Here is a 461,373-nt window from a genome sequence, read left to right on the forward strand (position 1 = left end):
GATCACCCTCAATCTCGCCTTGCCTGGCTTCACGCGTTGTCGCCGAAATAGACAGCCAGATCTCAGGATGGAGCTCTAGGAGTTGCTTCACTAACGAACCCTTGCCAACGCCACTTGGCCCAGTAATCACCGTGAGCTTTCCTTCAGCGGCGGATGGAGCCATTGATTGCATTGCATTGCATTGAATCGGATCGCAGAGTAGGAAGGCTGCGTGCAATCCAGGTCCCGACTGAATCGATGGCCCCTGCTGCCCTCCAGGTCATGGACCTCTCAAGCTTGCGCGCTGTACTTAGCGAGCTCCGCAAGGAGGTGCTGCCAAGCCGCTTCGAAAAGGTCCAACAACCAGAACCTAATACCCTCCAGCTTGGGCTGCGCACACTCAAAGGTCTTGTGTGGCTGGAACTCAGCTGGCGTGCTGATTGTCCACGATTGGTCAAGATCACCCCTCCTCCCCGCCTAGGCAGCGGGAGCACTTTGGCCCAGCAGATTCAACATGGCCTTCGACAGATGGCGCTCATTGAACTGAAACAGAAAGGATTTGATCGCGTGGTGGAGTGCGGCCTCGCCCACCGCCCCGGCGAACCTATCGAGCGCACTCTGGTGCTGGAACTGATGGGACGCCACAGCAACCTGCTTCTGCTTGATCGTCAACGCCAGGTGATCACCCTTGGACGCCAGGTACGCAACCATCAATCAAGAGTGAGGCCAATCGGAACCGGAGACATCTATGTACTTCCACCGCCGATGCAAGGCAGAGAACCAAGCTCAAAGGAATCCCTAAAACGCTGGAAAGACATTCTCTGCCTTGTGCCAACCAAGCTGCGTAGCGCTCTGCAGCAGTGTTACCAAGGCATCAGTCCTGCACTCGCTTTGCAGCTGGTTAACGACGATGCAAAAAAAGCACATGCCCTGCTGGAGCTTTCAGTACTTGAGATCACCGACGAGCAATGGCAACACCTTTACCACCGCTGGAGTCGATGGCTGGACTGCCTTGAGAAAGAGCGCTTCACGATGAGGTTTGACGGTCCAAGCAGCTACCGCGTCTGGGACTGTGACAACCCAACCACCTCCTCCTCCTTCACAGATGGGCTCAGCCTCACTCTTGGGAGTTATTACCGAAAGCATCTTGAAACCCAATCTCTCAATCAACTAGCCGAAGACCTCCAGAAAAGACTTTGTCAGTGGCGACAACGAGAGGAGCAGGCCCTTGGCGAACAACAGGGTCGACTCAACGAAACCAGTCAAAGCAATTCTCTTCAACAACAAGCCGACGCCATGCTTTGCCTGCCTTCGCCGAGCAAGGATCTGATCAACCAAACCCAAAAGCTTTACCGAAAAGCTCAAAAATTCCGCCGCTCAGTGCCCGTACTGAAAACACGGATTGAACATCACCAGCAAAGGCTGCAGCTGATCCAAGGCAGTGAAATGTTTCTGGAAGATCTGCTTGGAACCAGCTGGGAAGGACGGCGAGAACGGTCGATAAGGCTGCAGGAGTTGCGGCAGGAGCTGGACGAGTTGCTGATCTCTCAATCCCGCAATCGCCAGAAGCGAGGCCGTCGCAATCAACAACCCCCAAGCCCCCTCGAACTAACCAGTCCTGGTGGACTCATCGTTCAGGTTGGTCGCAACCACCGCCAAAACGATTGGATCAGCCTTCGCCAAGCCCGCCCTGGTGATCTGTGGTTTCATGCCCAGGAATGTCCAGGCAGCCATGTCGTTCTCAAGGCCTCCAATGGCCATGCTGAGGAGAACGACCTGCAACTAGCTGCAGACCTGGCCGCTCACTTCAGTCGTGCGAGAGGTAATCAACGTGTACCCGTGGTGATGGTGCCCACAAGCAACCTGCAGCGAATCCCAGGAGCAGGCCCAGGGACCGTGCGATACCGGGACGGAAACCTTTGCTGGGCTGAACCAGATCGAGGGCTTCAACACCTCTCTGCCTCAGAACTCTTAGTCTGATTAAAATCAAGCGGCGCCTGTTCTGACCAGTCCCGATCAGCCCACAGGTTCGGTTCTTCCACCCCCTGCCCCGATTCACGTCGAGCAGGGAATCAAGCACACCGAACCACCCCACGACGTGGAAATGCCTCTGGTTGATCACCTGGAGGAATTACGGCAACGGGTGCTGCGCAGTCTGCTTGCTGTTGTTTTAGCGGCAGGTGCCTGCCTGCTCATGGTGAAGCCGCTCGTACGGCTGTTGGAAGCTCCGGCTGGATCCATTCACTTTCTTCAGCTGGCCCCAGGAGAGTTTCTATTCGTCTCAATCAAAGTGGCAGGCTACGCAGGCTTAACACTTGCACTGCCCTATGTGCTCTACCAAGGGCTTGGATTTGTATTGCCTGGCCTCACTCAACGGGAACGACGTCTGATCGCTCCAGCAGTAGCTGGATCAGCGATCTTGTTTCTAGCCGGCCTTGCCTTCGCCTGGTGGGCACTAGCACCAGCAGCTCTGAAGTTTCTGGTGAGTTATGGCGCCGATGTAGTCGAACCACTTTGGTCAATTGAGCGGTATCTCGATTTTGTGCTTCTGCTGATGCTGGCTACCGGCCTGGCCTTTCAGCTACCTGTGCTCCAGTTGATATTAGGAATTCTGGGGTTATTGCACTGGCAACCAATGTTGAGTGCCTGGCGATGGGTCGTGCTTGGTGCCGCCTTGGCAGGAGCTGTATTGACCCCATCCACTGATCCAATCACCATGCTGCTGCTGGCTGGAGCCATTACAGCCCTTTTCCTGATTGGAGTAGGCCTAGTGGCGCTAACTGATCAATTCAGGCCAGACATGTCTGCAAGCGTCAGCGACCAGCCTCCTAAAGCCACAAATTGAAAAGCTTGATCTTTTGGTTGTGCGAGCCAGCAATTCCCAGACGACATCTACCAAGCCCAGTCAAATGACCGCTTAAAGCACCTCGCCGAGATGATTGCGATACGCCTGTTGATCCAGAACATAAAGATTGCTGCTCAAATACGCCCAGATCACCTGCAAGTGCAGACTCTGGCGGCACACCAGCAAGTCATGGCTTAGGAAGCTTGCCGACAATTCCTTAAGCAAGCAATTCCCTCTCCTAGCTCTAGAAGCAACAGAGCATCGTCAAGGATTAGCCAAAGCACAGAATGATGCGACGATTGCACTGAAAAGCCCAGTCTTTGCAAAGCGTGACGGGCCCTTCACAGTCCATAATGGTCTCCATTCTGCGCAGATCGAACATCCGTCATGACACAAATGACCTCGAGTGATGTGCCCGGGATGGGTCGTCGGCAGTTCATGAACCTGCTCACTTTCGGGTCAGTGACTGGCGTTGCGCTTGGATCCCTCTATCCAGTGGTGAAGTACTTCATTCCACCTCGTGCCTCCGGGAGCGGAGGTGGCACGAGCGCCAAGGATGAACTTGGCAATTCGGTCACAGCAAGCGGCTGGCTTGCGAACCATTCAGATGGTGACCGCAGCCTTGTCCAAGGGCTGAAAGGTGATCCCACCTACCTGATTGTTGAAGGTGATGATGCCATTGGCAGTTACGGAATCAACGCGATCTGCACCCACCTCGGCTGCGTGGTGCCTTGGAACAGCGGGGTCAATAAATTCGTCTGCCCGTGTCATGGCAGCCAATACAACTCCACTGGAAAGGTCGTAAGAGGGCCGGCACCCCTCTCTCTCGCATTGGCCAACATCGCTGTCGAGAACGACAACGTCTTTGTAAGCCAATGGACCGAGACAGACTTCCGCACGGGCGAGAAGCCCTGGTGGACCTGAATCTGACAACCAAACGCACCATCGTCGTTCCAGCTCTCCTATCCCCTCGCATCATGCGTCGCCTCATCCCCATCCTTCTCGGCTCACTGGTTCTTAGTTTGTCGATTCTTGTTGCTCCAGCTGCCAGCTGGGCCTATCCCTTCTGGGCTCAACAGAACTACGACAACCCCCGAGAAGCTACTGGCAAGATCGTCTGTGCGAACTGTCATCTGGCCCAAAAAACCACTCAGGCAGAAGTACCTCAATCAGTACTACCCGACAGCGTCTTCAAAGCAGTGGTGAAAATCCCCTACAAGAAAGACACAACAGAGATCAGCTCCGATGGCAGTGATGTGCCCCTCCAGGTGGGTGCCGTTGTCATGCTTCCTGATGGATTCAAGCTGGCCCCACAGGAACGCTGGAGCGAAGAGATAAAAGAAGAAACCAAAGGAGTCTTTTTCACTCAATACAGCGAAGAAAAGGAGAACATCCTCCTTGTGGGCCCCCTCCCTGGTGACAACAACAAAGAGATTGTTTTCCCAATACTTTCACCTGATCCTGCGACTGACAGCAGTATTCAATTCGGCAAATATTCCATCCACGTTGGAGGCAACCGTGGACGAGGCCAAATATTACCTACTGGTGAAAAAACAAATAACAACGCTTTCACAGCAACTGAAGCTGGCACGATTACATCTATTAAGGCTGGTAAAAATGGGGAAAGCGACATCAAGCTCAAAACTGACAGCGGAAAAGTTATCAGTGAAACCATTCCAGCTGGTCCAAGCCTGTTGGTAAAAGTAGATGACAAAGTAGAGGCTGGCGCCCCCTTAACTAGCGACCCAAATAGTGGTGGCTTCGGCCAACTCGATACCGAGGTTGTACTCCAGAATCCAGTTCGAATCTATGGACTGTTGGCATTCTTTGTAGCAGTTTCTCTGGCTCAGATCTTACTTGTATTGAAGAAGAAGCAAGTCGAAAAAGTTCAGGCAGCTGAGGGGATCTGATCCCCATTCATCTCAACTCAATGGACGCATTCATCGCGACCTTTACCTCTCCAGGGCCCGAGCTCTTTCAGCTCGGGCCCTTTGCCTTGCGGTGGTATGGATTGCTGATTGCCATCGCCGTACTGATCGGCCTCAATCTGTCCAGCAGCCTGGCCCGTAAACGAGGCCTTGAGCAGGGCTTGATCAGTGATCTGCTGCCCATTCTCGTATTAACTTCCATTGTTGGAGCACGCATCTACTACGTCGCCTTTGAGTGGAGGAACTACAGCGGAGACAATTTTTGGAGCTCGATCAATATCTTTGGAATCGCCATACCAATCCCAAGTGCCGTGGAAATTTGGGGTGGAGGAATCGCTATTCATGGTGCACTTCTTGCTGGCACCCTTGCAGTGTTGATCTTCTGCCGTTGGCGTCGCCAAGCCTTCTGGGATGTTCTTGATGTGCTTGTACCATCCATTGCCCTTGGCCAGGCAATCGGACGCTGGGGAAATTTTTTCAATAACGAAGCTTTCGGTGTTCCAATCAAGGGCGACCTTGCGTGGAAATTGTTCATCCCATTCGTGAATCGTCCACTTAATTATGCGAATAACGAGTTTTTCCATCCCACATTTCTCTACGAATCAATTTGGAATCTTCTAGTCTTCACACTGCTAATTGTTCTTTTTCAACGCAGCAACAAAGGGCTACTGAAGCTTCCCGCCGGTGCGTTGAGCTGCATCTACCTGATCACTTACAGCCTCGGCAGAGTCTGGATCGAAGCACTTCGAACTGATCCCCTCTGCCTAGGCTCCTTACCACCTTCCTGTGAAGGGGGCCTGCGTATTGCCCAGCTGATGAGTTTGGCGATGATGGCAGTTGGAGGTTTTGGCCTCTGGTGGCTCTATGGTCGCAAACGAAAGCTACCGGACCCTGGTAGGCCTAGGTCATTCGCTTGATGAGCAGAATCTCCATCGTTGGTGCAGGTCCAGGCGCTACTGATCTGCTAACCCTGCGTGCCGCAGAACATCTCAAGCAGGCCGAGGTCCTTGTATGGACCGATTCACTGGTTTCACCAGATATTGCCGCATTGGCACCTGAATCCTGTGAACGAATCCGCACCAGCTCAATGACCCTCGAGGAAGTTCTTCCGCTTCTGGTGAACAGGGCGCAAGCAGGAAAGCGGGTGGTCCGTCTTCACGACGGAGACCCCTGCCTTTATGGGGCCCTGTCGGAACAGATCTGTGGCCTTGCTGACGCAGGCATTGAAGTAGAGGTTGTGCCTGGTCTGAGTGCTTACCAAGCGACGGCCGCAGCCCTAAAAGCTGAACTCACCATCCCTGGCCTTGTCCAAACCATTGTTCTCAGCAGAGCAGGAGGACGCACGGGTGTTCCCGAGCGCGAAAACCTCCAACATCTGGCATCACTTGGAGCCTCTCTATGCCTCTACCTCAGTGCACGCCATGTGGAGGAAGTACAAGCCACACTGCTGCAGCACTATTCAGCTGAAACACCAGTAGCTATCGGCTACAGGGTGAGCTGGCCCGATCAATGGTTAAGCGTGGTGCCTTTGAAGCAAATGGCTACGACCTCCCGTGAACACGAGCTGATTCGCACCACCCTTTATGTCGTCAGTCCGGCCCTAGCGGCAGGACGCCAACGTTCGAAGCTGTATTCTCCAGACCACAAGCATCTCTTTCGCCAAAAGGGCTAAAGAGAGTGTTTTAAAATCCAGTAGTGCGGGCGATTAGCACAGTGGTAGCGCACTTCCTTCACACGGAAGGGGTCGTGGGTTCGAATCCCGCATCGCCCATAAGTTTTAATGCCAATCATTTGCTTGATCTGCTCATCATCAAAACCAGGTGATCCCATATACATGGGAACAAATGATGCCTGACAAGCTCAGTGCTTCCAACTAAGGTCAAATGCATGCAGGTCAACACTCCTCTTCCTTAATGCCGGAGCACCCTCAGGACTTCTTGAGTGACCAATCCCACTCAGAGCAAATCTCCACACCATTGATTCAAGTTGGCGCGTTGCTTAGAGAAGCCCGCGAAAAACGGGGGTTGTCAATAGCAGAAATCGCAGGAAGTCTTCGAATAGGCAAAGAACAACTAATAGCCCTGGAGAATGGAAACAAAGACCTACTACCTGAGCCGGTTTTTATTAGAGCCATGGTGCGCCGGGTCGCCGAGCGACTCAACCTCGATGCGACTGCCCTTGTGCAGCAAATTCAGGTCATCATTCCATCAAGCTCCGAAGCCCTACGCCAATCAAAGAGCAAAGCGCCTCGTCCAAACCTAAAAGTGATACCTGCATTGGCCTTTTTGGGAGGATTGATTGGATTAACTGCAGCCGGACTAGCCATCACCTATTTCAGCAACCCCAACACCTTTACCCGCATCCAAAGAAGCATCAACAACGCAATCATTTCAGTCAACAACACTGCCGAAGGCATGATCTTTGGATCTTCAACTCGTTCAAATAATGTAAAAGATGAGCCTAAGGACACCAAGCTAACCTCTCAGCCTGCAGATGCAACACCTACCAAAAATTTGCCATCAACATCTCCATCAGGGCTAAAAAAACCAAATAATAATAATCAACCAGCTTCAACTGAACAGCAAAAAGCACAGCCAGGCACCAACCCCAACCCCCAAAAGTGAAGCTGAGATTATTTTTGAAGGCACCCTTTGCGAGCCGCTTATCTATCCACTAGAGGAAGACCTAGAAATCTATACAGGGCATCCTCATCTGATTCATGTAACTCATAATCGAAAACCGCCTACTGCTCTGGGCACAATCAGAAAGATCCGCTGGCATCAATTAACCAACAACAACAATCTAATACTGAACTAAGTTCATTCCTCAACGACAACTTTCATGGTTACGCCGCTTGCTTCTTTCACAACCGAAGCACAGCTCTTCAAGCTCCATTGTTCAAGGCTGAGGTTCTGATTCAATCCTTCCGGCACTAGTTCAAAGACAACCTGATCATCATCAGCGGACTCCACTCTGATTGCAGCCACCACTGGCTCAGGACGGCGATCAATGGCTGCTGCTAATCGCAGCAACAAAGCCATCTCGGCAACGAGACGACGATGCTCCCGGGTGGCTAAAGCCTGCCATTCCAGATGACGCTTCTTGGGAAGACTGCGGCGGTGATAGCGCGCAATAGCCGCAACCATCAAATGCTCCGCTTCCGAATAGCCGAGCAACTCGCCATGACGAATGAGATACCAGGAATGCTTGTGATAAGCACTGAGATTGATGTGCTGACCACAGGCATGCAACATTGCCGATGCCCAAAGCAGATCCCGACCACCTCCATCATCGTGATGAAGAACACCATGTGTGTGGTCGTAAAGGCTGAGTGCATGTCTGGCTACACGCTCTGCACGGCGGTGATTCACTGCAAAACGCTGCACCTGATGAATCACGGTGCGCTGACGAATACTGCTCTGAAAACTAAAGCGATCCTCCAGCAGGCCATGTCGCAGCATCCAGTCAACGATCAAACCCTCCCTCAGAGCCCTTTCACTCAGCACCAGCTCATCAGCAGCGAGCATCTGCATGGCGGTTTGAAGAATCAGCGCACCCGGAACGATGATTTCGGAACGGCGATCATTAATCGGCGTCTGGATGCGACGCTGCTCAGGCGTCATCGCTATCAGCTTCTCAACCAGGCCATCAAGCCGCTGCCGTGAGAATCGATAGCCATGCAATCTCAACGGGGGGCGATCGTCTTCGCTAGCCAACAAAGCACCGATGGCCATGGCGGTTCCACTAGTGGCAACCATCACAGGGATCTCCCCAGGCTTGATGCGACGGCAGACCTTATCAACAGCTGGCTCTAAAGAACCCTGAATAAATGTCTGCAAAAAGGAACGCCGCTGAGGGGGGATTGGTTCATGCTTGACAAAATCCCTCTGTAGCCTCACCGCACCAACCCGCGTGCTTGTCAGGGCCCGAGCATCGCGACCATCCGCGAGGATGAGCTCTGTGGAACCGCCACCGATATCGCACAAAAGATGGGGACACTCCCCAAAAGGCATGCCAGACAAAACACCCAAATAAATCAGTCGTGCTTCCTCAGCACCGCTCAACAGATCCACCTCAAGGCCGAGCTGATCCTGAATCCGTTGCAAAAAATCCCGCCCATTTGAAGCTTCACGTACTGCGCTAGTCGCCGACGCAACCACCTGCTCCACCTGATGGCTGGCGGCTAGCTCCTTAAAACGTTTGAGTGTTTCAAATACCCGCTCCATAGCAGGACCCGTGAGCTCTCCAGAATCAGGGTCTCGCTCACCCAGTCTTGTGGTTGATTTCTCTGCAAGATCAACGCTGAAGGTGTGCAGGGAAGGATCAACCGACGCCACCAAGAGATGGGTGGAATTGGTTCCAATGTCAATCGCGGCAACGTTGCGGAGCTCTCGCTCAGAAAGGAGCTGACCAGCACTGGCGTACCTGGCCTCCTCCTGCTCGACATCAACCACACCGAAAGGCAATGGCTCGACACCTGGCATGAAGTACAGGAGCCTGGAACGAGACCACTTTGCCATCAGCCAACGATGCCTGGAGATCCCTCCCTAGGGTTCTTCAAACCCAGAAACCCGTGACCAGCAGATCCGTCTCCAATGGCTTAAGGCAATGGCTAGAGCTGCTGCGATGGCACAAGCCAAGTGGTCGGCTCATCCTTCTCGTGCCAGCAGGTTGGAGCCTTTGGCTCACTCCGGATGCACCTCCTTTCGCAGGGCTTGTGAGTCTGATCGTCGTTGGAGGTCTGATGGTGAGCGGCGCCGGTTGCATTGCCAATGATCTCTGGGATCGACGCATTGATCGCCAGGTGGAGCGCACGAGGGAACGGCCACTAGCGCGGGGCAGCATTCGAATTTCCACTGCTGTGGGCTTATTGATTTTTTTGTTGCTGCTCAGTCTTTTGGTCGTGGTCTCCCTGCCAACGCCAAACCGGGGCCTATGCCTTGCTCTAGCCATCCTGGCCTTGCCACCGATCCTGATCTACCCCTCCGCCAAGCGCTGGTTTGCCTATCCACAAGCTGTGCTTGCCCTCTGCTGGGGGTTTGCCGTACTGATCCCCTGGGCAGCAAGCCAGGCCAATCTCAACGGGGGCTGGCCACTGCTGGGCTGCTGGTTGGCCACTCTGATGTGGACGTTCGGCTTTGACACGGTTTACGCCATGGCGGATCGTCGTGACGACGCCAACCTGGCCTTAAAAAGCAGTGCATTGAGCTTGGGGAGCCATGCACTTAAAACTGTCGCGTTTAGTTATGCACTGGCCTGCACCTTTTTAGCTAGTGCAGCAATGAGCGCAGGAGTGGGCTGGGCCTTTTGGCCCTTCTGGCTCATCGCCAGCATCGGCATGCAAAAAGAAACGTGGACCCTGCGAGGTTCCAATCAACCAATGACAACCTACGGGCAGCACTTTCAACATCAAGTTCTGCTCGGCGCAATGTTGCTGCTCGGCTTAATCCTGGGGCGCATCAGCTGAATTATGGTGCAGCTCCGATCTGACCTGCTCACACCAGCGCTTCAACGTGGCGACGAGGTGGTCACAGTGGCTGCGAGTTCAGCGCTGGAGGATGAACAATCACTGCTCGAAGGCCTCAAAGTCCTTGAAGAGTGGGGATTAGTCTGCCGACCTCAGCAAGTGAGTGAACGCCGCTGGGGCTACCTAGCGGGCAAAGATGCCAGCCGCCAGCGCGATCTAAATCCTGAGTCCCCTGCTGCTCTGCTGGCTTGTGCTCGTGGCGGCTGGGGAGCTGCACGTTTACTGGAACACAACCAAACCTGGAAACCAGGCTGGCTAATGGGGTTTTCAGATGTCACCGCCCTGCTCTGGGCACGCTTGGCGGCCGGGTTCGACGGCTGCGTGCATGGCCCCTTGCTCACCACACTTGCCAAGGAACCAGCCTGGAGCCAAGCCCGGCTGCATGATCTTCTCTTCGGCAAACACATCCCAGACCTTGAAGGGCAGCCCTGGATGGGTGGAGTAGCTAGCGGGCCCTTGGTGGTCGCCAATCTCACTGTGGCCTCCCATTTGCTAGGCAGCAGCCATGTGCCCGATCTCAAGGGTGCAATCTTGATCCTGGAAGATGTTGAGGAAGCGCCCTATCGCATCGACCGCATGCTGACCCACTGGCGCCTCACAGGCCTACTACAAAGACTGGCCGGCCTCGGATTCGGCAGCTTTGAGGGCTGTGAAGCACCTGAACAGATGCCTGGGGATCAAACCTTCCAGCTTGAGGAAGTCCTCCAAGAACGCAGTGTTGACCTCGGAATTCCTGTCGTCGGCAAACTCCCAGTTGGTCATTGCTGCGGCAATGCTGCCTTACCACTTGGACGACAAGCCCAACTTGACGGCAATCATGGCCGACTAATGATTCTGCACTGATTCTAAGTATTTCGATGCTCAATTTCAAAATATAGACGACTTCTCTGAGACTCAAATCCTAGGGACCGCCATTAAGGTCTGCCCCTCTCGAAGGATTTTGCATTTCCCAGTTACTAACTGGCCCCTTATTGCGCAAGATTTACAATATGCACCGGGACTTTGAACCTTGATATCTAAATATAGATCCAAGATGTCCTTGGACATTTGGTCGCCTTGATAACTCCTGTCGAGACAAATATCCTTGCATTTATGCTCATAATCTTTCCTTGATTCAATATAACTCAAATTATATCTATCTATCCGATAGGCGACTTCTGCATCATTAGAATCCTTGAATTCAATTAAAGCTGGAGTAATTTTGACCACCTTGTAAGGTGCCGGAACTCGCAGCAGACGATTACTAGAAACATCTGTTACTTCCCTCTGTTTCACATTAATTATAAGTCTCCGTTCAGGCTTTCTTGAGGAGTAAGAAGAGGAATAGTGATGAGGGACATTGCTTGAATTAGAGCAACTCATCAAGACATCATTACTTAAAGTGCCTGCTGGAAAAAATATTCCACTTATAAGAAGAGAAATAGGGGTCAGTTCCTTGAGCAATTTCTCATGCTTCACTGCTTCTAATTTATAGCTCACTTTCTAGAGACCTATCTGCCTTTTTGCCCTAAGCGCAAGCACTGCTTCAGCCACCGTGAGGTCAAACGGTGTAGTTACCTTGATGTTGGCAGGGCTGGCCTCCAACACCTGCACCGGCCATCCCAGGCGTTCATAAAGCGAGGCATCGTCAGTCACTGTCCAACCCTTGGCCTGAGCCTCAGCATGACCTTGCTTGAGCTGCTCCACAGCAAAGCCCTGCGGAGTCTGAGCCGCCCAAAGTTCCGCACGATCTGGTGTGCCCGTAATGATCCCTTGACCATCAACGCGCTTGATCGTGTCGGTAACCGGAGTTGCCGCAATCACAGCTTCGCCAGCCACCACCGCCTCAGCGCAGCGATTGATCAAAGCCGCTTCAGCTAAACATCTAGCCCCATCATGAATAAGAACATGCTGCGCAACTGAAGGCAACGCCTGTAATCCACGCTCTACGGATTCCTGCCTTGTGCTGCCCCCCTCAATCCAAACAACGGGTTTGGCTGCCTCAGCCAACAACTCCATGATCATTGCTCGGTCCACAGGTTGGCCAACAATGCCAACCCAAGTGATCGAATCAGCTTCCATCACCGCATCAATCGTCCAAGCAAGAACAGGGCGTCCTGCCAGAGGCAAAAGCAATTTGTTGCGATCCGCTCCCATACGGCTTCCGCTTCCTGCAGCGACAATCAACAGATGCATATGCGCCTCCTGCCGCAAGCAGGCTGAAACCTCCTCCATACAATCAGCTCGCAACGCCTCTGCCTCTGGATCGATGCGTGTTCTCGCCCTCAGTCCGGGTCCTTTAATCCAACAGCTTCAGAGGCTTCCAGCCCTAGCAGCCGCAGCCAACCAGCTGCAAGGCCAACTGCAGCTGGCCTGCGATCCCACCCATCAAGCTTTGTGGAGTCTGTTGCCAGCGATAGAAAAGGTAATCCCAATCGCCTTTGACTCCAGCCCATCCCTCGCCGACTGGACCAATCTGCTCGGATCTGTAAGAGAAGGCGATTTTCAAGTTTGCTTCAACTTCGCCCAAGGGCAACAAGTGAATTTGATGCTCTCAATGAGCCACATCCCCATCAGGATTGCGGAACAAGGCTTTGCACGCACAGCCCTCGTTGAACCCAGCAAAGGTTGGCCTGCCCAACAATTGGACTGCTACCTCCAAGCGATTGGCCTCACTCTTGACGCCGACAGCTTCCGGCTGTTCCTTCCAGACGACAGCCTTCAGAAGGTTCGTGATCAACACCCCACTGGAGAGGGCCCCCTCCTACTGCTGGCTCCAAATGGCAACGATGGAGACTGGCCAACTCAGCAATGGTTAACCCTTCCAAATGCAATCAAAGGCAAATTACCCAATCTCAGAAGCATCACGCTGCCTTTAAAAGCACCCCTAATCCATCGCGCTGCCGAAGTGGCCTGCGCTGATGTCGTACTCAGCAGCTGTCCAATCACCCAACTGCTTGCCGTTTATAGAGGCGTTCCCTTAGTTGCCCTAGGCACTCCAGCCGACGCCTTACCTAAACGAGATGAAATCCGTTGCCTGGGGGCCAGTCATGCAGACATCAGCTCAATCAACCAGCAGGAGGTTCTCAACGCACTGGGCTTCCAATGAAAAGTTGGTGGTACCCATTCAAGCGAGGTCCGCTTGCAAGCCTGCCGTTGCGAGTGCTCACCAAACCCTGGCTAGGGCCAATCCTGGCCCTAGCCGTGGTGATCTTGGTAGGAGCCTTGGGCTATCGCCTCACCGAAGGATGGGACTGGGGAGATTGTCTCTGGATGGTGCTCATCACCATCAGCACCATTGGTTATGGGGAGGTGGAGCCGCTCTCGCAAGCTGGGCGACTGGTCACTGTGCTGATCATTGCCGGGGGGGTAGTCGTGGTTCAGCTCACGATTCAACGGGCACTACGGCTGACAGAATCCGGCTACTTCCGCCAGCTGCGGGAGCTGAGGTTTCGCAGGGTCTTGCGGCGTATGCGTGATCACGTCATCGTCTGCGGTTACGGCCGCATCGGCCAAGAAATCGCCTCAAAACTGCAACTCGAGCAGGTCCCAGTGCTTGTCGTGGAAATAGATCCAGCCAACAAACAAGCAGCAGAAGAACAAGGCCTAAACGTTTTACAAGCTGATGCCACCTTGGATGAGACGTTGCTTGAAGCTGGCTTAGACCATTGCCGCAGCCTGGTAGCTGCTTTACCCAGCAATGCAGCAAACCTCTATGTGGTCTTAAGTGCCAAAAGCATGCAACCCCACTGTCGACTGATCTCACGGGCCGATAGTGAAGAAGCTGCCGTCAAGCTGAAACTGGCAGGTGCCAGCGTGGTGGTGAGCCCCTATGTCGCCGCAGGCCGCACCATGGCTGCCACAGCGCTGCGCCCCCTAGCTGTGGACTTCATGGATCTGTTGGCTGGATCGGATTATGAAATCGAAGAATTCCAACTCAGCCAAGACCCACTCAAGTTCAACAAACTGAGCCGCCGCAGCCTGGCAAAACTTCAACTGGGCCGACGCAGTGGCGCAATGGTGCTGGCCATCCGAGACGGCTCTTCCCTGATGGCCAACCCCAGTAGCGAAGTCGAACTGGCCCCAGGTCAGTTACTTGTCGTCCTAGGCAGCAAAGCTCAACTCATCCGCTTACGTGAATTACTCGGCGAAGCATTGGACACCATCGAAAGGATGGCTAGTTGAGAAGAACTGCAATGGGTCCGTACGATCCTGCGAGAACGAATCACGCCATGACCTCTTCTCCTCCCCTAACTGGCCAAACCGCCCTGATCACAGGAGCCAGTCGCGGGATCGGTCGTGCTGTAGCCCTTGCCCTCGCAGAGGCAGGCGCAGAAGTAGTCGTGAACTACTCAAGCTCAGCTGATGCAGCAGAAGAAGTTGTTCAAGCGATCACCAGCAACGGTGGCTCTGCCTATGCCATCAAAGCCAATGTGGCAGAAGAAGATGCCGTAGACCAACTGATCAAAACCGTGCTTGAACGCAGCAGCAGCCTGGATATTTTGATCAACAATGCAGGCATAACTCGCGATGGCCTGTTGATGCGAATGAAAACAGAAGACTGGCAAGCCGTCGTCAATCTCAACCTCACAGGTGTGTTTCTATGCACTCGGGCTGTTGCTCGCACGATGCTTAAGCAAAAAAGCGGCAGAATTATCAATATCACCTCCGTGGTGGGCCTGATGGGCAATGCAGGCCAAGCCAATTACGCAGCAGCTAAAGCAGGAGTGGTGGGCCTCACGAAAAGTACAGCCAAGGAAGTTGCCAGCCGGGGAATCACTGTCAATGCAGTAGCCCCAGGTTTCATCACAACAGACATGACAAAAGAGTTGGATTCAGAACCGATTCTTGCCGCTATCCCCTTGGGATCCTTTGGCACCCCAGAGCAAGTAGCTGGAGCTGTGCGCTTCTTGGCAGCCGACCCTGCAGCGTCTTACATCACTGGACAAGTGCTACAAGTTGATGGCGGCATGCTGATGGGCTGAGAAGCTACTGCTGGATCAGACGTTCAGGATTCCAGCGTCTGTCCCAGTTCATCTCGCAAGCGCCGGATGCGCTGAAGAAGTCTTAACCGTCTGCTCCTGGCAGTGGCTGTCAGGAAGAGACGCAAGGGCACATACACCAAAGCCATGATTCCGGCCAGGCCGGCCATGATCACAAAAAACAGCGCCCCAGTGTCATTCATAGCTGGACCATACCCAGCCAATCCCCTGCAAGCACACCCATAACAGCAAGGATTCGGCTTTCCCCACTTATGCCCCCTCGCCCGCAGTGAACGTCCTATGGGACATTGACGAGCGGGTACCAGCAGACCATGGCCAAACTCCTCAGTTTTTCGGATGACTCCCGCAGTGCGCTTGAGCGCGGTGTTAATTCCCTAGCCGATGCCGTGCGCGTCACCATCGGCCCCCGAGGCCGCAACGTGGTGCTTGAGAAAAAATTTGGCGCCCCAGACATCGTTAATGACGGCGTCACCATCGCCAAAGAGATCGAACTTGACGATCCATTTGAAAACCTTGGTGCCAAGCTGATTCAACAGGTTGCATCCAAGACAAAAGACAAGGCAGGGGATGGCACCACAACCGCCACCGTGCTTGCCCAAGCGATGGTGCATGAAGGCTTACGCAATGTGGCCGCTGGCGCGAGTCCAATCGAACTGCGGCGTGGCATGGAAAAGGCCGTGGCCCAATTGGTAGAAGAGCTTGCCCAGCTCAGTCAAGCTGTTGGAGGTAATGCCATCCATCAGGTCGCCACCGTTAGCTCAGGGGGAGACCAGGAAGTGGGCCGGATGGTGTCTGAAGCCATGGACAAAGTAAGCGCCGATGGTGTGATCACCGTTGAGGAATCCAAATCTCTCGCCACCGAGCTAGAAGTCACTGAAGGCATGGCCTTCGACCGCGGTTACAGCTCCCCTTACTTTGTTACCGATGCAGACCGTCAGATCTGCGAATTTGAGAATGCCCTGCTGTTGCTAACAGACCGCAAGATCAGTTCAGTTTCCGATCTTGTGCCCATCTTGGAAAGCCTGCAGAAAAGTGGCTCCCCTCTAGTCATCATTGCGGAGGAGGTAGAGGGTGAGGCCCTTGCCACCCTGGTCGTCAACAAAAACCGAGGTGTCTTGCAGGTAGCAGCTGTTCGTGCACCATCCTTCGGAGATCGCCGCAAAGCTGCCCTGGCCGACATCGCAGTTCTAACTGGGGGAACTGTCATTAGTGAAGACCGCGCCATGACCCTTGAGAAAGTCAGCCAAGACGATCTAGGGCAGGTCCGACGAATCACAATCAGCAAAGACAACACAACCATTGTCGCCAAGGATGAGAACCGCGATGCCGTTAACGCTCGCGTGGCCTCTATCAAAAGAGAATTAGATGAAACTGACTCCGAATACGACCGCGAGAAACTCAATGAACGCATTGCCAAGCTGGCCGGTGGTGTAGCCGTCATCAAGGTTGGGGCCCCTACCGAAACGGAACTCAAAAACCGCAAGCTGCGTATTGAGGATGCGCTCAACGCCACCCGTGCTGCAGTTGAAGAGGGGATTGTGGCCGGTGGTGGCACCACGCTCCTGCACTTAAGCAAAGGGCTGAGCAAACTGGCCGAACAGCTCAACGGCGATCAACGCACCGGCGTCGAAATTGTGCAGCGAGCACTCTCAGCACCTGCACGCCAGATTGCCATCAATGCTGGCGAGAATGGTGATGTAGTGATCTCTGAGATGCAACGCCTTAACAAGGGCTTTAACGCCATCTCCAGCACCTACGAAGACCTTTTGGAAGCAGGCATTCTCGATGCCGCCAAGGTGGTTCGCCTGGCACTTCAGGACGCAGTCTCAATCGCTTCGATGATGGTGACCACAGAGCTCGTGATTGCAGACAAACCCGAGCCTCCTGCTCCCGCCGGCGATGGCGGTGGAGACCCGATGGGTGGCATGGGTGGCATGGGTGGCATGGGTGGCATGGGTGGCATGGGTGGCATGGGAATGCCAGGCATGATGTAGTACGGCCCCAAAGCTTTCCCTAGGGCTAGAAAAAGAACGCCGCCACAACGCATGGAAAAGTCTCATGCGTTGTGGCTGTGCCTGGACAAGTCACGTCCCACAATTCGGTTGATGCCAAAAAGCTTTGGAAGTTAAGCCGCCAATGTTCGGCAATAGTTTTCCACCTGCAGGTCGACACCAGTAATCGCCGTACCGACTACCACCATGTCTGCACCTGAAGAAAGTGCTTCTAGTGCTATCTGAGGAGAATCAAGCCCACCTTCGCAGATGAGCTTGACATCTGAATCAAGTTGCTGCCGCAACGGCCCCAACAAACACAAACCTGGAGGCCGCTTAACAGCAGTCACTTCGGTATAGCCATAAAGAGTGGTGCCCACCAGGCTGCAGCCAAGCTCTGCTGCACGTAAACCATTCTCGATCGTATCGACATCTGCCATCAGAGGGGCTCCTAAATCTTCCCGAACCCGACTCACAAGCTGCTCAAGAGTGATCCCCCCTGGCCGATGACGCTGCGTAGCATCGAGAGCCACGATATCTGCTCCCGCCGACCAGACAGCCTGAACCTCCTCCCATCCTGGCGTGATGTAGACAGCACTATCAGAGAAGGAACGCTTCCAAAGCCCAATAATCAAGGCATCCGGACAACGGCGTCGAACGGCACCAATGTGTTCCGGACTTTCCAAACGCACCCCAACCGCGCCCTTGCAAAGACTGGCTTCAGCCATGGCCGCAATTACCTGAGAATGACGCATAGGTGAACCCTCTGGCGCCTGAACCGAGACAATTAACCCCCGTCTGAGAGTTTCAAAAGCAGGAAAAGACATGCTCAGGATGCCTTCGCCAGCTCTTCATTCGTGATTAGCGAGCAATGATGCGGCAAATGGTTTAGAGCAAAAGCAGGCGAAGGTAGTACTGACAAAGAGTTCAGGACCGTCGGGGCTTGCTCCGACAGAGGCTCCTGCCCTTGAACGAAAACCTCTAAACAGTTCTGAAATTCAAATAACCATTGCATCTGCAAAAGGCTAAGTAATGTCGTGACGCAATAGCGATACACCTGCTGGACGTCAAGCATGGCAAGCAGTGGAGTGGTGCACTAAATCAGGCGAGTTTGCGGTTCAACAAAGGGCGAATCATCAGGAACAAGCCAACGGTGACCACCATCAACACGGTCAAACATCCATAACCACTCACAGTCCCGTAAGGAGCATCAAGCAGAACGGCACCAAGATCAAGCGGACCGGCATAGGCAGCTCGTATGGGCTCAATCGCAAAAGTAAGAGGATTTAGGGCCGCAAGCCAGCCAAGCCAATCAGGCATAAAAGAAAGCGGCGCCAGAGCCGTGCTCGCAAACAACAAAGGCAAATTGGCCACAAAGATCACCGCAATCAATTCAATGTGACCTGGCAGAGCAAAAGCCAGGCCAAGACTCAAGGCAGTGAAGGCAAAAACCAGCAGCAACAAGGTGAACAACACCAAGACCAGTCCCGAAACACCTGGCCAGCCGTAACCCAGCAAGGCAGCCGTTGCCATGATCGCCAGGCTCTGAAGAAGACTTAGAGATGTGATGTAGATCACAGAAGCAAGCACGATCGAGCTGCGACTGCGCAGCGGAGCCACCAGAAGACGGTTTAAAAACCCAAATTCACGATCAAACATCACTGGCAATCCAGCATTGAGTGCACCACTGAACGCGGTGAACACAATCACACCAGCCCCTAAGAACCTCCCGTAGCTCATGCCTCCTGGCAACAAACCATCCGGAGCATTAGAGAACAAAGCACCAAACAACACCAACCAGATCAAGGGCTGAAGGATGCCAGCAATCAAGGTCGAAGGGCGTCGCAACAGCTGCAAGAAAAGTCTGCGAGTGAGGGCCAAAGTTTCCTGCACAAGATCAGCCAATGGCCCCTGCTCTGCAGCACGGGTAGTAACAGCGGCAACAGGGCTAGTCATGGAGTGACTGTCAACAGAACGAATGAGAAAAGGGCGGATCAAAGCAGATCCAACTCAATAAAACGAACGAAAGGGATCAACGCATCGCTTTTTTGCGCTCCAGCTTTGAGTCTCGTTGACCAGCTACAGCTAACTCAGCGTCCATCAGGGTTCGGCCAGTGGCCTGCAAATAAACATCATCCAAACTCGGGCGACTATGAGCGAGGGCAAAGACAGGCAACTGAGCCCCATCCAGTTGCTCACGCAAACGAGGCACAACCTCTTCATTCTCTACAACAAGGTTGAGGGAAAAACCCTGTGCCCGATTGACCACCACCTGGCGCACACCATCCACACCTTGGAGAAGCTGCCTGACCTGCTCAGCCTCACGATCATCGCTGAATTCCTTCACGCGCAGAGTCACCCGATCACCTCCAAGTTGCTGCTTGAGCTGATCAGGAGTGCCCTCTGCGATCACTCGCCCGTCATCAATGATCGCCATCCGATCAGCAAGGGCCTCAACCTCCTCAAGGTAATGACTACTAAGGAGCACGGTGGTGCCTTGGGCCCTCAACTCACGCAACAATTGCCAAATCGCTGAACGACTCTCGATGTCCAAACCAACGGTGGGCTCATCCAACACCACCAACTGTGGTTGATGCAACAAACCTGAGGCCAGGTCTATCCGGCGACGCATCCCGCCCGAATAGGTGCCGCAACGTCGATCAATCCAATCCTGCATGCCAAGGCAATCAATCAATTCAGCAATGCGTCCATCCCTATCGCTAGAGCGCAAGTGATACAAATCCCCCTGCAACTGCAACAACTCCCGACCTGTGAGGATCTTGTCGATAGCAACCTCTTGTGCCACATAGCCCAATTCGAACCGCACAGCACGAGGATCACTTAAAGCATCGAGGCCAGCCACGCTGACCGTGCCTGAATCAGGAGCCAGAAGGGTGCAAAGAATCCTGAGAGTGGTTGTTTTGCCTGCACCATTTGGACCAAGCAAACCATAAAGACATCCCCGAGGCACCTTGAGGCTGAGACCTTTTAGGGCTTGAACCGTTCCATAGGACTTCTCAAGCTGCTTCAGTTCAATCATCGGCATCAAGAGGGAACGTAGTACAAGTCTTAAAAATCTAGGCAGCTCTATAGGGCTCCCAGACCCTCCTGGGGGTCTCTAGTGACTTCTGTTTAGATGAACTGCCCGCTGCTCGCCATCTGCTGAAGCAAAGACCAGGCCTGAAGATCAAAATTAGCCGCCATGGGCAAACGACTCACCACCAGAAGAAGGCAGATACCAAACATATAGAAGATCGACCAACGGAAGAGCCCCTTGGCTCGATCAACATTCTCCGGAGCAGCACCTAGCTGATGAACCATTTGCAGCAGACGAGCATTGAAAGGGATCAACAAAAGTCCGTAGAGCAAGCCCCCCTCCGGCAAGGCCCAGACACCAAAACCGCTGAGTAGAACCGTGGCCCAGCCATAACGAGAAATGGCTCTGACTGTGACCACAGGGCCCTTAACAACAGGAAGCATAGGGATCCCCACAGCTCTGTAGTCGTCTCGCAGCAACAGGGCCAGTGCCCAAAAATGCGCTGGGGTCCAAAGCATTACCAGGGAGAACAACCACCATCCACTAAGGCCCACATGCCCGCTGGCCGCAGCCGCACCCACGAGAGGGGGGATCGCTCCAGCAACCCCTCCGATAACAATGTTTTGGGGCGTGCGGGGCTTCAAGATCGCCGTGTAAAGCAGCACGTAACTGCACAGACCCAGCAAAGACAGGCCAGCCGCAAGACAGTTCACACCACTCACCAACAGAGCCGCTGCCGCCAAGGTGCAAGAGATGGCACCGATGAACGCCGCAGTTGAAGACAAGCGTCCTGAAGGCAAAGCCCTACCACTTGTGCGTTGCATGCGCCCATCAAGATCCTGTTCCCAAATGCAGTTGAGAACACCAGCAGCAGCAGCAGCCAGAGCCCCTCCTCCTAGGGTGCAGGCCAGCCTGAGAGAAGGTAGGGGCCAACCTTCAGATAGCGCCATCCCACCAAGGGTTGTTGCCAAAAGCAGTGGAATTAAGCGTGGTTTGGCAATCTCCAACCAAGCTGGCAGCTTGATCCGCTTGCGAGAAGGCACGATCTGCTCCCGGGTCACCCCCCCCTGGAGCATCTCTGGCGTTGAACTAACCATGAGAATGGTCTATCGAGGATGCATCACCAACGGCAGACACCGCCAAAGGAGATCCTTCCGGATTACGGAAGGTAAGGGCTGCAAGCAAGGCCACAAGCAGAGTTGCAACTAGCTGATGGCAAACCGTCACTGCGGGCTGGGATAGTCCAAGCTGCAAGGTAAGAAATCCAAGGCCTACCTGGGTCACAACAAGTCCTAAAGCAGATATCAAAAAAGGCCACTGGCGTCGAGGCCAGCCACCGACCAAGAGAGCAGTGCCAACAAAGATCACTACGCATGCTGCAACGGGTGTGGCAGAACTACGGTGCCAATCCAGCCATTGACAGGCCTGTCCGCCATTCAGGCAACGCTGGGCCGCCCAGGCAGTGGCCATACGACCACCAAGAAGACACTGACCTATCACTGCCAACAAGGAGGCTCCACCCATCAAGCGCCACCACAAAGGCGGTGACTCAACAGAAGAGGACAACAAGCCCTGAGCTAGAGCACTCACCGCCGCCACAAGTGTGAGAGCAAATGCCAGATGCGCCGTCACCACACCAGAAGGCAAAAGCTGCAAGACAGTCAGGGCTCCAAGAGCTCCCTGGACTAAAACTAAAGCCACCAGGCCGCCGCAGACCCAGGGAAGCCAAGCGGGCAACTGAGAACGCCAAAAAAAAGCAGCCCCTAATTGCGCTAACAGGGCAAGGCCCACCACAAAGGCATCAAGGCGATGAAACCACTCAAGAAAAACCTGGACATTCATCTGACGCCCAGGCAGAAGAGAGCCGTAACAGAGAGGCCAATCCGGACAAGCCAACCCTGCCTCCATCACACGCGTTGCGCCTCCGATCACAACCAGCGCAATCAAGGCAACGACAAGATGAACAGCCAGCTGAGCAAGACGCCAGCGAACCCGAGGCAGAGACGACATCATGCTACTATGCTAGAATGAAAGGCTGTAAATCGATGGAGCAGCTTTAATCCCAAAGATCAGGCTTGTTATCTCTGAGAATGTAGCGATTGAATCATCAGATTCACCTTGTCTAGACGACTGCAACATCAACACTGGTCGCCAAATCACCCATCCCTGACAGAAGCGCTCAAGCAAAAAAACCTAACTTCATCAGACACCTTGCAAAATAAGGATTTCTTGCAAAATTTGCGACGACTTAATAATCACTGCATGTTGCCTTGGAGCGATCTCCATAGCCTTAAAAGATCCAAATAGATTCCGTGCGGACTCCCTTTGCCATCCTGACGCTGGCGTTGGTCATTGCCCTTGTACTTGGAGGCCTATGGATTGGCCAGAACGTCAATCTGCTCCCTGTTGATGCAAGTGCGAATGCACCCGTATACGACGAACTCTTCCGAGTCCTTTTCAGCATCGGGGCAATCCTTTTTCTCGGCATTGTCGGGCTGATTGTATTCAGCCTGATTAAGTTCCGCAGACGTCCTGGCCAATTGGATGACGGCCTGGCGATTGAAGGCAATCTCCCTCTTGAAATCTTTTGGACAGCTGTACCTGCTGTAGTCGTCTTGTTTGTTGGGCTTTACAGCTTCGACATCTACGACCGCATGGGCGGAATGGTTCCATTAGCCCATGACGCCCATGACCATCAGATGATGGACATGAAGGAACAAATCTGGGGAGGGATCGGTTCTGTCGCCGATGCCTCCAGTGCTGACAACAGCCTTACCGCATTAGCGGTGGAAGTCACCGCAATGCAGTATGCCTTCCTGTTCCACTATCCCCAAGGCGACATCATTTCAGGTGAGTTGCACGTGCCTCTAGGCCAACCTGTGACATTGCGCATGGAATCCAAGGATGTCATCCATGCCTTCTGGGTTCCCGAATTCCGCATCAAGCAAGACATCATTCCTGGTCAGCCCACTCTCTTGAACTTCACAGCAACCAAGCCAGGCCGCTATCCAATCATCTGCGCCGAACTCTGCGGTCCATACCACGGGAACATGCATACGAAAGTGATTGTCGAAGCGCCCGGTGACTACGACACCTGGTTCAGCAACAACTCCAAAACAACGGTTTCAGAAGCATGACGGTTGCTATCTCTCCTCCTAGCAAACAGCAATCAGATGGTCTTCAACCAACTGGCTGGTTGCGTTACTTCAGCTTCAGCCTTGACCACAAGGTCATCGGTCTGCAGTACTTGGTTTGCGGATTCATCTTCTACCTAATCGGCGGAGTGCTTGGTGGCGCCATCCGCATCGAACTAGCCAGCCCCATTGCCGACTTCATGGCCAGGGATGTCTACAACCAGGTGCTAACGCTGCACGGCACGGTGATGATCTTCCTGTGGATCGTGCCGGTCGTGAACGGTGCCTTCGGCAACTATCTTATTCCGTTTTACGTGGGAGCCCGTGATATGGCCTTCCCTCGACTCAATGCCGTGGCCTTCTGGATGATCCCTCCAGCTGGCCTGTTGCTGATCAGTAGCTACTTCATTACTGGTGCTGCTCAATCCGGCTGGACGGCCTATCCACCGCTGAGTATCACCACCCCGGCCGCAGGACAGATCTTATGGATTCTCAGTGTTCTCTTGCTTGGCGGTAGCTCAATCTTTGGTGGCATCAACTTCATCGCCACCATCCTCAAGCTGCGGCAGCCCGGGCTCAAGCTGATGCAACTACCCATGTACTGCTGGGCGATGCTCGGCACAAGCATCCTGGTGGTGCTCTCCACGCCAGTACTAGCTGGAACACTGGTTCTTTTAAGTTTCGACATCGTTGCCCATACAGGATTCTTCAACCCCAGCCTGGGCGGAAACGCAGTCGTCTACCAACATCTTTTCTGGTTTTATTCCCACCCAGCTGTATACATCATGGTGCTGCCAGCCTTCGGATTGGTCAGCGAAATCCTTCCTGTTCACTGCCGCAAACCACTTTTTGGCTACACCTCAATGGTGTATTCAATCATGACCATCGTGATCCTTGGCCTCGTGGTTTGGGCACATCACATGTTCACCAGTGGAACACCTCCTTGGATGCGCCTCTTTTTCACCATTGCCACATCCTTCATTGCCGTACCTACAGGAATTAAGTTCTTCAACTGGCTGGCAACACTCTGGGGAGGTCGCATCTCTCTAAACAGTGCTGTGCTTTTCTCCTGTGGCTTCATTGTCAACTTTGTGCTTGGCGGCATTACTGGCGTAGCACTTGCACAAGTTCCATTCGACATTCACGTGCATGATACCTACTTTGTTGTTGCCCATTTTCACTACATCGTCTATGGAGGTTCGGTGTTTGTGATCTTTGCCTCTATTTATCACTGGTATCCAAAATTCACTGGGCGCATGCTCAATGAGTCTCTGGGGCGGTTTCATTTTTTAATCACTTTCATCGGCTTCAATCTTTGCTTTGCCCCACAGCATTGGCTAGGCCTCAACGGCATGCCCCGCCGTGTTGCGGAATACGACCCGCAATTCACCGTAATCAATCAAATCAGCAGTGTTGGGGCCTTGCTAATGGCCATCAGCACGCTGCCCTTTCTCTGGAACGTCGTGCAGAGTGCATTAAGCGGCCCCATTGCCGGAGACAATCCCTGGAGGGCGCTTACTCCTGAATGGCTCACCAGCTCCCCACCACCAGTGGAAAACTGGAGAGGCAAAGCCCCTCTGGTAACAGAGCCCTATGGCTATGGCGTACCTGAAGAGCAGCTCAACTTAGAAAAAACCAGCAACATTGATAGTGATCTAGGAAGCAAAAGCCAATGACATCCCTTCCAACGATCGACCATGACTATGAGGAGCAGGCTGATCTAGCAGATGAACATGCTGAGCTTGGAGAGGAACATGCTGATCACCGCATGTTCGGCCTAGCCACCTTCCTAGTGGCTGATGGCATGACCTTCGCGGGCTTTTTTGTCGCCTATCTCACATTTCGGGCTGTCAATCCCCTGCTACCTGATGCGGTTTATGAATTAGAGCTGCCCCTCCCCACCTTGAATACGGTGTTACTCCTCGTGAGCAGCGCCACTTTCCATCGAGCTGGCCAAGCTCTGAAGCGCAATCAATCAGGCCAGTGTCAACGTTGGCTGTTCATCACTGCTGGCCTTGGGCTGGCCTTTCTAGCCAGCCAAATGGTCGAGTACTTCACACTGCCATTTGGCCTCACAGACAACCTTTACGCCAGCACCTTCTATGCCGTTACAGGCTTTCACGGGCTACACGTCACCCTAGGGACGATCATGATATTGATCGTGTGGTGGCAGGCGCGTTCACCAGGCGGTCGTGTCACCAGTGAAAACCATTTCCCCCTCGAAGCCGCTGAGCTCTATTGGCACTTCGTAGACGGCATCTGGGTGATCTTATTCATCATCTTCTACCTTCTCTAAAGCCAAGGCCCTACATCTCAATCAAGAGAAGTTCGAAAAATAACTTGCCACAGTCGGAAGAATTCGTCAGAATCAACACGAATAAACCTGGCGAAATGCTCGTCGGAAAAGAACTTCTAGACAAGGCCAGGTCACTCAGCAACCGTCCTGAGGATGAGATTGCTCGTGGCTGCGGATACGTGGGGCCAAGTGGACGTGTCTTGCGCAAGAGTTTCTATCGAGCTCTCGTGGAAGCCAAGGGTTACAAGCTTCCCTCCAGCAGTGGAGGGCCAGCGGCTTCCCGCGGTCGGCAGGCCGAGTTTCGCACTCGAGTCCACGGAAATGGCAACCTGCTTATTGGGCACGCCTATACACGCAGACTCGGCCTAGAACCTGGTCAAGAGTTCCGAATCGAAATCCACCGAGAATCAGGTGCTATCTGGTTGCTACCACTAGAAAATGAGGGTGACAAGAAGTAATTTGCCCCCTCCTTAATGCTTTGGTCTCTCCATCATCAACATCGCCTTAGAGACACCCGAAAATTAGCAATTGGCACAACTGAATAGATCTTTTTTAGCTATTTCAGGTGAGTGCAGGGGGCTGGTTGTCGTCGTGCAGGGTTGAGCTAAAGGCAATCAAGTCAATGCCACTAAACAGAAAGCTGATTCCCACCAATACTCCGAGTACCCACGACAGCTGCCAAAACTTCATAGTCACAATCAACAAGCCAAGAATAAAAGTAATCACCCCATTGGCAATTGCCCAGCCAGACCCAGTGCGTTTTGCGTGAGCCAGTCCAGTACAGAAAGCCACGACACCCTCTGCCAAAAACACGATGCCAATCGCCAAGGCAAATGTCGCCACCTGAACAGCTGCTTCAGCAGGGTTCTTCATATTGGAGATCATCGATGCGCCTGCTACCAAGAACAGTGTTGATACCACTAGACGCCAAAAACAAACCCAACGGGCCATACGGGAAGAGCGAGCAAGGTTGCTAATCCAGCCAACGATGCCGCCCACCAGAAACAACACAGCAATCAACCCGGTCGTCCAACTTGCAGCGACCACCGGAAAGATCAAAGCCAACACACCAAGCACGATCAACACAATGCCTTCAGCAATCGCAAAGGCCTTGAAAGTGACCAAAGAATCCTGACTTTCATCAACGATCATGAAATGTTCAAAATGAACAGCATCTGAACGCTATTGAGGGTCTCCTGATCCGGCCATGCTTTCTAAGATCCATGTGGAAAAGGCTTAGCGACTCAGCTCCACCCATGGCTGGCCAGCCACTCCGTTGAGATCTCTTGAGTGTTCCGGTTACTTGCCATTGGCAAATGAGGCGCCCCTGCCAAAAGACGCTCGGTGTATTTGGCCAACAGATCGGCCTCCAGATTCACCACAGATCCAACCTCCAACTGTTGCAAAGACGTGCTCGTCCAGGTATGAGCTATCACCGCTATCCAAAACCGGCTGCCGTCTTCAACGCATCCCGCAACAGTGAGACTGATGCCATCTAAAGCAATGCTGGCTTTTTCGCAGACATAGCGTCCGAAGGCAGGATCTTGCCAGCAGACCTCCAGATACCAGGACGTTGAGAGAGCATCCAGAGCCACCACCTCTCCAGATCCATCAACATGGCCACTGACCAGATGGCCTCCGAGACGGTCGCAGAGGCGCAGGGCTGGTTCAAGGTTCACAACCCCACCGCGATCCGCCTTGGCCCCAAGGCTGGTTCGACAAAGCGTCTCCTCACTGACATCAGCACGAAAACCATCTGCGATCAATTCAGCCACCGTCAGGCAGACCCCATCAACAGCCACACTGTCTCCCTCTGCCAGAGGTGCTAATGGGGAACAGCCTTGCACCAACAAGCCCGTCGCTCGACGCTGCACCCGTCCCACCGCCTGAACTAGCCCCGTAAACATGGCAGGCCGTATGTGGCAACATCACTGGCCATAATCGGACAAAAGGGGGATGGGGGGTCAGTGGTCGAGATGAGCGTTGCCGGTCTCGCACTAGACGCGTCCAGCCGCAGCCCAATCGTGCTGCTCAGGGATCCATCCGGACGAAGACAGGTGCCGATCTGGATCGATCAAGCCCAGGCGCACAACATCATGGCCGGAATTCAGAACTCACCTATACCAAGACCACTGAGCCACGACCTCATGGTGGCCCTGCTCAAAGCAGGAAATCTTCAACTTGAGAGGGTCATCATCCACGCGATTGAAGACAACACATTCCAGGCTGTACTCAAACTTCGTCTCAAGGCATCAGAGGAAGAACCGAAGGAAGAGAAGACTCCTGAGGAATCAACACTGCTGCTTGATATTGATGCTCGTCCTAGTGATGCCATCGCCCTTGCAGTCCGCACCAAAAGCAGCATCTGGATGCTCGAGGAGGTCGTAGCAGAAGCCTCAATTCCTGTAGATGCCGAGGCTGACGCAGAAGATCAGAACGAATTCCGCCGCTTCCTTGATGAAGTGAGTCCTGCGGCTCTGGTCCGTCACCTCCAAACCCGTGAAAGTGAAACAGACGAACCCTTCAATTCTCCCGATCCCGATCCCGATCCCGATCCCGACCACCAGGAATGATGCCAATACGACGCCCCTTTGGTCGGGGACCGGCAGTGAGCATATTCACCCTTGGGACGATGAGGGCAATCGGCTCAGTCGAGCAAATGTATGGGGTTGTTAAAGCTGCCCAGGCCGCAGGCATTAACCACATCGAAACCTCCCCGGCCTATGGCCCGGCAGAAAGTTTTCTTGGCACTGCTCTGCGACAGCTGCAACACAACCAAGCTGAACCTTCTGGAGGCTGGGTCATCACCAGCAAACTTCTGCCAGGGCTAAGCCTGAAAGAAGGGCAGTGCGAATTGCACAACCTTTTGGCGCGACTTGGACGACCCAAGCTTGAAAACCTTGCAGTTCATGGCCTCAATCGCCCTGAGCACCTGGAGTGGGCCCTAAGGGGAGACGGCGCAGCGCTACTGCGTTGGGCTGAGGAAGAGGGTCTTGTTGTCCAAGTGGGATTCACTAGCCATGGCTCATTTCCCCTCATCAAGGAAGCCTTAGCAAGCGGTCGTTTTCAATTCTGCAGCCTGCACCTGCACCTCCTAGATCCCGAACGTATTCCCCTGGCACAGGAGGCCCTTGCATCAGGCATGGGTGTGATGGCCATCTCCCCTGCTGATAAAGGAGGACGGCTTCAAGACCCAAGCCCAACCCTGGTTGAGGACTGCAGCCCACTCTCGCCTCTCCAACTTGCCTATCGCTTCCTGCTGGCTGCAAAGATCAGCACCCTCAGCCTTGGTGCTGCTCAGCCAGAGGACCTGACACTTGCTGCGCAGTTGGCCAACGCCGATGGGCCACTCAATCAACGCGAGCAAAGAGCCCTCAACCAACTTCGCCGACAAGGTGAGCGCCGCCTAGGCAAAAATCGCTGCGGCCAGTGCAAAGCCTGCCTGCCCTGCCCAAATTCTGTACCCATACCAGATCTACTACGTCTACGAAATCTGGCCGTAGGCCATAACCTTCAAGCCTTTACAGAAGAGCGTTACAACCTGATCGGACGAGCAGGACACTGGTGGGAAGGTATTGATGGCAGCGCCTGCGAGCGCTGTGGCGAATGCCTACCCCGCTGTCCCCATCACCTGCCGATCCCGGATCTCCTCGCTGACACGCACCAACGCCTAGCGGCAGCTCCCAGGCGCAGGCTATGGGGTTGATTGGCTCCAACGCTGATCGAGCTCAATCTGCTGAACAGCTGTAAGCACTGGTAAGGACCAACAACGCGACCAGACCTCCTTGGATGGCAACACAATGGAGCGATAGGCCTTAGGAATCGCTCTTAAAGCAAGACGCAACTCTGCACGTGGCAAGGGAGGGATCCAACCACCGGCAAGCAATTGTCCCAGCAGAGGCTCCTGCCAAGACTGCTCGACCCATTGCTGTGGCAATGGCTCCCGAGTCAAGGCAGACCGCACAAGAACAGTCCAATTCAATGGAGCTCCACTGTTGGGGAGTACCACGCTGAGCCTTGGGTCCCGACGCAAGCTCGGCAAACAGCGCTGTAGCGGCAATACCGCGACCCGAGCTTTCCCTTGAATTAACCAGTTGAGGCCCTGCCGATCATCAAAGGTGTAGGCCTGAGCACGCAGCTGCCGCAATCCATCAGCAACCTGCATCCTCTCAGCCAGAGACATCACAAGACGGGGGCTCTGGGGTAACACCACCCGCCCCTTAAGAGCCGGGTCTAACAAAACCCGCCAGCCAGACCTTGCCTGTAATGCCCAAGGATCACCCTGACGAAAGAGCAACACCCAGGGGCTGACCCCAACAGGCAGCACTCGAGACTGAAGGGCTGGTCCCAGGCTGGCTTCAAAAGCCCTCGCCTGATCATCGAGCCGGTCTTGAAGCCCAGGCGCTTCGATCCGCTGCAAGGCTTTTTCGGGCAAGCTCGTCAGCCAGCCATCACCAAGAGCCAAAAGGTCATTGCCCTGCTCGAGTGCGGCGATGAAAGGGTTTCTACCTGCATCAACTTCAATCGGTTGATAGCTCCAAGGCACGGGCAAACTGCGCCGCCATTTCTTTGGCAACGTTTCCGGAGTTGCTCTCAACAAAGGGATTGCTGAGGCACGTCCACAGCTCGCTAAGCCCATCAGCCCAGCCATCAAGCCCAGTTTTAGCAGCTCTCTTCGTCCAAGCTGCCTTTGTTCAAGCATGGCGCCACTCATCGATCAGACCCTACGGGGCAGAGAAAAGCTCATGAGCAAGACGTCCCCAACAATTTGTTCATAGCTTGATCACACGCCTCCAACAGCTGCTCACAAGAAGCCCCTTGAAGCTGAGCCAATAGCGCCAGGGCTCCAGCACCAACACCTTCTTTGACATATCCAAGCTCATAATCCTGAAGAGCCCGATGCTGACTGTTATGGAAACGCAGCCCTGTGGCCAAGCCCAAAAGGCGAACACCGAAAGACTCCCCTACGCAATCGATCAGACACTCAAGTGCACCTTGCCGGCCATCTGAACGCTTAGCCTCCTCTGCCAGCCAAGACGTGGTACCCAGCACAATCCCATCAACCATGTCCTGGCGATGGAATGGTTCCATAGCTGCCAAGGCCAGAGCCAGCACGGCCACCATCTGACTGCCACCGCCAAGCATGACAGGCTGACCAGCCTCTCTTGCACCAAGTAGCAGCCCAACAGCTACGGGCTGAAAAGGATCACCTAAGGCCGCAATCACTCGCTGAGGTGGAGGGTTAAACCCCAAGGCCGCTTTACTCAATCCACGATCAACCAACTCCTGTTTCAAGACCATCGGTACCTGACGAGCACTACCACTGATCAGATCAGCAACCTGCAAGCCAAGCCCGGTGAGTACAGCCTGAGCCGTGGTCGTTCCTCCAGGGACACATTCGGCCAATACCAAAGGACGACGAAGACCTCGCCCAAGGCAAAAGCCACGCTGCCAGAGAGCATGCACACGCGACAGACTCATCGCCTCCCCAGTACTCAAACAAGTAGCCGGACCCATTCCCGGCGCCTCCAGGCGCAGATGGGGGAATGGTGGCGACAGGGTTAAGCCCACCGCCGCCACCAACGGGTCTACGCCAATCCAACGAGCGGCAACATAACTAATCAGGGCCGGTGAGATCCCTGCAGGAAGAGGTGGAAGCGAGCACAGCCTTGGCCTATCAGGGCCCTTAAGCAGCAATTCCGCATCTGCCACAGCTGTGTAGCGACGGGCAGCTGAGGTAGCACCTGCCGCCGAAATGCCCTCCACCTCGGCAGTACGCGTGCCAGCCAACACCAACAGCAAAGAAAACCCCAGACCCCCATCCCGCCAGGGCCTTAACCATCTCTCCTGCGCGGCTGGAGACGCACCTGCACCAAAGGCTTTACAACCTAAAGGTAGACCTCTGGGAGGCGAACCCAGCTTGAGATTAGAGGGGATCCAGGGCAACGAGGCCATGCAGAAGTCTGGGGGGCTCAGGAATTGGTCCCTGCAGCCGAGGAAAAATCCAGAAGGCCAGCGCATGAAGAACAAGCACGTAGACCAACTCTTGAAAAACAACCAAAGCAAAGGCCATCAGCTGCACATGATTGAGATCTGGGGCCAAAGGCAGATTGAGCAGGTCCACCAATCGATCAAGCAAACCTGATCCTGCTCGGGTGATCACCACCCAAAGGTTCTCACCCACCAAAAGCGACAGCACCACAACCCTTACCAGAAAACCCGCTGTTCCAATCACAACTCCACACCCCCAACTCACCCACCAGCTCAGCCCACGATGCCAACTCCAGCCAAGCCAGAACGATAGAAGGCCATAAGGGAACAGCACCAAGGGACCACGAACAGGCCCCATCAAGGCAATCAACAAAAGCACCGCCAGGGCAACGCCCTCTAGCCCTGCCTTAGAACCGCGACGCACATGCAGCAGGGCTAAAGGCAACGGCAACGCCAGCCGAAATAGGGCTCCACCAACAGGGAGGTAATAGAGCGCCACCCAGATCAGAGCTGAAGCAGCCGCAAGGTAAGAAGTCTCCATCATTCTCAGGGCCTGGCGACGGCTTATGGGTTGAGAAGCTCTCGAACCCTTGCGCAAGCCACCAAACCAGATCAAGGCTGCGCTCCGATACCGGAAGGCGGCACTCTGATCAAAGACTGATCCTTGACCCGTTCAATCGTCTCAACCTCAAAAGTCACTCCAGCCATTCGTAATGCCTGAGTGACGGCTTCTGCGGGCGCCGAAGGATCGGCACCGGACAACTTGATGGTGATGCGATAAGGCTGCGGGGTAACAGGGTTACTAGCCAACTCTGGCTTCTGCTCAACCTGTCTCGATGTCTGAGGATTAGCAGCTTCCGGGTTGCTCACGTCCTGATCAGGAGCTCTTGAGTCAGATGAAGAGTTCGTGGGTTCTGGATCACTGGAAACAGGTGCGACAGGCACAGGCTCCTGCGTGGGAGCATCAAAACTGTTCGCAAGTTCCTGACCAAACGGCGTATTGGCGCAGGACTGCAACATCAACATAAGCAGCGGAACACACAGGCTTAACCCATCAGCAAGTAATCCCCTTGCACTCACCTTGAGCATCAAACCTCACCAGGCTTGATGACCCGAACAGCACTGGCTCGCAACCGACCTGTCTTGGTAGTAGCAGGAGGTTTACGAGTTTTTGGTTTGCTTGCGGCGGGTTTTTTGCTGGTTGTTGAAGTGCTCTTTTTGCGTCGACTTGTCTTCTTACTTAAAGCCTTGGCAGCCAATAGCTCCACTGCTACATCAAGAGAAATGTCGTCGACGCCCTTCCCTTCAGGTAACGAGGCATTGAGCTTGCCCTGCTTGACATACAAGCCATAGGGACCGTCAAAAACCTGCACCGTCTCCTCACTCCCCTCCGGGATGCCAAGGTCTTTCAACGCAGTCCGGCCGCCCCTGCCACGCTTGGGCATCGCCAAAAGCTCGAGTGCACGGCTCAGCCCCACCGCCAGCACGTCATCCTCCCCCTTAAGGGAGCGATAGTCCTTCTCTCCCTTGCTCTTATCCCAGACCACATAGGGTCCGAAGCGACCCAAACCCGCCTGAATTCGTCCACCATCAGGATGCTCTCCCAGTAAGCGCGGCAAACGCAGTAAGCCCAGTGCCTCATCAAGGCTGAGCTCATCAGGCTTCTTACCTTTGGGCAAGGATGCCCGCTTCGGCTTGGGGTTGTCCTCACCCACCTGGCCTCGTTGCACATAAGGCCCGTACTGACCAAAAAGGAGGTAAACCTGATCACCGGTTTCCGGGTCTTCCCCAATCGATTCCGGGCCATCAGCTTTCTGCTTGAGAATCAGCTCGGCTTTCTCTGCATCAAGATCAGCAGGGGTGATCTCTTGAGGGAGGGAGGCCTTAAGCGATTCCTCCTCGCCGTCATCACCCACTCGCTTGGCTTCCAGATAGGCCCCAAAACGACCGATGCGCACCACACAGGGCAATCCCTCCAGATCCACAGTGCGAGACAAGCTGGAGTCGATGTCACCTTCACGCTGCTGAACCTGACTCTCAAGGCCCTTTTCGCCCTTGTAGAAGCCTTCGAGATAAGGCAACCACTGCACCTTGCCCGTGGAAATCTCATCAAGCGTGAATTCCATCCGAGCCGTAAAGCTGGTATCGACAAGATCGGGGAAATGCTCCTCTAGAAGAGCGGTTACAGCAAAAGCAGTGAAGCTGGGAGTAAGGGAGTTGTTTTGCAATGCTGCATAACCCCGATCAACGATGGTGCCGATGATGCTGGCGTAGGTGGAAGGCCTGCCAATGCCCTCCTTCTCGAGCATCTTCACCAGTGAAGCCTCGCTATAGCGAGCCGGCGGCTGAGTCTGGTGACCGAGGGCCTCCACATCCTGCAGCGTGGGCGAATCGTCAACCGCTAAATCAGGCAGCAAAACTTCCTGGCCTTCCAAGGCAGCGTCTGGATCATCACTGCCCTCCACGTAAGCGCGAAAGAAACCTGGGAAATCAATGCGCTTTCCCGTGGCCCGAAATTTGGCATCAGCCACACGAAGATCAACCGCCAGCATGGTGAGTCGAGCCTCGGCCATCTGGCTGGCCACTGTTCGCTTCCAAATCAATTCATATAGGGCCATGTCGCGCCCTTCAAGTCCAGATTCACTTGGGGAACGGAAGCTTTCACCCGCTGGTCGTATCGCTTCGTGAGCCTCCTGGGCATTGCGTGACTTAGTGCTGAACTGACGTGGAGTTTTGCTCAGATAATCATCGCCATAGCGTGACCCCACGCAGCTCCGAGCAGCCTGAATAGCCTGCTGGGATAGATGCACAGAGTCAGTTCTCATATAGGTGATGAAGCCACGCTCATAAAGCCCCTGAGCACACCGCATCGTTTCCCTGGCCGAAAACCGCAACTTGCGATTTGCCTCCTGCTGCAAAGTGCTTGTAGTAAAAGGAGGCACCGGTTTACGGACCGTTGGCTTCTCTTCCACCGCCTCAACCCGCCACTGACTGCTGCGCACGGACTCGGAAAGAGTGAGCGCATCTGATTCGCCAAGCAGTCGAACATTTCTGCCAGCCTTTAAAGTGCCTGTCGTTTCATCGAAATCACTGCCGGTAGCAATCTTCTGGCCGTCCAGACTGGTGAGCTTTGCCTCAAATTGACCACCACCCTTATCAAGTTTGGCCTTTAGGTCCCAGTAGCTGCCGCTACGGAAAGCCCTACGGGCACGTTCACGCTGCACAAGCAACCGCACTGCTACGGACTGCACCCGACCGGCGGAGAGTCCCCATGCCACCTTCTTCCACAACAGAGGCGAAAGCGTGTAGCCCACCAAACGATCAAGAATCCGTCGCGTCTCCTGGGCATGGACCAGCTCCATGTCGAGATCTCTGGGCTGATCAAGAGCCTTAGCAATGGCTTCTTTGGTGATCTCGTGAAACACCATCCTCTTGACAGGCACTTTGGGAGCCAACAGCTGCAGCAAATGCCAGCTGATGCTTTCGCCCTCTCGATCTTCGTCAGTTGCCAACAACAGCTGATCAGCCTCCTTCAAAGCTGCCTTCAGCTCCTTGACCACCTTCTTTTTGTCCTTCGGAACCACATAAAGAGGTTCGAAATCCGCGGTGGTGTTCACGCCAAGGTTGGCCCATTTCTGCCCCTTCTGGGCCGCAGGGATCTCACTGGCGTTGTTGGGCAAGTCGCGCACATGGCCCATGGAGGCCTCCACACGGAAGTCCTTGGGCAGAAACCCTCGAATGGTTCTCGCCTTGGTAGGGCTTTCGACAATGACCAGAGTGTTCGCCACAGACGATATGTAACCGTTCCAATCTTTATCGCACCGGCAAGCGAGCTGCATGATGCGATGTTCTCAATAAGGTATAGCAAGGCAGCACAGCTAAAGTCACGGAAATTGGTCTGATCGTGCACGCGTCATGCCCGAAATGGGTATATTTCTTCTCGCCACCCAGGCCATGGCAGCTCCAGGGGAGCTGCTCAACCTTGCACTCAATGCTGGTGCGATTGCCCCTGAAGGGGCTGTTCTCGTCGCAATGCTGGCGACCCTACTTGTGGACTTGGCCGGTGAGCAGGCTGCAGCCCGCTGGGTCCCCCCCATTTGTTATGCCGGCCTTGGCACAGCACTCGTGCTCCTCGCCCAGCAATGGAATGCCCCTCTGGAGCCCTCGTTCCTTGGAGCTTTTCTGGCTGACAACCTGGCCATTGCCTTTCGGGCCGTGGTGGCGCTCTCTACCTTGCTGTCACTACTGATCAGCTGGCGCTACGCGGAACAGAGCGGCACGCCAATTGGTGAATATGCCGCCATCCTTCTGGCCGCAACCCTCGGGGCAATGCTCCTTTGCGGCTCAACTGATCTTGTGAGCGTGTTCGTCTCCCTCGAGACCCTCTCCGTGGCGAGCTACCTACTGGCTGGCTACATGAAACGAGATGCCCGTAGTTCCGAAGCAGCACTCAAATATCTGCTGGTGGGCTCCGCCGCAGCAGCAGTCTTTCTCTACGGCGCCTCTCTTCTCTACGGGCTCAGCGGCACCACGAGCTTGCAGGCTATTGGCATTGCTTTACTCACCAGCCCTACTCCACTGGCCGCACTATCACTGGTCTTCGTACTTGCCACGGTGGCCTTCAAAATTGCTGCGGTGCCTTTCCACCAATGGACCCCGGATGTCTATGAAGGATCGCCAACTCCAGTGGTCGCATTCCTCTCAGTGGGGTCTAAAGCTGCTGGCTTTGCTCTTGCACTGAGGTTGTTGGTTGGTTGCTTCGGTGCCTTCGACAACCAATGGAAATTGCTTTTCACCGTGCTGGCTGTGTTGAGCATGACCCTGGGCAACGTCGTCGCGCTGGCGCAGACTTCAATGAAGCGAATGCTGGCTTACAGCTCCATCGGCCAGGCAGGATTCGTGATGATCGGCCTGGTGTGCGGAACCGAAGACGGCTTCGCTGCAATGGTTCTCTATATGGCGGCCTATCTATTCATGAACCTGGGAGCCTTTGCCTGCATCATCCTCTTCTCGATCCGCACGGGAAGTGATCGAATTTCTGACTATGCAGGTCTCTATCAGAAGGATCCCTTGATAACGCTGGGACTCAGCCTCTGCCTTCTTTCCTTGGGTGGCATCCCTCCGATGCTCGGATTTTTTGGCAAGATCTATCTTTTCTTTGCTGGCTGGGCCGACCATCAATACCTCCTCGTCGTTGTTGGCCTAGTGACCTCCGTAGTGTCGATTTATTACTACATCTCTGTCATCAAAATGATGGTGGTCAAAGAACCAAAAGAAGCGTCCGATGTCGTGAAGTCCTATCCATCAATCCAGTGGTCAACGATTGGCATGCCTCCACTGCGAATAGCACTAGTGGGTTGCGTTGTTGTAACAGCCGTTGGGGGGATTCTTTCAAATCCTCTCTTTCAATGGGCGAATAATGCCGTGGCCGGCACGCCGCTTCTCCAGGAAGCCATCGCTCTAGGCAGCCAACGATCCATTGGCTAATCCAACGGCAAGCAGCACACCCGTCGCCGTGCTGAGCGATGTCAGCAAGCTCTACGGACAAGGTGCTGGAACAGTAAAAGCTCTAGACCATCTCAATTTGATCGTGTATCAAGGCGATTATTTAGCCGTGATGGGTGCCAGCGGCTCGGGCAAGAGCACAGCCATGAACATTCTCGGTTGCCTGGATCGTCCCACCAGCGGCAGCTATCGGCTCAACGGGGTAGCAGTCGAAGATCTCGATGATGACGCTCTGGCGAATCTGCGCAATCAAGAACTGGGCTTTGTTTTTCAGCAGTTTCACCTACTCCCTCAGGCCACAGCCCTGGAGAATGTAATGCTGCCAATGATCTATGCCGGGGTGCCTGCTGTCCAGCGAAGAGAACAAGCTGAACAAGCTCTCGAGCGAGTAGGTCTCAGCAAACAAATGGGGAACCGCCCCAATCAACTCTCGGGAGGTCAGCAGCAGCGTGTTGCAATTGCCCGAGCAATTATCAACCAACCAGCTCTACTGCTAGCTGATGAACCCACGGGTGCTCTCGACTCAAGAACCACAGAAGATGTTCTCAACCTTTTCGATGAGTTGCATCATCAGGGGATCACTCTGGTCTTGGTCACCCACGAAAACGATGTTTCCGAAAGGGCCGACCGAATGGCGCGCTTCCACGATGGTCAAGTCGTTCGGGACTAGAGCGCTGAGCTAGCTGCTACTGATATCAGATCAATCAAAGAATGAACCAAACCGATTCCCCTAATCGCATCGAAATATCTGGTAAAACCCAGCCTCTTACCGTGGCCATAGTGGATGACGACTCCAGAGTTCGTGAGTTGCTCAAGGAGGAAATTCAAGAAGAAGGTCATCACGTCTTGAGCTTTGAATCGGCCGAAACCTTTCTTGAAAACAGCTCTTTGGAGAGCATTGATTTAGTTCTGCTGGACCTGATGATGCCAGGCATGAATGGGCTGGAATGCCTGCAGCAACTGCATCGACAAGCTTGTCCTGACAAATTGCCGAGGATTGTTGTTGTATCCGCCCTCAGTGACGCAAACAAGCAGCGCCAGGTCCTTGAGGCCGGTGCTGAAAGCTATGTCATCAAACCAGACCTCTTCGAGAGACTTCCCACCCTCCTAAATGGATCCACACCCTGAAGAAGGGGCCCACGCATAACCATTGATTGCAGAAGGTCTGGATCCAGACAAACTGCTTAAGTAGACACCAGGTTGATTGCATGAATGACTAACGCATCATCACCGAGAACCAGAGTCCTATTGGTGGATGATGAACCGAAGCTGACAGAACTTCTACGCCTAGAGCTTGATGTTGAGGGTTATGAGGTCAGCGTGGCGGACGATGGCGCCTCAGGGTTGATCAAAGCTCGAAGTGATCCATCACCAAACCTAATCATTCTTGATTGGAACCTTCCTGATTTCACAGGTGTCGATATCTGTCAACGTATTCGGTCTAGTGGCATGAAGACACCGATCTTGATGCTCACAGGTCATGACGATGTCACCGATCGCGTCAAGGCACTGGATGCTGGAGTTGATGACTATCTAACCAAACCCTTCTCTATTGAAGAGCTCATGGCCAGATTACGAGCCATGCAACGCAGAGCAGAGCAGTTCTCAAGAGGCTCTGGCATCGAGCATCAACCAGAGACCATGCAAGTGGCGGACTTAAAGATGAACACCAGCACAAGGGATGTAACACGTGACAATCGCACGATTCAACTTTCCGTAAAAGAATATGAGTTACTACATTTCCTAATGGTTGGCGCAGGAAAAGTTCACGAGCGTGGCGCCATTATGAAAGCTGTATGGGGAGAAGACTTCTTCGGAGATGACAATCTTCTAGACGTTTACATCCGCTATCTGCGCCAAAAGATTGAACAAAAAGGTGCTGCTACTTTGATTCAAACAGTTCGCGGGGTTGGCTTCATCCTTCGAGAAGAATAAAATACGTACAAATTACCTTAGGCTTTTACAATGAAAAGGCCTGAAGCTATATTCTCATGAAGAAGGACTTCGTTCCCCCAGCGCATTTCCACAAAGGTGTTTTTCTTTATAGACGACTTCGAAACTGTATCCGCAGAATAAATCTTCCTGCTTCTAGACAGTATTCTCTGAGACTGGCTGACATGGATAACTTTCAATCGGTTGCATTACAATGCACATCTTAAGAGGTGCATAAAGATCAATTTTATTCTTTATTAAAGCGTGTTGAATGTCAAATTATCGAGCTTCATTTAGAGACGGAAGCGAAGGCCAGCCTCAACTCCAAACGCACCCGAAGTATCAGTATTAACATTATCAATTGCTTGGGGCGGAGCCCAACCGTAAATAACTTGCCCAAACACATCAACTTCTCCAGAAACTGCGTAAGTAACACCAATACCTCCACCATAAACCCACGCTGCGTCGTTAGTCTTATCTCCCCAAACGGGACCGGCGCCAGCATGAAGGAAGGCAAGGCGTCCAATTCGAATTAGTGGGAATATCTAGGGCCAAACCTAAGTCGACTCTCCAAAATAGTTATTCTCATCAGAATCATATTTATGACCAGTTACAATAAAGCTATGTATATCATGCCATCTATGCGCAGATATATCAGCCCGGATAGACCCAAAATCGCATCCAATGTCTATGCCGCCAGCCAAGACAGTACGCTCATCAGCAGATACACTTTGACCGCGAAGATCTCCATCTACCGTTTTACTTAAGCATGCTCCAATCCCTATCTGGATGCAAGGACCCAATCGAGATTCACTTGCCTGTTTTTCCTGCGCACCAGCAGGCTGAACTGAGCCTATTAGAAGAGAGAGTAAAATTGCCGATGATGGCATTGAAGCTTTGATTATGTTTTTCAATTTAGAATAAATGAATTTTAAATTACAAGCGCTTATATTGCGCTTATCTCATTTTTACAATTTATCGCATAAAAGTGAGGATTAGCGATCTTGAATCGCTATTTAACCGTGAGGATTTGCGCAAATTGTATTCTCAATATTCAGAATTCATCCATTGGGAGAGATCAAAAGATTTCTTTTCCCTTCGCGAAGCAAGGTTTTAATTGATCAAGGCCGCTCGAGACTCTCGATCAACTGACCGACCAACAGCGAAACCGGGTCGACACCTGAAGCCATGAGTGGATTTAGATCCAACTCACCGGGATCCATCGCAACCCAACCGCCACCCTGAGGGCGTCTCAATTCGAAATGGAGATGTGGACCAGTGCTTAAGCCGGTACTACCAACCCGACCAATCACCTCCCCTTGACGAACCCGCTGACCCGGCCGCAGATAAATCTCTGAAAGATGGCCATAAAGCGTGCGCCTGCGAGGAGCATCATGTTCCAGTTCAACAGCGATGCCATAGCCCCCAGCCAGACCGCTACTGATAACAGTTCCCGTTAATGCCGCCACCACAGGAGTGCCTTCTGGTGCGGCTAGGTCTTTACCCGCATGCATCAACCAACTGCCAATCACAGGATGCAAACGCATGCCGAATTCACTACTGGTAAAAGCCCCACCAATGATCGGGAAAAGAAGCTGACGATCTCCATTCCCTCGCAGGGGCTTGGGCCTCGGAGTCACCGCAAACACTGAAGACAAGCTGAAGCCACTCCCAGAGCCTGCCAACAATGCCGAAACCGGAACCGTAAGCGGCGGCAATAGCCGACCGCCAGGGCCACGGCGCAGCAAGCTGAACTGGGAACGACCTCGACGGCCCCTGGACCGCAGAGCAACGCCACTGGCACATTCCTTGGCTGACAGAGCACCACGACGACAGGCCTGCTGCATCCGAGGCACATCGATCGTCAAACCCACCCCATGCCCCTCCAACTGTCGGCGTTCCGCTGAAGTGATCACCTTGTTGCGCTCCAGCTCTTCAAGAGATTGATCAAACCTTTGCGGCCGCTCAAGTTGACTAGCCTCACGCGCAGGCAACAACGGTGCTTGCCGAACCGCTTGAGCAACAGGATCCATTGGCTTGGCAAGGACAGGCACTGAAAGCAGCCATGCAGCAGCGAACCAGCGAAACGGCACCCGATCGGATCCCCAGACAAGAAAAACTATAGGAAAAGTCCAACTCAGTTATCACCAACGTGTCCAGCGCATGGTCCGAGAACCCTGGCTCAGCAAAAGCGACCCATCCAGTCCCAGTCCGATCACGTCCAAGAGTTCACCACCCTTCGGATCACGAACCTGCTTTGTCCAGAGGCGTCGCTCAGCTTCGGCGCAAACCCAATCGGCTCGACCAGCCAGATCCATGGTTCGATCAAGAGCGCATAGCACTTCTGCCATCCAGACCAGAGGCTGACACTGGCCGGATCGAAGCAACTCATCTAAGGCAATCCCTTCTCTGGGCACACGGTTGCAAACATTCAAGCCAAGACCAATGCGGGCCAGCCTGACGCGACTGCCACGGTGCACCAATCGCGGCAAGAGACCAGCCAATTTACGGTCCCCCACCATCAAATCGTTAGGCCACTTGATACTCACGGGCACTCCACGCCGCTCGAGCCTTTCAGCCAGCGCCACAGCCACCGCTACTCCAAAAATACCGGCAGAGCACTGAGCATCAAACCAGGGCAAAGCGGCACTGATCCAAACCCCACCGATCGGTGACTGCCAGACCCGACCACGCTGTCCCCTCCCATGGGTCTGGCGATCAGCAAACAAGGCCCGAGGCTGCTGAGCTGAACAAGGCTGCTGCTTCAGCCAACCAGACAACATCAACTCAGTACTCGCACAGACCGGCTGCCATCGCAACTGCCATGGCCTAGCTCCACAAGACTGCTTACGCCACAAACGGGCAACCGCAGCAGCACCAGTCCATGACTCAGATGTGCGCATGCCACCAAGGCCACATCCGGGCAACTGCCGCCTCCAAATCATCCACCGGATGGACCAGGGCCAGGCGCAGCCAACCATCCCCGCCAGAACCAAAACCTGATCCAGGCGTCAAGGCAACTCCAGTCTGATCCAAAAGATCTGCTGCCAAAGTCTCATCGTTGTAGTTCTGCTGCTTTGCCCAGGCTGGAATCGGCAACCAAAGATAAAGCGCCATTGATGGACAAGGAGCATGCCAACCCAATGCATGGAGAGCTGCCAGGGTTCTGTCTCTGCGCTCCCGGTAAACCCCAAGAATCTCTTGAGGCCAATCTTGGGCATCGGTAAGGGCCGCTATGGCGCCTCTCTGTAAAGCCAAGGATTGGTTGAAATCCACAACACCCTTGAGCTCACGTAGGGATGTAATCAAATGCTCAGCACCAATCGCAAAGGCCAATCGGAACCCACCCAAGCACCAGGCCTTGGAGAAGGAGAAAAACTCAATCCCGCATTCCCTCCAACCAGGACAACGCAACAGAGCTGGCGCCTCACCGTCCAGTGCCAAATCCACATAAGGATTGTCGTGAGCAACCACCACTTGATGACGGATGCCCCGATCCATGGCTTCCGCCAACCAGCTCTGTTCTCCTACCTGGGCTGTGGGGTTATGAGGAAACCCAAAAACCATCATCCGCAACTGGTCCCACTGACTGTTGCTTAAAGCCTTGAAGTCAGGTCGCCATTCCTGCTCCGGTCGTAGCAGCAGTCGTTCAATACGGGCATCGGCCAAGATCAAGCCACCCCGATGTGAAGGATAAGCAGGATCCAAAATCAAGGCAGAATCCCCAGGATCCAAAACTGCCAAAGGCAGGTGGGCCGTTCCCTCCTGTGAACCGACCAACAACAACACTTCCCGGTCTGGATCAACGCTGACACCGAAGCGCCTCTGACTCCACGCAGCGACCGCCTCCCGAAAGGGCCTCGTCGAAGCATGCAAGCAATAGGAAGAGCTCTCAGGTGCCCTTAGAGCAACTTCAATAGCCTCAAGTGCCACCGCTGGAGGTGATAAGTCTGTGGACCCCAGTGACAAATCCAGCAGAGGCAAACGTTGAGGGCCTGAGTTAGCCAGGCGATAAGCCTGCTTACGGCGGTCATTGCGGTCAAAAACGCCACGACCCAATCTGCCTAGACGCCTTGAAGTCACCATCAACGGAAAGCTAAAACTGTGTTTTGGTGATCGGTTACTACATCAAATAAGCAGCCGTTAAGAACTCCGCAAATGAGGCAAGAAATCTTGCAGCGCAATGCTCTGCCGATGAAATCCATCCCCTTTCAGAGCTTGTCGATGGCGCGCTTCAGTTCCTCCAACTCAGCATCCACCTCAGCCACCTTGACAGCCTCCACCTCTGGGCCATTGGCATCCTTACTCTCCTCAAGTGAAGACGTCTCCGCGGCGGGCAAGGCCACTGCCTCAGCCCCCCCCTCAAGACGCTGACGAAGAGCAGATAGTTCATCATCAACATCGTTCCCACCTTCAAGAGCAGCAAACTGACTCTCAAGATCAGCACCTGCGAGCTCCGCGGCAGCCTGACTACTGGCTTCCAAGGCCTGGACCTTGTCTTCCATGCGATCAAAGGCCGCCATTGCAGAGTTAGTGCCGAGATTGCCAACAGCGCTCTGTAATTGCTGCTGGGCCTTTGCCGCCTGTGCTCGGGCCTTGAGCATGTCCTTCTTAGTTCTGGCCTCGGCGATCTTGCCCTCAAGAGCCACTAGGCTGCGCTTGAGAGTCTCCACCTGCCCTTCCTGCCCCTTGAGCTGGTTGGTGAGCGCCGTAGAAGATTCCTGGAAACCCTTACGACGAGTAAGGGCTTCCTTCGCGAGATCCTCCTCACCCTTCTTAAGAGCCAGTTCAGCACGTTCGTACCAGGTTCTAACTTGACCCTCAGCCTGATCAGCCTGATTGCGAAGCCGCTTCTGACTGGCGATGGCCATAGCAACAGCCTGTCGCAACTTGACCAAATCGGCTTGCATGTCTGCAACCGATTGATCAAGGATCTTGACGGGATCCTCAGCCTTACTCACAAGATCGTTGAGATTGGCACGTAATAAGCGGCTTAACCGGTCAAAGAAGCCCATCGAGGCATTGAAAAGACCTCTCGGAGGCTAGCGAGCTGGAGCCAAGACTCCACTTAGGCTTTTGAGATGGCCATAGCTCCTGATCAGCAACGCAAACGGCTTGGTCGAGGAGAAGTGCTGCAAGAAGCGCCTCCTGCCCCCGTCACAGCCCTCTGCAACTGCCTTGAATCCATTAAGCGTGACTGGAAGCGACAAGGCTCCATGGCTGGTCTCTGGCAAGAATGGCCCCGACTAGCAGGCCCCCTGCTTGCTCCTCACTGCCGCCCACTCAACATTCGCCAAGGGGTTTTGATCATCGGCGCCAGCCATCCTCAGTGGAGGCAGGCCCTGCTCTATAACCGCCCCCAACTCTTGGCAGCCCTGCGTGCCGCGGGCCATGACATCAAAGATCTACGCATTCAACAACACCACCCCGGAAGCACCCCAAAGCTGGAAAGTGAAGCCAGCATCTGGGCACGACATCCAAGCAGAATTGATGTTCATGGCATGGCCGCATGTCAGGCCTGCGGGAGTCCTGCCCCAGCTGGAGAAATGGCCCTCTGGGGACGCTGTGGTTTCTGTAGAAGACTGCAACTTGCTGACCCGCCCCAATCGGAGAGCAACGCTTAAATCCTGCTCACGCACCAGGCAAGACGTCTTGCTCGCATGGTGGTCCAAAAGCAAATGACAAGAGCAGGGCGAAGCAGCCACTTCATCCTGCAATTAAGACGACCAAAACATCAGAAACGCTCAGGTCGTGGTTGCCGCCAATCAGTTTGGAAACCTTCAGCTTTGAGCTGATTCGCTCGCTTCTCAAGAGTCCGGCGATCCAACCGCCAAACCCTATAAATCCCGAACTTGCCAAGCAGCTCAGGCTGAAGGTCCTGCCAATGCCTCCTCTGCGTTGTGCCCTGATCAATCACCACGAGAGCGGTTGAAGATCCCATGGGCCCCTCAATAGGCAGACCTGACCATCCCCTGCGCTCTTCGTCTCGTAATCGATCATCCAGGTTCACTAACGCCCCCGCAGAGCGCCCCTCATAAACCACCACCTGATCGGTATAGAAGTGAAGGGAAGGTTTGATTGCCCCAACCATCACCAAGGGTTCGCGAGACTTCTGAGAATCGACCAACAGTTGAGCAACTTGCCTTACAGGCAACTGGCGCACCTTGTCCCCCAACGCCCACATCGGTAAGAACGAAAACAATTGGAAAGCAACCAATGGCCCTTGAAGGGCCAGCAATCGCCCAGGCCGTGGCCGCCAAGCCAACCAGATCCCAAGTAGCACCGAAAGGCTGAAAAAAACTGCTGCCCTGAGTACAAGACGACTGGCCAGCAGTTCTGCCGCAAGGGTGGGCATCTCCGGGTCATAAATCCATTCAACCCAGAACGGTGAAGCCCAAAGCCCTGCCGCTAACAATCCCGCCAAAACAACTGATCCGCCCCATGCCAAAACAAGACCGGGTCGCTGTTGAGGGGAAACACTTGCGGCCAATCCAATCAACAACGCGGCCGCCGGTGTCGCAGGCAACCAATAACTTGGCAATTTTGTGGCAGCGCAAGTGAATAGCAGCAACACAGCTAGCAGCCAAGAGGCTGCAAAACTCTGCAGAGATCCCTCAGGCTCTGTCTGGCAAAGTGCACCTCCCTTCCTGACTGGAACAAAGGCCTGCAACAGCCCAAGGATCAGCAAGGGGGTAAATGGCAGGGACGCAACCACCAAGACAGGCCCGAAAAACCACCAGGGCTGCAGGTGACTATTGACTACTGATGTGAAGCGTTGAAGGTTGTGATAGCCGAAGAAGCTATCCCAAAAAGGTTGTCCCTCCACAAGCAATTCCGCCAAATACCAAGGCAGGCTGATCAGGGCAGTAATCAACAAACCAGGCAGAGGGCGCAACCGCTGCCAAAGGCTGGCCAGATTCCATTGCAGCAAAGCAAATAGAACAAGCACCATGCCAGTCAGCACGACAGCCACTGGTCCTTTGGTCAGCACTGCTAAACCCAAAACAAGCCAGGCCAACCACCATGGCTGGGTACTCGGGGCAGCAAAGCGGCGCCACTGCAGAAGCAAACTCACCCCCAAGGTGCTGCAAAACAAGGCATCGCTAACAGCAACCCGACTCCAGACCATGACCAGTGGCGAAAGAGCAAAGGCCAAGGCCACCGCAACACCTGTTCGGCGTGGACAAGCGTCATTCTTCTGGGGCCAACACATCACAGTGTCGCCAAGGGCCAGCATCATCAAGACAGATGCAAGCGCAGAAGGAAGACGTGCCGCCCATGTCCCTAATGGGTCCCAAACCTCATGGCCGGGCAAGGCATAAATCAACCCCATTAGCCAATAAACCAGAGGAGGCTTGTCGAAGCGAGGCAGACCATTAACCCTCGGCGTCAGCCAATCTCCTGTCGTACTCATGGCACGACCTGCCGCGGCAAAGAGAGGCGGGGTTTCATCAACCAAACCAGAGTCTCCTAACTGCCAAAGGCAGAGAGCTACCCCAAAAGCCAGGATCAGCAGCAGACCTCGACGCCGTTGAAGAGGAGACAGCAACACCGTCGCAGCAAACGTCAGCACCATCTAGTGATGGTGGCATCCCTGACTATGTTCCTGAGCAGACTCAATATCTTCTGAAGTGCCATAGGGGCAGGCCAGCAGAGTGGACCATCTCCATCCAAGCGCAAGGAAAGAAATAACATCAGCTGATTTCCCTCGGCAACACATCCGAGTCAACTTCAACTGGTTCCCATAGTCGACGACGCTGACTCACAACAAGCACCGAAAGGAGGACCAAAGCCACCCCGAACCATTGCAGAGGCTGAAGCCGTTCTCCTAGCCAAACGCCACCAGCAGCAAGGGCAAACACCGGTGTAAGGAATGCCAGGGTGCTAAAGCTTGTGAGCTCCTCACGATTGACGAGCCAAAAGAACAATCCATAGGCCAGGGCACTGCCAAACAAGCTGGCGTAGGCCATCAATCCCCAATCAAAGCCAGTCCAATCAGGCCACAAAGGCCATGTGCGATCAAAACTGTGCCAGAGCAGTAATGGCAAGCTGCCTAAGACCATGTGCCAACCAGTGACCGCAACGGGATCACTGCTCCGGCAGGCATACCTGCTCAACACTGTGCCTAAGGCCATGGCGATGGCTGCTGCGAGCATCCAGCCTTCCCCTTGCTCCAACAAACTGGAACCAGACGCCTGTTCGCCTAGCAACCACCAATGGCGCAACAAATCCGGCGGGGCCCCAAGGCAGATAATCCCGACCAAACCGAACATCAAACCCATCCAGCCAACTGGGTTAATGGACTCTCCAAAGAGGCTGCGTGCCAGCAGAGCTACCAGCAATGGCTGGGAGTCAATCAGCACCGATCCCATCCCTGCTCCGGTGTAGGCCAAGCCCTTGACCAGGAACATTTGGAAAAGACATGCATCAACAACCGTAAAGACCAGGAACCAAATCCTGTCAGTTGAGGCGATAGCCCAGTGACGTCCCAACGACGGCAAGGCCAGCAGGATGACAACTCCTGCTGGCAAAAGGCGCAGACAAGCGACGAGAAGCGGTCCGCCCGAAATCACCAGAGGTGTCATCGCAGCCATGGCCGTACCCCAAAGGGCGAAGGGCAGGACCATCAACAGCCAGTGCCGTATTGACAACATGAAGGCAACAAGCAGGTTCCTTTTTAAGATCCAATCCTCTACGAAGAAATTGAATGGGCTGGCTCTGGCGACGCAAATCTCGCCGAAGGATCGCACACATCACCATTGACGGAGCAATCAGCGGTGCAACGCGCGAGCGGGTGCTGAAAGCGATCAAGGAAGTTGAAGATAGAGAGTTTCCCGCTCTTCTGCTGCGCATCGACAGCCCAGGAGGAACTGTTGGTGACAGTCAGGAAATCCATGCGGCCCTGCTCAGGCTTAGAGAAAAGGGTTGTCATGTCGTAGCGAGCTTCGGCAATGTATCCGCCTCCGGCGGCGTTTATATCGGGGTAGCTGCAGAAAAAATTGTTGCCAATCCCGGCACAATCACTGGGTCAATCGGGGTCATCTTGCGGGGCAACAACCTCTCCAAATTGCTGGAGCGAATCGGCATCCGCTTCGAGACAGTAAAAAGCGGCACCTACAAGGACATTCTCTCGCCTGATCGCGCACTCACAGCAGAGGAGCGTCAGCTCCTGCAATCACTGATCGATAGCAGCTATGAGCAATTTGTGAACGCGGTAGCAGAAGGCCGCCATCTCAGTGCCGAAGAGGTTCGCAACTTCGCCGACGGCCGCGTGTTCAGCGGAGCTCAGGCCCATGAACTAGGACTCGTCGATGAGCTAGGAGATGAAGAACATGCTCGAAAACTTGCGGCCAAGCTGGCGGACCTTGATGAAGCCAACACCCAAACGCTCAAACTTGGGCGCCCCAAAAAACGGCTAGCGGGATTTCTGCCAGGCAGCAAACTCCTATCCAAACTTGCTGAGCTTCTCAACCTTGAGCTTGGCAACAATGGTCAGGTGCTCTGGCTCTTTCTGCCATGACCACTGCCATCCCTTATGGAGGCCTCCACTTACACGGGCTCAGAGGTGCCACAACAAGCTCTGCCAACACGACCCAAGCCATCGAGGCAGCCGTCAGCGAGCTCGTGGAAGCGCTAATGCAACGCAATCAACTCAACCCTGCAGAAATCGTGTCCATCACGTTCTCTGTCACAGCAGACCTAAACGCCTGTTTCCCTGCAGCGATCGCGCGCCGACAAGCAGGATGGGAGTCGATAGCACTGCTGGACTGCCAACAAATGTATGTCGAGGGGGATCTCAAACGCTGCATCCGCATGCTTGCCCATGCCTGGCTGCCCTCAGATCAGCCTCCTCAACATCCCTACCTTGGCGAAACCTCGTTACTGCGTCCAGATCGATGCTGAATCACTTGCCCCACCAAAAGCTGCCAACTACTAGGCCGTCCTAGTCTTTTTGATTGATAGATGAGAGCAAAGGAGAATCCATGTACTTTTCAGTGCTGGTGGTTACCAACACACCCGCTTAGATCTCATGGTTAAGCAGCTCTTCAGGTTTTGTATTCCAGGCACCCTTGCCTTAGGAGGCCTCACTGCCGGTTTGGTCGGTTCAAGTGTGATGCTTTCAAGCATCACACCACCAAAGGCCCGAGCCCAGGCAACACCAGCGCTACTTGAATTTCGCTGGGAGAACTCTAAAGACTATAAAAAGCTCTATTACTGGCAAAGCTCAACCATCAGGCGTGATCGAGCAACCTATTACCTGATGCTGAAACCTAAAGACCGCAAAACTGCGATCCTCAAGCTAAGCATCTCTGTCCCAGACTATTTCGATGCAAAGATCAAACCGAACAAGCTGAGCCTTTGCCTTGTCCATCTAGGGGGAATGCTCTCACGCACCCGCTGCAAAGAAGAGGTTCCTGCAATTTTCGAAATCTCTGAAGACCAAACAAGCATTGAAGTCTTCCCGGACACCCCCATCCCTACAGAAGGCACCTATGCGGTGGTCATGAAAATCTTTAACCCCGACCAACGTGGGATGTTCCAGTTCAATGCCCTTGCCCAAGCTCCTGGAGATGTACCAATGGGCGGCTACCTTGGCAGCTGGCTCATTGACATCAACTGAACTGATAACTTGGTTGACTGAAAAAAGGCTGTACGCCGTTCTCCTTCAATGACAAAAAGAACCTTTGGTGGAACCAGCCGCAAGCGAAAACGCGTCTCAGGATTTCGTGTGCGCATGCGAACTCACACTGGGCGAAGAGTGATCCGCAGTCGCCGAAAACGTGGCCGCACCCGTCTGGCTGTCTAATCCATAACACTGCAGGTCAATCACTCAAATCACGCCACTTCCTCAGGAAGCCAACCTCCAATGGTGCTGCCAGCATCAATGCGATTAAGGGGAAGTCGATGTTTTGAGCGCCTTCAGAAGTGGGGCTATCGCTTTTATGGAACTTCAATGGTGCTCCGTGTCATCGAAGCAGATCCCCAACTGCTCAAAGCACCCCATCGGCACCACAACTCCACGGCATGCCGTTGTGCCGTTGTGATCAGCAGCAAAGTGAGTAAACGGGCCGTCATTCGCAACCGTCTGCGTCGACTTCTGCACGATCACCTAAGAAGCAGGCTTGAGGTTGCACCCGAGCATTGCAATAACTGGGTGCTGATCAGCCTCAAGCCAGTCGCCTCCGCAATAGAGGCGTCTCCATTGCTAGAAGAATGCGACAGATTGCTCCATCAAGCAGGTTTGTTGTCATGATCACAACCTCAGAAGAGGTCTTCTATGAAGGAGGCCCCGCTCAAAGCGATCTCATCATCAACCTATTGATGGGGCTAACATTGATTGGCCTTCCTTTCACCATTGGGGCGGTGATTCGAGCGTTGTGGCTGCGCTTTCGCATTACCAATCGACGCGTTTCGGTGACTGGGGGATGGCTGGGACGCGATAAGACCCAAGTCGTGTATAGCCAAATCAAGGAGGTGCGCTCAGTGCCTCGTGGCCTGGGCTCCTGGGGCGACATGGTACTGGTACTCAACGATGGTTCAAGACTTGAGATGCGCTCTTTACCTAGCTTCAGAGAAACCGAGAAATACATCAATGCACGGATTAGCGCCCGCAGGGCCAAAGGTTCACCCCAGGATCTAAAGGGCTTTGCGGCTTAAATAGCTCCCAGCGTGTAACCCAGCCATATAGGTGCTGATGCACACTGGCATCACAGTTCCATCCACCCTCAGCAATCGATCGTGATCGGGTACATCTCCGACAACATTCTGCTCCCGATCCTGGATTTCTTCTACGGATTAGTGCCGAGCTATGGCCTCGCCATCGTCGCCCTCACAGTGGTCATCCGATTAGCACTGTTCCCCTTAAGTGCTGGATCCATTCGTAGCGCTCGTCGCATGCGGATCGCCCAGCCGGCCATGAAGAAGCGCCAGGATGAAATCAAGAGCCGTTATGCCAAAGACCCTCAGAGGCAACAGGAGGAACTAGGGAAAGTCATGAAGGAGTTCGGCAACCCCCTCTCAGGGTGCCTACCCCTATTGGTACAGATGCCAATTCTCTTTGCCCTGTTTGCAACCCTTAGAGGATCACCTTTTGCTGATGTGCCCTACTTGGTGAACCTCAAGGTGCTGCCTAGCGACCAAATTGCAGCCATTGAGCCCAAGCCATTTACCAGTAGCAAGCATTCGATTTTCATCAGTGAAACCAAACATTTCCCAGTCATTGCCTCTCTGCCAAGCGGCACAAAATTAGGAGTTGGAGACAAGGCCCAAATCAAGCTGCAAACACTCACTGGCGAAAGCTTCACAAGCAGGCTTTCTGGCGTAGAAGGTGGAACCAAGTTCACGCCAACCTGGAGCGTCACCAAGGGGGATGATCTTGTCAAGGTATCTGCGGATGGCACTGTCCAGGCTTTGGCTGAAGGCGATGCCACTGTTCAAGGCAAAATTCCTGGCCTTGCTGCCCAAAGTGGCTTTCTATTCATTAAGGCCCTTGGTCAAGTTGGTTTCTACGTTGATGGGGAAATCAACTGGGATATCGCAATTCTGGTTGGTGGTTTCGGCTTGACGCTTTTGGTCTCGCAAGTCCTTTCCGGCAGAGGGCTACCTGCGAACCCTCAACAATCAACAGCCAACAAGATCACGCCAGTGATGATCACGGGCATGTTTTTGTTCTTTCCACTACCAGCAGGTGTATTGCTGTATATGGTGATCGCAAACATCTTTCAAGCAGGTCAGACTTTTCTGCTTAGTCGTGAAGCCCTACCTGAGAACCTGCAGAAAATCCTCAATGACCAGCTGTCCAAACCTGCGTTAGCAACAGAAGCAATCGGTGGATCAGATCGTCTTCCCTTTGAACCTAAAAAACGTAGTAAATGATCCCAGGGCTCCAACCCATTTCATTGCAAGACCTAAAAGCCTTGGCTGCTCCTCGGCACTGGTCGATCGAGGGACATCTGGACGAGATGCCTTCTCTCACCCCATTGAGAGGCCGCATCAGCGCCGAGCATCAAGGCAGCATTCTTGAAGTGAAAGGAAAATTCCAAACCATCGTCACCCTCTGCTGTGATCGATGCCTAAGCCAATTCAATCAAACCCTCGCCTGCAACACCGAAGAACTGATCTGGCTGAAGGGGAATGGTCCAAACCCAAACGAACTCCATGGCGCGAGCCATTCCGAGGATATGGATGCACTGATGGAGTGCCTTGACCCTCTTGGCAGCTTTGACCCAGAACGTTGGGTTTTCGAACAACTGAGTCTGCGGATGCCTTTAGTCAAGCGTTGTGGGGCCGATTGTCCCGGTCCAGCTCAACTGCAGCCCTCAGCCCAAACCACTGCCGTGAAACCTGAGGGAACTGATCTCGATCCACGCTGGGCAGCATTACACAGGCTCACCTCGCCATGACGAGCTGGGATAACCAACTGGATCTACTAATCAGAGCCAGAACACCTCTCCTTTGGATTCGCAGCAGCGAAGAGGAGCGTGTTGAAGTGCTGCTTGAGCAAGCCGCAAAACGACTACAACCCCGTCGCCTTGCCAGCTGGGATTTTATTGGCGGCCTTAAAGGTGTGCTTAACGAAGAAGGGCTTGGGGCACGTCAACCGATGGCCGTCCTGCAATGGCTGCAACAACTTGATGCCAGTAGTCCAACCCTATTACTAGTCAAAGATTTTTATCACTTCTGCGAAGACGCTGGTATCGCACGCATGTTGCGCAACTTGTCGGTTCACTTGCGCCATCAACCCCACACTGTGGTGCTCTGCTCAGGGCCATGGACTCCGCCCAGCGATCTTGATGATTCCCTGACCATTCTCGATCTACCTCTGCCGCAGGAACCAGAACTGCGAACACTGCTGGAGAACATCGCCCAAGCAAGTGGCTCCCCCCTTTCAGCCGACGTTTTAGAAGAGCTCACCCACGCTTGCAGCGGCCTCAGCGAAATGAGGGTGCGTCAGGTAGCAGCCCGAGCCCTAGCACAGCGGGGCAAACTAGGTTGGGCAGATCTCGCCGAGGTGCTTGAGGAAAAGCGTCAGACCGTAGCCCGCAGTGAGGTTCTGGAGTACTGCGTTACAGATGCATCGCTGGCCGACATAGGCGGCCTAGATAGCCTTAAGGGTTGGCTCGAGCAACGCCATCAGGCATTCTCCGACGAAGCTCGTCACTTTGGCTTGCCACTGCCCCGCGGCGTTCTACTGATCGGCCCCCAAGGCACAGGCAAATCGCTCACCGCCAAGGCCATCGCCCACAACTGGTCGATGCCACTGCTTCGCCTCGATGTAGGCCGCCTATTTGCCGGGCTAGTGGGTGCTAGCGAGGCACGTACCAGAGAGACGATCCAGCGGGCAGAAGCCATGTCTCCTTGCGTTCTCTGGATCGATGAGATCGACAAAGGCTTTGGTGGTGATGCCCGAAGTGATGGCGGCACCAGTCAACGTGTCCTTGCCAACGTGCTCACCTGGATGGCGGAGAAAACCTCCGCGGTATTTGTCGTCGCTACGGCTAATGGCGTAGAACGCCTACCTGGAGAGCTCCTGCGCAAAGGTCGTTTCGACGAAATCTTTTTGCTTGACCTGCCATTCAGTGAGGAACGGCGCAACATCCTTGAGCTCCATATTCAGCGACGAAGACCGAACTTAAACCTGCCCCTGGCTGCGGTCATCGATCGAAGCGAAGGCTTCTCAGGTGCCGAACTCGAACAGACTGTGATTGAGGCCATGCACTTGGCCTTCGCCGAACGCCGAGAACTTGGAGAGACCGACCTAATTCTTGCTGCCAGCCAACTGGTGCCGCTCTCCCGCACAGCCCGAGAACAACTCAACGCTCTAAAGGAATGGGCCGCTAGCGGAAGAGCCCGAGCAGCATCTTCTGTTGCTTCCAATCTCCAGGCTGAATAAGCGTAACCAAACAGAATTCATTTGCAGGGCCAACAACACTTAGGCTGCCCGCGCTGACTTGAAAACCCTCGTGCTTGACCAGCGCCTGGTGCGGGACAACCCCGACCTGATTGCCAACGAACTGGGCCGAAGGGGCATGACGTTAGATCTAACGGGCCTACAACTGATCGCCCAGCAACAAAGAAATCTCGAGGAACAGCGCAGCAGCCTCCAGGCAGAAGGGAATCGGATCGGCAAGGAAGTCGGTCAACGGATCCAGCAGGGAAGCGACCCAAAAGCCAACGACGTGGCAGAACTACGACAACAAGGCAACCTAATCAAGCAAAAGGTGGCCGTTTTAGAAGAGGAGGAAAAACAACTATCAGCGCGATTGCGAGAACAACTGCTGAGCTTGCCAAACCTGCCCTCCCCTGATTGTCCTGAAGGACGCGACGAGAACGACAACCAAGAAAGACACTGTTGGGGCAAGCCACGTGAAGGGAAAGACCTTCTGGAGCACTGGTCAATTGCCGAGCGGCTCAAACTTTTCGAAACAGAACGCTCTGTAAGGATTGCCCAAAGTCGCTTCGTCACCCTGATGGGTCAGGGTGCGCGACTGGAACGAGCACTCATCAACTTCATGCTCGACCTTCACACCTCAAAGGGATATCGAGAAGTGATGCCTCCGGTCCTGGTGAATACCGCCAGCCTTACGGGCTCTGGTCAGCTGCCAAAATTCGCCGAAGAAAGCTTCCGCTGCGCTGAAGACGACCTCTGGCTAACACCAACTGCAGAGGTGCCGGTGACATCTCTGCACCGCGATGAAATCATCCCCGCTGATCAACTTCCACTGCGATACGCCGCTTACAGTCCATGCTTTCGCCGCGAAGCTGGCAGCTATGGACGAGACACCCGTGGCCTGATCCGGCTGCATCAATTCAACAAGGTGGAGCTCTATTGGTTCGTCCATCCAGACCATTCGCAGGCTGCACACGCTCAGATCACAGCCGATGCCGAAGCCGTGCTGCAGGCCTTGGAATTGCCCTACCGCGTCATTGAACTTTGCACAGGTGATCTAGGGTTTTCTTCCTCACGCACCTACGACCTCGAAGTCTGGCTACCAGGAGCAGGCGCCTTCAGGGAAATTTCAAGTTGCAGTATCTGTGGAGACTTCCAAGCACGGCGATCTGCTATTCGCACCAAAGACGAAAAAGGTACCCGACTCATCCACACCCTCAATGGCAGTGGCCTAGCGGTAGGACGCACCATGGCTGCCCTTCTCGAAACAGGCCAGCAATCTGATGGGAGTGTCCTCCTCCCCAAGGCACTTGTGCCTTATTTCGGCAACGATCGACTAGAGCCAGAATGAACCCATTACTAGAAGCTGAATGAACGTTTTTGCGGCGCTGACGGTTCTAGCCCTGCTGATCATCATTCATGAAGCTGGGCACTTTCTGGCTGCCACTGCTCAGGGAATCCGTGTGAATGGATTTTCGATCGGGTTTGGACCGGCGCTGATCAAACGACAACGAAGGGGTGTCACATATGCGCTGCGAGTTCTGCCTTTAGGGGGCTTCGTTTCATTTCCGGATGACGACGAAAACAGCGAAATCCCCCCTGATGATCCCGACCTACTCCGCAACCGGCCGATCAGACAACGAGCCCTGGTGATCTGTGCAGGGGTCATGGCCAATCTGCTGCTGGCATGGCTGGTGCTAATGGGCCAAGCGGTCATGATCGGGCTGCCAAGCCAACCTGATCCAGGTGTCATCGTTGTAGCCGTTCAACCCGGAGAAGCCGCTGCTGCTGCAGGGCTAGCCGCTGGCGATCGAATCCTCAGCGTGGATGGCAACGAGCTAGGGCGAGGTCAAGAAGCGATCCAGGCCCTGGTGAGTCAAATCAAAGAGTCACCAGGCAGCAAAATTCACCTGGACAGAGTCCGTTCGGGTCAACGCAGCAAGATTGTGCTCATCCCCGCTGAGCAACAAGGCAATGGCAGGGTGGGCGCCCAATTGCAGGCCAACGTCACAGGCAAAACCCGTCGGGCCCACGGCCCCGGAGAGGTTCTGAACCATGTTGACAGCCAATTCATTTCCCTACTCAGTCGAACCGTTAAGGGCTATTCAGGACTCATCACCGATTTCGCAACCACAGCCCAACAAGTCAGTGGCCCTGTGAAGATTGTCGAAATGGGCGCCCAGCTAACCAGCCAAGGTAGTTCTGGCCTAGTGCTTTTCGCGGCATTGCTTTCGATCAATCTCGCCGTACTCAATGCCATTCCGCTACCCCTCCTTGATGGCGGCCAACTGCTGCTACTGCTATTAGAAGGCTTGCGTGGGCGACCAATTCCGGAGCGCATCCAGATGGCTTTCATGCAATCAGGCTTTTTTTTATTGGTAGGTCTTAGTGTGGTGCTGATCGTTCGCGACACCACGCAACTATCGGTGGTGCAACAACTGATCGGTCACTGATCTGGCCTATTTGCAAGAGCCTGAGCAGCTGAAAACTGGGCAAGCAAAACAATTACAGCAGTTGGAAGGTAAAGTTCGTTATCGACCCTCGTGCTTCAAAACTGCCGCATGGCTAAAAAGTCAATGATCGCCCGTGATGTAAAGCGCAAGAAGATTGTTGAGCGCTACGCAGCCAAGAGAGCGGCTCTAATGGCAGCATTCAATGCAGCCAAGGATCCAATGCAACGTCTTGAGATCCACCGCAAGATTCAAGCTCTCCCGCGCAACAGTGCTCCAAACCGCATCCGCAATCGTTGCTGGGCCACAGGAAAGCCAAGAGGCGTTTATCGCGACTTCGGGCTATGCCGCAACCAGCTGAGAGAACGAGCTCACAAAGGCGAACTTCCTGGAGTCGTCAAGTCCAGCTGGTAACTCTCAAACCATTTCTGCATCTATCTGCATCTATAGACGTGGAGAGCTCTTACTCATTCGCAAGAGGGATTGAAGTCATCCATCCCTCTTTTTTATTGCTTAGCAACTGAACCAACAGGAATCAATTCCAAAATTCCACGAAAGTTGACTCGGCAAAGTGCCAGTATGGTGCTTGACAAAAAAACATAAGAGAACGTGCAAGGTCAGACACAGTCGATCTCCTTTGATGGTCGGGAGATTCGGCTGACCACAGGGCGATATGCCCCCCAGGCCGGTAGTTCCGTGATGATGGAATGCGGCGACACCGCCGTCCTGGTAACCGCCACCAGATCGACAGGCCGCGAAGGCATCGATTTTCTTCCCCTTATTTGCGACTACGAGGAGCGGCTCTATGCAGCTGGCCGCATTCCTGGCAGTTTCATGCGACGTGAAGGACGCCCGCCAGAGAGAGCCACACTGATCGCTCGTCTAATCGATCGCCCCATGAGGCCCTTATTCCCTAGCTGGATGAGGGACGACCTTCAGATCGTGGCAACATGCCTCTCTCTCGATGAACGGGTTCCAGCAGATGTGCTGGCCGTTACGGGAGCTTCCATGGCCACCTTACTCGCAGGCATCCCCTTCCAGGGGCCAATGGCTGCAGTAAGGGTAGGGCTTCTCGGTGATGATTTCGTTCTGAATCCCAGCTATCGAGAAATCGAACGTGGCGATCTCGATCTCGTGGTGGCTGGCACCCCAGATGGGGTTGTCATGGTTGAAGCCGGTGCAAACCAGCTGCCAGAAGGGGATGTCATCGAAGCCATCAATTTTGGCTATGAAGCCGTTTGCGAATTAATCAAGGCACAGCAATCCATCCTCAAGGATGCAGGGATTCAGCAGGTAAAGCCGGAACCCCCCACTCAAGACCAAGACACCAAGCTGTCTTCTTATCTTGAAAAAAATTGCAGCAAGAGCATCGGGGAAGTGCTTAAGCAATTTGAGCAGACCAAAGCTGAACGCGATAGCAAATTGGATGCCATCAAAGCGAAAACAGCTGAAGCCATTGACAGCCTCAAAGAAGACGATGCCGTTCGCAAGTCAGTGAATGCCAACAGCAAAGTCTTGAGCAACAACTTCAAGGCGCTCACCAAAAAATTGATGCGTGAGCAAATCATCAAACAAGGCAAACGCGTCGATGGTCGCAAGCTCGATGAGGTCCGCACCATCACTTCCGCCGCAGGCGTGCTGCCAAAACGCGTGCACGGATCCGGACTCTTCCAACGCGGACTCACCCAGGTGCTGTCCACCGCCACCCTGGGCACACCCAGCGATGCCCAGGAGATGGATGACCTCAACCCTGGACCTGAGAAGACCTATCTACACCACTACAACTTCCCCCCCTATTCCGTTGGCGAGACACGTCCAATGCGATCGCCCGGGCGCCGTGAGGTAGGCCATGGTTCCCTCGCTGAACGCGCCATCATTCCAGTACTGCCTCCCAAGGACACCTTCCCTTACGTGCTCAGGGTGGTGAGCGAAGTCCTCAGCTCCAATGGCTCCACCTCAATGGGCTCGGTCTGCGGCAGCACCCTGGCACTCATGGATGCAGGTGTGCCACTGAAGGCTCCAGTCAGCGGAGCCGCCATGGGCTTGATCAAGGAAGATGCTGAGATTCGCATCCTCACTGACATCCAGGGAATCGAGGACTTCCTCGGTGATATGGACTTCAAGGTGGCTGGAACAAAAGATGGCATCACGGCCCTGCAGATGGACATGAAGATCACCGGCCTTCCTGTCAAAACCATTGCAGAAGCTGTCAATCAGGCCCGCCCTGCCAGGATCCATATCCTCGAGAAGATGCTGGAAGCCATTGACGCTCCCAGGACTAGCCTCTCTCCCCATGCCCCGCGCCTGCTGAGCTTCAGAATCGATCCAGAACTGATCGGCACAGTGATTGGCCCGGGTGGTCGCACAATCAAGGGCATCACAGAACGCACGAACACCAAGATCGACATTGAAGACGGTGGCATCGTCACGATTGCTTCTCATGACGGGGCTGCTGCAGAGGCCGCCCAACGCATCATCGAAGGACTCACCCGCAAAGTAAACGAGGGGGAGGTTTTCACCGGAACCATCACAAGGATCATTCCGATCGGGGCTTTCGTAGAGATCCTGCCCGGCAAAGAGGGCATGATCCACATCTCCCAGCTGTCAGAGGCTCGCGTGGAGAAGGTCGACGACGTCGTGAAAGTAGGTGATGAGGTGACAGTACGGATACGAGAGATTGACAATCGTGGGCGTATCAACCTCACACTCAGAGGCGTCCCTCAGTACGGCGAAGAGACTCAATCAGAGCCAGCTCCAACTCCTGTAACCCCTCTCAACTGATGGGCTGGCTTTCAGGTCAATTCAAACCTGAAAGCCTGGGTCGATCTCTTCGATAGCCCGCGCCGCTGCTTCACAAAGCTGGGCGTGGGCAAGGCCATGGCTGGCGATCAAACAGCCGGCCTGACGCACATCACCGCTGTTGTAAGCAAGCTGGCGTCCATCAGCATGAGTGAAACATCCCCCTGCAGCCATCAGCACCGCCTCTGGAGCCGCCATATCCCAATCTTTTGGAGCACTACGACCTGAAAGAGAGACATAGAGATCTGTTTCTCCGCGCAGAATCGTGGTTACCTTGCAACCCACACTGCCCACAGCCTTGCTACCACCAAGAGCAAGGCTCTCTAGCAGCTGTTCAAGCCTGTTGTCGCGGTGGTTGCGACTCGCTACCAGCATCAACTCACCAAAAGCCTTGCGCTGACTAAAACGCACCGGCGCACGTTGTCCCTGCCGGTCTTCGCACCAGGCACCAGAACCGATCACACCGAACCAAAGCTCCTCGGCTTCTGGCAGGAGTACCACGCCAAGCACTGGTCGTTGACCATGCACCAAGGCAAGATGCACGGCGTATTCACCTGTGCCCTGCAAGAAGTCCTTTGTGCCATCCAAAGGGTCAAGGATCCACAACCATTCCGCCGCTAAGGGTTCGCCTGCAGTGAGTTGCTCCTTTGCCGTCTCCTCACTCAATAGAGTCCAATCTGCCAAAGGGAAATTCGCTGCTAAGCCATCCAGAAGCCAACGGTTCACCGCAAGGTCAGCTGCAGAGACAGGCCCCTCACCACCATCTTCAACACTCAGAGCCTTAGAAAATCCATGCGGTGGCTGTTCTCCCCGGGCATAGGCCAGCAGGATGTCTGCAGCACCCCAGCTCAATCGCCTCAAGTGCTGCAACAAAACCTCCAGGTCCACACCAACAGGGAGAAGAGGTCCGTTCGGCATCATGAATAGACACGTGCAAGCCTCATTTTGAGCCAGCGAGAGGAACCAGCACCAGGGGTGCTTTATGTGGTTGGGACGCCCATTGGTCACCTCGGAGATCTCTCCCCCAGAGCACGCTCTGTGCTCACGAATGTCTCGGCCATCGCCTGTGAAGACACACGTCATAGCGGCCATCTACTCAACGGCCTGGGCGCGCAGAGTCAACGTTTCAGCTTCCACCAACACAACACCAAAGCTCGCCTCCCCCAACTGCTTCAACTGCTCAACGAAGGGCAAAGCCTGGCTTTAATCAGTGATGCCGGGCTGCCGGGCATCAGCGATCCCGGCGAACAACTCGTCGCAGCCGCTAGGGCAGCTGGGCACCAGGTGATCTGTATTCCCGGCCCCTGTGCAGCAACAACAGCCTTAGTGAGCAGCGGACTTCCATCTGGCCGCTTTTGTTTTGAAGGTTTTCTAGCCTCTAGAGGCAAGGAACGGCGGCAGCAGCTGGCAGCGGTCGCCAGCGAGACCCGAACAACCATTCTTTATGAAGCACCACACCGGCTGGTGCAACTACTGAAAGAATTGGCGGAACTTTGTGGGGATGAGCGGCCCTTACAGGTGGCCAGGGAACTCACCAAACGCCATGAACAACAAGTAGGGCCAACGATCGCAGCAGCCCTACAGCATTTTCTTGAACACAAGCCTCTAGGGGAATGCACTCTTGTTCTAGGAGGTGCTTCAATTTCAGGACCAGATCAGCAAAGTGACGCACATTGGCGAGCGGAATTGGCAGCGTTGATGGCCAGTGGAGCAAGTGCAAGCGATGCCGCTCGACAACTCGCTCAACAATCAGGGCAATCCAGAAGGGCTCTTTATGCCCTGGTACACCAAATGGTAGAAAACGAGAGCGAGTGAACTCCTAGAGAGGGCAAACTAAGGGAACCATCGAAAACACATCATGCTGCTGCGGCTGCGGCTGCTAACAACCAGTCTTGTCAGCGGCGGATTGCTCCTAGTCGTGCTATGCCTGGGAGCCCAAAATCTCAGTGATCGTCACAGTCTCAGGCTGGGTGAGGCCAAAAGCGCAGAGCTCCCCACAGGTTTTCTGGTAGGGATGTCAATCGTCGCAGGTGTCATTAGTGGCGGCAGTACAGCCGCTCTGCTGCTGCCCAAGCCAAGAGCCTGAAAGACTCTGACTCTGAAGCGACGAATCAAGAACCGTTCAGATCGATGGGGCTTGAGAATCAAGGGCAATCAGTGAACCCTCCAGCACCAAACGAGTGATTCCGCGAGCCAACAGATAGGAGGTGGTGAGCTCAAAAACGCTTGTATCAGGTACCTTGATCACCCTTTGACTACGTCCACACTGACGTTTGGCAGAACGGGGATTCGCAAACAAACAAAGAGCCCGTCTGTCTTGATCATCATCGGCTAGCGAGCCCAACTCTGAGAACTCCTTCAGCGGGCGTGCATCAAGTTCAACTGTCTTGTCGACAAGCATATAAACACTGCTAGGTAACAAGCCAGGCAAGAGAGGCTGACATTGAACCGTTGGACGATCATTGAAAGCAACAGAATCTGCGACTAAAGGAACCAGCTCGCGAAACACCTCGGACTCAGGGAGATCCCCCATGTCCGCCTCGAGAGGATCATCTTCGCTCGAGTCCTCTTCCGGATCATCACCAAAGTCATCGGCATCATCGAGAGCAAGAACACCTGCAGCTTCGTCGTCCAACGCGAGCTGCTCCACTTGCCGCTCTTCAAGCTGATCCTCTGCAAGCTTCACCTCTTCAGGGGGAGTCAGCGTCGATAAGCTCGACGCTGATTGATCCTTAACGCTTGCAGCTTCAACAGTAGAGAGAGGCTTAGAGATGGCACCACGCTGGGCACGAGAAGCCTTCACAGCGGCATAGTCCTTCTCTGAAAGCAGCGTTTTAACGGTGCGCGTGACAGTATTAGGGCTGCAGCCGTAAGCCTTGGCAAGGCTTGCTGTGGCATCACCTGCCCTGTAACGCTCCACAAGCTCAGATTTCTGACTATCGCTGAGCCGGCTGGCCGCCATCGGATGCAAGTTCGCAGCCTCTAACCATAGGAGGCCAACTCGATGTTGACTGCCAAAATGATGGAGTGCTCCCTTAGCTCAGCTGGATAGAGCAACTGCCTTCTAAGCAGTCGGTCGATGGTTCGAATCCATCAGGGGGCGTCAATTACACCAAGGGGTTTCAGTGAAAGCCGAGCCCCTTTTTTCATGCCTAAAGCCCACTGCTCTCACTTTGCTCTCACCTGTGCTAGCAATGACCGACTTCTCGCGGGAAAACATGGTTTTCTTCCTAGGTACTTAAACTTGTATGGGTGTATTGAAAGATTTCGGAGAAGCTAATACGCTGATTACCACCAAAAACTCTCATGAGATAATAGACAAATGAAAGACAGGGAGGCTTTGGCATGCTTGCTAACAAAGCCCTTGAGCCAACCCTGGCCGAACATAAGTACTTAAAAACAAAGTGGCTTGATATAGAGGATATTAATTGGCGGTCCAATCTGCTGAGTTTAATAGAAAACTTTAATAGATACGCTTGCAATCAATTCAGAATTAATACCCTGCCTAAATCTAGCTGTCTTGCTATCTGTATTGATAGCAAGAATAAAATTAGCGATAGCAATCAATTGGCTGCAATAAGTAGCCGGAAGGGTGTTATCTCTTGACCAGCACCTATCCCAAAGGGTTGCAACCTCAACATGAGTGGACAAGTTACCTTGATTATGAAGGGTATCTTCAAAATACTGCTATTGGTAGCGATGGATCTACTTATATTTCGAGTACGGATTATGTTGAGGAAACAACAGGAAATGCATACGGTACGCCGATTGTTAGCTATAGAAGTGTTCCTTATCTGACTAAATACAATTCAGACGGGACCAAAGCTTGGGAACTTTCTGAAAATGCTCAGGGCATCGGAATCTATGGAGGCAGTGGCCCTCTTTTTGTAACGACTGACAAAGATGGTTCCGTATTTATTGCACGGACATTTGCCAACAACACCAACTATTTAAGTGATCAAAGTAGCGCAGGAATTCAAGTCACAAAATATCTTCCTGAAACTGATTACAATTGGCTTGGACAACCCATTCCAATGACATACGATTGGGATGTAAGTATAGAAGCAACAACTAATAGGACTTGGAATGGTTACGGTGGTTATTATACTTATCAGACTCCTGTACCCACAGTTAAAGGAATAACATCTAGTAGCGATGGATCTGTCTACATTACAGGATCAATAGATGGGAGGTTAAATAGATCAAATTATGGAGTGTCTCACCACGGAAATCATGATGTTTTTATTAGCAAGATTTCATCAAGTGGAGCAACGCAATGGACAAGGCAATTAGGATCTGAAGAATATGAATCTCCTAATTCAATTGCCACTGATAGCAATGGTTCCGTTTATATCGGAGGCACAACTTTTGGGCATTTTGATGGAGAACATAATCCCAGTTCCAGTAACGGATACGGATCATCATTAAAAGATAGTGGTTTTGTTAGCAAGTACAACTCTAGTGGTACTAAAGAGTGGTCCAAAGTGTTGGGTACTAGTGGATACGATTCGGTAGATTCGATCGAGATAGACAGCGATGACTCTGCATATTTGATCGGATTAACAACTATAAATAACGGAGTTCCTTTACAGTCTTTTCTTAGTAGGTATAGCAGTGATGGCTCAAGAGAATGGACAGAATTACCAAATCAACCTCATTACGAGATTTCGTTCGATGCAGTAGCAGAAGATATCGATGGGTCGATGCTCATTGCTGGCAAAGCAGGTGGTGGGTACTACACACCAAAGGATCTTTTTGTTAACAAGCTAAATGCTAATGACTCTTTTGATTGGAGCAAGACACTTGGCTCTGTTGGCGCTGGAGGAAGAGTAGAGGATATTAGTGTAGGCAGTAAAGGAGAAATCTATATCATTGGCCAGGATTACGATTCTGCAAATAACAATGTGAGTCATTTTTTGAGCAAGTATATATACAAAGCACCCGACTATGCAGTAACAACAACTCAAACCTCAATAGGCGAAGGAGAATGGATAACGACAACAGTTAGCACAGAAAATGTTGATCAAGGCACCGAGATTTACTGGGAAGTTGAAGGAGTGCAAGGAGATATTACTTTGTCAGACTTCTCTCAAGGTGAATTAAAGGGATTTAGTCAAATTGATGGCAGCTTTGCTGATGGTGGGTTCACTATTTCCCACCTCATTGCAAAAGACCTCACAACAGAAGGTCTTGAGAGCATGGTTGTCAAGCTCTTCTCTGATGGCGCAGGCAACGAACTACTCGCTCAATCAGCAACAGTAGAGATCAATGACACATCAACAACACCACCAACGTATGCATTAGAGCCATCAGCATCAACGCTCAATGAAGGCCAAAGCTTAGATACAACGGTTAAGACCACAGATGTGGCTCAAGGAACAGAACTGTTTTGGGCTCTACAAGGAGAGAACATCACAGCGGATGATTTATCTAGTGGTGAACTCAGCGGCTCCAATCAAGTTGATGCTGATGGCAACTTCTCCTTCTCTCAGACCTTCGCAGAAGATCTCACAACAGAAGGCCTTGAAAGTCTGATCGTCAAGCTCTTCTCTGATCAATCAAATTCTCAACTCCTTGCTGAATCATCCACTATTCAGATCAACGATACCTCAACAAAAGCAGCTCCTCCTTCAACACCAGATCTGATCGCCGCTTCAGATAGCGGCATCTCGAATTCAGACAATCTGACCAACGTCAACACACCCTCATTCTCCGGCACGGCAAAAATAGGTTCCAGCGTTGAACTCTTTGCTGATGGAATATCTCTTGGCAGCTCGAAAACCGATAACAACAGCAATTGGTCTTTCACCGTCGCGAATGACTCCCCCCTGGCTGATGGATCAATCGCCATCACCGCAACTTCAACAGAAACTACAAAAATTGATTTACAACGCACGGCGATACCTGTTGCTGCACCAGGCCGATCTACCCATGAGTATCGCAACGAGTTCGCCTTCGCGGCATTAAAAGACGACGGCTCCGTTATTACTTGGGGAGACTCTCGCTACGGCGGAGATAGCAGCAGCGTTGATCTTGAGCTTAGCTCTGGTGTTAACCAGATCTTCTCTACTTCTAGTGCCTTCGCGGCATTAAAAGACGACGGCTCTGTTGTTACTTGGGGGGGCTCCAACTCCGGCGGTGATAGCAGCAGCGTTGATGTTGAGCTCAGCTCTGGTGTCAAACAGATCTTCTCTTCTTTTGATGCCTTCGCGGCAGTTAAAGACGACGGCTCTGTTGCTACTTGGGGGAACTCCGACTACGGCGGAGATAGCAGCAGCGTTGATCTTGAGCTTAGCTCTGGTGTTAACCAGATCTTCTCTACTTCTAGTGCCTTCGCGGCATTAAAAGACGACGGCTCTGTTGTTACTTGGGGGGGCTCCAACTCCGGCGGTGATAGCAGCAGCGTTGATGTTGAGCTCAGCTCTGGTGTTAACCAGATCTTCTCTACTTCTAGTGCCTTCGCGGCATTAAAAGACGACGGCTCTGTTGTTACTTGGGGGGTCTCCGGCTACGGCGGTGATAACAGCAGCGTCGATCTTGAGCTCAGCTCTGGTGTTAACCAGATCTTCTCTACTTCTAGTGCCTTCGCGGCATTAAAAGACGACGGCTCTGTTGTTACTTGGGGTAACTCAACTAAAGGCGGTGATAGCAGCAAATCCACCTACTACAAAGCTGTTGATGTTGATCTCAGCTCTGGTGTTAGCCAAATCTTCTCTACTTCTGAAGCCTTCGCGGCATTAAAAGCTGACGGTTCTGTTGTTACCTGGGGGTTCGACGGAATACCGTCCCAACATATAAACTTTGGTGGAGCAAGCTGGGGATATGGCTCTGGTAATAGCAACAAGGTCGCTGCTCAGCTCAGTGGTGGTGTTAACAAGATCTTTTCTACTGAGTACGCCTTCGCGGCATTAAAAGACAACGGCTCCGTTGTGTCTTGGGGTAACCACTTCTTCGGCGGTGATAGCAGCAACGCTGCTGTAGGAGCTCCTGTTGATCTTGAGCTCAGCTCTGGTGTCAGCGAAATCTTCTCTACTAATGGCGCCTTCGCGGCATTAAAAGACGACGGCTCCGTTGTGTCTTGGGGGAGCTCCAGCTGGGGCGGTAATAGCAGCAGCGTTGCTGATCAGCTCAGTTCTGGTGTTAGCCAAATCTTCTCTACTTATAGTGCCTTCGCAGCAGTTAAAGACGACGGCTCCGTAGTTACTTGGGGGGCCTCAAACGCTGGCGGGGATAGCAGCAACGTTGATCTTGAGCTCAGCTCTGGTGTGGTCTCCTTTGCGGACCCCTTCCACGATGATCGCCTGACCGTTACTTCCACCACCTCTGATCCATCAGATCCCCTCAATCTCACGATTGATGCCACTGCTCCTGCCTTCTCCTCTGGCGACACAGCTACCCCCATCGCAGAAAACAGTGGTGCTGCTCAAGTTATCTATACCGCTGCCACAGATGATGCATCAGAGGTCTCCTACAGCCTCAAACAAAGCAATAGCGACGATGCAGAATCCTTCTCTATTGCTGCATCAACAGGACAGGTAAGCCTCAAAGACGATCCAGATTATGAAACCAATCCATCCTATTCATTCTCCGTATTTGCCACTGATGTAGCTGGAAATAACAGTGAGCAGAAGGTTAGCCTTAGCATCAATAATATCTATGAAACATACATACTCAATACATCGACCAACTGGCTGAATGAAGGAGAGAGCCTAACTACAAATATCACGACAGATGCTGATCTCGGCACTGAACTGTTTTGGGCTCTACAAGGAGAGAACATCACAGCGGATGATTTATCTAGTGGACAACTGAGTGGATCGAATCAAGTCGGTGCTGATGGCAACTTCTCCTTCTCTCAGACCTTCGCAGAAGATCTCACCACAGAGGGCCTTGAGAGCCTGATCGTCAAGCTTTTCTCTGATCAAACAAATTCTCAACTCCTTGCTGAATCATCCACTGTTCAGATCAAAGATACCTCAACAAAACCAGCTCCTCCTTCAACTCCAGATCTCATCGCTACGTCTGATAGCGGCATCTCGAATTCAGACGACATCACAAGTGACAACACACCCACGTTCTCCGGCACTGCAAAAGCAGGTTCCAGCGTTGAACTCTTTGCTGACGGAGTATCTCTTGGCAGCTCAATAACCGATAAAAACACCAATTGGTCTTACACGGTCGCGAATAACAACCCTTTGGCTGATGGCTCGATCGTCATCACCGCAACTTCAACAGAAACTTCAAGTGATTTACAACGCACTGCGATACCTGTTGCTTCACCAGGCCGGTCGACGCATGAGCATCGCAACAACTCCGCCTTCGCGGCATTAAAAGACGACGGTTCTGTTGTTACATGGGGCCGCTCCGACTACGGCGGAGACAGCAGCAGCGTTGCTGATCAACTCAGCTCTGGTGTGAACCAGATCTTCTCTTCTAGAGAGGCCTTCGCGGCATTAAAAGACAATGGCTCCGTTGTTACTTGGGGTCACGAACACAACGGAGATAGCAGCAGCGTTTCTGATCAGCTCAGCTCTGGTGTCAACCAGATCTTCTCTACTGCTAGCTCCTTCGCGGCATTAAAAGACGACGGCTCCGTTGTGTCTTGGGGGAGTTCCTCCGCAGGCGGTGATAGCAGCAGCGTCGCTGCTGATCTCAGCTCTGGTGTCAACCAGATCTTCTCTACTGCTAGCTCCTTCGCGGCATTAAAAGACGACGGCTCCGTTGTGTCTTGGGGGAGTTCCTCCGCAGGCGGTGATAGCAGCAGTGTCTCTGCTGATCTCAGCTCTGGTGTCAACCAGATCTTCTCTACGGGATCTGCCTTCGCAGCAGTTAAAGACGATGGCTCCGTTGTCACTTGGGGGAACACCAACTCTGGCGGAGATAGCAGCAGCGTTGATCTTGAACTCAGCTCTGGTGTCAGCCAGATCTTCTCTACTGATTCCGCCTTCGCGGCAGTTAAAGACGACGGCTCAGTTGTTACTTGGGGAGAGTCAGTTCACGGCGGTGATAGCAGCAGCGTTGCTGATCAGCTCAGCTCTGGTGTGAACCAGATCTTCTCTACTGAGAGCGGATTTGCGGCCTTAAAAGGCGACAGCTCCGTAGTTTCCTGGGGGCTCTACGTCGGTGATAGCAGCAAGGTTGCTGATCAGCTCAGCTCTGGTGTTAGCAAGATCTCCTCTACAGATTACGCCTTCGCGGCAATAAAAGACGACGGCTCCGTAGTTGCCTGGGGGGTCAACATGAGGGGCGGTAATAGCAGCAGCGTTGCTGATCAGCTCAGCTCTGGTGTGAAACAGATCTTTGCCAATAAGAGGGCTTTTGCAGCTTTAAAGGATGACGGCTCCGTTATTACTTGGGGGCGCTCTGACAGGGGAGGAGATAGCAGCAACGTTGCTGATCAGCTCAGCTCTGGTGTGAACCAGATCTTCTCTACTGATGACGCCTTCGCGGCAGTTAAAGACGATGGCTCCGTTGTCACTTGGGGTATCTCCGACTGCGGCGGTGATAGCAGCAGCGTCGCTGCTGATCTCAGCTCTGGTGTGGTCTCTTTCGCGGACCCCTTCGATGATCGCCTGACCGTTACTACCAGCACTTCTGATCTATCGGATCCCCTCAACCTCACCATTGATACCACTGCTCCTGCCTTCTTTTCGGGAGACACAGCTACCGCCATCGCAGAAAATAGTGGCGCAGACCAAGTTATCTATACCGCGTCCACAGATGATGCATTAGATATCTCCTACAGCCTCAAACAAAGCAATAGCGTCGATGCAGAATCCTTCTCCATTAATGCATCAACAGGAAAGGTAATCCTTAAAGACGATCCAGATTATGAGACCAAGCCCTCCTATTCATTCTCCATCTCTGCCACCGATTTAGCTGGAAACAAGAGTGAGCAGGAGGTCAGCCTCAGCATCAATAATATCTTTGAAACATACAGACTCAATACATCAACCAATGACCTCAATGAAGGAGAAAGCCTAACTACAAATATAATCACAGATGCTGATCTCGGTACAGAACTGTTCTGGGCACTACAAGGAGAGAACATCACAGCGGATGATTTATCTAGTGGTGAACTCAGCGGATCGAATCAAGTCGGTGCTGATGGGAAGTTCTCCTTCTCTCAGACTTTCGCAGAAGATCTCACCACAGAAGGCCTTGAAAGCCTGATCGTCAAGCTCTTCTCTGATCAATCAGGAAATGATCTTCTTGCTCAATCAGCAACAGTAGAAATCAATGACACATCAACAACACCACCAACATATTCATTAGAGACATCAGCATTAAAGCTCAATGAAGGTAAAAGTTTAGATACAACGGTTAAGACCACAGATGTGGCACAAGGAACAGAACTGTTCTGGTCATTGGCTGGAGACAATATAACAACTAAGGATTTAGTAGATGGTCAACTGAGTGGTTCCAATCATGTTAACGGGCAAGGCGAATTTGCCATATCAAACACATTTGCAGAAGACTGGAGACGGGAAGGCACGGAGAATGTGCTGATCAAGTTGTTTTCTGATTCAGCACGCTTGAGTCAGGTTGCGGAAACAGGCTCTATTGAAATTACTGACACCTCAGTTTCTATTTCTGAAACTTGGCCAGCGAAAGTAGGTGTCACAGAATTAACAGATCTAAAGCTTGCCTATAAACTCAATTCTACAGAAGAAACTAACCATAGCCAACTTGCTGTACTTGGAGATAACGTTGACTTTTCAAAACGCTATACCCTTGAGATTAGTGGTGAAGTTACAGGTGAAACGAAGGATAATAATTACAACTTAGAAGCAGCAGAAATCATAGTTAAGCTTGATCCCTTTCTGTTTAATACAGTCAAGGCCTCTGATATTCGTATTAGTAATGATCTCCCCATCGCCAATGCAGTTCATATCGATGAAGACACCGGTAACATTCGTATTGCAGCAGCTGGCCTGAGTGCCCTTTCTGTCGGTAATGCGATTTCATCTGAAACTGTACTTGCGTCAATAGATCTTGATATCAAAGAATCCTATCTACAGCTGACTGATCAAGCAGCAGGTGATCTTAACAGAAAGTTCAGTGATCCATTGTTATTCTCCTTGGCTGCTAATCAAGACCACACGATATTTTCTCGTGACTTTGATGATGGCACGACTCATAGCAACCGCGAGATCAAAAGTCTACGTGAACTTGGAGGTGATCTTGCCGTAGAAGGAAATGATATTACGCTCTTTAGTGGAAACCTAAACTTAGAAGAACAAGCTGATGGGCTAGTTCTTGGCACGGATCGAGTCATTGGTGTGAAGACAGAACAATTTACCAACCTGGTGCGTTATGGGGATACGATTCAGGCAAGTAGCGTATGGACTAATACCGGTAATATCAAAGCGAATGATATCCAAGTCACAGGTGTATCTAATAGCAATGCTGAACTCACGAGTTATTATTTTGATACGGGTGTAAGCAGTGTTGATCTAAACAGTGGTCGATTTGATAATGGGATCTTTGATACAGCAGAGCGTCAATCAACTCAACTCAATGCAGAGATCAAGATCACTGGATCGGCAGGTAATGTAGTTGACCTTAGCTCTGGAATAGTCAACCTCAAGGCGAGAGAAGTTGCTAAGACATTTGAAAATACTAAGGGCTCAAAAAATCTGATTACTTTCCAAGGAGATCTTAATTATGATGGAAGTGTGACAATGAAAGACCTTGCATATCTCAATGCAGGGGCAAGACGTCAACAACTAGAAGATAGAACAGGTGATGTAGATGGAATGATCAAGGATAATGCCGGTAAAGCAATCGCAGAAGGCGAAACAAAAAGCCAAGCAAGCAAAGAAACCTATGCGGCAGATGTAGACGCAGATTTCAACGGAAAAATCGACATTAAAGACCTGGCTGTACTAGATCAAGACTGGGGTAAAACACTGCATATTGGTGATAATGATTTTCAAGGTAAAGGAACGAATTTTACTTGGGCAGAACTCAATACTCAGACTGGTATTAGTCAACAATGGAATAATAAATCCTTTGAAGATCAGAATGCCTTAGAAGCCAAGGCTTCTATAGGTGGATATGATGCACCACTTGAGCAAATACTTAGTGTTAATACAGCAGATTCAAATAAAGATGCAGATGCCGTAACTCAATCTGAAATAGTGACTGGCAGCGGCAGCTCACCTAGCATAAGTGATATTCAGGGTGAGGGATTACAAGATGATGTAATCGGTGGAAGTAGTCAATAATGGCCTCTACTAATCCAAGCAACTGAGGTTGATGCCAATAACGATCGTGTTGTTGATGCCATCTTTGGTGGCCAAATCACAATGGCATATCTGGCTGTGATTGATGCTGATTGGGGCCTAAGCCTGCATCAACCATCAACAGCAACGGCCAATGGCAGCCAATCAAGCTTTAATGGTTCCAGTCAAATCGCCTTTGCTGAGCTCGAACGTCAGGGCAGCAAAGGGTAAAGGAAAGGAATACAACATAAATTTCATTTAGTCATGTGTTCTTAACCTTAGAGATTGATGCTGTGGCAATGAGCCACAAGAAAGGAGTTGGCGATGGGACTCTCAATTGTTTCTATCAAAGGTTGATGCTGCTAATGGCTTCTTTGTCTACAAGTGGAGCTATTGGGAGCTGATGCTTGTTACGTAGATAATCAATCGTAGCAAAGTGCACTTTTTTATTGGCCAAATGTCTACGTAACATAGATGATTCTCGAACACGATATTCAAATGCGGGCTCAGGCGCATAGCAACTTTTCATACCTATTTTTAACCCTGACAGCAAAAGATCCCAATCTTCTAATGCAGTAAGAGTCTCGTCATAACCGCCACATTTTTCCCATAGATTACGCCGAATAATTGCACAGGCGTCAATTCTATTTGCCTTAATAAGCTCGTCAGCAGTTAGAGCCCCCGGGCGAAAACGTGCACGCACGGCTCCAAAATCGATTCGGTCTCCATAAAAAAAGTCTACTTCTAAATTTTTAGACATATACTCGAGGCCATCATTTAAATATATCCCCAACAAACGGTTATCATCATCCAAGGGGAGGATGAGTTCGGCCGTTGAAGCCTTGATCCCAGCATTTCGAGCAGCAGCAAGACCAGATTTATTTAGGCTAATGATTTGATAGCCCACCAACTTAAGTTTATCGAGAAGTTCAATCGAGCCGGCGAAGGTAGATCCATCATCAACGATGATGATTTCTATTTGTATGTTTTTTGGCCTATATCTCTCTATACTAGCAAGTGCTTCTAGTAGATAATGGCAAGGATTATATGTTGGTATGATAATACATAGCTCAGGCTTCTCTGGCTTCATTATATTGATTAATTTCATATAATTATTGTTGTCAGATGCCTCTAAATCACTTAGGTCGGCTTTGTCCTGTAATCTTTCCCATATTTCTACAAGATCTGGAAAAACCAGCTTGTATAGTGTTTCAATCGGGTCGGGCAATTTTATACTTTGCAAACGATTTGGACGAATCAATGAACCAAGTTCATTGCTGCTTTTTTCCGTATCTAAAGGCCAGTCCCAGCGGTCTTGAATAATGGATGCTAGATTGTCACTTTTAGCAGCTAGAGTTTCAGCGTGTAATAGTACACTACGTTCAGGTTCTGCCTCAACATACTCAACCAGTCGTTTATTGTAGAGTTTCCATATCGGAAGAATCATTTCAGGATTTGTTCGAAACTGATGATAATTCAAGCGTTGAAGGGCATCACTAATATCCCAAGGGGCACGATAAATAGCTATCAGTTTTAAACCCGGCCTAAGTTGCCTCCAAAAAGGCAAAATCAAGGTTGTGCGGGGATCCTTCCACCCCCATCTCAAATCACCTAAGGAGATTTGTCGTTGATTCAGTAGATTCTCTGCTTGAATTTTCCAGTTCGCTTGACCAAGACTGCTGATCGATTGTATTGGATTCCAGCCCCAATCATTCCAACCATTTGCATTTTCATTTAGTGAGCTAATAAACCACTTTCTTTGCAACTCTAGGAATTCCCTGTCTTCATAATACCCATCAGGATTATCAGCATCTGCAACATCATGATCAAGGCCATATGCAACACCTAGCTTGTTCAACATCCTTGCTAATAAGGATGTTCCACTACGGTGCATCCCCGCAATGACTATAGGATGGTTAGTCTTTTTAGTAATGCTTATACTTTCTGTTTTTAATGAATGAATTAAAGTATATTCATCCTGTAGACCTCGACGTTTTAATGCTGACCTGGCTGCCTTAATGGCTTCTTGATGTGTTGCTTTTCTTTTTAGTTGAGATTCACTTTCTGAATGTAAGCGATAACTATATAGAGGCTCTGCGATGTGCTGCGGTTCCGCAAGCTCACTGAGCTTTAAGCTTAGGTCATAGTCGCCAGCAAAACGAAAATTACTGTCGTAGCCACCAACTTTCAAATATGCAGATCTTCTCACTAACCGCATGTGAAATGTCATAAACTGTACAAGGTCCAGGTTCTTCTTCCATGGCCTCAATGCTCGCTGATCAACCCCAATCGTTTTGCCTGTCTTATCTATTAAATTGCATTGAGAATATAAGAATGGGCAGTTTAGGTTTTCATCAAGATATTGAACAGCCTTTTCAAGAGCTTGGTTGTGTAGCATGTCATCTGCATCAAGTTGTACCAAATAAGTTGCTTTGGTTTGACTAAAAATATGACGGTAGCTTCCAAACGTCCCAAGCTGTTTACCTTCAGGCATGACATGCAACCGAGGCTCATTAGACTCCAGTTCCGTAAGCCAAGTAAGATTTTCATTTGATATTGCATTGGGTCCATCTGGTCGGATTAGAATTTGCCAGTTTCTATATTTCTGTGCAAGTACTGATTCAACAGCATTTTTGATCCAGGCCAGAGGCTGGCGATACGTTGATATCCCTACGCAAACGTTGGCTTGATCTGTCTGGCTACTCTTGTCAGACTTCGTTGACATATAAACTTGCCTATTTTCGAATGCTAGAACTATAGCAACAGTATGCAACTGGCTCTGTGATGAATTAAGTTATTTTTTCAGCGTAAAGAAAATTGATTTCCTTTCATCTTTTGTTTTAGACATTCTTTAATGTCAAGCTCTTTCGCTCTATACACATGATTCAGCATTAGCTATGTCTAATCACTGGAACAATAGCTAATGTTGATGTGATCGCTGATGATGGTAATAGCGCCAGCAGTGATCACGATATTGCTGGCAAGTATTTCCAAGATCGGCTTACCGCTTAATAGATCAAAGCAGCCTTCAATAAAATTCAGGAATCAAAAGTGCTCATCTTTAATGGAGGAATGACGATGCCATTCGATTGACTCGGCTTGGGTGCTGAATAATGGCTAATTGAAGAGTCCTCAAAGCTGTGTCCATAGTTCAGCAGCTAGAGGTGGTCGCAAAGACTGACTTGCAAATGAACCAATATTCAGCGACAAAATAGCAATTCAGCTAATTTCATCCCTGACGAGGTTTCGCCCCATGCCTACTGATGAGATCAACACTCTCCAGCGGGATAAGGGTCTTATCACGGTGATGACCGAAGGGCCATTGGCCTTTCATCGCATCAGCAAGCCCCTGCAGCAACTCATCGAGCAAAACGGTTACAGGGAGGGTGCTCTGTTGCTGACCGGACTGCACACCACCACTGCCCTGATCGTGAATGAATGGGAAGAACGCCTGCTTGAAGACATCAAGCATTGGCTCAATCAATTGGCTCCAGCGGATCAGACCTGGAAACACAACGACCTTCATCTTCGCCCCAATATCCCTGAGGATGAACCGCGAAATGCGCATGCACACTTACAGGCGTTACTGCTCGGGAATCACCTCACGGTTTCTGTCCAGGATGCCCAACTCGTGCTAGGTCGATATCAAGACGTCATCCTGGTGGAGTTAGACGGTCCACGACGACGACAGGTTGGCGTGCGCTTTCTGGGTGCTTAAAAGTTTAAAACAATCCCTCACAATCAACCAGCCCCCCCCCAAAGTCTTTACACCACCCTGATTAACATCAACGCGATGAGTTAAGAGCCAAGAGTTGCTCCTGACCAGTGCATAACAAATGCGAGGGAAAGATTCTAAAAATAGGTACTTAAGAAGTATTTCCCCCTACCCAAGGCGTCACCTATTCACCTATATTCCCATGACAAATGGGTTTCAATTGTTTCACTCCTACCATGAAGAATTTCATGTGTACGTAATATTGATTATCTAGGTCGCCATCTGATTGGGAGCAGCCTTGCTAACTAAACCCAGGAAAATAAACACAACTGAGCTGTATCCAAGAGGATATTTGCTCTAATGTCTTTTTACTGTCAACACTCATGATGAACTTGCTCGCCACTGCAGGGCCTTTCGGCATCTCGCCTTCAGCTGATCAGCTCATGGTGATCAACCTTTCCGCAATCCTGGTGGGCACCACATTCAATGCTCCCCAGAAGGTCATCAAATGGGGCGGGCTGGTCGTCGCTGTCGTGACTGCAACCTGTGCACTCTGGTGCGGACACTAAGAACTCGGCAGCTTTTCAGCTTGAGGTCAGCATTGACTTCTCGGCGAAACTCAGCCATCAGGCAAGGCACCAAGCTCATGAAGGGCCTCAAGGTGCTCGTCCATCACGCTGACCCATCGCAGCAGCGACGATGGATGGCAAGAAGAAAAACTGCTTTGTGTGACCACCTCAATACCACCCTGTTTAACAAGAGCGGACAAGACTGTGAATGCTCTTGGTTGATCCCTTGAAGAGGCAAGAATCTGTCAAAAGCGGTGGATCACGAAAACAAAAAGTCGACACCGCTATAGGGGAAAAACAATAAAAAAAGCCCCGCTTTAAAAGCGGAGCTTTTGAGTGATATCAAGGCTAATTAAATCCAGTAATGATACTTCTGAGAGATTGATTGATCCAATCAGTCCCAATGAAAAGTGGCAATCAACTTAGATCTAACTGCTCATGCGAGCAACCAAGAAGAAAATTGGCGAGCAATCAACCAATCAACCACCAGACCTAGAGAGTTGCCGACCCAACTGGTCTAGGACGAGCAATCCAAGGATGAGCATAAATAGGCCAACAGCCAAGGAGGGGCCAACCAGGCCGCGAGCTACCTCTACCACCGTCACAACGCTAGCCAGCAGCACAATGCCCACCAGCCATGGAGTGCCTGTGCCCCAACCTCTCAGAGAGCCATACACCCCTGAAGAGGGCAAGATATAACCAGTGAGGATAAGGCCAACGATCACGAAGACACATACCAAATAGAACTGCCAACCGAGAGTCCCGGTAAGGACGATGACAGGGGAGCCGAAACTGCCAAGAACTGGAGGCATAATTTTTTAGCAGCCTTTACTTGAAGACGCCGAACCTTACCACATTTAGAAAAAATGAAGCTGGACTCCGCTAAAAATTACAACAGTCGCCATTCCTGCCGGAATTCCTGATCAGACAATCTGACCAGTTTGATGTGATAGCAATAGATCTACACAGATTTTCTTTCGCCATCTCTACCTCAAAGCAAAAGCCTGCGAAGGCTTGGCTTCGAATTTAGCATGCACTTTATATCATCATATCACAAGCTTCGCAGGTCAAAAGATATCCCTAAATGACCAAGAGAATGAGGCTGGACGTGCGGGATTCCAGGGAGAATAGATGAATTGAACAAGAGCAGTAAGTCAAACAATCATCACAATCCCAAGCCAATCTCTACTGGCTTATTATTACTTTTTCTTTCTACAGTCACGTCAAAAAGGCTCTTAATAAGTCGCCTAAATATTCGACCTCCGAAGCAGATTTTCGCCAATCGATTAAATTAGGAAAGTCGTCTTGACTTGTGAAGGCAGGCGTTCTTAATGGATGGAAGTCCATTGAGAAAGAGACCTACACCAAAATTTGATTGCTCTAAGGCAGAGCTCGCAGGCCTAGCTCTATCAACGACAGATCACGACTCAACACCATGCGACTTGGACATGATCGCCATGCAGAGCATGATCTCTTTCAAAGGAGATGGCAGCTGCCAGTTAAAAGAATTCCTACCTGCAAGACGGGTGCATCCAGCAATCGATACCAGATCCCCGATAGGGTCAGATCTCAGAGCCTGATCAGATCATGAACCTGGCAGCGACCTATTTTGGTGCCAACGGTTGGTTGCTGGAGTTTGGTGCCTGCAGGGTATTAGTGGATCCCTGGCTCACCGGCCAACTCTCCTTCCCACCAGGCCCCTGGTTGCTGAATGGCCGGCTGCCCCGCGACTGGGCTGTGCCTGACAACCTTGATCTGCTGCTTTTAAGCCAAGGTTTACCAGATCATGCCCACCCAGAAACACTGCAGCTTCTTCCCAGGGATCTCAAGATCGTTGGCTCCCCCTCGGCCGCAAAACTAGTTGGGCGCTTGGGGTTTACACAAGTAACGCCATTGCATCCTGGAGAGAGCACCAACATCGCTGGACTCACCATCCGCGCGACCGCTGGAGCCATGGTGCCCTCGATCGAAAACGGTTATTTCATCAGCCATGCTGACGGCAAGATCTACCTTGAACCTCATGGTTTTCTCGACAGCAAAATCGAATCACAATCCGTTGATGCGGTGATCACCCCGGTGGTTGATCTTGGTCTGCCTCTTGCAGGGGCTTTTGTGAAAGGCCGTCAAGTTCTTCCTGAATTGCTCAAAAGATTTGAGCCAAGCACCGTCCTTGCTAGCACTGCTGGAGGGAATGTTCGCTTCGAGGGGCTGCTGAGCAGCTTTATGCAGATGGAGGGATCAGCAAAAGATGTTGCCGAAATGCTGCCCGCTCAGGTCAAGTTCATTGACCCAGAACCCGGCAAACGCTACGCCCTTACCTCCAAGCAATTTCTGACTTAACCACCTAGCTCATGAGCCCCGTCAGCAAGCTCAAGAGAATCTCAAGCTGAAAGATTGAAGCCATGACTAAGACAGAAGAAGTTGATGTTGGCAATCAATCTTTCTTTCAGGCCAGAGGCTTCTGAAAGGTGTCTCGACTCTAGATAAGCAAAGCAGGAATCTCTGGAGCATGTCCTGAAAACGAGGGAGTTATTTAGATCTGAGCTTTAACGCTGCGAAAACTGGCTGAAGCGGATGCTGAGCCTCGGCACAGGGATAGACATGATTCATCTCATTCAAGTTTCCTTGCTCTGAAGAGCACAATCCACATCAGGATTATGGTGTTAATAGCAAACTATTTTCTAAAAGGATCATCTGCTGTTTCTTGAACGTCAACGCAATTTTGATAGCCCATTTTGATTTTTTTGCCCGCACAAAAAAAGACCCGGATCAAAAATGCGGGTCTTTGAATACAAATTGATTATTCAAACTAGAGACTCAGCCACCGTGGCAGGAGAAGGCACCCATCAAGAAGTTGTGAACGCCTGGCACTGTGCGATCCAAGCCATAAATGAAGAGAGTCGAAGCAAAAAGCGTGGCCAATGTCTTCTGAGCCCAGTTGAGGCCTGAACTTCTTGAGAGTGCAGAATTCATTGATCGCAAAAGCAAGCTTGCATCAAGAATAGCGCCTTTTCATGCTTTCGCTGTTGCAAACATGAATTGAAGTACAAGCCTCATTGATGAGCCCAGCCCCGCAAAGCGCCAAGAAACCACAAGGGAACAGAACAGCTCGACTCAAGCCAGGCAAAGCATGGTTGGCGCGGTTAGCAAGCAGCGAAGGATCACAAGGCTTAAACGGCGACACACTCAGCACTTGCATGGAAATACAACAGCTGTGGCTTATTCATTCAGATTTAAACATCAGTGTTTTCTCCACAAGACTGGTATCCATAAGAGGGATTGGGCTGCTTGCTATTCCGAAAAATTCCAGGTAATCAGCCCAATCGCTGTCAAGAACCAAAGCGCTACCACAAATGCCCCAAAAGCCCAACTCCCTCCTCTGCCAACGGCCCACAGCCAAACAAAGAGGCCGATAAACGCCAACACAATTTGAATCAAAATGTCTTGCTCAACAGGCAACGCAAGGAGCAGATCTTTGAACATGGATCAACAAGTAGATCACAGCTTCCATCATTAACAAGTGTCGACGGTGGAAGGAGGCAGGAAAAGAGTTTTAACCCTTAAAAATCATTATAGCATCAGCTCACCAGACTTGAAAGGGAAGATCATTAAGGGGGCCCATGATTATCAGCGAACCGAGTATGCAAATACCCTGTATTTTGCAGGCATGCTGTAAGTCATTAATCAACAAAATTATAGTTTTTCATAGAGCTAATCGCGGGCAAGAGGCTCAATACTGAAAGTCAATAGACAAGCGGGAAAGGTTCTTTAGAGCCATTGGCAAATTAGACTAGACGCTGCGAACCATTGCATTGCCTTGATACAGATCTATTACAATTCACAAACTTAGAGATTAGTCAAGCAGCAACAAAAGATGTGATTACTCCAAAAGCTGTGTATGAACTGCTTCCTATCTGCAACGAAATAAAAAACAAAGTCTTCTCAGCTATAGCTCAAAGAATAGGAACCCTAATGTTTCTATGGCCAGCTTTGCCAAGCCCTGCTGCAAGGATCAGTGAGCAAGGCTTCTGCTGCATCCACCCTGGGCTACCAAGAAGCGCACGAGGGTCAAGACAATATTTACGCTGACGGTCAGGGTTAACTGGGTAACAATAAAGACGATTAAAAGCAATTCAAGAGATCACTAGTTCTGCTCTCTTAGATCACAGGCCTCGACAACTGTTGCTGACCTCCTCCAGCATGATCACAGCATCATCACCACGTCCAGCTCGAAGTTGACTCATGATCACATCGGCTTGCAAGCCAAGCAGCAAGGTCTGACAGGGATAGTTGCTCTGAGCGCCTGCACGTCTCTGCAGGGCTTCCGCCCGCAGCAACGCGGCTTGGCATGCGTTGAGCTGACCAGACTGAAAGCATGCGAGTGCTAGCGGCCTGAGGCCTGGAAGCTCAGCCGCTCTTACAGGAATCATCCCTAGGAGTGGAAGAAAGCCACAGAGCACAAGCTGCAGCAAGAGGCAGCATCTCTGCGACTCCTGCCCTGAAAGCGACATGATTACTTCGCAAGAACGGTGCTTATTTCAACGCAAATGCATGGGTCAATCACAAATTCTCAAAAGTAATTTGCATGCCGCTCATCAAGAAAGTTCCTTTTCCTGCAGTTGATTTGGCCTAATTGCAGCAGCTGTTCAACACCATCAAAATGATTAATCAATTGGTTTTTAGATCCCAGTGCAGCCTTCCATTCGCCTCTCCTTATCGTTCACTGGTTTTGCTGCACTCGCTCTAGCCAATACTCCTCTACGACCTGCTGCTGCTCAGGACGCAGGCAATGCAGCAGATCTGGGGGTGATGGAGATCAACCTCAAAGACGCTGTGCAGTTCAACTGGGGTTTTCAAGGTGCATTGCATCGAAGCGTTGTCTGCAACACCAGCCAATCGGGATGCAATCGGTAGGCATTGCTGATGTGACTACTTAAGCCAACATCCTTAATGCCTCGAATGAGCAGTGGCGTTTTAGTCCTGTAATTACCGCACTAATGGCTTTAAACAACATCCGATTCCTGGCAACTGCTTGCCAATTAGATACTTAGACTGCCATGCAGTTAATCGCAACCAACTCTAGTATCATTGTCTTGAAACCATAAAACTAGTTATCAACTTCTCAGCTCTAACCAATATTCTTACCCTCTCAACAGATCATCAGAAGCTGATCTGAATATAACTATCTCTGATTCCATTAATCCTAGGGGAAGGAACTTCTCGGGAACCTGTGACCAAGTTCTCAGCCTGAACAGACAACAGAGCGGTATTGAGCTATAGAAAATTTAGCAGTCAAAATATGATGACAGAAAAACGAACACTCTTCATACAATCTATTTCTCATTGATTAAGGCCCCAATAGAGGAGTAGCATCGAGACACGACACTCCTCACACAAGTTTGTCGTTATAGGGCGCTGCTCGATGAGGGCGCCTTTTTCATGGTTTTGACGTGCCTAGCAATGAGCCTCAGAGGATGGAGTGACGTCAGCTGTGTGTTTAGTCTTGCTCTTCCTCTACAGCATCAAGTACACGCGATGCCCATATCGCATCAATGATCGCTAGCAGGGAACCGGATGCATAGAACACACGCCAGAATTGTTCATCAGACATGACCGAGAGGATGAGCATGAGCACGCACAGCACAACATCGATCACAACCGCACGCCAGATCATCCTTGGTTCCCAAAAGGGCTTTTTGTCCACTTAGTTCCTGTATTTGTTATCTGGGCTTACGGGGTTAACCACCTTGGTATCACAGGTGAAACCTCCATCTGCGTTGGCAGTGCAGTTCTCTGCATCAATGCTGGTCTGTTCATTCACCAGCGGCTGGTTGCTCTTGCGCCGGAAGTACACCTCACTCTCTTGAGACTGTGAAACCAATTGCTCAGACTGATTGCTGCATGCCATCGCAGGGGTGCACATCAGAACTGCAGCCGCTGCAGCGGTTGTCAACGAGCGAACCATGTCTTGGTGATTGCGTCAGGCGCAGCCTAGTGACGATTCAACGGAGACGGAAAGCGGTCACAGTGTCAATTTTGGTCAGACAAAAGAACCAGAATCCTGTTAAAGGTCGTGAGCAAACCGGCTGCCCCTTTGTTAACGGTGGAGTGCACCCCCCTAATCGCTACGCATCTCAGGGAAACAGCTGGTAATTCGGATCAGTTCCCTTACTTCCTCTTGATCGTATGAAGACAAGGTTCTCCCAGGTACCCCACTGCCTTCTACTAGCCCTGCCGCTTTCATTTTTTTCCTGATCAGAGCTTTCCTCTCAGAACTCGTCATCGCTTTGAAGCGTGCTCTTCTCTCTTGTTGACCCATAGGGTGTAGACCTCAGCAGTGACGGGAGACAGGTCTTCTCTCTGTATACGGTGGCATTCAAATCAAAAGGCTTCTCCTTCAGGCATCCCACACCAAACCAATACCCCCGATAACGAATCGAGCGGGTAAGGGCTGGATTCAGCAGCCAGGATGGCATTGCATTGCTATATCTAGAAGTGCTGTTTAAGCATGGGTGAGCTGGATGATTCTCCACTACCTTCTTTTTGATATCCCTCCTTTCTTTTGGAACGTTCTTCTTGCAGGCTCAATAGTGTTATTTGGTGCAACGTGTTCCCGCATCCTGTATGTGAAGACAGCACACCTCTACCCACCAAAAAAGCAAAGGGCTTAAAGCCATTAGAAGAGTAATCATTGAATACTAAGGTGGGTTGATGCCTAGATCAGGCTTAGCAGCCCACTGCAGCAAAACGAATTTCAAGAAAACACACTAGAGAAGTTCCTTAGACTCAACGTTTTTGCTTATACGCTGGTGTTCAAAACACATAGAGGACCGTTGGCGGACCTCCTAAGTCACTTTTAACAAGAATGTCGCATCCATCTGAATCATCTGCTTCTCGCTGGGTAACAACAGTCGATGAGTTTGAGAAGCTGGCGGATTATTCTCTGATGGATAGCTTAAATGCTGACCCTGATTCCACGGTAGATGGTGATGATCACCTTGCCCGACAAGTTTTTTCTGGTCATTTCGTACCTGTAACACCAACGCCGCTTAAAAACCCAGAATATGTAACTCATAGCAGCACATTTTTTAATGAACTTGGCTTGAGCAACGAGCTGGCATTTAATGAAAATTTTTGCAAGTTATTTTCAGGTGATCTCTCTGCTACGCGTGAGCCTATGCGACAGGTTGGCTGGGCAACTGGTTATGCACTATCAATTTATGGCAGAGAATACACCCAACAATGTCCATTTGGCACTGGTAATGGATATGGCGATGGCCGAGCGATATCTGTATTTGAAGGAATCATTAATGGCAAACGCTGGGAAATGCAATTAAAAGGTGGTGGTCCAACGCCTTACTGCCGTGGTGCCGACGGACGCGCAGTACTACGTTCAAGTGTGCGTGAATTTCTAGCGCAAGAATATATGCAGGCTTTAGGTGTTCCAACATCGCGTTCGTTAACACTCTATGTTTCTAAATCTGAGACAATCACCCGCCCTTGGTATTCTCAACACTCCCAATCCACCGACCCTGATATTTTGGTGGAGAATCCTGTAGCAATTTCAACTCGCGTCGCACCATCCTTTTTGCGAGTTGGTCAACTAGAATTATTTGCGCGTCGCGCTCGCAGCAATACTCATCCAAGAGCATTAGAAGAGTTGCGCATGATTGTGTCGCATTTAATTGAACGAGAATACAAAAATGACATTAATCAAACCCTTTCTTTTACAGTTCAATTGGTGGAGTTGGCGCGGCTATTTCGTGATCGCCTTACTTTATTGGTAGCAAATTGGCTCCGCATTGGCTATTGCCAAGGCAATTTCAACAGTGACAATTGCGCCGCGGGTGGCTTCACCCTCGACTATGGACCATTTGGATTTTGTGAAATCTTTGATCCTAAATTTCAGCCTTGGACTGGCGGCGGCAAACACTTTTCATACTTCAATCAACCAATCGCGGCGGAAGCAAATTATCATATGTTTTGGAAAGCTTTAAGGCCGCTACTTGAAGAAGATGCTAAAGCCATAAAAGAGTTTGACCAAGTTCGTGATGGCTTTGAACAAGCCATGGATAAACAAATCCAAAAAATGTGGGCAGCCAAGCTTGGCTTAACAAAATATAACTCCAAGCTCTTAGAGAAATTATCGCAGTTAATGCTCGAGTCACAGGTAGATTACACGATCTTCTTTCGCGAGCTATCTCATATACCAAATGATTTATCAGCATTAAAAAAGAGCTTCTACATCCAAACTTCACAACAAATCGATGAGCAATGGCAATCTTGGCTGCAAAGCTGGCGCGAGCACGTCATCAACAATGGCAATTCAACAGAGACATCAAAAATCATGAAACTGACCAATCCAAAATATACATGGCGAGAGTGGTTAATTGCCCCTGCCTATCAGCAGGCCGAAGAGAGCGACTATTCCTTAGTGAAAGAGTTACAAGAAGTGCTAAGCCATCCATATGATGAGCAATCAAAAGAAATAGAAGATAAATACTATCGCCTAAAACCTAAGGCATTCTTTAATGCTGGTGGCATATCGCACTATAGCTGTTCATCTTGAGGTCGAAAAAAGCTGAAGCATTGGAATAATAAATATTAGCCAAAAAGCTTTAGTCATTGACTCACAAAAAGCAGTGACTTCATTATCAGTGCGCTGATGGATCTCGGCCCAGAATTGAAAGTCTATTCAAGTCATTGATAGGTAGCCGCCCAAGCAGAAAATGAAATCTCCTGATCAGTTGAATCATCTAGCAGTAATGGGGCCAATCACATTGCTATTAGTTCGATTCACATTCCCATCACTTGTAGAAACAGTCAGGACGGCCATCAGAGAACGTCCTAGATCGTTGCTTCCAAGCTGATAGGTGGTTTCAGAAGCGTTCGCTACAAGCTGCCAATGTCCGTTACCTTTGCGGCGATACCAGTTAATGTGAACCGATTCAATGGCGTCACCATCCAGTATGAGGTCCGCCTTCAGCAGTTCTCCTTCAAGAGCATCTCCTTCCAAAACAAAACGACTTAAACCCTCGATGTTTTGTTCGACCTGCTCTTCAGACTTTTGATCCTCTGAAATGCGGCCTTCTAAAACATGAATCTGTTCCTGAGGGGAAGCAGTTAGCCCAGGAACGCACTGAAGACTGCCATTCTCAAGTCGGCATCCGGGCAGCATGCCCTGTGCCTGAGCTCCCTGCCATCCCAGGCTTAAAGCCACCAAAGACATAAGGGAAACGCACTTTGTGCGAGAGGTGGGGCTCATTGATTCCAACTGAATGTCACTTCACGTTGGCAGCCCCAAGCCGATGGTCAATGCCTTCTCATCAACTGATGCCAGATGATTGCCCCGTAAGCACATCACACCAACCAGCGCCCTCTGATTGAGCGAAGATCGAGAATCCAATGCCATCGCGACTCACCTGGCGAGGCACTCTTCTTCTTGCTTCTAGTTCTTTCTTGCAGTTGCTCACAAGCGTTTTGAAAATCCGGCCAACCTAGTGGCAATTAGAAACACCCTTGGCGTGCATAGAGATACCACTGGCTAAAGCGTTTAAAGCGCTTGATCGCTCCACTGAGCGTTGCCAATAACATCAAGAAACTAGAGCTCAATTGACTGAAGCTCTCAGCTCATACTTGTCTTAATGCACAACATTGATGTTTTGATCAACCTTCCCCTTTCTTAAGGGAGCTGCATAGTCTTAATCGCTTGCAAAAGCTTAAATAATCTCGATCAGCTCACCACAGGAGCAGCAATAGGAGTCTTGATCGTCTGTTCTGCTTGAAGATCTCCACCTGGAGACTGCAGCGCGTAACCAGTGTTCAGCTCTTCTATGACGCTCCCCTGGCCAAGACAGTCTAAGCAGGTACGAAACCTCAGGTGACTGATGCGTTGAATGCCACTACCTCCGCAGTTAGGGCAGATCGACATTGATTGCTTGCATTAAGTGGCTGTTTATTTTCATACATTTATGCGCTTGTGATCCCGAAGGCTTCGTTAAGAATTAGAGCCGTTGTGCCTTTAAGGTTTCAGCACGCTTTTCAAAACCCCCTCCTTCTTCTTCAACTCACTCAATAACTCCCCTGCCGTGAGTTCAGCACCAAAAGGGACAAGGCTCTGGCTAGCAGCAAGCAAGCCCACCACATGAGAAGGCCCCAGTCCCTCGGAACGCAGGCTGTCCAAACCAGCATGTCCCTCTCGCTTGGCCAACTTTCGGCCTTGCTCATCACACAACAAGGGCACGTGGCGATAGATCACAGGCCGCTCTGAAATCGCATTAATCAAAGCAAGCTGAGCATTCATGGCGTCAAGCAAGTCTTCACCGCGTACCACCTCGCTAATCCCGAGAGTCAGTTCATCAACAACCGTCGCCAAGTGATAAGCGATAAAACCATCAGCGCGCCGCAAAATCACGTCTCCACTGGTATGGGAGAACTCTTTGCTCACCCTTAAACGCCAACTGGGCAGCCTGCCCTCATGCCACCCCCAAAACAGCTCCAAATCTCGACACGTGCCTGGGTAAACCAAGTGCCGCCCAGCTGGTGCTGAGATGTCAGCCAACATTCGCCGGCTACATCGACAGGCATACAACTTCCCCTGGCGCCGCAGAGCCGAGAGGAAAGAGTTGTAAAGCCCACGGCGGCGGCTCTGAAACACCACGGGGCCATCCCAATCAAGGCCTAGCCAGTGCAAATCCTGCTGCAGGCTCTCAACCGCTCCCACACGATTGCGAGGCTGATCCAGGTCATCCACCCGCAAAAGCCAAGCCCCATTAGCCAAACGCGCTTGCAACCAAGACACCAGAGCAGTGCACAGATTGCCCAGGTGTAATGGTCCCGTCGGAGACGGGGCAAACCGGCCGCGATAGCCCTGATTCCTAAGGTGCTGCCCAGCTTCCATCTGCTCATACAGATGATCAGGCAGTTCAGAGGATGTGGCCATTGAATCAATGGAAGGAGCCCTGACTCAGTAGGCCCACAAATAAAAGGCGGCCGTGACGACCGCCCGTCTGCAAGCAAGGGCTAAAAAATCAGCCCTGAACGCGATCTTTGAACATCTTGCCTGCAGTAAAGGCAGGAACACGCTTGGCAGGGATCTTGATCTTCTGCCCTGTCTTGGGGTTCAGACCCTGACGAGCGGAACGATCACGAGGCTCGAAGGATCCGAAGCCAAGGATAGAGACCTTCTTCCCCTCCACTACGGAATCGATGATGGTATCGATGGCAGCATCCACCACCAAGGAGACATCTGTTTTCGTTAGCTCAGTGCGGGCTGCGACGAGGTTGACCAGGTCAGCTTTGTTCATAGGAAAGGGGTGATGGTACGGAAACTGTTCAGTGACAGAGCAGAAGACGAAATCCGTCCCTGCTATCCCGATTCGCGCTAATCGTATGGACTCAAGCCGCTGCCGGCAACCGAAAGGGACCGTGGCGCAACGCTTTATACGAAAATTGAACAATTTGATTCACTGATTTACCTGCAATTTCCAGGCATCCCATGGGGCCAATTTCTCTCCTCGGAGGGCCCCAAGGGGAGCACCAGAAGCCAGTGCAGGCCTTGAATCTGAAGGAATCCATTGGCGCAATTTTCGCAAGCTTCTGAGCTGGCGAGGCCAATGAAAAGTCCGCCTATGTGGCAATGGAGCCAATTGAACAAACTCGACAGGAATCAACAAACGTCCACAGAAAAGTACGTTCCAAGGATCAGGAGCAAAAACCACGCAGCTCCCTGGTGTTGGCCCAGGCGTCCAAAGCAGCCGCAGCCCCGCAGCGGTGGTGTGTTGATCAGCAAAGCTGTCCAGCGAAGTCAGCCCGGGCAGGAGATAAGCCTCCTGCTCCTGCACCAAGACAGGCCATCCGAGTGCATCCTGAAACGCACGCACCCTGCCATGCCCCTCTCGACTGGTCAGCAAGATCCGGGCCGTGCGCCCCGAGGCGAGCTGTTTTAGAGCCTCAAGAGTGGTTGTCGTTAAAGGCGGACAGTCGATTAAGACGGGTTCGGGGTCACATCCCAGCCACCATGCTGTCCCCCCGTCACAGTCTCGATTGGGTGGGAAAACCCAGAGGGGCCCGCTCAGCTGCTCTGGAGGATTGCCCGACTCCAATGATTGGGACAACGTCATGACATTGTGAAACGGGCTGAACTTCTTCGCTTGTGCCCAATGCTTTCTGCCTCGCCGCAGACACAGCTGTAAGCAAGATGCATCTCGGCACTCCTTGGCCCCTGGGCAGCACGATCACAACACGAGGCGTCAATTTCTCTGTGGCTGCCCCAACTGCAAAGCGCGTGGAGCTGCTGCTGTTTGCCGATGCAAATGCCACACAGCCAGAACACATCCTCGAGCTCCAGCCTTTCCATCGATCCGGCGACTACTGGCATGTTGAGGTGGAAGGATTGCAAACTGGCTGCTGTTATGGCTATCGGATCTTCGGCCCCCACAACCCTGGCAGCGATAGCTTTCACCCCTCCAAGGTGCTGCTTGACCCCTGCACAAGAGCCATCAGTGGCTGGGACATCTATCAAAGAGAACAGGCCAAAGGATCGTCGGCCAATATCCAAGCCTGCCTAAAGGGAGTGGTGTGCGAACGAGAACATTTTGACTTCGCATCCCATCCACGCCCCAGGACCCCATGGAACCGCAGCGTGATCTACGAACTGCATGTAGGGGGGTTCAGCAGCGGCCCGAAGTCAGAGGTAACACCTCAGCGCCAAGGCACCTTCCTAGGACTCATTGACAAACTTCCCTATCTGCGACAACTGGGTATCACGGCCATAGAGCTGCTACCTATTTTTGCTTTCGATCCCTCTGATGCGCCAACGGGGCGAGACAACTACTGGGGCTACAGCCCTCTGAACTGGTTCACTCCCCATCCCAAATATGTTCATGGTGACGATCCATTGCAGGCTCGCCAACAAGTCCGCGAGCTGGTTGCGGCCTGTCATGACGAGGGCATTGAAGTCATCCTTGACGTGGTCTACAACCACACCACAGAAGGCAGCCTTGATGGCCCCACACTCAGCTGGCGAGGCTTCAGCGATGCTCTCTATTACCACCAAAACGACAGTGGCGAATACCTGGATGTAAGTGGTTGCGGCAACAGCATCGCCGCCAATCGTCCAATCGTGAGGCAGCTGATTCTCGAGTCGATGCGTTGCTGGGCCATCGAACTAGGAGTCGATGGCTTCCGCTTCGATCTAGGGATCGCCCTGAGCCGAGGCGAAGGCCTAAAGCCGCTCGAACACCCTCCCCTATTTGAAGAGATTGAAGCTGATCCAGAGCTCAGCGATTTAAAACTGTTTAGCGAACCATGGGATTGCGGTGGCCTCTATCGACTCAGCGATTTCCCAGCACAACGAATCGGAACATGGAATGGCCATTACCGAGATGACCTACGTGCCTTCTGGAAAGGAGACGAAGACAGCGCCTGGAGGATGGGACAACGCCTAAGCGGAAGTGCTGATCTCTACAAAGGTGAACCAGCTCCGCTGGGACGTTCCCTGAACTTCATCACTGCACACGATGGCTTCACCCTCAATGACCTGGTGAGTTTCAACTGCAAACACAACCTCGCCAATGGAGAGAGCAACCGCGACGGTGAAAATCACAACAACAGCTGGAACAACGGCATTGAAGGCCCCTGCAGTGACCATGCCGTGCAGGCCCTCCGCCATCGCCAGATGCGCAATCTGATCGCCACCCTGTTGCTTTCAAGAGGAGTGCCAATGCTGTTGATGGGAGATGAAGTGGGCCGCAGCCAGGGGGGGAACAACAACAGCTGGTGTCAGGACAACCCGCTCGGCTGGATGCTCTGGAACCCTGAACAATGCGATATGGATTTGCACCTCTTCGTCAGCAGGCTGCTCATGATTCGCCGCCAACTTTCGGAACTCTTCTCTCCCATCAATCACCCCCCTGAGGAGAGGCCCGTACGTCTTCAGCAGAGTCCAGACGATCTCTGGCTGCAATGGCATGGTGTTGAGATCGACAAGCCCGATTGGGGCAGCTGGTCCCATACCATCTGCTACAGCCTGAATCGAGGCTCCAGCGGTGCGGTGATGTGGATGGGCTTCAACGCCTACAGCAAAGCCATGCACTTTGATCTGCCTGAACCGACTTCTGCGTGGCACCGCATCCTGGACACAGCATGTCCTAGCCCCGATGATCTACCCGCAAGACCTAATACATGGACTTCAGAGGACATTGATCTGCAGAACCGCAGCATGTTGATCTTGCTGGCAGAGGAATACGCCTCAAAACTCAAGCTCTAAAAGGGAAAAATCAAAAAAGCGGGCGGCGGGAATCGAACCCGCGTCATCAGCTTGGAAGGCTGAGGTCTTACCACTACACAACGCCCGCGCTAGTACAGCAGAACCATCGCGATAGACGAAATGGATCTGCGTTTCAGCGCCCCTGCATTATGACCTTGCGCATCCCCCTTTTTGCAGCTTGACGAAATCCACAGCGCTTCAAGAGGGATCACGCCGCCGGCTGATGATCTCTTATGGCCTTGGCGATGCAGGCACCGGGCTGGCAGCAACTCTGCTCGGCTTCTACCTCTTCGTGTTTTTTACCGGGACCGCCGGGCTGCCTGCCATTGTTGCCGGCTCACTGCTGATGGTGATCAAGCTCTGGGATGGGATCAATGACCCAATGATCGGCTGGCTGAGCGATCACACCCAAACTCGTTGGGGCCCAAGGATTCCCTGGATGCTTGGCGCAGCACTCCCCCTCGGCATCAGCCTGGCTGCCATGTGGTGGGTTCCTCCCGGAGACGTTGCCCAGAAAACGATGTATTACATCGTGATGGCGATTCTGCTAATGACCGCCTACACCAGCGTCAATCTGCCTTACTCAGCCCTCTCCACAGAGCTCACAGAAGACACATCTGTGCGCAACCGTCTCAACGCCGCCAGATTCACCGGATCAATCATCGCTGGTGCAAGCGGCTTGATTGTGACGCCTTTACTGCTGGTCAACGGTGCCAACGGTTACTTGGCCATGGGCCGCATCACCGGCACAATCGCAGCTTTAGCCACCCTCGCCTGCTGCTGGGGGCTGGCCCCTTTCACAAAAACCGCCAGGCGCCCCCGTTGCCATCACGAGCCCCTACGTCGACAGCTTGTGAGGATCATCAGCAACAGACGCTTCCTCAAAGTTCTGGGGCTTTACCTGTTGCTCTGGTGCGCTTTGCAGTTAATGCAGCCAGTTGCTCTGATCTACCTGGTTCAGTTGATGCGCGTACCCGCAGAACTGGCCACCTGGATGTTGCTGCCCTTCCAGCTCTGCGCCCTGATCGGCCTTCAGGTCTGGAGCATGTATGCCAATCGCCATGGGCGTATCCGGGCCCTTCTCTGGGGTGGCTGTCTATGGATCGCTGCTTGTTTTGTTTCGATGCTGCTCCCCCCTCTCTCCGCTGATGCATCCCTCGCCAACCTCTGGCCTACAGCCGGCACTGATGGTCTGAGATTGATGGTTTTGTTGGCCACCATTGGCACGGTGGGGTTTGGAGCCGCAAATGCTTATCTGATCCCTTGGTGTCTGCTACCAGATGCAATTGATGCTGACCCTGACAAACCAGCAGGCCTCTACACCGCCTGGATGGTGCTAGTTCAGAAAATCGGTATTGGTGTGAGCATCCAACTGCTCGGCATCCTGCTTTCACTGTCTGGCTATCGCTCAGTGGTAGAAGCAGGCGGAGCACTGAGCTACGCGGATCAACCCGAATCCGCTCTGATCACCATTCGCATGTGCATGGGATTCATTCCCGCCGTGCTTGTGGCGTTGGGTCTTGTGGTGATGCGAGGCTGGCCCGAAAGGAACTCTCACAACCAGGCAGCCATGTCATGACGACTCCTCGCTGGCTGAAGCGACTGGGCAGCAGCCTCATCATCGGAGGCCAGGCAGTGGCAGCCACCGCCCGAGGTCGTATCAACAGGGTCGACCTGTTTGATCAGCTGATGGAGGCCGGCCCAGGCAGCTTCCTGATTGTGCTGATCACAGGCTTAGCCGCAGGAACGGTCTTCAACATCCAGGTCGCCGCAGAGCTGAGCAGACAAGGTGCTGGATCCACGGTAGGAGGGATTCTCGCCATTGGGATGGCAAGGGAAATCGCCCCTCTTCTCACCGCCACGTTGCTCACTGGCAAGGTAGCCACGGCCTATGCAGCTCAGCTGGGCACCATGAAGGTCACTGAACAGATCGATGCCATCACCATGTTGCGAACCGAACCGGTTGAGTACTTGGTGGTTCCAAGAGTGATCGCCATGGTGGTCATGGCACCAGTGCAATGCATTCTGTTCTTCGGCATAGCCCTCTGGAGCGGCCAGGTCAGCAGCACCAATCTTTATCAAATTCCACCAGAGGTCTTCTGGAATTCCGTGCGCACCTGGCTGACTCCGGATGATTTGCCATTCATGCTGATCAAATCATTGGTGTTCGGCCTTCAGATTGCTGTTCTGGCTTGCGGGTGGGGCCTCACAACGCGTGGTGGTCCAAAAGAAGTTGGCACCAGCACCACTGGCGCCGTTGTGATGACCCTGGTCACAGTGTCTTTGATGGATGTGTTGCTCACCCAGATTCTTTTCAGCTGATGTCATCAAGGCCCACCAGCAAACGCACAGCTATTGACAAATCCTGCTTGCCCCCATATCAACCCCAAATCAGTGATGGGTCCAGATCGGTCCTCTCTCATTAACTCCCCAAACAGACCCAACATCTCTCCTGAGAGCAAGACCACCACTGCCTGCCTGGTTCATGCCTGAAGCCGACCTCCCCCTCCGCAAACAGCCTCCCCCTGGGCAGACTTCTCCTGAAGAGCTATCGCCTCAACAGCCTTCTCCTGAACAACTTGCGCCTGAAAAGCCCCCACAGAACTCAGCGGACTCTCAATCCGATCTCCTAGCTGCTCCTCAAGACAAACCAGATCTTGCTCCACTCCTACAAGTGGCCTTGACGGAGCTGCAGCAACATCGCGATCAACTCGAAGCAGAAATCAAAAACCTCTCCAACCGCAAATCCCAACTGGAAAAGGAGCTCAGCAGTTCCTTCGCTGGCCAGTCCGATGCTATTGCCAGGCGGGTCAAAGGCTTCCAGGACTACCTCACAGGCGCTCTGCAAGACCTGGCCCAATCAGTGGAGCAACTTGAACTGGTTGTGCAGCCTGTTGTGGTCCAACCTTCTCCCCTAGACCAACCCAATTCAACGCCCGAGGCCGCCGCTCAGGACAACGCCCTAGCTGTTGCTGACACCTTTAAACCAGACGAAAGCCTGATCCGTGAATGTCTGGAGCAATTTCTAAGTCAACCAGACTTCTACGCCGATCCTTGGAAATTGCGACGCAGCCTTGATCCCAAAGACAAAGAACTTCTAGAAGACTGGTTTTTCAATCAGGGTGGGCGAGGAGCACAGCCAAGCAGGAACAGCCGAACACGCAACATCCTTGTGGCTGCAGCACTGATTGCCATCCTCGGTGAACTCTATGGCGACCGATTCCAAAGCCTGGTGCTTGCCGGTGAACCAGAGCGGCTTGGCGAATGGCGACGTGGCCTTCAAGATGCTCTAGGCCTCGCTCGAGAAGACTTCGGCCCTAGCAGCGGCATTGTTCTTTTTGAACGCGGCGAAGCTCTTGTAGAACGCGCCGACCGACTTGAGGAACGAGGGGAAGTCCCCCTCATCCTGATTGATGCAGCCCAACGCAGTGTAGAGATCCCCGTGCTTCAATTCCCGCTCTGGCTAGCCTTTGCAGCTGGGCCGCAAGAACGGTTCGAAGACGAAGAACTGCTCTAATGATGTTCAACTCTCTATTTGGGAGTCTTCTCTCCCTAATCATGGGATATCTGCTCGGTTCACTGCCCAGCGGATATCTTGCAGCCCAATGGCTGGCAGGAATCGACCTGCGTGAGAAGGGTTCTGGATCAACCGGGGCCACCAATGTGCTGCGCCAGGTGGGTAAAGGTCCTGCCCTGGCCGTTTTCCTTATCGATGTTGGCAAAGGCACAATCGCCGTACTTGTTGCTAGGGCACTTGAGCTGGATGATGGATGGCAAGTTGCCGCAGGTCTAGCAGCCTTGGCAGGTCACATCTGGCCTGTGTGGCTGGGATGGAAAGGTGGCAAAGCTGTCGCAACAGGTCTGGGGATGCTGCTAGGCATCTCCTGGCCTGTAGGGCTGGCCTGTTTCGGCATCTTCCTCACTGTGCTGAGCTTCAGCAGGATCGTGTCGTTATCGAGCATCATCGCCGCCCTCAGCTTGCCGTTGCTGATGATCTTGCGCTTTCAAGGCAACTCACCGCCGGCTTACCTGGCGGTAGCCTTTGCCGCCATGGCAATGGTGGTGTGGCGACACCGCTCCAATCTGCAACGCTTGCTGGCAGGCACCGAACCTCGCCTCGGTCAGTCCAGCTGACGCTGTTCAATCTCAAAGCAGCAGCGTGCAAACGCCTCTGCCGGATCAACAGCACGGGTAATCGGCCGGCCAATCACCAAACGTGAAGCTCCTGCATTCAGCGCCGCTGCAGGACTCATGACCCTGACCTGATCCGCCAATTCAGCCCCCGAGGGGCGAATACCAGGAGTCACCAACTCAAAGGGCGAGGGATGAAGTCGGCGTAAGCCGCTGACTTCCCAGGGAGAACACACGCAGCCGCCCAACCCTGACTCCGCTGCCAACTCAGCCAACCACTCCACCCTGGCCTGAAGAGACTGAGGAATGCACAGCTCATTCGCCAGACGCTTCTGATCCCAACTGGTGAGCACAGTGACGGCCAACAGCCGGGGTGCTGACAAGCCAACCTCCGCAGCCCCCTCGAAAGCAGCCCTCTGAGCTTCAGCAAGGGCAGCACGGCCAGCACAGGCATGCACCGTGATCAACTCAGCGCCAAAGCTCGCCGCTCGGCGACAAGCTCCTGCCATGGTGGCAGGGATATCGTGAAACTTGAGATCAAGAAAAATCCGCAACCCTTGCTCCCGTAGATCAGCCAAAACCTCTGGCCCCGCACTAACAAACAGTTCCAGGCCCACCTTGACCCAACTGACCTCTGGCAACTTTGAGCTGAATGCAAGGGCCTCAGCCCGATCCATGCCATCAAGAGCAATGATCAGTTGATCGGCAGGAGTCAATGGCAAGGTCATCGCAGCAGGGGTTGGTCCTTCACTCAACGCGTCAAACGACGAAAGGTTTTCTTGCCCACTTGCAGCACCTTGCCCATCAGCAGGCTGGAGTCAGTGAACTCCAAATTGGGATCGGTAATTTTTTCGCCATCCAGGCGTACCGCACCACCCTTGATTTGACGCCGAGCCTCGCTACTGCTCGCACAAAGGCCAATCGCACTGAGCAGATAAAAGGCCTTGGCCGGAAAATTCACATCCGAAAGCATCGCTTCTGGCACAGATGCAGCGTCATCTTGAGAGCCGGAAACCAATCTGGCTGCATCATTCTGGGCTGCTTCAGCCGCCGCGATGCCATGACGGCTGGCCGTGACTGCAAGAGCCATGGCCTTCTGCCGTTCACGCGGATTGACAGGTAAAGCTTCAGGGTCGAGATCGGTAAGCAAAACCACGTAACTGCTGACAAGGGCATCAGGAACCTTCTCCAACTTGGAATACATGGAAAGGGGGTCCTCATTCAGTCCCACAGTGTTAGAGAGACTCTTGCTCATCTTCTGCACCCCATCCAGGCCAGCCAAGATTGGGAGTAGGAGCCCAAACTGAGGGCGCTGATCGAAATGACGCTGAAGATCCCGCCCCATGGCGACATTGAATTTCTGATCAGTCCCCCCAAGTTCAACATCTGCCTGCACCGCTACCGAGTCGTAACCCTGCAAGAGGGGATACAGAAACTCATGCAGAGCTATCGGAACACCTGAGCCATACCGATTGCCAAAGTCTTCTTTAGCCAGCATTTGCCCAACCGTGGCAGTGCCCAACAAACCAATCACTTCGGGCAAATCCAAGTCAGCCAACCACTCGGTATTACGTCGCACTTCCAGGCGCCCAGGGGTTGTGAAATCGAGCAGCGCTCTTTCCGCTGACTGCCCCTGACCCAGCTGGGAAAGATAGGTTGTCGCATTGGCCTCAATCTGCTCAGAGGTGAGCTGCACTCTGGTGCTGCTCTTGCCGGTTGGGTCACCGATTCGTGCAGTGAAATCGCCAATAATCAACACTGCTGTATGCCCCGCATCCTGGAAAGCTCTGAGTTTGCGAAACAGGATGCTGTGTCCCAGATGGATATCACGACCAGTGGGATCAATACCAAGCTTGACCCTTAGGGGTCGGTTTTGTTCTCGAGCCTCATCAAGACGAGTCGCAAGTTGCTGATCAGCATCGCCCCATTGGCCTGAAGGGAACAAGTCAACCATGCCCCGCTCCAACCAGGCCGGCATGGTGATCGGAGTCTCCGGCATGGTTAGAGGATCTCTAGCTGAGCGGATCGTACGGGTAGCAAGTCAGCCAGTCATCACTTTCATCGAGAGTCCTGCTCAAGCTCTCTCTTCATCCGGGTCAAGGTTTGATTCATCTGCTCAAACATCTGTTCAGGCGTAATCCCGAACTGGCCCAACTGAGTACGCAGCTGTTCAACAGTCATCTTTGCTTGAAAATCCTCGGAGAGCTCAAAACGCTTCATAAACACGCGATAGCGCTGCATCAACTCCTCCATGGTGTCGATGAACTTTTTTTTACCCTCCCGATCAAACTTTCCATATTCAGAACCGAGCTGCATCAGCTGTTGATAGTCGGTGAACAGCCGCTTGGCCTCCTCCTGAACAATCTCCGATTCAAAGAAGGCCATGAACGCCCTGGGCTTGTTGGTTGGAATTGTGCAAAATTCTCGCCGTCAGAAACAGTGCGGATCAACGTAATCTCCACAATGAGGCTCTAACCGCTCCTGTTACCTGGTTGCAACCAGTGGACATCACTCCCCGGATCTCTTCTCTCAAGAAAACAAGTCAACAAAGCCATCCCCTACTACGCCGGAGTCGCACTGTTGTCGCCACAGCCGATCGCGTCTTAATCACAAGTTGGGTGGGCTGGTTTGATTGTCTGGGCCCCCTAGTGGGGGCTGCAACCGGTGAGGACGAGACCCTCAGTTGCCTAAAAAGCTCTAATGCAGATCTCCTGATCTGCACCGATCTACTGGAGAGCGGGAATGGCCCAAGCCTGGTCCGTAAAGCAAAACAGCTCAAGCCTGATCTCAAGGCCCTGATGCTGATTCAACGACCTGTCTTACGCACCCTGCTGGATGCAATCGAAGCCCATTGCGATGGCCTCTGTGCCCATGAGCTCGTCGGCAGTGGCACCCTGCTAGCAGCTCTAAGCGCAATCGAAAGCGATGGAACCTACTTAGACAGCGTGGTTGCAGGAGTTTTACGTCATGGTCGTCTCGGCAATGGCAAGACCAGCAGCCAAATCGACAGCCTCAGCTTGCGCGAGGGAGATGTACTTCGAGGAATCTGTAAAGGGATGAGCAATCAGAACATTGCCGATGAGCTCTATCTCTCGATCGATACGGTCAAGAGCCATGTGCACAACCTGCTGCAAAAATTGCCAGCACGAGATCGCACCCATGCTGTGGTGGTGGCTTTTCGTGATGGGCTGGTGGAGTTACCTCAAAGACTGCCACGTTGGCAATAACGCTGCCTTCACTGACTCGGTAACGTTCGCCTGAATGAGCGATCCCCAAAGGGTGATTGGCATCTTGCACTTTGAGCCCACAAGCACAGCTCCAAAGCTTCCGCAAAGGTGATCAATCGATGCAAACCGCGCGTGGTCAGGGCCACCTATTCCCAAACCAAGTTCCAGCCGCAGGGCTCGCCCCCCGCCAGGAGCTCATTCTTAGCCGCGACCTTTTACAAAGCTGGCAGAGGCGCATTCAAGGCCATCAAGCCGATCTATTCCAAGGAGAGCCAGACATCGCTCGGCAGAGCTCGCTGTTTGGTAGCGATCACGAAACAGTCATCGACCAATTGAAGCCCCTGCAGCTCACCCCGCTCCCCGTGAGCTTCTGGCGCTGGCCTAACAGCCCTCACCATGGCCCAGCCGTTTATCTGGTGATGGACCGCCCAGCAGACCTCAACACTCCTTTATTGCTTTATGTGGGCGAAACGATTGCTGCAGATCGCCGCTGGAAGGGTGAGCATGATTGCAAGGCCTACCTGGCGGCCTATGCCGAAGCCCTTGCCAAGGCAGGACTAACAAGCCAGCTCAGCATCCGTTTTTGGAGCGATGTTCCCGAGAGCACCAAAGCCCGTCGACAGCTCGAGCAACAACTGATCCAGCGCTGGCTGCCACCGTTCAACAAAGAAACAAGAGCTCGCTGGAGCACCCCGTTCACAGCTGAATGCAGCTAAAGGGCACGGCTAACATCGCGCCACCTCATCAACATCCCATGGAGATTTGCCTTTTTCCAGCAACCTTGCAGAGCTGGACTGGCGATGTGCTCATGGTGGGCATGCTTGAGGGAAAGATGGAGGAACGTTTAAACGAGCTGGAAACACTCTGCAAAGGATCTCTGACGCAGAGCCTTGAGAAGCAGATTTTCAAAGGCAAATCCGGAGAAATCGCCACCGTTCAACTGCTCCAAAACAAGCCAAACCTGCTGGTGCTCGTAGGGCTCGGAGAACCCCAGAACATGAGGCTTGACGACCTTCGCAAGGCGGCTGCCCTGGGAGCGAAAGCAAGCCTCGGATGCAGTGGAACCCTGGGGATGATGCTCCCCTGGGAGCCCTTGGATGCGGCATCTGCCGCAAGGGCCGTCGCAGAAGCCGTTCGCCTTTCCCTCTATAAAGACCTCCGCTTTCGCAGTGCTCCTGAGCCCCGCTCTACGCCAACAAAACTGGAGCTCATTGGTCTGCCCGACTCAGCCAGCAAAGATCTTCAAGCCGTTCACCCCACCTGTGCGGGAGTGGAGCTAGCAAGGCAGCTGGTTGCGGCTCCTGCCAACAGTCTTACCCCTGCGGCACTCGCCCAAACAGCGATTCAACTTGCCCACGAACACGGCCTCGAGTGCACTGTGCTGGAGCGATCTGAATGCGCCGAACGGGAAATGGGTGCCTACCTAGCAGTCTCTCAAGGTTCTGATCTGGAGCCAAAATTCATTCACCTCACCTATCGCCCTCAAGGACCAGTTCAACGACGACTGGCCCTTGTAGGCAAGGGACTGACCTTCGATTCCGGTGGATACAACCTCAAAGTTGGAGCTGCCCAGATTGATCTGATGAAGTTCGACATGGGCGGCAGCGCAGCTGTACTTGGAGCCGCCCGAGCGATTGCAGAACTGCGACCCAAGGGAGTGGAAGTGCATGTGATCGTGGCCGCCTGCGAAAATATGGTGAATGGATCCGCTGTCCATCCAGGAGACATCGTGCGGGCCTCTAACGGCACCACCATCGAGATCAACAACACCGATGCCGAAGGCCGTCTGACCCTTGCCGATGCACTGGTATACACCTGCGGACTCGAACCAGACGCAATCGTGGATTTAGCAACCCTTACAGGGGCTTGCGTTATCGCACTTGGCGAAGAGATCGCTGGCCTTTGGACAGCTAATGATCCCCTGGCTGAGGGCCTAACCGCTGCCGCCGAGGCGGCTGGCGAAGGCCTGTGGCGCATGCCATTGCCAAGTTCCTATCGAGAGGGTCTCAAATCCAACCTCGCTGACCTCAAGAACACAGGACCTCGTCCTGGCGGATCAATTACCGCGGCCCTTTTCCTCAAAGAGTTTGTTGAGGCCTCCATCCCATGGGCCCACATCGACATCGCCGGAACGGTCTGGTCTGAAAAGGGCCAAGGCCTCAATCCATCTGGTGCCACCGGCTACGGGGTTCGCACTTTGGTGAATTGGATTTGTAGTCAGTCTTGAGTCAAGAAGCTTTGCATTCAACTCAGCAAAAAACGAGCTGAAGAAGGAATCACAACATGAATACAACGTTGATCGCTCAAGGTCGCGCAGGGTTGGCAATGCTCATACCTAGAGCTAGCAACCTATCCAGAAAATTGATCAGCAAAGAGTTTTCGCTTGCTTGATCAGAATCGGGGCCCTAAATTTTGATGCGGGATATTGAGCTGGCTTGAATGACGACAGTCCTTGACCTGGTATTCCATAGCGATCTGATCAAAGAAGCTTTGAGCATCAAAGCCAGAGGGAGAAGGAAAGACCGCCTAACTCATGAGGCTGCAACATTCATCGCCCCATTCCTGGCATGAATCCGCTCTGAAAGCGAAAGGGTCTTGGGGGATTCCAACGCATGAATCTGCCAACGTGCTCGTTCAGAAAAAGATTCCAAAACCCTTTCCAAGTCATCGGAAGCCTGCTTCGGAGAAGGATACGGGCCAACATGGCGAGTCACTAGTCCATCCTTAACGGTCAGCAGATACATACATCTCCTACTTAAATCTCCAGTAGATGTTAAGCAGCTTTTTCAGCAGAAGGGATGGGTGGAAACCCGCATCTTCACTGCGAACTGCACGATTCCAAAGGTCATCCTGATTTTATTTTTTCCTTAGATTTGCTTGATCTGGGCGCTGCCATGGCAAGCCGGTTCGTGCGTTGTCACCCCATAGCTGATCTAGCCGGCGGTCGCGGCCACAGCTGTATCGATAGAAGTTGTATTTGATGCTATTGAGCTCAGCGTAATTCTGGTGGTAATCCTCAGCCAGCCAGAATTCGCTTAAAGGTTTGATCTCAACTCTCAGATTGCTCATGGGCTGGGCCAGCTCCAAAGCCACAGCATCAGCACTCTCACGAGCCTCGCTGGCCTGCTGATCATCTCGGGTGAAGATCACAGGTCGATAGGAGTCACCTTGATCACAAAATTGGCCATCACCATCAAGAGGGTCAACATTGCGCCAATAGCTGCGTAGTAGCTCTGCATAGCTGATTTGAGCTGCATCAAATCGCACCTTTACGGCCTCTTGATGACCTGTGGTCTTAGAGCTCACCTGGCGGTACGTAGGGCGAGGCAAATCACCACCTGTGTATCCACTCTCAGCAGAAATCACACCGGTTAATCCCTCCAGATCATGCTCAAGACACCAGAAGCAGCCCCCAGCAAAAACGGCTTCCTCGACTGACGCCAAAACTTGAAGCGGCAAGCCAAGTAAGGCAACACAGAGAAAGATGGCAATCCACCATCTCCTCAAAGGTCGAAACGTTGTCTTCATGTCTTGGTTAAATCAAGGATTTCCTTGGCTGCCCTATCGGTAACACCTGGAACGCCAAGCGTCTGCCGCAATCGCCGATAGCCCTCGAGCATCTCATTGCGCTGGGCAGGATCCTCCAATAAAGGGATAGCTGCCTGCACAAGTGCTTCTGCAGTCAACTCATCCTGTAGTAATTCCGGCACAAGCCGTTCCTTTAGCAACAGATTCACCGGCGAGATATGGTCCACCCGAAAGCGCAAAAAGTGTCGAGCCACAAATGCTGTAATCCGACTCACCTTGTAGCCCACCACCTGGGGAACGCCACGTAAGGCCAGCTCCATATTGACAGTGCCTGATTTGCCGAGGGCAAGATCAGCCGCCGCATAAAGCATTGGTTTGAGTTCATCGGCCTGCTGAGCCGAAAGGACTCGCCCTCGAACTGCCGCTGCCTCAAGAGCCTCCTTCAAAGACTTCTCAAAACTTGCTAATCCTGCAGGAACAATCACCTCAAGGGATGGGTCACGCTGCTGAAGCAAAGCTGCTGCCTTGGAGAGAGTGGGCATCAAGTAACGAAGTTCCTGTTGCCGGGAAGCCGGTAAAAGCAACAACAATCTTTGGCCAGGCTTCAAGCCAAGCCGCTCACGCGCCAGCTGACGATCAGGCAGCACACTCACCGTATCGAGCAATGGATGACCGACCCAAGTCACCTTGGCCCCCCGCTGGGAATAGAACTCAGCTTCAACGGGAAAGATCGCCAAGATTCTGTCGGTGAAACTCAGCAGCTGAGTGGTGCCGCCATCGCCAAAACGCCAAGCCCATTCCTGAGGAGCGATGTAGTAAATGATCGGCACCTTGGGAAACCAGCGCCGCAACTTGTGCCCCAAACGCACGTTGGCCCCCATGTAATCGATCAGCACCACGGCATCGGGTGGTCGCTGCTTGAGCACGTGATCCACCCGAGACTGAAGTCGCAAAGTGGGGAGCACCAGAGGCAGGGCCTCCCAAAGTCCAATTGCACCCATCGGAGCCGTATCAGCAAGCAGTTCTGCACCAGAAGCCTGCATGCGGGGACCTCCAAGGGCCATCAACTCAAGCGGCCAGGAACGCCGTTCAACCTCCCTTTGGAGAGCTTGAATCAAGAGACTTCCCTGCAAATCACCAGAGACCTCGCCAGTGCTGATCAGCAGGCGCACCATCAGCGACTCAAAGACATCGCAGGCGCAGGCATAGGACCGCGACGTCCCTTCTCAATCGAGGCCTCTAGAAAGGCACAGAGGTGTTCAGCCGCTGGCATCAACTGCTCTTGTCGAGCAAGCCGCAACCCCTCAACAAAGACATGGTCAGATCGAAACAGCAGATTCCAAATCTCCTGCAACTGGCCAAGCTCTCCTCCCTCTTGAGTCTTCAGACCACTGCGCCGCAGGCCCACGCGATTAAGACCCCTCAATCGACCTGGATGCCCTTCGGCGAGGCAGTACGGGGGTACATCGCGATCAACCCTTGTCATACCTCCAACCATGGCAAGACTGCCAATGTGAACGAATTGGTGAATTCCCAAGCAGCCGCCGATCACGGCCCGGTCTTCGACCACGACATGACCAGCCACTTGAATTCCATTCGACATCACAATCCCATTGCCCAGCTCACAGTTGTGACCAAGGTGGCAATAGGCCATCAACAAGTTGTGATCACCGATCTTGGTCTGCTCACCTTCCTCCGTGGCCCGGTTGATGGTGACGTATTCCCTAATTGTGTTGGCATCGCCAATCACCACCTCTGTGGGTGCGCCGCGATACTTGAGGTCCTGTGGCTCAAGACCAAGGCAAGCACCGGGGAAAACCCGGTTTTTGGCGCCAAGGGTCAAACGGCCATCAAGCACCACATGGGGACCAATCCAGGTATCAGGACCAATCTTCACGTCAGGTCCAATCACTGCTCCCGGCCCAACAATGACACCGGAAGCGAGCTCAGCACGAGGATCCACCACAGCCGCAGGGTGAACCTGAGCCTTTTTTTCTGCAGTGATCTCTGAGAGTTTGCCCACCTCGCTCATGATCCTCAGTCCACCAAGGAAAACATCAACTCACCAGAGCAAACCAGCTGGCCCTCCACCCTGGCTTCCCCCCTGACCTTGCCAAAGCGCTGCCGCTTCAAGCTAAGCAGCTCGCAGCTAATCATAAGCTGATCTCCTGGCACCACTGGACGGCGAAAACGAACTGCATCGATACCTGCAAACACGAATAACCCCTTTGGCAGATCTGGCATCTGGGCCACGATCAAACCACCCACCTGGGCCATCGCCTCAACAATCAAGACCCCAGGCATCAAAGGACGACCAGGAAAATGACCTTGGAACTGAGGTTCATTGAGGGTCACATTTTTGATCGCAACTGCCCGCTGGCCAGGCTCATGGAGCACAACACGGTCAACCAGAGCAAACGGATAACGATGAGGCAGCAGCCCCATGATCTGCTCACTTGTCAAAACAGCAGCATTAGGAGAGGGATCGGTCAAGAGACAGTCACAGGACAGACGGCAAGGAGAGCATTCGCTAGATCGTTATGGAGTCCATGGGACCCCCGATAGACGAGAACCTGAGCCTGAGGGAATCCCACAAGAGCAAGGTCTCCTATCAAGTCCAAGAGCTTATGGCGCACTGGTTCATCAGCAAATCGCAGTGGAGGATTCAACCAGTGATCACCATCACAAACCAAGGCATTGTCGAGGGCACCCCCCTGGATGAGGCCCGCCGCCAAGAGCTGATCCACCTGTTCGCGAAACCCAAATGTTCTCGCCGGAGCAATCTGTTCAGTAAACCCCTCTGGAGTGAGCTCAATCGCCAGCATCTGATGACCAATAGCAGCTTGTGGGAAATCAATCACACCAACAACATTGAAGCGCTCGGCAGGTGTCGCTGTGATCACACTGCTACCGCGATGACACACCAAAGCACGCTCAAGCACGAGCGGATCGGCACGAGGGGTTGCAGCAGGAGTAAGGCCTACCTCTGCTATCGCCTCCACCCAGCCCAGAGCTGAACCATCAAGAAGCGGTATTTCCTCACCACCAACCTGGATCTCCACATGAGTCAAGCCACAGCCCGCTAAGGCCGCAAGTAGATGTTCCACCGTGCCTAAATGGCGGTCGCCCAGTTCCAAAGTGGTGCAAAGCTGACTATCGCGAACCTGATGTGGCCCCAAAGTGACTGGTGGGTCGCTGTTGTCCAGCCAGGAGACATGGAAGCCAACTTGCTCCGAAGGCTGTAAACGCACTTCGGCGACCTCCCCACCATGAAGCCCAATCCCTCGTCTGGAGACGGCTCCGCCTAGGGTCCAAGCATGGTCATAACTCGTGGGCCAAAAAGCCACTAGAACTTCCAGCCAACCCCGAGATTAAAGCGCCACTCATCGGTGAAATCCTGTGTTGCCACCTCAAGGCGCAATGGCCCTACTGGAGTGGTAACAATCAGACCAGAACCTATCGAAAAACCCGAACCAGGCTTGTCGAGAAGTTTGCCTGGTTTACCAGGAACATTGTCTTGGGAACCTAAATCAGTACCGCCATCAACGAAAACCTCACCAGAGACGATATTCCAAATCGGGAATCGATATTCAATCGTCGCTTCAACAAAGCTTCGTCCCACAGATAAATCACAATCACTCCAACCTCTTACGGAATTAGATCCACCAAGACAGAAAGCTTCATAAGGAGGCAGATCGCCTAAAACCGTGCCTGCCTTAACCTGAAAAGCAAGGGCCTGAGGACAATTTTCCGGTTCCCCTGGCTTAGGACGGCAGCCCTTGGCAAGTTTCAACCAATTAACTGGAATGAAATGTGTATAGCTCGTTCGAAGACGGTTAAAGGTCGGCGAATGCTCCCCAACAGATACAAATTGCTCAGTGCCGAAACTAAAGAAGTTGCCAGAAGTTGGATTACGAGGATCATTCAAATTATTATAAGTAGCCGCAACTCTTACACCAAGAAGATTGTTTTCATCTGCACAATCAAAGGCGATACAAATCACATCATCATCAGGAGCACCATTACTCTCTCTATCGTCAGAGCTAACACCGTATGGACGGCTATCTCCAGAAAAATTAATCGGCCTGACCTTCTGAATGTTTAAGCCAGCCAAGACATTCCATGGCGCTTTCTTGTATGGATCACCACCATTTAGAGGTCTTGCAAAGATTATGTTTCCACCAATTCTTTGCAAAGCAACAGAATTCCCTTCATAGTCAAACCAACTAGTATTTGAGTCTGCATTCTCTGCATCAGAAACAGAATCAAACTTCCTTCCCGCAGGGTTATTGCTGTTATCTATATCATATGCGTAACTAGAACCACCATCATAGTAATCTTCAAGGGTGCGAATATTGCCATTATTTTGGCTCTGAAAAACTTGCGGAACCTCACGACTGAGGAATACAGAGGTACGGAATGATGTGCGGTGAGCATCACCCTTAATCCATGGATCGGTAAATGAAATGCTTCCCAAGCCTCCATACTGACCATAGGTAATGTTTAATGCCATATTCCAGGCACGACCAAGGAGATTGCTGTCCTGAAGTTGTATCTGGCCAAAAACACCCTGACTCTGGCTATAACCCAGACCACCTGACAACGAACCGGTGGACTGCTCAACAATGCCAAGAATGATCATCACATTGCCAGGTTCACCAGCAACCGGTTTCAGGGTGACTTTGACATCACTGAAAAGAGATGTGCCATAGAGACGCTTAATATCACCCTCAAGCTGATTTCGATTAAACGCCTCGCCAGGCTTGATTGATATCTCTCGTGTAATCACCCAGGGCTTGGTCTTGCCATTAATCGGCTCACCCTTCTCATCGGTGGAATCACCTTCCTTATTAAGGAACTGCACTTCCACCCCTGCCACCGTGCCCTGGATCACCTTGAGCTGCACCACTCCCTCTGGAGAAACGCGCGTGGGCCCGGTGACCCGAGCCAGGGAATAGCCCTCGTTTGCGTACCACTGCTGCAACTCCTTCATACGAGCCTGCAGTTCATTGAGATTGAGAGTCCTGCCGAAGTCGGGGCTGAATGTTTCCTCAATCACAGATTCAGAAAGCTCAACATCAGGTGAATCAAATTCCACTTTGGTGAGCAATGGATTGGGCTGCACCTGCACCACAAGCTGAACCCCTAAAGGGCCGTCACTCGGCTCAATGCGCACATCAGAAAACCAGCCCGTGGCGTAAATCGCATCGAGATCACGTTTGAGCTCATCTCTAGTCACACGACTACCGGGACGCACAACCATGGCGTCATAAGCGGCGAGTTCTACACGCTCTTGCTCCGGATGGCCTGCAATCCCTTCGATGATCACCTCGGTGATCAAGACACGAGGCTCCTCAGGAAGCTGTTCAGATGCGTTGAGAGGCAGCTCTTGCTGCTCAGCAGGGGTGACCTGAATCTGCTCGACCTCCAGGCTTTCCTCGACGACGCCTTCAGGAGTGGTCACCTCCTCCACCTGCACATCATTGTCAACCAAGATCTCCGTGGCTGAGGGCTGAGTATCCTGCTCGGGTGTCTGAGCGCTCGCAGGAGCAGCAAGAAGCGGCAAGGCCAGAACCAGACCAAATGCACCTCGCCGCAAGGCATCCGAGGGTCCGCTAGATAGGAAGCTGGCCATGGGTGATAGGAATCCGGCTACAAAGCCGCCAAATGTGCGCTGACATTACCTGCAGTTGAAGGGATTAGCTCACACCCCTTGGACCCGTTTGAGGATCTCCCCGTAGGCTTCAATCACTCCACCAAGGTCCTGGCGGAAGCGATCCTTATCCAGGATGCGGGCCTGGGGATCACTATTTCGATGGTCCCAAAGCCTGCAGGTATCAGGACTGATTTCATCCGCCACCAGCAGAGTGCCTGCACTGTTGAGTCCAAGTTCGAGCTTGAAGTCCACCAACAACAGGTCCAAGCTCTCAAAAAATGACAGCAACAGCTGATTCACCCGACGTGCCAACTGTTCGATCTCTAACCGCTGCTGCGAACTGATCAATCCAAGCAGCTGCAGCCTTGATTCGCTTAGCAGGGGATCTCCCAAATTGTCGTCCTTGTAGTAGAGGTCCAACAAAGCGGGCGAAAGCTCAGTACCGGCCGCAATCGGCGTTTGTTGACAAAGCGATCCAGTCGCCACGTTGCGAATCACAACCTCCAGGGGAATCACATCAACATGTTGAACAAGCATCCAGGTTTCGGCGGCCAGGCCGAGGTAGTGGGTGGGCACACCCTCGCGCTCAAGCATCTCGAACAGTCGTGCCGAGATCTGACAGTTCAGTCGCCCCTTGCCCTCGAGTTCAGCCCGTTTGAGTGCATTAAACGCCGTGGCGTCATTCTTGAACTCCACCAACACACGATCGGGCTGATCCGCAGCGAAGACCCTTTTGGCCTTGCCCTCATAGAGCAGAGGGCCGTGATCTGGCGTCATTTGAATTCTGATGGAACTGAAACAGGAGGCGCACTTTGATGCGCTTCAACAGCAGCATGGCCGCCAGGCTGACGCGGCGAGCGCAGCTCCTGCTCTAGCAGAGTTGCAGCATCCTGCTGATCTAGATCCCCCCGAACCAACTCCCACAGGGTGTAGCGGTCATCGAGGCGATTCGCGAGACGCTCTAGACGCTGTCGGGGCCTTAAGCCATCACCACCCGCTGCTAAATCGAACTTCAATTGCAATCGCAACAAGTCTTCTGCCAGCCCCCAAGCTTGATCTGCAGCCGCCTGATCAAGGGCTGATTCCAACAGTGTTGAGTGCTGATCGTTGCCTAGACCTTCAAGCAACTCAGCGGCCAGAGCAAGACGGCGGGCCCCCAATGCGCCACGCTCACGACCAGCCAACAGCACCATGACCGCCTCAGCCGAACGATCCATGGAAAGCTCATGCTCCACCAAGAGATCAAGAGCAGCGCGGGTCAGCGGCATGCCATCATCTCCATAGCCAACGGTGAGCTGCTCAAAATTCAAGGCCGTGAGATTGCCATTTGCCAGGCGTCGCAGAGCAAGAGCCGCCTGGGCATGATCCAAAGATGCGTTGGCCGCCTGCCAGGAGAGCAGCAACCAAGCGCGGCGCTGACTGCCTGGCGCTGGGCTGATACGACTGAGCACCGTCTGCGTGCTTGCTGGAGCCTTGCAGACCATCAGTGCTTCAGCATTAGCAATCACAACCTCAAAGGGTTGAGGTGCAGGAGCAATATCGATCAGGCGATTACGAAGTTCCTGCAGACGCAAGTTGAAGCCAAACAAGGCTGCGTCAGCACAAGCTGTTTTGAGCTCTGGTATCGCCCCATCGAGCAACACTTGCCGATAGACCAGTTCAGACATGGGCTCCCTAGCAGGAGCACGGGGGTCAGTCGCAGAATTAAGAGGCGCAGCCTGACTAACGGCAGCCAGCAGCAGCACAGTCAGCGGCAGCGAATGAATCCCCATGGAGTTGAGTCGTTCAACAAAGATGGAAGAGGGCAACGGATTCCTCTGACGAGATCCGGCCTGCTCAAACCTAGGGGTCTTCCCCGTCCCTGCTTGTTCCTATGGCCATGTCCAGCACCCGTCCCCATCCCCTCCCCCCTTTAGAACGGCTGCTTGTTGTTGGCAGTGGTGGGCGTGAAAATGCCCTTGCATGGGCACTACGACGCTGTTCCGGCATAGAAGACGTCTGGGTCACTCCAGGGAATGGGGGCACAAAAGAGCACCAGGGCTGTGGGTGCCTGGCGATCGCAGAAACCGATGTCAATGGCCTGATTGATGCCTGCCAATCGCTTCAGATCGATCTAGTGGTAATAGGGCCGGAAGCTCCACTGGCCGCTGGCGTGGCTGACAGACTGCGCGAGGCTGGGCTAGCCGTATTTGGGCCAGGAGCTGAGGGTGCCCAGCTGGAAGCCAGCAAAGCCTGGTCCAAAACCCTGATGGTTGAAGCCGGCGTGCCAACGGCAAAACACTGGACAATGAGCACAGCAGCAGAAGCTCTAAGCGTGCTGCATCAAGTGCAAGAACCATTGGTTGTTAAGGCCGATGGTTTAGCAGCAGGGAAAGGGGTCTGCGTGGCCGACAGCATCGAAGCAACCGCTGAAGCGATCCAGGAGGTCTTCAGCGGCCGATTCGGAGCGGCCGGTTGCCAATTGGTGCTTGAAGAGCGACTAGAAGGCCCAGAAGTATCCGTCTTCGCACTCTGCGATGGCGAGCGCTTCTTATTGCTGCCCCCTGCTCAGGATCACAAACGTCTAGAAGACGGCGACAGGGGGCCTAACACCGGGGGCATGGGGGCTTACGCCCCTGCTCCCCTGCTCGATGCAGACGGACTCGACCTTGTGCGCAGGGTTGTCCTTGAGCCAACCCTCGCGACCCTGAAGCAGCGAGGCATCAACTATCGAGGTGTCATCTATGCCGGATTGATGCTCACCCCCTCTGGTCCGCAGGTGATTGAATTCAACTGTCGCTTCGGCGATCCCGAATGCCAGACCCTCATGCCACTGATGGGTCCAGAGCTGGCAAAGGTTCTGCAGGCTTGTGCACTTGGTTGCCTCGATCAAGCACCAGAGCTGTTGATCGTGGACCGCTGCAGTGCATGTGTCGTGGCTGCAGCCGCGGGCTACCCCAATGCACCCCGCAAGGGTGACCGCCTCAACATTCAGCTTCAGCCAGGCCCATCCCTACAGCTTTTCCATGCTGGCACCCTCTGCACTGAAGATGGAGCTCAACTCACCAATGGCGGCAGAGTGTTGGCGGTTGTGGCTCAAGCAAACGATTTTGATCAGGCCTTCTCAAACGCCTACCAAGGTCTTGATCAGGTGTATTTCGAAGGGATCACTTACCGCCGGGACATCGGTCACCAAGTGCGCCAGTCCTAGGGTGGAGAGACGCTGAATGGGTTGATGGCCAGCAGTACTTCGCAAGCCATCGCAGAGTGGGCTCCCCCAGGAGATGGCCAACCCCCAACAGAGCCACCCGGCTGGGGGGAACGCATCTATCTCTGGTGGGCAGAATTCAGCCTGCAAACCAAGTTATTGGCAATCGCCACACTGGTGGTAAGCCTGCTGATGACAGGCGTAACCTTCTTCGTCCTGAACGGCATCCAAAGGGATGCAGGGATGAATGACACGCGTTACGCCAGGGATCTAGGACTCCTCCTTTCCGGAAACGTTACTGAACTTGTCGCCGAAGGACGTGACAGGGAACTGGCAACTGTTGCCGAACAATTCTGGCGCTCGCGCAGCCTTCGTTACATCTTCTTCGCCGACCCAGATGGCTTGATCTATCTGGGAATCCCCATTAGCGCTTCCCCTGTCAGCGGTGATAACGATCTACAGCTCAACCATCGCTTGGAACTGCCAGCAGAGCTGCCATCACGACCAGAAAACGCACTGATTCGCCAGCACCTCACCCCTCAAGGCCAACTCACCGATGTCTTCGTTCCACTGGTGTGGAAAGGCGATTATCTGGGGACACTGGCTCTCGGGGTCAACCCCAACGAAACAGCTCTTGCCAGCGCGGCTCTCACGCGACAGGTGACGATTGCCGTCTTCATCTCCATCTGGGTGCTTGTGATTCTCGGCGCCGTCTTCAATGCTCTAACGATCACGCAGCCTGTGAAGGAGCTTCTGCGCGGTGTAAGGGCCATTGCTTCCGGGAATTTCGAAGCTCGAATCGCTCTACCGATGGGAGGAGAACTGGGAGAACTCCTGAATGGCTTCAACGCCATGGCCTCCCAACTGGAGGCCTATGACGCCGCCAATATTGAAGAGCTCACTGCCGCCCAAGTGAAGCAGCAATCGCTGATTGCCACGATGGCCGATGGCGCTTTACTGCTCGATGAAGTTGGACAAATCGTGCTGGCCAACCCAACAGCACGGCGGCTATTTCGCTGGGAAGGTCGAAATCTTGAGGGCCAGGAACTGCTTAATGAGTTACCAGAGATCATCGCAAACGAACTGCATGATCCCCTTCAATCTCTGCTGCGCAATATCGGTGAAAGCAACGATCTGCGTTGCAGTCTTGAAGAACCATCACGCACACTTCGCATCGTGTTGCAGTCAGTGCGCGATCAAAGCGGTGAAACCCTTAAAGGCATCGCAATCACAGTGCAGGACCTCACCAGAGAAGTGGAGCTCAATGCAGCCCAAAGCCGCTTCATCAGCAACGTTTCACATGAACTTAGAACACCACTATTCAACATCAAAAGCTATGTAGAAACACTGCATGATCTCGGTGATCAACTCAGCGAAGAAGAAAAGAAAGAATTTTTAGGTGTTGCTAATTCCGAAACCGATAGGCTGGCTCGACTCGTTAATGATGTGCTCGACCTTTCGCGCTTGGAATCCGGACGGACCGTGCAGTTCGAGCCCATGGATCTTCGCCCTGCCATCGAGCAGACCCTACGCAACTATCGGCTTAATGCAGATGACAAGCAGATTCATATTGAGCTCAATACGGATAATGAGCTGCCAACAATCCTTGGGAATTGGGATCTGCTACTCCAAGTTCTCGACAATTTAGTTGGCAATGGGCTCAAGTTTAGTCGTGCTGGTGGAAGCCTGATGGTGCGAGCCTACACATGGCCTGATAGCTGCAAAATGTCTCCAATAGAGAGCAGCCAATCAGCACCACATTGCGAATTTTTCTCCCCACTCCCCAAGCTAAGAGTAGAAGTTGCGGACACCGGACATGGCATCAATCAGGATGACCAACAGCATATTTTTGACCGCTTCTATCGCGTGGAGAATGCCGTGCATACAGAAGCTGGCACCGGTCTTGGACTATCAATCGTGCGCGGCATCATCGAAAAGCATGGCGGCCAAATTCGAATGGCCAGTGAGGTTGAGCTGGGCACAACCTTTTGGTTTGATCTACCTCTTGAGCAAACAGATGCCGATGAGCTTATCGTTCAATCAGTACGAACAACTCGACAACAAGAACAAGGTTTAGAACTCTAATTCAGCCAATAACCTGAATCAGCTAGCATTTTCAAGGCCCTTGGCATCGAAGCAACATTAAGCGCGTTCGTCGTCAGCAATACGATGAGGAGCACCACTGAAGATCCGTTCGAAGTTAGAGAATGAGTCTTTAATCTGTGGGCCATTATCAGTAATAACATACTCACGAATTCTCTTGTCGTGCCAGGAGCCACGCATCTTGAATACATTCACAGCTCTGGCCATCTCGCCGCGGATCTCCACATACTGAAGCAGCAGAATAGTATCTGTGATTGTGGAGATATGAGAGTCAGTAATCGAATGACTTCCCATAAACTCTTCAGCGGTATTGGTAAAGAATCCCGCTATTTCCTCCTGCTTTGCATAGCCTGTTACTCCAATCACAAACTGCCTAAAGGCGTTGAGGCTCACGCCACGTGCAAGGGCCGAAAGTGAATCAATCGCCATCCTCGATGGTTTGAATTGTCCAATCTCCGTTTTAATAATCTCCAGATGATCTTCCAGGCCAGTCGACTCTGGATAAGCACAAATAATCTTCAACAGGCCTTCACTTTCCATCTCTTCAAAATCAATCCCCCAACTGGTGGCATTACGCAGCAGTTGGGCTCGCGACTCCTCATAGGCAAACAAGACCGCGCGTTCCTTATTTCGGAAAGCATCCTCAATAAACTTCGACACCAAAAGGGTTTTACCAGTGCCCGTTGCACCAGTAACAAGAATAATCGAATCCTTGAAGAACCCTCCACCACACATCTCATCAAGATGAGGAACACCAGAACTAATCCGCACGTTGGAGGAACGCTGGGTAAGCCGCATTGCTCCTAAAGGAAAGACGCTGACGCCGTGGGTGCCCATGGTGAATGGAAACTCACCCTTCATGTGAGTTGTGCCACGTAACTTGAGAATCTCAACGGTACGTCGACGCTTTTCAGTCTCAAGAACATTGCGGAGGATAACGACGTTGTCGGAGACAAACTCCTCAACCCCATAGCGTGCAATTGGGCCATATTCATCAATCCGTTCTGTGGTCATTACGGTGGTAACGCCAATCACCTTAAGACGTGCAATCAAGCGAAAGATTTCCCTACGCACCACAGAAATAGCGTCGTACTGTTGGAAAACGGCTGTCATTGAATCGATTGCCACCCGTTTCGCTTTATATTTAACAATGGCATAATTAATCCTTTCAATTAACCCTGAAAGATCAAAGCTGCCTGCAACATCCTGACCATCAGGATCCGGTGAAGCATCGAGTATGAATAATTTATCCTGCTCCACCATCTCTTGAAGATTCCAACCAAAGCTGACGGAATTTCGCAAAATATCTGATGGAGACTCTTCAAAGGTCACGAAGATTCCAGGCTCATCGAACTGGGTAATGCCGTTGTGTAAAAAATGAAGTGAAAAAACTGTCTTGCCTGTACCCGACGTGCCACTGATCAGCGTGCTACGCCCCGTCGGCAAGCCGCCATGACAGATGTCATCAAAACCTTCGATCCCAGTAGGCAGCTTCTGCACCTGCATCTGGGAGGAGCCACCGACACTAGAAGACTGCATAGCTAGGACGTTCTGCTCAAACGCTAGAGAGAATCAGCCCTGTAACAAAGCGCTGCACCGCGAGCCTTAAGAATCTGGCGACGCAATGTCATCGTCTGCCAACGTATCGAGCTCCGCTGAGCCGAGCATCTCCTCAGGAATCTCGTCATAGATCTCGTCATAGAGGAGGTCAAGACCAATCAAAACCCGTTCGCGATCTGAGAGGTCGCCAATGATCCGCCGCACCGGTGGCGGGAGGATCTTGGCCAAGGTTGGTGTCGCCAGAATTTTGTCTTCCTCTGCAAGCTGAGGATTCTTGAGCACATCGATCACCTTAAGCGCATACACGCCACGGAACTCGTTTTCTAGGATGTCTCGCAGAGTTTTAAGCGCCCGCATCGAATTAGGGGTATTCCCTGCCACGTACAACTTGAGGATGTAGGTTTTTCTTGGGCTCATAATTGCATGTCAGAAGCATCTTCTAAATCGGAACTGATTGATATCAACGAAAGGGGTGCGTCTTCGGAAAGCGAGTGTTGAAGCATCACCCAAAGGTGATTTAAAAGATCGAGCAATGCGAACAGAACGCCCAGCGATGACTCTCTCTCATGCAACTCAAGTCTGAACTGTTGCCAGAAAGCGTCAATGAGATCCATATGGATCTCCACAACCTAGGTGATCGATCAAGCAGCAAACAATGCCGATCAGCTCGCGATCTAGGGCCAGGCAAACAGAGCAAGAATCTCGAAAATCAATCATGCATCGATCTCTGCATCAACGAAAACCTCTTCTCAAGACAACTGAGGCTGCAACACGCTTGATCAGAGACTCTCTAAATCTGCGACCACAAGATCCATAGGCAGAGCAGGGCTGGCAAAACACCATTCACAGCAAACATCAAAGAATGCTGGTGTGTTGCGCCGCAAAAGAAGCCATGATCAAAGTCGGCTTGGTGCCGACGTCTTGACGCTCAGGGATCAGCGTTCAATCTTGACTAAAGGCGCCTAAACGCGGGATGATGATTGTTTGAGTCTCGATTGCGAGTCAGGCCAAATCGGTCAAAGTGGTGCGGCGCTTAACAGCCCAGCTCTGCAGATTCCGAGCCTGAACGCGTCTTAAACCACCCATGGCCGAGAAACCCGCTGCAAAGCCAAAAGCCGCTGCAGCCAAAGCTGAAGCTAAAGACCAAAGTGATTCATACGCCATCGTTGAGGCCTCTGGCCAGCAGTTTTGGTTGCAACCCAACCGTTACTACGACCTAGATCGTCTGCAGGCGGCTGTTGATGACACCGTCACCCTTGAGAAGATACTGCTGGTCAAGGATGGCAAGAATGACGCCACAGTTGGCCAGCCTTACGTGAAGGGCGCCAGCGTGGAACTCAAGGTGATGGACCACCGCCGTGGCCCCAAGATCATCGTCTACAAAATGCGCCCCAAGAAGAAGACAAGACGCAAAAATGGACACCGCCAAGAACTCACTCGAGTGATGGTTCAATCCATTTCAATAGACGGCAAAGCACTCAGCTAACCACCCCCTCCATACACTGCTCCTAATACCGCTTAAATCACCATGGCTCATAAGAAAGGCACAGGCTCCACACGCAACGGCCGCGATTCAAATTCCAAGCGTCTTGGCGTGAAGGCCTATGGCGGCGAAACCGTTACAGCAGGGTCGATCCTGATTCGCCAACGCGGCACCTCAGTGTTGCCAGGGGTGAACGTTGGCCAGGGCAAAGACGACACCCTCTTCGCTCTAACCGATGGTGTGGTGACCTTCGAAAGCATTCGCCGCAGCCTGCGCAACCGCAAGCGCATCAGTGTGGTTGCCTGCAGCTGAGCAATTCAAGCCTTTGCAGACAATGCGGGCAGCAGCAGCATTCACAAACGGAGCGCTGCTGATCAAGTGACTGTGCCCTTCGGCTTTGTGGTGATCGACAAGCCTGCTGGCCTTACCTCCCATGACTGCGTCAGTCGTATGCGGCGCGTGTTTGGCATCAAGCGCGTGGGCCACGGAGGCACGCTTGATCCTGCCGTAACAGGAGTCTTGCCCATCGCCCTAGGGCATGCCACCAGACTGCTGCCCTATCTACCCGGCGCCAAGAGCTATCGCGGCAGCATCCAACTGGGCCAACGCACCACTAGCGACGATCAACAAGGGGATCTGATCTCCAAGCAAGCCTGGCCCGAATTGAACACAGCAGAGATTGAGACCTATCTCGAGCCGTTTCGCGGCAGGATTCAGCAACGGCCACCGCAAGTTTCAGCCGTGCATGTGCAAGGGGAACGCGCCCATGCACGTGCCCGCAGGGGTGAAACGATGGAGATTCCAGCGCGAACGATCACGATTGATCACTTGCAGCTACTCAGTTGGAACCAACAACTGGGCCAAATCGACTTCAACGTGCATTGCTCATCAGGCACATACATTCGCTCTCTCGCAAGAGATCTAGGCGAATTAATTGGCTGCGGCGCTTGTCTGGGGTGGTTAAAACGAACCCAAGCACTGGGGTTTCATGAGCAACAAGCCGTACCACTACCCGATCGAGACAATCCAGCCCTAACGACTCCGCCTGCTGTGTTAGCGCCACTCACGGCCCTTGCACACCTACCAAGACTGCAACTGAACGAAGAGGAACACGAAAGCTGGAGCTGCGGGCGCCGAATTACCGCCCATCAAGATCAATGCCAACCAGCACCCAAACCTCTGGCCTCTGATCAGCAAGAATCTGATCCAAGCCAAACTGCTCCAAATCAAACTGATCCAAGCGCAAACAAGCCCATGCTCGTGGTGATCGACTGCAGAGGCGAAGTCGCCGGAATGGCCTACTGGGAAGACAACACAACAGTGAAGCCAAAAGTTGTGTTCAACGCACGGGGATGATCGCAACACTGTCGTTCAACCCGAACGCCCCTAGCGTTGATAGTCAAACAACAACCTAATCAGCCTCTGCCATGGCCGGCCATAGCAAATGGTCTCAGATCAAACGCAGCAAAGCGGTAGTGGATGCCAAGCGAGGTGCTGTGTTCACCCGACTGGCACGCGAGATCACTGTGGCAGCAAGAAGCGGCGGAGACCCAAACGGTAATTTTCAACTGCGCACTGCAATCAACAAAGCCAAAGCCGCAAGAATGCCTGCGGCCAATATTGAACGCGCGATTGCAAAAGGCTCCGGCCACGACCAAAACGGCGCATGCCAATTGGAAGCCATCCGTTATGAAGGCTATGGCCCTGGAGGCGTTGCGGTACTGATCGAAGCGCTCACCGACAACCGCAATCGCACGGCCGCAGACCTACGCCTCACCTTCAATAAACACGGCGGCAAGCTCTGCGAAAGCGGCTGCGTGGCCTACTTGTTTGAGAAACGCAGCGAAGTGCATTTAAGTGCGCAGTCTGCCCAAGATGGGGGCAAGGTTTCAGAAGATGCACTGCTGGAGAACCTGCTGGAGCTTGAAGCTGATGGCTATCAATTGATCGACGATGGCGCTGTGGTCTATGGCCCGTTTCAAGCTCTAGAAGGCCTGCAGGCTGGGCTCAGAGATCAAGGGTGGATTGTTGAGGGATGGGAACACTGCTGGAGACCACTCACCACGGTCAGCCAAGCAGATCAAAAAAGCGCAGACCAATGCCTGCAATTGCTGGATGCACTTGATGAGCTCGACGATGTCCATCACATTAGCTCAAACCTGGAGAGCTAGTAAGACACAATGGCGAGATAACTGAGGCAGCCGTAACGCCTCGACGGCTGTGAAGACAAGCGAAGGGGATGGGTCTAGGACATCTAAAAAAAACTGCTGAGGCCGTGATCACGACCCCAGCAGTTTCAGTTGAATGCTTAACAGTGATTCTTAGAACTGGAAGGTGACACCACCGGAGGCACGCCAATCGGTGCCGCGGTTTGAATCCCAGAACCCAAGACCGCCACGGTCATACACCTTGAATGACGTGGTTCCGAAATTGTTGATCGTGTAATCAACTCCAGCTTCAAGCAAAAGGCCATTCTGGCTCTCTTGACTGGAATCAACAGAGATAGTGCGATCCCTATAGGCGCAGCCGATATTAATCTTACAATATTATCACAATAGTTTATCAGCCACATGCAAGGCCAGTGTAGACATTCAAGCCCTAACGCCTCTTTGCCCAAGCGGGTGCCTTCAATAAGGTAAAATGCCATGCCAATAGCGCCCTATTGTGATGTATTGAATTGTCTGCTATCACAAGTGATTTTCTTGCTTGCAAGCAACCAAGACCTAAAATTCAAATCAACTTTTAACTGACATTCGCTTCAGGAACTTTCTCTCCAGTAACAGCTAATTGGTCTAGCCAAAGTGCAACCCGAGGATGATTGCGCAACCAACTTGCCGGCAACTGATCCGTGCATGGCGAATCAAACAACGCCTTAAGAATTTCTGCTTTGGCTGAACCCGTCACAATCAAATGAATTTCATCTGCCGCGAGAATTTCTTTTAATCCAAGCGTGAGTGCTTGAGATGGCACCTGGCTGGGATCACCACCAAAAGCAGCAGCATTCTGTTGCCGGGTGGATTCCGATAACGACACAACCCGGCAAGAGGCATCTGGGCCACAAGGCGGCTCATTGAAGCCCACATGGCCATTGCTGCCTAAGCCCAGCAACTGCACACCAACACCACCAAAACCCTGCAACTGAGCGGCATAACTGCCAGCCTGCTGCTCTGGATTGATCGCCTCGCCATCGGGAAGATGCAACTGCTGCGGGCTCAATTGCAACGGCTTTCCTAAATGACGCGTCATATAGGCCGCAAAGCTGCGCCGATCAGCTGCCCCCAAGCCCACATACTCATCGAGATTGAAGCTGCACCAGCTGCGCCGCAGATGCTCCAGCTCATCAGCTGGCCAACGCTGCACACGGGCCACCAGTGCGGCATAGATCGGCACCATCGTGCGGCCAGTGGCCAAGCCAAGCGGTTTCGGCCTCTGCTCCCCCAGCCGCTGCCTTAGATGCCCCTCCAGTGCATCAACAACTGCTTCCACAAGGCTTAGCAGGTTCTCCCGCACCGTGATCGTGCTCGCGAACCCTTGCTCAGAGGCGATAGGAGGCCGCACGAGGTTCAATTAGGCGTCTCCTATTCTCTCAACTCCTCCCGGCTGGCGAGAGCGCCACAGGAAGGCCAAGGAGGAGTTTTGTAGCTGCCGATAGGGAACAATCTCTGCGCCTCGGTAGTAGTGATTGAGGATTTGACGGAAATCTGCACCCCGTTGCGCCAGGCCATGGGCACCCCACTGACTCATGCCGACGCCATGGCCAAAACCTTGACCCATAGCCAGCAACATCAGCGGCTGATGGCGCGAACGGCGTGTTGAGCGAACCGGCAAAGGCGGCACAGGCGGCGGCGGGGTCAGGCCCATGAAACTGGCATTGGGATCAACGCTGGCTGTTGTTCCATCACGCCAAGAGCCCATCAATACCGTTCCAGCGCCAGACGAGTTGCTATCTCCCAAGCTTTGCTCAAACCGCTTAAGGCCAAAGTCTGCGCGAGGCTTTGCAGACTTCGAGGCAAGCATTTCAAAGCGCACCAAGGTGCTCTTCAAGCCCAAACGCTGGCGCAGCTGCTTGCCGCTCAGCAGCAAATCACCACGAGGCCCCTGCACACGAGCCTGGCGAATTCTGCCCGTGCCCGTTGTGCCCAACACAGCAATGCTGCTCACACCACCGGTTTCGCGGAACGCTCTTCGCAACTGATGCGGCTCAAACCACACATCCCACTGATGCACAGGGCTATGTTGATCGTGGTCCGGCACGCTGACCAGATAAGGCAGCTGTTTAGTCCATACCGCCCCGCTGGCTTCTGTTGCCCCGCCAGAGCTGCTGTGAAAAACAGCATCGATCAACTTGCCGCCATGCACTAAAACCAGCGAATGGGTGCTTTCCACAGCCTTCAGGGTGTTCGCAGTTTCAGATTCCACACCGCGATACGCCTGACTGGCAACGGTGGCCTTGAGATCAAAACCACCTGCTTTGCCGTGTTGAGCAAGGGCATAGGTGCGAGCGGCCACCGCCTGGGCCTGCAGTGCAGCCAAAGGCCAGGATTCCGGCATCTCACTACCCACCACACTGGCCAGATAGTCCTCCACGCGCAGGTGGTTAACCACCTGCAACCCTGCACCAACAGATCGAACCCTCAACTCACCGCGATAGCGACGCTTGCCCAGCCATATCCCGCGTGGGTCTGCACTGCGAACCCTTAGCTCACGCTGCAAAGCAAGCGATAGCGATCGCCGCGATCGCCCCTCAAGTGTCAGCTGCAGTTGACCGCGCTGCTTGCGAACCGAAAGCGCCCTCAGCCTCTGCTCGCTCGAACCCAGACCGGCCACAAGCAAAGGCTGCTCAGCATCAGCCCGCAGACGCAGAGCTGCTGCTTCCAGCACCAGCACCCGCATCACTGGCTCCTGCACAGCAATCACCTGGGCAGCAGGGCTTACGGCCGTGAGCGTGACCCCGCCGACCAATCCCATAGCCCATAGCGGCGAGGGCAAAGCCAATCAACATGTTCAACAAGGACATTCAGTGTGCCCCGATCACAACAACCAGGCCAGGCCCCAAGCCATGGCAGCATGGTCTTTGGGGTGTTAACGGCCTTGCAGGTCACCTTTCTCGGCACCAGCTCGGGCGTACCAACAAGAGCCCGCAATGTTTCTGCCGTAGCTCTGCGGCTGCCCCAACGAGCTGAGTTGTGGCTGTTTGATTGCGGAGAAGGCACTCAGCATCAGTTCCTGCGCAGCGACCTGCGTCTTTCTCAGCTCAGACGAGTGTTCGTTAGCCACATGCATGGCGACCATGTGTTTGGCCTGCCGGGTCTTTTGGCCAGCCTCGGCCTATCCGGCAACAGCAACGGAGTGGATCTCTACGGCCCCGATCCACTGGAAAGCTATCTGCAAGGCGTGCTGCGCAATAGCTCCACCAGGATCGGATACCCCATCAAGGTTCATCGCGTGCGAGACGCAGCAGAGCAGAACCTGATTGTGTTTGAAGACAAAGACATCCTGGTGCGCTGCACCCCGCTCACCCATCGCGTGCCCGCCTACGCCTATCGCGTGGAGCAAAAACCCAAGCCAGGCCATTTCAACCTTGAAAGAGCCCAACGCCTCGGCATCCCGCCAGGCCCCGTCTATGCCGCCTTAAAGCGTGGTGAACAGGTCAGCCTCGATGATGGGCGCGTGGTGGATGGCCGGGACTTCTGCGGACCAGATCGCCCAGGCGCCAGCATCGTGTTCTGCACCGATACGGTGTTTTCAGAAGCTGCTGTGTCCCTAGCCGCAGGCGCGGACCTGCTGATCCACGAAGCAACCTTCGCCCATAGCGAAGCAGAAATGGCTTATCAGAAGCAGCATTCCACCAGCACCATGGCGGCCCAAACAGCTGCCGAAGCCGGCGTCGGGAAACTCGTATTGACCCACCTCAGTCCCCGCTATGCGCCAGGCAATCCGGTCACCCCAAATGACCTGCTACGAGAAGCTCAAGCGATCTTTTCGAACACCATCCTTGCCAAGGATTTCCTCAGTTTTGAAGTCGCTCCGCGCTGCAACAGTTCTTGATTACGGCCCTTAGAGCTCCCGCCCCGTGATACAAGGTGTTGTCGCTTCTGTCAGTAACTGGCGTATTCCATGGCCTCTCTCTTTGCATCCCTGGGACGGTCCCTGATCAAACTATTGATCGTTTTGCCCGTAATAATTGGCTTGAGCATTAGCTCTCCGGCCATGGCTGCCCAATGGGATGCCGAGACCCTCACCGTTCCCGCAGGCTCAGGCGGACAGCAGGTGACCTTCAGCGAGTCAGAAATCAAGAGCGCTAGCAAGCTCTTCAAAAGCAACTGCGCCACCTGCCATAACCAAGGCGTCACCAAGACCAATCAAAACGTTGGTCTCGACCTTGAGGCGCTCTCACTGGCATCACCTGCTCGTGACAACGTGGACGGCCTGGTCGAATTCCTGAAAAATCCCATGTCGTATGACGGGGAATACAGCATTGCCGACACCCACCCAGGCATCAGCAGCAGCGACATCTACGTTCAGATGCGCAGCCTCAATGATGACGACCTGCGCTTAATCGCCGGTTACATCCTCACGGCTGAGAAAGTGCAGGGCGACCAATGGGGTGGTGGCAAGATCTACTTCTGATCGCTAAAGAAGCAAAAAACAATCAGGGGATCTCAGCCAAAGCTGGGGTCCTTTTTTTGCCTAACAAATCTGGCCATCATCTCTTTTGCAAGAGTCTTATCTTCAAGCGCGATCTAAAACGTCAGTGTTTGTTCCTGTCTTAATCACTGATTGAACAATATCTCTTCTACGAGACAAGGCTTGTCGGTTGCTCACTCTCAACCTCCCAGGGGAACTAGCAAATCCCCCTAGATCAAATGAAGAGGTCGGAGAACAAGGGGTCTGCGACAAGACTGACGCCGCCTGCACTGTCGCTCTCGAGCTGGGTGGAATGATTAGCTTGAAAGCTTGGCCTTGATCAGGCGCCGATCTTCAAAACAATCACCTCTGAGAGGCTGCGCCTGCTCTCTAAACAAAGATCTGCTGCTCATAGCCAAGGGCAGGGGGAAAGGCAAGCGTTTCAGCAATCAAGCCTTCTCAAGAGCTTGCTCAAAAACACCTTGCTTAAGCATTTGGATTGCAGAACTGAAAGTAAAGATGAGCCATTCAAAGAGGGCTCTCTTTAACCTCTCATTGAAGCTACTAATCAGCTAGCTATCATCACTTCTAACAAAAGCATGGCCTGCAGTTATCAACAACATTCTTTATCATCTATGACCAGGCAAAACGAAAATGAGCCATCCATCGCAAAGCAAAACATGACGCAGCAATGCCTCCACCTGCCAACTAATTTTGCATCAATAGATGAACGAACTTCGGCATTTCTGACTGTACTTAGAAGCGCTTGAGTTGAGAGATGGAGACAAATAAATATCATCCCAATCCCATCCGAGCCAAGTCATCAGCCAAGTGATCTCATTTCTTCTTGTATTTAACAGACAAGCTTCTCATGATCCAAGCTGTAACTTTTAGGCGAGAATCGAAACTTGCCTTCACTCATAACCTAATCATGTCTCAACAAGGCTTTTACACAGCCTGTTCAGTACAATGAATAGCAATTTCCAGGCTGATAATTTTATCAATACATTCCTTCTCAGTAAATCATTTACTGCTTCTATACGCAAAGCCTCGTTAAAAGAAAGCTGCTTTGGCTTCTGTTTGATGCAATCCAAAGCTGACAAATGCTCTATCAATAACTTCGATTAGCTGTCTAAGTGAATCACCCTAACGACAGGTTGTCCATTGATCGAAATGCCAAGCAAGTAGCCAATCAGCCCTTAGCCGATCAACACGATGGGGCCTCTTCGCTTGCAAGCAGCATCGAAGCAGGCAGCAGATTTGCAGGGTCCTTCGAGAGCTGCCCACGGCTATACCACCACTCCTGCAAACCCGGCGTCAAACGCTGAGAAAACAACGTGAGCACTGTGACTGTGGGCTTTGAACCAGGCTGCAATAGCTCGACGACATAAGACGGACAACGACGAGCTGCTACATCAGCAACAAAGCGCCTGCCCACACGTCGCCAACTTGGCTCCTTGCTCCGCCAGGCAAGGCGACAGCAAGGCCATGGCAGGTCCTCGCGATCAAACAGCCGGCAACAAGAACCGATCACACGAAAACTGTATTGCCCACCAGGACTGGTGTGAATGCTGCCGTGCGCCAACACAACATCGACATCCGCTCTGGCAGGGGCAACAGACGTCACATCTAAAACAGAGCCATCAACACCACCATGAAGCAAAAAGCCACCCGCCGAGGGTGGCTGATGGGATCCCGATACGCAAGCACTGATCGGGAACAGCGACAACTGCCCTGAGCTCAATAGAGCTCTTCCTCAGCATGGGTCTTGATGGTGCAATCAGAGGTTGGATAAGCAACGCAGGTCAACACGAAACCAGCCTCAAGCTGATCGTCATCGAGGAAGCTCTGATCAGACTGGTCCACAGAACCACCTGTGAGCTTGCCTGCACATGTGGAGCAGGCCCCAGCACGACAGGAATAGGGCAGGTCGATGCCCTGCTCTTCAGCAGCATCAAGGATGTACTGATCATCGGGAACCTCAATGGTCTTGTTCAGGCCCTCGCTCTCGCTGATCAAGGTGACTTTGTAGGAAGCCATGGAATGGATGGAAACGCATAGAAATCCAGAAGTAAAACCCCCCTGGATCGCTCCTTCTAACACCCTCACAGCAAAAATACAGACTGATCGTGCAATCTGCCCGGCCAAGGCCAATCAAAGAACGAGTACTGATAACTCTGGCTTATATAAAAATTTGCGCAGAATTACCGCTTAGAAACATCTAAAAGCCCCCAGCAGCCCTGCTCAGTCAGGCTATTCACCCGCCATCCCAGCGCCTCCAAAACCATCTGAAGCCTTGGCGCTTGCTTCACCAGCAAACCACTGAGCAAACCTCGACCATTGGCACTCAACAACGGATCAAAGCTTGGAGCCAAAACCTCAATCACAGGCGCCAGGATGTTGCAGAGCAGCAGGTCGACGGTCTTTCCCTGCAGCTGCGCTGACAAAGCCTCCACAGAACCATGCACAACCCTTACACGATCTAAATCGAGCTGATTGAGCTCTGTATTAGCTCTAGATGCGTAGACAGCCTGGCAATCCGTATCAGCGGCCAGCACCTGGCTGGCTCCAAACGCAAGTGCGGCGAAGCCCAGCACCCCACTGCCACAGCCGAGATCTGCCACCCTCAAGCCCAGTGGTGGGTTCCTCTCCAGCGCCTCCAGGCAAAGGCGAGTGCTTGGGTGGCTGCCAGTACCAAAAGCACTGCCAGGGTCTAGTCGCACAACAAGCCGATCGGCATACTCCTGCGGCAGATCCAACCAAGCCGGCAAGATCAACAGACGCTGCCCCACCGGATCGGGTTGCCAATCTTGCTTCCAGTTCAAACTCCAGTCTTCATCAGCCACCTCGCACCAAGTGGGGTTGGCTAATTTCAGGCCAAACGGTTCTGCCAGAGGACGCAGGTTGGCCATCAGCTGATCTCTGTCCGACTCAGACCACTCAGACGATGGCAACCATGCCAAAAGGGTGCGCTCAGAGTTCTCAGGCGCATGTTGAACAGCAAGTCGGCAGAGACCCAGATCTGTCAGCTTCCAGATGAGCGACTCTTCCAGCTCATCGGCAATGGGCAGGGCAAGACGCCACCAGCGAAGAGCAGAAGCAGAGTTCATCTCATCAGCCTTGATCAGAGGGTGACCGGATGGGCTTCCTTAATGCCATTGATCGCATGGATGGTGACCAGCAAGCTGGGCGGAATTGGATCATCAATGCTCAGCACCATCACCGCATCACCGCGCACAATGCGACGCCCCACCTGCATCGATGCGATGTTGACGTTGTGTTCACCAAGCACGGAGCCCAACTGGCCGATGATCCCTGGCATGTCCCGGTGCCTGGTCAACAGCATGTGTCGACTAGGCGACACGTTGACCGGGAATTCATCAATGGTGGTGATGCGTAGATCGCCATTGGCAAACACTGCACCCGTCACGCTGTGACCGCCCTGGTCACCACGAGTCGTCAGTTGCAAGGACCCCCCGGCAAAATCCTTACTTGTCTCGTCCTTGACCTCCAAGACACGAATGCCACGGCCCTTGGCTTCTAAGGACGCATTCACGTAATTGATCCGATCGCCAAGAGCACTTGTCAGCACGCCCTTGAGAGCAGCAATCACCAGAGGCTGAGAGGGATGCTGAGCAAACTCCCCCTGAAGACGAACTTCAAGCTCCTGTAACTGTCCTCCGGAGAGCTGGGTCACCAATAGCCCAAGGGTCTCGGCTAATTGCAAATGAGGCTTGAGCCGCTCCATGATCTCTGCACTGAGGCCAGGGATGTTCACAGCACTACGGGCAGGAAGACCAAGCAGGACGTCTCGGATCTGTTCCGCCACATCAACAGCCACGTTCTCCTGCGCCTCTGTCGTCGAAGCTCCAAGGTGGGGCGTAAGGATCAAGCGCTCCTGCACAGAGCGCAGCGGCGAATCAGCAGCCAATGGCTCCTGGGCATAAACATCCAACGCAGCCCCACCAATCACTCCAGCTGTCAAGGCATCAGCCAGAGCTGACTCATCGATGATGCCTCCGCGAGCACAATTCACGAGCCTTGCTGTGGCCTTCATCTTGCCCAGCAATGCCGCATTGACCAAATTCTCGGTATCGGGAGTACGAGGGAGATGCAAAGTGATGTAGTCGGCCTGCTCAAAAAGATTCTCCAAGTTTGAGAGTCGCACCTGCATCTGTTGAGCACGGTCAGCAGAGATGAAGGGGTCGTAAGCGATGACCTCCATACCCATGGCATTGCAGACCCGGGCAACATGGGAGCCGATCTTGCCGAGCCCAACCACGCCAAGAACTTTCTTATAGAGCTCGTTACCTACATATTTCTTGCGATCCCAACCCCCAGCCATCGTGCTGGCATGAGCCTGAGGCACATGCCGAGAGAGCGAAAGCATTAAAGCCAACGCTTGTTCGGCAGCAGCAATCGTGTTGCCTTCCGGCGAATTCACCACCAGAACACCCTGTTGGGTCGCCGTCGGCACATCAACATTGTCGACGCCAACACCCGCTCGACCAATGATGCGCAAACGTCCGCCGGCTTTGATCACATCCGCCGTGACCTGCGTGCCAGAACGGATCATCAGCGCGTCGTAGTCGCCGATCATCGCCTTGAGGTCATCCTCTGACAGGCCCACACGCTGATCCACCTGTGCAACCTGAGCGAGGATGTCAATTCCCGCTTGGTCGATAGGGTCTGAAACCAGAACTTTCGTCATCAACGGGCGCAAGACTGCAGCAGGGCACTTTAGAGATCTACATGCTCCAAGCCCTGCAGACCACAAAACAGGGTTCAGAATTCAAACGATTGAGGTGTGTTGTATGGCTATTTGCGTTCTTGTTCTCGCCGAAAGAGACCACGCAGATCAATTGAATGAACAACTCAAGGCAGCAGAGACCCCGCTAACCCGCTGTGAGCTAATTCAGCCGGCAACCAACTCAGAAACACAACCTGAGAGAACGGCCTCAGAACCCAAGGAATATGGCAACCCACTCCAATCGATGGACATTGATTCAATCGAGAGGCTGAGCCCCAAGCTGACCCGTAGCCGTCGTCAAAAACTGATGGCCGTCTGGTTGCTGCCGTTTGGCTTCATCCTCGGCATCGCCATCACGCTCAGTACAGATATGGACACCTTTGCTAGTTACGGCAGCCTGGGTGCATCAATCATCGGTGGACTGCTGGGCCTCGTCTCAGGTTGGATGGGTAGTTATGCAGCCGCAATCAGCGTCAAAATTCCAGACGCTGAAGACGTTCGCATCCTGCGCAATCGCCATCAGGAAGGCCAATGGCTGCTGCTGCTGGAGACACCGATAGGCATCGAGTTGCCCTGGAAAGTGCTACGAGAAGCCAATCCCCTCGCCTTAACGAGCCTCAGCGAACTGTGATTTTGCCGCGGCAAAAGCTGCTCAAAGGTTGCCTGGATCCACAAGGCATGGAAGCCCTGCTGGTCCAGGCAGACACAGTGTTACGGACCTGGCAGCCTAGCTGGAGTGCGTTTGTTTCTGCCCCATTGCGGGAAGAAGCCCTGCATCGATTTTCCACCCTCACTGATCTGCACTGGCACGCCGACGGTGGTCACCCTGGCGCTGAACGCCAGCGGCTGTGTTGCTGGCGCAGCGAAGATCACCAGCACCCCACTCCCTCACAAACAGCCCCGATTCATGGGCTGCTGCTGCATGGCAACTTTTTATTTGATTCCCCCAGCCCAACAGATCTCCGCCAAGCCCTAGAGGCGATCGACGCTCGACCAGAACAACTTGGAGATCTTTGGATTCGCGGTGATCGCGGAGCACAAGCCCTTTGCACTCCAGAGTTAGCCATCAATCTCGACGGCCGCAGCAGCAAAGTAAGAGAGGTTGAGATCACCTGTGAAGCCGTGGCAGTGGCTCAACTGCAGCCACCAGCCCACCGCCTGACCCGCCGATTGAACAGTGTTGAGGCCTCGTGCAGGATCGATGCAATCGCCTCGGCCGGCTTTGGTCTATCTCGAGCCAAGGTGGTCAATCAAATCAAGCAAGGTCACCTGCGCCTGAACTGGAAACCAGTCCGACAAACAAGTCGAGAACTTGTAGTGGGCGATCGCCTGCAACTTCAGGGTCGAGGCACTCTGAAAGTGCTGGCGCTGGAAATGACCAAGCGTCAGCGCTGGCGGGTGGAAATGCTGCGGCACTGAAGATTCGTATCGCCAGGCTGCTAGCTTCGCTGCTTGAAAAGCCACTGGTCACCACTCACTCTTCTGGAAGGGCCCCGCGGGCGATTAGCTCAGAGGTAGAGCACTACCTTGACACGGTAGGAGTCACTGGTTCGATTCCAGTATCGCCCACTCCCCTTACAAACACAGGACTCATCGATGGCACGCACTGTGGTCGTGGGGCTTGGACGCTCCGGCATCGGTGCAGCACGACTTCTACAGGCAGAGGGACATCAGGTCACAGTGCTTGAGCGCAGCATCGAGCCCCATCTCCAAAGCTTGGCAGCTGATCTACGTCTGCAGGGAATTGCTGTCGAGCTAGGCAAACCTCTAGAGCTGACCAGCTTCATCCCTTGGCTGGATCAACTTGATGCCGTGATCATCAGCCCTGGCATCGCTTGGGACCACCCAACACTGGCTGCACTGCGTCAACGCGGCATCGACATCGATGGAGAGATGGCATTGGCCTGGCGAAGCCTGAGCCATCTGCCATGGATCGCCATTACCGGCACGAATGGCAAAACAACAGTGACCCATCTGCTCAATCATGTGCTTGAAAGCAATGGCCTCAGAGCACCAATGGGCGGCAATGTTGGCCATGCCGCAGCTGAAATCGCACTCAAATGGCGGCAACCAAAAGCACAGCGCCCCGACTGGCTGGTCATGGAGCTCAGCAGTTACCAGATCGAAGCCGCCCCTGAGATTGCCCCACGCATTGGCATTTGGACCAACCTCACCCCCGACCACCTCGAACGCCACGGCACCCTTGATGCTTACCGAAAGATCAAGCGTGGCCTACTGGAGCGCTCAGAGATACGCATCTTCAATGGCGATGATCCAGATCTTCGCAGCCAAAGATCCAGCTGGGATAAGGGGCTGTGGGTGAGCAGCGAAGGGCCTGGTACTGCAAACCATCGCGCCGACTTTTGGATTGATGCGGACGGGCTGGTTAGGGAACCGCAAGGAGCGCTTTTTGCCGCTTCGGCTTTGGCCATGCCTGGACAACACAATCTTCAAAACCTGCTGATGGTGACAGCCGCAGCCCGGCAAACGGGTTTGCCAGCTAAGGCCATCGAAGCCAGCCTGCGCTCGTTCCCAGGCGTGCCTCACAGACTCGAACAGCTTGGGCATATCCTGCAAATGAGCGTCTACAACGACAGCAAGGCCACAAACTATGACGCCGCCTGTGTGGGCCTCAAGGCCGTCCCGGCTCCTGCCGTTGTGCTGGCAGGTGGGCAAACCAAACAAGGCGATGCTTCTGGATGGCTCAAGCAACTACAAAGCAAAGCCTGCGCCGTGATCCTGTTTGGCGCAGGCGCTTCAGAACTGGAAGAGCTAATCAAAACATCTGGCTTCCGTGGTGAGTTGCATTGCTGTACCAACCTCAACGCTGCTGTGACTTTGGCCATTCCACTGGGCCTAGAACTACAAGCCGCCTGCCTGTTGCTTTCACCAGCCTGCGCAAGTTTTGATCAATACCCAGACTTCGAAGCCCGCGGCGAACATTTCCGTAGCCTGATTGCACCACATTCAACGGCATAATCAACGACTAACAGATCACTAGCTTTAACTTCATGACTCATTCCTCTGTTCGATAATGATGCGACTGGCGCTCTATTTGTAACGGCAATCCTACTTTCTTATTGATTACTAATAGCCAGTGCAATATTAAACCTTAATGGGCTGCTTGATTGATTTAGCCCTTGAGCCAAAGCGCAAGGCCGCCCCCACGGCCTCTAGCAGCAAGCCACTCTTCGTTCGGGGGCATTGAGATCAGAGCAAAGAAAGGCCTTTCTTTTTCATCGGGCACATCAAGCGGGCGGCTCCATAAAATCCTTGAAGCAAAACTCACTGTGATTCGATCAAAAAAGAAAGGCAGTAGAGGCTGCGATCCCTTGAGCTCTCCTCGACCTGTGAATTCAAGCTTTAGCAAGCCAATACCAACAGAGTTAGCAATCACCAAAGGCATGCATTCATGGCTCCCATTCTCTTGCCTGAGCTCTAGGCTCGCAGAAAAAAATCGAAGCATCAAAGAAGAGAAGAAGTCTTCTTTCTCTTTACCTTGCTTCCAAACAGATACAAACTTCCAAAGTCCATTGAGCGCATGAATTTCAATCCCACTCCCTTGCTTTCTCGCCAAGGCTTCAAGATTTAAAAGCTCCTGCGAAGCGGGAAAACTTTTCATTCTACTGTCATGCTTGGCTTCGCGGCTAGACAAAGAACAATCAGCAGCATAATAATCATTTTAATCACACCACCACGTATAGGGCCAGTCCAATCAAACCTTGTGACGAATACAAGCTTCAATTTGAGAACAGATTCTGGCTTAGATTTGCCTAGCAAGATTTTAATTTTCAAACAGTCCCTAATCAATAATTCCGCACATCTACAATCGAAATCAGCTGAAGAAAAACTCAATCTCCTTTGGCTTCAAGCCTTCCCATCCAGCAGCGATAAGACGTTGATTGAGGTTCTCTTGATCGAAATGCTTGGCCCCTGAACGGACTATTCGATTACGCATCGACTTCTTTACTCCACTCCTCTTTCTCGCACCTTCTTGATCCATGACTTCTTTGTAGAGTTTGAGCATCTCCACAGGAATGGGGCTGCCATCAAGGTCTATCCCTGCCTCAATCGCTTGATCAATAGCATGCGGACCAGAAAAATCCATCAGTAAGCTTTGAAGACTACTCGCTATCATCATAGTGCGTTTAGAACTTGCAAGAACGAAGAAGTTAGCAAGTAAAAGCCCAGAGAGAAATTCCTCACTCAAGCACTGCAATTGCTGAGATCACTTAACATCGTTGATATAAACTCATTGTTGACAAGCTGTAGACCTACAGCTTGTCCCTGCTACCACAACGAGCATTCACTAACACCCATCAAGAAATACTTTCAAAATACACCTTAGCAGAAGCACGAACATCAAGCCCTAAAACCTCAACCATGGCCAAAACAAGACAGCCAATCAATAACTAAGCAGTGAAAAATTGCTGTTGAAAGCTAGCAAAGATTCTCCGGGAGTCAAAAATCGTCGGACAACTCAGGCAATGCATTAACAAGAAGTCACCTCAATCATTTTTGAGAATAAATTCAATTCTTTAATCAATTAATTGATTGAAGAGCTAAATACCAAATAGGGATTGTGGCCAATGAAATTAAAGTACTCCAAACCACTAAAGAAGCCGCAACGTGTTGTTCCGTGCCACTTGCTTCCGCTAACAACAAAACAGATATAGCTGTGGGTGCAGCCGCCTGCAAGACAAGGGCGTTAGACATCAAAGTCGACAAGCCAAAAACCTTGGCAAGAGCCAACATTAAGGCTGGAAGAAACATCAGCTTAATCAGCAAACTGGGTCCAACTAATGAGAACAATGTTCTGTTCGTTGACTGATTGACAGAACCAAAAGAGCCCAAACGGATGCCAACAACCATTAGAGCTAGAGCAATCACAATTCTGGACGGGATCCAAAGAGCAGAGGTGATTTGATCGTTCCACGGAGTCAACTGAACAAAAAATGCCCCAACCAATCCCTTCGTCGCAGGGCTACTAGTCAGAACACTTATAAGGTTTGTCCAAGCAGCTCTTCCCTTCGATTCGGATGAAGAGTTTGCCAAAAGTATGGGTCCTAAGCTCCATATAAGTAACGTGGCGCCAAGGTCATAACCAATACTAAAACTGAGTGCTTGACTTGGCAGAAGAGCCAATGAAACAGGAATCCCGAAATGACCTGTATTCCCAAAGACACTACCCAAAAACAAACTTCGACTGCCAATAAGACTTCTGATTTTTGGGAAAGTTCTAATTAAAACTATCAGCAATCCAATCGCAAGCAATGACATCGCAATGGCCTCAAAAAGGCGCCAATCCATCCCACTCTCGAGCAGAAGACCCATCAGACTGACTGGTATCCCAAAGTTGATAAGAGGTGGCGCTATTTGAGAGGAAAGTCCTGCTTTAAAGCGACCAATCAAATAGCCAAGTGCCAGCAAAGGCAACAATTCACTAAAAAGTCTCAGAATCAACATTTAATGAAATCGGTGAAAAAGCTTGCCAATGTTGATCTGAGAATTTGCTTTTGAAAAAAATTTTCAAGACGCCGCTAAACGCGAAAGATAAGAGTCTCTACAGCCTGCATTAATCCAGCCTGTAGAGATCATTTTAGTGCTTTTATGATTCACTCGACCGCGATGAATATGAGATGGGCCTGCAGGAAAAATAACAAGCTTTCCTCGCTCTGCAGGTTCATGATGTTGCTGCCAATAAAACTCAGTACCAGCCGAATCAATGTCATTGCAATAAAGGATCCAAGCAAGCATTCTATGAACAGGCTCTGTTGCCTCATCGCTGATAGTCCAATCACAATGCCAGCGCTTAAAGCCTTCACCAGGGCCATAACGTTGGATATTAAAAATCGGAATGACAAACAGAGACTGCTCTGGTGAGCAGTCTCTAAATAACGGACGATCCTGAAGATATTGATCGAGAGCAGCAGTAACACCCCGAACAATCACATCTGAAAGAGCAAATGCCTCTGGATCTGAACGATCAATTGCAACAAGGCTGATATCGGTTGACACTTTGGCTGGTTCTGCCTCGGATGAAGATGAGTTATTGCCGAATGCGACTCCGCTATGTTGAAGATCAAGGCGCCGGTCAAAGAATGACATCACCCCATCAGCAACAGCCTCGAAACCAGGGTTGCGATAGCAAGCAATCAGATCCAAAGACACAGATTTTCAATAGGGATTGACATCAAGTTAATTACCTTTTCGAAGGAATGCCTCTATCGCGCGATTAGCTAGAAAGGTTCATAACGAATAAGACCCCGAGGAAGGGGGCTAGCAAAACTTTATCCAAACCACCACTGTCTTTTGAGATCCCATGGCAAAACAAGACACTAACTACTGGTTGATGAAAAGCGAGCCCGATGCCTACGGCATCGACCACCTCAAAAAAGAAGGCAACACCCTATGGGATGGGATTCGCAACTACCAAGCACGCAATTTTATGCGTTCGATGCTCATAGGAGACAAGGCATTCTTTTATCACTCAAACTGCAAGCCTCCTGGAATCGTAGGGCTCATGGAGGTCATTGAAACGGGCCTGGTAGACCCCACACAATTTGACCCAAAAGCCAAGTACTACGACCCGAAGTCATCACCAGACAAGCCGCGTTGGGATTGCGTTCGACTGCATTATCTCGGACACTTTAGCCAACTCCTAAGTCTAGAAAGTCTGCGAGACAAATACAGCGCTGAGCAACTACCGGTGCTTCGCAAGGGCAATCGCCTCTCAATCTTGCCGATTCCCCAAAGCACTGCTAATGATCTGCTGCAATGGCTTGGACCACTCCACTAAGCCTTCCTCAAAACCAATCACTGAAGAGATGCTCTTGTCAGAAGATATGCCAAGAACATGTCTGGTGCTCGAACCACAAGCCAACTAACGACGCTTTAGCCAAGCAAGGCGCACCCGCTCCCACTGACCAAGAAGCCAGCAGCAGCATTCAAAATCCCTGCATCAGAGAGTCGCTGCGAAACATGTTGGCCACATAAAGACGGGTGATCTCTCTTGAATCCACCCCGTTCTGCACAAGGAAGCCCGCCAGAGCTGCTTTGATCAACCGATACTGATCCCAATTGGGACATGTCTCGATAAAGCTTGCCATGGCCTCTTGCAGCGGCAGAGGCAGCTCGGCCTGGAAGCTGACCACACCATCGAGCCTCACATCCTCTAAAACCTCCTGGGCTTGCAACTTCTGAGCTTGCACCATCGGTTGTCTCACAGTTTCTTCTGCAATCTCTTGGACATCCCTCAAGTGCATCTTGACTCCAGAACACGACACCAGTTCTCCACACCTGAACCGCTCCCGTCAAGGTCCCACCCGCGAACCCCTCTCAAGCAGTCTCATGGCGAGAACAACGCTCTGACAGCCTTCCTCAGCAAGGCTGTCAGCATGCAGTCTCGATGGGAGGCAAGAACGGTCCACGTCAAGGGGGCGAGCACCTAAGCAGCCCTTTTTCCACACCCTTGAGCCGAGGGGGCAATTCAAGCCTGCAAGCTGTGGAAAAACTGTGAATTACCTTGCGCAAGCTCGGGGAAAGATCAATGCTCCCTCCATCGATCAGCCTCTCTAATCATTGGTCAAAGTCCCAGGCGGTTCTCATCGCAGTGGCCATCGCTTGCGCGGCAGGTACCGACCAACATCCTTCAGCGCCACGGGCCTTCTCGCCATCGCCCTGCAAAATCACCTGCAGGCTCCAGCTGTGACGATCACCATCCAGACAAGCCCACCACGGCTGACGTTCCATCTCCAAGCAAACAGATTCCTCTGCCAGCAGCTGATCAACAAGCTGCTGATGTTGGTCAGTGAGTTCAACAACCAGAGACTGCAAACACTGCCACTCATCTTGAGTGAGCTCGATAGCCCAGCCTTCCCCTCCAATCAGCACCGGGAAGGCTGTCCTAGCAGGGGCCCTGGCAAGTCGCCAGCCAGGGCCCTCCTGTTGAATCATGACCTCAGCCAGGCAGCAGATCCGGTTGGTCCTGCTCATCGCTTAGTTCAACGATGGCTCGCTGAACCGGCTTCACACTCGATTCCTCCAAAAGGCCATCAAAATCATCAAAACGGCGCTGCTTCGCCCGAAACGCAACTCGAACCGTAGTGAGGTAGCGGTTGGTCGACTGTCGGATGAGACTCTCCCCACGCTTGGCAAGGTCTTTGGGATCCACTCCCGATGTGATCACAGAAACTTCTTATAAATCCATCTCACTGTAGGTGAGCGCTGCTCAGCATTAGGCCAATAGATCACTGTGCAAGGGCACATGCATGGGATAAGTCCGTTGTAAAGAACCCGGCACCCGCAAAACAATCTGTCGGCCAAGTCCCAAAGCCGCCAAGGGAAGCCTCAGATGGGTCAGCAAAGCGCTGACTTCCTCCAAGTGCTCTTCATCCACACACTCAATCCGGATGCTCCCCCAACTACGGGTCATGCGGCAATCGAGCAGCGGTTCGAGCTCAGCCTCAATGCAAGGGTCCTCTCGATAAAAAGAGAGCACCAGGCGCTGCAACCGATCCATCGTCATTGTCTCTTAACCTTGTGATGACTACAACCTGGCCATGGCCATGGACATGCCCCCAGAGGGCGAAGAAAAGCTTCAGGTTTTCCAACAAGTTGGCACCCTTGCCATTGACCTTGGGAACACCACCACGGTTGTGGCATTCCAGGCTGAACGTGCTGCCAGCCCTCAACTCCTCGATCTCCCACCAATCAGCCGTCGCCCAGGAGAAGTCCCCAGTTTGATCTGGGCCGGCCAAAGCAATGACCCCAACCCTCTAGTGGGGCAGCAAGTGGACGAAGCAGGCCTGGTGGGGCAGGGTCACCCAAGCTTGAGCAGAGACTTCAAGCGCTGGATCGGTGCACCTCATCCAACCAAAAGCAATGGCTCTTGCCTCTCGCCAGAACAGGCCGGAGAAATCTTGCTGCAGCAGATCTGGCGCCGACTCCCTCCCCATATCGAGGTGCGACGTCTTGTTCTCACTGCGCCAGTGGAGAGCTATCGCGCCTACAGAACCTGGCTGAATCAAATCTGCACAACACTGCCGGTCGAAGAGATCGCCCTGGTTGATGAACCCACCGCTGCTGCCATGGGTGCCGGCCTACCCCCAGGCTCCAAGCTGTTGGTGATGGACATCGGTGGCAGCACCATTGATCTCTCCCTCGTGGCCCTCGAAGGTGGTGAAGGACGGGCGGCTCCAATCGCCCAATTACTTCGATTTGCTGGCCAAGATCTCCAGGACAGCAGCAAACAAGCCCTGCGCTGCGCACGCGTGCTTGGCAAGGCTGGACTGAAGCTGGGTGGACGAGACCTGGATCATTGGATTGCCAATCATCTTTATCCCGACGTTCCGCTCTCAGAAACACTCCTCAATGCTGCAGAGAGGCTCAAATGCCGCCTTAGCCAGGTGGATCTTCGCGCTGAGGCCACCCAGCTAGAGATTGCCGCCGATTCAGAAGGCAATGAAGTCCTCCCTCTTCGTCTCTGCCGCAGGGAGCTGGAAGAGCTGCTCATCGCCAGAGGCTTTCTTAACAGCCTGGCCAGCCTGCTCAATGAAACCCTGGCAAGGGGGCGTGGCAATGGTTGCGAACTCAAAGACCTACAGGGGGTCGTAGCCGTAGGCGGCGGCGCACAAATCCCCCTCGTTCGCAGTTGGTTGCAGCAGCAAACGCAACCAGCCCCACTCCTAACGCCTCCCCCCATAGAGGCCGTTGCTGTTGGAGCCCTGCAACTCACACCGGGGGTCAAAGTTCAGGATGTACTGCACCGAGGAGTATCTCTGCGCTGCTGGGATCAGCGAGGTGGACGTCATCATTGGCATCCGCTGTTTCTCGCCGGTCAACCCTGGCCAACAACCGCCCCCCTTGAGCTTGTGCTTGCCGCCAGCCGGATCGATCAACTGGAGCTGGAGGTGGTGCTTGCTGAGCCAGACATCAACGAGAGCCATGAGGTCATCTACATCGATGGAATGCCAACCCTGCAATCAAAGCCAGCAGAGCGCAAACTGCATCCCTGGCCAGGAACCTGCCCTACAGCTTCGCTTGCACTAAAACCACCCGGTCAGCCGGGGCAAGACTGCCTGAGGTTGCAATTCTCCATCGACGACGATGCCCAACTGCAGATGGAGGGGCTAGATCTACGCAGTGGTGAGCGGCTAGACAAGCAAAAGCTTGGCACCGTGCAATAACTGATTCAGCCACACCCAACCTCAACGCAAGCCAAAGGCAAGACGACCATGGGCTGAACTGACCTCTGTCATCAAGACGAACAGCGCCGATGCATGAACACAAAGTTCACCAGCTCAGCGTGTAGTCCTCATCAAGGCAACTGGCGTAAGTAAACCCCCTCTTCTCCATCCACATCAGAGAGGCGCAATTCGATGCTTTCCGTGCGACGAGTCGGCACTTTGCGACCACAAAAATCTGGTTGAATCGGCACTTCCCTGTGCCCGCGATCCACCATCACCAACAACATCACCCGCTGAGGCCTGCCCCAGGCCTGAAGAGCTTCAAGGGCAGCGCGCACTGTGCGGCCGGTAAAAATCACATCATCCACCAACACAACCTCTCGCCCCTCAACGCTGTTGGGGAGATCGGTGGGTTGGACCATCCGAGTACCAACTCGACCCAGATCATCCCGATGGAAGGTGGGGTCCAAACTTCCCTGATCAATGCTATGGCCAGCAATGGGTTCCAACTCTTTGGCCAAGACACGAGACAGATGCACCCCTCGCGTAGGAATTCCCAGGAACAAAAGCTCCCGACTATCAGAAACAGACTCGAGTACTTGAGAAGCAAGTCGCGAAAGGGTGCGACCGAGCTCCTGCTCTGAGAGGATCTCAACCCGTTCATCACTACCTTTGTCGATCATGGTCGTGACGATTAAGACGTGAGTTTATGCCGATCTTCTCCTGCCTCCAACAACAATCAATGCGTAAAAGCTGACGGAAGTCAGCACAAATGCAGACCAAGACCAAAGGAGGAAGTAACTTCAATCTGGAGAAGTCCTTAATAAGCAATAGCAGCGTGTGAACATGTCCAGCAGCAGTTCCGGAAATTCAAGGCATTTCGGCCGGGTTGCACCTGTAGTGCTGGCGATCCTTGATGGCTGGGGACATCGTGAGGAACTTGAGCACAACTCCATTCGTAGTGCTGAGACTCCAATCATGGATGCCCTATGGCATGCCTACCCCCACACCCTGATCGAAGCCAGTGGTGCCGCTGTCGGGCTGCCAGACAACCAGATGGGCAACTCTGAGGTCGGTCATCTCACCATCGGTGCTGGCCGGGTGATCCGTCAGGAACTCGTTCGCATCAGTGAAACCGTACAAGCCGGAAGACTGGGGCAAACTCCTGCCCTGATGGCCCTAGCCGAACGGCTGCGCAAGTCTGACGGCACACTTCACCTGTTGGGACTCTGCTCCGATGGCGGTGTCCATAGCCATATCAACCATCTCTGCGGTCTTTTGCACTGGGCTGCCGCCGCTGGACTCAACAAAGTGGCAGTGCATCTCATCACCGATGGACGAGACACCCCGACTCAAAGCGCGAGCAAATACCTACACCAACTCGAAGACGCCATCAACGCCAGTGGAGTAGGTGAGTTAGCAAGCCTCTGCGGGCGCTATTGGGCCATGGACCGTGACCACCGCTGGGAGCGCACGATCAGGGCCTATGAGGTACTCACCGACCCAAATCAATCGATCAGCAGAGTCACTGCCGAAGACGTTCTCAGCGCCAGTTATGCCAACGGCACCACCGACGAATTCCTAGAACCCACACGTCTTAGCAATAACTACTTAAAAGACGGGGATGGCCTCGTGATGTTCAACTTCCGTCCTGACCGCGCCAGGCAATTGGTGCAAGCCCTCACTCTTCCAGACTTCGATGGTTTCCCTCGAGCCAATCAGCCCAGCCTCGATGTCGTTACCTTCACCCAGTACGAACACGATCTCCCTGTAGGAGTTGCCTTCCCCGCCGAATCACTCGACGATCTGCTCGGTCAGGTGGTCTCTGAACACGGCCTACGCCAATACCGCACCGCAGAAACAGAGAAGTATCCCCACGTCACATATTTCATGAATGGTGGCATCGAACAGCCACTAGCAGGCGAAGAGCGTCATCTTGTGCCATCCCCCCGCGTGGCCACCTACGACCTAGCGCCAGCGATGTCCGCAGACACGCTGACCGAGAGTTGTGTGAACGCGATTCAGAGTGGTGTGTATTCACTGGTCGTCATCAACTACGCCAATCCAGATATGGTCGGGCACACCGGTGTGATGGGAGCCGCTCAGGAAGCCATCAGCACCGTGGACCGATGCATCGGCCGATTACTGGATTCGACCGGACGAATGGGCGGCACTCTGTTGATCACGGCAGACCATGGCAATGCCGAACTGATGCAAGGTTCAGATGGTCAGGCTTGGACGGCTCACACCACGAACCCCGTACCTGTGATCTTGGTAGAAGGAGAGAAACGCAAGCTGGCTGGCTCCGGCAATGACATCCAGCTGCGTGAAGGCGGTGGCCTTGCTGACATCGCACCCACGCTGCTGCAACTGCTGGATTTACCTAAGCCCGATGCCATGTCAGGCTTATCGTTGATTCAAACCATTGATTCACCAACGCCCTCTGCAAGACTCCCTCAACCCGTTTGAGGCGAACGATCACGAGCTGAGGTCAGAGCATGATCAACACATCCCTAGACTGAGGAAATGATTACCTCTGTTCTCTCCTGGGTCTGGGTCGCTTCTGGCGTTCTCTTGATGTTGTTGGTCCTGTTGCATAGCCCCAAGGGTGGTGGCATGGGAGGGATATCCGCTAGCGGCAGCTCCAGTTTCACAAGCACGAGCAGTGCCGAGGCAACCTTGGACAGGATCACCTGGACATGCCTAGCCATATTCCTCACTCTTGCAGTGATCCTTAGCGCTGGCTGGCTCACTTGAGCTGAGCTTTGATTCCTCCGTAGACTCGCAGGATCATTGCCAAAAGGATTGAACAAACATGTGATGAGCCTCGCCAATCGAGATCGAACTCATCACCATGTTTTTGCATGCCAAACTGCAACTTAACCACTCCTGCATAACTCAGAAGCAAGGCAGCTAGTGGAATACACCTCAAAGCAAAAAAGAAAGTTGAGCATGGCAAAAGGAGGGGAAGCAAGCCTATCCAAACTCACCGCGATTTAGCATAGATATATGTTTATTCAAAAGATTACCTGCCTTGAACAATAATTTAAGGCAAGTAATCGCCATCGATCAGCCACATGCACTTGCCTAAAGCAGCAGTCTTAATGGACGGATTATCTTGAGCACAAGAAGAATCTCATCAATGAGCCAATAAAGTAATTTTAGTGATGATCAAGCAAGCACAGATGGCTCAAATAAAACATCAAGCCATGTTGTACATGATAAGCCCCAAAAACAATAAAGAGAGGATCTCTGATGCACAGCCGAAGAATTACAATACGCTTCTGCGGCTTACAATGAATACAACAACAAAGCGAAGGAATGAAAAATCAAGCATCAAAGCTTCTTGTGCACAAAAGCAAGTCAAAGCTCCTTTGCTAAAATCAAGAGGCTAAAGACTATGCCCAAAATGGGATTCAAGCTATAATCAAAGCGTCGGCAATGGCGACTTGCTCTACTGATTTCTTATCGACAAGACATTTATCGGAAACCCAAAATGGCAAAGGCACCAGAGGAGAAGACGCCAAAAGCGCCAGAAGAAAAGATCACGACCGATACAATCATCTTACTTCTTATCAGGATTACTTTTATTGTTTTTGACTCATTGAAAAAGCTTGTCTCTCTGCTTAATGCTGGGGTAACGAAAGACACACAAACGAATGAAAAGAAAATAGTTCCCGCCAAGGAGTCAAATGATAAGCTAAAAGGATTACTCAAGAAAGAATTAGTCGACCTAGTCATTGCCTATGAGAAAGAAACAGGTATTAACCATCAAAACGTCAAATAATTAGCCAGTCTGCATCCCAGTGAAAGGTTGCCAGCCCATTCAGCTGCATTCTTGCCAACAAGCCAGTGCCCTATAAATATACGTCCCCATAAAAAATCATTTGCCCTGAGAATCAAATGCCTCCCAAAGGAAAAGAACTTGCAGCAATCATAAAAAAGGCTTCTCCTTTATATGATTACTGGAAGTCACAACAAAATGAAGAAGACGAAAAGGCGAGATTATCAAAGGCAAGCTCAAGCAGTCCGGCTTCATATCTATTTAAGGAAGAACCATACAAATGGGAGAACCTCTATCAAAGTATTACCAGGGAGATTGCAAGAGGTGACCGTGACTCAATTAGAGGCCTAAGAATCATACTCGATACGATCAACAGCTCAGAGAAAGAAAAGATGCTGAAAGTATTTAGCGACAACAAAATTATTGGCGGAGAGATGCTGTTGCTGGTCAAACAGGAAGACGCAAGCAAAACATCAACAAAGAAGAATTTATTTAGATTTGCGCGCATACTATTTGCGATCTTCACTAATCCATATGGCATCGAAATGAAGCGCACAAAAGCACACATTTACGAACGCACTGGTGCCGCTATCTATGCATTAAGAAAAGCGATATCATAAAAATTTCTACAGTAAGTTCGGCTTCAAATTTATCTTGCAATGCAAGCATCAAGACATCAATGATCATGCCTCTTAATCAGCACAGCTCTCTCATAGTTGCTTCCAGCGATCGTCCTTGATATCGGCCAAAAAAAAGCACCCAGAAGGGTGCTTTTGATATGTTCTTGATGACATGTGACTTGTGACTTGTGGGACTCCGAAGAGTCCCGGCTTTGATCAGTAGTCGAAGTCACCACCCATGCCGCCACCGCCAGCAGGAGCTGCCTCCTTCTTCTCGGGCAAATCAGCAACGATGCACTCAGTGGTAAGCACCATGCCAGCAATCGAGGCTGCATTCTGCAAACCAGAACGGGTGACTTTGGCAGGGTCAACAATGCCTGCAGCAAGCATGTCGATGTAATCCCCAGTAGCAGCGTTATAGCCGTCACTGATAGGCCTGCTCTTGACGTTCTCGGCCACGACAGCACCATTGGCGCCTGCATTCTCAGCAATGCGCATCAAGGGAGCAGCAAGGGAAGCCTCCACGATATTGGAACCGATCAGCTCCTCACCGCTGAGGTTGCTATTGGCCCACTTCTGCAAATCAGAAGCGAGGTGAGTCAGTGTGGTGCCGCCACCTGGGACGATGCCTTCCTCAACTGCTGCCTTGGTCGCGTTGATGGCGTCTTCAAGACGAAGCTTCTTGTCCTTCATCTCGGTTTCGGTGGCAGCACCCACCTTCACAACAGCAACGCCACCGGCCAGCTTGGCAAGTCGTTCCTGCAGCTTCTCCTTGTCGTAGGTCGAGTCAGTCTCGTCCATCTGCTTTTTGATCTGCTCGCAACGCCCTTTCACCGCCGTCTCATTGCCTTCGGCAACGATGGTTGTGGTGTCCTTATTGATGGTCACACGTCGAGCTGTACCAAGCATTTCCAGCTTGGCATTGTCCAATTTCAGACCGGCGTCTTCGGTGATCAACTGACCATTGGTCAGCACTGCCATGTCTTCGAGCATGGCCTTACGGCGATCACCAAACCCAGGCGCCTTCACGGCAGCCACATTCAGCACACCACGAAGACGATTGACCACCAAGGTTGCGAGAGCTTCCTTCTCAATGTCCTCAGCAATGATCAGCAGGGGCTTGCCAGTGCGGGCAATCTGTTCGAGCACAGGCACCAGATCCTGTACCAAGCCAATCTTCTTATCAGTGAGGAGAATGTAGGGCTCATCCAGCACAGCCTCCATCCGCTCAGTGTCAGTAGCGAAGTAAGGGGAGATGTAGCCCTTATCGAAACGCATCCCCTCGGTGACCTCCAGTTCAGTGGTCATCGACTTGCCCTCTTCAAGAGAGATCACACCTTCCTTGCCAACTTTGTCCATGGCGTCAGCAATCATCTGACCCACTTCCTCGTCGTTGCCGGCAGCAATGGTTCCACACTGAGCAATGGCGTTGCTGTCACTGATCGGCTTGGCGAGCTCCTCAATCTTCGAGACGAGGAAGTCGGAAGCCTTGTCGATCCCCTTTTTCAAGGAGATTGCATTGGCACCAGCCGCCACATTGCGCAAGCCGGCCTTCACCATGGCATGGGCCAAAACAGTGGCTGTGGTCGTGCCATCACCTGCAGCGTCATTGGTCTTCGAAGCTGCCTGACGGATCAGAGCAACACCGGTGTTCTCAATGTGATCTTCAAGCTCAATCTCTTTGGCGATGGTGACGCCATCGTTGATGATTTGGGGTGCACCAAACTTTTTCTCAAGCACCACATTGCGGCCTTTGGGCCCCAGTGTGACGGCCACGGATTCGGCCAGGATGTCAATGCCGCGCTCAAGGGCACGTCGAGCTTGCTCGTTGTAAATAATGCGCTTAGCCATGGGAGGCGTTGTCCTTTAAAAATGATGGATTTGGTCAGTTGAAAGCCGATGTCAGCTGAAAGTCAGAGTCAGCCGCAAAGCTCAGTTGACGACAGCAAGGATGTCCTTCTCGGACAACAGCACGTACTCATCTGTGCTGAGCTTGATGTCTGTACCTGCGTACTTGCTGTAAAGAACCTTGTCTCCAACTCCCACTTCGGGAGCCTGGCGCGAGCCATCGTCATTGCGCTTTCCAGGGCCAACTTGAACCACCTCGCCAACCTGAGGCTTTTCCTTAGCGGTGTCAGGCAAAAGGATGCCGCCCGCAGTTTTCTCCTCTGATTCGGAGACTTTCACAAAAACGCGATCTCCGAGAGGCTTAACGGTGGAGACGCTGAGAGAAACAGCTGCCATGGGTGTATTGAAAGAGCAAGAAAAGGGCGCCAAAGCACCACATAACGGCCTGGAGTAGCACTCGTGGCCATTGAGTGCCAACCCTATGTGTGTTGATGCTGTGCCGACTAGTCGATACCTGTGCGGGTCACCGAACCCTGAGAAGATCTCGCCATGCAGTGGTAATGTTGCGCCGCTCTGTAAGGGAATGCGTTAGACACGCAACCCCTGCAAAACTCTATTTTCTTATGGCCGCTGCAGCTACCGCCACCGCCGGCACCAAGGGCGTTATTCGTCAGGTAATTGGCCCGGTTCTGGATGTGGAATTCCCTGCCGGCAAGCTGCCAAAGATCCTTAATGCCCTTCGCATTGAGGGCAAGAACCCATCCGGTCAGGATGTTGCCATCACTGCCGAAGTGCAGCAACTCCTCGGGGACCATCGAGTGCGTGCGGTCTCCATGAGCAGCACAGATGGTCTGGTTCGTGGAATGGAAGCCCTCGACACTGGTGCTGCAATTTCCGTGCCCGTTGGTGAAGCCACCCTGGGCAGAATCTTCAACGTGCTCGGCGAACCAGTTGATGAGCAGGGTCCTGTTACAACCGATGCAACTGCCCCGATTCACAGGCCATCACCAAAACTCACTGAGCTAGAGACCAAACCAACAGTTTTTGAAACTGGCATCAAGGTGATTGATCTCCTGGCTCCTTACCGTCAAGGCGGCAAGGTTGGCCTCTTCGGTGGCGCCGGTGTGGGCAAGACCGTGCTGATTCAGGAGCTGATCAATAACATCGCCAAAGAGCACGGTGGTGTGTCCGTCTTTGGTGGTGTGGGCGAACGCACTCGTGAAGGAAACGACCTCTACGAGGAATTCAAAGAATCCGGAGTGATCAACTCCGACGACCTGTCGAAGTCGAAAGTCGCTCTTTGCTTCGGGCAGATGAATGAGCCCCCTGGCGCCCGGATGCGCGTTGGTCTTTCAGCACTCACCATGGCTGAGCACTTCCGCGACGTGAACAAGCAAGACGTGCTGCTGTTCATCGACAACATCTTCCGTTTTGTGCAAGCTGGATCAGAAGTCTCTGCTCTATTGGGTCGCATGCCTTCCGCCGTGGGTTACCAGCCCACCCTTGGCACCGACGTTGGTGCACTTCAAGAGCGCATCACATCAACCCTAGAGGGATCGATTACCTCGATCCAGGCCGTCTACGTGCCCGCAGATGACCTCACCGACCCCGCACCAGCCACAACATTTGCCCACTTAGACGCCACAACTGTGCTGGCTCGTGCATTGGCCGCCAAGGGCATTTACCCAGCTGTGGATCCTTTGGATTCCACCAGCACCATGCTTCAGCCATCAGTTGTTGGCGATGAGCATTACCGCACAGCACGAAGCGTGCAGGCCACACTGCAGCGCTACAAGGAACTGCAAGACATCATTGCCATCCTTGGTCTCGACGAACTCTCAGAAGATGATCGCCGCACAGTAGATCGTGCCCGCAAGATTGAGAAGTTCCTTTCCCAGCCCTTCTTTGTCGCCGAGATTTTCACCGGCATGTCCGGCAAGTACGTCAAGCTGGAAGAAACCATCGCCGGCTTCAATATGATCATGTCCGGTGAACTAGACCATCTCCCTGAGCAAGCCTTCTACCTGGTTGGCAACATCGACGAGGTCAAAGCTAAGGCCGAGAAGATGGCTTCAGAAGCAAAGGGTTGAAGCCAAGCGGGGAGTGAGACATCTCCCCGCTAATCACTTTCATCCCCATTCAGTTTCTCCACGTCAAACCCAAGCCTCCGAACCATGTCTCTCACCCTCCGCGTTCTGGCACCTGACCAGAGTGTGTTCGACGGCACTGCTGAAGAGGTGATTCTTCCTAGCACCACAGGCCTGATTGGCATCCTGCCAGGCCACATATCTCTTGTCACGGCCCTGGATATCGGTGTGATGAGGGTTCGAACCAATGGGGCCTGGAACTCCATTGCCCTGATGGGTGGATTCGCCGAAGTTGAAGCAGACGATGTCACAGTGTTGGTGAATGGTGCCGAACTCGGCAAAAGCATTGATGCAACAACGGCTGAAGCAGAGCTGGAACAAGCCAAGGCCAAAGTGAGCCAAATGGAAGGCCAGGAACCCTCAACCGAAAAAATAAAGGCACAACAGAACTTCAATCGCGCCCGAGCACGAGTTCAAGCCACTAAATAAGCAAATCCATAGGCAGCTGCTGAGGACATTGAGTTGACGCTGCAGCTCTTACTCGACAGCGCAGACCCAAGCAAATGGGAAGCATGGCTTCCCACAGGTCTTTTTGCTGGCATCACAACCAACCCAACACTGCTGAGACGAGCCCAACAACCCTGCCAACTTGATCATCTCAAGAGCTTGGCTGCTGCCGCCGAACGACTGGGTTGTTTAGAGCTGCATCTTCAAGCATGGGGAAAGCATGCCATCGAGCTAGCAGAATGCGGCGCTGCCTTGGCCCAATTGACGACTCCAGCTCTCACTGTTCACGTCAAACTGCCGATTACCCAAGCAGGAAGCCAAGCAGCAAGCACCCTGATCACAGCAGAAATCCCCATCACATTCACGGCCTGTTTTGAAGCCCCCCAGGTCTTGATCGCTGCAGCCTTGGGTGCTCAACACATCGCCCCTTACCTCGGACGGATTAACGATCAAGGCCGTGATGGCTACACCGAATTGATAGCAATGCAACGAGCCCTAGAAGGAGTTGGCAGTAGCTGCAAACTCCTGGTGGCTAGTTTGCGCAGTCGTCGTGATCTCAGCCATTTGGCGGCAGCAGGAATCGACACCTTCACGATCAGTGCTGAGCTGGCTGAGGAGCTGTTTGAGGTTAAGGCCACCTTGGATGCTGCTGCTGCGTTTGAGCAAGACGCATGCTCTGGAGCCTGGACTACACGCTCGCCCATGCAGCCTCCGCTTCAGTTTCCCCATTAAAAAACTCCGCCTTAAAGGCGGAGCCGGTCTGCAGAATTCATTCGTTCGGCTGGCTTGATTAAGCCGTACCGCAAAAGGTGACATCTGGGAACTTGAGCTTGGCTTCTTCGAGATTCTTACCCTTGCCCTCTTCCTGCCAGTAGTTGATCACTTCCGTGGCCTTATTGAGCACCTCAACGCGCTCGTTATCGGTGATCCAGCTCTTTCCTTCTAGCTCACCTTTCAGTGTTTCCCATGCATCTTCGCGAGGCCAGAAAAAGTAAGCCGTAAGAGGGCTGGGGCCACCGCCAACGATTTGATCAACAGCCAAAGCAACGTTGTCTGGCAGCCACAGAATCTTCAGCAAGAAACGACCTTCATCGGCCTTTGGGGTATATCCAGAAGGCACACCATCAGCATCGATCGTTGCAGTCGCTAGAGCAGCACTGCCACCACGCATCACAGGACGGCCTTCCTGAGGCTCCTCCTTGGGTTGCGCATGATCCTCAACGACCTCCGTCGTGGCCTGTGGATGTGCCTCAGCCACCGCAGCGGCCGTGCTCGCGACCTCTTGATCAGCGGCAGCGCCTTCGGAAACCGTCATGCTCTCTGCGCTCAAGGAATCTGAACAAACAACTAACCTAACAGTCGCTCAACACTCTCTATCCACTGAACCTGCAAGGCCTGCTGCTGTTTGACATCGACGGCGTAATCCGCGATGTAGCAGCCAGCTACCGCCGTGCCATCCAGGAAACAGTGCACCATTACAACGGCTGGCGTCCCAGCGTCGCTGAGATCGACGCACTCAAAACAGAAGGCATCTGGAATAACGACTGGGACGCCAGCTTGGAGCTCCTCAGACGTGATCAGAAAAGCCGTAACCAAGCCCTAGAGCTACCGAGCCGCGAGCAGCTCATAGAGGTGTTTAGTCGTTTTTATTTTGGCGGTGATCCCAATGGCGACCCCAGCAATTGGCAGGGCTTTATCCGCAATGAGCCACTACTGGTGAATCAAAGGTTCTTTGAGGAGCTGAGTTCGCTCGGCTTCGCCTGGGGGTTTGTTAGCGGTGCTGAGCCTCCTTCTGCCCGCTTTGTATTGGAACAACGCTTGGGGCTCAAGCATCCAGCTTTTATCGCCATGGGCGAAGCACCTGATAAACCAGATCCCACTGGCCTGCTTCAACTAGCCAGCCAACTTGCTGGTAGGAGATTGGGTCAAGGCGTTCCAACAGTCGCCTACCTAGGCGACACGGTGGCCGATGTGCGCACAGTGATCAATGCCCGCCAGCAACAACCCGAGCAGCAATGGATGAGCCTGGCAGTCGCGCCACCCCATTTGCATGGGATCGAGCAACAAGAAGCACGCAACGCCTATGAAGATCGACTGAAGCAAGCCGGCGCCGATCACATTCTGAGCTGTACAACCGATGCGATCGAAACCCTCAAAAACTAGTAAAGATGTCGTCTGGCCAGGTTCGGCCATCTGCTTAATCTCGCGTAGAGCTGCTAAGGAACTTGGTTGAAAGCATGGCTAATGCTTGAGCTCTGACGCCGTCATCAGCCCATGGCCCGAGCAAAACGCTTACTGCCATCTGGCTGCAGTTTTCACATCGCGCTGCGCTGCAATAGCCGGCAGTGCTTGATTGCCAAAACCCTTAAGCGTGATGTGTTGTTGGCGGTACTTAACAAGACCCAGCAGAAGTTTGCTGTGAAGGTTGATGGGCTCTGCCTGATGGCTAACCACCTGCACTTGCTGCTGCGACCTGATGATGCAAGTGAATTGCCGAGGTTGATGGATTGGTTTGCTTGGTACTCAGCCATGGCCTTGAACCGCTTGAGCGGTCGTTGCGGGCACTTCTGGGAGGCCAGGTATTTCTCAACGCCGATCCACCCCAAAGATCACCGGCGAATGCTGAATACCTTGAGGTATATCCATGCCAATCCCAAAGCAGCAGGGGTAAGGAAAGGATTCTTTGACCCCTACTCCAACTATGGCCACTACAGCCGGTTGCAATCAGATGGCATCAGTGAATGGAGCCCTGCCTTTTTAAAGCTCTCGGCAACGCTCAATGGATGCGCCAGGTGGTATGAGCGTTTTTGTAAGCACTATCGCCATAAGGGCAAAGGCGCTCCTAAGTGCCATTGGGGTAGTCGCATGCTTAAACGACTGTTGAGCAGTGCAAGCACTTAAAGCAAGCAGAAGAGGGTTTCTCCAGGTCAACAACGACTGCCATGGGCTTGGGATGTACGCCTCAACCAAATCCCTGAGGATTGGCATCAAGTAGCGGTGAGATTTAGAAAAACAAATGGAATCCGAGATGGTGATCAAACTCTAAAGCTGTGGTGATTAAGTTAGAGAATATAAATAGCTTTAGAGCAGACTAAGTTAAGGTTAGATTTGTTGTGAATACGAAAAACTATTACTGATTAGTACCTGCCAAAGAAGACGTCAAGTCAACTTTCTGCAAGTCAACGTGCCAGGTATCGATGGTTGTTTAAAGCCAATAGTGAGGTGGCTGAAGAGTCAGCAAGCCCACGCTAATGCAGAGGCCTTGCTGGGTAGGCTAGGACGTATCTCAATCCGTTACCTCCAGCCTCGACCTGCACCCTGCTAAGTCGCTCGTGCCTGAACTCAAGTGCAACCCAACCAACACCAGCACCCATCCTGGCCAAATGCCCTGAAGTCGTGCACCCTGACATCCCGATTAGCAGGTGTTGATGACAATGCATCAATAGACGTAGGTTTCTTACTATTTGGTGCACCGTAGCCATTCGAGCCAAAACGATATTTGATGTCTGCAGAAACTCTCCAGTCATAAGAATCGTCATATGAGGCATTGACTCCAGCAACTAAGCCATTAGCAATCTTGCAAGCAAGGCGTCCTCTGAGCCCTACATTGTCAACCTCATCTTCTCCCTTGCACTTATTGTAATCACCTTTTTGATAGTAACTACCAAGGCTAATATTTAGGTTTGGGCTGATCATGTAGCCAGCATCTAGCCCATAGGTTTGCAATGCACCTCCGTTGTAATTCCAGTTCAATTCCTGATTCCTATCACCAACTGGAGTTAATCCGTATGCATTGAGGTTCCATTGATTAGAAACAGCCTCTAAATTAAAGCCAAGTTGTTAATAAAAAGCAGAGCCGTCTTCTACTGAAACTCCAGAGTCGGCACAACCTGTATTCATCGGCCGGCTGTCATAGCCAGCATTGATGCCATACATCCAGCTGCGGTCTCCATTCAGCCAGCGATAACCCAAACGGGTTGATGTGCTGATTGTGGTACCAGTGACAGTTGTATCAACGATACTTGAGTAATTACTGCGGTCAGCGAAGTTGGCATTGGCTAGAGCATCAATAAACCAAACGCTGTTCTCACCAACAGCAATCGGCAGAAAGGCACCAATACCAGCTTGGTTCGGCGTGCCTGCTCCTTGCAGTGCGCCTTGAAAGCCCCAGTTGAACTGCACAGCGTCTTTGAGGTTGATCTCCATCACCCCCAGATCTGCGGCACTGCCTTCTTTCTCTTGAGCAGCAACTGGCTGGATTGGAGTATTGGCTAAGGCAAGAGCAGCAGCACCAGCAAGCGATAGAGGAAGAAGAAGAGAACGCTGCACTGGGATTGAACGATTAAAAGGGCTCTAATTATCTGGCATGTTTTTGCTTGCAGCTATCAGGCCTCTTCAACTGCAGTAATGGATCTCGCCAGAGCAACAGTGATTCCCTTATCGCTTATCGCTGCATGGCTTCAACACTTTTCTCCGCTAACGATGTGAGCACCTCATTCCCCTGCTCACTCACCAGCACATCATCTTCAATACGAATGCCGATCCCCTTCCAACGATCAGCAATCGCAGGTTGCCCGTCTGGCACTGGCAAACGGTCACTGACATACAAACCCGGTTCCACTGTTAACACCATGCCGGGCTCAAGATCCACCGGATGCTCACCAAGGCGATAGGCGCCTACATCATGAACATCAAGGCCAAGCCAATGGCCAGTGCGATGCATATAAAGGTGTCGGTAGGCCCCTTGCTCAATCAGTCCATCAACACTGCCAAGCAATAAACCCAATTCCACAAGTCCTTCAACGAGCACCCGCACCGCAAGATCATGCACGCGATCAGCAGTGCCCCCCGGTCTTACCTCAGCGATCGCTGCCTGCTGCGCGGCTAAAACCAGCTCATAGAGAGCGCGTTGCTCAGCGCTAAAGCGCCCGTTAACAGGGAATGTACGAGTGATATCTCCGTTGTAGTAATCAACGAGCGAACAGCCTGCATCGATCAACACCAGCTCGCCATCAACAAGCGGAGCATTGTTAGCGGTGTAATGCAACACGCAGGCGTTATCGCCACCGGCCACGATCGATCCATAGGCAGGGCCGCGCGCGCCTTGCTCAAGAAAATGCTGCTCGATTACAGCCTGCAGCTGTCGCTCATTCATGCCCGGACGCGCCGTATTCCTAGCCAGCTGATGAGCTTGCGCAGAAATCCGAGCCGTCTCACGCATGCGCTCGATTTCCTCTGCTCCCTTGCGCAACCTCAACTGATGGATGAAAGGGCAAGGGGCCACAAGACCAAGCGCTGATACGCCGCTGCGTGGGGCCTGATCGAGTTGCTTGGCCCAAGCCTCAAGAACCAGCGACTCCACCTTTGGGTGCTTCCCCACCCTGAAGCCAATCGCTTCAGCGCCTTTGAGGTAATCGCCCAACAGCTGAGGTAATTCAGCTATTGAATGAGCTCGATCAGCACCGAACTGCGCCACTGCTCCCTCGACACCCCAACGGAAGCCATTCCATACCTCGGTCGTTGGCTCTTTGGGTTGCACAAACAGCACAAAACGCTCACCTACGGGCCGATAGGGCAAAAGCAAAGCCACCGCATCAGGCTCATCCAGACCCGTGAGATACCAGAAGTCACTGTTTTGACGAAACGGATACTCGCAATCGGCGTGATGCGTCACGAACGAAGCCGCTGGAATCACCGCTGCCACACCTCCCAATTGCGCCATCAAGCAAGCGCGACGCTGATGGAAGATACACAGATCGGTCACGGCAAGAGACACAACAGCATTTGGACGTCAGGATGGCAGCAGAACACCATGCAGGGGGAACCCTCCATGCCATCGTCCGCCATTAGCGGATCACCACCACTAATCCTGATGCCTAAGACGGTCACACTGCTTGGCCATGATCAGGAGTGGCCAAAGCATTTACGACTTGTCGTGATCAACCACGACATCCTTACTCCCCCTCGCCAGGCATGAGCAACGACCTGCTGGTCTTAACGCTATTGGTCGTTGTCGTTATCACCGGTTCTGCCTTGTGCTCAGGTGTGGAGGCAGCACTGCTCACAGTGAATCCTGTGCAAGTGCATGAGCTGGCCGCACGGCCCCAACCAATCGCAGGTGCCAGACGCTTAGCCCAACTCCGTCAACGGCTGGGACGCACTCTCTCTGTACTGGTGATCGCCAACAACGGCTTCAACATTTTCGGCAGCCTGATGCTTGGCGCCTTTGCGGCTTATGTCTTTGAGAAGCACAACATCAGTGATGTGGCCTTGCCGTTGTTTTCGGTAGGTCTCACATTGCTCGTGATCGTGCTGGGCGAGATCCTGCCGAAATCCCTCGGCAGCCGCCTGGCCCTCTCGGTTTCCCTCTCTAGCGCCCCAGTGCTGCACCTGCTGGGGCTGCTGATGCGCCCTGTGGTGGTTTTGCTCGAGCGGTTGTTACCAGCAATTACCGCCGAGAACGAACTGAGCACGAATGAGAATGAAATCAGGCTGCTGGCAAGGCTGGGGTCTCAAAAAGGGCAGATCGAAGCCGATGAAGCTGCCATGATCGCCAAGGTGTTCCAACTCAACGACCTCACAGCCCGCGACCTGATGATCCCCCGGGTGGCAGCTCCCACCCTCGATGCTGCTGCCAACCTTGAAACACTTCGCCCTGAACTGCTCACCCACAACGCCGAGTGGTGGGTCGTGCTTGGCAAAGAAGTCGATAAAGTTCTGGGCGTGGCCAGCCGCGAAAGGCTGCTCACCGCCCTTCTGCAGGGTCAGGGTCACCTCACCCCTGCAGACCTCAGTGAAACGGTGGAATTTGTACCTGAAATGATTCGCGCCGATCGACTACTCACTGGCTTCCGTCGTGACAACAGCGGCGTGAGAGTGGTGGTTGATGAGTTCGGCGGTTTCGTGGGCGTGATCGGTGCCGAAGCGGTCTTGGCCGTACTGGCAGGCTGGTGGAGGAAGTCAAGCTGATGACGCAAGCACCCCCCTCCACACCTGAGCGCTGTCACCTTCTACTCAGCCAGTGGGTCAAACAACTATCGCTGAGTAACCGCGAATACAACCAATTCGCTGGGGAGCTGATCGCACTCAATCGCCAACTCAAGCGATTGGAGCAGCGTCGCTTGCGAATCGCAGTGTTTGGTCGAGTAGGAGTCGGCAAATCAAGCCTGCTCAATGCACTGCTGGGTCAGAACGTCTTTGCCACCGATGTAGCCCATGGCTGCACCCGTCACCAACAAGCGGTGGATTGGTGCCAACCGATTAATAATCTTGATTCTGTAGAGCTGGTCGACACTCCAGGCATCGATGAGATCGCTGCTGCCGGCAGGGCACGGCTAGCGGCGAGGGTAGCTCTGCAGGCCGATCTGGTGCTGCTGGTTCTTGACAGCGACCTCACCAGCGTCGAAGCAGCTGCCCTCAAGACCCTGCTCAAAAGTGGTAGACCGATCGTGCTTGTGCTCAACCGCTGCGATTGCTGGTCGCCTGAGCAGCGCAATGCACTGTTGGCAAGTATTCGCAGCCGCCTGCCCGCTGCAGCTCTCCAACTACAACTCCATGCTGTGGCCGCCGCGCCACGTGAGCCCCAGCTTCGTGCTGATGGCCTTGTGCGTAGCAAGATCTGCCCCCCTCAAGTGGAGCCGCTGCGCAAAGCCCTGATTCAGCTGCTGATGGAGCAGGGTGAGTTGCTGTTGGCTCTCAATGCCTTACGCCAGGCCGACCGTTTTTACCAAGTCCTCAAGCGAGGACGGTTGCAGCGAAGCAAGACTGCAGCCCAAGGCTTAATCGGCCGTTTTGCCGCCATCAAAGCTTCCGGTGTGGCGGCCAATCCTCTATTACTGCTGGATCTAGCCGGAGGTATGGCTTGTGACACTGCTCTGGTCGTCAAGCTTTGCCAGCTCTATGGCCTGCAGATCGGCGGCCCTGCAGCCCGGCAACTACTCGGCCGACTCTCAAGCCACAATGCCCTTCTAGGAGGTGCTCAGTTGGGCATTCAACTGGCGCTCAGCGCAGTGCGTCAGTTGCTGCTGCTGGCAGTTCCCTTCACCGGCGGTTTAAGCCTGGCGCCAGCAGCCCCAGTTGCCCTCGCTCAAGCAGCCCTCGCCGTGCATACAACACGACGCACCGGCCGCCTCGCAGCACGAGAACTACTACTTGGCAGCCAACGACGCGAGGCCCAACCCGCTGCACTGCTAAGGCGCCTGGCTGCCAACGACCCTCAAGTCAGGCGCTGGCTGATCGATTGGCCAGAGCTGGCGGCCAACGAAGCGTGCCAACTTCAAACCCTGCTTCCATGAGCAAGCATCAGGGCACCATCGCCCTGTTTGGCACCAGCGCCGACCCCCCAACCTGCGGCCACCAAGCGGTGTTGGAAGGCTTGGTAGCGATGTTCCCAAAGGTCGCCACCTGGGCTAGCGACAACCCAATGAAACGCCACTGCGCACCATTGGAGAAGCGAAAAGCTCTGTTGGCTACTTTGGTGAAGGCGATCGCTAATCCGCAGCTAGAGCTGATGCAAGAACTCAGCAGTCCATGGGCGATCACGACTCTGAAACTTGCAAACACTCGCTGGCCTAGCAACGAATTGGTGTTTGTGGTTGGCAGTGATCTGGCCGGCCAAATCCCCCACTGGAAAGATGCTCGAGCTGTCTTGCAACTCGCCCGCCTCGCCATTGCTCCTCGTCAAGGTTGGCCACTACAGCTAGAGCAACTCGAAGCCCTGGAATGCTTGGGTGGTCGTATCGAGCTGCTACCAATGCAAATCCCCGCCACCTCAAGTTCTGAGGTACGCAGTCAACCCAAGCCGGCCCAGATCCCTGCAGCATTGTGGCCATTGGTTCTGGAACACAACCTCTACGGCCTCGCCACCAGTCCCTGATGCGCCTTGCTCTAGCCCAGCTCAATCAACTTGTAGGCGATCTGGCTGGCAACGGCGAAAAGATTCTGACTGCCTGCCGTGAGGCTGCTGATCTCGGCGCAGATCTGGTACTCACGCCTGAGCTTTCCCTATGGGGATATCCACCCCGAGATCTGTTGCTTAGCCACAACCATCTCGTTCAACAAAGCGATGTGCTCAACCAGATGGCGAGCATCCTGGCCCGCGAAGCCCCTGATCTGGCAGTGGTCGTGGGCCTAGCTGAGCAAGCCCATGACCCTCAACTGCCCCAGCTCTTCAATGCTCTAGCCCTGATCAAAAGCTCCCAATGGCAGGTGATAGCTCGCAAGCAACTACTACCCACCTATGACGTCTTCGATGAAAAACGCTATTTCCGCCCGGCAGGAACTCCGGCTGTGTTGGAGTTTGAACGCGATGGGCGTCGCTGGCGCCTTGGGCTCACAATCTGCGAAGACCTCTGGGTGGAAGAAGCACTACAGGGCAAGCGCATTGCCGGCCCTGACCCCATCGCAGCGCTGCTGCCACAAAACATCGACCTACTGCTTAATCTCTCAGCTTCGCCATTCAGCCAATCCAAAGAACTTCTGCGCCAGCGCTTGGCCGCTAGGGCTGCGCAGAGACTGAGCGCTCCGGTGATCTATGTGAATCAAGTGGGCGGCAACGACGAGCTGGTCTTTGATGGCGCCAGTTTCGTCGTCGATGAGCATGCTGAGCTTGCCCTGCAATTGCCCAGTTGTCGCGAAGCACTAGCCATCTGGGATGCAACCTCTACAGCCACCCATCTCGACATCCCTACGACCGAACCACTGGAGAAACTATTCCGAGCATTGGTTCTAGGTGTGCGTGACTACGCCGGCAAATGCGGCTTTAAGCGTGCACTGCTTGGCCTCAGCGGTGGCATCGATTCGGCTCTCGTGGCCGTGATCGCTGCAGCGGCCATAGGCGCCGATCAGGTGACATCCCTACTAATGCCCTCACCCTGGAGTTCAGCCGGTTCAATTGATGATGCCCTAGCTCTAGCCAAACGACTAGGGATGGCTACCCATACTGTGTCGATTGCGACCTTGATGACGAATTTTGAGGCTGCCCTCATCCCTCCTCTCGGCAAGCCACCCGAAGGCGTTACTGCAGAGAACCTCCAATCCCGCATCCGAGGCACCTTACTGATGGCATTGGCCAACCAACAAGACCAGCTACTGCTATCCACTGGCAACAAATCTGAACTAGCAGTGGGCTACTGCACCCTCTATGGCGACATGAACGGCGGCCTAGCCGTGATTGGAGATGTCTACAAAACCAACGTCTTTCGCCTCTGTGATTGGCTTGACAGCCCTGCCGCCGAAACATGCCGCAAAGAGGTAGGACTACCAACTAAAGGCGAAGTGATCGGTACGACAATCCGCCAAAAGCCTCCCAGCGCCGAATTGCGCCCGAACCAACGCGATAGCGATTCACTACCCGACTACGCCCTCCTCGACCCTCTGCTTAAAGCTCTGATTGAAGAACGCCTCAGTACGGAGCAACTTGTCAGCAGAGGACATGACCCTGCCCTAATCGAGCGGGTGCAGCAATTACTGCGACGGGCCGAATTCAAACGGCGGCAGGCCCCGCCCTTGTTGAAGGTGAGTTCACAGGCCTTTGGCAGCGGCTGGCGGCTACCGATCGCCGCCGAATAATCACCACAAAACCTGGTCAGGCTGTCCTGATGTCGCCAACCTAAAAGAAGTCATTGGCGTCCATGGACTCCTCTATTCTTTCGGCCCCAATAGCCAGCATCGGGGTACCGACCGAAATCAAAGCCGATGAGCTGAGAGTTGCTCTTACTCCTGACGGGGTGAAAGAACTGGTCACCAAGGGGCTAGAAGTAAGGGTTCAGGCTGGTGCCGGGGCTGGAGCGGGCATTGGTGATGAGGCCTTCGCTGATGCCGGTGCCAAGCTTGTCAACCGCGAGGAGGCCTGGGCAGCCCATCTCGTCGTGAAGGTTAAGGAGCCTCAGGAAGAGGAATTCGGTCTGCTCAGGCAAGACATGGTGCTCTTCACTTACCTACACCTAGCCGCCTACCCGAAGGTGGGTGAAGCCCTGCTCAATGCTGGCACCACCGGCGTGGGTTACGAAACGGTGCAACTAGAAAACGGCAGCCTGCCGCTACTGGCACCAATGAGCGAAATCGCCGGCCGTCTAGCCGCACAAGTGGGCGCCCATTTGCTCGAACGACCTCATGGCGGACGCGGCGTGCTGATCGGAGGCTGCACCGGCGTGCAACCAGCCCGGGTGGTCGTGTTGGGCGCTGGCACCGTGGGCTGGAATGCAGCCAGGCTGGCCGCCGCCATGGATGCCGAAGTGATGCTGCTAGACCGCTCACCTGAACGCTTGCGTAGCCTTGAGGCAAGTCGCCGCGGCAGGCTGATTAGCGTTGTCAACAGCCGTGGCCTGCTGGAGCGACTCATCCCCACGGCAGACCTTTTGATCGGTGCCGTCCTGACGCCCGGAGGTCGGGCACCAACCCTCGTTGATGAAGAGATGGTGAAACAAATGAAGCCCAATTCAGTAATCGTTGATGTAGCGATCGATCAGGGAGGTTGTGTTGCCACCAGCCAGGAGACCACCCACACCAACCCCACCGTGACCATCCACGGCGTCCAGCACTACGCCGTCGGCAACATGCCAGGTGCGGTGCCTTTTACCTCGACTGAAGCCCTGGTGAGCGTGACGCTGCCCTACATCCTTGGCATTGCAGGGCGGGGTCTTGAGGAGGCCGTCACCGAACGTCCCGAACTTCTTTCCGGGCTCAACACAATTGAAGGGTCCGTTTGTCATCCGGGTGTCGCCAAGGCCCTAGGGGTACCACCAAGGCACCCAATGGCATGCTTACGCTAAACAGCCTTCCCCACAGAAACAGCTCTCAAAAACGCTGCTTCGCAACGCTTTTAATCAGCATCACGACCGTGGCGTATCAGAGCTGGATGAGATCTCACTCAACCGATCCAAAGGCCTCTGCAGGGAGTCCTTCGCAATCCCCTCCCTGAGAGCCAATAACAATCCTGCCGCTTCCGCATAACTACGAGCTCTCTGCACTCCGGATGTGATTCCCAGCGCCTCTGGCGTCACCTTCAGCACGCTCGGGTTGGTCACGGTGATCAAAGGGACACCCCGCTCCAAGCATGCCAACACCGCTTCACCGCCAAGAGCACCCTCCGGGGCCACCACGGCACCAAGCTGCTCAGCATGCATCAGCTCTGCTCCTGCCGGCAATGCCTCTTCAGTTGTGAGTGGCACAAGATCCGGTGCGCGACTTAATCCCACCAATACACAGGCCAAAAATGTATAGCCCAACTCCTCACCAGCAGCACGTGGATCCAAAAGTGGATCGCATGGCAGGGGAGACAAAGCCGGCGCATGAGCGCAAGGCAAGCCGAGCTCACGCACCAGCAAATGGCTAATCACCGCCTCGGCACCGGCAAGCGCATCAACACCACTGCCCTGGCGATAGGCCCTCAGAGCCTCGCTTTGAGGATCCTCCGGGAAACGGGCAACCACAGCGATTGCGCTGGCACCGGCATCGCGAAGCTGCTCGCCAGCCCGCAGCAGCGCATCGGGCTGGCCTAATTCACCCCAACTAGCCCCACTACTCCCCTCACGTAAGCGCACCTCCAAGGGAACGGCCGTGGTGACCACTGGCCCGAGATTCAAGCCAAGACTGGCGCGACAACCCTCAGCGACCTGCCATTGCCTCTGCCTCAACTCCGGTTCGATGCCAGCATCCAACAACAGACCAATCCGTTGCTGACGCACAGGTCGCAAACCAAGCTCACCAACCGCAAAACGATCTAAGCTATAGCCCTCGACGTATTGAATGCGCGGGTCGCTCCAATAAAGCGCCGCTCCATTGATCACATTCGGATGGGTGATCAAGCAACCGCTAGCTGCTGCTAACAGCCGAGCACTCGGCAAAGCATCACCGGCATAGCCACCAATCTCACAGCCAATCCCGGTAGGCACCACCAGCAAGGTAGGCAATGGAGGCGGGATCGATACGCTTGCAGAGAGAAGAAAAGAAGGGATCAAAACGTCATCCCCTTACGTCTCAGAACTGACCACAACCGCCTCAATCTTCAACTTGCGAGATTGGTCACCAGTGGATTCCACTGCTGTGATCGCCCATCGCAAGGGCTCGCCATGCGCAGCGAGCTGTTCTCGCAACCAGGGCCGCAACTGATGCAAAGGCAACTGCGCAGACCAGACCAACTCAAGCTGCATCACACACAAATTCAAGCTCACTTCAGATGCTCACCAAAATGGGCTTCATTGAAAACATCCTGCCTCCACAAAACTGGCAAAAAACGCTGTGTTCCGACCCATCAATCTCAATGATGTAAGCAAAGCTACGCCAAAAGCTGTGGCAGTGATCCAGATCAAAATGCATCATGCTGATCCAGCCTCTCAGCGACAGGCTCAACACTCAGGCCACCATTGAAGTCACTCTCGAAAAAACACCGCCAAGATCACCGCTCACCAGTTCTGCATCGCAAAAACTCAAACCATCAAAAAGCCGGTCTCATGAGACCGGCTGACTGAAGTCAAATCAAGCGCAAGGCTAGGTACAAGACCCACCTACAACTTCCAGAATCTCCTGGGTAATTGCTGCCTGACGTGCTTTGTTGTAGTCAAGCGTGAGGGTCTTAGCTAAGGCCTTGGCATTGTCGCTGGCGTTGTTCATCGCCGTCATCCGACTGGCCAACTCGGAAGCCGCCGATTCCTGGAGGGCACGCAGCATCTGATTTTGCAGATAGAGAGGCAACAAAGCATTGAGCAGTTGCTCAGGACTCTGTTCAAAAATGATGTCCGAAGGCAGCGGAGGCTGCTCATTAGCAGGCCCAACACCTTTCTCAACTGTCAGACGACTATCCTTCGTCGTCAACCGGAAGATCTCATCATCGGCTTCGGCGATGCCCTGGGGATCAAGCGGCAAGAGGGTTTGCACCACAGGATTACAGCTCACAAGGTTAATGAACTTGGTGTAAATCACCTCGATTCGATCTGTGCTTTGAGAAAGAAATTCGGCTAAAACCTCAGTGGTGATCGACTCTGCGTCGTCAGAGGTTGGAACTTGCTCAAGGCCTGTGAAGGTAGCTCGAATCGTGTACTGGCTTGATCGATTGCTGAAATAGGTGATTGCCTTGCGACCAATTAAGACAAGGTCAACCTTGTATCCCTGGCCATTCAACTCGGCATAGCGCTGCTCAGTGCGCTTGATGATGTTGGAGTTGTAGCCTCCGCAAAGGCCACGATCACCTGTAACGGCAAGCAGGGTAATGGTTTTGAGATCGCTGGTCTTCATGAGAGGCGCATCTGCCATCTCAAAACTCATTCGCGATTGAATGTTCTCCAACACGCGAGCCAACCGGTCGGCGAAAGGGCGACTTCGCAACACCTGTTCCTGTGCTCGACGCACTTTCGCAGCGGCTACGAGACGCATCGCCTCAGTAATCTTTCTGGTGTTCTTAACGGAAACGATCCGGTCGCGGATGTCCTTGAGGTTCGCCATGGATAGGGTTCTCCGGGTTTACCTTCAGGGTCAGGCCGAGGCCAGCATCGACGACTTCACCTCGTTGATAGCGGCCTTGAGAATGGTCTCAGCATCCTCGTTGAGCACTTTCTCAGTCTGAACTTTGGTGATGTACTCGGGCTTGTTGGTCTTGAGGTAATCACGCAATTCACGTGAGAACTGAGTGACCTGATCCTCAGGAACCTCATCAATCAAGCCTTTCACTCCTGCATAAACGATCGCAACCTGCTCAGCCAAATTCAGCGGTGCAAACTGAGGCTGCTTAAGCAGCTCGCGCAGTCGCTTACCACGCCCCAACTGCTTCTGAGTTGCTTCATCTAAATCAGAGGCGAACTGAGAGAAAGCAGCCAATTCATCAAACTGAGCCAACTCAAGCTTCAACGTTCCGGCAATCTTTTTGATCGCTTTGGTTTGAGCAGCACCACCAACCCGGCTCACTGAAATGCCAACGTTGATGGCAGGACGCAATCCTGAGTTGAAAAGATCTGAACTCAAGAAAATCTGACCATCCGTGATCGAAATCACATTGGTAGGGATATAAGCCGACACGTCTCCTGCTTGGGTTTCAATGATCGGCAGTGCCGTCATCGAACCACTACCCATCGCATCAGAAAGCTTTGCTGCCCTCTCAAGAAGGCGGCTGTGGAGATAGAAGACATCTCCTGGATAGGCTTCACGACCGGGAGGACGACGCAGCAGCAGTGACATCTGACGATAGGCCTGGGCCTGCTTGGTTAGATCGTCGTAGATGACCAAAGTCGCCTTGCCCTTGTACATGAACGACTCAGCAATAGCTGCGCCCGTGTAAGGAGCCAGGTACTGCAAAGCAGCAGGGTCGGAAGCGCTAGCTGCCACAATCACGGTGTAATCGAGAGCGCCCTTCTCGCGAAGCACCTCAACCACGTTGGCCACAGAAGCAGCCTTCTGGCCGACAGCTACATAAACACAGACAACATCCTCTCCCTTCTGGTTGATGATCGTGTCGATGGCGATCGCGGTCTTACCTGTCTGACGGTCACCAATGATCAACTCACGCTGACCCCTACCGATAGGAATCATCGAATCGATTGATGTAATTCCTGTCTGCAGCGGCTCATGCACCGACTTACGTTTGATGATGCCTGGAGCTATCGACTCAATCAAGCGACTCTCAGTGCTGGGGATGTCGCCTTTGCCATCCATCGGTTGACCCAAAGGAGTCACCACTCTGCCCAGCATCTCATCGCTGACGGGCACTGAGGCAATCTTGCCAGTGGCTTTGACGGTACTGCCTTCCTGAATACCAACACCCTCACCCATCAACACCGCACCAACGTTGTCGTCCTCCAAATTGAGGGCGATCCCTTCAGTGCCATCCTCAAATTCCACCAGTTCGCCAGCCATGACCTGCTCAAGGCCATAGACACGAGCGATACCGTCACCAATCTGCAGAACAGTGCCGACGTTGCTGACGGAAACCGACTTGTCATAGTCGGAGATCTGCTGCTTGAGAATCGCGCTGATCTCGTCGGGGCGGATGGAAACCATGGGAGGCGTTGGTGTTGAGGAAGAGGGTGAGAAAGAGAAAAAGGTAGGGAGCTAGCTCACCTTGGCCAGTGCCAGGCCAAGACGTCGAACCTGTCCAGCAACGCTGGCGTCGATCACCTTGGAGCCGACGTTGACAACGAAACCACCGATTAAATCTGGATCAATTTTGAGGTTGATCTCCAACTTGTCGGTATTGGCAACAGCCTGCACTTTCTTTTGCAGCGCAGCCTGTTGCTGCTCACTGAGTTCAGCAGCAGAGGTCACTGTGGCGAGAGCGATGTTGCGTTGCTCGCGATAGAGCTCAATCAAGCGCTCAAGCACCGCATCCAAAACGCCGATTCGTTGACGATCAGCGAGCAGCTTCAGCAGGTTGAGGAAAGAAGGTGTGACCTGATTAGCAAACAGCTTTTGCAAGGCAGCCTTCTTGGCCTCTACTTCCAAAACGGGTGAGGCCATTGCCCCACTTAGCTCAGGGCAGTCGTTCCACAAGGCCAGAACTGCCTTTGCCTGATCAACCACCTGATCGACTTCCTTGCGGCTTTCAGCCACTTGAAGAAAGGCCTCGGCATAGGGGGTGGTGATGGTGTTAAGCAGTGGCATCAGGCTTCCCCAAGGTTTTTGATGGACTGACTCACCAACTTGGATTGAGCCTCGGCATTGAGTTTCCCAGGTAAAGCAGATAGTGCATTCTCGATCGCCATTCGGGCAGCTTCTCGACGCAATTGAGCGCTAGCACGACTGGCTTCAGCATTGAGATCTGCTGTAGCACCCTGCTTAACACGTGCCATCTCCTCAACCGTGCGTTTTTCACTGTCAAGACGAATGGCTTCCGCACGAAGCTTGCAATCCTCGCGGATCTGTTCGGCTTTCTGATGGGCAGCTGCCAAATCCTTTTTGGCAGCTGCCAAAGCCTCTGTGGCCTTAAGCAGACGATCTTCAGCATCCTGAAGATCAGCCATAATGGCGACACGGCGGCGCTCAAGGATCCCCCCTATAAAAGGAGGAAGGAATTTGTAGAGACCGAAAATAACAATCGCCAGATTGACAATGTTGGCGTCAAACAAGTCGAGGTTCAGGCCGAAACCACCCTCACTGGCAAAGAACAAAGGACTAATCATTTGGCTGCCAGCAGGCGGTTAACGATGAGATCACCAAGCTTTTCTGCATCGCCCTTAAGTTGACTGAGGGCCGAATCCCTCTGAGCATCAATCTCACGGCGAGCCTTCTCCCGAGCTGCATTCGCATCAGCATTTGCAATAGCGAGGGCTTCTCGGTAGAGCTGTTCAGAATCCTTTTCAGCTTCTTGAATTAACTGCTGGGCAGCGATACGAGCTGACTTGAGCTGTTCCTTAAGCTCTAACTCCAGCTTCTCCGCCTCCGCAAGCTTTTGCTTCGCCTCAGCGCGACTGGTTGTGACATAGACCTCTCGTTCCTCAACGACCCGACCAACGGGTCTGAAGAAGAGAGCATTGAGGATGAAGGTGAGGAGCACCACCTGCAACGCCATGAGCGGCAGAGTGGCATCGAAGTCAAAGAGACCTCCAGCACCGAACAGAAGCAAGCTGGTCATGAGGCGAGAGTGACAGCAGTTGAAGCAGGACTCAGAACGGAGTGAAGGCTGGAGGGCGATGAATGCCCCTGGGAAGAGTTCCGATCAACTCACAACCATGACCGTGAGGTGATGAGAGCAGCCAGCGAGCGACTCCGGTCTGGATCAACCAGCGAAGGGATTGGCGAACAGCAACACCAAGGCGACCACAAGGCCATAGATGGTGAGAGATTCCATAAAGGCAAAAGAGAGCAGCAGGGTGCCGCGAATCTTGCCTTCAGCTTCAGGCTGGCGGGCAATGCCCTCAACAGCGCCGCCTGCAGCGGTGCCCTGACCGATACCTGGGCCGATGGCCCCGAGGCCTACAGCTAGACCAGCGGCAACAACAGACGCGGCGGTGGTAATGGAATCCATGGTTGAACTAAAGGTGTGGGGCGCTAAAACAGCGCGTATGGGGACCGAGAGGTTGATACCAGCGCCAGGGACATCTCGGAGATTGTGAGATGGGCCCGAACAAGCCGGACCTGCGCGCATGGAGTTTGCCAGACCGAGGGGTTAGGCCTGGCTAGATCAGAGTTTGATCAATGGTGCTCTTCTACCGCTTCACCGATGTAATAGGCGGCGAGGGTGGCGAAGATTAGAGCCTGAATGGCACTGGTGAACAGTCCAAGGAACATGACCGGGACTGGCAGGAAGAGGGGAACAAGGAAAACCAAAACCGCAACAACCAATTCATCAGCAAGGATGTTTCCAAACAGACGAAAGGAGAGTGATAAAGGCTTGGTGAAATCCTCAACGATCTTGAAGGGGATCATGATCGGGGTTGGATGGACGTAGTACTCGAAGTACCGCAATCCCTTCCGACTCAAACCGGCATAGAAGTAAGAGAGCGACACAAGTAGAGCAAGCGCCACGGTGGTATTGATGTCAGCCGTAGGAGCACCCAACTCCCCACTGGGGAGGTGGATTAATTTCCATGGGACCAAAGACCCACCCCAATTGCTTACAAAGATGAACAAGAACAAGGTGCCAATGAACGGCATCCAATCGCGATAAGCCTTCTCACCAATCTGGGTGCGAGCTAAATCACGGATGTAATCCCAGAGGAACTCGAGAAGATTTTGAACACCGTGTGGATCACGCTCCATCTTGCGTGTGCCCACAACAACAAGGGCAAGAATGGCGCCAATCACAATCCAGGATGTCATGAACACCTGGCCATGGAGCTGAAGATTGCCAATCTGCCAGTAAAGGTGTTGACCCACCTCCAGTTCGGCAAAGGGAAGAGCAATTGGCAAGAAACCCATCAGGCTGGAAATTCGGTGTCGAGAAAACGACGGTTTGAGGAGAAGCCGGCAAACCGGCAATTCAGTTGATCCAGGTTTGGTTCAAGTTCATGACTCAAGCAAAACCTGCAGGATCATGGCGGGCTTATAGAGCAGAAAACCGAGCAGGGCCGGCAGAAGCTCAAGCTGAGGCAAACGAGAAACCGCAAGTACAAGCAAAACGGGAACGAGAAGCTGAAACTTGCTCACACTCTTCGATCCGTTGCCGAGCTTGCCAACGCTGCGAGCTAAAAGCCGCAGGTAGAGAACTCCAGACAAAGCACCGACTAGCACACTGCTAGCGATGTGAAGATCGAAGAAAAGTGCGGTGACGGCCACAGCAAAAGCGGAGACGGTCAACGTTGCCAGGATGTAGCGCCGCTGTAGCTGCGCATAGTCGTCAGATGAAGCAGTAGAAACCACAGCTGACAACTCAGGATCCATAGAGAGCTCAGTGTTAGGGCTAGCCTCCACAGCTGTTTCCAGTCCACCCTGTCCCTCCTTTGGAGGGTCAATTTCAGGCTGGAGCAGCGGGGATGCCAGCAAGGGCGCCGAGGCTCTTGGATAAAGGCCCGCGGAATCTATCATGTAGATGCAACATTTCCAGGCGAAAGCAAGAGCACATTCCGCCGTTGCAAATCCCTGGCCAAAGAGCTGATCCGCTTCGAATCCCAGCCAAGCGGCAAACATCCGAGAGCTGTATCAGGCGCCGCCTCGATTGCCTTAAGCAACTCAACTTGCTCAACGCTTAGCTCTAGAGGAGCCATCTCGAAATCCAGCAAAGACTGGCCAGGCCAGCCCCAGAGACAGATAGAAAGCTTTCCCGTAGCAGCAAGCAACTCCTTATCATCTGTCCAACCCAGGGAGGCCTGTGGCCCCTTGGAGAGGAAGAACTCGAAATGACTGATGTCTGGATCTAGCTCTTCCATCAGTTGCCATTGCTGACGCTGCGGTAACGCCAAAGCCATCTCAAGCAATTCACCCTGCAACAGCCTTACTGGATCCCAAACCTTGGGATTAGAAAAACCCACAAACTCCAAATCAGCTGAAGCGACAAAAGCAAAAAGTCGTTCAAGGTTGTAACTCGTCTCCTGGGGATGGAGATACATATCTGCAAAGTTCACGTCTGCTACGCAGTCGATAGCCCAGCGCTGTTCATGATGAAGCCTGAGGCGGTTGTCCTCAGGCAAGATTGCAAACAGCTGCCGGGCCAATCTCAAGCCCTGCTCATCAGTGCCCACTCCCAGGGACGAAAGAAACCGCTGAATGCGATGAATTTCCCATCGACCAGCTTCGGCATAAAGGAAAAGGTGCAGCAAAGCCCCTGGCTTTAAACGGGATGCCAGAGCTTTGAGTCCAGCTTCCGGCTGTCGCAAGTGGTGCAGCGCACCAACGGAATTGATGTAGTCAAATTGCCCCTCATCTTCAAGCTCGAGCAAGCTTTGGTTCTCGATACGAACATGCGCCTGATCGTTGCCTCCGGAAAGCTGCAAACGCTCTCGAGCCACCTCCAGCGCGCCGCGGGAAATGTCCACAGCCAGGATGTCCGCGCCGGGATTGAGATGGGCTAGGTAATCGGTACTAACACCCGTACCGCATCCGGCATCAAGGATTTTTAGAGGCTCACTACCAGCACATTTTCGGGCAACAGAACCGGTACAGACCGCATAGGCCATATCCACACACCAACGCCAGTTGTATCCAGGCGGCGGCCCGTCCTGCAAAGGATCTCCTGGATAGGGGAACCGGTCATAAAAAGCACTGACAACAGGTGTGGCCTCGTCGCACGGCTGAGCAGCAGAGGACATCGAAAGGGAGCTGGCAACAACGCGAGCATTTCATGGCCTCCCCACGAGGGGAGTCAGGACATCCCCTACAGCACATATCCCAAAGCGAAGAAAGCTGAATCGACAAAATCAAACTCGTTTCTAGAAAGAAGATTGTGAAGATCAAAAATCGAACCTATGACATCTCCTGAATGCCCTTGAACTTCTCTTTTCCAATAATGTTTAAGCAGTTTTTTGTTGTCAATTAAGACTTGGCAAAGTGCTATTAACACGTCTCAATAGGTCAACTTGACTAAGACCTCCCCCCTTGAGCAGCTCCTCCGTCCTATCCCACCGGAGTCAAAAACAACGGCAAGGGGCATTACGGCTTAGCCGTAATGATGGAAGCGATCAGTTGTCTTTCTGGCAAAAACGTCTCCCGCTCCCCTGGGCACTCTGGCCCGCTGAAGGCCGTTTACTACTTACCCTTTTTGCCTTCTGGAGCCTGGCAGGGCTGATGGTGCTTGGCTCGGCTAGCTGGTGGGTAGCCACTCGAGAAATGGGAGAAGGTGCTTATTACGTCAAACGACAACTGATATGGATGGCTGCCAGCTGGAGCCTGCTTGGCCTGGCTGTCTCTACCAGTCTGCGCCGTTGGCTAAAACTGGCAGGACCAGCCCTCTGGCTCAGTTGCTTACTCGTCGCAGCGACCCTAGTGATCGGTAGCACCGTCAATGGGGCCAGTCGCTGGTTAGTGATCGGCCCTCTCCAAATCCAGCCATCAGAACTAGTCAAACCCTTTGTGGTGCTGCAAGCCGCCAACCTGTTTGCCCACTGGCAGCGCATCAGATCAGATGAGAAATTGCTCTGGATTGGCCTCTTCGGGGCCCTACTTCTACTGATTCTCAAACAACCCAACCTCAGCACTGCCGCACTGACTGGCATGTTGCTATGGCTGATGGCACTGGCCGCTGGTCTGAGGTTGCGCACCTTGCTGACAACCGCCATGGCAGGCGGCCTGCTTGGCACAACCAGCATTCTGATCAATGAGTATCAACGCATACGAGTGGTCTCCTTCCTCGACCCATGGCAAGACCCACAAGGGAGTGGTTACCAGCTCGTACAAAGCCTGCTTGCCATCGGCTCCGGGGGGTGGTTTGGCGAGGGCTTTGGCCTCTCCACCCAAAAACTGCAATACCTGCCCATACAAAGCACTGATTTCATCTATGCCGTTTTTGCCGAGGAATTTGGTTTCGTTGGCTCGGTGATGATGTTGCTCTTCCTAATGCTGGTGGCTTTCCTCGGCCTACGTGTAGCTCTGAGTTGCAGAACCAACCAGTCGCGATTGGTTGCTATCGGCTGCACAACGATCCTGGTGGGTCAAGCCGTGATCAATGTGGCCGTAGCCTCCGGCGTGATGCCCACAACCGGCTTGCCCTTGCCAATGGTGAGTTATGGAGGCAATTCACTGCTCTCAAGCGTAATGATTGCCGGTCTGTTGATCCGTTGTTCCCTTGAATCAACAGGGCTCCTTGGTGGCAGATCCCCTCGACAGCGACGTCAGTCGATAGGGTAAATACCGTAATTTGATCCGGCTGAGCCGGCTCTACCTATCCCTGCTCTGGACCTGGTTCTCTCAGATCTAGCCCGTAACGGTGAGCAAATGCTCAGCCAAGGGCTAAGCAATCAAGGTCCGATCACCCTGGCCCTCGTTTTTGCTGCCGGCTTTCTCACCAGCCTAGGCCCCTGCTCCCTTTCCCTATTACCCGTCACCCTGGCCTATCTGGCAGGTTTTGATAGCAATCAGGCCCCCTGGCGCCGCAGCATCGCATTCTGTGGCGGCATTGTGGGTTCCCTGGTACTGCTTGGCAGCCTTAGTGGTCTGATCGGACGGATTTACGGCCAGGTCCCTGGAGTGGTGCCCACCGTGGTCGCACTGCTGGCGGTAGTCATGGGACTGAATCTACTGGGCCTCCTAAAACTGCCCCTGCCTGCAGGACCAGATCCAGATCTTTGGCGGCAACGGGTTCCAGCTCCACTTGCCCCAGTAGCCGCCGGGTTGGCCTTCGGCCTAGCCGCCTCCCCCTGTACGACACCTGTGCTGGCTGTACTACTGGGATGGATCGCCCAGAGTGGTCAACCTTTGGTAGGAATCGTGCTGCTCACCTGCTTTGGCATTGGGCAGGTCCTACCACTACTCCTAGCAGGAAGCGCCGCTGCCATCCTGCCGAAATTACTGGCACTGCGACCATTAGGCCGCTGGATCCCCCCCATGAGCGGAGCCGTTCTACTCACGACGGGCGTTCTCACTCTGTTGGCCCGCTGGAGCTGAACCTATGGCCACCTTTAAGCGCCTTCTTGCCTGGATCTCCGACCTACGAATAGCCATAGGCTTGCTACTCGTTATCGCACTCGCAAGTGCCCTAGGTACTGCGATACCCCAGGGAGAACTCCAAGAGAGCTACCTGGAAGGCTATAGCGACAAACCCTGGCTGGGCTTTGTCAACGGTTCGATGATTCTGCGCCTGCAGTTGGATCACGTTTACACCAGCAGCTGGTTTTTAGCGCTGTTGGCCTGGCTTGGGCTTGCACTGATCCTCTGCAGCTGGCGAAGACAATGGCCTGCTCTGCAAGCAGCCCTGCAATGGATCGACTACCAGGAGCCGCGTCAATTAAGCAAACTGGCCATCGCCGAAACAATCTCAAGCCCACCAAAAAACGAAAGTATCGACAAACTGGCAGCCCATCTCCATCAACAGGGATGGCAAGTCCAACAAAAGCCTGGCAGACTCGCCGCGCGTCGGGGGATTATCGGCCGAGCAGGGCCAATGCTTGTGCATCTGGGCCTAGTACTGCTGATGCTAGGGGCCGTCTGGGGGTCCTTAGGTGGAAATCGTTTGGAACAATTCCTCACCCCGGGACGTTCCCTCGACTTGTTAAACCGTGATGGGAACAGCCATCTCAAACTCACCCTGACAAACTTTGGAATTGAAAGAGACCCAGCGGGTCGACCTGAACAGTTCCGCTCACAACTAGAGCTGCTTGAACCTGGTCAAGACACTGCCAAGCTGCACGAAGTCAGTGTCAACCATCCGCTGCGCTTCCATGGCTTAACTGTCTATCAAGCAGACTGGTCTCTAGCTGCGATCACACTGCAACTTGGCCGCAGCCCTCTACTGCAGCTGCCTCTGCGCACTTTCCCAGAGCTTGGCGAACAGGTCTGGGGGCTCGTACTGCCGACCAACCCTGATGGCAGCGAGCCAGTCCTTCTGAGCCTCACCAGCGAAGCAGGGCCAGTACAAGTGTTCGATGCCACCGGAGAGCGCTTGGCCAGCCTGCGACCAGCAGGCCCAACGGCAGAGGTGAAGGGAATACCCATCCGAGTCGTCGAGGTTCTACCCGCCAGCGGCCTGCTTCTCAAGCGCGATCCGGGCGTGCCTCTGGTCTACATCGGTTTCTTGATCACCCTGGTGGGTGGGGGGCTGAGCATGATTGCCACTCGCCAACTCTGGGCGGTAGGCGACCCTGAAAATGAATGCCTACACGTTGGCGGTCTCTGCAACCGCAATCTGACCGGCTTCGCTAATGAGCTGCCCAGCCTGCTTGCAGCAGCAGTACCACAGCAATAAGAATCTATATTTACAAAATTGCCAATATTTTTTTAATTCTCTGGCCTTAGATCAATCAACCAGCACAAGGGAAGTCAAACAAACCCAGATTGCTATAAACAGTTTTCATTTAAATGGTTATTCCAAAACCATTTAAATCTTAACTTCACCCTTTCTTCAAGCATGCCCTAAATGAGCATGCTTCTTGGTTAATGATTTTCAAATCTCACGCTTGCATTCCAGAACTCTTCCGAGCCAATGTTATTTTCTATCAATCCATTATTACCTATCGTACCATCAACATAGTGATTCAAGGTGCAAATAGCATGAAGCCCTGCATTGTAGTCGCTATTAATTACTCCGTCATTGATCAAAAAGAGATTGCCAATGCTCAAGAACAGTTATTCTGCGCCTGAGCGTTCTATTGTGACATGATTTACATAGCAATGTTCAATGAAATAAGCATTTTCGCCTGAAACACTTGGATCAATATTAATTGCACTGCCAGCATCATTTGGATGAGGCATAAGTGGCTTGCTCGCCATCATCAAGCCATAAGACTCTTTAGCAACATTATGCTATCAACCTGACTGGGCATAAAACCAGACACATCTATTGCTTAATTGACTAACAGGGCTGACGACTGCCATGGCTAACCCGCACCACCGTATGCACATTGCCGCGCGGATTGAAATCTGCTTCTAATTGCATCCAGAGAGGATCACAGGCGACAACCAAATCATCAAGGATCTTGTTTGCGGCCTCCTCATGTGAAATCGTGCAATTCCGATAGCTATTCACATAGAGCTTGATCGCTTTGAGCTCAATCACTCTCGGGCCTGGCTGATAAAGCAGACGTAGCACAGCAAAGTCGGGATACCCAGAGAACGGACATTGACAGGTGAACTCAGGCAATTCAATTGAGATCTCATAGGGCCGCTCAGGCCTCGGATTGTCAAAGCAGATCAGCTCACCCTCAGCAATCACCCTTTCGCCATAGAAGGGTTTAGAGGCCTGCGCTTGAGTACTGCTCACGGGGATGGAACGATGCCTAAAACGGACCTTAGATCTCGACTCCTAGCTCGGCCTTAGAGAAGAAAGAATCTGCTTTGGAGTCAACGCAAACCGCAGGAACGCCCATCAAAGCCCCAATTTAAGAAACTCTTCAGATGACAAAGTCGAAAATGTTCACCATGAACAGCGTGCTCGCTGTAAAAAGGAATTGAAGGACAAAACGTTGAGCTAGGTCATCGCATCGTCGTTGATCCATCAGCCGGAAGTAGCCCTCCGCAAGGCGAAGCAACGCTCCTTTCCACGAAGCGGCACCTCTGCCATCAAGGCAAGAAACCACATCCCTTCGAGGCTCATCCCATGACCACTCAAGAACGCACCTATCGCGGCGTCACCTACAAGACTGCTGACCACGAGCAGCCCAGTAATAGCGCCGTGAAGCATGTCTACCGCGGACAGCGCTATGAGGCTCCCCTCAAGCATGACGCACGACCTGCTGATACCGAGGTGGAACTGAATTATCGCGGCAAGGTCTACCATCACCGCCAAAATGACGCCGCAACAAGCTGCAACCGCTAAATCGGTAACAACAGCCACAACCCAGGCCCGTTGAAAAAGCCCTAATGGGTTCACTCACGGGCCCAGTTCATGGACATCTGGTTAATCGGTACTGGTGACAGCATCCAGATCCGCCCTGCCAGCATCCATGGAATGCTCTGGCTACAGACCCATTTTGAAGATGCCCACTGGGATGCGCTTGCTTCAAGCCAAGTCAGACTTCCTCAATTGGACGCGGAAGCCCTTTCCCAGGATGCAAAGAACGCAGGAATGAGCCTCGGACATCTATCTGCACTATCAGTTCCAGGCCGTTTCTGACAAAATTCCTTTATCTCTGAACGAGCAACATCAAGCCGTCATGAAGAAAGTCGAGGCGATTGTCCGTCCCTTCAAGCTTGAGGACGTCAAGCTTGCATTAGTCAATGCCGAGATCATCGGCATGACTGTGAGTGAAGTGAGAGGCTTCGGACGCCAGAAAGGCCAAGTTGAGCGCTATCGGGGCTCGGAATTCACCGTTGAATTCCTGCAGAAGTTAAAGGTCGAAGTGGTCGTCGACGACGACAAGGTGGAAGCTGTCGTGAACGCCATTGCTGAAGCTGCCAAAACAGGCGAAATCGGTGACGGCAAGATTTTCATCTCTCCAGTGGATTCCGTAGTCCGTATCCGTACCGGTGATCGTGACAGCAAAGCCCTCTAGGCCAACGTCTTAGCCACAAGTCTCTCAAGAACTGGAAAATCTGCGAGGGTCTCGTCACCCAGCCAGAGCAGGTATTCATGATTACCAGCCGGTCCAGTGATCGGAGAAGCGATAAGTCCCTTGGGCCACCAACCCAAAGACCTTGATGTATCGATCACGCTCTTCAAGGCATCCACATGGGCCAAGGCATCCCTGACCACTCCACCTTTACCCACCCGCTCACGCCCAACCTCAAACTGGGGCTTCACCAACAGCACTGCCTCTGATTGGTCTGGCTTAAGTAGTTTCTTGATGGCAGGCAGCACAAGCCGCAAGGAGATGAAGGCAAGATCAGCAACAGCAAGGCTCGGCAAAGGCTCCTCAGCCCCGTAGAGCTGATCAGGGCTGAGGGTGCGCAGATTGGTGCGCTCCCTCAGCACCACGCGAGGGTCGTTGCGCAAATCCCAGGCCGTCTGGCCATAGCCCACATCGATTCCATAAACCCGCGCGGCACCATGCTGCAACAGGCAATCGGTGAAACCTCCTGTCGAGATGCCGCCATCCAGGCACACTCGTCCCTCAACATTGAGAGGAAACTCCCGCAGCGCACCCAGCAACTTTTCCCCGCCACGAGACACGAATCTCGGTGGCTGCTCAACCTGAAGCTCAAGCTCCTGCGACACCTCATGACCAGGCTTATCAAGCAGCTGGCCATTACCATCACGCACCTTGCCGGCGCGGATCAGCTGCTGAGCCTGATGGCGAGAACTCGCCAAGCCCTTCATCAGCAGCTGCAGATCAAGACGCTGTTTGTGGGACATTTCGTCATAAAAGCAGACTTGAAAACGAAACAAAAACCTCTTAACCACCGCAAAAAGCGAAAGCTTCCGAGAAGATCACCGCAACTCGCCCGCCAGGACGTGTCTCTAGGCCAACCTCCACAACCCATAGCTATCCATCGGTACACAAGCCGCAGCAATCTGCATGTTGTTCCTCAAAAGCAACTCGCCACAGTGCTGGAGCTACTGCCGCCGGGCAGCTTTGTGACCCTTGAAAATCAACCCAACGATCTACCGCCATTCCAATTGATCCAATGCAAAGGTGGCCGTTGCTGGGTACGGCAACAGGCCTGGGGGCAACATGTTCATTGGGAAGTTGAACACCGTCGACTCAAGTCAGCCTGAATCCAAAGACTTAAGTTCAAGAATCAACCGCCCTTCTGTGAGCCCTTGATCGAGCGCTACACACTGCCCGAAATGGGCGAGATTTGGACCGACAGGGCCAAGTATCAAAGCTGGCTAGATGTAGAGATCGCTGCTTGTGAGGCCAACTGTCAACTGGGGAAGATCCCAGAGGCTGAAATGCAGCAGATTCGTAAACGCGCAACCTTCGAACCACAGCGCATCTTGGAGATTGAGGCAGAGGTTCGCCACGACGTCATCGCCTTCCTGACCAACGTTAATGAACACGTAGGGGATGCCGGCCGCTACATCCACGTCGGCATGACCAGCAGCGATGTGCTGGATACGGGTCTGGCCCTGCAGTTAAAAAACTCTGTGGCATTGCTAAAACAAGAACTGGGCAGCCTTCAAGAGGCGATCCGCAGCTTGGCAGTGGAGCACAAGGGCACAGTCATGATCGGCCGCTCCCATGCCATCCATGGCGAACCAATCACCTTCGGTTTCAAACTGGCCGGTTGGCTAGCAGAAACAATGCGCAATGCCGAGCGACTGGAGAGGCTGGAACGGGATGTGGCTGTAGGCCAGATCAGTGGCGCCATGGGCACCTACGCCAACACGGATCCAAAGGTTGAGCAGCTCACATGCGAGCGCCTTTGCCTCATCCCAGACACCGCTAGTACCCAGGTCATCTCTCGCGATCGTCATGCGGACTATGTACAGACCCTTGCATTAGTGGGAGCGTCTCTAGATCGATTCGCGACAGAGATCCGCAACTTGCAGCGAACCGATGTGCTGGAAGTGGAGGAGAGCTTTGCTAAGGGACAAAAGGGAAGTTCGGCGATGCCACACAAACGCAACCCGATTCGGGCTGAGCGAATTAGTGGTCTTGCAAGGGTCCTACGCAGCTATGTCGTCGCAGCACTCGAGAACGTGGCCCTCTGGCATGAGCGTGATATCAGTCACAGCTCCACTGAGCGAATGATGCTGCCGGATTGCTCCGTCACACTCCACTTCATGTTGCGAGAGATGACCCAAGTCGTGCAGGGCCTTGGCATCTATCCAGCAAACATGCGCCGCAACATGAATATCTATGGCGGCGTGGTGTTCAGTCAGCGGGTGCTATTGGCGCTTGTTGAGAACGGCATGAGCAGAGAAGATGCCTACAGTGTTGTCCAGCGCAACGCCCATGCTGCGTGGAATACCGAAGGGGGTAACTTCCGCGCCAATCTTGAGGCCGATCCTGAAGTATCGACCCTTCTCAATGCCAAGGCGCTAGCCGAATGCTTCAGCACAGAGCTACACCAAGCCAACCTGGACGTGATCTGGCAACGGCTCGGACTCTGAATCACATGCCCTGGACGTCTAAACCGATTGGAATGATTTGAGTCGTTTAAGTCTCGCCAGACTTTTTACCATCATTGAATGGGTTCTAACGCGCTCTCAAACCCCAGAAAACACGTGAAGATCAATGTGATCTGCTTCTGCCCCTTGCCAAAAACTTGATGGCTGACCTGATGCGTATCGAACACGACAGCATGGGCACTGTTGAGGTACCCGCTGGGGTTCTCTGGGGTGCACAAACCCAGCGATCGCTCCTTAACTTCGCCATCAGCACAGACCGCATGCCAGTCGAACTGATCCATGCCTTGGCATTGATCAAACAGGCTGCCGCCAGCGTGAACTGTCGCCTGGGTGTTCTCGATGAAATCCAGCGGGATCAAATTATCAAGGCCGCCTCTGCTGTTGCATCCGGTCTCCACGACGACCAGTTTCCACTGAGGGTCTGGCAGACCGGTAGCGGTACCCACACAAACATGAATGTCAACGAGGTGATTAGCAACCTGGCGTCTCAGGCAAACGACGAACCCCTAGGTAGCCATAGGCCGGTGCATCCAAACGATCATGTCAATCGATCCCAGTCCACCAATGACGCCTTCCCTACAGCTATACATATCGCCGCAGTCCAGGGGATCACCAAAAACTTGCTGCCTGAACTGGAGCGATTGATCGCAGCCTTTGCCCGAAAAAGCAATGCATGGAGTGACATCATCAAAATCGGTCGCACTCATCTACAGGATGCCGTACCTCTCACCCTTGGTCAGGAGGCCTCTGCGTGGCGGGATCAAATTGCCTCAGCCCATAGTCGTATTCAGTCAAGCCTGATAGAGCTCTATCCCCTGCCGCTTGGAGGCACCGCCGTGGGGACTGGCCTCAACGCCCCAGCTCGCTTCGGTCAAGAAACAGCTGCACAACTTGCCAGTATCACAGGCCTGCCATTCAGCTCAGCGAAGAACAAGTTCGCCGTGATGGCGAGCCATGACGGCTTAGTGAATGCAATGGCTCAGTTGCGCATGTTGGCGGTTGCCCTATTCAAGATCTCCAATGATCTGCGCCTACTGGCCTGTGGCCCAAGGGCCGGCCTGGCAGAGCTGCATCTACCTGAGAATGAGCCGGGAAGCTCGATCATGCCTGGGAAAGTCAACCCCTCTCAATGCGAGGCCATGGCCATGGTCTGTTTACAGGTCATCGGACTTGATTCAGCCGTGACCATGGCAGGTGGTAGTGGTCATCTCCAAATGAACGTCTACAAACCCCTGATTGGCTTCAACCTGCTGCACAGCATTGAATTGCTACATGACGCCTGCCGCAATTACCGGCTGGCAATGGTGCAAGGGATTGAACCAAACCGAATCAAGATCCAGCATGATCTAGAGCAATCGCTGATGCTAGTGACAGCTTTAGCCCCAGAAATCGGTTACGACAAAGCCAGTGAGATTGCCCACCTCGCCCATGAGGAGGGATTCAGCCTGCGTGAAGCAGCACTAAAACTCGGCTATGTGAGCCAAGAAGACTTCGATCGCATTGTTAATCCGGCATTGATGACATCTGCTCGGCTGTGACCCCCCGATGACATCAAATCCTGGCGAATCAAGAAGCATCCAGAGCCAGAGTTCCGCACAGCAACGAATCAGCAATCTTCATGGTCAAGCCCAGCGCACCCGCCGGGGTTTGCGACCCTGGATGCTCTTTCTAGTTTGCTCCCTTTTCTATTTCTAAGAGTTCGTCTCACGAGTGGCCCCGGGCTTCCTACAACCCGAATTGATGCGGGTCACCGGCTCGAGCCAAGGAGAGTTTGGCCTCGCCATGGGAATGTATTTCCTCGCATACGCTCCCTCACAGCTTCTTGTAGGCCGCCTTTTCGATCGCTTCGGAGTCCGTGCCGTCGTCGCCCCAGCGGCACTTGTCGTAGCCCTGGGTTGTCTGCTCTTTGCCAGCACCAACAATGTGGTGGTGCTGGGACTAGGACGCTTAATTCAGGGATTGGATTGGTTCAGTTGCTTATCTCTGCGTCATCTATCTCGCCATGATCTGGTTCACGCCAAAACGCCATGGGATGGTCCCGGGTTTAACCGTAGCGATGGGCACTCTGGGCGCATCTTTCGCTCAATACCCACTTCTGATTCTGACGAAGTCATGGGGTTGGCGAGTCCCTTTGCTGGTTTGTACAGGGGCGGGTCTCATCATCGCTCTCATGCTGTGGAAACTCCTACCCAAGCGCCCCAATTGGTTCGTGGAGTTGATGTGAGAAGACGGGTTTGATCCAAAAAGTCCACACCCACTCGCGAGTCTTATCAAGGAAATCATGCGCGACCGGAATATCTGATGTCTTTCTCTCGCCGCAGCAGGTTTACATCTCCCGATCTAAGTGATTAGCGATCTTTGGGGAGTGACCTTCATGCACATCCACTCAGATTTGTCGACAGGGCTGTCGAGTTTGCTCACCACGCTCATCTTCATTGGTTTCGCCGCCGGAGGAATTGCAACTGGGCACTTATCCGATCGCTTGAAGCGTCGCAAGATTCTTTTTGTCACTGGAGCAATCTTGTCGTCCGTGATCGCCGTTGCGATTGCCTTGACGAACTCAGCCCCGCTTTGGTGGAACGCGATGTTGATGATCGCTCTCGGATTGACAACAGGTTCCCAGCTGCTGGCTTTCATGATGACGGCCGACGTGGCAAAACGTCATAACCGTGCGGTCAAACTAGCTTTCGTGAACTTCGTTGTCATGGTGCTGCCAGTATTCATTTAGCCCGCTGTTGGCTTCCTTGCCCAAATAGGGGTTGCTAAGGGCTTGGTCCCATCTCCGGGCCAGGAGCTCCAAGGCTCTGGTCTCGTTGTCGTCCTGATGTTCATATCAACAGGGCTCACCCTCTGAGTAAAAGATACGAAACCGCGCAAGGAGAAATTTGTCATGGCCCACTAACCAACCAGAACTCGCCTGATCAAGCCACCAGCTCTGTAGCAGGATTGAGTTCTTCGTCAACTGCAACCGCATCTAACAGATCCTCTGCCTCACACACAGGGAAGCGATTGATCGCTTTCAGTGCCAAACGTGCATTACGACGCAACTGCTCACTGATCGCCTCGCAGTAAGGCACCTGTGCGAGCAGGTCCACCGTGCGGCGGAGGATCCGCACGACATCGCCCTCATCCAGTGACGTATTGGCAATCAGATCACTCCAGGCAGTACCACGGGCCCAGGCATCGACCAAACCCATCAGCTCAGGCTCCCACCAAGCGGGGACAACCACTTGGCAGCGCTCCTGTGCCCGCAAGAGCTCTCGGCGAATACCTGCTAGATCATGGAGGGCCTCCTCCGCACTCGCCGGTGGTGGGTAGCCACTCCAAAGGTCAGGACGATTGACCTCCGTGCTAATCGCCTCGAACACCGCCGCCAGATTGGCAGGGTGCAAGTCATCCAAATGGCCACTCATCAATGAAAGACCCAGCCAAAGTTCGTTGTCGCCCCGCATCGCCGCCACAGTGCGTCCAATCTCCGTGGGATCCAAATCATCAAGACAACCAAAGTGCTGCAAGATCTCGATCAAACTCAAAAAGGTCTCCCAATGACGGTTGGTCCTCTGGTGCAGCAACTGCTGACGTTCGCAGATCTCAAGCTCAAGCTCCTCCATACGACGGCGATGTTTCTTGAGCTGTTTGCGATCCCCCCAACGATGAGCCGGTTGCTGCTCTAACTCTTCCTCAAGACCACGAACCCGCTGCGCCTGGGCCAACACCTCACCGGCCAGGTCGTACTGGGGAGTCGTCATGTCGTGACGCTTGGCCATATGGGCGACAGCAAGAGCAAGGCTTCCACTGTGCTGATCCCCATGGCGAAGTTCGCCAGAGCGCTGCAGATCCGGCTCAATCATTTCAGTCACTTGCAAACAGCTCAATTCCGCATGCAGACTGACAACCGCCGGACAGGGCAGCAGTAGCCAAACGTTCTCATCGGTTAGGCAAAGCAGAAGCGGAAACTGGCCTGGGCCCTCAAGCTTGTCGACGATCACAGCTGGAGTGACACGTCCCCGCAACTGGGGGGCCTTCAGGCTCACCAACGTGCCAACACTTGCAAACTGCAAAGCCAGGGTGAGCTCATTGGCCAAGGTCTCCTCAGCCTGTTGCTGCAAAATCCGCAACAAACGCCGCTCCTCACGCAATCGACTGCGTCGCTTTTCATAATCCTCAAAGTCTTGCCAGGGAACATCACCAGCAACTCCCTGCAGTTGCCCCAGCTGTAGCCGCAGTTGTTCCAGCGATTCCTCCTCGTACACCAAATCCAGACTGGCTAAATAGCGTCCAAAACTGCGTTCTACAAGTTCCCTTGCCTTCTTGAGGTCATGGCGCTGCAACAAGTTCAGCACCATGCCGTAGCTAGGGGTGAACTGACTCACAAGAGGATCTGCTGGGCTGGTGGCCAGCTGGCCTGCCTCACGCACGCCCTCGAAACGACTTTGCACTGTGACCACATAACCCTGAGAATCCAACCCGCGCCGCCCGGCACGGCCCGCCATCTGTAAAAATTCGCTGCCCATCAGTGGTCGGTGGCCACGCTCAGTGCGCTTCGACAACGCTGAAATCACAGTGCTACGTGCCGGCATGTTGATCCCTGCCGCAAGCGTTTCAGTGGCAAACACCACCTTCACAAGCCCCTGCTGAAACAACTCCTCGATCAGTTCCTTCCACGCAGGCAGCACACCAGCATGATGAGCAGCAATGCCCCGCAGCAGGGCATCAGCATGGATGCCATCACGAACAGCCTCTGGATTGGTCTCGCTATAGGTTCGAAGACGCTGGCGAATCAGCTCTTGCTGGGTCGGTGAGACCAGACACTGAGAGCCAAGATCCTTAACGGATTTATCACAGCCACGACGGCTGAAGATGAAATAAATCGCCGGCAACATTTCGCGCTCCGCCATCTGCGCAATCACAAATCTGATAGGCGGTGGTTCTGGCTGAGGAGGCTTAGGGGAACGCCCCTTGCGCTTGTGCCCCTTAGGAGCACGCCACACCTTGCTGTTGGGATGAAGTCCTGTGCCCGCATCGTTGAGCAAAGGGTGCAATCCCTTAGCACTGCAGAAGCTGAACTGCAGTGGTACCGGCCGATAATCACTGAACACCAACTGTGTAGGGCCATGCACCCGCTCGATCCAGTCGGTGAGCTGTCCAGCATTGGCCACCGTTGCAGAAAGCGCCACCAATTGCACAGACGCTGGACAGTGAATGATCGACTCTTCCCACACCGTGCCCCGTTGAGAGTCATTCATGTAATGGCACTCATCGAGCACCACCGCTTCCACGTCAGCCAACGGATCGTCAGCCTGGTCTGCTTCCGCATAAAGCATGTTGCGGAAGATCTCGGTGGTCATCACCACAATCGAGGCCTCACGATTGACGCTCAGATCACCGGTCATCAGCCCCACGTTCTGCGAACCAAACTGTTCACGGAAATCGCGCAACTTCTGATTTGAAAGAGCCTTCAGGGGCGTGGTGTAAAAAACCTTCTGCCCATGGGCAATCGCCCTATGGATGGCATATTCGCCCACCAATGTCTTACCGGATCCCGTAGGAGCACTAACCACCACAGAATGTCCATGGTTAAGTGCGGCAATGGCCTCAAGCTGGAATTCATCCAGCGGAAAAGAAAAGATCGCGAATGGATCCAGTTCAAGCTTGACGACGTCGGAAGCAGTCGTGACGTGCGCCACTGAACTCATGGTTTCAATCCTAAAGAGCCCTGCAATCCACTTCTGGTAATCGTTGGCATTGGCACCAGCCAGCATGCCAACAAGGCAAAATCAAGCCAAAGAAGCCATCCTGAACTGCGCAGGGCTTGCAGACTGGACCCATGCAAAGCCAGCCCACAGCACGTCGCCGCCAGCTGCGCACCTGGCGGCCAGGCCCAGGGCCAGCTGAGTTCAAACCAGTGTCAGCTCAGGGGAAATCAAAACCTCTACTAGATCTGGCCAGCAACGATTACCTAGGCCTATGTCGGCATCCTGAGCTGATCGAAGCCGCCGGAGCGGCCTTGCATTCAGAAGGTGTTGGAGCAGGTGGATCCAGGCTAGTAACTGGCAGCCGGCCAGTGCATGTTGCACTGGAAGAAGCACTCGCCGACTGGCTGGGTCGCGAGCGGGTCTTACTGTTCCCAAGCGGGTTCCAAGCAAACCTGGCAGCAGTGATCGCACTGGCCAGCCGCAATACCCCAGTACTGGCTGATCGCCTAGCTCACCATTCTCTATTGATGGGTGTCAAAGCAAGTGGCGCCAGGCTGCAGCGTTATGGCCACAATGACCTGGCAGACCTTGAGCGGCGCCTCAAGCTCTGCCGGCATCATCAACCGCATCAACGGCCGCTTGTAGTCACCGAAAGCCTATTCAGCATGGAGGGCACCAGTCCACCGCTCTCAACAATGGCCGAACTCTGCGAAGTGCATGGTGCCAGGCTGCTCGTGGATGAAGCCCATGCCCTGGGTGTGATCGGTCCTCAAGGGCGAGGTCTTTGCCATGGGCTCTCTGCACCAGTTTCAATCATCAGCGGCACCTTCGGGAAAGCATTCGCTAGCGGTGGTGCCTTCCTGGCTGGTGATTGCGCCATGGGCGATCACCTTCTGCAAACCAGTGGCGCCTTTCGTTACACCACAGCACTGGCACCGCCTTTAGCAGCGGCAGCTCTCACTGCCCTAAACCTGATCCAATCTCACCCTCAATGGGGCAAGCAACTGCAAGAGCGTGCCGAGCAATGGCGTGGTCAATTGACAGCTAGAGGATGGGCTCGCCCGCCTGGATATGGACCCATCCTCTCTCTGGTGATCGGTTCCGACCAACAAGCTCTGAATCGCCAAAGTCAACTCGAGGAAGCCGGCCTCCTTAGCGTGGCCATCCGTCCTCCCACTGTTCCAGAAGGCACGGCGCGCCTTCGGCTTGTGCTGCGCAGGGGGCTACCCGATGAGACATTGGAACGGCTGATGAGCGCCCTTGAAACTGGATGAAAGAGGTAATCGCCATGCACGGATGGTGTGGCGATAGCAACACCTGGCAGCTCTGGGCCCGCCATTTTCAAGCCGATGGCTGGTTGTGGCAAAGCCAAGAACAGGGCTACGCAACACTGCCACCGCTTCAACCCCAATGGCATAACGCCCCTGAACCACAACCAGAACAAAGGCGGGTGGTGGTTGGCCATTCTTTAGGCCCACACCTGCTCGCCAGCGAAGTGCTTGCGCAGGCCACCGATCTGGTGCTGCTGGCAAGCTTCGGGGGTTTCTTGCCCAAAGGACCAGCAAACCGTGCCCTACGCACTGGCCTAAAGGGCATGCAAGAACGCCTCGGCACAGCAACTGAAAGCGCCATGCTCCACACTTTCCTGGCGAGGGCCGCCCAGCCAATGCCCGTTAGCGCCTTGCCAGCGGGACCCATCCAGCAAGGCCTCTCAGCAAACGGCCGCAAGCAACTGCAGGCTGATCTCGAGTTACTCATCAAAACTGATGGTTTACCAGCAGGACTTCCTGCCAAGGCAAGGGTGCTAGTGGTGGAAGCGGCGCAAGACGCAATCGTGGCCCCCGCTGCACGAATCGCCTTGAAAGAAGCCCTGCTCAACCATCTACAAAGCCCCCCTTGCCATTGGATCTTGCCTGAAGCGGGGCATGCCTTGCTGATACCCGAACTCATTGAACGCGTGCACAAGTGGCTGGAGTCAGCCCCTTGAGCAATCGCTGGTCAAAACAAGTGTTGAGCAACTTTGAGCAAGCTGCAAGCACTTACAACAGCCAGGCGCAATTACAACGTGCCGTTGCCTGGAGGCTCGCCAGACAGTGTGCTCGGCAGCCCATTCCAGCAGGGTTCTGGGTAGACCTCGGTTCAGGTACAGGCCTAATGGCAGATGCTCTGGAGGCCTGCAATCCCCACCAAGCTGTCCTCCGCGTGGATGGCTGTCCCGAGATGCTGAAACATCATCACCACTCCAGCCAAACATTGCTGTGGGATCTCAATCTGGGCGTTCCCTCATGGCCCCAACTACCTAGTTTGCTGGCCTCGAGTTTTGCCCTTCACTGGCTGATTAACCCTTTAGAACGACTACATGAATGGATGGCCGCTCTCACTCCTGAAGGCTGGCTGGCATTGGCTCTGCCAGTCCAGGGAAGCTTCCCCCAGTGGCACCAAGCAGCAGCAACAGCAGGCGTGAGCTGCACAGCTCTGCCATTCCCCTCCCAAGCGTCATTGCTTGATCTGCTGTCCAGCAATAACATCCGCCATCAACAGCTACACCAGTTCACCCAACAGAGTCCTGAAGTCTTTCAGCTCTTGAAACCAATGCGCCAAATTGGTGCCCAGGCCAGCCCTTGCCCAACCATGGGGGTTGGCAACTGGCGCCATCTCAAACAAGCCTGGCCACGTTGCCAGAACAGTGGAGATGCACAACTCACATGGCTGATCCAACTGCTTTTAATCCAGCGATGACTGAGGCAACGACTCCTCTAATCGTCTGCGGCACAGACACCAACGTCGGCAAGACCGTGGTGAGTGCATTGCTAGTGCAAGGATTAGTTGCCACCTATTGGAAGCCAATACAGAGCGGCCTTGAGGAAGACGGTGGAGACCGCAATAGGGTTTGTCGGCTCCTTGATCTTCCCGCCGAACGTTGGCACCCAGAGGTCTATAACCTCCAGGCCGCAGTATCACCCCACTGGGCCGCAGAACAAGAGAACTGCTGCATCAACCCCGATCAACTTGTATTGCCTGATGTATCTGGTCCTGTAGTGATAGAAACTGCTGGCGGCCTAATGGTGCCACTCAACCGTCAATGGCTACAACTCGATCAACTCGTGCGTTGGCAACTACCGCTCATCCTCGTTGCACGCAGTGGCCTGGGTACCCTCAACCACACCCTGCTCAGCCTTGAAGCACTGCGCTTACGCAATCTGAAGGTCTTAGGTTTGGTGCTCAATGGTCCACCCCACCCCGACAATCCAAAAACCCTGGAACAATTTGGTGGTGTTCCAGTCATCGCTCAGTTGCCTCACTTACCCAATCTCACGGCGGCAACACTCGCAGAGCAGTGGCATCTGCAAGACCTGAGCCTTACCTTCAAACGGCTACTGAAATCCTGGAGTCCAATTCAATGAACAAGCGTCAGTCATGGGCCACCGTTGGAGTTGTTCTTCTCTGTGGAGGAATCCTTGTGCTATTCACCGACATAGAAGTCGGCATGGTGCGCTGGGTCAACTGCGGCCCCCTCGCTACAGAAGGGGAACAACAAAGCGAGGTCTGCCGCTGAATCAGCCCCATCTCATCAATGCAACAACCTGAAGCAAGCCAAAGGGATGGATGAATTGAATTCAAACGCAAAAATCTCCGCATCGACAACGACAAGCCTTAGCGAATTCAGTATTCCTTCTTGCTGAGTCAGCACATGTCCAAACGTGTCCTAAAAGCGATAAAACCAAATCAACAGAATAGATCAACTACAAAGTAAATCATAATTATCTACAGCAGAATGGCTCAAATGCCTTTCAAGACATCATAAAAAGAAGCTTGAGGAAAGCCTTGCAATAGCTTAAGACAACTCAAAGCACCACTTTGATAACAAGGATTTCATCACTTAATTAAAAGCACTGGCAAGCCATATCAAAATCCTCAAAGTGCAAATGGTGGTGCAATCGCCAAGCAATGGTTCTAGCCAAAGGATTGCAAAAAGCCATCGTGATCGGTTCAAGCCGCAACATCACAATCCAAGATGGCAACACAATCCCATCGGATCATGGATTGCTTCGATCCACTCGCCGCCCCAAACGCCAACAACTGGCATCCCCATCTCTGGCCTCCCTTCACTCAGATCGCATCGGCATCACCACCGCAACGTGTGATCGCGGCGGATGGAGCGCTGTTGATGCTGGATGGTGCACCTCCCCTGATTGATGCAATCAGCAGCTGGTGGGTCACCCTTCATGGCCATGCCAATCCCAGCATCGCCGCCGCCATCGCAACCCAGGCAAAGCAACTGGAGCAGGTGATCTTTGCTGACTTCATTCATCCCCAAGCAGAACAACTGGCAGCGCGCCTCAGTGCCGTAACAGGCCTTCAACGCCTGTTTTTCTCCGACAACGGCTCTACCGCCGTGGAGGTTGCGCTCAAGATCGCTTGTCAGTGCTGGCACAACCGCGGCGAACCTCGGCAACAACTCATCGCCTTCAACGGGGCCTACCACGGCGACACGTTCGGGGCGATGGCAGTGGGAGAGCGCAACCTATTCAGTGCCCCCTTTGAGGAGATGTTGTTTCCAGTAGCACGGGTGCCCTGGCCCGCTACCTGGTGGGGTGATGAAGAGGTTGAAACACGTGAACGGATTGCTCTAACTGAACTGGAACGCTGCCTTCAAACCCCAACAGCAGCAGTCATCTTGGAGCCATTAGTCCAAGGGGCAGGCGGCATGGCCATGGTGCGAGCGGAATTCCTACGAGGAGTCGAACAACGCGTACGTGCTGCGGGAGCCTTGCTGATTGCTGATGAGGTTCTGACTGGTTTCGGACGCTGTGGAGCCCTATTCGCCTTCAAGCGTGCAGGGCTTGCTCCCGATTTGATCGCTTTATCGAAAGGACTCACCGGGGGATTTTTGCCCATGGGCGTCACCATGGCCCGCGAAGAGGTTTTTGAGGCCTTCTTAGGAGATGATCCATCTCTCACCCTCTGGCACGGCCATAGCTTCACTGCTAATCCCCTAGGTTGCGCAGCCGCAAACGCAAGCCTCGATCTACTGGAGGCCAACCCAGAAAGCTACGAAAACTTTGAGGCTAGGCATCGACCTCATCTCGAAGCCCTAGCTGAACATCCAAAGGTGCAGCAACCAAGACTGACCGGCACCATCGCCGCCTTCGACCTCGCGATAGACGGGACCCATGGCTACCTCAATCCAGCAGGACGAATCGTCAAACAACAAGCCATCAACAATGGTGTCTTCCTGCGGCCTCTAGGTCAGGTCGTTTATCTGCTGCCTCCGCTCTGCCTCAATGACACTCAGCTTGAGCAATGCTATGCAGCCATCCATTTAGGCTTGGAAGCCCTCTGAATTCAAGCGCTCAACAGAAGCAACACCATCGTTCTTAAGGGCCTTCCGAAAGAGCAGCCTCAACATCAGAGCGGGGCAGACCATAAGGGAAACAGCACTGACTGCGCTGACCACCTTGCTCCCAAGCAACCCTCAATTCTTCCTGCTCCAGAACGATCTCAGCTGACCATTCAGGCATGAGCCAAATCCATCGACAGGGATCCTCACAACTGCGCTCAGCACCTAGCCGCTGCAGCCAACTTTCAAGAGAAACGAGGGAATGGCGATCCAAAGGCGTCTGTTCGGGAGGCAACGACGACATTGATGACACCTGTTATTGAAATCCTGCCAGCAGTCTGTTCACTATTGAGCCAACTTGGCCAAACTTGCAGCTCACGTCCATGAGCCCAAGCCACTCCAAAGCCAATCAGCAGGCTGAACATTAAAGTCAGTCCCAGAAGAAGCAGAGAAAACCACTCCCCCCCGGAAAGAGGACGGCGCACACCAACCCCCTTCGGAGCACTAGAAGACATTGAAGGCAGCGCATCAGTACCAACACTGGGGCTCGCAGCCAACAACCCTTCTGCCATCAGGCTGGCGTCATACGCCTGGCGTCGCACCGGGTCGGTGAGAAGCTCATAGGCCTCACACAACAACTGAAACTGCTTGGCAGCCTGTTCAGCAGGAAGCGGAGCCGTATCCGGATGCAGAACCTTACTGCGACGGCGGAAGGCTAGATGAATGGTTTCAACATCTGCAGAGCGCGCAACTCCCAGACGCTCGTAATGGCTCTTCGCAAGAGTCAAAACCAGAAGTTGATCGGCAACTCGCAGAAAATCATCTCCTTTCCCCTTGAAAAATTCCATCCTAGAGAGAACTATGTTCTGATTGCCCATGTCAAATCAGGCCTGCTTTAGCAACCCAGGCCCGGAGCTCTGGAATGCCCTTGGATGGCATCCCTCCAGTGAACAACTGGAGCAAATGATCGCCCTACAAGCCCTCCTGCGCCAATGGAATGCCCGGGTCAACCTCACCCGCCTGGTCGAAGGTGGTGACTATTGGATTATGCAGGTGTTCGACAGCCTCTGGCCTCTGCAGAGCGAATTGCAGAACGCCCAACAACCACGTCGTTGCATCGATATCGGCAGCGGCGGAGGCTTTCCCGGTCTGGTGCTAGCCATCGCACTACCAGGCGCAAGTATCACCTTGGTGGATTCGGTAGGCCGCAAGACAGCTGCCCTCAATGCAATGGCGGCAAAGCTAGGGTTAGCATCCCGCGTCACGGTACGTAGCGAACGGGCAGAACTCACCGGGCATGATCACTGCTGCCGCGGCTTGTTTGATCTCGCAATGGCTCGCGCAGTGAGCACAGCACCGGTTGTCGCCGAATACCTCATCCCCCTTCTCAAGCCAAGCGGTGAAGCCCTGCTATTTCGTGGCCATTGGAGCCCCAACGATGCAAAGGATCTCGCTAAGGCTCTCAGATTGCTACAAGCCGATCTAATCAAGATTGAACGTCGCGAACTTCCTGACAATCGCGGGGTGCGTCACCAATTACGCCTGCGCGCAACGCTCCCCTGCCCAGAGACCTTTCCACGTCCAATCGGTGTACCTGCCAAGAACCCGCTCGGGTCTTAAACACTGGTCAGTCGCTGCTGAGGATGACCACCAAGACGGTTGCGCAACCTACGCAGCAAGCCTGGGATCTGATCACACCAGGGGCTGTTCACCAACACCTCCCTGAGGGCCGCCTCACTCACATCTGCATCCAGTGCTTCGGCATTCGCTCCAGGAAACCAGTGACTGCCACTGCCAAGTAAGCCGTAGCGGGCTTTTGCATAACCCTCCATTCCCCAAGCCTCTACAAGATTATGAAGCCAAAGCAAGATCGGAAGATTGATCTCGCCTGGAGACTCCTGCCAGGGCGGTAAGCCCCTCTGCCAACTGGTCAACCAAGCCTCACCTAAAGCCAACTGTGCCGCATCAACGAGTCGCTGCTGAACTGGTGGCAGCAACTCAGCGGCACTCTGCAAGAGATCGACCGCCTCGAGATGCCGATCGAGATCACTGGGTCGCGCTGCGCCAACGCTGATCGTATGAACCCTTGGGTCTTGCAAGCAGAACAGATCGTTGAACACAATTGGATGAAGTGGAGCGCAGAGTTCCAGAAGTTGAGACGAGGGACTATGCAGATGGCCACCCTTATCTGTCGGGCTAATGATGAAAACGCCTAGGTCATGACGAGCAGCTGCATCCAGTGCAGGATCATTGTCTTGATAAATGAAATACCAGTGCAGGTTCACATAATCAAAAGCATCCGTCTCGATCGCCTGCACGATTAGGTCTGTGGGGCCATGGGTGGAAAAGCCCACATGGCCGATGCGTCCATCACCCTGCCAACGTCGCAATACATCCATGCAACCTCCTGGTCGCAAGGTCTGCTCCAGATGCTCCGAAAGGTTGAGGCCATGGATGGCAACAAGATCCAATCGTTCACATCCCAATCTTTCAAAGCTGAGTGCCAACTCCGCCTCAAAGACTTTGGGATCCTCACGAGGAGGGACTTTGCTCTGCAACAGCCGCTGTGGATCCAAGACATCACGCAGCGCCCATCCCAACTGCCGCTCAGAGCTGCCGTAATGGCGTGCCGTCTCCACATGATGGAAGCCACAGGCCACCGCTCGCTCCAAAATGTCCTGCAGCAGTTGCTGCGACTCAGAGGTAATCACCTCCGCCTCCAAATCTGTCCAGCTCTGCTGAAAGCGCATCCCCCCTAAAGACAACACAGGCATTGATAAACCGGTGCGCCCAAAGCGGCGGCAAGGCAGAGAGCTCTGCACCAAAGACGCCTTCATTAACTCTTAGGAGCCATGATTACGCCGCTTACGAGAAGTCCTTTGAAATCCGAGAGGAAGCAATTCCAGAGCTGCTAATTGAGCTCGCAATTCATCTAGCTGCTCAAACTGCACCCATTTGATGCAGTTCACCGGGCAAGTAGCAATGGCCTCCTGAATGCGTTCCGTACTATCCCCGTCCTGCCGGATGGCCCGCGAGCGACCCATTGTTGGCTCGATAACAAAGGTGTTAGTCGCTACATGAGCGCAGTACCGACAACCAATGCAGACAGCCTCATCAACCCAGACAGCCTTCTCTCGCAATTGGCCACCAAGCAGCGGCTCCAATCCATTCGCCCGCTCATCAAGCTGGGCGGAAACTTGAAAAGCTGCCGATGGATCAATCAATGGTCAAGGTTGGATATCAAGAATCCCAGCGAGTTACCACCAGTTCGATAGCGCCGTCATCAGTATTGCGCTGCTCGGCTACCTCAAAACCTTCCTGCGCTGTTGATGCCAACACCGTATTAAGGGCGTAGCGCTGGGTGAGCTGAGCAAGAAAACGTTCCACCGGAACAGATTGCCGCCAGAGGTCGAGGTCGGTCACCAATTCATAGGCCCCGGTAGTCGAATTCAAACGGAAGCCAATATCACCACCTTCCGGCATGATCACAGCCAATTCAGCGGTGACTGTTTGGCCGCGATAGCCGCGAACAGAACGCTCCCCTTCTTGGGGGACATAACCAAGATCCTTGAGCGCCTGTAAAAGGGGCTCGCGTTTGCGCAGGTGTGTCTTAACGGTGCTGAAGTGCGACATCAAAGAAGCTCGGCTGGAATGGACTGGGATTGATCCTGTGGACGGAGAAACGCCTCGGCTGTAGGTGTGCTTTGTTCCACGACACCGATGGATTCCTCAATCCGCTCGGTGAGAAGCCGGCAGGCTTCACCAACAACCCCCTCAACACTCTCTTCAACACGTCCGTCTTGACGGATCCGGAATCGCACAGTCTGTTGAGGCATCCACTTCATCGGAAGGGACACGAATGCTATCGGCCATGGCCGATAGCTGACGTGTTGATTTTCATAAGATCAGTAAAACCAATCACATCAAGAGAGCCTTCAGGTCAAGCGTCCTTCATCTACAAGAGTTTGAAGCCGCTGAATCACCTCAGAGTTCTCCAACTGCTCAAGAGCGATGCGAGCCTCATCACGTACCGAGAGCTCTGCATCGTTGAGCAGAGAATCAACAAAAGCCTCCACCAACTCCTGCCGACGAGGTTCAGCCAACGTGTTGTAAAGACGTCCGAGGGCCCAGATGCAGTTACTTCGCACAACAGGCTCACCATCGATCTGCAAACTCATCAGTAATTGAATTGCAGCGATATCAGCATTAGCAGGAGAGGTGCCACCGGCTTCCGCCAATGAGCCGGTGGCCCATAGCCGTACCGCAGCCACATCGTTTTGAAGAACATGAATGAGGGGGTTGAGGACGCGGGCATCGGCGTAATTCCCCAGGCTCCAGGCGGTTGCCTTACGCACATAGGCATTGCAATCAGCCTGTAGCAACTGCAAAAGGGGGTCTAACGCTGGCGGGGAAGGATTTCGACCTAACGCATAAACAGCACTCATCCGTTCAACTGGACAAGGCTCCTTCAACAAGGGCAACAGCAAAGCCACTGCCCTGGGATCCCTATGTTCACAAAACACCCTTAGTCCCTGCAGGCGCTCCTCATGGCCCTGCTTCAGCCAATTAAGACCTGCGTCACACACATGCGCCACGTCTGAATGATCAGGATTGATCTCGTCAAGCGGATCAACGAACTGTTCAGCCGCCAACTCCTTGGCCAAGACATCAGGATCAATGGCCAGGCTGGCCAGACCTTCTTCCCTTAACTGTCCGGAGGCATCACTCATGACCTTGATCGTAGAGGCATTAGGCCGACTGATCTCACCCGATTGGAGCCGGCGCGAGCATGTCCCCAGGCAACCAGATACGAGCAGTCACTGCCACCAGAGCCACCCCAAATAAAGCCACAATCAGAGCAGGCAACACGGTGGAACGTATGAAATTCAATGCTTGCGAAGACTTTCGCTCATTCTGCCTCCCAAGCCAAGACCTTGTTGGAGATCATGCGACGCCTATCCGACTGCGCAGCCAACCACGGGTTAAAGACAGCACACAGATCACAGTGACCACCAAACCGATCCAACCGCCTAGCTGCTGATGTAACAAAAACGCGCCAGTGCCGAGCAGGCCGCCAAACAGAACACCCACACTAAGAATGAAGCGCAAACACAAACTTACGAGGGAATCCACCGGTGTTACATCCAGGCGTTGACGCAAGCGACTCCAGCCTGGGCCTGGTGGCTGCACCTGGTTCACAAAGCGCTCGAGCACTTGCGGCGATTCAGGCGGAGTCACCAGCATCACTACAACCCAGACCACAGCAGTAATCGCTGTAGTGATCATCAACCTGGTGCCGTAATCAGGAATTGTCACCAAGGGCATAACGGATGTACAAAGGCCCACCACAAAACCACAAACCATCGCCGCCAATTCGGCAGCAGCATTGATCCGCCACCAGAACCAACGCAGCACAAGCACCACTCCGGGCCCGGTACCAATAGCAATCACCAGACGAAACACTGTGCCGATGCTGTCGCTAATTAATGCGGTGATCACCCCGAGAACTAGCAGCAAAACACTGGTGAATTGACCAACCAGCAACAGCTCTCTCTGATCAGCATCCGGCCTTATAAAACGCTGGTAAAGATCGTGGGTGAGATAGCTAGCACCCCAGTTCACTGCGGTACTGACCGTACTCATGAAAGCCGCCACCAGAGAGACCACTACAAGACCAAGCACCACTGGTGGTAGGTAGGTCACAGCCAAGGTTGGGTAACTGAGTTCCCAGTCGGCCTGAGCTGGCAAGAGCACTAAAGCGGCAAGAGCAACCAAAACCCACAACCAACTGCGCACCAGATAGTTGACCACCAGAAACACCCAGCCAGCCAGTTGAGCCTGACGCTCGTCCCGCGTGGCCAACATTCGCTGAATGAACTCACCACCACCGTCGCTGCGACGGAAACTCCACCATTGGACAGTGAGATAAGACAGGAATGTGGCCACACTGATCTCGACGCCACCAATCCAATCAAAGCCATCACCATTCCATTGCCAAGGCACAATCGCCAGCAGTTCAGGTCGCTCTAACCCCCTCAGTTGATCGAGCATGGCGTCCATCCCTCCGGCTGCATGAACGGCGGCCCACGCCACCGCCACCGCTCCCAAAAGAGCCAACAGCAACTGCACGAAATCGGTGATCACGACAGCCCAGAGGCCCCCAGCAACGGTGTAAACAAGCACCATCACAGCCACGACTGCCAACAGCACAACAGTGTCAGGGGTGCCGCCAAGCACTTCCACAGGGCTGCCAGACACGATGCCCAGGGCTTCTACGACCTTGCGCATGGCCAGGAAGGCATAGCCGATGCCGATGCAATTCACCGGCAGTGCGAGCAAAAATGCTTTAAGCCCACGCAGCCAGGCAGCAGGCGCTCCGCCATAACGCAGCTCGGTGAATGCAGCATCGGTCAGCACCCCACTCCGTCGCCAGAGCGGAGCAAAGACAACTGCCATGGCGACATGCGCCAGGCCGAAGCTCCACCATTCCCAATTGCCAGCCAATCCTCGTGTGCCAACCAGACCGGCTACATAAAGAGGGGTATCAATCGAAAATGTCGTTGCGGCCATCGAAGCCCCAGCCAACCAACCACTGAGTCGACGTCCCGCAACAAAGTAATCATCCTCACTTCGATTGCGACGAGACAACCAAAGCCCAATCACGAGAGTGATGGCGAGATAACCAACGAGGATCATCCAATCAATGGCAGCCATATCCTTAGGCGGTTGATCGCAGTGTGACTCAGCTAGTCCATCTCAGCCGGTGGCTGCGTGCTGGCGGCGGAGCTGACCACAGGCGGCATTCTGATCCAGCCCTCGACTTGCACGCAAACTCACTGCCACCCCACGCTGCTCCAATACACGCCGAAAGGCCTCAATCGTCTCTGGATTAGGACGTTGAAAACCCTCATCGTCGATGGGGTTGTAGGCAATCAGATTCACATGACTCTGGAAGCCCCTAACCCGATCCGCTAGTTCTTCTGCATGCTGAGGCTGATCATTAAGTGCTCCAAGCAGGATGTACTCAAAAGTCACCCGTCGACCAGTCACTGCCAAATAATGGCGACAGTCTTGAAGCAGAGTCTCGAAGGGATAAGCGCAAGCGGTAGGTATCAAACGTTCGCGCAACTCTTGATTGGGAGCATGCAGACTCACGGCCAGGGTGAACTGGGCGCGACCTAGACGTTTCATCGCCAGCTCTGCCAGCTGGGGCAGCGTATGGGGGACACCCACGGTGCTCACAGTGATACGGCGCTGAGCAATGCCTAAATCAATATTCAGGCAACGAATCGACGCCAAGACCGCTTCAATGTTGAGCAAAGGCTCACCCATACCCATGAAGACAACGTGGGAAGGACGGCGATCCATCGCCTCGCGCAGGCTCAACACCTGATCAACAATCTCGTGTATGGCCAGCGATCGTTGCAGCCCTCCCTTACCGCTAGCGCAGAAGCGACAAGCCATTGGACAGCCCACCTGACTGGATAGGCACACTGTGAGACGTTGCTGGGTTGGGATGCCTACACTCTCAATGGTTTCACCATCAACCGTTGCCAGCAGCAACTTGGTCGTGTCATCCACCGCAACAGCCCGGTTCACCTCCAACAACCGCCCAATCGTGATGCCTCGCTGTTGCAACGAGAGGCGCCATGACTTTGGCAACACTGTGATCGCCTCAAAACTTCTGGCCCCCTTGGTATAGAGCCAGTCATGCAACTGACGGCCCCGGAAGGCTGGCTGGCCTTCTGCCACAGCCCATCTCTCTAGTTCAGTAGCACTACAACCCAGTAACGCCTGATTGCCGCCAGGCAGATGGGTAGAGCTCACCAGATCAACAAACCATGCCCGAGTGTTGCCTCCACCACCATTAAGGCAATAAAGCCAAGCATCGCCATACGTCCATTGAGCTTCTCGTTATGGCTGTGAAAGCCGTAACGAGGCTTTCGCCGTTGCGGAATGATGGTGGGCTCAAGCATGGATGAAGGCCTCAATCAAGCGTTTGCAAAGCAGAAACGAACATTCAGGAGGGGCTGCTCACTCCTCAGTGAGCAGCCCCTCCTGCTGAAGACCCTCGAGAGCGGATGGATCTGGCAGCTGTTCCTCCTCGAGTTCATTCTCACCAGTAGGACGAACAAAAGCAGCGAAGTTGCTAGCCGCTGGATCAATCCCATGACGACTGCGTGTAGCCTCCAAATCAGCGTCACTGGGGTCAGCCAACACAGCAGTCGAACTGGCCGCAGGAGCTGCAGGCATGTCCACGGTGTAATCCGGACGCAAGTTCTGCATTCGGCGATAGCCAGCAGGGTCCTCGGCGAGGATGTCCGGATGAGGCCCCGCCTCGGCTCGCAACTCTTCCTGGAAGCCACTGAAGCCCGTGCCGGCGGGAATCAACCGACCGATGATCACATTCTCTTTGAGACCACGTAGCCAATCGCTCTTACCCTCGATTGCGGCTTCAGTGAGCACTCGTGTGGTCTCTTGGAAAGAAGCCGCCGAGATGAAGCTGTCGGTGTTCAGAGACGCCTTCGTAATTCCCAGCAGAACAGGTGTGAATTCAGAAGGGGCTCCACCAGTGATCGCCATAGCCTGATTGGTGTCCTCCACCTGACGCAATTCGATCAACTCCCCTGGCAGCAAAGTGGTATCTCCAGCATCCTCAACCCGCACCTTGCTAGTCATCTGGCGGACAATCACCTCAATGTGTTTGTCGTCAATCGAGACACCCTGTGACTTGTAGACATTCTGAACCTCTGTAACCAAACGGTGCTGGAGTTTGGCGATCGCCTCTTGCGCAGCATCCATCAACGGCTTGCGCCCACGTAAATCCTCGAAAAAGCAATCGAGTAGCTCGTGAGGGTTAATCGGACCATCAGTGAGCAGTTCTCCAGCATGGACCTGCTGCCCATTGCTGACCATGACGTTACGACCTAGAAGAATCGGGTATTCGCCAATAGCATCATCTGCCTCAATCACAGTCACCGTGATTGATTCATCGTCTTCTCCTTGCTTGATCTCCACAGTGCCTGGCTTCTTACAGAGCACAGCAGATTCCCTTGGGCGACGAGCTTCGAGCAACTCCTCAATCCGCGGCAAACCCTGAACAATGTCTCCTGTCTTCTGACGTTCAAACACCAACAACGCCAAACCATCACCCCGCTGCACCAAATCGCCATCGCGAACATGCAATACAGAATCTGGAGACACCATGTAAGGGCGTCCAAGGCGCAAGGTGATTGCTTTTCCATCAACCTCCTCTACCTCTCCGCAACAACTAGACGGCTCATCTTTTGCTAGCGAGTCGCCATCGACCAATCGCTGGCCTACCTCCACGAGGGGACTGCCATTGGTCGTCACCGTAATGGTGTCTTCATCACGCTCAACAATCAAACGCCGCACAGGGTCACCCTCCTGGACAACAGGCAACTGGGCGATCCCCTCTTGCTTACAAAGGATCTGAGTTGTCGCGACCACATCACTGGCCTTAACCGACTGGCCGTCCTCAATCTGCAACTCGGTGTGAGTGGAGCCATGGCTTGAATCGGAGATTGTGTCGCGACGCACAAGGATGCTCTCGAGAATCACCAAACGCAATCTTTCGATGGTCTTAGCTCGCTTATCACGCACAGCCTCTACATCCACAGTCATCTGAGGAGTGGTGTCAAACGTCTCAAGAATGAGTTGAGTTTTGAGTAGCTCTACGCCCTCAACCGATTTGATCAGCTCTCCATCCTTAAAGGCGAGTCGCTGGGTGGCCTTAATCCCCAGATGAGGGCCCTTCGGCTGCTTGATATGAGTCAACTCAGGGAGTTGTGCCTCATTTGGGATGGTGTATTCCTCCATAGGTCTTAGCAACAGACCAGTCCCCTCAGGTGTGTCCACGGTCTGCACAAAGACCATGGCTTCAGAATTGATGCCCTTGGCAATCGTCTCGCCTGGGTTCACGATCTGGCCATCACCTGTGAAACGCTCTAAGGCCTTGGTTTCAGTACAAAGGTGGAAGCTGCCACTGCGAACGATGATTTCGCGCAGGATGTCGTTCTTCTGAGTCACCGTTACGATCCCGGCGGTCTGGCTGAAGATGTCCTTAACAACCTCAGTCCCGGCCTCAATCCACTGGCCGTCCTCGATCATCAACAAGGAAATGTCCTTGTTGATCTCATGTGTCTCCTGAGGGATCCAAAGCAAGGTGCCTCCCTTATTCACCTCAAAGCCATTCTTGGCTGAGCGAGCCTTCTTGATCGCCAGACCAGGGGCAAAGCGCACCAGACCACCGGTCTGAGTGCGGAAGCGGTCATCAGCCAACTCAGCCACCACTTCACCATTGCCAATCTTGCTTCCGGGAATGGTGTTTAAGCGATAACGGGTACCGTCTTTTGCCTCCAGATGCCAAAGTTCCCCTGAATGCGTGGACTCTCCGAGCAGCTTGAAATCCTTCATCGTCATCGAGGTGGTCACGATCTGCACCTCGCGAGAATCCCCGATCGAATCGCGCAGACGCACCTCACCTCCAAACTCGCTGGCCTGACTGGCCTCCGCCAACACCTGACCAAGTTCGACTTTGACATTGCCCTGGACTACAGGCTCTGCATTAGGGGGAAGGTTGTAGACATCCCCAGCAAGCACCCAAAGTCTTCCTAAACGCTGCGCCTTCAGAGTGATATTTCCCTGACGGTCTTTAACTTCCCTGGGCTGAATAACCTGCTCATAACGAACCTGACCAGCCAGGTCACAAATTACGTCTTTAGTGGCCTTCTCCACACTCTTTTTCACCGCAACAGCCGCGATCTGAACAACAGTCACGTCTGCCTCGATCTCCTGACCATCACTAACGAACAGCAAAGATCCGGTGGTGATGTCGATCCTCTGTGCACGACCCTTGCCTGAAGGCTTCACAGTGAGAGTGAAGTCCACTTCAGACTGCTGAGCCTCTAGACCATGGGGTGTGCGATAACCACGCACACGGGCCTTGGGACCAAACTCAACTGTGCCAGCAACAGTGGAGCGAACCACGCCAGTCTCAGCGGTAGACACACCACCGGTATGGAAAGTTCGCATGGTGAGCTGCGTCCCCGGTTCACCGATGGACTGAGCAGCAATAATGCCGACGGCTTCGCCGAGATCGGCTAATTCGTTATGAGCCAATGCCCACCCATAACACTTCCTACATACGGAACGATTGGCCTCACAAGTAAGCGGTGAGCGCACCATCACCTCAGTGATGGCTGCCTTTTCGAAACGCTTAGAAAGCGGTGGATCGATTTCTGTATTGCGTTCAGCAAGAATTTCACCGTCAACATTGACGACTTGCTCTGCAGTGAGGCGACCAACAAGACGGCTACCAAAACCACCGTCTTCCGCCTTCACAATGATTCCCCTAGTGGTGCCGCAATCATCCTCACGAACGATCACATCCTGAGCAACATCCACCAGACGCCGGGTGAGATAACCGGAATCGGCTGTTCGCAACGCTGTATCGACCAGACCCTTACGTGCCCCGTAAGAGGAGATCACGTACTCAGTAACCGTTAGACCCTCACGGAAATTAGTGCGAATCGGCAAATCAATAATCTCCCCCTGCGGATTGGCCATCAGGCCACGCATACCAACAAGCTGGCGAACCTGAGACATGTTTCCACGAGCCCCAGAGTTGGCCATCATCCAGACCGAGTTCAGCGGGTCGTTCTGATTGAAATTCTTCTTGACCGCATCAACCAAACGTTCATTGGTTTCTGTCCAGGTATCAATCACCTTGGTATGACGCTCAACCTCTGTGATTTCACCAAGGCGATAACACTCCTCGGTGGCCGTGATCTGAGCCTCCGCCTGGCCAAGCAAGTCTTGCTTGGCCTCAGGCACCTTGAGGTCTTCCACGGAAATCGACACGGCAGCCTGAGTGGCGTAGCGAAAGCCAAGGTCCTTGAGATTGTCCGCCATGGAAGCGGTTACAGCGGTGCCATGTGTCTTGTAAGCCCATGCCACCAGTTGCTTGAGGGCCTTCTTATCGATAACCCGGTTACGAAACTGCGGGGGGGTCCTCGCCAGTGCTGGCGAAGCGCTTGCCGCAGCAGCCTTTGCGGCCTTGGACTTGGACTTCGACTTGGACTTGGACTTGGACTTGGTGGTCTTGGTCGAAGGCTTGCGGGATTTCGGGGAGGTTGAGGTCATGGCTACACGTGAATCAGGTCAGGGAAGAAAGCTGGTATTGGAGTGACTCAGGCGGCGGCCACCGCATCGATAATTGTGTAATTCATCACCACGCGGCCCACTGTTGTAAGGATGTAGCGACTGATCAATGCTCCGTCTTCGTCGAAACGATCTCGGCGATAAGTCCACTGCTCAATGCGAGTGCCATCACTAAGTGATTCAGCCTTGAGAGGTTTGTCAATTTCATCTTCATCATCTACCTCACCGTTGAAGCGAACCCAAACCCAGTCATGCAGTAGGAGTCTTTTATCTTCAAACGCATGGATGACGTCCTCTAAACCAGCATGGGTTCTGGATTGATCGCCAAACTCAGGAACAGAAGCTCCCGGCTTAATCGCCGTTAGGTAATAGGAGCCAAGCACCATGTCCTGGGAAGGCGTGATGATCGGATCGCCAGTGGCAGGTGAAAGGATGTTATTGCTGGCCAACATCAACATTCGCGCTTCCGTCTGAGCCTCAATCGCCAAAGGCACATGAACAGCCATTTGGTCGCCATCAAAGTCGGCGTTAAAGGCAGGGCAAACCAACGGGTGAAGCTGAATGGCACGGCCAGCAACCAGTTTCGGTTCAAAAGCCTGTATACCCAGACGGTGCAGAGTCGGTGCTCGATTCAACAGGATCGGGTGTCCCTCAATGACCTCCTGGAGCACCTGCATCACCTCATCATCAGCTCGCTGGATCAACTTCTTAGCGGCTTTGATGTTGTTGACAATGTTTTGACGAATCAGGCGATGGATCACAAAAGGCTGGAATAGCTCGATTGCCATCTCTTTAGGCAAGCCGCACTGATGCATCTTCAGCTTGGGTCCCACCACAATCACGGAACGACCGGAATAGTCAACCCGCTTACCTAACAAGTTCTGGCGGAAGCGACCCTGTTTGCCCTCAATGATGTCACTAAGTGACTTCAACGGACGATTATTAGCACCAACAACAGTTCGCCCACGACGACCATTATCGATCAGAGCATCCACTGCCTCTTGGAGCATCCGCTTCTCATTGCGAACGATAATTTCAGGGGCCAAGATTTCCTGAAGCCGCGCAAGACGATTGTTGCGGTTAATCACCCGACGGTAGAGATCATTTAGGTCGGAGGTCGCGAAACGTCCACCATCTAGTTGCACCATGGGGCGCAAATCTGGAGGAATAACTGGAATTGCATCCAGCACCATCCACTCAGGCCTTGCATTAGTAGCAATAAAGTTATCAATCACTCTCAAGCGCTTAATCAACTTGGCCCGTTTCTGCCCCTTACTAGAGGAAATATCCTCTCTCAACTGTTCAGCTACATCAGACAAATCTAAATCACCTAGCAATTGCTTTAGAGCTTCAGCACCGATACCAACCATCGGCTCATTCTCAATCGTGGAATCTTCCGCATAGATCTCATCTTCAATCTCTAGCCACTCATCCTCAGTCAGCAATTGCTTATACTTGAGTTCCTTATGATCGCCAGGATCGAGCACTACATAACAGTTGAAGTAAACAATCTGCTCAACATCACGTAGTGGCATATCTAACAAGATCGCCACATAACTAGGTATCCCTTTCAAATACCAAACGTGGGAGACAGGAGCGGCCAACTTGATGAAGCCCATGCGATGACGCCGGACCCGACTTTCAGTGACCTCCACGCCACAGCGCTCACAGACAATGCCACGGTGTCGAACCCGCTTATATTTCCCGCAATGACACTCCCAATCCTTTGAAGGGCCGAAGATCTTCTCGCAAAAGAGCCCGTCCATCTCAGGCTTAAGGGTGCGGTAATTGATCGTCTCCGGCTTCGTCACTTCACCCACTACCTGCCCATTAGGAAGTGTCCGCTGACCCCACTCCATCACCCGGTCTGGTGAAGCAAGTGTGATCTTGACGTAATCGAAGTGGTTCTCTGTACGGAGGTTGCTGTTAGTCATGAACGAATCGCAAGCAGTTTGGGAAACGAAAAGCAGTTAGGTAAGGCCGTTAATCTTCGTCGTAATCCGCTACTCCTAGGGATTCGTAAGTGGGCCGACTAGGAGTACTACGGCGAGGATTCACATCCTGCATCAGATCCACTTCTTTGCCTTCATCGGTATAAACAGCGATATCGAGCCCGAGAGACTGAAGCTCACGCATCAATACCTTGAAAGACTCGGGTGTCCCAGGCCTGGGGATAGGCTTGCCCTTGACGATTGCATTGAGGGCTTCATTACGACCCTGCATATCGTCTGATTTAACAGTAAGCAGCTCCTGCAGGGTGTAAGCGGCGCCATAGGCCTCCAGTGCCCACACCTCCATCTCACCTAAACGTTGGCCACCTTGTTGAGCCTTACCGCCAAGAGGTTGCTGGGTTACCAGTGAATAGGGACCTGTTGAGCGAGCATGGATCTTGTCATCAACCAAATGAACAAGCTTCAGAATCTGTGCATAACCAACGGTCACCGGCTGGTCGAAAGGTTCACCCGAGCGTCCATCAATCAATTGAAGCTTGCCAGGATTTTCAGGGTTGTAGACCCATTCCTTACCTGGCTGTTTGGCAGCTTCCTTGAGGTAAGCCTCCACTGTCTGCTGGGACTTTTCAGCTCCATACATTTCATCAAAAGGCACCACCTTGACCCGACAATCGAGATTGGCTGCTGCCCATCCCATTAAGCACTCAAACACCTGACCCACATTCATCCGGCTGGGCACGCCCAAAGGATTCAAAACAATGTCAACTGGAGTGCCATCGGGCAGGAAAGGCATATCTTCGCGGGGAAGAATGCGACTGATGATGCCTTTATTGCCGTGGCGACCGGCCATCTTGTCGCCAACCTGGATCTTGCGACGTTGAGCCACATACACTCGAGCGACCATATTCGCACCAGGGGGAAGCTCATCACCCTGTTCACGAGTGTAAATACGAACGTCGACAACTCGTCCTCGTTCAGTGCTGGGAACGCGTAGAGAGTTATCACGCACATCGCGCGCTTTTTCACCAAAAATGGCGCGCAAAAGCTTCTCTTCGGGAGGCTGATCTGACTCACCTTTAGGCGTCACTTTGCCAACAAGAATGTCGCCGCTCTCGACAAAAGCACCGATGCGAATGATGCCCATTTCATCAAGATTGCCAAGGCTTTCCTCGGCAACATTGGGTATCTCCCTGGTGATCTCCTCGGGTCCAAGCTTTGTCTGTCGTGCCTCGATCTCATACTTCTCGATATGCACCGAGGTGTAGAGGTCGTCCTTAACTAGGCGTTCGCTGACAAGAATAGCGTCCTCGTAGTTGTAACCCTCCCAAGGCATATAAGCGACCAAAACGTTCTGACCTAGAGCAATTTCACCGCCTTCACAAGCCGAACCATCCGCGAGAACCTGACCCACGATCACCGGATCACCCTGGCAGACAATCGGACGCTGATTGAGACAGGTGTCCTGATTTGAACGCTGATATTTCTGCAGGTAGTGGGTGTGATCAGCCCCATCCTCATCCCGGACGATGATCGCAGTGGCATCCACGAATGTGACCATGCCATTGACACGGGAGATGGGCACCATCCCGGAATCACGAGCCACCTGAGTTTCGAGGCCAGTCCCCACCAAAGGCCGCTCAGGCCGTAACAGTGGTACTGCCTGCCGTTGCATATTTGATCCCATCAGAGCCCTATTGGCGTCATCGTGCTCGAGGAAAGGAATCAAGGAGGTGGCGACAGAGATCACCTGCACCGGCGAGAGCTGCACATAATCCACCTGCTCAGGTGGAACTTTTTCGAAGTCCTGGCGATAACGCACCGGAATTAATTCAGCGAGAATCTGTCCATCGGCATCAGTGGCCACATCACCAGGAGCCACACGACACTCATCCTCAAGATCGGCTGATAAATAGATGGGGTCTCCCTCCTTGATCAGGCGACCGTTCTCAACCTTCCAGAAGGGAGTCTCAATGAAGCCATACTGATTGACCCGAGCGTGGGTAGCCAGTGAATTGATCAAACCTGCATTCGGGCCTTCCGGTGTCTCAATTGGGCAGAGACGGCCATAATGGGAGGGGTGAATATCACGCACCGCGAAGCCAGCACGCTCCCTAGTGAGGCCACCTGGCCCCAGAGCTGAGATACGACGTTTGTGGGTGAGCTCAGCCAATGGATTCGTCTGATCCATGAACTGACTCAGCTGACTGGAACCGAAGAACTCCTTAACAGCTGCAACGAGAGGCTTGGGGTTCACCAACTGAGCCGGCGTGAGCGAATCGGTCTCACCCACCGTCATCCGTTCTTTGATGATCCTCTCCAGGCGATTGAGACCAACCCGGACCTGGTTCTGCAAAAGTTCACCCACTGAACGCACTCGACGATTACCCAGGTGATCAATGTCATCAAGGCTGGCACCACCCACATCGAGTTCTAAATTGATCAGATAATCAAGGGTTGAGAGCACATCCTCATGGGTGAGGGTACGCACCGTATCCGGGATTGTTAGACGCAGCTTTTTATTAATCTTGTAACGGCCAACTCGGCCAAGGTCGTAACGCTTGGGATCAAAAAATCTGGTCTGCAGAAGCTGTTGTCCACCGCTTACTGAAGGAGGCTCACCAGGACGAAGCTTTTTATAAAGCTCAAGCAAAGCCTGATCCTCTGAACTAATTCCTTCCTCATTTGCAGACTCAATAGACTTCTTGTAATACTCGGGGTGACGAAGCTTATCGATTACATCGTTATCTGAAAGCCCCATGGCCCGCATTAAAACATGGGCGTTAATTTTGCGTGTTTTATCAACACGCACATGCAGGAGGTCGTTTTTATCTGTTTCGAATTTTAGCCAGGCACCACGATTAGGGATAACACTGGCATTGTATGTTCTTCGTCCATTCTTATCCTGTTCATCCTTAAAATATACCCCTGGACTGCGCACAATCTGATTAACAATAACCCTCTCTGCACCATTGATTATGAATGTACCGCGCTCAGTCATCAGCGGAAGCTCGCCAATAAACACCTCCTGCTCCTTAATCTCACCTGTTTCCTTATTCACTAAGCGACAGGTCACATACATCTGTGAGGCAAAAGTCGCATCACGGCGCTTGGCCTCTTCAACATCGTGGCGAGGTCGCTTCAATCGGTATTCATTGCCAACAAAATGGAGTTCAAGCTTGCCTGTGTAGTCAGTGATCGGAGAAAAGCTATCCAACTCCTCGATCAAGCCCTCATCAAGAAACCACTTGAAGCTCGCCCGCTGAACTTCAACGAGATCAGGCAGGTAGGTGGCGGTCTTGGCGACCTGAATCGCGCTGCTGCTCATGCGGAGACCTGCAGTTGAGAAGTGAAATTGGAAGACCTGAACAATCGACGGGCCTAGATCCGAGTCGGCAGCACAAAAGGCAGCGGCAGCAGCTCCCTGTACCAAGGAGCTGCTGCCGTACTCATGGGCTCAGAGATCTCGAGTCAAAAAGACTGACGTCAACAATGCACCAGAAGACAATGGGCGCTTCGGGCGGCAGGGACGCAGAAAAACTGCATCATGGCCAGACCAGTCAACAATTTTACACTTGTAGGCCGCCAAACACCTGCCCAATGTCTTGAGATCAGGGCAAACAGAACAATCGTCTTGCATTAGCCGTGCTACTGCTTGCAACGAAGGCCAAAGACTCCCCTCGAAGCTCAGCCACCCGAGAAGCCACCGCCTCGACGTAGGCAGGCTCATTGCGCTTACCCCTACGAGGCACTGGGGCCAGAAACGGGCAATCCGTCTCGACTAGAAAACGATTCTGCGGAACTTCGCGCGCGCAGGCGTGAATGGCCTCAGCCTTCGGGAAGGTAACTGTGCCACTGAAACTGATGTAAAGACCAAGATCCAAGCAGACCTCCATATCCTCTGTTGTGCCGCCCCAGCAATGCATCACCCCCCTAGGGCAACGGCCCTCCTTCTGCCGCTGACGCAACTCCAACGTCATGGGATCAAATGCATCACGACAATGAATGATCACGGGTAGATCTAACTCCGTGGCCAAGTCCAACTGCGGTCTCAGCACAGCCAACTGCTGTTCAAGGTTTGAATCCCGGTAAAGATCAAGCCCCAGTTCACCAATAGCCACCACCCTTGGATCTTCAAGAGCTGCATCTCGCAAAAGCGACTGCGTCTGAGGATTCCAGTGCTGCGTGTCGAGGGGATGAACCCCCACTGAATAGCGCAGTTCAGGGAAACGATCCGCCAAAGCACGAATCGCAGGAATCTCTGCGGGTTCCACGCACGCATGCAGCAGACTCGCTACCCCGGCCTGTCGCCAACGTGCAGCTACCTCATCGAGATCATCATCGAAATTGCGAAAGACGATGTGACAATGACTATCGATAAGAATCGGAGACGACACCAGAACCGAAAACGCATCTTTGGCCCCATTGTGCAGGCCTTTCCTCATCAAGGGAAAGAACAAGCCCTTTCACAATGGACCATGCCAAATCAGTCCTAAGTGCTTGGAGCCGGTTCAATCGCCTGCTTCACCGCTGCACTAAGACGAGACTTCTGATGGGCAGCGGTGTTGCGATGCAGAACTCCACGTTTCACCGCCTTATCAATTTTGCTGAAAGCCGAATCAATGCTGGCCTTTACATTCGCTTTAGCTGTCTCGCCAGGCTGCTGAGAATAATTACTACAAGCGCTGAAGCAACGCTTCATTAATGTGCGCATGGCCGATTTATACGACTTGTTCTCAAGACGGTTGCGCTCGGCAATCTGAACACGCTTCTTGGAAGACTTGTTATTGGCCACAGATGCTTGGGCTGATTCAACAATCCATCACAGTAACCCAGCACCAATTTTTTAGATGCCATTACAAGCGCTTTAAGACAAGCCAGAAGAGCAAGCCCTAACTTGATTTCAGATATTGAGGTTGCAGACTTTGACACAAAGCGGCCAGGCCGAGTCAGAGACTCCCTCAAGCCTCATTCATTGTATTCGGGATCGGCAACAAGCCAAGCGTGAACTAGAGCGGCTGGCCAACCGCTCTACCGGCAATTCTCAAAAGCAAGCCATGGCGACGGTGGAGGACATCCTCGACACCGTTCGCAGCCAAGGGGACCAAGCCCTGATGACCTTGACCGAGCGCTTTGACGGTTTTCGTCCAGAGCCATTGACCGTAGCTCCAGAAGAGTTGGAAGACGCCTGGCGAAAAACTCCCAAAAAACTTCAATCTGCTCTGGAGCTGGCCTATCGCCGTATCCAGGATTTCCATCAGCATCAGCGACCAAATGACCTGATGGTGCAAGGCATCCACGGCGAACAATTGGGCCGCCGCTGGCGCCCTGTACAAAAAGCCGGGATCTACATCCCAGGAGGCCGAGCTGCCTATCCGAGCACAGTGCTGATGAATGCAGTCCCAGCCCAAGTAGCCGGCGTGGAGCAGCTGGTGATGACTTCACCCGCTGGAAGGGATGGTCAGATCAACAGAACCGTTCTAGCCGCCGCACACCTAGCAGGAATTCGTGAGGTCTTGCGTCTCGGTGGTGCCCAGGCCATCGCAGCACTGGCCTTTGGCACTGAAACTGTGCCAAAGGTCGATGTGATCAGCGGACCCGGCAATCTCTACGTCACCCTTGCGAAAAAGGCCGTCTACGGGCAAGTGGGCATTGATTCGCTCGCCGGCCCAAGTGAGGTTTTAGTAATCGCCGACCAGAGTGCTCGTGTTGAGCAGGTGGCCGCCGACCTACTGGCCCAATCAGAACACGATCCACTTGCTGCTGCAGTACTACTCACCACCGAAGAAAGCCTCGCCGAACAGCTCCCATCCCATTTAGAGGCTCAGCTTAAGGGGCACCCTCGCGAGCAGATTTGCCGAGCCTCTTTAAGCAACTGGGGGCTGGTAGTGATATGTGAAAGCCTGGAAAGATGCATGCAACTCAGCGATCACTTCGCACCTGAGCACTTGGAGTTATTGGTCGAGCACCCGCACACCATTGCCGACCGCATCAAAAATGCCGGCGCCATCTTCATCGGCCCCTGGACCCCTGAAGCGGTAGGCGACTATCTAGCTGGACCAAACCACACACTCCCGACATGCGGAACGGCCCGCTTCAGCGGCGCCCTGAGCGTGGAAACATTTCTGCGGCACACCTCTCTGATCGAATTCAATCGATCAGCCCTTGAGGCCACTGCTAACGCCGTAAGGGAATTGGCCAGCAGCGAAGGCTTGCACAGCCATGCTGAATCCGTGCGTATCCGCTTCGAATAACCCCTCTACTCACGGCGCTGTAGACGACGCACTCCCGCAACACCATCACTAATCTCGCCAACCAAAACTTCATCGGTGAGATTGACGAACAAACCGTTCTCCAAGACACCCGGAAGATTGTTAATTCGACACTCCAAATCCTCAGGATCACCAATACCTCTAGCCATGCTCACATCCAAAACGAGATTGCCCTGATCGGTGACCACAGGACCAGCCTTGCACTGAGCCATACGCAAATCAGCAATACCGCCCAACTCAGCCAAGCGACCCTGCACCTGTCGCCAAGCACCAGGCAAGACCTCAACCGGAAGTAAAAAACCAAGGTTGAGCCGATCCACAATCTTTGTGGAATCAACAACAACCACAAAGCGATCCGCTCTACTGGCGACAAGCTTCTCCTGCACATGGCAGGCCCCGCCACCTTTAATTAACTGAAAAGAGGGATCAACTTCATCAGCTCCATCGATCGCCAAGTCGATGCGATCCACGGCCGTGAGGTTGCGCAAGGGAATCCCCAACTCCGCAGCCATCACTTCGCCTTGGAAAGAGGTGGTAACGCCAACAATGTCCCGAAGCTCACCAATAGCCAGCTTGGCACCAAGAGCCTGGATCATCAGAGCTGCCGTCGAGCCTGAACCCAAACCAAGAACCATGCCATCTTTGATCTGCTCCACAGCGGCTGCCGCCACCGCTTGCTTCATCTGAGTTTGAAGGTCCGCCATCGTTTCTGAATCGTCGGCGCGACGGTAGCAAGGGCAAGGGTTTCAACTAAGGCCAGGTAATGCGGCTGGATTAACCGAAAGGCTCATCTCTTGACCATTGCGCATGATCCTTAATGAGAAGGGGACACCGATCTCAGCCTGATCAACCTGTTTAAGCAGCGTTTGTGGATCAGAGACTGATGTTTCAGCTGCCGCAATCACAAGATCACCACGCCGCAAACCCGCTCGTTCCGCCGGGCTATCCGGCAAAACACTCTGCACAAGCGCCCCAAAGCGTTCGGGTAATTCCACCAGCGAATTCGGATCACGATTGTGCTCCCTAGCAATACGAGCTGTCAGCGGCACCAATTGGACACCCAAATAAGGATGCACCACCTCCCCACTGGTCAAAAGCTGCTCAGAAACATGTCGAGCCAAATTGATAGGGATAGCAAATCCCAAACCAGCGCCTGGACCAGAACGAACCAGTGTGTTGATACCGATCACCTCACCACGACCATTCACGAGTGGACCACCGGAATTGCCAGGGTTAATCGCGGCATCGGTCTGAATCAAATCCAGACGTTTATCAGAGAAGCCAAGGCTGCTGATATTGCGATGCAGGCTGCTAACAATGCCAAGGGTGACGGTGCGTTCAAGGCCATAGGGGGTACCAAGAGCGATCGCCCAATCGCCTACCTCAAGCGCATCAGAATCTCCAAGAGGGGCGGCCTCAGGACGTGTGCCCCCATCCAGTCGCACAAGAGCCAGATCAGTAACAGGATCAGTCCCGACAACCGAACCATCGTGTTGATCTCCATCGGCAAGGGTGACGCTGACCGCATCCACCCGTTCAACCACGTGGGCATTGGTCAGCACCAATCCCTGGTTATCGATCACGACACCCGAACCTTGACCCCGCTCACGCTCTGGCCCAATTCCTGGCTCGCCCAAGAGATCTCTGAGCAAGGGATCAATCAGCGTGGGATCAAAAGGCTGACGTTGCACAGTGCGTTCCGTATCAATGCGAACCACTGCGGGCGCCACCTGACTTACCGCCTCAGCAACGAAGTTATGGCTAGTCGTCCCATCTAAACCAGACAAAGCCCAAACAGGCTGAACCCCGGCAGCAAGAGGGAACAGCACGGACATCAAAAACAATCCCCAAAAGCGCTTCAAAACAATGCAACCCTGTTGCAGCAACAGTCTGAAAGAGATCATGACCGCGAGGCTAAGCCGAAACAGAGGAGCACGACAAAGCTGCGCCAACGATCTGCCAGAAGAATGCTGAAATCAATACTTTGCGTGCCTATGAGGTTGCTAATGATTTGAGTGATTTGAGGCCAAAAAACGATCAGACCGGCTCCAACAAGAAATTATCAGCAAGCAAACTCCAGCAATTCAATGCTATATCGATAAAACTACAGGAAATCGGAAGCACAAAAGCACCTAAAGATAAAAGCATTTGTTCTGCGATGGCAGAAGAAAAGTGGCATCAAATTCTTCCGCACTATCCACAATTTAAGCAATAGAAGATCATACGAATCACTCCCGCTAATTAGGGTAAGTTGGCTTTGGTTAAAAAAGTAAGAACCAGAAGGCCTCGCAAAACTTAAGAAGGGATAACACACAGCAACCGTGATGCATAAAGGAGCAAAACTCGTATTAGCTGCCTACTAATATCAATCTCTCTACATCAAGAGATATCGAAACAACCACTGATACAGACAAGATCTCTAAGGCCGAACAGGACCGACTAAAGACCATTAAGGGAAAAACCATCTCAAGCCATGGTTGACACCATTCTGATAATTACTATATCTATTATCAGAATCATAACCAGCGTACTCAAGACCAAACTACTTCCAAGAAAGCGTTAGCTGCGCTGAGTTACCAACTGTATAAGCAAGTCCTGCCTGAGCAGTTCCAGAGAGGTCCTGCTTGCCAGAAAGACCGAATCCTCCCGCATCCAACCTCATAAAAGCCTGCCATTCTGGGCTCATGGCATAGGTCGCCTGCATGCCAAGCAAAGGCTGAACCCAGGTTCGATTAATAGATCCACTTGCACTCTTCTCAAGCTCTGGTATTTCATTCTTTGTTAACGTCCTGCCATTAACTTTGACATCCGCCGATAAAGACATATCCATATCCATGCCTGCATCAATGACTCGTGCGCCAACAAAGCCTATAAAAGTTGAGTCGCCTGTTTTCATGGCTGGCTGTTCAATGGCACCAAGGCGATAGCGCAAAGCAAGGTCAATTACTGACTGATTGAAATTTGTAGTCGATTTACTATTAAGCTTCAGGCCATCAATTGGAGGATTAAGCTCTTCACCATCAAAACTATTTGTACCACTCTGATCCTCAGACGAAGTGCCATAAATTATCCCAGCCATGAAGCCCAGTCGCCCATACTCCACAGAAGCCCTTCCTGTAAAAAGTCCTGTAACCGTAGCCAAAATATCGGCGAAACTCGAGTCTATAGGTGCAGTATTGCCATTGATGGTGATGTCTCCAGTTGTCGATAATGGCAGGAATCCATAAAGGTCCAAATAAACTCTCCAATCGTCCTCTTCCAATACATCCTCATTTTCTTCAACCACCTCATCATCTTCAAGCTGATCTGGTTCTATCGAAACTAAGACCTGTCCCTACTCAGGGTTGCGCTCATACAAAGATTCCTCTGCCAAGGCCTCAGAAAACAACATTGAAAAAATAGAAATTGCAATCAGTGCTGTTAAGCGTCGTGAAGGTGTCATGTTTTTATATTACTAGGGAGAGTAATCAAAAGAATGCTTTTCAGCTACCCGTTGGGAATAGGAACTGAATCTGAGTGCGGATCGTAAAGTCACCTTGAAGTTTTTCACCAAAGATTTCCGGCCTTACAGCATTCCAATAGGCACTTAGCGAAGCATTAACAGGTTGATCACCAATTTTAAAGACCCTACCTATCCCAGCTCCAATAGGGACCATCCAACCCTTACCGTCATCAGCATTCCAATCGTTGGTGATCACTGGTGAACTCGTGATGTACCAACCCTTCGGCATGTTGTAGTTAAGAAATGGCTGGATCAAAAGCTTGTTCACATCTTTGCCTCCACGTCCTGAAAAGGACCAGACATTATTAGCAAGACCTCCTAGAACCCATTGGCCCTTGGTATAGACGACAACTGCTGAAGGCCCAGCACTCCAACGCTGAGAACTAATACGAAGATCGGTTGCTGATGGCATGATCAAAGTTGGCCCAAGGCCAACCGTAAGATTCCCCTTAAGAGTTGGTACAAAGAAAACACTCGGGTTGATATCTCCTATGGCTGTAAAATCGACTCCGTCATCCCATGGCTGATTGACAATTGGCACAATCGTTCGTGTGACCAAGGTGAGGTCATTGCTGACCTTGAATGGGACAACAGGTTGCACATTGACAACATTTTGCGTGCGATTATCACGTGCCGACGGGTCAATTAATGAAGGCGCCCATTGAGTTCCAGGCGTAGCATTCCACTGAATCGGGAAGCTGATCATGCTCGCAATCGGATTCTGGGCTTGCTTGGCCAAATCTTCCGTATTGCCTTGATCTGCTCCAGCCTCTAGGTTCGCTTGTGAGCTCGATTCAGGGCTCACAGAATCTACCTGCGCGATCTCCTCTTGAATGGTTAACGCCGAGAAATCAAATGGCTGCTCAGGAGCAATGTCATGATGCTCAGCAAAAGAGGGTTGCATGACCATGGCACTGATTGCAGCTCCTGCAGTAAGCACACATCGTCTTAGTGGTAAGACTCCTGGAGCAATTCTGACCATTGATAAAAATATTTTGAGAATATTATCCCCTCTTTAAAAAGAAAATTCCTATTAAGCGTTAAGAAAAAGCGATGAATCAAACCAGCAATCCAGAACCCATCACTGACCACCTCCCCAGAATGCTCCCGTTAATAAATAGCGCAGAACAAATGGCTCCTATGCTTCTTTTTTGATAGCAGATAAGATGCAAAACGATCAGCGTGCCAATACATTAAGAGTCTATGATATTATTTTCATGCTTCCTCAGGCGCTGCATTTGCCATAGCTCATTCTCATCGGCTGTGGATCAGATCATTAAACAAGTTGCATTCCCTTGTCTCTTCAACAATTTGAAAGCGACTTCTTTCGATCAAATCCCTGCATTTTCTTGAAATTTAGCGACAAGTCGGCTTGGATTTGCAAAAAAATATAGGTACATCGCTATTAAATGGTGATCACCAATAAAAAATCTCTAACTTCCAAGCAAACATGAAATTCAGAATGCTTCTTTGGCTTGCATGTATCATAAGTTTCACAGCAACATCCGCCGCCAACGCAGAAGAGATTAATCGTCGGCGACTTCCGATCGCAGATCCATATCCTCAGAAGGTTGACGAGCGCTTACCGAGTCAAGTCAAAATGCCACGACAACATGTCGTCGAGGCACCCAAAGGAGCACCCAATATTGTTGTCATCTTGTTGGATGATGTTGGCTTTGGTGCTCCTTCGCCCTTTGGCGGAGTGGTGCAAATGCCGGCCCTGCAGGAACTAGCAAACAATGGCCTGAGTTATAACCGATTTCATACTTCAGCCCTATGTGCACCTACACGAGCTGCTCTTAAAGCAGGCCGTAATCACCATGTGATGAACATGGGTTCAATCCCTGAAATTGCGACTGGATATGCGGGCAATACCACATTTGTGCCTAACTATGCCGAACCTGTAGCCGAGATCCTACGGCTCAATGGCTACAACACAGGTGCTTTTGGTAAATGGCATGAAACCCCTGGTCGTGAGACCACTGCTGCGGGCCCACAAACCCGCTGGCCAACAAGGCAAGGATTTGAAAAATTTTATGGCTTCATCGGCGCAGAAGAAAATATGTATGAGCCATCACTTCACGATGGGGTCACAATCATTGATTACCCAGATCGTGAGAATTACCACTTCCTTGAAGACATGACAGATCAGGCTATTGCCTGGATGCGCCAACAACAGGGTCTGCGCCCAGACAAGCCTTTCTTTATCTATTATGCATCTGCTGGCTCACATGCACCACACCATGTAAGACCTGAATGGATTAAAAAGTACAAGGGAAAGTTTGATAAAGGCTGGGATGTTATTAGAGAAGAGACGCTCGCAAATCAGATCGCAAAAGGTGTTGTACCCCCAAACACACAACTGGCAAAAAAACCAGCAAGTGTGCCGAACTGGGATGATCTTAGTGATGTACAAAAACGCATGTTTTCACGACAAGCAGAGGTGTTCGCAGCTTTTACAGAATACACAGACTATCAAGCTGGGAGACTGATCCAGGCCATTGATGATCTTGGTGAACTTGACAACACGCTGGTTATTTATATCAGTGGTGATAACGGAACAAGCTCAGAAGGGAACCAAACCGGCAACTGGAACTGGGGGCACATGTTTAACGGCATCCCTGAAACACTTGAGGCTCAGTTAGAGCATTATGACAATTGGGGTGATCAAAATACCTATCCACATATGGCAGTCGGCTGGGCGATTGCCTTTGATACTCCATTTGCATTTACCAAACAAATTGCCGGGGATTTTGGCGGTACACGCAATGGCACTGTGATTCATTGGCCTGAGGCCATCAAATCAAAAGGAGAGATACGTGATCAATTCTCCCATGTGATTGATGTTGCGCCAACGATCCTTGAAGCGGCTGGCTTACCCATGCCTGAACAGATCAATGGGATTGCACAAATCCCGATGCAAGGAACCAGCCTTATTTATTCTTTCGATAACGCTGATGCACCTGAGCGTCACAAGGTTCAATATTTTGAAGTTGTTGGTAATCGTGGAATCTATCAAGATGGCTGGATGGCAAGAGCCACCGTTGGCCTGCCATGGGAAGCACCCAAGAAGATGCATAGCGTCGCCAAAGATGATGGATGGGAGTTATACGACACGCGCAATGATTTCAGCCTAGCTAACAACCTGGCAACTCAGTATCCAGAACGGCTCGAGGCAATGAAACGACTCTTCTTGAAAGAAGCAATCGCCAATCAAGTGCTTCCCTTAGATGATCGTCTGTTGCAACGTTTAGTGCCTTCTGTTGCAGGCCGGCCAACGATAATGGGCTCGTCGAGGACACAACTTGATCTCTACCCAGGCTCCTGGGATCTTGTTGAGGATGCCATCCTCAATATCAAGAATGTTTCCAACAGCATTACAGCCAAAGTCGACATTGACTCAAGCCAAGATGCCAACGGCGTGATCATGGCGCAAGGAAGCCGCTTTGGCGGATGGTCACTTTATATAGAAGATGGTTATCCAGCCTATGCCTATAACTACCTCGGCAATCTTCATACCTTCCGCAGCAACAAGAAAATATCGTCTGGCAACAGAAAAATTCGCTTTGAGATGGATTACGACGGGGGAGGAGCTGGTAAGGGTGCAGATGTACGCCTGCTAGTTGATGGCAAAGTGACATCAACTGGCAGGGTTGATGCAACCGTTGGCACACGTTTTTCGATTGATGAAGGTGCTGATGTTGGCATGGATCGTGGATCACCTGTGGCTCAACGAGTGATTGGGGATCAGCGCTTCAGTGCCTTCAATGGGACCATCAACAAGGTGACATTAGAGATCTATCCACAGTGACATTGGCTGGACACTCTGAATGTGCTCATGCTTAGCCATCTTGGCTTTCAGGCAACAATAAAGATGGAGACATTTCCACCTGCAGACTTTAATTGTGACCACATCTTTGCCAGTAGAGATGGTAACCATCCCCGCAGGGCTCTATCGAGTTGGCTGTGACCGCTGCTATCCGGATGGTTCAGTTCGCTGCTATCCGGAGGAAACACCCGCGCGAGAAGTGCAGCTTGACTCATTCCAGATCGACGTAGGGCCAGTTACCAATGCCCAGTTCCGAGCTTTCGTTAGCGCCACGCAGCATCTCACAGTCTCGGAGCTACCACCTGATCCAACGCTCTATCCCGATCTAGCGCCCGAGGAACGCATCCCTGAATCAGTTGTCTTTCAAATGCCTCCAGCAACGGTGGATCGCAGCAAACCCTTGAGCTGGTGGACCCTCATGGCTGGGGCTGACTGGCGTCATCCCCAAGGACCCGAAAGCACTATCGATGGCCTTGATGATCACCCTGTCGTGCATGTCGCCTACGCCGACGCCATCGCCTATGCCCATTGGGCAGGCAAACGTCTCCCCTCCGCTGAAGAGTGGGAAGTCGCCGCCCGCGGAGGTCTGGTCGATGCCCAATACGCCTGGGGGAATGAACTCACTCCCAATAACCGCTGGATGGCGAACATCTGGCAAGGTCCTTTCCCTTGGCACAACGAGGAGCTAGACGGCTGGTTCTGGACCTCGCCCGTTGGCAGCTTTCCTGCTAACGGCTATGGACTCTTGGATGTTTGCGGCAATGTGTGGGAATGGACCAACTCTGTTTATCCCGTGGCGACAGATCAACAGGAACGGAGAATTATCAAAGGCGGATCGTTTCTCTGCGCAGATAATTACTGCGTACGCTATCGACCCTCTGCACTACAAGGTCAGACAGTAGACACTGCAACGTGTCATATGGGCTTTCGCTGTGCAAAAGGAGGGCCTTGATTGCTGACTAACTTCAAGGGCATCCACCCCATCACTAGGACAAATTTCAACTGCAATCGTACGCAGTTCGCAAGAAAAGATGAATCCAAGTCAGTCAGTTTTCATAACAATATTCCATAGGCTCACTCTTATTTGTGCATACAAAGTAAAATTGGGTGATGTGCTAATCGGCATTTTAATGAAGACACCAGGCATTGCGTTTGTTGGCTCTTTATTCGCATTAACTGCCTTAACAGCCCAACCGGTTTCCGCAGAGACCTCTATGGAATCGCCAGCGATCAAAACAGGTTATGCACTGATTGATATGCTCAGTATTGCAAGCAAGCTAATGGACTTGACTAAACAACCCATTGACTCAAATCATGAGCCACTTGCAGCAATCCCTAGCCTTCACTGATACCTACTGGTGTTTAGCTACGTGCTTAGGGCTAACTAGAATTACAATTGCGCTACAACATTCCAATCCCGCCATCATGATGGGTGTGAATAGTCCTTTCCTATGAATCAATCACGCTTTGTGGCCGTAGGCCTGGTGATGGCCTCAATACTTACCCCTCAGTCAGCCATCGCAAAATGTGAATTCCTAATGCCTATTGGCGGAGATGGCAACAAGATCGTCAAAAAGAGAGTAGAGCGTCCAAAGGGGTTGATGGGAAGTGCCTTTGGCCGCACAAACTGGAATACAGACTTTGCTGTTAATCAGCCCTATCGCAATTACAAACTATTCTTCACTGCAGATTCAACCGATTCTGCCAGCTACCCAATTCAGGCCTTCCTCAAGTTCAACGATGGCAGCAACCTACAAGTCGTCAACGAATCCATTCGGCCACCAATGGGTACCGGGAAAATGTTTGGCCCTATCCAAGCAATTCCTGGCAAAGCGGTGAGCCAAGTGAATTTCAAGGTAGGAACAGCAAAGGATCCAGGCGCCACAGGATTCAGCTACCGAATTTCTGTTCAAGGCTGCCGGTAATCCAGTTGAACCATTAGAAATTGACAAGAAAATCGGGGTGGGTCAAGTTGCACCTTCTCCGGATTCTTGATTGATTCCTATCAGAGGGCTAATCGTTTGCGGTTTTTGATTCGAACCTGAATGAATCAAAGTGCGGGTGGGGAATGGCATGCCTGCACCATGCACTTCAACCACATCACCAATCTTGAGAAGCAACTTCTGCTGCAAGGCCCAAGCATCGCTTAGATTTCCACTAGAGGAATAACAGACCAAGCGTAGATTCAGACTCGAATCGCCGTAGCCGGTGAAATTCACGGCGATTTTCTTGCTCTGGTCTACATCTGAATGATTAACTAAAACCTGCTGAAGATCACTTACAATCGACTCAATCTTTCTACGATCGCCATAATTAACACCAAATTCAATCCAAATCCTGCGGTTGTCTATATCAGCAATATTAACAACCGGCTTACTCGTAAAGATGTTGTTTGGTATGTACACTGGTTGGCGATCAGAGGAGCGCAATTTGGTATAAAACCAACCGATATGTTCTACATTTCCAGAAAGATTTTCGGAGGGAATATCGATGAAATCACTTACAACAAAGGGACGGTTAACGTAAAGGCTAAGGCCGCTTAAGGAATTCGAAACAATCCCCTTGGCCCCGAAACCCAATGCAACGGCGCCAACCCCACCGGCGGTAACCAGTACAGCCGGTGAAATGCCCATCAGATGCATCACCTCCAGGCATAAAATGAGAATGGCTGCAATACCGATGCTCTTCTGAACAACATCGAATAGGAACAGCCTGTCTTTTTCACCAAAGCCCTGCAGCATCTGAGTGGCATAACTGTCTTGGTTTTGCTTGAGCTCCTTCTTCCAAGACAGCAGCGTCCATGAAAGACCTATGACCACAAGAATTCCAAACGCCTTAACACCATCACGCGGGAATTGAATCAATGACGGATCCAACAAATCCAACAGCCAACAAATCACTCCTACAAGTGCGCAACTCAAAGAAATGCTTTGCCTGCTACTGAGCAGCAATCCACGCCGCAACGAACCTGAGCGGAACCGCCTGCCAAAAGTGTCTAGCAACAACCAACTGACAATGGCCAAAACAAGGCCGCCAATCGGCACCTGAAGATTGAAGGGAAGGAGTGTCATCAGAGACATAAGCAAGATGCATCCGCACAGATTTGAATTGTCTGCGAAGCGTTAGTTCTGCTAAGCCAATCGCTGCCAAACGGCCGGCCGGCGCTGATGGGCGAATTCTCCAGATTCTCGATGGCTTGATGGCCTTCTCTTCATTAGTTGAACACAGGATGAAGAGGCCATCACCTAGATTGTGTGAATGCCTGGCGGGTACCTCCTTCGGGAGGCAGGTCACTTCTGAAGCCGGTCGGGCCAGAAGTCCAACCTTACCCCCTGCTTTTGCCTCATCCCCTGCTCCCGGACCTGGAAACCCTCGCCTCTGCGACGGCTGCGGGAGAAGGCTACAAACTTTGCTGTGTACAGGTATTCACCCATCTGATTCCTATGACCATCCAGGTGCAGATCCGTCGCAAGGATGGCAGTGATGTCTCCCTCGACGACTGTGCTCATTTCAGCGCTTCTATGGAGCAAGCCCTGGAGGCTTCCCAACTTTTTACTGAAGCGTATGTTCTGGAAATCAGCAGCCCAGGGATCGGAGATCAACTCCACAGTGATCAGGACTTCCTGACTTTCAGAGGCTTCCCCGTGGAGATCAGCTTCCGTGAAGACGATTCAGACCTTCATCAAGCCGGTCTCTTGCACAAACGATCCGACGAACATGTGCACATCAACATCAAGGGACGCATTCAACGCATACCACGTAAGGCTGTGACCTGCGTTCGCCTTACCAACCCCACGGGATAAATCACCTTAACGATCAGCTCAGCTTCAGCACCTTTCCACTCTTTCCATCGTCGATGGCTCTCGTTCTACTCCCCGGCCTCAACAACCTGATCGAAGACATCAGCGAGGAGAAGAAACTCCCTACCCAAGTGGTGGAAGCAGCCCTGCGTGAGGCCCTCCTCAAAGGATATGAACGCTACCGACGCACTCTTTATCTAGGTATCAGTGAGGACCCTTTCGAAGAAGAGTATTTCAGTAACTTCGATGTTGGACTAGAGCTGGACGATGAAGGTTATCGGGTCCTGGCCAGCAAAATCATCGTTGAAGAGGTGGAGAGCGAAGACCACCAGATTGCTCTTCAAGAAGTGATGCAAGTCGCTGAAGACGCCCAGATCGGTGACACCGTGGTGCTCGACGTTACCCCCGAGAAGGAAGACTTCGGCCGGATGGCTGCTGCCACAACCAAGCAGGTACTGGCGCAAAAGCTACGCGACCAGCAGCGCCGCATGATTCAAGAGGAATTTGCCGATCTAGAAGATCCCGTGCTCACAGCTCGTGTGATCCGTTTTGAACGTCATTCGGTGATCATGGCCGTGAGCTCTGGTCTTGGGCGCCCTGAAGTGGAGGCCGAGCTCCCACGCCGCGACCAGCTCCCCAACGACAATTATCGCGCCAACGCCACCTTTAAAGTCTTTCTGAAGGAAGTCAGCGAAGTGCCCCGAAGAGGGCCTCAGCTGTTCGTTAGCCGATCCAACGCCGGGCTAGTGGTTTACCTGTTTGAGAACGAGGTGCCCGAAATCCAAGAAGGCTCAGTGCGAATTGTGGCCGTAGCCCGTGAAGCCAATCCTCCGTCTCGTTCCGTGGGCCCACGCACCAAGGTTGCAGTTGACAGCATTGAACGTGAAGTGGATCCTGTCGGCGCCTGCATCGGTGCCCGCGGCTCACGCATTCAGCAAGTGGTTAATGAACTACGCGGCGAAAAAATCGATGTGATCCGCTGGTCACCTGACCCGGGTCAATACATTGCCAATTCCCTTAGCCCTGCTCGCGTTGAGATGGTGCGACTGGTGGATCCAGAAGGGCAGCATGCCCACGTCCTAGTCCCCCCCGATCAACTAAGCCTGGCCATCGGACGAGAAGGACAAAATGTACGCCTAGCAGCTCGTCTAACCGGATGGAAAATCGACATCAAAAACTCCCAGGAATATGACCAGGCCAGTGAGGACACCACCGTCGCCGAGCTGATTTCTCAGAGAGAGGAAGAAGAGGCTCTCCAACGCGATGCCGAAGCCCGTTTGGCTGCTGAACAAGCCACCCGAGCAGAAGAGGATGCGCGCCTAAGAGAGCTTTACCCCCTCCCGGAAGATGAAGAAGAGTACGAACAAGAAGAACCTGCTCAGACGATGGCTGAAGACGAAAATGCATCCGACGGCCAACCTGACGACTTGAGCAGCCAACCTGACGCCTCAAGCGAACAACTCTCAAATGAAGAATCAGTAGAGGAAGAGGACAGAGCCCGGTGAACCAACGCCCCGTCCTGCGTCGCTGCGTGACCTGTCGTCAACTGCTGGATCGCCAGCAGTTGTGGCGGGTTATACGCGACCATCAGGAGGGTGTAGTCCTCGATGAAGGGATGGGTCGATCGGCCTATCTCTGTCCAAGCGAGGCCTGCCTAGAGGAAGCACTCCGCCGCAAACGTCTACAGAAAGCCCTGCGTTGCCAGGTGCCCATCAGCGTTGTGGAGGTGCTGCAAAAGCGGCTCAATCACTCCTTTGATTCCGCCGCTGAGGCAAAATAAACAATGGCCCCGACTTGCTTGGAGCCCCGAGGCACTTCGTGCCCGGACCGACAGGAGCTTTTAATGACCAGCAGCGGCAAAATCAGAATTTATGAGCTGTCCAAGGACCTAGGCCTTGAGAACAAGGACGTGCTCCATGCCGCTGAGAAACTCTCAATTGCGGCCAAGAGCCATAGCAGTTCCATCAGTGACGATGAAGCAAAGCGCATCCGTGGCCTGTTGCGCCAAGGCTCCGCTGCTAATTCAGCTCCACCAAGCAAATCGGAACCTGGAAAGACAATTCTGTCGGTGAAAAAAGCAGCGCCCAGTGCCATTAAGGACGTTGCGCCACCTATTCGAAAAGCTACAAGCAGCTCAGAGATCAGCCACGTCAAGCCATCCGCGCCTGCAAACCCCATACCAACAAGCCCTGCACGACCCTCAACGGAATCGGTAGCTCATCCTGCTCCACCGTCTCGCCCAGCAAACCCCTCTCCAACCCCGACAAGCTCGCCACCTAAAACAGTAGCTCGACCGGTCAACGCTCCTATCAGTCGTCCAGCAACCCCCAGCCGACCTACCGCTCCTACACCAAGATCAGCAAACAAACCCTCCTCCCCCGTGCCTCCAAGCACCGGGGGCAAAGACCCACGTGCCGGTCAGACGTCTACTGCGAGTAAAGCAACCACCGTTAGTGGAGGAGGCCCTCGTCCCAAAATCGTCTCTAGGCCACAATCGCCAACAGCGCCAGGACGCAGCGCACCCCCGGCCAAGCCATCAATCCCATCTGATCGCAAAGCTCCAAAGCCAGAACTAGTGGGACGCCCTAAACCAAAGCGTCCTGTCGTAGCCCCTCCGAGCCGACCAGATCCAGAGGGACAACGCCCTGACAAAAAACGACCCGGAATTAGTCCACGACCGATCGGCGGACCAAATCAGCGCACTAACACGTCGCAGCGCCCCGGCGCCCCCATACGGCAAGGCAAAACCAGACCAGGACAGCCTCGTTCTGCCGGCAACACCCTCGAATTAGTGGGCAAGCCCATTCGGCGTGATCGATCCGACGCTGGCTCCGCAGGACGGGATAGCAACAACCGCCCAGGAGCCCCCACCCGCCCAGGAGCACCCACCCGCCCAGGCATGCCTGCCGGCATGCGCAAACCGGTGGCCCCTGGAGAGCTGATGCAGCTTCAAAAACCCACCGGTCGACCTGGCACACCACCGCCACGACGACCAGACGGAACCAGCGTCGGAACCCGCGGAGGATCCGAGGGGGCCACTCCACCAGTGGAACGCACTCCGACCGCACCTACAGCACCCAAAAGGCCTGGTCACCGCCCCGCTCAAGCCCCTGCCGGAGCCCCAAGGAGGCCCGGTAGACCGGAGTGGGACGACAGCGCCAAGCTGGAAGCCCTACGCAACAAGTCTCCCCAGAAGCAGCGCCAGAAGGTGCACATCATTGGGGAAAATGATGATGCCCTAACCGCAGAAACCAGCGGCTACGCAGGAGAACAACAGGCCGTCGTTCTGACGGCAAGCCTGGCCCGGCCCGCCAAACCAAAATCGCAGAAAAAGCCCGCCTCCAAACCCGTGGCGGCATTACGCAAGCGCAAAAAAGAAACCACCCGACAAAGGCAACGCCGACGGGCAATGGAGCTGCGTGCAGCCCGCGAAGCGAAGCAAGTCAGGCCAGAAATGCTGATTGTTCCGGAGGCCAACCTCACAGTGCAGGAGCTGGCAGACATGCTCAGCATTGAAAGCTCTGAGATCATCAAATCCCTTTTCTTCAAAGGGATTACCGCCACAGTCACCCAGTCACTAGATCTTCCCACGATCGAAGCAGTGGCCGAGGAGTTCGGGGTGCCTGTCCTCCAGGACGACATCGAGGAGGCAGCCAAAAAGACAACCGAGATGATTGAGGAGACTGATCTAGCCCACCTGATCCGCCGTCCACCTGTGGTGACCGTGATGGGTCATGTCGATCACGGCAAAACCAGTCTGCTGGATGCAATCCGCAAAGCCAGGGTTGCCGCGGTTGAAGCCGGAGGCATCACCCAGCACATCGGCGCCTATCAGGTGGAGATCGATCATGGCGGTCAGCCCCGCAAGATCACATTCCTTGACACCCCAGGCCACCAGGCTTTCACTGCCATGCGCGCCCGCGGCACCAAGGTCACGGACATAGCAGTACTAGTGGTTGCTGCTGACGATGGTGTACGCCCTCAGACCCTGGAGGCCATCAGCCACGCACGCGCTGCCAAGGTTCCGATCATTGTGGCGATCAACAAAACGGACAAGGAGGGAGCCTCTCCAGAACGGGTCAAGCAGGAACTTTCTGATCAGAACCTGCTCTCCGAAGAGTGGGGAGGTGATGTGGTGATGGTTCCCGTAAGTGCCATCAAGGGCGAGAACATCGACAAACTTCTCGAGATGATTCTGCTGGTCACCGAAGTTGAGGATTTGCAGGCCAACCCTGACCGTCTGGCCAAAGGCACCGTTATCGAGGCTCACCTCGACAAGGCCAAAGGGCCTGTTGCCACATTGCTAATCCAGAACGGCACCCTCAAAACCGGAGATGTACTCGCCGCCGGCCCAGTGCTTGGCAAGGTGCGAGCCATGGTCGACGACAGCGGAGCCCGACTCAAACAAGCTGGTCCGTCTGGTGCCGTAGAGGCCCTCGGCTTCAGCGAAGTGCCAACAGCCGGAGATGAATTTGAGGTCTACCCAGATGAGAAGTCAGCAAGAGCCGTTGTGGGAGAACGCGCCTCCGATGCCCGTGCCACCAGGCTGGCCCAACAGATGGCCTCAAGGAGGGTTTCCCTCGCAGCCATGTCTGGCCAAGCAAGCGATGGCGAACTCAAGGAACTCAACCTGATTCTCAAAGCCGACGTTCAAGGCAGTGTGGAAGCCATCTTGGGATCCTTGGAACAATTGCCGAAGGATGAGGTACAGGTTCGCGTGTTGCTCTCCGCGCCGGGTGAAATCACCGAAACTGATGTGGATCTTGCTGCTGCATCCGGGGCTGTGATTGTGGGCTTTAACACATCCATGGCCTCTGGAGCCAAGCGGGCCGCGGATGCCACGGGTGTAGACGTTCGTGATTACGACGTGATCTACAAGCTTTTGGAAGACATCCAGATGGCTATGGAAGGTCTACTAGAGCCAGAACTGGTGGAAGAATCGCTTGGAGAAGCAGAAGTGCGTGCCGTCTTTACCATCGGCAAGAGCGCCGTGGCGGGCTGTTACATCACCGCAGGCAAGCTGCAGCGCAACTGCAGAGTGCGGGTACGGCGTGCCAAACAGGTGGTATTCGAAGGCGATCTCGACTCACTACGCCGCAATAAAGACGACGTCAAGGAAGTGGCCACAGGCTTCGAGTGCGGCATCGGCTGTGATCGCTTTGCCAACTGGGAAGAACGCGACATCATTGAAGCTCACAAACTAGTGACCAAGCGACGCACGCTGAGTAGCTCATGAGGTTTCGCCCCACCTACAACTTGTTGTGATTGCCCAACGCGAACCACTGCTCTGGCTTCAGCTCATCGCTATTGGGGCGATCCCGATAGAAATGCTTTTACTGAGACTGGTTTTAGCCGGGGCAGATCTGGGGCCTGTTCCAGTCTTCGAACGTCTACTCACCTGGGCTGTAGCGGTGTTAACGCCAACCCTCGTCCTCTGGAAACGCCCTGCCGACTGGGGATCACTACTGCTACTGCGGCGCCCACTGAGTCAACGCTCAGAGGCCCAGCGTCAGCTCAGTGGTCTTCAGCAGAGCTTTATCCCTCGCTTGAGCCTCTTGGCTGGATCAACAGCCCTACTCGCGATGTTCTGGTGGATCGATCAATCTTCCATTTTGGTAATGGACCTCTCGCCATTACAAGGCAGCTCTCGACTGGTCACACTGCTTACGGCCATACCCCTACTTGCTCTCGTTCTTTGGCAGTGGCAACAGCTCACCCAGAGCCTCTGGCTTCTAACCCGCTCCGACCAGGAACTTGCCCAGGCCCCCTCTTTAAGCGAAGAACAACTTCAGCATGAACGACTTTGCCTGGGGTTGAGTCTGCTCACCATGCCGGCACTCCAAACCACTCCTTCAAGTTCCGCGACGGCGATCAATCCAAAGCAACCCACCAGTAAGGAGAAGCGCTCCGATCTGAATGGAGACATCAGAGAGGGGAACAATGCTCCCGGAAGAGGCACGCAAGCCCATCGTCAACAGACCGATACAGGCGGAAGCGAAGAAAGCGAACCAGAACACCCGCCGGAAACCCCGCCAAGGGCTGAGTGACTCTTGGATCAGTCGTTCTCTTAGCTCAGGATCCAGCTTTGAGCCAGGACCAGAAGAATCGCCCAACAGTTCAAAAGCGCAATGCTTGAATGTTAAGTTCCGCTCACTGCCGGTGTAGCTCAGGGGTAGAGCAACTGATTCGTAATCAGTAGGTCGCAGGTTCAATTCCCGTCACCGGCATCACTCTTTGCAATCTTTCTCAGAGACCTTGGAGCAACATGCATTTTAAAAGCCAAAGGTATATACGATCCCTATAGCCAAAAGCCAACCATGAGCAAAATACTAAAAAAGGCATATTTAGGCCTGATTGCTCCTCAAGCAGCAGCCAGATTTTAACGTATCTGAGCCACAATTAGCCAAATCATCGCTTATCCACTAGACAGAATACCTTCAAATCTTTCATCTAGCTTAGAAAAGCTTTAAGCAAGTATAGCACTATTCCTAAAGAATCATCCAAAGAGGTTCAGCAAACACTTTTGCCAAAAGAAACCAAAAACAGCCGCATACGACTTCTGCTCTGCCCAGGCTATCGATCTAGAATGCACCATAAATCAAAGCAGATCATCAAAGGTCCCGATGAAGAATCAACAGACCTTCCAAAAGATCATTGCTGATCAAAGAAAGGAAATTAAATTAAAGCCAGGTTTCTAAACTGATTATCAGAGCTATTCAGCCTAGCTCTCGAGCAAAACTTTGCTGACATGATCCTGTCTCAAAACCATTAAAGCAGTTCCAGTTTGTGTAATCACTGAATCCAACAAGATCGCTGTTGAAGCACCAATGATTGTCGCTACAAAAATGGCAATCATTCCTTTGCCAAGCTCAGTAGATTGCTTCATCTTTTGCATGGTGTGACTCTAATCGCTGCAAACAATCTCTTCCATATCTGCCGTCTAAGCATTGTTCTGAGTCAAACCCGATTGTGAGATTGATCACATATCAGGAGATCAGCCCTGCCGGCGAAAGCAGGCATTGGCCTCACAGTCCTCTGGAAATCAATTGGTTTTGCTGCCCATTAAGCAGACCTGTCCTCCAGTAGTGGCCTTTGCATGCCTAACCAAGCCCAGCGAGAAACAGCAAAGAGAGTTCAACTGCCCCAATAGCAATCTCTTGAATTAAGGCATAAATCTTTCGAAATTAGCCTAACAAGACTAATCGCCTGTACTCATCTTTAATACTATTCAAAAGCAGCCATTTAAATCATCGCATTCTCGCATACCTAGGCTTGCCATAGGCACAAGAAATTTCCAAGGATCACTAAAAAATGCACCATTCTTTATTGAACATCATACTACTCAATAATTTCGACAGGGTGAACATCCTCAAAGACGAGTGCTGAGCAAATTTTGTAATCTTGATTTGCTATAGCTGTCAATTCAAAGGCAATCATTAATCCTTGCCATAGAAGTTAATACAATTCAGCATTCTGCATAAATGTTAGAAGATCTCCTCCAATTACAGCTATCAACATCTGGGACAATAGTCCAACAAACTAGAAGTTCACCTAGGCGAGGTCATTAGAGGCATGGAATCCACTCGCTTGAAGCGAATGCACGACAGTTACAAAAAGGACGCCCAGATCGATGAAGTGTTTGTCGTCCTGACGATCGGCGCCAGCATGATTGCCACCTTGGGCCTACAGGCCAACAGTGCTGCTGTGGTGATTGGAGCGATGGTTGTCGCCCCATGGATCGAGCCCCTACGAGCAAGTGCCTTCGCCGTGTTAATTGGCGACATAAGACTGTTGATGGATGCCCTCCTAAGCCTCTTCGTAGGAGTGTTCATTACCATCTTGCTCTCCGCCTTGCTGGGAGAAGTCGCGAACCTCCCCAAATTGGGTTCGGAAGTCTGGGACCGCACGAGTCCAAACCTGCTCGATCTAGGCATCGCCTTAGTCGCAGGTGCAATGGCCATATACGCAAAGTTGCGCAGAGACGCCGTGAGTTCCCTCGCAGGCACAGCCATTGCCGTGGCTCTCGTTCCACCGGTCTGTGTGATGGGTCTATTAATTTCTTATCAAAAGTGGGCCGATGCCTTTGGGGCAGGATTGCTATTCGCTACCAACCTGCTCGGCATTCTTAGCGGTGGGCTTGTGATGATGGCCTGGAAAGAGCCCTCCTTTCTTCAGCGACTACGAGAAAGCAACCTCAGCGCCGCCAAATTTTTAGTGACGTTTGGCTTAACAGCACTACTGCTGATCCCCCTAACCAAACAGTTTGTGAGCCTTGTTGGCGAAAAGGATAGGGAGCAGACGCGCGACCAAATTCAACGCACGATTGAGACCTTTCTGAAGCGAGAGACCCTGACCTTCGGTGGCAAGGAGGCGAAGGCAAAAGTGGCAAGCCTTGAGATCACCTGGGAAAAGAACCCACCAGAGATTCTTCTTGTGGTATTAGTCACCAACCCTGCACAGCCCAGCCTCAAGCAGGTTTCAGCTGTACAGAAAGAAATCAACAAACGCCAAGAGTTGGATTACCAACTCATTGTTCAACGCGTTGTTGTTGTAGAAGGTCCTCCAGAGGAACCCAATCTGATCACAGGGAAAGAAGGGAAACTGATCAAAGATCCCTCTCCAGAACTCACCACAAATACCATTAAAGACACAGAAGAACAATTTCCAACACAAGAACTAGGACTAGATCAGGAGCAAAAAAATATGCAACAAAGAACTCATGAAGCGACAACTCAACCAGCTGAGGCCAAGACTCCCTGAAGACCTAAGACTTTGACTTTGACTTTGACTTTGAACCTGATTGGAACATTGTTGTTTTGATTCGTCCAGCAGCTCCCTGAGTTCAATGATCTGAGCTAATACACCAGAACAATCATAAAAAAACCCCCTCTTGAGAGGGGGTTGTGAGGTTCAGCTGCTGCCAAACCTTGTATTGGGGATGATCAGATCAGCCAATCGCAGGAGCAATCAGAGCCACAGGTGTGGACTCAGCAGCTGCCAGGTCGAGAGGGAAGTTATGAGCATTACGCTCGTGCATCACTTCCATACCGAGGTTGCTGCGGTTGAGCACATCAGCCCAGGTTGGTACAACTCTGCCTTGGGCATCGAGAACCGACTGGTTGAAGTTAAAGCCGTTCAAGTTGAAGGCCATGGTGCTAATACCCAGTGAGGTGATCCAGATGCAGATCACCGGCCAGGCGGCCAGGAAGAAGTGCAGACTGCGGCTGTTATTGAAGCTGGCGTACTGGAAGATCAGACGACCGAAATAACCGTGGGCAGCCACGATGTTGTAGGTCTCTTCCTCTTGGCCGAACTTATAGCCGTAGTTCTGAGACTCGGTTTCGGTGGTTTCACGAATCAACGATGAGGTCACCAGTGAACCGTGCATGGCGGAGAACAAACTGCCGCCAAACATGCCCGCCACACCAATCATGTGGAAGGGATGCATGAGGATGTTGTGCTCTGCCTGGAACACCAACATGAAGTTGAAGGTTCCAGAGATGCCTAAAGGCATGCCATCCGAGAAGGAACCCTGACCAACGGGATAGATCAGGAAAACAGCAAAGGCTGCCGACAGCGGTGCGCTGTAGGCCACACAGATCCAAGGGCGCATGCCCAAGCGGTAGGAGAGTTCCCATTGGCGACCCAACCAGCAACAAATGCCGATCAGGAAGTGGAACACAACAAGCTGGTAAGGACCGCCGTTGTAAAGCCACTCATCAACAGAAGCAGCTTCCCAAATGGGATAAAAGTGCAGGCCGATGGCGTTGCTGGAAGGAACAACAGCACCAGAAATGATGTTATTGCCGTAGAGGAAAGAGCCAGCAACAGGTTCACGGATACCGTCGATATCAACCGGCGGTGCCGCAATAAAGGCAATGGTGAAGCAGATGGCAGCTGCCAACAGCGTGGGAACCATCAGGACACCGAACCAACCCACATAAATGCGGTTATTGGTGGAGGTGACCCAATTGCAGAAGGATTCCCAGCCACTGAGGCGACCACTGCGAATGGTGGTGGTCATTGAGTTAAGTAAGAAAAAGAGCCCCCGAAGGGACAGCTAAAAACGCAGGCAAAACCTGCCAAAGCTAATTGTAAAGGAACATTGCGCAATCTGTAAATGAATTGCGCTGGAAAAGATGTAGTCCTTGGCATCCACAAGAAAACCCCAGGAAAACTTAAGCTTTTTGGCCATGGATCCCTGCAGCAGCTCTTGACTCTGATCCGCTGGCAAACATGCAAGGCTTCGCCTTAAAGGGATTGCACCAACTCTCCATCGTGCATCCTCGACGCAACAGGCTTGAGGCTCAAGCTGAGCTCAACAACTGGAGCCAAAGCCTGGCACAGGCAAACTGAACCCACTTGTAGTAGTTCACCACTCCTAATTGCATGCCGAGAATTGCGCCTGCTCTTTTTTCGACCCTCATGATGGTGGCTGGACTAATGGCCATCACAGGATGTCGAAAAAATCAGCCCTCATGGACGACAAGCCAAGCTGAAGCGATCAATCGTCTTGAACTCAGGCTCGATCAGCTCGAGCATCGACTAGGGCAAACGACCCCCTCCGCTACCGACACCAACAGCAAGACCCCCGCCGGGCCGGTCAAGTCACTCACTTTTCGCATGGAATCAATGGAATCAACTGATGGCCGTCTAAGGGTTTACTGGGCCGACGGCAGTGACAGCGACCTCCTTTGCACGAAAGAACAATCGACGCGGATTCAATGGGCATGTGGCTGATTTCAGGCACAACCGATCACACCTCTAAACCAACACTGATAAACCTTTGATGGGTTTAGGAAACAACATGCAGATGATGAGATGTTTTCCTCCCGCTTAAGGGCTGCTGCCCCTCTTGCAGCTGCCGTGATAGTCATCGGGTCATCTGGCCTATCCCATGCACAGAACAGCCTGCCGCTAGCCCAACCAAGAGCAGCAAACCTGGCGCGAATGCGCGCCGAATTGCTCAATGGCGGCCTGGGTGCCTATCGAGCCGATCAGTGCATGTATGTCACCGGAGCCGAAGAATGTCTTGTCTCAACAACCAATGAAGGGTTCCGATTTCAATTCCGAGGGGGGGCTCCAGGCTGGCAACAGCTCAGCCCAGCAGAGCCAACCCTTGAAACCGAGGTGATCATCTCTCGTGATGGTGATCGCATCCTCTCCGTGCCCTACAACGGCCCATTGCGTCACCCTCGCCAACCATAGAAACCTTCGGTTTTTGAGCAGACCAAGCGACGCGTTCTTGCTATTAGATGGGTTGAGCCTTCGAGCAAAGCGATGTCTCTTCGCACAATCTCACTCCTCATAGCCCTTAGTGGAACTGCCTGCTTGGCCGATCTAGCGACACCGACCCACGCCCAAGACCAGCTTCCTTCCTCCAAGATCCGCGCCCTAAACCTGGCCCGTGGCACCGCGGTCAAAGAAAACGGCGGTCTTTCGGTTTACCAACCGGCGCCTTGCATGTTTGACACCAGCAATGGTGGTAACGATTGCCTGATCAGAAACACCATCAATGGCTACACCTATAGCTTCTTAGGTGGGGCCCCAGGCTGGTCGGAATATGGCAATGAACCGACCAAAGAAACCGTCATTCAAATTGCCCCCGACGGAAGGTCTGTCAATCAGATCATCTACAACGGTCCCCCTCGTTAACAGTCCACTAACTGCTGCAGGGCCCCTTGCCATTGCTCAGGCAGGGGACAGACCTCTCGACAGGTCAGGCTCATGGCGATGTGCTTTTCAACGTAGGCCGCCTCGTTGATAAAAACGGGGATAGGAGAATCTCGACCTTCAAATCTGAACACCTCTCCATCTGGCCAAAGAAACAATGGGGTGCCCATCTGCAGAGGCTGCCAATCACGGCCCTGAAGATATGGATGCACACATGCAGCAGGCTGGCCCAAGGCATCACGGGGCAGGTCCAGACTCCCCAGATGAGAGTGCACCACAAACTGATCTGGGTAGGTCGGCGATCCAGAGGCAACGGTGCTCAGAGCCTCGAGACAGGCCTGAACAGCAAGTCGTGTCTGTTCAATAATGCGGGCCTTTAACAGGCCCTGGGGAACAGGACCGATTTCAATCACTAAGCCACAGGGCCAGCGCTCCACCAAAAACCCCTGCTGGTCATCATCCCCATCATGCAGATAGATAGGCAAACCCAAGCGAGCCTGAATCAATGCTGCTAAAGCCAGGTCAACCGGCCGTCGGCCATAAACCACAAGAGTGCTTCCCATTGCTGAAGTGGTGCTGTGCAAATCAATAACGATCTGGCAAGGGGTTGATCCCTCTGGACCAAAAAAACTAAGCAGCTGCTTGGCACGAACAACCTCTCGATCCAAGATGCTGGGAGATCTGAGCAAGTCGAGCCGAAAGCTGCGGTTGAGATCGCAATCCAAATAACGCCGGCCCAACGCAAGAGCCTCTGGATTACCGATCACCGGAACCACACCAACACCATGGGTGTTGATCAGCTCAGAGGTCTGTGACCATTGATCAAGAAGCCAGGGACCGTTGATTTCATTGCCATGAGTACCCGCCACCAGAAGCACCTGAAGGCCAGACATCAAGATTCGATCGCAATCCTCAGCCTGACCGAAAATGGCTGCAAAGGGAACAACCATGTCGATCCCCCCCGCAATCGTTGCCGGAGCCCGCATCGGCTGGCACTGGCAATGGATTCAATTAATGAACGGTCTTGCTCCAGCAGATGCCAAGGGGAACTATCGGCGCCCCCCCAGCCAGCATCAGAAAGCAAGATTGCCCGCAGAGCAAGAGCTGAGCAACAGATCAGCAGACCAATACCCACGCCTGATCATTGGGCGCAGCTGTCCTTGGGCACATCGCACCTGGCTGGTGCTTCAACTGCGCAACCTTCAGAGCAGCCTCACCCTGCACCTGGCACGCGCCGACCACAAGGCCGGCCGTTGGCAATTAGATCCAGCCTGGTTGGGCTGCAATTCTCTACTTGCCCTTTACCAACGCTGTGGCTCCCCACCCAGCCATCGCGCCACTGTTCCGGCCCTGGTCGATCCAGGCACCATGACATCCCAATCACCGCAGCTACTCGGTAACGAAAGTGCCCAACTCGTGGAAGTTTTGAACCTTTGGCCGGCGGCTAAAGATGCTCCCGACCTAGCCCCCTCCCATCTTCAAGGTGAGATCAATGGCTGGCACAAGCTTCTTCAGCCCGCTGTCAACGATGGTGTCTATCGATGTGGTTTTGCACGCAACCAAGCGGCTTACGACAAGGCCTGTAACGAGCTATTCGACACCCTTGCGCAAGTGGACCGCAGCCTCTCCAATAAGGGTCCATGGCTTTGTGGAGACCAACTCACCCTGGCTGACGTGAGGCTGTTCCCGACCTTGATCCGCTGGGAGATGGTCTATGCACCACTGTTTGGCTGCAGTCAACAGCCCCTTTGGGCCTTCCCTCATCTCTGGCATTGGCGCCAAAGGCTTCTGGCCCTCCCAGGTGTAGCCAAAACCTGTGATTCGCAGGCCTGGCGTCAGGACTATTTCGGCGCACTCTTTCCCCTACATCCGAGCAATATTGTTCCGGCCGGTCCTGATCTGGCCAAACTGGTAAATGCATCAGCCCCTGATCAGCGATGACCAACAACACACAATCCTTGAATTCAGGCATCGCCGCTATGGCAGAGAAGGAGTTTGAGGGTGTTTATGGCCGCTACAGGATCACCAGCACTGACGAATTGGAAGTGCAACGCTACCGCCTTGCTTTACTGCTCTGCGGTGTGGCCTTCACAGCAGGACTGGGACAGTGGCTGATGATTGGGCCAACATGGGCATGGCTATGGCTACTACCGATGTCAATCGGTCTGGGCTTAGCTCTTAATTGGATTCACATCTACCTCCGCCCACTACACCAGGCACTGAAGTTGTTATGGGCTTTGGGCTGCCTAGGTGCCGTCGTGATGGCATGGAGTGTCGGTACTGACACGATGCTCTCAACGGTGACCGCAGAGCCTGCTTGGACCTGGGCGATCGGCCCTTTGTTTGCAGCACTCACTGGGGTTGGATTCAAAGAATTCTTCTGCTTCGGCCGACCAGAGGCAATTGGTCTCACCCTGCTCATCCCAATAGCCCTATTGGGTCATCTCAGCGGGTTAATCAGTGGCTCAATCGTGATGGGCTTACTGGGCTCTGCCGCTCTACTGCTGCTGGTGTTAGCCCTGCGAAAGTTCGGCATGGACGCCGCTGCTGACGTCGGTGACAAGAGTGTGTTTGCTTACCTGAGCAATCCGCAAGCTAACGAAGCTCTGTGAGCCTGATCAGCCTGATAGAGGCCTCAAAAGACTTCGGCATCAACACCTTGTTTGCCGACCTCACCCTGCACATCAACGAAAGAGAACGTCTAGGGCTGATCGGACCGAATGGAGCCGGGAAATCGACCCTGCTGAAGGTGCTCGCCGGAGAGGAACCCCTAGGGGAGGGTGAAAGGAGGTGCTCAGGGCGATTACGGGTAGAGCTCGTGGGACAGGAGAGCTCTGTAAACCCTGGCCATACGGTGCTGCAAGAAGTCTTGGCCGGGTGCGGTGAAAAGAGAGAGCTGCTGCTGCGTTTCAACGAGCTCAGCAATTCCATGGCCCGCAACCCCAACGATGCAACGCTTTTGGCTGAGTTAGGACAAGTCAGCCAGCGGATGGATGACGCCCAGGCCTGGAGCTTGGAACAGCAATGTCAAGAGGTCCTTCAACGGCTTGGTATCACCGATCTAGAGCGGCCGGTTGAAGAACTCTCTGGTGGGTATCGCAAGCGCGTCGGCCTTGCCTCCGCCTTGGTCGCCAGACCCGACGTTTTGCTGCTCGATGAGCCCACCAACCATCTTGATGCAGCAGCAGTGGAGTGGCTACAAAGTTGGCTCGATCGCTTCCAAGGCGCTTTGGTGCTTGTCACCCACGATCGTTACGTGCTCGATCGGGTGACACGCCGCATGGTGGAAGTAGATCGAGGCAAAGCCCATAACTATGCCGGCAACTACAGCACTTTTCTACAACAAAAGGCCGAACTTGAAGCTTCAGAAGCCTCCACTGCTGCCAAGTTCAAAGGGGTTTTAAGACGAGAACTGGCCTGGTTGCGACAGGGTCCCAAAGCACGCAGTACCAAGCAAAAGGCACGCCTGCAACGAATTGAGGAGATGCGCGCCGAACCATTGCCACAACTGCGGGGTTCCTTGAAGATGGCGAACGTCAGCAGGCGCATCGGCAAGCTAGTGATTGAGGCGGAAGCCCTGCAGGTCACGGCCAATGGCAAGCCCGACAGTCCTCTGCTTCTAGACAACTTCACCTACAGCTTTAGTCCAGAAGACCGCGTTGGCATCATCGGCCCCAATGGCAGTGGCAAATCCACATTGCTTGATTTAATCGCCGGCAGACGCCAACCCAACGGTGGAACACTGCGATTAGGTGAAACAGTGCACCTGGGATATCTCGACCAACACACCGAGGACATCACCAAAGGCAAGGGCCTAGATCGCAAAGTGATCAATTTTGTCGAAGAAGCTGCCTCTCAAATCATTCTGGGAGAAGAACAAGTTACTGCCTCTCAACTACTGGAACGCTTCCTGTTTCCACCGGCTCAGCAGCACAGCCCACTGGGGAAGCTCTCTGGGGGAGAACGACGCCGACTCACACTCTGCCGGATGCTGATCCAAGCACCGAATGTGCTGCTGCTTGATGAACCCACCAACGACCTAGATGTCCAGACACTAAGCGTGCTGGAAGATTTCCTTGAGGATTTCCGCGGCTGCGTTGTCGTGGTCTCTCATGACCGCTATTTCCTCGATCGCACAGTTGATCGTCTTTTTAACTTTGAGAACGGACAATTGAAACGTTTTGAAGGTAATTACAGCGCCTTCCTTGAACAACAACGACGACAAGAGCGAGAGCTAAACGAAGCAAATGAGCCCAATTCTAGCCGACTTTTACAGGATTCAGGCCCATCTAGGATATCCACAAGATCGTCTCAAGAGACAGAAAACTCTTCATCCCGAGTCACAGAAACCAGCAAGCCAAGGCGTCGAAGCTTCAAGGAATCACGTGAACTAGAAGCTCTAAACATTGATATCCCACTGCTTGAAGCCAAGCGTTCTAACCTTGAAGCGGCTTTGTCCGGTGGCGACGAAGACTTAACTCTGCTTAGTCAACAATTGGCCGAGCTGGTCGAAACATTGCACAGAGCAGAGGAGCGCTGGCTCGAACTCAGCGAACTAGCCATATAAGACTGCACCGACGTCGATATTTACAGAGCAATTCTTCATCATCTAATATTTGTGCGAACAAGACTGAGTTAGTCGGAATATCACAATACTGACAACTTGTTGCCCTCTATTGATCAGAGGGAGACATCTCTAAGGCACTGATCCAGGAAACAAGTTTTACCCTTAATCCCTCAACCTCAGCCAAATTCATGGCAGTTGGGCGGAAATCATCTACAGAACGATGCTGGACCATCTGCTCCCCTTCAGCCTCAGATCTAGATCTTGAAAGCAAACCACATGGGTTGTACTCGAAAAATATCGCAAGCTTCAACGATGGACCTAAAGCGTTGACTGACCAAGCCAGAAAGAGCGCATGACTTCCACTCCAAGACATCCGCAAAGCTGAGGCCACTGCGCCATTTCCTCTTTGCAGAGAGATAACAAAGCCTGTTCTGGCCCGTTCATCCAGAACATCCTTTCCTACTGATCGATGGAATGACGATCCTGCCGATCTGTGATCCGCACCATGCAATCAGCCTCAATCTGGCTAATCAACTGGGAGCTAATGCTGAAAAGCCTTGGCAATGGTGTTGTAACGGAAACCAATTCAAGCCTCCCCCCATGGCGCAACCGACCAAAGTGCTTATGTTGTGGCAGTGGATAGAGGCCGGCGCAGGCCAAGACCCTATGAAAACCATCGACGAGCACATTCAGAAGGATCAATCAGAGATCCAAGACGCCAAAGCCCAAGGCAACGACGCCAAGGTGCGCCATCTCACCGACGAAATCCATTCCCTTGAGGAATACAAGGATCACCACCCAGAAGATAAACACGACCCCAATGCCCTGGAATTGTTCTGCGATGCCAATCCAGATGAGCCCGAGTGTCGCGTCTACGACGACTAAGTTGATCAGCGAAGAAAACTTGACTCAGAATGATCTCAAGCGGGCGCAAGCCCGCTTTTTTTGCTACTGAGCTGAGCGAAGGTCAACTATTGATATTGATCCAGTTCAAACATCCTCATTAAAATCAGACGGACTACTGGTGAGAGAGCAAACAACCGCTTCCTCATTCCTCATTTCTCGAACTTCAGTAATGGGACGTCCCATCCGCCGCAGAGCCTCAATCTCCTGCTGGGTCTGGCAGCGGGCAATCTCCTTGCCTTGCTTGTCAAAGCAGCTGTAAAAAGTCATGTCATCAATGGTTTCACTCCAGTTATGGCCAATGACACGCGAACAGACAAGTCTGGATGTGGTCTGGCAGACCTGAACACCTCAGACGCCAAGTTCCTTCCATACCTGCGCCAACAGCCCCTCAAGGCCTAGACCCATGGCCGCAGAAATCAAAATCAAGCGTCGACCACTCGCTGCCTGCAGGGCATCAACCAGCTGATCTTGATGCTGTTCAGCCAATAACTCCTGTTTATTGAGCACCAACAGCCGTGGCCTTTCAACCAAGTCATGGCCATAAGCAACCAGCTCCTTTTCAACCACCAGCAAGTCTTCAACTGGATCTTCTGCTCCACCATCCAACACATGAATCAACAGCCTGGTGCGTTCGATGTGGCGCAGGAAATCATGCCCTAGGCCTGCTCCTTGTGCTGCACCGGCAATCAGACCAGGGATATCAGCGAAAACTGTGCCATCTCCGCTGGGTCGACGCACCACACCGAGATTGGGCACCAATGTAGTGAAGGGATACTCAGCAATCTTGGGGCGGGCTGCCGAAAGCACAGAAATCAAAGTGCTCTTGCCTGCATTCGGCAAACCAATGATCCCCACCTCTGCTAATAGCTTGAGTTCCAATTGCAGGAACCATTCCTCCCCATCACGCCCTTCCGTGAATTTTTCAGGAGCACGGTTGCGATTACTCAGGTAATGAGCATTACCCAGCCCTCCACGCCCTCCAAAAGCCACCACAAGTAGATCTTCAGATCGAGTGAGGTCACCAAGAAGGATGCCCGTGGAGAGATGACGCACTTCAGTGCCACATGGCACCTTGATGATCAAGTCTTTACCTGAGGCACCGGTACAGCGATTCGGACCACCCCGCCGACCATCAGGCGCTGGGAAAAGTCTCTTGTACTTAAAATCAAGGAGGGTCTGAAGGTTGGAATCCGCCTCCAGAACAACGTTGCCGCCATCACCTCCATCACCGCCAGAGGGACCGCCAGCAGGCACGTACTTCTCTCGCCTAAACGCCATGATCCCATCGCCACCACGGCCTGCTCTAACGGTGATACGTGCCTGATCTATGAACTGCACTGCAGGCGCCCAGCTTGGCGAAGCCCCAACCCTAGGATCAGCCTGATCGGGGAACTGTGAGTGGCCGGCGTTCGCTTCAAGGCTCTCAACAAGAGCTACCCAAGCAGGCGGAATGAACCCGCTGTTGAGGTCATTCGTCAACTCAATCTACAAATCAACGATGGTGAATTCCTTGTACTGGTGGGCCCCTCCGGCTGCGGTAAAAGCACACTTCTAAGGCTGCTCGCGGGCCTCGAAGCCCCTACAAGCGGCGAGATCTACGTAGGCAAACAACCTGTCTCGCAACTACGACCTGCCCAAAGGGACGTGGCGATGGTGTTCCAGAGCTACGCGCTTTATCCCCACTTAAGTGTGCGCGACAACCTGGCCTTCGGCCTACGGCGCAGCCAGCAGCGATCTCTAGGCCAACTCCTGCAAGACCAACTCCATTGCACTACCCGCAACTTTCCTCCACTTCTGCAGGTTTCATCTATACGAGAGCAGCGAATCGAGAGCCGCACAAAGGAAGTTGCTGAAGCCCTGCAACTTCAACCACTGCTCAATCGCCAACCCAAAGAGCTCTCTGGCGGTCAAAAACAACGGGTTGCGCTTGGCCGGGCAATGGCGAGAAAGCCGGCCGTATTCCTGATGGACGAACCACTTAGCAACTTGGACGCAAAACTGCGAAATAGCACGCGCACTCAGATCGTTGACCTCCAGCATCAACTTGGCACCACCACCATCTACGTCACCCACGACCAAGTCGAGGCGATGACGATGGGGCATCGGATTGCGGTACTGAATCAAGGACAGCTACAGCAATTGGGCACGCCAATGGAGCTCTATCAATGGCCCTCAAACCTTTTTGTTGCGCAGTTCATCGGCAGTCCGCCCATGAACGTACTGCCAGTATTTATTGGCCCAGCCAATACGCTCCTACTAGGTGATCATCGCCTAGCTGTTGAAGGACCAATGGCCGAAGCGCTGCTGCATCTGGAAGAGGGGCAACCGCTCAGCGCTGGTCTGCGACCGGAGCATTTGCGCGTAGCTCCTTCCACCAATCGCAATCTCGCGGCAATCGTGAGTCATCTGGAAGTCTTAGGAAATGAACAACTGATCACCTGCAAACTTCTTGACGGGAACCATCTCGTTCAAGTGAGGGCCTCGCCCGAGCTCTCCCTCAGCGCTGGAAGCAAGCTGCATCTAGAGCCAGACCCTCAAAGCTGGCGTCTGTTTGGTGCCGACGGGGAAGCCATCGCAATGACAGCTCAAGACAACACTGAACAAGACCCAAACGACCGCAAACTCCACTTGCCCATCCTGGGCTAATGCAGCCAAATCACACTGCAACCGGCTCCACCATCACCCTGATCAGCATCGTTTACACGTTCCACATAAGGAACGGTCTCAAGCCACTGGCGGAGCCCTCGCTTGAGTTTGCCGCTGCCGATGCCATGAATGACCCATATCGGACCAGTGCTACTGCGCAAGTGCTCCTCAACGGCAACCTCGGCTTCATGCACCCGCAGTCCGCGAACATCCACGGTGTTGCGGGTCGTGCGTACCTCCGCGCCACGGCCCAGACCTGAACGGACCTTCACCTTCACCACCAACTCTGGAGGACTTGGCTTCAGGCCATCAAGGCTTTCCACCCCTGACAGCTCCACAGTGCTGCGCATCACTCCACAACGCACTGACAGTTGTTTGCCATCTTCAGAGATAGCAATCACTTCTGCCGCCTTGCCAAGGGCCAACAACCGAATGCGCTCTCCCACCTCAGGACGCCAGCCAATGTGCTGTTTGCGTTGAGGCTGAATCCGATGGTCAGCCTGAATGCGACGCAAGCGCTGACCCGCACGTCGTGCGGACTCACCATCGGCACGTCCCTCGCGCAACCGGCGAATCAACTGACGGACTTCCTTCTGCCCCTCTCGAATGGAGCTCTCCAGCTTCTGGCGGCCTTGTTCCTGCAAATCTGCAGACTGCTTGCGCTGCTTCTGCCAGCGACTGAGAAGTTCCTCATGAAGTAATTCCGTACGTGCCAGCAGAGCCGCGGCATCTTCAGCAGCTGCCTGTTGAAGGCTGCGTTGCTCTTCAAGACCACGGATTACCTCATTCACCTCTCCATCACCACAAGGTCCCAGCAGCTCTTGGGCCTCAGCAATCACTGCGTCATCTAGGCCAAGCCGCATCGCGATGCTGAGGGCATTACTGCGACCAGGGATGCCCCATTGCAGTCGATAGGTGGGCAACATCGTCTCGCCATCAAAGGCCACAGAAGCGTTTTCAAAGCGAGAATCGCCATATTTGAGGGCCTTGAGTTTGCCGAAATGAGTTGTCGCAATGGTCAGGCGAGCCCGGTCGGCAAGCGTGCGCAGCAGGGCTGTGGCCAGGGCCGTCCCTTCACTCGGGTCAGTACCCGCCCCGACCTCATCAAGAAGCACCAAAGCTGGACCAGGCCCCTCGCTTAAGGCTTCAAGAATGCGGCCAATGCGCTTCACATGACCACTAAAGGTGGAGAGATTCTGTTGTATTGACTGTTCATCACCGATATCAGCAAGCACCTGAGCACACCAGGGCATTGATGGACTCCCTTTGCAAGGCAACAAGAGACCCGCCCGAGCCATCAGCAAGGCCAGGCCAACACTCTTAAGCGTGACAGTCTTTCCACCGGTGTTGGGTCCTGTAATCGCGACCACTTTCAGGGTGGAGGAGACCTCAACGCTGATCGGCACCACAGCTTCCCCATGCTCACGGCGATGCTGCCAAACAAGCAAGGGATGTCGCAGCTCCTGAAGGCTGAAAGGAGCTGCAGCCTCGGCATGCAACGTAGGGGGGACCCCACCAAGCCATTGACCATAACGGCCACGAGCCAGAGCCAAGTCGAGTTGCAGCAGAACCTCTCCCAGGCGCCCAATCGATACGCCGGACTCAGCCACCGCCGCACTCAACTCCGCCAACACAAGCTGCTGCTGCTCTCGGATAAGACCATCCAATTCAGCAAGACGATTACTCAGGGTGATCACGACCTGAGGCTCAACAAAGACTGTGCTGCCAGATGCTGAGCTGTCGTGGACCAGGCCGGGGAGTTGAGACACTGCAGCGGCCTTCACCGCTAGCACTGGCCGGCCATGGCGATCTGCGATCACAGTGTCCTGCAGCATGGCCGCATGACGCCTGATCACCTCCCCTAGGCAATCGCGACGTTCTTGACGCAAACCTTGCCACTGTCGTCGCAAGCCAGCGAGCTTGGCGCTGACGCGATCAGCCACCCGACCACCCTCTTCCAATGCAAATTTGAGTCGTCGCTCCAGCTCGGGCATCGTTGCGACATCCAGCAACAGCGCCGAGATCGTGGGACGAAGCTCTGGATCATTAATCTGGCGGCGCAAGCGACGCGCTGCTGCAAGGGTGTCGGCAACAGCCAAAAGCTCTTCGCCAGAAGCCACACCACCTTTTGAACAGCGAGCCAGGATATTGCCAAGGTCATGGACACCCTGAAAGCTGAGGCCTCCATCAATCAGACCATCCAAAGCACCGATCTCAAGAGTTTCTGCCAAGCGCAAACGGCTAGCAGACAAATCGGCAGGCAGCGACAAAGTTTGGCAATGACGCCGGCCCTGCAAGGTGCTGGCAAATCCAGCGAGGTGTTCACATAAGCGTGGCCATTCAAGCTGCTTGAGTGTGTCCTGAAAGGCAAGCGAAGCAGTCGAGACCTCAAAGCTCATGACTAAAGCGCTCATTTCAACGCTGTTGCGCCCCACTGAACTTGAAAGAAGCCAATCATCCCTGCCTTAACCAAGCGGCTGCATCACAAGCGTGGTAGGTGAGGATCAAATCGGCACCAGCTCGCTTGAAACTCAACAAGGTTTCTAGAACCACCGCCCGCTCATCGAGCCAACCCCTTTCAGCAGCAGCCTTCACCATCGAATACTCGCCACTCACGTTGTAAGCAGCGATGGGTAACTCCGATTCTTCGCTTAAACGATGAATGATGTCGAGATAGGCCAGGCCAGGCTTCACCATGAGAATGTCTGCACCCTCCTGCTCATCGAGTTGAGCCTCAGTAATGGCCTCACGAGCATTGGCTGGATCCATTTGATACGTGCTCTTGTCTTTAGGGATTGGCTTGCCACCAGCCACGCGCGGGGCTGAATCAAGCGCCTCGCGAAACGGGCCGTAGTACGCCGAAGAGTATTTCGCTGTATAGCTAATGATCCCCACATGCTCAAAACCCTCGTCGTCAAGAGCTTCACGGATGGCACCGACGCGACCATCCATCATGTCGCTAGGTCCAATCAGATCAGCACCAGCACGAGCCTGAACCACAGCCTGACGACAGAGTTGTTCAATCGTCTCGTCGTTAAGCACCACACCCTCGGCGCTGACGATGCCGTCATGACCATCACAGGAATAGGGATCCAAAGCCACATCGGTCATCACTGTCATTTCCGGCAGCTCACGCTTGAGCTGCGTGATGGCCCGCGGAATCAACCCATGCTCACTGAAACATTCCGCCCCATCTTCAGTTTTGAGGCCCTCAGCGACTTTCGGGAAAAGCACCACACAACGAATGCCCAGACCCCAGGCCCGTTGAACTTCTCCCATTAAGCGATCCAGGCTCCAGCGATTGGTTCCTGGCATGGCACCGATCGGCTCCACATCAGCTCCCTCATGGACAAACAAGGGATAGATAAAGTCAGCAGCTGTGAGGCTGTGCTCCCGCACCATGGAACGCAGGGCAGGAGTACGACGCAGCCGACGAGGGCGATAAGTGAGATCCATCAAAACCGCATAACAATCTCGTGAGCGTAAGTCTCGCCTCAAAGTGGAGCCATCTGTAACCACGCCTGACGGGGGTCAGTACTGCGGGACTGCTGCAACCGTTTCAACAACTCCAGCTCATCGGCAGACCATTCAGACGGTAACTTCAGGTTGAGGGTCAAGAGCAAATCACCGCGCCCACCAGGCGAAGGCCAACCTTTGCCTTTAAGCCGCAGACTGCGGCCTGGCGAGGTTCCTGCAGGAATGGTCACCTGAGCTTCCCCATCAGGAGTCATCACAGTCGCCATACCCCCCAGCGCCAACTCATCGAGCGCAACGGGCAAATCGGCCCGCAGCTGATCACCATCCAACCGCCATAAGGGATGGGTTTGTACATCAATATTGAGGAAAAGATCACCCCGCCGGCCAGTACCAGGTTGAAGATTGCCCTTTCCCTTGAGGCGTAAGCGCGAACCAGGTTTAATGCCCTGCGGAATCCGCACCTGCACTCGTTCTTCATTAACAGACAGGGTGCGTTCAGTACCGCGAAACGCTTCAGCAAAACTCACCTTCAAGGTGGCTTCGGCATCAAGATTCACCGGAGCACGAGAGCTCCCTCTAGGGAAGCCTGCGCCACCAGGGAAACCAGCGCCAAAACCAGCAGCAGCCTGAGGCCCACCAAAACGGCCCAAAAGGTCATTAATGAAGTCGTCAAAATTCCCATAACGACCAAAGTCAACTTCAAAACCAGCCCCGGCAGGACCTCCACCACCCATGCCACTGGCCTGATTCCAATAGCGGCCAAACTGCTCATATTTACTGCGTTTATCCGGATCGGAAAGCACCTCATATGCCTCACTCACCTCCTTGAACTTCGCCTCAGCAGTAGAATCACCTGGATTCACATCAGGGTGGTACTGGCGCGCCAGCTTGCGGAATGCTCGCTTGATGTCATCACTATCGGCGTTGCGCTCAACTCCGAGAACCTTGAAATAATCCCGGTAGCCGCTCCCGGCCATGGCGTTGATTTGGCCCGAGGCCCTACATCTGTTCAGTTTCCCAGTTTCGCGGTAACCCTGCGCCTTGCTCCATGGAGGGAAGCCCGAACGATTGGAGAGTGCTTAAGTTTGCCAAACCCAACTCTTCAGCTTCCATGGTTCGGCCACAAATCCTCCAAGGCAACCATGGCCTGAAGTTATGGATATCCCTACTCACAGCGATGGGGCTGAGTCTCTCATTGGAAGCTGCCAAAACCCGAGCAGGCGATGGCGCGGGCACCCTAGGGGAGCCTCTCAAAACATCAACCAGCGAACAACTGACCTTGGTCCGTCATCTCAACAACATCGGAGCCGTGTTCTACGGCTCCTGGAGCTGCCCGGCTTGTTTCTTCCAAAAAAACCTGTTCGGCAAGCAGGCGAGCACGATGCTGACCTATGTGGAATGTGGCAAACCAAAGCTCCTACCAAATCAAGCAGCTGACTGCCAAAAAGCCCAAGTCAGTGTTGTTCCCACATGGATCCTCCCAGACGGGAAGCGACGTGAAGGAGTGCTGTCAATCGAGGAGCTGGCAATCTGGACAGAGATGCCTGCAAGGCCTGAATAACGAACAGATTGTTGGCATCAACCAAAAGAAAAGTATCGGTAAAGACATCAATGAAGCGAGCATAAATCCAACAGGAACTTGAGTTTACTGCTGGACTTCAATCGCAAATCATTAGTCAACTTCGATTTAATTCCAGAGAATTATCTGCAAGCAATCACCTGCATAAGCTTAGACAGCCGTGGCGATTCAACAACAAGAACTCCACAAAAGAGCAAGCCAACATCCCTAAAGCAATCGCCTATTCCCGAAGAAGATGCAACACTAGCGCACATGAATAATTTTTAGTCACTTGCTTAAATCTACCAAGCAAGAGATAAGTTATTTAATAGTCACATTATCAAGTCACACTACAGCAAATAATTCAGCCATTTATTGTTTTCAAAAAAATTTAACGGGCGAAAGAGAAGCACTAGAAGAGGTCTTGGCAGAACTTGGACAATAAAGGCAAAGCATCAACTCAAGGCAAATACAACAATACTTTTAAACCATTAATTAGAAGACTAATTAAGTTCATCACTGGCTTCACTGACGAACACTTTTCCATTGAGGTATCAACTGGCTTTGGCTCCGTTTCAAGGAATTTATTTTACAGCAAAGTTCTCTGCAACTGCTAAGAAAATTCAAGCTGAAAGAATAAGGTAAACTCAGCAAGCTGTTAACGCTTCCTCGATCAGGTCTCATCACCCAATAAATTTGCTAAATCTTTGCATGGCAGTGCAGCTCAAGACTCAAGGATCAATCCTTTCAAGCCGCCTCAAGCATTCTCACGAATACCGAAGTCGTGCAAAGAATGATCCTTCTAGATGCACAGCCATTTCGCTCTCAGTCAAAGGATAAGGCTCAACAATAAACATCATCCCAAAAAACAGCCAATCACAAACCAAAACCATTCAATCTTCCAATCATCAGATTCATGAACACCGTATCCTTAATCTCCGTAACACCCAAGGCAGAAGAAATCATTGCTTACTGTGCGAGAGTCTCTAATCCTCAAAATCAAGACAATCCTGATAGTGAAAGGCTGATCCGCTATCTGATCAAACATCGTCACTGGAGTCCCTTCGAGATGGCCCATATAGTTATGGAAATAGGAACGACCCGAGCAATAGCAGCGCAAATCCTCAGACATCGAAGCTTCTCTTTTCAAGAATTTAGTCAGCGCTATGCTAATGTCTCAACAATGGCCTTTGCTAAGCCGCCTTCACTACGCAGACAAGATATTAAAAATAGGCAAAGCAGCATCGACGATCTTGATCAAGAGACAGTATCAAAACTGAGTTCAAAAGCGAGCTTATTGTTTGAACAAAGTCGCGACCTATACCAAGAGATGCTTGCAGCTGGTGTAGCAAAAGAATGCGCAAGAGAAGTTCTTCCACTAGCAACTCCCACGAAAATCTATATGGCAGGGAGCGTTAGATCTTGGCTTCATTATATCGATCTGCGCTCCGCACATGGCACCCAAAAAGAACACCAAGACGTTGCCATCAAGTGCCGAGAAATACTCACAAAAGAGATGCCTTGCGTATGCAATGCAATGTGGCCTTGAAAAGAAAATATTAAAACTCGGATTTATATAGCCAGAATTGCCAGGGTTAAAATTTAATTTTTAGCTAGAATGCAAATCAATTAAATCAATCGCCTTAAGGATTACTGCCCATTCATCTTACTCTCCGCAAAAACTCATTCTTCAAACTGGAAAGTCAATTTCCTGATCGAGCAATTCATCAGCCATGGAGAAAAGATCAGCCAGACAAGGCCTAGTCGAAGGTGCGTCGCCGCTAATGCACCCAATCGACACGAATTCCCTTGCGGCTATTAAGGAATCGATCGATCGCCATTGCTGCAATACATCCATCTGATGCGGCTACCACCGCCTGCTTAAACGGGGTGTTACGAATATCACCAATAGCCCATACCCCCTCCACTGTTGTGGCCATGAAGTCATCTACCACGACGCCACCATCCTCTTTAAAAGCCACCTGATCACCTAAGAAATCAGTGATCGGCTTAGAGCCACTCATATAAACAAACACACCTTCAACGGCCAAGTCCTGCTCTGTCTCCTGAGCCCGATTTTTCAACTTGATGCCAGTCACGCCAGCATCATCTCCCTCGATCAACATCAATCTTGTGCGGCTCCAGTGTTGAACATTTGGCTGAGTCATCAACGCTTGCGCGTGGACGTCATCTGCCTTGGGGTCACTCGTGGTAAGCCAATGCACTGTCGAGGCGAACTTGGTCAGCACCTGGCCTTCCTCAACAGCCTCTTTGTTTGCTCCAACAACAGCCACCTCACGTCCTTTATAAAAGGCACCGTCACAGGTAGCGCAATAGCTCACGCCGCGGCCAAGGTAGTCTGCCTCTCCCTTAAAGGATGCTGGGCGCCCCAAAGCGCCAGTCGCTACAACCAGCGCCCTTGCCTTAAAAGTCCCTTCCGGGGTATACACCGTCTTCCATTCACCATTCACATCCACACCAAAAACCTGGGCACGGCGATAATCACTGCCAAAGGAAACAGCCTGCTCGCGCATCAAAGCCAGTAATGCTTCGCCACTCATCTCACTGGAAACACCTGGATAATTAGCGATCTGATGGGTTATCGCCAAGGCGCCTACATCAGGATTCTTATCAAGGATGACTGTCTTCAAATCGGCACGCGATGTGTAAAGCGCGCAGCTGCAACCAGCTGGGCCACCACCCACGATCACCACGTCGGCTTCGATTGTTTCCAAGAGGCAAAGGTCTCCAGCAGGGTGTCAAAGCTGCTCTCCACAGCTCATCAGCTTCAGATCAGGATGCGCCGTTCTGACAACAATCCCAAAAAGCCACCCAACCCTACTGAGTTCAACAGGTGATCTGTCTTGAAAGAAATGCCTGTTCTTTAGGCAATGCCATACCCAATCCCTGGATTGGGAGCTTGCAAGTCGATAGGCCCCCAAGCGCTTCGCGATACCCTCCCCTTAGCCATTTCCCCAGCTTGGCCGATGAGAATCGGCACAAACACACCGAAATGACAACTGATGAGCACTCCACCTAACGATCGTCACACAGCTACGCGCATTGAGATCTCACTTCAGGAGGAGGTCTTGGGTTGCCTCGATGACTATTGCGATGTTTACGCTATAGACAGGAGCCTGGCCATCGGACATCTGCTGCAGGGCGCCCTGCATAGTGCTCTACCTGACCCTGATTGGTTAAAAGAAGACAAGCCACTCACTGCAAACGCCTCAGCCAACGGCGGTGATTCAGCATCGAGAACTAGCCCAGCAGAAAAAAGCACATCAACACCAATGGCTCCCCGCAATGAAGCACTCGCCGCCAATCCACTTATACAAAAGCGACACAACACTCAATCCTGAGCAGGCTCACTCTCTCGATTCCAGCCATGCCAGCCAACAAGGAGAGCTGAAACTAAAACCCTTTGCATACGACAGTCATGGCTTTCACGATCGCGGAAGACATATCGCAGTTCTCCAGAACACAAAAGACCATCTGAGCCGCTGCTTCGATCTAAAGCCACTAGACGGCTCCCATGGTTAACGGCTTGCAAAGCCTGCTCCATGCCACCCAGCCAACCAATTTGTGGCTGGCCCTAATTCTGCTGACTGTGCTGGCTTTGTTGCTGAGCTTGGGGCGCAGGCTCGAGCCTGCCCTGCGACTGGAGCGGCTAGGCCTGCCAATTGCCCTGTTGGCCGGCACCGCAGGCCTGCTGCTGGGGCCTTATGGCCCCCTACCCCTGCTGCCACTGAGCGTAACGGACATCTGGACTGAAGTTCCAACAGCGTTGCTTACCCTGGTCTTCGCAACCTTGATGCTCGGGCGCCCCCTCCCGAAAGGTCAAGGCTTGTGGGAGCCTGTGGCATCCCAGGCCATGCTGGGAATGATGCTTGGATTTGGTCAATACCTAGTGGGGGGGCTAGCGGTCCTACTGGTGTTGATCCCCCTGCTGGGGGTTGATCCGCTCATGGGCTGCCTGATTGAAGTGGGTTTTGAGGGCGGCCATGGGGCAGCGGCCGTTATGGGTGAAAGCTTTCGCCAACTCGGCTTCCCTGGCGGCCAAGATCTTGGCCTGGCAATGGCAACAGTGGGCCTGCTCACATCAACCCTTCTAGGCAGTGTCCTGGTGATTTTCGGCCGTTGGCGTGGATGGGTTGCCCCCCATGGCCCCACAGAAATCGGAGACACAGGAGCTGTTGAAGAAGAAACGAGTTTTGGCCAACAACTTCGCCTGCTGGCCGTAAATCTTGGCCTCGCTGGAGCCGCTGTGGCTTGCGGCGTGTTGATGCTCGAAGGCTTGCGATTATTGGGCCCTTGGCTGGGGGAGTTCTACCGGCAAGTCATTCATGTCTTCCCAGTCTTTCCTCTGGCACTAGGGGGTTCCCTACTGATCCGACTAGCCCTGGAAGTCTCAGGCCAAACTCACTGGGTATCACAGTTATTGCAACGGGAAATCGGCATCCTGGCCACCGACCTGCTGATCACCACTGCAATGGCAAGCCTGAATCTGCCACTGCTGCGAAACGACTGGCTTCCACTCACTGTGTTGTCTGTGACAGGGTTGGCCTGGAATCTATTGATCATGCTCTTTGTTGCCAGGTTGACACTGCGCGAGGAATGGTTCGAGCGCTCAATCACCGAGTTCGGACAGGCCACTGGAGTAGCTGCGAGTGGCCTTTTACTGCTACGACTGGCCGATCCCCGCAACCTTACAAAAGCCTTACCTGTGTTTTCGATCAAACAATTGATCCTGCAACCAATTCTCTCGGGTGGGGTGATCACCGTTGTAGCCCCTCTAGCAGTGACTCGATTGGGACTGCTTGGCTGGACAGAACTTTGCGGTATTCTTACAGTTATATGTATTGGATTAGCGGTAATCATCAACATCACCTCATCAACAGAAGCTGCGTGAATAGCAACGACAGACTAATGCACATTTACTACCAATGATTTTGACGAAATCTGCTTATTTCTATAACTCGATGGAGCAAAAATCCACAATGCAATGAATTAGAGATTCATCGTTCTCAAGGAAAAACTCTCCCATCGATTCACAAGGCCATCAACATGAAGACGTAGACTAACATCTACAGTAAAGAATGCGACCTGGGTAACACAGCAAATACCTCCAACACAGAGAAGTCATATCTTCAGAACAATGAATTTACAACCGCAAGGAGCATTACTGCCCACTATTGAAAAGGAACTTGAGAATGAAACAATCATGATTGCGGGATTGCCTAAAGAAATAAAGCCCGACCTAAGACAGTGTTGGAGAATTAGCCTTCCAATGATAGGACTTTTTACGAGGAATAATAATCATAGTTCCTGGCAATGCATAGAAAAGAAACAATGGCTATTCTCTGGCCAGAAAAACATTTAAGCTTCAAGGAGAAAAAGAAATGACAACAAAAAACACTTATCAAATCAGACAGTGAGCAGTAACCAGACCAGGCGCAAGAAGTAGCAAGAGCTACCTTAGAACGTAGATATTTTACGTTGAACTGGCAACTTAAATACAGCAATTATTTGCTTCCAATGAGATATTAATAGTTGCCTGATGGTTCTACGATGCAAGCCAATGTGGAAGATTAAGTCGTCACTCCTGCGATCTCTGTTACTGGGAATAATCATCCCAATTTCCGCTTCTATTTATCTGACCATGCCCTTGGCAGCTGATGCCACTTATCCAAGTATGTGGGAGAATAATCAGGGTGGAGCTGATCCATCGATGCTAGAGACGAGGAAGAACCTAGATGCTCTCAGCCAAAAGTATCCATTTCTCGAACAAGTTGAAGATGGCAAACCCTTAACAGCGGAATTTGTAAAATATGATCTTGCTGGTTTTGATTTAAGCGAGGCTGATCTGCGTGGGTCTACATTCAGCGTAACGTCGCTAAAGAATGCCAATCTCCACGGTACAAACCTAGAGGATGTATTGGCTTACGCCACTCGTTTTGACAATGCCGACCTTTCAGACAGTATCCTACGCAACGCGAATCTAAGGAAGAGTGAATTCGCTGGTGCTTTAATTGATGGGGCTGACTTCACTAGCGCCTTGCTTGACAGGCAAGAACAGAAAGCGCTCTGCGCAAGAGCTACAGGCAAAAATTCAAAAACTGGCGTGGATACATATACCAGCCTGGATTGCTCTGGAATCTCAGAACGGGTTATTCCGGCCGGCAGATAGATGGATGATTGGAACAATCATTAATCAAAACAAATAGCCCTCAACGGTGCTAACTGAAAAAGACTTAAAATAAAATTATAGTTTATCTTATATTCATCAAGAATAAGTGGTAACGAGGCAAGACATGTATCAAATAGAGAGCTAATAATGAGGCTGGTCAAGCCTGAGAAGTAATACTAGCTTGATTTACATCTGCCATGTGCTTGCAAAGATTTTTTCTCGAAGGTTTTGCATTACAAGCGTAAGCCAAAGAGCACTACAGGAAGAACTTATTCTTTAATAGATGACAGCTTTAATAGATGATTAGATAGCATCTTCTCTTGCATGAATCAATCTATAATTATGTCTACACGCTGCCAAAGCAGAATCGCTTGTATTCGCGCATCATATCAATAGATCACAGCCTTGATCTCTACAGCAATAGCTGTATTAAGAGTTAAGAGTTAAGAGTTAATGGATGTCTTAGAAAGGTATATTCGGACTCAGAACATAAGGCCGTCGACTCTATTCTGGTTATCGAGTGACATCAGCATGATCAAGATCAGGATTTGACCATCGCAGAAGTCTCTCAAAAAGGGTTCCGCTTTCATCCAACTCAATCAAACGCCCTCCAGGTTCATCTTCTCGTCCCAAAGGGCATGGCTGTACAGCCTCAAAGCTGCAAAGAGTGGAAGGGCAACCAAGCAATAAGACATCCTTACGCCCAGGCAATACCTCTTGCCAGTGCTGATGGATATGCCCAAATACCACAGCACATAACTCTTCTACAGGAGTGAGTAGCTTGATCAACGCCTCACCATCCAGTAGACCAATGGGATCCAACCAAGAAGAGCCAATCGGCAAAGGTGGATGATGCAATGCAACCACTAATGGCCTGCCAGATTGGTCAATATCTGATAAGCGCGACTCGAGCCATTGCAGCTGTGATTGACCAAGTTGACCTGCCGTTCGACCTGAGACATGGCTACTAAGAAGAATTAGACGAACTCCATCCACATTCAAATCTGCTGGGGCTGTAAAGGCATGTCGTCCAAGAGAAGCTTTGATGTACAAAGGATTGTCATGGTTACCAGGAAGAACAGCAACCTTTATTGATGGAGAAAGATTCTGCAATTCATGACGCAACAAAACATACCCACACCAGGTTTCATCATGGCAAAGATCACCAGTAATCAAAAGCAGGTCCGGAGAATAAGAGATTGCCTTTTGCAACGCATACTGTAAGTTCAAAAGCGGATTATGACCTCGCACCAATTGATCATTAAAGGCAACAAGGTGAGGATCACTAAGCTGTACTAAGCGCATTTCTTGTGGAGCGGATCTACGCAGAGGATTGATTTTGGAGGCTATCCCCCTTGTTCAAGCATGAAAAACAAACCATAAGCTGGTTTCTGCCTATTCGTAAATAGCTTACGTAAAATACTTGAAGCAACTATCAGGGAGTAAGCACGGTTTACTGAAGGTTTTTGGACTTCTAAATCATCAGAGATAACATGGCTCTACATTTATTTTATGGCAATACAATCATCAATTAATGAGCTGGAGTGAGTCGGGGCACTGATGGTGGCCTTACCTTAAGGCGATGCTGCCAGATATGCCTGCAAGCATCGTAGGCAAGGATCACTATAGTGACGATAATTGCCACGAGCTGGATCAGAAACAGACGAAGCGGACCATGCAGGTATCGCCAATAAAAGATGCCAAAGGTGCGCCCTATCACATAGCTGCCTCTCACCATCAAGCGCATCAGACTCTTCAGGCTTGAAAACAAAGCGAAGTCAGCTACAAGTGTCATGACCACCTTTGTCATGAAGACCATGCCAAGGGCGACGATCAGGGCTGTTGAAATTTGAGTGAAATGAATCATGAGCAGTTACCTCGTATTCATCTTATTCCAAAACTGATGCGCAAGAGAAAATAAACCCGTTAGGTGGTTCATCAGTGGCCTTGGACTGCTGTATAGCCTCAATCGCTTGCCAATGCCGCCTTGCCAGCTTTTTATTGAGCTGACAAGGGGTTATTGATAATTCGAGGCCGAGGCTGATTGAGTAGAAAATCAAATCGTTTTCAGTGTGCACAAGAAAATCAACAACATGCTTAATCTGATCTCGAAATCAAAGCCACATCACATAGCGAAAGGCTCGGTACTTTCATACTAATAGCCAAGGCATACACCAGCTATTCCGAAGAATGACTTTACCCAAGCATTCGCCTGATGGTTTCTATTGTAAAACTATTGCAGGCAATGCTAGATCACTTGAACTAAAATACCTCCAAAGACACTCGCGAGCAGTAAAATGTACTCCGAAGAATAATTTATTATAGCAATTAGCCTGGCAAAAGAAGACTTTAGACAAGTCGGCGTATCTCTTCAACCATGAAGGGGAATGATTCCAACATACATTATTTATAGAAGAATGGTTAGTAGAAAGAATACACGGAACCCTTCAGCAATTCACTGAGATTTTCTCTCCATTCGGTGATTGATAAATCTTCTTTATAATCTCACCATCATCAACAATAAGTGTGATAACCGTCGAACCATTGGGGATGAGAAATGATCTGCGATGATCAGGATCAGGCTCTTCTTCTGCTCCCTGCTTGAGCTCTACATCCAACTCAGCCTCTGAGTCAATCCGTATGCGCCAGTAAAATAGCTCCTGCTCAACTCGTGGAGCGCTATCTTGGCGTTCAAGCATCATTAAACTAATAAAGCTCATATCGGTGGTTAGAATAAATATTCTTCCATAGATCGCAAAAAATTATTCAAGATGAAGTATCGGTTCATGTTGATGGAACTATCCAAGATACTCCATTGTTAATGCTATGAGCCCAAGCAAGAAATCATTTTTCGGAGTATCAAGAGTGATTCTTTATTAAGGCATGATTGATTCCTATTGCTGCCTTGCGACCATCTTTAATTGCTTCTTGAATGCTACTGGAGCCTCTAATGATATCTCCACCGGCGAATACATTGACCTGACCATGAACCTGTAGCGTCTCTAAGTCAACCAAGGCGTCCATGTCAACCATAAGGCTTGTGCTTAGATGGTCCCTTAATTCAGACTCAATACGGTGTTGCTCCAAACCTGCCATAATCACCTGATGAGAAGAACTGCAGAGCTCAGATAAGGCGATTGGGTCTATTCTGGAATGGATCTCAATTCCAAGTTCTTTCATTTCATTTAAATGCTTGGCCTGAGATTTCGATTGAAGCTGAGCCTGTTCGTCTATAAGGTAAACCTTTCTTGCACCGTTTTGAATTGCAAACCTTGCGATATCAGTAGCAAGGTAGGTAGCACCAACTATTGTCAAGGTCTTATCTCTAACAATAGTTGGCTCATGAGTAAACTCGTCTAAAAACATCAGGCCATGAATCAAGTTACAAGCATGATCAATATCATTGGGCTGGATTCGCTTCTCACCTAGACCACAGGCTAAAAATATTGCATGATATTGAAGTTTTAGCTGAGCAATTGTGATGTGTTCACCTAAAGCTTGATCAAAATAAATATGAATAGAAGGCAATAATAGATTTTCTATTTCATGTGTCAATACAGAATGTGGAATCCTTGACGTCAGAGTAAGCCAACTCAACAATCCAGCTGATGCGCTATTTTTCTCGTAGATATCTACTTGGTAGCCTAACTGCGCCAAATAGTGAGCACATGTTAGGCCTGCTGCCCCCGCCCCAACAATAGAAATTCGCTTACCATTATCTGGCCCTATCTTCGGTATGTAATTGGGGACTTTCTCACATACATAGCGATTTAATGACGTAATAGGAACAGAAGAGTCAGGACATAACAATTTGGCACAAGAAGGAGCACAAAAATCGTCTGATTGCGAAAGGTAAGAGGTTATTTCTGAAAGTGGATTCACAGCACGTAATGACTGGGCCGCTCCGAGCCAATTGCCGGCTTCGGCAAGACGTGCGATATGGGCTTGGTGAGTATTATCTGGACCAGCACGAACGCAGCGGGGAGATAGACAAGCTCGGGGTTCTACTTCAACAGTTGTTATCATCTGATGGTCAGGAGTCAGATCCGCAGAGTGTTGTTCTTGAGCTAGAGAGGCTTTAGCAAAATGAACATAATTTTGAGGATAATGCTTTAATGGCAGATATTGAGGTTGATGAAGATCCTTTAAAATGGCATTGACTGCACTGATTGCGGACACAGTCACAGAAACTACGCCGATCCCTTGACTGGTGGAATCCCCTACACAATAAAGTCCTTGCCAATCACTGCGAGCGGCCAGCCGACTCATATAGCTTTGGCTCATATTCACCTGTGGTCCACCAATAGAGCCATGACTTTTAAGGGTATAGCGCTGAATCGTCTGTGGGGTAGCTATCTCCTGAACCAAGATATGTTTTTTAAGTTCTGGGAAATAATTCTTTTCTAAGTAATCAATAATTGCGGATGCTTTTTTCTGCTTTTGATCTCGATATGTACGAGTATGATAGTTATCTTTGCCATCTGTTGGTAGTGTGATCTCTGGAGTAGCTTCCGGTAGAAATATGCAGAGTGTATGGGTCCCTGGCGGAGAAGCGTCGGGATCCAACATTGACGTGACATAGACGGTCAGATAACTTGAAGAACCTTCGACCTCATAAGGTAAAATCTGGGTGGGTTTCATCCTCTTAGGTACAGCTTCTGCTTTAACCCCGAGATAAACACCAAATACACTATAACTTGGCCTAAATTTCTTTGCCCACTTTCTTTTTCTGCGGGAGATATGCTGGGGATCGATCAACTTACCATAGAGATTCCAGATCGTTGTGTTTGAAATTACTGTATGAGCTTTAATTTTAAGACCACTTTCAAGCTGACAGCCAACCGCCTTCCCCTTCTCAATTAAGATTTTATCAATGCGATTGCGATATAATATTTGCCCACCATATTTATGAATTGCTTTTTCTAGTTTATTCGCCAGCATCTGTGGTGAACCTTGAGCATAATAGCAACCACCTGTGTAAGATTCCACGTGGATCATTGGGCCGGCGATGGCAGGAGTCTGATCCAATCCACAAGTGGTCATATTTTGATTTAAAAGCGTAAATAGTTTGAGAATCTGTGGATCACGCGTAAAGCGGCGAAATAGTTGCTCTTGAGTTGAAAGCAGATAAGTGAGCAACCTTGCCAAATAGAACGGGCGCGTAAGCATCAAATTGATGCCATGTTGCGGTGGCGTTTCCGCTGGCGCAAAAAACTGACCACTATAGCTATCCAATGACTCATGATAAAAAGATTCGAATTCCCTTAGTAATGCTTTGATTTGTTCTGATTGGTGTGGAAAGCAAGAACACATTTCTTCCCAAAATCTTTCCCGTTGTGTATACATGGAGACTTTGGTTTGCTGATCTAGATGGATAGTGAAGGTTTCATCCATCGGCACAAGAGTAATGTCTTCCTCCAACTCATTCATGACAAATTGATGTGGGTTGTAGCCTTGTTCTCCAAACCCAAAAAAGAGAGAAGCTCCTACATCAAATGTAAACCCTTGACGGCGAAAGATACTCGCGCATCCACCAGGGAGATAATGCTGCTCTACAACCAAAACTCTGTAGCCACGCTTAGCAAGAAGTGCCGCTGCAGTTAGTCCACCAATCCCAGCGCCTACTACTAAGACATCATAAGAGGGCAACAAAATATCGCGGTCAAGCACGTGCATTAGCCAAGGGATACACAAGCCAAGTAAATTATCTCACTATTTCATGAAACATTCAGGCTACAAGCGCAAAACGTTGCATGCAGCTTGCAAGCAACAGATGCATAAAATCCAAACTCTCTCACAAAATCACTTATTACTGCGCACTATAAAAAGCATAAGAGGTCAATCAAGGTCTTTATTTTGTTCTAGCTTCGGAAGTTGAGGTGCTAATCAACCCTGAAGAAGGCGAATTTTTAGCAACTACTGGATGAGGGAATATATTGATGCGAATATCATCCAAGACTGCGGGAATAGAATAAATATGCAAGAACGTTGATATCAGAAAGCGTGTACAGGACACTGGCTGGGGTTATGCATTGTCATCTGCTTGGGTCCCTCTTGTCCAGTTATATTACGCCATATCCAGAAGATCTATCACCCCAATAATTTATGGAATTGCAGGAACAGCACTTATGTGCATAATCATTGGAGCATGTATGAATACTTTCGGAGTCTCAGGCCAAGGGCCTTCCTCAGAACAATGGAAAGTAGTCTTCTATTTGACTACATATGTTGCAGGACCATTCCTGTACAAATCGGGAATCCGTCAAGCCAAACGAGAAGCAATGCTAATTCTCATGCGAAATGGAATTATTAAAGGAAAGTTGCGTAGACCATGGAATCCATCAATGCTTCGTCTAAATCTAAATGTAAAAGACTGGGTTCACGGCGACGCCATCACCAAAACCAAAATGCCAAAGGATGAGAAAGCAGAAACGTTTGTACCAGAGCGGTCGGAAAAATATTTGGTGCGATGGTGGCTCTTTGCAACTGGAGCCAAACGGCCTTTTCAAAAGCTGGAAGAGCTAAAGCGGCTATATGAACAAGGCTTGATAAGCAAAGAAGAATATGAGATCTCGAAAAAAAAGGGCCCTAAGAATCAAATAGGTCTTACTATACATTTATAGTCAAATAAATCGCTAAGAATTGTTGATTTTCTTTAATAAGCCTAACTCGACTGTAAATAATTCGAATTTTTTAATTCCAGAATAATGGAATCAGTCATGCCAAAAATTTATCAGAAATTACTTAAAATGCCTGCTCATCCTGTGCAAACAGTTAAAGCCAAGAACATATCCTTTCTGGGACACCTTTCTTAGTCTAACTTTCAACAGACTCTAGATTTGTCAACGGAATTGACTGACTAACTTTGATCACATTTTGCAGCTCTGAGTTGATTCGTCTCTGTTCTTTTCTCAAAGCTCTCTATACACTGGAACTCATCAAGGAAGACACCTACTTGGATCTCATTCGAATGAGAGTTAGCTTTAGCATTGGTTCACTAAATCAAGAGACTAGTCATTAACGAGTTAAGAGTACACAACCTCTGCAGACCCCCCAATTTCAATTGCTGGACATGCGCAATCCGCAATCTTCCAATAAGAAATCGGTTGAGTCGAATGCAATCAAGATTGCAAGCCAGATCTAGCTCAAGCACATTGGTGTTGGATACTTTTAAATCATTACTGATCTAGATCAACGACCGATCAAACTAGTTTTCCAGTGCATTGACCTATTGACCCAGATTGGGAGACCTGTCTTTATGTAATAGAGATAAGCTGCAGCCTTTCTGCACCGACGGCTCTTCTCTTTGATCGTTAGAAGGGTTTTCCATCATGACTTTCGCCCGATTAAGCCAAGTCGAGATCATGCACGGGAGATTTGCAATGGCGAGCCTCGCATCACTTGTGTTGATTGAAGTCATCAAGTTGCAATTGACCTCCTCCTAGCAATGCTCGCTGAGTTGTTTTAGCGCTGTCCCATCTGAACAAGAAGACCAAGCCCAACCCATTCGTTGATCAAGCGATAAGTGAATGTGACTGGATTCATTCGCAGTGAATCAACATGATCGCAACTAACTCTAAGGGTTTGAACGCATACCAAATCCACACAAGGAGTATCACTAGTAGAACTGATTGATGGATTTAATCGCCTTACACAGAAGTGCCGCACTAGAATATTCAGCAACACTTTAGATTGAGCAGCTACCAGATGCACTGGCTTAGCTGGGCGATTGGCCTTTTAACTAGCTTTGCGCTCGCATAAATCCTCAACTGGGCAATATGACTCCACAGCTTGTAGCCCTCTACTACCTCCAACTTCAATCAAACTCTTTGCAATTTTGCAGATACTTACCAACGCACTTATGAAGGAGAGGAGCAACGAGCATCTCAGAGTCTGGATATGTAAGTAGAGCTTTGCAATATTTCACTCAATAGATGTGAATAAAAGCCAAGTTGCTAGAAGACATGAATCATGGTGTTGATCTTCCAAATTAGTGATCAGCTTTTGCAAGCACTTCATCGCACAACTAAATTAATAGAGCAATCTATCCACATTCAGATTTTAAATCCAATTTAAATGAGTGTTTAACAAAAGTAGCGGCCATTTCAATTCACATTTGAGCCACTTGCAAAGTCATGGCATCAGACAAAAGCTTCCTCTATTCATAAAAAAACCCACCTCCTCTAAAAAAGGGGAGGTGGGTTTTTAATGTCGTTTAGCGATTTAGCGAAGCTTCTGAGGATTGGCACCTGGGGCCATTTGTCCAGGTGTGTGGCTGTAAAAACTCCTTTCAGGGCACCTAGGACGATGCAGAGGAGTATCGACTGGTTTGACGCACAAATAAACTTTGTCGCACCAGACGATTAGCCCACGATTTTTTGAGACTGTTGGAGCAGGGGCCAGAAGTCAGCTTGCTTCTGCTGAGTACTCAGGTGGCGTGTCGTCCAATTAGGCGCCTCCGTGTTCGATGTGCATACTTTGGCCTTGTCAGCCATTGATGGCAATCGGTCTTAATGCTGATTGCAGGCAGCTCTGATCCGGAGCAAAATTAAATTTTGGGCTTTTAAGCACTGGTTGATCTCTAGATCAGCATCAAGCGCTATTAGAACCAACCTCTGAGCAAAGAGGCTCCTCTTGAAAACGGCCATTCCCTTAATCTCTTTTCTGGATCTAGAGGAAGAGATGCCGAGGAAGCGCCGCAAACTCAGCAAGGACATGGAAGCCGAGATCGCAGCGGCTCAAAGAAAAGTGGAGCTGGTGATGGCAATGATCTACGACATCGCCGATGAAGAGACACAAGGTGAATATTTATCCGGCTTTGAGCAGATCAACGCCGCAGCCTCTCACCTCTCAGAGAGCTATGTCTTGAAGGGCTTCTGCGAGGAGACAGAGGGGACCCTGGCCCTCTACAAGGGGCTACTGGAGCGTTTTGAGCAGGAGTATGAGCTCTAGCCCTTTTCCACTTCACCTACAGGTAACTGCGCAGGCCAACCAAGCTGACGCAGCTGCTCAGTGCTGACGTTCTGAGATTGATACAACTTCATCCCATACAACTTTAAAGCTGAATTCTGATGGGGAATGATCCATTCCATAAGATATGGACAATGCAGAGAAATAGAACCAGAAAGAACACCTTTGCAACAAGCAGGTGACATTTAAAGGTAGAAAAAGCTTAATTAATGTTGTTTACTTCTCAAAGTTCGCAAGACTGGCAATGGCCACAAAACCAGTTAAATTGTTGCATGCACATTAAAAATAAGACATCGTAAAAGGATTCAACTAAGCCAAGAACAAATGTCTACAGGAGAAGGCACCGCTGCCATTGTCGATAAAGGACGCTTGGGCTCAGGGCGTTGCTCGTCTTGAATGAACACAAATACCATCAACAGCAAGGGTGCAATGAATGCTGCAGCGGCTACTAACCCAACGATCTGAGTCGGCCTAATGAATGGGACCTTGGCTAAAGGGTCTCCACATTGGCCGCAGACCATCACACCATCCGCACGTTGCTGATGAATCTGGTAGCGACTTGAGCAGAAAGGGCAGTGGTATCTACTCATCTGAATCTGAATCAACCCGAACCTGAAACTCAATACCCACGCATACGCCAAGCGCAATGAGCAAAAGCCCTAACCAGAAACTGAGAGGGGGGAAAGCCAAGGCTTTTCTCTACGAGGCTAAGGCGCACCATACCCCCTACACCCAATTCTCCTAGCAGCCTCGCCCTTAGAAACTATGAAAAAGAAGTGTTTCCTGAAATGATGCTCTAAAGCGGCCGAGTGTGACTCCGTCAGGATCTCCTCCGTAGAAGATGAGAAAAGAATCCGCCATTTGAAGTCATCCAACTTGAGTCTCTAATCAACCCTATATGAGACTTGCACAACTTCTGATGTTGTGCATCAAGCGTGACAAGATGTCCCGACCAACTTGTTAGCCTCTAGTGACTAACTAATCTTATCCAGCCTGACTTGAGCAGTTCAAGGAAATAAAAATCAATCCTTAAATGAGTATATCAATATTTCTTTTGCAATGTTCACATACAACTCTATTAACTAGTAATCCATAGGCTTTATAGATGATGCAATAAAGCTCTAGCCATGTAAGCTTTTAGTATATATTGAGCAACCAGTGCTAAAAATTGAAACATTTTATTCGATTTTCAAGATGCAACTATTCCTATAGAGAAGAAAAAGATCACGTCTTCTAATAGTAAGTGGTGGGTTGCCGTCTCCTCATGGATTCATAAAATTCCTTTCTTTGGCTTATCCTTAAATGGTTGGGCACCAATATTGGGGGGTACATTTTTACTCTTCTCAGACACAACTGCAGCTCCCATACCTCCCATTACTCCTTTGATCCAATTAATGAATCTTGCCAAGGGCGACTCCGCATCGCGCTTTTGATCAGTCATCATAAATTTCCGACTGTTCAAATATTACACGATCACCCTTGCCAAGGCAAAACCTTCTGAAGGATTCCTTATTCATGTCATTACTGAATTCTGAATGTGCATCTTCACCGTTATTCATCGCATAAGTTCTCTTGAGTACGTTCTTCTCATCATTATCAATCAACCCTACGGCAGAGGTCCCTAACATCAAACTGATTCCGTGAGCATTAATTTCCTTCACCACACAGTCCAACACCTTCATTCTTATTGAGACAAGTGAAATGACTTACGCAAAGAAATACAAATGCCTACACCTCCAACCAAGAACACTCTGCCTACTCTGAGAACATGCGAGAAATCTCTTGGATCAATTGAAAGACAAGAGCATCTTGAGGCTAATTGACCAATTCCAGTTATCCCCACATCCGGAGGGAGGCTGGTACCGTGAAGTCATCCGAAGTGATCTGACAGTAAAACGAAGTGATGGTCATCAACGCAATGCCATCACAGGGATCATTTTTCTCTTAGGCAAGGATGATAAAAGTTGTTGGCATTGTGTCGATGGTGCAGATGAAATCTGGATTCACCTTCAGGGAGCACCACTCTCTCTTTGGCGACTAGATCCAAATAGCAATGAAATAGTCAGATTAAAGCTGGATACAGCAGAGCCAATGCAAATAATCCCCGCAGGATTTTGGCAAGCTGCTTGCAGCCAAGGTTCCTATACCTTGGTGAGCTGCTGTGTTAGCCCAGGTTTTGACTTCGACGACTTCAAAATGCTTCGAAACATCCCCAAGCAATGCTGGCCAGAGGAAGCCCTTCGTGAGCTGATTTGATGCTGCCATATGCACCAAAGCGCCGATGTCTGAAGGCTAAAAATTAAGCGGTAATTCCACTAATGGGCGTCTCTCTAGCACCTCCAAGGTTTGCGTGTTGGAAGCGCAGCTGAAGGTTTACCACCGCCACATCACCAAGCATTTAAACATTGGATAAGCGCAAAGCGAATACATGAGGCAGAGTTGCTTCCTCTTGAAGGGTCTCTAGCCACCGAGCTCCGTTACAAAAAAACCTTGGTTTACCGCAAACATCCATGCACCTGGCACGGGACTGGCATTGGCCCTGCTTGCCCTAACCCAAATTCCAATTTCAACTGCGGCAATTCTCAGGGTTTACTGCATTATTGAGATGCACAGTTACAAGGAATACGATGTTCCCAGGGCGACTCGCTTTTGCAACGGTGGCTAAAAGTTCTGGATCCCCTTGGTCCATTCCATCATTGCTGCTTGGAGGAACCTATGCGGAGCTCTTGCGCTCTTTAAGAAGGGCTTCTGGCGTGAAGGACCACTCGGGGTGCTTAGCTTTGAATGTTTTGGCCTTGAAGCCGAATGTGATGCCATTGATGTTGACCAGCCCTTTGAACTCATAGAAGTTTTTCTGAGCACTAACGATGAGGTACTTGTTGTCCCTGCAAGGTGCTCTACCTTGTTCGTCTCTAACTCTTGTAACTTCAGCATCTTCTCCAAATTCTTGCTCAGCGCAGTAGGTGATGAACTGCGTGGTTGGCGTCGGGTCCATCAGCAAACGGTAGCCACATGTTGTGTCTGTCATTCAAGCTTTATCTTCAACACCACGCAATCGGAATTGGAGGGTCCACGACCAGCCCTTAAGGTGTTGCAGAAAAGCTAGATAACTTCCAAGAAAAATTGACAGCCCCGAAGGATGAGTTAACCATAAACAACTGCAATAAATGTGAGCCGCGATCGACCAAAAGCTTCATACTAAACTTTATCGAAGTCAGCATTGAGCACCAATAACAAATGGTTTTGAGACTTTTGAAATACTGAGAGTGGTCACCACAATCTGCAAACCAATCCTCAATCCCTTAGCCTTTCAATACCCCCCTCCCAACCACTTCATCATCAAGGCTTAAACTGATAATTATTATCTCAGATGCCATTAGCACTGCAGAGCTTGAATACAAGTTAATGACAGTAGACTGTCATTTGAATGGAAAGGACATCTCGATCACAAGCCAGAAGATTAATCCCAAACATAACTCACTATTAATATAAATACAGGAATACCTAATCGGATACCACAGGAAGCAAGAAGAACAAACAAAAGCCAAAGGCCCTGCCTTACTGGACCCCAAGGCCTCATCCGCAAGTTCAATCCAAGACAAAGAAACCTGGCAAAAGGGAACAATCAGCCATGATGAAGCTGAAGACCATGACAATTGGATTAAATAAACAATCTCCCCAATCACTCGTCCTCATTGTGATCGGTCGGCATTAGCAATAGGAAAATCCAAGCACTTATCATTAAGGCCATAATTGTTTCTACTACGCCGGGAGACACCTCTGGCAATTGATCCATCGCCCCAATTCTCCATTAGCATATCTGAGCCAAAATCTTTTCAGCGAAAACGTATAAATCTCTAAAGACTATTAACGTTGCAGAGATTTTACTAGCAGCCCTATAACCACCCTGCAATCCTTTGCTTATGCCTTTGAGGCTTGGCCTATTAGAGCGAGCTTATTGCCTTGAATCGAGCCTGACATCCAGCCAAAACACCATTCATATATGCGTCTTAAGGCTAATCAGCTTCTCTGGAGACAACACCTGATGAAAACTACCTCCTTGAGGAACTGGTTGCCAGAGGTGATCAAACCAACTATCCAAACAGAAATCTAGCTATCGGTAAAAACAAATAATATGAGGTATAGATACAGTTGAAAACTAGTGGTTGATTCCTAGTAATGGATCAAGGCTCTGAGGTGAGGAGATTTGTTAAAAGTTGAGTCTTACTGTGCCGTCTAAGCCTCCATGCTGATTAAAAGCCCATGAGTGTGGTTATTACTGCCTTCTTTATCCCATATTGAAGCAATTGATCTTCATAGGCTATTTGCAGACATTTCCTTATCCATGACTGAAGAGACCACGACCAAAAAGGACTGCATCAGCAAAAAGAGCTCAATGCTTGCTTATGGCGTCATTCAGATCACCGCCACCGTTGTTTCCGCAATCTCCCTTGCTGCAATTGCTCTGGGTGTCTGCTCCATCAAGCAAGAAAGCAAGGTATTCAACGGCTGCGTAGAGGAAACCATCGCCACAGGCAGGAGCAATGCGGAGGCAGTTCGCTTCTGCAATGGAGGCAACTGAAAAGAAGCAGTTATTCCTCCTGCGCCTCTAATCCAACCTGGTTCCATTTGAATGAGGAGTCTGAGGACGCAGACACCCTGAAAATGAGTCCTGGACTTGAGGGCAGCCAAAGCGGGTGCCCTTCTTCATGCCAAGGGTTTGCTGTTTTGTTCATTGGGACGAGTTGTGTAGACATAGACAAGTATTGAGACCCTGTTTGGCTAAAGGGTTTTTCATCGATTCTGCAAGGTTCGCTCTACCGCCCAATTAGCTTTGCTGTTGGATAGCAAATGTCATGGCGAGTTCTGATGATGCCAAGCTTCGCCCTCTTCCCAATACAGCTGGCCTGAGTGGGGTACTTGAAGCGGTTGCATTTTTTCGCGATCCAGCCTTCGCACAGAAACGCTTTAAGCGTCACGGGAATGTTTTTGAAACATCACTGCTCGGACAGCCAATGGTGTTCATTCAGGGCGGGCAAGCGATTAGTGATCTGCTCGCTCAACCCAACGCAGTAGAAGGTTGGTGGCCGGAGAGTGTTCGGCAGCTGTTGGGCAGCCATTCGCTGGCTAACCGCAACGGACCCTCCCATCGAGCACGCCGAAGGGTGATAGGCCAACTGTTCTCGGCCTCAGCCCTACAGCGCTACAGCGCTGGCATTATCAACATGGTTCAAGATCTTGCCGAGGAACTACAAACTGCAAAAACAGCTCTGCCTCTCGCAGAGAGAATGCGTCGTTTCGCTTTCTCGGTCATCGCCACGACGGTTCTCGGATTGGAGGGTACTGATCGCGATGAGTTGTTCGTTGATTTCGAGATCTGGACCAGAGCCCTCTTCTCAATACCGATAGCTCTTCCAGGTAGCTCATTTGCCAAAGCGCTTAAAGCACGGGAACGGTTGTTGAAGAGGCTTCAGAAAGTGCTTTTAAAAGCATCGAATGGCAACGGTGGACTTGATCTGCTTGCGGGAGGTCTCGATGAAGCAGGTATTCCTTTAACGGACGAAGACGTAGTGGAGCAGCTTCTGCTTCTTCTGTTCGCGGGCTACGAGACCACGGCTTCTTCGCTCAGCTGTCTGATGCGGGAGCTCCTTCTCAACCCGCAAGTGGAAACGTGGCTGCGAGAGGAAATCGATGGACTTGACTGGCCTCCAGCACCCGAGCAGGCCACCACTGCCTACGACCAGGTCAACGCACCAAAACTGGACGCTGTCGTTTCTGAGGTCATGCGACTCACGCCAGCGGTGGGAGGGTTTTTTCGCCGCACGAAATGCGCCTTGGTAATCGACGGTGTGGAGGTGCCAAAAAACAGTGTGGTACAGGTTGCTCTGGCAGCTTCTAACCGTCATGGTGCTGGCGATCTGGAAGCCTTTCGTCCCCAGCGCCACCTAGATGATGGCTGTTCAGCAACCCTGCTGCCTTTTGGGGGGGGAGAGCGAGTATGCCTAGGCAAACCACTAGCGGAACTTGAAATACGTTTGATGGTGGTCGGCTTGTTTCACCAGTTGCGACTTCACTTGATCCCTGATCAAGACCTCACTCTGCAAATGCTGCCTAGCCCTACACCACGAGATGGCCTGCTAACGAAGGTGCTGTAAAAAACTCCACAGTTGTGCTTGGTTTTGCTGCTGCTTTGCTGAAGATAGTTAAACCCATCAAAACTGAGCAAAAAACCCATGAAACCAATAACCTTGCTTCTTATGGTCTGGGAAAGTACTGAGCAATCATATGCTTAGCAAGCAATTCCCAATACAAGATTTCAACCAATGAATACCAACAGAACCAACTTCCCAAAGAGGATAAGCAAAGGCTTTATCTCATTGACTACCTATCAAAAATGGGTCGTTATTTTACTCGGATGCCTTGTCTTGTCTCAGATTCCAACAGCAATTAATCAAACAGTAGGAACATTTTCAGGCATTAGGTGCCGGAATGCCTTTGTTCGCAGTCGTATACCACTAAGGTAAATACAGCTCCGTAGAGCCAGCTAAGTCAATAAATCAGCTCAAGATCAATAAACTATATATTAACAATTTAAAGCAGTGCCAACATTCCTTAAAAAGCGCATCTCTTTATTCCTAGCATCATCAAGGGAAACGAACTGATTGTCTGAGTTCACAATACTGAGTATCATATCCATAACTTGCAATCTGTCGTTCAACCAAGGCGCCTCATTCCATTTTTGATGGGTAGTTACTTTATCAAAACATAGATTGACAGGCTGGTATTTCTCCTCAGTCTCTATGTGGCGACAAAGCTTCTCCATTCCTTTTTTAGATGCACGAGGTAAGTTATACATTGTTGATTAATGTATCCTGCTGTTGAATATGGCAAGCTTTCTACTGTCAAACTATCAAGCGCGTCTGGATAAACCTCTTTGATTATCTCCTTTTCACTATAGGAGTTATAATCATTATTGAGTATGTTGAGTTGAGAACGGCGAGTTAGCTTGATACTCATTATCTTGCTATATGGCTCCAGTCATCATTCTTTTTTATATCTGGACTGACAAGTAGCTTCAGCCTCAACATCTCCTTCTATTTTACTCTTCTCTTCTCAAATGTTCTACTATAAGCAAAACCTAGCACAAAAAAGAAAATAGGCACGAACGATAACGTCTTCCAGTTATAAGCAATAAAGAGTGCAAATAATAGAAACCCCGAGCAAATACAGAACTTTTGCAATCGACTTTCAAGCCTCATCCGTTTCAACTTCTTTGCTGATTCTAGTTCTCTGCCCCATAGTGGTTGGTTCATAGCAGGTTGTCATAGAAGATCAATCTTGGATGGATACGGAATAGGCACCTAATCCTCACCATACAACTTCTTTGCCTCATCATACATTTCTTTCCATCGGTTCCTCTCCTTCTTGTAATAGACACCATTCATCTTATCTATCTCATCTCGGTATTTCTCCATATCATTTATAAAGAAGGCAAACGCAATGCCAAGCATAAACAGAAGCATTCCTCTAACTCCATCTCCTCCCATTTCCCAACTTGAGAGAGTAATGAATAGTGCAATAACCCCAACCGTCCAAGCGAGACTTCTGCTTCCTCCTTTTTTCCTTTTCAGCAGCACTAATATTCTATCGTTCATTCTTTTATCCTTATCGGCTTGGTTAGTCATATGTATCCATAACCTTTCTCTCGATATCGTAGCCAGCTCTTGCAGCTGATTGGAGATCACTCATTAAGTTGCGCAATCGAATGGGGATTGATGAGGGACCTCGTCTTTGGCACCAAGTTTGGTGCCAAAGAATAAAGCCAGCCTAAGCAAGATTGCATAGACCAATGTCATAGAAATAAAAGAGGGGCCCTCTCAGGCCCCATGGATCATTTGGGTGATAAGGCTGACCTCACCCCATCTCCCTTATTAGGGTCAGGCAGCCACGAGGGCAGGCTGACGGGAGAAACGAACGATGTTGTTCGCAGTTACGGATTTGCTCTTACCGAGCAGGCTTCAGTCACCCTCCTCATACCCCGTCGAAACCATTGCAGCCCCAAGACACCTAAAAGAGGAATGGAGCTGAGCGGAATCGAACCGCTGTCCGAGACACTGGTGTGGATCACCTAGTCCGCCAAAAGGTGGACACTTCCATTCTGACAGGGATGCTGTTCTTTCGCTCAACAACCCGTGGGGTGTAAAAGCTCAATGCAAGCGATCGCCGTACTCCCCCAAGGATTAGAAGAAGAAGGCGCCAAAGAGCTCAACACTCTTGGGGCCAAAGCCGTGCGCCCGCTCAGACGCGCTGCTGCTTTTAAAGCCGACATGGCCTGCTTCTATCGGCTGCATCTCCAAGCGCGCCTGCCATTTCGCCTTCTCAGAGAGATTGCCCAATTCCCTTGCCGAGAGCCAAAAGAGCTCTACGCCGGTGTGCAATCAGCCTTCAACTGGGAGCGCTGGCTGCATCCCTCAATGAGCTTTCGCGTTGATGTCACAGGCAGCGGCCCTGGCCTCACTCACAGCCACTTCACAGCCCTGCAAGTAAAAAATGCGCTAATCGATCTACAACGGCAGCTATGGGGTGAGCGATCTGATATCGATCTGCAAGACCCTGCTCTCTGTTTGCATCTCCATCTCAGTCGAGATTGTGCGGTCCTGAGCTTGGACGGTTCAGCTGGCAGCTTGCACCGCAGGGGCTACCGAGCTGCAGTTGGCGCTGCGCCTCTCAAAGAAAACCTTGCCGCCGGATTGATCAGACTCAGCGGCTGGGATGGCAGCGTGCCCTTAGTTGACCCCCTTTGCGGATCAGGCACCCTGCTGATCGAGGCCGCCAGTATGAAGCTTGGCCTTGCACCAGGGATACAGCGGTCCTTTCTCCTGGAAGGTTGGGCAGATTTCGATCCTCAACTCTGGAGCGAGGAACAAGCACGCGCCAAGCAACGAGAACGCAGAGATCAATCGCTGCCAGTGATCATTGGTTGCGACCGAGACCCCAGCATCACAACACAAGCAAAAGCCAACCTGTCTAAGGCAGGCCTCGACCATCTTGTAGGCATTCAAACCTGTGATTTTCGCGACCTAGAACTGCCAACACAGCCGGGAGTGATGGTCTGCAACCCTCCCTATGGCATCCGAGTTGGCCAAGATGAAAACCTAACCGCTCTCTATGAAAGCCTCGGTCAGTACGCGAAAAAACATGCATCAGGTTGGCAGCTATGGCTGCTGAACGGCAATCCCAGCCTCAGCAGATCACTACAGATGAAAGCGCGTCGGCGGATTCCAGTCAGCAATGGCGGCATCGAATGCCGCTGGCTGAACTACGCCATTCGCTGAACCGCAGAGAAACTTGATCTATCAGCAGCAATCTTCAGATTCCCGGCACTTTTTTAGGCTCCAATCATCCAATAAGGACCAAGAGGTATCAAAGAAAACATCAGCCAGCAATCTGCCAAGCTGTTGCCCTAAAATAAAAGACAAGCTCAACTGGAAAGATGCTTAGCCACCTCTTAACTCCTACCAACCTAGTTATTTTTGCTGTTGCATTTACAATTAAACTTCTTGTGGCTGGCTACGTGATCTTGAAAGTACGCAAAAGAATTGCATGATCACTTGGCTGCTATTAAGAATGATGGTGCGAGGTGATCTTAAAAATAAAGCCCTAGAGCTAAGAAGAAGATAGTTTTCCTTTGGCAATTAACGTCATACATCAAATCTTACTGTGCTTATTTATCCATATTGAATTAACAGCCTGAAGAGCAGAAGCGGTAACTCATTGAAGACTGATTAGATCTGTTCATGATGTTTTGATTTGATGCCATCTTTGCTGATTGTCGACTCTTATACCAAGATTCCAGTCCAAGCAAGAGTGTGCATTGCTATTCAGATGGCTCGAATAACCACTTCGCCACTCGCTGAATCACTTGCGACCGAGCACCGCCCGCGTGGTTTTCGACAAACCCTCCAAGGTTTGTGGCAAATACGGCCCTTTGGCGAGCTGACCACCCATGCGCAGACTCACTCCTGCCAAAACAACATCAAGAACTGCCATAGCCAGCAAACCCTTCATCAGGCTCCAGCCCCAAACCTCCTGCATCCAAAGCACCAAAGCCACTTCCACTGCCAACAGCGCCAGAAGCATCAACGTGCCTCCCATCGCCAGGAAAACGCCTCCACTAATCAAACGGCGTTTCTCTCGATCCACCTCCTGCAAAGCAATACGCACATGCAGATCCATGACTGAAGCAGCAATCGCCGTCACGCGCGCACCCGCTCCTGATCCGCTTGAACGTTGCTCATCGCTCATCAGGACCGCCGACCTCCGGCGAAAATAACTCCAATCAGTACACCGATTCCAGCAGCCATTGCAACAGCAAGCAACGGTCGCTGCCGCACAGGACGTTCAATCCGCGGCCGCAGTGTGCTGTTCAGCTCATCGAGAAGCTGCTCGAGCTGCTTCTCCAATGGCTCCAGGCTGTCGGCCAGATTCCTGGTGCGGTCACCAGCAACCTGAAACAGGTCCTCCAGCTGATCACGCACACCATGGCTCGTCAATCCCGAATGCTGTGAAATCACACGAACCATTTCGTCAAGGCTGCCTCGTGTCGCTTCCAGTGTGTCCCAAGCCAAATCTGGCCAATACTCTTGGATCGTTGGCAACAAGCTTTCAAATCGTTCACGGAACCTCAGTTCAGAGGGATCTGCAGGACGCGAAGGCTCAGTGTTGACTTGGGTCTGTTGATCGCCGGATGCGGAATTCTCTGATTCCATGAATTCCAGACGGTTGATCTCAGCCTAGTTAGGCCTGTGCGAGAGCGAAACCCCCTGCAGCTGGAATGCATCCAAGCCTGCTGCCTGAATACCAACTGCCACTGCAAACATCACCCACCTCCGAGCAGTGACATTGAATAAGCGTCATTGATTTGCAGAGGATCTGACCTGCCCAAACGTTGATCAACAATCCTTGGACATCTCAGAACTCAAAGCATCCTGAGCACTACCCCTTTAAACGAATCGCCCTTTCCAGAACGGCTCCTCTAACAAAGCTTTCGCTCAACTTGCCAGATATGGTGTAGCTATAGCTACTACCATCTCCAGATCTAGTGCGTTACAACTCCTACATGATCACAACTCTGCATTGATGGAGTCTATGAGCAATTCTGTAGCTGAACGTCCAGGGACTTTGCAACCTATCGTTCCTCCTCGCCTAGAGCGCATCCGGCAGCAAATCAGCATCCAAGAGCTTGAACTAAGCCTGGCGCGCCTTGGCTTCACCTCACCAACCTCTAATGAGCTATCTGAAGGAATCTCGAGCTAAAATATATACTCCACCAGCACGACAATCTTGCCTGCATCGATGAGCCAGACTTGCCTCGAATCAACTCCAATATTTGCTTGCTGTCTATAACCACTTAATCAAGCGGATCGATAGCCCTATATCTTTTGCACCCCACACCAAGCAGACTGAAACATCCTTGCTAGCTCTTGATCGTGTTCAAAGAACGTCTAGCAAATACACCAGTTTACTCAAGCCCATGAGCTGACCTCTGGCAACATGATGATGATCTCCTTTAGATCAATCCGCGTGGCTGGCAATCTCGGCAGAGATCCTTCTGGAGTTTTGCCAAGTTTTAGCGGAAGCAAAGGAGATGCAAAAGGTAGTAGAAAAACAAAGAGATGCTAGGCCAAGCGAAGGAATGCCAAAGTTCCATCCAAAAATGATAATTCTAGAGCCTTATAACAATGCAACTTATCCCTAAACTTCTACTCTCCTTCTCAAAATTAGGCCTCAGATCAAATCAACAAGTCTTCCAAGAAAACATTAATTATATTCTCCAGGCACGTCCTGTTTTCTAACAGTCACTCGGTCCACCTTTTGTCCAGAGATACGAAGAAGCTCGTCACCTGAAAATTCATAACCAAGGCCGCTAGCAAGATTTGCTACCTCATCCGCCGTAGAAGCACTTAAGACCTGCTGGCGCAGGTCAGCATCATCCTGCATTTTGACAAGAAAGGCTCGGAGTTGCTCGAGGGACAAAATTTAGAGAACAAAGGCTTCAGGCCATGATATTCAAAACCATCCTGCGATGCTGAAAAGATCACGTTTTACAGGGCAAGGCATTTTGAGCATCCTTTTCAAAGAGACCTTACTTAAATGAGCCCAAATCCCATGCCAAAGCATGGGCAGGCAATGTGATCGCTGGTTAATATGGTGGATACAATAGAGAACCTATATGCGCAGCCGCGAGTACAACATCAATCATTAGTACTGATCAATTGCACTTCTGCTCTTACGAAGAACAGAGGGATGCGAGCCATTAAAGATCTCAAACATCAATACAGTGCTGATTAATACTAGCTCTATTCCTATTACTGATTCAACTAAGATATTGCAATTAGGGTTTTCTCTCTGAATAGATTCGTCCTATTGGAACATCGTGGAGCGCCGAACGATCCGCTCGGATGTCATTTTGATTTGCTCTTGGAAGACGGCCCTTCATGTCGAACCTGGCGATTGCCGCAGATCCCACGATTAGATGGTCCAGCGGTAGAAGCCATTCCTCTCAAAGTCCATCGGCTGGCTTGGCTGGACCATCATGACGCCGCCGTCTCAGGAGGACGCGGTTGGGCTAAACGCATCGTCGGCGGACTGTTCAGCGGCTCTCTGCCGATCAACTGTGAAGATCGCTTGAGTGTGCGCCTGCAAAGCACTGATCTGAAGGGGCACTTGGAGATCGAGCACAGGCTCTGCCGGATCAGATCCGAACCGGGCAGCAACCCTTGAGCTTCAAAGAAAATTCGGTAAACTTGGCTTGCTGAGAGCCCGTGCAACCTGTTGGTTCACATCAATCAGGTTGGGCTTACGCAGTTCAAGTCCTTCGGGGGGTCGATGACCATCCCCCTCGAAGAGGGCTTCACAGTCGTCACAGGCCCCAACGGTTCGGGCAAGAGCAACATCCTCGACGGCGTTCTCTTCTGCCTTGGTCTTGCCACAAGCAGGGGTATGAGAGCAGATCGACTGCCTGATCTTGTCAACAGCCGAATCCTTCGAGCAGGCAAGGCAGCTGAAACCGTGGTGAGCGTGCGCTTCGACCTCAGCGACTGGCAGCCCGATCCAGCCGAGGCAGGTCTGGAGCCACCAGAGGAAGGTCCTTGGATCAAAGCTGATCAAAAAGAGTGGACCGTCACCCGCCGTCTGCGGGTCATGCCTGGCGGCTCCTACAGCACGAGCTACAGCGCCGATGGCGAACCCTGTAACCTGCAGCAACTTCAAACCCAGCTGCGCCGACTGAGGATCGACCCAGAAGGCAGCAATGTTGTGATGCAGGGTGATGTGACCCGCATCGTCTCGATGAGTAACCGCGATCGCCGCGGCCTGATCGACGAACTGGCTGGTGTAGCACTCTTCGACAGCCGCATCGAACAAACTCGCGCCAAGCTCGATGATGTTCAAGAGCGGCAGGAACGCTGCCGGATCGTGGAACAGGAACTGCTGACCACACGGCAACGCCTGGAACGAGACTGCGCTAAAGCCCGCACCTACCAGGAACTCCGGCAGCAACTTCAATTGGGTCGGCAACAGGAACTGATGCTGGCCTTTGAAACAGCCCAGCAAGGTTTGCGTGATCTTCAAGCCCGACAGCAACAGCTTGGGGAGCAAGAGGTACGCGACGCTGCGAACCTCCAAGAGGCCGAAGAAAAGCTCGCCAAGGCCGCCGCCAACCTGAAGACTCTGCAAGAGAACGTGAAGGCCCTCGGCGAAGACCAGTTGCTAGCGGTGCAAGCCGAACTGGCGGGATTGGGAACCCAGGCTCGTGAACTCGAGCGCCAAGCAGAGCAACACCAACATGAAGGTCAGCGCCTCCAAGGCGTTCGCCAAAACCTAAGCAACCGCCGCAATCAACTGCAACAGGAGGCTCACAGTCAGACCGAAGATCCCCATCGCACGGCCTTAGAAGATGCTGAAAAGAACTGCAGAGATGCCGAAGCCGCTGTAGAGGTCTCCCGTCGCCGCCTTGGAGACGTTGCCGGCCGCTCTGGTGCTTGGCTTGAGCAACAACGGCAGCGCAGCTCTCGCCGTCAGGAACTTCAATCCACCCTTACACCACTGCAGCAGGAGCAACAACAACTTCAAGAACGCCTGCGACAAGACGAAGAGCGGCGCGTGGAACTCGAAGCAGAGCAGCAGCGTGACGGCACCGAAGACCAGCAGGTAAAGAAACAACTGGATCAACTCGAACAGGAATGGCAGACACTCCTCCAGAACATCAGCGACAAGAAAGAGCAGGTTCAGCAAGCCGCTGAAGCCCTGGCAGTGCAGCAACGGACCCGCAGTCGACTAGAGCAAGAACAAACCCGCTTGGAAAAAGAGATCGCCCGGCTAGAGAGTCGTCGCGAGACCCTGCAGGAGAGTCGTGGCACTGGAGCTCTAAGGCTGCTGCTTGAAGCCGGTCTGGAAGGCATCCACGGCCCCGTTGCCCAACTTGGGGAGGTAGACGATCGCCACCGACTTGCTTTGGAAGTCGCTGCGGGTGCACGACTCGCTCAAGTCGTCGTAGACGACGATCGCATTGCCGCCAAAGCCATCGAACTGCTCAAAAGAAGGCGAGCCGGCCGGCTCACCTTCTTGCCTCTCAATCGCATCAAAGCACCTGCAGCTAGCAGCAATAGCGCCCTCATGCGAGGCCGAAAGCCTGACAACGCTGATAGCAGCACTGGCCTGATCGGCAAAGCCTTTGAGCTGGTTCGTTTTGAGCCCATTTATGCCGAGGTTTTTGCCTACGTCTTCGGCGAAACTTTGGTCTTTGGCAACCTGAAATCTGCCCGGCTGCAGTTGGGACGAACTCGAGCCGTAACTCTTGATGGAGAACTGCTAGAGAAGAGCGGTGCCATGACAGGCGGCAGTTTTTCCGGTCGTAGCAACAGCCTTAGCTTTGGTAGCAGCAACGAGGGAGATGAGGCCGAACCCCTACGCCGCAGGCTGCTTGAACTTGGAGAAACCTTAGTGGCCTGCCGCAGAGAGGAATCTCTCCTCAGCCAAGTTCTCGAGGAAGCTCGCCCCTGCCTCAGGAATCTTGAACAGCGCCAAGCCGCTCTGGAAGCCGAACGAAGCGCAGCCCGCCGGTCCCATGGCCCCTTGATGGAAAGACGTCATCAACGCTCTCAAAAAGTAAAGGAGCTACAAGCTCATCAAGAACAACAGCAGCAACGACTGAACGCTCTCATCGAAAAGCTCTCTCCCCTCACCCTTGAACTGCAGCAACTTGAACAACATGAGCAGGAAGCCCAAGCGGATGGCGATGCAGAGACCTGGCAACGATTACAAGCGGATCTTGAAACCGCCGATGACGCACTTGGGACAGCCAGAACGAATCGGGATCAATTGCTAACTGCCCAGCAGCATCGCCACCTCGCCCTCGAACGCCTAAGCGATCAACAAAAGGGCCTGGAGGCTGAGGAAAAAAGACTGCAGGAAGCTGTCCAGGCGCTGGCAACTGCCCATGCTCAATGGCGTGACCAGCAGCAAGAACTGCAAACGCGAAGACAAACACTAGAAAGCCAACAACAAGACCTACAGACTCGCTTTGGCGAACAACGGCGCGCCAGGGATGCTGCTGAAGCAGAAGTAGCAAACCAGCGCCAAGGCCTACAAGAGGCCCAGTGGAACCTGGAACGCCTCCGACAGGATCGCCAAGCCCTTGCCGAAGAGCTTCGCAGCGGCGGACTCCGACTCAAAGAACTCCAACAAGCCTTGCCAGACCCTCCCCCGGAGATCCCCGCAGAGCTTCGCAGCGCAGGACTTGAGGCCCTTCAAGCCGATCTGCAGAAGCTTCAAAGCCGTATGGAAGCCCTGGAACCAGTGAACATGCTGGCCCTTGAAGAACTCGAACAACTCGAACAACGCCTCGGGGATCTGGTCGAAAGGCTTGAGGTTCTCTCCCAGGAGCGAGAAGAACTCCTGCTCCGCATCGAGACCGTCGCCACTCTTCGTCAGGAAGCCTTCATGGAAGCTTTTGAAGCAGTTGATGGTCATTTTCGTGACATCTTCGCCAGCCTCTCTGAGGGCGATGGCCACCTGCAACTCGACAACCCTGACGACCCCCTCGAAGGCGGCCTCACCCTGGTAGCACATCCAAAAGGCAAAGCAGTGAGACGCCTTGCGGCTATGTCTGGTGGAGAAAAATCGCTTACGGCGCTCAGCTTTCTGTTTGCTCTTCAGCGCTTCCGCCCCTCTCCCTTCTATGCCCTCGATGAAGTAGACAGTTTCCTTGATGGGGTGAATGTTGAACGCCTTGCAGCTCTGATCGCCCGCCAAGCAGAACAAGCCCAGTTCATGGTTGTGAGCCACCGCCGACCAATGATCGGCGCCTCCAACCGCACCATTGGGGTAACCCAGGCCCGTGGGGCTCACACTCAAGTCGTGGGATTACCCAATGCAGCGTGAGCTGTTTCCTCAAGCCCTTGAGTCAAAATGACTCGATTCGCCCCCTGTTGAGGGCCTGCGTTTGACGACAAACTCATCCCTGAACGATCCACTGGACAAAGTTCCTAGCGACCGCCTCTGGCTGCGCTCCGAGCTCATGGGGACCCACGTGATCACCCGTGATACCGGACGTCGTCTCGGCGTCGTGGGAGAAGTCGTGGTCGACATTGATCGCCGCGAAGTGGTGGCCCTAGGCCTGCGAGACAATCCCCTAACGCGATACCTTCCCGGCCTCCCACGTTGGATGCCACTTGATCGGATCCGTCAGGTGGGGGACGTCATCCTCGTGGATTCCTCTGACTCACTCAAAGAGGGTTTCACCCCAGATCGCTACAGCCGAGTGATCAACTGCCAAGTGATCACAGAATCTGGCCAGCAACTAGGCAGAGTCCTGGGGTTCTCCTTCGACATCGAAACAGGAGAACTCACCACCCTGGTGATTGGAGCAATCGGTGTGCCCTTATTGGGTGAAGGGGTCTTGAGTACCTGGGAGATGCCGGTAGACGAGGTGGTCAGCAGCGGCGCAGACAGGATCATTGTCTATGAAGGCGCAGAAGAGAAGCTCAAGCAACTGAATAGCGGCTTCCTCGAAAAACTCGGAGTTGGCGGCCCCAGCTGGGAAGAACAGGAGCGAGAGCGCTACAGGATGAATCTTGTGCCAGTGGAAAACCAGCTCAACTCAGGACAGCCCACTGAACAGGAACAGCGCCGGCTCCAACCTTCCACCACTCAAACCTTTGAGCCGGAAGAAGAACTTGAATACGTTGAACTTGAAGAGCGTCAACAGGAAGTCCTCCCCCAACAGCGCTATCTCGATGAAACACCCTCAAGCTCCCCAACGCGCTACCGCAATGACAGAGAAGAAAGAATGACCTTCGAAGAACCTCCTGCCTATGAACAAAGGCCAGTCTTCGAAGAATCAGCTGCCTATGAACCAAGACGAACCTTTGAAGATCAACAACCCCAGAGACCAAGACCAGCCTCACGTCGACCTGTTCAGAGCCTTGGTGATCCTCTTGATGTTGAGCCCCTCGACTTTTCAGGACGTGATCAAGCTGGCGGAGACCGAGATGCAGAAGTAGAGGAGACCCCACAGCGACGTCATGGCACCGAACTGGACGACCCTTGGTGACCTTCGATTCAAATCAAACCTCTACCTCCTCGGAAAAATCAAGCGAAGCGCTGTTCACGCAGTACCTCTGACCGGTAGGGGCTGGTCCGTCGTTAAAGACATGGCCCAGATGAGCCCCACAACGAGCACAGTTGATCTCAGTACGCTCCATTCCATGACTCGTGTCCCGATGGGTGGTAATCGCACCTGCCTTGACTCCATCCGAAAAGCTCGGCCAACCAGTGCCTGAATCGAATTTTGTCGCTGAGCTGAAGAGTGGAGCTCCACAACAGACACAGCAATACATCCCTGCTGCCTTGTGGTTCCAATAAGCACCTGTAAATGCTCGTTCTGTGCCTCCCTTACGGGCAACCTGATACTGCTCACGAGTCAACCTGGCCTGCCATTCTTCAGGGCTGAGCTTGATCCAATCCACTGAATCGGAAGCGGAGGAATCAGACCTGGACATGGAAGGGAAAAGAAAGAGGACCTGCAAGACCCTAAACAGCCTTCGAATCTAAAAAGCACCGAGAGCTTTCGGCAGCAAACGACGCACCTGCTGAACCAGAGCAGACACAGCCCCAGGTTGCCCACGCAGGCTGCGCAGATCCTCGCGCAGCCCCCTGAGCCGTTCAGGAGATTCCAGCCAAGCTGACGCCTCATGAGCAATGTCCTGTGGCGAAATTGAGCCCACTCGCTCCGGAACCACCATGCGTCCAGCAGAAATATTGGGCCAAGCCAGGAATCCATGGCGACGCAGCCGCCATGCACTGAGCAAGACACCAATGCACCAACGCAATCCAGGGAGCCTAGCCAGCAAACCAATCCAGCCATCCCATGCCTGCATCACAGCCAAATGCTGGGTGGGCACGATCACAATCATTGGCAAACCAAGCGCCCCCAATTCGGCCGTATTTGCCCCCACAGTGGTGAGAGCTAAATCACATTGGCTCAAGGGACCATGCGCAGGATGGTCCTCTTGGAGATAGATGACCGTGCCGGCCCTGGTGATCAATCTTCGCCAAGGCTGATCAAGCTCAGCTGGCCTGACCATGGCAATGGCTGAGCGATAGGCAGCAGCAATCGGATTGCTCGAACTCATAAAGCTTTCCAACTCCTTCACGCTTGTGGTGGGTGCAACAGGAAGCAAAAACCGACATCCAGGTCGCAGCCGAGCCAATTGATCAGCCGCCTCCAAAAGGAAAGGAACACCCACGCAGAGCTTGGCCCGTTTAGACCCCGGCAATAAAGCCACCCAGTCGCCTTGTGGCAGCGGAGCTTCAGCTCTTGCAAGACAAGACAAATCCGCCATCAGGTCTCCCACCACAGTGCAACGGTCCCGGAAACGACGTGGCAGCTGATCCCGCACTTTGGGAGACATCGCAGCAATGCAGTCATTCCAACGAGGCCAGCGGGCCACCCACTCGGCGTAGGTGAGATGGCGGTAGCCCAAGCGGCCTGAAAGAAGCACGCTCCAGAACTGATCTCCACCCAGGAAAACGACCACTCCTTGGCGAGGCCACGGCCCATAGCGTCGGGGAAAGAACAACAAATTCCAAAACTGATTTGCTGGCGTGATCTGCTCAAACTGAATCCATCGCCTAGCCGCATCAGCCTCCTGTCCTGTGGCATTCGGGCAAGGCACCAACACCAGCCTCAGGTCAATAGGCGAGCTTGCAGCGCGAGGACGCATCAAAATGCTGCGATGCAAGCTCTCAGCAATGGGCCTAACCCAAGTCGCTAGTTCCCCTGGACCATTGGAAACCAGAACAACCGCCAGCGAAGTGTCCGGAATGACAGCTGGAGGGAGTGAGGTCAAGTTGTAAGGAAAAAATGCGGATGGCGAGACTTGAACTCGCAAGGCCGAAGCCACACGCCCCTCAAACGTGCGTGTCTACCAATTCCACCACATCCGCGTGGCCGACTCAACCTCGCGGGCTTCGTCGATGGAGGATCATACCGGCCAATGGTCCAACGTTTTGCAAAGTGGCCTGGCAAGGAGCGCTGATACGATCCGCCCAAAGCCTGATTACTGCGGGATGACCATCGGCAAGGTGCTGATCGCCAACCGCGGCGAAATTGCCCTCAGAATTCTGCGTAGCTGCAGAGAGCTGAATATCCCCACAGTGGCTGTTTACAGCACAGTGGATCGCAATGCGCTGCATGTTCAACTTGCTGATGAAGCCGTCTGCGTTGGCGAGGCCCCTAGCAGCAAGAGCTATCTCAATGTCCCCAATATCCTCGCGGCTGCAACCTCCCGCGGGGTCGATGCAATTCATCCTGGCTATGGATTTCTAGCCGAAAACGATCGATTCGCCGAAATCTGTCGTGACCATGGCATCACCTTTGTCGGTCCTTCACCCCATGCAATCCGCTCCATGGGAGACAAGTCGACCGCTAAGGCGACCATGCAACAAGTCGGTGTTCCGACTGTGCCAGGTAGCGAGGGCTTGCTCGCCAGTCCAGAAGAAGCAGCTGAGCTGGCGAAGGGAATGGGCTACCCAGTGATGATCAAAGCCACCGCAGGTGGGGGTGGCCGCGGCATGCGCCTGGTCACCACGCCAGACCAACTGGAAAACCTCTTCAAGGCCGCCCAAGGAGAGGCCGAAGCAGCCTTCGGCAATCCTGGGCTCTACATGGAGAAATTCATTGACCGGCCCCGTCACGTCGAAGTGCAGATCCTGTCGGATCGACACGGCAACGTCATCCACCTCGGCGAGCGTGACTGCTCCATTCAGCGACGTCATCAAAAACTGTTGGAAGAATCCCCCAGCCCAGCCCTCACCCCCGAATTACGCCTGCGCATGGGTGAGGCTGCGGTGGCCGCCGCAAGGAGCATCAACTACGAAGGCGCTGGAACCGTGGAATTCCTCCTTGATCGCAAGGGTGACTTTTACTTCATGGAAATGAACACCCGTATTCAGGTTGAGCATCCCGTCACAGAAATGGTGACAGGCATTGATTTGATCGCAGAACAACTGCACATCGCCGGAGGCGATCCCATCAGCATCAAACAAGAGGACATCCAACTAAGAGGCCATGCCATCGAGTGTCGAATCAATGCTGAAGACTCCACCCACAACTTCCGCCCGTCACCAGGGCAAATCACAGGCTGGTTACCACCAGGAGGACCAGGAGTACGCATCGACAGCCACGTCTATACCGGCTACGACATACCGCCTTTCTACGATTCATTGATTGGCAAGGTGATCGCCTGGGGGCATAACCGAGACGCGGCACTCAAACGAATGAAAAGAGCACTCAATGAATGTGCTGTCACAGGCATCCCCACAACAGTTGCATTCCATCTCGAACTGCTCAATCGGGAAGAATTTCTGAGAGGAGATGTTCACACCAAATTTGTCGAACAGGACATGCTCGACTGAAATTCCTTCGCTCAATCTCAAGCAATGGCCTGGCTCTTAAGCAGCATCTGAGAGAGCAGTCCTTGCTGGCCAACCAACAACTCCCTCAACAAACTAATCAATCCAGCCCATATCACGGGAGTGACATCCACTCCACCAATGGGAGCCACCACACGGCGGGTCATCGCCAAAAGAGGCTCCGTAGGCCAACTCACCAAAGGCCAAAACCCCTCGCTGAGCTTCACCTGGGGATACCAAGAGAGCACGATCCGAAAGATAAATGTCAGCGTCCAAAACGCAAGCGCAAAGGCCAGAACCAGATGCAGCGTTGGCAACGCTTGAAGCAGAACTGGTGTCACAAAGCTCAAAGCATCAGCAGTTCCATCGTAGAAAGTCACCCCTGATCATTAAGATCATGATGGCCTCGCCCAAGTCAGAACCACTGCTATGACCGCTTCTCTCGCCAATTATCTAAGCAGCCTCGTTTGGGCCGCAGTAATCGTGGTAATACCAGCTGCCGTTGCCCTTGTGTTGATCAGTCAAAACGACCAGATGTATCGCAAGTGATCGGGTTGACCGAAACTTCAAAGCACCCTTGGCGCACTTCGTAGACTGAGCCCAACGAGGTTGGTTTTCAACCTTCTGTTCAGGCGTTTTCAGGGGGCGCAATTGTGGTCAATGCCAGTCTTAACTGGGGCAGCATTGTTGGAATCGTGCTTGCAGTAGGCGGTGCTCTGCTGTATTTCATGCGATCGTTCAAGCCTGCCTTAGCACGCGACTACGACGTCTTTTTCGCAGCCATCGGCCTCCTTTGTGGAGGAGTTTTCTTTTTTCAGGGGTGGCGCCTAGATCCGATCCTGCAGTTCGGCGTGTTCCTGCTAGCCGGAACCACAATGTTTTTCGCCTACGAAAGTGTCAGGTTGAGAGGCGTAGCTGTCGAGGGGGCTCGGCGTTCCTCCTATTTCGATGATGAACCAGCCCCGCCTATCAACCAGGGTCGAGGCGGTGGCCTAAGGGGTGGCTGGGATGAACCCTACGACCGCTTTGAGGAACCCCAACCAGTTCGAAGACGCTTCTCCAGTCGAGACAACGACGATGCTGATCGCCCTCAAGAAGACTTATACCGACCTCGCAGAACCACAAGAGCTGCAATACCAGAACAAGCAGCCAGCCGTCGCCGCAACAAGGAGGAAGAGTCCTGGGGCGAAGACTCAGAACGCTCTCGTCGCATGGCCCGATTCGGCCGCCAGGATGATGAACAAAACAATCGTCCTGACTTTGGAGAACGGCGCAATGTTCGCCAAGATCAGCGCCGGGGCAGCCGTCCCTCAGCCAATCAACAAACCACCAATCGAACCCAATTAAGCAACGAGCCAAGGCCTACGACTAGAGGGGTCTACGCCTCATCAAGAAAACCTGGTGTACCTCAGGGGTCTCAGATTCGTCCCGAGGCTGAAGATGCGGCCTACTCTCCTGCAAAGTCCAGGTCGACGGGATCCAGGCCCACAGCATCAAAACCCTCCCGACCCCAAGGCAATCCCTCAGCCACCAGAACAGAAGCCGCGCCTCCTTCATCATCAATGCCTGAGCCAAGACGCTCAGCTCCGCGAAGTTCAAGACCACGCGACAACAGTTCCCGTTTTGACGACTGAAGCCCATTGCCAACAACCTGCAGCAACTGATCCTGCTTTTGGGGTGCCTGGGCCTTGGGAGCTGCATCAATTCGATTGAGAGAGCACCAGGTGGCCTGCTTCAGCGCAGCCAGCAAGACCCTGCCCTCAGCGGCAATGGCGAAATGCTGGCAGTGATCGTCGATCAGCGAGGCCGGCCAACCGTTCAGCTCCGTGATCTTAGAGACGGAAAAATCCTGCCACTACGCCATTTCTCCCGTCACCAACCTCACAGTTCTCCCTCCCTGAGCTGGAATGGACGTTATCTGGCAGTGATCACGCAAAAAGGCAATCGTCGCCTAACGATCATTGAAGACCGTCTAACCGGAAGAATCCACCCGCTTCCCCTACCGGGGGGGAGAGATCCTGTGAGCCTCAGCCTGTCACCAGATGCACGCCAGTTAGCTCTGCAAGTAGCCGATCAGGGCCATTGGCGCGTCGAGCTCTTCGATCTATCCCAAATCCTTGAACCAGATCAAATTAGAGGGCAGAAGCGCTCAACTCCAACTCAAGAGGGTAGACCTTGAAATATGGGCTCTTACGAGATCTGCCGAGTTGGCTTGTCACTCTGCTTATTTGCTTTGGGCTGGTTGCTTGCGGAAGAGAAGCATTGAGGCCACTCCAAAGCATCAATCGCTCACTGCTCCAATCCGCTAACAGTCGTCGCCACCCGGCCCTTGGCAATCGTTGGTTGGCCACTCTGGCCAACCATCAAGGAAAAGAAAGAATTGAATTGATCAACCTACGAAGCCGTAGACCAGTACTACTTCCAGGCCTGAATCGACCTGATGCTCAGCCAATCAGTGTGAGCGTGAATGCCAATGGCGAACGCCTGGCGCTTGTAAGACAGCGTGACGACCAAACCGAACTGTTGCTCTATTACCGCAGTATGGGTACTGTTCATCTGCTTGAACTCAGCGCCAAAGGGATCCCTCGCCATGTGATTCTGGATGGCAAGGGTCGACTTCTAGCAGTTCAAGTCAGCCGAGATGGTCGTTGGGATGTGGACCTAATCCGTTTGCCAAGCTGATTAGACAACCCAATCACTCAGGACACCAAACCGGCCCAATGCACGAAGGTGTCGTGACTCACCACTTCGATGAGCAGCACAGCGGCCAATCCAATCATCGCGAAACGCCCATTGACCCGTTCTGCATAGGCACTCCAACCAAAAGCGGGGGGATCTCCCGTAGTCGCACTATTGATGGGTGGCTGGACCTCTGAACTTTCAGAACCCTGCTCGGATCCCTCGAAGACAGCCTGTTCGCTTGGAAGGTCCTGATCGCCTGGAAGGTTTTGCTTTGTTGAGGTCATCAAACCTGCTCAGGATCAATCAAAGTCATAGCTTGCGGAAGGGATCAAACGCCAGCTTCCATCTCCCACAAGTTGCAGCACGGAGTCGTGGAATTCGATCAGAGTAGGACGGTGACCGACACTGATGACAGCCAAATCACGATCCTTTAGCAGCTTGTAGAGATGCTTTTCGAGCTTGACATCCAAAGCACTCGTAGCTTCATCAAGAACAACAAAACGAGGCGCATTCAATAGCAGCCGCCCAAAAGCCAGGCGCTGCTGTTCTCCAAGAGAAAGGATCCGCGGCCAATCTTGTTTGACATCAAGATTGGGATAGCGCTCAATCATCTGATCAAGCTTGACCTCCTCCAAAACTGCTTTCAATTGATCATCGCTGAAACGATCCTCCTCAGCTGGATAACAAAGCTGCTCGCGCAATGTACCTAGCAGCATGTAGGGCTTCTGAGGGATGAATAAAAGTTCCCCAGCAGCTGGTCGCTGCAATTCACCATCACCAGAACCAGGCCAGAGCCCACTGACAAGGCGCAGGAAGGATGTTTTTCCGCAGCCCGATGGACCTACCACCAGCAGACGCTGCTGCTCCTCGAGGCTGAGACTGAGATCTCGGATCAGCATCCTGTCGCTGCCAGGCGGCGTGAGATTCACGTGACTAAGCAGAAGTCGATTTCCGCCAACCACATTTGACACCTTGGGCTTACCAGGCAACCCATCTTCATTGCGTGCACCAATCTCTTCTACCCGACCCTGAAACCCCTCTAGTCGAGAAATACTGGCCGAGAAAGCAGCAAGCCGATCGATGTTATTAACGATATAACTCACGGAAAATAAAACCTGGGAAAAGGCAATGCTGGCTTGCCCAAATACACCAAAATCAACCTCTCTAGCAAAATAGATCGGTGCGATCACCAGCCAGGGAAGAAAGCGCGAGAAGTAATCATAAGAGCGCTGGATAACGCTAATCAGGGCTTCCCAAATAATCAACCTGTCGTAATTCCTTATAGCCCCATCGAGACGCCTATTAGCCTCGACACCCTCCTGAGCTTCACCACCATAAAATGCAATCGACTCAGCATTATCTCTTATATGAACCAAGCCATATCTGAAATCAGCCTCCAACTTCAACTGCTGATAATTCAGAGCCACCAAACGTCGACTGGCAAAAACGATTAATGACGTTCCAATCACTGAATAAGCAAGCAACAGTAAAGCCAGATTCCCATTTATATTCCATAAGACAATAATAAAACTCACGAATGTAAGAAGAGCAGAGATTACCTCCACCAGAACACTCAAGCTTGTCCCAGTAAAACTACGAGTATCATCAGAAATTCGCTGGTCAGGATTATCAATTTCAGGCGAAGATTCATCATTTGGGTTAAGAATATAGTAAGCACGATTAGAAAGGTAGCGCATCAGCAGCCGGCCACTAAGCCATTCTCTCCACATCAGCCCAAGCTTGGGAATCAGATAACTCTGAAAGGCACGTATAGGAAGCGCCAATACCAAACAAAAAGCATAAATAGCAACAATCTTCCAAAAACCATCCCGGTCATAAGCAACCAAGGTGTTGTCCACATTGCGAGCAACGAAACTGATGCCAACGTTGATTCCGTTAATCACCAGAATCATTAACGAGATCACGCCCAGCAGCAGCCAAGGCAACCAACGTCCTTCGCGGAGCTTGCCGCGTAAGGCGATGAAACATCCAGCGCCCAACATCATGAGACCGATGAGCAGCGGCCCAATCCATCCGTCCCAAATCGATGCCAGCCGCTCCGGCACGCCTGGGAGGAATCGATCCTGCATGGCAGGGATCAGCTCACCACTGAGAGCTAAAGCTCCCGTCAACAACAGCAAGGTGACGCCGACTACCAGTACTAGCAGAGCAATCACCAGCAACAGGAATTGCCAAGTGCGAGTTTCCTCAACTGGAAGGAAGTAAGGCTGCGCTAGTCGTTGCAGCTTGCCGAGCTGGCTAGAAAGCCCCTTGGAAGTTCCCTTGCTGTTGGTGGTTGTCATGGCGTCATTCTTGCCAGTTCAAGCCTCAACCGGGAGGCCAGGCCAGCGGACGGCCACCTATCACATGAACATGAAGATGAAAAACGGTCTGCCCTGCCTCAAGACCACTATTGATCACGGTGCGAAAGTCATCAAGGCCCTCCTGCTTGGCCACCCTGGCTGCCACCAGCAGCAAATGCCCCAGCAACTCCGAGTCCGTGGAATCAGCAGCCCGCAGGCTTTCCAGCGGCTTGCGGGGGATCACCAGCAAATGAACCGGGGCCTGAGGCTGAATATCGCGAAAAGCCAGACATCTCTCATCGCTATAAACCTCATCACAAGGAATCTCACCGCGAAGCATCTGGCCAAAAATAGTGTCACCAGCCATTGAGTCACAGTCTGAGGATGGGACGGCTTGGGCATGAAATCCATGCACCGTCTGATTACAAATGCTGGCACGTTGCCTGAGTGGTTCTCTGCATGGCATTGAGGCCCTAGCCGTCACCGTGGAAGTGGATCTATTACCTGGGCTGCCAGGGCTGCAACTGGTAGGGCTACCCGACGCCGCCATACAGGAATCTCGTGAGCGAGTGCGATCAGCACTCCGCAACAGTGGCTTTCGCGGGCCACTCGTGCGAGTCGTGGTGAACCTGGCTCCTGCCGATCTTCGTAAAGAGGGACCTTCTTTTGATCTCCCTATCGCCCTGGCCCTATTGGTAGCCAGTGGCTAGCTGGATGGTCCGTTACTTGCCAATCTCTGCTGCGCTGGAGAACTCGGACTCGATGGCAGCTTGCGGCCCTGCAGAGGAATCCTTGCCATCGCCAACCTGGCCGCCGCGCAAAACGTACGAGCGCTAGTGGTGCCATCAGCCAATGCCGCAGAAGCAAGCCTTGTGCCTGGCTTAACAGTACGAGCTGCTCATTCCCTCAGCGAGGTTGTGGATCTATTGCACCAACCCCAGCCACTAGCACCTCAACACATCTCCAAAGCGGCCGTCACGGCAAAAATCACGCGCAGACCAAACGATCAACTTCATCCACTGCTTGATTGCGCCTTGGGCCATAAAGCCCTTGCCTTGGCTGCCGCCGGGGGCCATCACCTCCTGATGGTGGGGCCACCTGGCTGTGGGAAAACCCTTTTGGCTCAACATTTAGCCCAGCTGCTGCCGCCGCTCACGCGCCAAGAGGCCTTGGAAATCACCAGTATTCACTCTGTAGCAGGAATGCTGAAGAGCACTCCCCAGTTAATACAACAGCGACCCTTCCGGGCTCCCCATCACAGTTGCACGATTGCTGCACTCGTTGGAGGCGGTGCAAACCCCAGGCCAGGAGAACTAAGCCTCGCCCATGGTGGTGTGTTGTTTCTCGATGAACTAGCTGAATTTCCACGCAAAGTTCTCGACCAACTTCGACAACCACTCGAGGAAGGAGTCATTCGTCTGAATCGAGCCAGGCAGACATGTGCCTTCCCTGCTCAAATCACCCTTGTAGCAGCAAGCAATCCCTGCCCATGCGGGTGGTTTGGAGATGAAGAGCATCCTTGCCGCTGTAGCCAATCCCAACGCCAGCGGTATTGGAGCCGCCTCTCTGGCCCCTTATTGGATCGCCTGGATCTACAACTGCGTCTCAAGCACCTACCGGCAGCTCAGCTGCGCAAATCGGTTACCGGCTTCACTCCCACTGATCTCAAGGATCAAGAGTTAATAGGCATCGAGCAGATCTTGCGCGCGCGCGCGGATGTTTGTTCGTAATCCTGATGGCAAGCTCAATCGTGACCTCTCAGCCCAGGATTTAGGGCAAATCGGCCAGCTGGATGAAAAGGCTCTAGAGCTCTGGGAACAAGTTGTGAATCACCGCAGACTCAGTGCCCGCAGCGGTCTAAGGGTTCTTAGAGTCGCTAGATCTCTGGCCGATCTTCATGATCAAGACAAAGTCAATAAAAATGCGATAGCGGAAACAATGTGTTTCCGTAGTTTTGATTGTGGCGATGCCAAAGAAGATTTCGCCAGCTAAGCCCCCTTCGCCTTCGCCTTCAGCAATCATCCGTATCAAGCTTATTCCTACAACGCTAAAATCGAATCAGATGGAGTTGATCATTAATCTTCGCCAAGATCATTCAAGCTATATTCAAGCCCATAGGCAAACCATTTATTTACACAAGCCATTAACAATGTGCACCATAGCGAAGAGACCGTTGAACTGATTTTAGTTACGTCATAACAGGCAATCAGGATGCGAGTAATTTCAACAGGCAACCACCCCAAATCAACTTATAAAAATCACTCAACCTACCAAAACTCACGCCAATGGAATGCACTGTGGCTAGCATATTTCCGATTGTTACGAATATCATTCTCCGCAGAAGTTTCGTGGCGAAAGGCACTCTTTAGACCAGTAAAGGCCATGCTCTTAGATACTTGACTCTAAAACGGTGCCGACAAGTCAACTTCGCCAATTCTCTCCAACAATGACTTAGTTCATTGAGCAAGCAACAAATTTTTAGCCAGGCAGAGTAACAAGCTAAATCTACTTATCGATCAAGAGGTTCAACAGTTGAGGTCTCAGGGGTTCTTTCTTCAACAGTTGCCTCCTCAACGACTACCTCCTCAACAATTACCTCCTCAACGACTTCCTTACCTACGACTTCCTCTGCCGTGACGCCTTCATCTGAACTTCCAGGCCAAGTTTCGCTGAACACATACAGATGGCCAAGCGTACGTTCCCCATATTGGCGACGCATCAATTGCCAACCAGGCTCGAAGTTCAACTTAAGGAAATCACTGCTAGAGACCCCAGCCCCACCAGCCCTGGCCACGATCAGGGCTGGACTAGAGGTATCCCTAGTGGGGATAGCTAACAAATGCATATCCCCATCAGTCCTTACCACACTCAAGCGATAGTGAGTTCCTAGGTCATCGCCCCCTATCCGCAACGAATACCCATTGCCGTCAATGTATCGATTGCAAATCCCGGTGAAATCAAATCTCGCAAGCAGAGGATCAACAACAGCCGGCAAGCTTCCATCGACTGCAAAACAGGCTCGTTTGCTACTGCGTTGTTCGTAGATATTCAACTGCGACCTTTCACCCTTGCCAATCGGGGCACCCACCAAAATGAATCGGCTCTGCTCAACAGGGGCTGCTGTAAAGAGAGATCCCTGCGCCTGGACAGATGACGACCATCCAGTCAGGCCCGTCGCACCTACCAGGACCAGAGCAACTGCAGAGGGGAAATAACGAGCCATCAAGGCCTGCAAGATTCTGATCGAATCGTAAAAGTCTGCCGAGCAATCGGCTGCCCCCTCAGGCCGGTTTGTTGAGTCGAATCATGACCAACAGTGAATCCACCATGCCTAAAGCTGCAACCAGCAGAAGCTTGCCAGTCGCTAACGCCACAAGAGATGGATTTCAAGCGCTACAAAGCAAGACAAAGAAAGAACGAATCAAAGCGCGACGCCAAACACATAAGAAACCGTCAAGGGAAGCATCCTCAAAGGCTTCAGCCAAAGCATTCAAACCAGCGGACGAACATCAGCCCGCTTGAAGCCATGCTCCTTTAACTCAAGGCTGAGCTCATTCTCATCGGTGACCCTGTCTACAAAAAGGACACCTTCAAGGTGATCCATCTCGTGCTGGATGCAGCGAGCCATCAGGCCGTCGGCCTTCATTTTGCGTGGTCGTCCCATCTCATCGCGAAAACTGAGCACGATCTCACTAGGCCGCACCACATTGAGATAAACGCCTGGGATGCTCAGACAGCCTTCCTCATAGGTTTCAACAGTTGCACTGGAGCTAATGATCTCGGGATTAATCAACACCACTGGCGGGGTTGTAGGGGTTTCCAGATCAAGGTCAAGGACCAAGAGCTGTTTATGAATTCCCACCTGCGGGGCAGCCAAACCAATCCCCTTAGCTGCGTACATGCTGCGAAGCATGTCCCTCACCAAGTCCCTAACAGATTCATCAACCTTGCCAATCCGACGAGTGGATTGCCGCAAAACCCCATTGCCCAAAGTGTGAATTTGAAGAGGCGGATGATCAAGCGACTCCTTCGGGACTGCAACAGACCCCTTGGTTTTTTCGGCCGTACGTGCCAGCTGAGCGAAGCTTCGAGCCAAAGAAAAGTCTCAGCATCAGTTCAGTGAGTTTAGGCAACTCCACCGCACATCAGACCCCAAACCGCCATGGAAAGCACAAGCCATCACCAGCGAAACCCGAAGCAAACCACTCAACCTCTTTCTGCCAAAAGCGCTCTCGGACAAACACCCACCCTCAAAGAACCGCGCCTGATTGATGACTGGGTGCTTTGGCTGGAGCAACGTCCTCAGGAGAATGGTCGCACCACTGCCCTTATCCGTCCCTGGGGTCAATCTGACCACCCCCCCCAAGAGCTGACACCTGCCCCAGCCAATCTGCGTAGTCGTATTCACGATTACGGAGGAGGGGTTCTAGCAACAGCCTGCCAAGACAACCAGCTCCTGATGGCCTGGATCGATGATGCCGATGGCTGCCTCTGGTTCCAGCGCTGGCAGGGCCTCAACCAGGCCTCAAAAGGTAAGAAGGCATTATCTCCGCTCAAGCCGCCGCTTCGCCTCTCAAAACCAAACGATACCCAACTTGCTGATGGTCTGATTGACCTCCCACGACAGCGCTGGCTCGGAATCATGGAAGCAGACAAGCGGGACTGGCTGGTGACCTTCTCCCTCAACCATGAGAACCAGGCTGCCACGGTGTTGCATCGCCCTGCTGATTTTGCTGGTTACGCGATCCTCAGCCCCAATGGAGATCAACTGGCCTGGGTGGAATGGCAACAACCGGCCATGCCCTGGGAGGCAAGCCAACTCTGGTGGGCCAGCCTCGACCCTGCGGGTTTGATCAAAAGCTCGGCTTGTCTAGCTGGTAGCAGACCACTTGATCGCAAACAAACATCCGTCTTCCAGCCCCTTTGGCTACCCAATGGAGAGCTGGTTGTCAGCGAAGACTGCAGCGGCTGGTGGAATCTGATGGTGGCAAAGCTGACGATTGACCCCACTGTCCAACCCACTTGGCGACGCCCCTGGCCGCTTTCAGCCGAAACCGGCATGCCGCAGTGGGTTTATGGCATGAGCAGCAGCGCATGGGATGGAGAGCAAATTCTGACCGCCATCTGTGACCAAGGTTCTTGGAGGCTGAGCCGCTTGGCCGATGATGGACAGATCAGCACCATCAACCAACCTTTTGATGATCTAAATGGTCTGCAGGCACAGGAAGGTCGAGCCGTAGCCATCGCTAGCAATGCCACCACGAGCCCTGGGCTACTAGAGCTCAACCTCAACTGTGGCAGCTGGAAGCACACCCCAGCCAGTGAGCCTTTACTGAATGCTGATGCGATCAGCGTTGCGGAGCCTATCTGGTTTGAAGGCTGCCATGGGCAGGCAACCCATGCCTGGTATTACCCGCCAATCAATGGCAGCAAAGGCCCTGCGCCACTTCTTGTCAAAAGCCATAGCGGCCCTACCAGCATGGCCAACCGCGGTCTAAGCCTCAGCATTCAGTTCTGGACATCCAGAGGCTGGGGAGTGGTGGATGTGAACTATGGCGGCTCCACTGGATTTGGCCGTGCATACCGCGAACGCCTCCGGGGAGGCTGGGGCAAAACAGACGTAACGGATTGCGCCGAAGCCGCACTGGCACTAGTGAAATGCAACAAGGCAAACCCAACACAAATCGCCATTGAAGGAGGCAGTGCCGGTGGATTTACCACCCTGGCCTGCCTTTGCTTCACCGATGTATTTCGCGCTGCTGCCTGCCGTTATGCAGTAAGTGATCTCACCGCCATGGCAGAGGACACCCATCGATTTGAAGCTCGATACCTCGATCACCTGGTAGGCCGTTGGCCCGACCAAAGACAACTTTACGAAAACCGCTCACCTCTCCTGCATGCCAACAAGATCCAATGCCCAGTGATCTTCTTTCAGGGACTTCAAGACAAAGTGGTTCCTCCAGATCAAACAGAACGGATGGCCAATGCCTTAAAAGAAAATGGCATACCAGTTGAACTGCACATTTTTGAGCAGGAAGGCCACGGCTTTCGCGACAGTGCTGTCAAGATCAAAGTCTTAGAAGCAACTGAGCAATTCTTCCGCCGCCACCTAAAGCTCTAGCTGTGCTCTCTTAAGAAGCCAATCGTCGCAACCAATTCCTCAGCAAAACGATCGACTTCTTCTGGTGTGTTGGTGAAGCTCAAGCTGGCACGAGCTGATCCAGGGATCCCATAGTGACGATGCAAAGGCTGGGTGCAGTGGTGGCCACTACGAATACAGATCCCTGCTGAATCAAGCAGGGCACCAATATCATTGGGATGCAAGCCATCCACCGTGAAAGCCGCCAGGACCGCCCGATTAGGCTCCTGCTGAGGAGTTGGGCCCAGAATCGTCAACCCATCAATGGCTTGGAGGCGATCAAACAATTGCAGCGTGAGCTGCTGCTCCCAAGCGTGAATACGATCTAAGCCAACCTGGTTCAAGTAGTCGAGAGCAACGCCCATACCAATCGCTTCCCCAATAGCAGGGGTACCTGCTTCAAACTTGTAGGGCAGATCAGCCCAGCTGCTGTGGTCGAGATAGACATCCTGAATCATTTCGCCACCTCCGAGGAAAGGCGGCATGGCATCAAGCAAATCCTCTCGAGCCCAAAGAAAACCCATCCCGGTAGGACCACACAATTTGTGGGAAGAACCCACGAGAAAGTCACATCCAAGCCGAGACACATCAACAGGCATATGTGGCAAGCTCTGGCAAGCATCCAGCAACACCAGAGAACCAAAGCGATGAGCCTCTGCAGTGACCTCAGAGATCGGGTTAAAACAGCCCAGCACATTGCTCAAGTGAGCCAGGCTGACCAAACGAGTTCGCTCGGAGAGTTTGTGCCGAAGATCGTTTAAATCAAGCTCCCCGCAATCGGTGAGGTCGACAAAGCGCAGCACGCAACCTGTTCGCTTGGCAAGCATCTGCCAAGGAACAATGTTGCTGTGATGCTCCATCAAGGTGAGTAGCACCTCGTCACCTTCATGGAGGTTGGCATCTCCCCAAGTGCGAGCCACCAGGTTGATCGCCTCACTCGCATTCCTTGTGAAAACGATTTCCCGCGCGCTTGAGGCAGCGATGAAATCAGCCACCTTCTGACGTGCTCGTTCAAAATCCTCGGTTGCACGAACACTCAACTGATGGGCACCACGGTGCACATTGGCGTTGTCATGGTCGTAGTAATGCTGTAAGGCATCCAGCACCTGCCGTGGCTTCTGACTTGTCGCCGCATGGTCCATGTAAATCAAGGGCTGACCTAAGCAGGCGGTCTGGCCTAGTAGCGGGAAATCCGCTCGCGTGAACTCTGCCAGGTTCGCTGAAGTTTCTACAGCTGCCATTGCCAAAGGCATGCTCTGCTCTGAACTAACGGGAGAGGTCATGATCGGCTCAAACCCCATCCAACAATCGAGCTAATGGCTGCCAGGCCTGTGAAATAGATGGGAGCATGCAACTCACCTCATAACAAAACGCGCGCAGTAAAAGCTGGGCGGCTTGATCAGGTGAAATTCCACGACTTTGAAGATAAAAAAGTGCCTCCGGCTGAAGCCGGCTCACTGTGGCCCCATGGGCGCATTTGACATCGTCAGCAACAATTTCCAACTCAGGCTTGGTGTCAATTCGGGCCCGATCTGAGAGCAACAAGCTACGACTTAGCTGCGCGGCATCGGTACGCTGCGCCTCACGAGGCACCTGCACCACCCCGTTAAAAACACTGCGGCCATGACCAGCTGCAACTACCTTGTGGAGTTGATCCAAGGTTCCTTCCGGGCCATTAAAACGCACACAGGAATGAGTATCAGCAAGCTGATTAGCCTGCACCAGTTGAAGTGCCCGCAATTGACTCTTGGCACCACCATTCAACTGAATCAATTGGGGCTCATGACGAATCACACCCCAACCTTGACTGACACTCACCAGGGAAACATCACTGCTTGGTTCCTGCTCAACAGCAAGATGAGCCAACAATGCAGCTTGAGGATGGCCGAAAGCTAGAAGGCCATGACGCAACTTGGCCTCACTTTGCAAGTGAGCTTCCACCAAAACGCTTGTGAGATTGGCACCTGAACTCAGCTGAACTTGTAGCAACTCAAGCTTGGCCTTTTCCTCAAGGAGCAAGAGCACCCGCACGGCAAAAACACCCCGATCGACGCCGGCATCACACACCAATTCAAGAGGGCTATCCACTATCCCGCTAACCCGCAAGCCAATGACTTGTGAAGCGATGGCCTGATTCAACGCCACAGGCCATTGGCCTTTGGATGTCGCCAGGTTCAAAGTGTGCCCGAGAGAATGCTTGAGTTCCGCATCGCTAAGCGGCGACAGGCCCTTCGGGAGAGTCACTCCAGCGAAAGGATCCTGCCCCCTCCCTAAGACCAGACGTGTCACCTGATCAGAAACACCAGGAGCCGATGGCTCACCTAGAGAGCAAATCTGTCGAGGCTCAAGTTCAGCGATGGGTGCAAGATCACAAAAACGCCATGCCTCCTGTCGACGATGAGGAGCAGAGAGAGTTTCAAGGTGATTGCGCGACTGAGCCTGGCAGGCAGCCATCGGACCTGATGGGGCTTCAAGACTGTGCAAGAGCCGCTCACACCAGTCATCGAGAGCTGAGGAGTTCTTGATGGGGGCTTCCACCATCAGGTCATCTCCATTGCATCCAATTCACGATCAACCCATTCATAACCTCGTTGCTCCAACTCAAGTGCCAGCGCCTTGTCACCGGAGCGCACAATCCTCCCCGCGGCCATCACATGCACGTAGTCGGGTTGAATGAGATCGAGTAGACGCTGGTAATGAGTAATCAACAGGGTGGCATTGTCAACATTTGCGAGTTGATTGACACCCCCAGACACGATGCGCAAAGCATCGATATCCAAACCGGAATCGGTTTCATCGAGAATCGCTACAAGAGGTTCTAGCAACGCCATTTGCAAAATCTCATTGCGCTTCTTCTCTCCACCACTGAAGCCCTCATTCACCGAACGGTCTAGAAAAGCTGGGTCCATCTGCACCAAACCGAGACGCTCACGCACAAAGTCTTCGAACGCAAAGGTGTCCAATTCCTCCAGGCCTTGTGCTAAGCGACGGGCATTCGTGGATACCCGCAGGAACTCAAGATTACTCACTCCAGGAATCTCAACCGGGTACTGAAAACCGAGAAAGAGCCCAATTCGAGAGCGCTCATCTGGCTCAAGAGGGAGTAAATCCTCACCGCGATAAAGAACACTTCCCTCGGTAACTTTGTAAGCAGGATGCCCTGCCAACACCTTAGATAAAGTGCTTTTACCGCTGCCATTACGCCCCATCAAGGCATGAATCTCGCCTGCACGGATGGTGAGATTTACTCCATTAAGGATAGGCTGATCATCAACGCAAGCAGACAAGTCGCGTATCTCTATCAGTACTGGAGCATCGGGAGAAATCACTATAAGAAACGAAAAGAATTAGGAGAGGTTGAGCCAACGCAGAAATTCATTATCCAACCGAACCCTCCAATTTAAGAGCCAACAGCTTATCAGCCTCAGCAGCGAACTCCATTGGCAACTGACTAAAAACATCTCGACAAAATCCACTAACAATCATAGAAATTGCAGCTTCAAAATCTATGCCCCGACTCTGAAGATAAAAAAGCTGATCTTCTGAGATTCTGCAGGTACTGGCCTCGTGCTCAATACTGGCATCAGGCTGCTGACTGCGTATATAAGGATAGGTGTTGGCTCCAGCCTGGTCACCAATCAGCATGGAATCGCACTGGCTGTAATTCTTGGCATTGACAGCATTTGGACCCATCTGCACCAGACCGCGATAGCTGTTCGCCGAATGGCCTGCGCTGATGCCCTTGCTCACAATTGTAGAGCGAGTACGAGGCCCTAGATGGATCATTTTTGTGCCAGTATCTGCCTGCTGACGATGATTTGTGAGAGCAACCGAATAAAATTCACCTACGGAATCAGCACCTTGCAAGATGCAACTTGGATACTTCCAAGTAATCGCTGAGCCTGTTTCTACTTGAGACCAGCTAATTTTACTGCGCGCGCCACAGCAATGCCCCCGCTTGGTGACAAAGTTGTAAATACCTCCAATGCCATTCTCATCACCAGCATACCAGTTTTGCACCGTGGAATACTTAATCGAAGCATCATCAAGTGCCACCAACTCCACAACAGCAGCATGAAGTGTATTGGTATCAAACATCGGAGCTGTACAACCCTCGAGATAGCTCACAGATGCTCCCTCTTCTGCAACAATCAAAGTCCGCTCAAATTGTCCAATATCGCCAGAATTAATGCGAAAATAAGAAGATAATTCCATCGGACATTCCACACCTTTAGGGATAAAAACAAAAGAGCCATCGCTGAACACAGCTGAGTTCAACGCCGCAAAATAATTATCATTCGAAGGCACAACTGTGCCAAGGTATCTGCGAACCAATTCTGGATACTCATTCACAGCATCAGTAATGGAACAAAAGACCACTCCATGCTCAGCAAGCTTTTCTTTATAGGTGGTTGCAATCGAAACGCTGTCAAATACGGCATCAACAGCCACATTTGACAAGCGCTTTTGTTCACTAAGTGGGATACCAAGCTTATCAAAAGTTTCCAACAAAGTCGGATCGACCTCTTCAAGGCTATTTTTTTTCTCCTTCTGTTTAGGTGCCGCGTAATAAACAATATCTTGATAATCTATCGGTGGATAACCAAGGCCTGCCCAATCAGGCGTTTGCAGTTTAAGCCAGTGTCGATAGGCCCTGATCCGAAAATCAAGCAGGAACTGCGGCTCATTTTTCTTCTCCGAAATCAAGCGAACCACATCTTCATCAAGACCCTTAGGGATCTTTTCAGTTTCAATGTCAGTTACGAACCCATACTTATATGGCTCTGAAACAAGCTGCCCAACGTGGCTTTGGCTGGTCATAATTGATAGCCGATCAGAAAGGAGTGAAGGTTTTGAAACCCTCTAGACAAAGGCCTTGGCTTGTGAAATATGGAGGACCGCATCTGGCATGACATCGAGAAGGAGGATGGGCCGATCAACTTAGGCACGACGACATGAATAAACAAGAAGCCGTTGAAGGCTCTCAGAAGAAACGAAACCAATAGGTTTCGTTTCAAGAAGCCTAAGGCAAAAGGCCTTGAGGTGACTGGCCGCTTGGTGAAGCACTGTTCAAGACGCAACCAGATTGTGTCCATAGGATTGCAGCTTGAACCCTGCGTTGAACCTGATCTAACGCAACTTATGCCGCCACCTTCTGTTTCTGCGTGGCATGGTTATAGGAGCACTGACTATCCATGACCACAGAGGCGCAGGCACCTACCCGCGAAGCAACCCTCACTCTCCTATTGCGGCAGGGTGAGAGTAGTGCGGCAAACCTGGCTGCATCGTTGGGCATCTCAGTCCAAGCAATGCGACGTCATCTACGCAGCCTCGAAGACGATGGTCTGGTCGAGGCCAGCCCAACTCCCACAGGCCCAGGGCGTCCCTCGAACCTCTGGCAATTGACAGAACAGGGACATCATCACTTCCCTGATGGCAGTGAGAGTTTCGCCCTCGGCTTGATGGAGTCCATGAAAGCCGCCCTGTCTCCCGAGACATTTACGTCACTACTAAGTCAACAAGCACTCAAAAAAGCCAACCTCTACCGCCATCAGCTCGGCTCAGGGTCAATCCAGGATCGCCTTGAGAAGCTGGTGGAATTACGTCGCCAAGAGGGCTATGAAACGGAATGGCAGCCCGCGCCAGATGGTATTGGCTGGTTCATTAAAGACTTTCACTGTTCCCTGCAAAGAATTGCAGAGGAGTATCCATCGGTTTGCGAGCAGGAATTACTGCTGATGAGACAAACATTCCCCGATTGCTTGATTGACCGAGTGAACTGGCGTCTGGAATACGGCAATTGCTGCGGCTTCCAAATCAAACCAACTCAAGGGCAAGACTGACCTGGAGACGTAGTAGGTGCATCCTCTCAACCTGAAAGTCCCTTGGGCAGATCCAAGCCAGGCTCAATCAAATCCACGACAGCAAAACCTGCAAGCTGCACCTTTGCCTTCCTGATAGAGGTTTAGACCACTGCCATCGGCAGTGCCCCAGTTCATATCTTCTACCAATCTCGTGGAGGCAGACCAGCGGAGTCCTTGCCCTGGATGCACTCACAAATACCTATGCATCTCGCAGCATTGATCTCTGATCCATCCCTGCTCGGGAACAGATCAACAGAAGCCCCCATTCCCGGCGAAGAGGAAAGCTGAGTTGTTGCTTTGTAGGTGCACTCAATTGAGCGTCACCTGCAGATCCCAGTGCGGTCAGTAGATGCTGACCACCAGAGCTCTAACCACCCGTAAACGACCAATTGCCCACAGAATGTGATCCCAAACAAAAACGGAGTGTTTTTAGACGTGACCCAAGCCTTATCTTCTATGGCACGTCTCACCATCCGTCAGCTCCGCCAAGTAGCCAGCGATTTGGGCGTAACCCTTTACAGCCGCAAGACCAAGGAACAATTACTCAACGCTATTACGGTTCGTCAGGAAAAAGAAGAAAGCAACCGACTGGGGCTAGAAGCTGAACTCAACTCCCCATCCAGACTCAAGTCCGATACTCGAGTGGTTTTCCTACCCCGAGATCCGCAATGGGCTTATGTCTTCTGGGAAATCTCAGAAACTGATCGCAAGCGAGCACTATCGAAAGGGGCCAACCGGCTCTGCCTACGTTTAACCGACGTAACCGGCATCGATGGCAACAAAGCACATCCCCACACACTCCAGGAAGTCTCTGTAGACAGCCACAGCAACGAATGGTACCTACCTGTTCCAATGTCTGATAGGGACTATCGAGTTGAACTCGGCTATCGCGTCGGTACTCTCTGGATGTCCCTGGCCTTTTCCTCTATAGCCAAGGTCCCAACACTCCACCCCAGCGAGCAAATCCTCGATCAGTTTGTTCCCTTCAGCCTTAAGGGCATCACAAGCAGTCCTGCGCCCACCTCTACACAAGCACCACAGCTAGAGGATGATCCCATTGGCGACGCAATTGATAGCGGGCTACACGAGCGGCTCTATCAAAGCGCTACACAGCACTTCCGCAGCAGCAGGGTCGGGTCGGAAGTCTTCCAAGAACACAACGGCTTGGATAGCGATCAACATGGTCTAAACGATTCAGGCATCGGCCTTTGGGCCAGTGGTCGTAATGAGTCCGGACTGGGTGGAGTACCACCACGCCCAAAAACCTTCTGGCTTATTGCCGACGCTGAGCTGATGATCTACGGCGCAACAGATCCTTCTGCCCGCCTAACCATCGGCGGCGAAGACATTCCTCTCTCCAATGATGGAACCTTCCGCATCCAAGTTCCCTTCCGCGACGGAGAGCAGGTCTATGCGATTGAGGCCACTGCGGCCGACGGTGAGCAGAAGCGCAATATCACCTTGAACTTCCAACGGAGAACACCCACCGACAACACAAACCCAGAAGACCAGGCAGTCGCAGAATGGTTTTAAATGAGCTCCCCAGATCATGACGACGTTGCGTAGGTTTGTCGCCATCACTCCACTCGCTGGGGCCATCATCCTCCCTCTCGTTGTACCCCTCAGCATGGCCCGTCTTGGTGTCGGTGCAGGAGTCCTCATAACGCTAATGATGTCCACTATCTGGTTCGTAACCATGCTGCGCACTGCAGAAATGCCCCATTAACAAACTGGGGCGAAATCAAGGTGGAACCCTATTAGCGGCTGGTTGAGGTCAAAAGGTGTGCAAGCAAGCCTGGAAGTGGATGCTCCCCGTACTTCTAGGGTGTGCAAGTTGCAGCAAAGCTGGATCTGTACAGGGCAATGCCCCTACCGAACTGCCCTTACCTGAAAGGATCCAGGTGGTTTTCAACCATCGCGATGGTGCGCGATACCGCAGCCCTCTTAATGATCAGTGGCGCAACGGCGACAACCTTGAGAAGTTCGTCATCACTGCCATAGAACAAGCGCAGCAAGAGATTCTTGTGGCCGTGCAAGAACTCAGATTGCCTGGAATAGCAGACGCACTCGTCGCAGCCAAGCAACGGGGCGTGACCGTGCAAATGGTGATCGAAAACAGCTTTAGCCAGCCCTGGGGTGATCTACATGAAGCAGATATGTCCCTTCATGAACGCCGTCGAGTGGCCCATCTAAAGATGTTGGCAGATCGTAATCACTACGGGGAGCTAAGCCCCACAGAACGCTATCGGGGCGATGCGATGCAAATCCTCAGGCGTCATCAAATCCCTTGGATTGATGACAGAGAAGACGGCAGCAAAGGCAGTGGTCTGATGCATCACAAATTCATGGTTATCGATACTCAAAGGGTGATTACTGGAAGTGCAAACTTCAGCCATTCAGGCATGCATGGAGATCCCGCAGCGATACAAACGCGCGGCAATGTCAACCACTTGCTGAGCTTCAAAAGTACAGAACTAGCTGAACTATTCAAAAAGGAGTTCCTTTTGATGTGGGGCGATGGTCCAGGAGGTGCAAAAGACAGCCTATTTGGGTTAGCTAAAAGCCAGCCTGGTATTCAGGCTGCAAAGGTTGGTGGTACCCGAATTGAAGTGCTCTTTGCTCCACACGCAAAGCGACAAAAGATGAACGGCCTGCAATTCATTGCCAAGCAAATAGAAACATCAAAACAAAGCATCGATATGGCCTTATTCATCTTTTCTGCACAAGCTTTAGTTCACAAACTATGGGAGCAGGTGCAAAGCGATGTGAAGGTACGCTTAATCCCTGACCCTAGCTTTGCCAGCCGTTCCTATTCAGAAGTACTGGACTTATTAGATGTTGCACTTCCAGATCACCGTTGCAAGCTGGAAGTAGGCAACAAACCATTCGCAGTCCCTCTAGAAGGAGTAGGTACAGCGAGACTGGCGAGCGGAGACAAGCTACACCAAAAGTTCGCGGTGATCGACAACAAAAAAGTGATCACAGGCTCATTGAATTGGAGCCCTGCGGCAGCTCACACCAACGACGAAACGCTGCTCGTCATCCATTCCCCCCTACTGGCCAAGCACTTCACCCGTGAGATGGATCGGCTCTGGCCTGGTGCTGAGCTGGGCGTCACAGCAAGAATGCGCCGCAAACTGGAACGGCAGCAGCTCAAATGTGGGAGCGGCAAGCAGATGGAATGAAACCAATCCTGGAGACCACTCAGGCTGCTGATCTGGCTGTGAGGGTGGCTCTAACTCGCAAGTAACATGAAGCCAATCCAGCTATGAAGTATGTGACGGACTTGGCGGCGATCAAAGAGCTCTCAGCCACTGGCCGCCATCAGGAATGTCTCCAGGCTTGTCAAAACACCCTTCAAGGGAATCCTCAAGAAGCATTTGCCTATAAATACGCTGGAAAATCATTACTCGCTCTCGGGCAATTAGAGAAAGCACATCAATGCCTAGCCAAAGCTCATCAGCTCGATCAGACAGACCCTGAAATAGCAAAAGATATTGGCAACATTTTCAATGCCACTAAAAACCAAGACGAAGCCGAACAATATTACAAGATTGCCCTTTCAATAGATCCTAATTATGCTCCAGCACTCAATAATTTAGGCCTAATCGCTAAACAGAAAGGAGATCTTCAAGGGGCAGTCACTCTGCTGAAGACGGCCGTTGAGATAGATCCAACCTTCGCCCCATTCCAGATGAACTTGGGCCTCATCTACAAAGATCTCGGCAACCTTGATCAAGCTCTTACCTCCACCCTCACATCTCTAGAGCTCAAACCTGACAACCCCACGTCCCACATGAACCTGGGCAGTATCTACAAAGATCTCGGCAACCTTGATCAAGCTCTTGCCTCCACCCTCACATCTCTAGAGCTCAAATCCGATAACCCTGACGCCCTCACAAACCTGGGCGGCATCTACAAAGATCTCGGCAACCTTGATCAAGCTCTTGCCTCCACCCTCACATCTCTAGAGCTCAAACCCGATAACCCTGACGCCCTCACAAACCTGGGCGGCATCTACAAAGATCTCGGCAACCTTGATCAAGCTCTTGCCTCCACCCTCAAATCTCTAAAGCTCAAACCCGATAACCCTGACGCCCACCTCAACCTGGGCGGCATCTACAAAGATCTCGGCAACCTTGATCAAGCTCTTGCCTCCACCCTCACATCTCTAGAGCTCAAACCCGATAACCCAGACGCCCACCTCAACCTGGGCGGTATCTACAAAGATCTCGGCAACCTTGATCAAGCTCTTACCTCAACCCTCAAATCTCTAGAGCTCAAACCCGATAACCCAGACGCAAACATCAACCTGGGTGGTTTTTTGCTCAAAAAAGGCAAAATAAAAGAGTCAATCCAAGCATATGAACAAGCACTAAGACTTCAGCCAGAGAACAGGCTCGCGATTTCTGGAAAAGGGAAGGCACTCAAAAGGATTGGCAAATGCTCTGAGGGGATAAAACTAATACGAAAAGGAGATGGATATGCAAGAATAGATATTCACAATGGATTAAAGGTACATAGATGAAAAGGGTGCAGATCTTGACCCAAGCCTCCGGCCCTCATTACATAGGGGCCTGGGAAATAGAGCCACTGTCTATCTGCGACGACATCATTCACAACTTCGAAACAAAAAATAGGAGCAATCAAGCCCCAGGGAATGCAGGTGAAGGCGAGGTAAATCTTGCTCAAAAAAACAGCCGAGATGTAAGCATTGCTCCAAGAGACTTTGATTCAGCCGGAAACGAAATCTTCGTCAGTTATCTACAAATCCTAACAACGTGCTATCAAGACTATGCAGATCAATGGCCATTTCTGAAGGAAGCAATTCCATCGCTAGATATCGGAGTCTTCAATATTCAAAGATACGAAGCTGGACAGCATTTTAACAAAGTGCATACGGAAAGGTGCCTTACGAACATGGAGCGTGAATTTGCATTTATGACCTATTTGAATGATGTAGAAGATGGAGGATCTACGTACTTCTGTCACTATGATATACAAATACAGCCAAAGAAAGGATTAACGATGATCTGGCCTGCAATGTGGACGCATGCTCACAAGGGAAATGTAGTTCAATCTGGAAAGAAATACATCATTACTGGATGGATGGATCTTTGCCAAGAGATAGCTTAGTGCCGTTGTTCGTTACCAAGAGTAAGGCCAAAACAGCAGAGCTCGACAGAAGCAAGAAACAGAACCACGCTGGTTGCTGCCGATACCAATCAAACGCGACAGCTTAAATTTGTTGAAGCTGTTTCACATGCTGGCAATAGTTCTTGGTAAAGACGCAAACCCAATGAAAATCAGCGGTAAGAATCTAGAGGCAACACTCAAACGACTGCCTAACTGGCATGAACTCTTTGCCGACACAGCAGCTCAATGGGCATGGGTGCCTATTCTTTCCGCAACACCTACTCCTCAAATGCACGCAGCATGCGCTACATGAAACCAATATCAGTGTCGCCTATCAGTGTCGCCATCGCCATAGCGTTGAGGTTCATCTCCGCAGCTACAGAACCACGAACTGAAGCCGAATGATGGAAGACTTCAAGAAATTGACTGGCAACTAAGTTGACAGCTGAGATGAATAGATCTGGAATAAGAAAGCACTAGGAACTTCATTGCGCCTGCGCCGCAAGCTGGACAGGCAGCCGCTCAAATAAGGGCGTGTAGTGGAGAGAGGGTAAATTCAATAGGAGGGAAAGCTCAGGCTTCTGATCTGGCTTTAAGGGTGGCTCTAAATCGCAAGTAACATGAAGCCAATCCAGCTATGAAGCATATGACGGACTTAGCAGCGATCAAAGAGCTCTCAGCCGTTGGTCGTCATCAAGAATGCCTACAGGCTTGTCAAAACGTTCTTCAGAGGGATCCAGAGGAAGCATTTGCCTATAAATACGCTGGGAAATCATTACTCGCTCTCGGGCAATTAGAAAAAGCACATCAATGCCTAGCCAAAGCTCATCAGCTCGATCAGACAGACCCTGAAACAGCAAAAGATATTGGCAACTGCTTTAAATCAACCCAAAATTATGCAGAAGCCATAAAAGCTTACAAATATGCCCTATCAATAGATCCTAATTATGCTCCAGCACTCAATAATTTAGGCCTAATCGCCAAAGAGAAAGGAGATCTGCAAGGGGCAGTCCCTCTGGTGAAGAAGGCCGTAGAAATAGATCCAACCTTCGCCCCATTCCACATGAACTTAGGTGGCATCTACAAAGACCTCGGCAAATCTAATCTGGCTCTAATCTCAACACTGAAATCATTAGAGCTCAATCAAGATAACGCCAATGCCCACCTGAACCTGGGCGGTATCTACAAAGATCTCGGCAACCTTGATCAAGCTCTTGACTCCACCCTCAAATCTCTAAAGCTCAAACCCGATAACCCTGACGCCCTCACAAACCTGGGCGGCATCAACAAAGATCTCGGCAACCTTGATCAAGCTCTTGCCTCCACCCTCAAATCTCTAGAGCTCAAACCCGATAACCCAGACGCCCACCTCAACCTGGGCGGTATCTACAAAGATCTCGGCAACCTTGATCAAGCTCTTACCTCCACCCTCAAATCTCTAGAACTCAAGACCGATAATCCAAACGCCCTCACGAACCTCGGCCTTATCTACAAAGATCTCGGCAACCTTGATCAAGCTCTTGCCTCCACCCTCAAATCTCTAGAGCTAAAGGCTGATAACCCTGGTTCACTCATGAATCTCGGCCTCATCTACAAGGAGCGCGGCAACCTTGATCAAGCTCTTGCCTCCACCCTCAAATCTCTAGAGCTCAAAGCTGATAACCCTGGTGCACTTATGAACCTCGGCCTCATCTACAAAGATCTCGGCAACCATGATCTAGCGATAGAGGTAACACTAAAATCATTAGAACTCAAAGATGATAACTCCGATGTCTACATCAACCTTGCTGGCATCTACCAAGACCAAGCCAAGTATGATCTAGCTATCAACTCAATACTTAAATCCTTAGAGCTCAATCCAGACAACGCCAATGCCTACATGAATCTAGGAATGGCCCTTCTGGCGCAAGGGCAACGTGATCAAGCTAAAGAGGCAACACTTAAATCCTTAGAGCTCAAACCTGATTTAGCAAGTGCTGCATGGAATTTATATGGATTAGCAAATAGCATTGAAGAAGCAGAAGAAAGGATAAACCAATGCCTGGAAATAGACGAGACCTATTTAGAGGCGAAGCTTACTCTAGGCGCACTAAAATATCATCAAGGGGACCCATCCTTACTCAAAGATATTTTAATTTCAAAACACAAAGATCATTCCCATGCCCGCTCTTTTAGATGGGCACTAGATTTACCTGAAATTCCAAAGCTATTCTTCCATAGGTGGGCATTATTTGACAGCATGATGGATGAGAGCAAAAAAGACAGACCTTTTTATGAGTTTGGTGTTTGGCGCGGCATTTCGTTTAAGTATCTAATCAATACTTTCAAGGAAGGCTATGGATTTGATACTTTCGAAGGCTTGCCAGAAGACTGGCACAACACTAAAGGAGGCGCATATTCTGCAGAAGGCATCATTCCTCAAGTCGATGGTGGAATATTTATAGAAGGCAAGTTCGAGAATACGCTGCCAATCTTTTTCTCTAAACCTAGGCCGATAGCATCAATAATAAATTTCGATGCCGATCTTTATTCTTCTACTCTCTGCGCTTTAAATCATTCAAAGGCCATAATCGATGAACATACAATATTGATATTTGATGAATTCATCATTAATGAGAACTGGGAACAAGATGAATACAAAGCACTTAATGAATTTTGTTCTCAAAACAAGCTGAGCTACCAGGTCATCGCGATTTCTTATTTTTCAAAACAAGTTGCTGTAAAGCTAATAGGCATTTAGCTGAAAGAACATAATGGCCGGTCAAAAAAGGCAATCTTCACATTGCCAATCGCAACCTTTATTGAATTTGCATAAGTCATGCTTTTGCAAGGCCATCTCTGCACTTCAATGATAGTGTAGTTAGGGATGATAAAAGTTGGCTGACGAACTACAGATTCAAGATCTGCCAAACAATCTCTGGTCTTGATCCGTGAGTGAATCGATACAGCAAGCGTATAGCCGAGTAATCTTGGTGGTCAAGCCATTCATCTGCAGATGAGATGAGCAAGGCTGAGACTAAATCAGAACAAGCCAGGCGCTGTTGTTAGGGCTATTGCTCAACTAGACAATTTATAAGGCTTCGAGGTGAGTCAATCGTTAGGAACAAGAAACCCTGTCATTCAGCTATCGTTATTTTTTTGCAACTAATCACTTCACCGTTGCTTCCCAAGTATTCCACCCGGAAGATAGATCGGCAGTGGCGTGGGGCTGAACTGGGGCTTAATTCCCGAATTCGGGAAAAACTGGAATGGCAGCACCAGAAAGCAGCATTAAGTTAGAGAGTGGCGAAGGCGGGGATGTAAGGGCTTCTCAAGAGAGTTCAGCTTGTTTAAGTGGCTCTGGGAGTGTCACCAAAAACCTGTACCCTCTTCAGCATCTGGCTTTCAAGGCGTGGCAGATCAGGCAACCGTCAAGCAACTCTCAGCCACTGGCCGCCATCAGGAATGCCTACAGGCTTGCCAAAACATCCTTCAGGGGAATCCTGAGGAGGCATTTGCCTATAAATATGCTGGTAAATCATTACTCACTCTCGGACAACTAGAAAAAGCACATCAATGCCTAGCCAAAGCTCATCAGCTTGATCAGACAGACCCTGAAACAGCAAAAGATATTGGCAACTCCTATCTCCAGCTCCAAGATATAGACAATGCTCGCAAATGGTATCAAGCAGCCCTAGTAATCAATAAAGGATATGCCCCAGCAATCTTCAATCTCGCGAGCTTAGATAACAGATCAGGCAATCACAAAAGTGCCATCGCGCTTTTCAAACAAGCAATTGCAGCCGATCCAAATCTTTTCCAGGCTCTACTAGGTGCAGCTTCTAGTGCAATGGCTTTAGGGCAAGTAGAACAAGCTATTGTATTCGCATCCAATGCACTTGAGATCAACCCAAATACCCCAAAGGCACATGAACTACTGGGAATCGCTTATCAGAACACTGGTCAGCAAGAAAAAGCTATTGAGCACTACCAAAAAGAAATTTCTAGAAACGCAACAGCCATCACTTCATTAACAAACTATGGACTTATTTTATTGCAAAATAATGATGTTACAGCATCGATCAAGCTCCTAAAGCAAGCATCAGAGATCGGCGCGAATGAACAAATTACACTTCTATTAGCGCAGACCTATCAACAGCAGAGGCAGTGGACAAACGCTATTGCTGAGTATGAAAAATTAAATCTAGAGATCACTAAAAACAAACTAATACCCTTTAACTATGGCCTCTGCCTAATGGAGGTTGGAATTAGCGACAAAGCAATTGAGGCATTTAAAACAGCAATCAAACTAGACCAAGCCTTTGTTGGAGCATGGGGAAATATCGGAGCAATTTACAAAAGAGAAGGTCAGCTTCAAGAAGCACTAGAAGCAACAAAGAAAATTAGCTTACTCGATCCAAATAACGCCATTGCCCACATCAACCTCAGCAGCATCTACAAAGATCTCGGCAACCTTGATTTAGCTCTTACCTCAACCCTTAAATCTCTAGAGCTCAACCCTGATAACCCAAATGTCCTCAGCAACCTAGGCCTCATCTACAAAGATCTCGGCAAACTTGATCTAGCGCTAGAGGTAACACTGAAATCATTAGAACTCAAAGCTGATAAAGCCGATGTCTACATCAACCTAGGAAGCATCTACAAAGATCTCGGCAGCCTTGATCAAGCTCTTACCTCCACCCTCAAATCTCTAGAGCTCAAAGCTGATAACCCTGGTGCACTTATGAACCTCGGCCTCATCTACAAAGATCTCGGCAACCATGATCTAGCGATAGAGGTAACACTAAAATCATTAGAACTCAAAGATGATAACTCCGATGTCTACATCAACCTTGCTGGCATCTACCAAGACCAAGCCAAGTATGATCTAGCTATCAACTCAATACTTAAATCCTTAGAGCTCAATCCAGACAACGCCAATGCCTACATGAATCTAGGCATCGTTTTTGAAGCACAAGGTAAACTTGATCAAGCTAAAGAGGCAACACTTAAATCCTTAGAGCTCAAACCTGATTTAGCAAGTGCTGCATGGAATTTATATGGATTAGCAAATAGCATTGAAGAAGCAGAAGAAAGGATAAACCAATGCCTGGAAATAGACGAGACCTATTTAGAGGCGAAGCTTACTCTAGGCGCACTAAAATATCATCAAGGGGACCCATCCTTACTCAAAGATATTTTAATTTCAAAACACAAAGATCATTCCCATGCCCGCTCTTTTAGATGGGCACTAGATTTACCTGAAATTCCAAAGCTATTCTTCCATAGGTGGGCATTATTTGACAGCATGATGGATGAGAGCAAAAAAGACAGACCTTTTTATGAGTTTGGTGTTTGGCGCGGCATTTCGTTTAAGTATCTAATCAATACTTTCAAGGAAGGCTATGGATTTGATACTTTCGAAGGCTTGCCAGAAGACTGGCACAACACTAAAGGAGGCGCATATTCTGCAGAAGGCATCATTCCTCAAGTCGATGGTGGAATATTTATAGAAGGCAAGTTCGAGAATACGCTGCCAATCTTTTTCTCTAAACCTAGGCCGATAGCATCAATAATAAATTTCGATGCCGATCTTTATTCTTCTACTCTCTGCGCTTTAAATCATTCAAAGGCCATAATCGATGAACATACAATATTGATATTTGATGAATTCATCATTAATGAGAACTGGGAACAAGATGAATACAAAGCACTTAATGAATTTTGTTCTCAAAACAAGCTGAGCTACCAGGTCATCGCGATTTCTTATTTTTCAAAACAAGTTGCTGTAAAGCTAATAGGCATTTAGCTGAAAGAACATAATGGCCGGTCAAAAAAGGCAATCTTCACATTGCCAATCGCAACCTTTATTGAATTTGCATAAGTCATGCTTTTGCAAGGCCATCTCTGCACTTCAATGATAGTGTAGTTAGGGATGATAAAAGTTGGCTGACGAACTACAGATTCAAGATCTGCCAAACAATCTCTGGTCTTGATCCGTGAGTGAATCGATACAGCAAGCGTATAGCCGAGTAATCTTGGTGGTCAAGCCATTCATCTGCAGATGAGATGAGCAAGGCTGAGACTAAATCAGAACAAGCCAGGCGCTGTTGTTAGGGCTATTGCTCAACTAGACAATTTATAAGGCTTCGAGGTGAGTCAATCGTTAGGAACAAGAAACCCTGTCATTCAGCTATCGTTATTTTTTTGCAACTAATCACTTCACCGTTGCTTCCCAAGTATTCCACCCGGAAGATAGATCGGCAGTGGCGTGGGGCTGAACTGGGGCTTAATTCCCGAATTCGGGAAAAACTGGAATGGCAGCACCAGAAAGCAGCATTAAGTTAGAGAGTGGCGAAGGCGGGGATGTAAGGGCTTCTCAAGAGAGTTCAGCTTGTTTAAGTGGCTCTGGGAGTGTCACCAAAAACCTGTACCCTCTTCAGCATCTGGCTTTCAAGGCGTGGCAGATCAGGCAACCGTCAAGCAACTCTCAGCCACTGGCCGCCATCAGGAATGCCTACAGGCTTGCCAAAACATCCTTCAGGGGAATCCTGAGGAGGCATTTGCCTATAAATATGCTGGTAAATCATTACTCACTCTCGGACAACTAGAAAAAGCACATCAATGCCTAGCCAAAGCTCATCAGCTTGATCAGACAGACCCTGAAACAGCAAAAGATATTGGCAACTCCTATCTCCAGCTCCAAGATATAGACAATGCTCGCAAATGGTATCAAGCAGCCCTAGTAATCAATAAAGGATATGCCCCAGCAATCTTCAATCTCGCGAGCTTAGATAACAGATCAGGCAATCACAAAAGTGCCATCGCGCTTTTCAAACAAGCAATTGCAGCCGATCCAAATCTTTTCCAGGCTCTACTAGGTGCAGCTTCTAGTGCAATGGCTTTAGGGCAAGTAGAACAAGCTATTGTATTCGCATCCAATGCACTTGAGATCAACCCAAATACCCCAAAGGCACATGAACTACTGGGAATCGCTTATCAGAACACTGGTCAGCAAGAAAAAGCTATTGAGCACTACCAAAAAGAAATTTCTAGAAACGCAACAGCCATCACTTCATTAACAAACTATGGACTTATTTTATTGCAAAATAATGATGTTACAGCATCGATCAAGCTCCTAAAGCAAGCATCAGAGATCGGCGCGAATGAACAAATTACACTTCTATTAGCGCAGACCTATCAACAGCAGAGGCAGTGGACAAACGCTATTGCTGAGTATGAAAAATTAAATCTAGAGATCACTAAAAACAAACTAATACCCTTTAACTATGGCCTCTGCCTAATGGAGGTTGGAATTAGCGACAAAGCAATTGAGGCATTTAAAACAGCAATCAAACTAGACCAAGCCTTTGTTGGAGCATGGGGAAATATCGGAGCAATTTACAAAAGAGAAGGTCAGCTTCAAGAAGCACTAGAAGCAACAAAAAAAACTCTTCTCCTCGACCCCAAGAATGCCACCGCCTACATCCAGCTAGGCGGTATCTACCAAGAGCTCGGCAGCCTTGATTTAGCTCTTACCTCCATCCTTCAATCTCTAGAGCTCAACCCTGATAACCCAAATGTCCTCAGCAACCTAGGCCTCATCTACAAAGATCTTGGCAACCTTGAACAAGCTCTTGCATCCACCCTCAAATCTCTAGAGCTCAAAGCTGATAACCCTGGAGCTCTGAGGAACCTAGGCCTCATCTACAAAGATCTCGGCAACCTTGATCAAGCTCTTACCTCCACCCTCAAATCTCTAGAACTCAAACCCGATAACCATATTTCCCTCATGAATCTGGGCGGCATCTACAAAGATCTCGGCAGCCTTGATCAAGCTCTTAACTCAACCCTCAAATCTCTAGAGCTCAAACCTGATAACCCTGGTGCACTTATGAACCTCGGCCTCATCTACAAAGATCTCGGCAACCTTGATCAAGCTCTTACCTCCACCCTCAAATCTCTAGAACTCAGGCCCGATAACCCTGTTACCGTTAACAACTTAAAAGGATTTATTGGCCAACTCACACTAACTTCCTCCAATGCAGATAATCTCAAAAAGGCTTACGAACTGCTGCTTAATCTAGACAATGTATCTCACCAAAAATTATCCAGATTGTTTATTTTAGCATTCCTTCCAACCATCCAGGAAGCTGCCACGCTAGATCCCATTATCTCAGCCAATAATGATGCCCTTAACAAGCTCGCAGCGGACTGGCGACTAAAAAAATCACTTGCCTTGCTTATTCCAAGCAATCAAGATATTGAGAGATTCCTCACACGATTAAGAAAAGAACTTTTAATCCTGGCAACCACTCAAACGTCTATTCCAGAGCACTTAAAACCTCTTTCAGAGGCCGTAGCCATACAATGCTTCCTAAACGAATACGTTTACGTGCAATCACCAGAAGAAGACGATCTTGTCGAAAAATTAATTGTCCAGGCTCTCCAAAGCCAAGAGTTATTCAAGCAATATCTCGCCATCATTGCCTGCTACATCCCTATACATAAACTCAATCTGAACCAAGATTGGTTGAAGCATTACCCCACAACCAGCGAGGAAAGCACGACACTCATTCAAATTCAACTGGAGGAGCCAAAAGAAGAAGAAAAAATCAAAGCCTCAATTCAGAGTAATTCGGATATTGATGACGTAGTCTCATTAAAGGTCCAGGATATGTATGAGGAAAATCCATACCCTCGATATCGCCATGCGGACTATACTGACAAGTCTTTAGCTAAAACTAAATCAGAAATCATTAACATTGAATCAACCAAACACAATCTTCAATTCTCAAAAGAATTGAATAACAAAAATGCCCGTCCAAAAGTTCTAATCGCAGGCTGCGGTACAGGTGGACAAGTTATCCTTGCTAGTCGCTACAAGAATGCACAGATCAAAGCAATTGACCTAAGCAGCCGCAGCCTGGCATATGCCATCAGGAAGGCAGAAGAATATGGAATGGAAAATATTGATTTTAAAATGATGGATCTTTTAGATGTAGCCAACCTTCAGCAATCATTTGACATCATTGAATGTAGTGGTGTACTTCATCACATGGAAAATCCCGGCAAAGGGCTCTCAGCATTAAACGAACAACTTAAGCCTGGTGGCTACATCAAGCTTGGCCTATACAGCGACATTGCTAGACAACAGATCGTGGAAGCACGCAATCAGATCAAAGAGCTAGAATTGCAAAGCACTCCTGAAGGGATCAGAGAGTTTCGCCAACAAGTCCTAAGAGGGGAATTCACAGCATTATCAAACCTTCCACAATGCGGACAAGACTTTTATTCACTCTCAGGGTGCCGAGACCTCTGCTTTCATGTGCAAGAGCATCGATTCACAACAGAATCACTGCAAGAACTTCTAAATAGCCAAGGCTTGATTTTCTGTGGGTTCATGCTGCCAGAGCCAATTCGCAAGACTTACCAAAAACAGTTTCCAAATGATACTGACATGATCTCTCTTGAAAATTGGGGTGAATTTGAAAAGCAATACCCCTCTACGTTTACGGCCATGTATCAATTCTGGGCTTATAAGCCTTCTTAGACCAGCTCAGATGCTTGGGATATTGCTTCTTATCTTCCTGACGAATCATCTCCTCAATCGCTTTCTGGCACAACGCAGAAAGGTTCAAGCGTCATTGCTGTTTTCATGTGAACAGCAGCTGATGGAAAGAATCACTGAGCAGGATCAGGGCACCGCTCGCAAAGCCTGAACCACAATCAACTCATCCAGGGCAGAATGCCCCCATGAGCCAGCTCAAAATCCATCCAGCCTTGGTCCTACTCGGCCTGTTTGCCATCTCTACACCGGCTGCACGCAGCGAGGTGGAATACATTCCGTTCCCAACCAAAGAGGAGCTGCTCAGCATCCAGCTTCAGGCCTATGCCTGCTCTCGAGACAATGATGCAGCAGCCTGCAGCCGCACCCGAGCATTGATCGATCCTTTACTAGACCACCCCCGTTTGCCATCCTCTTGCAAAGATGTCGTTTGGGATTTGCTTCAAGTCGCCAACAAGGTCCCTAACAACAGCTTCCAGCGCAGGGATACCATCGATCAGCCCGCTAAACGACTCTCCATCGTTTGCATCAATCCAGCCAAACAAACAACTCCTAAGCCTTCCCAAAAAGGTGGCCTAGTACCCCAACAAAGCTGAACCAGCAAACACACATCAAGCAATTGATGTAGAGATCATCTTGATCAAATGCTGCTCAATGAAATGCTGATCGGCTGGCCTATTTCAGGTTGTCTAAGAGCATCCTCAAATCCTGAACATCCAGGTGATCGCTCCCAATCGTGAACCTGAAGTAATCCATAGACTAGACGATTCAAATCCTCAGGCGTCATCAAATCCCTTGGATTGATGACAGAGAAGACGGCAGCAAAGGCAGTGGTCTGATGCATCACAAATTCATGGTTATCGATACTCAAAGGGTGATTACTGGAAGTGCAAACTTCAGCCATTCAGGCATGCATGGAGATCCCGCAGCGATACAAACGCGCGGCAATGTCAACCACTTGCTGAGCTTCAAAAGTACAGAACTAGCTGAACTATTCAAAAAGGAGTTCCTTTTGATGTGGGGCGATGGTCCAGGAGGTGCAAAAGACAGCCTATTTGGGTTAGCTAAAAGCCAGCCTGGTATTCAGGCTGCAAAGGTTGGTGGTACCCGAATTGAAGTGCTCTTTGCTCCACACGCAAAGCGACAAAAGATGAACGGCCTGCAATTCATTGCCAAGCAAATAGAAACATCAAAACAAAGCATCGATATGGCCTTATTCATCTTTTCTGCACAAGCTTTAGTTCACAAACTATGGGAGCAGGTGCAAAGCGATGTGAAGGTACGCTTAATCCCTGACCCTAGCTTTGCCAGCCGTTCCTATTCAGAAGTACTGGACTTATTAGGTGTTGCACTTCCAGATCACCGTTGCAAGCTGGAAGTAGGCAACAAACCATTCGCAGTCCCTCTAGAAGGAGTAGGTACAGCGAGACTGGCGAGCGGAGACAAGCTACACCACAAGTTCGCGGTGATCGACAACAAAAAAGTGATCACAGGCTCATTGAATTGGAGCCCTGCGGCAGCTCACACCAACGACGAAACGCTGCTCGTCATCCATTCCCCCCTACTGGCCAAGCACTTCACCCGTGAGATGGATCGGCTCTGGCCTGGTGCTGAGCTGGGCGTCACAGCAAGAATGCGCCGCAAACTGGAACGGCAGCAGCTCAAATGTGGTAATGGAGCAGAGAGGAACTGAGCAGCAGTCCAAAAGAACCTGAAAAAGGCACAGCGCGGCTTAAAGTATCAAAATCACTCAACAGTTCAATGAAAGGCTTCGGAAAGAGCGAATTAAATAAAAGCGTTGAAAAACACAATAAAAGTGGCCGCCAGCTTCTCAAAGCAGCAGTTAAAGCCCACACAGCAGGAAATATACAAATTGCAGAAGAGTTATACCTAAAAGCAATCGATAGTGGCTTTCATCACGAAATAGCCTTCTCAAATCTTGGAGTAATCTACAAAAATACAGACAGAAAACAGAAGGCCTTAGAAATATACAAGCAAGCTATTTCAGTCAACCCCAGCTTTGCAGATGCTTATGCAAATCTTGGCAATCTGCTGAGAGACCTCGGCAATCTCGATCAAGCTCTTGCCTCCACTCTCAAATCACTCGAGCTTAATCCTGATAACCACACTGCCCACATGAACCTGGGCGGCATCTACAAAGATCTCGACAACCTTGATCAAGCTCTTGCATCCACTCTCAAATCACTCGAGCTCAAGCCTGATAACCACACTGCCCACATGAACCTGGGCGGCATCTACAAAGACCTCGGTAACCTTGATCAAGCTCTTTCCTCCACCCTCAAATCTCTAGAACTAAAGCCTGATAACCCAGATGCCCTAAGCAACCTAGGCGGCATCTACAAAGATCTCGGCAACCTCGATCAAGCTCTGACCTCCACTCTTAAATCCATAGAACTAAAACCTGAAAGTCCCAATGCCCAACTGAACCTGGGAGGCATCTACAAAGATCTCGGCAACCTTAATCAGGCTCTTGCATCCACCCTCAAATCACTCGAGCTCAAACCTGATAACCCTGTCGCAATCAACAACATCAAAGGACTCATTGACCAACTGAACCTCAGCCAATCCAATGCAAATAACGTAACCCGTGCATATGAACTTCTACTCAATCAAACAGAAATCTCACATCGAAAACTATCTAAAATATTCTTACAAGCATTTCTCTCAACAATTCAGAAAGGGTCGACATCAGATCCGATCATCTCTGATGGAAACGAGGCATTCAAAACACTGGCTGCCGACTGGAGATTTCGCAAGTCTCTGACCTTAATGATCCCTCCCAGCTCAGAAGCAGAAAAATTTTTCACCAGGCTTAGGAAAGAACTATTAATACTGGCAATTCAAAAGGGCAGCATACCACCACAATTAAAATTGTTAACAGAAGCTCTGGCAGCACAATGCTTTTTAAATGAATACGTCTACGCCACATCGCAAGAGGAGGAGCAAGCTGTTGCCCAGCTCATTGACGCAGCTGCTGAAAGCCAAGAAGCCATCAATCAATACCTTGCGATCATAGGCTGCTACACAGCAATTCACACAACAAGCTTAAACCCAGAACTCATCAAAAATTACCCCACGCCTGACTTCGAGAGCAAAGAATTAATTACGACTCAATTCAAAGAACCGCGCCAGGAAAAGAAAATCAAGGCTTCATTTCAAGAAAGCTCAAATATCACTAACACAACCTCACATCTTGTTCAAGAGCTGTACGATGAAAATCCTTACCCCAGATTTAAATACTCAGACTACACTGCGAGCGAATTAGCAAAGCCAATTGTTAATGCCATTGAACTTGAGACGACAAGAAAAAATCTGGTTTTCCCAGAAGAATTAAGCTCACTAAATGCCAACCCAAAAGTCCTCATTGCTGGCTGCGGTACTGGCAGTCAGGTCATCGAATCAAGCCGCTATAAAAATGCTCAAATCACAGCGATTGATCTCAGCAGCAGTAGCCTGGCATACGCAATCAGAAGAACTGGAGAATACGAGATGAGCAATATAACCTTCAAGAGAATGGATCTCCTCAACGTCTCAGAACTCGGAAATATGTTTGACGTCATTGAGTGTTCTGGGGTTCTCCACCACATGGAACAACCAGCCGAAGGTTTATCGGCACTAGTTCAACAACTTAAACCTGGCGGTTACATCATACTAGGCCTATATAGCGAGATTGCCCGCAAGGTGATCGTAGACGCACGGAAGACAATTCAAACATTAGGGATCGAGAGCACTCCCCAAAGCATCAGGGAGTTTAGGAAGAAAGTGCTTCATGCAGAGTTCCAAGAGCTCGCCCCTCTTCAACAAATTCAGGATTTTTATTCGGTCTCCACATGCCGGGACCTGTGCTTTCATATTCAAGAACATCGCTTCACAACAGACGAACTCAAAAAACTTTTGGCTTCTCAGAGGCTAATTTTTTGTGGATTCATCCTTCCCGACCAAATCAAAAGGCTCTACCAAAAACAATACCCAGAAGACAGTGACATGAACTCATTGAAAAACTGGGGCAAATTTGAGAAAGAGCATCCTTCAACTTTCGTAGGCATGTATCAGTTCTGGGCTCAAAAAGTGGAAACGGCAAGCAGATGGAATGAGACCGATCCTGGAGACCACTAAGGCTTCTGATCTGGGTTTGAGGGTGGCTCGACATCGCAAGTAATATGCAACAAATCTAGCTATGAAGTATGTGACGGACTTGGCGGCGATCAAAGAGCTCTCAGCCACTGGCCGCCATCAGGAATGTCTCCAGGCTTGTCAAAACACCCTTCAAGGGAATCCTCAGGAAGCATTTGCCTATAAATATGCAGGCAAATCATTACTCGCTCTCGGGCAATTAGAAAAAGCACATCAATGCCTAGCCAAAGCTCATCAACTCGACCAGACAGACCCTGAAACAGCAAAAGATATTGGCAACTGCTTTAACTCAACAAAAAATTATGCAGAAGCCATAAAAGCCTACAAATATGCTCTTTCAATAGATCCTAATTATGCTCCAGCACTCAATAATTTAGGCCTAATCGCCAAAGAGAAAGGAGATCTTCAAGGGGCAGTCCCTCTGGTGAAGCAGGCCATTGAGATAGATCCAACGTTCGCCCCATTCCACATGAATTTGGGTGGCATCTACAAGGACCTTGGCAAACTTGATCTAGCTCTTTCCTCAATACTTAAGTCACTCGAGCTCAAGCCAAATAACGCAACTGCTCACATGAAGCTGGGTGGCATCTATGAACAGCTCGGAAAGTTTGATCTAGCACTAAAAGCAACTCTTAAATCATTAGAGCTCAAAGCTGACAATACAGATGCCTACATGAATCTAGGCATCATTTACAAACATCTCGGCAAGTTTGATCTAGCTATAGCCTCAACACTGAAATCCATCGAGATCAATCCCAATAACCAGTATGCCATCTACAACTTAAACAGCTTAATCACGCAACTCATGCTAAGCAAATATAATGTGCACATTTTTATAAAAGCTTATGAAGTGCTACTAGCAAACAAGAATATTAAGCATAACGTTCTAGGCCCAATCTTTATCCAAGCTTTCCTGTCAGCATTCCAAGCAGCCTCAAAACAAGAGACCATCATCTCTGCAAATAATGCAGCACTAAACATAATTGCAGAAGACTGGCGCCTGAGAAAATCACTAACCTTATTGATCCCTCCTCATCCAGATGTCGAATACTTCCTGACTCGCTTCAGGGAAGAGCTGCTAATACTCGCATCGCAAAATCAGCCCATCCCAGACAACCTAAAACCTCTATCAGAAGCCCTCGCTACTCAATGTTTTCTCAATGAATATGCTTATTCTAAATCACCAGAAGAAGATTCGCTTGTCGAGAAATTGATTGGCCAGGCTCTCCAAAGCCAAGAGTTATTCAAGCAATATCTCGCCATCATTGCCTGCTATATCCCTATACATACACTAGAGCTTGAACGAGAATTGGTGTGCGAATACCCCATCACAAGCTATGAGAGCGAGACCCTAATAAGAACTCAGTTCCATGAACCTCTGCGAGAAGAGGCACTAAAGAACTCGCTTAAAGTAAATTCAATTATTGATGACAAGATTTCAGTCAATGTCAAAGTGATGTATGAAGAAAATCCATACCCTCGATACCGCTTTGCGGACTATATGATTCAGTCTTTAGCCAAGAACATTACAACCTTCATTTACCTAGAAAGCACAAAAAAAGACCTTCCCTTCTCAGGAGAGTTGACCAACTGCAATGCTCATGCAAAAGTGCTAATTGCCGGCTGCGGAACAGGGTCTCAGGTGATCGCAGCAAGCCGGTACAAGAGTGCCTGGATCACCGCAATTGATCTCAGTTCCAAAAGCTTGGCATATGCCATCAGGAAGGCAGAAGAATATGGAATGGAAAATATTGATTTTAAAATGATGGATCTTTTAGATGTAGCCAACCTTCAGCAATCATTTGACATCATTGAATGTAGTGGTGTACTTCATCACATGGAAAATCCCGGCAAAGGGCTCTCAGCATTAAACGAACAACTTAAGCCTGGTGGCTACATCAAGCTTGGCCTATACAGCGACATTGCTAGACAACAGATCGTGGAAGCACGCAATCAGATCAAAGAGCTAGAATTGCAAAGCACTCCTGAAGGGATCAGAGAGTTTCGCCAACAAGTCCTAAGAGGGGAATTCACAGCATTATCAAACCTTCCACAATGCGGACAAGACTTTTATTCACTCTCAGGGTGCCGAGACCTCTGCTTTCATGTGCAAGAGCATCGATTCACAACAGAATCACTGCAAGAACTTCTAAATAGCCAAGGCTTGATTTTCTGTGGGTTCATGCTGCCAGAGCCAATTCGCAAGACTTACCAAAAACAGTTTCCAAATGATACTGACATGATCTCTCTTGAAAATTGGGGTGAATTTGAAAAGCAATACCCCTCTACGTTTACGGCCATGTATCAATTCTGGGCTTATAAGCCTTCTTAGACCAGCTCAGATGCTTGGGATATTGCTTCTTATCTTCCTGACGAATCATCTCCTCAATCGCTTTCTGGCACAACGCAGAAAGGTTCAAGCGTCATTGCTGTTTTCATGTGAACAGCAGCTGATGGAAAGAATCACTGAGCAGGATCAGGGCACCGCTCGCAAAGCCTGAACCACAATCAACTCATCCAGGGCAGAATGCCCCCATGAGCCAGCTCAAAATCCATCCAGCCTTGGTCCTACTCGGCCTGTTTGCCATCTCTACACCGGCTGCACGCAGCGAGGTGGAATACATTCCGTTCCCAACCAAAGAGGAGCTGCTCAGCATCCAGCTTCAGGCCTATGCCTGCTCTCGAGACAATGATGCAGCAGCCTGCAGCCGCACCCGAGCATTGATCGATCCTTTACTAGACCACCCCCGTTTGCCATCCTCTTGCAAAGATGTCGTTTGGGATTTGCTTCAAGTCGCCAACAAGGTCCCTAACAACAGCTTCCAGCGCAGGGATACCATCGATCAGCCCGCTAAACGACTCTCCATCGTTTGCATCAATCCAGCCAAACAAACAACTCCTAAGCCTTCCCAAAAAGGTGGCCTAGTACCCCAACAAAGCTGAACCAGCAAACACACATCAAGCAATTGATGTAGAGATCATCTTGATCAAATGCTGCTCAATGAAATGCTGATCGGCTGGCCTATTTCAGGTTGTCTAAGAGCATCCTCAAATCCTGAACATCCAGGTGATCGCTCCCAATCGTGAACCTGAAGTAATCCATAGACTAGACGATTCAAATCCTCAGGCGTCATCAAATCCCTTGGATTGATGACAGAGAAGACGGCAGCAAAGGCAGTGGTCTGATGCATCACAAATTCATGGTTATCGATACTCAAAGGGTGATTACTGGAAGTGCAAACTTCAGCCATTCAGGCATGCATGGAGATCCCGCAGCGATACAAACGCGCGGCAATGTCAACCACTTGCTGAGCTTCAAAAGTACAGAACTAGCTGAACTATTCAAAAAGGAGTTCCTTTTGATGTGGGGCGATGGTCCAGGAGGTGCAAAAGACAGCCTATTTGGGTTAGCTAAAAGCCAGCCTGGTATTCAGGCTGCAAAGGTTGGTGGTACCCGAATTGAAGTGCTCTTTGCTCCACACGCAAAGCGACAAAAGATGAACGGCCTGCAATTCATTGCCAAGCAAATAGAAACATCAAAACAAAGCATCGATATGGCCTTATTCATCTTTTCTGCACAAGCTTTAGTTCACAAACTATGGGAGCAGGTGCAAAGCGATGTGAAGGTACGCTTAATCCCTGACCCTAGCTTTGCCAGCCGTTCCTATTCAGAAGTACTGGACTTATTAGGTGTTGCACTTCCAGATCACCGTTGCAAGCTGGAAGTAGGCAACAAACCATTCGCAGTCCCTCTAGAAGGAGTAGGTACAGCGAGACTGGCGAGCGGAGACAAGCTACACCACAAGTTCGCGGTGATCGACAACAAAAAAGTGATCACAGGCTCATTGAATTGGAGCCCTGCGGCAGCTCACACCAACGACGAAACGCTGCTCGTCATCCATTCCCCCCTACTGGCCAAGCACTTCACCCGTGAGATGGATCGGCTCTGGCCTGGTGCTGAGCTGGGCGTCACAGCAAGAATGCGCCGCAAACTGGAACGGCAGCAGCTCAAATGTGGGAGCGGCAAGCAGATGGAATGAAACCAATCCTGGAGACCACTCAGGCTGCTGATCTGGCTGTGAGGGTGGCTCTAACTCGCAAGTAACATGAAGCCAATCCAGCTATGAAGTATGTGACGGACTTGGCGGCGATCAAAGAGCTCTCAGCCACTGGCCGCCATCAGGAATGTCTCCAGGCTTGTCAAAACACCCTTCAAGGGAATCCTCAAGAAGCATTTGCCTATAAATACGCTGGAAAATCATTACTCGCTCTCGGGCAATTAGAGAAAGCACATCAATGCCTAGCCAAAGCTCATCAGCTCGATCAGACAGACCCTGAAATAGCAAAAGATATTGGCAACATTTTCAATGCCACTAAAAACCAAGACGAAGCCGAACAATATTACAAGATTGCCCTTTCAATAGATCCTAATTATGCTCCAGCACTCAATAATTTAGGCCTAATCGCTAAACAGAAAGGAGATCTTCAAGGGGCAGTCACTCTGCTGAAGACGGCCGTTGAGATAGATCCAACCTTCGCCCCATTCCAGATGAACTTGGGCCTCATCTACAAAGATCTCGGCAACCTTGATCAAGCTCTTACCTCCACCCTCACATCTCTAGAGCTCAAGCCCGACAACCCAGACGCCCACCTCAACCTGGGTGGCATCTACAAAGATCTCCGCAACCTTGAGCAAGCCCTTACTTCCACCCTCACATCTCTAGAGCTCAAGCCCGATAACCCAGACGCCCACCTCAACCTGGGTGGCATCTACAGAGATCTCGGCAACCTTGATCAAGCTCTTACCTCCACCCTCACATCTCTAGAGCTCAAACCCGATAACCCAGACGCCCACCTCAACCTGGGTGGCATCTACAAAGATCTCCGCAACCTTGAGCAAGCCCTTACTTCCACCCTCACATCTCTAGAGCTCAAGCCCGATAACCCAGACGCCCACCTCAACCTGGGTGGCATCTACAGAGATCTCGGCAACCTCGATCAAGCTCTTACTTCCACCCTCACATCTCTAGAGCTCAAACCCGATAACCCAGACGCCCACCTCAACCTGGGTGGCATCTACAGAGATCTCGGCAACCTCGATCAAGCTCTTACTTCCACCCTCACATCTCTAGAGCTCAAGCCCGACAACCCAGACGCCCACCTCAACCTGGGTGGCATCTACAAAGATCTCCGCAACCTTGAGCAAGCCCTTACTTCCACCCTCACATCTCTAGAGCTCAAGCCCGATAACCCAGACGCCCACCTCAACCTGGGTGGCATCTACAAAGATCTCCGCAACCTTGAGCAAGCCCTTACTTCCACCCTCACATCTCTAGAGCTCAAGCCCGATAACCCAGACGCCCGCCTCAACCTCAGTGACATCTACAAAGATCTCGGCAACCTTGATCAAGCTCTTACTTCCACCCTCACATCTCTAGAGCTCAAACCCAATAACCCTGGTGCCTTTCATAACTTACACAGATTGATCGATCAGCTCAGACTCAGCCCCTCCAATGCGCACAATCTCACAAAGGCTTACGAACTGCTGCTTAATCTAGACAATTTATCTCACCAAAAATTATCCAGACTGTTTATTCAAATATTCCTTCCAACAATCCAGGCAGCCGCAAAGATAGATCCCATCATCTCAGCAAACAATGCCGCTCTCAACAATCTCTCGGTGGACTTGCGATTAAGAAAGTCACTTGCCTTACTTATTCCACCCCATCAAGATGCTGAGAACTTCCTCACACGATTAAGAAAAGAACTTTTAACACTCGCATCACAAAATCAGCCCATCCCAGACAACCTAAAGCCTCTATCAGAAGCCCTGGCTACTCAATGTTTTCTCAATGAATATGTTTACGTGCAATCACCAGAAGAAGACGATCTTGTCGAAAAATTAATTGTCCAGGCTCTCCAAAGCCAAGAGTTGTTCAACCAATACCTCGCCATCATTGCCTGCTACATCCCTATACATAAACTCAATCTGAACCAAGATTGGTTGAAGCATTACCCCACAACCAGCAAGGAAAGCAGGACACTCATTCAAATTCAACTGGAGGAGCCAAAAGAAGAAGAAAAAATCAAAGCCTCAATTCAGAGTAATTCGGATATTGATGACGTAGTCTCATTAAAGGTCCAGGATATGTATGAGGAAAATCCATACCCTCGATATCGCCATGCGGACTATACTGACAAGTCTTTAGCCAAAACCATATCAGAAATCATTAACATTGAATCAACCAAACACAATCTTCAATTCTCAAAAGAATTGAATAACAAAAATGCCCGTCCAAAAGTTCTAATCGCAGGCTGCGGTACAGGTGGACAAGTTATCCTTGCTAGTCGCTACAAGAATGCACAGATCAAAGCAATTGACCTAAGCAGCCGCAGCCTGGCATATGCCATCAGGAAAGCATCAGATTACAGCATGAAAAATATATCGTTTGAAAAGTTGGATCTTTTAGATGTAGCCAACCTTCAGCAATCATTTGACATCATTGAATGTAGTGGTGTACTTCATCACATGGAAGATCCCGGCAAAGGGCTCTCAGCATTAAGCGAACAACTCAAGCCTGGCGGCTACTTCGAATTGGGCTTGTACAGCGAAATCGCCAGACAACAGATCGTGGAAGCACGCAACCAGATCAAGCAATTAGATATTAAAAGTACCCCTAAGGGGATAAGGGATTTCCGTCAGAAGGTTCTAAATGGTGATTTAGAAGAATTATCAAGACTCCCGCAATTTGGACTAGACTTCTACTCACTCTCTACATGCCGCGATCTCTGCTTTCATGTGCAAGAGCATCGATTCACAACAGAATTACTGCAAGAACTTCTAAATAGCCAAGGCTTGATTTTCTGTGGGTTCATGCTGCCAGAGCCAATTCGCAAGACTTACCAAAAACAGTTTCCAAATGATACTGACATGATCTCTCTTGAAAATTGGGGTGAATTTGAAAAGCAACATCCATCAACCTTTACAGACATGTATCAATTCTGGGCTTATAAGCCTTCTTAGACCAGCTCAGATGCTTGGGATATTGCTTCTTATCTTCCTGACAAATCATCTCCTCAATCGCTTTCTGGCACAACGCAGAAAGGTTCAAGCGTCATTGCTGTTTTCATGTGAACAGCAGCTGATGGAAAGAATCACTGAGCAGGATCAGGGCACCGCTCGCAAAGCCTGAACCACAATCAACTCATCCAGGGCAGAATGCCCCCATGAGCCAGCTCAAAATCCATCCAGCCTTGGTCCTACTCGGCCTGTTTGCCATCTCTACACCGGCTGCACGCAGCGAGGTGGAATACATTCCGTTCCCAACCAAAGAGGAGCTGCTCAGCATCCAGCTTCAGGCCTATGCCTGCTCTCGAGACAATGATGCAGCAGCCTGCAGCCGCACCCGAGCATTGATCGATCCTTTACTAGACCACCCCCGTTTGCCATCCTCTTGCAAAGATGTCGTTTGGGATTTGCTTCAAGTCGCCAACAAGGTCCCTAACAACAGCTTCCAGCGCAGGGATACCATCGATCAGCCCGCTAAACGACTCTCCATCGTTTGCATCAATCCAGCCAAACAAACAACTCCTAAGCCTTCCCAAAAAGGTGGCCTAGTACCCCAACAAAGCTGAACCAGCAAACACACATCAAGCAATTGATGTAGAGATCATCTTGATCAAATGCTGCTCAATGAAATGCTGATCGGCTGGCCTATTTCAGGTTGTCTAAGAGCATCCTCAAATCCTGAACATCCAGGTGATCGCTCCCAATCGTGAACCTGAAGTAATCCATAGGCTCAACAATCAAGGTTCGACAGAATCAGTGTCGAGTAAATCCAACAAGGTCTCTGCTGTCGTGGTCATCTGAGCAAGACTGAACTCTCCTTCTTGAGAGGCAATTTCAGCCGCCAATTTGCACAATGAGGACGACCGACCTGTTGCGCTGCAGCTGATTGTGAGATCGAGCAAGGCATTTGTTAGCTTGCCGCGCAAGCAGCTTTCGCTGCCGGACCTCACAATCACAGCCTCAGCAGCACTACGCGTCACCTGTTCGGCTTGCGGATAAGGGATCTGACGAATTCCTTTAAACGCCATCGACGGAGTTGTTAAAAACAGCATGGCACCAGCGAAAGCCAGCCCATAGGCTTGGCGGCCCATTCCCCAACACCTGAGCTGCATCTCAGCTCCTCTCAATGATCTTTGCGAACACTAGCCGCGAGAACTGGAAGGGGCCAAAACAGGATCGATGATTGCGTTTGATTAGGTTCGATTAAGAACTGCCTTCGTCTCTGATGACCAGCTCGGCCCAGACGGGACCCACACAGCGCCAGGTGCATCTGAACACACCCTTCAACGACCAAAAACCAGGGACCTCTGGCCTACGCAAAAGCAGCAAGCAATTCGAACAAACCAATTACCTGGAGAGCTTTATTGAGGCAATCTTCCAAACCCTGCCTGGCGTTGAGGGGGGGACTCTGATCTTGGGGGGAGATGGTCGCTACGGCAATCACCGCGCCATTGATGTGATCCTGCGTATGGGTGCTGCTCATGGCCTAAGCCGAGTAATCACCACCACAAATGGCATTCTCTCCACGCCAGCAGCATCCCATCTCATCCGTGCCAACAAAGCCATCGGAGGAATCATCCTTTCCGCGAGCCACAACCAAGGCGGTCCAGATGGCGATTTCGGCGTCAAAGTCAACGGTGCCAATGGTGGTCCAGCAGCCGAATCACTCACAAACGCGATCTACGCATGTAGCCAAGCTTTAGAGAAATACAGCTTTGTCGATGCAGACGTCATCCCACTTGAAACCCCAGGCCACCATGCCATCGGTGCCATGGCAGTAGACGTAATCGACGGCGTTGAAGACTATGTAGAGCTGATGCAGAAGTTGTTCGACTTCCAGCGCATCAAGGAGCTAATAACAGCCGACTTCCCAGTCGTGTTTGATGCCATGCATGCCGTGACTGGTCCCTATGCACAACGGCTACTGGAAGGACTTCTCGGTGCCCCAACTGGCACTGTGCGCAACGGAATTCCTCTTGAGGATTTTGGTGGAGGCCACCCAGATCCCAACCTCACCTACGCCGCTGAACTGGCAGACCTCCTCCTCAATGGCAAGTCCTACAGATTCGGTGCCGCCTGCGATGGTGATGGCGACCGCAACATGATCCTGGGCAGAGGTTGCTTCGTTAACCCAAGTGACAGCCTTGCAATCCTCACTGCCAATGCTGAGCTAGCTCCGGCTTATGCCAATGGCCTTAGCGGTGTCGCTCGCTCCATGCCCACGAGCGCTGCAGTGGATGTCGTCGCCAAAGAACTGGGCATCGATTGCTTTGAGACCCCGACAGGCTGGAAATTCTTTGGGAACCTGCTAGACGCTGATCGCATCACCTTGTGCGGCGAGGAAAGCTTCGGCACTGGCAGCAACCATGTGCGTGAGAAAGATGGACTATGGGCCGTTCTCTTCTGGCTCCAGATCCTGGCGAAACGGCGTTGCAGCGTCGCTGATGTGATGACGCAGCATTGGAGTCGTTTTGGACGCCATTACTACTCACGACACGACTACGAAGCGATTGCCAGTGAGCCTGCCCATGATCTCTACAACAGACTGGAAGCAATGCTGCCTAGATTGGTTGGCCAGCCTTTTGCTGGTCGCAGCGTCAGTCAGGCGGACAACTTCAGTTACACCGATCCTGTGGATGGCTCAGTCACAGAATCACAAGGGCTGCGGATCCTTCTAGAAGACGGCAGCAGAGTCGTGGTTCGACTCTCAGGCACCGGCACCAAAGGGGCCACATTGCGCGTTTATCTAGAACGCTACGAACCAAGTAATGGAGACTTAACTCAAGATCCCCAGCATGCTCTGGCCGATCTCATCAATGGCATCGATGCGCTTGCCGAAATTCAAAAGCGCACTGGGATGCAACGACCAACGGTGATCACTTGAGCTCAGCGCAGCCACCACTCCCTTGGGCGGCGGTGATACTCCGCCTCGGTGCTGCTTTGTTGCAGCTGGCGCATGCTTTCAATGACCACTGCTCCAAGCGCTCCTGATAGCGTGACCATGATGAAAAAAAGGTTCAGCCTCTGACTGTGAATATCTACAGGAGTGTTTGAGATCACCGTACGTAAAAAGAGGGCAACAAGACCTCCGAGTAAGAACCCCACCAGCAGCGCTATCAATACCCTCGTACCGCTGAAGGGCTTGTTTCTTATTGAGCGAGAGCGGTTCATTGGTTTATCCCTGCCCAGAGGGGTCTCCCGAATTAAATAAATTGGTGTTGCCTTGTTCTGTATCACTAAAGGTGCCTACAAGAGCTTTAACAACGACATAAAAGACAGGCACAACAAACAGCGAAAGGAAAGTGGCAACCAAAAGGCCACCAAATACAACCGTGCCAAGAGAAGCTTGGCTGCGGGCTCCTGCTCCGCTAGCCAAGACCAACGGCATAAAGCCAAAAAGAGACGAAATAGCAGTCATAATGATGGGCCTAAGTCTCGACTTGGCTGCCTGCCTTACTGCTTCAAGGGCCGTAACGCCCTCAGCCATGTGTTGATTAGCCAAATCAACAATCAAGATCCCATTTTTAGCAGCTAGACCAATCAACATCACAAGGCCAACCTGTGCATAAATGTTGAGAACCTCGCCACGCAATGCCAGAAACAACAAGGCTCCAAGCATTGCAGTAGGAACTGTCATCAAAATAATCAGAGGGTCTGCATAACTCTCGTATTGAGCTGCAAGCACGAGATAAACCACCAAAATTCCCAATGCAAAAATCACAACAGCTAGTGCACCAGCTTTTACTTCCTCTCGAGATATGCCTGTCCAATCAAATCCGAGGCTCTTAAAATTCTGAGCTGCAAAAAGCTCCTTCATACCCTTAATTGCCTGCCCCGAGCTCTTACCAGCAGCAGGTGATCCTTCTATTTTTATCGATCTGTAAAGGTTAAAGTGAGAGATCACACTTGGCCCAACAGAAGGTTTAACTGTTAAAAATTCCGAGAGCTGAATCTGCTCACCCGCCCGATTCTTAACGTAAATTGAAGCTAGCCTTTCAGGTGCAGAGCGACCCAATTCATCGGCCTGAACATAAACACGACGAACCTTACCTTCCTGGAAGGTATCATTAACATAGGCGCCTGCAAAATTAGCGCTAAACACACGCATTGCAGAGCTGAAGTCAACATCAAGAGAGGCCATAATATCCCTATCGACCTCAACTCGTAGCTGCGGAGATTCAGGAGAGAATAAAGTCCGTACACTGCTCAACAATGGATTTGCATTCGCCTGCTGAATGATTTGACCAGCCGAGGCAAAGAAGTTGTTTAAGCCATAAGCACCTCCACTCTTGTCAAGTAATTGGAACTCAAATCCACTGCCAATGCCGTATCCAGGAATCGCAGGTGGCTCTACAACAAAAATCCTCGCGCCATCAATAGCCCCAAAGAACTTCTGATTTAGCCGTCCAACAATTGCATCGGCAGATTGATCACGATTTTTGCGCTCATCCCAATTACGCATCCCAATAAAAAACAATCCCTTATTAGGACTATTGCCATCAAAACTTGCTCCACTAAAAATTGCTGCTGAAGTGATATCGGGTTCACTGCGCAATATCTCAGCAACTTGCTGATTAATCTTCTCGGTGACCTGAGTAGACACACCTTCTGGCGCCTGCAAAACGCCGATGGCATAACCCTGGTCTTCAATAGGCACAAATCCACCTGGGATAGCAGTAAAAGCAACCCCGGTAAGCAGAACGCCTACCGCAAGAATTCCCATCACAAGAGAACGTCGGCCAAGAACCCACTCGAGCAGATAGGCATAGCGCTGCTCAAAGACGGAATAAATGCGCTTGAAATGACTAAAAATCCATGGTGTATACCAACCCAAGGCCAAGCCAAGGCCAGCGAATAAAACAACTGGCACAGGATTTGAAACTCCTGCGATGAAAAGGCCAATCACAGCCCCTGCAACAGAGAATGGCAGCCTCAACGAACGGCCAGTGAAGCGAGAAAGCACAAAGCCAAGAATTGCAACCATTGCTGTAGGGATCAAGGCAAGCGCCGCACCACCACCAACAACTAATAGTCCGTATATAAACCCAATGAATGCACCAGAAATTGCATATGTATTGCGTCCCGGAGCTGAGCCTTCCCGGCCCAAAAGCAAGGCAGAAAGCATGGGAGAAAAAGTTAAAGCATTAAAGGTAGAAATCGCGATAGCGAAAATAATCGTTGCTGCGAACTGCTTGTAGATAGAACCCGTTGCACCAGGGAAAAACAACACTGGCAAAAAAACTGAGAAAAGAACCAAGGATGTAGCAATAACTGCAGAAAAAAGCTCATCCATTGTTGACTTCGCAGCTTCCAAGGCAGTCATCCCTGATGCTTGCTTGGTTGAGGTATCTTCAATCACTGTGATTGCGTCATCAACCACTAACCCTGTAGCGAGAACCAATCCAAATAAGGTGAGCTGGTTGAGCGAGAAGCCAAAACCTAAAACCAGAGAGAATGTTCCTACAAGCGCAACAGGGATGGCAATACCAGGAACCAAAGTAGCTTTCCAATTCTGTAAAAATATAAACAGAATAAGCACCACCAGAATGATCGCATCTCTAAGCGAATTGATGACTCCATGAATTGATGCATTAATAAAATCTGTATTGTCATAGATTTTCTCCATCTTCATGCCAACAGGCATTTTGGCGGAAAATTCTTCAAGAACATCTTTCACTCCATTGGAAACCTCAAGAGCATTGCTGCCACTCAATTGATAAACAGCCATGCTCACAGAAGGGACTCCCTGCAAATCCGTAGCGCTGTTGGAATAGCTTTCACCACCAAGCACAACACGACCGACATCACTAAACCTCACTAATCCGCCATCCTCGGTAGTCCTGACGACCATATTTTCAAAGTCTCCAATGCTCACAAGGCGGCCATTTAATTGCACAGGAAAAGTAAATATCTGCCCTTCTGCAGATGGTTCACCTCCTATTTTCCCAGCAGGGACCAAACGGTTCTGGCTTTCAATAGCCCCCATTACATCAGCTGAAGTCAGGCCAAAGACCTCAAGTTTTTCATTGTCCAGCCAAAGCCTAAAAGCAACCTTACGATTACCAAAGTAGGTCACCTCGCCAACTCCCTTAACCCGCTTAACCTCGTCCGTTAGGCTCAGATCTAGAAGCCCACTAATCGTTTCTACGCTATATTCAATATAGCTTGGATCTTCGCTAACAAAGTTATAAAGAAGCAAGATAGAATTGGAAGCCTTATTAACACTCACCCCTGCCTTGCGCACTTCTTCCGGCAACTGTGGCTCTGCCAGCGCAACCCTGTTCTGAACATTAACTTGATTAATATCGCTATCACTACCACTTTCGAAAGCAACAGCAATCGAGCTCACCCCATCAGCCGAGCTTGAGGAAGTTAAATAGTCCATATTCTCCACACCATTAATCTGCTGCTCAAGCACGCTGGTCACACCCTGCTCAACCGATTCAGCATCTGCACCGGTGTATATTGAATTTACTTTTACTGTTGGCGGAGCAATATCCGGAAGCATTTCAACCGGCAAAATAGGAATAGAAATTAGTCCCGCAATGACGATCAACAAACTGCAAACTGTTGCTAAAACAGGTCGCGTAATAAAGTTATTTGATGCAGACATCTATTCGCCTCAGTTTTTAACAGAGATGGGCATGCCATGTCTCAATTTCAAAAGATTTGTTGTGATCACCTGCTCGCCAAGTTTGAGCCCCTTTACAACTGCATAGCGCTGCTTCTGTAATTTTCCCAACATCACAGGGGTCTGCAAAGCAAAACGTGTAGGGGGGGGTAACTTGCGAAGTTTCTCAAGAGAGACATTGCCTGGAAAAGCCTCAAGCTCTCGGAAACTTCCCACTCGATAAACAAAGCTCTGGCCCGCAGTTTGTGTTACCGCAGCAAAGGGAACAGACACCTCCTCTCTGGTATCCAATTGAACCCGCGCTCGCAAGCGCTGGCCATTTCGCAACGATCCATTACCATTCTCAAAGGCTGCCTTCACTAGTAAGCCCTGGGTAGTTCTATTCACAGTCGGGCCCACAGAATTAATTTCACCCGTCGCGATCACATCTGACGATCCAGTCTTGCTGAGAAAGACAGGCAATCCAATCTTGATCCGATCAGAGAATATGGCAGGCACCTCAACTCGAGCAAAAAGCCAGTTATTTCTGATCAATTTGGTGAATGGATCACCAGAACGGATAACATCTCCAACCTTGACATCAACATCAGCCACGATCCCTGAAATTGGAGAACGCAAATTGCTATATGCAAGCGTTGCTTCTGTGGCTTTTACCTTTTCGCGAGAGGCGATGTACTGGGCCTTGTATTCATCTCGATCCAATGCCGAAGCAGCTCCTTGAGGGACCAAGAATTCATATCGCTGCCAATTGAGTTTGTTCTTCTGCTCCTGAGCTTTGAAATCTGCCAATTCCGCACGGATCTGAGCTTGATCAAGCACAACCAACATCTGACCAGGCTGAACCTGATCACCCTGATCAATCTTTAACTCAATAATTCGACCAGAAGCTTGTGCAGCAAGATGCACCTCCTCCTTCGCCTCCAAGGTGCTCACCGTATCGATATCGTCCGTGAATTGAGCCGTCGTCACAGTTATCTGGCTGACGGTAATCGGCGAGAAAGATGTTTGCGCCTTGCCACAGGAGCAAAGCAACAGCACCGCAAAAACGACAAGAGAGCGTTGCTGATTCGGCACTAACGACTTGTTCAACAGCCTGATTATGGAAAGTTTCCAGCTCACGACAACAAGTCACCCCCTAGCGCAAGAATTGTCCACCAGTGCCAGAGCTCATTGGATCAAGATCTGTTCACATACCAGGGAGATCAGGAGCTAAAGCGCCATGCACCACTAGCTGATCGTCTGCGCCCTAGAACCCTGGAGGAATTTGTTGGCCAGGGTTCGATCCTGGCTGAGGGTCGTCTCCTACGCCGAGCCATTGCTGCCGATCGTGTAGGCAACTTGCTGCTACATGGTCCTCCAGGTGTTGGTAAAACCACCCTGGCCAGGATTATCGCTGGCCACACCCGTGCTCACTTCAGCAGCCTCAATGCTGTTCTGGCAGGGGTCAAAGACCTTCGCCAAGAAGTAGACGCAGCCAAGCAGCGGCTGGAGCGACATGGCTTACGCACGATTCTGTTCATCGACGAAGTCCACCGCTTTAACAGTGCCCAACAAGATGCCCTGCTGCCGTGGGTAGAAAACGGCACCGTGACACTGATCGGAGCCACAACAGAAAACCCCTATTTCGAAGTCAACAAAGCGCTGGTAAGCCGCTCCAGGCTGTTCCGACTGCAGGCCCTCGAAAGTGAAGATCTTCATCGCCTCCTGAAACACGCGCTTCAAGATTGCGAGCGGGGCTATGGCGATCGTCAGGTCATGCTCAGCACAGCAGCTGCAAACCATCTCGTCAATGTCGCCAACGGCGATGCTCGCAGTCTGCTCAATGCTCTCGAACTCGCTGTGGAGAGCAGCCGTCCCAATGAACAGGGCTCAATCCATATCAACCTTGCCATCGCTGAAGAATCAATTCAGGAGCGGGCAGTTCTCTACGACAAGCAGGGGGATGCCCATTTCGACACCATCAGCGCCTTCATCAAATCACTACGAGGCTCAGATGCCGACGCAGCTCTGTTCTGGCTAGCGCGCATGGTGGAGGCTGGTGAAAACCCACGCTTCATCTTCCGCCGCATGCTCATTGCCGCTGGAGAGGACATTGGCCTCGCTGATCCCCAGGCGATCGTGGTTGTAGAAGCCTGTGCTGCAGCCTTCGAGCGAATCGGCCTACCGGAAGGTCTCTACCCCCTGGCACAAGCCACCCTTTACTTGGCCTGCGCCGAAAAAAGCAACAGTGTGCTGGGTTTCTTCGAAGCCCTGCGCACGGTTCGTGAGGCCCAGCATCAGGACGTCCCCAGCCATCTCCGCGATGCCCATCGTGACGGAGCAGCATTTGGAGATGGTGTCGGCTACCGCTATCCCCATGCTTTTGCAGAACACTGGGTTTCACAGCAATACCTACCCACCTCCCTGCAAGGAGAAGTCTTCTGGCAACCGAGCCAAAAAGGTTGGGAAGGGCACCGGCGCCTGCTCATGCTGGAACGAAGGGCAGCACAGCTCGCCGCAGCAAGCGAATCAGCCCAGGAGAACCCATTGCTCATTAGCAGTGGTCCAGAAACCCCTGAACTAGAGAGATGGGTGCAACGCCAGCTCAGCCAAGATGGAGAACGCCTCAACCACCTGCGCGAACGCCTCTGGTCGGGAGTGACTTGCCAACGCCACCATCGAGTTCTGATGATGGGTGGACGCTCCTTGCTCTGGGCACTCGATCCGCTTCAAGCAGTGCCTGAAGGAGGCGTCACAATCCTCTGCGCAACAGCGCAGGATCAGGCGCGCCTAATCGCTCAGCTCGATCTGCTCGACCCAATCATCCGCCCTGAACTGATCGATGGAGGCAACGATGCACTCCAAGACTTACCAGCACAACATCAGTTCGAATGGATTGGGGGACGTCTCTCCAACCAAGACATTGCAGATACAGAACAGAAAAAACTTTGGAGCCTGATCAGCCAGCGATGCACCAATGAAACCGGTCTAAGGCTCCTGATCAGCCATGCAGACATCGGGCCGGCCGAGGCCCTACTGCAATTACTAGAGAGCAAAGGAACCAATCCCGCGGAGAGAAACCTGCTAACACCACTCATCGCTCGCGAAAAGATCTGGCTTGAAAGCCAGCGCCTCGATTCCCTCCTTGCACAAAACCTGAAGGAGTGCGGCTGGCAGCTCACCTGGGAGAGATGGGAGGAACGCCTGACGCTGCAGGTGGATGAGGGCCTTGAGCATCGCTGGCTCAGCGAAGGGCGACCCTACCGAGACCTAGTAGCGACCAATGCATCATTAGAGGTTCTGGAAAACCTGACGCTCATGCTCCGGCGCACGCGAGGACAACAACTACCCCAACGCCTGATCCATCAACGCATCATCGGCAGCCGAAGGCTCCACTAACACTGCCAAGCCATCGGGAAGAGCAACAGCAATAAAAAAGCCCCGGTGATGCCGGGGCTTGAAAAATATTGTCAAAAAAGCCTAACCAAAGACCTTGAAGAAGGCATTTTTTAGTTAGTAGAAAGTAGTCTCACCACCCATTGGAATTGATGTCTTACCCCCATAAATCCATCTAGGTGCAAGTTGGTTGGCCTGAACACATGCAGGTAAGAAGACATACCAAGACAATAGGGAGGTGCATTGAGCGTCACCCTGGCACTTGCCATCTGCACAAACATTCTGGCTGCCATCAAAGGTGCCACAGGTGTCAGCCAGACGGAAGGAAACTGGCAAATTGGCCATAATTCCAGCTGAAGAAATACTGCCATCAGCGGAATCAGCAATGATTGCGGCACGTAACCCCTGCACAGCCGTATCAGTCATTTTCCAATACGGGAAATAGCTCTTAGTCTGATTCTTAAGGAAGGCAACTCCATCATCGGAGTAGAGGAAACGAGTGACGTCAATGACTTCGACGTCATAGGTTTTGGTCATACCCTGCTGAATTTCATCAGCAGACCAACCTGAGCGGTCAATTCCTTGGTCAAGAGCCCGATCAAGATTAGTCTCACCAGTGCTCAAGAAAGTTTCAAAATCATTGGAAGTAGTAGTCCAAACGGCACCACCGGAGTTCCAGCGAACGGGAGCATCAGTTTCTGCCTGAGCTGGCATCGCTAGGATCGACAAAGAGGCACCGGCAAGCAAACCGGCAGCAAGACGAGTGAACACGGACGATTGAGAATAGATATCCAATTTAAACTAGCCGCAAAAGATAGGTTCGCCAACACAATCGCCTTATCAATTCCCAAGCTTATACTTTTGTAAACAGCTGCGACAAGAGTCCCAATTGCCATGATTCATACTTAAAGATCAAGAATCTCTCTTCATATAATCAACACAGGTCCTGAAGAAATGAAGATCGAAATATTCAGATCTTTTTTAAAGGCAAAAATGCACTCCATCCATCTGGGCAACTACCCAAAAAGGGTTTCTTCAACCTGGAAACATTGCCTCTGCAATGAAGTCTCTCGAGCCTAGTGCCGCTGCTGTCACGACGAACAATGGCTAAATAGGCTTCCTCACCATGTTGAGGAGCCAGCCACAACATGGTGAGGTTTTTTGATCGTTGCACATGTGCGATGAGAGGTTCTCCGACAGTCAGGCCCAGCTCATCCAACGACGAGGCAAACTCACCCCAATAGAAACGTGTCATCTGAGCTCGGGTGAAAGACAACAACAACGCTTCGGCCTCGCTGCGCAGGTTGAGAGTGGCCTCCCGTTCCGCCAAGCGAGACGTCACATCTTCACCACTCGACCAAGTTCCAGAAACCATGAGCGCCTGCTCCTGATGCATCCCCAACAAACCCATCACTGCCAAAAGGACTGCAGCTAAAAGCGATGGGGCTTTCTGTGAGCTCAGCATGCCGAGCATGAGCGTCTCAACAATGACCCTCAAACTAAGCAGAGCATTGGGGAATTAGACATCGCACTGAAATCACTCACCACCGCCATGCTCCAAATGTTGTGATGAATTCGATGAACATCGACCTGATGCCCCAATAGTTCATGAACAGCAAACGCAGAGTCGACCCCACAACGCCAATGAATCAGATCCGCCGCCAGGCTGCCCCGCTGCCATTTAATCGCTGCTTCTTTACTTAGCCATTGCTCAAGCACGGCATCCCGCAAAGCCGCACCCCTCAAATGGCAGAGAGCTGCCTGATCGTCAGCACAGAAATAACGACGTGCAAGCAACTCCGCAGCAATAGGACGGTCACTACGCTCCAAATCCACCCCGACCCGTTGCGGCGACCAACCCAACAGCAGTGCATCTTGACAGTGACTAAAGCTGATGTATCCCCAGCCATTTGCCAGCTCTGGAGGTTTGCCTGGAGGGGCCTGCAATGGAATCTCAAGTGCAGACACTTGCCACAGGTCAGCGAGGGCATGACGTACATAGCCACGAGACTGCCTGAACTGCCTTGATCTCCGCGCAGACAATCGCCCAGCCCATTGCTCCTCCTCCGTACTGATAGGCATCAAGGAAGCCTGCATCGGAAATAACCACAACGCCAGTACGCTTCTGCTATTGAGTTGAAGCGGCATCAATGACCCTGCAGATTGGTGATCCAGCACCAGATTTCAATCTCCCCAATCAGGACGGCACCCTCGTTCAGCTGGCATCACTAAGAGGTCAAAGGGTTGTGATCTACTTCTATCCGAAGGACGACACCCCTGGCTGCACGAAGGAAGCCTGCAATTTCCGAGACCAATGGGAACGCTTCGAGGCCAATGACATCAAGGTGCTTGGTATCAGCAAAGACGGTGCTACATCCCACACCAAATTCATCAACAAGTATCAGATTCCTTTCACCCTTCTTAGCGACACGGAACCCTGCCCAGTGGCCAGCTCCTACGAAAGCTATGGGCTCAAAAAATTCATGGGGCGCGAATACATGGGCATGATGCGCCATAGCTTTGTCGTAGATCCAAAGGGCAACCTGGAACTGATATATCTCAAGGTGAAAGCCGCAACCATGGCCGATCAAATCCTCAAAGACTTGGGGCTCGACTAATCCGATCGTGCACGTCAACCATCCCCTCCAAAACAAGATTCGGATGATGAACCACACCGAGCCCCCTCTGACTGAGTGCTTCCTGAAGAACCGAGGCATCACCTCCACACAACCAAAGCGGTAGTTCCGCCTCACGCTGAGCCTCTAGAAGAGTGCCAAGCAGTGCCTGGAGGCTGCCCCGACGCATGGCCTCGGCCGTGGAGAAAGGAAATGGTTCAGCACTAACTGACCCAATGCCTGGATCAATCAGACCTTGGGTTCCCTGCGCCATGGCACTTAGCTGCAGACGTAAACCAGGCACCAACTGTCCACCAGCGAAATCACCAGCCGCCGTCACTCGCGTCAAGCTCAACACGGTGCCGGCATCAGCCACAAGCAGGCCTGAAGACGACATCCCGCTGATGTGAGCTCTTCTCAACGCACCCCAGGCCGCCAAAGCTCGATCAATGCCGAGCCATTCAGGCATTCGGGTTAAGGGCACATCCCCCAACCCCAAGCGCCGGTTCGGATCCAAGACAACTCCCGCAGGGATCGGACCAACAGCAGCCCATGCCACAAGAGGGGCCTCAAGGGTTTGAAGCTTGAGCGGATTGGGAACGCTATGGCAAAACTGCCACGTATCCGCCTGATACTCGGCCCAATGCCAGCGACTGTTGCCAATCAACAGGCAATGCCTCAAAACCTCCACCTTTAGATGCCTTCGCCCAACACACCTGGGAGGTGAAGGCCGCATTCCTGCTTAAGACCTCCAAAGCGTGTCTCTCGTCCAGATGCCTCCCCCCCATCGGGAGCACTGGAATGCAAATCGCCGACCGTGGAGTAACCCTTTTCAAACAGAGGATGCTGCGGCAACTGATGCTCCTGCATGTAATAGAAAACCTCCTTCGGAGTCCAGTCGAGTAAAGGCCTCAATGAAAGGCGATCACGAATCAGGTCCAAAAAAGCCATTGAGCGCCGATAGTCGGTCTGATCACTGCGCACCCCACTGGCCCAGCAATGCACATGGAGATCATCCAGAGCCTGCTCGAGGGGCTCCACCTTGCGAATTCGGTGATATGTCTCCAGATCCTTCACCGAGCCTGTCTCCCAGAGCCGGCCATAGATAGCCTCCATCCGAGCGGGAGACATTGGGCTTTGAACCACCTTTAAATCCAACCCAAGCTGACGCGTGAGCTGATCGGCATAGAGATAGGTCTCAGCTGGTAGATAGCCCGTATCCACCCAGACCACAGGGACCACAGAACCACCATCAAGACCATGGAGCATGTGCAGCAGAACAGCTGATTGAATGCCGAAGCTCGATGTCAGAACAAAGCCTTGACCAAACTGCTTCAGTGCCCACTCAAGACGTTTCTGGGCAGAAAGCTTGGCAAGGTGTATCCGAGCATCCTCCAGAGGCATCTCGAGAAGCGAGGCAACCTGCACACTCGGAGATTGGCCTGCCTCAGTAGACGTGGCAGTGGTCACCGTATCAATGGAGCCATCAGTCATCTCCCCATTCTCCAATGTCGCCGTCCACAACAGAGTGTTTAAGGTTCCAGAATCATCCCAGGCTCGTCGCGCATGATCCCCAACCCGTCAAACGCCAATGCCGTGGTGGTTGTCGGAGGCGGATTTGCAGGGCTAACGACCGCGCTCGCTCTCAGCCACTGCCAACCTCGCCCTCCCATCGTGCTGATTGAACCGCGCCAGCGGTTCGTCTTTCTCCCCTTGCTTTACGAACTCTTGAGTGGAGAGCTTCAGGCTTGGGAAGTCGCACCTCCTTATCACTCTCTACTCAGTCAACGCGGTATTGCCCTTCTCGAAGACCGGGTTGAAAGCATCGACACCAAAGCGAAAACAGTCACCACCAGCTCAGGGCTCAAGCTCAACTACGCACAACTTGTACTCAGCACTGGCTCAGCTCCAACAGATTTCGACATCCCAGGGGTCCGTAAACACGCCCTGATGTTTCACCGTCTCAACGACGTTGACGTGCTGCGACAACGAATTAAAGAACTTCAATTACGTAGAAATCCTCGTCAGGCCCTTGTGATTGTTGGAGCGGGACCAACTGGCGTGGAACTGGCCTGCAAGCTGGCAGATCTCCTTGACGGTGCTGCTGAACTCCACCTCATTGAGCTTGGCGAACGGGTTCTGCCCAGTGCGAAAGCCTTCAACCAAGAACAAGCCGAGCGAGCACTCAGCGAACGTGGTGTTCACGTTCATTTGCTCACGCAAGTTCGAGCCATCTCGACAGACCAGGTTGAACTCCTAAGCAAACAGAAGGAACCTGCCATCAGTTCAGCAATAACGCACAGTGGTCTTGTTTGGACAGCCGGCACAAGACCAGTCATACCAGCACTCATCCCCGACTTTGTCCTTACCGAAGCAAGACTGCCTATCGATTCGTGCCTACAAGTGATCGGACTCAGTGATGTGCTTGGCCTTGGCGATGCCACTTACAACAAAGACCACTCCTGGCCCTCCACAGCCCAGGTAGCACTTCAACAAGGGGAGATCGCGGCTCGAAACGTGATGGCACTACGAGCAAGCAGTCCTCTCCAGCCTTTTGAATTTAAGGATTTTGGCGAAATGCTCAGCCTGGGAGTAGGAGAAGCCTCCCTCACCGGCATGGGTTTCACACTCGCAGGTCCTCTGGCTTTCCAAATTCGCCGGGGTGCCTATCTAACAAAACTACCTGGATTGTCTCTAGGCCTGCGCTCAGGCGGGGCCTGGCTGCTTGGACATTGAAACAAGCCCACCTAGCTGGTCGCACCAAGGGACTACGCCCTTCACAACAAAGACAATTAGAACGCCTCAGCCACCGCCGGCATCCCGAAAGGGAAGGCGCCGATCAGCTAACCCTGGAACGGCTAGCTGAACAGGTGCTTGAGCTATGCCAACCACTCCATTTAGTGCTGGATAGCCGTGGATTGTGCCGCCTTCTTTGGGTCGGACCTCTCGATGGATCGGGGCAACTTCTCGCCCATCTTCCTGAATCACCCCGTCGCAAGACCGCTGGATGGCGCTTAATCAGCTGCTCTCTAACACTTCAGCGAAACAACCTCAGGCCAGAACAACATGATGCAATCGTGGCACTCGATCTAGCACCGAACTCCTGGCTACGTTTTGCCCCCACAGCAGATCGAGGAGGTCGCAGGATTGCTGCCCTCTGGCAACCAGATCCAAAGGAGATCTCGGGATGGAGCTTGATCGAAGCCAACGGACTCAGCGAGCTCTGCCAACACAGCCAAGGATCAACCGCCAATCCAGAAGTCAACCCCCTACCCTCAAAGGACAGTAGGGAACGGGTCCTACTACTGACCCTTACGGGACCAGAGCAAAGCCGCAGCGAACGCGACCTTGCTGAGCTCGAGGGGTTGGTGCGCAGTGCAGGGGGGCATCCTGTAGCAGTTGTGCGACAAAAGCAGGGGGCTCCTAATCCTCAGACCCTCTGGGGCAAGGGGAAACTACAAGAGACAGCCTTGGAAGTTCGGCGACATAGCGCTTCGCTAGTAATCACAGACCGTGAGCTCAGTCCTGTTCAAGTCAGGAATCTGGAGCGATATCTCGACTGCCCTGTCATGGATCGCAGTGAATTAATCCTAGACATCTTTGCCCAGCGCGCCTCTAGTGCAGCCGGCCGCCTTCAAGTGGAACTAGCCCAACTTCGCTATCGCATGCCAAGGCTGATGGGGCGAGGTCGCAGCCTATCCCGTCAGGGAGGTGGCATCGGCACACGCGGGCCTGGCGAGACCCAACTCGAGAAAGACAGGCGTGCCATTACAAGACGCATCGAGCACTTGTTACGTGAGGTACGGCAACTGCAAAACCATCGTGCCCGACTTCGCAACCGCAGGGAAGGTCTGCCAAGGGTTGCACTCGTGGGTTATACCAATGCGGGGAAATCATCCCTACTCAATGCTCTCTGCAGTCGAAACGAGCACAGCAAAGTGCTGGCAGAGAACAAATTGTTTGCAACCTTGGATCCAACCACCCGCCGATTCTTGATTCCTCAGACAGGTGGGAAACCCCTTGAACTGCTTATCACAGACACTGTGGGCTTCATCCGTGAACTGCCAGCGCCATTAGTGGAAGCCTTTCGGGCCACTCTGGAGGAAACTCTGGAAGCCGATCTCCTCCTCGTGGTGGTGGACTTGTCAGACACAGACTGGCAAGCCCAACTGGACACAGTGCATCAGTTGCTTAACTCCCTTGGCGCAGAATCAATCCGGCAGGTGATAGCCAATCAAATTGACCGCTGTGATAGCAGTGCCCTTGAGACAATCCGCAGCATCGACCCGAAGGTGATTTATCTCTCCGCTGCATCAGGTGCCGGGCTGCAAGGACTCAAACACTGGCTGAAGGACCAATTCTGGGGTCACAAAGCAGAATCGGCCCCTCTGCATTCTGCAAACACCTAACTATGGCTGTGCTGAGCACCGCTATTCAAAACCCCCAAGCCCTCATCACCCTGGCGGTGTTATTGCTGGCGGTGGTGCTTTTCATCAGCGGTGCCCTCGCACCTGAACTCACTGGCCTGCTGAGCATGGCACTGCTGATGGCCACCGGTGTCCTAACTCCCCAACAAGCCCTGGCGGGATTTGGCAGGCCTGCCCTAATTACGCTGATGGGCCTGTTCGCCGTCTCTGCAGCCTTATTCCGCAGTGGTGCCCTGGATCGCGTGCGCGAATTGATCGCATCCGAGCGCATTCGCAGCCCACGCCGGTTGATTGCCTTGCTGGGCCTAGTGGTCGCTCCCATTTCGAGTGTGCTGCCGAACACACCCGTCGTCGCCTCGTTGCTACCTGTCATTGAAGCCTGGTGTCATCGACGCCGGATCTCTCCTTCCAAGGTCCTGCTGCCACTATCATTCGCAGCGCTTTTCGGCAGCACACTCACACTGCTGGGGAGTTCAGTGAATCTGCTGGTCAGTGACATCAGCGAGCAACTGGGCAATGGATCTCTAGAACTCTTCAGCTTCACGGCCATCGGAGTGCCGATCTGGCTCGCCGGAACCACCTATCTCATGCTTGCCCCTCAGGCCCTTTTGCCAGACCGTGGCAGCAACAGCGATGAACTAGGAGACAACAAAGACCAGACTGGTTACTTCACAGAGGTCACCATCCCTCAGAACTCGCAACTGGTAGGACAATCCCTGCACAACAGTCGTTTACAACGTCGTTTTGATGTAGACGTGCTGGAACTGCAAAGAGGTCGAGAACGACTCCTACCGCCCCTGGCTGATCGCAGACTTGAACCTGGCGACCGACTTCTCCTCAGGGTCACCCGCGCAGACCTACTACGTCTCCAACAAGAACACAACGTACAGCTAGCAACAAGAGAGTCGATCGCTCCGTCCTCACTTTCCCCATCTAGCCTGGGCGAAGGGCAAAGAACTGTGGAAGTCCTCCTACCGGCAGGCTCAACTTTGGCTGGTGCAAGTCTGCGTGAACTGCGATTTCGGCAACGCCACAACGCCACAGTTCTTGCTCTCAGGCGTGGTCAGCAAACAGTGCAAGAGCGTCTTGGACAAGCTGTACTACGCGAAGGCGATGTCTTACTGCTGCAAGCCCCACTGGACTCCATTCGCGGCCTGCAAGCCAGCAATGATTTGCTGGTCCTTGATCAGCTGGAAAACGACCTCCCCACAGTGCGCCGCAAACCACTGACCATCATCATTGCTTTGGCCATGCTGATCATGCCGACGGTGACTGCCCTGCCACTGGTGGCAGCGGTCCTACTTGCTGCAGTCGCGATGGTGGCAGGAGGATGCCTTCGCCCAGGGGAACTTCAGCGATCAATTCGTCTCGATGTGATTCTGCTGCTGGGGTCGCTCTCCAGCTTCAGCGTGGCAATGCAGAAAACCGGCCTGGCAGATGCTCTGGCAAGCAGCTTTGAAACCTTGCTGAATGACTGGTCCAACTACTTAGCCTTACTAGTCATCTTTCTGGTCACCACGCTCCTCACCCAGATGATGAGCCCAGCCGCATCCGTCGCACTACTTGTCCCAGTGGCCATCCAACTCGCACCTGGACTAGACCTTGTACCCAATGCACTGGTCTTCACCGTGCTATTTGGTTCAAGCCAGTCTTTTCTGACACCAATGGGGCATCAGACAAACCTGATGGTGTTCGGTCCTGGGCGTTATCGATTTCTGGATGTAACCCGTTATGGAGCTGGCCTAACGGCCCTGATGACCGTGATGATTCCTGGGCTAATCCTTTGGCATTTCGGCGGATCTTGAATACAGCAGAACTGTGCCAGCATTTGCAGAATCTGGTTCTATCCGTCTGGGGAGAATCCTCAGGACAACCTTTGACTCTCGTCGCAATAAAGCGGGAACCCATCGGTGCCATTTCCTAAAGCCGTCCATCGCACTCAGGATTTGTACCGTCGCCTTACGGTTCCTCAATTCACTGTGGTCACAGGTTTACTGGTGATCCTCGCTGGGACTCTGATTCTCGCCACTCCGGTCTGCTCCAACGCCAAGGTGGGATTGTGGGAAGCACTGTTCACGGCGACCTCAGCAGTGACCGTAACTGGACTTTGCATTATTGATATCGGACAAGATCTAACCAACGTCGGCCAGGGGGTTCTTGCAGCGATGATCCTTGCAGGTGGACTTGGGCTGATGGCTATCACCACCTTCTTACAAGGTTTTGTGGTTCGCGGAACTGAACTGAGATGCAGGCTTGATCGAGGCAAAACCCTCGATGAATTCGGGGTTGGCGGCGTAGGCACGACTTTTCGAGGCATTGCCCTCACCGCAACAGTGCTGATCCTGATTGGCGCGATCGTGCTCTACATCTTTGGCTTCAATGACATCACCAACCATGGAGAGCGACTTTGGGCTGCACTTTTTCACAGCATCTCTGCCTACAACAACGCCGGCTTCGGCCTCTGGTCTGACAGCCTGGAGCACTACCGCAGCAATGCGGTAGTCAATAGCGTGATCATCGTCCTGATCGTTCTTGGTGGACTGGGATGGAGAGTCACCAGTGATCTCTGGAGCAATCGCAAACAGCTACAACGCCGCAACCTCAGCCTGCATACCCGTCTGGTCATTCGCACATCCCTGATCCTGATGCTGATCGGAACCATGGGGCTAGTGATCACTGAATCACTAAGCCAAGACCACTTCCTCTCAAGCATCGGTTGGTCTGAGCGACTGATGAGCTCGCTATTCGGCTCTATCAGTGCCAGAACCGCTGGATTTACCACCGTGAACCTCTCTCTCGAGAGCATTTCCGATTCAGGGCTACTTCTGCTAATGGCACTGATGTTCATTGGAGCTAGTCCCGGAGGTACTGGCGGTGGCATCAAAACCACCACCCTGGCCGCCTTAATGGCCGCCACCCGTTCAACCCTGCGTGGCCAGGACGATGTCGTCATCCGTAATCGTCAGATTTCCGACAAGGTGGTCTTGAAAGCCGTCGGCATCACAGTGGCATCCCTGCTTTTCGTGCTTGTGATGGCCTTATTGCTGGGTATGTCCAGCAGCCTGAATGGAGAGCAAGCCTTCACCTTTCTAGAAATGTTATTCACATGCATTTCAGCCTTTGCCACTGTGGGGTTCGATGTTGGCGTCACCCAGAATTTGAGTCATTTCGGACAACTCGTGCTGATCGTCGGCATGTTTGTGGGACGACTCGGCATCCTTCTGCTACTCAGCGCAATCTGGGAAGCCGTTAACAAAGATCGGCTCCACCGTCAAAATCGCATCGGCTATCCGCGAGAAGATCTTTATGTCTGAACTTTGGTTTGCTGAGAAAACACAATGAAAGAGTGGTGGAACTGGTCACCCCAACAAGGCACCCCTCAGCTTGGCTTTGCAGTAGTGGGAGTAGGGCGCTTCGGGAGCGCCGTCTGTCGTGAACTCATGCAAAACGGTGCAGACGTGCTGGCGGTTGACCGTTCAGAACGATCTATCGAAGAGCTGAGACAACTGGAGCCGTCGATCGAAGCAAGAGTTGTGGACTGCACTGACGAGGAATCGATGCGAGAAGCAGGTGTGCTCGAAATGGGCACCGTTGTCGTGGGCATCAGCGAACCAATCGAAGCAAGCATCACAACCACGCTGATCGCCAAGGACAGCGAGGGCAGCAAAGTGCAACAGGTGATTGCCCGAGCCACCAGTGACCTACACGAAAAGATGTTGAAGCGGGTTGGCGCTGATCGGGTGGTGTTCCCCTCGAGGATGCAGGGGGAGCGGCTAGGTCTTGAATTAGTGCGGCCCAACCTGATGGAACGCTTGGAACTTGATGACCAAACCTGCATCGAAGAAATCAAGGTTCCCGATCTGTTTGTTGGACATTCCCTACGAGACCTCAACCTACGCAAGAACTACCTGGTAAACGTTCTGGCAGCTGGCCCAACCAAGGGACTGCACGTCAACCCTCCCGCAACGTATGTGCTCGAAAAAGAGCATGTGCTTGTCGTCATGGGATTGGTGGACGACCTCAAGAAACTTCCCAAAACCTGACTTCAATGCGCGTACTGGGGCTGATGAGCGGCACCAGTGCTGATGGTGTTGATGCAGTACTTGCTGAGTTCAGTGGTTCACCATCTGAACCAAAATGGTCGCTACTGAATCTTGTCTGCACCCCCTACCCAGAGGATCTTCGCCAAACAGTTGTCAACGCAGGACAAGGCATCAGGCTCAATAGCCGTGAATGGCTCGAGCTATCTGAGTCCATCACCGAGGTGCATGCTCAAGCAGCTCTGGCCTGTGACCCCAGCGCACAAGCTGAGCTCGTGGGTTCTCACGGTCAGACTGTTTGGCATCGTCCTCCTCAAAAGAATCATCGCGGCGCCAGCTGGCAAATCCTGCAAGCCCCTCTACTGGCTGAACTGCTCAAGCGCCCTGTTGTTCATGACTTCCGAGCCGCAGACCTGGCACTAGGAGGCCAGGGAGCACCTTTGGTACCTATGGCAGATGCCGCACTGCTAGGTCGAGTAGGGGGCTGGCGTGGGGTGCTCAATCTTGGAGGGATTGCCAATCTCACCCTGATTCCTCCCCGCAGCGGTCCGGATCGCCTTGCTTCTGTTATGGGCTGGGATTGCGGCCCAGCCAACAGCCTGATAGATCTTGCTGTTGAACAGATCAGCAAAGGCAAGCTTGCCTTTGATCATGATGGAAGCATCGCTGCCAGTGGGCATCCACATACGACCACGATCGAACGCTGGCTGAAGGAAGCCTTCTTCCAACTCCCTCCTCCCAAATCAACAGGCCGGGAGCAATTTGGGCTTGCCGATCTAGAGCAGCGCCTAAAGGAACTCCCCAAGCTGTCGACGGCCAATCGTGTCGCCACATTGACCGCTTTCAGCGCAGCCGTTGTGGCACAGGATCTGGACAATCTGCGCATTAGAAATCTGGTTCGCCCCCTGGAACTCATTGTTGCTGGTGGAGGAAGCCGAAATCCTGTGCTGATGAACGAACTAAGACAACGCTGCCGTGGCATGCGACTCCTCAATAGCGATGAGCTGGGCCTCAGCGCTGAAGCCCGAGAAGGTCTTGCCTTTGCATTACTGGCCTGGTGGCATTGCCTCCAGCACCCAGGCAACGCTCCTGCCATAACAGGGGCCAAGCGTGCGGCAGTTCTTGGTGTGAGAGCTGATCCAGCCTGATTCGCCAAGCAGTTCATTGAAGAACCACGAAGACCACCAAGCTCAAGAGGGACGATAGAGGCGGAGACGGCGCGGAGCGCCTCTTAAACGCCTGGGCTGTTGAGCTTCAAGAGCCGATCGAAAGCCTTCTGTACTCGCTAGCGATGGGGCTGAGAAGACCGAACTCTGCTCCTGCTCGTAACGCTGAATACCCTGCTGAATAAGCACTTTGGCCATATTGCTAACGGTGCGGGACTCAAGCTCGGCAAGAGCTGTGAGGCGCACACAAAGCTCTTCAGGCAACACAACCTGGACTCTCGGAGACTTGGGCTTCCCACTGGATGAAGTTTGACGGGTAGCCACGACCCTAAAAAAGTAAGTGCTACTTACAAGTGTACAGAGGTATGCAAGGATAGTATCCAGCACTATGCTGAGACCACAGTTCGGAATGGTCTATTCCGATGACCCAGTTCAACAATTCCATGGACCGTCGAAATACCCAATGCTTTTTCAGCCCTAAAACTCAAGTACCCCCCTCATTCGACTAACAACCAGACATCAGGATTGCCCCATGGACCAACCCACACTTCCAACTTCAACTCGCTTCAATCCACCTCAACAGGCCAACAGCCCTGTCAAGCCAAACAGCCCTGTCAAGCCAAACAGCCCTGTCAAGCCAAACAGCCGTATCAAATCAAGCAAGGGTCGGCGTTTAAGCCGAAGCCAAGAAAATAGCGATGTGCTGGTATCAGCTGTAATTAGCAGCTATCTGCTCACACATCTCCATCAAGTCTTGCAAAGGGCGGAATACGGCGCCGCTCAGGACGGACGCGAATCCCAGGCCAAAAATTTCGCCCAACTGCGCAAAGTCCTCTGCATGGATGCCCGCAGCATGAAAGACGCGTCAGCAACAGGCATGACAGAAGTTGATGTAGAGCAAGCAGCATGAACCAAGAATCAGGTCAAATCACTTCAGGCTGAATACAGTTGCAACAGACACTTCCCTTCTGATGAGCAGCAACGCTGCAGTGCTCTACGAACGTATTCAGAACAATCCCGAACACACCAAAGCCCTTTTTCGCCAGGCACTCCAAGATCCTCAGGGAGCCTTGAAGGCAATCTGCGATCTTGGGCACAGCATGGGACTCCCTGTCACGCCTGACGAAGTAAAAGCGCACTTGGCCAGCCTCGATGACGCTGACACCAAGCAATGGCTCATCAAGGCTCGGGGGGGGCTTTAAGAGCAGGCTCTAATTCACGCGAGCGACTTTCTTCTACTTGTGAGGGATTGACGTTTTGCATGCCTCGACGGTCGTAACCACCACCCCCTGCCAAACTCCAAAAAAACCAGTAACTAGGGATCGCTAGGCCAGCAGCAAGCACAACAGCCGTAATTTGTTCGAATTTCACCATGGCCGGTGATCCGGAATGGATATCCTCCAGTCTGCCCGTATACGAAGCGGGATGATGTTCTTGCGGTTGCTTTCCCACGGTGCTGCGACTTGAGCACGTCAACAAGGTCTACCCCACGCATGAAGTCCTCAAGGATGTCACCTGGGAAATCAAGCCCGGAGACCGAATCGGACTGGTAGGCGTCAATGGGGCTGGCAAATCCACACAGCTCAAATTAATCGCGGGACTCGAAGAAGCCAGCAGTGGCCAGATTGTGCGCCAGGGGAACCCACGCATCGCCTACTTACAACAAGAGTTTGATGTTGATCCCTGCCGCACAGTGCGAGAAGAGCTCTTTCAAGCCTTTGGTGAGGCCGCTGCCGTTGTCCATCAACAGCGACTCGTAGAAACCGCCATGGCTACAAAGCGGGCTGCAGAAGACAGCGTTTTTCTCGACAGCCTGATCAAAGACCTAAGCCGTTTGCAGAATTGCTTTGAAGCCCTACACGGCTATGAGCTTGAGGCTCGAATCGAAAAACTACTGCCAACACTCCATTTCACATCAGATGGGGCCGATCAACGGGTAGGGGACTATTCCGGGGGATGGCAAATGCGAATTGCTCTCGGCAAGATCCTTCTTCAAGATCCTGATCTGCTCCTGCTCGACGAGCCCACAAACCATCTGGACGTAGACACCATCCAGTGGCTGGAGGACTATCTGCTCAAACAGACCGCCGCCATGGTTGTGATCAGCCACGACCGGACGTTCCTCGATCGGATCTGTACCCAAATCGTGATTACTGAGAGAGGCATTTCGCGCACCTATCTCGGTAACTACACAGCACATCTTGAGCAGAAGGCACTCGAAGAGGAAGCAACTCAAGCTGCGTTTGAACGCCAGCAGAAAGATCTCGCCGCCCAACAGGCCTATGTCGATCGATTCAGGGCAAGTGCCACGCGCAGCACCCAAGCCAAAAGCCGAGAGAAACTCCTCGAGAAAGTAGAGCGAATCGAAGCTCCAGTGAAGAGTGTCAGCGGCCCCAGCTTCCGCTTCCCAGACGCTCCACGATCCGGCCGACAGGTGGCTGTGATCAAAGACCTCAGCCACAGCTACGGAGACAAGATTCTCTTCCTCGGCGCCCATCTGGAGGTGGAACCCGGCGATCGGATTGCTTTCATAGGCCCCAACGGCGCAGGCAAATCCACTCTGCTGCGTCTGATCATGGGCTTGGAAGTTGCCGATGACGGCAGGGCTTCCCTCGGAGAACACAACGTGACAGCTGGCTATTTCGAACAGAACCAAGCAGAAGCTCTGGACCTGCAGAAAACCGTCATCGACACAATGTTTGAAGCCGTCCCGGACTGGACCCAAACCCAGGTGCGCTCTCTACTCGGCAGTTTCTGCTTGAGCAATGATGCTGTTTTCAAAAACGTCGAAAATCTAAGTGGTGGAGAAAAGGCTCGCTTAGCCCTAGCCCTAATGCTGGTCAAACCCTGCAATTTGCTGGTACTCGACGAACCAACAAACCACCTCGACATCCCTGCCAAACAGATGCTGGAGGACGCACTGCAGGCTTACGAAGGCGCCGCCCTGCTGGTCTCTCATGATCGCTACTTCATTTCCCGTGTAGCCAATCGCATCGTGGAATTACGCGATGGCGAACTGATCCTTTACCGAGGCAACTACGCTTATTTCCAGGAAAAAAAATCAGAGGAACAAGCCGCAGCCGCGGCGGCAATGACCCTGGCAGAAAAAGAAGTCAAACGCTTAGCCAATCGCGATCGCCAAAGGAAGCGTCAAGCCAGAAAAAAAGGCTCGGCTTAAACCCAAAATCTATCCGTTTGGCAAAAAAACTTTAAAGAAGGTTAGGCAGGAAGACTCATTTTCCTTTGAGCACAGCAAATATGTGCATAAGCTGACTTCACAGCCATGTGTACTTGATGACAAGCGTCCCTACCCAACGTGCCGAAGACCTTCATATCTCCAACTCGACTAGCGACGCAAACCATGAGCATGAGCAAACTTGGGATGCCGTTGAGACCTACTTCGAATGCATCACCACCTGCTCGCTGGATGACGGTGAATGCATCACCCGTTGCGTGGAGCAGTTACGAGACACTGACGAATGAATAGCTTCTAGCCCCAGCCGCAAAATGAGATTGCATCACTACCCGCTCATGGGCTGAACATATCTTAGATCCTTTTGTAGAGCCTGAGACTGGACTAGTCGGGAGCAGTGCACATAACAACAGGGTCAAGGTGCCTGCATCGCCGTCAGCTCCACTGGTGTAACCGCCAGCTCAATCCGACTGTCGCCCCGGATTAATCCAAAAATGATTGGTCGCCCAACTCCATGACGATCAATCGCGCTCACGACCTCAGCAGGCCCATCAATCGGTAACCCTTCCACCGAAACGATCACATCATCAACCTTCAACCCTGCACGCGCTGCAGGCCCACCCGGCACCACGGAACGAATCACAGCACCAGGAGAGTTGGCTTCCCCAGAACGGGCAGATAGCACCGGCGAGAGACCTACACCCACCATCGGATGACTGGCCCGTCCTCGCTCCACCAGCTGCTGGGCGATGGTCCTAGCCCTATTAATAGGAATAGCAAAACCCAGCCCAGCTCCTGGTCCAGAGCGAACGAGTGTATTGATACCCACCACATTGCCCTCAGAATTCAACAGCGGTCCTCCTGAGTTGCCTGGATTGATAGCAGCATCGGTCTGAATTAAATCCAACCGCTTGCCAGAGATCCCTAGCTGAGAGACGTTGCGGTTGAGGTTGCTGACGATTCCCAACGTCACCGTATTTTCAAGGCCAAAGGGGTTGCCAACAGCTATGGCCCAATCCCCGACCCGAAGCTGGTCCGAGTCTCCCAATGGGGCTGTGGGCCAAGGCCCCGAGCCATCCAACTGCACTACAGCCAGATCCGTAATCTTGTCCTGGCCAACCAGTCGCCCAGGCACCCTTCGACCATCTGGCAATCCCACCATCAGCTGATCGGTCTTCTCCACGACATGAGCATTGGTGAGAACCAATCCTTCCGCCGAAAAAATCACACCACTTCCCTGCCCTCGTTCTATCCGCGAGCGGGGAGCGACTCTGCCAGGCAAACCAAAGAAATGTTGAAACAGCGGGTCTGCTAATAGCCCCTGAGGCAGACCAACCATGCCCATAGAACGGACCGTCCGACTCGTCTCAAGAGTCACCACAGCAGGGCCGCTGCGAGCCACGGCATCCGCTACAAACGACTGCTTGGATAAGGCTGTCGCGGCTGATGCCCCCTGCAGCGGTTGAGGGGAAAGTCCCGACAACACAGGCAGACAAACCAATCCAGTGCCAAGCAGAAGAGCACCACGGAAAACCCTGCTCAAACCTGAGGATTGGCTGGATAACCGCAACTCTGCGGAGGATTCCTCAAGTAACGCAGACATTGGCCAAACGACAATCAATTCATGACTTTGACCGTAGACAGAGCTCTCTCAAACAACAGTGTCAATCCTTGACAGAGCTGTGACCAAATACGCCTGAGCTCGTCTTCATGAAGCTTCATTCCCCCACGGAACAGCTCAACAAGGTCCAAACTGAATGAACTGTTGCAACAAATCCTGGGCGCTAATCAGCCCTTTGCCTGAGTTTCGTGAAGTTTGAAAGGCCTGAGCTTTGCCAGCGCCTCGTGATTAGCACGATCATTCAAAGGCAAGCAATGATGAACGCAATGTGGCGACCACCCAATCGCCTTTATCGCAAACCATGAAGACGTCATGGAGAACCCCTTGTTCCCGATCCTTTACGGCGCTGCCTTCCTGATCCTGCTGTGGCAAGCCTTCCGCGTAATGGGGAAGGGTTTCGGCGCCGCCCAGCAACCCATACGTAGCCAACCAATTAGGAAGAACTCACAAGGTGATCGCACCGGTTTGGTGACCGTTCACCCTGAATTACTAGACCAGGAAGGCCGCCTCACAGAAGAAGAGCTCCTCACAGTTCGTTTCTCAGGAGACAACGAGCCACCCCAGTCAACAGAAACTCCTGCTGAATAAATTAGAAAGTCAGTGTCAAAGGTCGGCACTGGATTGGACTCGATTGGGGAAGCCCTGGTGGATCAAAGAACGCGCATCGTGGCTGCAGTCATCAAAGCAGTGAAGTTGCCTCCGCGGTTTCGACTGCGGCTGGTCAAAGAAGATCCCGTTCGGCTTGAACTAAGCCTCACCCCTGCTTACGGCAAACAGCCGATCCAAGTGGGATTGGTCGAGTCTCTTGACCTGGTAGCTCGGCGCGATCGAGAAGGACGCATCCCTAGAGACTTGCAGGGAACATGGGATTGGACGGTCCGACACGGCGACGTAAGCACCGGGGGATGGAATCCCTTTCTCAAGGAAGCACTACAAACCATGTTTGAGACAGGGCTACCAGCCATCGTTTATGAAGAACTCACAGGCGAGGACTATCACCCCGTTGACGGCACCCGCCACGTGCGCTGACTGTGAAGGATGTGAAGCCCTGCGAACTATCAAGGCTACAAACAGGGACAAGGGGCTAGACCAGTAAAGTTCCGGCTCTTAAGGTTTTCTTCATGAGCAGCCTGCAGCTTTCGACGGCGCCTTTAGTGAGGCTTCTCTTTGCGATAGGAGCCCTAAGCAGTCTGATGCTGCTAGCTCTTCTCAATTTGATCAGCTAACTCTTTCTTTGCAGCTTGGGAGATCTCCCGATCGACTCGCTGCTAACGCAGCTCTGCCACAGCCTTACTGCAAGTGCCACAGTGCTGCTGCAAGCGCCACCAGGGGCAGGGAAAACCACCAGAGTTCCGCTTGCGCTTTTGGGTGCCCTTGATGGTCACACCCCTCTTCCAGGCCGAATCTGGATGCTGGAACCACGACGATTAGCTGTCAAAGCAGCAGCCTCGCGACTAGCCGCAAGCTTGAAAGAGCCATTAGGAGAGCGCGTGGGCTTCGCTATACGACATGAACAGCTGCGCTCAAAACGAACTCAATTAGAGGTCATTACAGACGGCTTGTTTCTACGTCGCCTTCAGAGTGATCCAAGCCTAAACGGCATTGATTGCGTGATCTTTGATGAATTTCACGAACGCCGGCGAGACAGCGACCTCGCCCTGGCCCTTTTGCTTGAAGCCCGACCGCTGCTCCATCCAGAGCTACGGCTTCTGCTCATGTCTGCAACGCTCAATCTTGGCGAATTACAAGATCGCCTACCAGAAGCAACCCTTCTACAGAGCGAGGGGAAAGCCTTCCCAGTCGCCACCCATCATCAGACACCCCGCCCAGACGAACCGTTACCCCATCAGGTGATGCGGGCCATTACGGCCCATGCCCTACCTCTCAGCGAAGCAAGCGATCGCACCAGTTCACGCCCCACCGTGCTGGTGTTCCTACCTGGACAACGTGAAATCAAACGCACCCAAGAACTACTGGCGGCTCAAGAAAGTCTTACGCATTGGAATCTTGCCTATCTTCACGGGCAACAGCCTCTGCAGGTGCAAGCGCGGGCATTGCTAAGGGCAGAATCGCCTTGGATAGGCAAGATCGTCTTAGCAAGTTCTATCGCGGAGAGCTCACTCACCCTCGAAGGGGTTCGACTGGTCATCGACAGCGGCCTGAGTCGGCAAAGTCGCTTTGACCCCAACACTGGCATGGAGGGACTTGAGACAGTGCCCTCCAGCCTGGCAAGCGCCAATCAACGCCAAGGGCGAGCCGGACGCCAAGGTCCAGGCCAATGCGTTCGACTTTGGTCGCTAGCAGAACAACTGCGCAAGCCCAAACATGCACCTCCAGAAATACTTGTTGCCGATCCCATGCCCGTGGTGCTTGAGCTAGCGGCCTGGGGCGCTGGCTTAGGGGAAACCCTGCCATGGATCGACCCCCCACCTCAATCAACGTTGCAGAAGGGAAGGCAACAACTGATCAATCTGAACGCCCTCAACCATGACGGACGCATCACAACGCTAGGCCGCCAGCTATGCAAACTAGGCATACACCCCAGGCTAGGGATCCTGTTGCTCCAAGCCCAGGGATGGGGATGCGCAGCCCTGGGAGCCGAACTAGCCGCTTTACTGGGTGATCGAGATCCCCTCAACAGCCATCAGGTTGGCTCAGACCTGAGGACTCGTCTGGATTGGTTACGTCAAGACCAGCGAGACATTCATCGATCTGCCAGACAAGCCCATCAACAGATGCGCCGTCTCAGTCAAAAGCTGCTTGATCAACTCAAGACCATTAGGCAAGACGATCAATACAGCAAACAAGCAAATAAAGACCTCTCAGAACATGCCCTGGCAGCACAACTAATTGCCACAGCCTTCCCGGAATGGTTGGCCTTGGAACGACCAGGAAAAGCCGGACACTATCGATTGCGACAAGGACGCGGCGCCATTCTCCGCCAGCATGACCCTCTCAGATCTTCTCCTGCCCTAGCAGTTGCAAGGGTGGATCTTGGCCAGGCCAACACACTCATCCAGCTCGCAATCCCCCTCTCGATGCAATGGGTAGAGACGCTGAGCCAGACAGATGGGGAATGGAGTGAATCAGTGAGCTGGGATGAAAAAAGCTCGCGAATACGAGCAGAGCGACTGTTGAAGATCGGCGAACTAGTAATCCAAAGGGAACGCCTCCCACAGCCAGAACCCGAACACTGCCGCAAGATCCTGCTCGATGTCTTGTGCCATCAGGGTCTAGGGCAACTCCCCTGGGGCCGTCGCAGCCAACAACTGCGTGCACGCCTGGAACTCGCCCACCGCCACCTAGGCACCCCCTGGCCACCTCGCGACCTTAAATTCCTTGGTCATCAGCCAAGTTCATGGCTCAACCAACCGCTGTTGGGTTGCCATAGCTTGGATGAGCTGGGTGAAAAAGGGCTAATTGAAGCTCTCTGGGGAGAGCTCCACTGGGAGATGCGCCAGAGACTAGACATCCTGCTGCCAAGCCAACTAACCATTCCCTCTGGTCGGTCTGCTGTACTCAACTATGGCGATGGAGAGGTGAAATTATCGGTGAAGCTTCAAGAAATGTTTGGCTGCGAAGACGGCCCAAAACTGATCAATGGCAAGCTTCCCGTGACCCTTGAACTGCTCTCTCCAGCAGGGCGTACTCTGCAGCTCACAAGAGATCTAGCAGGCTTCTGGAGTGATAGCTATCAGGACGTGCGCCGCGAAATGCGCGGTCGCTACCCGAAGCATCCCTGGCCAGAGAACCCGCGAGAAGCCCAAGCAACAGCCAGCATCAAAAAGCACATGGCCGGATGAGATGAAAACAAGGGGAAAGTTACCTAAAAAATGCGAATCTATTGCCATGAAGACGGTCAAGCCATCTCCATGCTTTGTTACATTGATGAGATCTTGGAGTCACCAATGGCCGACAAACCTCAGCCCCGTTTCGGCTTCGTCAACTTCGCAGAAACCTGGAACGGCCGTCTAGCCATGATGGGCGTCGTCATCGGCCTCAGCACCGAACTTCTGACCGGCCAAAGCATTCTCTCTCAGATGGGCCTTGGCTGAATGTCATTGCAACCCTTCAAGCAGTAGCAGCCATATGAGGTGATAAATGTAAATCGACAAAGTTTGCCTAAAGCGCACCCTGCAATAACGATGGGCCACAGTAGAGCAACGTTGGAGTGATTAACTTGCCCCCACTCTTCGTCAACAACCGACGCGATGGCGCAAGGCTTCTGAGCAGCGCCCTGGTGATTTTCACAATCGCATCCACCCAACTGGATCATGCCTGGGGGCAAGCTGTTGCTGCTCTTAGCGTCGTGATCTGCCTCTACTGGGGCATGGCCTACCGACGCCTTGACCGCTGAATCCCTTCCAAACTATTCAGTCCGCGATCTCAACGCGGCTATTGGCACTCTGCTGGAACGTGGCTTTGCACCTCGATTTCTGGTGGAAGCGTCAGTCTCCAAGCCACAGATCAAAAAAGGTCATCTCTGGCTAACCCTGACTGACGGCAACGCAAGTATCACGGCAGTGGCCTGGGCTTCCAAGCTGCAGCAACTCACCTACAGGCCTGCAGAAGGGGATGGGGTAACGGTTGTCGGCAAGCTCAACTTCTGGGCAACCCGAGCAAGCCTGGCCGTGCAGGTCATAGACATGCGTCCGTCCCTATCGACGGTGCTGCGTCAGTTCGAAATTGTGAAAGCCCGACTATTGAAAGAGGGAATCATCGACGAATCGAAACGGAAAGCGTTACCAAAATATCCAGAGGTTATAGCCATCTTGACCAGCGTGCCCAGTTCCGCCCTGGCAGACATGCTGCGTACAGCAAAAGAGCGCTGGCCTCTAACTCAATTGCTGATCATTCCCATTCCAGTCCAAGGTGGTGTAGCAAAACAAATCCAATCCGTTTTACGTTCTCTGGCTAATCAACATGATGAGCTGGGGATTGCAGCGATCGTGCTGGCCAGAGGAGGTGGCAGTCGTGAAGACCTGATGGTGTTTGATGATGAAGACCTATGCCGTGACCTGGCCAGTTTCCCAATACCAGTGGTGACTGGACTAGGGCATGAGGATGACCAAACAGTGGCTGATCTGGTTGCTGACCATAGAGCCGCGACTCCAACCGCAGCGATGGTGGCCCTGTTGCCCAGTCGGGAGTCAGCTCAAAATGTGCTGATGCAACGCCGTCATCGACTTAAAGACCATTGCAATTGGCTCATTCGCAAAGAACGTGAGCGGCTTCTAGTGCGAGGTAAAGCGTTGGAGTGTCAACAACCGCTGAAACAGATAGAGCTTCAGCGCATTCACTTAAGCCAGAAGCATCAGCTCCTCCAAGCTCTATCACCAGAACTCTGGTTGATGCGCGGTTTTGCCATCGTGAAGCACAAACAAGGTAAAACTCTTCGAAGCGTGGGTGATGTATCTCTGCTGGACAATTTGACCATCCAGCTCAGTGATGGCCAGATCAATGCCACCACAGAAGCAATTAATCAGCAAAGGCTCTCGACATGATAAAAGCCACTTCATCATCTGAGAAGACGCCGAGACATTCCGGCTCTAAACAGCAAAAGCACGCCATCAATACTGCGCAATCAACGCTAGATAGCATGCTGAAAGAATGGCGCCAAGATGCGAAATCACTCAGCTACGAAGAATCTCTACAAGCGCTCGATTTACTCCTTACTCAATTACAGAATGACAGCGTTCCTGTAGAAGAGCTCCAAAGACACTACTTACAAGGGAAGGTCTACCTTGAGCACTGTGAAGCACTGCTTAATACCGTCGAACAAAGCGTGCTGCAGCTCGATGCGAGTAGCCTAAAACCTGATTCAGACACATAATTCAGCAGAGGTTTACACTTTAGACCTGTCTTAACTCCATTTTTCTGGAGCCTACTTGCCCAAACAAATTACAAGTCTATTGCGACCTCGTAAGAATTTTACCTTATAAATTCCGGTCCATCCACGAACCAATGGAGCTGATTCAACAGCCACAATATTACCCTTAGAGCTATGCATCGAGCGATGCGAATAGCATGCCAGCTCCCTCTCTTACCTTTAAAGCGACTGATCCATATAAAATCTGGGGGATCAGAGTTAATGATGCAAATTCCATGGTCTTTAGTTTAGCAAGAGTCAGGGAAAATCACCACCCAATCAACAAACCGGGTCTCAAGCGCGAGTTCTCACATACTCGAGAAAACTAACATTTTCCAACATGTCTTACGACTAGCTTTGTAAACTGATTCCGCAAATGATGTCTTGTGACTAAAACCTAATATGGCAGCAAGAGAAATGCGGCCCACAATCAATTCACGCATAACCAGTAAAGGTAACTAAAACCATGTCATAACCTAGTCGCAATAGGTTGTCTGATATTTTTGCAGGCTTAAATTCAATCGCATTCAAAGCATCTATGTAGGCCCTGGAAAATAAATATCACTTATCAATGCTTACAATGCCTCAATAAATTACTAATTGAATAGCCTGCAATTATTAAAGGCTGTCCTCAGAGAAGGTGCTGAATCATTCGGAAATAAAAAACTACTATTAATACTTTGAGGAGGCAACAGTTTCGCACTTAGCCATCAGTCAATACCTAAGTCATTAACAATACGAGCCGCAATCACTGAAGATAACTTCTAGCAATCGCCAATGAATCATGCTTACTATTCCCCGGCAAGATTACTCAGCCGTTCAAATCATAACCAATCTAAACGCCTTCACGAGTACTAGAGAATATGACTCCAATGATGCTGTTTGCACCTAGCAAGAAGCAGATTCTATCAAGAAAATCTTGCTCAAAATTATTTCACTCAAAAATTCTTAAATGTCAAAATCAATAGCACCTTTAAAGGATCGCTACAATGGTTTCAGCTAAAGCAAATCAATGGGCATGGTTCTCAACTACATACTCTTGACCTTTATCAGTTGGCCATTTGTAGCACTGGTAGCAGGTTGGTGTTGCCAACCGTTATTTCCAAATAACAAGGCCTTCGACTTACAAAGGAATAGTGGCCGTACAACATTCGCCACTCGATCGCTGATCATCTCTGCTGTTCTCTCAGCAATTGCCTGCTTCATCGATTTACCACTCATCAGCCAACCTTCAACTTTAGGCCTTTAAAGAAACAACTTCATGCCTCTCGTTAACGACTACTTAGAATCAAAGAAAATTCGATCTCTGCTGTGATTGGCTACGCCAATTAAAAACATAATCATGAGGCAGCATTTGCTTTGAGTTTGACCATGGAGAATAGACATCTGTACTCATCGAAAGTCATCTGTTTACGCTGAAAAATTATGGGCCAAGAAAATCTTTAAGCCAAAATTTAACTAGAGAAATACGATCTCAATGCCAACTTCAATTCCTTAAAGACAATTGACAAAAGTTTCTACCCTAACTTGATTGAAAATCCAAAATAACAAGCAGATCTAAGCACTTCAAAGCCATATATTGTGGCCACTATTCGTCAAGGTAATGACTGGGTATCTTAGGGCATGGTTCAATACAAAGCGCAAAGGATATTTCCAAGGCTTTGCCACTTGTTCTTCAGGCCCAGCGCATTGAACAGCAGTTCGCCTCTATGAAGGCACTGACGACACTCAGACCAGTAATCATACATATACAACTAATCAGTGGTTTCACATGGCTTCTTCACTAGCGTTGAGATTATCACCTCACGAGTGGCATGAAAGCACCAAATAGTTTGCTGCAATGGGTCTACTTGATCCTGGCAATCACTGGAGCAATCCTTCCCACACTAGCCAACATCGACTTTATGCAGCAATACGGTCCAGACTTTGATATCAGCTTATTTATAGCACTATCGAATGCAAATCCTGCAGCTCAATCTTTATCCCGAGATCTGATCATAGGTGCTAGTGCTATCACCATCTGGATCGTTGTAGAGAGTCGACGACTTCAAATGCGACACCTATGGATCGTGCTTTTAAGTAGCATCACAATTGCCTTCGCATTTGCCGCACCATTATTTCTCTTCCTGCGTGAACGTCGGCTACAAGAAATAGCAAATCATGCTGAGAACTAGAAATACACTGTTGGTAGCTCTAGTTTATTTTTTCAACCTCCTATTCAACAAAACACGCTTCTCAATAGGAGCGGATCAACACACTGATTAGTATCTAAAGATCATCAATCCTCTGAACCAGCATCTTCAGCCGTAATATCAATTGTGGCCGCACTAGCAGGGGTAGAAATCCCTCCATCAACTTTAAAATCACCTAACTCTGAAGTATCAGACAGGCCTGCACCACAGACAGGACACTGACCAGAGCTCCCAAAAGTGCGCAGTCCACAAGCCTGACAAGTCACCATGCGGGACTGAAGAACACGCCAACCCAACCAACCAAAGCCAGCTAGCAAAAACGGTAAGACCAAAGCGACAAGCATTAACCCACCAGCGAGATCAAGCAAAATCCGCCCGGCTGCAGTGGGTAACAGCAAGATCAGCAGAAGGGCCAACCAAATCAGAGGAGAAGGCCTGGCCATTTCAACGCTGGAAGCGGGCGTCCCGCTCCATCCAAGACTCCAAGGCTGCTAAGACTTCGATCAAAGCCCAGCCTCCAAAAAAGACTCCGGCAACAAGGGCCACCACAAATCCGATCAGCAGCATTACAGGCACGGCCAAAAGAGTAAGACCTGTAATCAGCACAACCGCACCTATCGCCATACTCAATAGAGCCATGCCTGCAAAGGCCGGCGGCAACCGAGCAGAGCGTGCTCGCATCAGAGAAGGCACAACAATCAATTAAAAATCAATTTTATGCTGACTGAAGACGTTGTGAAATCAGCTTTTTAGCGGGTTCGGTTCTCCCCATTGATGCCGACTCCTACTGGCAAGAACCACGCTCCAGCACTGCCCAAAGTAAAGGATCACACCTACCATCCAAACCCAAAAGGTGAGCACCAGAACACCACCGATGAAACCATAAGCCTGATAACGCGTGCCCAGCGAAAGAATGCTTCGACTAACGACCAAGTTGAGGATCGTTAAAAGCGTACCAATCAAAAAAGACCCAGGGACAAGAGGTCTGAGTGGTACACGTCTACTAGGTAGCAAAGCCTGCAACAACAATGCCATCCCAGAGAGGCCAAGTAATGGCACAACGAACTGACCTACCTGAAGCACAGGCACTCGAGACAACAAAGCGGCAAGCCATGGTGTCGTGCGAATCAGCTCATCCCAAACAGCACCTGGGATCATGCGTACATTGACGCTGATCTGATCAACAACCAGAAGCAGCCCGACCAGGATCACGACCACAAAAGCCTCAATTCGAGCACGAAGGAAGCGGGTTAGCTGAACAACAAATGGTGCAGGTGTTGAGGGCAAGGGCAACAGGTCTCGCCAAAGACGATCAGCACCACGCTGCAAAGTTAAATAGGCGTTACCAGCAGTCACCATCAGGAACACAGCTCCGAGCAATCCTGCACCAAAGCCTTGTTTGACAAGTTTGACCAATGTTGATTCCACCAAACCAACAACAGAAGGTGGGAGAACCTGCGCAGTAAAGTCAACAATTTGCTGATCAAGACCATGCTGACGGCCAAGAAACCAAGAGGCTACAGACAGCGAAATCAACAGAATTGGGAAAAATGACTGCAACGTGTAATAAGCAAAAGCAGCACTAAGATCTACACAATCACAACGCATCCAGCGAAGGTAAGCCCGCCACAAACTTGCGACCAACCATCTAGCCCAACGTTTCCAACGAAGCTCCACGCTTGGCATTCATCTACTGCTAATAACGCTAGCGCCAGCCAATCAAAGACCTCAGGTGTCTATTTGATTATCTTCTTTAAAAATCACACTGACTTGCACATCAAAAAAGCCACCCGCAGGGGTGGCTTTTTCTTGGTAAATCAACAACTCTTTCTAGAGGTTGATGATCTACATGCGGAAATGTTTTACCTGGCATTGAGCTATTTTCTCAGAGGGCTACCCCTAAAATATCGTCGCCGCTGATGCGTTTCACAACCGAGTTCGAGATGGATCGGAGTGGTTCCACATCGCCATGAACACCAGGATAAAATCATTCCCAAGGAGTGAACCTTGAGAACTGCATAGGTCATCATCCTTGCGAATGATGCTCTGAATTGAATAAAACTTGTTTCTCGGGCAAGAACCAAATGGATGGTCAAGCCCTCGGTCTATTAGTACTCCTCCGCTGCATCCATTACTGGACTTCCACGTAGAGCCTATCAACGGGTGTTCTTCCCGTGACCTTACTGGCTTATGCCATGGGAACACTCATCTTGAGGTGGGCTTCCCACTTAGATGCTTTCAGCGGTTATCCACTCCGCACATGGCTACCCAGCGTTTACCGTTGGCACGATAACTGGTACACCAGAGGTGCGTTCCTCCCGGTCCTCTCGTACTAGGGAGAAATCCTCTCAATGTTCCTGCGCGTACACCGGATATGGACCGAACTGTCTCACGACGTTCTGAACCCAGCTCGCGTACCGCTTTAATGGGCGAACAGCCCAACCCTTGGGACCGACTTCAGCCCCAGGTTGCGATGAGCCGACATCGAGGTGCCAAACCTCCCCGTCGATGTGAACTCTTGGGGGAGATCAGCCTGTTATCCCTAGAGTAACTTTTATCCGTTGAGCGACGGCCCTTCCACTCAGAACCGTCGGATCACTAAGGCCGACTTTCGTCCCTGTTCGACTTGTAGGTCTCACAGTCAAGCTCCCTTCTGCCTTTGCACTCGTCGACTGATTTCCAACCAGCCTGAGGGAACCTTTGCGCGCCTCCGTTACCTTTTAGGAGGCGACCGCCCCAGTCAAACTGCCCACCTGATACTGTCCGCTCCCCGGATAACGGGTGAACGTTAGAACCCTAGCTCTGAAAGAGTGGTATCTCACCATTGACTCAGTAGCACCCACGAGCACTACTTCAACGTCTCCCACCTATCCTGCGCATTCAGAGCCCGGGCACAATACCAAGCTACAGTAAAGCTTCATAGGGTCTTTCTGTCCGGGTGTACGTAGTCCGCATCTTCACAGACAATTCTATTTCGCCGAGCCTCTCTCCGAGACAGCGCCCAGATCGTTACGCCTTTCGTGCGGGTCGGAACTTACCCGACAAGGAATTTCGCTACCTTAGGACCGTTATAGTTACGGCCGCCGTTCACCGGGGCTTCAGTCGCCAGCTTCGCTTACGCTGACCGGCTTCCTTAACCTTCCGGCACTGGGCAGGCGTCAGCCCCCATACATCGTCTTGCGACTTAGCGGAGACCTGTGTTTTTGGTAAACAGTCGCCTGGGCCTCTTCACTGCGACCAGCTCTCGCTGGCACCCCTTCTCCCGAAGTTACGGGGCCATTTTGCCGAGTTCCTTAGAGAGAGTTATCTCGCGCCCCTCGGTATTCTCTACCACCCTACCTGTGTCGGTTTCGGGTACTGGCAGTTATGCCTTAACGGGTATAGGGCTTTTCTTGGAAGCATGACATCACCAACTTCGCTGCCGTAGCAGCTCGTATTCACGCCTCAGCTCAGAACGTTTTCGCCGCTCCTCAACGCCTCGAACGCTTAAACCAGTAACCAACATCTGGCTTGGCTAGCCTTCTCCGTCCCCCTTCCCAAAACATAACCGGTACAGGAATGTTGACCTGTTATCCATCGACTACGCCTTTCGGCCTCGCCTTAGGTCCAGACTAACCCTCCGCGGACGAGCCTGCCGGAGGAACCCTTAGGGTTTCGGGGCATGGGATTCTCACCCATGTTTTCGCTACTCAAGCCGACATTCTCACTTCTATGCAGTCCACGCCCGCTTACGCTAACGCTTCGCCCCACATAGAACGCTCCCCTACCATTTAACAAGTTAAATCCGCAGCTTCGGTACAACACTTAGCCCCGTTCATTTTCGGCGCAGGATCGCTCGACCAGTGAGCTATTACGCACTCCTTTGAGGATGGCTGCTTCTAGGCAAACCTCCTGGTTGTCTGGGCAATCCCACCTCCTTTATCACTTAGTGTTGATTTGGGGACCTTAGCTGGCGGTCTGGGCTGTTTCCCTTTCGACTATGGAGCTTATCCCCCACAGTCTGACTGCCTAGTTACACACAGGGTATTCAGAGTTCATCTCGATTAGGTACCGCTCTCGCAGCCCGCACCGAAATGGTGGCTTTACCCCCCTGCTGGAGCACTAGACGCTACGCCTCAACGTATTTCGGGGAGAACCAGCTAGCTCCGGGTTCGATTGGCATTTCACCCCTAACCACAGCTCATCCGCTGATTTTTCAACATCAGTCGGTTCGGACCTCCACTTGGTATCACCCAAGCTTCATCCTGGCCATGGTTAGATCACCCGGGTTCGGGTCTATAAACACTGACGATCGCCCTATTCAGACTCGCTTTCGCTATGGCTCCACCATTTCCGGTTTAACCTGCCAGTGCCTATAAGTCGCCGGCTCATTCTTCAACAGGCACACGGTCACCCGATTTAGTCGGGCTCCCATTGCTTGTAGGCTCATGGTTTCATGTTCTATTTCACTCCCCTCCCGGGGTTCTTTTCACCTTTCCCTCGCGGTACTGTTGCGCTATCGGTCACACAGTAGTACTTAGCCTTACGAGGTGGTCCTCGCGGATTCACACGGAATTTCACGTGCTCCGTGCTACTCGGGATACAGCTAGTTCAGTTCAGTTTTCGGTTACGGGACTTTCACCCTCTGTGGTGTGCCATTCAAACACTTCTCCTAACATCCCTGATACACATTGCTGTCCCACAACCCCGATGGTCGAAACCATCGGTTTAGGCTCTTCCCCGTTCGCTCGCCGCTACTTAGGGAGTCGTTTTTACTTTCCTTTCCTCCAGCTACTAAGATGTTTCAGTTCGCTGGGTTGGCTCGCACCAGCCTATGGATTCAGCTGGCCGTACTAGGGGTTGCCCCATTCGGAAATTCCCGGATCAAAGCGTGTGTCCAGCTCCCCGAGACTTATCGCAGGTAACTACGTCCTTCATCGCCTCTGTGTGCCAAGGTATCCACCATGAGCCCTTTGTAGCTTGACCAATTAATCTCTATAACGCTTCACGTAGTTGAATACGTATTCTTAGCAATTCACCTGGCTTCAATCTCAAACTTCTCCAGTTAAACTGAATTGTTTGTCATTGAAGATGGTTTGAATCACCAATCAAACTCTCGATGCCTCGATGACATCGAAAGAACGCTATAGAGTCTCGGCTCTTGACTCAAGAATCAAACATCATTCTCGTTGATCAACCTCAGCTCTCTACTGACGTAGATTGCATTAGCTGATTGCCAAGAACAATGCATCCATGAGATGCTTTATTCTTTCCAGACTTACCTATGCAGTTGTCAAGGTTCTGCTGAACATCTCTGAAATTCTTGCGAATTACAGTGAGCCCAGCGTCCTATCAACCTCATCTCAATTGATTGAGTCCTGGAATGATAAGAAGCTAGGGTCTGCCAGCAAACTTAAATTCTAAATCACATCACACAACGGTTCTCACCATTGGCTCGTTGTCAGAAGATTCGTCAGTGGAGGTTAGCGGACTCGAACCGCTGACATCCTGCTTGCAAAGCAGGCGCTCTACCAACTGAGCTAAACCCCCAACACCGAATGGGCCATCCTGGACTTGAACCAGGGACCTCACCCTTATCAGGGGTGCGCTCTAACCACCTGAGCTAATGGCCCAGGAGTAACCCTTGCGGGGTGTGACCTAGACAAGTTTAGGAACTAAAATCAATCATCAATCTCCAAGCTGATTAATCAGCTTTTCTTTGATTCTCAACTTGAGGTACCGATCGACCTAAGGTGACAGGATTTCGGCCTAAGAATTAAAATACTCAGACATCAAAATCATTGTGTTGTCTCCCTGTTAGGAGGTGATCCATCCGCACCTTCCGGTACGGATACCTTGTTACGACTTCACCCCAGTCATCAGCCCCACCTTCGGCGTCCTCCTCCACAAGGGTTGGAGTAACGACTTCGGGCGTGGCCAACTTCCATGGTGTGACGGGCGGTGTGTACAAGGCCCGGGAACGTATTCACCGCAGTATGCTGACCTGCGATTACTAGCGATTCCTTCTTCACGTAGGCGAGTTGCAGCCTACGATCTGAACTGAGCCACGGTTTATGGGATTTGCTTGTCCTCGCGAACTTGCTGCCCTTTGTCCGTAGCATTGTAGTACGTGTGTAGCCCAGGATGTAAGGGGCATGATGACTTGACGTCATCCACACCTTCCTCCGGTTTATCACCGGCGGTCTCTCTAGAGTGCCCAACTGAATGCTGGCAACTAAAAACGTGGGTTGCGCTCGTTGCGGGACTTAACCCAACATCTCACGACACGAGCTGACGACAGCCATGCACCACCTGTCACTGCGTTCCCAAAGGCACTCTCTCGTTTCCAAGAGATTCGCAGGATGTCAAACCCTGGTAAGGTTCTTCGCGTTGCATCGAATTAAACCACATACTCCACCGCTTGTGCGGGCCCCCGTCAATTCCTTTGAGTTTCACACTTGCGTGCGTACTCCCCAGGCGGAACACTTAACGCGTTGGCTACGACACCGAGGGGGTCGATTCCCCCGACACCTAGTGTTCATCGTTTACGGCCAGGACTACAGGGGTATCTAATCCCTTTCGCTCCCCTGGCTTTCGTCCATGAGCGTCAGTTATGGCCCAGCAGAGCGCCTTCGCCACTGGTGTTCTTCCCGATATCTACGCATTTCACCGCTACACCGGGAATTCCCTCTGCCCCTACCACACTCAAGCCAATCAGTTTCCACTGCCTTGATGGAGTTAAGCTCCACGTTTTAACAGCAGACTTGAAAAGCCGCCTGCGGACGCTTTACGCCCAATAATTCCGGATAACGCTTGCCACTCCCGTATTACCGCGGCTGCTGGCACGGAATTAGCCGTGGCTTATTCCTCAAGTACCGTCAGATCTTCTTCCTTGAGAAAAGAGGTTTACAGCCCAGAGGCCTTCATCCCTCACGCGGCGTTGCTCCGTCAGGCTTGCGCCCATTGCGGAAAATTCCCCACTGCTGCCTCCCGTAGGAGTCTGGGCCGTGTCTCAGTCCCAGTGTGGCTGATCATCCTCTCAGACCAGCTACTGATCGATGCCTTGGTGAGCCATTACCTCACCAACTAGCTAATCAGACGCGGGCTCATCCTCAGGCGAAATTCATTTCACCTCTCGGCATATGGGGTATTAGCGGTCGTTTCCAACCGTTATCCCCCTCCTGAGGGCAGATTCCCACGCGTTACTCACCCGTCCGCCACTAACCCGAAGGTTCGTTCGACTTGCATGTGTTAAGCACGCCGCCAGCGTTCATCCTGAGCCAGGATCAAACTCTCCGTAGTAGATCAAACCCTCTCGCAATCAACCCTTACAGGCTCATCACTCAGTCTGATTTGCTTCACCCACTCATTCGCACTGGCGTACGACAAGCAGTTGTTGCCTCCTTCCTCTGACAGAAGGATTACAAGAGTGCACTTCAGAATCTCTTCCTTCTGTGACTTTCCAGGATCTCAGATCCGGTCGTTGCTTTCACCTGTCACACCTTTGACATCAATCCTCGCCCGTGAAAGCAAAAATTGATGCTGTAACAGGTTTCTGCAACTCATTTCTTTTGACGGGACCTCACACTCTCGTCGCATATCTGCTCAAACCTTTTGATCAGCTTTTGATCGCTGCTCATCGGGCCTAAACGCGACAAAAGCGTCAGTTCCTAAACTCTTAAGTTGTCCAGGTTCTGCTCCTCCACTCCCTTGTAAGGAGTGTCAGGCGCTGCGATCTTACGATCGCTTCTAAAACCTACAACACCAGCGGATCGCTCCTCTGATCTTGTAAGCGCCCACTGACACCTCAAGCTTTCGCTATCAGCACCGCGTGGGTTGCGCTACAGGGCTCAGCCCTTCGCGCAGTCCAAAAACATAGCCCATTCCATACCCCTCTCGCAATCTCTTCTCAATCCTGACCTGACTCAGCCATGCAGTAAAGCCTCTCCCCAAGAGCGCAAACGCTGCATTTCTGCAGGGGAACCAGTCGCTAAAACAGGAAAGTCAGCCGCAGTCAAGTCTTGCCCAGGATGAAGCTGAGCAGGATCTGCAGCCAACCATTGAATGGGGCAATTGAGCTCATTGAGGACTAACCAAGCCGCAGCAAGGTCCCAGATCTTCGGCGTAGCTTCTAAAGCAGCAACAGTTTGCCCCATGGCCACACTCACCAGATTAAGGCTGGCCACACCGAGGAGTCGGATTTTACCGGGAAACGGTTGATCAGGCCTGCGCTGCAGGACCCGAATGGAACGACTACAAAGGGAGACACAGGCACTACCAGTCGAACGCGTTTCATTCGTCAGCCGCTTGCCATTACGCCAAACACCCTCACCTCGAATAGCCACAATTCTCTGATTAAGGGAAGGAACATCCAGAAAAGCCTCCACTGGTCTTCCTCCCACAAAGCGAGCCATGGAAATAGCCCAATAAGGGATACCGGCTGCAAAATTCGTAGTGCCGTCCAAAGGATCAACCACCCAATAAGCCGGTGAATCAGGAACGCATTTGGAACCTTCCTCACTCAACACACCCTCCTGTTCCACAATCTGAGCAAGACCAGCGACGATGGCTGCATCACTCCAACGATCACAAGAAGTAATCAATGAACCGTCAGGCTTGAAATCGGAAACGATATTGCCAAAGTCTTGACGTTGACGATCTGCAACTCGATCAAGGAGTTGATGAACTGCGCTCAGTTGCAAAGAACCAAGAGATTCAGGCAAAGGCCCACTACTCATCACTCAGCTTGCAGGATGGAAGCCTTGCAGGCTGGAGTGAGCGGAGAAGGTTTGATAGGAACTGCGGCCGAGTCAAAGAGATCATCTTTCGGCTTCTTATTGGAAAGCTCTAAGGAATCACAAGCCGCAATCTGATCCAAACCTGTTCGGCGACTAAGCTGGATCATGCTTTGATTGTATTTAAGCATTGCATCTGCATAGAGAGTCTTGGCCTGTTTAAGATCACGCTGATTATTCACAACCTCTCTTTGCGTTGTCACTCCTGCCTGAAATCTCAAACGCGCCAATCGAAGTGATTCTCTTGAAGATAAAACTCCAATACTCGTTGTCTTGATATCTTGGTTAGAGGCACGAAGATTAAAAAAACTTTGCTCAACTTCTAGGCGAACCTGATCACGCTTTTCTGCGAATTCAAACTCACTTTGCTGAGCCTTCTGTTTGTTCTGGCGATATTGAGCCCTTGCTCTCCCTCCATCAAAAATATTCCAGGTGAAGCCCAAACCAACTGTGTTGTCAGACGTCCATGAATGTTGCGTCCAGTCGACAGAGTCATCAATAGTTAGCCCAGCTTGACCCTCTCTTCGAATGGCTTGATAAGTATTAGTGAGCTTAATAACTGGCTGCACTGCGGCAAGAGCAGCATTGGCATTACTATTATTAATAGAGATATCAAGTATTAAGCTATCAAGTTCCTCACGAAAGGCATAAGCTGCAATAATACTCTCCTCAAGGGAGGGCTGCCAAATACCAATAATTTGAACAGGATCAGCCGCTGTAGGAGTTACATCTTGGGGCAAGTCTAACAATTGAGCAAGAGTTCTACGTGCCGTATTCTGCTGAGCTAAGGCAAGAGTTAAAGACTGAGTATCGCGAGCAAGCTGAGTTTCCGCCTCGAGCACTTCAAGCTTGGTCGCGACCCCTGCTTGCAATCGAGACTGAGCATCACGCAAACTCACGAGAGAAGCACGAACAGCATTTTGACCAATACCCACACCTTCATCAGCTCGCTGCAATTTAAAATAAAGATCTGCGGCATTTAAACGTAAGTCGCGAAGTGCAATCAGATAAGTATCTCTCTGCTTTTCAAAACTATCTCTAGCCGATGCAATTTGAGGAGCTCTTGCAGGATCAATAAGATTCCAGTTCAAAGTGGCATCAAAACTTGTAATCCATTCTTCCCCAAAAGTATATTCCTCAGTGGTTTGCTGATGATTCTCAGAGTTGCTGCGCCCCTCATCCCCTGCGAAATTAACATTAGATTTAAGACTTAAAGTTGGATACCAGGCTGAAAGAGCAGCTAAAAGGTTTGACTTTGCTTGCTCTACCTGACTCGCTGCCGCTTTGAGGCTGGGACTATTGACTTCAGCTAATTGCTCTACTTCAGACAAGCTGAGAGGGCGAAGCTCCCTAATCCTCACCTCTGAAGTTTTATTTGGCAGCGCAAGACTTGGCGTGGCCCCAAGCGAAGAAAGAGGCTCAGGCAAACTAGTTGCTGCAGGCTTAACTGCTGAAGGGTCAACCCTCGGTCGAGATCCCTTGAGCTCAATGGCGCTAGGAAGAGTCGACTGATCGATTAAAGCTGAACCATCAGCCTCAGCTTCTAGTGAGGCAGGCGCTTGATCAGTGCTGCTGCCATGCTGTTGAACCTCAAGCGACTGTTGAGCTCGAACACCAGTGCACCCTTGAGCCAATACGCCTGCAAGGAGAAAAAGTCTTGCGGTAATCAGACGCACAGCAATTTGAAAACTGCGGGGAGCTTAATGAATTTCTTGGCCATCTCCCATCGCAGCAGCCACGATGTCAGCCGCCCCATGCACGATACGTATCGAGATCTGCAACTCCTCACTTAGTTGTTCCAGAGTCATGTCATCTAGAAACACAAGCTCACCCTGACGCAGCATCACTGAAGGCAGGAGTAACTGATCGCCAAGATCAAGAGACTTCAATCCCACAAGCAAGTCATGACCAGTGAGCAAACCGGTTACAACCTGATCCTGCCCCCAATAAGGACTTGGCAGCCCATGTAACTCCACTGCCAAGCCTTCAACCGCATTGAGTCGTTCACAAGCAGGACCCAGAGCCTGCTCGACCAACCGACCTACCACCCAACTGCAGCGCCTGGGCGGCCTTAACCGCTTGGGAAGAATGACCGTGGCCTGGTCAAGAGCTTCCAAAAAGGAGCGGATACTGCCAACGCCATTTTCTTGTTGCGGGAGATCCTCGTAGGTACTGCGAGGTGGAAGAGGCGCACCTGCAATCAGATACCACTCATCCGAAAGCCACGCGAAACGGGATCCCATAACAGCCTGAAACTGATCCTGAAGAAGCTCCACCTGGCTAATCACACGCCTTGCACAAGCAGAACCAACAGGCAACAATCCATCATCTGCTGGACGAAAACGGGTCAATCCCACCGGCACCACCGCCACTGAAAGCACAGCAGGCCAATCACCCGTTCCAAAATCAGCAAGCTCACGCAAGGTGCGATCTAGAGCCAAACCGTCATTCAAGCCAGGGCAAACCACCACCTGGGCATGGACCTGAAGATCGCGCTCAGTGAACCACTCCAACTGCTCAAGAAGAAGTCCCGCGCGGGGATTCTTCAGCAACTGAGCCCTCAAGGATGGCTCAGTTGCATGGACAGAAACAAAAAGAGGTGAAAGGCGCTGTGCCTCGATCCTTTGCCAATCTGCCTCTTTAAGATTGGTAAGAGTCAGATAAGACCCATAGAGAAAACTGAGGCGATAATCATCGTCCTTTAGATAGAGGCTCTTGCGTCGGCCAAGTGGCTGCTGATCAATGAAACAGAAAGGACAGTGGTTGTTGCACTGGCGAAGCCCATCAAATAAGGCTTCTGTAAAAGCCAAACCCAAACCATCATCAGAGTCTTTCTCAAGATCCACTTGATGGAATGCCCCGGTTGCATCCCTGACTTCGAGATGAAGCTCCTCCTCAACGATCAGGTAGCGATAATCAATCAGATCCCTTGGTCGCACCCCATTAACACTTAAAAGTTGATCGCCGGGTTCAAAGCCCAATTGCTCTCCGATCGATCCCTTCTCAACCGATGCAACTACGGCAGGTCGTGGTTGGGGCGCCGCAGATTCAGGATCCAATGCTGACACCGCAACACCAGCGGAGGGCTCATTCCACACAAATGAGGAGGGCGGTTTGTTTTAGTTTGATCTGCCGCTCAACCACCAGGCGAGCACTAACACCCCAAACAACAAGCGATAGGCCACGAAGATCCAAGTGCTGTGCCTTTGAAGGTATTTGAGCAACCAATCAATCGACAACCATGACACGAACGCCGCAGAAACGATTCCAACAAGCAGCGGCAAAACTCCTCCTAATGAGAGCTCCGCAAAGGCATCTTTGAGTTCAACCAGACCGGCCAGAGTGATCGCCGGGATACCAAGTAGAAAACAAAAGCGCGCAGCATCTTCACGCTGCCAGCCATCAAATAGCGAGGCCGTCAGAGTGCTACCCGAGCGCGACACACCCGGAATTAAGGCCAGCGCCTGAGCTAAGCCCACTACAAAGCCATCACGCCCCTTGACTAGATGCATTTGCTTCAGCCGCGAGCCGAAGCTCTCAGCCAATGCCAGCAGCAAAGCCATCACAATCGAAACCACTGCGATTGAAGGCAGGCTGCGAATTGAAGAGGCCTCGTAACCAGGCCAGAAAAGCTTGATCGCCATACCCGCCAACAGAATCGGCATCGTCCCTATAGCAATCGCAAGACCGAGACGGGCGTTCGGTTCACGCCACTGACCATGCTTAAACGCTAAAGCGATGCCCTTAAGGACCTCAGCAAGATCCCTCTTGAAATAAGCGATCACCGCCAAGATGCTGCCTAGTTGGATCACGGCTGTCGCAGAGACGCCGGGGTCACCCCAACCAACCAGCATGGGAACGACCTTCAAATGAGCTGTGCTGCTAATCGGCAAAAACTCCGTAAGGCCTTGCACCACTCCCAGCACCAAGTTCCTCCAACAGGCGGCCAGCAGTTCAGAGGTCGCAGCCAGGAGAATCATCAAGGAAAACATTGGACCCATGGAGGCTATTGCCCCCATGGGTCCAATGCCAAAGCAGCGTAATTCCAGACAGTCTTATAAGGTTCAATATCTTGACTGCATAGTGAGGGGGTGCTTTGTCCAGCGGCTTAATCAAAAAAAAACAGCCCGACAGCAGCACATTTGTACGGAATCAACCCCTGAGCAATCCTGTCGAATCGCAAATATCTGAAAAAGATTTCGACACCAATTTTTCAGACCTTCAGCAATTGCAACTTTGGGCAGGTGCCCTGGTCGTGCTGCCTGTTTTTGTGCAGGCCCCCTGGGTACGCCTGAATCCATTATCAGCCTGCTTATTCACGCTGTTCCTGCTCGCTCTTGGCATTCCCCTTGCCCTCATCGGCCAACGGGGATGGGCGGTGGCTGGCGAGCTTTTGATAGGGGTTAGCGGCAGCTGGCTCGCGGGATGCCTCTACTGGGGATGGCTGAGAACACAGCCCTTGTGGCACTTACCCGTTGAATCTGTAGTGCTGCCTATTGCCCTGTTGGGGCTTTCGAGCCGCTGGAGATTGAGTTCAAGTTTCTATTTGGCCTCCCTGCTTGGAACAGCCTGCACTGATCTGATGATGGTCATGACCGGTGTCATGAATCAATGGCCTGTTGTGGTGATGGCTCCACTACAGCAAGCACCAAGATTGCTTCACGAAACTGCTCAGCAGCTTCTTCATCCCCTACCCCTTATCGCTCTGGTCTGTGCAGCAACGCTGATCGTGCTGCTGGCGCAAGCTATGCAGCAAAAAACCCGTCTGGCTTCAGAATTTCGCAACACATGGGCTGTAGCCAGTGCAGTACTAGTGACAACGGTAATAATCGATGGACTTTTCCTGATTGCAGCCCTAATCAACCCAGGGTTGAGCGGCTTGATCTGAAACGAACTGCAAAAGCTGATCACAGTCCTGGGTTAAGTTCCTGTCCAAACTTGTAAAGTTGGTAGACCGGCATAGCCGGAAGACCTGTTTCCGATCCACTGCGGAGTATTTGATGAAGCGCCTGTTGTCTTTGCTTACTGGGGTTCTGGTGATGACAGGCCTGCTAATGGCCCTGATATTTCCCCAGTCCGCCTACGCCAATGTCTCTGACGAAAAACTCGGAGATAGAGGCGAAAAGGTGGACCTAAACAACTCATCAGTACGAGCCTTTAGACAGTTCCCCGGCATGTTCCCAACCATCGCCGGAAAAATTGTTGTCGGCGGTCCTTATGCCAGCGTGAGTGATGCCTCATCAGTTCTTGATGCCTCACAAAAATCTGTTTTCGACAAGTACAAAGACAACTTCACTGTCACAGACCAAGAAATTGCTGTGAATGAAGGTTTCGATCGGATCAACGACGGTCAATACAGATAAACGATTCCTCACTCAACAATCAGCTCAACCGCAAGCCGTCGGTACACCCGGCGGCTTTTTTGTAGGTTTCATGAGTCTCTCTAACCCATCCACGCCCATTCCTAACGGTCCCTGGGATGTCGTGGTGATCGGCGCAGGGGCAGCAGGGCTGATGACCTGCCTTGAGCTGCCTGCTCAGCTGAAGGTGCTTTTGCTGAACCGCAACACCAGCCGCCACTCCTCCAGCCGCTGGGCTCAAGGTGGCATCGCCGCAGTAACAAGACCTAAAGACAGCGCCGAGAGCCATGCAGAAGACACTCTCAAAGCAGGCGCAGGACTCTGTGATGCTGATGCTGTCAGACAACTTGTAGAAGAAGCTCCCCACTGCGTTCAACGTCTCCAGAAGCTTGGGATGGCCTTTGACCGCGAAGGTGATGCGCTAGCCACCACCTTGGAGGCAGCCCATAGCCATCGAAGAGTGCTGCATGTGCAGGACCAAACGGGCCGCGCCTTGGTTGAAGCGCTGCAAGAGCAAGTGGAACGGCGCCCCAACCTCTTGCACCGGCGAGGGGTACGCGCCACCCAGCTTTGGATTGAGCACAATCGCTGCTACGGGGTACAAGTGCTCGATGGAACGCTGCTCCATTGGCTTTCGGCCAGAGCGGTAGTCCTGGCAACTGGTGGCGGTGGCCATCTGTTCGCAAACACCACCAATCCGGCTCAGGCCTGCGGAGAAGGCTTAGCCCTTGCCTGGCAAGCAGGCGCCACGATCGAGGATCTTGAATTCGTGCAGTTTCATCCCACAGCTCTGAAACTGGAAGGAGCTCCATGCTTTCTGATTTCAGAAGCAGTCAGAGGCGAAGGTGCCGTACTGGTTGATGCCCAGGGGCAAAGTCCTGTAAAGGAATTGAGCGCTGGTGATCTTGCTCCCCGCGACCAAGTCAGCCGGTCCCTCATCCAAACCATGCATCACCAAGGGGTCCAGCATCTTGGCCTAGATCTCACACCCATCCCTTCAGCGCAGGCCGAGGTCCGTTTCCCAACAATCCTGGAACGCTGTCGGGAATTAGGTTTAGATCCACTCAATCAACCGATCCCGGTAGCTCCAGCAGCTCACTACTGGATGGGAGGAATCGCCACCAACCTTCAAGCCGCAACCAATCTTCCAGGGCTCTATGCGATTGGGGAAGTGGCCTGCACCGGAGTGCATGGAGCTAACCGACTCGCTGGCAACTCACTGATGGAATGCATGGTATTTGCCAGACAAATGGCCACAATCGACCTGGGCTCTTTGCCTCAGCTGGGTGTTCATCAAAGAGATTCTTCCCCCGAGCCTTGCTATCAGCAACTCCATGGCACTGCAACTGCCGAGTCTCTAACTCGCGCTATTACAGATCTGCGAGAACTTTGCTGGCGAACGGCGGGTGTAGATCGCTCTGCCAAGGGAATGAAACAAAGCCTCGCGAGCATCCGTAAGGATCTACAGCACATTGGTGAACAGCCTTTGCTCAAGCTGGTAAGCCATCAGCCTCAAGAAATTTGCCATCACCTCGATGACACAGCCAGAAGGGACCTCAACTTGCTACTGGACCTCAACCATCGCCAGATGACCAGCTCCTTACTGCTGGAAGCCTGTTTGTTCCGCCGCGAAAGTCGCGGCGGACATTTCAGAACTGATGCCCCTGCAGAAATGCCTCAATGGCAACGCCACTCACGGCAAAAGCGAGGAGAAGACCTCTCCACACGGCCAGTGAGGTCCTAACTGGGCTGCTTCAGAACTGCCTCGCGCCCTGATAGCCACTCAGATCAGCCAGCTTATTGAGCGGTTTCACTCCGGATTCGAGCTCCCCGTTAATTTCCCAGGTAGGGAAAGCATCAATCCCTTTGCGTTCACAAAGATCTCTTTGACTGTTCTGACCATCTAACGCACACTCAACGACCTGCAGTTGCGCGGAGCCCTCTTCACCAAACATCTCCTTCTGCTCGTGGCAATGAGGACACCAATAAGCGCTATAGAACACTGCACCAGTCTCTTTGAGATGTTCAGCCAAAGCCAGCGCAGATGGCGTACTCGCCGTCTTCACAACTGGAGGGACACCTGGCCCCCCTACACCAACGCCAGGACGGCTCGGATCAACAACCGAAGACCAAATCAAACCTCCGAGCAACACTGCCAGGGCAAGCAAAACACCACGAAAAATCAACTTTCCAGGGTCATCCCAACCGCCTCCAATTAACGACAAGACCAACAGGCAGATTGATAGGACAGCAGAAAGAACGCAGAAGAAACAAAACGCATCGATCTTGAACACCATCAACCCGATCAAAATCAGGCTGAACACGGCCATACCGCAAGAGAATGCAAACAGCCCCCACCATGTGCGGCGGGACAGATCTGCTCGGTTCTCTGAAAGCCCTGGCAACAAGGGCAACACAGCCATCACCAAAATGACGAAATAGGCCAAAAAGCCCAGCACTGAAAGTGGAATCGATACGCCATCTCCCTGAAACAGCGTTCCCCAGGCGCTATTGAGAACTTTGTCGCAACCTTCATTTCCCCCAGGACAAGTGAGAGATCCAATCCATCCCCAGCGATTCAGAGTGATTGAACCTGTATCGATCAACCCAACGGTGGCAAGCACCGCCATCGCAATCCGAGGCCACTTCAACCCCTGATCCTGACGGCGGCGGCTGGTGAGGCGAGACGAACCCATTTCGGCTACACAGATCTAAGAATTGTGGCAGCCCTGGAAGAAGTCAGCCTCTCTTTAGGGTGGCGCCTAGCGGGAACTGCCTAGGCAGCCCAGAAATCAACCCTTTCCATGACCAAGTCTGAGTTGCGATCCGACATACCAATGAAGCCCACAGCCCACAAACAAGAAAAACCATCGGTGGCCTTTGCCCATTTGGGCTGTGAGAAAAATCGCGTTGACACCGAGCACATGCTGGGACTGCTTACAGAAGCCGGCTATAGCGTCAGCAGCGATGAAAACGATGCCGCCGTCGTGGTGGTCAACACCTGCAGCTTCATCCAGGACGCGCGGGAGGAATCCGTGCGGACGTTGATTGGTCTAGCAGAACAGGGCAAGGAACTGATCATCGCCGGATGCCTTGCCCAGCATTTTCAGGAGGAACTGCTCGAGTCAATCCCGGAGGCAAAAGCAATCGTCGGCACCGGCGACTATCAGCACATCGTCGATGTGCTGAAGCGAGTAGAAGCGGGTGAACGGGTGAACCGTGTCAGCGCATTCCCCACCTTTGTTGGCGATGAGACTCTCCCCCGGCAGCGCACCACTGATCAGGCTGTGGCTTATCTGAAAGTTGCTGAGGGATGTGATTACCGCTGTGCCTTCTGCATCATCCCAAAGCTGCGTGGCGACCAGCGCAGCCGACCGGTGGAGTCGATTGTGGCAGAGGCGCACCAGCTGGCTGAGCAGGGGGTGCAGGAACTAATCCTGATCAGCCAAATCACAACCAACTATGGCCTTGACCTCTATGGCAAGCCCAAATTTGCAGAGCTGCTAAAGGCGCTGGGGGAGGTAGACATCCCCTGGGTGAGGGTGCATTACGCCTACCCCACTGGCCTCACTCCAGAGGTGCTGGCGGCCTATCGGGAGGTGCCAAATGTGCTTCGCTATCTCGACCTTCCACTGCAGCACAGCCATCCAGAGGTGCTAAGGGCTATGAACCGTCCCTGGCAAACGGATGTGAACGAACGGCTCTTGGATCGGATTCGTGAGCAGCTACCAGACGCAGTCCTGCGTACCACGCTCATCGTCGGCTTCCCAGGGGAAACTGAAGAGCACTTCGATCACCTCGCCGCCTTCATAGAACGGCAGCGTTTTGATCACGTTGGCGTGTTCACCTTTTCTCCTGAAGATGGAACCGCCGCAGCCGATCTGCCAGACAGGGTAGAACCTTTAATCGCCGAAGCCCGCAAGGATCGATTGATGGCACTTCAGCAACCCATCTCAGCGGAAAGGAACCAACGATGGGTTGGACGCACCATCGATGTGCTGATCGAGCAACACAACCCCGAAACCGGAGCGATGATTGGTCGCTGCGATCGTTTCGCTCCGGAGGTCGATGGTGAGGTGTTGGTATTGCCTAGTGAGAAAGGTCTTCAAGCCAGTCCAGGAACGATGGTTCCTGTCTTCATTACCGGCTCTGATGTCTATGACCTCACCGGCCAACTGGTAGACACCAACGCCATGGCGGTCAAAGCCCAGACGTCTCAGTGAGTCCATTCCCCTGTTTGCGAGCCCATCAACGCAACATCTTTCTGACAGCCTCTGGCATCAGTACAGCAGGCTCGTTCGCTGGAATGACTGCAAAAGGCTGGATCCTCATGGACGGCACCAACAATCCAATGTTGCTTGCCGCCCACTTCGCCGCCCTTTCGCTGCCAACCCTGCTGGTCAGTGGAGCAGCAGGTACCTGCACAGACCGATTCGGCTGTGAACGGGTTCTTGTGCAAGCCCAGTGGGCCCTTTTAGCAGCTGCGTTACTGGGAGCACTGGCCATTCCTCTGATGACAGGAACCGCGCTAGTGACAATGCTATTAACCAGCACGTTGCTTGTCGGGATAGCGAGTGCTTACGAACTCACTGCCCGCAATAAATACTGCGCCCTATTGATAGACGAGCCCAATCAACTGGCCCCCTATCTCTCTAGTTTTGCGATTGTGTTCAACGTAGGCAAACTGCTTGGGCCGCCCATAGGGGGCTGGTTACTCGTCATCACAGGACCTGCGGCTGCTCTCAGCATTGATGCCGCGAGTTACTTACTACCGATCGCCAGTCTCCTCTGGTTACTCGATCCAAACCGAAGCCAAGAACAACGCAGCGTTCCGGGTGAGCAATCAACAATGCTCTATGCATGGCACAACAGCAGCTCTTCACTTCGACATGTGCTGGGCTTCACCGCAACACTCTGCTTGGTAGGTTTTTTCCACCCTGGTCTAGCCCCTCTAATCGCCGACCAGGTCTTGGGTTCAGATCCAAGAGATCTTGGAGTGTTCACCAGCGTGCTTGCAGCAGGGAGCATTGCTGGTGGGGTGGTACTACAACGCAATAGCCATCGATTCTGTAGACGCCCATTTCTGACTCTGAGTGGGTTCGCTCTCATCACTGCCATCGCACAATTGGGAATGGCTCAAACTGAAAACACGCCAATAGCATTCAGCCTCACAATGACCCTGCTGATTGGAGCTGGTACTGCAGGCCTATTGAGTAGCTGCAACATGATCACTCAGGTGGGGTCACCTCAGGTCTTGCGTGGGCGCATGGCAGGGCTAAGTCAAATCGCCTTCCTTGGGGGAGGAGGGCTAAGTGGCATTTTTGCCGCTCAGATGGTGATTTCAACGGGCTTATCCACCACCTTCGCCACCGCAGGTGGAATCGGACTTGGCCTAGCACTCTGGGGGTTCTGGCAAAAAGGCAGAACCGTACTAGTGGAGGTCAGATCAGCTTGATGCCTTTAAGAACCTTGGTGAGTGCGAATGCCGCCACCAAGCCAACTGCGACGAACACCAAATAAAAAACGACGCCCATGTGCAACAAATCAGCTGAACACCATTAGATCAGAAATCGGGCCGTCACTTCCTCAAAGCGCCTAAGGTTTCAGCAATTCCCTATCCAACACTCGGAGAGGTTTAAGCCCCGAGTCGACCTTCCACATCTCTTCTCTGTCGCATAGATCTGCATGCGCACGCTCTTTATCTACCCAAAGTTCCCCAAAACATTCTGGAGCTACGAGAAGATCCTCGAGCTGGTGAACCGCAAGGTGCTGCTTCCACCTCTCGGACTAGTCACCGTGGCAGCCCTGCTGCCTCAAGAATGGGAGATGAAGCTCGTTGATCGCAACGTCCGAGAACTCAGCGAAGCCGAGTGGCAATGGGCCGAGCTTGTTGTGATCTCCGGGATGATCGTTCAAAAAGACGACATGCAGCAGCAAATCGCTGAGGCCAAACGACGTGGGCTTACGGTTGCTGTTGGAGGTCCATTCGCCAGCTCTACGCCAGAAGCTCCCGAAATCGATCTAGCAGATTTCAAGGTGCTCGATGAAGGAGAGATCACCCTGCCAATGTTTGTAGAGGCCATTCAACGCGGTGACACCAGCGGCCGCTTCAGTGCTGAAGGAGACAAGCCGGATGTGACCTCAACTCCCATCCCTCGCTTCGACCTTCTCGAGCTGGATGCCTACGACTCCATGTCCGTTCAGTTCTCAAGGGGTTGTCCATTCAATTGCGAGTTCTGCGACATCATCGTGCTGTATGGGCGCAAGCCACGTACGAAAACACCAGAGCAATTAATTGCCGAGCTTCAGTCGATTTACGACTTGGGCTGGCGACGCTCGATCTTTCTTGTGGATGACAACTTCATCGGCAATAAACGCAATGCCAAGTTGTTGCTACCAGCCATTCGACAATGGCAGGAAGAAAAAGGCTATCCCTTTAGTTTCGCTACTGAAGCTTCTGTAGATCTCGCCGATGACGATGAGATGATGCGAATGATGCACGAAGCCCGTTTCGAAAGTGTTTTCTTGGGGATTGAAACACCTGATGAGACCAGTCTAGAAACAGCTAGAAAAATTCAAAACACACGTCATCCTCTCGATGAAGCTGTCGACAAAATCACCGCCAATGGGATCCGAGTGATGGCAGGCTTCATCATCGGCTTTGATGGTGAAAAAGATGGAGCAGGAGATCGGATTGTTGATTTCGTAACCCGCACTGGCATCCCCGCCGCAATGATGGGAATGCTCCAGGCCTTGCCAAACACAGCCCTATGGCATCGACTAGAGAAAGAAGGGCGCCTGATTGAAGACAAGGATGCTGCCAAAGGAGTCAATCAAACCAATCTGCTGAACTTCCAGCCCACCAGACCCATCCGGGACATCGCCAACGAATACGTCGAGGCCTTCTGTGCGCTTTATGAGCCCAACGCCTATATGGATCGCGTCTACTCCTACTACCTAAAAATGGGAGCTCCTCGTTGGCAAGGAACGGCAACATTACCCAGCTGGATCGATCTTCGCGCTCTAGCCATTGTCGTCTGGAGACAAGGCATCAAACGCAGCACCCGCAGCCGTTTCTGGCGCTACATGCTGGGCATGGCACGCAAAAATCCAGCCATGCTTGAACAGTTCTTAGTTGTATTGGCCCACAACGAACATTTCCTTGAATACCGATCCATTGTTCAGAGGGAGATTCGCGAACAGCTTGAATCACTTCCACCAGAGGAACCCAGCCCACAAAAAACTTTGCAACCTGTCTGAATTGAGCCTCAAAGCTCAATCTTGAACATAAGGAATACCGTTAAGCAGACAGATTTCAGCGCGATGAAGTTCCCGCCCCAAATAAAGAGCATGATCAAGCTTGCTCAAGGGATATGGACCCTGCCCTTCTGTGAGCTGAATCCCCAGCTGCTTGGCAGTTCTTCCCCTGTAGACAGTCACAGGGGAAAGTTTGCCTCCCCGACAAGCAAGGACCTCACCAGTCTCAGGATCGGTAGCTCGACCCAATTCATCAACATCGTTGAGGTAATGCTCCACTACCAGTTCTGCAGCTGAAGCATCCACCCGAATCAAGAAATAGCCACTGGGATCGAGCGCAATAAAGCGCTGCGAAAGCTGATCATCTATGGCACTGATGGCATCAGACATCACTGGGAGGTCAATGGTTCTCTGGACTATTTCTTAAGCTTACAAATCAGAGGCTTAGATTACAAGCTAGAAGCATGGATTCTGCTCCTGCCAATCCTTAAGAAGGCAAAGATAACAATCAAGCCATGCTCCTCTTCACCATTGGCCTCCTCATGCGAAAAGTAGAATCCCTGCCTTCCAAGATCAGTTGAAATTTCACCACATAGGATCATTCATCAACACCTCCAAAGCAGGGGCAAATTCATTAACGCCTTAACGTTGTCAGCAAGATTATGATCTTGAATAATGCAGAAGCAAAGACATTATCACTCTTCCCAAAATGCAGCACTAACTACATTTTGGGTAAACATAAAGACCAGTCAATAATCATAGGCTTGGCAGCCCTAGTTTACATTTTGGATATCTCTTTGCAGTGCGCTCAATCACCCATGCGTACACATCAGACCCATGCTCTTTTTTGATTTCTTCTGTGACCACCGAAATGCTTGTCTTGGTATTCTCAAGACTAAGATGCCCCCATCCAAGCCAGGAACAAGTTGCATCTATCCAACCAATATCTCTACCCAGATTGATCATCTTAGTGTCTCTTTTGGTCTCAGTTGAGTTGTCTTTATTCTCTTCGACTCCAAGCTCAGGCTGTGCATCCACAGGCAGAGAAATCAGAATCAGTTGCAACAACAACAGCGAACGTATCATCGCACAGAAGACCATCGTAGGTGCTCTAAGCATTCTAGCTTAACAACATCTGTGCTGATCGATTAACAAAATTTGGCTCAAGCAATTGCAATGAGTACTCAACTGGCTCAATGAAAGATGAGTGAAAGTTATTCCACAATTAACTGAGGGGTAGGCTCAACCCGAAACGGCAAATCAGAATTCACCGCCTCAATCTCCTCGAGCATGAGAGGATTGACCTTACGCAACCAGCCGCGGATCAAAGCATCCATACGCGGTTCATACCAACGATGCAAGCTGGCATGGGGCTTCGCCACAAAGCCCCTACGCCGCTTGTGTTGGCCACCTGCGCCAGGGTCAAAATTCTCTAAACCATGTTCCAACGCCCAGGCAATCGGCGCGTAATAACAAACCTCGAAATGAAGGCAATCAATCTCCTCCTTGCAACCCCAATAACGCCCCCACAACATTTGTCCATCCTGTATACAAAGAGACATCGCTACAGGCTCTCTAGGACTCTCACGATGGGCACTAAACAACACCACCTGATCCCTGAGCGACGAATCTGCCAAGGCCTCAAAAAAAGCCTCAGATAGATACTTGCTTCCCCAAGGTCCCCAACGAGCGCAATGCTGCTCATAAAAGCCATGCATGCACCTCAACAGCTGCACATCGAGTTCAGACCCGTGCAACGCTGAAACCGTGAGCCCCGCCTGCTGGATGGCCTTGCGTTCACGCTTGATATTGCGCCGCTGGTTGGCATTGAAGCTGTTGAGATAGGCAGAGAAATCAGACTGCCCTTCGGCTGACCAAAGGCTCTGCTGATTCAACCAAGTGGCACAGCCAGCAGCTTCCGCCAAAGGCCGCCAGTGCGGGTCAACATAAAGAAAGTTGCAGCTGAGAATCTGATTGCGACGCGCAAAAGAATCGATGGTCTCCAGCATCAAAACTGTCAACTCTGCCTCGTCCTCCCCTGGCGCCATGTAGAAGCGATAGCCCTGCACAGGGCTCACAGGACTCATCCCCAGCAGTTTTGGGTAGTACCCCAAACCAAGATCACCTGCCAGGCGAGCAAAGGCCTGATCAAAAACAAATTCGCCATAGCTATGCCCCTTGAGATAAAGAGGGGCAACCGCTACAGGCGTGTTGTCTCGCCACAGCGCTAAGTGCAGTGGCTGCCAACCATGTTTGGCGGAAATGCTGCTTGAATCTTCTAGAGCAGCAAGCCACCGCCAGCGAAAGAAAGGAATCGCCTGCTCACCCACCAGGCTTTCCCAGTGATGCAATGGGATCTCGTGAATAGAGCGGTGCCAGCGGGCTGAGAGGTTGGCGATTTGAAGCGCGCCTTAAGCACAGACTCAAACGACCATAACCAGCGGCCAGAGAGAAAGGGGATGAGTATGTTCAGCATTCGTAACTATGGAGTTTTTACCGTTGCATCAATGTTGTGATCCCAATAGCTAAGCCGCATGGACGGCTACTGCTGCAATGACACCGAGGACAACCACAGCTGTGGGTAAGATTGCCGCTACTCCATCAACAGCAATATGGTGCAGCCAAATTAGAATTTTTGGATGACAACTCTCTGCAGCAGAAACGCCTTTGTGCTCACAAAAGAACTAAGGATGGATATGCTTAAATTTTAGCGATGCATGTCATGAACCATTCATTCTTCTGACTTCAGGCAATGACTGATAAGCAATTAATAGTACAATCTATGACCAATAAATTTTTGTCGCAAGCAAGAAGATTTGAGCAATTGAAGTTGCAATATTAGTCCGTTAAACTCAATAGTTTAGCCCTAACTAAATCCCTTTCAACGCGCTTCCGCTCGTAACGCAGCAGTAGTTCATTACCACTCAAGGGCTCAAAGGTTTGCAAATGCCAAGCCTCAGCGTCGCCAAGATCATCTGGCAAACCAACACCTTCAAAGGGAACCCATGCATGCATACCACCAAGCAATTTTGGTGTAAGGGTGAGTTGCAACTCATCGACAACATCAGCCTGCAATAGCGATGCGGCCAGCCGAGCTCCACCCAACAAAACAAGTCGAGACAATCCAAACTCAGCTAAACGATTGAGCGCCTGAGGCCAATCTTGCTCAAACAACACCTGACGCTCGTAACCAACAGGAAGCAAAGGATCTTTCGATCCCTCTGCTGAATGCAAATGGGGGCTCAACAGCCAACGCTCAATCGGCTGTTGAAAGAAAGGCACCTCTGCTGCATACCACTGCTGACGACTAACAACCACCGCCGTGGGCTGCTCACTATGCCCGGCAGACTTGCGCTGGTTCAGCAAGTCCTGATCACGAATCAAACATGTGCTGCGATGAGCACGTAACGTTCCCGCACCGAGCAAGGTCCCATCAGCCCAAGCCAAAGCCTCTTCTAAAACCCGTCGATCACCAACTCCTCCTAATTGGGCCGGCCCACCAATCGCAGGTGCCAACCGGCCATCCAAGCTGATCGCTAGGACAAGACGAAGCCAAAACTGGTTTTGCAAATGCTTGGCTAGTGAGCCGCCATAGCATGCAATACCTCAGGGATCGCTTCAAGCCTTGGGGTTTCCGCATAGACCTCAGCTGCATTATTAGGGCTTTCCTGCAACCGCACCTTGTGGAGGTGGGCTCCGATCGCTCGGATCGGTTTCGCTAAACAATCAGAAATGTACAAGGCAATATTCTCTGCCGTTGGTACACAGTTAGCGAAATGGGGAATGTCTTTATTTAAGAAGGTGTGGTCAAAAGGTTCAACAACAATGTCATTCACAAGACTTTGCAAAGCACCTAGATCACAAACCATGCCTGTTCTTGGATCAATTTCTCCGCGCACGGTGACATCCACAAAATAATTATGACCATGCCCATGAGGCCGCGCGCATTTGCCATAAATACGTTCGTTTTCCTCCTGACTCAGTTCGACCCTGGCAAGCCGATGGGCAGCCGCAAAATGGGTACGGATCGTTAGATAGGCGTCCATGGCATCTCCGTGATAATCAGCCCAGAGGTTTTCTTGTTCGTAAAGCCGAATCGCCACGATTGGCAGATGAGAAATTAAACGAGTCCAGATGATTTTTAGCAGAGCCTCCGTGGTCGGCAGGCAGCCCTCTGGCCTGGCAAGATCAAATTCCGGCCAAACATCGTTAAGGAAGCGAAAGTCAAGCTGATCGGTCACCTCAGAACGGATGGCGTGCTTCACCTCAGAAAGGTTCAACACCATGCCATCGACATTAAGCCCGCCAGCCATGGCGACGATCAGCTCATAATTGTGACCATGCCCAGCAGGCAAAGCACAAAGTCCAAAACGAGCTGCATTGTCATCGCTTGACAGTTCCGGTAAGTAATAGCGATGGCTAGCACTGAAACTAGCTTTGCGAGTGATCACACAGCCGCGGCCATGACCATGGCGTTCCAAATCGGGGACGTCAGTCATCGCTCTCTCGGACTAGAAATCATCCTAGAGATCTATAGACATTTGCGAACCAATGAACGAAAGCCCAACCCCTCATCCTCTCAAGCAAAGGCTTGGCGGTCGCAACCTCTATTTGGTGGGAATGATGGCCAGTGGCAAGAGCAGCACAGGCAGGCCTCTCGCCGAACAACTCAGCTATGGGTTTGTGGATACAGATGCCGTCATCGAACAACTTGCTGGCCAACCAATCCCGAAGATCTTTAGCGAAGAAGGAGAAGAAGGATTTCGAGCAATGGAGTCTCAAGTACTCAATGCCATTGGCCAACGCCATTCTCTTGTTGTTGCTACTGGCGGGGGGATGGTGAGTAAGCCAGAAAACTGGGGGATCTTGCATCAGGGCATCGTGATCTGGCTAAACCCTGGCCGAGAAGAACTACTCAGACGTTTACATGCCGATAGCGGCAATCGACCATTACTACAAACAGAAGATCCAGAAGCAGCATTCGACTGTTTATTTGCCGAACGCCTACCGCTTTATGCCGAAGCAGACTTAAATGTGGAAGTGGGAGTAGAGGAACCAGACGGGATTGCGCTAAAGATTATTGAGTTCCTGCCCCAGCTGTTATCGCCCCCTGTACAAATGAATGGTTAAAGCAACTATTTTGTCAATACTGAAAGACTAGACCATTTAAGTCAGGAGGGTTGGCCTGATAGCTAATACCAATCAAAACAGACGATTCATTCTTAACTTGACAAGAAACTAAAATCCTAAAGGACTTGAAGATAGTATATATCAAGCATCATATAGGGATTCATTTTACCAACACATTTAAATCAGTTGGCCAGGTAGGCATTGCTGTCTTTCCTAGTTACCAAAAAACAAGCGCAAAAACAAGCAAAGAACAATAGCTAGGCGCACATCCCCATCGGAAATCTAGTCAATACAAACAGGCGAAAACAATGAAATCTAATTAAAGCAGAATAGTCCAGAGCGAAAGACTCAAGAATTGCAGCCTGAAAGAATCATCAAGAAGAGAGACGACTATTTCCGAGGAAAGATAGACATATCAATCGATAGATTGCGTATTCAGCGCGACTTGGCCTCAGGTGTATCAGAGTGAGAATCAGCCTCCTTTCTCAAGCTAAATACACAAAGTCAAACAAATGCAACTAAACCAGCGGGAGCCAACAATACAACCAGGAAAAGTTATGACTCATCAAGATATGATAAATAGCGTTTTCTAATTGACAAGGGGCGGCTTGAAGAATTGTGTTCTCAAATAGAGGCGATTATGAGACAGATTCAGCCGGCTGGATTGAAACATAAACTTTATTGCAGCGAAGATTATCTACTACAGGCACAAGCCATGAAGGGCACCAGAAGCGTGATCCGACTGTACAGAAAGTACATTCAAGCGAGAAAATAGCAGCCCGAGAGGCAGTAAATCAGCATCCAAGACGATTCTGGCAGGGCGGCCCCTAGGACGCGCCTCCAACAAGACAAGTGCTTAGGTAAATATACCTAAGCACTTGTCTTGTTGGGTTGGGGCTCCAAAAAAAACAACGTAATTCGAATTAGCGCCGAGTTAAAAAAAGACAAAAAAGACGCGACAGGAAAGGCAACATACTCAACATGAGACATTGTCAAATAATAAATAGCGATATTTTATTAATGAGAATACTACTGAACTGGAGATCCTCCTCAAGCAAGGCTTGAAATGAAAAGCCCAAACAAAAATGGCATTCGACATGTATATATAACATTAGCGCTAGGCATCCTAAATGTAATCAAAAGCCAATCTCGGGCACAAAAGGGATTTAAATAAATAAGATAAGATCTTTAGCAAAATTCAACTAAGCATACATAGCATGCTAAAGCATAAAGTAAATAAATTGAACTCCTATATGTTAAGACTTATTCCATAATGGCGATACAGAGTGACATATCAATCAAAAAGTGCCTTCGAGAGCCTTAACTGGAAACCCTAAAGGAGTACATCAATAAGTTAACCCAAAGAAGGCAAATCTAGGTATTCTCAGATGTCTCTTCCAGCCAATACGCACTGGAGGCGGACGAGCGGTGGCCGAGGTAAGTAGTTCAAAAATACTCCATTTGAACGAGTCGTTCAAATGCGCTAGGGTCCGCACAGTGGGGTGCCTTAATGACTGATTCAGCGATCGACTTCAAAGCCATCTCGCCAGACAGGCACAGTGCAGGATCAGAGTCAATCGTCCTTCCAGAGACTCTGACGGAAGGGTTAAATGATGTTCAGATAGGCATCATGAGAGATACGGTTCATGCTGTCAATATCAATTCAAGGATTGCAGCAGAGCTAGTTCGAAGCACTGCAGCTGAGCTCCATCGGCTTAAATGTGTTCTTAAAAAGCAACAGCAATGGACAAGGTTCAGAGAATCTGGCATCATTCCAATGACTGCAGGCCAGATTAGAGACCTAACTTCGGCATGGGAGTCATGGCTAAAGAATACCGATGTGACTGACCAAGAGCTGGTTGGTACAAGCATGAGAACGCTAGCAGCAATTGGGAAAGCTGATCCTGGGACGCGAAAAGATGCGGTAGGCAAAATAAAACGAGGCGAAAAGGTTACAGAGAAAGAGGTCAGCGATAAAGCCATTGAGGAGTTGGTTAAAGGTAATAAGGAGTGGGAAATAACCACATCAATGAAAAGGACAGACCTAATGAAAGTATGTACAGCGCTACGAGATGAGAATAAAAAGCTAAAAATTAAGATCAAAGAAATGCAAACCGTTACAATTTAAGGAAAACATGATGCCAAATACTCCTACGATTCAAGCTGCTCTTCACGAACTAAACAAACAGATGAACGATCATTGCTTAAAGGATATTATAATAAATGGTAACATTGGACTCTTGAGAGATGGGAATCCAATGGAATATACAGAGAAGGAATGGAATGCAATTATGGACTATCTGAAGGAGAATATCAATATTGAGATTATCGCTCGGGTCAATTAGGGAAGCATATGGCATGATTTTAGATTTATTGATGCATTGCACTAGATTGGATTTATAGTGATAAACTTCTATGCGTCTAGACCAAACAAGGGCAACTCCTCCACAAAGAGAGCAAATTAAGAAACAATATGAAGGCATAGATGATACATTTTACACCAATATGAACAAACATCTATATATTAGATCAAATTGGAAATCTAATATTAGGCAAAAGTTCATTATTGGCAAAGTTATTATTTTTTTCTATTTATAATCTGGACTAGTCGTTCACTAAGTCTCAACTAGTTGTTGTGTTGGCTAAAAAGTAGATGGCTAATATAGCTAAATCCATAGAAGAAGCCATTATAGCAATTAAGAATCATAAAATTAACATTAAGTCAACAAATTCCAGATAGACTTGAATGCAAATATTCGTTTTTTGTTGTTAATCCAGATAAATATATTTGAGCAAGTAAGTGTTTTAGAGTTTGCAAATGGCTATAATAATCAATGAATAAGAGCCAAAGCTTTGGAGGTATAAGCTGTTTGTTCTTAAAAATTTCTAGACTACAGTATTTTTGTGATAGATTGAAAAATAAAATGCTAAATTTACAGTAGATTAAGTGATTTTACTATGCATTTTATTTCTATACAATCACAAGGCAGATGCTATCGCGGAAAATAGATTCTTTAGAGATGAAGAAGTATAAATATAGTCATCTAAATTATGAAAAGATATCAGATCTATAATCATTGCACCTGTCTGATACTGCTCTCCTAAAAGCATATGAGCGCTGATAAATAAGGCTATAATTCTTTTAAAAGCTAGACATCATGCTTCCACTGCCCATCTTTTTTGATCTGCCTCCTATATATCTTCAATATCTATTAGCAGCCTCAGTTATAGCTTTAGGGATGCTGATTTCCAGTATATTATATATGAAGACTAAAGATCGACTATGAGTAGTAATCTGCAAAGAGATCCTTCTCTCATAAGAAGTTTCTATTGTGAATATAGATATAATAGCTATGCATAAATGTACATATTTAGTTAACAAACGGGAATTAGTGTCCATTACTGAAACTGATTATACAAATTTGAAACATTTAGGCAATCCCTTTATGTCTCATATGAGCTTATGGAAATGGTCGTCACAAGTTTGATGGTTAATCAATATTTAATGCTATCTAATTTTCATAAGAATTGAGAAGTGTATATTCATGTTGTATAGAGTGCCGAGTAAAACAATAATTTCTATTAGTTTTGATATTATTAATCATTTGCCATCTTGAATACATGAACATTCGTTTCGATTAAAAGCTTAGCATAGGGATTACATACAAATCAATCGATACAATAAATTCAAAATTGATGGTCTAAGAGTCGATCTCTATAGGAATACATCAATAGCTTCGTACTCATCAACTCACGTCTATCTAAAACAACTAATGGTCTTAACAAAGGATGGTACTCTGTCAAGTTGTGTGATCCCTACCAACTGTATTCTTATCGAATGGAAGTTTGATAATGTAAAGAAGTCGTACGATAAGCTTATTGACATTGCAGAATCCCTGCCAAGGGTAAAAGTAGTAGAAAGAACAGAAGATTATTGGCATGGTGTTGTACGCAGCCTAATCTTTAGGTTTCCAGATGATCTTGAGATCCTAAAAATACCAACTAAAGGAATTATTCAAGTGAGATCTGCTTCTAGACTAGGACTTGGAGATCTAGGTGTTAATAGAAACAGAATTAAAAACCTTTACTCGCAATTATAACTGGATAGAGACTTAAATTGCAACTCTAAATGCCCCTTACACAAAAGATCCTCGATCCTAATAGTTATATATAATTATCGCAAACCTCTCCTAGGCTATCCATAATAGTCGTCAGATGTTCATGCCATTATTAGCAGAATATGACATCTAATGTTTATAAAAAGGAGACTTTTGTATACAAAGTAGTTCTTATCACTTAGATTTAAAAATTCACTAGAATCTAGGGCTCATTCTTACCAAATTCCTTGACCATTCCTTTTCTCCCATTCCTTCATTGATAATACTGAACCAGATCGTTGTCCATCTTTAAGTGATTTCCATCTCTCCTGGCATTCAGACAAAATCCATTCTCGTATAGCATCTTTTCGATCTAGACTTGACAACTCATTACTCATGTCATCTGAAGACTGCTTAATCTCTGACTTAGTTTCTTCTGGATTAGGATTGGTGTAATCCAACTTTTTATAGCCTATTAAGCTATAAAAATTCAGGTCAAGGACTATCTCTTATCAACTTACATATACAAAATGTAGAAATTACTGATTTATATTCACATCGCTTCTATGCCAATTTTCTATATTGGATTAGCAAAACACACTTAAATCTTGGCAGCAAAGGCATTATCGGGCGTAAGTAAAATGTAACCAATATAAAATTCACTTGCTACATATATTTCTTCAAGTACTCTTTATGATGCCCAGCAAATATCCTGACTGATAGCTTATAAAAAAGAATTTCTAATTCTAAAATAAAATTAGAAATTGAAATAACGAATAACTTGAAAATCTAATAATTATTAAAGGCATTTTGAACAGCCCTGTAGAGATATATCTTTTTATTTTAGCTTGCAAGTGAATCTTTCACCCACTCAGTGTATGCTATGCGCAGATCATCAGTCGTAATCGAAAAACCAGCTGCCTTTGCGATAGATACTAGGTCAGCATTTTCTGTCTTAACTTGATCTTGCAGAGTTTTATCTTGTTTGACTTTAGCCACAAATGCTTTCAGTTGCTCATAGGACATTGAATCTGTGCAGGTTTCAATAAACTAGCAGCTCGGCAAGTATAAAGATACATTCTTAATTAATCAAGATGGTAAGAGAATATGTATTCAAAACCTAGATTTAGCGAGCATATTTTTATTTCAAAGCCTTAGTACTTTTGTTCCAGTCAAAAGCCTCCTCTTGCTATTGCCTTGCTCTTTTTTTTAAATCCTTCAATCTCATGCCCATGGCTACAGCTTGTTGCTTTGAAGAAAATGTTGAGTCTATAAGAATTTGCAATATAGATCGATTCTCACCAGTTTCCGAAAGTAATCCTGTCATAATTCGAACAATTATACTCAATTAGGCATCAGATGCTATATATTCGCTATCTTATTCTATTAATTGCGAGATTTCAAGAACTATTTATTCTATAGGCGACAGCTTTATAGTTTCTCTAATGATGACATGGCTATTTTTACTATAAAGTTTTAAGTAATAGAAGAAATCATTCAAAAATTTTTTGCATGAGTAGATTTTTCTATTGCATGGCATTCAACCCTTGACTAAGACTTAGAATAGATAAGAACAAGCATGCCTACGATGTTCTCAGATTTTTTTAGTCAGACAAATCTTATGACGATGGCTTGTAATGCACTTCTAACACTCATCATAGGATTTATGATCATCACAGGTCAACAAAAGGCACACTAGCTATTCAAAGTAAAATTTGAAATAAAGGTAATGAGGAGTGTATTCGACTAAACTAATCAAATAAATGCACAAATGGCTAGATCACTTAATTAGTATATAGAAGGTTTATCGATAAAATCAGTCACCAGCATAATGAAGGCAAGTTTTTATTAATACATGCTGAAAAATAGAGTTTGTAATTTGAAGCAGATTTAGTTATCCCAAGATAAGTTGTGACTCTTGAATAAACGACCATCTCATGATTTCGAATATTAATACTAAAAAGCTCAGCTTGTAGGTATACGGTTACATGAGCTCATAATTAGGGCATTCTATGCCTCTTTCACTAGAGTACTTAGCCAAATTCACACTTTTAATCTAAAAACCAAACCCTAAATTAGTTGTTGAAGGAGAATTTTTAGAAATAAGTGGTGGCTTTACTGATTCAGGAAAGCATAAAACTGCTTGTGACCCTGCCAAGCAACCGATTAAAAAGATGCCGAAAACCTGTACAAGCTTCATAGCTTAGGGATTGAGCTTCCCAATAATAAGCACTATCCAATTCATTGCCAATATCATCATGCAAAAATGTCTAAATCCAATTATTACTAGGATTAGATTCCCTAATCTAGGGCTTGAGATCGCCCTAGATTAAATATCTTTCACCTCTAAATTGATTATGAATCAGTTTAACATCCCATATTTCCAATAATCTCAGCCATCACTGTGGCTATATCTCTTATAAATGGTATTTAACAGCAATTAAGATTGATCAAGGCTAATCATTTACCACCCTTAACAAAGTTTTTGCCCGGTGAGCAAAAAAATATAAAGCCTCTAAGCCTTCAGTAGATGGCCTAGAACACTGATGAGTGATTGATTTGACAAAAGTATAATCTAAGCCACCCATTCGCTAGCTCATGCAACAGCCCTGGCGCAGCTATTAGGTATAAATACTTATTGATAGGACTGTCTTACCGCCATGCCCTAGGCATCGGCATACCTCTTCTAGGGTTTTGCATAAGTCCTTTCACGACTGAAGCTATAGCGATAAATGCAACTTACTGAGAGGCAAGATGTCATGAGTAGTCAATTAAGCCATCGTCAAATTAAAAAGTTAGGCCCGGCAAGGACGCATAGCGCTTCGCTACATTGAAAATAATCGCAATAATTAGTGAATGAATTAGCAACGAAAAAGCAAGTCTGACATTGATTCCTGCAGCGGCAATCAATACGTCAGATGTGTTGGCCAAAAAATTCTCAATGGTAGTAAAATTACTGAGCTATAGTTTTTGCAAGAGGTAAATCTAAACACCAAATCATGCAAAATATATAGCGCCAAGCGAGAAGCGAGCAGGCCTTAAATCAGATCGCCATTGCCTTTTAAAGGTTGCCAATAGGAATGGCTTTAAAGCACAAATGGCTTAGAATCTATTCATACTTGCCGATAAAAGAAAAACCTTATAAAGGGGAATATTAAAGAATCCTAATGGTTGTTTCATTAAATCATGGTCAAATGCATTCTCTATGCAGGCATCACATAAGAGTCAAGCAAGTGATGATTTGATTGCTTCACCCTTCTAAGCTGACAATTTAGCTTTCCCTTTACTTTGTAGAGATTTTTCGAGACCTTCGAGATCCTCATCCGTAATTTTGGTCTGCATTGGACAATGCTTTGGGCCACACATTGAACAAAACTCAGCTTGCTTATAAATATCAGCTGGCAAAGTTTCATCGTGATACTGCTTAGCTCGCTCTGGATCGAGTGAAAGCTCAAACTGTTTGTTCCAATCAAAGTTGTACCTTGCTCGACTTAATTCATCATCGCGATCTCTAGCCCCCGGACGGTGACGAGCGATGTCAGCGGCATGCGCTGCAATTTTGTAGGCAATCAAGCCCTCACGAACATCCTCAGGGTTTGGCAGACCCAAATGCTCCTTCGGGGTCACATAACAAAGCATCGCTGTTCCATACCAGCCTGCCATCGCCGCACCGATGGCACTCGTGATGTGGTCATAACCCGGTGCGATATCTGTCACCAAAGGGCCAAGCACATAAAAGGGCGCCTCATTGCACTCTTCCATCTGCTTGCGCACATTGAATTCGATCTGATCCATTGGTACATGACCAGGACCCTCGACCATCACCTGCACGTCATGTGCCCAAGCTCTCTTGGTCAATTCTCCAAGGGTCTTCAACTCGGCAAGTTGAGCTTCATCAGAAGCATCGTGTTGACAACCAGGGCGGAGAGAATCCCCAAGTGAAAAACTGCAGTCGTAGCGCTTGAAGATCTCGCAGATGTCGTCAAAGCGGGTGAAAAGAGGGTTCTGTCTGTGGTGATAAAGCATCCATTGAGCAAGAATTCCACCCCCGCGACTGACGATGCCTGTCAGGCGTCCCTTCACCAGTGGAAGGTGCTCAATCAACAAACCGGCGTGAATGGTTTGATAGTCGACACCCTGCTGACAATGCTTCTCAATGATGTGTAGGAAGTCATCTTCGTCGAGCTTCTCAATCGAGCCATGCACGCTTTCCAACGCCTGATAGACAGGCACAGTGCCGATCGGCACGGGTGAAGCATTAATGATCGCCGTGCGCACCTCATCAAGATTGACCCCTCCAGTGGACAGATCCATCACGGTGTCTGCGCCATATTTAACTGCCAGCTCGAGCTTCTTGAGCTCTTCAGCTACATCACTGGCGTTAGGTGAGGCGCCAATGTTTGCATTCACCTTGCAGCTGGAGGCGATACCAATCGCCATCGGCTCTAAATTTTCATGATTGATATTGGCAGGAATAATCATCCTGCCCCGGGCCACCTCCTCCATGACAAGCGATTCAGGCAAGTTCTCACGCTTGGCCACGTAGTCCATCTCTTGAGTGACAACGCCCTGTCGAGCGAAATGCAATTGCGAGACATTGGCCTGACCCTTACGGGCAGCCACCCAAGAGGCGCGCATGATCAAAAGGCGAAATGGATACCAGGGTTTGGCAAAAAACCAATGATCACGCCTTTCACTTCCCTGCGCCGGCACAACCCGTATCAGGTTCGGAGGGTGTGATCTCAGCCACTCAGAGATTGCTGAGTGGCACCCCTAGTGTTTTGCAAAACCTAGCAGTGGTTTTTGATCCGAACCGCAATCCATTCCGCTAAACGTGCAAAACCGCATGGATCTTTTCCTGCAGCGCTTAAAGGTCCAACTGTGATAAAGGCATGGCTGTGTTCAACATGAAGTCAATGCTCCTGCGCATCGGTTTGGGTGCTGTGAAGTACTGCAAGCAGCTTGCGGCGGCGGCGGCGGCGGCCCACAGCCCCGCTGATAATTAGGCCAGCACCCACCAAAACTGCTGGCATTGACTGCAATCGATCGCTGCCCTGCCGATGCATCAAACAGAGCATGGCCAAGACGATCAGCAAAGGAGCTGCAAGGGATAGCAAGGGATAGCCAAGACGCTTCATGTCCTCTCCAAAGCCAGCCGTGAACGCTCATCCATCCAAGCCAATAGGGTCGCGGTCAGCACCCGAATACCAACTCCAAGGCTGCTCTCCTCTAGGCAGAATTGACCATTGTGTAAAGGCGCGCACCCATTAGGACCGCTAACCCCTAATCGGAACATTGTTCCGCGGACCTTTTGCAGTAGTTCTGCAAAGTCTTCAGCACCAAGAGAGGGTTGTTCAAGCCGCAACACACGCTCTTTTCCTATCTGAGAGATAGCACAACTTTCCAATAGGTCTGTGAGTTCAGGATCGTTGTAAACAGGCGGCGTAATGCTGCGATAGCGCACGATCGCCTCTGCCCCAAAACTTCCACAGATAGCCTGAACAATCTGCTCGATCCAAGCTGGGAGCTTGGCAAAAACAGCCCCGTCCAAACAGCGGACCGTACCCAGCAGCCGCACTCGATCTGCAATCACATTGAAAGCCTGACCACCTTCGATCTTCCCGAAACTCACCACCACAGGATGCAAGGCATCCAAGCGACGACTAATCGCCTCCTGCAGTCCACAAACAACTCGAGCGGCAATCCAAATGGCATCCATAGCCTGATGAGGCCTTGCACCGTGGCCTCCTTCACCGATCACTTCGATATCCAGCTCTCCCGCCGCAGCCGTCAAGCACCCACTGCGTACACCGATACTTCCAGTCGGCAATTCCGGACAAACATGAACCCCAAACAGGGCCTCGAGGCCATCGGTCGCGCCGTCCATACGCATCCAACGAGCCCCTTCGCACAATTCTTCTGCCGGTTGAAACAACAGCCTTACGCCTATTGGCATCGACTCCTCTTCGGCCAAAACCCTTGCAACCCCAAGGCCAATGCAGGTATGCAGATCATGGCCACAGGCATGCATCACCCCCTCACGCCGTGAGGCATAAACAAGCCCTGTGCGCTCTTCCACTGGCAGAGCATCCATATCCACCCGTAGGCCCACAAACGGACCACCAATTGGCCCCAACTCCGCCAACACACCTGTGCGCCCCACCCCCTCAGACACCCGCCAACCATCCCCCCGCAACTGACCTGCTACAAGGACTGCCGTCTGATGCTCCTCACCACTCAGTTCTGGATGAGCATGCAGATGGCGTCGCAACTCAATCAGCTCGGGCAAAGCTTGATCAAGACGCTCGCTCCAATGAAGAAGAAGAGTCATGGAGCCTCCAACAAAGCAAGAAAATCCATCAGATCAGCCGTGGGCTGTGGTGGCCATCGGCGGATCTGCAACAACCAATCTCGTTGGCGATAGCGGTTATCCAGCCCGACTGCGGCAGTCCAGTGGCTTTCAGCTTCACCAAATGAGCCGTAATGCCATAAAAGACCGCTAAGAGCCGCACGGGGATCGGCAAACATGGGATACCTGCGAATCAATGCACGCAGTTCCTTCTCCGCCAGATCAAATTCCCCCAGCTGATAAACCGCTAAAGCCTTGCTGAAGCTAGCCATAGCAAAGCCTGGGCTGGCGTCAGAGGCCTTGCTGTAAAGAGCCTCTGCCTGCAACCAGTCGCCCTGAGAGCCCAAAACATTGCCCAGGTTGTAAAGAGCCGATGCATTGACAGCATCGCGCTCAAGAATCCAGTTGTAATCACTAGCGGCTTGCTGCCAATGATGCAATACCTCCTCCGCAATACCACGGTTGAGATGAGGGTCAAGCTCTGCTGGGGCCAATTCCATAGCCCTAGTCTGATCATCGATCGCACCCTCGGGATCACCCAAAATCAACCTCACATTGCCGCGATTGCTCCACGCCGCAGGCTGCTCGGGCGCAAGCTCAAGAAACTCATCCCAAAGAGGTAGGGCTGCTTGAAACTCACCCTGTCGAGAAGCCTCGAGTGCCTGCTCAAAAAGAGGCTGAAGTGCTGGGGTAGCTGCTCCAGAGAGGGGATCCATGACCAGCAACAGCGCAACTAAAAGCAACCCTGACCATCTAGGCACCCAGTTTTTCAACCCCTGGAGAACGCTCATGGCAACTCCGGCCAACCAAGATGGCGTCGCCCCGCGCCAGTCACCACGCGCCCACGCGGAGTTCGCTGCAAAAAACCCAGCTGTAGCAGAAATGGTTCTACCACTGCTTCAAGAGTGGCTGGATCCTCTCCCAAAGCGGCTGCCAAAGTCTCCAAACCGACCGGGCCGCCGCCATGAGACTCCAGCAACAAGTCCAACAAGCGCCGATCACTGGCATCAAGACCCCGAGCATCGACTCGATGCAAAGTGAGAGCCTCATCCACCAATGCAGCATCGATCAAGCTCGCCCCGCCACAGACACTCGCTACATCACGAACCCGTCGCAGCAATCTATTGGCGATCCTCGGTGTACCCCTACAGCGACGAGCAATCTCCTGGCAGGCTTGCGCAGTTAACTGCAACCTCAGAAGCCCCGCCGCCCGCTCAACAATCGCTTGCAGATCCTCCAGGCCATAAAACTCCAATCGTTGAATAAGACCGAAACGATCCCGCAGCGGCGAGCTAAGGGCACCAGCGCGAGTCGTAGCACCCACCAGAGTGAACGGAGGCAGCTCCAATGCCCTGGTGCGAGCGGTACTGCCCTTGCCCACGGTGAGATCAAGACGCCTATCCTCCATTGCTGGATAAAGCAATTCCTCAGCAACCCTTGTGAGCCGGTGAATCTCATCAATGAATAAAACCTCGCGAGGTTGCAAATTCACCAACAGACCAACGATGTCACGAGGGCGCTCGAGAGCAGGCGCACTGGTAACCCGACACTTAACCCCCAATTCTTCAGCCAAAACCATGGCCATGGTGGTTTTACCCAAGCCGGGAGGGCCGTAGAGCAAAACATGATCCAAAGCATCACCTCTGCCCATGGCCGCCTTGACGGCAATCCCCAACACCTGCTTCAGCTGACGCTGACCGATGTAGTCCTCCAAACGCCTAGGCCTAAGCCCATCTTCTCGAGCTGGACTGGCCTCTTCAGGCAAAGGTGAAGCATCTACCACCCGAGACTTTGCTGCTGGCGGCTGGGAATCAGCTCGGCCAGCACTGGAAGACACAATCGCCATGTTGGAAGAGTACCGATCCCTGGATAGGGTCGAAAGCATCGGTAAACGCAGATGGCCAAGGGAGGAAACAAAAAAGCGACTGCTGCTGCTCGAGCCGCGGCCAACCGTCTACTCGCGGACAACCGTCTGGCAAGGCATCAATACGAGATCCTCGACACCCTTGAAACTGGCATTGAGTTGGTGGGAACCGAAGTCAAGTCAATCCGGGCCGGCCAAGCCAATCTCCGCGATGGCTTCTGCCTGATTCGCAAGGGCGAACTACAGCTCCACAACGTTCATATCTCCCCTCATAGCCATGCCGGCAGCTACTTCAATCACGATCCACTACGAACACGCAAACTGCTCGCGCACCGCCGTGAGATCGACAAACTTCGCGGCCAACTCGACAGAAAAGGGCTCACCCTGATTCCCCTCAACCTTCATCTCAAGGGTTCATGGATCAAACTCACGATTGGACTAGGCAAAGGTCGCAAGCTGCACGACAAACGCCAAGAGGAGAAACGCAAACAAGCTGATCGAGAAGTGAAGTCGGCTCTGGCGCGCTACTGATCAGCCAGGGGGTCAATGAGGCTGAACAAAGTTTTCTTTCGCCGAAGCACGAGACGAGGCAATGTCGGCGTTCTAGAAGGGTGTTCTGACCGACCAAGGAAGCCAGTAGCTGAATCCGCCAACGGATTTGGCTCCAAAGCTGGTAAAGACATAGAAGCTTGCTGATCGGCACGACAAGAGAGGGTAAATAAATCTGTTGCCAACCCCTCGTTGGTCACCAGCACTTGCACAGGCGAGCCTGCTTCTGGCTCCAGGGTCACCACGCGCAACGATCCGCGCTCGGCAATGACATCACCCTGTGAGCCATAGATGATCATCTGCATCAAAGGCGTGCCCTTGATTTCTAGTACTAGTCGATGCCCAGCAGGCACCTGAATAGAAATCAAGCGCGCAGCCCCAGGAGAAACCCTTTTAGAAAAAACAGTGGGAATTGAATGTTTGGCCTTGAGGGTCTCGATCTGCACATCAGCCAAGCTGCGTAGAGCTGCCGCATACCAGAACTGCAAATAGGGCTCTGGAGGCTTCTGATCATTGAACAAGCCCAAAAGCAGCAGTTTCTTTGCTCCTGCCGTAACCAACTGCTCAATCACACTGCCATGCACGCCCAATTTGCTCAGAGCTTCACGCTCCTTCTGCCAGTCAGTGTTCTTCAACTCACCCAAACGCCTGCGCAGCTGAGGCGATAGCTGTTCAATCCTGACCAACCATTCCTCAGCCAAGTCATTCCAGGCCTGGCGCAAGGGAACATCGTCCAGAGCATCGGAGGGGAAGCGACCACCTCTATGAGGGAAACGAGCTAGCAGACTGGCATCCACCAACTGCAGAAACCAACTTTGTTTGACCTGCAAAGCCCGCAGCCGACTCAATAACTGCTGCCGATGATCCACCTCTACGGCTGATGGGCTCTCCACTGGGACATTGCCCACGAGATCTCTATCCCTGACAGGTTCCATCCCTAGCGGGGAACTACGACTGAGCAAGAACCAGCCAATCGCCGTGCCTACCAATGCAGACGCCAACAAGGCACCTACAACAGCCCAAAGTCTGCCTTCAGCAGCCTGCTCCCGTTCTTCAGCCCGCCGCCGCGGATGATTGGCAGAACGATGTTCCGTCAAGAGTGATTGAGACGTACGCGAGGGGTGATCGGATAAAGGCACTGCTTGAGGCACGAGTGCCAGAGTGCGATCTGCTATGGGCTTAGGACCGATCCTTTCGGGCATGATCACAGCTTGAAGGGCAGAGATCACATCCGATGCCTTTTCAAAACGCTGGTCAGGAGCCTCACTCAACATTCGCTCCAACACTTGGCGAAAAGACCCATCCAGCTCAAAAGACTCTGGCCAGACCCAAGACCGAACATCACTGTTCCAAAGTTCCTCGGGGCAACGACCAGTCAGCCAAGTCAGTGCTGTAACGCCCAAGCCATGCAAATCCATCCAAGCTTCAGCTGGTTCGGTGCTGCTCTGTGCAATTGAGGCATACGCTGAAGTCACACCAACCCAAGGGGGAGTCCCTTGGGGCTGCAGTAAGCCAAAGTCCACCAAAACCGGCAAGCCGTCCTGATCACGCCTCAACAGGGCGCTGGAAGTGATATCACCATGCACCAGCCCCTTGGCATGCAAGGCAATCAAAGGAGGTAGCAGCTGCAAAAGCAACTGCAACACTTCTCCAGCGCCGAAGAGCAACTGACGCTCGGCCCGTTGCTGCTGAATCTTTCGGTAAGTAACACCCTCCTGCCAGTAACGCACGGCCCAGAGGCTGACATCCGCCTCGAACAATTCACCACAACGCGGCAACTGAGGATGAGAAAGAGATTGAAGCTCAGGCCAAAACTTCTGAAAGTGCTGCCTTGTAGGGGCATCGCTGATTTGGTGAAGCACCACCGATCTCTCACCATCGAGGATGTCGACTCCACGCCAAAGCACACCCTGGATCGGCTTCGACTTCTGAATGGTCGCATCCAACCGATAGCGCTGTGCCAGCACAGTGCCGGAAACCACGGCGCTGGGTTCGCTCACGTGACGCCGAAGCATTGATGGGCTGATCGTACTAATGGCCAATCCATTGCAACCGCTTCCGCAAAGCTAAACAGCAGAATCGACTCGTTTCCAGAAGAAAGATTGCCTTAAAAATAATCTTTATCGATGAAGATTAAATCAACATAAACCTGCAGAAAAAGGTCAGCGACTGTCAACAATAATATGGACAAAGCTACATCCGAAGGCCCATGCATGAAAACAGCTGTGATTAACCCAAGAGCAGTAACCGGTCCCTAGCAAAATTCATCAGCGACTTGGCTTCATGACTCACCTAACAACGCATTAAAAGACCGTCGTCAACGAGTACCACGCCTGGGCCCGCCACCCCCAATATAAAGGCAGCCACAATCGAGACTAGGATGAGGGAAGTCAACTTCAAGGAATCAATCACGATAAGAGTCAAAGCAAATGCAGCCTTGAGAAGTGCAAAAAGCGATGGTCTATGCCTGCATGTCCTATCACTCATCCAACAAAATAGGGTGCTGCAAATACATTTGCAATTGCAAACTAGATGATTGCAAGAGCAACTAAGCAAAAATCAGCATCTGCTTCATAAGCCTATAAGTAGCCGACAAAGCAAGAAATCCAATCGTAAATCCTGGGAATGAAGCGACACAAAACTCTATTGCGACCTTGCTGCTATCAATGCAGAGCCCTTAACCCCGGCCAAGATTGTGCTGCCTTGGAAAAGCCCTTGAAAGCATCAAAAGCTCACCAAAGCCAAACATTGAAAAAGGCAATACTATTCCAAGCTCAAAAGATAGAACAGCAATGATCAGACCAAATGCTATACCCGCAGCCGCACGAATATAGATCATTGCAATCGCAAAACCACGCTTACCAGAACCGCAAAAAATTCTGCTCTACTGAACCAACCTGAACAAACAACTGCACTAGAAACCAGCCCAAATGCGTGGCCACGTTAGCCAAAAGAAATCATCACAAAAATAGACAATGGAAAGTCCTATTACTAAAAAACTCATGACAATTAAAGACTTTTCATGCGCACATCTCCGAGCAAACAAGCGCACCCAATAACGGATGAGTCAGGGCAACTTAATATTCAAGAACAGCAAATTATAACGCCACAGCCAGACAAAAGATCGCCTCAGATCAAGCGCCAAGAGCACAAATAACAGCACGAAGCTTAGAGACTGAATTACAATGAACGCGGAAAAAATGGATTCAGCCGCCTCCAAACTTTACACTTTCATTTTCAAGTCGAAACAGAAACTTCAACCGCCCTGCCTGATGACCAATTCAACCCAAGCAGAACACGCGAACCCAACATATTGCGCGACCAGATCGATCGATGCCACTCAGTAGATTGCCTGGATCGTTTGTCCAAGGGAACTTTCCCTATCAGTGCCCTTCGGTGACCAAGAGCTTTTCTATGACCAGATCCATTCGGCCGTGGTGCTTGGGCGCACAAGTGGGGATCAGTAAAACCGTTTCCTCATGCTGAACCTGCTCTTGGCAGTGCGTCAGCGAAGTGAATCGCTGGTTGCACCCCTCGATCCGGAAGATCTCTGCCTTCAAGGCATGGCCGATGCAAGTCCGCCGAAATGGCACCTTGCTCACACCACCTGGTTCTTCGATACCTTTTTGCTTCAGCCCTATCTCAAAGGCTACGAAGGCTGTGATCCACGCTGGAATTATCAATTCAACTCCTATTACGAAGCGGCCGGGGCACGCCACCCAAGAGCCTCACGGGGCGTCCTGACCCGGCCGACAATCAGGGAGGTCTTGGCGTGGCGGCAAAGAGTGGACGCTGCATTAACGCAACTCCTGACCTCCCCGGACGCTGACCAAGAAGACATCCAGCAACTGGCAGAACTGGGTCTAAATCACGAGCAGCAGCATCAGGAATTGCTGTTGATGGATCTCTTGGATGGCTTCAGCCGACAACCGTTAGAGCCTGCTTATCAAACTGGCGCCGATCATCATCTGGGACCTTTAGAGCCAACCCAAGCCCGCTGGATCTCCTGCGATGGAGGTCTCTATGAAATCGGCCATGCTGGCGCGGGATTCCATTTTGACAACGAGGGGCCGTCGCATCGCATCTGGCTGGAGGCCTTTGCTCTGATGGATCACTTGGTGTGCAACGACGACTTCAGGTGCTTTATCGCAGATGGGGGGTATCAGCGCCCAGAACTTTGGATGAGTGAGGGCTGGGCCGTACAACAACAACTGGGATGGCAGGCTCCCAGGTATTGGCGCGGCGACGGGCCTGCAGATCAATGGCAGGAAGAATTCACCCTGGGAGGAAGGCGGCGCTTGAATCCACAAGCACCGGTGCGCCATTTGAGCTGGTTCGAAGCCGATGCCTACGCAAGGTGGTGTGGTGCTCGATTGCCCAGCGAAGCGGAATGGGAAGTGGCCCTACAACAACATCAACCTCTCATCCACGATGCTCACGGCACGCTGTGGCAATGGACGGCAAGTCCTTATAGGCCCTATCCGGGATTCCTTCCCGCCCCAGGCGCTGTGGGTGAATACAACGGAAAATTCATGAGCTCCCAGTTTGTTCTTCGCGGCAGCAGCTGGCTCACACCGGAAGGCCATGGGCGCGACACCTACCGGAACTTCTTTGCACCCGCAAACCGTTGGATGGCAGCAGGACTGCGACTGGCCCAATGAGCATCGAGCTGATTGACCTACATCCCGCCCCTGCGGATCTGAAGCAACTGGTGCAGTCAGGCTTCAAATGCCAGCCGCGGCAACTGCCAGCTTGGGTGTTGTACGACGCGAAAGGATCACGCCTATTTGCCCAGATCTGCGAACAACCTGAATACGGCCTAACCCGCATAGAGATCAAGCTCCTGGAGGAGAATGCACCAGCCATTGCCAAAGCCGTAGGAGATGGCGTCATCGTGGAATTCGGCATAGGCAATGCCCGCAAGGTTTCCCCCCTACTCAACGCAATTCGGCCGTCAACCTTTGTGGCGCTGGACATCAGCCAAGCAGCTCTAAGGGATTCGCTAACCAGACTCGCCAGCACCTATCCCATGGTGTCAATGCTAGGTATCTGCTGCGACCACAGCAGCATGCAAGCGCTACCGCCCCACCCCGGGCTCGAGGGTGTGCGCTGCATCGGCTTTTTCCCCGGCAGCTCCCTAGGCAACTTCACACCAAAAGAAGCAGTGGCAGTGCTTCGTCGGTTCCGAAAGCTGCTTGGAGGTGGTCCCCTGCTGCTCGGTCTCGACCAACCTCGTGATCCAACCCAGCTCGAGGCTGCCTACAATGATGCGGCAGGCATCTCAGCAGCTTTCGCGCGCAACCTGTTGCATCGTCTCAATCATGAGCTGGAAGCAGATTTCAGACCGGACCACTTCTCTTATCGAGCCCGTTGGCAAGAAGAGTTTCATCGCATCGAAATGGCTCTAGTTAGCCGCTGCAGTCAAACAATCGTGATTGACAACAGCACCTGGTCATTCAGCGCAGGAGAACCACTCATCACCGAATACAGCGTCAAATACAACCCACAAGAGGCAGCCAGACTGGCTGAAAAGGCGGGCTGGAGAATCAACCAAAGATGGCACGACTCTGCCGATTCACTCTCGCTGCATCTGCTGGAACCGTCAGACTGAGCTGAGCAGAAAGAAGAAGTGCTAAATGAGCCGAGAGCAGCAACGCCAGAACGTGCGACAAGAACGTGAAAGCCTGATCCGGGAGCTAGAAGCAATCTACCGAAGGGCTTTTGAACGACTGACAGTGCTTGACCTAGGGGAAGGAAGCTTGGCAAGACTCACCCAACTGTTACTGCACTCGCGTGAGGGCGCTATCAAACCCCTGCAAGAAGAGATCGAAGCCCCACTGATCACTCATGCCCCAGATCAGTCATGAGCGCAACCTGGCTCGACGAACTGGAACGAGTCTTAGAGGAGAGGTTGACCGACTTCCTCCGCGAGAATCCATATCAGGAGTTACTTCTCCACCAACAACACCAAAAAGACCATTACCAAAACCTGAAAAGGCAGCGACAGCAACTTCAAAAAGAAGCAGAAGAACTTCGCCGGCAACTCCTCACCCTTGCCGATACAGTTCGGGAGTGGAGAACTCGATCGAATCGTGCCAGAAAGGCAGGAGCCTCGGCCCTGGCCGATCGGGCCGATCAACACATAGCCGATTTAATGGAGCAGGGTCGGCAACTATGGTCCGATTTGGATCAACTGGGCAATCGTTTCAAAGACGTCGAGCAGAAATTTTGCTCACTTTCTGAGCAGTCAGCAAGAGATAGCTCCACCCTTGAAGAGGATTGGACACGATTCGCAGCCCAACAAGAACTGCAAGAGCTCATGAGAAAACGCGACAAAACTAATTAAGTCAGGCTTTTGGGGCCGGAGGCTCAAGACTCACGTTCTCCGGAGGAGGAGTTGGGTCTGGATCAGCAATCAGCATGTGCTGAAGCACAATTTCTGGACGCTCGCTATCACGCCAGCGAATGCGATATGCGGGCATCTTGGTGCCACGACTGGTGGTCTGCTCAACGGGTTCCATCACCCACCCACGCCTGGATCGACCCTGGGGATTGCGCTTGACCACCGCATCGGCGTGTTTGAAGCGGAAACCTACGCGCTCGCCACTCATAGAAATAGGACCATGCCATTGAGTTAATTATCCACTGCGACGGTTCCCGACGTTGAAGATTAAGTTTTGAGCTCCGGTCGAAGCAGAGGGAAAGCAATCACATCACGTATTGAAGGGCTATCGGTGAACAACATCACTAAGCGATCGATGCCAATACCCAAGCCACCGGTAGGGGGCATGCCCACCTCAAGAGCCTGAAGGAAATCCTCATCAACCCCATGAGCCTCCAGGTCGCCAGCCTGACGACGTGCTTGCTGAGCCTCAAGCCGCTGACGTTGATCAAGGGGATCGATTAACTCACTAAAAGCATTGGCTGTTTCCCGACCCACAATGAACAATTCAAAGCGCTCGACCAATCCTGGTTTGCTGCGATGTTGACGGGCAAGAGGCGAGATCTCAATCGGATAATCGAGCACAAATGTTGGCTGGATCAGACTTACCTCCACTGCTTGTTCAAAGGCCTCATTAAGCAAGCGGCCCACACTATCGGCCTTAGACGGCACCTCTAGACCTGCCCTCTCCATAGCCGAAGCCGCTACCGCACGGTCTTTAAAACCCATGAAATCAAGCCCCGTCGCCTCTTGCACCAGTTCGTGCATGCTGGCTCTGCGCCAAGGGGGCGTTAGGTCGATTTCTATGCCTTGATAAGTGATCCTCGTAGACCCACAGATCTGAGTACAAACTGAGGAAATCAGCTGCTCAGTAAGGACCATCATGTCGATGTAATCCGCATAGGCCTGATAGACCTCTACAGACGTGAATTCAGGGTTGTGGCGGGTACTCATCCCCTCGTTACGAAAGATGCGCCCAAGCTCATAGACCCGCTCAAATCCACCAACCACAAGCCTCTTGAGATGCAGCTCTGTGGCAATACGCAGATAAAGAGGAAGATCGAGTGTGTTGTGGTGAGTAATGAATGGCCTAGCTTCGGCGCCACCGGCCTCAGCCTGAAGCACCGGTGTTTCGATTTCCAAGAAGGCACGATCATCGAGCCATCGACGGATTGCACTCACCATCAATGCCCGGCGGCGAAAAGTCTCACGCGACTGAGGCGACACGATCAAATCCAGATAGCGTTGCCGATAGCGCTTCTCCACATCAGCTAAACCGTGCCACTTATCTGGCAAGGGTTGCAATGATTTGCTCAAGATCTGCCACTGCTGAACCTTCACCGAAAGCTCACCACGGTCAGTGCGACGAAGCACGCCTGTGACCCCAATCCAGTCGCCCGCGTCAACAAGGGTGGTGAGCTGAACAAAAGTTCCTGAAGCCAGCTCATTTGATGAAGCCGCATCAATGGTGGCCTTCTCCAAATACAACTGAATCGTGCCGGTCTCATCCGCCAAGGTATAGAAAGCCAACTTGCCCATGACACGACGGGTCATCACCCGACCAGCCACAGACACAGTGAGAAGCCTCTCCTCACCCTTGGCCAAATCAGCATGATCCGCCTGCAAGTTAGCGGTGCGATGGCTTGACTCAAAGCGCAGGGCATAAGGCCCATTTCCCAGCTCTTTGAGGGCTTGTGCCTTTTCCAGGCGAGTCTCACGCAGCTCAGACAAGGCACTCAGGACTGACCTTGCCATCTTGCCGGTCGATGGAGTCGCTGCTCTACTCACCCCATCGACTTAATCAACTCGCAACGGCAACCGAAGCAGGAGCAGAAGCAGAAGCAGAAGCAGAAGCAGAAGCAGAAGCAGGACTATCCCCAACGCGCTGGGAGGAGTAACCAATTCCACGAACAGTAAGGATTAGCTCTGGATTGCGCGGGTCTGGCTCGAGCTTGCCACGCAAACGAGCTACATAAACATCGACCACACGCAAATCGGCCGCCCGACGAGGAGGATAACCCCAGAGCTGCTCCAAGATTTCGGCCCTGGGTACCACCCGCCCAGGTTCACGGAACAACAGTTCCAAAAGACTGAATTCGGTGTAGGTGAGGCCAATACGCTCTCCTGCACGACTCACCTGGCGGCGATTGGTGTCAACCACCAAATCACCAACTCGCAGAACACCCTGCCCAACTGGCAGATCTCTGATTTCAGCCGTAGCGGAACCTGGACCAACCCGACGCAGAATCGTGGCAATACGAGCCTCAAGCTCCTTGGGACTAAAGGGCTTTGGAATGTAATCATCTGCCCCAAGATCAAGTCCAGCCACACGTTCAGAAATGGCCTCTAATGCTGAGAGGAAAATAATCGGCACACAAGACTCAGCCCTAAGCCTTCTACAAACAGCAAAACCATCCATCTTTGGCAGCATTACATCGAGCACAAGCAAATCAGGCTGTTCTCGATGAAAAATCTCAAGAGCTTCTTCCCCGTCCTCGGCACAAATCACCCGATAACCAGCCAGTTGAAGTCTCATGACCAAAATCCGGAGGACTGCTGGCTCATCGTCAACGACAAGGATGGTCGCCTTCGGATTCCCGAGAGCCTGCGTCTCAGACCCATCATTGCTTTGGAACTGAGATAAACCCCCCGGATGTGACATATGAGCATTTCCTCATGAAGAAACACAACCTTAACCTTCCGCCTTGAGCAAAAATCGCTAATGGCCTTGAGAAATAGCAGTTTTTCTATTTATTTAAGAATTAAAAGGTACTTATGCTTAGGTATCAATTACTAATTGATGGAACTTTAGGGCCATCTGGCTTCTGCGTAGCGGTTCCACTGACGAGCAGCCTCTTCCACAGCCTCATCGCTGCTGATCTGATCGAGCATCGCCCGCTGTAACTGGGTATAAATAATGCTCTGCAGACGCTTGATCCCCGGCAAAGCCGGAACCAAAACTTTCGCCCGCTTCAAAGTCTTGGCAGACAATGCTCTGGCAGAGAGGATCTGAGCAGCCTCACGCGACTCCGGACGCTCAGCCTTAAGAGCAATCTGAACCTGTCGCAAGGCGTTTCTAGACGATGGCAACACCTTGGCTTGCTGCGCAAAAGTTGCCTGATTAACCCCATTGGTTAGAAACAAGGCAAAATCAACGGCTTCCTGCTGGCGCCTGCTCTGACGAGGCACAACCAACGTCATCACAGCGACATTCGCATTGCCATCACCACCGACAAGCGGTGGATAGGAGTGAGTCACCCTGGCCACAGCCGGAGCGTTTGTCTGGATCGTGCGTAGGAATTCAGCCCCGCTCGCCAACATGGCCAACTCACCGCTCTGATAAAGCTCTATCGCTCGCTTCTGACCCTGGCTTATCACCTCTCGAGGCAGGAGACCTTGCCGATAAAGATCGGTCCAGAAAGCAAAAGCACGTTGACCCTTTGGAGTAGCAAAACCAGCCCGCCTCCGAGAATCCAGCAAAGTGACTCCCATCTGAACCATCGACTCAAGCAGTTCAGTCGAATCGTCAGGGACCACAGTGACGAATAGGCCATAACGACCTGTGCGCTCACGAATGCGGCGCGCATAGGAAGGTACATCCTGCCAACGTCGCGGTGGAGCATCAAGTTCGGCTTGTCGCAACAACTGCTGGTTCACCAAACTGAGCCGTACCGTGAGATACCAAGGAATGGCGATCTGTCGCCCGTCAGCATCCAGGCCAGACTCCCAAACCGAGGGAAGGTAGCGGTCGGCTGCATCGTCTGGAAGCAAAGGCGTCAGATCCCTAATCCCCCCTTTGCTGGCCAGATTTGCAGCAAAGGGGGGATTGAGATTGACCACGTCTGGTGCGGTGCGCGCGAACACCGCAGCCAATAACTTGCGCTCCACTGATCCCCAGGGGAGATCTGTCCAACGCACCAGCGCGCCGGGGTGATTCTGCTGCCAATTTTTGATGACCCCCTCCATATAGGGGTTGAACTTCGGCGCCAGTTGCAACGTCCAGAGCTGCAAATCAGTTGAAGATCCTTGCTTCGGTCGACAACCCCAACCAATCAAGGCTGCACCAAGCACCAAGAGGCCTGCAACAACAACCTTTCTTCGTGACCGCAGCATTCTCATGACCTGTTCAAGCTCGAGCCAGCCGCCGCCAAATCAACAGCATCCATGACACCAGCAGAGGAGCAACCAAACCAGTAATCAACGACTGTGCCAAAAAGGTATGCAACCCCCAGGAATGAAGCCAAGACACCGAGCTATCGAACTGAATCAAAAGCGTTTGCAGCCAAAGACTCAAGCCAACCAGAGCTGTACCGATCCATGCCAATAATCCGAGATTGAAACTGCCCTGAATCGGTGGAGCACGCCTGCCTAACCGCCCCCACCACCATCCCAGCGCCATCAACGCCGGCAGTTGACTCGCACCACCAAGGTTAAGGCCATCCAATACCAAGCCAAGACAAAGGCCAGCAGTGAGTCCAGAGACAGGTCCATCAACAAGGGCCCAAGGCAACAACCACAACACCGCCCAGCACGGACCCACCCCAGAAAGGCTTACCCAGGTCGGTGCAGCGAGGGTCAGCCAAGGCACGAAGAGGCTTGAAGCCAAGCAAATCGGTTGCTGATGAAGGCGCGCCATCAGCGAATCTGCACCTGCACCCAATCGATGGCTTCTGGTGCAGCAATTAACTGCACAGCTGCACGAGGAGCCGGAACTGCGCGGTCATCCACTTTCTGAATCACCCCTACAGGCAGGCTGGCGGGCAACAATGTGCTGGCAGGCGAGATGCTGACAAGATCACCTGGTACTGCATAGGGATTCTTATCGAGAAACTCCAACTGAGGCCTATTCGTACCCACACCAACCAAGAGTCCATGACGCTTGGTTCGCGGAATCCAAACTCCAACCCGACTACCTGGCGCAGTGAGCAGTTGAACACGTGCAGTAGCAGGGGTGACACTTTGAATTCTCCCCAGTAATCCTCCTGGCCCCATCACAGCATCGCCCTGAGCAATGCCATGCAATCGCCCCTTGCCCAGTTCAAGTTGCTGCCACCACCCCTTCGGGGTACGGGAAATCACAGCCGCGGAAATGCGCCCAGATCCTGAGGCCTGACCAAGAGCAAGCAACCCGCGAAGTCTTTGATTGTCCTGCTCAAGCAACCGAAGTTTGCTCTGCTGCTCGAGCTGAATACCAGACTGAATCCATTCTCGCTGGGCTGATCCAGGCCAAAACGGCCGACTAAGAAGGGCATAAGCATCGGCAAAACCAGCGCCTTTACTCCAACGCACCAAACCAAGCGCTGCCACTAACAACAGCCAAGGCAAAACTCCACGCCAACGCCACCAACGGAAAGATGCCTGCCAAGGGGAAACCCCCATCGATTCAAGCCGTCATTGAAGAGCGAGTGAATTCCGGAGTATCAAGCACCCTGCGAAGTCGCTTGTAATCCTCGAGTACCTGACCACAACCATTGACCACACACAACAATGGATCCTCTGCAACATGAGTAAAGATGCCTGTCTCATGGCTAATTAAATCGCTTATCCCGCGCACCAAGGCTCCTCCACCAGCAAGCATGATGCCACGGTCAACAATGTCAGCAGCTAATTCTGGTGGTGTGCGCTCAAGGGTGCGCTTCACGGCCTCCACAATCACGTTGAGGGGTTCTGCTATCGCCTCCCGCAAGTCTCCAGCCTGCAAATTGATCGAACGTGGCAAACCGGAGAGCAGATGCAGACCCCGCACATCCATGGCCTGCTGATCAAACTCGTGATTGGGGAAAGCGGAGCCAATGCGGATCTTGATCTCCTCTGCCGTGCGCTCGCCGACGACAAGGTTGTGAACCTTCTTCAAATAAACCCCAATGGCATCACTAATTTCATCACCGGCCACTCGAACCGACTCACTCAACACAGTTCCTCCCAAGCTGAGCACGGCCACCTCGGTTGTGCCTCCTCCTATATCAACGATCATCGTTCCAATTGGCTCAGTAACAGGAAGACCAGCTCCAATGGCGGCTGCAACAGGCTCATCAATCAGATGAACTTCCCGAGCTCCTGCCATGCCTGCCTCCCGCACGGCACGCCGTTCGACACCGGTCACTCCGCTCGGGATACCCACCACCAAGCGAGGAGCGACAATGCCTCGACCTTCATTGCCCTTCTGAATGAAGGTCTTCAGCATCTGCTCAGCTGCATCGAAATCGGCGATCACGCCATCGCGCAGTGGACGCACGGCACGAATATTGCCAGGGGTGCGGCCAAGCATCAACTTGGCATCGTCACCCACCGCCAGAGGCACACCGTTCTCCAAGTCCAGGGCTACGACAGAAGGCTCCTGAAGCACAATCCCTTTGCCTGACACGTAAATCAGGGTATTGGCCGTACCAAGATCAATGCCGATGTCGCGTGACAGTTGAAAGCGACGAAAAAACACAAGCGGTGGACTCAAGTCGGCGAATCATAGGAGTCGTAGCCAATGCAGCTTGTTACACCCAGCGATGAGGGTGGAACTCCTTATAAGCAGCCACTTAAACCGTGGCGCATCATTGACCAAACTCAAATAAATAGGTTTCATTCATGAGCGTAAATTCCGTCACACTCGTCGGCCGAGCAGGCCGTGATCCAGAAGTTCGCTACTTCGAATCGGGAACGGTGGTCGCAAACCTCACCATGGCCGTGAACCGTCGCAGTCGCGACGACGAACCAGACTGGTTCAACCTAGAGATCTGGGGCAAACAGGCTCAAGTCGCGGCGGATTATGTCAAAAAAGGATCTCTGCTGGGTATCATCGGTAGCTTCAAACTGGACCGCTGGACCGATCGCAACACCGGAGAAGAGCGAACCAAGCCTGTTGTGCGGGTGGACCGTCTAGAACTTCTAGGTTCCAAACGTGATGCAGAAGCGAGCAACTTTGGCGGAGGGGGATTTGGGGACGGCCCAAGTGAAGAGGAAGTCCCCTTTTAAGACTCATTGATTAATGAGTGTGATGACGCCTGCGCCAAATGCGCAGGCCCAGCCACACCACTGCAGCCAAAACCGCAATAACCAGGGCCCCCTTGACAACCTTGGAGACAGGATCTATCCACAACTCCACATTGCTGTAACCCTCACCAAGCCCCAACCCAGCCAGGGTGAGTAGCACAGTCCAGATCAGACTGCCTGCTGTTGTCCAGATCAGGAAAGGTGCGAAAGGCATCAATTCAATGCCTGCAGGCACAGAGATCAAGGTACGAATGCCAGGCACTAGCCGTCCCCAAAACACCAACGCCGTGCCGTAACGATTAAACCAACGACGGCTGCGCGCAAGTTCTGCCGGACTGATACCGATCCAACGACCATGTCGACTCAGCCAAACCTCAAGCCGTTGCTCATTGATAACCCGCCCAATGCCATACCAAGGAAGAGCACCCAACAAGGTGCCCAACAAACCAGCCAACACCACTGGTAAGAACTGCAGCTGCCCCTGCTGTACATAAAACCCGCCAAGAGGCATGATCAACTCGGATGGAATCGGTGGAAAGAGATTTTCCAGAAACATGGCCGCGAATATCGCGCCATAACCCATCCACTGGTTGGCCTCCACGGCCTGGCCGATCAACTCCGGCAACTGAGTAATCAGTTCAGAAAGCCCCATGGAGTATGCGCATAATCAGGCAAGTCTTCCATGGGACCGGGGTTCCTGATGGTCATGCGATCAGCAACGCTCGCAGAAGATTCACAGAGATCACCACTCATCACGCGCCTCAACGACTCTTTAGGCCTCAACAATGTGCCGACGAATCATTCGGAAGGCATCTTTCAATGTTTCCTGATTACTGATGTCCTCACAACCAAAGTATTGACCTAGCAAATTCACGCCAAGCTGACTATTAAAAACCGATCCAGTCAAAAACCAAATTTCACCATAAAATAGGCCAAGAATGCAGATAGAACCATTCAAGGCCACAAAAACTTAAGCTGGAAGGATTAATTCGCTGAAACCAACTTTTTTTTATTTTCACATTCAAACAATAGTGCTTATTCAGCCGCATTGATCTCTTTTTAGCACTCAATTTATAACAAGTCTTGTGTCATCTTCTTGCCAGACAGACAAGCCTAATTATGAAAAACAAGCTTGCCTACCTGGAAACAGTCAGTAGCGATAATGGTCGGGCTTATAGGGACCTTCAACAGGCACACTGATGTAATCGGCCTGCTGTTTGGTGAGCTCAGTAAGCCTCGCGCCGATCTTCTCCAAGTGAAGGCGAGCCACCATCTCATCAAGGTGCTTGGGCAACACATACACCTGATCGACATACTGATCACCTTTAGAGAACAACTCAATTTGAGCTAACACCTGATTGGTAAAGGAATTGCTCATCACAAAGCTCGGGTGACCGGTAGCACAGCCAAGGTTCACCAAACGCCCTTCAGCCAGAAGAATGATCTTATTTCCGCTGGGAAGAGTGATGTGATCCACCTGAGGCTTAATATTCTCCCACTGATAATCCTTCAAAGATGCAACATCAATCTCATTATCAAAGTGACCGATATTACAAACAATAGCCTCATCCTTCATACGGATCAGATGTTCATGGCGAATCACCTGAAAGTTGCCTGTGGAGGTCACAAAGATATCGACATCCTGAACCACCTCATCCAGGCGCACCACCCGATAGCCCTCCATCGCTGCCTGAAGAGCACAGATGGGGTCAATTTCAGCAATCATCACTGTGGCACCAAGGCCCCGTAGCGATTGAGCTGAACCCTTGCCCACATCGCCATAGCCCATCACCAAAGCCACCTTTCCAGCAACCATCACATCAGTGGCCCGCTTGATGCCATCCACCAAGGATTCACGGCAACCATAAAGATTGTCGAACTTGCTCTTAGTCACCGAATCATTGACATTGATCGCAGGGAAAGGCAGTTCACCGCTTTTTTGCATCTGATACAGACGCGCGACACCCGTAGTTGTCTCTTCTGTCACCCCCTGAATATTGCTCTTGATGCGTGAATAAAAGCTGGAATCCTGGGCCAACTTGGTACGAATCGAGGCAAACAATGCCGTCTCTTCCTCGTTGCCAGGGTTATCCAGTACAGAACGATCGCTCTCGGCCTTGCTGCCAAGCATCACCAAGCCAGTTGCATCACCGCCGTCATCCAAGATCATGTTGGGAGTGCCACCATCGCCCCACTCGAGAATGCGGTGGGTATAGGCCCAATACTCATCAAGGGTCTCGCCTTTGGTTGCAAACACAGGCACGCCACTAGCGGCAATAGCAGCAGCAGCATGATCTTGAGTAGAAAAAATGTTGCATGAAGCCCAGCGCACGTCAGCACCGAGGGCCACCAGCGTCTCAATCAACACACCGGTCTGAATGGTCATGTGCAGACTGCCAGCAATGCGAGCACCCTTGAGAGGTTTTTCGCTGCCGTACTTGACCCTGAGGGCCATCAAACCTGGCATCTCAGTTTCCGCAATGCTTAATTCCTTACGGCCAAAATCCGCTAGGTCGATGTCTGCTACGGCGTATTGAGGGGGGGCCTGCAACGAGGCCGTTGATGTGGGCACTGCCACCATGGTTCAAAGCTCCCTTGGGGGAATCGTGTACGGAAATCTCAGCGAAGTCGCCGAGACTTCGGGATCGCTTATGGGGCAATCTACAGATGACTCATGGATTCTTGAAAATCTTGATGCCACTCGATGCCTAGGAATAGTCCTTGTCCAGCGGCTACCTGCTTTATCAGTGCTGTTGCTAGAGGGGCCCCTGGGAGCTGGCAAAACCTCTGTGGTGCAAGGCATCGCAACCGCTCTCGGCATCCGTGAGCCGATCACATCACCTACATACGCTCTTGCTCAGCACTACCCGGACGGGAATCCTCCTCTGATCCATCTAGATCTCTACCGCTTGGAGCAACCCAGCACTGCCAATGAGCTATTTCTGCAAGAGGAAGAAGAAGCCCAAGCACTAGGTGCCCTCATGGCCGTGGAATGGCCTGATCGATTAAGCCTGAACTTGCCTGAAGCCTGGAGATTGCAATTGCAGCATCGAGCTGAAGGAGGTCGTCTGGCTCAGTTCACCTCACCTGCGAACGACCCCAAAAACTCCTCCACTTGCATCTGAGACGGCTGCGGATCGATACCACCAGCCCCTCCACAAACAAGCGCGCCACAGGCTGCAGCAAAACGAACCATCTCCCGGGCCTTGATCAGATCTCGTTGAGATGAGGCATCCATCAAAAATTGATGCAGCAAACCTGCAGTGAAAGCATCACCAGCACCGGTGGTATCGACAACTGAAGGGGGAGAAAGCGCTGCAAGCTCCCCAACACAACCCCCTATCCACCACCGCACCGGACGCGCCCCATCGGTCACAACCACATCCGGCTGCTGCGGAAGGGATCGCGCAATCGCTGCAGGGTCGTCAGTGTCAAAGAACCAAACGGCCTCTTCCCTAGCCAGTTTGAGCAGAGAAGCACGCTCAAGAAGCGGCGCAATCGCTTGCAAGGCCTTCTCATCAGGGCCACTATCGGGAGAACGGCCAGGATCCCAGAAGGTTGGACGCCAGTTCACATCCAATGCGATCTGAAGGCCTGCTGTTTGCGCCTGCTCAACGCACCAAAGCAGGGCTTGGGCTGAAGCTGGAGTGGCCAAAGGAATGGAGCCGATCAACAACCAGCGCGCCTTAAGGACCAGCAAAGGCCAAGTGGCCGCCAACTCCTCTGCAGACAAGTCCTGATCGGCAAAACCGTCTCCACGGTCGCCTGCAAAACCCTGAAAGACCCTCTCACCATCAAGATCACGGCGCACCAAGACAATGCGACTGGGCCGGCGCTGATCAGTCTGCAAACCAGCCAGGTTCACGCCTCGAGTGTCAAATAATTCGCGAAACCTGGTCCCGATGGCATCGTCTCCAAGACGTCCTAGAAAGGCCACCTTGGTACCAAGCCGAGCTAACCCACAAGCCACGTTGGCAGGGGCTCCTCCTAGACAATCCTCCACAGGCTGATCAACAGCTGGATCTCCCCCCAGCGGTCCAAGACGATCCACCAACGCCTCGCCCAAGCAAATCACCTCAGGCTCATGGCTGTGAACCGGATTGGTCCCCGTCATCAGTTAAGAGCTACTGAAATGAAGCTAGGAACGCTGGCTAAGCATGTCTGCACGCAGATGATCAATCAACGCGGCAATCATGCGCGCATTGGCTGCCGGGAAGGGATAGTCAGAAAGATCTTCAGGCTTCACCCAGCACACCTGCTGACTCGCCAAAGGCTTGGGTTCTCCTGAACTCCAGCGGCAGAGATGAACAACAAAGCGAAGCTTCTTATGGCTATAGGCATGGTCAAGAGCAATCAGCTGCTCACCCACCTGCACTTCAATCGCCAATTCCTCCCTGAGCTCGCGAGCAATGGTGGCTTCGATGGTTTCACCTGGCTCCTGCTTGCCACCAGGGAATTCCCACAAACCACCAAGTAAACCCTCATTCAGCCGCTGATCAATTAAGACCTCACCCGCTTTGTTCAGCACAACCCCCACACCAATCACCTGGGAGGGAATGGGCTTGCTCGCATCCTTCACGGGGAAGTGGCTTGGCTCTCCAGAAGCGTAGGCAGCACAACTGCGTTGCCAAGGGCAAACATGACAACTCGGGCTTCTAGAGGTACAAACCAAAGCCCCCAAATCCATCAAGGCCTGATTGAAATCCCTTGGCCGCAAAGGATCTAGAAGGGCTTCACTCCACTGCCAAAAACGTGCCTGAGCTCTTTGGGGTGGCTCCAGGCAAGCATGAAGTCTGGCCAGCACACGACGCACATTGCCATCAAGAATTGGTACTGGACTATTCAATGCACTGGAAAGGATGCTCCCTGCCGTGGTGCGACCAATACCCGGAACAGCCTGCCAACCCTCAAGAGAAGAGGGCAGAGGGGAAGCGGCCAATTGACGCGCCGCCTGATGCAACCTGCGGGCACGAGAGTAATAGCCCAGGCCTTGCCACAGCAACAACACTTGGCGCTCTTCAGCAGCAGCCAAATGCTGCACCGTTGGCAACACCAACATCCACTGCTCCCAGTAGGGACGCATCACCCTCAACTGGGTTTGCTGGAGCATCACCTCAGCGATCCAAATGCCGTAGGGCGAGAGATCTTCGTTTGGTTCGGGCCAGCGTCCATCGGCCGTAAACATCCACGGCTTGATGGCAATGTCCTTGCGACCATGGACTTCCCACCAGGCCAGCAGTGTGCGCCTCAGTTCAGGAGCTATCTGACTGATATCGCGATGCCCGCTTCTTCCTCCTGGGTCCATCAGACAGCAACCCAGGCCTGGTCACTCCCCAGAAGCTTTCCCGACAAACCCAAGCGCTGGAGGATCCGACCAATCTGCGCCGGAGCCAGCGGCCGCCCAGTACTGCTGAGCTTGTCGACTCCTGCCAAAGCAGCAACCATCGCCCTGACGCTCAAACCTGCACTAACCATTGGCTCGAGAACTCCACGCAGATCCTCGGCCTCCGCAACAGCCTTCTGCTTGCGCAAAAAAGACTGCTTGGCTGCACCTGACCGGTATCCCCCAAGACGACCCCCCCTTGCCTTAGCCGCAGCCAACGCTTCTTTGGTGTGCTCACTAATCCGGCGCGCCTCGAACTCAGCGACGCTGGCCATCATCGTGAGCACCATCCGCCCAGCACTGGTGGTGGCGTCGATCTCCGGGAGATCGCAGAACACAAAGCCACCCATGCCGTTCTTCTCTGCCTCGTTAGCAAGCTTCAAGACGAAGCCTGTATCCCGAGCCAACCGATCGATCTTGGCCACCACAATCACAGCATTCTCAGCACGAGCCTGAGCCAAAGCCGCGGCTCACTGAGGGCGATCCTTTCTCCGCCCTCTCTCCACCTCAACAAACTCTGCAACGATCAATGCCCCACGCTCCGCTGCCATGGCTGCTATTTTTGCCCGCTGAGCTTCAAGACCAAGGCCAGACTGCCCCTGGCAATCTGTACTGACTCGGTAATAAGCAAGCCAGCGAACCTGACTCTTTAAGCCTTCTGCCGCCAAGGCCTTAAAGCAGAGCGTGAGACAGTCGCTTGGATATCACGAAGGCTTACTTTAAAGCAAAATAATCTCGATGCTGTTGTTGGCGCTGTCGCTCAACTCGACAAGTTATGTGGGTTAGGGATGAGGAAATAGTTAGGGGCTTGAGTTCTGCTGAGAAGCTATCCGTTATTACCTTGTTGATGATCGAGCTCTAATGCCGTCAGCCCATGGCTCGATCAAAACGCATAATGCCGTCTGGGTGCAGTTTGCACATCACGCTGCGCTGCAATAGCAGGCAGGTCTTGATTGCTAAAGCCCTTAGGCGGGATGTCTTACAGGCAGTACTGAAAAAGGCCAAGCAGAAATTTGCCATGAAGGGCTATGGGCTGTTGTGCCTAATGGCTAACCACCTTCACTTGCTCATCAAGCCAGAAGAAGCCAAGGATTTGCCGAGGTTGATGAACTGGTTCGCTTGGTATCCCGTCATGGCACTCAACCTCTTGAGCGGGCGTTGTGGGCATTTCTAGGAGGTAAGGCATTTCTCAACGCCGGACTCTCCGATCGCTTGGTTTATGAGGTTCGGAAGGCTCAGGAGAAATCGGCGTTGGATTCTCTTTGATGGGGCTAAATATCTTGCGTCTTGCCTTTCCAGTGTTCTGCAGTTGTTAGGCCAGCACTCTATTAAGAGCCAATTGATCCAGTGTTTGCCGCATATTGCGTCCCCAAGTTAGAGCTTACTAGCGAGACCCATTGCAGCGCCCGACTGTTATTTGACCTCCCATCACTCGCGCATCTCATAGAAGCGTGAGCAACTTCACAGAATTCCGTGACTCAGGAGCATACTTAGCAAAATAATTTTGAGAAGCTGTCAGTGTCCAAGGCAATTTAGCTTTGGATTATCCAATTACCTAAATCATCATGAACAACAACTTTGACAGATCGCTTTCAACTGAAGAACTGAGCTTTGAACAGTTGTCTGAAATTGCAGCTGGTGCAAGTTGGTGTGGAACATGCTCAGGATGGAACAACTTCATCATTTGGATTATAAAAGGCAATGATCCTGCAGAATTCCCTGGAAGGCTTTGATTCGTTTTCTACGCAATAACGATTATTGTAGTTGTCAATTCATGCAGCTAAAATGATTGTCGATATTGTATGAATATTAGCCAACTACCAACTATATTAAAAGGGTCATTTTAAGGACCCTTTTAATGAAAAGGACAGGCGTTATGGCATGACCAATCTGTATCACCCAAATAACTGAAGGGGGCTGCAACGCCCCCTTCACCATTCCAGCGCAGCGGATCTTAAAGGTCCACTTTTTAGTGCTGAGCCCTCCATGGGCAAACCAGCTCAGCCTCTGTGATCATCATGGCGGGACCGAGTTGCTCCATAGTCCGCTCCAAGTGATGCCCCCAACATCTGGTATGAAGTAGCCACTGCTTCAGGACCCTGGCTGTACATGAACTCCAGCCAGTACTCCTCGAGCTGATCCAGTTCCGACAGCACCCTCAGACAGAACTGTTCATCGCAAAGCATCGGCGCCAGCTGTTCTCGATGACATCAGGGTATAGAGAGTCCAACAAGCAGGAACAACGAACCACCAACCTGCCACAGGTGAACTGGGCTGGAACGAGGTTTTAAGGCACCATTGCAGCGTCCGTTCAACCAGGCAATGGCTTGACCCAGACGATTCTCGATGTTGACCTGCTGGCTTTTGAACAGGGCACGAAACGTCAACAAGCAGCTGTCGTTGACGGGCTAATGCGCAGCCTCGGAACAGGGTTTGTGGTGACCACCAGTGATCTGCCTTCGGCGCTTCTCGATGAGGCCTACGGGATGTTGAGACGTTTCTTTGCTCTAGAAGCGACAACAAAAAGACAATTCAACGTGCCCGAAGCTTTTGGCCAGACTGGCTATACAGACACACTTGTCGAAACAGCGGCAGGCGAAAAGCTGCCCGATTGGAAGGAAATGCTCAACTGGGCATTACCACTCCCAGATAAGCACCCGTTACGCCTCCGTTTCCCCACGCTCTATCCAGAACAACTCCTACCAGAAGTAGCCGTACCAGGAATCACTGGAGTGCTGCAAACCTTCCACCAAACCATCGCCGAGTTGCAGCGTCGCGTGCTGCGAATCATCGCTACTGGCCTTGGTTGCCATCATGATTTTTTCACTGATCTGATCCAAGACGCACCAACGCTCACCAGAGCAATCCGCTACCCACCCATGAACCAAGCCCCTGCTGCAGGGCACATGTGGGCCGCCGCCCATGGCGACATCAACCTGATTACAGCCTTGCCGCGAGCCACGGCCCCAGGCCTACAGGTCTACATCGATGGCTGTTGGGTTGATGCCATTGCGCCTGAAGGGCAAGTGATCGTCAACAGTGGCTTGATGCTTGAACGGATCAGCAATGGACTCATCCCAACAGGTTGGCACCGCGTCTTAGCGCCAAGTCAATCCAATCTTGAGCGGCTCAGTGTTGTTCAGTTCTGTCACCCCAAACCATCCACCCTGCTCACACCGCTCAACAGCTGCATCAATGAAAGCCATCCACAACGGTTCGCCGGCGTGATAGCTGCCGATGCCCTAGAAGACGTGCTGTACCAAATCAAATTGATGGCTTAATGGCTCCAATCAGTAGATGAGCACCAGATATCAACGTGCCTCGCGATGCATCCAGCTGATCCAATCAGCTGAAATTTGCTTCGGGCACACCGCCTCACACTCCAAATTGCTGCTACAGCTACCAAAACCCTCCTCGAGCATGCGCTCTTGCAACGTCTTCGCCCGGCGCTTGCTCTCCGGTTGCCCCTGAGGTAACTGACCTAAATGGGCCAGCTTGGCCGCCACAAACAAACTTGCTGAGGCATTACGACAACTGGCCACGCATGCGCCACAACCGATGCAAGTGGCCGTTTCAAAGGCAGAAGCAGCTTGATCCTTCCCTATAAGCAAGGCATTTCCTTCTGGAACTTGGCCCGTATTCACCGAGCAATAGCCACCAGCTGCAATCAACCGGTCAAAGGCCGACCGATCCACCACCAGATCTTGAATGAGAGGAAAAGCTCGTGCCCGCCATGGCTCTAGCGTTAATGTGTCGCCATCAGCAAACTGGCGCAGATAGAGCTGACACACAGTGGTGCCGGTCTGAGGCCCATGAGCCTGACCATTAACAAGAAAGCCACAGCTACCACAAATACCCTCGCGACAGTCGTGATCGAAAGACACCGGGCGCTTGGCTTGAGCAATCAGCTGTTCATTGAGACGATCAAGAGCCTCCAATAGCGACATGTCGGCAGAAATCTGCTCAAGCCGGTAGACATGGAAAGCACCGGAACTGTTGCTTGACACCTGACGCCAAATACGCAGCGTGAGCGAAAGCTTATGGCTCATCGATAACTACGTTGACTGGGCTTCAAGCTCGTGAAGTTGAGCGGCTCAGCATGGCGAATCGGCTCGGCCCGCTCGCGATCTTCCCAAGCAGCAATGTGGGCAAAGTTCTCATCATCACGCCGAGCTTCGCCTTCTTCTGTCTGATGCTCTTCACGGAAGTGGGCTCCACAAGACTCCTCCCTAGCCAAGGCATCGCGCAACATCAACTTGGCCATCCCAAAGAAATCAGCAACCCTCAACCCCTTCTCGAGCTCAGGGTTAGGACCCTGAACCTCTCCAGGAATACTGACCTCAGCATGAAAACGCTGCTCCAGCAATGCCACATCTGCCAACCCAGCACGCAGCCCTTCGGCATCACGGCTGATACCGCAGCGATCAATCATCACGGCTCCAAGCTCACGATGAAAAGAATCAACCGACCGTTGACCCGCCCCCTTGAACAAAAGCGCAATCCGGCCACTGGCCCGCTCCAGAGCTTCGCGGCAAGCCAAATGATCGCAAGCAACAGGCGTGGTGGTATGGCCTGCTAACCAAGCAGTGACGGTAGCCGGCGCAATGAAGTAGCCATCAGCCAAACCTTGCATCAGAGCACTAGCGCCGAGACGATTAGCCCCATGCTCAGAGAAGTTGGCCTCACCAAGCACAAACAATCCCGGAATCGAACTCATCAGGTAGTAATCAACCCATAGACCACCCATCGTGTAATGGGGGGCTGGAGAGATGCGCATTGGTATCATCAACGGATCCTCGCCCGTAATTCGCTCATACATCTCCAAAAGGTTGCCGTATCGCTCCACAATCACCTCTCGTCCCTGACTCGAGATCGCATCGCTCAGGTCGAGATAAAATGCTTGGCCACCAGGACCCACGCCATGCCCCGCGTTGCAGAGCTCCCTGGCACAGCGTGAAGCCACATCTCTGGGCACCATGTTGCCGTAGGCCGGATACTGACGTTCAAGGAAGTAATCGCGCTCGGTCTCAGGAATCTCAACAGCTGAACGCTGATCTCCACAATCTAATGGCAGCCAAACACGCCCGTCATTGCGCAAGCTCTCACTCATCAAGGTTCGCTTACTCTGAGAGGGATCACCACTTGGAATGCAGGTTGGGTGGATCTGGGTGAAGCAAGGGTTCGCGAATAAAGCTCCCTGACGATGAGCCCGCCAAATGGCGCTTGCATTCGATTTCAGTGCATTTGTCGAAAGAAAGTAGACGTTGCTATAGCCACCAGTCGCTAGCAACACCGCCTGAGCGGTATGCACCTCCAATTCACCACTAAGCAGGTCACGGCACACCACCCCTCGGGCCACGCCATCCACCTTGATGAGCTCCAAAACATCGCGACGACAAAGCAACTCCACCTGACCAAGAGCCACCTGACGCATCAACGCCTGATAAGCGCCGCAGAGCAATTGCTGGCCAGTCTGACCGCGAGCATAAAAGGTGCGACTGACCGAAGCCCCTCCCATTCTTCTGGTCGACAGTGTTCCGTCGTACTCACGCGCAAAGGGAACGCCCTGAGCAACGCACTGATCGATGATCGCGCTACTGATCTCAGCCAAACGCTGGCAGCCTGCCTCACGCGCACGGAAGTCACCGCCGCGAAGGGTATCGACAAAGAGGCGGCTAACGCTGTCACCATCCACAGGGCGAGGGCGAGGGCGAGCGGCATTAATGCCTCCCTGGGCGGCCACTGAGTGTGCCCGTCGAGGACTGTCGTGAAAGCTGATCACACGCACCTGGTAGCCCTGCTCGGCCAAGGTTGCCGCCGCCGAGGCCCCAGCCAACCCCGTGCCTACCACCAACAACTGAAGATTCCGTTTGCGCAATGGGCTGATTAATGGCAGCGATCCTTGCGTGCGGTTCCATGCATCGGCGATCGTGCCTGATGGGAGACGAGGATCAGGCAAACCATTCATCACTGACCCATCTGCAACGCTAAGGCAGCGACCAGCAACACCACCACGCTGAAGCCGCCGCCCACAAGCAACGCCAGCATGCGGAAGACGCGCCGAATGCGCAAACCATTAGCTGGATCAAGCAATCCCAAGCTGCGATGAGCTGCCTCACCACCGTGAAACAGGTGCAAGCTGACGGCCACAGCGGCCAATAGATAGAGACCCACATTTGTAGGCTGAGACAACACAACACCCAGCGCTAGCAGCTCCTCGCCGGCGGGTGGCCTGGGCCAGCGCAGCTGCAATAGATGTACCACCAGAAAGCCAAGCAAGATCAAACCACCAATCGCTTGACTACGTGCTGCTAAGACAGCAAGGAGATCACCTCGGCGGCTAACAAGACCAGCACGATTACCAGCACGGCGATTAACAATCAGCTTGGCCAGGCTCAGGCCCAAGTGCATCAAAGCTGCAGCTAAAAAGCCAAACTCTGCAAACGGCATCCAAGCAGACTGATGTAAAGCCGCTGCATAAGTCTCAAAGCTCACCGGTGCAAAAGGCGCCATCGCAACTCCACCCAGATGGAGAAGCAGGAAAATCACCAACACCAACCCTGTAGCAGCGCTCCAGACCCTGAGCGAATCCGCCCCCATGAATGCGGAGCACAAAGATCAAACAACCCTAAAGAAACTCTTGGGTCAGAGGATAGGAGTACCTATCGTTAATCATGGGTGAACCTTCGCCGGAGCAAGCAGATGCGAGGGAGGTTATCGTCCGCGAAAAAGCACGTTCTGATGGCATCTAGCTCCACCACAATTGCCCTGCTAGGGGCCGTCTTGATGGTGACGAGCTGCAGCAATAAGGCTGCTCACAAATTCCTGACGGTTGAAGCAACCCGAATCACCTCAAGCAATTTTACGCCAACGGTCAGTGCCGTCAGCATGCTGGAGTCGACCAAAAACGTGGCTTTAAAACCACAGACCGACGGCACAGTGATCAAAATCCTCGCCAAGGAAGGGCAACACGTTAAAGCTGGTCAAGCCATCCTGGTGCTCGACAACGAGCAACAAAGTGCTGCCCTGGACGCCGCCAAATCCGAAGCAAGGAAAGACCAACTCAATGCTGAGCGTTACGAGTTCCTGTACCAGCAGGGCGCAGCATCAGCCAAGACTCGCGACAAATATGCAGTGCAGGCGATCCAATCGCGAGATCAGGCAAAAGCTGATGCAGCCACCCTTGGCTACAAATTTGTACGCGCGCCAATCAATGGCGTAATCGGCGATCTGGACATGGTGAAACTTGGCGACTATGTGAAAAAAGGGCAAACCATTACAGGCATCGTTGACGATTCGACGCTGTGGACACTGATGCAGATCCCAGCAACGCAAGCCAACCAGGTGCAACTAGGGCAAACGGTGATGGTTGCATCCCAAACCACACCACCTTTCACAGGGCAGGGCTCCGTTGTCTTTATCTCGCCCTATTACGAGCTAAAGGGAACAAATAAGTCTCCAAACACACTCATGGTGAAAGCAAGCTTTCCCAACCTCACAGGTAAGTTAAAAACTGGACAATTTGTCAAAAGTCAGATCGTAACGGGCCAATTCACAAGCCTTGCTGTTCCTGTTCAAGCAGTATTCATGGAGGCCCAACAACCCTTTGTCTACGTTGTTGTACCACTAAGTAAGGCACTCCCCAAAATCAAAGCATCAAGCTCATTACCCGAAGCAACCAAAAAGAAGCTCGAATCGTTACCTAATAGCACGCCGATTGTGTTGCAAAGAGCTGTCACCCTGGGCCAACTGCAAAACAACCTCTACCCATTGAAATCAGGCCTGCAAAAAGGCGAGCAAGTTGTTTCAAGCAACACAGCACTACTGCGTAACGGCATGCCCGTGAAGATTGCGCCAACACAAGCTGCCAAGAAGGGAAGCAACTGAATAAAGCATGGCGTTCTCCGACAACTTCATCAAAAGACCAGTTCTGACAACAGTCTGCAGCATCCTCATCGTGCTGGTTGGAATTATCGCAATCCCTTCCTTACCAATCGCCAACCTGCCAAATATCGCCAGTCCACTGATTCAAGTCACAGCAAACTATGGCGGCGGGAATTCGCTAGTCACCGAACAAGCTGTCACCAATCCGTTAGAGCAACAGATCAACGGTGTTCCTGGCGTTAACTACATCTCGTCCACCAGTGACATGGAGGGGCAAAGCACAATCAATGTCTACTTCGATGAGGCCACCAATATCAATATCGACCAAGTCAATGTGCAAAACCGCGTTTCCCTGGCCATGCCCCAGCTACCGGAGCAAGTTCAGGCGACGGGTGTTTCCGTTGAACAAAGCAATCCATCCATCCTGCTGGCCTACCAAGTTGGTTCAACGCAGGGGCAATTTGATGCTAATTACCTCAATGGCCTGATTTATAAACAGCTCTATTACCCCCTTGGCAGAGTCCCAGGAGTTGCCAATGTTGGCGTACTGGGTGGAGCAAATCCAGCCTATTGGCTATTTATCAATCCCGACAAACTGGCAGCCAACAAACTAACCGCCGAAGACATCATCAATGCTGTAAAAAGCCAGAACAGCGTAGCGATTGGAGGTCTTGTAGGCGGTCCTCCTGCAACAGGTGACCAAGCCTACACATACCCAATCCTGGTTGAAGATAATGGCAATCTTGTCTCCATCGAAGACTTCAATAACCTCATCATTAGTCGCACTACAAGTGGCAATCTATTACTGCTAAAAGATATTGGCGAAGTGATTTATGGCTCCAATACTTTTACAGCCGATGCAATCGACGTGAATGGGCACCCAGCCATGACACTGGCTGTCTACCAGACACCTGATAGCAACGCATTAGACGTTTCCAATGACGTGGTGAAAGTAATCGATCAGTTTGCTGCCGCAGCTCCACCAGGGATCAACGTATCGCAGATCTACAACATTGGTCAATTTATTGAATCCTCTGTTGAAGGAGTCGTTGATGCCCTTGGGCTTGCAATTGTCCTGGTGCTGCTCATTCTCTTTATTTTCCTGCAGAACTGGCGAGCAACAGTCATTCCAAGTTTGGCCATCCCAATCTCTCTAATTGGCACCTTTGCCTTCCTTAAAGTCTTCGGTTTCTCCATTAATCAACTCACCCTGCTTGGCCTAGTTCTCGCTACGGGATTGGTGGTCGATGATGCAATTGTGGTGATCGAAGCTGTATCAAAAAACATCGAATCAGGGATGCGTCCTCGCCAGGCAGCACTGGCCTGCATGGGAGAACTATTTGGCGCCTTAGTGGCTACGGCCTTGGCCCTGATGGCCGTCTTCGTACCAGTGGCCTTCTACCCAGGTGGCATCGGCATCATCTACAAGCAATTCGCCCTAACCATTGCCTTCTCAATTGCTATCTCAGCATTTAACGCCCTAACTTTCTCACCAATGTTGTCAGGCTTGATTCTACGTAGCGACAAGCCTCGAGAACCCAAAGGTTGGGGCTGGATCCTCGCAGGAGTGTTAGTGGGATTAGCCTTTGGTCGCTTCACAGCAACTGCTTTCGGCAGTTGGACCTACGTACTTGGTGTGGTGTTGGGTGTCATCGCCAGCAGCAACCTCCCTTTCATTTTTCATCGTTTCAACAGCTTTTTCGATGATTTACAAAAGCGTTATGCGCAACTGATCAAATCGTTAATCACTAAACGCCGCTTAATCCTGGCCAGTCTCGCTGGTGGCATCCTGCTGACTGCCTTCGCCTTCACTGCCATTCCCTCTGCCTTCATCCCGGAAGAAGACCAAGGGTATGGATTGGGTTTTTACCAACTTCAAAATGGCGCCTCACTGAGCCAAACCCAACAAACAGGAGAACAAATTGCCGAGCTGCTCAAAACCGAAAAGAACATCGATGCAGCGTCAATTGTGAGTGGCTTCGGTTTCAATGGCTCCAGCCCCGATCAGGGTGCATTCTTTTTCGGCCTTAAGCCTCTCAATGAACGCAAAGGCAACAGCAACAGTGCAGCAGCCATCGTCGATCGGCTTAACGCCAAGTTAGAGAAGCTCAGTAGTGCCATGGCGGTTTCTGCCCAACCTCCTGCTGTCCCGGGCTTCTCATCTCAGGGAGGGTTTTACTTCCAGCTCAACGATCTCAGCAACGGTTCCTACAGCTTCAACCAACTGGATGGGATTGCCAATGATCTCATCAAAGCCGGTAAGGCAAGCAGCGAATTCTCCAGCCTTTACACCCAGTTCATTCCCAGCGCTCCGGCCTTCGGACTCCAAGTCGACCGAGCTGTGATGGGAGCCTTAAACGTTGACTATCAGGAGGCAATGAACACCATCGCCACCCTGGCTGGCAGCAACTATTCAGGCCTCACATACGAAAACGGTCAAGTCCGCAACATCTATGTGCAATCATCAGCCGAACAACGCAACGACATTAACGACATCCTGAGTTATTACGTGCGCAGTCGTGATGGCGAGCTTGTACAAGTCTCACAGTTCGCCTCCGCAAACCTGAGCAGTGCGCCCCCAGTCATCAGCCATTACAACCTCTACCGCACAGTGCTCATTCAAGGTGCGGAGGCCGTCGGCAAAAGTTCAGGCCAAGCCTTGCAGGCCATTCAAGACCTCTTCCAAAAACAAGACTTCTCCAACATCGGCTACGCCTTCACCGGCTTGGCTGCACTGCAGTTATCTGCAGGCAGCGCAAGCATCATGGTCTTCGGACTCGGACTGCTCATCGTCTATCTGGTGCTATCTGCCCAATACGAGAGCTATGTCACACCAGTCATCATTCTGATGACTGTGCCATTAGCGATGCTTGGAGCGTTGGCGTTTCTAGCGATCCGCTCGATCGACCTCAACATCTATGCCCAGGTTGGCCTGGTGACCCTCATCGGCCTGGCGGCGAAGAACGGCATCCTGATTGTGGAAGTCGCCGAACAAAATCTGAAAAGCGGCATGACCCCGAGTGATGCTGTGACTGCCTCGGCCGAATCCCGCTTACGTCCCATCCTGATGACTGCCATTGCAGCCTTAGCCGGCTTCCTCCCTCTAGTGGTGGCCAATGGAGCTGGTGCCCATAGCCAACAATCACTGGGCACTGTGATTTTTGGAGGTCTGGTGGTGGCCACAGTGCTGTCTCTAGGAGTGGTACCGCCCTTTTATGTTGTGGTGAAGCATCTAGAGGAGCGCTGGTTCAGCAGCGAACCACAGATTTGACAAACGCCGAAGATCACATTTGGACTTGGCAGGATTGGCAGGTGGCTTGGAGCAGATCAGGCACTGCAGATCATTCCAATTCAGCAACGCTACTCATCCACGGCTTTGGAGCCTGCAAGGAGCATTGGCGCCATAACCAATCGGTGTTGGCCAAAGTAAGCCCCTGCTACGCCATCGATCTGCTCGGCTTTGGTGGCAGCAGCCAACCAAGGGCACGACTGCGAGGCGAAGCCCCCCATCAAGGCGATTTCTGCTACGACTTTGATGGCTGGGGAGCCCAAGTCGCCGCCTTCTGCCGCGAAGTGGTGCAGATCCCTGTGCGCATTGTGGGCAATTCAATCGGCGGCGTGATTGCGTTACGTGCAGCCCAACTCCTCGAAGAGGCTTGCACCGGTGTCGTTCTGATCAACTGCGCCCAGCGCACCTTGGATGACAAGCGATTAGACGAACAGCCCAGCCTGATGCGCTGGACTCGTCCGTGGTTGAAAAGTCTGGTTCAGCAGCGCTGGCTAAGCAACAGCCTCTTCCGCAACGCAGCAAACCCGATGGTGATCAAGCGAGTGCTGAAGCAGGCCTACCCCAGCGGCAACAATCTCGATCGATCCTTGGTGAGCATGCTGCAAAAACCAGCCGATAGACCAGGTGCTGCAGAAGCCTTCCACGGTTTCATCAACATCTTCGACGACTACCTGGCTCCAGAACTGATGGCTGATCTAAACATGCCAGTGGATCTGATCTGGGGGGCAGCCGATCCATGGGAACCGTTACAGGAGGCACGTCGCTGGGCTGCGTTGCTGCCTTGTATCCGCTCCCTATCAGTGGTCGATGGTGCAGGGCATTGCCCACACGACGAAGCTCCTGAAGAGGTCAATCCGCTGCTGCTCAGAATCATTCAGCAAGCCGCATAGGCCTCAACCGTTTCACTCAACTGGCGCAGACCATTGAGTCCATGGCGCTCCAGATTGCGAACACGATCACGACTGATGTCGAGGATGCGGCCAATCCCGGTGAGGTTCATCGGCTCGCCTCCGTCGATTCCATAACGCATCCGCAGCACACGACCCTGCAGCTCGGGCAACTTTTCTAGCAAGGTACGTAAATCGCCTTTCATGCAATCCACTTCCACCTTCTCACTCGGTAACTCCTCTTCCCCAGCAAGCAACTCAAGCAACTCCGTTTCATCCCCATCTCCCACCTTCATCTCCAAACTCATCGGCTGACGGGCACGGCACATCAGATCCTTCACCTCCTCCTCGGGCAACTCCACAAATTCTGCAAGTTCGCTCACTGTTGGCGTGCGCCCCATCTCCTGACTTAACTCTCGCTGGCCTTTCTTGAGCTTGTTCAGCATCTCCGTGATGTGGATCGGCAGACGGATCGTCCGGCTCTTCTCCGCAATCGCACGCGTGATCCCCTGACGAATCCACCAATACGCATAGGTCGAAAACTTGTAGCCACGGGTTGGGTCGAACTTCTCCACTCCCCTCACCAAGCCGATCGTTCCCTCTTGGATCAAATCAAGCAGCTCCATATTCCGTTTGGTGTACTTCTTGGCAACACTCACCACTAAGCGCAGGTTCGCAGACACCATCCGCTCCTTCGCACGTCGTCCGCTCTGCAACTTCTTCTTGAGCTGCAACGCACTCAATCCAGCTGCCTTCGCCAGCTCTTTATGACTCGCTGGCTCACCTGTTTGACCTTCCAGTTCAGACTCCAACTGCTCTAAAGACATCAACTCCTGCACCTGACGACCCAGCGTGATCTCCTGTTCATGGCTCAGTAGCGGCACTCGACCGATATCGCGCAGGTATGAACGCACCAGGTCGACATCTGCGGGCAACTGACGAGCAGGCACAACCGCTGATTTAACAAGGGCTTTGGAGACTGCGGAGTCGACCACGACAACTCTATTGCGTTTTGTAAAGCTTACTCCCGAGCGATCCAAAAGGCCCCTACGGGAAACCCCCTCCCCAAGCGCTCTAGGCAAAAATACCTAGAGCGCTATTCCATTTGTTTGCTGAAGCAGCCAAGCCGCTGTTCGTAAATAGATAAAGACCCCAGCCACATCAGTTGCTGTCGTAATAAAGGGCGCCGACATCAGGGCGGGATCCAGACCCATTCGATCGAACAACAAAGGCAAAGCAGCCCCAGCCGTAGCCGCCAGGGTAGTGATAGCCATCAGGCTGATCCCTACTGCTGCACCCACAAGAAGACTTTCACCCCGCCACCAAGCAAAGGGAACAACCACAAGCAACATCAACAAACCCAAAAGCCCGCCCGCCATGGCCTCACGCAACACCGCCTTCATGCGACCAAGAGCCTGGATGCGCTGAGTACTAAGACCTCGAATCACCACAGTGGAACTCTGAGCGCCAACGTTGCCGCCCGTACCGATCAACAACGGGATGAACGCCGCCAACAGCACAACATGCTTCAGCACATCGTCGTTCATGGCAATCACTTGACTAGTAAAGCCATTCGCTACCACCAATACAGCCAGCCACACCACTCGACGACGCGCAACAACCAACAAATTGCTCTGGAAATAGTCGTCTTCATCCCCCGCCTGCACAGCTCCAGCCGCATAAAGATCGCGTGTGGCCTCCTGTTCAATCACGTCAATCACATCATCGACGGTGACGATCCCTACCAATCGCTGTTCTCGATCCACAACTGGGACAGCCAAAAAGTCGTATCTCTGAATCGCTCGGGCCACCTCCTCTTGATCTGTGTCAGTGCGCACGTTCACCACATCGCGGGTCATCACATCCCCGATGCGTGCCTCCGGCTCAGCAGTCACGAGATCTCGCAATGAAAGGATCCCGGTAAGGTGGCGCTCGCCATCAGTCACATAGAGGCTATAAATCGTCTCCGTGTCAGGAGCTCTACGCCTCACGATCGTGAGAGCCTGAGCTGCACTGTGAAATTCCTTGAGGTCAATAAACTCGGTGGTCATCAAGCGACCAGCGGTTTCAGGCTCGTAACCAAGCAACTGAGCAGTAACCCGTCGCTCTGCTGGGCTCAGTTCTGCCAGCAATCGTCGCACCACCTTGGCAGGCAGCTCATCAAACAATCGCACCCGGTCATCGGGGGACATCTCCTCCACCAACTCGAGCACCTCACCAGAGCGAAGGCGTTCCAGCAGACTCTGCTGAACAGCAGGCTCTAGGTATTCGTAAACCTCAATGGCCTCGTCCTTGCTGAGCAAGCGGAAGGCCAGAGCCTGCAGGGTGCGAGGCAAAATGCCAATGGCTTCAGCGATGTCAACCGGTTGCACCGGATGAAGCAGCATCTTCACGGCGTCATAATTGCCTGCTGACAACAGCGCTTGCAGCTGCTGGGCCACCAAATCCACCAGGTCAGAGCCGCTGACGACGACCGCCTCCGGACTGGTTACCCCCGTTGCCTCGTTCATCGGCCAACCGTCAAGGCGAGCACACTGTATGGCGAATGGTCCTCGCTAGGGTCTTGAAGACAAAATCGAATGTCCATGGCCATCAACATCAGCCAGATTGTGGTTCACACTCCAGAGGGTGCTGAGAAATCCCTCAGCGAATACAACGGCACGGTGCTGTTAATCGTGAATGTGGCCAGCCGATGTGGATTTACCAAGCAATACAAAGGCCTGCAAGTGCTGCAAGACACATACGGCCCTCAGGGACTAAACGTGCTGGGCTTTCCTTGCAACGACTTTGGCGCCCAGGAGCCCGGCACCCTCGAGGAGATCAAGAGCTTCTGTTCCACCACGTACGGCGCCAGCTTCGAATTGTTTGACAAGGTGCACGCCATGGGCAAAACCACCGAGCCCTACACCACCCTCAATCAAACTGAACCAGCAGGAGATGTGGCCTGGAACTTCGAAAAGTTTCTTGTGGGTAAGGACGGCACCGTGCTCAAACGTTTCAAGAGTGGCGTGGAACCTGAGAGCACTGAACTGAAAGGTGCGATCGAGCAAGCGCTGAAGAGCTAATCACAAAGAAGTCGACCCAGCCACTTGATTGGATTCTGCAAGACCCAGTTTTACAAGCAAAGTCAACAAACGAAGGGCTTGATCACGCCGATAGCCAAGCGCAAGTAAATCAACAACTGAGACCACATTCTTATCCTTGATAAACTCCAAAAAAGTATCTGCAGAGCCACAACTGATTCCCTCTAGGAAGTCAATCGCCATTGGGCCCTTCAACAAAGCGCTGAAATAACTCGGCTTTTTCAAAGAAATTGCCTCTAAATGATGAACAGTGCTTGGATATCCCGAGAATAGTTCTCCCATTTTGGGAGCCCTCCCAGAAGCATAACCACCATCTTTTTTAGCCTGGTTACGCTTGACAGCCAAGTCAAGCCAAAGCTCACGATATCGCTCTAATACTGCCAAAGGAGAGAATAGCTGACGAAAGCGACGTAAACCCTCAGCGGCAAACCTTTCCCCTAAATCAGGACATTCAACAAATGACCTTAAAGACGTATAGAGAGCATCCTTGTCAATCAATACGCCCAAACTTGCGATGCCTATCCATATATCATAGCTGAGTTCGCGCCCATAATAAGCATCCTCCAAAGGATCATCTTTAAGGTCCAATAGCAAATCTTTTGTAGGCAAAAGGAAGCCCGTTTTTCCATCTAAAACAAGATCACGATAGCCATTCCATGCAGAAGCAATAACCGGCAATTCAGCAAGCATTGCCTCGATGATTGTCAGACCAAATGTTTCCTGAATACTATCAGAGTGTGACAGGAAGACATTGGCAGCTGCATAAACTTCCCACTTCTCATTCTCAGTCGCAGGCGACAATCCACCGACAACGATTCTAGTGAAGCCTTGAAATAATCCAGCCACCTCATCAAATGCATCCCTATATCCAGAATTAGGGAATTGACCACACTCAATCAAAACAACTTCTCTCCCATCTTGAGACAACTTGGCCAAGGCTTGATATAAAACAACGGGATGAGCCTTGCTATTGAAGGTAAGGCGGCCAACAAAGCAAATAACAAACGCCTCATCTGAAACTCCTAGCACTTTTCGCGCCAATTCCCTTCGCTGCTTTCGACTCAGATCTGGCCGATAAGGCTGCTTGCGAGGCCCTGGAAGAGGAATAACGGGAGTTGCAGGCATCCAATTATCCTTTACAGAAGGAACCCCTAAACGGCGGGCAAGATACGCTGCACGCTGTTGCCAAATTTTTTCGACAACATCCTTACCAGCATTAGAGGTACAAACAATGGCATCCCAAGGATAAAGATCTCTCGCCACACAATTAGCAACCGTTTCTATAGCCCCAGTAGAACTAAGGGTATGAATCAAACCTACAATCGAGAAATCTAACTCCTTATTAGGCAAACGAATTTCGGTGAGCCTATGTAATGAAGAGTCCAGAATTTGAAGACAACCAAGACTTGCCAAGGAATGATGGTTCCAACTTTGATGTATTCGTGCTTTAGTATTAGCTTGCATCAAGGGTGCAAGCATCTCTGTTAAAGCCTTTTGCTCTGCATCCGTTGAGCAAAGGAGATGCAATTCCTCCTCAGACTTAAGACAAGTGACAACTGCTTTTGCAAATTGCATACCCGCAACTCGACGACCATTCAGCAATGTGCTCTTGACATCGAAAGCATCAAGAGGCATCCAAATGGCAGCAGGAAAATTCAGAATTCTTGCCTGATTACTAGGATTCAGCTTAATCCCAGCTGAATCATTTGATACCAAGCCTAGTATCGGATCTCCAAGCAATGGAAGCGTGGAGGAGCTAGTCGCTCAAGGCCTGAACTGCCGACCAATCAAAAAACCAAGGGCTGCAACACCAAGACCTAAGCCAAGGGTTAGACCAATCAATCCCAGCGCTGACAACCAAGCTCCCTGGGAGATCAGGATGCTGCATTCCACCATCCAGCTACTGAAAGTGGTGAGAGAGCCACAAAAACCCACCCCCAGCAGTAACTGACGACTTGAACGGAACGGCAAACCAACCACAAACCCCAAAATAGCAGCGCCAATCACATTCACCAGCAAGTCGTTCTGAACCTGCCAGCGGAGCAAGGCCCCCGGCACAGCCCCAAGAGCCACCAGCGAGATCTCATTCAATTGATTGCGCAAGGGTTGCGTCGTTTTAGCCATCAGCCAACCCAACACCTGCAGCTGCAGCCAAGAGACCTGCCAAGATCGAACCCACAGCAAGCACAAGGGCCTCACTCCAGCGATGCTCTCGCAAGGTATTGAGTAGCTCTACAGCAAAAGTCGAAAAGGTGCTGAGAGAACCGAAGAAGCCCACACCAATCAGCAAAATTAACGGCGATGGACCAATGGCAACGCCGCATTTCTTGTGCAAAGCCAAGACAAGCCCAAGGGCAAAGGCCGCCACAATGTTCACTGAAAATGTGGCCCAGTGCTTCCTCGGCACCATCGGCTCGAGGTGGTTCACCACTCTGAGACGCAACCAAGCTCCTGGCACAGCACCTATGGCTACCAGTGAAGCCTGCCATCCAGGCAACGCCAGATCAGACATTCAGCCAGCCACGTCTAACAACACCGGCAAAGCACTCGCCGCTCCCCGAGGCGATCTTTACTTGCAGCCAGTCTTTACCATCTTCACCATGCCAACGACGGAGCACATTCAATGGGGTGCCAACGGCCAGTCTTTGCAAGCTTGGAGCCACAGCCAGAGGACTCACTCGCAATTCACAGCTTGTACCAGCAAACAAAGGTCCTGAGCTATCAGAACGACGAATTTCTGGCTGGCGACGCTCACCCCCACCAGCCGGCAAGGCTGCAGGAGCTAGCAAGGCCACCCCTAGGACCCACCCCCAACGGAGCACAACACCCATCAGATATCTAGCGCTGCCATATCGAGCTCAGCGCTGTGGGTTTCAATGAACTCCCGGCGGGGAGCAACCTTGTCGCCCATCAAAATTGTGAAGATACGATCAGCCTCTAATGCATCCTGAACCTCCACCCGCTTCATCATCCGAGTAGAAGGGTCCATGGTGGTCTCCCACAACTGCTTTGGCATCATTTCGCCGAGACCCTTAAAGCGCTGAATGGTGTAGTTGGCCTTCTCGGGGAAACCTGAGAGTGTGGTCTGTAAATCAGCCTCGTTGTAGCAATAAGTATGGTTCTTACCTCGCTCAACCTTATAAAGAGGAGGGCAAGCAATATAGATATAACCACCTTCCACTAATTCTTTCTGGTAGCGGTAGAAAAATGTAAGTATTAGCGTACGAATATGAGCACCGTCAACATCAGCATCAGTCATGATCACCACACGGTGATATCTAAGATTTTTTGAATCAAATTCTTCTCCTTTGATACCTAATCCAAGCGCAGTAATCAGCGCCTGAATCTCCGTATTTTTATATATTTTAGCATCATCTGTTTTCTCAATATTTAGAATCTTACCGCGCAAGGGAAGAATTGCTTGAAAGCGACGGTCTCGGCCCTGCTTTGCAGAGCCACCAGCCGAGTCGCCCTCCACGATGTAAATCTCTGATTCCGAGGGGTCCCTAGAACTGCAATCAGCCAGTTTTCCTGGCAACGTAGAACTCTCAAGTACACTTTTGCGGCGCACTAATTCTCGAGCACGACGTGCAGCTTCAGCTGCATTGAATGCCTGGATGGCCTTCTCAAGAATGAGATCAATCACCGCAGGATTAAATTCCAAGTACTGACTTAATGCCTCCCCAACCAAGCTGTCGACAATGCCGCGGACTTCGGTATTGCCCAACTTGGTTTTTGTCTGCCCTTCGAATTCCGGATCGGGCACCTTTACGGAAAGAACAACCGTAAGTCCTTCACGAATATTTTCTCCAGCCAGATTAGAATCTGCTTCCTTGCGTTTGCCACGCTTACGGGCAAACGTATTGAGCGTGCGCGTAAGGACTGTCTTCAGCCCCTCAATATGAGTACCCCCATCTACAGTGCGAATATTATTAGCAAATCCGAGAATGCTGTCTGAATAAGCATCAACACACCATTGCAGTGCTGCTTCAACCTGCACATTATCCTTTTCAGAATTCACATAAATAATTTCGGGATGAAGAGCATCCTTTTCCGCATTCATATAGGTGACATATTCTTTGATGCCCCCCTCATAAAAATAGACCTCCTCATAAGGAGCCCCTTCAGCATCTAAAACAGGCTGACGCTCATCGCGGAAAACAATCCGCACCCCACCATTGAGATAAGCCAGTTCACGCAAACGAGCCGACAGGGTGGCGTAATCGAAAACAATGCCACCAGTAAAGATCTCTTCGTCCGGCTTAAAACAAACGCTCGTACCAGTGCGCCCCTTCTCTGAAGCAGGCTGGGCTTCGGAACGAAGACTGCCGATCGCGGCCCCACGTTCAAAGCGCTGACGATGAACCTGTCCTTGACGGCGAACCGTCACTTCCACCCATTCACTGAGGGCATTAACGACAGAAACACCGACTCCATGCAAGCCGCCAGAGACCTTGTAACCGCCACTGCCGAACTTACCGCCAGCATGCAGAACGGTGAGCACCGTTTCCAAGGCACTCTTGCCTGTCCGAGAATGAACGTCGGTGGGAATACCACGGCCGTTGTCAGCTATTGATGCGGAACCATCTGGGCCAAGCACCACGAGAATCTCATCACAGTGCCCGGCCAACGCCTCATCAACAGAGTTATCGACAACCTCAAAGACAAGGTGATGCAACCCCCTTGGCCCAGTGGAGCCGATGTACATCCCTGGACGCTTCCTAACGGGCTCCAGCCCTTCCAGCACCTGAATTTGTTCGGCGCCATAGGCAGCCTGGACCTTGGAGTCTTCGCTCATTCAATAAATCCGCAGCCAGAAAGGGTTGTTCTAGGAGGCCTCATCGGCGAGAAACCTCGTCCTGGCAAGCTGATTTTACCACTGGCGCAAGAAGCTTGCAGGGGCCTTCTGAGAAACCATTCCCTTCAAAGGGAAACCCATCGTGACGCTGGTATGCCACTACTCCAGACTTCCAAAGCAGCAGCCAAGCCATGGATGGTCATGCTGCTTAGACCAACCGCAAACAACAAAAGATCGTGAACTCGTTCTTGTTCTAGTGAGCGAGAAGGCTGATCCGCCCCTTTGCAGAATCATAGATTACGGCAAATGCAAATTTGAACAGGCAAAGAAACAAAGAGAAAGTCGCTTCAGAGCGAAATTAAAGAGGTCAAGATGCGCTACAACTTTGTCCAGTACAAATACAAAGTGAGAATCCCCCAAACTGTTCACTTCCTCAAAGCTGGAGACGTGGTCATGGATCAGCTCAGGGCACTGGCAAAGGGCTGACAACAGAAAAACTTGGCAGGACTGCATCGCCAGCCAAGCCTCATTCACTAAGAGTGGTTCCTATGAGTAGAGAGCGATGACCAATAATCAATTGAATTGTTCTTCTGCTGTGAAAGCTGTCATCCTCGCCGGAGGACTCGGAACACGCCTATCCGAGGAAACCCACCTAAAACCCAAACCAATGGTACAGATCGGGGGAAAACCGATTCTCTGGCATATCCTCAAGACTTACAGCCACCATGGCATCAATGAATTCGTAATCTGCTGTGGATACAAGGGATATATCATTAAGGAATATTTTGCCAACTATTTTTTACACAACAGCGATGTGACCTTTCATATGGATAGCAACCATATGGAGATCCATAAACAAAATACTGAGCCATGGAAAATCACACTGGTCGATACAGGTGACGACACGCTTACAGGTGGTCGCCTTGCAAGAGTCGCGGAATACCTGGATGGCAGCTTCTGCTTTACCTACGGTGATGGTGTGGGCGATATCAACATCACAGCATTAGTGCAATTTCATAAAAAAAATAATCGACAAGCAACTCTCACTGCTGTTCAGCCACCAGGCAGGTACGGATCATTAGAGCTGGTTGGCAATGAAATCAAAAGCTTTCAAGAAAAACCCGACGGAGACGGGGGCTGGGTCAACGGCGGCTACTTCGTTCTAGAAACATCAGTGATCGAATTGATTGATGGCGACAATTGCAGCTGGGAAAAAAAGCCACTCGCAACATTGGCAGATATGGGACAACTCGATGCTTATTTTCATCATGGTTTTTGGCAGCCTATGGATACACTTCGTGAACGCAATAAACTTGAAGAGCTATGGCAATCAGGAGAAGCTCCCTGGAAGGTATGGGGTCAATGAAAGCTTCTTTACTTAACAACAATTTCTGGGCTGAAAAGCAGGTATTAGTGACAGGGCACACCGGCTTTAAAGGCAGCTGGCTATCACTTTGGCTCAGCAAATTGGGGGCCAGAGTAACAGGAATTAGCATTGAACCGGATACCAGTCCCAACTTATACACTCAATTAGATTTGATCAAACGAATTGAGAATCACCACATTGCCGACATCCGCAATGCCGAAAAAGTGGCGGAAATAGTAAAAGCTTGCAGGCCAGATGTCGTCTTTCATCTAGCTGCTCAGCCACTGGTGCGTCGCAGTTACGAACAGCCCTTAAGCACATGGGCGATCAATGTTCAGGGTTGCCTAAACGTATTGGAAGCATTGAAACTATCAGACAACAAATGTGCAGTCGTGATGATAACTACCGACAAAGTCTATGAAAATAAGGACTGGGACTTCGGCTACCGCGAATGTGACAGGCTTGGAGGAGTTGATCCATACAGTGCGAGCAAAGCGGCGGCTGAATTAGCGATCAGCAGTTGGCGCGCGAGTTTTTGTGGCAAGGAAGACCACCAGACAGAACATCTTGAGATAGCCACAGCCAGAGCAGGCAATGTCATAGGAGGGGGTGACTGGTCAGAAGATCGAATCATTCCTGATGCCATTAGAGCCCTAACAACTGATCGACCCATTTGCATCAGAAATCCACAGGCCACTCGCCCTTGGCAGCATGTACTCGAACCACTCAGTGGATACATGCAACTAGCAGAAGCACTACTGAATGAAAGCAAAAAAGATATTAGCCATAATTCTCTATGCGAAGCCTTTAATTTTGGTCCAAAGATAGAGTCGAATTTATCAGTTTTAAGACTTATCGAGCAAATACTAAAACATTGGCCAGGGACCTACATTGATCTTTCATCAGCAAATGAGCCACATGAAGCCCATCGCCTACACCTACAAATCGACAAGGCCTATCACAGACTCAACTGGCAACCGAAATGGTCATTCAGCACAACAGTGGAAAAAACGGTGAATTGGTATAAAAAAGCAAATAACGGTTATGCCCCATACGAATGCTGCCTGGAAGACATTCAAGATTACACATCACAATCAAACTCGCAATCTGAATAGGCCAAAAAGCTGCTTAAAATCTAGCCTTAGATGTCGAGTCTAGCAAAGACACAACGGCCAAGAGCTGCATGATCAGCATCATTTTCTTCTGATTTTAACGTAGCCAAGAGCAAACTATTTGGGATTATGTTCTAAGCTTTAGCAATCTTGAAAGCGGGCAATCCTGACTAAGTGTTCAACAATCTCCATCATAAGTAGTCGCCAAGCAGGGGAAGCTCCAAATCGGATTGACTGAGATTTAGTGGTGGAAGTGGCCAACTTATGGACAGCTTAGGATCATCAAAACGAACCCCTGTTTCAGCATGTGAGACCCAAGCACCTGAATGCAAATAAAGCAACTCACTTTCTGAATCCAAGGCCTGGAAGCCATGCGCGCAGCCCTCGGGAATTAACAAAGCATTCGCAGCAACCTGAGACAATTCAACCGCGTAAGAAAGACCATAGGTAGGTGATCCTGAGCGCAGATCAACTGCCACATCCCAAACACGGCCTCTTAAACATCGAACAATTTTCGCCTCGCCATGGGGAGCTGCCTGTAGATGCAGACCTCTTACCGTGCCAACAGCATCGGTGCGACTGACGTTGACTTGTGAAATTGGGCGATCACCCCATTCCGAAGCAAAGCCAATCTCTTGACGCCGAAAACAATTTAAGAATGCGCCTCGATGGTCAGAGAAAGGATGACCCAGCAGCTCAACCAAACCACTGATAGGAGTGGAGCGAACCTCAGTTTTCATCGAAATACTTGACAAAGTTCATGGCAAAAAGTTCGTCAGATCGTGTGTTGCTTCAGAGCTAACTAAATTTTTTCACTGGCTCGGCTGCACTTATCCTGACAGGATTCAAGCCAGGAAGCACACACAACAGCATCAACAAAAGGAGTTTTACAGAAGTCGACATTCGGCTTAAATCAGATTCATTCTCTTGTCTGAGGCGAAGATGGCCAAATCAGGTTCGGAGGGTGTGATCTCAGCCCCAACTGCCTATGAGACAGACAGGGCAGCACAAGTAGTGATCAACAACTAGCAATAAACCATCAATACGAAACAACCCCTGCCTGAAAACTGAGCACATTTCAAAGTCGCTGCCAATTTGCAAACAACCTAGAAGCTGTTTCAAGCGCTTATCGCTAGGGCTCGTGCAGCTAAGGGAGCGCTGCAATATTGCTTTTCTGGCACAGCGCAGAATCAGCGGCAGCGATGGGTCAGCCTCAGGCGAGTGACAATCCCCATGATCAATATGAGATCAACGCAAGCGAAGCCTGAAGACGGTCGCGACCCTCGTTCAAGGTTGATCGTGACTCAAGCTTTGCGACGCAAGTAAGCCTGAGGCCAATAGGTCACCCGCTGGCGGACTACGCCCTCGTTGAAGGGCCAATTGGGTTCATGTGCTTCGAACTCCTGATGCGCAGATAAAAACTGATTGACAGCGCTGATTGGATTGTTCGTCTCCCAGTCAGCTGCGCTGCGAGGCGCACCTGCAACCTGCTGCATGATGCCATCACAAGCAACGATGTAACTTCCAGCACTAACCAGCGGGGCATAGGCCTCAAGCTCTGCTGCAACATGGGCCTGGCTGTGATTGCTATCCAGCAAAACCAAAACCGACTCTGCAGATCCGATACGGCCCTGCACTTGCTGCACCACGTCAGGATCGGTCGAGCTGCCTTCCAACAAGGTGATCATCGGGCTGAGTCGATGCGACTCGATCGCTTTGCGGTTATGTGAGCGAATTTCAATGTCAATACCGACTACGCGACCTTTACCCATCGCCGCACATAAGCCGGCATAAAAAATCAAAGAGCCGCCATGGGCAACGCCGGTTTCAACAATCAAATCAGGCTGAAGGTCGTAGATCAACTCCTGGATGCGGATCAAATCCTCAGGCAACTGAATGATCGGACGGCCCTGCCAGGAGAAGCCATAGACATATTTAGTATCCCAACCACTACGCAGCCAGGCTCGGCTGATCAGCTCAAAGGCTTCAGGATCACCCAGATTAATCTCACGTCCATTGCATCGGACAACAGATGCAGCCTCGTCGTACTCAAATCGCGCTGTCATCGAAGAAGTGAGTCATCCATCAGCAGATTTTGCCGGAAAGGTTCACTAACAGAGCCAAATTCGCTACATAAGCGATCAATTTCAAGTTTTGGGAAGGCCAACCCCTCAGCAGGCGGAAGAGCGAATTCCACCTCGGAACCCTGCGCCCGCAACCAAGCAGCAACTTGCGCATGAGATGTATCACAACCACCACCGAGGTTATAAAGGCGATGCCGGCCGGCCTCCGCAATCAAGGGCAAAAGACGTAGCACATCAGCCAGAGCGACGTAATCCTTTGCCGCGCCTGCCGATTGCTGAATCGTGACCAATGAACCCGAGCGTGCATCTCGCAACAACGATCCAATAAAGGTGCTGGAAGGCTGCCCAGGGCCAACAACATTGCTCAACCGGACAACCCGACAGCCAATGCGTTGATCATGCAACACCAATGCCTCTCCCAGCAATTTTGAAAGGTTATACAGATCCGATGAATCTGAGCTCAGGCAAACCAAGGGTGAGTCTTCGTGAGTGGAAGCGCTGCGTGCATAGACCCTGGTCGAAGAGAGATACAACAACTGCTTGATGCCCTCGCGCTGAAGGACCTGGGACAGCAGCGACACATGCGCTTGCACCGTGTCATATGGGCGCAGGCGGAAATCAGCAGTCAGGCCAATGGCATAGATCACAGGCCCCTGGGCCTGACAATCCGCCAACCAATCCTGCAACTGCAAGCGACCGATAGCAACAACAGGGCGCTGGCACCTTTTCAGATCAGCAACCAAAGCTGCACCAATCCAACCCTCAGCGCCCAGCACGGTGATCGGTAGAGGCTCCCTCATTGGCGTGAGTCAATGGGGACTGCTGGGGAGCCGCAACAAATGCTGAAAGGGGGCAATTCTCCGCGAACAAGAGAACCCGCGCCAACCACGCAGCCTTGGCGCAAAACGGCACCATCAAGGAGCACACAATTGGCGCCAATCCAAACATCATCTTCAATAACAATCCCCCCACGCGAGGGCTCAAAGCCCTGATCAAGAATCAAGCGGCTGCGATCACGAAAGGCATGGTTAACAGGAGCCAACGTGCAATTGGCAGCGATCAGAACGTCATTGCCAATCGTGATGCCGTTGCCTGAATACAAAACACAACCGGAATTCAGATAGCAACGATCGCCGATAACGACATCTCCCAAGCCTCCAGCAGGTTTGATTTTCACGAAGCTATCGATCTGTGATTCAGCCCCAACCACCAAGCATGAACCTCGTTGCGAAAGTTCCAGATCTGCGAGATCGGAGACCCGTGCTGACGGGTGGATAGCGATCCTGGATTGAGAAGACGACATCAAGACAGGAAAAATTCAGCCGAAAAGGGTCAACTGCGGAATCGCTGTAACGAGCTGACAGCCTTTCCATTGTGCCGAAACCTCATGAATGAGATTCCATGGCAATACCAACAGCGCCTGAGGATTGCGAGCAGCCAACTCCTCCGGGCTGATCACTGGGATATGACTACCGGGGAGAAACTTTCCTTGTTTGCTCACAGCACGATCGGCAACAGCCGGCAGAAGATCGGAGCGAACGCCGGCGTAATTGAGCAAAGTGTTGCCCTTTGCAGCCGCTCCATAGCCATAAACAATGGTTTGAGATTCCTGCTGATCGATAAGAAATCGCAGCAACTGGTTTTTTGCCGTTTCAGCACGGTGCTGAAAATTGCTCCAAGCCGCCAAGGTTTCTAAACCAGCCGCTTGCTCAGCCGCCAATACCGAGGCAACTGCTCCCGTAGCTAGTGCCGTTGACGCCTCAGGCGCAAGCCAAATCCGCAAACTACCCCCGTGGGTCGGAAGCTCCTCCACATCTACAACCTTCAGGCCAACCTTGGCCGCAATCCGATCCACCACCTGCAAACTCAAGTAGCTGTAGTGCTCGTGGTAGATGGTGTCGAACTGGTTGCCCTTCAGCAAGCGCAAAAGGTGTGGACACTCGATCGAAGCCAGACCATCAGCTTTCAACAGGCAGGCAATCCCAGCAAGAAAATCATTGATATCGGGCACATGGGCCAAAACATTGTTCGCCACAACGAGGTCGGCCGATTGCAGCTCCTGAGCCAGATCAAGCCCAAAAAAACGCTCCAGCGTGGGGATCCCCTTCAGACGAGCCGCCTCGGCCGTGGCCTTGGTTGGCTCAATGCCTAAACAGGATATCCCTCGTTTTTTGATGAATTGGAGCAGATAGCCATCATTGGAAGCCAGCTCCACAACATGGCTATGTTGACCCAATCCCAAGCGCTTCGCCGCTAACCGCACAAAACGCTCGGCGTGGTCACACCAACTGGTCGATGTGCTGGAGAAGTAGGCGTAATCAGCCTTGAAGAGCTCATTGGCCGCAGCGTGAGCTGGCAATTGCACCAACCCGCAGTTCTCACAAAGGAACACCTTCAGGGGATAAGTGAGCTCTGGCTTCTCAAGCTGATCAACCGCTAGATAGGCATTGCTGGGAGGTTGATGACCCAGATCAAGGGCATGGTGCTCAAGCGGCGAGTCACAGTGACGACAGGCAAAAGTCATCTGGGCAGAATATGGCGCACTGCCTCCAAAGCTTCCAGCATGGTTACCGAATCAGGCCAGGGATTCATTCTCAATGGCGCTAACTACGACAGCAGCCAGCTCTCCCCTGAAGGCAAGCAACTTTTTGGATTATTCACAGAAGCCCAAAATGAACTAGGTCGCCTGGAGAACCGCAAATCGCTTTTTATAACTGCTCAGCAAAAACTGATCAACGATCTAAAACCATTGCTTCCTGCTCCAATCACATCGCCTCCAGAAGACACGGAATCACCCCCAGGCTTCATTCTTAATGGCGCTAGCTACGACAGCAGCCAACTCTCCCCTGAAGGCAAGCAACTTTTTGGCTTACTCGCTGAAGCACAGAACGAGCTAGCTCGCCTGGAGAACCGCAAATCACTGCTTCTAGCTGCTCAACAAAAGCTAATCAACGATCTAAAAGCTTTGCTTCCTGCTCCAATCACGTTGCAACCCGACGGCGCTGATAAAATCCTTGGCAAGGCCTCCGATGAAATTCCTACGACTACAGTCGAAAAACCCAAGGATGAGCCTGCACCATTCCCAGACAATATCCCCGAAGAAATACGCGCAAAACAACCATGAACAGCGATGCTCGCCAACGAGGTATCGAACCTAAACAGCTATTTGGCACGAACTTCAATATCAGAGACAAAGAAAAATACCTAAAGGCCATACAGCTTTTGAGAGAAAGTACGGGCGGACTCCCTATGTTTTGTGCAGACAATCTAATCACATGGAACAAAAATCTTTCATTCACCAGAGAAAATTATTTCTTGCAACTACTGAGCGGCGAAGAATCTGATCACATCGAAAAAAGCTGCATTTGGCGCCTATACATTTTGCTATACTTTGCAGAACTCTGCCAAAATATTGAGGGCGATTATATCGAGCTTGGCTGCCACAAAGGCACAACAGCAAAACGAGTAACAGAGAAAATTGACTTCAAAAATACAGGGAAAAAGTATTGGCTTTATGATCTATTTGAATGGAAAGAAGGTGACGAACATACTCACATGCCAGGCCATGACGAACCGAGAATGTACGAAAATGTAGTCGAACGCTTTGCCGACCAACCTTGGGTGACCGTCATTCGAGGCCCTGTCCCTAATTCGTTTGTGGAGGGCTTCCCCGAAACGATCGCTTTTGCGCACATTGATATGAACCATCCTCATCCAGAAGAAGAAGCACTCAAAAAAGTTTTACCAAAGCTAAGCCCAGGAGGATGCATCATCTTTGATGATTATGGGTGGTGGGGCTATTCAGCCCAAAAGCGTGTACTGGATCCAATAGCAGCAGACATGAACCTCAAAATCCTCGAACTACCAACAGGGCAAGGCTTGTTGATCAAAAACAGGTAATGGGTCTGAGCCGATACAAGGCGAGTCTTCTTGTACCTCTACAAATACAGAGCATCGTGCATCTAACTCACATCGAGCAATCAGCTAAAACAAAATTTTGCACTGTTTACTTGCACCGCTTAAGTTATGCCTAATGAAAGCTGAATAGAACGCTTACAGATCTGAGACTCTTGTATAACTCTCTGAGACGTCATTCCTAACAAGGGCAATCGCTTATACCCATGGCCGACGGCAGCGAATCCAACGAATTGAATAAACCTACTGATCTACCTCTTGTGGTAGTTGTGCTGGGCCCGACTGCCAGCGGCAAAACCGGCCTGGGAATCTCACTGGCCAAGCAACTAAAACTTGATGTATTGAATGTCGACTCGCGCCAGCTATACCGCGAGATGAGTGTGGGCACTGCCAAGCCCACGCCAGATCAACAGAGACAGGCACCCCATCAGCTGCTGGACCTGCGTGCTCCAGATCATCCGATCACCCTGCAGGAATTCCAGAGCATTGCGATGGCTGCCGTGACTCAATCGATCGCGCAATCGGGGATGGCGTTGCTCGTTGGAGGGAGTGGCCTCTATTTGAAATCACTGATAAAAGGCTTGAGGCCACCTGCCGTGGCACCGCAACCAGAATTGCGCCAACAACTCCAAAAGCTAGGCCAGGACATTTGTCACCCGCTTCTACGCCAAGCAGACCCCACAGCGGCAAAACGAATTTCAACAGCCGACGCATTCCGAACGCAACGAGCACTTGAAGTGCTCTACGCCACTGGCCAACCGATGAGTGCCCAACAAGGCTCTATCCCCCCAGCCTGGCGTGTGCTGGAACTAGGACTCGACCCTGCTGACCTAAGAGAACGCATCGCGCTCCGTACCGCCCAGCTTTATGTCAATGGCCTGATTGAAGAAACCGAAAGGCTTTGTTCGCGCTACAGCTCCGATCTTCCTCTACTGCAAACGATTGGCTATCGAGAAGCTCTACAGATCCTCCAAGGGCAACTGAACATAGAGCAGGCCAGGGCACTGACGACGCTTCGCACAAGGCAATTCGCTAAACGTCAGCGCACCTGGTTTCGTCGTCAACATGCCCCCCATTGGCTGAACGGTGAGGAACTACTGAGCGAAGCGCTCTCTCTGATCCAGGCAGGTCTAGAGTGAGAAAGCAGACAATTGCTTTGAACTCCTTTTGTCGTCTGCTCTTTTCCCTTATCTCACTGAATGCCACCACGTCCTCGTTTTGACCGTCGCGCCCCCGTCCGGGAGCTCCCCAACATTAATGACCGTATCAATTATCCCAAGTTGCGGGTCGTTGACGCAGACGGAACTCAGCTCGGGGTGATCAACAGGGAAGAAGCCCTTGATGTAGCAAAAGATCGAGAACTGGATCTTGTTCTAGTCAGCGAGAAAGCGGATCCACCGGTTTGCCGAATCATGGATTACGGCAAATTCAAGTTTGAGCAGGAGAAGAAAGCCAAGGAAGCCAAGAAGAAGTCGCATCAGACCGAAGTCAAAGAAGTCAAAATGCGCTACAAAATCGATCAGCACGACTACAACGTGCGCATCGGCCAAGCCGTGCGATTTCTCAAAGCTGGTGACAAAGTCAAGTGCACCGTTATCTTCCGGGGTCGGGAAATTCAGCACACTGCCCTTGCTGAAACGCTGCTACGACGCATGGCAAAAGACCTAGAAGAACAAGCAGAAATTCAGCAAGCTCCTAAGCGTGAAGGTCGGAACATGATCATGTTCCTGACACCACGCAAAACACCGCTGATCAAAACAGATAAAGAAAACCAAATGCCTACGCGTGCGGTTCGCACCATCACAGCCCCACCTCGAGCCAGTGCTGTTGCCAAAACACAGCTCAACAAAGATCAATAACTACCTACCTTCATAGGAATCAACCACCTGCTAGCCCTTCAGAGGAGCAAGAGCAACTCAGTGTGTTCGGGTCCATCAATTCAGAGGGGTCGACCCCTCTGAATTACCTCTTGCTCAACCACTTTTCAAAAACCTGCTGTTTCCGGCAGAAACCTGGATAGCCCGCCTGCACATCTCACCAGGTAGAACATCGGCCGCACCAAAGAGATCTTGCGCCTCAGCATGCAGTGAGGCAAAACCTTCGCAGTGAGAGCACCAGCAAGGCTTGCCCTGTATACGAATTCTCAAGGAGCTCAGCCGTGCCAAGGCCACAGTCAACTGTCACAGCATCACAGGACACACGCATGATTGTCATGAGGGCCTCCTGCTCTTTAAGGTGGCCGCATTGCAACCTGGCCTACCGGCGTGCGATTCCATATTCAGCAGGAAAGCGACATTCCGGCTTCGAGCCAGCTTTACAACCAGATTTGTTTCGCAATCGCCGCACGTCATTACCCACCTGGCCACAGACTGCCCAGCACTCGGCAGTTAGCCATGCAAACTGGCCTGCATCGCAACACGATCAGCAAGGTCTATCGACAGCTAGAGACCGATGGTGTGGTGGAAGCAATGGCAGGTTCAGGGATCTACGTACGCGACCAGCAAAAGCCGCGCGAAATCAAAGCACCTCCCCATATTCGCAATCGAGGCACACCCGACCTTGACCAGGAAGTGCGCAAATGCGTCGATGGTCTGCTCAATGCTGGTTGCACTCTGCAGCAGACTAGAGAACTGCTAACCCGCGAAATTGACTGGCGACTACGCTGCGGGGCGAGAGTACTGGTAAGCACGCCGAGAGAGGATATTGGCGCCTCCATGCTGATTGCAGAAGAGCTAGAGCCTCACCTTGATGTTCCAGTTGAGGTGGTGCCGATGGAGGAGCTGGAAAGCATTCTTGAAAGCTCAAGCAACGGAACCGTGGTGACCAGTCGCTATTTCCTGCAACCGCTGGAAGAGCTAGCTAAACGCCACGGAGTTAGGGCCGTCGCAGTAGACCTCAATGACTTCCGCCAAGAGCTCGCCATGCTGAAGGAGTTACGCCCGGGCAGCTGCGTGGGGCTGGTCAGCATCAGCCCAGGGATCCTACGAGCTGCCGAAGTCATCCTGCACAGCATGCGCGGCAATGAACTCCTGCTCATGACAGCTACACCGGATGTAGGCAGCCGCCTACTAGCCCTGCTCAGAGCAGCCAGCCACGTACTCTGCGACCGCCCCAGCTTGCCCCTCGTCGAACAAAGCCTGCGCCAAAACCGTTCCCAACTGATACGCATGCCGCAACTTCACTGCGCCGACAGCTATCTCAGCACCAACACAATCGAACAACTGCGCAAAGAGATTGGCCTGCTGGCCGGCTAAGTCAAAGACATCATTAACCTTGACAAATGCTCAAAGCCATCCTGGCCGATCTGGCAATTATTAAAGAGCGTGATCCAGCCGCACGTGGCTTGCTGGAGATCCTGCTCTGCTATCCAGGCTTTCAGGCCTTAACCCTGCATCGAATTAGCCACAGGCTTTGGCGCTCCGGATTGCCTTTACTTCCACGCTTACTCAGCCAGATCACCAGAAGTCTCACTGGCATTGAAATACACCCAGGCGCCCAGATTGGTCACGGGGTCTTTATTGATCACGGCATGGGAGTCGTCATCGGCGAAACAACTGAAATCAGCAATAAATGTCTGCTCTATCAAGGGGTAACCCTGGGAGGAACAGGAAAAGCCGAAGGCAAGCGCCATCCCACCCTGGCCGAAAATGTGGTTGTAGGAGCGGGCGCCAAAGTTCTAGGAGCCATTCACGTGGGGTCCAACACAAGAATCGGAGCCGGCTCAGTCGTTGTACGAGACGTCGAAGCAGACAGCACCGTGGTGGGCATCCCAGGACGCGTCGTGCATCAAAGCGGTGTACGAATCAATCCTTTAGCCCACTCAGCACTACCAGATGCAGAGGCTGATGTCATACGCAACCTGATGGAACGCATTGATGCCCTGGAAGGCCAGATCAGCAACATGCAGATCCTCCTGAAGAGCCTCTCCAGCGACCCTAACCTCAACGGCTCGATATCAGGACAGGCCCAAAACCTTAAAGACAGAGAAATCCTAGAGTTTTTAGGTGAAACACTGTCCGCTGATCCCTGATGCGGAGGGCACTCTTCCCTTCTCTTCAATGGCCTGGTGCTTTATGGCGCCATCGGGAACTTATTTGGAAACTAAGCAAACGTGAAGTCGAGGGACGTTACAGGGGGTCAGTACTCGGATGGGGATGGTCACTGATTACGCCCCTACTCATGCTGGCTGTTTACACGTTTGTCTTTTCTCAGGTGTTTCAAGCGCGCTGGGGAGACCTGGAAGCAAGCGGTCCATGGCTATTTGCAATCAATCTATTCGCGGGATTAATCGTTTTCAATGTTTTTGCAGAAACAACTAACGCATCTCCAAGCATTATTCTCAGCAACGCTAATCTCGCCACAAAAGTAATTTTTCCCTTGGAAATCTTACCAGCCATTACAGTAGCAGCAGCCATCTTCCATGGGGCAACCAGCCTGCTAGTACTTGGCGCCTTTGAAATACTTAGTCAAGGACAGATTCCCATCACAATTGTTTGGCTACCTTTGGTTTGGACTCCATTAATCTATGGGTGCCTAGCACTAAGCTGGACATTATCTTCCCTCGGAGTCTACCTACGAGATCTAGGACAAGTTGTAGGAGTAGTGACCAACTTGATGATGTTTCTTAGCGCGGTCTTTTATCCACTAAGTGCGTTACCGGAACGCTGGCAGCCATTGCTCAGACTGAACCCACTAGTCGTAGTCATTGAGCAGTCCAGAAGGGTTAGTATAGCAGGGCTTCCACCGTCACTAGATTATCTGTTTTGTGGAAGCTTCATCAGTCTGGTTCTATGCGAATTAGCATTTCGCGGCTTCCAAAGAGCACGCAGAGGATTTGCAGATGTTCTCTAACTCAAGTTCAGTAACTAAGCATCTACCGATGAACGACAATATCGCAATTCGAGCTAACGGGCTCAGTAAGTGCTATCGCATCTACGACCATCCACGTGATCGACTGATCCAAGCAATCTGGGGTCGCGATCGATTCGGAAAGCCAAAATTACGCTATCGGGAGTTCTGGGCTCTAAAGGATGTGAGCTTTAAGCTGGCGCGAGGACAAACACTCGGGGTAGTAGGACGCAACGGCTCAGGGAAAAGCACACTTCTACAACTGCTGTGCGGGACACTACTTCCCACTAACGGCAAAGTGGAAACAAAAGGACGAATCGGAGCACTCCTTGAGCTTGGAAGTGGATTCAACCCAGAATTCAGCGGGTTAGACAATGTCTATCTGAACGCTTCATTGCTTGGATTAAGCCAAACTGAAATCGAGAGCCAACTCGATGCAATCCTGAGCTTTGCTGATATCGGCGACTTTGTTGACCAACCAGTGAAGACCTACTCAAGCGGTATGGCTGTTCGACTGGCTTTTGCTGTGCAAGCACACATCAATCCAGATTTACTCGTCGTGGATGAAGCGCTGGCAGTTGGCGATGAGCTATTCCAAAAAAAATGCTATGCACACCTGAATCAGTTAAAAGAACAAGGTACTGCTGTACTTCTAGTTACGCATAGCTGTCCGCAAATCATTCAACACTGCGATCAGGCACTGCTGCTACACCGCGGGAGAATGCGCATGCTCAACACCCCAGCCAAAGTCACCACGACCTACCAACGGCTAATGAATGAAAGCGACAAAGGCTGGGATGAATACTTCGAAGAATATCAAGCCAAAGAGAGGAGAAACACTTGCACATCTAAAAGCGCGCAAAACCAAGAGCAATCAAACAGAAAAGCCTGGATGGACCAGAAGCTAGTCCCTAAAACGACAGATATTTATCAAAGCAAGGGAGGAAAGATCGTAGACGTATGGGTAACCTTAAAGAAAGGAAGCACATCCAAAAATGATCAAGTGAATCACTTTGAATTTGGTATTGATTTTAGTATTCATTTTGAATACGAGGCTCAAACAGCCCTGCAAAATGTAGCCATGGCATGCAACCTATCTGGATACGATGGGCAACGTATAAGTGGGCAATGCCATCCAAAAGATGCGGGCTTGCGGGTAGAAAGTCAAAACACAACGATAGAGCAGGACAGCCATTGGAGGACAGAGTTTAGATTTAGAGGGGGCTTTTGGCCAGGCATCTATTTCATCAGCGGAGGCCTACTGAGCTATCAGGATGGGGAACGTTCATTCATCCATAGAGTCATTGACATAAAAGCCATCCGTATCCTTGATACACATTTGATGCACAGGATCGGTGCATGCTCCCTCGGGACAGAAGACGCAACAGTTGTTTACTTAACAGGAAGGGACCCAGATTGAGCCAAGCAAAGGGCCTTTTAGCAACCAATCAAAACTTGAATTCCATAATATTCAAGAGCTTCCTACAAGGCACAACCTTCTTCACTCGTGCCGAATCAAAATCATAAAGTCAGCTCAGCGACACGTCTTGAACCTATGAAGGTCAGATAGAATGACTATCCCCAAAAACACCTTGGGCTTAGGTTGCGAACATGACTGAAGAAACAAAATCAAGAGAGAATGCGTCGCCTAAATGGAAACTAGAATCAACAACACTACTGAAATCAATCAACCTAAATCATCCATCAAAACGGGTGGAAACTGTGGAAATATCATAAATTGAATGAATTATCGAGATGAGTAAAAAGCTTAATGCATTACTATAAAGAAATGGCATGCCCTTACAATATTATTCTAGAAAGGGAATTTCAACTAAATCCAAGCAGCGCAATTTGAATATTGCCGCAAGAAGGCATGATCGATCCCTGGGTAATTCATTAATGGGCAGCAAACAACTGCAAAAAATCTCGCAAACCTAAAAATCTGAGCTCGAGAAGGTGTTGATGACCAGCTTAAATCCAAGTCCATTGCAGATTGAAATGAATGATTAACAGCAATCAAATCACGCAATTTAATTCCCTAAAATCAAAGCAAGCAATTCCTGAGCGTTGGTGCCAACCTTGGGGTTGTCAGCGTTTACTGACGGGAATTCATCGTTGCTCCAACTGTTGAAGCCATGGCTAATGCTTGTCAAAGTCAGAAGGTTTGGTAAAAAAGACTACGCAAAGGACAAAGGCTCGATTGTCCACTCAATGAACGCAGAGCAATGCAAATTGATATAATTTGAGCTTGATATTGCGGCGTTTTGTAAACGCTGTATAATCTCCACGTAACCTTTTCTCTCAGAGGATCCTTGGCTTTCACAACCGTTCAGGGCTCCGGCGCCAACGACGCCACCTCCATCGTTGGAACGTCCGGGGTTGACTCAACAATCATCCAAAACCTAGACAGCAACATATTTGTTGGCGCTCAAGAGGCTAACGATGCTGTTAATTTCACTAATTACAAAGCTCTAGTCTCTGACTACACAGTCAAAGGTGGGGCTGGTAACGACACCGTCGGCAACACAAACACCACTTCATTCAATACCAGCTACTTCAACGGAAACGCTGGAAACGATACGATCGCGATCACCAACGGCACGTCATCAACCGTCTACGGCGGCGCCGGCAATGACACCTTGAACGTTGCCACTCTTAATGGTGGGGTTTTAAATGGCAACAAGGGCGATGACACCTTCACAGCTACTGCCAATATCGGTGCTGCTCAAGTTTATGGTGGTGCCGGTGGAGATCAGCTACGCGCACTTGGCGGTCTTTCCAATGCTGGACTGAAAGGAAGTCTCGGCAATGACAACCTGAGTGTTACCGGAGCAGTTGGCGCTTCTGTCATCAATGGCAACGGTGGTAATGACACCGTCAACGCTGGTGGTGTCATTACGAGCTGGGCAACATCGACTGCCTTCGGTGGTGCTGGCAACGACACTCTGAACTTCTCCGCTGCTACCACTGCCACCGTTGGTCTTTACATTTCTGGTGATGACGGAAATGACGCAATCGACGGGGGTAGTGGTGACGACACCATTTTGACCGGGATCGGCACTGACACCGTTAGGGCACGTGCGGGTAATGACTCCATTACTGCCAATACAGGTGTTGATACGCTCCAATGGAGTGAGGCTGGTTCCACCAACGTTGATACAGTTACTGGATACTCAGCTACTGCAGACCGAACTGCCTTAACAGCTGCTGGTTTTACTGTTTCTGCTGGTTTGAATGCTTTCAGTCTCTCTGATGGAAACGGAGCTGACGTCGGCGTCGTTGCTGCCGGTGCTCTGGATATTTTAGCCAGTGCAGCTAACGGAACAGAGAACCTGACCAACGGCGGTGCTGGTGGCGCTGTCGTAGATATCTTGTTCCTGTCTACTGCCGCATCCACATTTGCTGCTGCCAAAGGAACAGGTGACTTAACCGTCGCCAACTTTGCAAGTAACGAAGCCATTACTACTACTTGGTACGATACCGATACCAGTGAAATGGTGATTCAAGCAACATGGGCAGATGCTGGTAATGATGACATCAACTCAGGTTCTGCATTTGCTGAAGTCGCTCGTATAGCAATGGCCCAAGCAAGTTACACAGCAGCAAACGTTGATGCAATGTTGTCAACCATCTGATGTCAATCAGATGACAACTCAAAAAGACCCTCCTTTAGAGGGTCTTTTTTTTTCTCCATTTTTTATTTTTTTGTCTTAGTCGTGAAAAAACGATTCAAGAACGTATTAACTGAAGAAGCCTACGCGCTTGCCTCAAATTCTGAATGGCAAGCTCTAAAAAACTTATTTAAGAAAAAGATTGTAGATAAAACAAAAACTTCAAAAGAGGCTAAACAGATGGCAATCGCTTTAAGTGATGAAGGCCTAGAATTAGCAAATTCAACAAAATACTTAGAAGCAGGTATTTACTTCTCAGCTGTTATTGCTCTTGTAGAGAATGATTCAGCAACCATTAGAAACCTAGCAGTTATCACCAGAAATCTTGGACACAAAAAAGCATCCTTATCATTTGCACAGAGAGCAGTACAGCTAGATGCGAATCATGGTGATAGCTGGAATACACTTGGAATTGCATTGTATGATCTTGGGCAATATGATCAAGCCCTAGAAGCATATCTAAATGTACTTAAGCTAGACGAAAATCATTCACATGCACTAACAAATATCTCAGGAATATACCATTTATATTCTGATATGGATAACTCGTATATCTATGCTTCTAGATCAGTCCATAACGCAAAAACAGATTACTTGGTTTGGAGTGATCATTTAACATATCTGAGAAGATGTGTAGATCTTGAACGGATCAAAAAGATTAATTGGCACGAATTAGTTATGCTTTGCCAGCATGCAAGCAAATACAATTCATTCTTAATGTTATTGGCTTCAACAGAAACACGGGAAGATAACATCAGAATGGCAACATTGGCAAAATTATGGGGAGACAGTCTTATTGATTTAGAAAAACACGAGCAACGCAATGACGACGGTTATCGCACTAAAAATAAAATTACAGAGAAAAAGGGTAGAATCACGATTGCATTTATAAGTCCTGACTTTCGGGATCATTCGGTAGCCAGATTTATATGGCCAATTTTTGAACATATCGATAGAAATAATTTCAACCTGGTTTGCCTAAGCAACTCAAATGTATGCGACCATTGGACACAACGATTCATGCAGAATTCAAATACATTTATCAATATAACTGCATGCAACCCAACTGAGATAAGAGACATTGCCACAAAAGAAGGTGTGGATGTCATGATTGATTTGGCAGGTTTTACCAAAGGAAGTCGACTACCAAATATGGCTGAAAGAATGGCTCCAGTACAAATTACCTGGCTTGGCTACCCAGGCACCACAGGTATAAAAAATATTGACTATATTTTTACTGATAGACACCTCATGCCTGATGATATCGACCTAGTCAATGAAAAACTACTAATTACAGAAGGTTCTTCATTGTGCTTTAGCGACATGCAAGAAGTAGAGATAACTGACAGGTCACCTGAAGATACAAGAGGTTTTATTACTTATGGCTCTCTCAATAATCCATACAAATTCACGCTTAATACCATAAGACACTGGAGCTCTATTATTAAAAAAACTAATAACTCTAAGCTATTTTTAGCACGCAGAGAATACGACTCTTATTATCTAAGAAAAAACTTAATCTCAGCTTTTGCGGAGCACAAAGTTACTCCTGATAGAATAAAATTCTATAATAACAGGGCTGAAAGGCGTCACTATCTTGACTGCTATAATGAAATTGATATTTGCTTAGACACAATGCCTCTAACAGGAGGCACTACAACAGTTGATTCTCTCTGGATGGGTGTACCTACTGTGACGTTAAAGGGGCCTGGCATGCATCAGCGGATATCGTCGACAATCATGCACCACTGCGGAATGAGTAATTTAATCGCTAATAATCAAATTGAATTTGAAGAAATCGCTTTACGCATTGCTCAAGACAAATCAATAAGAGAAACGATGCGCGCAAGCTTACGGGAAAAGCTTAAAAAAAGTAGCCTGTTTGACGGCAGGAAATTTACCATGGATTTCTCCGATGCAATCTACAATTGTTTTCGCAAAAATTCAAGCTAATCCTATTATTGAAATGAGCAAATCCAGCACATTGCAAACATTCAACTAATTGCAAGCAAAAAGTAATACTCAAATTTCAGAGACCAGCTTCGACCCCAGAGACAAAAGTGGCACAGCGGCAAGTGGAGGCAAGCTTTATGGACTATAGTAAATTACGTTTTCATGTCATTCATGGCCTTCACTACGGTCCCAGGAGCAGGCTCGTCTGACAGCGCCTCCTATTTTGGGACATCAGGGGTTGACAGCATATCTTTAATTAAGTCTGGCTCAGCCTTCGTAGGTGGTCGTCAAGGCAGTGACTCAATTAAATATGGACAAGGAGCTTTCGTTACCAGCAACATTACAGTCAAAGGCGGCAAAGGTGTTGATACTTTGTCTGCATTAGATTCAACCTCTAAGCTAACCAATAGCTTCGTCAATTTGAATGCTGATAACGATGCTTTCACTCTAAACAATGTTTCATCTTCTACGGTTTTTGGAGGCGCAGGAGTAGATACTTATGCGATAGATCAGCTCACCTCAACTTTGTTAAACGGAAACAAAGGTAATGATGTAATCACTTCTTCTGGATCATCTAGTTCCTCAATCTTCGGGGGGCAAGGTGAAGATGCTTTGACAATTAGTGGAGTACAAGCAGACTCTAAAGTTAGTGGCGATAATGATAATGACACCATTGCAATTTCAACAAGTGCCGATCTTTCGAATCACACCACAAATGGAAACGCTGGCAATGATTCAATCACCGTAAACGCTATTACCACTTTCACAAATTCAAATCTCAATGGTGGTGCTGGCACTGACAGTATCAACGGTGGTGCCTCAACAGTAGCTCTATTAATGTCAGGGGATGCCGGAGCAGACGACCTAACCGGTGGTAGCTCCACTGATACTGTCAATGGCAATGCAGGTGCGGATTCCATTGACGGTAACGCAGGTGCGGATACCCTGGATGGTGGCAATTCAGATGATATTTTTATATTCAATACAGGCGATGCTGCTGGTGACACCTTGAATGGAGGGAATGGAAATCAAACAAATGGAGATCTTATTCGAATCGATACAGCAACTGATTTCTCCACGATTACAAACGGAACTATTCTAACTGCGGCTGGAATTGAGAACATCAGAATGATGGGTGCTCATGCGGGAACATTCCTTGGCAGTCATTTAACTGGTCAGGCCATCAATGTGAATGATAATGCCGCAGGAAATGCAACCTTAGATGTTAATGTTAATGATGGTACAGCAGTTGATTTAACCAACCTAACCTTTACTGCAGTAACTGGAACAGCCTTTTCCGATACAAACGACATTATTGATATTGATCAGATTACTGGTGGTGCTCACTCAAGAATCACTGGCACCACCTTATCCGATAGTATTACCGGCAATACTGGAAACGACTGTTTAGTTGGTGGAACAGGTAATGACACCATTAGTGCGGGCGCCGCAGGTGGTAATGATACACTTGTCGGAGGCGTAGGTAGTGACCAAATTGATTGTGCCAATGGTAATAAAATTGTCGATTTTACAGCCGCCAATGAAGCTGGTGATACCATTCTAAACTTTGCAACAGGTGGTGCTACTGACCAAATAGAATTTCAAGACACTGTATTTGATGTGGCCAATTTCGGAGCTGGTGGTTTTAATACAAAAGTTTCTGTAGCAGCTATAGGTAATGGTGGTGCTGGTGGTACAAGTATTGCTGGTGCTGATTTAATTTGCAATCATACTAACAGCACTAACTACACTAATGCTCAAATAGATACTCTCCTTGCTGCGCAAAACGGAACATTTGATGGCGCTGTTTTCTGGTTAAATGATACAGGTGGCAATAGCACACTGTTTTATGACCCCGACGCCAATACTGATGGTGGAGGTAATCTTACCGTAGTCGCAAGCTTTACAGGTGTGGCTGATGCAAACTCTTTCGCCCTTACAGACTTTATTAGAAATTAATACTTGATTATTCACTATCTTTAATAGCAAAGCCGGCCATTTCCAATTTCAATCGTGCCTTGCTATTTTTTCAATAGTAAGTCATTATGACTTACTATTTGGTGCATAATTGAACACCCTCAATCGCCAGTTGTAAGATCTGGTCACACTTTTTATCCCGCTGATGCTTGACTAGGTCGCATCAATAGTTGTAAGATGAACTTTGATTAGAAATCAATCAATTAAATGTCTTTCACGACCACACCGGGTGCTTCTGCTACCGATGCTACATCTTATCTTGGCACCTCTGGCGCGGATTCGATAGACATTACCAATAGTTCTGTTCCTACCTACACCGGTGGGCGTGATGGAACTGATACTATCCGCTACGACAATGATGCAAAAGGCGAAGGTGCATCGAATCACACAATAAAAGGTGGTAAAGGGAAAGATGTTGTTACAGCAATCAATACAACCGCAAGCTTAGCCTCAGGATTCATCAACCTGAATCAGGATGACGATCAAGGCACTTTTAATGCAGTAACAAAATCTACGATATATGGTGGCGCCGGCATTGACACCTTAAGCGTAGGCTCGCTGGCCTCGTCGATATTCAATGCCAACAAGGGCAATGATTTAATTGAAACTTTTGGGACAGCCGCATCTTCTGTATTTGGAGGAGCAGGTGAAGACACCCTAAACATACGTGGTGGGAATGATGATTCAATCATCCGTGGCGATAATGACAATGATGTGATTAATTTATTAGCAAGTACTACTTATTCAAGCAATACGATCAACGGAAATGCTGGTAATGATTCGATTACCGTCAATGCAATTACTTCCTTTACTAACTCCAATATCCTTGGTGGTGCTGGCAACGACACCTTGAATGGTGCTACTGCAACTGTTGCACTTAATCTAGCTGGTAGCAACGGCAACGATATTGTTACGGGTGGAACTGTTGCTGACACTCTACTTGGGGAGGTCGGCTCTGATACGATCACCGGCAACGCGGGAACAGATTCATTAACAGGTGGGGGTGGCATAGATCATTTCGCTTACACAGCAGTAGGTCAAGGTGGTGCTTCTGTTGCTGTTGCTAATGGATTGGCAGCTGGAGATACCATTACTGATTTTGGTGGGGGTAGTACTGATAAAATAAGTATTGCTGCTGCTTCTTGGATTGGATCCGGTGCAGCGGCCGCTGCCGGCGCCCAAAATGCTTGGGATATTGGTGCTAATGCATTCTTTATCCTGACCGGTCAGAATTTAAATTACCAAGCTGGCACGACAACTGGAGCAAATGTTTCAACTGTGGTCGGTACTATTGCTAACGGTCAAACCAATGATGTTGCCTACGTTGCAATCCAAGACACTACCGGCACAAATGAATATAATATTTTTCAATATACACTTAAAAATAACAGAAATGGCGCGGCCATCGCAAATAATGACGAAGTTGCTCACGTAGCCACTCTTACTGCTGCACCCACTCTGGTAGCCGGCGACATTGTATTTGTTTAATCATTAACCAACAAGTGAATAGTCTTCATAAATTTTATAAGGCTATTCACTTGTTGGTGAATCATGATTTCCATCTAATCCGTCTATAGGCGGATTTTTTATGTCGATTGGATCTAATAAGATAGGACATTCCATTGATGAAACGAGCCATCAAAACATACTTTTATGACCTGCAAATAAACTTAGCTGATGGATTGAAAAGTACTCTTTAACTAAAAGATTGGAATTCATCCATGAGCACATCAGCCCCAATGAAAGCAGGATGAAAACCAAGCATAGACTGCTTTAACGATAGCAAAATCAATACAACTCGAATGCGAACTCAATATTATCCTACTGACCATAATGATTGCCTCTAATTGACCTTTTATTGACAAATGCAGCACAAAGCAAAGACTAACTTCACCTACATTCTATAAATCTCTGCAGCCAATTCTCATCTGTTAAAGCTCTTAAGCTATTGCAATAAAAGCGCATATCATCTAAACAGCACTTTTCAATAACTGGACTCAATCAAAACCTTTTTAACGCAATATAGATATCAAAAAAGCATAGGAGAGAAACCCAAGACAGACCTCATCGTCATCTCATCGCTTAAGCTTAAATCGAATCAATGCAAAGGCTTAGATGCTTGCAACTAGTTTGCTTTATAATTGATCCCTAGAAATAGGGCTTAAGAATATTCAAAGCAATGGGATTTACCCGATGTAAAGCTTTAGTTTGGGGTCAGCCTATTCGCCAATATGCGGCCCCAATCATCATGCAATTATGGCCTCTTTTATCATTCTCTCTATCTACGAGGCAGTTGATCTAATGCTGACAAAAAGGATGGATTGCTGTGCTCAAGCATCAAAAATCGTCTATTCGACCAAGATGGTTTAAGCACAGGGTATACATTCAAAACCGTACCTGTTGCAGCAGTTTCAAGCGGACCAACAAATTGAGCTGGTGGCCAAGGCAGGGAACGCAATTGAGTCAGTTGCTGTTCACTCAAACAAAAGCTGCCGGAATGGGGATTGAGTGCTCGCACAAATATGACTTGCTGACCATCCCAAAATTGACCACTAGCCACCTCCTCTTCATCACTTGCCCATACTGCAGACTCCTGTCCTAAAGCCTTAATCGGGCCATCAACAAATAACTGCTGTGGGGCGTTGGCTACCGTCGGCTCCCGGCGATGCGGCATCAACACAAAGCGATGCTGCGTACGCTCAGTAAACCACCATTGTTTATCGACATACAAGGAATCCTGTATCACTAGATCATCTTCCAAATACAACGAGAGGTCGGTGGGATTGGCATGATCTATCAAGGCGCGCGCAGCACGCAAAGGGAGTTGACGTGGATCCTCAAGTTCCAGCTGATGCACTTGTAAGCGCCCAGCAAAAACGTCCACAACATCCTCTAGCCAATCCTGGCCTGTCACAAACAGGTGCAGATCCACTTGCACACCAGACAAACCCACAGCCTTTGCAACAGGCGTACGCTCAAGATGTTGCTCGGCCATATTGAGGATCCAATCCTCAGGCGCACGGTTCAATCCCAACACGCTGCCCAAGCAACGAGCCAGCGCGAGGCTGCGTGGTAATCGATTACCGCGGCGGCCGGAACCGTAACCACCAATGCCCTCGCTTGCCCCCTCGCGGAAGAAATGAGGGATCACAACCCGCAGGCGCAGCGGTGCTGACATGCTGGATCCGAAATCAGGCACCATAATCTGCTTGCAAGGGCATAGTTGCCGTGAAACTCTTGTTTGTACACCAGGGCTTCCCCGGTCAGTACATCCATATACTCCGCGCACTGCATGCCCAAGGCGGCCATGAACTAGTAGGGCTGGGCATCAACGAAGCCGCCGAGCCCCTGCCCGACAGCGTGCAGTACTTCCGTTACAGCCTCAACCGTGGCAACCAATCCGGACTCCACCCCTGGGTGACGGATCTTGAAACCAAAGTGCTCCGAGGAGAGCCCTGTGCAAGGGCCGCCGCTGAACTTAAGCGACAAGGCTTCAGCCCAGATCTCATATGTGGTCATCCCGGCTGGGGTGAACTGCTGTTTATCAAAGACATCTGGCCGCACACTCCCCTGCTCACCTATCAGGAATTCTTTTACAACCCGAGGGGCTTCGATTACGACTTTGATCCCGAACTCCAAGGCGAACCCCCCTGGGAAAACTGCGCTGAAATCCGCATGAAAACTGCGAACCAGCTGCTCAATCTGGCATCCAGCACTTGGTGCATCACCCCCACTCATTTCCAGCGCAGCACCTACCCACAAAGCTGGCACAACCACATCAGCGTGATTCACGACGGCATCGACACAGTTAAAGCTTGCCCCAATCCCAATCCCAATCCCGTCACGCTGTCCGACGGCACCGTTCTATCTCCCAGCGACAAACTGATCACCTTCGTCAATCGCACGCTGGAGCCTTATCGCGGCTGCCATTCCATGATCCGAGCAATTCCAAAAATTCAACAACTTCAACCAGACGCGCGTTTATTGATCGTGGGTGAAACCCAAGGTGTTAGCTATGGAGCCGTTTGCCCAGAGGGAGAGTGGACAGACATCTTTCTAAAAGAGATTGAAGGGCAATACGACGCAAGCAAAGTGATCTTTGCCGGCAGAGTGCCTTATGAACAATTTCTGCCGATCCTTCAACTTTCCCAAGCGCACGTTTACCTCACCTATCCCTTTGTTCTCAGCTGGAGCTTGCTAGAAGCAATGAGCATCGGCTGCGCCATTGTCGGCTCAGCCACAGCACCAGTGAAAGAGGTAATTAAGCATGAGTACAACGGTTTGCTGGTTGATTTCTTTCAACCCAATGATCTAGCAGAAGCGATCGACGCTCTACTACAAGATCGACGCAGGGCTAAGAGCTTGGGCGAAGCTGCGCGCAACACTGTGCTGGACAGGTTTGAACTAACTCATTGCGTGCAGCAGCAGCTCAGCCTGCTCCAACTGGTCGCTAATGGAGCACTAGGAAGTTAATGGAAATACCTGCCGAACCATGCGTGGAGAATTTCCTGCAAGAAGCACAGCGGCTAGGGGTAGCTGTGCGTTGGCAAAACAAAGGCATGCACAACCTCGATGCGGCCTACCACGCCACACCCGGACGACCAGGAAAAATATTGCTTACACGCAAAGGCAAACAACAGCCCACCCAAGTGGAACTCTGCACCCTGCTAAGCCACGAAATGGTCCATGTGCTGCAGCACTGGGCTGGCGATCTCCACGCCACACCACCGCTGGGCTGGCCAACAAATGGTGCGCCACAGGGACGCAAACTATCCAAGCAAGAAGCTGAGGCTTACAGCGCCCAGAATCACCCCGCCCGCGTACTCAAAGCAGTTCGTGCTTTGCGGCCTCGGCTCAATTAGCCGTCAATGTGTCGCTGAGAGCAAAGATCGGCATCATTATTTGTGCCCTACCTGCAACCGCACAGCAAGTCGCCAAGTGCTCCCAAGCCCTTTTTAAACTGGGCGAAAGAAAGATCAACCATGCTGAAGAAGACGTCATCAGAACCTCCAGCGGATTCCGAACTGCTTCTCCACCCAGGTATAAGTGGGCGCCAATTGATCCCGCAAAGCGGTTCGGATTGCAAGATGCACTTCAGCACCTTCTCCTTGTCCAGCATTGGCAGGTTTAGCAAGCTGCGGCAATGGCATCCAAACCAAACCGAGAAAATCCAACACCTGCTTCCACACCTGCTCTGGTGATACAAACAAGTCTTCGCTGCGCAGGATCAGCAACTGCTCGGCTGAAAAATTGTGCTGCCAATCGGGCAACTGCTGCTCGTAGCGGCTGCGGCTGAGATAACTGTGTTCCTGATGGCTGCGGTGGTGACCATCGATGGCCTCAAGTTGATACGTAGCTCCCTGCAACCTTTCAGACTCTGCCGCCAACGCTTGCTCAAGATCGAATTGCTCCAGTCCGAGCCTGCGGGAATGAAAATATTGAGAGATCGCGCGCTCCACCGGATCGCGTAAAAGCACGATCAAACGAGCATTTGGCAGCAACCTCTTAATGCGCACTGGGGCCTGGGGATGAAAGAGGTAATACGGCGTAATCTCCCCGCAACGCTGCCCCTGATGGGCTGGCGCAAACTTTTGCCGGTACCAATCATCACCCTGGATGTAATGCAAGCTGAAATAGTGCAGTTCCTTTGTGGCCGGAAGAAAAACACCAGGATGCTGATCGAGCAGCTTGTGCAGCGTGGTGGTACCACCTTTCTGCACGCCAAGACCAATAAATTCAGGTAAGCAGCCACTCATACACTGCACCCTTGGGGATAGGCGATCCAGCCATGATCATCGCTGACAACTTCCTTTGGCTACATCTGCCCAAAACCGGCGGTACCTCCATGAACCATCTGTTCAGAGAGCGATCGCTAGCTGGTATCAGTATCGATCCAGATCACAAAGCTGAAAAGCATGATTCAGTGGCCTTGCGCGAAAGCCGCGGCTCATGGCGAGCGGGTAGTCGCCAACGATTCATTACCGCAAGGCGCCTAGAAGCTTGGCTGATCAGTGACTGGCAGCACAAAAGGCGACACATGAACTTGTCAGATCTTGCCTTTGAACCGGTGCGCAGTGGACTGTTCTATTCCCTGCGCCTGGGTGGGACCTGGGTAGCGGCTGACTGGTGGCTGCATTACTTCAACGTGAATGAAACCTGCACTGCCCTTCGACTTGAACATCTCCCTGACGACCTCAATCGCCATCTGCTGCCACTGCTTCCAACAGCCACGGCTCCCTTCAAGAACTTGCCCCGCGAAAACGCAAAGCCCCAGCAGCATATGGAGAAAGCTACTTTCACAAACGAGGACCGCGAACGCATCAGAGCAGTGAACCCTCGCTGGAGTTACTGGGAAGAATGCGTCTACAAGCAGGACCGCCAAAC

428 protein-coding genes, 8 tRNA genes, 3 rRNA genes, 9 pseudogenes and 2 riboswitches (2 of these 450 cut by a window edge) are annotated in these 461,373 nt (G+C 51.6%); of the genes and pseudogenes, 231 read left to right on the forward strand and 217 right to left on the reverse strand.

The genetic code is table 11. From position 1 onward, the window contains the following. Positions 1-163 carry the start of a guanylate kinase gene (gene gmk / locus SIB68_RS05935; RefSeq protein WP_063400114.1) on the reverse strand. It extends 407 nt beyond the left edge of the window, so only the first 163 of its 570 coding nucleotides appear in the window; the start codon lies at positions 161-163; its stop codon lies off the left edge, out of view. A gap of 74 nt (positions 164-237) precedes the next feature. Between gmk and SIB68_RS05940 the strand changes: the two genes are divergently transcribed. The 8 genes from SIB68_RS05940 (at position 238) to SIB68_RS05975 (ending at position 7,376) form a co-directional block, all read left to right on the forward strand. Further along, on the forward strand, positions 238-1,959 hold the full coding sequence (locus SIB68_RS05940) for an NFACT RNA binding domain-containing protein (RefSeq protein ID WP_063400307.1): 1,722 nt from the start codon (positions 238-240) through the stop codon (positions 1,957-1,959). 124 nt (positions 1,960-2,083) lie between these two features. After that, on the forward strand, positions 2,084-2,824 hold the full coding sequence (gene tatC / locus SIB68_RS05945) for a twin-arginine translocase subunit TatC (RefSeq protein WP_074160277.1): 741 nt from the start codon (positions 2,084-2,086) through the stop codon (positions 2,822-2,824). Between the two features lie 387 nt (positions 2,825-3,211). Continuing rightward, positions 3,212-3,748: a cytochrome b6-f complex iron-sulfur subunit gene (petC, locus tag SIB68_RS05950; RefSeq protein WP_011825335.1), complete on the forward strand. Its 537-nt coding sequence runs from the start codon at positions 3,212-3,214 to the stop codon at positions 3,746-3,748. A 53-nt stretch (positions 3,749-3,801) separates the two neighbouring features. Then, a complete protein-coding gene (gene petA, locus SIB68_RS05955; RefSeq protein WP_063400306.1) occupies positions 3,802-4,734 on the forward strand; it encodes a cytochrome f in 933 nt (310 codons plus the stop codon). Between the two features lie 20 nt (positions 4,735-4,754). After that, the gene (gene lgt, locus SIB68_RS05960; RefSeq protein WP_063400111.1) at positions 4,755-5,669 is read left to right on the forward strand and encodes a prolipoprotein diacylglyceryl transferase; all 915 of its coding nucleotides are present in this window, start codon (positions 4,755-4,757) and stop codon (positions 5,667-5,669) included. Next, entirely contained in the window at positions 5,669-6,424 is a 756-nt protein-coding gene (gene cobM / locus SIB68_RS05965; RefSeq protein ID WP_063400110.1) for a precorrin-4 C(11)-methyltransferase, read from the forward strand. The genes lgt and cobM overlap by 1 nt, the downstream gene beginning before the upstream one ends. 27 nt (positions 6,425-6,451) lie before the next feature. After that, positions 6,452-6,523 (forward strand) — tRNA-Val (locus tag SIB68_RS05970). A 142-nt stretch (positions 6,524-6,665) separates the two neighbouring features. Further along, positions 6,666-7,376 carry a helix-turn-helix domain-containing protein gene (locus tag SIB68_RS05975; protein ID WP_063400109.1) on the forward strand — a complete coding sequence of 237 codons (711 nt, stop codon included), beginning with the start codon at positions 6,666-6,668 and terminating at the stop codon, positions 7,374-7,376. Between the two features lie 195 nt (positions 7,377-7,571). Here SIB68_RS05975 and SIB68_RS05980 read toward each other — a convergent pair whose 3' ends face one another. Beyond that, positions 7,572-9,272 carry a Ppx/GppA phosphatase family protein gene (locus SIB68_RS05980; RefSeq protein WP_081215495.1) on the reverse strand — a complete coding sequence of 567 codons (1,701 nt, stop codon included), beginning with the start codon at positions 9,270-9,272 and terminating at the stop codon, positions 7,572-7,574. Positions 9,273-9,325: 53 nt separating this feature from the next. Here SIB68_RS05980 and SIB68_RS05985 point away from each other — a divergent pair, with 53 nt between their 5' ends. Both SIB68_RS05985 and SIB68_RS05990 read left to right on the forward strand, forming a co-directional pair. After that, complete coding sequence (locus tag SIB68_RS05985) at positions 9,326-10,219, forward strand: 4-hydroxybenzoate polyprenyltransferase (protein WP_063400305.1); 894 nt, start codon at positions 9,326-9,328, stop codon at positions 10,217-10,219. Between the two features lie 3 nt (positions 10,220-10,222). Continuing rightward, complete coding sequence (locus SIB68_RS05990; protein WP_063400107.1) at positions 10,223-11,122, forward strand: S66 peptidase family protein; 900 nt, start codon at positions 10,223-10,225, stop codon at positions 11,120-11,122. A 51-nt stretch (positions 11,123-11,173) separates the two neighbouring features. On the opposite strand, the gene SIB68_RS05995 is transcribed toward SIB68_RS05990, so the two are convergent. Together SIB68_RS05995 and ispD are read right to left on the reverse strand one after the other, a co-directional pair. Further along, entirely contained in the window at positions 11,174-11,758 is a 585-nt protein-coding gene (locus SIB68_RS05995) for a hypothetical protein (protein WP_155724926.1), read from the reverse strand. Between the two features lie 3 nt (positions 11,759-11,761). Continuing rightward, positions 11,762-12,454 (reverse strand): 2-C-methyl-D-erythritol 4-phosphate cytidylyltransferase, encoded by a 693-nt coding sequence (ispD, locus tag SIB68_RS06000; protein WP_063400304.1) that lies wholly within the window; start codon positions 12,452-12,454, stop codon positions 11,762-11,764. A 73-nt stretch (positions 12,455-12,527) separates the two neighbouring features. On the opposite strand from ispD, the gene SIB68_RS06005 reads away from it, so the two are divergent. The 3 genes from SIB68_RS06005 to fabG are packed head-to-tail and all read left to right on the forward strand — an operon-like array spanning position 12,528 to position 15,243. Beyond that, positions 12,528-13,367: a glycosyltransferase family 9 protein gene (locus SIB68_RS06005; RefSeq protein ID WP_063400105.1), complete on the forward strand. Its 840-nt coding sequence runs from the start codon at positions 12,528-12,530 to the stop codon at positions 13,365-13,367. Then, positions 13,364-14,443 (forward strand): potassium channel family protein, encoded by a 1,080-nt coding sequence (locus SIB68_RS06010; protein WP_063400104.1) that lies wholly within the window; start codon positions 13,364-13,366, stop codon positions 14,441-14,443. The genes SIB68_RS06005 and SIB68_RS06010 overlap by 4 nt, the downstream gene beginning before the upstream one ends. A gap of 47 nt (positions 14,444-14,490) precedes the next feature. Further along, entirely contained in the window at positions 14,491-15,243 is a 753-nt protein-coding gene (gene fabG / locus SIB68_RS06015; protein WP_063400103.1) for a 3-oxoacyl-[acyl-carrier-protein] reductase, read from the forward strand. 23 nt (positions 15,244-15,266) lie between these two features. Here the strand turns inward: fabG and SIB68_RS06020 are convergent, their stop codons facing one another. Further along, positions 15,267-15,443: a hypothetical protein gene (locus SIB68_RS06020; RefSeq protein ID WP_155724925.1), complete on the reverse strand. Its 177-nt coding sequence runs from the start codon at positions 15,441-15,443 to the stop codon at positions 15,267-15,269. Positions 15,444-15,572: 129 nt separating this feature from the next. Here SIB68_RS06020 and groL (SIB68_RS06025) point away from each other — a divergent pair, with 129 nt between their 5' ends. Next, positions 15,573-17,255 carry a chaperonin GroEL gene (gene groL, locus SIB68_RS06025; RefSeq protein WP_063400102.1) on the forward strand — a complete coding sequence of 561 codons (1,683 nt, stop codon included), beginning with the start codon at positions 15,573-15,575 and terminating at the stop codon, positions 17,253-17,255. Positions 17,256-17,386: 131 nt separating this feature from the next. Here groL (SIB68_RS06025) and SIB68_RS06030 read toward each other — a convergent pair whose 3' ends face one another. The 5 genes from SIB68_RS06030 to SIB68_RS06050 all read right to left on the reverse strand — a co-directional run bounded on the left by SIB68_RS06030 (position 17,387) and on the right by SIB68_RS06050 (position 22,302). Beyond that, positions 17,387-18,079 (reverse strand): N-acetylmannosamine-6-phosphate 2-epimerase, encoded by a 693-nt coding sequence (locus SIB68_RS06030; RefSeq protein WP_063400101.1) that lies wholly within the window; start codon positions 18,077-18,079, stop codon positions 17,387-17,389. A 274-nt stretch (positions 18,080-18,353) separates the two neighbouring features. After that, a complete protein-coding gene (locus SIB68_RS06035) occupies positions 18,354-19,208 on the reverse strand; it encodes an ABC transporter permease (RefSeq protein ID WP_063400303.1) in 855 nt (284 codons plus the stop codon). A 76-nt stretch (positions 19,209-19,284) separates the two neighbouring features. Continuing rightward, on the reverse strand, positions 19,285-20,298 hold the full coding sequence (locus SIB68_RS06040; RefSeq protein ID WP_063400099.1) for an ABC transporter ATP-binding protein: 1,014 nt from the start codon (positions 20,296-20,298) through the stop codon (positions 19,285-19,287). An 86-nt stretch (positions 20,299-20,384) separates the two neighbouring features. Then, a complete protein-coding gene (locus tag SIB68_RS06045; protein WP_063400098.1) occupies positions 20,385-21,386 on the reverse strand; it encodes a heme o synthase in 1,002 nt (333 codons plus the stop codon). Continuing rightward, complete coding sequence (locus SIB68_RS06050) at positions 21,379-22,302, reverse strand: COX15/CtaA family protein (protein WP_063400097.1); 924 nt, start codon at positions 22,300-22,302, stop codon at positions 21,379-21,381. Before SIB68_RS06050 ends, SIB68_RS06045 begins: the two co-directional genes overlap by 8 nt. A gap of 299 nt (positions 22,303-22,601) precedes the next feature. On the opposite strand from SIB68_RS06050, the gene SIB68_RS06055 reads away from it, so the two are divergent. The 4 genes from SIB68_RS06055 to SIB68_RS06070 all read left to right on the forward strand — a co-directional run bounded on the left by SIB68_RS06055 (position 22,602) and on the right by SIB68_RS06070 (position 26,177). Then, positions 22,602-23,426: a cytochrome c oxidase subunit II gene (locus SIB68_RS06055; protein WP_063400096.1), complete on the forward strand. Its 825-nt coding sequence runs from the start codon at positions 22,602-22,604 to the stop codon at positions 23,424-23,426. Next, positions 23,423-25,099 carry a cytochrome c oxidase subunit I gene (gene ctaD / locus SIB68_RS06060; RefSeq protein ID WP_063400095.1) on the forward strand — a complete coding sequence of 559 codons (1,677 nt, stop codon included), beginning with the start codon at positions 23,423-23,425 and terminating at the stop codon, positions 25,097-25,099. Before SIB68_RS06055 ends, ctaD begins: the two co-directional genes overlap by 4 nt. After that, entirely contained in the window at positions 25,096-25,719 is a 624-nt protein-coding gene (locus SIB68_RS06065; RefSeq protein WP_063400094.1) for a heme-copper oxidase subunit III, read from the forward strand. Before ctaD ends, SIB68_RS06065 begins: the two co-directional genes overlap by 4 nt. 95 nt (positions 25,720-25,814) lie before the next feature. After that, positions 25,815-26,177, forward strand: a complete 363-nt coding sequence (locus SIB68_RS06070) for an AbrB family transcriptional regulator (RefSeq protein WP_011825310.1) — start codon at positions 25,815-25,817, stop codon at positions 26,175-26,177. A gap of 103 nt (positions 26,178-26,280) precedes the next feature. On the opposite strand, the gene SIB68_RS06075 is transcribed toward SIB68_RS06070, so the two are convergent. After that, complete coding sequence (locus tag SIB68_RS06075; protein ID WP_063400093.1) at positions 26,281-26,871, reverse strand: HdeD family acid-resistance protein; 591 nt, start codon at positions 26,869-26,871, stop codon at positions 26,281-26,283. Positions 26,872-26,963: 92 nt separating this feature from the next. Further along, positions 26,964-27,626, reverse strand: a complete 663-nt coding sequence (locus SIB68_RS06080; RefSeq protein WP_063400092.1) for a riboflavin synthase — start codon at positions 27,624-27,626, stop codon at positions 26,964-26,966. Positions 27,627-27,695: 69 nt separating this feature from the next. Between SIB68_RS06080 and SIB68_RS06085 the strand changes: the two genes are divergently transcribed. Together SIB68_RS06085 and SIB68_RS06090 are read left to right on the forward strand one after the other, a co-directional pair. After that, a complete protein-coding gene (locus SIB68_RS06085) occupies positions 27,696-28,292 on the forward strand; it encodes a bifunctional nuclease family protein (RefSeq protein ID WP_196757104.1) in 597 nt (198 codons plus the stop codon). Continuing rightward, positions 28,289-29,425 carry an aldo/keto reductase gene (locus SIB68_RS06090; protein ID WP_063400091.1) on the forward strand — a complete coding sequence of 379 codons (1,137 nt, stop codon included), beginning with the start codon at positions 28,289-28,291 and terminating at the stop codon, positions 29,423-29,425. Before SIB68_RS06085 ends, SIB68_RS06090 begins: the two co-directional genes overlap by 4 nt. Here SIB68_RS06090 and SIB68_RS06095 read toward each other — a convergent pair. The 5 genes from SIB68_RS06095 to topA form a co-directional block, all read right to left on the reverse strand. Next, positions 29,414-30,433 carry an ABC transporter substrate-binding protein gene (locus SIB68_RS06095; protein WP_063400090.1) on the reverse strand — a complete coding sequence of 340 codons (1,020 nt, stop codon included), beginning with the start codon at positions 30,431-30,433 and terminating at the stop codon, positions 29,414-29,416. The two genes, SIB68_RS06090 and SIB68_RS06095, sit on opposite strands and share 12 nt — an antisense overlap. A gap of 29 nt (positions 30,434-30,462) precedes the next feature. Continuing rightward, positions 30,463-31,674 (reverse strand): nicotinate-nucleotide--dimethylbenzimidazole phosphoribosyltransferase, encoded by a 1,212-nt coding sequence (locus SIB68_RS06100; protein ID WP_063400089.1) that lies wholly within the window; start codon positions 31,672-31,674, stop codon positions 30,463-30,465. Then, positions 31,646-32,254, reverse strand: coding sequence for a DUF2232 domain-containing protein (locus SIB68_RS06105; RefSeq protein ID WP_063400301.1), 609 nt, complete (start codon positions 32,252-32,254; stop codon positions 31,646-31,648). The genes SIB68_RS06100 and SIB68_RS06105 overlap by 29 nt, the downstream gene beginning before the upstream one ends. Before the next feature lie 68 nt (positions 32,255-32,322). Beyond that, positions 32,323-32,799 (reverse strand): hypothetical protein, encoded by a 477-nt coding sequence (locus SIB68_RS06110; RefSeq protein ID WP_063400088.1) that lies wholly within the window; start codon positions 32,797-32,799, stop codon positions 32,323-32,325. Next, on the reverse strand, positions 32,799-35,498 hold the full coding sequence (topA, locus tag SIB68_RS06115) for a type I DNA topoisomerase (protein ID WP_196757103.1): 2,700 nt from the start codon (positions 35,496-35,498) through the stop codon (positions 32,799-32,801). Before topA ends, SIB68_RS06110 begins: the two co-directional genes overlap by 1 nt. A 127-nt stretch (positions 35,499-35,625) precedes the next feature. Between topA and SIB68_RS06120 the strand changes: the two genes are divergently transcribed. The 4 genes from SIB68_RS06120 to SIB68_RS06135 all read left to right on the forward strand — a co-directional run bounded on the left by SIB68_RS06120 (position 35,626) and on the right by SIB68_RS06135 (position 39,150). Then, the gene (locus tag SIB68_RS06120) at positions 35,626-37,197 is read left to right on the forward strand and encodes an NAD(P)H-quinone oxidoreductase subunit N (protein WP_063400086.1); all 1,572 of its coding nucleotides are present in this window, start codon (positions 35,626-35,628) and stop codon (positions 37,195-37,197) included. Next, complete coding sequence (locus SIB68_RS06125) at positions 37,190-37,885, forward strand: ABC transporter ATP-binding protein (protein WP_063400085.1); 696 nt, start codon at positions 37,190-37,192, stop codon at positions 37,883-37,885. Before SIB68_RS06120 ends, SIB68_RS06125 begins: the two co-directional genes overlap by 8 nt. Before the next feature lie 41 nt (positions 37,886-37,926). Beyond that, a complete protein-coding gene (locus tag SIB68_RS06130; protein ID WP_063400084.1) occupies positions 37,927-38,343 on the forward strand; it encodes a response regulator in 417 nt (138 codons plus the stop codon). Between the two features lie 84 nt (positions 38,344-38,427). Further along, a complete protein-coding gene (locus SIB68_RS06135; RefSeq protein WP_063400083.1) occupies positions 38,428-39,150 on the forward strand; it encodes a response regulator transcription factor in 723 nt (240 codons plus the stop codon). A 1,118-nt stretch (positions 39,151-40,268) separates the two neighbouring features. Here the strand turns inward: SIB68_RS06135 and SIB68_RS06140 are convergent. From SIB68_RS06140 to SIB68_RS06155, 4 genes are all read right to left on the reverse strand, one after another. Beyond that, positions 40,269-41,240 carry a M23 family metallopeptidase gene (locus SIB68_RS06140; protein WP_063400081.1) on the reverse strand — a complete coding sequence of 324 codons (972 nt, stop codon included), beginning with the start codon at positions 41,238-41,240 and terminating at the stop codon, positions 40,269-40,271. Between the two features lie 51 nt (positions 41,241-41,291). Further along, positions 41,292-42,050 (reverse strand): biotin--[acetyl-CoA-carboxylase] ligase, encoded by a 759-nt coding sequence (locus tag SIB68_RS06145; RefSeq protein ID WP_063400080.1) that lies wholly within the window; start codon positions 42,048-42,050, stop codon positions 41,292-41,294. Further along, complete coding sequence (locus SIB68_RS06150; protein WP_063400079.1) at positions 42,037-43,233, reverse strand: aminotransferase class I/II-fold pyridoxal phosphate-dependent enzyme; 1,197 nt, start codon at positions 43,231-43,233, stop codon at positions 42,037-42,039. The genes SIB68_RS06145 and SIB68_RS06150 overlap by 14 nt, the downstream gene beginning before the upstream one ends. Before the next feature lie 125 nt (positions 43,234-43,358). Further along, the gene (locus SIB68_RS06155; RefSeq protein WP_011825292.1) at positions 43,359-44,162 is read right to left on the reverse strand and encodes a PspA/IM30 family protein; all 804 of its coding nucleotides are present in this window, start codon (positions 44,160-44,162) and stop codon (positions 43,359-43,361) included. Between the two features lie 66 nt (positions 44,163-44,228). Between SIB68_RS06155 and SIB68_RS06160 the strand changes: the two genes are divergently transcribed. After that, positions 44,229-44,771, forward strand: coding sequence for a DUF721 domain-containing protein (locus tag SIB68_RS06160; protein ID WP_063400078.1), 543 nt, complete (start codon positions 44,229-44,231; stop codon positions 44,769-44,771). Positions 44,772-44,881: 110 nt separating this feature from the next. On the opposite strand, the gene SIB68_RS06165 is transcribed toward SIB68_RS06160, so the two are convergent. Next, a complete protein-coding gene (locus tag SIB68_RS06165) occupies positions 44,882-46,723 on the reverse strand; it encodes an ArnT family glycosyltransferase (protein ID WP_063400077.1) in 1,842 nt (613 codons plus the stop codon). A 118-nt stretch (positions 46,724-46,841) separates the two neighbouring features. Continuing rightward, positions 46,842-47,801 (reverse strand): DMT family transporter, encoded by a 960-nt coding sequence (locus SIB68_RS06170; protein WP_063400076.1) that lies wholly within the window; start codon positions 47,799-47,801, stop codon positions 46,842-46,844. Positions 47,802-47,854: 53 nt separating this feature from the next. Between SIB68_RS06170 and sppA the strand changes: the two genes are divergently transcribed. The 13 genes from sppA to SIB68_RS06235 all read left to right on the forward strand — a co-directional run bounded on the left by sppA (position 47,855) and on the right by SIB68_RS06235 (position 59,268). After that, on the forward strand, positions 47,855-48,667 hold the full coding sequence (gene sppA / locus SIB68_RS06175) for a signal peptide peptidase SppA (protein ID WP_063400075.1): 813 nt from the start codon (positions 47,855-47,857) through the stop codon (positions 48,665-48,667). Then, positions 48,664-49,050 carry a chorismate mutase gene (aroH, locus tag SIB68_RS06180; RefSeq protein WP_063400074.1) on the forward strand — a complete coding sequence of 129 codons (387 nt, stop codon included), beginning with the start codon at positions 48,664-48,666 and terminating at the stop codon, positions 49,048-49,050. The genes sppA and aroH overlap by 4 nt, the downstream gene beginning before the upstream one ends. 127 nt (positions 49,051-49,177) lie before the next feature. Next, on the forward strand, positions 49,178-49,768 hold the full coding sequence (locus SIB68_RS06185; protein WP_063400073.1) for a DUF2808 domain-containing protein: 591 nt from the start codon (positions 49,178-49,180) through the stop codon (positions 49,766-49,768). Positions 49,769-49,816: 48 nt separating this feature from the next. Beyond that, positions 49,817-49,954, forward strand: a complete 138-nt coding sequence (gene rpmH, locus SIB68_RS06190) for a 50S ribosomal protein L34 (RefSeq protein WP_011825283.1) — start codon at positions 49,817-49,819, stop codon at positions 49,952-49,954. A gap of 60 nt (positions 49,955-50,014) precedes the next feature. Further along, positions 50,015-50,401, forward strand: a complete 387-nt coding sequence (locus tag SIB68_RS06195; RefSeq protein WP_063400072.1) for a ribonuclease P protein component — start codon at positions 50,015-50,017, stop codon at positions 50,399-50,401. Continuing rightward, positions 50,398-50,805 carry a PH domain-containing protein gene (locus SIB68_RS06200; RefSeq protein WP_011130738.1) on the forward strand — a complete coding sequence of 136 codons (408 nt, stop codon included), beginning with the start codon at positions 50,398-50,400 and terminating at the stop codon, positions 50,803-50,805. Before SIB68_RS06195 ends, SIB68_RS06200 begins: the two co-directional genes overlap by 4 nt. Positions 50,806-50,886: 81 nt before the next feature. After that, positions 50,887-52,023 carry a membrane protein insertase YidC gene (gene yidC / locus SIB68_RS06205; RefSeq protein WP_063400071.1) on the forward strand — a complete coding sequence of 379 codons (1,137 nt, stop codon included), beginning with the start codon at positions 50,887-50,889 and terminating at the stop codon, positions 52,021-52,023. Next, entirely contained in the window at positions 52,020-52,550 is a 531-nt protein-coding gene (locus tag SIB68_RS06210) for a YceD family protein (RefSeq protein ID WP_063400070.1), read from the forward strand. Before yidC ends, SIB68_RS06210 begins: the two co-directional genes overlap by 4 nt. Then, positions 52,547-54,040, forward strand: coding sequence for an AAA family ATPase (locus SIB68_RS06215; protein WP_063400069.1), 1,494 nt, complete (start codon positions 52,547-52,549; stop codon positions 54,038-54,040). The genes SIB68_RS06210 and SIB68_RS06215 overlap by 4 nt, the downstream gene beginning before the upstream one ends. Positions 54,041-54,110: 70 nt before the next feature. Beyond that, positions 54,111-55,388 (forward strand): serine--tRNA ligase, encoded by a 1,278-nt coding sequence (gene serS, locus SIB68_RS06220; RefSeq protein ID WP_063400300.1) that lies wholly within the window; start codon positions 54,111-54,113, stop codon positions 55,386-55,388. Between the two features lie 19 nt (positions 55,389-55,407). Further along, a complete protein-coding gene (gene rseP, locus SIB68_RS06225; RefSeq protein ID WP_063400068.1) occupies positions 55,408-56,490 on the forward strand; it encodes an RIP metalloprotease RseP in 1,083 nt (360 codons plus the stop codon). A 108-nt stretch (positions 56,491-56,598) separates the two neighbouring features. Beyond that, entirely contained in the window at positions 56,599-56,901 is a 303-nt protein-coding gene (rpsN, locus tag SIB68_RS06230; protein ID WP_063400067.1) for a 30S ribosomal protein S14, read from the forward strand. A gap of 195 nt (positions 56,902-57,096) precedes the next feature. Further along, complete coding sequence (locus SIB68_RS06235) at positions 57,097-59,268, forward strand: polyribonucleotide nucleotidyltransferase (protein ID WP_413681807.1); 2,172 nt, start codon at positions 57,097-57,099, stop codon at positions 59,266-59,268. Positions 59,269-59,289: 21 nt separating this feature from the next. On the opposite strand, the gene SIB68_RS06240 is transcribed toward SIB68_RS06235, so the two are convergent. Beyond that, a complete protein-coding gene (locus SIB68_RS06240) occupies positions 59,290-60,207 on the reverse strand; it encodes a 3'(2'),5'-bisphosphate nucleotidase CysQ (RefSeq protein WP_063400065.1) in 918 nt (305 codons plus the stop codon). A 24-nt stretch (positions 60,208-60,231) separates the two neighbouring features. On the opposite strand from SIB68_RS06240, the gene rsmI reads away from it, so the two are divergent. Both rsmI and SIB68_RS06250 read left to right on the forward strand, forming a co-directional pair. Then, a complete protein-coding gene (gene rsmI / locus SIB68_RS06245) occupies positions 60,232-61,101 on the forward strand; it encodes a 16S rRNA (cytidine(1402)-2'-O)-methyltransferase (RefSeq protein ID WP_063400064.1) in 870 nt (289 codons plus the stop codon). 43 nt (positions 61,102-61,144) lie between these two features. After that, entirely contained in the window at positions 61,145-61,372 is a 228-nt protein-coding gene (locus SIB68_RS06250; RefSeq protein ID WP_063400063.1) for a hypothetical protein, read from the forward strand. Between the two features lie 36 nt (positions 61,373-61,408). Here the strand turns inward: SIB68_RS06250 and SIB68_RS06255 are convergent, their stop codons facing one another. After that, positions 61,409-62,248, reverse strand: coding sequence for a hypothetical protein (locus SIB68_RS06255; RefSeq protein WP_063400062.1), 840 nt, complete (start codon positions 62,246-62,248; stop codon positions 61,409-61,411). A 67-nt stretch (positions 62,249-62,315) separates the two neighbouring features. Between SIB68_RS06255 and SIB68_RS06260 the strand changes: the two genes are divergently transcribed. The 5 genes and pseudogenes from SIB68_RS06260 to SIB68_RS06280 all read left to right on the forward strand — a co-directional run bounded on the left by SIB68_RS06260 (position 62,316) and on the right by SIB68_RS06280 (position 71,744). After that, positions 62,316-62,389, forward strand: a tRNA-Arg gene (locus SIB68_RS06260). 242 nt (positions 62,390-62,631) lie between these two features. Further along, positions 62,632-62,892 carry a hypothetical protein gene (locus SIB68_RS06265; protein WP_063400061.1) on the forward strand — a complete coding sequence of 87 codons (261 nt, stop codon included), beginning with the start codon at positions 62,632-62,634 and terminating at the stop codon, positions 62,890-62,892. 428 nt (positions 62,893-63,320) lie between these two features. Beyond that, positions 63,321-63,653, forward strand: a pseudogene (locus SIB68_RS06270) (SBBP repeat-containing protein); the annotation flags it as partial. Between the two features lie 336 nt (positions 63,654-63,989). Then, a complete protein-coding gene (locus SIB68_RS06275; protein WP_413682031.1) occupies positions 63,990-71,516 on the forward strand; it encodes an Ig-like domain-containing protein in 7,527 nt (2,508 codons plus the stop codon). An 81-nt stretch (positions 71,517-71,597) separates the two neighbouring features. Beyond that, positions 71,598-71,744 (forward strand): hypothetical protein, encoded by a 147-nt coding sequence (locus tag SIB68_RS06280; RefSeq protein ID WP_155724891.1) that lies wholly within the window; start codon positions 71,598-71,600, stop codon positions 71,742-71,744. Positions 71,745-71,859: 115 nt separating this feature from the next. Here SIB68_RS06280 and SIB68_RS06285 read toward each other — a convergent pair whose 3' ends face one another. Next, positions 71,860-74,238: a glycosyltransferase gene (locus SIB68_RS06285; RefSeq protein ID WP_155724892.1), complete on the reverse strand. Its 2,379-nt coding sequence runs from the start codon at positions 74,236-74,238 to the stop codon at positions 71,860-71,862. A 528-nt stretch (positions 74,239-74,766) separates the two neighbouring features. On the opposite strand from SIB68_RS06285, the gene SIB68_RS06290 reads away from it, so the two are divergent. Beyond that, positions 74,767-75,231 (forward strand): secondary thiamine-phosphate synthase enzyme YjbQ, encoded by a 465-nt coding sequence (locus SIB68_RS06290; RefSeq protein WP_063399416.1) that lies wholly within the window; start codon positions 74,767-74,769, stop codon positions 75,229-75,231. A 383-nt stretch (positions 75,232-75,614) separates the two neighbouring features. Further along, on the forward strand, positions 75,615-75,797 hold the full coding sequence (locus SIB68_RS06295; RefSeq protein ID WP_063399417.1) for a hypothetical protein: 183 nt from the start codon (positions 75,615-75,617) through the stop codon (positions 75,795-75,797). 50 nt (positions 75,798-75,847) lie between these two features. Here the strand turns inward: SIB68_RS06295 and SIB68_RS06300 are convergent, their stop codons facing one another. After that, entirely contained in the window at positions 75,848-75,997 is a 150-nt protein-coding gene (locus tag SIB68_RS06300; RefSeq protein WP_155724893.1) for a hypothetical protein, read from the reverse strand. A 279-nt stretch (positions 75,998-76,276) separates the two neighbouring features. Beyond that, entirely contained in the window at positions 76,277-76,609 is a 333-nt protein-coding gene (locus SIB68_RS06305; RefSeq protein ID WP_011825262.1) for a hypothetical protein, read from the reverse strand. Positions 76,610-77,384: 775 nt separating this feature from the next. Between SIB68_RS06305 and SIB68_RS06310 the strand changes: the two genes are divergently transcribed. Beyond that, the gene (locus SIB68_RS06310) at positions 77,385-78,137 is read left to right on the forward strand and encodes an MBL fold metallo-hydrolase (RefSeq protein WP_063399418.1); all 753 of its coding nucleotides are present in this window, start codon (positions 77,385-77,387) and stop codon (positions 78,135-78,137) included. Positions 78,138-78,614: 477 nt separating this feature from the next. Here SIB68_RS06310 and SIB68_RS06315 read toward each other — a convergent pair whose 3' ends face one another. The 3 genes from SIB68_RS06315 to SIB68_RS06325 form a co-directional block, all read right to left on the reverse strand. After that, positions 78,615-78,770 (reverse strand): hypothetical protein, encoded by a 156-nt coding sequence (locus SIB68_RS06315; protein WP_196757079.1) that lies wholly within the window; start codon positions 78,768-78,770, stop codon positions 78,615-78,617. A 318-nt stretch (positions 78,771-79,088) separates the two neighbouring features. Next, a complete protein-coding gene (locus SIB68_RS06320; protein ID WP_063399419.1) occupies positions 79,089-79,280 on the reverse strand; it encodes a hypothetical protein in 192 nt (63 codons plus the stop codon). 680 nt (positions 79,281-79,960) lie between these two features. Then, the gene (locus SIB68_RS06325; protein ID WP_063399420.1) at positions 79,961-80,308 is read right to left on the reverse strand and encodes a hypothetical protein; all 348 of its coding nucleotides are present in this window, start codon (positions 80,306-80,308) and stop codon (positions 79,961-79,963) included. A gap of 178 nt (positions 80,309-80,486) precedes the next feature. Here SIB68_RS06325 and SIB68_RS06330 point away from each other — a divergent pair, with 178 nt between their 5' ends. Next, positions 80,487-80,711: a hypothetical protein gene (locus SIB68_RS06330; protein WP_063399421.1), complete on the forward strand. Its 225-nt coding sequence runs from the start codon at positions 80,487-80,489 to the stop codon at positions 80,709-80,711. Between the two features lie 583 nt (positions 80,712-81,294). Here the strand turns inward: SIB68_RS06330 and SIB68_RS06335 are convergent. Further along, on the reverse strand, positions 81,295-81,501 hold the full coding sequence (locus SIB68_RS06335) for a hypothetical protein (protein WP_063399422.1): 207 nt from the start codon (positions 81,499-81,501) through the stop codon (positions 81,295-81,297). After that, positions 81,502-81,762: a hypothetical protein gene (locus SIB68_RS06340; protein ID WP_063399423.1), complete on the reverse strand. Its 261-nt coding sequence runs from the start codon at positions 81,760-81,762 to the stop codon at positions 81,502-81,504. It abuts the gene before it with no gap. A gap of 900 nt (positions 81,763-82,662) precedes the next feature. Here SIB68_RS06340 and SIB68_RS06345 point away from each other — a divergent pair. After that, complete coding sequence (locus tag SIB68_RS06345) at positions 82,663-84,366, forward strand: protein adenylyltransferase SelO (RefSeq protein WP_063399425.1); 1,704 nt, start codon at positions 82,663-82,665, stop codon at positions 84,364-84,366. A 183-nt stretch (positions 84,367-84,549) separates the two neighbouring features. Here the strand turns inward: SIB68_RS06345 and SIB68_RS06350 are convergent, their stop codons facing one another. From SIB68_RS06350 to SIB68_RS06375, 6 genes are all read right to left on the reverse strand, one after another. Next, the gene (locus tag SIB68_RS06350) at positions 84,550-85,062 is read right to left on the reverse strand and encodes a hypothetical protein (protein ID WP_063399426.1); all 513 of its coding nucleotides are present in this window, start codon (positions 85,060-85,062) and stop codon (positions 84,550-84,552) included. A 61-nt stretch (positions 85,063-85,123) separates the two neighbouring features. Next, entirely contained in the window at positions 85,124-85,270 is a 147-nt protein-coding gene (locus SIB68_RS06355) for a hypothetical protein (RefSeq protein WP_155724895.1), read from the reverse strand. 260 nt (positions 85,271-85,530) lie between these two features. Further along, entirely contained in the window at positions 85,531-85,728 is a 198-nt protein-coding gene (locus tag SIB68_RS06360; RefSeq protein ID WP_063399427.1) for a hypothetical protein, read from the reverse strand. Between the two features lie 90 nt (positions 85,729-85,818). Continuing rightward, complete coding sequence (gluQRS, locus tag SIB68_RS06365; protein WP_063399428.1) at positions 85,819-86,739, reverse strand: tRNA glutamyl-Q(34) synthetase GluQRS; 921 nt, start codon at positions 86,737-86,739, stop codon at positions 85,819-85,821. Between the two features lie 88 nt (positions 86,740-86,827). Then, on the reverse strand, positions 86,828-87,103 hold the full coding sequence (locus SIB68_RS06370; protein ID WP_011130763.1) for an HU family DNA-binding protein: 276 nt from the start codon (positions 87,101-87,103) through the stop codon (positions 86,828-86,830). 159 nt (positions 87,104-87,262) lie between these two features. Further along, complete coding sequence (locus SIB68_RS06375) at positions 87,263-87,919, reverse strand: MBL fold metallo-hydrolase (RefSeq protein ID WP_063399429.1); 657 nt, start codon at positions 87,917-87,919, stop codon at positions 87,263-87,265. Positions 87,920-87,996: 77 nt separating this feature from the next. On the opposite strand from SIB68_RS06375, the gene SIB68_RS06380 reads away from it, so the two are divergent. Continuing rightward, positions 87,997-90,066: a glycogen debranching protein gene (locus tag SIB68_RS06380; protein WP_063399522.1), complete on the forward strand. Its 2,070-nt coding sequence runs from the start codon at positions 87,997-87,999 to the stop codon at positions 90,064-90,066. A gap of 17 nt (positions 90,067-90,083) precedes the next feature. On the opposite strand, the gene SIB68_RS06385 is transcribed toward SIB68_RS06380, so the two are convergent. Then, positions 90,084-90,154: transfer RNA gene (locus tag SIB68_RS06385), tRNA-Gly, on the reverse strand. Positions 90,155-90,289: 135 nt separating this feature from the next. On the opposite strand from SIB68_RS06385, the gene SIB68_RS06390 reads away from it, so the two are divergent. The 4 genes from SIB68_RS06390 (at position 90,290) to plsY (ending at position 94,200) form a co-directional block, all read left to right on the forward strand. Further along, entirely contained in the window at positions 90,290-91,645 is a 1,356-nt protein-coding gene (locus SIB68_RS06390) for an MFS transporter (RefSeq protein ID WP_063399430.1), read from the forward strand. Then, a complete protein-coding gene (locus tag SIB68_RS06395; protein WP_063399431.1) occupies positions 91,642-92,388 on the forward strand; it encodes an MlaE family ABC transporter permease in 747 nt (248 codons plus the stop codon). The genes SIB68_RS06390 and SIB68_RS06395 overlap by 4 nt, the downstream gene beginning before the upstream one ends. Positions 92,389-92,551: 163 nt before the next feature. Then, complete coding sequence (locus SIB68_RS06400) at positions 92,552-93,583, forward strand: DUF3086 domain-containing protein (RefSeq protein WP_063399432.1); 1,032 nt, start codon at positions 92,552-92,554, stop codon at positions 93,581-93,583. Between the two features lie 2 nt (positions 93,584-93,585). Next, positions 93,586-94,200 carry a glycerol-3-phosphate 1-O-acyltransferase PlsY gene (plsY, locus tag SIB68_RS06405; protein ID WP_063399433.1) on the forward strand — a complete coding sequence of 205 codons (615 nt, stop codon included), beginning with the start codon at positions 93,586-93,588 and terminating at the stop codon, positions 94,198-94,200. On the opposite strand, the gene pyrF is transcribed toward plsY, so the two are convergent. The 3 genes from pyrF to SIB68_RS06420 are packed head-to-tail and all read right to left on the reverse strand — an operon-like array spanning position 94,188 to position 96,582. Beyond that, positions 94,188-94,925: an orotidine-5'-phosphate decarboxylase gene (gene pyrF / locus SIB68_RS06410; RefSeq protein WP_063399523.1), complete on the reverse strand. Its 738-nt coding sequence runs from the start codon at positions 94,923-94,925 to the stop codon at positions 94,188-94,190. The genes plsY and pyrF overlap by 13 nt on opposite strands. A gap of 23 nt (positions 94,926-94,948) precedes the next feature. Further along, positions 94,949-96,196, reverse strand: a complete 1,248-nt coding sequence (gene tyrS, locus SIB68_RS06415; RefSeq protein WP_063399434.1) for a tyrosine--tRNA ligase — start codon at positions 96,194-96,196, stop codon at positions 94,949-94,951. A 59-nt stretch (positions 96,197-96,255) separates the two neighbouring features. After that, a complete protein-coding gene (locus tag SIB68_RS06420; RefSeq protein WP_063399435.1) occupies positions 96,256-96,582 on the reverse strand; it encodes a DUF1825 family protein in 327 nt (108 codons plus the stop codon). 116 nt (positions 96,583-96,698) lie between these two features. Between SIB68_RS06420 and SIB68_RS06425 the strand changes: the two genes are divergently transcribed. The 3 genes from SIB68_RS06425 (at position 96,699) to SIB68_RS06435 (ending at position 99,651) form a co-directional block, all read left to right on the forward strand. Beyond that, positions 96,699-97,424 carry a response regulator transcription factor gene (locus tag SIB68_RS06425; protein WP_063399524.1) on the forward strand — a complete coding sequence of 242 codons (726 nt, stop codon included), beginning with the start codon at positions 96,699-96,701 and terminating at the stop codon, positions 97,422-97,424. A gap of 119 nt (positions 97,425-97,543) precedes the next feature. Further along, entirely contained in the window at positions 97,544-98,140 is a 597-nt protein-coding gene (locus SIB68_RS06430) for a GIY-YIG nuclease family protein (protein WP_155724900.1), read from the forward strand. Positions 98,141-98,178: 38 nt separating this feature from the next. Next, entirely contained in the window at positions 98,179-99,651 is a 1,473-nt protein-coding gene (locus SIB68_RS06435) for a leucyl aminopeptidase (RefSeq protein WP_063399525.1), read from the forward strand. Positions 99,652-99,955: 304 nt separating this feature from the next. On the opposite strand, the gene SIB68_RS06440 is transcribed toward SIB68_RS06435, so the two are convergent. The 9 genes from SIB68_RS06440 to SIB68_RS06480 form a co-directional block, all read right to left on the reverse strand. Beyond that, the gene (locus SIB68_RS06440; RefSeq protein WP_063399436.1) at positions 99,956-100,168 is read right to left on the reverse strand and encodes a hypothetical protein; all 213 of its coding nucleotides are present in this window, start codon (positions 100,166-100,168) and stop codon (positions 99,956-99,958) included. A 112-nt stretch (positions 100,169-100,280) separates the two neighbouring features. Continuing rightward, complete coding sequence (gene msrA, locus SIB68_RS06445; RefSeq protein ID WP_063399437.1) at positions 100,281-100,952, reverse strand: peptide-methionine (S)-S-oxide reductase MsrA; 672 nt, start codon at positions 100,950-100,952, stop codon at positions 100,281-100,283. After that, entirely contained in the window at positions 100,949-102,127 is a 1,179-nt protein-coding gene (lpxB, locus tag SIB68_RS06450) for a lipid-A-disaccharide synthase (protein ID WP_063399438.1), read from the reverse strand. The genes msrA and lpxB overlap by 4 nt, the downstream gene beginning before the upstream one ends. Next, positions 102,127-102,984 carry an acyl-ACP--UDP-N-acetylglucosamine O-acyltransferase gene (gene lpxA / locus SIB68_RS06455; protein WP_063399439.1) on the reverse strand — a complete coding sequence of 286 codons (858 nt, stop codon included), beginning with the start codon at positions 102,982-102,984 and terminating at the stop codon, positions 102,127-102,129. Before lpxA ends, lpxB begins: the two co-directional genes overlap by 1 nt. A 5-nt stretch (positions 102,985-102,989) precedes the next feature. Next, positions 102,990-103,445 carry a 3-hydroxyacyl-ACP dehydratase FabZ gene (gene fabZ, locus SIB68_RS06460; RefSeq protein WP_074160262.1) on the reverse strand — a complete coding sequence of 152 codons (456 nt, stop codon included), beginning with the start codon at positions 103,443-103,445 and terminating at the stop codon, positions 102,990-102,992. After that, complete coding sequence (gene lpxC / locus SIB68_RS06465; protein WP_063399440.1) at positions 103,442-104,299, reverse strand: UDP-3-O-acyl-N-acetylglucosamine deacetylase; 858 nt, start codon at positions 104,297-104,299, stop codon at positions 103,442-103,444. Before lpxC ends, fabZ begins: the two co-directional genes overlap by 4 nt. After that, positions 104,299-106,587 carry a BamA/TamA family outer membrane protein gene (locus SIB68_RS06470; protein ID WP_063399441.1) on the reverse strand — a complete coding sequence of 763 codons (2,289 nt, stop codon included), beginning with the start codon at positions 106,585-106,587 and terminating at the stop codon, positions 104,299-104,301. Before SIB68_RS06470 ends, lpxC begins: the two co-directional genes overlap by 1 nt. Positions 106,588-106,656: 69 nt before the next feature. Continuing rightward, positions 106,657-107,385 carry a phosphoribosylaminoimidazolesuccinocarboxamide synthase gene (gene purC, locus SIB68_RS06475; protein ID WP_063399442.1) on the reverse strand — a complete coding sequence of 243 codons (729 nt, stop codon included), beginning with the start codon at positions 107,383-107,385 and terminating at the stop codon, positions 106,657-106,659. Then, positions 107,382-108,380 carry a hypothetical protein gene (locus SIB68_RS06480; protein WP_063399443.1) on the reverse strand — a complete coding sequence of 333 codons (999 nt, stop codon included), beginning with the start codon at positions 108,378-108,380 and terminating at the stop codon, positions 107,382-107,384. The genes purC and SIB68_RS06480 overlap by 4 nt, the downstream gene beginning before the upstream one ends. A 101-nt stretch (positions 108,381-108,481) precedes the next feature. On the opposite strand from SIB68_RS06480, the gene purD reads away from it, so the two are divergent. Next, on the forward strand, positions 108,482-109,798 hold the full coding sequence (gene purD, locus SIB68_RS06485) for a phosphoribosylamine--glycine ligase (protein ID WP_063399444.1): 1,317 nt from the start codon (positions 108,482-108,484) through the stop codon (positions 109,796-109,798). A gap of 24 nt (positions 109,799-109,822) precedes the next feature. After that, complete coding sequence (locus tag SIB68_RS06490) at positions 109,823-111,880, forward strand: ATP-binding protein (protein WP_063399445.1); 2,058 nt, start codon at positions 109,823-109,825, stop codon at positions 111,878-111,880. A 57-nt stretch (positions 111,881-111,937) separates the two neighbouring features. On the opposite strand, the gene kaiC is transcribed toward SIB68_RS06490, so the two are convergent. The 3 genes from kaiC to SIB68_RS06505 all read right to left on the reverse strand — a co-directional run bounded on the left by kaiC (position 111,938) and on the right by SIB68_RS06505 (position 114,072). After that, positions 111,938-113,437, reverse strand: coding sequence for a circadian clock protein KaiC (gene kaiC, locus SIB68_RS06495; RefSeq protein ID WP_063399446.1), 1,500 nt, complete (start codon positions 113,435-113,437; stop codon positions 111,938-111,940). 66 nt (positions 113,438-113,503) lie between these two features. Then, positions 113,504-113,875 carry a circadian clock protein KaiB gene (gene kaiB, locus SIB68_RS06500; RefSeq protein WP_063396291.1) on the reverse strand — a complete coding sequence of 124 codons (372 nt, stop codon included), beginning with the start codon at positions 113,873-113,875 and terminating at the stop codon, positions 113,504-113,506. After that, positions 113,872-114,072: a hypothetical protein gene (locus tag SIB68_RS06505; RefSeq protein WP_063399447.1), complete on the reverse strand. Its 201-nt coding sequence runs from the start codon at positions 114,070-114,072 to the stop codon at positions 113,872-113,874. The genes kaiB and SIB68_RS06505 overlap by 4 nt, the downstream gene beginning before the upstream one ends. On the opposite strand from SIB68_RS06505, the gene SIB68_RS06510 reads away from it, so the two are divergent. From SIB68_RS06510 to SIB68_RS06530, 5 genes are all read left to right on the forward strand, one after another. Beyond that, entirely contained in the window at positions 114,025-114,237 is a 213-nt protein-coding gene (locus SIB68_RS06510; protein WP_196757084.1) for a hypothetical protein, read from the forward strand. The genes SIB68_RS06505 and SIB68_RS06510 overlap by 48 nt on opposite strands. A 305-nt stretch (positions 114,238-114,542) precedes the next feature. Beyond that, positions 114,543-114,944 (forward strand): 50S ribosomal protein L21, encoded by a 402-nt coding sequence (gene rplU / locus SIB68_RS06515; protein ID WP_063399448.1) that lies wholly within the window; start codon positions 114,543-114,545, stop codon positions 114,942-114,944. 42 nt (positions 114,945-114,986) lie between these two features. Further along, on the forward strand, positions 114,987-115,253 hold the full coding sequence (rpmA, locus tag SIB68_RS06520; protein ID WP_063399449.1) for a 50S ribosomal protein L27: 267 nt from the start codon (positions 114,987-114,989) through the stop codon (positions 115,251-115,253). A gap of 66 nt (positions 115,254-115,319) precedes the next feature. Then, positions 115,320-116,297, forward strand: a complete 978-nt coding sequence (truB, locus tag SIB68_RS06525; RefSeq protein ID WP_063399450.1) for a tRNA pseudouridine(55) synthase TruB — start codon at positions 115,320-115,322, stop codon at positions 116,295-116,297. Between the two features lie 71 nt (positions 116,298-116,368). Continuing rightward, positions 116,369-117,112, forward strand: a complete 744-nt coding sequence (locus tag SIB68_RS06530) for a YebC/PmpR family DNA-binding transcriptional regulator (protein WP_063399451.1) — start codon at positions 116,369-116,371, stop codon at positions 117,110-117,112. 150 nt (positions 117,113-117,262) lie between these two features. Here SIB68_RS06530 and SIB68_RS06535 read toward each other — a convergent pair whose 3' ends face one another. The 3 genes from SIB68_RS06535 to SIB68_RS06545 all read right to left on the reverse strand — a co-directional run bounded on the left by SIB68_RS06535 (position 117,263) and on the right by SIB68_RS06545 (position 119,909). Beyond that, entirely contained in the window at positions 117,263-117,406 is a 144-nt protein-coding gene (locus SIB68_RS06535) for a hypothetical protein (RefSeq protein ID WP_155724896.1), read from the reverse strand. A 277-nt stretch (positions 117,407-117,683) separates the two neighbouring features. Then, the gene (locus SIB68_RS06540; RefSeq protein ID WP_063399452.1) at positions 117,684-118,508 is read right to left on the reverse strand and encodes a glucosamine-6-phosphate deaminase; all 825 of its coding nucleotides are present in this window, start codon (positions 118,506-118,508) and stop codon (positions 117,684-117,686) included. Next, a complete protein-coding gene (locus SIB68_RS06545; RefSeq protein WP_063399453.1) occupies positions 118,509-119,909 on the reverse strand; it encodes a SpoIID/LytB domain-containing protein in 1,401 nt (466 codons plus the stop codon). Between the two features lie 123 nt (positions 119,910-120,032). Here SIB68_RS06545 and rnz point away from each other — a divergent pair, with 123 nt between their 5' ends. After that, on the forward strand, positions 120,033-120,989 hold the full coding sequence (gene rnz / locus SIB68_RS06550) for a ribonuclease Z (protein WP_063399528.1): 957 nt from the start codon (positions 120,033-120,035) through the stop codon (positions 120,987-120,989). Positions 120,990-121,058: 69 nt separating this feature from the next. Continuing rightward, positions 121,059-121,571, forward strand: coding sequence for a photosystem II cytochrome c-550 (psbV, locus tag SIB68_RS06555; RefSeq protein WP_063399454.1), 513 nt, complete (start codon positions 121,059-121,061; stop codon positions 121,569-121,571). A 1,204-nt stretch (positions 121,572-122,775) separates the two neighbouring features. Here psbV and SIB68_RS06560 read toward each other — a convergent pair. The 4 genes from SIB68_RS06560 to serA form a co-directional block, all read right to left on the reverse strand. Then, on the reverse strand, positions 122,776-123,195 hold the full coding sequence (locus SIB68_RS06560) for a hypothetical protein (protein WP_063399529.1): 420 nt from the start codon (positions 123,193-123,195) through the stop codon (positions 122,776-122,778). A 113-nt stretch (positions 123,196-123,308) separates the two neighbouring features. Continuing rightward, on the reverse strand, positions 123,309-123,608 hold the full coding sequence (locus tag SIB68_RS06565) for a ferredoxin (protein ID WP_011130797.1): 300 nt from the start codon (positions 123,606-123,608) through the stop codon (positions 123,309-123,311). Positions 123,609-123,772: 164 nt separating this feature from the next. Next, a complete protein-coding gene (prmA, locus tag SIB68_RS06570; protein ID WP_063399456.1) occupies positions 123,773-124,678 on the reverse strand; it encodes a 50S ribosomal protein L11 methyltransferase in 906 nt (301 codons plus the stop codon). A 14-nt stretch (positions 124,679-124,692) separates the two neighbouring features. Beyond that, positions 124,693-126,279 (reverse strand): phosphoglycerate dehydrogenase, encoded by a 1,587-nt coding sequence (gene serA, locus SIB68_RS06575; protein WP_063399457.1) that lies wholly within the window; start codon positions 126,277-126,279, stop codon positions 124,693-124,695. 103 nt (positions 126,280-126,382) lie between these two features. Between serA and SIB68_RS06580 the strand changes: the two genes are divergently transcribed. The 4 genes from SIB68_RS06580 (at position 126,383) to murD (ending at position 129,297) form a co-directional block, all read left to right on the forward strand. Then, entirely contained in the window at positions 126,383-126,949 is a 567-nt protein-coding gene (locus SIB68_RS06580; RefSeq protein ID WP_063399458.1) for a hypothetical protein, read from the forward strand. Then, positions 126,946-127,737: a photosystem II S4 domain protein gene (locus tag SIB68_RS06585; RefSeq protein WP_063399459.1), complete on the forward strand. Its 792-nt coding sequence runs from the start codon at positions 126,946-126,948 to the stop codon at positions 127,735-127,737. Before SIB68_RS06580 ends, SIB68_RS06585 begins: the two co-directional genes overlap by 4 nt. Before the next feature lie 78 nt (positions 127,738-127,815). Next, positions 127,816-127,887: transfer RNA gene (locus SIB68_RS06590), tRNA-Val, on the forward strand. A 27-nt stretch (positions 127,888-127,914) separates the two neighbouring features. Further along, positions 127,915-129,297, forward strand: a complete 1,383-nt coding sequence (murD, locus tag SIB68_RS06595; RefSeq protein ID WP_063399460.1) for a UDP-N-acetylmuramoyl-L-alanine--D-glutamate ligase — start codon at positions 127,915-127,917, stop codon at positions 129,295-129,297. 154 nt (positions 129,298-129,451) lie between these two features. On the opposite strand, the gene SIB68_RS06600 is transcribed toward murD, so the two are convergent. From SIB68_RS06600 to SIB68_RS06615, 4 genes are all read right to left on the reverse strand, one after another. Continuing rightward, the gene (locus tag SIB68_RS06600) at positions 129,452-129,940 is read right to left on the reverse strand and encodes a hypothetical protein (protein WP_063399461.1); all 489 of its coding nucleotides are present in this window, start codon (positions 129,938-129,940) and stop codon (positions 129,452-129,454) included. A 213-nt stretch (positions 129,941-130,153) separates the two neighbouring features. Continuing rightward, on the reverse strand, positions 130,154-130,426 hold the full coding sequence (locus SIB68_RS06605; protein ID WP_063399530.1) for a DUF4090 family protein: 273 nt from the start codon (positions 130,424-130,426) through the stop codon (positions 130,154-130,156). 434 nt (positions 130,427-130,860) lie between these two features. Continuing rightward, positions 130,861-131,784 (reverse strand): AEC family transporter, encoded by a 924-nt coding sequence (locus tag SIB68_RS06610; protein ID WP_063399463.1) that lies wholly within the window; start codon positions 131,782-131,784, stop codon positions 130,861-130,863. A 63-nt stretch (positions 131,785-131,847) separates the two neighbouring features. Beyond that, on the reverse strand, positions 131,848-132,483 hold the full coding sequence (locus tag SIB68_RS06615; RefSeq protein WP_063399531.1) for a 2OG-Fe(II) oxygenase: 636 nt from the start codon (positions 132,481-132,483) through the stop codon (positions 131,848-131,850). 157 nt (positions 132,484-132,640) lie between these two features. On the opposite strand from SIB68_RS06615, the gene SIB68_RS06620 reads away from it, so the two are divergent. Then, positions 132,641-133,117 (forward strand): EVE domain-containing protein, encoded by a 477-nt coding sequence (locus SIB68_RS06620; protein WP_063399464.1) that lies wholly within the window; start codon positions 132,641-132,643, stop codon positions 133,115-133,117. 148 nt (positions 133,118-133,265) lie between these two features. Here the strand turns inward: SIB68_RS06620 and SIB68_RS06625 are convergent, their stop codons facing one another. The 4 genes from SIB68_RS06625 to SIB68_RS06640 form a co-directional block, all read right to left on the reverse strand. After that, positions 133,266-133,532, reverse strand: a complete 267-nt coding sequence (locus SIB68_RS06625; protein WP_063399532.1) for a DUF2811 domain-containing protein — start codon at positions 133,530-133,532, stop codon at positions 133,266-133,268. Positions 133,533-133,896: 364 nt separating this feature from the next. Next, entirely contained in the window at positions 133,897-134,274 is a 378-nt protein-coding gene (locus tag SIB68_RS06630) for a DUF1818 family protein (protein ID WP_063399465.1), read from the reverse strand. 4 nt (positions 134,275-134,278) lie between these two features. Beyond that, positions 134,279-134,506: a DNA-directed RNA polymerase subunit omega gene (locus tag SIB68_RS06635; protein ID WP_063399466.1), complete on the reverse strand. Its 228-nt coding sequence runs from the start codon at positions 134,504-134,506 to the stop codon at positions 134,279-134,281. 48 nt (positions 134,507-134,554) lie between these two features. Beyond that, complete coding sequence (locus SIB68_RS06640) at positions 134,555-134,839, reverse strand: hypothetical protein (protein ID WP_063399533.1); 285 nt, start codon at positions 134,837-134,839, stop codon at positions 134,555-134,557. Positions 134,840-134,879: 40 nt separating this feature from the next. On the opposite strand from SIB68_RS06640, the gene SIB68_RS06645 reads away from it, so the two are divergent. Then, a complete protein-coding gene (locus SIB68_RS06645; protein WP_063399467.1) occupies positions 134,880-136,505 on the forward strand; it encodes an Hsp70 family protein in 1,626 nt (541 codons plus the stop codon). 131 nt (positions 136,506-136,636) lie between these two features. On the opposite strand, the gene pyrR is transcribed toward SIB68_RS06645, so the two are convergent. Then, positions 136,637-137,188, reverse strand: coding sequence for a bifunctional pyr operon transcriptional regulator/uracil phosphoribosyltransferase PyrR (gene pyrR, locus SIB68_RS06650; RefSeq protein WP_011825184.1), 552 nt, complete (start codon positions 137,186-137,188; stop codon positions 136,637-136,639). Between the two features lie 163 nt (positions 137,189-137,351). On the opposite strand from pyrR, the gene gpmI reads away from it, so the two are divergent. The 4 genes from gpmI (at position 137,352) to SIB68_RS06670 (ending at position 140,909) form a co-directional block, all read left to right on the forward strand. Further along, the gene (gene gpmI, locus SIB68_RS06655; protein WP_063399468.1) at positions 137,352-138,974 is read left to right on the forward strand and encodes a 2,3-bisphosphoglycerate-independent phosphoglycerate mutase; all 1,623 of its coding nucleotides are present in this window, start codon (positions 137,352-137,354) and stop codon (positions 138,972-138,974) included. Positions 138,975-139,031: 57 nt separating this feature from the next. Then, positions 139,032-139,262 carry a preprotein translocase subunit SecG gene (gene secG, locus SIB68_RS06660; RefSeq protein ID WP_011825182.1) on the forward strand — a complete coding sequence of 77 codons (231 nt, stop codon included), beginning with the start codon at positions 139,032-139,034 and terminating at the stop codon, positions 139,260-139,262. Between the two features lie 739 nt (positions 139,263-140,001). Beyond that, a complete protein-coding gene (locus SIB68_RS06665) occupies positions 140,002-140,292 on the forward strand; it encodes a hypothetical protein (RefSeq protein WP_063399470.1) in 291 nt (96 codons plus the stop codon). 116 nt (positions 140,293-140,408) lie between these two features. Continuing rightward, a complete protein-coding gene (locus SIB68_RS06670; RefSeq protein ID WP_063399471.1) occupies positions 140,409-140,909 on the forward strand; it encodes a hypothetical protein in 501 nt (166 codons plus the stop codon). A 216-nt stretch (positions 140,910-141,125) separates the two neighbouring features. Here SIB68_RS06670 and groL (SIB68_RS06675) read toward each other — a convergent pair whose 3' ends face one another. Both groL (SIB68_RS06675) and groES read right to left on the reverse strand, forming a co-directional pair. Next, positions 141,126-142,760 carry a chaperonin GroEL gene (gene groL, locus SIB68_RS06675; protein ID WP_011130817.1) on the reverse strand — a complete coding sequence of 545 codons (1,635 nt, stop codon included), beginning with the start codon at positions 142,758-142,760 and terminating at the stop codon, positions 141,126-141,128. 81 nt (positions 142,761-142,841) lie between these two features. Continuing rightward, the gene (gene groES / locus SIB68_RS06680; RefSeq protein ID WP_011130818.1) at positions 142,842-143,153 is read right to left on the reverse strand and encodes a co-chaperone GroES; all 312 of its coding nucleotides are present in this window, start codon (positions 143,151-143,153) and stop codon (positions 142,842-142,844) included. A gap of 227 nt (positions 143,154-143,380) precedes the next feature. Here groES and atpD point away from each other — a divergent pair, with 227 nt between their 5' ends. The 3 genes from atpD (at position 143,381) to SIB68_RS06695 (ending at position 146,083) form a co-directional block, all read left to right on the forward strand. Then, complete coding sequence (gene atpD, locus SIB68_RS06685) at positions 143,381-144,847, forward strand: F0F1 ATP synthase subunit beta (protein ID WP_011130819.1); 1,467 nt, start codon at positions 143,381-143,383, stop codon at positions 144,845-144,847. Positions 144,848-144,931: 84 nt separating this feature from the next. Next, the gene (atpC, locus tag SIB68_RS06690) at positions 144,932-145,333 is read left to right on the forward strand and encodes an ATP synthase F1 subunit epsilon (protein WP_063399472.1); all 402 of its coding nucleotides are present in this window, start codon (positions 144,932-144,934) and stop codon (positions 145,331-145,333) included. Positions 145,334-145,366: 33 nt separating this feature from the next. Further along, positions 145,367-146,083, forward strand: a complete 717-nt coding sequence (locus tag SIB68_RS06695) for a transaldolase family protein (protein WP_063399473.1) — start codon at positions 145,367-145,369, stop codon at positions 146,081-146,083. 58 nt (positions 146,084-146,141) lie between these two features. On the opposite strand, the gene SIB68_RS06700 is transcribed toward SIB68_RS06695, so the two are convergent. Beyond that, complete coding sequence (locus SIB68_RS06700) at positions 146,142-146,666, reverse strand: 30S ribosomal protein PSRP-3 (protein WP_063399474.1); 525 nt, start codon at positions 146,664-146,666, stop codon at positions 146,142-146,144. 32 nt (positions 146,667-146,698) lie between these two features. After that, on the reverse strand, positions 146,699-146,827 hold the full coding sequence (locus SIB68_RS06705) for a hypothetical protein (RefSeq protein WP_268874299.1): 129 nt from the start codon (positions 146,825-146,827) through the stop codon (positions 146,699-146,701). Here SIB68_RS06705 and SIB68_RS06710 point away from each other — a divergent pair. Further along, a complete protein-coding gene (locus tag SIB68_RS06710; RefSeq protein ID WP_236068851.1) occupies positions 146,774-147,514 on the forward strand; it encodes a TIGR01548 family HAD-type hydrolase in 741 nt (246 codons plus the stop codon). The two genes, SIB68_RS06705 and SIB68_RS06710, sit on opposite strands and share 54 nt — an antisense overlap. 111 nt (positions 147,515-147,625) lie before the next feature. Then, positions 147,626-148,408: pseudogene (locus SIB68_RS06715) on the forward strand (transposase). A gap of 285 nt (positions 148,409-148,693) precedes the next feature. Here the strand turns inward: SIB68_RS06715 and SIB68_RS06720 are convergent. Then, a pseudogene (locus tag SIB68_RS06720) lies at positions 148,694-149,680 on the reverse strand (carbamoyl-phosphate synthase). Between the two features lie 115 nt (positions 149,681-149,795). Next, complete coding sequence (locus tag SIB68_RS06725) at positions 149,796-151,073, reverse strand: aminopeptidase P N-terminal domain-containing protein (protein ID WP_063399476.1); 1,278 nt, start codon at positions 151,071-151,073, stop codon at positions 149,796-149,798. Between the two features lie 18 nt (positions 151,074-151,091). On the opposite strand from SIB68_RS06725, the gene SIB68_RS06730 reads away from it, so the two are divergent. The 6 genes from SIB68_RS06730 to ald all read left to right on the forward strand — a co-directional run bounded on the left by SIB68_RS06730 (position 151,092) and on the right by ald (position 157,122). Then, positions 151,092-151,328 (forward strand): hypothetical protein, encoded by a 237-nt coding sequence (locus SIB68_RS06730; RefSeq protein WP_236068829.1) that lies wholly within the window; start codon positions 151,092-151,094, stop codon positions 151,326-151,328. Beyond that, positions 151,325-152,320: a CNNM domain-containing protein gene (locus tag SIB68_RS06735; protein ID WP_011130826.1), complete on the forward strand. Its 996-nt coding sequence runs from the start codon at positions 151,325-151,327 to the stop codon at positions 152,318-152,320. Before SIB68_RS06730 ends, SIB68_RS06735 begins: the two co-directional genes overlap by 4 nt. Continuing rightward, positions 152,320-153,645 carry a GTP-binding protein gene (locus SIB68_RS06740; RefSeq protein ID WP_063399478.1) on the forward strand — a complete coding sequence of 442 codons (1,326 nt, stop codon included), beginning with the start codon at positions 152,320-152,322 and terminating at the stop codon, positions 153,643-153,645. The genes SIB68_RS06735 and SIB68_RS06740 overlap by 1 nt, the downstream gene beginning before the upstream one ends. Further along, complete coding sequence (locus SIB68_RS06745) at positions 153,642-154,226, forward strand: nicotinate-nucleotide adenylyltransferase (protein WP_063399479.1); 585 nt, start codon at positions 153,642-153,644, stop codon at positions 154,224-154,226. Before SIB68_RS06740 ends, SIB68_RS06745 begins: the two co-directional genes overlap by 4 nt. After that, the gene (locus SIB68_RS06750) at positions 154,226-155,920 is read left to right on the forward strand and encodes an NAD+ synthase (protein ID WP_063399480.1); all 1,695 of its coding nucleotides are present in this window, start codon (positions 154,226-154,228) and stop codon (positions 155,918-155,920) included. The genes SIB68_RS06745 and SIB68_RS06750 overlap by 1 nt, the downstream gene beginning before the upstream one ends. Positions 155,921-155,982: 62 nt before the next feature. Further along, complete coding sequence (ald, locus tag SIB68_RS06755; RefSeq protein ID WP_063399481.1) at positions 155,983-157,122, forward strand: alanine dehydrogenase; 1,140 nt, start codon at positions 155,983-155,985, stop codon at positions 157,120-157,122. 60 nt (positions 157,123-157,182) lie between these two features. On the opposite strand, the gene SIB68_RS06760 is transcribed toward ald, so the two are convergent. Both SIB68_RS06760 and SIB68_RS06765 read right to left on the reverse strand, forming a co-directional pair. After that, complete coding sequence (locus SIB68_RS06760) at positions 157,183-158,310, reverse strand: DUF3326 domain-containing protein (protein WP_063399482.1); 1,128 nt, start codon at positions 158,308-158,310, stop codon at positions 157,183-157,185. Positions 158,311-158,322: 12 nt separating this feature from the next. Next, complete coding sequence (locus SIB68_RS06765) at positions 158,323-158,523, reverse strand: hypothetical protein (protein WP_413681808.1); 201 nt, start codon at positions 158,521-158,523, stop codon at positions 158,323-158,325. A gap of 223 nt (positions 158,524-158,746) precedes the next feature. On the opposite strand from SIB68_RS06765, the gene SIB68_RS06770 reads away from it, so the two are divergent. Continuing rightward, positions 158,747-158,806: a hypothetical protein gene (locus SIB68_RS06770; protein WP_413682033.1), complete on the forward strand. Its 60-nt coding sequence runs from the start codon at positions 158,747-158,749 to the stop codon at positions 158,804-158,806. Between the two features lie 33 nt (positions 158,807-158,839). Here SIB68_RS06770 and SIB68_RS06775 read toward each other — a convergent pair whose 3' ends face one another. The 9 genes from SIB68_RS06775 to SIB68_RS06815 all read right to left on the reverse strand — a co-directional run bounded on the left by SIB68_RS06775 (position 158,840) and on the right by SIB68_RS06815 (position 166,020). After that, a complete protein-coding gene (locus SIB68_RS06775; RefSeq protein ID WP_063399483.1) occupies positions 158,840-159,790 on the reverse strand; it encodes a F0F1 ATP synthase subunit gamma in 951 nt (316 codons plus the stop codon). Between the two features lie 30 nt (positions 159,791-159,820). Beyond that, entirely contained in the window at positions 159,821-161,338 is a 1,518-nt protein-coding gene (gene atpA / locus SIB68_RS06780; protein ID WP_011130835.1) for a F0F1 ATP synthase subunit alpha, read from the reverse strand. A 51-nt stretch (positions 161,339-161,389) separates the two neighbouring features. Beyond that, positions 161,390-161,938 carry an ATP synthase F1 subunit delta gene (gene atpH / locus SIB68_RS06785; protein ID WP_011130836.1) on the reverse strand — a complete coding sequence of 183 codons (549 nt, stop codon included), beginning with the start codon at positions 161,936-161,938 and terminating at the stop codon, positions 161,390-161,392. Beyond that, complete coding sequence (locus SIB68_RS06790; RefSeq protein ID WP_063399484.1) at positions 161,938-162,456, reverse strand: F0F1 ATP synthase subunit B; 519 nt, start codon at positions 162,454-162,456, stop codon at positions 161,938-161,940. The genes atpH and SIB68_RS06790 overlap by 1 nt, the downstream gene beginning before the upstream one ends. Beyond that, complete coding sequence (locus SIB68_RS06795; protein WP_011130838.1) at positions 162,453-162,908, reverse strand: F0F1 ATP synthase subunit B'; 456 nt, start codon at positions 162,906-162,908, stop codon at positions 162,453-162,455. Before SIB68_RS06795 ends, SIB68_RS06790 begins: the two co-directional genes overlap by 4 nt. Before the next feature lie 144 nt (positions 162,909-163,052). Further along, positions 163,053-163,301: an ATP synthase F0 subunit C gene (gene atpE / locus SIB68_RS06800; RefSeq protein WP_011130839.1), complete on the reverse strand. Its 249-nt coding sequence runs from the start codon at positions 163,299-163,301 to the stop codon at positions 163,053-163,055. Positions 163,302-163,468: 167 nt separating this feature from the next. Beyond that, entirely contained in the window at positions 163,469-164,194 is a 726-nt protein-coding gene (gene atpB / locus SIB68_RS06805) for a F0F1 ATP synthase subunit A (RefSeq protein ID WP_011130840.1), read from the reverse strand. An 87-nt stretch (positions 164,195-164,281) separates the two neighbouring features. Continuing rightward, entirely contained in the window at positions 164,282-164,800 is a 519-nt protein-coding gene (locus tag SIB68_RS06810) for a H+-transporting ATP synthase (RefSeq protein WP_011130841.1), read from the reverse strand. Next, positions 164,797-166,020 carry a class I SAM-dependent methyltransferase gene (locus SIB68_RS06815; RefSeq protein ID WP_063399485.1) on the reverse strand — a complete coding sequence of 408 codons (1,224 nt, stop codon included), beginning with the start codon at positions 166,018-166,020 and terminating at the stop codon, positions 164,797-164,799. Before SIB68_RS06815 ends, SIB68_RS06810 begins: the two co-directional genes overlap by 4 nt. 286 nt (positions 166,021-166,306) lie before the next feature. Here SIB68_RS06815 and SIB68_RS06820 point away from each other — a divergent pair, with 286 nt between their 5' ends. From SIB68_RS06820 to SIB68_RS06830, 3 genes are all read left to right on the forward strand, one after another. Continuing rightward, positions 166,307-167,554 carry an FtsW/RodA/SpoVE family cell cycle protein gene (locus tag SIB68_RS06820; RefSeq protein WP_063399486.1) on the forward strand — a complete coding sequence of 416 codons (1,248 nt, stop codon included), beginning with the start codon at positions 166,307-166,309 and terminating at the stop codon, positions 167,552-167,554. A gap of 87 nt (positions 167,555-167,641) precedes the next feature. Next, positions 167,642-168,310 carry a cytochrome c biogenesis CcdA family protein gene (locus SIB68_RS06825; protein ID WP_196757081.1) on the forward strand — a complete coding sequence of 223 codons (669 nt, stop codon included), beginning with the start codon at positions 167,642-167,644 and terminating at the stop codon, positions 168,308-168,310. A gap of 4 nt (positions 168,311-168,314) precedes the next feature. Continuing rightward, positions 168,315-169,607, forward strand: a complete 1,293-nt coding sequence (locus SIB68_RS06830) for a cytochrome c biogenesis protein ResB (protein ID WP_063399487.1) — start codon at positions 168,315-168,317, stop codon at positions 169,605-169,607. A gap of 606 nt (positions 169,608-170,213) precedes the next feature. Here the strand turns inward: SIB68_RS06830 and queF are convergent. Then, positions 170,214-170,621, reverse strand: coding sequence for a preQ(1) synthase (gene queF, locus SIB68_RS06835; RefSeq protein ID WP_063399489.1), 408 nt, complete (start codon positions 170,619-170,621; stop codon positions 170,214-170,216). A gap of 198 nt (positions 170,622-170,819) precedes the next feature. Then, positions 170,820-170,895: riboswitch (Glutamine riboswitch) on the forward strand. A gap of 62 nt (positions 170,896-170,957) precedes the next feature. Here queF and SIB68_RS06840 point away from each other — a divergent pair. From SIB68_RS06840 to SIB68_RS06850, 3 genes are all read left to right on the forward strand, one after another. Next, positions 170,958-171,176, forward strand: a complete 219-nt coding sequence (locus tag SIB68_RS06840; RefSeq protein WP_063399491.1) for a DUF4278 domain-containing protein — start codon at positions 170,958-170,960, stop codon at positions 171,174-171,176. Between the two features lie 69 nt (positions 171,177-171,245). Beyond that, positions 171,246-171,473, forward strand: coding sequence for a hypothetical protein (locus tag SIB68_RS06845; protein ID WP_041384564.1), 228 nt, complete (start codon positions 171,246-171,248; stop codon positions 171,471-171,473). Positions 171,474-171,513: 40 nt separating this feature from the next. Then, positions 171,514-171,852: a P-II family nitrogen regulator gene (locus tag SIB68_RS06850; protein WP_011825143.1), complete on the forward strand. Its 339-nt coding sequence runs from the start codon at positions 171,514-171,516 to the stop codon at positions 171,850-171,852. On the opposite strand, the gene SIB68_RS06855 is transcribed toward SIB68_RS06850, so the two are convergent. Next, positions 171,849-172,652, reverse strand: coding sequence for a TlyA family RNA methyltransferase (locus SIB68_RS06855; RefSeq protein ID WP_063399492.1), 804 nt, complete (start codon positions 172,650-172,652; stop codon positions 171,849-171,851). The genes SIB68_RS06850 and SIB68_RS06855 overlap by 4 nt on opposite strands. An 18-nt stretch (positions 172,653-172,670) precedes the next feature. On the opposite strand from SIB68_RS06855, the gene SIB68_RS06860 reads away from it, so the two are divergent. From SIB68_RS06860 to SIB68_RS06880, 5 genes are all read left to right on the forward strand, one after another. Beyond that, positions 172,671-173,015: a hypothetical protein gene (locus SIB68_RS06860; RefSeq protein ID WP_413681809.1), complete on the forward strand. Its 345-nt coding sequence runs from the start codon at positions 172,671-172,673 to the stop codon at positions 173,013-173,015. Between the two features lie 45 nt (positions 173,016-173,060). Beyond that, positions 173,061-174,356 (forward strand): adenylosuccinate lyase, encoded by a 1,296-nt coding sequence (gene purB, locus SIB68_RS06865; protein WP_063399493.1) that lies wholly within the window; start codon positions 173,061-173,063, stop codon positions 174,354-174,356. Between the two features lie 158 nt (positions 174,357-174,514). Beyond that, entirely contained in the window at positions 174,515-175,912 is a 1,398-nt protein-coding gene (gene fumC, locus SIB68_RS06870) for a class II fumarate hydratase (RefSeq protein ID WP_063399494.1), read from the forward strand. Between the two features lie 172 nt (positions 175,913-176,084). Then, the gene (locus SIB68_RS06875) at positions 176,085-176,612 is read left to right on the forward strand and encodes an MFS transporter (protein ID WP_236068832.1); all 528 of its coding nucleotides are present in this window, start codon (positions 176,085-176,087) and stop codon (positions 176,610-176,612) included. A 106-nt stretch (positions 176,613-176,718) separates the two neighbouring features. Beyond that, complete coding sequence (locus SIB68_RS06880; RefSeq protein WP_236068834.1) at positions 176,719-177,102, forward strand: MFS transporter; 384 nt, start codon at positions 176,719-176,721, stop codon at positions 177,100-177,102. A gap of 193 nt (positions 177,103-177,295) precedes the next feature. Here the strand turns inward: SIB68_RS06880 and SIB68_RS06885 are convergent, their stop codons facing one another. Beyond that, positions 177,296-180,070: a DEAD/DEAH box helicase gene (locus SIB68_RS06885; protein ID WP_063399537.1), complete on the reverse strand. Its 2,775-nt coding sequence runs from the start codon at positions 180,068-180,070 to the stop codon at positions 177,296-177,298. A 131-nt stretch (positions 180,071-180,201) separates the two neighbouring features. Here SIB68_RS06885 and SIB68_RS06890 point away from each other — a divergent pair, with 131 nt between their 5' ends. From SIB68_RS06890 to bioA, 6 genes are all read left to right on the forward strand, one after another. After that, positions 180,202-181,344, forward strand: a complete 1,143-nt coding sequence (locus tag SIB68_RS06890; protein ID WP_063399495.1) for an aminotransferase class I/II-fold pyridoxal phosphate-dependent enzyme — start codon at positions 180,202-180,204, stop codon at positions 181,342-181,344. Then, positions 181,341-182,057, forward strand: a complete 717-nt coding sequence (locus SIB68_RS06895; RefSeq protein WP_063399496.1) for an alpha/beta hydrolase — start codon at positions 181,341-181,343, stop codon at positions 182,055-182,057. The genes SIB68_RS06890 and SIB68_RS06895 overlap by 4 nt, the downstream gene beginning before the upstream one ends. After that, on the forward strand, positions 182,036-182,809 hold the full coding sequence (locus SIB68_RS06900) for a methyltransferase domain-containing protein (protein WP_081215466.1): 774 nt from the start codon (positions 182,036-182,038) through the stop codon (positions 182,807-182,809). The genes SIB68_RS06895 and SIB68_RS06900 overlap by 22 nt, the downstream gene beginning before the upstream one ends. After that, on the forward strand, positions 182,776-183,474 hold the full coding sequence (gene bioD, locus SIB68_RS06905) for a dethiobiotin synthase (RefSeq protein ID WP_236068836.1): 699 nt from the start codon (positions 182,776-182,778) through the stop codon (positions 183,472-183,474). Before SIB68_RS06900 ends, bioD begins: the two co-directional genes overlap by 34 nt. Then, positions 183,471-183,626: a hypothetical protein gene (locus SIB68_RS06910; RefSeq protein ID WP_011825131.1), complete on the forward strand. Its 156-nt coding sequence runs from the start codon at positions 183,471-183,473 to the stop codon at positions 183,624-183,626. The genes bioD and SIB68_RS06910 overlap by 4 nt, the downstream gene beginning before the upstream one ends. A gap of 459 nt (positions 183,627-184,085) precedes the next feature. Then, entirely contained in the window at positions 184,086-185,414 is a 1,329-nt protein-coding gene (bioA, locus tag SIB68_RS06915) for an adenosylmethionine--8-amino-7-oxononanoate transaminase (RefSeq protein ID WP_063399498.1), read from the forward strand. Between the two features lie 34 nt (positions 185,415-185,448). On the opposite strand, the gene SIB68_RS06920 is transcribed toward bioA, so the two are convergent. Both SIB68_RS06920 and SIB68_RS06925 read right to left on the reverse strand, forming a co-directional pair. After that, positions 185,449-185,685 (reverse strand): DUF3143 domain-containing protein, encoded by a 237-nt coding sequence (locus SIB68_RS06920; protein WP_041374690.1) that lies wholly within the window; start codon positions 185,683-185,685, stop codon positions 185,449-185,451. Further along, positions 185,657-186,289, reverse strand: coding sequence for a J domain-containing protein (locus SIB68_RS06925; protein WP_063399499.1), 633 nt, complete (start codon positions 186,287-186,289; stop codon positions 185,657-185,659). The genes SIB68_RS06920 and SIB68_RS06925 overlap by 29 nt, the downstream gene beginning before the upstream one ends. Between SIB68_RS06925 and rsmG the strand changes: the two genes are divergently transcribed. Further along, the gene (rsmG, locus tag SIB68_RS06930; RefSeq protein ID WP_063399500.1) at positions 186,288-187,031 is read left to right on the forward strand and encodes a 16S rRNA (guanine(527)-N(7))-methyltransferase RsmG; all 744 of its coding nucleotides are present in this window, start codon (positions 186,288-186,290) and stop codon (positions 187,029-187,031) included. The genes SIB68_RS06925 and rsmG overlap by 2 nt on opposite strands. Here the strand turns inward: rsmG and SIB68_RS06935 are convergent. The 13 genes from SIB68_RS06935 to rpsT form a co-directional block, all read right to left on the reverse strand. Next, on the reverse strand, positions 187,028-188,248 hold the full coding sequence (locus tag SIB68_RS06935; protein WP_063399501.1) for an aldo/keto reductase: 1,221 nt from the start codon (positions 188,246-188,248) through the stop codon (positions 187,028-187,030). The two genes, rsmG and SIB68_RS06935, sit on opposite strands and share 4 nt — an antisense overlap. 6 nt (positions 188,249-188,254) lie before the next feature. After that, a complete protein-coding gene (locus SIB68_RS06940) occupies positions 188,255-188,635 on the reverse strand; it encodes a ferredoxin (protein ID WP_063399502.1) in 381 nt (126 codons plus the stop codon). Positions 188,636-188,651: 16 nt separating this feature from the next. Beyond that, positions 188,652-189,044: a DUF1257 domain-containing protein gene (locus SIB68_RS06945; protein ID WP_011130867.1), complete on the reverse strand. Its 393-nt coding sequence runs from the start codon at positions 189,042-189,044 to the stop codon at positions 188,652-188,654. Continuing rightward, positions 189,044-189,247 carry a DUF2997 domain-containing protein gene (locus SIB68_RS06950; RefSeq protein ID WP_041375041.1) on the reverse strand — a complete coding sequence of 68 codons (204 nt, stop codon included), beginning with the start codon at positions 189,245-189,247 and terminating at the stop codon, positions 189,044-189,046. Before SIB68_RS06950 ends, SIB68_RS06945 begins: the two co-directional genes overlap by 1 nt. 99 nt (positions 189,248-189,346) lie before the next feature. Next, positions 189,347-190,141 (reverse strand): HEAT repeat domain-containing protein, encoded by a 795-nt coding sequence (locus SIB68_RS06955; protein ID WP_063399503.1) that lies wholly within the window; start codon positions 190,139-190,141, stop codon positions 189,347-189,349. A gap of 214 nt (positions 190,142-190,355) precedes the next feature. Then, entirely contained in the window at positions 190,356-192,125 is a 1,770-nt protein-coding gene (locus SIB68_RS06960) for a sodium:solute symporter family protein (protein ID WP_063399504.1), read from the reverse strand. A 42-nt stretch (positions 192,126-192,167) separates the two neighbouring features. Further along, on the reverse strand, positions 192,168-193,238 hold the full coding sequence (gene rlmN / locus SIB68_RS06965; RefSeq protein WP_063399505.1) for a 23S rRNA (adenine(2503)-C(2))-methyltransferase RlmN: 1,071 nt from the start codon (positions 193,236-193,238) through the stop codon (positions 192,168-192,170). Next, complete coding sequence (locus SIB68_RS06970; RefSeq protein ID WP_011130872.1) at positions 193,235-193,387, reverse strand: high light inducible protein; 153 nt, start codon at positions 193,385-193,387, stop codon at positions 193,235-193,237. The genes rlmN and SIB68_RS06970 overlap by 4 nt, the downstream gene beginning before the upstream one ends. A gap of 58 nt (positions 193,388-193,445) precedes the next feature. Then, entirely contained in the window at positions 193,446-197,576 is a 4,131-nt protein-coding gene (locus tag SIB68_RS06975; protein ID WP_063399506.1) for a DNA-directed RNA polymerase subunit beta', read from the reverse strand. A 47-nt stretch (positions 197,577-197,623) separates the two neighbouring features. Further along, positions 197,624-199,528, reverse strand: coding sequence for a DNA-directed RNA polymerase subunit gamma (locus tag SIB68_RS06980; RefSeq protein WP_063399507.1), 1,905 nt, complete (start codon positions 199,526-199,528; stop codon positions 197,624-197,626). A 49-nt stretch (positions 199,529-199,577) separates the two neighbouring features. Continuing rightward, the gene (rpoB, locus tag SIB68_RS06985) at positions 199,578-202,871 is read right to left on the reverse strand and encodes a DNA-directed RNA polymerase subunit beta (protein WP_063399539.1); all 3,294 of its coding nucleotides are present in this window, start codon (positions 202,869-202,871) and stop codon (positions 199,578-199,580) included. Positions 202,872-203,154: 283 nt separating this feature from the next. Next, positions 203,155-203,988: a TatD family hydrolase gene (locus SIB68_RS06990; RefSeq protein WP_063399508.1), complete on the reverse strand. Its 834-nt coding sequence runs from the start codon at positions 203,986-203,988 to the stop codon at positions 203,155-203,157. A 47-nt stretch (positions 203,989-204,035) separates the two neighbouring features. Further along, positions 204,036-204,338 carry a 30S ribosomal protein S20 gene (gene rpsT, locus SIB68_RS06995; protein WP_011825111.1) on the reverse strand — a complete coding sequence of 101 codons (303 nt, stop codon included), beginning with the start codon at positions 204,336-204,338 and terminating at the stop codon, positions 204,036-204,038. 130 nt (positions 204,339-204,468) lie between these two features. Here rpsT and hisD point away from each other — a divergent pair, with 130 nt between their 5' ends. Then, complete coding sequence (gene hisD, locus SIB68_RS07000; protein ID WP_063399540.1) at positions 204,469-205,797, forward strand: histidinol dehydrogenase; 1,329 nt, start codon at positions 204,469-204,471, stop codon at positions 205,795-205,797. A 5-nt stretch (positions 205,798-205,802) separates the two neighbouring features. Here hisD and rpiA read toward each other — a convergent pair whose 3' ends face one another. Both rpiA and SIB68_RS07010 read right to left on the reverse strand, forming a co-directional pair. Next, entirely contained in the window at positions 205,803-206,519 is a 717-nt protein-coding gene (gene rpiA / locus SIB68_RS07005; protein ID WP_063399509.1) for a ribose-5-phosphate isomerase RpiA, read from the reverse strand. Between the two features lie 42 nt (positions 206,520-206,561). Then, positions 206,562-207,719: a trypsin-like peptidase domain-containing protein gene (locus SIB68_RS07010; protein WP_155724898.1), complete on the reverse strand. Its 1,158-nt coding sequence runs from the start codon at positions 207,717-207,719 to the stop codon at positions 206,562-206,564. An 80-nt stretch (positions 207,720-207,799) separates the two neighbouring features. On the opposite strand from SIB68_RS07010, the gene SIB68_RS07015 reads away from it, so the two are divergent. Beyond that, positions 207,800-208,030 carry a hypothetical protein gene (locus tag SIB68_RS07015; protein ID WP_063399510.1) on the forward strand — a complete coding sequence of 77 codons (231 nt, stop codon included), beginning with the start codon at positions 207,800-207,802 and terminating at the stop codon, positions 208,028-208,030. A gap of 327 nt (positions 208,031-208,357) precedes the next feature. Here SIB68_RS07015 and SIB68_RS07020 read toward each other — a convergent pair whose 3' ends face one another. Further along, on the reverse strand, positions 208,358-209,101 hold the full coding sequence (locus SIB68_RS07020) for a hypothetical protein (RefSeq protein WP_236068840.1): 744 nt from the start codon (positions 209,099-209,101) through the stop codon (positions 208,358-208,360). A gap of 196 nt (positions 209,102-209,297) precedes the next feature. Beyond that, a complete protein-coding gene (locus tag SIB68_RS07025; protein WP_063399511.1) occupies positions 209,298-210,299 on the reverse strand; it encodes a hypothetical protein in 1,002 nt (333 codons plus the stop codon). A 618-nt stretch (positions 210,300-210,917) separates the two neighbouring features. Between SIB68_RS07025 and SIB68_RS07030 the strand changes: the two genes are divergently transcribed. The 4 genes from SIB68_RS07030 to SIB68_RS07045 all read left to right on the forward strand — a co-directional run bounded on the left by SIB68_RS07030 (position 210,918) and on the right by SIB68_RS07045 (position 215,071). Next, positions 210,918-213,128, forward strand: coding sequence for an arylsulfatase (locus tag SIB68_RS07030; RefSeq protein ID WP_236068841.1), 2,211 nt, complete (start codon positions 210,918-210,920; stop codon positions 213,126-213,128). Between the two features lie 94 nt (positions 213,129-213,222). Further along, positions 213,223-214,098, forward strand: a complete 876-nt coding sequence (locus tag SIB68_RS07035) for a formylglycine-generating enzyme family protein (RefSeq protein WP_236068843.1) — start codon at positions 213,223-213,225, stop codon at positions 214,096-214,098. Positions 214,099-214,177: 79 nt separating this feature from the next. After that, positions 214,178-214,495 carry a hypothetical protein gene (locus SIB68_RS07040; protein ID WP_155724899.1) on the forward strand — a complete coding sequence of 106 codons (318 nt, stop codon included), beginning with the start codon at positions 214,178-214,180 and terminating at the stop codon, positions 214,493-214,495. A 102-nt stretch (positions 214,496-214,597) separates the two neighbouring features. Next, entirely contained in the window at positions 214,598-215,071 is a 474-nt protein-coding gene (locus SIB68_RS07045; RefSeq protein ID WP_063399515.1) for a hypothetical protein, read from the forward strand. Between the two features lie 42 nt (positions 215,072-215,113). On the opposite strand, the gene SIB68_RS07050 is transcribed toward SIB68_RS07045, so the two are convergent. Together SIB68_RS07050 and SIB68_RS07055 are read right to left on the reverse strand one after the other, a co-directional pair. Next, positions 215,114-216,031: a mechanosensitive ion channel family protein gene (locus SIB68_RS07050; protein WP_413681810.1), complete on the reverse strand. Its 918-nt coding sequence runs from the start codon at positions 216,029-216,031 to the stop codon at positions 215,114-215,116. 52 nt (positions 216,032-216,083) lie between these two features. Beyond that, positions 216,084-216,440 carry a hypothetical protein gene (locus SIB68_RS07055; protein WP_236068847.1) on the reverse strand — a complete coding sequence of 119 codons (357 nt, stop codon included), beginning with the start codon at positions 216,438-216,440 and terminating at the stop codon, positions 216,084-216,086. 44 nt (positions 216,441-216,484) lie between these two features. Here SIB68_RS07055 and rimP point away from each other — a divergent pair, with 44 nt between their 5' ends. The 5 genes and pseudogenes from rimP to SIB68_RS07080 all read left to right on the forward strand — a co-directional run. Beyond that, positions 216,485-216,949 (forward strand): ribosome maturation factor RimP, encoded by a 465-nt coding sequence (gene rimP / locus SIB68_RS07060; protein WP_063399542.1) that lies wholly within the window; start codon positions 216,485-216,487, stop codon positions 216,947-216,949. A 53-nt stretch (positions 216,950-217,002) separates the two neighbouring features. Beyond that, positions 217,003-218,451, forward strand: coding sequence for a transcription termination factor NusA (gene nusA, locus SIB68_RS07065; RefSeq protein WP_063399517.1), 1,449 nt, complete (start codon positions 217,003-217,005; stop codon positions 218,449-218,451). Then, positions 218,448-218,726, forward strand: coding sequence for a YlxR family protein (locus tag SIB68_RS07070; RefSeq protein ID WP_063399518.1), 279 nt, complete (start codon positions 218,448-218,450; stop codon positions 218,724-218,726). The genes nusA and SIB68_RS07070 overlap by 4 nt, the downstream gene beginning before the upstream one ends. Positions 218,727-218,789: 63 nt before the next feature. Beyond that, positions 218,790-222,182, forward strand: coding sequence for a translation initiation factor IF-2 (infB, locus tag SIB68_RS07075; RefSeq protein ID WP_063399519.1), 3,393 nt, complete (start codon positions 218,790-218,792; stop codon positions 222,180-222,182). Between the two features lie 25 nt (positions 222,183-222,207). Continuing rightward, positions 222,208-222,765 (forward strand): annotated as a pseudogene (locus SIB68_RS07080) (low-complexity tail membrane protein); the annotation flags it as partial. A 33-nt stretch (positions 222,766-222,798) separates the two neighbouring features. Here SIB68_RS07080 and SIB68_RS07085 read toward each other — a convergent pair. Beyond that, positions 222,799-222,963, reverse strand: a complete 165-nt coding sequence (locus tag SIB68_RS07085; protein ID WP_369818040.1) for a photosystem II assembly family protein — start codon at positions 222,961-222,963, stop codon at positions 222,799-222,801. Between the two features lie 138 nt (positions 222,964-223,101). On the opposite strand from SIB68_RS07085, the gene SIB68_RS07090 reads away from it, so the two are divergent. Together SIB68_RS07090 and SIB68_RS07095 are read left to right on the forward strand one after the other, a co-directional pair. Then, positions 223,102-223,173: transfer RNA gene (locus SIB68_RS07090), tRNA-Thr, on the forward strand. 1,345 nt (positions 223,174-224,518) lie between these two features. Further along, positions 224,519-225,706, forward strand: a complete 1,188-nt coding sequence (locus tag SIB68_RS07095) for a DUF389 domain-containing protein (protein WP_063399521.1) — start codon at positions 224,519-224,521, stop codon at positions 225,704-225,706. A 187-nt stretch (positions 225,707-225,893) separates the two neighbouring features. On the opposite strand, the gene psbA is transcribed toward SIB68_RS07095, so the two are convergent. Further along, complete coding sequence (gene psbA / locus SIB68_RS07100) at positions 225,894-226,970, reverse strand: photosystem II q(b) protein (RefSeq protein WP_011129798.1); 1,077 nt, start codon at positions 226,968-226,970, stop codon at positions 225,894-225,896. Between the two features lie 365 nt (positions 226,971-227,335). Here psbA and SIB68_RS07105 point away from each other — a divergent pair, with 365 nt between their 5' ends. The 3 genes from SIB68_RS07105 to SIB68_RS07115 all read left to right on the forward strand — a co-directional run bounded on the left by SIB68_RS07105 (position 227,336) and on the right by SIB68_RS07115 (position 228,601). Beyond that, entirely contained in the window at positions 227,336-227,686 is a 351-nt protein-coding gene (locus tag SIB68_RS07105; RefSeq protein ID WP_063399151.1) for a hypothetical protein, read from the forward strand. An 81-nt stretch (positions 227,687-227,767) separates the two neighbouring features. Then, on the forward strand, positions 227,768-228,154 hold the full coding sequence (locus SIB68_RS07110) for a hypothetical protein (RefSeq protein ID WP_063399152.1): 387 nt from the start codon (positions 227,768-227,770) through the stop codon (positions 228,152-228,154). Between the two features lie 72 nt (positions 228,155-228,226). Further along, a complete protein-coding gene (locus tag SIB68_RS07115) occupies positions 228,227-228,601 on the forward strand; it encodes a hypothetical protein (protein ID WP_063399153.1) in 375 nt (124 codons plus the stop codon). Here SIB68_RS07115 and SIB68_RS07120 read toward each other — a convergent pair. Next, entirely contained in the window at positions 228,598-229,512 is a 915-nt protein-coding gene (locus SIB68_RS07120; protein WP_063399201.1) for an aspartoacylase, read from the reverse strand. The genes SIB68_RS07115 and SIB68_RS07120 overlap by 4 nt on opposite strands. Before the next feature lie 55 nt (positions 229,513-229,567). Here SIB68_RS07120 and SIB68_RS07125 point away from each other — a divergent pair, with 55 nt between their 5' ends. The 4 genes from SIB68_RS07125 (at position 229,568) to SIB68_RS07140 (ending at position 234,071) form a co-directional block, all read left to right on the forward strand. Next, positions 229,568-230,560, forward strand: coding sequence for a glutathione S-transferase C-terminal domain-containing protein (locus SIB68_RS07125; protein ID WP_063399200.1), 993 nt, complete (start codon positions 229,568-229,570; stop codon positions 230,558-230,560). Further along, positions 230,557-231,231 (forward strand): DUF2301 domain-containing membrane protein, encoded by a 675-nt coding sequence (locus tag SIB68_RS07130; protein ID WP_063399154.1) that lies wholly within the window; start codon positions 230,557-230,559, stop codon positions 231,229-231,231. The genes SIB68_RS07125 and SIB68_RS07130 overlap by 4 nt, the downstream gene beginning before the upstream one ends. Continuing rightward, positions 231,228-233,186: an ABC-F family ATP-binding cassette domain-containing protein gene (locus tag SIB68_RS07135; RefSeq protein WP_063399155.1), complete on the forward strand. Its 1,959-nt coding sequence runs from the start codon at positions 231,228-231,230 to the stop codon at positions 233,184-233,186. Before SIB68_RS07130 ends, SIB68_RS07135 begins: the two co-directional genes overlap by 4 nt. A gap of 666 nt (positions 233,187-233,852) precedes the next feature. Further along, positions 233,853-234,071: a CP12 domain-containing protein gene (locus SIB68_RS07140; RefSeq protein WP_011130909.1), complete on the forward strand. Its 219-nt coding sequence runs from the start codon at positions 233,853-233,855 to the stop codon at positions 234,069-234,071. Positions 234,072-234,176: 105 nt separating this feature from the next. Here SIB68_RS07140 and SIB68_RS07145 read toward each other — a convergent pair whose 3' ends face one another. Further along, positions 234,177-234,359, reverse strand: a complete 183-nt coding sequence (locus SIB68_RS07145; RefSeq protein WP_063399157.1) for a hypothetical protein — start codon at positions 234,357-234,359, stop codon at positions 234,177-234,179. 81 nt (positions 234,360-234,440) lie between these two features. Beyond that, entirely contained in the window at positions 234,441-235,430 is a 990-nt protein-coding gene (gene cgtA / locus SIB68_RS07150) for an Obg family GTPase CgtA (protein ID WP_063399158.1), read from the reverse strand. Between the two features lie 60 nt (positions 235,431-235,490). On the opposite strand from cgtA, the gene SIB68_RS07155 reads away from it, so the two are divergent. After that, positions 235,491-236,738, forward strand: coding sequence for an ABC transporter ATP-binding protein (locus SIB68_RS07155; protein ID WP_063399159.1), 1,248 nt, complete (start codon positions 235,491-235,493; stop codon positions 236,736-236,738). Here SIB68_RS07155 and SIB68_RS07160 read toward each other — a convergent pair. The 3 genes from SIB68_RS07160 to SIB68_RS07170 are packed head-to-tail and all read right to left on the reverse strand — an operon-like array spanning position 236,735 to position 241,192. Then, positions 236,735-239,152: an endonuclease MutS2 gene (locus tag SIB68_RS07160; RefSeq protein WP_413682035.1), complete on the reverse strand. Its 2,418-nt coding sequence runs from the start codon at positions 239,150-239,152 to the stop codon at positions 236,735-236,737. The genes SIB68_RS07155 and SIB68_RS07160 overlap by 4 nt on opposite strands. 40 nt (positions 239,153-239,192) lie before the next feature. Continuing rightward, positions 239,193-240,194, reverse strand: coding sequence for a porphobilinogen synthase (hemB, locus tag SIB68_RS07165; protein ID WP_063399202.1), 1,002 nt, complete (start codon positions 240,192-240,194; stop codon positions 239,193-239,195). A 38-nt stretch (positions 240,195-240,232) separates the two neighbouring features. Beyond that, positions 240,233-241,192 (reverse strand): DnaJ C-terminal domain-containing protein, encoded by a 960-nt coding sequence (locus SIB68_RS07170; protein WP_063399160.1) that lies wholly within the window; start codon positions 241,190-241,192, stop codon positions 240,233-240,235. Between the two features lie 71 nt (positions 241,193-241,263). On the opposite strand from SIB68_RS07170, the gene SIB68_RS07175 reads away from it, so the two are divergent. Both SIB68_RS07175 and thyX read left to right on the forward strand, forming a co-directional pair. After that, entirely contained in the window at positions 241,264-241,776 is a 513-nt protein-coding gene (locus SIB68_RS07175; protein WP_063399161.1) for a hypothetical protein, read from the forward strand. Positions 241,777-242,689: 913 nt separating this feature from the next. Continuing rightward, positions 242,690-243,322, forward strand: a complete 633-nt coding sequence (gene thyX / locus SIB68_RS07180; protein ID WP_063399162.1) for an FAD-dependent thymidylate synthase — start codon at positions 242,690-242,692, stop codon at positions 243,320-243,322. Positions 243,323-243,554: 232 nt separating this feature from the next. On the opposite strand, the gene SIB68_RS07185 is transcribed toward thyX, so the two are convergent. Further along, on the reverse strand, positions 243,555-244,508 hold the full coding sequence (locus SIB68_RS07185) for an NAD(P)/FAD-dependent oxidoreductase (RefSeq protein WP_063399163.1): 954 nt from the start codon (positions 244,506-244,508) through the stop codon (positions 243,555-243,557). Positions 244,509-244,796: 288 nt separating this feature from the next. Here SIB68_RS07185 and SIB68_RS07190 point away from each other — a divergent pair, with 288 nt between their 5' ends. Continuing rightward, positions 244,797-245,135, forward strand: a complete 339-nt coding sequence (locus tag SIB68_RS07190; RefSeq protein ID WP_063399164.1) for a hypothetical protein — start codon at positions 244,797-244,799, stop codon at positions 245,133-245,135. Here the strand turns inward: SIB68_RS07190 and SIB68_RS07195 are convergent. After that, positions 245,126-245,338 carry a hypothetical protein gene (locus SIB68_RS07195; RefSeq protein WP_155724863.1) on the reverse strand — a complete coding sequence of 71 codons (213 nt, stop codon included), beginning with the start codon at positions 245,336-245,338 and terminating at the stop codon, positions 245,126-245,128. The two genes, SIB68_RS07190 and SIB68_RS07195, sit on opposite strands and share 10 nt — an antisense overlap. Between SIB68_RS07195 and SIB68_RS07200 the strand changes: the two genes are divergently transcribed. Together SIB68_RS07200 and SIB68_RS07205 are read left to right on the forward strand one after the other, a co-directional pair. After that, positions 245,309-246,685, forward strand: coding sequence for a sodium/glutamate symporter (locus SIB68_RS07200; protein WP_063399165.1), 1,377 nt, complete (start codon positions 245,309-245,311; stop codon positions 246,683-246,685). The genes SIB68_RS07195 and SIB68_RS07200 overlap by 30 nt on opposite strands. Positions 246,686-247,354: 669 nt before the next feature. Continuing rightward, a complete protein-coding gene (locus tag SIB68_RS07205; RefSeq protein ID WP_063399167.1) occupies positions 247,355-247,963 on the forward strand; it encodes a pentapeptide repeat-containing protein in 609 nt (202 codons plus the stop codon). A 513-nt stretch (positions 247,964-248,476) separates the two neighbouring features. Here the strand turns inward: SIB68_RS07205 and SIB68_RS07210 are convergent. From SIB68_RS07210 to SIB68_RS07225, 4 genes are all read right to left on the reverse strand, one after another. Next, positions 248,477-249,268: a metallophosphoesterase gene (locus tag SIB68_RS07210; protein ID WP_063399168.1), complete on the reverse strand. Its 792-nt coding sequence runs from the start codon at positions 249,266-249,268 to the stop codon at positions 248,477-248,479. A 226-nt stretch (positions 249,269-249,494) separates the two neighbouring features. Then, positions 249,495-249,830: a hypothetical protein gene (locus SIB68_RS07215; RefSeq protein WP_063399169.1), complete on the reverse strand. Its 336-nt coding sequence runs from the start codon at positions 249,828-249,830 to the stop codon at positions 249,495-249,497. A 580-nt stretch (positions 249,831-250,410) separates the two neighbouring features. Further along, positions 250,411-250,683: a hypothetical protein gene (locus tag SIB68_RS07220; protein WP_196757067.1), complete on the reverse strand. Its 273-nt coding sequence runs from the start codon at positions 250,681-250,683 to the stop codon at positions 250,411-250,413. A gap of 139 nt (positions 250,684-250,822) precedes the next feature. Next, positions 250,823-253,633, reverse strand: coding sequence for an FAD-dependent oxidoreductase (locus SIB68_RS07225; protein WP_196757068.1), 2,811 nt, complete (start codon positions 253,631-253,633; stop codon positions 250,823-250,825). A gap of 482 nt (positions 253,634-254,115) precedes the next feature. On the opposite strand from SIB68_RS07225, the gene SIB68_RS07230 reads away from it, so the two are divergent. From SIB68_RS07230 to SIB68_RS07240, 3 genes are all read left to right on the forward strand, one after another. Next, positions 254,116-254,586, forward strand: coding sequence for an SHOCT domain-containing protein (locus SIB68_RS07230; protein WP_063399172.1), 471 nt, complete (start codon positions 254,116-254,118; stop codon positions 254,584-254,586). 708 nt (positions 254,587-255,294) lie between these two features. Further along, the gene (locus SIB68_RS07235) at positions 255,295-255,408 is read left to right on the forward strand and encodes a chlorophyll a/b-binding protein (RefSeq protein WP_155724865.1); all 114 of its coding nucleotides are present in this window, start codon (positions 255,295-255,297) and stop codon (positions 255,406-255,408) included. A gap of 1,237 nt (positions 255,409-256,645) precedes the next feature. Beyond that, positions 256,646-256,915 carry a hypothetical protein gene (locus SIB68_RS07240; protein WP_011130926.1) on the forward strand — a complete coding sequence of 90 codons (270 nt, stop codon included), beginning with the start codon at positions 256,646-256,648 and terminating at the stop codon, positions 256,913-256,915. Between the two features lie 323 nt (positions 256,916-257,238). On the opposite strand, the gene SIB68_RS07245 is transcribed toward SIB68_RS07240, so the two are convergent. From SIB68_RS07245 to SIB68_RS07255, 3 genes are all read right to left on the reverse strand, one after another. Continuing rightward, on the reverse strand, positions 257,239-257,523 hold the full coding sequence (locus tag SIB68_RS07245) for a hypothetical protein (protein WP_063399204.1): 285 nt from the start codon (positions 257,521-257,523) through the stop codon (positions 257,239-257,241). A 680-nt stretch (positions 257,524-258,203) separates the two neighbouring features. Further along, positions 258,204-258,377 (reverse strand): hypothetical protein, encoded by a 174-nt coding sequence (locus SIB68_RS07250; RefSeq protein WP_413681811.1) that lies wholly within the window; start codon positions 258,375-258,377, stop codon positions 258,204-258,206. After that, positions 258,367-258,615 carry a hypothetical protein gene (locus tag SIB68_RS07255; protein ID WP_063399173.1) on the reverse strand — a complete coding sequence of 83 codons (249 nt, stop codon included), beginning with the start codon at positions 258,613-258,615 and terminating at the stop codon, positions 258,367-258,369. The genes SIB68_RS07250 and SIB68_RS07255 overlap by 11 nt, the downstream gene beginning before the upstream one ends. Positions 258,616-258,724: 109 nt before the next feature. Here SIB68_RS07255 and SIB68_RS07260 point away from each other — a divergent pair, with 109 nt between their 5' ends. Beyond that, positions 258,725-259,189 (forward strand): cupin domain-containing protein, encoded by a 465-nt coding sequence (locus tag SIB68_RS07260; RefSeq protein WP_236068796.1) that lies wholly within the window; start codon positions 258,725-258,727, stop codon positions 259,187-259,189. Between the two features lie 457 nt (positions 259,190-259,646). On the opposite strand, the gene SIB68_RS07265 is transcribed toward SIB68_RS07260, so the two are convergent. After that, on the reverse strand, positions 259,647-259,961 hold the full coding sequence (locus SIB68_RS07265; protein ID WP_063399176.1) for a hypothetical protein: 315 nt from the start codon (positions 259,959-259,961) through the stop codon (positions 259,647-259,649). 1,317 nt (positions 259,962-261,278) lie between these two features. Between SIB68_RS07265 and SIB68_RS07270 the strand changes: the two genes are divergently transcribed. Together SIB68_RS07270 and SIB68_RS07275 are read left to right on the forward strand one after the other, a co-directional pair. Continuing rightward, positions 261,279-261,515 carry a hypothetical protein gene (locus SIB68_RS07270; RefSeq protein ID WP_041384596.1) on the forward strand — a complete coding sequence of 79 codons (237 nt, stop codon included), beginning with the start codon at positions 261,279-261,281 and terminating at the stop codon, positions 261,513-261,515. Positions 261,516-261,789: 274 nt separating this feature from the next. Next, complete coding sequence (locus SIB68_RS07275; RefSeq protein WP_063399177.1) at positions 261,790-263,088, forward strand: cytochrome P450; 1,299 nt, start codon at positions 261,790-261,792, stop codon at positions 263,086-263,088. A 1,206-nt stretch (positions 263,089-264,294) separates the two neighbouring features. On the opposite strand, the gene SIB68_RS07280 is transcribed toward SIB68_RS07275, so the two are convergent. Beyond that, the gene (locus tag SIB68_RS07280) at positions 264,295-264,618 is read right to left on the reverse strand and encodes a hypothetical protein (RefSeq protein WP_155724866.1); all 324 of its coding nucleotides are present in this window, start codon (positions 264,616-264,618) and stop codon (positions 264,295-264,297) included. Between the two features lie 201 nt (positions 264,619-264,819). On the opposite strand from SIB68_RS07280, the gene SIB68_RS07285 reads away from it, so the two are divergent. Beyond that, complete coding sequence (locus tag SIB68_RS07285; RefSeq protein WP_328586770.1) at positions 264,820-265,065, forward strand: hypothetical protein; 246 nt, start codon at positions 264,820-264,822, stop codon at positions 265,063-265,065. Between the two features lie 78 nt (positions 265,066-265,143). After that, positions 265,144-266,268 (forward strand): THUMP domain-containing class I SAM-dependent RNA methyltransferase, encoded by a 1,125-nt coding sequence (locus SIB68_RS07290; protein WP_063399180.1) that lies wholly within the window; start codon positions 265,144-265,146, stop codon positions 266,266-266,268. 583 nt (positions 266,269-266,851) lie between these two features. Here the strand turns inward: SIB68_RS07290 and SIB68_RS07295 are convergent. Beyond that, positions 266,852-267,238 (reverse strand): phage holin family protein, encoded by a 387-nt coding sequence (locus tag SIB68_RS07295; protein ID WP_063399181.1) that lies wholly within the window; start codon positions 267,236-267,238, stop codon positions 266,852-266,854. Then, positions 267,238-267,702: a DUF883 family protein gene (locus SIB68_RS07300; RefSeq protein ID WP_011825011.1), complete on the reverse strand. Its 465-nt coding sequence runs from the start codon at positions 267,700-267,702 to the stop codon at positions 267,238-267,240. Before SIB68_RS07300 ends, SIB68_RS07295 begins: the two co-directional genes overlap by 1 nt. A 379-nt stretch (positions 267,703-268,081) precedes the next feature. Between SIB68_RS07300 and SIB68_RS07305 the strand changes: the two genes are divergently transcribed. Then, entirely contained in the window at positions 268,082-268,249 is a 168-nt protein-coding gene (locus tag SIB68_RS07305) for a hypothetical protein (RefSeq protein ID WP_155724867.1), read from the forward strand. Positions 268,250-268,753: 504 nt separating this feature from the next. On the opposite strand, the gene SIB68_RS07310 is transcribed toward SIB68_RS07305, so the two are convergent. Beyond that, positions 268,754-268,969: a Nif11-like leader peptide family natural product precursor gene (locus SIB68_RS07310; RefSeq protein WP_063399182.1), complete on the reverse strand. Its 216-nt coding sequence runs from the start codon at positions 268,967-268,969 to the stop codon at positions 268,754-268,756. A gap of 390 nt (positions 268,970-269,359) precedes the next feature. On the opposite strand from SIB68_RS07310, the gene SIB68_RS07315 reads away from it, so the two are divergent. From SIB68_RS07315 to SIB68_RS07325, 3 genes are all read left to right on the forward strand, one after another. After that, positions 269,360-269,716 carry a hypothetical protein gene (locus SIB68_RS07315; RefSeq protein ID WP_063399183.1) on the forward strand — a complete coding sequence of 119 codons (357 nt, stop codon included), beginning with the start codon at positions 269,360-269,362 and terminating at the stop codon, positions 269,714-269,716. Positions 269,717-269,767: 51 nt separating this feature from the next. Continuing rightward, entirely contained in the window at positions 269,768-273,376 is a 3,609-nt protein-coding gene (gene smc, locus SIB68_RS07320; protein ID WP_063399184.1) for a chromosome segregation protein SMC, read from the forward strand. A 61-nt stretch (positions 273,377-273,437) separates the two neighbouring features. Further along, positions 273,438-274,547, forward strand: a complete 1,110-nt coding sequence (locus SIB68_RS07325; RefSeq protein ID WP_063399185.1) for a PRC-barrel domain-containing protein — start codon at positions 273,438-273,440, stop codon at positions 274,545-274,547. A 13-nt stretch (positions 274,548-274,560) separates the two neighbouring features. Here SIB68_RS07325 and msrB read toward each other — a convergent pair whose 3' ends face one another. The 3 genes from msrB to SIB68_RS07340 form a co-directional block, all read right to left on the reverse strand. Then, positions 274,561-274,995, reverse strand: a complete 435-nt coding sequence (gene msrB / locus SIB68_RS07330; protein WP_063399186.1) for a peptide-methionine (R)-S-oxide reductase MsrB — start codon at positions 274,993-274,995, stop codon at positions 274,561-274,563. 48 nt (positions 274,996-275,043) lie between these two features. After that, the gene (locus SIB68_RS07335) at positions 275,044-276,345 is read right to left on the reverse strand and encodes a hypothetical protein (protein WP_063399187.1); all 1,302 of its coding nucleotides are present in this window, start codon (positions 276,343-276,345) and stop codon (positions 275,044-275,046) included. Between the two features lie 15 nt (positions 276,346-276,360). Beyond that, a tRNA-Leu gene (locus tag SIB68_RS07340) sits at positions 276,361-276,442 on the reverse strand. 123 nt (positions 276,443-276,565) lie between these two features. Between SIB68_RS07340 and accC the strand changes: the two genes are divergently transcribed. Next, complete coding sequence (gene accC / locus SIB68_RS07345; RefSeq protein ID WP_063399205.1) at positions 276,566-277,912, forward strand: acetyl-CoA carboxylase biotin carboxylase subunit; 1,347 nt, start codon at positions 276,566-276,568, stop codon at positions 277,910-277,912. A gap of 17 nt (positions 277,913-277,929) precedes the next feature. On the opposite strand, the gene SIB68_RS07350 is transcribed toward accC, so the two are convergent. Then, positions 277,930-278,250, reverse strand: coding sequence for a YggT family protein (locus SIB68_RS07350; RefSeq protein ID WP_063399206.1), 321 nt, complete (start codon positions 278,248-278,250; stop codon positions 277,930-277,932). Positions 278,251-278,338: 88 nt separating this feature from the next. Here SIB68_RS07350 and psbX point away from each other — a divergent pair, with 88 nt between their 5' ends. From psbX to SIB68_RS07370, 4 genes are all read left to right on the forward strand, one after another. Beyond that, the gene (gene psbX, locus SIB68_RS07355) at positions 278,339-278,458 is read left to right on the forward strand and encodes a photosystem II reaction center X protein (RefSeq protein WP_011130957.1); all 120 of its coding nucleotides are present in this window, start codon (positions 278,339-278,341) and stop codon (positions 278,456-278,458) included. 104 nt (positions 278,459-278,562) lie between these two features. Beyond that, positions 278,563-279,543 carry a Ycf66 family protein gene (locus SIB68_RS07360; protein WP_063399188.1) on the forward strand — a complete coding sequence of 327 codons (981 nt, stop codon included), beginning with the start codon at positions 278,563-278,565 and terminating at the stop codon, positions 279,541-279,543. A gap of 38 nt (positions 279,544-279,581) precedes the next feature. Then, positions 279,582-280,088: a hypothetical protein gene (locus tag SIB68_RS07365; protein WP_155724868.1), complete on the forward strand. Its 507-nt coding sequence runs from the start codon at positions 279,582-279,584 to the stop codon at positions 280,086-280,088. Beyond that, entirely contained in the window at positions 280,085-280,591 is a 507-nt protein-coding gene (locus tag SIB68_RS07370) for a hypothetical protein (RefSeq protein ID WP_063399190.1), read from the forward strand. The genes SIB68_RS07365 and SIB68_RS07370 overlap by 4 nt, the downstream gene beginning before the upstream one ends. A 17-nt stretch (positions 280,592-280,608) precedes the next feature. Here SIB68_RS07370 and SIB68_RS07375 read toward each other — a convergent pair whose 3' ends face one another. The 3 genes from SIB68_RS07375 to SIB68_RS07385 all read right to left on the reverse strand — a co-directional run bounded on the left by SIB68_RS07375 (position 280,609) and on the right by SIB68_RS07385 (position 283,261). Further along, complete coding sequence (locus SIB68_RS07375) at positions 280,609-280,767, reverse strand: chlorophyll a/b-binding protein (protein WP_063399207.1); 159 nt, start codon at positions 280,765-280,767, stop codon at positions 280,609-280,611. A 123-nt stretch (positions 280,768-280,890) separates the two neighbouring features. Further along, positions 280,891-282,894, reverse strand: coding sequence for an ABC transporter ATP-binding protein/permease (locus tag SIB68_RS07380; protein WP_063399191.1), 2,004 nt, complete (start codon positions 282,892-282,894; stop codon positions 280,891-280,893). Between the two features lie 25 nt (positions 282,895-282,919). Further along, complete coding sequence (locus tag SIB68_RS07385) at positions 282,920-283,261, reverse strand: histidine triad nucleotide-binding protein (RefSeq protein ID WP_063399192.1); 342 nt, start codon at positions 283,259-283,261, stop codon at positions 282,920-282,922. Positions 283,262-283,322: 61 nt separating this feature from the next. On the opposite strand from SIB68_RS07385, the pseudogene SIB68_RS07390 reads away from it, so the two are divergent. After that, positions 283,323-284,886, forward strand: a pseudogene (locus SIB68_RS07390) (YifB family Mg chelatase-like AAA ATPase). 517 nt (positions 284,887-285,403) lie between these two features. Here SIB68_RS07390 and SIB68_RS07395 read toward each other — a convergent pair. Both SIB68_RS07395 and def read right to left on the reverse strand, forming a co-directional pair. Then, positions 285,404-286,117: a DUF3747 domain-containing protein gene (locus SIB68_RS07395; protein WP_063399208.1), complete on the reverse strand. Its 714-nt coding sequence runs from the start codon at positions 286,115-286,117 to the stop codon at positions 285,404-285,406. 267 nt (positions 286,118-286,384) lie between these two features. Beyond that, complete coding sequence (def, locus tag SIB68_RS07400; RefSeq protein WP_063399193.1) at positions 286,385-286,990, reverse strand: peptide deformylase; 606 nt, start codon at positions 286,988-286,990, stop codon at positions 286,385-286,387. A gap of 66 nt (positions 286,991-287,056) precedes the next feature. Between def and SIB68_RS07405 the strand changes: the two genes are divergently transcribed. Continuing rightward, on the forward strand, positions 287,057-289,015 hold the full coding sequence (locus tag SIB68_RS07405; RefSeq protein WP_063399194.1) for an alpha/beta hydrolase family protein: 1,959 nt from the start codon (positions 287,057-287,059) through the stop codon (positions 289,013-289,015). Here the strand turns inward: SIB68_RS07405 and SIB68_RS07410 are convergent. From SIB68_RS07410 to sufB, 4 genes are read right to left on the reverse strand one after another with little or no spacing between them, the layout of a single operon-like run. After that, positions 289,012-290,316, reverse strand: coding sequence for a SufS family cysteine desulfurase (locus tag SIB68_RS07410; protein ID WP_063399209.1), 1,305 nt, complete (start codon positions 290,314-290,316; stop codon positions 289,012-289,014). The genes SIB68_RS07405 and SIB68_RS07410 overlap by 4 nt on opposite strands. A 7-nt stretch (positions 290,317-290,323) precedes the next feature. Further along, on the reverse strand, positions 290,324-291,574 hold the full coding sequence (locus SIB68_RS07415; protein ID WP_063399195.1) for a SufB/SufD family protein: 1,251 nt from the start codon (positions 291,572-291,574) through the stop codon (positions 290,324-290,326). Beyond that, positions 291,574-292,362, reverse strand: a complete 789-nt coding sequence (gene sufC, locus SIB68_RS07420) for a Fe-S cluster assembly ATPase SufC (RefSeq protein ID WP_063399196.1) — start codon at positions 292,360-292,362, stop codon at positions 291,574-291,576. The genes SIB68_RS07415 and sufC overlap by 1 nt, the downstream gene beginning before the upstream one ends. 49 nt (positions 292,363-292,411) lie before the next feature. Continuing rightward, the gene (gene sufB / locus SIB68_RS07425) at positions 292,412-293,854 is read right to left on the reverse strand and encodes a Fe-S cluster assembly protein SufB (protein WP_063399197.1); all 1,443 of its coding nucleotides are present in this window, start codon (positions 293,852-293,854) and stop codon (positions 292,412-292,414) included. A gap of 374 nt (positions 293,855-294,228) precedes the next feature. Between sufB and sufR the strand changes: the two genes are divergently transcribed. Next, a complete protein-coding gene (gene sufR / locus SIB68_RS07430) occupies positions 294,229-294,876 on the forward strand; it encodes an iron-sulfur cluster biosynthesis transcriptional regulator SufR (protein WP_063399199.1) in 648 nt (215 codons plus the stop codon). A gap of 63 nt (positions 294,877-294,939) precedes the next feature. Here the strand turns inward: sufR and SIB68_RS07435 are convergent, their stop codons facing one another. Next, positions 294,940-295,086: a hypothetical protein gene (locus SIB68_RS07435; protein WP_413681812.1), complete on the reverse strand. Its 147-nt coding sequence runs from the start codon at positions 295,084-295,086 to the stop codon at positions 294,940-294,942. A gap of 246 nt (positions 295,087-295,332) precedes the next feature. Between SIB68_RS07435 and SIB68_RS07440 the strand changes: the two genes are divergently transcribed. The 10 genes from SIB68_RS07440 to SIB68_RS07485 all read left to right on the forward strand — a co-directional run bounded on the left by SIB68_RS07440 (position 295,333) and on the right by SIB68_RS07485 (position 310,176). Beyond that, positions 295,333-296,430 (forward strand): DUF4912 domain-containing protein, encoded by a 1,098-nt coding sequence (locus SIB68_RS07440; RefSeq protein WP_063399210.1) that lies wholly within the window; start codon positions 295,333-295,335, stop codon positions 296,428-296,430. A gap of 16 nt (positions 296,431-296,446) precedes the next feature. Beyond that, positions 296,447-296,623 (forward strand): hypothetical protein, encoded by a 177-nt coding sequence (locus SIB68_RS07445; RefSeq protein ID WP_196757069.1) that lies wholly within the window; start codon positions 296,447-296,449, stop codon positions 296,621-296,623. 79 nt (positions 296,624-296,702) lie between these two features. Next, positions 296,703-298,082, forward strand: coding sequence for a phospholipase D-like domain-containing protein (locus tag SIB68_RS07450; RefSeq protein ID WP_413681813.1), 1,380 nt, complete (start codon positions 296,703-296,705; stop codon positions 298,080-298,082). Positions 298,083-298,174: 92 nt separating this feature from the next. After that, positions 298,175-299,425, forward strand: coding sequence for a tetratricopeptide repeat protein (locus SIB68_RS07455; protein ID WP_413681814.1), 1,251 nt, complete (start codon positions 298,175-298,177; stop codon positions 299,423-299,425). A 14-nt stretch (positions 299,426-299,439) separates the two neighbouring features. After that, positions 299,440-300,033, forward strand: coding sequence for a 2OG-Fe(II) oxygenase (locus SIB68_RS07460; RefSeq protein ID WP_236068770.1), 594 nt, complete (start codon positions 299,440-299,442; stop codon positions 300,031-300,033). 252 nt (positions 300,034-300,285) lie between these two features. After that, positions 300,286-300,438 carry a hypothetical protein gene (locus SIB68_RS07465; RefSeq protein ID WP_155724845.1) on the forward strand — a complete coding sequence of 51 codons (153 nt, stop codon included), beginning with the start codon at positions 300,286-300,288 and terminating at the stop codon, positions 300,436-300,438. A gap of 241 nt (positions 300,439-300,679) precedes the next feature. Then, positions 300,680-302,773 (forward strand): tetratricopeptide repeat protein, encoded by a 2,094-nt coding sequence (locus SIB68_RS07470; RefSeq protein ID WP_413681815.1) that lies wholly within the window; start codon positions 300,680-300,682, stop codon positions 302,771-302,773. 651 nt (positions 302,774-303,424) lie between these two features. Further along, positions 303,425-305,821, forward strand: coding sequence for a tetratricopeptide repeat protein (locus SIB68_RS07475; RefSeq protein WP_063399043.1), 2,397 nt, complete (start codon positions 303,425-303,427; stop codon positions 305,819-305,821). 651 nt (positions 305,822-306,472) lie between these two features. Next, positions 306,473-309,565 (forward strand): tetratricopeptide repeat protein, encoded by a 3,093-nt coding sequence (locus SIB68_RS07480; RefSeq protein WP_413681816.1) that lies wholly within the window; start codon positions 306,473-306,475, stop codon positions 309,563-309,565. Between the two features lie 203 nt (positions 309,566-309,768). Beyond that, positions 309,769-310,176: a hypothetical protein gene (locus SIB68_RS07485; protein WP_063399014.1), complete on the forward strand. Its 408-nt coding sequence runs from the start codon at positions 309,769-309,771 to the stop codon at positions 310,174-310,176. Between the two features lie 44 nt (positions 310,177-310,220). Here SIB68_RS07485 and SIB68_RS07490 read toward each other — a convergent pair whose 3' ends face one another. Beyond that, positions 310,221-310,424: a hypothetical protein gene (locus tag SIB68_RS07490; protein WP_413681817.1), complete on the reverse strand. Its 204-nt coding sequence runs from the start codon at positions 310,422-310,424 to the stop codon at positions 310,221-310,223. Between SIB68_RS07490 and SIB68_RS07495 the strand changes: the two are divergent. From SIB68_RS07495 to SIB68_RS07510, 4 genes and pseudogenes are all read left to right on the forward strand, one after another. Then, positions 310,347-311,273: pseudogene (locus tag SIB68_RS07495) on the forward strand (phospholipase D-like domain-containing protein); the annotation flags it as partial. The gene SIB68_RS07490 and the pseudogene SIB68_RS07495 overlap by 78 nt on opposite strands. 68 nt (positions 311,274-311,341) lie before the next feature. Continuing rightward, complete coding sequence (locus SIB68_RS07500) at positions 311,342-313,717, forward strand: tetratricopeptide repeat protein (RefSeq protein WP_413681818.1); 2,376 nt, start codon at positions 311,342-311,344, stop codon at positions 313,715-313,717. Between the two features lie 61 nt (positions 313,718-313,778). Then, complete coding sequence (locus SIB68_RS07505; protein WP_413681819.1) at positions 313,779-316,067, forward strand: tetratricopeptide repeat protein; 2,289 nt, start codon at positions 313,779-313,781, stop codon at positions 316,065-316,067. 203 nt (positions 316,068-316,270) lie between these two features. Further along, positions 316,271-316,678 (forward strand): hypothetical protein, encoded by a 408-nt coding sequence (locus tag SIB68_RS07510; RefSeq protein WP_063399014.1) that lies wholly within the window; start codon positions 316,271-316,273, stop codon positions 316,676-316,678. Positions 316,679-316,722: 44 nt separating this feature from the next. On the opposite strand, the gene SIB68_RS07515 is transcribed toward SIB68_RS07510, so the two are convergent. After that, on the reverse strand, positions 316,723-316,926 hold the full coding sequence (locus tag SIB68_RS07515; RefSeq protein ID WP_413681817.1) for a hypothetical protein: 204 nt from the start codon (positions 316,924-316,926) through the stop codon (positions 316,723-316,725). Between SIB68_RS07515 and SIB68_RS07520 the strand changes: the two are divergent. From SIB68_RS07520 to SIB68_RS07530, 3 genes and pseudogenes are all read left to right on the forward strand, one after another. After that, positions 316,849-317,775, forward strand: a pseudogene (locus SIB68_RS07520) (phospholipase D-like domain-containing protein); the annotation flags it as partial. The gene SIB68_RS07515 and the pseudogene SIB68_RS07520 sit on opposite strands and share 78 nt — an antisense overlap. Positions 317,776-317,867: 92 nt before the next feature. Beyond that, a complete protein-coding gene (locus SIB68_RS07525; protein WP_413681820.1) occupies positions 317,868-320,759 on the forward strand; it encodes a tetratricopeptide repeat protein in 2,892 nt (963 codons plus the stop codon). Positions 320,760-320,962: 203 nt separating this feature from the next. Further along, on the forward strand, positions 320,963-321,370 hold the full coding sequence (locus SIB68_RS07530; RefSeq protein WP_063399014.1) for a hypothetical protein: 408 nt from the start codon (positions 320,963-320,965) through the stop codon (positions 321,368-321,370). 171 nt (positions 321,371-321,541) lie between these two features. Here SIB68_RS07530 and SIB68_RS07535 read toward each other — a convergent pair whose 3' ends face one another. Continuing rightward, positions 321,542-321,916, reverse strand: a complete 375-nt coding sequence (locus SIB68_RS07535; RefSeq protein WP_063399071.1) for a hypothetical protein — start codon at positions 321,914-321,916, stop codon at positions 321,542-321,544. Between the two features lie 113 nt (positions 321,917-322,029). Here SIB68_RS07535 and SIB68_RS07540 point away from each other — a divergent pair, with 113 nt between their 5' ends. Then, positions 322,030-323,688: an alpha-D-glucose phosphate-specific phosphoglucomutase gene (locus tag SIB68_RS07540; protein WP_063399072.1), complete on the forward strand. Its 1,659-nt coding sequence runs from the start codon at positions 322,030-322,032 to the stop codon at positions 323,686-323,688. Between the two features lie 2 nt (positions 323,689-323,690). On the opposite strand, the gene SIB68_RS07545 is transcribed toward SIB68_RS07540, so the two are convergent. Genes SIB68_RS07545 through SIB68_RS07555 form a run of 3 tightly spaced genes read right to left on the reverse strand, consistent with a single transcriptional unit; the run spans position 323,691 to position 328,554 of the window. Next, positions 323,691-323,975 (reverse strand): hypothetical protein, encoded by a 285-nt coding sequence (locus tag SIB68_RS07545; protein ID WP_063399073.1) that lies wholly within the window; start codon positions 323,973-323,975, stop codon positions 323,691-323,693. Positions 323,976-323,979: 4 nt separating this feature from the next. Then, entirely contained in the window at positions 323,980-327,417 is a 3,438-nt protein-coding gene (locus SIB68_RS07550; protein ID WP_063399074.1) for an efflux RND transporter permease subunit, read from the reverse strand. Positions 327,418-327,426: 9 nt separating this feature from the next. Then, a complete protein-coding gene (locus tag SIB68_RS07555) occupies positions 327,427-328,554 on the reverse strand; it encodes an efflux RND transporter periplasmic adaptor subunit (protein WP_063399075.1) in 1,128 nt (375 codons plus the stop codon). 51 nt (positions 328,555-328,605) lie between these two features. Here SIB68_RS07555 and SIB68_RS07560 point away from each other — a divergent pair, with 51 nt between their 5' ends. Beyond that, positions 328,606-330,813: an AAA family ATPase gene (locus tag SIB68_RS07560; RefSeq protein WP_063399076.1), complete on the forward strand. Its 2,208-nt coding sequence runs from the start codon at positions 328,606-328,608 to the stop codon at positions 330,811-330,813. A gap of 114 nt (positions 330,814-330,927) precedes the next feature. Here SIB68_RS07560 and SIB68_RS07565 read toward each other — a convergent pair whose 3' ends face one another. The 3 genes from SIB68_RS07565 to SIB68_RS07575 form a co-directional block, all read right to left on the reverse strand. Next, positions 330,928-331,605, reverse strand: a complete 678-nt coding sequence (locus SIB68_RS07565) for a hypothetical protein (protein ID WP_063399077.1) — start codon at positions 331,603-331,605, stop codon at positions 330,928-330,930. A 175-nt stretch (positions 331,606-331,780) separates the two neighbouring features. After that, positions 331,781-332,275: a thymidylate synthase gene (locus SIB68_RS07570; RefSeq protein WP_236068786.1), complete on the reverse strand. Its 495-nt coding sequence runs from the start codon at positions 332,273-332,275 to the stop codon at positions 331,781-331,783. 29 nt (positions 332,276-332,304) lie between these two features. After that, positions 332,305-332,892 carry a 4'-phosphopantetheinyl transferase family protein gene (locus tag SIB68_RS07575; protein ID WP_236068787.1) on the reverse strand — a complete coding sequence of 196 codons (588 nt, stop codon included), beginning with the start codon at positions 332,890-332,892 and terminating at the stop codon, positions 332,305-332,307. Between the two features lie 68 nt (positions 332,893-332,960). Between SIB68_RS07575 and bcp the strand changes: the two genes are divergently transcribed. Beyond that, entirely contained in the window at positions 332,961-333,428 is a 468-nt protein-coding gene (bcp, locus tag SIB68_RS07580) for a thioredoxin-dependent thiol peroxidase (protein WP_011824944.1), read from the forward strand. On the opposite strand, the gene SIB68_RS07585 is transcribed toward bcp, so the two are convergent. Continuing rightward, entirely contained in the window at positions 333,406-334,161 is a 756-nt protein-coding gene (locus tag SIB68_RS07585; RefSeq protein ID WP_063399079.1) for a type III pantothenate kinase, read from the reverse strand. The two genes, bcp and SIB68_RS07585, sit on opposite strands and share 23 nt — an antisense overlap. Beyond that, complete coding sequence (locus SIB68_RS07590; RefSeq protein WP_063399098.1) at positions 334,119-334,919, reverse strand: phosphoadenylyl-sulfate reductase; 801 nt, start codon at positions 334,917-334,919, stop codon at positions 334,119-334,121. Before SIB68_RS07590 ends, SIB68_RS07585 begins: the two co-directional genes overlap by 43 nt. A 72-nt stretch (positions 334,920-334,991) precedes the next feature. Between SIB68_RS07590 and SIB68_RS07595 the strand changes: the two genes are divergently transcribed. The 6 genes from SIB68_RS07595 to SIB68_RS07620 all read left to right on the forward strand — a co-directional run bounded on the left by SIB68_RS07595 (position 334,992) and on the right by SIB68_RS07620 (position 343,040). Continuing rightward, a complete protein-coding gene (locus tag SIB68_RS07595) occupies positions 334,992-336,161 on the forward strand; it encodes an NAD(P)/FAD-dependent oxidoreductase (protein WP_063399080.1) in 1,170 nt (389 codons plus the stop codon). Further along, positions 336,158-337,834 (forward strand): GTPase HflX, encoded by a 1,677-nt coding sequence (hflX, locus tag SIB68_RS07600; RefSeq protein WP_063399081.1) that lies wholly within the window; start codon positions 336,158-336,160, stop codon positions 337,832-337,834. Before SIB68_RS07595 ends, hflX begins: the two co-directional genes overlap by 4 nt. 2 nt (positions 337,835-337,836) lie before the next feature. Next, complete coding sequence (locus SIB68_RS07605; protein WP_063399082.1) at positions 337,837-339,657, forward strand: SLC13 family permease; 1,821 nt, start codon at positions 337,837-337,839, stop codon at positions 339,655-339,657. 105 nt (positions 339,658-339,762) lie between these two features. Next, positions 339,763-341,166, forward strand: coding sequence for a TrkH family potassium uptake protein (locus SIB68_RS07610; RefSeq protein ID WP_063399083.1), 1,404 nt, complete (start codon positions 339,763-339,765; stop codon positions 341,164-341,166). Between the two features lie 24 nt (positions 341,167-341,190). Continuing rightward, positions 341,191-341,895, forward strand: a complete 705-nt coding sequence (locus SIB68_RS07615) for a potassium channel family protein (protein WP_011824937.1) — start codon at positions 341,191-341,193, stop codon at positions 341,893-341,895. Positions 341,896-341,900: 5 nt separating this feature from the next. After that, positions 341,901-343,040, forward strand: a complete 1,140-nt coding sequence (locus tag SIB68_RS07620) for an anhydro-N-acetylmuramic acid kinase (protein ID WP_063399084.1) — start codon at positions 341,901-341,903, stop codon at positions 343,038-343,040. A 42-nt stretch (positions 343,041-343,082) separates the two neighbouring features. On the opposite strand, the gene SIB68_RS07625 is transcribed toward SIB68_RS07620, so the two are convergent. Beyond that, a complete protein-coding gene (locus SIB68_RS07625) occupies positions 343,083-343,382 on the reverse strand; it encodes a ribbon-helix-helix domain-containing protein (RefSeq protein ID WP_063399099.1) in 300 nt (99 codons plus the stop codon). A gap of 208 nt (positions 343,383-343,590) precedes the next feature. On the opposite strand from SIB68_RS07625, the gene SIB68_RS07630 reads away from it, so the two are divergent. Both SIB68_RS07630 and SIB68_RS07635 read left to right on the forward strand, forming a co-directional pair. After that, positions 343,591-343,968, forward strand: coding sequence for a hypothetical protein (locus tag SIB68_RS07630; protein WP_063399085.1), 378 nt, complete (start codon positions 343,591-343,593; stop codon positions 343,966-343,968). Positions 343,969-344,029: 61 nt separating this feature from the next. After that, the gene (locus tag SIB68_RS07635) at positions 344,030-344,260 is read left to right on the forward strand and encodes a hypothetical protein (RefSeq protein ID WP_063399086.1); all 231 of its coding nucleotides are present in this window, start codon (positions 344,030-344,032) and stop codon (positions 344,258-344,260) included. On the opposite strand, the gene SIB68_RS07640 is transcribed toward SIB68_RS07635, so the two are convergent. Continuing rightward, entirely contained in the window at positions 344,238-344,432 is a 195-nt protein-coding gene (locus tag SIB68_RS07640; RefSeq protein WP_063399087.1) for a hypothetical protein, read from the reverse strand. The genes SIB68_RS07635 and SIB68_RS07640 overlap by 23 nt on opposite strands. A gap of 79 nt (positions 344,433-344,511) precedes the next feature. Between SIB68_RS07640 and SIB68_RS07645 the strand changes: the two genes are divergently transcribed. Together SIB68_RS07645 and SIB68_RS07650 are read left to right on the forward strand one after the other, a co-directional pair. Next, positions 344,512-346,236 (forward strand): ATP-binding cassette domain-containing protein, encoded by a 1,725-nt coding sequence (locus tag SIB68_RS07645; protein WP_063399088.1) that lies wholly within the window; start codon positions 344,512-344,514, stop codon positions 346,234-346,236. A gap of 116 nt (positions 346,237-346,352) precedes the next feature. Then, positions 346,353-346,541: a hypothetical protein gene (locus SIB68_RS07650; protein ID WP_063414238.1), complete on the forward strand. Its 189-nt coding sequence runs from the start codon at positions 346,353-346,355 to the stop codon at positions 346,539-346,541. 125 nt (positions 346,542-346,666) lie between these two features. Here SIB68_RS07650 and SIB68_RS07655 read toward each other — a convergent pair whose 3' ends face one another. Beyond that, complete coding sequence (locus SIB68_RS07655) at positions 346,667-347,854, reverse strand: trypsin-like peptidase domain-containing protein (RefSeq protein ID WP_063399089.1); 1,188 nt, start codon at positions 347,852-347,854, stop codon at positions 346,667-346,669. Positions 347,855-348,184: 330 nt separating this feature from the next. Between SIB68_RS07655 and SIB68_RS07660 the strand changes: the two genes are divergently transcribed. The 8 genes from SIB68_RS07660 (at position 348,185) to SIB68_RS07695 (ending at position 355,915) form a co-directional block, all read left to right on the forward strand. Continuing rightward, entirely contained in the window at positions 348,185-348,460 is a 276-nt protein-coding gene (locus SIB68_RS07660; protein WP_011131004.1) for a DUF2973 domain-containing protein, read from the forward strand. A gap of 57 nt (positions 348,461-348,517) precedes the next feature. Then, on the forward strand, positions 348,518-348,901 hold the full coding sequence (locus SIB68_RS07665; RefSeq protein WP_036911765.1) for a hypothetical protein: 384 nt from the start codon (positions 348,518-348,520) through the stop codon (positions 348,899-348,901). 212 nt (positions 348,902-349,113) lie between these two features. Further along, entirely contained in the window at positions 349,114-351,675 is a 2,562-nt protein-coding gene (hrpB, locus tag SIB68_RS07670; protein ID WP_063399090.1) for an ATP-dependent helicase HrpB, read from the forward strand. A gap of 105 nt (positions 351,676-351,780) precedes the next feature. Beyond that, complete coding sequence (locus SIB68_RS07675) at positions 351,781-351,927, forward strand: high light inducible protein (RefSeq protein ID WP_063399100.1); 147 nt, start codon at positions 351,781-351,783, stop codon at positions 351,925-351,927. Between the two features lie 116 nt (positions 351,928-352,043). Then, positions 352,044-352,229: a hypothetical protein gene (locus SIB68_RS07680; RefSeq protein WP_041374662.1), complete on the forward strand. Its 186-nt coding sequence runs from the start codon at positions 352,044-352,046 to the stop codon at positions 352,227-352,229. After that, a complete protein-coding gene (gene xseA / locus SIB68_RS07685) occupies positions 352,219-353,376 on the forward strand; it encodes an exodeoxyribonuclease VII large subunit (protein WP_063399091.1) in 1,158 nt (385 codons plus the stop codon). Before SIB68_RS07680 ends, xseA begins: the two co-directional genes overlap by 11 nt. Further along, positions 353,373-353,705, forward strand: coding sequence for an exodeoxyribonuclease VII small subunit (gene xseB / locus SIB68_RS07690; protein ID WP_063399092.1), 333 nt, complete (start codon positions 353,373-353,375; stop codon positions 353,703-353,705). Before xseA ends, xseB begins: the two co-directional genes overlap by 4 nt. Before the next feature lie 1,850 nt (positions 353,706-355,555). Next, the gene (locus tag SIB68_RS07695; RefSeq protein ID WP_063399094.1) at positions 355,556-355,915 is read left to right on the forward strand and encodes a DUF2834 domain-containing protein; all 360 of its coding nucleotides are present in this window, start codon (positions 355,556-355,558) and stop codon (positions 355,913-355,915) included. Between the two features lie 104 nt (positions 355,916-356,019). Here the strand turns inward: SIB68_RS07695 and SIB68_RS07700 are convergent, their stop codons facing one another. From SIB68_RS07700 to SIB68_RS07755, 12 genes are all read right to left on the reverse strand, one after another. Then, positions 356,020-356,376 carry a hypothetical protein gene (locus SIB68_RS07700; RefSeq protein WP_063399095.1) on the reverse strand — a complete coding sequence of 119 codons (357 nt, stop codon included), beginning with the start codon at positions 356,374-356,376 and terminating at the stop codon, positions 356,020-356,022. A 1-nt stretch (position 356,377) separates the two neighbouring features. Further along, the gene (locus SIB68_RS07705; protein WP_063399101.1) at positions 356,378-356,614 is read right to left on the reverse strand and encodes a hypothetical protein; all 237 of its coding nucleotides are present in this window, start codon (positions 356,612-356,614) and stop codon (positions 356,378-356,380) included. Positions 356,615-356,674: 60 nt separating this feature from the next. Next, positions 356,675-357,619, reverse strand: coding sequence for a YihY/virulence factor BrkB family protein (locus SIB68_RS07710; RefSeq protein ID WP_063399096.1), 945 nt, complete (start codon positions 357,617-357,619; stop codon positions 356,675-356,677). 178 nt (positions 357,620-357,797) lie between these two features. After that, a 5S ribosomal RNA gene (gene rrf, locus SIB68_RS07715) occupies positions 357,798-357,914 on the reverse strand. Positions 357,915-358,021: 107 nt separating this feature from the next. Then, positions 358,022-360,898, reverse strand: a 23S ribosomal RNA gene (locus SIB68_RS07720). Positions 360,899-361,389: 491 nt separating this feature from the next. Further along, positions 361,390-361,462, reverse strand: a tRNA-Ala gene (locus SIB68_RS07725). Between the two features lie 9 nt (positions 361,463-361,471). Continuing rightward, positions 361,472-361,545 (reverse strand) — tRNA-Ile (locus SIB68_RS07730). Between the two features lie 184 nt (positions 361,546-361,729). Then, positions 361,730-363,214: ribosomal RNA gene (locus SIB68_RS07735) — 16S ribosomal RNA — on the reverse strand. Together the 16S, 23S and 5S rRNA genes with 2 tRNA genes alongside form the textbook arrangement of a ribosomal RNA operon. Positions 363,215-363,837: 623 nt before the next feature. After that, positions 363,838-364,650 (reverse strand): inositol monophosphatase family protein, encoded by an 813-nt coding sequence (locus tag SIB68_RS07740; protein ID WP_063399144.1) that lies wholly within the window; start codon positions 364,648-364,650, stop codon positions 363,838-363,840. Further along, positions 364,650-366,383 (reverse strand): TolC family protein, encoded by a 1,734-nt coding sequence (locus SIB68_RS07745; RefSeq protein WP_063399143.1) that lies wholly within the window; start codon positions 366,381-366,383, stop codon positions 364,650-364,652. The genes SIB68_RS07740 and SIB68_RS07745 overlap by 1 nt, the downstream gene beginning before the upstream one ends. Positions 366,384-366,407: 24 nt before the next feature. Continuing rightward, positions 366,408-367,805 (reverse strand): TIGR03279 family radical SAM protein, encoded by a 1,398-nt coding sequence (locus SIB68_RS07750; RefSeq protein ID WP_063399142.1) that lies wholly within the window; start codon positions 367,803-367,805, stop codon positions 366,408-366,410. A 21-nt stretch (positions 367,806-367,826) separates the two neighbouring features. Next, on the reverse strand, positions 367,827-368,708 hold the full coding sequence (locus SIB68_RS07755) for an undecaprenyl-diphosphate phosphatase (protein ID WP_155724859.1): 882 nt from the start codon (positions 368,706-368,708) through the stop codon (positions 367,827-367,829). Positions 368,709-368,803: 95 nt separating this feature from the next. Between SIB68_RS07755 and SIB68_RS07760 the strand changes: the two genes are divergently transcribed. The 3 genes from SIB68_RS07760 (at position 368,804) to nadB (ending at position 371,811) form a co-directional block, all read left to right on the forward strand. Next, complete coding sequence (locus SIB68_RS07760) at positions 368,804-369,595, forward strand: DUF3120 domain-containing protein (protein ID WP_063399141.1); 792 nt, start codon at positions 368,804-368,806, stop codon at positions 369,593-369,595. Between the two features lie 112 nt (positions 369,596-369,707). After that, entirely contained in the window at positions 369,708-370,070 is a 363-nt protein-coding gene (gene psbU / locus SIB68_RS07765; protein WP_063399140.1) for a photosystem II complex extrinsic protein PsbU, read from the forward strand. 70 nt (positions 370,071-370,140) lie between these two features. Further along, the gene (gene nadB / locus SIB68_RS07770) at positions 370,141-371,811 is read left to right on the forward strand and encodes an L-aspartate oxidase (RefSeq protein ID WP_063399149.1); all 1,671 of its coding nucleotides are present in this window, start codon (positions 370,141-370,143) and stop codon (positions 371,809-371,811) included. Between the two features lie 10 nt (positions 371,812-371,821). Here the strand turns inward: nadB and SIB68_RS07775 are convergent, their stop codons facing one another. After that, on the reverse strand, positions 371,822-372,763 hold the full coding sequence (locus tag SIB68_RS07775; protein WP_063399139.1) for a vitamin K epoxide reductase family protein: 942 nt from the start codon (positions 372,761-372,763) through the stop codon (positions 371,822-371,824). A 108-nt stretch (positions 372,764-372,871) separates the two neighbouring features. On the opposite strand from SIB68_RS07775, the gene rimO reads away from it, so the two are divergent. Together rimO and SIB68_RS07785 are read left to right on the forward strand one after the other, a co-directional pair. Next, the gene (rimO, locus tag SIB68_RS07780) at positions 372,872-374,290 is read left to right on the forward strand and encodes a 30S ribosomal protein S12 methylthiotransferase RimO (protein WP_063399138.1); all 1,419 of its coding nucleotides are present in this window, start codon (positions 372,872-372,874) and stop codon (positions 374,288-374,290) included. Further along, positions 374,287-375,522: an MFS transporter gene (locus SIB68_RS07785; RefSeq protein WP_063399137.1), complete on the forward strand. Its 1,236-nt coding sequence runs from the start codon at positions 374,287-374,289 to the stop codon at positions 375,520-375,522. Before rimO ends, SIB68_RS07785 begins: the two co-directional genes overlap by 4 nt. On the opposite strand, the gene SIB68_RS07790 is transcribed toward SIB68_RS07785, so the two are convergent. Next, positions 375,509-375,601 carry a cytochrome b6 gene (locus SIB68_RS07790; protein ID WP_041384239.1) on the reverse strand — a complete coding sequence of 31 codons (93 nt, stop codon included), beginning with the start codon at positions 375,599-375,601 and terminating at the stop codon, positions 375,509-375,511. The two genes, SIB68_RS07785 and SIB68_RS07790, sit on opposite strands and share 14 nt — an antisense overlap. A 151-nt stretch (positions 375,602-375,752) precedes the next feature. On the opposite strand from SIB68_RS07790, the gene SIB68_RS07795 reads away from it, so the two are divergent. Continuing rightward, entirely contained in the window at positions 375,753-377,327 is a 1,575-nt protein-coding gene (locus tag SIB68_RS07795) for a B12-binding domain-containing radical SAM protein (RefSeq protein WP_063399136.1), read from the forward strand. A 15-nt stretch (positions 377,328-377,342) separates the two neighbouring features. On the opposite strand, the gene SIB68_RS07800 is transcribed toward SIB68_RS07795, so the two are convergent. The 5 genes from SIB68_RS07800 to SIB68_RS07820 all read right to left on the reverse strand — a co-directional run bounded on the left by SIB68_RS07800 (position 377,343) and on the right by SIB68_RS07820 (position 381,823). Next, positions 377,343-377,714, reverse strand: a complete 372-nt coding sequence (locus SIB68_RS07800) for a DUF4346 domain-containing protein (RefSeq protein WP_063399135.1) — start codon at positions 377,712-377,714, stop codon at positions 377,343-377,345. Positions 377,715-378,080: 366 nt separating this feature from the next. Further along, the gene (locus SIB68_RS07805; RefSeq protein WP_063399148.1) at positions 378,081-378,425 is read right to left on the reverse strand and encodes a hypothetical protein; all 345 of its coding nucleotides are present in this window, start codon (positions 378,423-378,425) and stop codon (positions 378,081-378,083) included. 113 nt (positions 378,426-378,538) lie between these two features. Then, complete coding sequence (locus SIB68_RS07810) at positions 378,539-379,675, reverse strand: GNAT family N-acetyltransferase (protein ID WP_063399134.1); 1,137 nt, start codon at positions 379,673-379,675, stop codon at positions 378,539-378,541. A 487-nt stretch (positions 379,676-380,162) separates the two neighbouring features. Then, on the reverse strand, positions 380,163-380,894 hold the full coding sequence (locus SIB68_RS07815) for a RibD family protein (RefSeq protein ID WP_063399133.1): 732 nt from the start codon (positions 380,892-380,894) through the stop codon (positions 380,163-380,165). 8 nt (positions 380,895-380,902) lie between these two features. Further along, a complete protein-coding gene (locus SIB68_RS07820; RefSeq protein WP_063399132.1) occupies positions 380,903-381,823 on the reverse strand; it encodes a 6-carboxytetrahydropterin synthase in 921 nt (306 codons plus the stop codon). Positions 381,824-381,875: 52 nt separating this feature from the next. Between SIB68_RS07820 and SIB68_RS07825 the strand changes: the two genes are divergently transcribed. From SIB68_RS07825 to SIB68_RS07835, 3 genes are all read left to right on the forward strand, one after another. Beyond that, entirely contained in the window at positions 381,876-382,454 is a 579-nt protein-coding gene (locus SIB68_RS07825; RefSeq protein WP_063399131.1) for a shikimate kinase, read from the forward strand. A 1,510-nt stretch (positions 382,455-383,964) separates the two neighbouring features. Then, on the forward strand, positions 383,965-384,582 hold the full coding sequence (locus SIB68_RS07830; protein ID WP_063399130.1) for a hypothetical protein: 618 nt from the start codon (positions 383,965-383,967) through the stop codon (positions 384,580-384,582). A 1,645-nt stretch (positions 384,583-386,227) separates the two neighbouring features. Next, complete coding sequence (locus tag SIB68_RS07835; RefSeq protein WP_063399129.1) at positions 386,228-386,554, forward strand: DUF1499 domain-containing protein; 327 nt, start codon at positions 386,228-386,230, stop codon at positions 386,552-386,554. An 840-nt stretch (positions 386,555-387,394) separates the two neighbouring features. Here the strand turns inward: SIB68_RS07835 and SIB68_RS07840 are convergent. The 6 genes from SIB68_RS07840 to ruvB form a co-directional block, all read right to left on the reverse strand. Next, positions 387,395-387,577: a Nif11-like leader peptide family RiPP precursor gene (locus SIB68_RS07840; protein ID WP_063399128.1), complete on the reverse strand. Its 183-nt coding sequence runs from the start codon at positions 387,575-387,577 to the stop codon at positions 387,395-387,397. Between the two features lie 2,232 nt (positions 387,578-389,809). Beyond that, a complete protein-coding gene (thiC, locus tag SIB68_RS07845; protein ID WP_063399127.1) occupies positions 389,810-391,189 on the reverse strand; it encodes a phosphomethylpyrimidine synthase ThiC in 1,380 nt (459 codons plus the stop codon). Positions 391,190-391,232: 43 nt separating this feature from the next. Beyond that, positions 391,233-391,336, reverse strand: a riboswitch (TPP riboswitch). Positions 391,337-391,464: 128 nt separating this feature from the next. Next, positions 391,465-391,689, reverse strand: coding sequence for a DUF3188 domain-containing protein (locus tag SIB68_RS07850; RefSeq protein WP_063399126.1), 225 nt, complete (start codon positions 391,687-391,689; stop codon positions 391,465-391,467). Further along, on the reverse strand, positions 391,686-392,882 hold the full coding sequence (locus SIB68_RS07855; protein ID WP_063399125.1) for an amidohydrolase: 1,197 nt from the start codon (positions 392,880-392,882) through the stop codon (positions 391,686-391,688). The genes SIB68_RS07850 and SIB68_RS07855 overlap by 4 nt, the downstream gene beginning before the upstream one ends. Then, positions 392,879-393,691 carry a tetratricopeptide repeat protein gene (locus SIB68_RS07860; protein WP_063399124.1) on the reverse strand — a complete coding sequence of 271 codons (813 nt, stop codon included), beginning with the start codon at positions 393,689-393,691 and terminating at the stop codon, positions 392,879-392,881. Before SIB68_RS07860 ends, SIB68_RS07855 begins: the two co-directional genes overlap by 4 nt. After that, positions 393,688-394,746: a Holliday junction branch migration DNA helicase RuvB gene (gene ruvB / locus SIB68_RS07865; RefSeq protein ID WP_063399123.1), complete on the reverse strand. Its 1,059-nt coding sequence runs from the start codon at positions 394,744-394,746 to the stop codon at positions 393,688-393,690. The genes SIB68_RS07860 and ruvB overlap by 4 nt, the downstream gene beginning before the upstream one ends. 51 nt (positions 394,747-394,797) lie before the next feature. Here ruvB and smpB point away from each other — a divergent pair, with 51 nt between their 5' ends. Next, the gene (gene smpB / locus SIB68_RS07870) at positions 394,798-395,295 is read left to right on the forward strand and encodes an SsrA-binding protein SmpB (RefSeq protein WP_011824876.1); all 498 of its coding nucleotides are present in this window, start codon (positions 394,798-394,800) and stop codon (positions 395,293-395,295) included. On the opposite strand, the gene SIB68_RS07875 is transcribed toward smpB, so the two are convergent. After that, positions 395,289-397,313 carry a serine/threonine protein kinase gene (locus tag SIB68_RS07875; RefSeq protein ID WP_236068789.1) on the reverse strand — a complete coding sequence of 675 codons (2,025 nt, stop codon included), beginning with the start codon at positions 397,311-397,313 and terminating at the stop codon, positions 395,289-395,291. The genes smpB and SIB68_RS07875 overlap by 7 nt on opposite strands. A gap of 1,479 nt (positions 397,314-398,792) precedes the next feature. On the opposite strand from SIB68_RS07875, the gene egtB reads away from it, so the two are divergent. The 4 genes from egtB to SIB68_RS07895 are packed head-to-tail and all read left to right on the forward strand — an operon-like array spanning position 398,793 to position 401,659. Further along, positions 398,793-399,974: an ergothioneine biosynthesis protein EgtB gene (egtB, locus tag SIB68_RS07880; RefSeq protein WP_063399122.1), complete on the forward strand. Its 1,182-nt coding sequence runs from the start codon at positions 398,793-398,795 to the stop codon at positions 399,972-399,974. Further along, positions 399,971-400,924, forward strand: coding sequence for an L-histidine N(alpha)-methyltransferase (egtD, locus tag SIB68_RS07885; RefSeq protein ID WP_063399121.1), 954 nt, complete (start codon positions 399,971-399,973; stop codon positions 400,922-400,924). The genes egtB and egtD overlap by 4 nt, the downstream gene beginning before the upstream one ends. 25 nt (positions 400,925-400,949) lie before the next feature. Continuing rightward, the gene (locus SIB68_RS07890; RefSeq protein ID WP_063399120.1) at positions 400,950-401,180 is read left to right on the forward strand and encodes a hercynine metabolism small protein; all 231 of its coding nucleotides are present in this window, start codon (positions 400,950-400,952) and stop codon (positions 401,178-401,180) included. After that, the gene (locus SIB68_RS07895) at positions 401,177-401,659 is read left to right on the forward strand and encodes a hercynine metabolism protein (RefSeq protein WP_063399119.1); all 483 of its coding nucleotides are present in this window, start codon (positions 401,177-401,179) and stop codon (positions 401,657-401,659) included. Before SIB68_RS07890 ends, SIB68_RS07895 begins: the two co-directional genes overlap by 4 nt. Position 401,660: 1 nt before the next feature. Here SIB68_RS07895 and SIB68_RS07900 read toward each other — a convergent pair whose 3' ends face one another. From SIB68_RS07900 to SIB68_RS07930, 7 genes are all read right to left on the reverse strand, one after another. Further along, positions 401,661-401,924, reverse strand: coding sequence for a hypothetical protein (locus SIB68_RS07900; RefSeq protein ID WP_006042532.1), 264 nt, complete (start codon positions 401,922-401,924; stop codon positions 401,661-401,663). Between the two features lie 59 nt (positions 401,925-401,983). Next, complete coding sequence (gene lysS / locus SIB68_RS07905; RefSeq protein WP_081215456.1) at positions 401,984-403,510, reverse strand: lysine--tRNA ligase; 1,527 nt, start codon at positions 403,508-403,510, stop codon at positions 401,984-401,986. A gap of 46 nt (positions 403,511-403,556) precedes the next feature. Then, positions 403,557-404,417 (reverse strand): response regulator transcription factor RpaB, encoded by an 861-nt coding sequence (gene rpaB, locus SIB68_RS07910; protein ID WP_063399118.1) that lies wholly within the window; start codon positions 404,415-404,417, stop codon positions 403,557-403,559. Positions 404,418-404,563: 146 nt separating this feature from the next. Further along, positions 404,564-405,868, reverse strand: a complete 1,305-nt coding sequence (locus SIB68_RS07915; RefSeq protein ID WP_063399117.1) for an ABC transporter substrate-binding protein — start codon at positions 405,866-405,868, stop codon at positions 404,564-404,566. A gap of 13 nt (positions 405,869-405,881) precedes the next feature. Continuing rightward, on the reverse strand, positions 405,882-406,391 hold the full coding sequence (locus SIB68_RS07920) for a hypothetical protein (protein WP_063399116.1): 510 nt from the start codon (positions 406,389-406,391) through the stop codon (positions 405,882-405,884). Beyond that, positions 406,391-407,134 carry a rod shape-determining protein MreC gene (gene mreC, locus SIB68_RS07925; RefSeq protein WP_063399115.1) on the reverse strand — a complete coding sequence of 248 codons (744 nt, stop codon included), beginning with the start codon at positions 407,132-407,134 and terminating at the stop codon, positions 406,391-406,393. The genes SIB68_RS07920 and mreC overlap by 1 nt, the downstream gene beginning before the upstream one ends. Before the next feature lie 4 nt (positions 407,135-407,138). Next, complete coding sequence (locus SIB68_RS07930; protein ID WP_011129521.1) at positions 407,139-408,191, reverse strand: rod shape-determining protein; 1,053 nt, start codon at positions 408,189-408,191, stop codon at positions 407,139-407,141. A 143-nt stretch (positions 408,192-408,334) separates the two neighbouring features. Between SIB68_RS07930 and SIB68_RS07935 the strand changes: the two genes are divergently transcribed. Next, complete coding sequence (locus SIB68_RS07935) at positions 408,335-408,721, forward strand: single-stranded DNA-binding protein (RefSeq protein WP_011129520.1); 387 nt, start codon at positions 408,335-408,337, stop codon at positions 408,719-408,721. 10 nt (positions 408,722-408,731) lie between these two features. On the opposite strand, the gene SIB68_RS07940 is transcribed toward SIB68_RS07935, so the two are convergent. Together SIB68_RS07940 and ahcY are read right to left on the reverse strand one after the other, a co-directional pair. Next, positions 408,732-409,391 (reverse strand): DedA family protein, encoded by a 660-nt coding sequence (locus tag SIB68_RS07940; RefSeq protein ID WP_063399114.1) that lies wholly within the window; start codon positions 409,389-409,391, stop codon positions 408,732-408,734. Positions 409,392-409,889: 498 nt separating this feature from the next. Continuing rightward, positions 409,890-411,320, reverse strand: a complete 1,431-nt coding sequence (ahcY, locus tag SIB68_RS07945; protein WP_063399112.1) for an adenosylhomocysteinase — start codon at positions 411,318-411,320, stop codon at positions 409,890-409,892. 70 nt (positions 411,321-411,390) lie between these two features. On the opposite strand from ahcY, the gene tsaE reads away from it, so the two are divergent. Continuing rightward, positions 411,391-411,864: a tRNA (adenosine(37)-N6)-threonylcarbamoyltransferase complex ATPase subunit type 1 TsaE gene (gene tsaE / locus SIB68_RS07950; protein WP_063399146.1), complete on the forward strand. Its 474-nt coding sequence runs from the start codon at positions 411,391-411,393 to the stop codon at positions 411,862-411,864. On the opposite strand, the gene SIB68_RS07955 is transcribed toward tsaE, so the two are convergent. From SIB68_RS07955 to SIB68_RS07965, 3 genes and pseudogenes are all read right to left on the reverse strand, one after another. After that, positions 411,813-412,853 (reverse strand): carbohydrate kinase family protein, encoded by a 1,041-nt coding sequence (locus tag SIB68_RS07955; protein WP_063399111.1) that lies wholly within the window; start codon positions 412,851-412,853, stop codon positions 411,813-411,815. The two genes, tsaE and SIB68_RS07955, sit on opposite strands and share 52 nt — an antisense overlap. 24 nt (positions 412,854-412,877) lie before the next feature. Beyond that, on the reverse strand, positions 412,878-414,044 hold the full coding sequence (gene mutT, locus SIB68_RS07960) for an 8-oxo-dGTP diphosphatase MutT (RefSeq protein ID WP_063399110.1): 1,167 nt from the start codon (positions 414,042-414,044) through the stop codon (positions 412,878-412,880). Beyond that, positions 414,044-414,790, reverse strand: a pseudogene (locus SIB68_RS07965) (recombinase family protein). Before SIB68_RS07965 ends, mutT begins: the two are co-directional and overlap by 1 nt. Positions 414,791-415,017: 227 nt before the next feature. Between SIB68_RS07965 and SIB68_RS07970 the strand changes: the two are divergent. Together SIB68_RS07970 and SIB68_RS07975 are read left to right on the forward strand one after the other, a co-directional pair. Then, the gene (locus tag SIB68_RS07970) at positions 415,018-415,296 is read left to right on the forward strand and encodes a transposase (RefSeq protein WP_328586769.1); all 279 of its coding nucleotides are present in this window, start codon (positions 415,018-415,020) and stop codon (positions 415,294-415,296) included. Positions 415,297-416,449: 1,153 nt separating this feature from the next. Beyond that, positions 416,450-417,403 (forward strand): isopenicillin N synthase family dioxygenase, encoded by a 954-nt coding sequence (locus SIB68_RS07975; RefSeq protein ID WP_063399108.1) that lies wholly within the window; start codon positions 416,450-416,452, stop codon positions 417,401-417,403. 30 nt (positions 417,404-417,433) lie between these two features. On the opposite strand, the gene SIB68_RS07980 is transcribed toward SIB68_RS07975, so the two are convergent. Genes SIB68_RS07980 through SIB68_RS07990 form a run of 3 tightly spaced genes read right to left on the reverse strand, consistent with a single transcriptional unit; the run spans position 417,434 to position 420,722 of the window. Beyond that, on the reverse strand, positions 417,434-418,171 hold the full coding sequence (locus SIB68_RS07980; RefSeq protein WP_063399107.1) for a succinate dehydrogenase/fumarate reductase iron-sulfur subunit: 738 nt from the start codon (positions 418,169-418,171) through the stop codon (positions 417,434-417,436). Then, on the reverse strand, positions 418,168-420,090 hold the full coding sequence (locus tag SIB68_RS07985) for a fumarate reductase/succinate dehydrogenase flavoprotein subunit (RefSeq protein ID WP_063399106.1): 1,923 nt from the start codon (positions 420,088-420,090) through the stop codon (positions 418,168-418,170). The genes SIB68_RS07980 and SIB68_RS07985 overlap by 4 nt, the downstream gene beginning before the upstream one ends. Beyond that, a complete protein-coding gene (locus tag SIB68_RS07990; protein WP_063399105.1) occupies positions 420,090-420,722 on the reverse strand; it encodes a succinate dehydrogenase cytochrome b subunit in 633 nt (210 codons plus the stop codon). Before SIB68_RS07990 ends, SIB68_RS07985 begins: the two co-directional genes overlap by 1 nt. Positions 420,723-420,863: 141 nt before the next feature. On the opposite strand from SIB68_RS07990, the gene SIB68_RS07995 reads away from it, so the two are divergent. The 3 genes from SIB68_RS07995 to SIB68_RS08005 are packed head-to-tail and all read left to right on the forward strand — an operon-like array spanning position 420,864 to position 426,185. Continuing rightward, on the forward strand, positions 420,864-422,009 hold the full coding sequence (locus SIB68_RS07995; protein WP_413681821.1) for an efflux RND transporter periplasmic adaptor subunit: 1,146 nt from the start codon (positions 420,864-420,866) through the stop codon (positions 422,007-422,009). Positions 422,010-422,016: 7 nt separating this feature from the next. After that, the gene (locus SIB68_RS08000; protein ID WP_063399104.1) at positions 422,017-425,277 is read left to right on the forward strand and encodes an efflux RND transporter permease subunit; all 3,261 of its coding nucleotides are present in this window, start codon (positions 422,017-422,019) and stop codon (positions 425,275-425,277) included. Further along, positions 425,274-426,185, forward strand: a complete 912-nt coding sequence (locus SIB68_RS08005) for an alpha/beta fold hydrolase (RefSeq protein ID WP_063399103.1) — start codon at positions 425,274-425,276, stop codon at positions 426,183-426,185. Before SIB68_RS08000 ends, SIB68_RS08005 begins: the two co-directional genes overlap by 4 nt. Here SIB68_RS08005 and SIB68_RS08010 read toward each other — a convergent pair. Next, positions 426,170-427,177, reverse strand: a complete 1,008-nt coding sequence (locus SIB68_RS08010; protein ID WP_413681822.1) for an RpoD/SigA family RNA polymerase sigma factor — start codon at positions 427,175-427,177, stop codon at positions 426,170-426,172. The two genes, SIB68_RS08005 and SIB68_RS08010, sit on opposite strands and share 16 nt — an antisense overlap. Before the next feature lie 93 nt (positions 427,178-427,270). Beyond that, complete coding sequence (gene mgtE / locus SIB68_RS08015) at positions 427,271-428,692, reverse strand: magnesium transporter (RefSeq protein ID WP_063399211.1); 1,422 nt, start codon at positions 428,690-428,692, stop codon at positions 427,271-427,273. Between the two features lie 75 nt (positions 428,693-428,767). On the opposite strand from mgtE, the gene SIB68_RS08020 reads away from it, so the two are divergent. After that, a complete protein-coding gene (locus SIB68_RS08020) occupies positions 428,768-429,247 on the forward strand; it encodes a glutathione peroxidase (RefSeq protein ID WP_063399212.1) in 480 nt (159 codons plus the stop codon). On the opposite strand, the gene SIB68_RS08025 is transcribed toward SIB68_RS08020, so the two are convergent. The 5 genes from SIB68_RS08025 to gyrB are packed head-to-tail and all read right to left on the reverse strand — an operon-like array spanning position 429,248 to position 434,063. Further along, complete coding sequence (locus tag SIB68_RS08025; protein WP_063399213.1) at positions 429,248-431,005, reverse strand: glycosyltransferase family 4 protein; 1,758 nt, start codon at positions 431,003-431,005, stop codon at positions 429,248-429,250. Positions 431,006-431,029: 24 nt separating this feature from the next. Further along, the gene (locus SIB68_RS08030; protein ID WP_063399214.1) at positions 431,030-431,389 is read right to left on the reverse strand and encodes a fluoride efflux transporter FluC; all 360 of its coding nucleotides are present in this window, start codon (positions 431,387-431,389) and stop codon (positions 431,030-431,032) included. Further along, complete coding sequence (locus tag SIB68_RS08035; RefSeq protein WP_063399215.1) at positions 431,382-431,777, reverse strand: FluC/FEX family fluoride channel; 396 nt, start codon at positions 431,775-431,777, stop codon at positions 431,382-431,384. The genes SIB68_RS08030 and SIB68_RS08035 overlap by 8 nt, the downstream gene beginning before the upstream one ends. Further along, positions 431,770-432,096, reverse strand: a complete 327-nt coding sequence (locus tag SIB68_RS08040; protein ID WP_063399216.1) for a hypothetical protein — start codon at positions 432,094-432,096, stop codon at positions 431,770-431,772. The genes SIB68_RS08035 and SIB68_RS08040 overlap by 8 nt, the downstream gene beginning before the upstream one ends. Next, positions 432,096-434,063 carry a DNA topoisomerase (ATP-hydrolyzing) subunit B gene (gene gyrB, locus SIB68_RS08045; protein WP_063399217.1) on the reverse strand — a complete coding sequence of 656 codons (1,968 nt, stop codon included), beginning with the start codon at positions 434,061-434,063 and terminating at the stop codon, positions 432,096-432,098. Before gyrB ends, SIB68_RS08040 begins: the two co-directional genes overlap by 1 nt. A 229-nt stretch (positions 434,064-434,292) precedes the next feature. On the opposite strand from gyrB, the pseudogene infC (SIB68_RS08050) reads away from it, so the two are divergent. From infC (SIB68_RS08050) to rfbG, 3 genes and pseudogenes are all read left to right on the forward strand, one after another. Further along, a pseudogene (gene infC, locus SIB68_RS08050) lies at positions 434,293-434,516 on the forward strand (translation initiation factor IF-3); the annotation flags it as partial. A 142-nt stretch (positions 434,517-434,658) separates the two neighbouring features. Then, entirely contained in the window at positions 434,659-435,429 is a 771-nt protein-coding gene (gene rfbF, locus SIB68_RS08055; RefSeq protein ID WP_063399257.1) for a glucose-1-phosphate cytidylyltransferase, read from the forward strand. Next, positions 435,426-436,544, forward strand: coding sequence for a CDP-glucose 4,6-dehydratase (gene rfbG, locus SIB68_RS08060; protein ID WP_063399219.1), 1,119 nt, complete (start codon positions 435,426-435,428; stop codon positions 436,542-436,544). Before rfbF ends, rfbG begins: the two co-directional genes overlap by 4 nt. Positions 436,545-436,732: 188 nt before the next feature. Here the strand turns inward: rfbG and SIB68_RS08065 are convergent, their stop codons facing one another. The 5 genes from SIB68_RS08065 to SIB68_RS08085 all read right to left on the reverse strand — a co-directional run bounded on the left by SIB68_RS08065 (position 436,733) and on the right by SIB68_RS08085 (position 441,149). Continuing rightward, positions 436,733-437,281 carry a dTDP-4-dehydrorhamnose 3,5-epimerase family protein gene (locus SIB68_RS08065; protein ID WP_063399220.1) on the reverse strand — a complete coding sequence of 183 codons (549 nt, stop codon included), beginning with the start codon at positions 437,279-437,281 and terminating at the stop codon, positions 436,733-436,735. A 564-nt stretch (positions 437,282-437,845) separates the two neighbouring features. Then, positions 437,846-438,607 (reverse strand): cephalosporin hydroxylase family protein, encoded by a 762-nt coding sequence (locus SIB68_RS08070; protein WP_063399221.1) that lies wholly within the window; start codon positions 438,605-438,607, stop codon positions 437,846-437,848. Beyond that, positions 438,604-439,425: an NAD-dependent epimerase/dehydratase family protein gene (locus SIB68_RS08075; RefSeq protein ID WP_063399222.1), complete on the reverse strand. Its 822-nt coding sequence runs from the start codon at positions 439,423-439,425 to the stop codon at positions 438,604-438,606. The genes SIB68_RS08070 and SIB68_RS08075 overlap by 4 nt, the downstream gene beginning before the upstream one ends. Beyond that, positions 439,422-439,928 carry an acyltransferase gene (locus SIB68_RS08080; protein WP_063399223.1) on the reverse strand — a complete coding sequence of 169 codons (507 nt, stop codon included), beginning with the start codon at positions 439,926-439,928 and terminating at the stop codon, positions 439,422-439,424. The genes SIB68_RS08075 and SIB68_RS08080 overlap by 4 nt, the downstream gene beginning before the upstream one ends. Positions 439,929-439,943: 15 nt before the next feature. After that, complete coding sequence (locus SIB68_RS08085) at positions 439,944-441,149, reverse strand: class I SAM-dependent methyltransferase (protein WP_063399224.1); 1,206 nt, start codon at positions 441,147-441,149, stop codon at positions 439,944-439,946. A gap of 39 nt (positions 441,150-441,188) precedes the next feature. Here SIB68_RS08085 and SIB68_RS08090 point away from each other — a divergent pair, with 39 nt between their 5' ends. The 12 genes from SIB68_RS08090 (at position 441,189) to SIB68_RS08145 (ending at position 456,477) form a co-directional block, all read left to right on the forward strand. Further along, entirely contained in the window at positions 441,189-441,749 is a 561-nt protein-coding gene (locus SIB68_RS08090) for a hypothetical protein (RefSeq protein WP_063399225.1), read from the forward strand. After that, entirely contained in the window at positions 441,746-442,525 is a 780-nt protein-coding gene (locus SIB68_RS08095) for a class I SAM-dependent methyltransferase (protein WP_063399226.1), read from the forward strand. Before SIB68_RS08090 ends, SIB68_RS08095 begins: the two co-directional genes overlap by 4 nt. A 221-nt stretch (positions 442,526-442,746) precedes the next feature. After that, complete coding sequence (gene miaA, locus SIB68_RS08100; RefSeq protein WP_063399227.1) at positions 442,747-443,679, forward strand: tRNA (adenosine(37)-N6)-dimethylallyltransferase MiaA; 933 nt, start codon at positions 442,747-442,749, stop codon at positions 443,677-443,679. A gap of 60 nt (positions 443,680-443,739) precedes the next feature. Then, complete coding sequence (gene infC, locus SIB68_RS08105) at positions 443,740-444,399, forward strand: translation initiation factor IF-3 (protein WP_063399228.1); 660 nt, start codon at positions 443,740-443,742, stop codon at positions 444,397-444,399. Positions 444,400-444,804: 405 nt separating this feature from the next. Next, positions 444,805-445,794 carry a GntR family transcriptional regulator gene (locus SIB68_RS08110; RefSeq protein WP_063399229.1) on the forward strand — a complete coding sequence of 330 codons (990 nt, stop codon included), beginning with the start codon at positions 444,805-444,807 and terminating at the stop codon, positions 445,792-445,794. Positions 445,795-445,820: 26 nt separating this feature from the next. Further along, on the forward strand, positions 445,821-446,570 hold the full coding sequence (cysE, locus tag SIB68_RS08115; RefSeq protein WP_063399230.1) for a serine O-acetyltransferase: 750 nt from the start codon (positions 445,821-445,823) through the stop codon (positions 446,568-446,570). Beyond that, entirely contained in the window at positions 446,570-447,391 is an 822-nt protein-coding gene (locus SIB68_RS08120; protein ID WP_063399231.1) for an ABC transporter permease, read from the forward strand. The genes cysE and SIB68_RS08120 overlap by 1 nt, the downstream gene beginning before the upstream one ends. 28 nt (positions 447,392-447,419) lie before the next feature. After that, a complete protein-coding gene (locus SIB68_RS08125; RefSeq protein ID WP_413681823.1) occupies positions 447,420-448,808 on the forward strand; it encodes an ABC transporter ATP-binding protein in 1,389 nt (462 codons plus the stop codon). Between the two features lie 892 nt (positions 448,809-449,700). After that, on the forward strand, positions 449,701-451,023 hold the full coding sequence (locus tag SIB68_RS08130) for a beta strand repeat-containing protein (RefSeq protein WP_063399234.1): 1,323 nt from the start codon (positions 449,701-449,703) through the stop codon (positions 451,021-451,023). An 81-nt stretch (positions 451,024-451,104) separates the two neighbouring features. Beyond that, complete coding sequence (locus tag SIB68_RS08135; protein ID WP_063399235.1) at positions 451,105-453,012, forward strand: tetratricopeptide repeat protein; 1,908 nt, start codon at positions 451,105-451,107, stop codon at positions 453,010-453,012. Positions 453,013-453,183: 171 nt separating this feature from the next. Then, entirely contained in the window at positions 453,184-454,971 is a 1,788-nt protein-coding gene (locus SIB68_RS08140) for a beta strand repeat-containing protein (protein ID WP_063399236.1), read from the forward strand. Positions 454,972-455,196: 225 nt separating this feature from the next. Then, positions 455,197-456,477, forward strand: coding sequence for a beta strand repeat-containing protein (locus SIB68_RS08145; protein ID WP_063399237.1), 1,281 nt, complete (start codon positions 455,197-455,199; stop codon positions 456,475-456,477). Between the two features lie 790 nt (positions 456,478-457,267). Here SIB68_RS08145 and SIB68_RS08150 read toward each other — a convergent pair. Then, positions 457,268-458,167: a hypothetical protein gene (locus tag SIB68_RS08150; protein ID WP_155724871.1), complete on the reverse strand. Its 900-nt coding sequence runs from the start codon at positions 458,165-458,167 to the stop codon at positions 457,268-457,270. Between the two features lie 50 nt (positions 458,168-458,217). Between SIB68_RS08150 and SIB68_RS08155 the strand changes: the two genes are divergently transcribed. Both SIB68_RS08155 and SIB68_RS08160 read left to right on the forward strand, forming a co-directional pair. After that, complete coding sequence (locus tag SIB68_RS08155; RefSeq protein ID WP_063399239.1) at positions 458,218-459,462, forward strand: glycosyltransferase family 4 protein; 1,245 nt, start codon at positions 458,218-458,220, stop codon at positions 459,460-459,462. Further along, positions 459,462-459,851 (forward strand): hypothetical protein, encoded by a 390-nt coding sequence (locus tag SIB68_RS08160; RefSeq protein WP_063399240.1) that lies wholly within the window; start codon positions 459,462-459,464, stop codon positions 459,849-459,851. Before SIB68_RS08155 ends, SIB68_RS08160 begins: the two co-directional genes overlap by 1 nt. A gap of 138 nt (positions 459,852-459,989) precedes the next feature. On the opposite strand, the gene SIB68_RS08165 is transcribed toward SIB68_RS08160, so the two are convergent. Then, positions 459,990-460,745 carry a sulfotransferase family protein gene (locus SIB68_RS08165; RefSeq protein ID WP_063399241.1) on the reverse strand — a complete coding sequence of 252 codons (756 nt, stop codon included), beginning with the start codon at positions 460,743-460,745 and terminating at the stop codon, positions 459,990-459,992. 32 nt (positions 460,746-460,777) lie between these two features. Between SIB68_RS08165 and SIB68_RS08170 the strand changes: the two genes are divergently transcribed. Then, positions 460,778-461,373, forward strand: partial view of a hypothetical protein gene (locus SIB68_RS08170; RefSeq protein ID WP_155724872.1) — the 5' portion only. 4 nt of this gene lie beyond the right edge of the window; 596 of the gene's 600 nt are visible here — the first part of the coding sequence; its start codon is at positions 460,778-460,780; its stop codon lies off the right edge, out of view.

It is taken from the genome of Prochlorococcus sp. MIT 1323 (assembly GCF_047304905.1).
Classification (GTDB): Bacteria; Cyanobacteriota; Cyanobacteriia; order PCC-6307; family Cyanobiaceae; genus Prochlorococcus; species Prochlorococcus marinus_D.

Bases quoted from the DNA above. Each gene is read 5' to 3' on its own strand.
- SIB68_RS05940 (WP_063400307.1), top strand. From the start codon at position 238: ATGGCCCCTGCTGCCCTCCAGGTCATGGACCTCTCAAGCTTGCGCGCT.
- tatC (WP_074160277.1), top strand. From the start codon at position 2,084: ATGCCTCTGGTTGATCACCTGGAGGAATTACGGCAACGGGTGCTGCGC.
- petC (WP_011825335.1), top strand. From the start codon at position 3,212: ATGACACAAATGACCTCGAGTGATGTGCCCGGGATGGGTCGTCGGCAG.
- petA (WP_063400306.1), top strand. From the start codon at position 3,802: ATGCGTCGCCTCATCCCCATCCTTCTCGGCTCACTGGTTCTTAGTTTG.
- lgt (WP_063400111.1), top strand. From the start codon at position 4,755: ATGGACGCATTCATCGCGACCTTTACCTCTCCAGGGCCCGAGCTCTTT.
- cobM (WP_063400110.1), top strand. From the start codon at position 5,669: ATGAGCAGAATCTCCATCGTTGGTGCAGGTCCAGGCGCTACTGATCTG.
- SIB68_RS05975 (WP_063400109.1), top strand. From the start codon at position 6,666: ATGCCGGAGCACCCTCAGGACTTCTTGAGTGACCAATCCCACTCAGAG.
- SIB68_RS05980 (WP_081215495.1), bottom strand. From the start codon at position 9,272: ATGGCAAAGTGGTCTCGTTCCAGGCTCCTGTACTTCATGCCAGGTGTC.
- SIB68_RS05990 (WP_063400107.1), top strand. From the start codon at position 10,223: ATGGTGCAGCTCCGATCTGACCTGCTCACACCAGCGCTTCAACGTGGC.
- ispD (WP_063400304.1), bottom strand. From the start codon at position 12,454: ATGCATCTGTTGATTGTCGCTGCAGGAAGCGGAAGCCGTATGGGAGCG.
- SIB68_RS06005 (WP_063400105.1), top strand. From the start codon at position 12,528: ATGCGTGTTCTCGCCCTCAGTCCGGGTCCTTTAATCCAACAGCTTCAG.
- SIB68_RS06010 (WP_063400104.1), top strand. From the start codon at position 13,364: ATGAAAAGTTGGTGGTACCCATTCAAGCGAGGTCCGCTTGCAAGCCTG.
- fabG (WP_063400103.1), top strand. From the start codon at position 14,491: ATGACCTCTTCTCCTCCCCTAACTGGCCAAACCGCCCTGATCACAGGA.
- SIB68_RS06020 (WP_155724925.1), bottom strand. From the start codon at position 15,443: ATGAATGACACTGGGGCGCTGTTTTTTGTGATCATGGCCGGCCTGGCC.
- groL (WP_063400102.1), top strand. From the start codon at position 15,573: ATGGCCAAACTCCTCAGTTTTTCGGATGACTCCCGCAGTGCGCTTGAG.
- SIB68_RS06030 (WP_063400101.1), bottom strand. From the start codon at position 18,079: ATGTCTTTTCCTGCTTTTGAAACTCTCAGACGGGGGTTAATTGTCTCG.
- SIB68_RS06035 (WP_063400303.1), bottom strand. From the start codon at position 19,208: ATGACTAGCCCTGTTGCCGCTGTTACTACCCGTGCTGCAGAGCAGGGG.
- SIB68_RS06040 (WP_063400099.1), bottom strand. From the start codon at position 20,298: ATGCCGATGATTGAACTGAAGCAGCTTGAGAAGTCCTATGGAACGGTT.
- SIB68_RS06045 (WP_063400098.1), bottom strand. From the start codon at position 21,386: ATGGTTAGTTCAACGCCAGAGATGCTCCAGGGGGGGGTGACCCGGGAG.
- SIB68_RS06050 (WP_063400097.1), bottom strand. From the start codon at position 22,302: ATGATGTCGTCTCTGCCTCGGGTTCGCTGGCGTCTTGCTCAGCTGGCT.
- ctaD (WP_063400095.1), top strand. From the start codon at position 23,423: ATGACGGTTGCTATCTCTCCTCCTAGCAAACAGCAATCAGATGGTCTT.
- SIB68_RS06065 (WP_063400094.1), top strand. From the start codon at position 25,096: ATGACATCCCTTCCAACGATCGACCATGACTATGAGGAGCAGGCTGAT.
- SIB68_RS06070 (WP_011825310.1), top strand. From the start codon at position 25,815: ATGCTCGTCGGAAAAGAACTTCTAGACAAGGCCAGGTCACTCAGCAAC.
- SIB68_RS06075 (WP_063400093.1), bottom strand. From the start codon at position 26,871: ATGATCGTTGATGAAAGTCAGGATTCTTTGGTCACTTTCAAGGCCTTT.
- SIB68_RS06080 (WP_063400092.1), bottom strand. From the start codon at position 27,626: ATGTTTACGGGGCTAGTTCAGGCGGTGGGACGGGTGCAGCGTCGAGCG.
- SIB68_RS06085 (WP_196757104.1), top strand. From the start codon at position 27,696: ATGAGCGTTGCCGGTCTCGCACTAGACGCGTCCAGCCGCAGCCCAATC.
- SIB68_RS06090 (WP_063400091.1), top strand. From the start codon at position 28,289: ATGATGCCAATACGACGCCCCTTTGGTCGGGGACCGGCAGTGAGCATA.
- SIB68_RS06095 (WP_063400090.1), bottom strand. From the start codon at position 30,433: ATGAGTGGCGCCATGCTTGAACAAAGGCAGCTTGGACGAAGAGAGCTG.
- SIB68_RS06100 (WP_063400089.1), bottom strand. From the start codon at position 31,674: ATGGCCTCGTTGCCCTGGATCCCCTCTAATCTCAAGCTGGGTTCGCCT.
- SIB68_RS06105 (WP_063400301.1), bottom strand. From the start codon at position 32,254: ATGATGGAGACTTCTTACCTTGCGGCTGCTTCAGCTCTGATCTGGGTG.
- SIB68_RS06110 (WP_063400088.1), bottom strand. From the start codon at position 32,799: ATGCTCAAGGTGAGTGCAAGGGGATTACTTGCTGATGGGTTAAGCCTG.
- SIB68_RS06120 (WP_063400086.1), top strand. From the start codon at position 35,626: ATGCCCGAAATGGGTATATTTCTTCTCGCCACCCAGGCCATGGCAGCT.
- SIB68_RS06130 (WP_063400084.1), top strand. From the start codon at position 37,927: ATGAACCAAACCGATTCCCCTAATCGCATCGAAATATCTGGTAAAACC.
- SIB68_RS06135 (WP_063400083.1), top strand. From the start codon at position 38,428: ATGACTAACGCATCATCACCGAGAACCAGAGTCCTATTGGTGGATGAT.
- SIB68_RS06145 (WP_063400080.1), bottom strand. From the start codon at position 42,050: ATGCGCACATCTGAGTCATGGACTGGTGCTGCTGCGGTTGCCCGTTTG.
- SIB68_RS06150 (WP_063400079.1), bottom strand. From the start codon at position 43,233: ATGGTGACTTCAAGGCGTCTAGGCAGATTGGGTCGTGGCGTTTTTGAC.
- SIB68_RS06155 (WP_011825292.1), bottom strand. From the start codon at position 44,162: ATGGGCTTCTTTGACCGGTTAAGCCGCTTATTACGTGCCAATCTCAAC.
- SIB68_RS06160 (WP_063400078.1), top strand. From the start codon at position 44,229: ATGGCCATAGCTCCTGATCAGCAACGCAAACGGCTTGGTCGAGGAGAA.
- SIB68_RS06165 (WP_063400077.1), bottom strand. From the start codon at position 46,723: ATGGTGCTGACGTTTGCTGCGACGGTGTTGCTGTCTCCTCTTCAACGG.
- SIB68_RS06170 (WP_063400076.1), bottom strand. From the start codon at position 47,801: ATGTTGTCAATACGGCACTGGCTGTTGATGGTCCTGCCCTTCGCCCTT.
- sppA (WP_063400075.1), top strand. From the start codon at position 47,855: ATGGGCTGGCTCTGGCGACGCAAATCTCGCCGAAGGATCGCACACATC.
- aroH (WP_063400074.1), top strand. From the start codon at position 48,664: ATGACCACTGCCATCCCTTATGGAGGCCTCCACTTACACGGGCTCAGA.
- SIB68_RS06185 (WP_063400073.1), top strand. From the start codon at position 49,178: ATGGTTAAGCAGCTCTTCAGGTTTTGTATTCCAGGCACCCTTGCCTTA.
- rpmH (WP_011825283.1), top strand. From the start codon at position 49,817: ATGACAAAAAGAACCTTTGGTGGAACCAGCCGCAAGCGAAAACGCGTC.
- SIB68_RS06195 (WP_063400072.1), top strand. From the start codon at position 50,015: ATGGTGCTGCCAGCATCAATGCGATTAAGGGGAAGTCGATGTTTTGAG.
- SIB68_RS06200 (WP_011130738.1), top strand. From the start codon at position 50,398: ATGATCACAACCTCAGAAGAGGTCTTCTATGAAGGAGGCCCCGCTCAA.
- SIB68_RS06210 (WP_063400070.1), top strand. From the start codon at position 52,020: ATGATCCCAGGGCTCCAACCCATTTCATTGCAAGACCTAAAAGCCTTG.
- SIB68_RS06215 (WP_063400069.1), top strand. From the start codon at position 52,547: ATGACGAGCTGGGATAACCAACTGGATCTACTAATCAGAGCCAGAACA.
- rseP (WP_063400068.1), top strand. From the start codon at position 55,408: ATGAACGTTTTTGCGGCGCTGACGGTTCTAGCCCTGCTGATCATCATT.
- rpsN (WP_063400067.1), top strand. From the start codon at position 56,599: ATGGCTAAAAAGTCAATGATCGCCCGTGATGTAAAGCGCAAGAAGATT.
- SIB68_RS06240 (WP_063400065.1), bottom strand. From the start codon at position 60,207: ATGATGCCGAACGGACCTCTTCTCCCTGTTGGTGTGGACCTGGAGGTT.
- SIB68_RS06250 (WP_063400063.1), top strand. From the start codon at position 61,145: ATGCTGCTGCGGCTGCGGCTGCTAACAACCAGTCTTGTCAGCGGCGGA.
- SIB68_RS06255 (WP_063400062.1), bottom strand. From the start codon at position 62,248: ATGGCGGCCAGCCGGCTCAGCGATAGTCAGAAATCTGAGCTTGTGGAG.
- SIB68_RS06265 (WP_063400061.1), top strand. From the start codon at position 62,632: ATGCTTGCTAACAAAGCCCTTGAGCCAACCCTGGCCGAACATAAGTAC.
- SIB68_RS06275 (WP_413682031.1), top strand. From the start codon at position 63,990: ATGCTCATTGCTGGCAAAGCAGGTGGTGGGTACTACACACCAAAGGAT.
- SIB68_RS06280 (WP_155724891.1), top strand. From the start codon at position 71,598: ATGGCATATCTGGCTGTGATTGATGCTGATTGGGGCCTAAGCCTGCAT.
- SIB68_RS06285 (WP_155724892.1), bottom strand. From the start codon at position 74,238: ATGTCAACGAAGTCTGACAAGAGTAGCCAGACAGATCAAGCCAACGTT.
- SIB68_RS06290 (WP_063399416.1), top strand. From the start codon at position 74,767: ATGCCTACTGATGAGATCAACACTCTCCAGCGGGATAAGGGTCTTATC.
- SIB68_RS06295 (WP_063399417.1), top strand. From the start codon at position 75,615: ATGAACTTGCTCGCCACTGCAGGGCCTTTCGGCATCTCGCCTTCAGCT.
- SIB68_RS06305 (WP_011825262.1), bottom strand. From the start codon at position 76,609: ATGCCTCCAGTTCTTGGCAGTTTCGGCTCCCCTGTCATCGTCCTTACC.
- SIB68_RS06310 (WP_063399418.1), top strand. From the start codon at position 77,385: ATGAACCTGGCAGCGACCTATTTTGGTGCCAACGGTTGGTTGCTGGAG.
- SIB68_RS06315 (WP_196757079.1), bottom strand. From the start codon at position 78,770: ATGAATTCTGCACTCTCAAGAAGTTCAGGCCTCAACTGGGCTCAGAAG.
- SIB68_RS06320 (WP_063399419.1), bottom strand. From the start codon at position 79,280: ATGTTCAAAGATCTGCTCCTTGCGTTGCCTGTTGAGCAAGACATTTTG.
- SIB68_RS06325 (WP_063399420.1), bottom strand. From the start codon at position 80,308: ATGTCGCTTTCAGGGCAGGAGTCGCAGAGATGCTGCCTCTTGCTGCAG.
- SIB68_RS06340 (WP_063399423.1), bottom strand. From the start codon at position 81,762: ATGGTTCGCTCGTTGACAACCGCTGCAGCGGCTGCAGTTCTGATGTGC.
- SIB68_RS06345 (WP_063399425.1), top strand. From the start codon at position 82,663: ATGTCGCATCCATCTGAATCATCTGCTTCTCGCTGGGTAACAACAGTC.
- SIB68_RS06350 (WP_063399426.1), bottom strand. From the start codon at position 85,062: ATGAGCCCCACCTCTCGCACAAAGTGCGTTTCCCTTATGTCTTTGGTG.
- SIB68_RS06360 (WP_063399427.1), bottom strand. From the start codon at position 85,728: ATGTCGATCTGCCCTAACTGCGGAGGTAGTGGCATTCAACGCATCAGT.
- gluQRS (WP_063399428.1), bottom strand. From the start codon at position 86,739: ATGGCCACATCCTCTGAACTGCCTGATCATCTGTATGAGCAGATGGAA.
- SIB68_RS06370 (WP_011130763.1), bottom strand. From the start codon at position 87,103: ATGAACAAAGCTGACCTGGTCAACCTCGTCGCAGCCCGCACTGAGCTA.
- SIB68_RS06375 (WP_063399429.1), bottom strand. From the start codon at position 87,919: ATGACGTTGTCCCAATCATTGGAGTCGGGCAATCCTCCAGAGCAGCTG.
- SIB68_RS06380 (WP_063399522.1), top strand. From the start codon at position 87,997: ATGCATCTCGGCACTCCTTGGCCCCTGGGCAGCACGATCACAACACGA.
- SIB68_RS06390 (WP_063399430.1), top strand. From the start codon at position 90,290: ATGATCTCTTATGGCCTTGGCGATGCAGGCACCGGGCTGGCAGCAACT.
- SIB68_RS06395 (WP_063399431.1), top strand. From the start codon at position 91,642: ATGACGACTCCTCGCTGGCTGAAGCGACTGGGCAGCAGCCTCATCATC.
- SIB68_RS06400 (WP_063399432.1), top strand. From the start codon at position 92,552: ATGCCTGAAGCCGACCTCCCCCTCCGCAAACAGCCTCCCCCTGGGCAG.
- plsY (WP_063399433.1), top strand. From the start codon at position 93,586: ATGTTCAACTCTCTATTTGGGAGTCTTCTCTCCCTAATCATGGGATAT.
- pyrF (WP_063399523.1), bottom strand. From the start codon at position 94,925: ATGACCTTGCCATTGACTCCTGCCGATCAACTGATCATTGCTCTTGAT.
- tyrS (WP_063399434.1), bottom strand. From the start codon at position 96,196: ATGCCGGAGACTCCGATCACCATGCCGGCCTGGTTGGAGCGGGGCATG.
- SIB68_RS06420 (WP_063399435.1), bottom strand. From the start codon at position 96,582: ATGGCCTTCTTTGAATCGGAGATTGTTCAGGAGGAGGCCAAGCGGCTG.
- SIB68_RS06430 (WP_155724900.1), top strand. From the start codon at position 97,544: ATGCAAACCGCGCGTGGTCAGGGCCACCTATTCCCAAACCAAGTTCCA.
- SIB68_RS06435 (WP_063399525.1), top strand. From the start codon at position 98,179: ATGGAGATTTGCCTTTTTCCAGCAACCTTGCAGAGCTGGACTGGCGAT.
- SIB68_RS06440 (WP_063399436.1), bottom strand. From the start codon at position 100,168: ATGTATCTGCTGACCGTTAAGGATGGACTAGTGACTCGCCATGTTGGC.
- msrA (WP_063399437.1), bottom strand. From the start codon at position 100,952: ATGAAGACAACGTTTCGACCTTTGAGGAGATGGTGGATTGCCATCTTT.
- lpxB (WP_063399438.1), bottom strand. From the start codon at position 102,127: ATGGTGCGCCTGCTGATCAGCACTGGCGAGGTCTCTGGTGATTTGCAG.
- lpxA (WP_063399439.1), bottom strand. From the start codon at position 102,984: ATGAGCGAGGTGGGCAAACTCTCAGAGATCACTGCAGAAAAAAAGGCT.
- SIB68_RS06470 (WP_063399441.1), bottom strand. From the start codon at position 106,587: ATGGCCAGCTTCCTATCTAGCGGACCCTCGGATGCCTTGCGGCGAGGT.
- purC (WP_063399442.1), bottom strand. From the start codon at position 107,385: ATGACGCCAGATCACGGCCCTCTGCTCTATGAGGGCAAGGCCAAAAGG.
- SIB68_RS06480 (WP_063399443.1), bottom strand. From the start codon at position 108,380: ATGGGGATTCATTCGCTGCCGCTGACTGTGCTGCTGCTGGCTGCCGTT.
- purD (WP_063399444.1), top strand. From the start codon at position 108,482: ATGGCCATGTCCAGCACCCGTCCCCATCCCCTCCCCCCTTTAGAACGG.
- SIB68_RS06490 (WP_063399445.1), top strand. From the start codon at position 109,823: ATGGCCAGCAGTACTTCGCAAGCCATCGCAGAGTGGGCTCCCCCAGGA.
- kaiC (WP_063399446.1), bottom strand. From the start codon at position 113,437: ATGCAGTCTTCTAGTGTCGGTGGCTCCTCCCAGATGCAGGTGCAGAAG.
- kaiB (WP_063396291.1), bottom strand. From the start codon at position 113,875: ATGAGCCCAAGAAAAACCTACATCCTCAAGTTGTACGTGGCAGGGAAT.
- SIB68_RS06510 (WP_196757084.1), top strand. From the start codon at position 114,025: ATGCAACTCAAGTCTGAACTGTTGCCAGAAAGCGTCAATGAGATCCAT.
- SIB68_RS06505 (WP_063399447.1), bottom strand. From the start codon at position 114,072: ATGGATCTCATTGACGCTTTCTGGCAACAGTTCAGACTTGAGTTGCAT.
- rplU (WP_063399448.1), top strand. From the start codon at position 114,543: ATGGCCGAGAAACCCGCTGCAAAGCCAAAAGCCGCTGCAGCCAAAGCT.
- rpmA (WP_063399449.1), top strand. From the start codon at position 114,987: ATGGCTCATAAGAAAGGCACAGGCTCCACACGCAACGGCCGCGATTCA.
- SIB68_RS06530 (WP_063399451.1), top strand. From the start codon at position 116,369: ATGGCCGGCCATAGCAAATGGTCTCAGATCAAACGCAGCAAAGCGGTA.
- SIB68_RS06545 (WP_063399453.1), bottom strand. From the start codon at position 119,909: ATGGGATTGGTCGGCGGGGTCACGCTCACGGCCGTAAGCCCTGCTGCC.
- psbV (WP_063399454.1), top strand. From the start codon at position 121,059: ATGGCCTCTCTCTTTGCATCCCTGGGACGGTCCCTGATCAAACTATTG.
- SIB68_RS06565 (WP_011130797.1), bottom strand. From the start codon at position 123,608: ATGGCTTCCTACAAAGTCACCTTGATCAGCGAGAGCGAGGGCCTGAAC.
- prmA (WP_063399456.1), bottom strand. From the start codon at position 124,678: ATGAACTCTGCTTCTGCTCTTCGCTGGTGGCGTCTTGCCCTGCCCATT.
- serA (WP_063399457.1), bottom strand. From the start codon at position 126,279: ATGACGAAAGTTCTGGTTTCAGACCCTATCGACCAAGCGGGAATTGAC.
- SIB68_RS06580 (WP_063399458.1), top strand. From the start codon at position 126,383: ATGGCTATTTGCGTTCTTGTTCTCGCCGAAAGAGACCACGCAGATCAA.
- murD (WP_063399460.1), top strand. From the start codon at position 127,915: ATGGCACGCACTGTGGTCGTGGGGCTTGGACGCTCCGGCATCGGTGCA.
- SIB68_RS06600 (WP_063399461.1), bottom strand. From the start codon at position 129,940: ATGAAAAGTTTTCCCGCTTCGCAGGAGCTTTTAAATCTTGAAGCCTTG.
- SIB68_RS06605 (WP_063399530.1), bottom strand. From the start codon at position 130,426: ATGGATTTTTCTGGTCCGCATGCTATTGATCAAGCGATTGAGGCAGGG.
- SIB68_RS06610 (WP_063399463.1), bottom strand. From the start codon at position 131,784: ATGTTGATTCTGAGACTTTTTAGTGAATTGTTGCCTTTGCTGGCACTT.
- SIB68_RS06620 (WP_063399464.1), top strand. From the start codon at position 132,641: ATGGCAAAACAAGACACTAACTACTGGTTGATGAAAAGCGAGCCCGAT.
- SIB68_RS06625 (WP_063399532.1), bottom strand. From the start codon at position 133,532: ATGGTGCAAGCTCAGAAGTTGCAAGCCCAGGAGGTTTTAGAGGATGTG.
- SIB68_RS06630 (WP_063399465.1), bottom strand. From the start codon at position 134,274: ATGATTCAACAGGAGGGCCCTGGCTGGCGACTTGCCAGGGCCCCTGCT.
- SIB68_RS06640 (WP_063399533.1), bottom strand. From the start codon at position 134,839: ATGGATCGGTTGCAGCGCCTGGTGCTCTCTTTTTATCGAGAGGACCCT.
- SIB68_RS06645 (WP_063399467.1), top strand. From the start codon at position 134,880: ATGGCCATGGACATGCCCCCAGAGGGCGAAGAAAAGCTTCAGGTTTTC.
- pyrR (WP_011825184.1), bottom strand. From the start codon at position 137,188: ATGATCGACAAAGGTAGTGATGAACGGGTTGAGATCCTCTCAGAGCAG.
- gpmI (WP_063399468.1), top strand. From the start codon at position 137,352: ATGTCCAGCAGCAGTTCCGGAAATTCAAGGCATTTCGGCCGGGTTGCA.
- secG (WP_011825182.1), top strand. From the start codon at position 139,032: ATGATTACCTCTGTTCTCTCCTGGGTCTGGGTCGCTTCTGGCGTTCTC.
- SIB68_RS06665 (WP_063399470.1), top strand. From the start codon at position 140,002: ATGGCAAAGGCACCAGAGGAGAAGACGCCAAAAGCGCCAGAAGAAAAG.
- SIB68_RS06670 (WP_063399471.1), top strand. From the start codon at position 140,409: ATGCCTCCCAAAGGAAAAGAACTTGCAGCAATCATAAAAAAGGCTTCT.
- groL (WP_011130817.1), bottom strand. From the start codon at position 142,760: ATGGCTAAGCGCATTATTTACAACGAGCAAGCTCGACGTGCCCTTGAG.
- groES (WP_011130818.1), bottom strand. From the start codon at position 143,153: ATGGCAGCTGTTTCTCTCAGCGTCTCCACCGTTAAGCCTCTCGGAGAT.
- atpD (WP_011130819.1), top strand. From the start codon at position 143,381: ATGGCCGCTGCAGCTACCGCCACCGCCGGCACCAAGGGCGTTATTCGT.
- atpC (WP_063399472.1), top strand. From the start codon at position 144,932: ATGTCTCTCACCCTCCGCGTTCTGGCACCTGACCAGAGTGTGTTCGAC.
- SIB68_RS06700 (WP_063399474.1), bottom strand. From the start codon at position 146,666: ATGACGGTTTCCGAAGGCGCTGCCGCTGATCAAGAGGTCGCGAGCACG.
- SIB68_RS06705 (WP_268874299.1), bottom strand. From the start codon at position 146,827: ATGGTGCACTGTTTCCTGGATGGCACGGCGGTAGCTGGCTGCTACATC.
- SIB68_RS06725 (WP_063399476.1), bottom strand. From the start codon at position 151,073: ATGGCGCAATTGGGAGGTGTGGCAGCGGTGATTCCAGCGGCTTCGTTC.
- SIB68_RS06730 (WP_236068829.1), top strand. From the start codon at position 151,092: ATGGAAGATACACAGATCGGTCACGGCAAGAGACACAACAGCATTTGG.
- SIB68_RS06735 (WP_011130826.1), top strand. From the start codon at position 151,325: ATGAGCAACGACCTGCTGGTCTTAACGCTATTGGTCGTTGTCGTTATC.
- SIB68_RS06740 (WP_063399478.1), top strand. From the start codon at position 152,320: ATGACGCAAGCACCCCCCTCCACACCTGAGCGCTGTCACCTTCTACTC.
- SIB68_RS06745 (WP_063399479.1), top strand. From the start codon at position 153,642: ATGAGCAAGCATCAGGGCACCATCGCCCTGTTTGGCACCAGCGCCGAC.
- SIB68_RS06750 (WP_063399480.1), top strand. From the start codon at position 154,226: ATGCGCCTTGCTCTAGCCCAGCTCAATCAACTTGTAGGCGATCTGGCT.
- ald (WP_063399481.1), top strand. From the start codon at position 155,983: ATGGACTCCTCTATTCTTTCGGCCCCAATAGCCAGCATCGGGGTACCG.
- SIB68_RS06775 (WP_063399483.1), bottom strand. From the start codon at position 159,790: ATGGCGAACCTCAAGGACATCCGCGACCGGATCGTTTCCGTTAAGAAC.
- atpA (WP_011130835.1), bottom strand. From the start codon at position 161,338: ATGGTTTCCATCCGCCCCGACGAGATCAGCGCGATTCTCAAGCAGCAG.
- atpH (WP_011130836.1), bottom strand. From the start codon at position 161,938: ATGCCACTGCTTAACACCATCACCACCCCCTATGCCGAGGCCTTTCTT.
- SIB68_RS06790 (WP_063399484.1), bottom strand. From the start codon at position 162,456: ATGATTAGTCCTTTGTTCTTTGCCAGTGAGGGTGGTTTCGGCCTGAAC.
- SIB68_RS06795 (WP_011130838.1), bottom strand. From the start codon at position 162,908: ATGACCAGCTTGCTTCTGTTCGGTGCTGGAGGTCTCTTTGACTTCGAT.
- atpE (WP_011130839.1), bottom strand. From the start codon at position 163,301: ATGGATTCCATTACCACCGCCGCGTCTGTTGTTGCCGCTGGTCTAGCT.
- atpB (WP_011130840.1), bottom strand. From the start codon at position 164,194: ATGGGTTTCTTGCCAATTGCTCTTCCCTTTGCCGAACTGGAGGTGGGT.
- SIB68_RS06810 (WP_011130841.1), bottom strand. From the start codon at position 164,800: ATGATAGATTCCGCGGGCCTTTATCCAAGAGCCTCGGCGCCCTTGCTG.
- SIB68_RS06815 (WP_063399485.1), bottom strand. From the start codon at position 166,020: ATGTCCTCTGCTGCTCAGCCGTGCGACGAGGCCACACCTGTTGTCAGT.
- SIB68_RS06825 (WP_196757081.1), top strand. From the start codon at position 167,642: ATGCTCAGCCAAGGGCTAAGCAATCAAGGTCCGATCACCCTGGCCCTC.
- SIB68_RS06830 (WP_063399487.1), top strand. From the start codon at position 168,315: ATGGCCACCTTTAAGCGCCTTCTTGCCTGGATCTCCGACCTACGAATA.
- SIB68_RS06840 (WP_063399491.1), top strand. From the start codon at position 170,958: ATGACCACTCAAGAACGCACCTATCGCGGCGTCACCTACAAGACTGCT.
- SIB68_RS06845 (WP_041384564.1), top strand. From the start codon at position 171,246: ATGGACATCTGGTTAATCGGTACTGGTGACAGCATCCAGATCCGCCCT.
- SIB68_RS06850 (WP_011825143.1), top strand. From the start codon at position 171,514: ATGAAGAAAGTCGAGGCGATTGTCCGTCCCTTCAAGCTTGAGGACGTC.
- SIB68_RS06855 (WP_063399492.1), bottom strand. From the start codon at position 172,652: ATGTCCCACAAACAGCGTCTTGATCTGCAGCTGCTGATGAAGGGCTTG.
- fumC (WP_063399494.1), top strand. From the start codon at position 174,515: ATGGCTGACCTGATGCGTATCGAACACGACAGCATGGGCACTGTTGAG.
- SIB68_RS06885 (WP_063399537.1), bottom strand. From the start codon at position 180,070: ATGAGTTCAGTGGCGCACGTCACGACTGCTTCCGACGTCGTCAAGCTT.
- SIB68_RS06890 (WP_063399495.1), top strand. From the start codon at position 180,202: ATGCAAAGCCAGCCCACAGCACGTCGCCGCCAGCTGCGCACCTGGCGG.
- SIB68_RS06895 (WP_063399496.1), top strand. From the start codon at position 181,341: ATGAAAGAGGTAATCGCCATGCACGGATGGTGTGGCGATAGCAACACC.
- bioD (WP_236068836.1), top strand. From the start codon at position 182,776: ATGGCTGATCCAACTGCTTTTAATCCAGCGATGACTGAGGCAACGACT.
- SIB68_RS06910 (WP_011825131.1), top strand. From the start codon at position 183,471: ATGAACAAGCGTCAGTCATGGGCCACCGTTGGAGTTGTTCTTCTCTGT.
- bioA (WP_063399498.1), top strand. From the start codon at position 184,086: ATGGCAACACAATCCCATCGGATCATGGATTGCTTCGATCCACTCGCC.
- rsmG (WP_063399500.1), top strand. From the start codon at position 186,288: ATGTCAAATCAGGCCTGCTTTAGCAACCCAGGCCCGGAGCTCTGGAAT.
- SIB68_RS06925 (WP_063399499.1), bottom strand. From the start codon at position 186,289: ATGGGCAATCAGAACATAGTTCTCTCTAGGATGGAATTTTTCAAGGGG.
- SIB68_RS06935 (WP_063399501.1), bottom strand. From the start codon at position 188,248: ATGAAGGCGTCTTTGGTGCAGAGCTCTCTGCCTTGCCGCCGCTTTGGG.
- SIB68_RS06945 (WP_011130867.1), bottom strand. From the start codon at position 189,044: ATGTCGCACTTCAGCACCGTTAAGACACACCTGCGCAAACGCGAGCCC.
- SIB68_RS06950 (WP_041375041.1), bottom strand. From the start codon at position 189,247: ATGCCTCAACAGACTGTGCGATTCCGGATCCGTCAAGACGGACGTGTT.
- SIB68_RS06955 (WP_063399503.1), bottom strand. From the start codon at position 190,141: ATGAGTGATGCCTCCGGACAGTTAAGGGAAGAAGGTCTGGCCAGCCTG.
- SIB68_RS06960 (WP_063399504.1), bottom strand. From the start codon at position 192,125: ATGGCTGCCATTGATTGGATGATCCTCGTTGGTTATCTCGCCATCACT.
- SIB68_RS06970 (WP_011130872.1), bottom strand. From the start codon at position 193,387: ATGCTTGAGCCCACCATCATTCCGCAACGGCGAAAGCCTCGTTACGGC.
- SIB68_RS06975 (WP_063399506.1), bottom strand. From the start codon at position 197,576: ATGACCTCAACCTCCCCGAAATCCCGCAAGCCTTCGACCAAGACCACC.
- SIB68_RS06980 (WP_063399507.1), bottom strand. From the start codon at position 199,528: ATGACTAACAGCAACCTCCGTACAGAGAACCACTTCGATTACGTCAAG.
- rpoB (WP_063399539.1), bottom strand. From the start codon at position 202,871: ATGAGCAGCAGCGCGATTCAGGTCGCCAAGACCGCCACCTACCTGCCT.
- SIB68_RS06990 (WP_063399508.1), bottom strand. From the start codon at position 203,988: ATGAGGAAAGGCCTGCACAATGGGGCCAAAGATGCGTTTTCGGTTCTG.
- rpiA (WP_063399509.1), bottom strand. From the start codon at position 206,519: ATGGCGGACCTTCAAACTCAGATGAAGCAAGCGGTGGCGGCAGCCGCT.
- SIB68_RS07010 (WP_155724898.1), bottom strand. From the start codon at position 207,719: ATGATCTCTTTCAGACTGTTGCTGCAACAGGGTTGCATTGTTTTGAAG.
- SIB68_RS07025 (WP_063399511.1), bottom strand. From the start codon at position 210,299: ATGGTCAGAATTGCTCCAGGAGTCTTACCACTAAGACGATGTGTGCTT.
- SIB68_RS07030 (WP_236068841.1), top strand. From the start codon at position 210,918: ATGCCACGACAACATGTCGTCGAGGCACCCAAAGGAGCACCCAATATT.
- SIB68_RS07040 (WP_155724899.1), top strand. From the start codon at position 214,178: ATGAATCCAAGTCAGTCAGTTTTCATAACAATATTCCATAGGCTCACT.
- SIB68_RS07045 (WP_063399515.1), top strand. From the start codon at position 214,598: ATGAATCAATCACGCTTTGTGGCCGTAGGCCTGGTGATGGCCTCAATA.
- nusA (WP_063399517.1), top strand. From the start codon at position 217,003: ATGGCTCTCGTTCTACTCCCCGGCCTCAACAACCTGATCGAAGACATC.
- infB (WP_063399519.1), top strand. From the start codon at position 218,790: ATGACCAGCAGCGGCAAAATCAGAATTTATGAGCTGTCCAAGGACCTA.
- SIB68_RS07095 (WP_063399521.1), top strand. From the start codon at position 224,519: ATGGAATCCACTCGCTTGAAGCGAATGCACGACAGTTACAAAAAGGAC.
- psbA (WP_011129798.1), bottom strand. From the start codon at position 226,970: ATGACCACCACCATTCGCAGTGGTCGCCTCAGTGGCTGGGAATCCTTC.
- SIB68_RS07105 (WP_063399151.1), top strand. From the start codon at position 227,336: ATGCCGAGAATTGCGCCTGCTCTTTTTTCGACCCTCATGATGGTGGCT.
- SIB68_RS07110 (WP_063399152.1), top strand. From the start codon at position 227,768: ATGTTTTCCTCCCGCTTAAGGGCTGCTGCCCCTCTTGCAGCTGCCGTG.
- SIB68_RS07115 (WP_063399153.1), top strand. From the start codon at position 228,227: ATGTCTCTTCGCACAATCTCACTCCTCATAGCCCTTAGTGGAACTGCC.
- SIB68_RS07120 (WP_063399201.1), bottom strand. From the start codon at position 229,512: ATGTCTGGCCTTCAGGTGCTTCTGGTGGCGGGTACTCATGGCAATGAA.
- SIB68_RS07125 (WP_063399200.1), top strand. From the start codon at position 229,568: ATGTCGATCCCCCCCGCAATCGTTGCCGGAGCCCGCATCGGCTGGCAC.
- SIB68_RS07130 (WP_063399154.1), top strand. From the start codon at position 230,557: ATGACCAACAACACACAATCCTTGAATTCAGGCATCGCCGCTATGGCA.
- SIB68_RS07140 (WP_011130909.1), top strand. From the start codon at position 233,853: ATGAAAACCATCGACGAGCACATTCAGAAGGATCAATCAGAGATCCAA.
- SIB68_RS07145 (WP_063399157.1), bottom strand. From the start codon at position 234,359: ATGACTTTTTACAGCTGCTTTGACAAGCAAGGCAAGGAGATTGCCCGC.
- SIB68_RS07160 (WP_413682035.1), bottom strand. From the start codon at position 239,152: ATGAGCGCTTTAGTCATGAGCTTTGAGGTCTCGACTGCTTCGCTTGCC.
- hemB (WP_063399202.1), bottom strand. From the start codon at position 240,194: ATGGATCTCACTTATCGCCCTCGTCGGCTGCGTCGTACTCCTGCCCTG.
- SIB68_RS07170 (WP_063399160.1), bottom strand. From the start codon at position 241,192: ATGGCCGGGAGCGGCTACCGGGATTATTTCAAGGTTCTCGGAGTTGAG.
- SIB68_RS07175 (WP_063399161.1), top strand. From the start codon at position 241,264: ATGGAGGGAAGCCCGAACGATTGGAGAGTGCTTAAGTTTGCCAAACCC.
- thyX (WP_063399162.1), top strand. From the start codon at position 242,690: ATGAACACCGTATCCTTAATCTCCGTAACACCCAAGGCAGAAGAAATC.
- SIB68_RS07190 (WP_063399164.1), top strand. From the start codon at position 244,797: ATGAGCACTCCACCTAACGATCGTCACACAGCTACGCGCATTGAGATC.
- SIB68_RS07200 (WP_063399165.1), top strand. From the start codon at position 245,309: ATGGTTAACGGCTTGCAAAGCCTGCTCCATGCCACCCAGCCAACCAAT.
- SIB68_RS07195 (WP_155724863.1), bottom strand. From the start codon at position 245,338: ATGGAGCAGGCTTTGCAAGCCGTTAACCATGGGAGCCGTCTAGTGGCT.
- SIB68_RS07205 (WP_063399167.1), top strand. From the start codon at position 247,355: ATGTGGAAGATTAAGTCGTCACTCCTGCGATCTCTGTTACTGGGAATA.
- SIB68_RS07210 (WP_063399168.1), bottom strand. From the start codon at position 249,268: ATGCGCTTAGTACAGCTTAGTGATCCTCACCTTGTTGCCTTTAATGAT.
- SIB68_RS07215 (WP_063399169.1), bottom strand. From the start codon at position 249,830: ATGATTCATTTCACTCAAATTTCAACAGCCCTGATCGTCGCCCTTGGC.
- SIB68_RS07220 (WP_196757067.1), bottom strand. From the start codon at position 250,683: ATGAGCTTTATTAGTTTAATGATGCTTGAACGCCAAGATAGCGCTCCA.
- SIB68_RS07230 (WP_063399172.1), top strand. From the start codon at position 254,116: ATGAATACTTTCGGAGTCTCAGGCCAAGGGCCTTCCTCAGAACAATGG.
- SIB68_RS07235 (WP_155724865.1), top strand. From the start codon at position 255,295: ATGACTTTCGCCCGATTAAGCCAAGTCGAGATCATGCACGGGAGATTT.
- SIB68_RS07240 (WP_011130926.1), top strand. From the start codon at position 256,646: ATGCCGAGGAAGCGCCGCAAACTCAGCAAGGACATGGAAGCCGAGATC.
- SIB68_RS07245 (WP_063399204.1), bottom strand. From the start codon at position 257,523: ATGAGTAGATACCACTGCCCTTTCTGCTCAAGTCGCTACCAGATTCAT.
- SIB68_RS07250 (WP_413681811.1), bottom strand. From the start codon at position 258,377: ATGATGACTGATCAAAAGCGCGATGCGGAGTCGCCCTTGGCAAGATTC.
- SIB68_RS07255 (WP_063399173.1), bottom strand. From the start codon at position 258,615: ATGAAGGTGTTGGACTGTGTGGTGAAGGAAATTAATGCTCACGGAATC.
- SIB68_RS07265 (WP_063399176.1), bottom strand. From the start codon at position 259,961: ATGACAGACACAACATGTGGCTACCGTTTGCTGATGGACCCGACGCCA.
- SIB68_RS07270 (WP_041384596.1), top strand. From the start codon at position 261,279: ATGACTGAAGAGACCACGACCAAAAAGGACTGCATCAGCAAAAAGAGC.
- SIB68_RS07275 (WP_063399177.1), top strand. From the start codon at position 261,790: ATGGCGAGTTCTGATGATGCCAAGCTTCGCCCTCTTCCCAATACAGCT.
- SIB68_RS07280 (WP_155724866.1), bottom strand. From the start codon at position 264,618: ATGACTAACCAAGCCGATAAGGATAAAAGAATGAACGATAGAATATTA.
- SIB68_RS07285 (WP_328586770.1), top strand. From the start codon at position 264,820: ATGGATCATTTGGGTGATAAGGCTGACCTCACCCCATCTCCCTTATTA.
- SIB68_RS07290 (WP_063399180.1), top strand. From the start codon at position 265,144: ATGCAAGCGATCGCCGTACTCCCCCAAGGATTAGAAGAAGAAGGCGCC.
- SIB68_RS07295 (WP_063399181.1), bottom strand. From the start codon at position 267,238: ATGAGCGATGAGCAACGTTCAAGCGGATCAGGAGCGGGTGCGCGCGTG.
- SIB68_RS07300 (WP_011825011.1), bottom strand. From the start codon at position 267,702: ATGGAATCAGAGAATTCCGCATCCGGCGATCAACAGACCCAAGTCAAC.
- SIB68_RS07305 (WP_155724867.1), top strand. From the start codon at position 268,082: ATGAGCAATTCTGTAGCTGAACGTCCAGGGACTTTGCAACCTATCGTT.
- msrB (WP_063399186.1), bottom strand. From the start codon at position 274,995: ATGTCCAGGTCTGATTCCTCCGCTTCCGATTCAGTGGATTGGATCAAG.
- accC (WP_063399205.1), top strand. From the start codon at position 276,566: ATGACCATCGGCAAGGTGCTGATCGCCAACCGCGGCGAAATTGCCCTC.
- psbX (WP_011130957.1), top strand. From the start codon at position 278,339: ATGACCGCTTCTCTCGCCAATTATCTAAGCAGCCTCGTTTGGGCCGCA.
- SIB68_RS07380 (WP_063399191.1), bottom strand. From the start codon at position 282,894: ATGACAACCACCAACAGCAAGGGAACTTCCAAGGGGCTTTCTAGCCAG.
- SIB68_RS07385 (WP_063399192.1), bottom strand. From the start codon at position 283,261: ATGGCTGGTGACACTATTTTTGGCCAGATGCTTCGCGGTGAGATTCCT.
- SIB68_RS07395 (WP_063399208.1), bottom strand. From the start codon at position 286,117: ATGGCTCGTTATTTCCCCTCTGCAGTTGCTCTGGTCCTGGTAGGTGCG.
- SIB68_RS07405 (WP_063399194.1), top strand. From the start codon at position 287,057: ATGGAAAGCACAAGCCATCACCAGCGAAACCCGAAGCAAACCACTCAA.
- SIB68_RS07410 (WP_063399209.1), bottom strand. From the start codon at position 290,316: ATGACCTCTCCCGTTAGTTCAGAGCAGAGCATGCCTTTGGCAATGGCA.
- SIB68_RS07415 (WP_063399195.1), bottom strand. From the start codon at position 291,574: ATGGTGGAAGCCCCCATCAAGAACTCCTCAGCTCTCGATGACTGGTGT.
- sufB (WP_063399197.1), bottom strand. From the start codon at position 293,854: ATGACCAGCCAAAGCCACGTTGGGCAGCTTGTTTCAGAGCCATATAAG.
- sufR (WP_063399199.1), top strand. From the start codon at position 294,229: ATGACCACAGAGGCGCAGGCACCTACCCGCGAAGCAACCCTCACTCTC.
- SIB68_RS07445 (WP_196757069.1), top strand. From the start codon at position 296,447: ATGACGACGTTGCGTAGGTTTGTCGCCATCACTCCACTCGCTGGGGCC.
- SIB68_RS07450 (WP_413681813.1), top strand. From the start codon at position 296,703: ATGCTCCCCGTACTTCTAGGGTGTGCAAGTTGCAGCAAAGCTGGATCT.
- SIB68_RS07465 (WP_155724845.1), top strand. From the start codon at position 300,286: ATGGGTGCCTATTCTTTCCGCAACACCTACTCCTCAAATGCACGCAGC.
- SIB68_RS07470 (WP_413681815.1), top strand. From the start codon at position 300,680: ATGACGGACTTAGCAGCGATCAAAGAGCTCTCAGCCGTTGGTCGTCAT.
- SIB68_RS07485 (WP_063399014.1), top strand. From the start codon at position 309,769: ATGAGCCAGCTCAAAATCCATCCAGCCTTGGTCCTACTCGGCCTGTTT.
- SIB68_RS07490 (WP_413681817.1), bottom strand. From the start codon at position 310,424: ATGCATCAGACCACTGCCTTTGCTGCCGTCTTCTCTGTCATCAATCCA.
- SIB68_RS07500 (WP_413681818.1), top strand. From the start codon at position 311,342: ATGAAAGGCTTCGGAAAGAGCGAATTAAATAAAAGCGTTGAAAAACAC.
- SIB68_RS07505 (WP_413681819.1), top strand. From the start codon at position 313,779: ATGAAGTATGTGACGGACTTGGCGGCGATCAAAGAGCTCTCAGCCACT.
- SIB68_RS07510 (WP_063399014.1), top strand. From the start codon at position 316,271: ATGAGCCAGCTCAAAATCCATCCAGCCTTGGTCCTACTCGGCCTGTTT.
- SIB68_RS07515 (WP_413681817.1), bottom strand. From the start codon at position 316,926: ATGCATCAGACCACTGCCTTTGCTGCCGTCTTCTCTGTCATCAATCCA.
- SIB68_RS07530 (WP_063399014.1), top strand. From the start codon at position 320,963: ATGAGCCAGCTCAAAATCCATCCAGCCTTGGTCCTACTCGGCCTGTTT.
- SIB68_RS07535 (WP_063399071.1), bottom strand. From the start codon at position 321,916: ATGCAGCTCAGGTGTTGGGGAATGGGCCGCCAAGCCTATGGGCTGGCT.
- SIB68_RS07540 (WP_063399072.1), top strand. From the start codon at position 322,030: ATGACCAGCTCGGCCCAGACGGGACCCACACAGCGCCAGGTGCATCTG.
- SIB68_RS07545 (WP_063399073.1), bottom strand. From the start codon at position 323,975: ATGAACCGCTCTCGCTCAATAAGAAACAAGCCCTTCAGCGGTACGAGG.
- SIB68_RS07550 (WP_063399074.1), bottom strand. From the start codon at position 327,417: ATGTCTGCATCAAATAACTTTATTACGCGACCTGTTTTAGCAACAGTT.
- SIB68_RS07570 (WP_236068786.1), bottom strand. From the start codon at position 332,275: ATGCTGAGCTCACAGAAAGCCCCATCGCTTTTAGCTGCAGTCCTTTTG.
- SIB68_RS07575 (WP_236068787.1), bottom strand. From the start codon at position 332,892: ATGCCTATCAGTACGGAGGAGGAGCAATGGGCTGGGCGATTGTCTGCG.
- bcp (WP_011824944.1), top strand. From the start codon at position 332,961: ATGACCCTGCAGATTGGTGATCCAGCACCAGATTTCAATCTCCCCAAT.
- SIB68_RS07585 (WP_063399079.1), bottom strand. From the start codon at position 334,161: ATGCGGCCTTCACCTCCCAGGTGTGTTGGGCGAAGGCATCTAAAGGTG.
- SIB68_RS07590 (WP_063399098.1), bottom strand. From the start codon at position 334,919: ATGACTGATGGCTCCATTGATACGGTGACCACTGCCACGTCTACTGAG.
- SIB68_RS07595 (WP_063399080.1), top strand. From the start codon at position 334,992: ATGATCCCCAACCCGTCAAACGCCAATGCCGTGGTGGTTGTCGGAGGC.
- SIB68_RS07605 (WP_063399082.1), top strand. From the start codon at position 337,837: ATGGCTGTGCTGAGCACCGCTATTCAAAACCCCCAAGCCCTCATCACC.
- SIB68_RS07615 (WP_011824937.1), top strand. From the start codon at position 341,191: ATGAAAGAGTGGTGGAACTGGTCACCCCAACAAGGCACCCCTCAGCTT.
- SIB68_RS07620 (WP_063399084.1), top strand. From the start codon at position 341,901: ATGCGCGTACTGGGGCTGATGAGCGGCACCAGTGCTGATGGTGTTGAT.
- SIB68_RS07630 (WP_063399085.1), top strand. From the start codon at position 343,591: ATGGACCAACCCACACTTCCAACTTCAACTCGCTTCAATCCACCTCAA.
- SIB68_RS07635 (WP_063399086.1), top strand. From the start codon at position 344,030: ATGAGCAGCAACGCTGCAGTGCTCTACGAACGTATTCAGAACAATCCC.
- SIB68_RS07640 (WP_063399087.1), bottom strand. From the start codon at position 344,432: ATGGTGAAATTCGAACAAATTACGGCTGTTGTGCTTGCTGCTGGCCTA.
- SIB68_RS07650 (WP_063414238.1), top strand. From the start codon at position 346,353: ATGACAAGCGTCCCTACCCAACGTGCCGAAGACCTTCATATCTCCAAC.
- SIB68_RS07655 (WP_063399089.1), bottom strand. From the start codon at position 347,854: ATGTCTGCGTTACTTGAGGAATCCTCCGCAGAGTTGCGGTTATCCAGC.
- SIB68_RS07660 (WP_011131004.1), top strand. From the start codon at position 348,185: ATGGAGAACCCCTTGTTCCCGATCCTTTACGGCGCTGCCTTCCTGATC.
- SIB68_RS07675 (WP_063399100.1), top strand. From the start codon at position 351,781: ATGGCCGACAAACCTCAGCCCCGTTTCGGCTTCGTCAACTTCGCAGAA.
- xseB (WP_063399092.1), top strand. From the start codon at position 353,373: ATGATAAAAGCCACTTCATCATCTGAGAAGACGCCGAGACATTCCGGC.
- SIB68_RS07695 (WP_063399094.1), top strand. From the start codon at position 355,556: ATGAAAGCACCAAATAGTTTGCTGCAATGGGTCTACTTGATCCTGGCA.
- SIB68_RS07700 (WP_063399095.1), bottom strand. From the start codon at position 356,376: ATGGCCAGGCCTTCTCCTCTGATTTGGTTGGCCCTTCTGCTGATCTTG.
- SIB68_RS07705 (WP_063399101.1), bottom strand. From the start codon at position 356,614: ATGCGAGCACGCTCTGCTCGGTTGCCGCCGGCCTTTGCAGGCATGGCT.
- SIB68_RS07710 (WP_063399096.1), bottom strand. From the start codon at position 357,619: ATGCCAAGCGTGGAGCTTCGTTGGAAACGTTGGGCTAGATGGTTGGTC.
- SIB68_RS07740 (WP_063399144.1), bottom strand. From the start codon at position 364,650: ATGAGTAGTGGGCCTTTGCCTGAATCTCTTGGTTCTTTGCAACTGAGC.
- SIB68_RS07755 (WP_155724859.1), bottom strand. From the start codon at position 368,708: ATGGGTCCAATGTTTTCCTTGATGATTCTCCTGGCTGCGACCTCTGAA.
- psbU (WP_063399140.1), top strand. From the start codon at position 369,708: ATGAAGCGCCTGTTGTCTTTGCTTACTGGGGTTCTGGTGATGACAGGC.
- nadB (WP_063399149.1), top strand. From the start codon at position 370,141: ATGAGTCTCTCTAACCCATCCACGCCCATTCCTAACGGTCCCTGGGAT.
- SIB68_RS07775 (WP_063399139.1), bottom strand. From the start codon at position 372,763: ATGGGTTCGTCTCGCCTCACCAGCCGCCGCCGTCAGGATCAGGGGTTG.
- rimO (WP_063399138.1), top strand. From the start codon at position 372,872: ATGACCAAGTCTGAGTTGCGATCCGACATACCAATGAAGCCCACAGCC.
- SIB68_RS07790 (WP_041384239.1), bottom strand. From the start codon at position 375,601: ATGGGCGTCGTTTTTTATTTGGTGTTCGTCGCAGTTGGCTTGGTGGCG.
- SIB68_RS07795 (WP_063399136.1), top strand. From the start codon at position 375,753: ATGCGCACGCTCTTTATCTACCCAAAGTTCCCCAAAACATTCTGGAGC.
- SIB68_RS07800 (WP_063399135.1), bottom strand. From the start codon at position 377,714: ATGTCTGATGCCATCAGTGCCATAGATGATCAGCTTTCGCAGCGCTTT.
- SIB68_RS07805 (WP_063399148.1), bottom strand. From the start codon at position 378,425: ATGGTCTTCTGTGCGATGATACGTTCGCTGTTGTTGTTGCAACTGATT.
- SIB68_RS07820 (WP_063399132.1), bottom strand. From the start codon at position 381,823: ATGACTGACGTCCCCGATTTGGAACGCCATGGTCATGGCCGCGGCTGT.
- SIB68_RS07825 (WP_063399131.1), top strand. From the start codon at position 381,876: ATGAACGAAAGCCCAACCCCTCATCCTCTCAAGCAAAGGCTTGGCGGT.
- SIB68_RS07830 (WP_063399130.1), top strand. From the start codon at position 383,965: ATGACTGATTCAGCGATCGACTTCAAAGCCATCTCGCCAGACAGGCAC.
- SIB68_RS07835 (WP_063399129.1), top strand. From the start codon at position 386,228: ATGGTCTTAACAAAGGATGGTACTCTGTCAAGTTGTGTGATCCCTACC.
- SIB68_RS07840 (WP_063399128.1), bottom strand. From the start codon at position 387,577: ATGTCCTATGAGCAACTGAAAGCATTTGTGGCTAAAGTCAAACAAGAT.
- thiC (WP_063399127.1), bottom strand. From the start codon at position 391,189: ATGCGCGCCTCTTGGGTGGCTGCCCGTAAGGGTCAGGCCAATGTCTCG.
- SIB68_RS07850 (WP_063399126.1), bottom strand. From the start codon at position 391,689: ATGAAGCGTCTTGGCTATCCCTTGCTATCCCTTGCAGCTCCTTTGCTG.
- SIB68_RS07855 (WP_063399125.1), bottom strand. From the start codon at position 392,882: ATGACTCTTCTTCTTCATTGGAGCGAGCGTCTTGATCAAGCTTTGCCC.
- SIB68_RS07860 (WP_063399124.1), bottom strand. From the start codon at position 393,691: ATGAGCGTTCTCCAGGGGTTGAAAAACTGGGTGCCTAGATGGTCAGGG.
- ruvB (WP_063399123.1), bottom strand. From the start codon at position 394,746: ATGGCGATTGTGTCTTCCAGTGCTGGCCGAGCTGATTCCCAGCCGCCA.
- smpB (WP_011824876.1), top strand. From the start codon at position 394,798: ATGGCCAAGGGAGGAAACAAAAAAGCGACTGCTGCTGCTCGAGCCGCG.
- egtB (WP_063399122.1), top strand. From the start codon at position 398,793: ATGCTGAACCTGCTCTTGGCAGTGCGTCAGCGAAGTGAATCGCTGGTT.
- egtD (WP_063399121.1), top strand. From the start codon at position 399,971: ATGAGCATCGAGCTGATTGACCTACATCCCGCCCCTGCGGATCTGAAG.
- SIB68_RS07890 (WP_063399120.1), top strand. From the start codon at position 400,950: ATGAGCCGAGAGCAGCAACGCCAGAACGTGCGACAAGAACGTGAAAGC.
- SIB68_RS07895 (WP_063399119.1), top strand. From the start codon at position 401,177: ATGAGCGCAACCTGGCTCGACGAACTGGAACGAGTCTTAGAGGAGAGG.
- SIB68_RS07900 (WP_006042532.1), bottom strand. From the start codon at position 401,924: ATGAGTGGCGAGCGCGTAGGTTTCCGCTTCAAACACGCCGATGCGGTG.
- lysS (WP_081215456.1), bottom strand. From the start codon at position 403,510: ATGGCAAGGTCAGTCCTGAGTGCCTTGTCTGAGCTGCGTGAGACTCGC.
- rpaB (WP_063399118.1), bottom strand. From the start codon at position 404,417: ATGTCACATCCGGGGGGTTTATCTCAGTTCCAAAGCAATGATGGGTCT.
- SIB68_RS07915 (WP_063399117.1), bottom strand. From the start codon at position 405,868: ATGCTGCGGTCACGAAGAAAGGTTGTTGTTGCAGGCCTCTTGGTGCTT.
- SIB68_RS07920 (WP_063399116.1), bottom strand. From the start codon at position 406,391: ATGGCGCGCCTTCATCAGCAACCGATTTGCTTGGCTTCAAGCCTCTTC.
- mreC (WP_063399115.1), bottom strand. From the start codon at position 407,134: ATGGGGGTTTCCCCTTGGCAGGCATCTTTCCGTTGGTGGCGTTGGCGT.
- SIB68_RS07935 (WP_011129520.1), top strand. From the start codon at position 408,335: ATGAGCGTAAATTCCGTCACACTCGTCGGCCGAGCAGGCCGTGATCCA.
- SIB68_RS07940 (WP_063399114.1), bottom strand. From the start codon at position 409,391: ATGGGGCTTTCTGAACTGATTACTCAGTTGCCGGAGTTGATCGGCCAG.
- ahcY (WP_063399112.1), bottom strand. From the start codon at position 411,320: ATGGTGGCAGTGCCCACATCAACGGCCTCGTTGCAGGCCCCCCCTCAA.
- tsaE (WP_063399146.1), top strand. From the start codon at position 411,391: ATGGGGCAATCTACAGATGACTCATGGATTCTTGAAAATCTTGATGCC.
- SIB68_RS07955 (WP_063399111.1), bottom strand. From the start codon at position 412,853: ATGACGGGGACCAATCCGGTTCACAGCCATGAGCCTGAGGTGATTTGC.
- mutT (WP_063399110.1), bottom strand. From the start codon at position 414,044: ATGGACCCAGGAGGAAGAAGCGGGCATCGCGATATCAGTCAGATAGCT.
- SIB68_RS07970 (WP_328586769.1), top strand. From the start codon at position 415,018: ATGCCGTCTGGGTGCAGTTTGCACATCACGCTGCGCTGCAATAGCAGG.
- SIB68_RS07980 (WP_063399107.1), bottom strand. From the start codon at position 418,171: ATGAGCCATAAGCTTTCGCTCACGCTGCGTATTTGGCGTCAGGTGTCA.
- SIB68_RS07985 (WP_063399106.1), bottom strand. From the start codon at position 420,090: ATGAATGGTTTGCCTGATCCTCGTCTCCCATCAGGCACGATCGCCGAT.
- SIB68_RS07990 (WP_063399105.1), bottom strand. From the start codon at position 420,722: ATGGGGGCGGATTCGCTCAGGGTCTGGAGCGCTGCTACAGGGTTGGTG.
- SIB68_RS07995 (WP_413681821.1), top strand. From the start codon at position 420,864: ATGGCATCTAGCTCCACCACAATTGCCCTGCTAGGGGCCGTCTTGATG.
- SIB68_RS08000 (WP_063399104.1), top strand. From the start codon at position 422,017: ATGGCGTTCTCCGACAACTTCATCAAAAGACCAGTTCTGACAACAGTC.
- mgtE (WP_063399211.1), bottom strand. From the start codon at position 428,692: ATGAACGAGGCAACGGGGGTAACCAGTCCGGAGGCGGTCGTCGTCAGC.
- SIB68_RS08020 (WP_063399212.1), top strand. From the start codon at position 428,768: ATGGCCATCAACATCAGCCAGATTGTGGTTCACACTCCAGAGGGTGCT.
- SIB68_RS08030 (WP_063399214.1), bottom strand. From the start codon at position 431,389: ATGGCTAAAACGACGCAACCCTTGCGCAATCAATTGAATGAGATCTCG.
- SIB68_RS08035 (WP_063399215.1), bottom strand. From the start codon at position 431,777: ATGTCTGATCTGGCGTTGCCTGGATGGCAGGCTTCACTGGTAGCCATA.
- SIB68_RS08040 (WP_063399216.1), bottom strand. From the start codon at position 432,096: ATGGGTGTTGTGCTCCGTTGGGGGTGGGTCCTAGGGGTGGCCTTGCTA.
- gyrB (WP_063399217.1), bottom strand. From the start codon at position 434,063: ATGAGCGAAGACTCCAAGGTCCAGGCTGCCTATGGCGCCGAACAAATT.
- rfbG (WP_063399219.1), top strand. From the start codon at position 435,426: ATGAAAGCTTCTTTACTTAACAACAATTTCTGGGCTGAAAAGCAGGTA.
- SIB68_RS08065 (WP_063399220.1), bottom strand. From the start codon at position 437,281: ATGAAAACTGAGGTTCGCTCCACTCCTATCAGTGGTTTGGTTGAGCTG.
- SIB68_RS08070 (WP_063399221.1), bottom strand. From the start codon at position 438,607: ATGACAGCGCGATTTGAGTACGACGAGGCTGCATCTGTTGTCCGATGC.
- SIB68_RS08075 (WP_063399222.1), bottom strand. From the start codon at position 439,425: ATGAGGGAGCCTCTACCGATCACCGTGCTGGGCGCTGAGGGTTGGATT.
- SIB68_RS08080 (WP_063399223.1), bottom strand. From the start codon at position 439,928: ATGTCGTCTTCTCAATCCAGGATCGCTATCCACCCGTCAGCACGGGTC.
- SIB68_RS08085 (WP_063399224.1), bottom strand. From the start codon at position 441,149: ATGACTTTTGCCTGTCGTCACTGTGACTCGCCGCTTGAGCACCATGCC.
- SIB68_RS08090 (WP_063399225.1), top strand. From the start codon at position 441,189: ATGGTTACCGAATCAGGCCAGGGATTCATTCTCAATGGCGCTAACTAC.
- SIB68_RS08095 (WP_063399226.1), top strand. From the start codon at position 441,746: ATGAACAGCGATGCTCGCCAACGAGGTATCGAACCTAAACAGCTATTT.
- miaA (WP_063399227.1), top strand. From the start codon at position 442,747: ATGGCCGACGGCAGCGAATCCAACGAATTGAATAAACCTACTGATCTA.
- infC (WP_063399228.1), top strand. From the start codon at position 443,740: ATGCCACCACGTCCTCGTTTTGACCGTCGCGCCCCCGTCCGGGAGCTC.
- cysE (WP_063399230.1), top strand. From the start codon at position 445,821: ATGCTCAAAGCCATCCTGGCCGATCTGGCAATTATTAAAGAGCGTGAT.
- SIB68_RS08120 (WP_063399231.1), top strand. From the start codon at position 446,570: ATGCGGAGGGCACTCTTCCCTTCTCTTCAATGGCCTGGTGCTTTATGG.
- SIB68_RS08125 (WP_413681823.1), top strand. From the start codon at position 447,420: ATGAACGACAATATCGCAATTCGAGCTAACGGGCTCAGTAAGTGCTAT.
- SIB68_RS08140 (WP_063399236.1), top strand. From the start codon at position 453,184: ATGGCCTTCACTACGGTCCCAGGAGCAGGCTCGTCTGACAGCGCCTCC.
- SIB68_RS08145 (WP_063399237.1), top strand. From the start codon at position 455,197: ATGTCTTTCACGACCACACCGGGTGCTTCTGCTACCGATGCTACATCT.
- SIB68_RS08150 (WP_155724871.1), bottom strand. From the start codon at position 458,167: ATGTCAGCACCGCTGCGCCTGCGGGTTGTGATCCCTCATTTCTTCCGC.
- SIB68_RS08160 (WP_063399240.1), top strand. From the start codon at position 459,462: ATGGAAATACCTGCCGAACCATGCGTGGAGAATTTCCTGCAAGAAGCA.
- SIB68_RS08165 (WP_063399241.1), bottom strand. From the start codon at position 460,745: ATGAGTGGCTGCTTACCTGAATTTATTGGTCTTGGCGTGCAGAAAGGT.